We start from the raw sequence: 461,373 nt of genomic DNA on the forward strand, positions 1-461,373 counted from the left end.
CAATATAGGTGAAGAATCTGCATTATTACTTATCTCTAGCCATGCGGAAAATCGAAAACGTGTTTACTAAACGATAAAAAAGAAGCCTGTTTAGTAACAGGCTTCTTTTTTATTCCCTTATAATTCCATAACTCGTCCCAACTAGTACGGTCTTTTCATGTTGATTGCGATAAACTGACTCAATTGAAACTTTTTTATATCCTTCCATTTGCTCAATATTTGTTAAAGTTAATTCACAAGTAACCGTATCCCCTGTAAAAACTGGTCTAATAAACTCACTTACTAATTCCCTCGCTATGTAATGTAACTCTTCGCCTACTTTCGTCCCAATGCTAGCAGTCAATAAACCATGGACCATTAATCGTCCATTCTCATCATATTCCATATGATGTCTACCTTTATCGCCTGTAATATTTGCAAATTCAAAAACTTCTTCCTCGGTAAATCTTCTTTCGTATTTAAATATATCCCCAACTTTTACATTCATTTTTATCCCCCGTTTAATAAACTGAATTTTCTTTTATTTTATCACAAAATGAGTCTCAGTTCAGTTTATATTATTAAAATAGCAATCCTTTTTCTTTATTACCTTATAAGTTATCGATGCCCTTCCTTTTTTGCCACTTGATACCCATAGTACGCACATGTTCCATTTCTTGATAACTCTCTTACTTCAAAATCACAACTTCTATAAAAATCAAAATTGTTAGCGGACGTATGCGCAAACCAATCGCCATGCGGAAGCTTTTGTAAACAAAGAGCTACAAGTTTCTTACCTAACCCTTTCCCCCTATACTCACACTTCACAACTAAATTTACTATGTTAGCAACCATGATTTGATCAGAAATTACTCTAACCATCGCGACCATTTCTTCTTCATCCCAAATTGTGAAAGCCCATGTTGAATTTTCAAATGCAATCGTAAACTTTTCAATTTGCCAAGAAGGGATATTATCATTACTCCAGCCAGCATCTTCAAATAATGTCTTAATCGCATATGCTGGCACTCCATTCGTTCCTTCACGAATAATTAGTCCATTATGATAAATATACATGTAATCCCTCCCTTTATTTTTTATATACCATTCTCCAAAAAATGCAATTCACCTTTTTTCATCCAACCCGCTTAATGGAATAAACGAGAACATCCATCTCATGAAATGAAGTTGTTTTCTCATAACTAAGCCCTGTTTTTCTAGTAACAAATATTGAAGCTGGGTGGTTCGGATTAATAAGTGAAATTAATTTATTCATTTGTAATGCTTGAAAACCATAGTCTCGAAATGCCGCCGCAGCCTCTTTCGCATACCCTTTCCCCCAATACTTAGGAAGTAGCCAATAGCCAATCTCAATTTCCTCTTTTCCATCTACCTTCTGCTTGACAAGTCCTGCATGACCAATTCTTATCCCTGTTTCCTTTTCAATCATTACAAATAAACCGAGACCGTTTTTATAATTTGGAAGTACCCTCTCCTCCAAACTTTTTTTACATTGCATAAATGTTTTTAACGTTCCATTTCCAATATAGCGCATTACCTTCTCATCCCCCCATAAAGAAGCATAAAATGGTAAATCATCCATTGTATATTTGCGAAATTGTAAGCGATCTGTATGGAACACTCTTTTATTCACTCCCATCATTTTGAACCTCATTACATAACAACATATTTCAAACTACGTAAGTGTTGAATAATTCATATCAAGAAATTTATCAAAAAGAAAGAAAATTCAATCTTATAAAAGTGTATTATATCAAAAAAAAGCAGTAGACAAAAGAGTGTCTACTGCATCCATATCATAACTAGTATAAAGAAAACTACAATTGAGGGGGTGTAGGATTTTCAAATATACTAGATACTTATCCCGTTCTAACGGGCGGTAAACCTTCCAATCCTTTGAGTGGAAAGTTTACCGCACATAAGAACTTTGCGGTCATTAAGAAAGCACTGTTAAGTACTCAAATACACGCTGAGCTTTTTCTCCACCCATTCGTGCATGTTGAAGAAGAGAGATGCCATGTGGGCCAGATGCACGTAATGCTTCTGGTTGTGCTACTAAAATGGCTTGTACGACTTCAAGTTCACCCAGCATAGCTGCTGCAAAAATATCCATCCGAGCTCCCTTTTCCAGTAAATAAAGAGCAATATCTTTACGGCCTACATGGGCCGCTGCTCCTAAGGCACTTTCCCAATCTGAGCCACCCCAATTATAAGAAGCATGAAGTAAGCTTGGTGATTCGGCCAAAAGCTCCTGTACTCTTTCTAGATCTCCGTGAGCTGCCATAACAAATTCCCTTACTAACTCAGTGGTAATACGCTCTTCTGTTTGCATCTCTCTTCTCCCTTTTCACAAATTCGTTTCGGTGTAAAAAATGGCTTGTCACTCCCTTGGAATATATCAACTTCAATTCCAAATACACGCTGAAACATTTGATGACATAGTACTTCTTCTGGTACACCATCATACTGAATCTTCCCTTGTTTTAATACGAGTAAACGATCGCTATATTGAGCCGCTTGATTAATATCATGTAAAACCATTACAATCGTCATACCAAATTCTTCGTTTAATCGTTTAACAAGTTCCATTACTTCTAACTGATGAACGATATCTAAAAAGGTTGTTGGTTCATCTAATAGTAAGACATTTGTGCGTTGTGCAAGCGTCATTGCAATCCAAGCACGTTGCCTTTCTCCTCCTGATAAGGATTGTAAAAGACGATATTCATACCCTTCAAGCTTTGTAGCAGACAATGCCCAATCAACAATTTCTTCATCTTCTTTATTTAAGCGACTACTCCATGATTTATGAGGACCTCTTCCGAACTCTATTAGTTCTTTCACTGTTAAATCTAATTGATGATCGTGCATTTGTGGTAACATCGCTAATTGCTTCGCTACATCTGCACTCTTCATCGTATAAATATTTTCCCCATCTAAAATGATGTCTCCTTCGCTTTGTTTAAGTAGCCGTGCTATTAAACGAAGCAAAGTAGATTTCCCCGATCCATTCGGACCGATTAAACTAACGATTTCTCCAGCTTTAATATGTACATTCATATTTTGCATTTGAAATCTTTCAGAATGTGCGTAAAACACTTTGTTAACGGAAATCACGTTGTTTTCCTCCTCTATGGATTAAATATAAGAAGAACGGACCACCTAAGAAGGACAATAAAATACCAACAGGCAATTCGATTGGATCGAACCAACTTCGAGCTATCGCATCCGCAAAAACAAGTAATATCCCACCGCCAAGACATGATAATGGCAGTAAATATTTATAGTCATTTCCAACTAATAAACGTAACATATGCGGTACAACAAGACCGACAAATCCAATAAGACCAGAAACACTAACTGCTATTCCAGCTAACATTGTACTTACTACTATTAAATAAAACCGACTTCTTTCCACGTTATATCCTAATAGTTTTGCCATTTCATCCCCAAGCATTAATACTCGAATATGTTTAATACCGAAGAAAGCTAATATAATAGCGAATATCGCATAGTAAATAATCATATTTAAATGTGCCCAACTAACACCACCAATACCACCAGCTAACCACGGTAAAACTGATTGTACTTTGTCGCTATGTAATAACATTAGCGCTGAAGTCGCTGCACCAATTAAGGCGTTTATTGAAACACCTACTAATACAATTCGTGAAGGTGGCGCCCCCTTTTGCCATGATAGTGCGTAAATGACCATTGCTGTAATAAAAGCTCCTAAAAACGCTCCTAGTGGCAAGAATGCCATATGTTGAGGAAATAAAATCATGATTATAATTGCTACAAGACCTGCTCCTGATGAAACTCCGATAATTCCAGGATCTGCAAGAGGATTTCTCATAACCCCTTGCAATAATGCTCCTGATGCAGCTAAACACGTTCCTACTATAAAACCAACGAGCACTCTCGGTATACGAAGATCCCATACAATTCGATGAACTGTTGAACCTTCATCTTGTATACCTTCTATAATGTCTCGTAAAGAAAATGATAAGCTCCCTGCAAAAAGGCCATAAAAAAGACCTAGAACAGTTAATACGACTAAAGTAACTGTTATTATCCACCTTTTTCTCGCAAAAGGATGTTCCTTTTCTCTTACTATTTCACTACTCTCCATACTTATCATTTCCTTACATCGTGTATACTTTTATACATAAAGTCCATCGCTTCTGTAACTTTTGTCCCAGGATTTGATCCAAATAAATCTGGTGGTAAAATAACTACACGATTTTGTTTTACTGCATCTAAATTTTTCCATGCTTCATTTTTCATCATTTCGCCTTCAAATGCTTTTTTCACACTATTGGGATCTCCATGTGTAATTAAATAAATCACATCTGGATTTGCTTCAATAATACGTTCTACACTTAGCTGTGCATATTGCGGATACTCTTTCATTTCTGGAAAACTAGCTGCGATATTTTTCCCGCCTGTTTTTTCTAAAATATCCCCTGATAGAGATGTTGGTAATGCTGCTAAATAAGTGCCTGGTGCTCCATAAACTAGCAACGCTTTAACGTCACTCTTTTTCTCATATTTCTTCATTTGATCATTAATTTTTTGGTTAAGCTCTTTTGCTTTATCTTCTTTCTTCATTACTGTTCCATACATTTCAATACCCTTTTGAATATCTTTTACAGAGTTGGCTGAAGAAATGATTACTTTTGTTCCTTGTCCTTCGACCGTTGGAATGTTCTTTTGGAATCCATTGTTAGCAACAAGTACATCCGGTTTTAAACTAGCAATTTGCTCAAAATTCGGTTGATGTGCATTCCCGATTACTTGTGCTTTCTTTAATTCCTCTGGGAGATTTAATTTTGTATCAGGACGACCTACTATTTTTCCACCTAAAGCATGAATAATATCCATGTCTCCCATACTCAACGTAGCAAAACTTTCAGGAACTTTATTGAATGTTATCTTTCTGTCTGAGAGATCGGTAATTTCGATTTTGTCTGTTTTTGTTGCGGATGCTTTTTCGTTTTCTTTTGCACTGCAACCTATTAATAAGAAAAAAATAGATAAGATCGCTGTGAACAGCGTAATAGATTTGTTCATTCTTTCACCTCTAATTGATAATAATAATCATTAACTACTATTCTACTTTAATTGATAAGGATTATCATTGTCAATATGAAACGCATACATTTTCTACAAAAATGAAAAAACGCTACAAAAAGATTTCTTCTTTTCGTAGCGCCCTATTTAACAATTTTCTTCATATTCGCTCTCCTCTAATTGATCACGCATCGTTCTAACACGCTTAAAGAAGAAAAAAGCAAGAACTAAAAATACAATAATACTCCCCATCATAACAAAAGACTGTACCATACTTTTTATTCCACTTGGAATTAATAAACCGATCATTAAAAACGTACTTATAGCTAAAAGTACTTGTGCAAACCGGGTATAATCTGCTATTTTTTCTTGTAATTCTTTCATCTGCTTATCACTCCCATCCTCACTTTATCACATTCTATCAAGCTTAAAGACAAGTAAATAGAACCAATCTGGGAGATGTTTTCCAAAGTAAAAAAGAGCCGCTTACTCGCAGCTCTTTTTTATCTATTATACGCCTTTATATGCTTCCATATAGATTTCTTTCAGCTCTGAAATGAGCGGTAATTTTGGATTAGCTGTTGTACATTGATCTTCAAAAGCTCTTTCTGCTAATAATCCAACAACCCCTTCAAATTGGTCTTTAGCAACTCCTTGTCCTGCAATACTCATATTTATATTTAAGCTTTTTCCAAGCTCAATAATTGCTTGGACGAGTGATTCCACACCTTCCGCTGTTGAGCTTGCTGGAAGCCCGAGCATTCTCGCAATATGCGCATAGCGTACATCAGCCACAAAGTGCTCATATTTTGGGAACAATGCGTGTTTTCTTGGCTTAATAGCATTATAGCGAACTACGTGCGGCATAAGAATTGCATTCGCACGTCCATGTGGAATATGGAATTCCGGTCCAATTTTATGTGCTAAACTATGATTAATACCTAGGAAAGCATTTGCAAATGCCATCCCTGCGATTGCGGAAGCATTATGCATTTTTTCTCGTGCTTCTTCATCATTTCCATTTTTATATGCTCTCGGTAAATATTTAAATACGAGATCAATTGCTTTTAATGCTAAACCATCAGTATAGTCATTTGCCAGAACAGACACATACGCTTCAATTGCATGTGTTAATACGTCCATACCAGTATCTGCCGTCACATGAGGTGGTACTGTCATTACAAATTGCGGATCAACAATCGCTACATCTGGTGTTAATTCATAATCCGCAAGCGGGTATTTAATATTATTTTTCTTATCTGTAATAACCGCAAATGGCGTCACTTCTGATCCCGTCCCTGATGTTGTTGGAATGGCAACAAATTGTGCTTTATTTCCCAAGTTCGGATACTTACATGTACGTTTTCTTATATCTAAAAACTTCTGTTTTATTCCATAGAATGTCGTTTCTGGGTGCTCATAGAATAGCCACATCCCTTTTGCTGCATCCATAGCTGAACCGCCACCAAGCGCGATAATTACATCTGGTTTAAAGCTTTTCATCATGTCCGCACCTTTAAATACAGTTTCATCTGATGGATCTGGCTCAACTTCAAAGAAAACTTCAACTTTCACATCATTTGCATGCTTACGTAAATAGTGCGTAACTGTATCTACATAACCGTGCTCAACCATCCCTGGATCCGTTACAATAAATGCGCGGGAAATGTTAGGCATGTTTGCTAAATATGCTGTCGCATGTTTTTCAAAATAAATTTTGGGTGGTAATTTGAACCACTGCATATTCTTTTTTCTATTTGCCAACCTTTTTATATTTAATAAATGAGTCGCCGTTACGTTTTGGGAAACTGAGTTTTTCCCGTAGGAGCCACAACCAAGCGTAAGTGATGGAATAAATCCATTATATATATCACCAATTCCACCTTGTGATGAAGGTGCATTTACAATGAGACGGCAGGCTTTCATACGTAACCCAAATTGTTTTTGTACTTCTTTATTTGTAGAATGGATAACCGCTGAATGCCCTAGGCCACCAAGCTCTAACATTTCTTCGCAATATGTAAATCCTTCTTCTAATGAATTTGCTTTTACACAAGCTAACACTGGGCTCAGTTTCTCACGAGAAAGTGGATACGCTGCTCCGATGCCTTTAATTTCAGCTACAAGCATTTTTGTATGTTCAGGTACAGTAATTCCTACTAATTCAGCAATATACTGTGCTGATTTCCCAACAATATCACTATTTACTGCACATGTATTTTCATTAATAACAAGCTTTTCTAATTTCTTTCTCTCTTCCTCTGTTACAAAATAACAATTATTTGCAATCATTTCTGCTTTAACATCATTATAGATTTCCTTATCTATAATGATGGCTTGTTCTGACGCACAAATCATACCGTTATCAAATGTTTTCGATAAAATCAAATCATTAACAGCACGTTTTACATGTGCCGATTTCTCTATATAACATGGTACATTACCTGGCCCTACACCTAGCGCGGGTTTACCAGTAGAATAAGCCGATTTCACCATACCAGCCCCTCCAGTTGCTAGAACGAGTGCGACACCATCATGGTTCATTAATTGTTTCGTTGCTTCCACAGAAGGTCTTTCAATCCATTGAATACAATGCTTTGGTGCACCAGCTTTCACTGCTGCATCATATACTGTTTTTGCCGCTGCAACGGAACAGTTTTGTGCAGAAGGATGAAATGCGAAAATAATTGGATTTCTCGTTTTTATCGCGATTAATGCTTTAAACATTGTTGTCGATGTTGGGTTCGTTACTGGCGTTACCCCAGCTACTACACCGACAGGTTCTGCGATTTCTATTATTTCTTCATGAGGATCTTCATGAATAATTCCTACCGTTTTATCTTTCTTTATACTATGCCAAATATATTCAGTGGCAAAAATATTTTTAATGCATTTATCTTCATATACGCCACGGCCCGTTTCTTCAACAGCCAACTTCGCAAGCGGCATATGTTGATCGACACCCGCAAGCGCCATTTCATGAACAATGTTGTCAATTTGCTCTTGTGTAAAACTTTCTAATGCTTGTAAAGCTTTTTGACCGTTATCTACTAACGTATCAATCATCTCTTTTACCTCTTGCATTTCATTTACAACTTTCTCTTTGACTACCATGTAAATTTCCTCCTATTCTGCTACCCTGGACTTTACAAGTCCCTATAGGTCATAAAAAGTCCCGATTAGCGTAAAAAAATAGAGTTACCTTCCTACATGAATCCTATCACTTGTGAAACATTTCACAAATTTGTTCGTGAATAACATTTCATGAATTCAATATACATGAAATCATTTCATTTGTGTATGTCTAATTTGTGAAACATTTCACAAATTAATATAATAAAAATGCACTGCTCTATATTAGCAGTGCATTTTTATTATGCTAGTGCTTGTGCCAAATCTTCAATTAAATCTTCTCCATCTTCAATACCAACAGAGATTCGAATTAATGTATCTGTAATTCCTAATTCTTTACGGCGATCTGCTGGGATTGATGCATGTGTCATTTGTGATGGAATGGAAATTAAACTTTCTACTGCTCCTAAGCTTTCAGCAAGTGTAAAGTACTGTAACTTCTCAAGTACTCTATTTAATGTTTCTTCACTATCTACATCGAATGAGATGATTGCACCAAATCCGTTCGCCTGTTCTTTTGCTAATTCATGATTTTGATGTGATGCAAGACCTGGATAATATACTTTATTTACTTTCGGATGGTTATTTAAAAACTCAGCAATTGCGCGTGAATTTATTTCATGCTCCTCCATACGAATTCCTAATGTTTTTAAACCACGAAGTAGTAAGAAGCTGTCTTGTGGTCCAAGAATACCTCCTGTTGAGTTTTGTACGAAATGAAGGTCTTCTGCTAGTTGCGGGCTATTTACAGCTACTAGGCCTGCAACTACATCACTATGCCCACCTAAATATTTCGTTGCACTATGAAGTACAATGTCTGCTCCTAAAGAAATTGGCGACTGCCAATATGGCGTCATGAATGTGTTATCAATAATTGTTAATAAATCGTTTTCTTTAGCAAGAGCGGATATTTTCTTAATATCAGTAATTTTCAGTAATGGATTCGTTGGTGTTTCCACATAAATCGCTTTCGTATTTGGGCGAATTGCTTCTACAACTTCCTCTAGGTTTGTTGTATCTACAAATGTATGCTCAATGCCGAAACGGTTTAGTACTTTTGTAATAACGCGATACGTACCGCCATAAACATCATCTGTTAAAATGACGTGATCTCCTTTTGAGAATAGCATAATAGTTGCTGTAATAGCTGCCATCCCTGAACCAAATGCAAATCCAGCATGACCATTTTCTAACACTGCAATCATTTCTTCTAAAGCTGAACGAGTTGGATTACCTGTTCGTGAATATTCATATCCTTGATGCTTACCAACTGCTTCTTGTTTGTACGTACTCGTTTGATATATCGGCACGTTTACAGATCCAGTTGAAGGTTCTCCTATGCGAATACCATGAATTAACTTTGTCTTTGCTCTCATTTTTTATTCCCATCCTTTGTATATGTCTTTACTTAAATAGCGCTCACTACTATCAGGAAAAATCGTTACAATATTTGTACCTGGTGCTGCGTTTTCTGCCTCAAGTAAGCTTGCATGAAATGCCGCTCCTGAAGAGCTTCCAACGAGAAGGCCTTCCTTTTGCGCCAATTCTTTTACACGTAAAAATGCATTTCGATCAGAAATCGTATGAATTTCATCAAAATAAGATGTTTTTAAAAATGGTGGAATGAATTCAAGACCAATACCTTCTGTTTCATGTGAACCAGCTTTACCGCCATTTAAAATAGATCCTTCTGGTTCTACAATAACCGTTTTAATATCAATATTTCTTTCTTTTAAATAAGACGCAGTTCCCATAAACGTACCACCAGTTCCTGCCCCTGCAACAAATATATTAATCTCTCCATTCAGCGCATCCCAAAGTTCAGGACCTAGTGTTTTGAAATAAGCACGAGGGTTTGCTTCATTAGCAAACTGACTTGGAGAGTATGAATTTGGTATTTCCTTTACTAATTCTTTTGCCTTTGCAATTGCGCCGGTCATTCCTTGCTCAGTCGGTGTATGCACGACCGTTGCACCTAGCGCTTTCATTAATTCTTGTTTTTCAATACTAAATTTCTCTGGTACACAAACAATGACGCGTAAATCATGTTCTAACGCTGCAAGTGCCAGTCCAATGCCAGTATTCCCAGCCGTCGGTTCAATAATTGTTCCGCCCTCTGCAACAAGCCCTTTTTCTAGTGCATCTTCGATTAATTCTCTTCCTAAACGATCCTTAACGCTTCCGCCTGGGTTGTAAAATTCAAGCTTTGCAAATAAACGGACTCCTTTCGGAAGTGAAAAACGAGTAATTTCCACGATTGGTGTATGACCAATCAACTCATGAACTCCACGATATACATTCATCGTGTTCTCCCCCTTATTTGCCAATAAAGAAAAGGCAACTGTATGTATTTTCTTTATATGAGACAGTTGCCTTTTTGTTACATTACTTTAACTCTTCTAGTACTTTTACGATAAAGTTTGTAGAATGAAGAGCTGCTTGATCTAAAAATTGATCAAATGAAACATTTGATTCTTTACCAGCAATATCAGAAAGTGCACGAATAATAACAAACGGAACTTCATATTGGTGGCATACTTGCGCAACAGCTGCTGCTTCCATTTCTACTGCATAAAGATCTTCAAATTTATCACGAATTGCTGCAACACGGTTCGGATCACTCATAAATGAATCACCTGTTGCAATCATACCTTTTACGACTTGAATATTTTCTTCTGCCTGCATACATTTCTCAGCTAATGCAACTAATGCCTCATCAGCTTTAAATCCAGGTGGCATTCCTGGCACTTGACCATATTCGTAGTTAAATGCTGTTACATCTACGTCATGGTGACGAACTTCTGTTGAAATAACTACATCACCAACATTTAGAGAGTGATGGAATCCACCAGCTGAGCCAGTATTAATTACTTTTTCAGGCTTATATTTTTCTAATAAAATTGTCGTTGACATCGCTGCATTTACTTTACCAATACCAGACTTTAGCAAGATTACTTCATGTCCTGCCAATAGCCCTTTCGTAAATTCACAACCTGCAACAGTTTCTGTTTCTGCTTGTTCTAGTTTGTCACGTAAAATACGTACTTCTTCTTCCATTGCTCCAATTACAGCAATTCTCAATCTAATCCCTCTTTCTATTGCTTAGTTGCCTCCATTACCCAAACGAAATGATTTAATCTCGTAAACGTTACGTGGAAGCCATTGTTTTCAAAAATAGATTGCATGATCGGAATACGTGTATAGTATTCTGTTTGCAAATCGTTTGCTAACTGATGAAAACCTCTTTGTTTTGCTACTTCGACAGTTTTATCATATGCATCTTGATCTGCAAATATCGTATCAGCAAACACTATTTTACCACCTTTGTTTAGCAATTGACTATACTTCGCAATTGCTACGTCTTTTTCTTCATCTATTAAATGATGAAATGCGTAAGTGCTCACAATAGTATCGATTGAATTTGGGACTTCAAATGAAAGAAAATCACCCTCTGTAATTGAAAACTCTTTTGGTAATTTCTCTTTTGCAATAGTACGCATTTCGCGTGACGGTTCTATACCGTAAACTGTGCGACCAGCAAGTAATAATTTATTTGTTAAATTGCCAGTACCAACACCGAATTCTAATACGTTGCCAAATGACTTGTTAACTACATCCTCTAAAATGTCCTCATAATGGGCAAAAACTTCTTTATATTGTATATCTTCGCCTTGTACAAATGAGTCGTACGTATGAGCCCATTCATCAAATAAACCATTAAATTCTGTTCCCATAAAAATTCCCCTTTTTCTTATCGGTTTTATCAGTATGATATTCTCTCTTTCTAAAAATGTCAATTGAAATGTACGTAGTATTTCCTTCTTTTCTTTGTTACACTATAGGTGATTATCATAGGAGAGGGGGCATCTTCGTGTCATTTACCTTTGAAATGTTAGAAGATAAAGTAGAATTTTTCGAGGCTGCAAACTTAGTTTCTCTAGAAAAAAAAATTAACGAACAAATTGATAATAATAAAGCACTTATGCTCGAAGTTCATCATATTTCTCACCAAATGATTATGGATCCTGAAAGCAAAAGACCTTATTATAGTGCGGTTGTTCATTTTAAATTAAAGAAATTACGCTAACTAAAAAAAGAGAGGCTCTTAAGAGCCTCTCTTTTTTTAGTTTAGAGTTTGAACGAGTACTGGTTTCCAGCCCTCATTGTCTACCCAATCAATATTTACATAATATTTTTTACCTGATTGTTTATCTTGTACGTTACCGTAAGCTTTATTCTTACCGTTATTTCCAATTCTATGGATAACTAATTGATTTACAGGAACGTCAATTGCAGCTGAAATCGCTTGATTCATCTCATTCCAATCTGCTGTACCTTTTTTAAACGTCATCGCAGGTGTTGCACCTTGCTCTGTACCTACTGGCTTCCAAGAAGATTTCGTATAAGCATCTGTTGCCTGTGACTGTGTTTTTTCAGCTGGTGCTTTCTCGTTAGCTTTCGCTTCTTCTTCAGCTTTTTTCTTTTCTTCCTCAGCCTTTTGCTTCTCTTCTTCTTCCTTCTTCTTAGCCTCTGTCTTATCTTGCTCATTCTTCTTCGGCTCTTCTTTACCTTTAGCTTTCTCAGCTTTATTCTCTTTTGTTGTTTGCTGAGTTACTTTTTTATCACTAGAAGACGCTTGCTCTTTTGTGTCAGGAACAAACAATTGATACGCTACAATAGCTACTGCTACTAATACAATAGCGATTGCAATATTTAAAACACCGTTTTGACGACGTTTTTGTTGTTTCTGTTGGAATCTAGATCCTCCTGCCATTCTTCAAACCTCCATGCAGTTTTTCATACTTGCTATTGTAACATTAAATCTAGAAAGGTTGAACATTTACAATAATATTTTCACGAAATGAAAACATTTCATAAATAATTGCAAGATTACTTTTCAATTTCTAATTGATGGATTGCCTCTACCATTTCTGCAAAAACTGGTGTGACTACATTTTCATTACTATCTGTTTCTATATCAACTACAACTAAAGCATATCTTGGGTTTTCATATGGAAAATAACCTGCAAACCAGCGATTCACCCTCTCTCCTTTTCCTGTTTGTGCCGTCCCAGATTTTCCAGCGACAGTTAGTGGCAACGAACGGAATGCGGTTCCCGTTCCTTTCTCCATCGTTACAACGCCTCTTAACAACTGTTGTAATTTTTTCATCGTTTCATAAGAAAGCTGTTTCCCATTTAATTTATGATTTTCAAATGTAAAAAAGTCGGTTCCATTTTTATACACTATTTTTTTAACGACTTTCACTTCCATCTTCTCTCCACCTCTAGCAATTGTCGCCATCATATTCGCTATAGCTAGAGGTGACACACGTACATCTTTTTGTCCGACCATCGTTTGAGCAATCGCTTTTCTACTATCTTTATTTTCTTCGCTTTCCCAAATAATAGCACTCTTTTCTTCTGGCAATTGCTCAAATTCTGGTGTATGAAATACCGAACCTTTCCACCCTACCTTCTCACGTGCTCCTAAGGCCTCTAAATACGTTTCTAATACTTCCCTATCCTTTTGCATTAGTTCACCACCTAATACGGCAAACGTTCGATTACAGCTTCTAGCAAAGCTTTCCTTAAAGTTTAATGACCCCATCATAACTTGTGGAAGATTTTCACCGTATAAATCCGTATTACAGTTAAATGTACGATTAAACCGCACCAAATTCTCATCAATTCCTGCTGCTGCAACTACTGTTTTAAAAACAGACCCCGGAAAATGAGGAGTTAACATTTGATTTTCAAGTGTAGCTTTATATATCCTCCTATCATTCATCTGTAAAGAAGGCCTACTTACCATTGCTACAACTTCACTATTCTTTATGTCTAGTAATACTAACCCACCTTTTTTTATTCCGTTTTCATCTATAATCTTCTCTGCTCGTCGTTGCAACGTTTTATGTATTGTTGTTTGAATAGTAACTGGATAAAATGGATTTCCTGGTGAAGTGTATTTCGCCTGCTTCCCAAAAATCGGTTCTCCTTGTCGATCCACTTGATATAGTACTTTCGCTTCTCCATCAGTCAGTAAAAATTCATCAAATGATTGTTGCAATCCAGAAATACCAATTGGCGTTTGTTTCGAAGTTTTTTTCATTTCTCCATAACGCTTTTGAAATTCCTGTTCATTCTCTCCCACATCACCAATTAAATGATCTGCCTCTCCCATTTGCTTCAGTCGAACTTCTGCTGCTACAATACCTAAAATATCTAATTGATTTACCTTCTTCATCTGCTCGAGCGTTAATTGAAATGGGGTATTCTCCCTTCGTAATATAAATGCTTGATTCTTATTTTTCATTTGCAGTCTTATCTCTTGTCTCGACACACCAATGATATGCGCAATTTTCTCTAACATGTCATTTTTTATTTGTAAAAATGGAAAAACAATTAAGACTGGATATTTCTCTTCACCAATTTCCTTACCATTTCGATCTGTAAAATGCCCTCTTCCATTATCTACTGTAAGTGATTGTGTTCGTTGCGTAACACTTTTTTCAATCAGATTGATATTTCGGTCAGTAAATGATTCCGTATCTATAATCTGTATTTGGATTAAACGACAAAGTAATAAAAAAATCACACCCATAAAACAAATTAAAACAATTATAATTCTCCGTTTCATTTTCATAAAAAACACCTCGTCTATTGTAGTTTAGACGAGGTGTTTCACCTTTTATACAAATAAAAAATCACTCGTTTTTACACAAGTGATTTTTTACGTTATTTTACAGAGATAATCTCTACTTGCATTTCTCCACCTGGTGTTTGGATTGCTACCTTCTCACCAATTTGCTTACCTAATAAGCTTTTTGCGATTGGAGAATCGTTAGAAATTCTTCCTTCAAATGGATCGGCTTCTGCGCTACCTACGATTATGTATGCTTCTTCGTCTCCACCTGGTAACTCTTTAAATGTTACTGTTTTACCTAATGTTACAACTGTAGACTCTTCACCATTGTCTTCAATGATAACCGCATTACGAATCATGTTTTCAAGTTGTGTAATACGTCCTTCTACGAATGCTTGCTCATCTTTCGCCGCATCATACTCAGAGTTCTCTGAAAGATCTCCGAAGCTACGTGCGATCTTAATACGCTCTACAACTTCTTTACGTCTTACTGTTTTTAATTGTTCAACTTCGTTCTCTAGTTTTTGCTTACCCTCTTGCGTCATAGGGTATGTTTTTTCTGTTGCCATGTTTTCCACTCCTTTTATATACCAATCCCCCGAAAAAAAGAGGAGTTCCATATGAAAACTCCTCCGCTTATATAGCGGAGGTTTCTAGCACACGTAGCACTAGTGGAGTTGTCACATACAACCCCTTATTCTCCAATTCTTCCTTATATAAAGAAGGTATGTATGGAAAGTTGATATAAATATGCCCTCACCTATTGGTAGGTGAGGTTTCATGTTTCATTGTATTCGATAAGAAGGGAAAAAATCCCTTCCTATCGTATATCTTTTACTATGCTATTACAAATTTACTTTTTGTTCAAGAATTGTTGCAATTTTTGTAACCATAATATCAATTGCAACATGATTTTGTCCACCTTCAGGGATAATAATATCCGCGAATTTCTTAGAAGGCTCAATAAATTGATTATGCATTGGACGTACAACGTTTACGTATTGGTCGATAACTGAATCCATTGTACGACCGCGCTCTTCAATATCGCGCTGCATGCGGCGTAAAATACGAAGGTCTGCATCTGTATCAACGAACACCTTAATATCCATTAACTCACAAAGACGTGGGTCTTCTAAAATAAGAATTCCTTCTAAAATAATTACATCTTTCGGCTCAACTGGAATAATTTTTTCTGAACGCGTATGCAATGTATAGTCATATATAGGCTTTTCCACTTGCTCATATGCAAGCAACTGCTGCAAATGGTCAATTAACAAATCATTATCAAACGCTAAAGGATGATCGTAATTTGTTTTTAAACGTTCTTCCATTGGTAAATGGCTTTGATCTTTGTAATAATAATCTTGCTCCAAGATTAAAATGGAATGACCTTTAAAATGGTCAAAAATCGCTTTCGTTACACTTGTTTTTCCTGATCCTGAACCACCAGCGATTCCAATTACAACAGGCTTATTCGTCCCCATTCGACTACCACTCTTTCTTATTGAAGTATGTTTTTGCGCATCATATTATTCACATACACTGGTTGATCCACTTTGAATTTCACGATTTGCAACGGATGTCTCGCTGCATCTAATTCGTTTCCATCCTCATCCCAAATTTTCTCCACCGTTTGCGTAAAGTTTTCTATTTCTGGCCCAAAGAACTCCACTTCATGTCCTGGTTTGAAGTGATTACGTTGCTCAAGCGTTACGATGCCCGTTTCTTCATTATAATCTAACACTAAACCAGCAAAATCATACGTTGTTTTCTTACTATGATTTCCAAACATTTGCTCTTGATGTCCTGGAACCCCTTCAAAGAATGCAGGAGCTGTATCACGATTTGCACATTTATCAAGTTCATCTAACCATTCTTGTTTAAACTCAAAGTTATCCGGATTCGCACAATACGCATCAATTACTTTACGATATACAGTTGCTACAGTCGCTACGTAATGGATAGATTTCATACGTCCTTCAACTTTTAAGCTATCAATTCCAATTTCAATCATTTTCGGAATTGATAAGATTAAATTTAAATCTTTTGGGCTCATCGCAAAGTGAGCATCTTCTTCTTGGAATAGAGGAAGCTCTTTTGCATCTTTATGTTGTGATACCGTTTGAACTAAATCATAATCCCAGCGGCAAGATTGACAACAACCACCACGGTTAGAGTCACGCGCTGTCATATGGTTACTTAATGTACATCTCCCTGAATACGCGATACACATTGCACCATGGACGAATGCTTCAATTTCAACATCAACTTTTTCTTTAATTTCTTTCATTTCTTCATAGCTTGCTTCACGAGCCAATACAAGACGATGTAAACCTTCTTCTTTCCAATACTGTGCTGCTTTCCAGTTGGATAGTGATTGTTGTGTACTTAAATGCACCTCAACAGAAGGCGCCACACGTTTACATGTCTCAATAATAAGCGGATCAGCAACGATAATTCCCGTTACGCCAGCTTTTTCAATCCCTTTTAAATATTCCTCTAGCCCATCCATATTTTCATTATGTGCAAAAATATTTGTTGTTACGTATATTTTTGCTCCATATTTCTTTGCAAATTCAACGCCTTCTGCCATGTCTTCCAGCGTAAAGTTACCTGCATTAGAACGAAGACCAAATTCTTGTCCACCTAAATATACAGCATCTGCCCCATAATGGATAGCTACTTTTAATTTTTCTAAGTTACCCGCAGGGATTAACAGTTCAGGTTTTTTCACAATAACGCGTTTGCCATCGATCACTCGTGAAATTTCTTGTACAGTCATTTCCTACACCCTCCTCGTTTAGTAAACCGTTTCTTTAAAGAAGAATCCTGTATCTAACGGACGATTTACCGGTTGTATTTCTTCTATCTCTTTAAATAAATCATCTTTCACGTCATAATACGCATCACGATCTTCTACACATAAATCAATCGCCTTACGATATTTCTTCGTTACCTCAATAATGTACTCAGAACTTTTTAGGACACCATCAATTTTTAAGCTATCGACTTCAGCATCGATTAGTTCCTCTAACTCATCGATGAAACAAATATCATTCGGACTCATAATGTGAGTACCATTTTCATCTTCATAAATTGGATATTTGTTATTACGTTCCGGGTCGTATAAGAACATATTCTCTTCATACTTTTTCTTTTCAATGTCGAGATTACGCCCTTGATACTCAAAGTAGTTTCCTACTAGTGAACGCTTCGATTGGAACATGCAAGTCATACCGTGAATTTGTACTTCAAGTTCCACTTCAGCATTTTCTTTTAATTCAGCAATTTCATCTAAGCTAAGCTCACGAGCTAATACAGCGCGTTTCGCTCCTCTTTGCCCCCAATAGTTACAAGTAAACCAGTTTGTTGCTGTCGTTTCTGTATTCCAGTGAAGTTGCATATTTGGTGCAACTTCACGAACAGCCATTAATACCGCTGGATCTCCGAAAACAATCGCATCTACATTTACCTCATTTAAAAAGGCAACATAGTCCGTTAATTCTTCTACTTTATCATTGTGGAACATCGCATTCATTGCAACGTATACTTTCACACCATTTTCATGTGCAATGTTTACAGCTTGTTTCACATCTTCACGTGAAAACTCTCCTGCCAAACGTAAACCAAACTTTTGTTCACCAACCATTACTGCATCTGCCCCTGCTTTCGCAAGAGGTTCAATATCCGCCACCGCTCTAGGCGTTACTAACAATTCAGGTTTCTTCATACTTTTGTCACCCTCTCTTTTTACTTACAGCCACTCCATCGCCAATTGGGAAAATCGTTGTATCATATCCTTCATGATTCATAAGCCATTCATTGTACGTCTTAATACGACGAATCAAACCACGGGTACGTCTATTTTCAATTTTCTCTTTTGTCGTCACAAGACCATGGTACATAACGTTATCTGAAATAATAACGCCACCAGGATTTAATAACGGTTCGTATAAGTCAAAAAAGCGACGATACTGCCCTTTCGCTGCATCAATAAAAATAACATCAAATGTTCCATGTTCTTTCACTTGTTCGCCCGTTTCTAAAGCATCACCGTAAATAACAGAAATACGGTCTGTTACCGAGGAACATTCTATATATTCAAGTGCCTTTTCATATCGTTCACGATTGCGCTCTACTGTCACAATGCGAGAGTTCGGAATAGCTTGCATCATACGAATACTAGAATAACCGATTGCTGTTCCAAGTTCTAAAATACTTTCCGGTCCAATTAAACGTAAAAATTGCAGCATAAATTCCATTCCAAGTCGATCCATAATCGGCACATGGTTTTCAGTTGCATACTCTTCCATTTCAAGAATTAATTTATCTTTTGGATCAATAAATGATAATAGGTACTCGTTAACTGCATCCTCCATAATTGGTCCTCCTTATTTACATGGAGAAGTGCCTCTATGACGCGTCAACCTTTGTCTTTTCACACATAGAATGCAATAAAAATACAAGCCAGTTTCACCCTTAGCTTGTACGTCCCGTTTTGATATTAAAAACGATTCTTCTGCCAGTTTTTAACCCGATATATTTTACCACAAAAAAGAGGGATATGCGACCCTTTTCGCTATCCCTCCCCATTTCACTGTTTTTTCGTAATGTATTTTTGCTTTAATGCATTATGTTCTTCTAATGTTTTCGCATAATACACTTCACCACTTGGTGCAGCTAAGAAATAATAATAATCTGTTTGCGCAGGATCTAAAGCTGCTTCCACTGAATGTTTACCAGAGTTTGCAATCGGTCCAACCGGCAACCCTTTCACAACATACGTATTGTACGGTGAGTTTACTTTCAAGTCTTCGTATAATACACGTTGTTTATGCTTTCCAAGCGCGTATAATACCGTCGGATCCGTTTGAAGCGGCATGCCTTTCGCTAAACGATTATAGAAAACACTAGAGATTTTTTGGCGATCAGTAAAGCCAGTAGCCTCTTCTTCAATAAGTGAAGACAACGTGAGAAGTTGATGAACATCCCAGTTCTTCCCTTTCATTTTCGCCTCATTTTGAACAATAATTGCATTTGTTTTCTCAAGCATCGGGATTACAATTTCTTCTAATTTTGTATCCTTTTTATAGAAAGAATACGTTGCTGGATATAAGTATCCTTCTAATGGATATTTAATGTTGCTATCAAAAATTTTATCTGTTAATAGCTTCGGATACTTTTGCTGCATTTTTTGAATAAATGCTTTATCGTTTAATTGACGCACAACATCATCTTTATTCCACTTTAATTCTGCCGCAATCACTTCAGCAATTTCAGTTACTTGCGCCCCTTCTTTAATTGTCACTTTATAAAGAGCCGGACGATGTACGTTGCCAGATGACATTTGTTCAATGACATCGTTGGCACTCATCGAAGGATTTAATAAATATGTACCTGCTTGTAAGCTTTTCGACTTAAATTTCGTATAAAAACTAAAAACTGTACTGCTTTTCACAGCACCTTTTTCTTCTAAAATCTCACCGATTTTACTTGTAGATGACCCCTTTGGAATCTCTACCTCAATCTCTTTTTTATTTCCACTATCAACTGGCCCTAATGCAGATGAAATATACGCATAGACTGATCCACAAACTAAAAGCAGTGCGATAATCGAAATTAAAAAAATGCGTCTACGCTTCTTCTTCACTTGATTCTCTACCAAAATTCTTCCTCCTTATTCAATTGTAGACCGTATACACTTCCTCTATACAATGCCCTACAAACATAAAGCAAAACCAATCATTTCTAAATAATCGGTGACAGCTACTTATTTAAAGCCTTTTTTCATACAACCCGTCTTATTATACTATAAAAAATTAAGTAGTTTCGACAAAAAATCTGTCATTTTGCATATGAATACAAAAAAGGCGAACTGTGTACACAGTTCGCCTTTTTATCCATTACTATTCTTCTTCTTGCTCATCAGCAAGAGTGTTAAACATTTCTTGTACCATTTCCCACTCTTCTTCAGATTCAATTGAAAGTAATGTTCCGCCCTCTTCTTCACTTTGCTCATATGCCATTGCATCGAAGATTTGGTCTCCATCTTCGTCTACTTCACCGATTGGAGAGAAGACTACGTAAGATTTTTTGCCGAATTTTTCAGCATCAAAAGTGAAAATAATTTCACATAAATGTTCGTTTCCTTTTTCGTCTACAATTGTAATTTGATTTTCTTCCATTTTGGTCACCTCTTATTTACTATCTAAAAATCCTTGTAAGATCACGACTGCAGCCATCTTATCGATTACCTGTTTTCGCTTCTTACGGCTCACATCAGCTGAAATGAGCAGACGTTCCGCTGCCATCGTCGACAAACGCTCGTCCCACATTACAACTTCTAATTGTAACAGATTTCGCAGGTTTTCTGCAAATTGCTGGCACGCTTCACCACGAGGGCCGATTGTACCATTCATATTTTTAGGTAAACCTACTACTATTTTGTCCACATTGTACTGTTTTACCAACTCAGAAATACGGTCAAAACCAAAGTGGCCTCGTTCTTCGTTAATCCTGATTGTTTCCAGCCCTTGTGCTGTCCAGCCCATTTCATCGCTCATTGCAACACCGACTGTTTTAGTACCAACATCTAAACCTAATATCCGCATAAACTACTCCTCACGATGATGTTTCAAGTAAGACTTCACAAGCTCTTCAATTATCTCATCACGTTCAAGCTTGCGAACGATGCTTCGTGCATCTTTATGGCGAGGTATGTATGCTGGATCTCCACTTAATAAATAACCGACGATTTGGTTAATCGGATTATAACCTTTTTCTTGAAGTGCATCATACACAGTTAAAAGTACATCATTTACATGGACACTCTGTTTTTCATCTTGAATGCTAAACTTCATTGTCTTATCAAAACCGTCCATTTCAAGCACCTCACTTGTAAGTAGTAAGTATAGGGAGAAGAACTTCTCCTCTCCCTACCATTGTACACTACTATCTCTTTATTTTGAAACAGATTTAACGTACTCTTGTACAAACGCTAAAGCTTCCTCTACTTGCGCTGGGTTTTTACCGCCTGCTTGTGCCATATCAGGACGGCCACCACCGCCGCCTCCACAACGAGAAGCTACTTCTTTCACAAGTTTACCCGCATGGTAACCTTGACTAATTAAATCTTTCGTTACGCCAGCTAAAATGTTTACCTTATCGTCATTTACAGACGCTAATACAACAACTGCAGACTCTAATTTATTTTTAAGGTCATCCATCATTGTACGTAAGTTGTTCATATCTGCAACATTTACTTTCGCCGCTAATACGTTCACGCCATCAACTGTCATTACTGAATCAGTTAAGTTTCCAGCTTCGATATTGCTTAATTTCGCAGCAAGAGATTCGTTTTCTTTTTGAAGTTGTTTTACTTCAGTAAATAAACCATCAACTCTTGATAAAATATCTTTTGGATTTGTTTTCATTTTTCCTGCTGCTTCTTTTAATAAACCTACTTGATCGTTCATTAATTCGTATGCAGACTTACCAGTTACCGCCTCAATACGACGAGTTCCTGCACCGATACCAGACTCAGCAACGATTTTGAAAATACCGATAGACGCTGTGTTATCAACGTGACAACCACCGCAAAGCTCTAAGCTGTAATCGCCTACTTGCACAACGCGTACAACATCACCGTATTTCTCACCGAATAATGCCATTGCGCCCATTTCTTTCGCTTCTTCAATTGCTTTTTGAGAAATCGCAACATCAATACTTTCCCAAATTTTTTCGTTTACGATACGCTCAATTTTTTCTAATTCATCAGCTTGTACTTGACCGAAGTGAGAGAAGTCAAAACGTAAACGTTCAGATGTTACAAGAGAACCAGCTTGGTTAACATGCGTTCCAAGTATATCTTTTAATGCTTGGTGTAGTAAGTGAGTTGCTGTATGGTTTTTCACAACGCTACTACGGTTTTTCGTATCGATAAGAGCTTTTACAGCCGCTTCTTTCGTTAATGTACCCTCTTCAACAACAACTTTGTGTAAGTTTTGACCATTTGGTGCTTTTTGTACGTCTTTTACAACAACTTTCACGCCGTCAGCAAGAAGATAACCACGGTCTGCAATTTGCCCACCGCTCTCAGCGTAGAATGGCGTTACATCAAGCATTAATTGTCCTTCTTCACCTGCTTGTAAACTATCTGTATACTCACCATTTTTCACAAGTGCAACAACGTTACTTTCTGTTGCAACTGTACCGTAACCAACGAATTCGCTCGCTACTTTAACTTCACCAAGTACACCGCCTTGAACTTGCATAGAATCAACGTCTTGACGAGCAGCACGTGCACGCTCACGTTGTTTCTCCATTTCATTTTCAAAGCCCGCTTGATCAACTGTCATACCAGCTTCTTCTGCATATTCTTCTGTTAATTCAATTGGGAAACCGTACGTGTCGTATAGGCGGAACGCATCTACGCCGGAAATAACAATTGTTTTTTCTTCTTTCGCTTTTGCAATTACTTCAGCTAAAATTGATTCACCATCATGAAGTGTTTCATGGAAACGCTCTTCTTCATTCTTCACAACTTTTGCGATGAAATCTTTCTTTTCAAGTACTTCTGGATAGAAGTCTTTCATTACTTCTCCAACAACCGGTACTAATTCAAACATGAACGGACGGTTGATGTTTAATTTCTTAGAATAACGAACAGCACGGCGTAATAAACGACGTAATACATAACCACGGCCTTCGTTAGATGGAAGAGCACCGTCACCAACAGCGAATGTTACTGTACGGATATGGTCAGCAATTACTTTAAACGCCATATCTTTTTCTAAATCGCCATTACGATATTTCTCACCAGAAATTGATTCTGTTGCACCAATCATCGGCATGAATAGGTCTGTATCAAAGTTCGTAGGTACATCTTGAACGATAGATGTCATACGCTCTAGACCCATTCCTGTATCGATGTTTTTCTTAGGAAGTGGCGTATATGAACCGTCTGGATTATGGTTAAATTGAGAGAATACAAGGTTCCATACTTCTAAGTAACGCTCGTTTTCTCCGCCCGGATATAATTCTGGGTCACTAAAGTCATTACCGTAAGATTCACCGCGGTCATAGAAAATTTCTGTATTCGGTCCACTTGGTCCTTCACCGATATCCCAGAAGTTTTCTTCTAAACGGATGATGCGTTCTTTTGGAACACCCATTTTCTCATTCCAAATTGTGAATGCTTCTTCATCTTCCGGATGAATTGTAACAGATAGTAATTCTTTATCGAATCCGATCCATTTGTCGCTCGTTAGAAATTCCCAAGCCCAAGTAATTGCTTCTTCTTTGAAGTAATCACCGATTGAGAAGTTCCCTAACATTTCAAAGAATGTATGGTGACGAGCCGTTTTCCCAACGTTTTCAATATCGTTTGTACGAATTGATTTTTGTGCATTTGTAATACGTGGATTTTGTGGGATTACACGACCATCAAAATATTTCTTTAATGTCGCTACACCACTATTAATCCATAACAGAGATGGATCTTCATGAGGAACTAGTGATGCACTTGGTTCTACTGCATGTCCTTTTTCTTGGAAAAAGTCTAAAAACATTTGACGAATTTGTGCGCCTGTTAGTTGTTTCATTGTATTTTCCTCCTTAAATATAAAAAACTCCCGCCCCTAATAAAAGGGACGAGAGTTAACTCGCGATACCACCCTAATTATGAATTGATTATTATAACAATCAATTCATCACCTCATGGTGCCGTAACGTGGCAAGACGGCAGTGATTAGCTGCTCTCAGGATTAGCTTTCTGTTACCCTTCATTTAAAGCTCCTTTCAGCCAGTGGAAGCTTCTCTCTACAAATGGACTGTAACGTACTTGTTCCGTCATTAATTTAATGTATTATATGACTAAATATAATAGAATTCTCTTAAGTTTGTCAATGTAGATAATCATTTATATTGTATCAATTGCTTATTAATCATAGTTATTCTACTATTCATTCTTAACAGCCTTTAAATATATTATGCATTTATTACTAAATAGGAATCTCCTCTCAAAAAATACTTTATACAAATTTCTAAATATTACGTTATTTGTTATAATTAAATTATTAACAATAAAGGAGCGATTACAATGACAACCTTATTGAATCAAGCTAAAGAAATGTTAACAACTGATGAAAAAATCCTTTTTTATGCAGCATGCTCATTAAATATATTTATATATCGTTCCGTCGCAAGACCAGGACTGTTAATTTTAACGAACAAACGGCTCTTCTTTTATGGACCAGATGTAAGTAAGAACCCAATATTTGAAGAGTACTCTTTTGCAAACATTTCTAATCTAAAAGAGCAAAAGCGTCTTTTCAGCAATCAAATTATATTTATGTACGATAATGAATGAAAAAAAATAAAACATATTCAAACAAATGATGTAAGCTCTCTCGTTCAACAAATACACGAGCAACTCTCTAAATAATGATAGCCCTCTACTTTTATAAGTAGAGGGCTATCATATTACACATCTTCTTTTTTCCAAAGAGGCCTCACATGAACGACCACTGTCCGAATGACCGCTAAAATAGGAACCGATATTAGTAATCCTACAATCCCGGCTATCTCTCCTCCAACTAGTAATGCAAGCATAATAATAACGGGATGCATACGAAGCGACTTACCAACGATGTAAGGAGATAAAATGTTACTTTCCAAAAATTGCAAAATAGCAATTGTAATCCCCGCCTTAATGAGTAAACTCGTTGATACCGTTGCCGCAATCATCAACGTGGGAATCGCCCCTAAAATAGGACCAAAGTACGGGATTATATCCGTTACCCCAATAATAATGCCGAGCAGCAATGGATATTTCATACCGATAAACCAAAAAGAAAGAACAGATACCCCCCCTAATACTAAGCAAACAAATAACTGCCCTCGAATATAACTTCCGAGTGATTTATCAATTTCTTTCGCAAGCATTTGACCCGTACTACGCCACTTACTCGGGACTAATTTCCAAAATATATGATAAAACTCACCGTAATCTTTTAATATGTAAAATACAATGAATGGAATTAAGAAAATAATGAGTAACGAATCCAGTACACCACGAGCTGTGCTCATGACTTTATTTAAAAGCGCTTGAATCTTCGTTTCTACACCACCAAAAATTTGTTTCACCTTTTCATGAATAAATGATGGGAAATTCGCTGTTTGTTCTGTAACTCCATCCATCCAAGAATCGTACATTTTTGTAAACTGTGGAAATTGTTCATTAATTTCTTGTAACTGTTTAATAACAACTGGCGTTCCTTTATAAATTCCATAGCCAATTCCGCCAAAGAAAAGAATATAAATGAGCAAAATAGCAAGTGTGCGCGGCATTCCTTCCTTATGGATTTTTTCAATTAAAGGGTGTAATAAATAAGCAATAAAACAAGCAATAAAGAACGGTGTGATCGCCACTTTAAATACAAAAATAATCGGTGCCCATAGTGGCTTAATTTTTAAAAAGACGAGCAAACAAAGAAAAACGAGTAACAATAATCCTAAACGATATATCCAAATGATTTTAAGATTCTTCACACGAAAAACCTCCTCCACCTTTATTTTGAAAATAAATAGGTTAGGTTATGTGCAAAAGTTTTAAAATCTTTTTATACAGACCATACTGTTTTTTAAAGACATACATATATTTAACATAATAAGGACAACCACCCCTGAAAATACAAAATGTCAAAATATAATCAGGAGGGCTCATAATGATCTTATTTATGCTTGCATTATCCGCACTTTTTATGCTTCTTGAATGGATTTGTATCGGGTTTGGTATTTGGAAAGGCTTCTTTATTCATTCCTCACGAAAGGAAAGAGCTAAGCACTTATGGCATTATGGAATGCTTGGCGTTGGATGCTACGGTTTATCTTATCTCTTCTCTGAAATCGGACTTTTATATTTGCATACAAGCGCATAAAAAAACTCCCTTATCATAAAGGGAGTTTTTTACGCCTTATAAATAAGACTTAATCATCTTACGTGCTTTTTTCACATTGCGTTTTGAGAATACATCTTGTTTGCGAGCATATTGATACGCTGCAGCTCCAACACCTAATGCGATTAATGAATTGCGTAGATTCAAAGTAAATCCCCCTTTTCGTTATCCGATCGTTCTTTCATTATCATCAAATAAATCATCAAGAGAGCTTAATGAACCATCTTCCTCTACTTGATGTGTATGGATTTTCCCCTTTGAAACCGATAATTCGATATAACAATTCCAGCAATAAAATTGGTTGACACCTATTTTTCCGATGTCTTTCCCTTTGCAATTTGGACAACTGAACATATGGCTTTCATCTCCTTACAGTCTCCCAGATTCTATTCGCCATTATGTCCAAACTGCATTCATTTATACATTGCTAGAACCTTTCAACGTTATACGTTTGAAAGGTTCACTATATAATTTCACCTTGTTACATGAAATCATACGGTGAAATGTTTTCCACGTCCATTTCTTCACCATTAACCGTCACCATCTGCACTTCTCCTTGTGATTCTTGCAATCGGCCAGCTAAAGTCGTTTGACGCATTGCATCATCAAGGCGATTTACACCGGATTGAAACGCTGCTTCCTCCCCGCAAATAATAAGGAATTTCTTACTCCTTGTAATACCCGTGTAAATTAAATTACGACGTAACATACGGTAGTAGCTCTTTACAATTGGCATAATAACTATTGGGAATTCACTACCTTGTGATTTATGAATCGAGCAGCAATAGGCATGCGTAATTTGATTTAAATCCGGCTTTGTATATGTTACTTCAATTCCATCAAATGAAACGATAATCATATCTTGTTGCTCGACATTTTCTTTCGCATAAAATACTGAAACAATTTCTCCAATATCACCATTAAACACTTGGCTTTCCGGCTGATTGACTAATTGAAGTACTTTATCACCTCTGCGGTATACAACGTCACCGTAGGCAATTTCTTTACTCTTTTCTTTTTTCGGATTAAACACTTCTTGAAGAGCTTCATTTAACACATTAATACCTGCTGGTCCGCGGTACATTGGTGCCAACACTTGTACATCTCTTGCACTAAAGCCTTTTGTCTTAGCATTTTCACAAACCTTTTTAACAACCTCAACAATTTGAGCACCTGCACAGCTGATAAATGAACGATCTTTTTTATTTTGTGCTAAATCTGGCGGAAGTGTTCCGTCCTTTATCGCATGGGCAAGTTGAATAACAGATGACCCTTCCGCTTGACGATAAATTTCTGTAAGCTTGACCGTTGGAACCGCACCTGCATTCAATAAATCTTTTAACACTTGTCCAGGTCCTACAGATGGCAACTGATCTTCATCACCTACAACGATAACTTGAATATTTGTCGGAAGTGACTTGAATAGCTGATTTGCAAGCCAAATATCTACCATCGAAAACTCATCAATAATAAGGAGCTTCCCTTGTACAGGGTCTGTTTCATTGCGCTGAAAAGATCCTTCTGGCGTCCATCCAAGCAGACGATGAATTGTGCAAGCTGGAAGTCCTGTCGATTCACTCATGCGCTTCGCCGCTCTTCCAGTTGGGGCCGTTAATAATATTGGAAATGGATTATCATCACTATATTCATTCGGATTTAATGATACTCCGTGAAGTGACGCATACATTTCAACAATTCCTTTAATAACTGTTGTTTTCCCCGTCCCTGGTCCACCTGTTAACAACATCATCGGCTTATGAAGTGCAGTTTGAACTGCTTCTTGCTGAAGCGGTGCATACTGTACCTTTAGCTGTTCTTCAATTTCTCCTAATGTTTTTAACACTTCTGCTTCAGGGAATGCAGGGGTTTCTTCTTGATTCATAAGACGACGAATTGACTTTACAACGCCTTTCTCAGAATAGAATAAAGAAGCTAAATACACTCGCTCTTCTTCTATAATGACTTTCCCTTCGCTTTGCATCATTTCAACGCAGCCTACAATATCTTCCTCAGTCACTCTGCCTTCTTGATTATTTAAAAGTGACATCGTTTCTCTTACAAGCTGACCTTTTTCCATATACACGTGACCGAGTTGTAATGAAATATTCTCTAACGTATAAAAACACCCTGCACGTACACGGTCGTCGTGATTGCCCGTTATTCCGATTGCACGCCCTATATCATCTGCTCTTCCAAATCCAATTCCGTCCACTTCTTCAATAAGTTTATACGGATTATTACGAATCACTTCTAATGTCATCTCTTTATATTGCTGATAAATTTTAATAGAAAGTTTTGTTCCAAAACCGTAACCATTTAAAAAACTCATCACTTTTTCGAGCCCTTGATGCTCAATAATCGTCTCATATATTTCCTGCGCTTTTTGCTTGTTTACAACACCACTTAACGCATCCGGATCATCCATAATTTTAGAAATCGCATGCTCACCAAGATGGTCCACGATTTTTTCGGCTGTACGCTTTCCAATCCCTTTAAATAAATCGCTCGCTAAATATTGCACCATACCTGCTTTTGTTTGTGGCAGTTCTTTTTTAAACGTTTCAACTAAATATTGTTTTCCATACTTTGGGTGGTCTTTAAAATGACCTGTTAATGTAAACACTTCATCTTCATGCATACGGGGAAAATGACCGTTTATCATTACTTTTTTTTCGTCGTATGTTTCATTCGTTTCAATGACTTTCATACTGACAACGGAATAGAGGTTTTCTTCGTTGTGGAAAATGGTATGAAGAACTTGCGCTTTTATAAATTTTTTTTCTTCCTCAAACAAATCCATTGCATGTTGATTTCCCATATTTCCTCTCCTTTCCGAGTTCTTTTCACTTTAATGAGCAGTACATCCCCCACCTCTTTCACAATCTTTAGATGAGGGGTAACTGCGCATTAAACTATAATTTCACTTTATTCAGCTTCTTGCTCTAATAAACGAATACCATTACCAGCTAAAAAGTGGTCTGCTTGAATTTCAGTCGCTTTCTTAAATAAAGTAAGAGCTTTCTCGTTATTCTCCTCGAATACGTACGCAACACCTAAATTATAATACGCATCTGCATGCTCTTCATCCATTTCTAACACCTTTTCAAAATAAGGCTTTGCCTCTTGAATATGTTCTAGTCGTGCGAAGCAAATTCCGCATTGGAAAACAGCTTCTACATCGCCTTCATCTAATTCCGTCGCTCTTTGTAAAAATGGAAGTGCAAGACGATCATTTCCAAGTTGCACATGTGTGATACCTAACATAAATGTTACGTCAGCTGATTGTAATCCCACTTGCATCGCTTGTTCAAATACAGCCTTCGCCTCTGCAAATTGCTCTTGACCGTAATATACGTTTCCTAAGCCATAATAAGCAGCCGCAGATTTACCATCTAATTCTAATGCACGTTTATAAAATAAAATTGCTCGCTCACTATCACCTAATACATCTAATAAATTCGCAAAGTTAATGTATCCAAGCGCATCTTTCGGATTTTCTTCGATTGCTTCTGTGAAATTTTCAGCTGCTTCTTCCCAGTTTCCTTCTTGCATATATTTAATACCTGTTTCAAGTTTGTTTGACATATCCTTCACCTCTACAACAAATTATAACAAAGAATGTATTTTCCAAGCGAACAAAAATTCGCTTTATGTAAAAGAAACCTCTAACCGCTAATCGGCAGAGGCTTCTCGTGTTATCCTAAATAATCTAATTTCTTACCACTATGATATACTTCATCAATTGTAGCGCCGCCTAAGCACTCATCTCCATCATAGAAAACAACTGCTTGGCCTGGCGTAATCGCACGAATTGGCTCATCACAAAGAATACGAACTGTATTTTCATCAACGATTTGAACCGTTACTTTATTGTCGGCTTGACGATAACGGAATTTCGCTGTACACGTAAATTCTTTTTCCTTCGCTTTATTACTTACCCAGCCTACATTCGTAGCAATAACTTCATCACCATATAGAAGTTCGTTATGGAATCCTTGATCAACATATAAAATGTTTTCTTTCAAGTTTTTTCCCACAGCAAACCACGGATCACCATTACCACCAATACCAAGGCCATGACGTTGTCCAATTGTATAATACATTAAACCATCATGTTTCCCTTTCACTTCACCAGATAATGTTTGCATCACACCTGGTTGCGCCGGTAAATAGTTACTTAAGAAATCTTTAAAGTTACGCTCACCGATGAAGCAAATACCAGTACTATCTTTCTTCGCCGCTGTCGCTAAACCAGCTTCTGTCGCCATTTCGCGAATTTGTGGTTTCTTTAATTCACCTAATGGGAACATTGTTTTTGATAGTTGCTCTTGGCTTAATTGATTTAAGAAATATGTTTGATCTTTATTGTCATCAACGCCGCGAAGCATTTTATATTCGCCGTCCATATAAGCAACGCGTGCATAATGACCTGTTGCTACATAATCAGCACCAAGTGCAATTGCATGCTCTAAAAATGCTTTAAATTTAATTTCTTTGTTACACATTACATCTGGGTTTGGTGTACGACCAGCTCGGTACTCATCTAAAAAGTACGTGAATACTTTATCCCAGTATTGTTTTTCAAAGTTTACTGCATAATACGGAATGCCGATTTGGTTACACACTTCAATTACATCATTGTAATCTTCTGTTGCTGTGCAGACACCATTTGCATCTGTATCATCCCAGTTTTTCATAAAAATTCCGATTACATCATAACCCTGCTCTTTTAATAAAAGAGCTGCTACAGATGAATCGACGCCACCGGACATCCCGATGACAACGCGTGTTTCTTGAGGTAGTTTGTTCATCATGTCACCTCCCATGCTAATTTTGTGTTAATCGCTTCACGATTTTCACTGTTTCGTACGCCGCTTTTTCAATTTGCTCTTTCGTATTTCCAAGTCCGAAACTAAAGCGTACGGATGAACGTATTTGATCGGAGTCTTTTCCGAACATCGCCACTAATACATGTGATGGATCAATCGAACCAGCTGTACAAGCAGAACCACTTGATACTGCAATACCAGCTAAGTCTAGGTTTACAAGAAACGGTTCAATATTCATTCCTGTAAAACTTATATTAAACACATGTGGTAAGCGATATTCCAAGTCTCCGTTTACCTCGAAATGAATGTCCTCATTTTTGAAGACAGATACCATTATATCTTTAAACTCTTCATATTGGGCATTTTTTTGCTCACGAGTTTTTTCAGCTAGCGAAACTGCATGTTGAAGTCCAACAATACTAGGTACATTTTCAGTACCAGCACGACGTTTTCTTTCTTGCTCTCCGCCTATTAATAACGGTTCAAATTTCACATTTGCACCAGCATATAGGAACCCTACACCTTTTGGGCCGTTAATTTTGTGAGCGGAAATCGATAATAAATCAATACCAAACTCTTTCACATCTATTTCTATTAAACCGTAAGCTTGTACAGCATCTGTGTGGAAATAAGCTTGATGCTCTTTTAACAGCTTACCTATTTCCACAATTGGTTGTATTGTCCCTACTTCATTATTCCCGAACATAATAGATACAAGAATCGTCTCTTCCATTAGTGCCTTTTGTATGTCAGAAACTTGAACACGCCCTGTTTCATCAACAGGTAAATACGTCACTTCAAATCCTTCACGCTCTAACAATTCACACGTATGCAAAATCGCATGATGTTCAATTTGCGTTGTAATAATGTGGTTACCTTTATGACGATTCGCACGCGCTACACCTATAAGTGCTAAATTATCAGCTTCTGTACCACCGCTCGTGAATATAATTTCATTTGGACTCGCGTGAATGCTACGTGCACACACACGTCTCGCCTCATCTACCGCATGGCGCGTTTGACGCCCATAAAAGTGAATACTAGACGGGTTTCCAAATGTTTCTGTCATATATGGAATCATCTTTTCGACCACTTCTGGGTGAGTCGGAGATGTCGCAGCATGATCTAAGTAAATGCGTTCCATTAAATCTCCTTCTTTCCAAATCGTTTCACAAGGAATTAAATGTAAAACATATAGCCCCCGTGATTTTCTTCCTCATAACGTACTAAATCTTCTAAAGTTGTACTATCTAATACTTCTTGCACTGCATCACGAACACGCATCCATAATTGGCGTTGTGCTGGTTCTTCTTCTTCTATCATTTCTACAACACTAATTGGACCCTCTAGTACACGGATTACATCTCCAGCTGTAATGTTGACTGGCTGATCAGATAATACATATCCACCATATGCACCACGCGTACTCTTTACAAGACGAGCGTTACGAAGTGGTGAAATTAATTGCTCTAAGTAATGCTCAGATAGATCATGTGCCTGTGCAATTGATTTTAATGAAATTGGGCCTTCACCAAACTTTTTTGCAAGGTCGATCATAATTGTTAAGCCGTAGCGGCCTTTCGTTGAAATCTTCATCTATTTGCACCTCATTTCAAATTTTCACTTCTATTGGTTATATCTTATTTATCCCGCTATTTGCAGGCAGTAAAACTCCCACCTCAAAATTCGGCTGGAGCAAAGAAGTTAGGTGGGGGATGAACAAAACCCCCACTGATTAAAGTTTCACTTTATAAAAGAACACAATTTAAAATCCTATGAAATTATAGCATAATATAGTATTATAAGAAATTTCAACTTGTGTATCAAAATGATAACATAAAATCACATTGAAAAACTCGGAAATTATTACAATTGAAAGAAAAATAGGAATATTCATATTCATCTTCCCCACAAAACAGCATCCTATTTCAAATTTCATCAAAAAAAATGATACGATAGAATGAGATTATACATTAAGGGAGAGGGTCAAATGAAACAACCACTCGCACATCGAATGCGCCCTACAAATATTCAAGAAATTATCGGACAACAGCATTTAGTTGGTGAAGGTAAGATTTTATGGCGAATGGTCCAAGCAAATCATTTTCAATCAATGATTTTATACGGTCCTCCAGGCACAGGAAAAACATCAATCGCCAGCGCAATTGCAGGAAGTACTGGAACCCTGTTTCGCCTCTTAAACGCTGTTACTCATAATAAAAAAGATATGGAAGTTGTCGTACAAGAAGCGAAAATGCATCGGCACCTCGTTTTAATTTTGGATGAAGTTCATAGGCTAGATAAAGCGAAGCAAGACTTTCTATTACCCCATTTAGAAAGCGGACTTCTTACTTTAATTGGTGCAACGACAAGCAATCCGTTCCATGCTATTAATTCTGCTATTCGAAGTCGTTGTCAAATCTTCGAATTACACGCATTAACAGAAGATGATATTTTAATTGGCTTAAAACGAGCGCTTGAAGATAAAGAAAAAGGGCTTGGGGAATATGATGTAACTGTTACGGATGAGGCATTACATCACTTTGCAAATGCGTCAGGCGGAGATATGCGCTCAGCTTATAATGCACTTGAACTAGCTGTTTTATCTAGCTTTACAACTGACGACAAAGCCGCGGAAATCACACTTGAAATCGCAGAAGAATGCTTACAGAAAAAGAGTTTCGTTCACGACAAAGGTGGCGATGCTCACTATGACGTTTTATCTGCTTTTCAAAAATCAGTACGCGGAAGTGATGTGAACGCCGCACTTCATTATTTAGCACGTCTTATTGAAGCTGGTGACTTACAAAGCATCGGTAGACGTCTGCTTATTATGGCATATGAAGATATCGGACTTGCTAGCCCACAAGCTGGACAACGTACACTTGCAGCGATTGAATCAGCTGAACGGGTCGGCTTCCCAGAGGCACGCATACCACTTGCAAATGCTGTTATTGAACTTTGTCTATCACCGAAATCAAACTCGGCCTATAAAGCACTCGATGCCGCACTACACGATTTACGTAATGGCCAAACAGGCGATATTCCAAGTCATTTAAAAGATAGTCATTATAAAGGAGCCGAATCGTTAGGAAGAGGCATCGGATACTTATATCCACACGATCACCCAAACGGTTGGGTACAACAACAATACTTACCTGATAAAATTAAAAACAAGCAATATTATAAACCGAAAACGACAGGAAAATTTGAACAAGCACTTTCTACTGTTTATGAAAGATTACAAAGTTCGCATAAAACGAAGAATAAAGGGTAATATAAGCGAAAACGTCACCATTACGGAGGGTTCGCTTATGAAAACACGTCAAGATGCATGGACAAAAGAAGACGATCTCCTTTTAGCAGAAACTGTTTTACGACATATCCGCAGCGGAAGTACACAAATAAAAGCATTCGATGAAGTTGGTGATACATTAAACCGAACTTCAGCAGCTTGTGGCTTTAGATGGAATGCTGAAGTAAGACCATATTATGAAGATGCGGTGCAAATCGCAAAAAAACAACGTAAAGAATTAAAGCGTTCGGAAGCTAAAATAGAAAAAGAGCAGTTCACACAAACTCGGCAGCTCGTAATCGATGCCGAGTTTTCAGAAGATATTGCCCCAAATAAACAAGATCTTACAATGCAAAATGTCATCTCATTTTTGCAAAACTTGGAGCACAATAACCCTTCACTCGCAAAGTTACAAACTGAAAATGACGTATTACAAGATCAGCTCACTTCCCTGAAAAAAACGAATAATGAACTTGAAGCAAAATTAGCTGTTCTCACAAAAAAACAACAAGCAATCGAAGAAGATTATGCAATGCTTGTTAGAATTATGGATCGTGCTCGAAAACTTGTTTCAATCGAAGAACAAGAAGAGCAAATTGCTCCGATTTTCAAAACCGATCAAAATGGAAATTTAGATATTATATATTCTGCAGAAAACTAAAAACAGGGATGCCACTTTTTCAACTAAGTGACATCCCTGTTTATTTTCCCTTAGTGAAAAAGCACCACAGTAAATGAAATTATATTAACGATTCGACATCGACATTTCTTTAAAACATACAAAAAGCATATATCCTAAACGATATATGCTTCCTTTTTATTCTTGCCCTACACGCTTGACTTCTACGTTTTTAATACGCTCACGTACAACGTGACTTGCCATAATTAAACCAGCCACAGATGGTACGAACGCATTTGAAGAAGGTGGTAATTTCGCTTTACGAATTTTTGCATTTTCGTCTGGTACGATTTCTTTACGTACTTCTTCACGAATTACGATTGGGTTTTCGTCAGAGAAGACAACTTTTACACCTTTTTTAATACCATCTTTACGAAGCTTCGTACGAATTACTTTCGCAATTGGATCTGTATGTGTTTTAGAAATGTCCGCAATACGGAAACGAGTTGGGTCCATTTTATTTGCCGCACCCATACATGAGATAATTTTGATTTTACGACGTAAACATTGTTTAATTAAATGAATTTTGAACGTAATCGTATCAGATGCATCTACTACGAAATCTAAACCGTGTTTAAAGAACTCTTCATATGTTTCATCTGTATAAAACATCTCTAGTCCAATTACTTCACACTCTGGATTAATATCTGCAATACGCTCTTTCATTAATTCTACTTTTGAACGTCCTACAGTAGATACTAACGCGTGAATTTGACGGTTTACGTTTGTAATATCTACAACATCTTTGTCAACTAATACGAGACGTCCTACGCCAGAACGTGCTAACGCTTCTGCCGAAAATGATCCTACGCCGCCAATACCTAAAATACCGACTGTACTATTTTTTAATATTTCAAGGCCTTCTTTTCCAAAGGCTAATTCATTACGTGAAAATTGATGTAACATTCAGCTCTACACTCCTATTACAAAAATGGTCTACCATGTATTCTAGCGTTTTTCCGACTATTTGTATAGAAAAAGTTATAGAATCCTTAAAAATACATATTTTAAAAATGAAAACATAGTGTAAACCGGGCTTTTACTTCTTCCTAAATGCAAGTTTAAAAAGGAGGATTCAGATGGCCGAGCAGATCGAGGCACTCATGCTAGGAGGAGCACAGTGTAGCCTTACTACTCGAGCACCGGACTAGCATAAGCAACGATGAGATGCGACGGTTATCTGAACCGGACTTTTTAAACAACCTTTATAAAAAAAGCCTAGATGGGGTTAGTATAACCATCTAGACTCTATTCTTACTTCTCTTCTTTCAAGCTCAATTTTAAGCTTAGCTCTTCAAGCTGAGCTTCTGCAACTGGGCTTGGCGCTTCTGTTAATAAGCAGCTTGCGCTTGCTGTTTTCGGGAATGCAATTGTATCACGAAGGTTCGTACGACCTGCAAGTAACATAACAAGACGGTCTAAACCTAATGCGATTCCGCCGTGTGGTGGTGTACCGTATTCGAATGCTTCTAATAAGAATCCGAATTGTTCTTGTGCTTCTTCTTGTGAGAATCCAAGTGCTTTGAACATTTTTTCTTGTACGTCACGCTCGTAAATACGAAGTGATCCACCACCAAGCTCATAACCGTTTAATACAAGGTCATATGCTTGTGCACGTGCTTTTTCTGGTGCTGTTTCTAATAACTCAACGTCTTCACGGAATGGCATTGTGAATGGGTGGTGAGCTGCGAAGTAACGATCTGCATCTTCATCGTACTCAAGAAGTGGCCAATCAGTTACCCATAGGAAGTTAAATTTACTTTCGTCAATTAACTCAAGTTCTTTACCTAGACGTAAACGAAGTGCACCTATGCTATCTGCAACAACACTTTTCTTATCTGCTACGAATAGTAATAAGTCACCAACATCCGCTTCTAATGTACTCATTAACACGTTTGCCTCTTCTTCACCGAAGAATTTCGCAATCGGTCCTTTTAAGCCGTCTTCTTCAACTTTAAGCCAAGCTAGACCTTTTGCACCATATACTTTAGCGAATTCAGTTAATGCATCGATGTCTTTACGAGAGTATTTGCTCGCTGCACCTTTTGCGTTAATCGCTTTTACTTGTCCGCCGTTTTCTACAGCACTTGTAAATACTTTAAATCCACAACCTACTGCAAATTCAGATAGGTCTTTTAGTTCCATTTCAAAGCGTGTATCCGGCTTATCAGAACCAAAGCGAGCCATTGCATCAGCATATTTCATACGAGGGAATGGTGCACTAACTTCTACACCTTTTGCATCCTTCATGACTTTCGTCATCATACGCTCCATCATTTCTAAAATTTCATCTTGTGTTAAGAATGATGCCTCGATATCAATTTGCGTGAATTCCGGTTGACGGTCCGCACGTAAATCTTCGTCACGGAAACAACGTGCTACTTGATAGTAACGCTCAAATCCACCGACCATAAGAAGCTGTTTAAATAGCTGCGGAGATTGAGGTAATGCATAAAATTCACCATCATGCACACGGCTTGGTACTAAATAGTCGCGAGCTCCTTCTGGCGTGCTCTTCGTTAAAATTGGTGTTTCAACTTCTAAGAACTCTTCTGTATCTAAGAAGTTACGAATTGTTTTCGTTACGTCATGACGCATTTTGAATGTGTTGAACATTGCAGGACGACGTAAGTCTAAGTAACGATATTTTAAACGCACATCTTCTGATGCATCTGTATCATCAGCAATAATGATTGGCGTTGTTTTCGCTGCGTTTAATACATTTACTTTCGATGCTTGTACTTCAATACGACCAGTTGCCATATTATCATTAATTGCGCCTTCACCACGTTCAACAACAGTACCTTCTACGTGCAATACGTATTCGCTACGAATCGTTTCTGCTACTTCTAACGCTTCTTTTGATGTTTCTGGATTAAATACAACTTGTACGATACCTGTACGGTCACGTAAGTCGATAAAGATTAATCCGCCTAAATCACGGCGTTTTTGTACCCAGCCTTTTAATTGAACTGTTTGTCCAACCGCTTCTACTGTTACTTTTCCGCATGCATGTGTTCTTTCAGCCACTTTAAGTTCCCCCTATATTAATTTCTCTGCTACATATGAAGCAAATACATCTAACGCTACTTCTTCTTGTCCGCCTGTTGCCATATCTTTTAAGTTAATGATGCCTTTATCTAGCTCATCTTCCCCTAATACAGCTACGTATTTCGCATTTAAACGATCTGCAGATTTAAATTGTGCTTTCATTTTGCGATCTAAATAATCTTTTTCAACTGATAATCCAGCTTTACGAAGATCGAACGCAACTTTTGCAGCACGGTCTTTCGCTTTTTCACCAAGTGCTACAACGTAACAATCAATACTATGTTCAATTGGTAACTCAATATTTTCAGCCTTCAGCGCCATAATTAAACGCTCAATACTCATCGCAAAACCGATACCTGGCATTTCCGGTCCACCGATTTCTTGTACAAGTCCGTTATAACGGCCACCGCCACTTAATGTTGTGATAGCACCGAAACCTTCTGCCTCACTCATAATTTCAAAAACAGTGTGTTGGTAGTAGTCTAAACCACGTACTAAATTCGGATCTTTCTCAAATGGAACATCCATCATCGTTAGTAGTTCTTGTACTTTGTCGTAGTATACTGCTGAATCTTCGTTTAAGTATTCTGTAATAGATGGTGCCGTGCTCATTAATTCATGATTACGGTCCTTCTTACAGTCTAAAATACGAAGAGGGTTTTTTTCTAAGCGAGATTGGCAATCAGAACAGAATTCTCCGATGCGCGGCTCAAAGTGAGCAATTAACGCATCACGGTGCGCTTGACGACTCGCTGCATCACCTAAGCTATTTAATACAACTTTAATATTTTTCAATCCCATACCACGGTAAAACTCTACAGCAAGTGCAATTACTTCTGCATCAATTGCTGGATCGTTACTACCAATTGCTTCAATACCGAATTGTACGAATTGACGATAGCGACCTGCTTGTGGTCTTTCATAACGGAACATTTGGCCGATATAGTATAATTTTGTTGGTTGTGTTGCATCACCGAACATTTTGTTTTCAACGTAAGAACGTACAACAGGTGCAGTACCTTCTGGACGTAATGTTAAACTACGCTCTCCACGGTCTTGGAATGAATACATTTCTTTTTGTACGATATCTGTCGTATCACCAACACCACGTAAAAATAGCTCTGTATGCTCAAAAATTGGTGTACGAATTTCTTTATAATTGTAACGACGGCAAATGTCGCGCGCTTGCCCTTCGATATACTGCCATAACTCAACACTACCTGGAAGAATATCTTGCGTTCCGCGTGGGATTTGAATAGACATATTCAGTTCCTCCTCAAATTGTTTTAATCTTAATAAAAATAAAAAAACTCCCGCCTCTACTGTTTGAACAGTAGGGACGAGAGTATTATACCCGTGGTGCCACCCTAATTGAAGCACGTATGCTTCCACTTTTTTAATAACGCTTAAATTTGCGTTCATCTCTACTAAGCGTATAAGCCTTTCAAGTTGAAACCTACAGAGTGTCATTCAATCAGTCATCATGTAGAAATGTTTTCAGCCTAGGACATTTCTTCTCTTTCCATGTGTATCTCATTTACTCTCCTCTATCAACGGCTATATTCATATGTAAATATAAAATTACTATACGTTTGTTGAGTAGGATTGTCAAGTGCTCTAAGAGCGCTCAATTTGCTTCTTTAGGCGCTTTACATCTTGTAGTGAAATTCCAAACTCAGAAGCAAGCTCCATTGAAGTATTGTTTTGTTCTTTTGAAATAAAATCATGTAAATTTACGTTAAACAGTTGATTTGCACCATTTGTAACAGAATGCCCTTTTTCATTCATACGCATACGTATATCCCTCACATTCAATATGGTTGTTTTACTTTTTATTGTTCCATATTGATGAGATAGTTATACATAGCCGAAACAGTTATTGATTCCAAATAAACATAAGAATGCGATTAACAATAATAACGGTAGCCAATCCACTCGCAAGTAAAGGGTGCTTCAAATGATACAACGCTGCAACACCTACTCCAAACACGATAATTTCTAACAATACATGCAATATACCACGCACTTCCCACTCTGCGTATGGAGCTCCAAATAACCCCCATATAACAGCAACAACAATCGGAAGACTAATAGCCAGTGTAATTTTTACAACAGGTACTTCTCCTATTCGAAACCCCCAGTATCCAACAATCCCAAGAATGCATAACTCCAGCATAAAACGTAAAGCTATATTGAATTCTTGAAGCATGCTACACCTTCTTTTCCTTTTATTCCTCTTCAAATTAAATCCTATTGTAACTAAACAAAACATACCACAATGTATGAAAAAAGAGAGGACCTATAATCCTCTCTTCTTGGGCAACACTATTTACTTTCTACAATTAAGGTCACCGGACCATCATTGATTAAAGAAACATCCATCATTGCTCCGAACTGTCCTGTCTCCACATGCAGTCCTTGTTTACGAACTTCTTCATTAAAGAAATCATATAAATGTTCTGCATAATCAGGTTTCGCAGCATCCATAAAGTTTGGACGTCTTCCTTTACGGCAATCTCCGTATAATGTAAATTGCGAAATAGATAGAACTTGTCCCTTCATATCAAGTACAGAGTGGTTCATCTTTCCGCTCTCATCTTCAAAAATACGTAGGTTTGCAATTTTTTCTGCGATATAAGTTGCATCTTTTTCTGTATCTTCATGCGTAATGCCAACTAGTAATGTTAAACCGAATGGAATTTGTCCTACAATCTCGCCATCTACTGTGACAGACGCTTCCTTTGATCGTTGTAAAACAACTCTCATCTTTTCTACACTCCCTATTAATGCATCATGCGTCGTACGGCATAAATTTCTGGAACACGTTTAATGCGCTCTACTACTTTTTTCAAGTGTTGTAAGTTTCGAATAGAAATCGACATGTTAATCGTTGCCATCTTGTTACGATCACTTCTACCAGAAACAGCTGAGATATACGTCTTCGTTTCTGTAACAGCTTGTAATACTTCATTCAATAAACCACGACGATCATAGCCTGAAATTTCAATATCAACATTGTACTCAATTTCTTTTTCAGGACTACCTTCCCAATCTACTTCTAGTAAACGCTCCACCGCTTCTTCTGTATGCACATTGACGCAATCGCAACGGTGAATTGATACGCCTCGACCTTTCGTAATATACCCAACGATATCATCGCCTGGAACTGGGTTACAGCATTTTGATAAACGAATTAACAAATTATCTGCACCACTTACCTTTACACCAGAATCCCATTTTCGAATTTTCATCGGTTTACGAACTTCTTTAACTTCAACGATGTCTTCTTCTTCACGTTGTTTACGGAACTTGTCCGTTAGTCGCGTAACAATTTGCGCTGCTGTAATTCCGTTATATCCAACTGCTGCAAACATATCTTCTTCATTTGCAAAGTTAAACTTCTCAGCGACACGTTTTAAATTATCAAGCGCTAATACTTCTTTCATCTCATACTCTAAGCCACGCACTTCTTTTTCAACAAGTTCACGGCCTTTTTCAATATTTTCATCTCTACGTTGTTTCTTAAAGAATTGACGTATTTTATTTTTCGCATGAGATGTTTGAGCAAGCTTTACCCAATCTTGACTTGGACCATACGAATGTTTCGATGTTAAAATTTCAATGATGTCACCAGTTTTCAACTTATAATCAAGCGTCACCATTTTCCCATTTACTTTTGCACCAATTGTCTTGTTTCCAATTTCCGAATGGACACGATACGAAAAATCAATTGGAACAGAGCCAAGAGGTAATTCCATTACATCGCCTTTCGGTGTAAAGACAAATACCATATCAGAGAACAAATCAATTTTTAATGATTCCATAAACTCTTCTGCATTAGAAGCTTCATTTTGCCATTCTAATATTTGACGGAACCAAGTTAGTTTCTTCTCTAATGTACCCGTTGTTTCTGCTGCTTTACCTTCTTTATACGCCCAATGTGCCGCGATTCCGAATTCTGCAATCTCATGCATTTCTTTCGTACGAATTTGCACTTCTAGCGGATCACCTTTTGGTCCAATTACAGTCGTATGAAGAGATTGATATAAATTTGCTTTCGGCATTGCAATATAATCTTTAAAACGACCTGGCATTGGTTTCCAGCACGTATGAATAATTCCAAGCACCGCATAGCAATCTTTAATACTATTCACAACGACTCGTACAGCTAGTAAATCGTAAATTTCATTGAATTGTTTATTTTGCAATGCCATTTTACGATAAATACTGTAAATATGTTTTGGTCTTCCAGAAATCTCAGGTTGAATTGAAACCTCTTTTAATTTCTCGCGAATGCCAGTCATTACTTCATCTAAATATTCTTCACGCTCTGCACGTTTACGCTTCATTAAATTCACAATACGATAATATTGCTGCGGGTTTAAATAGCGAAGTGACGTATCCTCTAACTCCCATTTAATAGTACTAATTCCGAGTCTATGTGCTAAAGGTGCAAAGATTTCTAACGTTTCATTTGCAATGCGACGCTGCTTCTCTTGAGGCAAATGTTTCAATGTACGCATGTTATGAAGACGATCAGCTAGTTTAATTAAAATAACTCGAATATCTTGAGCCATTGCAATAAACATTTTGCGATGGTTTTCTGCTTGTTGCTGCTCATGGGATTTATATTTAATCTTTCCAAGCTTTGTAACACCATCGACAAGCATAGCGATTTCTTTATTAAATTCCCGTTCAATGTCTTCTAATGTAATTTCTGTATCTTCCACTACATCATGTAAGAAACCTGCCGATACTGTAGCCGGATCCATGTGTAAATCAACTAAAATACCTGCAACTTGAATTGGGTGAATAATATATGGTTCACCCGATTTTCTATATTGTTCGCTATGTGCATCACGCGCATATTCATAGGCACGTGCCACTAGCTCAATATCTCCATCCGCTAAATATTGACTTGCTTTCTCGAGTACCTGTTCAGCTGTTAGTACTTGCTCATTTGCCATCGAATCACCTTTTATTGAAAATTGACTTTATCTTTATTGAATAGAATAAATTATATTCTATCATTATAACCCAATGATTGTGAATTGTGAAAAGGAAAAGATTTTACTGACATTTCACCATGTTTTTTTGTGCAATTATACAAAAGTACCCGCTCCTCTCCAAGAGATTCACGGGTACTTTTTTATCACCGTAGTTTCACCTATATAATGATTAGTATTTTTCTAATACTAATACATCGTAACCATCTAACATTTTACGACCATCTAAGTAAGTAAGCTCTACTAAAAATGCAATTCCTGCTACAACTCCACCAAGTTCTTCAACTAGTTTAATTGTCGCTTCGATTGTTCCACCTGTAGCTAATAAGTCATCTGTAATTAATACACGTTGGCCTGGCTTAATTGCATCTTTATGGATTGTTAAAACATCCGTTCCATATTCTTTACCGTAGTCAACTGTAATTACTTCACGTGGTAATTTCCCTAATTTACGAACTGGTGCGAAACCTACTTCTAATGCATAAGAAACTGGGCAACCAATAATAAAACCACGCGCTTCTGGTCCTACTACAACATCAATGTCTCTTTTATTTGCATACTCAACGATTGCATCTGTTGCTGCTTTATATGCTTTTCCGTCGTTCATTAAAGGTGTAATGTCTTTAAACACAATACCTTCTTTCGGATAATCTGGTACAATTGCGATATGTTGCTTGAAATCCATATTTCTGAATCCTCCTCAGATATAAAAGGTTTGTAAATACAAATCCTTTACCCTAACTGTTCTACTTATTTATGATCACGAATCGTTTCAAACCATGTATATAGTTGCTGATATGTGCTATAAACCAATTCTTTCTCTAATTGTAAGTGGTTCATTTTCTCACGATATGTGTTCGATTCAATTAAATCACGCTTTTGTTTTTTGTCTGCCATAAAAATGACACCGTCTTTTATTGTAACAAATTCTAACTCAAAAAACACCTGTGTCATGAAATTTACTGTATCTTTTGACCAACCTTTATGACGACACAGTTGTTCCCCATATTGCCTTAAAGAAAATGGTGTTTTTTGGCTTAAGAAAGAATAGTACCATTTAAAATGTTCCCTCGTTGGGACCGTACTAAATAAATGATTATTCTCTTGATAAAATAGCGTGTAAATTCGAGCTGGGAATCCAGCCTTAAATACATCACCTAATTCATCTGTTCCTTTCGGCAAATCAAGTAGCACAATGTATTGATCATCAAAATGAGCTACCTCTGATGCATGCACGAGCTGTTCTTTATAGCCTTCTAAAGAAAATTTATTCAATACCTCTTCAGAAAAATACACCATTGTTATTTTTTCTTTCGGAAGTTCTGCTAAATTTGCTTCTACATTACGCATACTACGCCAGTCAAATAATTGCCATGCCTCTACAGCAATATCTTGCACCATTAATTGCGGCTTTTTAAAGTTATTCCATTCATTAATGGACACTTCTCCTACTACAGAAACCTTCGCAACTGGAGAGATTTCTTTCGCATAAGTACCAAATCCAAATCCAATCGTGTCCAGTGTTGCTTGTCCATCACGAAGAGCCATTTTTAAATGCGAACCATCAGATCCAATTGCACGGATACTTTCTAAGTCGGCATCTTTCACCGCAATACGCGGTTTCGGATTTCCTACGCCAAATGGCGCTAACTTTTGCATATCCTCAATCGCGGCAAGCGTTACATCCTCTACTTTACAAAATGCATCCACTGCTGTAATCGGAATAAAATCTTCTGCTGTTAAAATTACATCTGCTTGCTCATTTAACCTGCGTCTTAATTCATCCACATCATTCATATTAAGCGTCATTCCCGCTGCCATCGGATGACCTCCGAAATGCGGTAACAATTCACGGCAATCTGAAAGGTTTGCAAACAAATCAAATCCTGCAATACTACGAGCCGATCCCTTTGCTGTTTCTTTATGAGGATCAATGCTTAATACAATCGTTGGACGATAAAAACGTTCAACTAACTTAGAAGCGACAATTCCAATTACCCCTGGATTCCAACCTTCTTTTGCAAGGACTAATACTTTATTTTCTTCTGGCGGGAAATTATTTTCGACTTCAGCGATAGCTTCTTCAGTAATTTGCTTTACAATATCTTTTCGAAGTTTGTTCAGCTCATCAATTTCTTCAGCTAGCTCTTTCGCTTCCTCTGGATCTTCTGATAATAAAAGGTGTACAGCAGGTGTTGCATCTTCCAAACGACCAACTGCATTAATACGAGGTGCGAGTGCGAACCCGATGCTTTCTTCTGTAATTTCGCTTTGCGAAACGTTAGCAACTTTAAATAACGCCTTTAAACCGATATTCCGAGTCATTCGCATATGCTTCAGTCCACGCTGTACTAACAATCTATTTTCACCATGAAGCGATACTAAATCGGCTACCGTACCGATTACTGCAATTTCCAACAAATGCTCTGGCACACGGCCCAAAAGTGCATGTGCAACTTTAAATGCAACACCAACACCCGCTAAATAATGAAACGGATAAACACCGCCTTCTAATTTCGGGTGAATAATCGCAAGTGCCTCTGGTAATTCTGGTGGTGGCTCATGATGATCTGTAATAATAAGATCTATTCCAAGTTCCTTCGCTACCTTCGCTTCATGTACCGCTGCGATACCAGTATCGACAGTAATAATTAGTGAGAACCCTGCACTGTGCGCCCAACGAAACGCTCCTTCATTTGGCCCATAGCCTTCAGTAAAACGATTTGGAATATAAAACTCTACTTCTGCACCTAATTCTTTGAGAGCAAGATATAACACAGTCGTACTACTTACTCCGTCCGCATCGTAATCACCAAATATTAATATTTGTTCTCCATTTTCAATAGCTTTTTTCACACGTTCTACAGTCCGATCCATTCCTTCAAGTAAAAATGGATCATGAAATTCTTGATCTGCTGTATTTAAAAAGTCTACAATCTTATCTTCTGTATTTAAGCCTCTGCCAAGAAATAATGAAGTCACAAGAGGTGATAGTTGCAATTTATTTGCTAATTCACTCACTAGTTCCTCATTATATTCTTTTTCTTTCCAACGCGTCTTCGGTTGTAACACGAAATCACCCCTTAACCTATCCATTATACAAGACAGATTAAGGGGTGACAATATAATGCAAACTACGATTCGATATCTATATAATTAAATATCCGTTATGTTTAATTTGGAGAATACGGATTAATATGTACAAAAACGTTTTGTACGTTATCTTGTTTCATAAGCTTTTCTTTTACATGTTTTCCGATGCGGTGACCTTCTTCTACAGTGATATATGGGTCTACAGATACTTTAATATCGACAATAACATAGTGGCCATGTTCTCTTGCATATAAAGAGCCAATTTTTTTCACACCTTCCACTTGAAAAACTGCCTCCCTAAGCGGAACAACATCTTCTTCATGCAGAACATGATCGAGCGTTGCATGAATAGCTTCTGCTCCAATACTCCACGCCATCTTAGCAACGAGAATTGAGACAAATAATCCTGCAATTGGATCGGCATATACAAGCCAATCTATACCTAACTTACCACCGATAATAGCTGCACAAATGCCGATTAAAGCTGCAATTGAAGAAAACACATCCGAACGGTGCTCATATGCATTTGCAATAATTGCATCACTATTTATCCTCTTCCCTAATCGATATTTATACTGAAACATCCCTTCTTTCACTACAATCGAAAGAATAACTGCAAAAATCGTAATTCCTTTTGGTGGTTCCAAATCTTGTGAAAAAGCTTTTATAGACGAAATCGCTATCTCTATTCCAACAATAAATAATAATACCGCAACAATAATCGCTGAAATCGATTCCGCTTTACCATGACCATACGGATGATCTTCATCAGGCGGTTGCTTTGCCGCTCGTAATCCAAAAAGTACAGCTAACGAGCCAATTACATCTGATCCAGAATGCACCGCATCCGCTAAAAGTGCCTTACTGTTTCCAATATAACCAATTACCGCTTTTACAATCGCTAATATAATATTACCAACGATTCCGACAATAGCACCAAACTCGGCCTGTTTAAAACGTTCATCTTTTTCCATAATTGAAATCCCTTCTTTTCTTAACCTATCTTTTTATCCCGCTATTTGTGGGCAGTAAGCCCCCCACCTCAAAATCCGGCAAATACAAGGAAGTTAGGTGGGAGATCAACTGCCCGTAAAAGCCCGATTGGTGAGGGCTAATAATAAGTGGGGATGAACAAAACCCCCACTTATTAAAGTTTCACTTTATTTTAACAAAATCAGCGATAACATCACCACTTTATTCCATTTCATTCTTTCAAAAGTTGCTATCTTATTGTATCCACAAACGAAAAAAGAGATGCCTCATAATGAGACATCATCTTTTTTATACTTGCGGTTCAGGTTCTTCTTTCTCAACCTTCTTCTTGTTTTTTCCCCTTTTCAAACGACGGTTTTCAAGCATTAACCAAATTTGAGAAGCCACGAAAATAGAAGAGTACGTACCTACAACTAATCCAATTAATAATGCAAGTGAGAAGTTACGCAGTGATTCACTACCAAAAATAAGTAGTGCGATTACTGGGAATAACACTGTTAACACTGTATTAATTGAACGACCAATTGTTTGACGAATACTTGAGTTTACGATTTCTTCTAGGTCTTTTATGTCGCGAACTCGTTTTTTCTGTTTGTATAACTCACGGTTTCTATCAAACGTAACGATTGAGTCATTGATAGAGTAACCAATAATCGTTAATATCGCAGCGATAAACGTTAAGTCTACCTCTATCTGGAAAAGACTAAACATAACAATCATAACGAATGCATCATGTAATAATGCGATTACCGCAGATAATGCATATGTGAAGCGGAAACGAATACTTACGTATAAGATGATAACCAATGAAGCTATCAGAACCGCGATGAATGCATTTCGTGCAATCTCTTTACCGATTGTCGGCGAAACTGTACTTACGTTTGGCTCTGTACCGTATTTATCGTTAAAGAATGTTTTTGTTTTCGCAATTTCATCTTTCGATAAAACGCCTAACGTACGAACAGCGAAACCTTTATTGTCATCTCCGGTCGGTACAATATCTTCTTCCTTCACATCGATGTTCAATTCTTTCAAATCTTTATGAATATTAGAAACAGTAGTTGCTTGTTTTGATTGCAAGTCAATACGTGTACCACTTGCAAAGTCAATACCAAGATTCATTTTGAAAATCGGTAATATAATTGCCCCAGCAATTACAACTACAATTGAGAATAAGAAAAATTTATGACCGATATTTACGAAATTAATACGATCAAATCTCGTCGGTGGATGTACTGCACCTTTTGTTAATGGAATAATATCCTTTTCCTTAACACCAAAGTAAGATAGTTTCTTATCAAAGTAACGGCTCTTTACAAGTAAACCTAGTAAGAAACGAGTACCGAATACGTTCGTAATGAAACCAACTAAAATACTTACGATTAAACTTGTTGCGAATCCTTTTACAGAGCTATTACCGTAAGCGAATAATACACCAGCTGCTGCAATTGTTGTAATGTTCGCATCTAAAATTGTCGATAATGAACGATGGTTACCAGCACGGAATGCTGACATCATCGACTTACCAATTTTAAGCTCTTCCTTCAATCTCTCGTACGTAATGATATTCGCATCAACTGCGATACCAACCCCGAGCACTAATGCCGCAATACCCGGTAACGTAAGAACTGCATGCATCCAGTTAAAGACAAGTAATGTAACGAAAATGTATAAACCTAACATAATAACCGCTACAAGTCCTGGTAAACGGTAGAATACAAGCATGAATAAGAAGATAATAGCAATACCAATCGCACTAGCGAAAATCGTTTGCTCTAATGCTTGTTGACCAAATTTCGCTCCAACAGATGTTGAATACATTTCTTTTAAATCAACAGGAAGTGCACCTGCATTTAATAAAGATGAAAGTTCTTTCGCACTTTCAACTGTAAAGTTTCCACCTACGATAGATACTTCAGCTTGGTTAAATACTTGGCTTACTGTTGCTGCTGATAAAAACTTCGGATTCGGTTTTGCTGATTCTGCTTTATATGAATCTTTTCCTTCTTCAAAATCAAGCCAAATTACCATTAAATTCGTTGGTGGTGGCATTTTTGAAATCTTTTCAGTTACTTCACGGAATTTTTCAGCGCTTTTTAGTGTAAGACCTACGCTCGCACGGCCTTGCTCATCAAATGTTTGCTTCGCTCCGCCGCCTTTTAAATCCGCTCCGTCCATAAGCAGGTTATCATCCACATCACGGAATGTTAGTTTCGCTTGTGTTGATAACATTTCACGTGCTTTTTGCTGATCTTGTACACCAGCAAGCTGTACACGAATTCGATCTTCCCCTTCGATTTGAATGTTCGGCTCACTTACACCAAGAACATTGACACGATTTTCAAGAGCACCTACTGTACTTACAAGTGCATCACGATCGATTTTATCACCTTTTTTGGCTGGTTTTACTTCATACAGAATTTCAAAACCACCGCGAAGGTCTAGTCCTAGACTAATTCCTTTTGCTATGTCTTTTCCTGCCGCACCAATTACTCCACCAATTAATAAAACGATGAGGAAAAAGGCGGCAATTCTTGTACCACGCTTTGCCATATGTACCCTCTTTCTGCTACTAACACTTTCAATAAATCTCTTACGATTCATTTTCGCACGTGTGCATACGCCTAGTTAGTAGACTTACTTTCTATAAAATACATGTATTTCCGCTAGTTCATCACTAGCTGTGTCGGTAAGCTTTTCACAATACCTACACTATTCATTATTTATTTTTTCTCTTCACTACCTCCTTTATATATAATCTTAGACATAATTAATTCCTCTTTATCAATACCTATCATTATACTGCAAAAGGAAGAACAAACCAATTACAGTCGGTTATTTATTTTCATATTCATCAAACGACCAAAGTGGCGCCTGATATGCTTCAACAGTTAAATAATTCATATATTCATTAGTACTTACTCTTAATACATCATTTACTAATGCATACAACCTAACATCACTGTCTATCTTTTTCCACTTTTTCACCTTGAGAAACTTCCAAATATCATTATCTGTCACTCGGTCATAGCCAAACATGTGAAACTCTTCTACTTTACTTTCTAAAACGACTTGTAACTGTCCGCGGTATGATTCTACCAAAGCCTCATTATCCAACATATATAACATCTCCTTCTTATTTCAGCACAAAAAGTCGCTTTTAATCCCGCTCTAATGGACAGTAATAACTTCTTTCAAGAGTACCATTCATACTTCACTCTCTTAAATGCTTGTCATTCTTGTCTCATACGTGCATATAAATTATTGTAAATCATTCCATTGATTTTGAGAAGGTAGGAGAAGAGTATGACGAGACAAAGCTTTTTAAAAGGCGCATTTATTTTAATGATAGCCGGTTTTATTACAAAAATCCTTGGATTTATTAACCGCATTGTAATGGCACGTATTTTAGGCGAAGAAGGCGTTGGCCTTTATATGATGGCTGTCCCCACCTTCATTTTAGCAATTACATTAACACAAATTGGCCTTCCTGTTGCAATCGCAAAATTTGTAGCAGAAGCGGAAGCAGTGAACGATAAGCAAAGGGTTAAAAAAATATTAACTGTCTCGCTAGCCGTTACATCCATTATTAGCATCATTTTAACAATTGGGATTATGCTACTCACACCTATTTTAGCAAAAACATTATTAACAGATGAAAGAACTTACTATCCATTAATGGCTATTTTACCTGTCGTCCCTGTTATTGCAGTTTCTTCCGTTTTACGTGGTTATTTCCAAGGGAAACAAAACATGAAGCCGAGCGCTTACGCTCAAGTCATAGAACAAGTTGTCCGCATTACAATTATTGCTGTATGCATTCGGTTATTTTTACCTTACGGCGTAGAATATGCTGCAGCCGGTGCCATGCTATCAGCTGTTCTTGGCGAAGTTGCATCTTTATTATTTTTACTTACTTTATTCCAACGCGAAAAACATTTATCTATACGCTCTGGATTTTTCACTACTGTAAAGGAGAGCAAAAATACGTTTTATTCCCTTATGGACATTGCTTTACCAACTACAGGAAGCCGTTTAATTGGTTCCGTTTCTTATTTCTTTGAACCTATCGTCGTTATGCAAAGCTTAGCGATCGCCGGCGTTGCTGCTTCTGTCGCAACTCAGCAATACGGTATATTAAACGGATATGCGTTCCCGCTTCTATCACTGCCAGCCTTTATTACATACGCTCTTTCTACAGCACTCGTCCCATCAATTAGCGAGGCAATGGCAAAGAGACAACACAAATTAGTAGAACACCGATTACAACAAGCACTTCGAATTTCCTTAATAACCGGCGGATGGTCAGTCGTTATATTATATGTATTTGCTTCTCCAGTTTTAACTCTCATGTACGGATCAGACAACGCGGCCGCATTCATCCAGCTTCTTGCACCTTGCTTTTTATTTCATTATTTTCAAAGCCCCCTTACGTCTGTCTTGCAAGCTTTAAACTTAGCACGCGCTGCTATGATGAACACATTCATTGGCGCTATCGTAAAATTAATCGTTATCTTTGTACTCGCTTCACGTCCAGAGTTCCAAATGATGGGGGTTGCCCTCGCCATCGCAGCAAATATAGTAACCGTAACATTCCTTCACTACGCCACTGTTTTAAAGAAAATTGCATTTACCATTTATGCAAAAGACTATATTTTCGGCGGAATTGCTATCGGGATTGCTGGTACCTTCGGTTTTTATCTTCATAAGTATATCGTTTTTTCTCATTCACTTGGCATACAAACATTATGGGAAATCACTTTAACAACAATCGTTTATATCGTTCTCCTCTTCGTTTTCAAACTCATTCGAAAAGAAGAATTAAGTCGTCTCCCTATCATTCGGAAACTTTCATTTTTGAAGTAAGCGGGCTTGCCATTCAAAATGGTAAGCCTCTAATTTTCTTTCAAATCAACAAAAAATTGTCCATTTTGAAAACTACAATATACAATCTGTTTCACATCTTTATAACCTAAGTTATTCAATTTCTCAACGAGCCACTCATTTGTATGTTCGATCATTTGCAAATGATTGTATTGAATTTCTCCATCAATAATTAGTGGGAGTGTAAAAATTGGTGTATCATTTTTGCTCTTTTTACTTTTTTGTTTTTGAAAGACAGATAACTTTCCAGATGGTTCTAAAATAGCGTATTCTACATCACGCACATCTCCGATTCCTTGCTCACGTAGTTGCATCAATAAATCATCTATGTTATATCGCTGCTTCCGCATCTTTTTTTCATCAATTTTACCTGCATTCACAAGAATCGCAGGCTCCCCTTCTATTAAATGCCGAAAACGCTGGAACTTTAAAGAAATGACCGACAAAATGATTTGTATACACATAAGAAAAGTCATTGGAACTAATTGATGCCAAAGTGATTTATCTGTATTTTCGATTGCCACTACAGCCATTTCACCGAGCATAATGAATACAACCAAATCTAATACACTTAATTCTCCAATTTCACGTTTACCCATCAGACGAAAAATAATTAAAATGATTATATACAAAAGCATTGTTCGTCCGATTATTGATACCCATTCCATTTCTACATCCCCTTTTTTTACTTATAGGCTCCCCTACAAAAAAGAAACTAGTCTAACTTAAACAAAATGAAAATATGCTTGTATTAAAAAGGGGGAATGCATAATGGATGGAACGAAAAAATTATCGAGCGCAATCGGCTTCGGTATTATTACCCTATTAATCCTCGCATCTATTACAAGTATGATCATGGCTCTTTTATTAAAATTTACGAATATTAACGAAGGGACATTAGTAATTATTATTTTTATAATAGCCCTTCTATCTATGCTTATGTCTGGATTTATTGCTGGTAAAAAGGCACAAGGAAAAGGATGGCTAGTAGGTTTCACAACAGGCCTTACATTCGCTCTTCTCGTCTTTCTCGTTAACTATTTAGGCTTCTCTCAAACTTTATCGAACTCACAGTTACTCTACCAATTAGCATTAATGGGTGCGAGTACACTCGGAGGTATTTTCGGTGTAAATATGTCAAAACAAAATAGTTAAAAAAAGGCCCTGCACATTTCATGCAGGGCCTTCATCATTAGTTTTTCACAACTTCACGAATCGCATTGCGATCGAAAGTTAAGTGTGAACCACCAGATTTAACAACAATTTTCGTTTCATCCACTGATTCGATTGTAGCGTGTAAACCACCGATTGTTACGATAGCATCACCTTTTTTGATTTCATTTTGCATTTGAGCAACTGCTTTTTGACGCTTTTGTTGCGGGCGAATTAATAAGAAATAGAAAATCGCAAACATCGCAACAATCATAACGATATTCATCATACCTGCATTCATCTTGTGTTCCTCCTTTTAAATTATGTATTAGAAGTTTTTAGCATTCGGTTTATTAAAGCCATACTGTTCAAAGAACTCTTCGCGGAAATCGCCAAGACGGTCTTCACGAATAGCTTGTCTCACCTGCTCCATTAAGTTTAACAGAAAATGAAGGTTGTGATAAGACGTTAAACGAATTCCGAACGTTTCATCACATTTCATTAAGTGACGAATGTACGCACGAGAATAGTTTTTACATGTGTAGCAATCACAGTTCGGATCAAGCGGCCCGAAGTCTCTAGCGAATTTCGCGTTTTTCACAACTAAGCGGCCTTCACTTGTCATACATGTACCATTTCGAGCGATACGAGTCGGAAGTACACAGTCAAACATATCAACACCGCGAATCGCACCATCAATTAACGAGTCAGGAGAACCTACACCCATTAAGTAACGTGGTTTATCATCAGGAAGAAGTGGTGTTGTAAACTCAAGAACACGATTCATAATATCCTTCGGTTCACCAACAGATAGACCGCCTATAGCATAGCCAGGGAAGTCCATTGAAACAAGATCTTTCGCACTTTGACGACGAAGTTCTTCAAACTCCCCGCCCTGCACAATACCGAATAAACCTTGATCTTGTGGACGTTCATGCGCCTTTAGGCAACGCTCTGCCCAGCGGCTTGTACGCTCTACAGACTTTTTCATGTATTCAAAAGTAGCTGGGAACGGTGGACACTCATCAAATGCCATCATGATATCTGAACCTAATGCATTTTGGATTTCCATCGCTTTTTCTGGAGATAAGAATAATTTATCGCCATTTAAGTGATTGCGGAAATGAACGCCTTCCTCTTCAATACGTCGGAAATCACTTAAGCTAAATACTTGGAATCCACCTGAATCCGTTAAGATTGCACGATCCCAGTTCATAAACTTATGCAAGCCACCTGCTTCACGAATAATTTCGTGGCCTGGACGTAGCCATAAATGATACGTATTGCTTAAAATAATGCCAGAATCCATTGCTTTTAATTCTTCTGGTGACATTGTTTTAACTGTTGCAAGTGTACCAACTGGCATAAATGTCGGTGTATCAAATGAGCCGTGTGGCGTGTGCACTCGACCTAAACGCGCACCCGTTTGTTTACAAGTTTTAATAAATTCATAACGAATTGCTGTCATAATTTACTCCTTTTATTTGTTTCTCATTTTAGCGTGAGATGCAACGAACATCGCATCACCGAAACTAAAGAAACGATATTTTTCTTTTACTGCTTCATTATAAGCATGAAGTACATTATCTCTATTTGAAAATGCACTTACAAGCATAATTAATGTTGATTTCGGCAAATGGAAGTTTGTAATTAAACCATCAATTGCTTTAAATTCATATCCTGGGTACATAAAAATATCTGTCCAGCCAGAAGCTGCGCAAAGCTTACCATTATGATCTGTCGCAATCGTTTCTAACGTACGAGTTGATGTCGTACCTACAGTAATAATACGGCCGCCATCCTCTTTCACGCGGTTTAATAACGCCGCAGTCTCTTCAGACATATGGTAATACTCTGCGTGCATATGATGCTCTTCAATAGTATCTGCAGAAACTGGTCTAAATGTTCCAAGTCCTACATGGAGTGTAATGAATGCTAACCCGACGCCTTTTTGCTTCAATTTCTCAAGTAACTCTTCTGTAAAGTGAAGGCCAGCCGTCGGTGCTGCTGCTGAACCGATTTCCTTCGCATATACCGTTTGATAACGATCGCGATCTTCTAGCGTCTCTTTAATATACGGAGGAAGAGGCATTTCTCCAAGCTCGTCTAAAATTTCATAAAAGATGCCGTCATATGAAAACTCAAGTTGACGCCCACCTTGATCTGCTGTTCCAATGCAAGTTGCTTTTAACTTTCCTTCACCAAAAGAGATGACAGTTCCTTCTTTTACACGCTTCGCTGGCTTTATAAGCGTTTCCCACTTATCGCCTTCTTCTTGTTTCAAAAGAAGCACTTCAATGTGTGCACCTGTATCTTCTTTCACACCGTGCAAGCGAGCTGGCATCACTTTCGTTTCATTTAAAACTAAGCAATCCCCCTCTTGTAAGTAAGAAAGAATGTCCGTAAAATGTTTATGCTCAATATCTCCTGTTTCACGGTCTAACACCATCAATCTTGATGTTTCACGCTCTTCAAGCGGAATTTGTGCAATGAGTTCTTCTGGTAAATGAAAATCAAACAGATTAATATCCATAACTGTATCCACCTATTTCTTATTTGAATCGATTTATTATATACATAATGAAAGATAATGCAATACTTAACACAATACATGTAATGATAGGAAAATAAAAGGTAACGTTACCTTTTTTCACAAAAATATCGCCTGGAAGCCTTCCTATGAACTTCCAAGCTAATCCAACAACAATGAGCAAAATACCAGCTGTAATAAGCAGCTTTGGCATCTCCGTCATACTTTTGGCATCTCCATTCCAAAATGCTCATATGCGAGCGGTGTTACAATCCGGCCTCTTGGCGTTCTTTGTAAAAAGCCAATTTGTAATAAATACGGTTCATACACATCTTCAATCGTATGCGATTCTTCCCCAATCGTTGCTGAAACAGTTTCTAATCCAACTGGACCACCGCGGAACTTTTCAATAATACCAAGCAGTAATTTATGGTCGATATGATCAAGTCCTAATTTATCTACTTGTAATAGTTCTAACGCCATTTGTGTAATTTCCATCGCAATCGTTCCGTCACTGCGAACTTGTGCGAAGTCACGTACACGTCGTAATAGACGATTCGCAATACGAGGTGTACCACGGGCACGTCTTGCAATTTCTAATGCTGCTAACGAATCTATTTCAACTTCAAACACTTCTGCTGTACGTTCTACAATCGCAGAAAGCTGATCTACTGTATAATACTCTAATCGTGAGAGTACACCAAAACGGTCACGAAGTGGTGCTGATAATGCACCTGCACGCGTCGTTGCCCCAACTAGCGTAAATGGAGGTAAATCTAGACGTACAGAGCGAGCTGACGGTCCTTTCCCAATAACGATATCAAGGCAAAAGTCTTCCATCGCTGGGTATAACACTTCTTCAATAGATCTATGCAAACGATGAATTTCATCAATAAATAATACATCCCCAGGCTGAAGTGCTGTTAATACAGCCGCTAAATCTCCTGGTCTTTCAATTGCAGGACCTGACGTCGTTCGAATGTTAACACCCATTTCATTGGCAATAATATTCGCAAGCGTCGTTTTACCAAGTCCAGGTGGGCCATATAAAAGTACGTGATCTAACGTTTCTTCACGCATTTTCGCCGCTTCAATAAACACTTCTAAATTATGTTTCGCTTTATCTTGGCCAATATACTGACGGAGCGTCTGTGGCCGTAATGAATACTCTAAATCCGCATCTTCGTATCCAGATTCCCCTGAAAGGAGACGTTCGTCCATTATACTCACCTCTTACCATTTAGTAAAAGACTAAGTGCCTTTTTAATATATTGATCCGTCGTTAGTGATTCTTTTAATAACTCTGGTACAACGCGAGAGACTTCTCGTTCTGCATAGCCAAGTGCACGCAGTGCTTCCAGTGCTTCATCAAGTTCAACTGATGAACCTTTCTTCGTATCAAAACTTTCAGTATCTGAGAACAAATCAACAAACGCATCTGGTACAACATCTGCTAGTTTTCCTTTTAAATCTAAAATCATTTGGCGCGCTGTTTTCTTTCCGACGCCTGGGAACTTCACTAAGAACTTCTCATCTTCATGTTCAATCGCTTGAACGACCTGTCCGGTTTGACCAGAAGCTAAAATTGCAAGAGCACCTTTTGGTCCAATCCCCGATACACCTAACAATTTTGTAAATAATAAACGCTCTTCACGTGTTTTAAACCCGTAAAGTGCCATAATATCTTCTCTCACATAATGATATGTATAGACACGGATTTCTTGCTTACTTCTTTGAAATACATACGGATTTGGTGTGAAAATTTGATAACCAATTCCATTATGGTCAATTACGACATATTCCGGTCCTACATACTCCACGTAACCTGTAACATATTCAAACAAAATACGATCTCTCCCTCTCAAATCATGTATTCCATTTTAACATATTTAACAATAGAAAAGCGAGACTGCCCCAACAAATGTTCCCCGTTTACAATTTCCGTTTTTTTCTATTGACATAAATACAAAAAGAACATTAATATACAGAAGTCGATAATGATTATCAATATTAATTAAAGGGGTTACATCAGGATGAAACAAAAGCTATTTATTTTATTTACTATCATGCTAGTTGTTCTTTCTATCGTTGGCTGTTCTTCTCAAAAAGAAGAAGCAAAAGCAAAAGAACAACCGAAAACAAAAGTTGTAAAACATGCTAAAGGGGAAGCAACAATTCCAGCTAATCCAAAGAGAATTGTTGATTTATCTGGATCAACAGAGGAATTATTAATCCTTGGACATAAACCTGTTGGCACAGCAAACACATATAAAGATAAAATCCAAAATCATTTAACTGAAAAGTTAGACGGAGTAAAAGCAGTTGGCTGGTATTGGGCACCTAAAGTTGATTTAGAGGCTGTTACTGCTTTAAAACCAGACTTAATTATTTTAAACAATCGTCAATTGAAAATTTATGATCAACTAGAAAAAGTGGCACCGACAGTTGTTCTGGAAACAAATCTAGAAGACTGGCGCGGTAAGTTTAAAGAAGTAGGTAAACTATTTGACGAAGAAAAGAAAGCAGACAAATGGATTGCAGATTACGATAAAAAAGCAGACTCTTTATCTAAAAAAATTAAAGAGAAAACAAAAGATGAGAACTTTATGTTCGTTGCAGTTACACCACAAAACTTCCGTGTATACGGTAGCTTCGGATACGGTGACATCATCTTTAACGACTTAAAGCTTCCAGCAACAAAAGGTACAGATTTAAAACAAACGATGGCACAAGTATCACTAGAAGGTCTTGTTGCATTCCAGCCTGATCAAATGTTTATTGTAAACTTCGGCGGAGAAGCTGATAAAGTGTACGAAGACTATAAAAACAGTGCGGTTTGGAAAGATAATAAAGCAGTAAAAAACAATCACGTATATGAAGTATCGAATGAAGTCTTCAATACGAAAGCATTCAATCCAATCGGAAAAGATATGCTAATTGATGAAATCGCAAAAGAGATTTTAGCTAAGAATAAATAAAAAAAGCAGCTCACCCTGAGCTGCTTTTTTTATTATTTTGCACTGCGTATTGCTTCATTTTTTCGATTGTCTTCACGAATCCTTCTTTTGACTTAATACGAATACCACGCTTTAGTTTTGCTCGCTCATAACTCTCAAGCTTTTTCATATCAATTTGAAAGAAGGAATGGATCGCGTTATCACTTTTCGGTACCCCTTTAAAAATTTGCAATATCCCTTCCTCTGAAACACCAAAATAACCGCTCGTTTTCAGTAAAGGAGAAATATCATCAACTTTCCTTTGTAATACGATTTGCACATCATCACGATCAACAAGTTGCCATTCTTTATATTGCTGCAAAAACTTTTCTAAATCCGCTACTTTTTCTGTCAGTATTTCCTCGCTTACTTCTCCATCAACATACATACGCTCTAATAAAATTGTAACTTCAGGTACTTTTTCTGTTATTTCTGCCCTCACATCGGATCCATAAGCTAAGCAAAACATCACAACGAAAGCTTGCACTGCAATTAGCATCCATTTCATTTCTGTTCACCTCTTCTAGGCAAAATCATACTTTCATTTGTAGCTTTTCCGGAAATGGGGGTTTTATCCATATAAACAATAGCATTAAATTTCTAAGGAAAATAAAAAATGCAGATAAGGGTTAATCCTCATCTGCATGTATCATTTACTTTTATATAAAATGAAAGACGCCTGCAAAGCAGGCGTCTGATGCGTTTACGGCGAAAGACCAGGCGACCACATTCGCGTGTTTAGCACTTAAGCATATCTCTCGACTTACGTAAATTAGCTCATCGCTTTGCTAATATAACATTAACAAGGTAGAAGCGCAATATATTTCTAAATATATTTTTCTTCCTCTTTCAACCAATTGAAATTTATGTAAATTATAAATTAATTAATGTAATATATATGTTACAATTAATGCTATAAATATAAACAGGGGATGAATGCCTTGAAAAAAATTAAAGATGAACGCCTCATACTTCAAACGTTAAAAAACATACGTATTGCCTTTCTTTTTCAATCAATTGGTATAATCGGAATTTTAGGTTATATCGGATTCACAGAAGGAATGGATCAAATTACGAAATCTCCATTGTGGTTATTATTTATTCTTACAAGTATTGTACTTAGTTATTTACAGTTAAGCGTTTCTATCGATGTAGAAGAAAGCGAAAAGGAAATAAAGTTAACTCCTTATTACAAAATTATTTTACGCTCTCTTATTGTAGGAATTATCATGGCTATTATTTATATCATTTTCAGTCCAGAAAGACCTCTATTTGAAGCTATTTTAACAGGTGGTATTCTCTTCATATGCTTTTTAGCGTCTTACTCCGTTAGTTATTTTATAACAAAACGCCGTTTACAAGACGACGATGAATAAAGAGGAAGGGCTAGCCCTTCCTCTTTAATTTGTTATCGCATAGTACCAGTCAGACCGTAACGAATGTCTCGGAACATATTTGTTATGTCACGATTAAAATCGTTTGTAGCTGTGCCGTTACGTAAACGCGTACTCATTGCATCGACACGAGTAAACATATCATTTCTTACAGAAACATATACGTTTCTATTTCCAACTTCATTCACAACAGCTTGACGAATTTCGTTCGCCATCGCTGTTTCATTCGTCGCTGTATTACGTGGTTTTACCGCAATCGCTACATCGTTTCCATATACAACTGTAGAAACTCGATCTACGTTATTCATACGTTTTACACGATTCGTAATTTTCTCCGCAGTTTTACCATCATTGTTAATGTATGAATTGTTCATTGTAATATTACGAGTTGGGTGTGGATTAGCAATTTGCCCATTGTAATTTACATCACGATAATAGTTGGATCCTGCGTCATTACGACCGTTTCTATATGTTACATAATCTGTATAACGATCGTTACGCGTTACATTATCATTATATCGGTGTGTATCATTATAAGATGTACGCTCGTAATTATAGTTACGTCCATCCATCGCATTATTATCTTTTGGTGTACCACATGCAGCTAATGCACTGGTAACTAACAAAGAAGCAGCAATAACTTTTACTTTCGTATTCAATACAAAAACCCCCTCTGTTAGAATGAACTTCTCTTTCGAAAAGCTCCCCCTTATGATGAGTAACAGAGAGGTTTTTTACACTGTTAATATTTCACTAGGAATTTTCTAGCACTTAATGTAAATTCACCATATTCCTGACTATCACGAATACAAAAAAGGTGGGAATAACCCCACCTTTTTTTAAACTTCCTCTTCGTCCTCTTCTTCTGAAACTGGTTCTCCAAATACGTTTGGTGGGTCCGGCTGATAATACATCGTTCCTGGCTGTGGTGCATATGCTGGCTGAGTTGGTTGATAATATAAAGGATTAGCATATTGTGGTCCACCCGGTTGTGGACTATATAACCTACTTTCTCCTCCGCATCCACAATCTTCTTCACCTTGCACGAGTGGCGGCATATTATTATCCATTGGCATCATATTTGGATTTGGCATAGAAGTATATTGCGGCGCCATTTGTTGATACGGCATTTGATTGTATGGATTTTGTTGCTGATACTGCGGATATGGCGGCATCATTGGCTGTTGATATGGCATCATGTTTGGCATTTGATTGTTATCCATTATCGGCATCATGTTCGGCATTTGATTGTTATCCATTATCGGCATCATATTTGGCATTTGGTTGTTATCCATTATCGGCATCATGTTTGGCATTTGGTTGTTATCCATTATCGGCATCATGTTTGGCATTTGGTTGTTATCCATTATCGGCATCATGTTTGGCATTTGGTTGTTATCCATTATCGGCATTATATTTGGCATTTGGTTGTTATCCATTATCGGCATCATGTTTGGCATTTGGTTGTTATCCATTATCGGCATCATGTTTGGCATTTGGTTGTTATCCATTATCGGCATCATATTTGGCATTTGGTTGTTATCCATTATCGGCATCATATTTGGCATTTGGTTGTTATCCATTATTGGCATCATGTTTGGCATTTGGTTGTTATCCATTATCGGCATTATATTTGGTGGTTGATTGTTATCCATTATTGGCATTATATTTGGTGGTTGATTGTTATCCATTATTGGCATTATATTTGGTGGTTGATTGTTATCCATTATTGGCATTATATTTGGTGGTTGATTGTTATCCATTATTGGCATTATATTTGGTGGTTGATTGTTATCCATTATTGGCATTATATTCGGCACTTGAATATTAGGCGGTATTACTTGCGGGATAATAACACTTTCTTTTGATACGTTTGGTGAGACTATGCTTCCTACATTTTCTTTTTTCACTTGCGGCGACACTATATTCCCTACATTTTCTTTCTTCACTTGCGGCGACACTATATTCCCTACATTCTCTTTCTTCACTTGCGGCGACACTATATTCCCTACATTTTCTTTTTTCACTTGCGGCGACACTATATTTCCTACATTTTCTTTCTTCACTTGCGGCGACACTATATTCCCTACATTCTCTTTCTTCACTTGCGGCGACACTATATTCCCTATATTTTCTTTCTTCACTTGCGGTGACACTATATTCCCTATATTTTCTTTTTTCACTTGCGGTGACACTATATTCCCTATATTTTCTTTTTTCACTTGCGGTGACACTATGTTTCCTATATTGTCTTTTTTCGTTTGCGGAGAAATGACATTGTTAGGTTTCATTTTATTAATTTGAGGAGCAATTAACTCGCTTCCCTTTTTTATTACGTCTGAAATTTTATATTCTTTTTTCGCTTTAATTGGTGGTTGCGGCGGCTGCGGTAATACATTGATAGAAAATTTAGTGTTTTCTTTCGTAGTAGGTTTTAGTTTTTCTACTTTCTCTACAACAGGTGGTTTTTGAATGACAGGCGGCTTTTCAACTGGCTTCTCTTTTTGAATCGGAATTTCTTTTTGCACTTCTTTTTGTGGCTTCACTTGCACTTCTTTTTGTGGCTTCACTTGCACTTCTTTTTGTGGCTTCACTTGCACTTCCTTTTGCGGCTTCACCTGTATTTCTTTTTGCGGTTTTATCTGCATTTCTTTTTGCGTTTGTTGCATAGCTGGTTGTTGTGTAATAGGTGTTGATTGATACGTGATCTCATCTTCATCTTCTATTGCAAGTGGCGTTGGTGTTGATGCAAACTCTTTTTGCTGCACCTCTTTTACATATTGTTTCGGGGGCGCTGAACCCGATCCAGTTTGTTGTTTCACATGAACGCTATGCGATGGCACTTTAATTTTCATCCCTGGCATAATTAGGTCTGGATTGCTAAGCTGTGTATTTGTTTTTTTTAGCGTTTCAAAATCCACTCCGTACTTTTTTGCAATTTTCCAAAGGGTCTCCCCTTTTTGCACGATATGAATTTTCAAATTTTCCCCCTCCTGTATAACTTATCTATAAGTAAAAACACTTTGAAGTAACACTTTCTAAACAACATTAACTTCTTTTACTTTTATCACTTCTTCTATTTTCAATATGATTCGAAGTGGAATAAGCATAGAAAAACCGCAATGATTTCCTCAACACAATGTATGCCTATTTCATCCTTGTTATGATTATATGTACGAAAAAAAGCAACGGAAATCCCGCTGCTTTAAACGCGCTCTAACATACGATTTAATGCAAGAACTGCCTCTTCTGTTACTTGTTTCTCTACACGAATAACGTTAATTTGTTCTCCTCTTTCTATGTTCTCAAGTGCCCATAACAGGTGAGGTAAGTCAATTCGATTCATCGTTAAGCAAGGACACATAAACGGATTTAGCGAAATAATTTCTTTATCTGGATGTTGCTGAATAATTCGGTTCACTAAATTCATCTCTGTACCAATCGCCCACTTACTTCCCGCCGGAGCTGCTTCAATCATATCAATAATATATTTCGTTGATCCTGCATAATCAGAAGCAGCAACCACTTCATAACAACATTCAGGGTGAACAATAATATTCATATCCGGATGATTTTTCCGCACATTTTCAATATTTTTCACAGTGAAGTTTTGATGAACAGAACAATGGCCTTTCCATAAAATCACTTGAATTTCTTCTATATCTCCATCGTACTCTAATGAATCTGTATGCGGGTTCCACACTGCCATTTTTTCTAACGGAATACCTAAATCATACGCTGTATTTCTTCCTAAATGTTGGTCTGGTAAAAAGACGAGACGCTCTTTTTGTGTAAACGCCCAAGACACCATTTGTTTTGCATTAGAAGAGGTTACTGTTGCCCCTCCATTACGACCACAAAACGCTTTGATCGCAGCTGTTGAATTTACATACGTTAATGGAATCATCGTATCCCCAAATAATTTCGCGAGCTCTTTCCACGCTCTTTCTGTTTGTTCAATATCTGCCATATCTGCCATAGAACAGCCGGCACGCATATCTGGTAAGATGACAATTTGATCATCTGTCGTTAACATATCTGCCGTTTCTGCCATAAAGTGCACACCACAAAACACAATATATTTTGCCTCTTTATTATTCGCTGCAACTTGCGCGAGTTGAAGTGAGTCCCCTGCTGCATCTGAAAATTGCACCACTTCATCTTTTTGATAATGATGTCCTGGAATAAATAGTAATGCCCCCATTTTTTCTTTAATTTCACGGACACGCTCTTCCATCTCTAATGTAGACATCGTTTTATAACGCTCTGGTAACATTACTTCGATTGGCTGAACTTTCTCTAAAATACCCATTTATGATTCTCCCCCTCTAAACCACTCTCATTAGGCCTCAATATTAAAACTAATATCAAGTGCTTTCACTGAATGTGTTAACGCTCCAAGTGAAATATAATCTACCCCTGTTTTTCCGTATTTTGATAAATCTTCAATTGTAATACCACCTGAAGCCTCCGTAACAATGGCACTTGGTACAATTTTTGAAAACTCACGCATCTCTTCTGGCGTACGATTATCGAACATAATAACATCTGCGCCGGCCTCTATCGCTTCTCTCACTTGCGCCTCTGTCTCTGTTTCGACTTCTACTTTCACCATATGTCCCAATCTTTCTTTCACCGATGTAACAGCTTTTGTAATCGAGCCAGCAAAAGCAATATGATTGTCTTTAATCATGACACCATCATATAAACCGAATCTGTGGTTAAATCCGCCCCCGCATACTACAGCATATTTATCAAACATACGTAGTCCTGGCATCGTTTTTCTCGTATCACAAATGCGTGTATGACTGCTATCTAAAGCAAAAACCGCCTTACGTGTCATCGTCGCTATCCCGCTCATACGCTGAATAACGTTTAATATAACGCGCTCTGCCGTTAATAATGATGCGATTGGGCCTTGCACGGTTGCAATTATTTCGCCTTTTTCTACAAGATCCCCATCTTTTTTATGAAGTTCAACTTCAATTCTCTGATCAATTAATTTAAATCCTTCTTCAATTACTAAGCACCCTGCAAATACCCCTGTATCTTTTACAAGAAACGTTCCTTTCGCAAGTGCATTATCGGGAAAGATAAGCTGAGATGTTACATCTCTTTCTCCTATATCTTCTAGAAAAAATCGATTTAATGCTTCCTTAACTTTTAACGTATTCATAAAACCCCTCTTCCCCTTATTAAACAAGTTGTAGTTTTCTTCTCACTCGGATAATCTCTTTTTTCACGCTATTTCTTTCTGGATAATCAATGCGATAATGACCACCAATACTGTCTTCTCTTTGCAAAGCTGATACTGTTATAAGCTCACAAACTGTTAACATATTAATAAGCGTTATCTCTTCATTTGTAAGTGCATCATATTGTAAGATCATATTTCGCACACCGTACCTACTAAACCATCTCTGAGCATATGATAAATTTTTCTCAGTTCGCACAATCCCAACATATTTCATCATGCATTCTTGTATTTCTTCTTTCAACGGTAAATCATTAAGAGCTATAAAACTTTTCCCTCTCTCTTCCAGCACATTTTTTCTTTCCTCTGCTGGCTTAGCTAAAATGTATTTTCCTATTCGTCTTCCAAACACAAGACCTTCTAATAATGAATTACTCGCCAATCTATTCGCACCATGAACTCCATTACAAGCCACTTCACCGACCGCATATAAGTTTGAAATGGACGTCTCTCCGTCACAATTCGTCTTCACGCCGCCCATATGAAAATGAGCGCCCGGTACGACCGGAATAGAATTTTCTTTTAAATCAATACCATTCTTTTTACATAATGATGAGACGGTCGGAAAACGTTGTTCAAAGTTTTGAATTGTTTCGATGTTTAAGTACACTTTTTCACCTGCAAGAAGTTGTTCATGAATAGCCCTTGCCACTACATCACGCGGTGCGAGATCTTTCCCGGGATGTATATCCATCATAAAACGCTGTCCTTTTCCATTTATAAGGAAAGCTCCTTCACCACGGACTGCTTCAGAAACGAGACCACAACATCGCCCGTCCACGTATAACATCGTCGGATGAAATTGTACAAATTCTAAATCAACAAGTTCCCCCCCAGCTCGATATATCATCGCAAGTCCATCGCCTGTAATTGTCTCATCATTCGATGTAAAGGCGTACAAACCACCTATTCCTCCTGATGCTAACACCGTATTATCAGCATAGTAACGCTTCAGCTTCCCTTCACTATTTCGCGTTAAAGCTCCTATGCATTTATTATTTTCTATAATAAAATCGAGCACCATTTCATGCTCAACGACAGTAACGTTCGGAACTACTTCTTGTATTAAATGCTCTAATAGATTTTTACCAGTTGCATCTCCTCCGGCATGTAAAATGCGCCGTTTTCGATGCGCCCCTTCTTTACCAAGGTGGATCCCTTTTTCATCCCCATCAAATTTCATTCCATTCGTAATAAGCTTACTTATTTCTTTCGGTCCCTCTTCAACTAAATAACGAACTGCTTCTTCGTTGTTATAATGGCAACCTGCCACTAATGTATCTTCAAAATGCCCACTCGGATCGTCATATGTAGCAACTGCTGCTGCAATTCCTCCTTGAGCTAAATGTGTATTATTATTACGTCCTGTTTTTTTTGTGATAATTATCACATTCTTTTCGTGACAAAGCTCTTTCGCAACACGAAGCGCCGCAACGCCACTTCCAATAATCAAGACATCTGCACTTGGCATAATTGTTGCCTCCCACTTTACACTTTCCAACTGTCTTGACACCTATATTTACATAGTTTTAAAATAATGACAAGAGTTTTTTTACAATTCTTATTTTCACTACCATTCTAAAAACGAAAACAAATGTCACTCTTACTGAAGAGAGGAAATTACATGATGATATATCTAGATTATGCAGCGACAACACCTATGAGCGAAGAAGCTTTAGAAACATATGTAGAAGCAGCAAAGAAATATTTCGGAAATGAACAAAGTTTACACGATATCGGCGGAAGTGCATCATCTTTATTGCAAGTTTGTAGAGAAACATTTGCAGAAATGATTGGGGGTAAGGAACAAGGTGTATTCTTTACAAGCGGCGGTTCAGAATCTAACTACCTTGCGATTCAATCCCTTCTAAATGCTAGAAATGGAAAGCACATTATTACGACACCTATGGAACACGCATCGATTCGAAGTTATTTTCAATCCTTACAATCGCAAGGTTATACTATTACTGAGATTCCTGTTGATAAAAGTGGGATAATTCATTTAGTAGATTTAGAAGCAGCTATTACAGAAGATACTGCTCTAGCAAGTATACAGCACGGAAACTCTGAAATCGGGACCGTTCAAAACATTGCAGAGATCGGAGCAATTTTAAAAAAATATAATGTTTTATTTCATTCGGATTGTGTTCAAACGTTTGGTAAACTTCCAATAGACGTTAAAGCGATGGAGATTGATAGCCTCTCTGTTTCAGCCCATAAAATATACGGACCAAAAGGAGTTGGAGCTTGCTATATAAATCCGCAAGTTCGCTGGGAACAAGTATTTCCAGGAACTTCTCATGAAAAGGGCTTTCGCCCTGGTACAGTGAACGTTCCTGGAATCGCTGCTTTTTTAACAGCCGCAGAGCATATATTAAAGAATCAAAAGGAAGAGAGCTTTCGTTTTAAACAATTACGATCTTATTTTTTAGAGCAATTACAAACACTTCCTCTAGAAATTGAAGTGAAAGGACATTCTACTTCTTGTTTACCACATATTATTGGGGTTACAATAAAAGGAATAGAAGGTCAGTATACAATGTTAGAATGTAACCGTCATGGTATAGCCATTTCAACTGGAAGTGCTTGCCAAGTCGGTAAACAAGACCCTTCAAAAACAATGCTTGCAATTGGAAAAACGTATGAAGAGGCAAAACAATATGTCCGCTTTTCTTTCGGACATCACACAACGAAAGAACAAATTGATACAACTATTCATGCACTACACACAATTGGAAATCAATTTTATAGAGGTGTTAAATCATAATGAAACAAAATGATCAAAAAAAGATTTTAGGCGAAGAAAGACGACAACTCATCCTCGAGTGGCTTCTTGCTGCAAATGAACCGTTATCGGGGAATGAGCTATCTAAAAAGACAAACGTAAGTAGGCAAGTTATCGTTCAAGACATTTCCTTACTAAAAGCACGAAATGAACCAATTATCGCGACTGCACAAGGGTATTTATATTTAAAGCCACAAACAAGACAACAAGCTTTTGAACGCGTAATCGTATGCCAACATAAACCGGCAGAAGTACGTCAAGAACTTACTATGTTAGTTGACCACGGCGTTACAATTAAAGACGTAAAAGTTGAGCATCCTGTATACGGCGACTTAACAGCATCGATTATGGTAAGTAATCGCTTCGATGTAGAGCAATATTTACAAAAAATCGAAAACACAAACGCTTCCTATCTTTCGCAACTAACAGATGGTATTCACTTACATACAATTGAAGCAGATTCTAAAGAGAAATTAGATGCCGCTTGTGAGGCACTAGACCGCGCTGGATTTCTCGTTTATTAATGTAAAGCACAGAGTTTTTTATCATTCTCTGTGCTTTTTTAGTGATATAATATTGAAATCAATTGTAAAGGAGATCAACTATGGGGATTGAACTCGTTCACTTTAGCACTGGTAAACCGAAACAAATGAAATATGGCGAAGATAAAGAAATGATAACAGGTATATGTAAAGATCCTACAGAAGAGGCCTTCCTCTCAAAAGACGGATTCCGTGGTGATGATGTAGCGGATTTAAAACACCACGGGGGACCTGATCGCGCAGTTTGTGTGTACCCACACGAGCATTACGCACTATGGGAAGAGGAATTTCAAACTACACTTCCAGCTTCCACATTTGGCGAAAACATTACCGTAACAAATATGTTAGAGCGTGATGTTTGCATCGGAGATACATATCAACTAGGCGAAGCAATCATTCAAGTAACACAAGCTCGCGTACCTTGTAGCACAATTTCAAAACGTGTCGGTATTCCTGGCATTTTACCGCGCATTGTAGCAACCGGATATACTGGCTACTTATGCCGCGTTCTTCAAGAAGGTACTGTGCGTAAAGATTCTAAAATCACATTACTAGAGCGTCCATCAAACAATGTATCTGTTTTGTTCTCTAACGAAATTTATTTTCATAATAGGAAAGATAAAGATGGCATTGCGAAGGTTCTTGCTGTACAAGAACTAGCCGAGATTTGGCGTGGTCAGTTAGAGGATCGTCTTTCGAAGTTAAAATAATAAATCCCACCTTTTATAGGTGGGACTCTATTTATCTATCATACGGTATACTAGCGACCGAAATTATATCGACTTAACTACAAAATACGACAAACACTCCCCTTATAACCAATAAGAAGAATAACTCCCCAAAACAGTAACAGAAAAGCCAAGTGCTTCAAGTTCCATCATTACGCCTGGCAATAATACGTCATCATATGCTTTATCGACGTCGATTAAGAAAAAGTAATTTCCAAGGCCTGTTTTCATCGGGCGCGATTCAATTTTGGATAAGTTTAATTTTCTCCATGCGAAAGCTGATAACACTTGATATAGTGCCCCTGCGTAATCAGCAGGTAACGTTATCATAAGCGTCGTTTTCTCTCCTCGGTTTTCTCCGTTATTTGGGAGTACTGCTTTCTTTTTCTTATGGAGAACAAGGAAACGTGTATGATTGTTTTTATGCGTATGAATATCACGCCTTACAATTGTTAATCCGTATTTTTCTGCCGCTGCTTCATTTGCAATAGCTGCAATTTTTTCTTCAGAATGTTCTTTCACATATTGTGCAGCAGCGCTTGTTGATGTCATATCGCGAACGGTTACCCCTTTTAATTCCTCATTTAAAAATTTATGGCACTGTGCAATGGCATGCGGATGAGAATGTACAGCGTATACTTCTTTCCACACTCCTTCGTACTGCGGGTGTACGAGTAAATGTTGCTGAATTGGCACTGTAATTTCTCCTACAATGGAAAGTGGCTGCTCATGTACGAGATAATCAACCGTTATATTAACTGAACCTTCTATGGCGTTCTCTAACGGTACAACTGCGAAATCTACGTTTTCATTTGCGGCTGCATCAATACAATCTGGAATCGTTCGATACGGTACATGCTCTGCTTCCGGAAAAAAACGACTCACCGCCATATTTGTAAATGTTGCCTCTGGTCCTAAATATCCTACTCGAATCATCGTCTTTTCCCTCTCTTTTTCGTTTTCTTACTGTTATACCATACTTTTTTATATTCTTCTATGTAAATTTCGAATATTTAAAAAAAACTAGCATTCGCTAGTCTAAATGTTTCTTGTATTCTCTTTGAGCGAAGAAGAAATAAATGATACATGCAGCGATATAAAACAGAATAAACAAACCTACTTTTCTTAATGAACCGTCCATAAAGAGAGTATTATGAAACGTATATAACGCAACTGCACTATGCATACTTCCTACTATAATAGGTGCAAAAAATAGCATACATAATTGCCAACGAGAAATCTTCCACACCTCTTCCTTTGTCATCCCAAGTTTAGAGAGTGCACCATACTGTTTACGATCCGATGCAATATTATGAAACCATTTAAAATATACGATGCTACATGAAGTAAGGAAGAATAATATACTAATGAATGAGCCTACAAATAGAGTAAGATTACCGAACTCTTTCATATTCACATATAACTCCATATTACTTCGAAATGCATCATTATTATCTTGTTTCATATGTTTCCGTAAATCTTCGTTTAATTCTTTCGTATTTTCGATATTTGGTAATGTGTAACCTCTATATATCATTTTTTCAGAATCCGGAATTGTATTTGCTATACTGTTAAAATCTTCATCATTCATGACAAAAAACAGACCATTAATGTATGAAGGGTGATAGTTAAATTGTACCCCTTCTTTCTGACCGTTAAATGCGAATGGATACGCTTGATTCATTACTTGCAATTGAATCTCTTTTTGATTATATACATTTGGATAATTGCGTTTATTATAATAGACAAGTGTAACTGTTCCTTTTTTAGGATAATACATTTTCTGTTTTTGTTTTCTTGCCTCTTGATTGTATTCACTTTCCTTTATAAGCGGTGCTACCTCTGTTTCTCCCTTATTGGACTGAAAGGATGCATACACTCCAACAAAACTCATATATTGAAAATTATCATATCCATATTGATGTAATAAGTTTTCAACCTTGTCTTTCTCGAAAACTTCATGAGCAGAAGTACCTTTTTCTATGTATGAAAATGAGTGTACTCCTCCGCCACGCCACATATCTTGCATGCTAGAAAAATATAAGAACACCGTACCTGTCGCTGTAACGACAAACGTTGTTGCCATAGACAACAGAAAGAAAAAGCGACTATTTTCCTTCATTCGATGTGACAATTGATTCACTATAAATAAATACGGATATGTATACATAATCTTTTTATTTCGTTTTATCACTTCTAACAATTGGCTAACACCATGTGTAAAAGAAAAATACGTTCCAAAAAAGATAAGTATAGACACAGGGAAAAAGTATAATGCTATCGTTGGCATCGTCACTTGTAGCGCTAGCGCATATCCCGTTCCTAAACAAGCAAAGCCGAATAAACAAAGCCACTTTGATGTTTTCCTCTCTCGTTTATCTGTTCGAAATTCTTTTAATAACCGTATTATTTTTATATTCCATATACGTAAAGCACTTATAAAAGATAACAGAACAAAGACGAGCATATATATAACAAACGTTACACCAATCGCTCTCATGTCAAATATGACAGGGAGTTCTTTCGGAAGATGAAGTAACATACTAAATACCATAAAAAAGAGTTTCAAAAAAATCATGCCAAGCCCAATACCGAAAATATTAGCGAAAATTCCGATCAATATTTGCTCGGTCATAATCACTCCTATTACGTTAGACTTCGTCGCTCCCATTAACATATATAAACCTAATTCTTTCTTACGTGCTTCTATGAAAATAGAAGTAGAGTATAAAATAAATATGACGAAAAAAGAAATAATTATAACGTTACATATGATAAGTCCCCAGCGTACATTTTGATACCACATCGTCTCTTGCATATACGGATGTACAATGACAGACATGTATGCATAAGAAGCAAATATGGCAAAACAACTACTTAAGAAAAACACTTTATAATTACGCCAATTTCCCTTTATATTTTGTAGCGCCAGTTGCCGAATGTTCATCTATCGTCCTCCTGTACCTTACTACATAGGCAAAAAGCTAGAGGTTTCCCTAGCTTTTCACGTGTTTTAAATATCCTCTTTGCGCGATCATAAAGTAAATGGCAGAAGCTAAAATATAAGCCCCTATTACAATCGCACCTGATTTCCATAAATCGATATAAAGCATTTTCCCTAACGTATGAAGAGCAAATCCACTATGAATTGTACCGATTAAAATTGGGATAAAGAAGATAACTCCCATTTGACGAATTGCAATTTTACGAATTTCTTTATCTGTCATACCAATTCTTTTTAATGACTTAAATTGAATACGATCTTGTTCTTTATCGTTAAACCATTTAAAGTATGTCATACTACAAGCGAAGAAGAAGAACAGTACTGCTACGAAGAATCCGATGAACATTGTAATCGCTCCACCTTCTCTTATATCTTTATAAGCGAACACTGCGTTTCTCAATTCCCCTTGCTTTTCTGGTGCAATTTCCTTTTTCAAATCTAGCACAAGGTCTTCCGTACTTTTCCAGTCTTCAATATAATAACCATAATATTTCGTCTTCTCTTCATCTGGTACGAGCTTTTCATATTTCTCAAAATCTTGATTATTCACAATGAGATATTCACTATCATTAAAAACAGAATATGACGTTGGCTCATTTAATTGAGCAGACTGCATTTGTCCGTTGATTGTAAATTCATACGGTTTCGTACGATCTATCTTCATAAGTTCATTTGCTGCATCAACCATAACCATCGTCGCACTACCTGGTGCATTATGAACCTCTGTAATTTGCTCTTTCTTTTGTTCACGTACTTCCGCGTTATATTCTTTTTCTGAAATAATCGTCATTGGTACTTCACGTTCACTGTTAAACAACATTATTTTCTGTGTTGCAGGTAGTTTTACGTAAGTTACTTTTCGTGCATCTTCAAACCCATGTTTTTTTACAATCTCTTGTTCTTTTTCTTCATTAATCAGGCTATGCGTATTTAGTCCCTTTTCCTCATATGAAATAGCATGCGGTGTAAGCTCTATCGTTTTCGCACTCATATTTTCAAAATATACATAAAGCGTACCAACCGCTGAAGAAACAACCGCCGTAATAATAGAAATAACAAATAGAAAACGAGCATTATCTTTCATTTTATAAATAAGATTGCTAAGTACAAACATATTGGGATACGTATAAAAAGATTGTTTTCGTTTTTGCAATGCTTTTAATACGACTGTACTTCCTTGTGTAAATAGTAAATACGTTCCGCCAATTGTCAGTCCGACAATTGGTAAGAAATACATAATGAAATTCATAATTGTTACTTGGAAACAGAGTATATACGCAGCAATAATACAGCCTATACCAACTACCCCTAACCATGTAAATGCAAAAGGTTCTACTTTTTGTTTTCTTGCCTCTCTTAATAAATCAATAATTTGCAAGCGGCCTACTGTCCAAACACTAAACAATGATAGTATTAAAAAGAGGACAAAGTATATGCCAACTGTAATAAGAACTGCTTTTCCATTCCACACAAGCGGCAGTGTTTTATCAATTTTTAGTAAGACACTGAGTGCTTGGAAGAAAAGTTTTGAACAAAGCATTCCAATCCCAATACCTACTACAATGGCAATACTCCCTAACATCAGTTGCTCTAATATAATCATTCGGCCAAGTTGAGACTTCGTTCCACCTATTAACGTTAATAAGCCAAATTCTTTTTTTCTTGCTCGTAAAAACGTTGAATTCGCATATAAAATAAAGAGTGCTGAGAAGATGACTACAATATAATTCATCGATTCTAACCCTTTTGTAATCATCGTCTTCATACTAATATTACCGCTTACGACATCTGGATGATAAATGAAGGAAGCATACATGAAAAATACGACAATCGATAAACAACTACTAATAAGAAACGCTTTATAATTACGCCAATTTCCTTTTACGTTATTAAGCGCGAGCTGGCGAAAGTTCATGATATTCTCCTCCTAGCATCGCAAGTACGTCTAAAATTTCTTGGAAAAAGGCTTGCTTCGTTCTTCCTTTATGTATTTCTGAAAAAATCTCTCCATCACGTATGAAAAGGATACGTTCGCAATAACTAGCGGCTACTGGATCATGTGTTACCATTGCAATCGTTACTTTCTTTTGCTCATGCAAATCTTGAAGTGCTCCCATTAATGATTTCGCTGACTTAGAATCTAAGTTTCCTGTTGGCTCATCCGCTAAAATTAATGTTGGTTCATGAATAATCGCCCTTGCAGCTGCTGCACGTTGTTGTTGTCCACCTGATACTTCGTATACTTTTTTATTTAAAATTTCTTCAATGTTTAAAAACCTCGCAATTTCAAGTACTTTCGCATCAATTTCTTTTACAGATTTCTTCGCCATTACAAGCGGTAAAATAATATTTTCTTTAATCGATAATGTATCAAGTAAGTTGAAATCTTGGAAAATGAATCCTAGATGTGTACGGCGAAATTCCGCCAATTTTGCAGCACGCATTTGATTAATTTCTTCACCATTTACAAGCACATGACCTGAAGTTTGCTTATCAATTGTTGCTAATAAATTTAAAAGCGTTGTTTTTCCGCTTCCTGAAGGCCCCATAATCCCTACAAACTCGCCTTCTTCAATTTTAAAATTTATATCATTTAAAGCAGTCGTCGCTACTGAACCTTTTGATTGGTACACCTTTGTTAACCCTTTTACTTCAAGAATACTCATTTCTAATCCCCCTACGTGTTTTCTTCTTACATTTACTATAAGAAAAATAAGAAAAAGAAACGAGTGATTTCCCTTACAAAACGTTTTGTTATCTTACAGTTTTGTCATTTTTCTCATTAATGTATGATATTCTTCATCTTTTGCAAATTGGAACGTAACTGTTGTTCCTTCCCCTTCAGTTGATTGTACATACACTCCATGATGTAAATTACCGCAGATTTCCTTCGTAATATATAAACCCATACCTGTCGCTTCCCTTGTTTTACGGCCGTTTATTCCCGTAAAGAACGGATCAAATATACGCTTTACATCTTGCTCAGGAATACCAATTCCATTGTCCTTAATATGTAATAACACCTTTTGATCTTTCTCTTCAATTTGAAATTGAATTTCTTTTTTCTCTGCTTCTGAAATTTTTGTATACTTAATTGCATTCACAACAATTTGGCTCATCGCGATACTAAGCCACTTTCTATCAGACGCAATCATACAAGTCTCTTCTTCAAACATCATTTTCGGAAATACAGAAGATTGAATGAACGACTTCCGATTTTCATTAATAATATCTCGAATGACCTCTATAACATTTACTACTTCTACTTTATAGTCTTTCGAAAATTGATCTAACCTTGCCATATGTAACGCTAAATCTAACCCATTTAAAATACGGTTATTTTCTTCACGAATACTTTCAATCGTTCCCCTTGCTTCACGGTGTTCCTTACCATATTTCTGTAACAATAATTCAATAACGGATACTGGTGTTTTCATTTGATGGATCCACTGGTTCATAAAAATCATTTGCTGTTGCTCTTTTGCATGCTGCTTATGAACTTCATTCATATATTGCTGCCTTAATAGCGTAAACGCTTCAACGACCATTTCTTGCTCTGACGTATAAGAAGTATCGATAAGTAAAGAGTCATGTAATGTATGTCCACCGGCAATATACTGTTCTATTCTCTTTAAAAACACACTTCGTTTTCGGTAATCGTAAATAAGGTATACACTAAACACAACTGTCCCTAATAAAAGTCCGTATAACCATGTACTCCAGTCCAGCGCACGCTTTTCTAAAAGGCTTTGCAACTGCAATACGAGTCCAAATAAACAAAGGCTTATAATGTAAGAAAGGATTAAGGAAAAACGTTCTATGAGGTAATTTTTAACCTTCATGCCCTTCGCCCCATTCAGTAAGAAGAGCATAACCGTACCCACGCTTTGTGACAATTGCATTTTTAATGCCTAACTCCTCAAGTTTCTTCCTTACACGCTTTACATTCACGGTTAATGTATTATCATCAACAAAAGCTACTTCATCCCATAAAGCCTCTAACAGCTCTTCACGTGTCACGTATTGATTTGCTTGTTTCATTAAACATTCTAATAAATAAAACTCATTTTTTGTAAGTTCAGTTTGTTGACCTTTCCACTCTACTGTGTGCTGTGATGGAAATAATAACAATCCATTAACACCTAAGCAGTCACTTTCCGCGGCCAAAGCATACTCACCATACCCGCGGCGGAGTGCACTTTTCACCTTTGCCATTACGATATCTAAATGGAATGGCTTTGTAATGTAATCATCTCCGCCATTTTCAATCGCCATTACTTGATCCATTTCCCCTGTTCTTGCAGAAACAAAAATAATCGGCGCATTCGATACAGTGCGGATTTGGCGGCACCAGTAGAAGCCATCAAAGTATGGTAAATTAATATCAAGTAACACAAGATGAGGACTTACTTTTACAAACTCATCTTTTATATGCCGTAAATCGCTCACTCTGAAAGATTGATATCCATACCTTTCTAAATGCTCCTCTAATATCTCTGCAATTTTTTCATCATCTTCTACAATTAATATTTTATACATATTCCTTTTCTCCCCATAAAATATTCTTCTAAAATCACTCCTTTTTCTATTATAAATTGAAACTTTAATCAATGGGGATTTTTTCCTATATCGACTTATGGTTCGCCTATATGAATTGGGTTTTTACTGGACTCAAATAACGAAAAAAAAAGACCGCCATATTTCGGCAGTCTTAATCGATAAATTCAAATTGATATTCAAGAATTTTCACAATATCTCCGTCTGTTGCACCACGTGCACGAAGGGCTTCATCAATACCCATTCCACGCATTTGACGAGCAAATCGGCGTACAGATTCATCACGTGAGAAGTCTGTCATCTTGAATGTTTTCTCAATGTCATAACCAGAAATAACAAATGTGCCATCACTTTCGCGTGTAATTTCAAAATTAGATTCAGATTCAAATTTGTACATTACACTTGCTTCAGATTCTTCTACATCATCGTACATTGGGAATTCTGGTGTTGTTTCTAATAAGTTCGCTACTTCAAATAGTAAGTCACGAACACCTTGTTTCGTTACAGCTGAGATTGGGAAAATTTTCACTTCGTCTCCCAATTTCTCTTTAAATGCTTGTAAATTTTCTTCTGCATCTGGCATATCCATTTTGTTTGCAACAACAACTTGTGGACGCTCAGTTAAACGCATATTGTATTCTTTTAGTTCATTATTGATTGTGACATAATCTTCATATGGCTCACGTCCTTCTAAACCAGACATATCAATAACGTGCACAATTACACGTGTACGTTCGATATGACGTAAGAATTGGTGTCCAAGTCCAACGCCGGAGTGTGCGCCTTCAATTAGTCCAGGAAGGTCAGCCATAACGAAGCTGCGGTTATCACCAGTTTCAACAACACCAAGATTCGGAACGATTGTTGTAAAGTGATATTCTGCAATTTTCGGACGCGCTGATGATACAACAGATAATAATGTAGATTTACCTACACTTGGGAATCCAACAAGTCCAACATCTGCTAGCACTTTAAGTTCTAGCGTGACATCACGTTCTTGACCTGGTTCCCCGTTCTCAGCGATTTCTGGCGCTGGGTTCGTCGCTGTTGCGAAACGTGAATTACCACGGCCACCACGGCCACCTCTTGCGATTACAGCTGTTTGTTCATGCGTTACTAAATCGGCAAGAATTTCACCTGTTTTTTCATCTTTCACTATTGTTCCTGGTGGAACCTTAACGATTAAATCTTCAGATTTACGACCGTGCTGACCTTTACTCATTCCGTGCTGACCGCGATCAGCTTTGAAATGACGTTGGTAGCGGAAGTCCATTAATGTACGTAAGCCTTCCTCAACAACAAAAACAACATCTGCACCTTTACCACCGTCGCCACCTGCTGGGCCACCTTTAGGTACATACTTCTCACGACGATACGCAACCATTCCGTTACCACCGTCGCCGCCTTTTACATATATCTTGACCTGATCTACAAACATTATTTCACCACACTTTTTTCGATTAGTTGTAATATAACTGAGACTTCTTCGTCTCGTACTGTATAAGAAATGGAATACCATTTATTGTTTTCGTTCGCAAGCCACGTTTGTAGTTCTTCTACATTCGTTAGCTTTCCACGAAAATCAAAAAAGAAACGAGCATTCTCCGCGTCACATTCAATTGTGATACAAACATAATTTTCAACATATACGTCTAAACTATGCTGAAGCATTAAGAAAAACTGATTCGTCCATGTACATACAGTCTCATCTAGATGAGATAAGTTATGTAATTTCCCTAATACTTCGTACTCCAATAAGCACGGTTGCTGTTTCCAATTATATGTTAAAATCCACTCTGAAAATAAAGGCATTGATAGCCCCATCAGATTGGATTCTTGTCTCGCTTCTTGGACAAAACGATCGATGAGCCTATGAATCTCTTCCACTTTTCCAAGGGAAAGATTTCCTTTAACCATCTGCAAACGATTGAGCCAATCATGTCTCGAGTGGCTCAACGCATCTATAATTGTCCATTTTTCATTCATTTAGATACCCCTTAATATAGAAAAACTCTAACCTGCACTCAGGTTAGAGTTTTCCGTGAGTTCTTATGCTTCTTGAGCAACAGGATATACGCTCACTTGTTTGCGGTCACGACCAAGACGCTCAAAGCGTACTACGCCGTCAACTTTCGCGTATAAAGTGTCATCGCCACCACGACCAACGTTAACACCTGGATAAATTTTTGTACCGCGTTGACGGTAAAGAATTGAACCACCTGAAACCGTTTGACCATCTGCGCGTTTAGCACCAAGACGTTTTGACTGAGAGTCACGACCGTTCTTTGTACTACCTACACCTTTCTTAGATGCGAAAAACTGAAGATCTAATCTTAACATACGTTACACCTCCTGCACTTTTTCTATTAAACGGATATACTTTCCGTAATCAAGTTCAATCGTCTTAAGTGAAACAACCAATCCTTCTAAAAGGATTTGTGCTTTTTCTGCTGTATGAACGTCTAAATCATTAGGCAATTCATACGTCAAGAATCCGCCATCACTTCCGAGTTCAATAGTTGCCTGCACATTACAAAGTTCTTCCACTGCATTTATAGAACCAAACACAACCGCTGTAGTTCCAGCACAGACAAGATCTTGTCCATGTGGCGCATAATTGGCATGTCCAGTCATTTTAAATGATCGGATACTTCCTAGTTTCGTGCGACTTATCGTAATCTTAATCATCTTAACCAGAATTAAGCGTTGATAGCTTCAACTACTAGCTTAGTGTAAGGTTGACGATGACCTTGTTTCTTACGATTGTTCTTTTTCGCTTTGTATTTGAAAACGATGATTTTCTTAGCGCGACCTTGTTTTTCAACTTTCGCAGTAACTGTTGCACCTTCTACAACTGGGCTACCAACTTTCACGTTTTCGCCACCAACGAAAAGAACTTTGTCAAAAGTAACAGTTTCACCAGCTTCAACATCTAATTTTTCAATGTAGATTGCTTGACCAGCTTCAACTTTAATTTGTTTTCCACCTGTTTCGATAATTGCGTACATACTTGCACCTCCTCTTAATTACTAAGACTCGCCAAAAACGAGGTAGACATAAAATGTCTTTAGGGAACCTGTCTTGTGCGGTTGTAGCATATAGCAGTTTAGGTGCTATAAACTATAACATAAAAATATTACCATGACTCATTGACTATTGTCAATGAATGTTCTGCTAACTATTTTTTCCGTTCTACAATTTCTTTCTTACTTCCAAAACGGATAATAGCGTACTTTTCGATAATATCATCTTTGAAATAAATTTCAAATGGAATATTTTTTTGTAATTCTTTTTGTGAAAAATGTTTTTGTACTTTTTTTGAAGCACCAATCAATACAGCTTCATCCTCTATATTACCATAAGTAATAAGCTCTCTCTCTAGCTCATACGCAATTGTTTCATTAGATATAACGTAACCTGTCGCTTTACAAGGCGCACACTCTTCTAATAATACGTCACGTAAAGAATGTTTCTTGCGCTTACGCGTCATCTCTAAAATACCTAACTCTGTAAACCCAAGCACTCTTGTATATGTGCGATCATCTTGTAAAGCTATCATTAAACGCTCTCTTACCTTCTCTTTATCTTCCCGTCTTTTCATATTAATAAAATCAATTAATATCATCCCGCCAATATCACGAAGTCTTAATTGACGAGCAATCTCTTCAGCAGCCATTTCATTTGTGCGAAATACGGTATCTTGTAAATTTTGTTTTCCAGTAAATTTACCTGTATTCACATCAATTACAGTCATCGTCTCCATTTGTTCTACAATTAGATAGGCACCATTTGGTAGCCACACAATTTTTTGAAGTGCTTTCTCGATTTCACGCTCTATTCCAAAATGGTTAAACATCGAAGATTTTTCATTATAAAAGGTTACTCTTTCTTTCCCTACTTTTTCTTCTAATTCTTTTACTATACTTCTCGTATCTACAACTATTTTTTCAATTGTTTCAATTGGGTTCTCCTGAAATACACGATCTAAAAACGTCGCTGGTTGATGAAGTAGTAAGGGCGCCTTCCCTTGATCTTCTTTTCTTTTTAACTCTTCATATAACTGCTGCAACCCTTGCATTTCAGCTTGTATTTCATCGATCGTTCCTTTTTCAGAAGCAGAACGGAAAATGTATCCACCTGTTCCTTCTACTTCAATTCCCAGTAACTGTTGTCTTCTTTTATTATTTTTTATTTTCCGAGAAACAGCGCGCATGTCATCATAGGGCATGTAAACGACATATTTTCCGGTAACTTCTATCTTCGCCGTTAATTTTGGCCCCTTCGTATCAATTGCCTCTTTCACAACTTGTACAAGTATCGCCTGTCCTTCATGTATGCGATATGAAGATGGTACATCATCAAATGAAAGATATGCATGTTTTTCTAATCCGATATTTACAAAGGCTGCGTTCATTCCAGCAATTGTTCTTACGATACGCCCAACATAAATATGTCCGACAATCTCCTGCTCTTCATTCCGTTTCCATAAAAGCTCTACAATTTTTTGTTTCTCTTCTATCGCAACACGCTTTTCCGAACCAGTGTAGTTAATATATAACGTCTTCAAAATTCTTTCCTCACTTTTCATTTCTTTTCCTTACAATATAAAAGGTTAGTGTCGTCGTCAACACTAACCAATTAATTCTTCAACAGATGAGGTTGTTCGTTTTTCAGCAAAATACGCATACAACAATTCATTTTCGTCCAATGTGTAATGCTCTTTATATTTTCCATGGACGATAATAGAGTGTTTATATCCTCTGCGAAATTTTGTGAAAATCGTATATAAATGATCTTCCGTTTTCACCTCAATAGGTGCTATTTTTTCAATATCTCTTTTATTCCCATAATAACGCTCTAATAAAAAACGCATAAATGCGTACCGTCTTTGTTTCCATTCTTGATATAAAGAAATCGCTAGAAAAACGAGTAATACCCACATCATAATGTTATTACTATTCCAAAGTAACTGCCATCCTAATATTACACTAAAAAAAACACATGACAATTTCATCATCTTTTCATGTGCTTGTAAATAGGGAAAACGATATGATAATACATTAAATAATACTTTTCCACCATCAAGTGGCCAAATAGGCAATAAATTAAACCCTAAAATAATGACATTATTCCATACAAAGAAATGGTACAAATCGTCAGTTACCCAGCCCGCTTTATACAAAATGTAAGCGACCGCAATCATCCATATATGCTGAATTGGCCCCGCCATAACGACAATTAATTCTTCTTTTAACGATTTATTCCCATGTTCTTCCATCTCAACTACACCACCAAACGGTAAAAGCTGAATTTGTTTAATACGCCAATTATAATACGCTGCGGCAAAAGCATGCCCAAGTTCATGAACTAAAACGATACAAAATAGTAATAGTAACTCTTTAAAACGTGCTGTAAAAATACCAATGACAATAATAACCCAAAACAACGGATGCACAGAAATTTTCGTGAAAACATCCCTATATTTAATCAAATGAAATCACCTGAATTGGATCAATAAATTTTTCATTCTTTTTTATTGCAAAATAAAATTTGCCATTTTTATTATTTTCATCATTACTCACTATTCCAATTTTTTGTTTCTTTGAAACGTAATCATATAATTTTACTGACATATCATTTAAATTTGCATACCATGACTCCGTACCATCAGCGTGCTGAATTTGAACTGTATTTCCAAGTTCCTCTTTCTTGCCCGCAAAAACAACTATACCTTCATTTACTGACTCCACCGTTACATTTGTAGCCGTTTGAACAAATACACCCTGGCCGTTTTTTTGAAATCCTTGCATCACCTTTCCAGAGGCAGGAATCGCATAATCCTTTTGCTGAATAGCCTCTTCTTTTTTCTCATTTGGAGAAAAGAACACGAGAGGTTTTCCAAACTGATTTTCATACCATTTCGATATAGTAGCAAATTGAAATTCTTCTTGCATAACTTTTTCTGTAACAGCTCTAGTACCATCAAAAGAAGAAGGTGCGTTCTTAAATAAAATAGCAACCGAAAGAACTAATATTGCTGATAGCAAAACTTTGAAGAGAAAAACTTCTTTTCGAAATAGAGGATGAATTTCCTTCTCCCCCTCTTCAATAAAGACCGTTTCGCTATCAAAATCTCCTCCCGCAAAATACCGCTCTTCTTCTAGCAATTCTTGCTCTGCTTTCCTTTTCGCAATCCGCTTTTTAATTTCTTCCACACGTCTATTCTTCATACTGTCTCCTTTCTTTCGTTAGCCTTATTCAAATAGAAACAGTTATATACAGTTTGTACATATGTATGAGTTATAGAAGGAAGATATTCATGCGAAGAAAAAAGAAAGCACTCCGCATTTATGCGAAGTGCTTTTAACGGATTCCAAAGAAATTTTTCATCTTTGTAAATACCGATACTTTTTCTTGTTCAAATGCTTGTAATGGTACATTCTCACCTAACAAGCGTCTTGCAATATTACGATAAGCTATTGCTGCTTTTCCACTAGGTTGCAGTGCTACAGGTTCACCTGTATTCGTAGCACGAATAACTTCATCATCATCCTCGACAACTCCAAGAAGCTCGATTGACAGTGTACGTACAATTTCATCAACGTCTAACATATCCTGTTCATGAAGCATATGACTACGCACACGGTTAATGACAAGTTTCGGTGGTTCAATATCCTCTTTCTCTAAAAGCCCGATAATACGATCCGCATCACGCATTGAGGATACTTCTGGTGTTGTTACAACGATTGCTTTATCCGCACCTGCTACTGCATTTTTAAACCCCTGCTCAATCCCCGCAGGACAATCAATTAATATGTAATCATAATCTTGACGTAATACTTGTATTAATTCATCCATTTGTTCAGGTGTTACCGCCGATTTATCGCTCGTTTGTGCTGCAGGTAATAAATAAAGATCATCAAAACGCTTATCTTTAATAAGAGCCTGAGGTAAACGACAACGCCCTTCAACGACATCAACAAGATCAAATACAATACGATTTTCTAGCCCCATTACTACGTCTAAATTGCGTAAACCGATATCTGTATCAATTAAACACACTTTTTTTCCAGATAACGCAAGGGCTGTACCAATGTTCGCAGACGTTGTAGTTTTACCTACTCCGCCTTTTCCAGATGTAATTACTATTGCCTCTCCCACAGCTATACAATTCCCCTTTCTAACTTTGTTAAATTAGGTCTAAGATGAGTGAGAAGTTGCAGGCGATCGACAACAATGTGATTGTTCTCATTAATGTACGCACATTCTGCCGCCTCTGCTCCGTCTTCTTTCTCTTCCGGAGCCCGCATTGTCACATCACTAATTCGGAGTTGCATAGGGTTCATAATAGATGCAGCAATAACAGCTTCTGAATCTCCATCATACCCCGCATGTGCAATTCCTCTTAATGATCCCAAGACAAAAATATTCCCCCCAGCGATAACCGTTCCGCCTGGATTAACATCTCCAATTAATAATAAATTGCCTTTTACATGTAACACTTGTCCAGAGCGAACAATTTTGGAAATAGGGACAATTTCTGTTTCTTCTTTCCAAGCTATTGCTTCTGCTTTTGTTATAACATCACTTTCGATTGATTCTACAACAAGGTTCTTCTTATTGCGAATTAACGTACGAATCTCTTCTTGTTGTACTTCTGTTAAATAGCGATTTCCTACTTTAACACGCACTTCAATTAAAGAACGTCCGTCACTCTCATAGTAATGTGTAGAAAGCTTTTCATCCAATTCTTTTAGTAGCTCAGAGAATGAACAGCAATCATCTAAATGAAGTGTTATTCCATCTTTTGTCCCTTTTATCGTTACATTTTGTTGCTTTTTTTCTTCCACTAAAGTTCACCCCACCGATTCAATTCGACATAAAATTAGAAAATCCTTTTTTCTTTTTCTTCTATCGCTTTTGAAAGACGCACTAAATATCGTCTCAGTGGGAAACAAACTATTAATAAGAAAATTCCATTTAGCAATAAAGTAGCAAGGAGACGATCTGTGAAAAAGACAGATGCTGACATGTGAGTACGTCCTAACAAAGTTAAAAACCCATACACATAATACTCTAATGCTGCAATGCCAGCCAGTACGATAGAACCGACAATAAATAAATTCAATTGTAATACTTTCATCACACTATAAACTAAATAAGCTAAAAGCGGATAAGCAAATATATATATACCGACAAGTTCCGTGTATACGGTATCAAATAAGAAACCAAATAATAGTCCGTAGTAAATCCCTTGAACCGGACTATAGTACACTGTAATAAAACATAACACAATTATAAAGAAATGCGGTGCTGCTATACTGCCTTTCCAAAAGACGTCTGTTGGAACAACAGTAGAGAACATATTTTCAAATAAAAAAACAAAAAGGAGCAAAAGAGGAAGAGCTGCTCTTTTTAAAATCGTCATCATCTCTTCTCTCCCTCCTATTCTAACGGCGCTGTAGGCATATCACGTTTTGCAACTATAATATGCTCTACATCATTCAAATCAGCGGATGGTTTTACATAAGCCGTTTTTGTTAAACCGTATGGATCTGGCTGAACATCAACAATTTTCCCAATCGCAAGACCTTTAGGGAAGATATCACCAAGTCCAGATGTTACAACTAGTTGATCTTTTTGTACCTCTGCATCAGAGCTAATCTTTGTGAAAAGAAGTAGTTGTTTTTCTTTATCGTAACCTTCAATTAATCCAAAGATATTTTCTTGTCCTTGTACAATAGCAGAAACACGGTTTGTTCGGCTCATCGAACTTAACAACTCTACTGACGATGTAAACTGAGATACACTTTTTACGCGTCCAACTAAACCTTTCGGAGTTACAACAGCCATATCTTTTTTGATCCCTTGCTGTGCTCCTTTATCAATTCCAACTAAATCGTACCATTTATCGGGATTACGAGAAACCACACTAGCTTGTACTTCCGTATAATCACCACGGGACTTTTCTTTACCAGTTAATTCTCGTAGTTTTTTATTCTCATCGTCTAAATTTTTCACTACTGCAGATAAATCTGCGGTAGAATCTAATTTTGCTTTCAGCTTTTTATTCTCTTCATACGTGCGCTTTACATCTTCTACATTCTCGAAGAATCCGGCAACATAATTCGCTGGCTTTTGGAATACACGTTCTACAACACCGACAGTATCTTTTATAAACTGCTCTGGCCATGATAAACTGTTCCGTTCTTTCAATGAGATTCCAATCAATGCCACGAGAAGAATAATACTAACTAACAAAACAATTAATCTTTTGTTTAAGAAAAACTGTGGCACGTTCACACCCTCTTAATTTCATTGATTTTTATTTTGCAATATTATCGAGCAGCAGTTTTGAAAAGGTCGATATTGTCTAATGCTTTACCCGTTCCAATTGCTACGCAATCTAATGGATCCTCTGCAACAAGAACTGGCATATTTGTTTCTTCACTAATAACTTTATCTAAGTTACGCAGTAATGCCCCACCACCTGTTAATACGATACCGCGGTCCATAATATCCGCTGCTAATTCAGGTGGAGTTTTTTCTAACGTATTTTTAACTGATTCTACAATTGCATCTACTGTATCTTTTAATGCATCTGCAATTTCTTCTGGTTGAATTAGTACTGTTTTCGGTAAACCACTTACTAAATCACGACCGCGAATTTCCATAGGCTCAATACCTTCTGGCTCGCCTGCAGAACCGATTTCTAATTTTAGTGCTTCTGCTGTTCTTTCACCAATCATTAAGTTGTAGCTTTTCTTAATGTACTGAATGATTGAATCGTCCATATCATCACCAGCAACACGAACTGATTGACTTGTTACAATACCACCTAAAGAAATAATTGCAACTTCTGTTGTACCACCACCGATATCAACAACCATACTACCAGTCGGCTCCCAAACAGGTAAGTTTGCACCAATTGCTGCTGCAAATGGCTCTTCGATTGGATAAGCATCACGAGCACCAGCTTGACGAGTCGCATCGATTACTGCACGTCTTTCTACTGCTGTAATACCAGATGGTACACATACCATTACATATGGTTTACGTGAGAAGAATCCATTTGATTTTTGAGCTTGTTGAATGTAGTATTTCATCATAATTGCTGTTGTTTCGTAATCAGCAATTACACCATCTTTCATAGGACGAAGTGCCACTACGTTTCCTGGTGTACGACCAATCATTTGTTTTGCATCGCTACCTACCGCAACGATTTGTTTCGTATCAGTTTGTAATGCTACTACTGAAGGTTCACGTAAAACTACACCTTTCCCTTTCACATATACAAGCGTATTCGCTGTTCCTAAGTCTATTCCAAGATCGCGAGTAAATCCACCAAATCCAAACATATCATTTATCTTCCCTTCTTATTTTCACGGACTCATTTTTCTTACTTTATATTTATAAAAACAGTACGTTTTTTTATATCTGCATCCTTTTTGTAGATAATTTTCTACAAAAAACTCATAAATCACATTATAAAACAAAATAAGTAAAAAGAATAGTCTTAAATATGACCTTTTTCCTTTAAACTCACGAATTTATGGTCACCTATTATGATATGATCAAGTACTTCAATTCCGATAATTCGACCACATTCTACTAATCGTTTTGTAACTTCAATATCTTCACGGCTCGGCGCCGGATCTCCTGAGGGATGGTTATGAAGACATATAATAGAGGCTGCTGCCCGACGGAACGCTTCTTTAAAAACTTCCCTTGGGTGCACAATCGACGTATTTAAACTTCCAATAAAAATAGTTTGCCTATGTATAACTTGATTTTTCGTATTCAAATATAAACAAACAAAATGCTCCTGTTGCAAAAAACGCATCTCTTCCATCATATAACTCGCACAATCTTCTGGACTTCGAATACTATATCTATTTTGATATTCTAAACGTACCATTCTTCTACCTAATTCAAAAGCAGCCATAAGCTGCGACGCCTTTGCAATCCCAACACCATGAATGCTCATCATCTCTTCTAACGTTGCATCCTTTAACATTCGTAAGCCGTCAAAATGATGTAGAATATTATCTGATAACGTTAACACCGTTTCTTCTTTAGAACCCGTTCTGAGTAAAACTGCAAGAAGTTCTCGATTCGATAAACTTCCTGCTCCTTCTAACAATAAACGCTCCCGTGGCTGCTCTTCTCTCACAACATCACGAATACCGTTCATCTCTCCACCCCTTTTTTTACGATTTCTCCTAAAGAAAACCCCATGCAATTTTACACATGGGTTACATCGCTATCAAACTGTTTTAATTCACGGACAAGACGCGCAATTGGCAAGCCAACTACACTGTAGTAGTCCCCTTGAATATGTTGAACAAAAATAGACCCTTTACCTTGAATTCCATAGCTTCCTGCCTTATCAAGTGGTTCCTTCGATGCAACGTATACGTCTATTTCTTCTTCTGTTAATCCCCAAAATGTTACTTCTGTACGTTCATAAAAAGTTACCGTTTTTTCTTTCGATATAATTGCAACACCTGTGTATACTTCGTGTGTTTTCCCTGATAATAATTGTAGCATTTCTTTCGCCTCAGCCTCATTAGACGGCTTTCCAAGAATACGTGAATCATATGTAACAATTGTATCTGCACCTAATACAACGTGATCACTATGATTTTCTGCCACAGCAGATGCTTTTTGCAAAGCAAGCGACATAACAATATCAGAAGGTGATGAATATGCACCAATCGTCTCTTCTACTTCACTAACAACGATTTCAAATGGCACATCAGCTAATTCAAGCAGTTCCTTCCTCCTAGGTGATCCTGAAGCTAAAATAATTTTCCTCATATTTTCTCCTTCCCTTCTCGCATGAAGCAGAATAATTCAAATCAATCGTATCAAAGGAATAGTTTCCCCACAAATTCTAGAAATATCATTTTCTCTAAACAAAATAATAGTTCTTTTTAAATACGATTATATTCTGCCCATACAGAAAGCACTTTGCTCTAAATTCAAAAGAAAAGAAAGAAGTATATGTACTTCTTTCCCCTTCATCATTATCTTATTATTTTACTTTTTGTGAAACCATTTTTTCGTACGAAAGTATACCATCAATAATAACTTGATTTAATTTAGCTACAGATTCCTTATCGCTCTTCCCTTCCTTAATCGTTTGCACCGCTATTGACGTATACGTATAAAGCTTCTTTGCATCTGCACGCTTCATACTCTTCCCTTCCTTTTCCATAGCTTTCCACTCTTTTTGAATCGCTTCTATATCTTTTGGATTACTTTTTCCACTAGTTTGTACGCTGGACACATATTTTGCTAAATGAGTATATAATGGCTGCACTTTCGCTAAAAACATTCCTACTTCTTTATCATTTTTGAGCAATGCTTTATCTGTAATATCCCAATTTTTTTTCAAAACTGAAACACCATCTTGCTTATACTGATCTATTAATTGATTAACAGCCTGTTCATCGCTCGTAATAGCAACAACTAACGCATACTTATCACCACTCGGTTTCAAAGTAGCCACGCCCCCATTACTTTTCCACTCTTCAATAGCAGCCTGTCCTTTTTCTTCAGAGGAATAAAGCCCTCCTTGAACGAAAAATAGTTTCATTGGTTCTAATGACGTTCCTACCTGTGCTTTTGGTTTTTCCTCTTTCGGTGTTGGTGTTTGTTCTGCCGTTCCACCCACCTTTTGTTCCTCATTACCTGTCTGCTTCGAAGCCGTTACCTTACCTTCTCCTGTCGTCCCTTGTCCAGTTAATAAATGAATCATACCCATCCCAAATGCAGTACCGATAATTATTGCAGTTGCAACGATTGCGATTATTGTATTGCTCCACTTCTTTCGATATTTTTCCATAGATACTGATTTCGCTTTTTGAAACGGAACGACATTTTTCGGTCTCTCACTTTCTGCTATCATCCAGTCAAACTCATCCTTCTTTTTTTCCTCATACTTCGCTTCTGTTCCATTTACTTTCACCGAGATCGTTCGTGATTGCTTGTCCATACACTCACACCTCACCTCTTGTCATTGTCCGCATCATATCATATTCATTCCACAAAAAAACGAGATATTTGTCAGAGGAATTCGTCAAATAACCCTATATTATTATCTTATATGTATGCATTTGACTTCATTTGTAGAACAAAAAACTAGATAGCAAAGACTATCTAGTTTTTCCCGCGAATATATTTTCTAACTTCGGAAATGAAATACAAAGAACCTGTTATGATAAAAACATCATGTTCTCCTATCATGTCAACCTTTGTATCAATTGCCTCTTTCCAATCTTCAAAAACTAATTTTGACTCTTGTTGCGAATACGATGCAAGCTTGTCAGCAGAAATGGCACGATCAAAGGCAAACGTCGTAAATATTATTTCATCAGCAACTTTTTCTAATTGCCCTACCATGTTATGTAACTGTTTGTCACCAAGAGCAGTAAATAAAACTATTACATTCTTCTTTTTATAATGTGCCTCTACTGTTTTTACAAGACTTTCAATACCTTCTGGATTATGAGCACCATCTATTATAATATCTGGATTACTTTGTAACTTTTCAAATCGACCAATCCAGTAGGCTTCTTGTAAGCCAGCTTTCATCTCCTCTTCATTAATTAAAAATGATAAATATGTTTTTAAATACATTACTGCCATAAGCGCTAGCGCTGCATTGCCTACTTGATGAATACCTTTCATTGAAATTCGAACATTTTCAAACGAGACAAATGGACAATCAAAATCAAAATGTTCCCCATCTTCATTAGAATGTTTATGTAATGTTGTAAACTGTTTTCCAAGTTCATATAAGCTTGCATGGTTTTCCTTAGCAACCTTTTGAATTACTTGCAATGCTTCTTCATTTTTCACACCAGTAATAACTGGAACACCAGACTTAATAATCCCTGCCTTTTCATATGCAATTTCTCCTAGTGTATTGCCTAAAATATGCATATGATCGTGGCCGATATTCGTAATAATCGTGAGAACCGGATGAATAACATTTGTAGAATCAAATCTTCCCCCAAGCCCCGTTTCAAATAAAACAACATCACAGAAATTAACTTTACCGAAATAACAAATTGCCATTACTGTAATGATTTCAAACTCAGTCGCTTCTCCTAAGTCCGTCTCATCTGATTTTTCAACGACTGGCTTTACCATATTTACAAGTTCCGCAATCTCTTCATCTGCAATCGGTATTCCATTTACACTAATACGTTCATTGAATGTTTCTATGTAAGGCGATGTAAACGATCCTACTTTATATTTCGCGCCTTCTAACATGTAGCGCATATATGTTAAAGTTGAACCTTTTCCATTTGTGCCGGCAAGATGAACACATTTTATATGACGCTCTGGATTTCCGAGTTCTTCTAACATCCATTGCATTCTTTCTAGTCCTGGTTTTATCCCAAATTTCAATCGGCTATGAATCCAGCCTATCGCTTCTTCGTATGTATGTATCACGTTTGCTATTCCCCTTTCAAAAGACAAACTTCGTAATTCTATTATACGCAAAGAAAAGAGACTCACCAATATAGTGAGTCTCTGAAAAACATTTTTATTTTTCAAGATCAGCTAGACGTTGACGAACCGCTTCGCGTTTCTCTAGATAATCTTGTTCTTTCGCACGCTCTCCGTCAATAACTTCTGCAGGAGCTTTCGCTACGAATCCTTGGTTTGAAAGTTTCTTCTGTACACGTTCTACTTCTTTATCGAACTTCTCAAGTTCTTTTTCAAGACGCGCTTTCTCTTCATCAAGATTGATAAGATCAGCTAACGGTAAGAATAACTCTGCACCTGATACGATTGCAGTCATCGCTTTTTCTGGCGCTTGTAAATCAATCTTAATTGTTAGTTCACTTGGGTTACAGAAACGCTCAATGTAAGAACTGTTTTTCGTAAGCTGAGCTAGTACTACCTCATCTTTTGCTTTAATTTGCATTTGAACTTTTTTGCTCATTGGTGTATTTACTTCCGCACGGATGTTACGAACAGAGCGAATGATATCAACTAGAAGGTGCATTTCTGCTGCCGCTTCTTTATCTTGTAAATCTTCGCGAACTGTTGGCCATGCTGCTACTGTAATAGACTCGCCTTCATGCGGTAAATGTTGCCAAATTTTCTCTGTTACGAACGGCATGAATGGGTGTAATAGACGCATCGTTTGGTCTAATACGTAAGCTAAAATAGAACGAGTTGTTTTCTTAGCTGCTTCATCTTCACCGTATAGTGGTAGTTTCGCCATCTCAATGTACCAGTCACAGAAATCATCCCAAATGAAGTTGTATAATGAACGACCAGCTTCACCGAACTCATATTTATCCATGTTACGTGTTACACTTTCGATTGTTTCGTTTAAGCGAGTTAAAATCCACTTATCTGCAACTGATTTTTCACCAGTTAAATCGATTTCTTCATACTTCATGTCATCCATGTTCATTAATACGAAACGTGATGCGTTCCAAATTTTATTAATGAAGTTCCAAGTAGATTCTACTTTTTCCATGCTGAAACGTAAATCTTGACCTGGTGCACTTCCTGTTGATAAGAAGTAACGCATCGCATCTGCACCGTACTTCTCGATAACATCCATCGGATCAATACCGTTACCAAGAGATTTACTCATTTTACGTCCTTGCTCATCACGAACTAAACCGTGAATTAATACATCTTTAAATGGACGCTCTCCTGTAAACTCTAAACCTTGGAAAATCATACGAGATACCCAGAAGAAGATGATATCATAACCAGTTACTAAAGCATCTGTTGAATAGAACTTTTTAAAGTCTGCTGCATCTTCATTCGGCCAGCCAAGTGTTGAGAATGGCCATAATGCTGAACTGAACCATGTATCAAGCACGTCATTATCTTGATTCCAGTTTTCAAGATCTGCTGGTGCTTCTGTACCTACGTATACTTCACCAGTTTCTTTATGATACCAAGCTGGAATGCGGTGTCCCCACCATAATTGACGAGAAATACACCAGTCATGAATGTTTTCCATCCAGCGTAAGTATGTGTTTTCAAAACGCTCTGGTACGAACGTTACTTTTTCTTCTTCTTTTTGTTGAAGTTCTACCGCTTTTTCTGCAAGTGGAGCCATTTTTACGAACCATTGTGTTGATAAATAAGGCTCAACAACTGCACCGCTACGCTCACTATGACCTACTGAGTGCATATGAGGCTCGATTTCTACTAATACGCCAGCTTCTTGTAAGTCTTTCACTAACTCTTTACGGCATTCGAAACGATCCATACCGTTATACTTACCAGCTTTTTCGTTCATCGTTCCATCTTCGTTCATTACTAAAATACGTGGTAAGTCATGACGGTTACCTACTTCAAAGTCATTCGGATCATGAGCTGGTGTAATTTTTACAACGCCTGTTCCGAAGTCTTTTTCTACGTATTCATCAGCAATAATCGGAATCTCTCGGCCTACGATTGGAAGTGTAACTGTTTTTCCGATTAAATGTTTGTAGCGATCATCTTCTGGATGAACTGCTACCGCTGTATCACCAAGCATTGTTTCTGGACGAGTAGTTGCAAGGCGAATGTGACCAGAACCGTCTGTTAACGGATAGTTCATATGGTAGAATGCACCTTGAACTTCTTTATGAATTACTTCAATATCAGAAAGAGCTGTGCGTGTTGCTGGATCCCAGTTGATGATATACTCACCGCGGTAAATTAAGTCTTTTTCATATAATTGAACGAATACTTTATTAACAGCGTTAGATAAACCTTCGTCTAATGTGAAGCGTTCACGAGAATAGTCTAGTCCTAAACCAACTTTCCCCCATTGTTGACGAATGTGAGAAGCGTATTCTTCTTTCCATTCCCAAGCTTTTTCAAGGAATTTCTCACGACCAAGATCGTAACGTGAAATACCTTCTTCACGAAGTTTTCCTTCTACTTTCGCTTGCGTTGCGATACCAGCATGGTCCATTCCTGGAAGCCATAATACATCGTAACCTTGCATACGCTTTGTACGAGTTAAAATATCTTGAAGCGTCGTATCCCAAGCATGACCTAAGTGTAACTTACCAGTTACGTTCGGAGGTGGAATTACAATTGTATATGGTTGTTTCTTCTCATCTCCTGTTGCTTCGAAATATTTGCCTTCAAGCCACCACTTGTAAAGGCCTTCTTCAACGGACATATGATCATATTTAGTTGGTAAATTATTTTCCGTATTTGACATTATTTTCCCTCCTTAAAATAAAAAATGCCCCTCATCCAAAAAAGGACGAGGGACATCGCGGTACCACCTTTATTTACAAACAAATTCAGAATTTGCTTATACTCTTAATTTGATAACGGACAAATCCGTCTTTTCCTAATAAGAATCATTCCGTTCAGAAAAGATGCTCCAGGGCTACCTTCTAACATAACTATCTAGAGAACCTCCCAGCCAATGGTTCCCCTCTCTGAAGACGTTTCATGTTATACTCTTCCCCTTCAATGCATTTATGTGATTGTTAATTATTATATACAATAGTGTAAAAAACGAAACCTTATTCGTCAAGATAAATTTGAAACTACAGCTTTTATCTCTTTATGAAACTAATAAAAAAAGATAAGCAGGGTTCTCCCTACTTATCTTCTTTATCCGTTCCCTTGCTGGGCAGCTTGTAATTGCGAAAGGAGATATTCTGTATTACTAATGAGCCAATGCGATTGCTGCAGAATTTTTACCCCTCGAAGCTCATTTTCTTCATTACGACTCTTTCTTCTTTTCGTATACGACTGAATTTGCCGAATAAAATGCGACGGGTACGTCATATACGCAAACATAAGAAGCTGCTCCTCTTTCGTAAATGGAAAATTTTTTTGATACATTTGATACCATTCAAAGCGGTCGCTCCGCGCAATTGGATATGTGTTCAAAGACCTTGAATAAAAGCTGACGATATCCTGTACCGGTGTAGCAAACTGAGACTTTTCTAAACTAATAAAATAACCGTTTCGTTCATAATCAAATAAAAAGTGATTAAGCGATACATTTCCATGAACGAAAGTAGTACGTGTTTTTTCCTTTTCTTTCATTGCATCATGCCATTCACTTAATTGTTTCGTTGCGAACTCACGTGCTCTCATAACGTGGTGATAATACGTACAATATTGTAATTCAAATGGAGACATATACCACTTCGCTTCTGATTCTACAAGAAACTCTTCTAATATCTCACCATCATTTTCCCAACGATCGGATATATTTGTATAATGTTTTTCTAAATCTTCTTCTGTATAAGTCTCCTCTTTCACCGTTTTTTGATGCAACGTCCCGAGCGTTTGAAACATCTTATGGTATTGATCATTATCTTCGCCATTTCCTTCCGCACGTTCTAACCAAGGCATTAAATAATAGCTATACGCCCCATCACTTAAAACATAATTCCCGTCCGTCGTGTGATAGATAGGTACATAATTCGAAAAACCTTTCTCCTTCAAATATTGAATATGGTGTAAAAAATTATTCCGCTCTAATTTTCTATCTTGTATTTTCTTTAACGCATACGGACCTTGATTCGTATAAATTTTCATTACACTTCCGTGCTCTTCCATATGCTGAGTGTCCAATCTATATTGCCTCACAATGGGTTCATAGCGATTTCGTAATTCAATATCCATACGAATAACCCTTTCTTATTCAAAACATAGCTTCTAGGAAAAGAAAAGAGGTGAGTGAAAAAACTCACTCACTTATTTCACTGTTGCTTTTGAAACAGGAATATATATAATTTGCCCTGTAGTTAAATATATATCTTCTGATTGATTTACACGATATAAGCTTTGTACAGTCGTTTCATAACGTTCTGCAACCGATTCAATTGTATCTCCTTCTTGTACGAAGTACATTCTTAACTTCGTAAATTCTTCTTCTGGTTCTTTCGTAAATAATTTCGTTAAATAAAGTGCATTTTCATCTCGCTGTGAATATGCTTCTTCCTCTGGCTCTTCCTGCTTTTTCGCTTTTTCTTTCTTGAAATTTTTCCGCCCGAACAATTCAAATTGTGGCGTCTTTTCTTGCTCCTCTTCACGCTCCACAAGTTCATGTTCTTCTAATTCCTCTTCTTCTATTTCTTGCTCTTTTCTTTCTTCTAACTGAAACGGCTCAAATGCATAATCTTCCCATCCATCTGATTCTTTATAGGCTGGTACCTCTTCGTGCGGCGCAGGTCTACTTTCATCTTCTTCAGCTGAATCAGCTTCCAACTCGGCATACACCGTCTCTTCCTCTTCATCCTCGGTTCTTTCTTCGTCACATAAACCTGTAATAGATATATCCGCTAATAGTTGTAAGCAACCATTTTCCTTTAATTCATAATCAAATTCCTCGATTGATACATATAATTCTTCAATTACTTTCACTCGATTTCTTGGAATTGATATTTCGAGCGGAAAGGAATGGACAAGCTCATTAACCCCGTCTGCCCTTGTTTCTACATAATCAATTGCCTTTGCTGGTGATAGCTCTCTTAATGAATAAGCTGAATCATCTTGCCTTGCAACGTACTCTCCCGTTAAATCTAATTGCCCCCTCACGATAACTTCATGATCGAGCTCCTCTATCTCAACGTCTGGATCTAACGAAATTGACAAAAGTTCTTCGACTTCCTGTCCCTTCTGGAACCAAACAGATTCTTTTAATGAAAATCGTAATGAATGATCTGTTGCCACTTCTTTTCCCCCTCCCAAACTATATGTCATTACAGATTTATGTTCCCTAAGGCTACTTTATGAATAAAAAAAATCGCTCCCCTAATGGAAAGCGATTTTCTCTAAGAAATTATGCTTTTAATTTTGACATTGCAATTTTGGCCGCCGCAATTGTCGCCTCAATATCTTCATCACTATGTGCTGTCGATAAGAATAAACCTTCAAATTGAGAAGGTGGTAAAAATACACCTTGTTCTACCATTTCACGATAGTAAGCTGCAAAGAATTCTAAGTTTGAAGATTTTGCTGCATCATAATTAATAACTTGCTCATCTGTAAAGAAAATACCAATCATAGAACCTGCACGATTAATGTGATGCGGGATATTATGCTTTTCAGCTGCCTTACGTAGTCCAGCCTCTAACATTTCTGCTTTACGCTCAAATTCCACATATGATTCTGGCGTTAACTGCACTAACGTTTCATAACCTGCTGTCATTGCAAGTGGATTACCCGATAATGTTCCAGCTTGGTAAATCGGTCCGCTTGGTGCAACTTGACGCATAATCTCTGCCTTCCCACCGTATGCTCCTACCGGCAAGCCACCACCGATTACTTTACCTAAACAAGTTAAGTCAGGAGTTACACCGTAGTAACCTTGTCCACAATTATAAGCAACACGGAAACCTGTCATTACTTCATCAAAAATAAGTAGTGCACCGTTTTGCTCTGTCACTTCACGAAGTCCTTCTAAAAACCCTGGTTGCGGGGGAACAACCCCCATATTCCCTGCCACTGGTTCTACAATTATACAAGCGATGTCATCACCGAATTGTTCGAAAGCATATTTTACACTTTCTAAATCGTTATACGCTACGGTAATCGTATTTTTCGCTACACCTTCTGGTACACCAGGGCTATCTGGTAAACCTAGCGTTGCTACACCCGAACCTGCTTTAATCAATAAAGAATCACCATGACCGTGATAACAACCAATGAATTTCAAAATTTTGTTACGTCCAGTGTAACCACGAGCTAAACGTAGTGCACTCATTGTCGCCTCTGTTCCAGAGTTAACCATACGCACAATCTCAATTGATGGTACACGCTCGATAACAAGCTGCGCTAATTTATTTTCAATTTCTGTTGGTGCACCAAAGCTTGTTCCTTTTTCAGCAACAGCTTTTAAAGCCTCAACAACACGATCATTCGCATGACCATGAATTAAAGGTCCCCACGATAATACGTAATCGATGTATTCATTCCCATCGATATCATATACTTTAGAGCCTTTTCCGCGCTCCATAAACAGCGGATTCATACCAACAGACTTAAAAGCACGAACAGGGCTGTTTACGCCTCCAGGCATTAAATTTTGAGCCTCTTCAAACGCCGCAATCGACTTATCAAATTTTTTCATTATTTAGCGCCTCCTTCTTGTAACCATCTTGCTGCATCTTTTGCATGATACGTAATAATCAAGTCTGCTCCTGCGCGTTTCATGCTAATTAATTTCTCAAGTACAACTTCTTTTTCATTAATCCAACCATTTTGTGCTGCTGCTTTAATCATCGAATATTCACCACTTACGTTATAAGCAACGACTGGTAAGTTACAGTTATTTTTCACATCACGAACGATATCTAGATAAGAAAGAGCTGGCTTTACAATTAAGAAGTCGGCCCCTTCCATTACATCTGATTCTGCTTCACGGAATGCTTCCATACGGTTCGCTGGGTCCATTTGATATGTTTTACGGTCACCAAACTGCGGTGCACCATGTGCTGCATCACGGAACGGTCCGTAAAATGCTGATGAATATTTCACAGCGTACGACATAACTGGTACGTGCGCGAAACCATTTTCATCTAATGCATGGCGAATTGCTGTTACAAATCCGTCCATCATGTTAGATGGTGCAATAATGTCTGCCCCTGCTTTCGCTTGACTTACAGCTGTTTTTGCAAGAGCTGCAAGAGACTCATCATTTAAAATAACGCCATCTTCAATAACACCGCAATGACCATGGCTTGTGAATTGACATAAACATGTATCTGCAACTACTACTAGCTCTGGGAACTCATCTTTAATTTGCTTAATTGCACGCTGTACAATTCCATGCTCACAATATGCCGATGATCCAACTTCGTCCTTTTCAGCAGGTAAACCAAATACAATAACAGAACGAATACCTAAATCAACGACCTCTTGCATTTCAGCTTGCAATAAATCTAAAGACATTTGATATACGCCTGGCATAGAAGGAACTTCATTACGAGTATTTTCTCCTTCTAATACAAAAATAGGGTAAATAAAATCTTCTGTATGTAAAAATGTTTCACGTACAAGCGCACGCATGCCCCCGCTTTGTCTTAAACGACGATGACGATTAAATTGTAAAGAATTCATAGATTTCTATCCCCATTCTTTTATTTTATAGATTCACAAATGCATTGCAGTAATGCTTCTACAGTGTACTCTTTTGGCACAATAACATGTGGAAAATAGAGGTTCGCCTCTTTTTCCGTAATAGGCCCTATACAAGCAATTGTACATTTTTTCGTCCATTCTCTCCAGTTTGTACCCTCAAGTAAACGAACAAAACTATCAACAGTTGAAGGGCTCGTAAATGTAATAATGTCTACTTTCCCTACTTCTAACGCTACTATAAGCTCTTGCTTTTTCATTACATTTTCTTTCGTACCGTATACGATTAGCTCCTCTAGAGAAACACCCATTTCCCGGAGTTTAACTGGAATAACATCTCTTGCTAAATTCCCTTTCGGAAATAAAATACATTCGTTTCCACTTAGTTTTTTTACAAACTCTTCTGCAAATACTTCTGCAACAAATGCAGTGGGAACAAAATCTACTTGATAGCCTCGCTTTTCTAACTCTAACTTTGTTTTCACGCCTACTGCAGCAATTTTAATCGGTCCGGGGAGCTTCTTTCTCAAACTATCTAGAAAAAAAGCTACACCATTTTTACTCGTGAAAATAACCCAGTCATACGAATGTAGCTGCCCTGCTATATGTTGAATTTGCCTATGAGACGTACCTTCCATACGCAAAAGCGGAATTTCCAATGGAATTCCGCTCCTTTCTTTCACTGCTACACTCATTTGTTTCGCTTGGTGCTGGGCACGTGTAATCAATACTGTTTTGCCAGCCAGAGCGTTCATATTTATTGTTGCTCCTTATTTGCAGCAAGGATGAGCTCTTTTGCTCCTTGTTTAATTAAACGGTCCGCAGCCTCTAATCCAACTTGCTTCGGATCATTACCTACTACTATCTCTTTCAATAAAACAGAACCGTCCATAGAACCGACAAGCGCTGTTAATTCGATTGCATCATTTTCTTTAAGAGTTGCATATCCAGCGATTGGAACTTGGCATCCACCTTCAAGTTTATGAAGAAATACTCGTTCAGCAGCCACTGTTCTTTCTGTTACTGCATCATTAATATGTGCTAACAACTGAAGTAAATCCGTATCATCCTCACGACATTCAATCGCTAATGCACCTTGTCCTACGGCTGGTACACATAACGTTTCATCTAAATGTTCTGTAATAACTTCTCCGTCCCAGCCCATTCTCTGTAATCCAGCTGTCGCTAAAATAATTGCATCGTAATCTTCATCTTTTAACTTACGTAAGCGTGTATCGATATTCCCGCGAATCCATTTCACTTGTAAATCTGGTCTCGCAGCTAGTAGTTGTGCACTACGTCTCAAACTACTCGTTCCTAAGATCGCGCCTTCTGCTAAGTCTTTAAACGATTCTCCGTTTTTAGAAATAAAAGCATCACGAGGGTCAACGCGCTTTGGCGTACAACCAATCGTTAATCCATCTGGAAGTACAGCTGGCATATCTTTCATACTATGTACAGCCATATCAATTTCTTTCGTAAGTAACGCATGTTCAATTTCCTTTACAAATAAACCTTTTCCGCCTACTTTTGAAAGAGTAACATCTAAAATAACATCACCTTTTGTGACGATTTCTTTCACTTCAAATTCATATGGTAAACCAAGCGCTTTTAATTGATCAATAAACCAATTAGTTTGTGTTAATGCTAGTTTACTCTTTCGTGAACCTACAATAATTTTGCGCATAATTCTCTCTCCTCATTATAAATACCAAAAGTGGAAATTAGATAAACTGCTTAATAGAAAAATGTTAACTAGCATTACGAGAAATGCCCCGATATTCCACTGCACAATTTTCTTACCTTGCAACACATCTGCTGCTCGTAAATACAAGCCCACGCAATATACAAATAGAACGACAAAAGACCCAATTACTTTCGTATCATACCAATGGAAATTATCCAATTTTGTATATCCCCATATGCATCCTAATATAATTGCTAATAAGAAAAACGGAACAGAAAATAAATTTAATCCGTAAGACATAGATTCAAGCTTCGGCAAATTTCCTAATCTTCTTAATCTCGCATTCCACTTTTTCTTTTTTAATAGTCGGTATTGCAATAAATACATAATAGAAAAAATAAACGATACAGTAAACGTTGCATAAGAAATAATCGCCATACCGACATGCACGTATACAAGTTCTGAAACTAATTGCTCTGCAAGTACTGGCGACATCTTTCCGAGCGGTGTAAAAATAGAAAAAGCGCTTACGCCAAATGCTACAACATTTGTAAAAAAGACTAAAAAGTCAATACGCATAAATCGATTAATGACTAATGACATCGTAATCAATAACCAAACATAAAAATAAATCCCTGATAATAAAGTTAAAATAGGATTCGTTTCTGAATCTGTAGCCCTAAGCAACATAAAGATAGACTGCAGAACCCATACAATCGAAAGTAACCAAAAAGCAAAGCGGTTCGCCTTTCGGTTACTTTGGAAATAATCTATAAAATATAAACTAATGCTACAAGCATATAAAATAATTGCAATATGATAAATAATACTGTTATTTAAAAAACTCATCCGATCATCCTTCCAAGTTATAAAGATGGAACGGATGGTGTCCACGCTCTTTTATGTTCTACTTCTTCCGTATTTCCCGCTTCTTCCACTTCTAAATCAAAAATCTTCGCAAATAAAGCTAATTTTTCGCCAGCTCCCTCTTCAACAGCTAATTCTTTAGCTACTAAAATTGGGTCTTTTAACAATTGGTTAATAATACTTTTCGTATGTTTACTAATTACTTTTTTCTCACGATCACTAAGGTTTGGTATTTTTCGCTCAAGACTTTCCATCGTATCACTTTGAATTGCTAGCGCTTTATCACGAAGAGCTGATATTAACGGTACAACACCTAGCGTACTTAACCACGTTTTAAATAAAACCATTTCTTCTTCAATCATAAATTGAATTTTCTCTGCTTCTTTTAAACGTTCAGCACGGTTTGCTTCAACTACACCTTGCAGATCGTCGATATCATATAAGAAAGAGCCTTCTAATTCATCAATCGCCGGATCAATATCACGTGGTACTGCAATATCAACCATAAATAACGGACGACCAGAGCGCATTCTCTCTACTTTTGTCATCATTTCTTTCGTAATGACATATTCTGATGCACCTGTTGAACTAATTAAAATATCCGCTTCTAATAATGCACATTGCAATTCACTTAAAGGCTTTGCATGTCCCATATATTTCTCAGCCATCACTTCCGCTTTCATAAGCGTCCTATTCATAACCGTTACTTTACGAGCTCCACTTCCGTATAAGTTTTGCAGTGCAAGTTCACCCATCTTACCCGCACCAAGAATAAGTACATGACAATCTGTTAAATCGCCAAATATTTTCTTTCCGAGCTCAACAGCAGCATAACTAACAGACATCGCACTTTCACCAATCGTTGTTTCTGAGTGCGCACGTTTTGCTAACGTAACCACTTGCTTAAACAACTCATTAAAAATTGTACCTGTCGCTTTTACTTGTTGTGCTTCTAAAAAGCTATCTTTTATTTGACCTAAAATTTGCGTCTCTCCAACAACCATAGAATCCAAACCGCACGTTACGCGGAATAAATGATCTATTGCGCCATCTTGTTCAAAAATAGACAAGTATGGTGCGACTTCTTCTATTTCAAGCTGAAACCAATCAGCTAAAAACTTCTTAATGTAATACCGTCCCGTGTGTAATTGATCGACAACAGCGTAAATCTCAGTGCGATTACAAGTTGATACAATGACATTTTCTAGCACGCTCTTTTGGTTTTGTAATATAGTCATTGCTTGCTCTAGCTCTGCTGCCTGAAATGTGAGTTTCTCACGAAATTCTACAGGGGCTGTTCGATAATTTACACTAACAACAAGAATATGCACGCAGCATGTCCCCCTTCACCCGTTTTATCACTTTATCTACTATCATAATACAACTTTCCTCTTATGAATCTGACAATCGTGTGAACAACTGATTATTTTTTATTTATTCTCCATATGTAATAAAGGAGCTTCAGTAAGATTAATAAAGAACTTTCTACTTTATAATAATTATAAAATAATAACTCTATTTGTACGTTACCAAAAAAAGTCCTCATAATCAAGTGATGGAAACTATTCCATATTAATTATAACATCATCTTTTCTATCTTCTTTCATCATGAAGGAAAATATGTATGATTGTTCCAAAATATAGTACTCACTTTCTCGATGCAATGCATTTGACATTGTATTTCTTTTTCGATATATTGGTTTTACAAAATTAAATTGTGCGCAATTTAAAAATATAAGGAGTTGCCTATGAAAGAAAATCCTTTGCATCTAGATAACCAACTTTGTTTTTCTATTTACGCTTGTTCTAGAGAGGTTACCCGTTTTTACCGCCCCTATTTAGAAGAAATGGGCATTACGTATCCCCAGTACATTACTTTACTTGTACTCTGGGAACAAGACGGACTAACAGTAAAAGAAATTGGAGAACGTCTATTTTTAGATTCTGGTACTTTAACACCTATGTTAAAACGTATGGAATCATTAAAACTTGTACAACGTGTTCGTTCAAAAGAAGACGAGCGAAAAGTTTGTATTGAATTAACAAAACAAGGTAAAGATTTAAAAGAAATAGCTTGTTCATTACCAACAACGATGGCTACAAATTTAGGAATTACAGAGCAAGAATATCATTCTTTATTAATCCAATTAAACACATTAATTGAAACAATGAAAAAAATTAATGACAGAAAAGGGGAATAAACATGGATAAATTATATACTGCTTCAGTAACAGCAACAGGTGGAAGAAACGGTAAGGTAGTTTCAGATGATGGCATATTAAATCTTGATGTAAAAATGCCAAAAGCACTAGGTGGCGCAGGCGGAGAAGCAACAAATCCAGAACAATTATTTGCAGCTGGTTATGCAGCTTGCTTTGATAGTGCATTACAACTTGTAATTCGTACAAAACGTATGAAGGTGGAAAGTACAGAAGTGACTGCACACGTTTCTATCGGTAAAGATACAGATGGTGGTTTCGGACTATCTGCTGTACTTGACGTACATGTTGCTGGTGTTTCTCATGCCGAAGCACAAGAACTTGTAGAAGCCGCTCACGGTGTATGTCCTTACTCTAAAGCAACAAGAGGAAATATTGAAGTTACATTAAACGTACGCTAAAAGTTTAGTAAATAAAAAAAAACGCGCGACATTCGTCACGCGTTTTTTGTTTTTGTCATTTTATGAATTGCTTTCCATGCTTCTTCTTTTCCAAGTCCTGTTTCAGAAGAGAATAGAACGATTTCATCGCCAATTTCAACAGCAAGCGTTTCTTTTACAACTTTTAAATGCTTTTGCCATTTCCCTTTCGGAATTTTATCGGCTTTCGTTGCAATAATAATTGTTGGGATTTCATAATGCTTTAAGAAATCATACATCATAATGTCATCTTTTGTTGGTTGGTGACGTAAATCAACTACTAATACAGCTGCGTCTAATTGCGTACGTGTTGTAAAGTAAGTTTCAATCATTCTGCCCCATGCCGCGCGCTCTGTTTTAGATACTTTCGCATATCCATAACCTGGAACGTCAACAAAATGCATCATTTCATTGATTAAGAAAAAGTTCAGCGTTTGCGTTTTTCCTGGTTTAGAAGAAATACGTACTAACTTTTTACGATTTAAAATTTTATTAATAAAGGAAGACTTCCCGACATTAGAACGACCTGCTAAGGCAATTTCTGGTAAATCACTGTCTGGATATTGTTCCGGTTTAACGGCACTAATTACAATATCTGCTTTTGTTACTTTCATTGTTTCACTCCTACTAATGCGTGCTCCAATACTTCGTCTAAATGAGATGCAAGCACAAACGTAAGGCTTTCTTTTACGCTCTCTGGAATATCATCTAAATCTTTCTCATTTTCCGCCGGTAAAATAATTTTTGTTAATCCCGCGCGGTGAGCACTTAATGTTTTTTCTTTCAAACCACCAATCGGTAATACACGACCACGAAGTGTAATTTCACCTGTCATACCAACTTCTTTACTTACAGGAATACCCGTTAGTGCAGAAATAAGTGCCGTTGCCATCGTAATACCTGCTGATGGTCCATCTTTTGGAACTGCTCCTTCTGGAACATGAATATGAATATCGTTTTTCTCATGGAAATCCGGATCAATATGAAGTTCTTCTGCACGAGAACGAATATAGCTAAACGCGGCTTGTGCGGATTCTTTCATAACATCCCCAAGTTTCCCTGTTAAAATTAATTTCCCTTTTCCTGGCGCTACAGACACTTCAATTGCGAGTGTATCGCCGCCCGCTGCTGTGTAAGCTAAGCCTGTTGCCATACCAACTTGGTCTGTTTTTTCAGCTTGACCATAACGGAATATATGCTTACCAAGTAAATCAACAATATTTTTCTCTGTTACAACAATGCGCTTGCGTTCTGCTGTAACGATAATTTTTGCTGCTTTACGGCAAACTTTTGCAATTTGACGCTCTAACGTACGAACACCAGCCTCGCGTGTATAATAACGAATAATTTCAAGAAGCGCTTCATCACGTACTTGCAAATTACCTTTTCGCAAACCGTGCTCTTTTAATTGTTTCGGCAATAAATGCTCACGAGCAATGTGCACCTTTTCAAGTTCTGTATAACCAGCAATCGAAATGATTTCCATACGGTCAAGCAATGGGCCCGGAACACTTGCAAGTGTATTAGCAGTTGCAACGAACATAACTTTCGATAAATCATATGGCTCTTCAATGTAATGATCACTGAAGTTATGGTTTTGTTCTGGATCTAACACTTCAAGTAACGCCGCTGATGGGTCTCCCCTGAAATCGTTAGACATTTTATCAATCTCATCTAATAAGAAGACTGGATTAACTGTTTTCGCCTTTTTCATACCTTGAATAATACGTCCTGGCATCGCTCCTACATATGTACGACGGTGACCACGAATTTCAGATTCATCACGCACACCACCAAGAGAAACACGTACAAAATTACGGTTTAACGATGTTGCGATAGAACGAGCTAACGAAGTTTTCCCAACCCCAGGAGGTCCTACTAGACAAAGAATTGGCCCTTTTAATGAATTCGTTAACTTCTGTACAGCTAAATATTCAAGTACTCGCTCTTTCACTTTTTCAAGACCGTAATGATCTTTATTTAAAATTTCTTCCGAATGAGTGAGGTCAATCATATCCTCTGTTGCTGTTGTCCATGGGAGAGCTAATAACCAATCAATATAATTATGAATGACACCACTCTCAGCAGAACTTACAGGTAATTTTTCATAACGATCTAATTCTTTCAGTGCAGCCTTCATTGTTTCTTCAGGCATTCCCGACTGTTCAATTTTCTCACGAAGTTCTTCAACTTCCCCGCCCTTGCCTTCTTTATCACCAAGTTCAGTTTGAATTGCCTTCATTTGCTCACGTAAGAAATATTCTTTTTGCGTGCGCTCCATTGAACGTTTCACTTTTTGTCCAATTTTCTTTTCTAGGCTAAGTAACTCTTGTTCATCTTGAATAATTGAAATAAGTGTATGTAGTCGTTCTTTCACAGATACAATCTCTAAAATCTCTTGTTTCTGCTTCGTTTTAATCGGTAAGTGAGAAGCAATTAAATCAGCTAGTCTTCCCGGTTCTTCTACATCAGCTACCGTTGCAAATGTTTCATTTGAAACTTTTTTCGAAACTTTAATATATTGTTCGAAATGCTCCAGTAACGTACGCATAAGAGCCTTCTCTTCTAAATCATCTTCTACTTCTTCCGTTACCGTTTTAATAGAAACTTGCACTATATTTTCTTCTTCGATAAACTCAACTACTTCTGCTCTATGTAAACCTTCTACAAGGACACGAAGCGTACCGTTCGGCAATTTTAACATTTGCTTCACTTTCGCCACTGTACCTACACTATATATGTCATCTTCTTTCGGATCGTCGATATTCATTTCTTTTTGCATTGCTAAAAAGATGATATTTTCATCCATTGCCGCCTGCTCTAGTGCTTGTATCGATTTATCACGTCCTACATCAAGATGCAGAACCATCGTTGGATATACGAGAATGCCTCTTAATGGTAGGAGGGGCACAATTCTTTCATTCGTATTCATACTAGACATAGCACCTCCATAATAAATTAAACTCCTGTTCAACTATTTTATATTACAATACATCTAGATGCAATTGCAGAGATTCTTCGCAATTGTTAATCCCCTGTTTTTTTGTGCCTCACGAAAAGAAAAAAGACTCCGCTTAAGCATACAAACTTAAACGAAGTCTGGCAAATTTTTATTATTGTATATTCTCACATTGATTGTGCATCTGTTTCGCCCAAATCATTATGTGCATCAAGCTCACGATGCACATTTTCCTGCATAAATGTTAATTCAAATACTTCTTTTAATTTGCGAACAGGAATGATCTCAATTCCCTTTATTGTATACAAAAATGGTTGCATGTTTTCAGCCGGAATGATGACTTTCTTAGCTCCCGCTTTTTTCGCAGCTTTTATTTTTGCGTACACACCACCAATAGGCTTCACTTCTCCGTGGATACTTATCTCACCTGTCATCGCTACTTCATTATTCACATACGTACGATGCACTGCTGAATAGACACCTGTTGCCATAGCAATACCTGCTGAAGGACCATCAATCGGGATACCACCAGGAAAATTAATATGTATATCATACCCTTCTGGCAACACATCTAGAGAACGAAGTACTGTTAACACATTATCAACAGAACCTTTCGCCATACTTTTACGGCGGATTGATTTCGTTTGATTTCCAATACTTTCCTCTTCTACAATTCCAGTGACATTTACTGATCCTTTATCTTTCGCAGGAATAGCTGTTACCTCAATTTCTAATAACGCACCTGTATTCGGCCCATATACAGCAAGCCCGTTCACAAGACCGATTCTCGGAATTGGATAAATACGTTTTTCGTACTTTGGTGTAAGCTGACTAGAATGAACAACCCACTCAATATCTTCATCTTTAATGAAAGGTCGTTCTTCATTTATCGCCATACCAGCAGAAATTTGCACGAGATTAATTGCTTCTCGCCCATTTCTTGCATACATTCCAATCATTTCGATACCGTTCTCACCTACTTGCATCTCCACTTTGTCAGCTGCATTTTTCGCTACTTTTTGAATTTCTTCTGTATCTAACTCACGGAAGAACACTTCTAAACAACGCGACCTAATTGCTGGAGGAATTTCCTCTGGTGAACGTGTTGTTGCACCAACTAAGCGAAAATCTGCAGGTAAACCTTTTTGAAAAATATCATGTATATACGTTGGAATCATCGAATTTTCTTCACTATAATACGCACTTTCCAAAAACACTTTCCGATCTTCTAACACTTTTAGCATTTTATTCATTTGAATTGGATGTAATTCACCAATCTCATCAATGAACAAAATACCACCATGCGCATCTGTTACAGCCCCTTTTTTCGGTTGCGGGATACCCGCTTGTCCCATTGCACCTGCTCCTTGATAAATAGGATCATGCACTGAACCAATTAATGGATCCGCAATACCACGCTCATCAAACCTAGCTGTCGTCGCATCAAGTTCGATAAATGTTGCATTTGTACGAAATGGAGATTTCGGATTTCGTTTCGCTTCTTCTAATACAAGGCGTGCTGCCGCTGTCTTTCCGACACCTGGCGGACCGTATATGATCACATGTTGCGGATTAGGACCACAAAGAGCCGCTTTTAACGACTTAATCCCGTCTTCTTGCCCTACAATGTCTATAAAGGATGTAGGACGTACCTTTTCCGCAAGCGGCTCTGTTAAAGAAACCTCACGCATTTTACGAAGCTGCTCTAATTCTTTTTTCGATTCTCGATCAATTGAAACTTTTTGTGTTCGCTGATTTCGAAGTAAATGCCAAAAATACAATCCGACAATTACGCCAAAAACAAGTTGAACAAGTAAAAATATATTTGTCCAGCTCATAATTCATTTCCTCCCGCTATGTTTTACCTTTTAGTATTTCCTGGGAGGAATAGTGCTAAACATAAAGAAAAACAGCAATTATAAAAATTGCTGTTTCTTCTTCGCATTATGCAGATGTTTTTGTATCAAGTACAGTACCGTCTTGTAACACCAATTTCGGCGGTTCATTATCAGCTACTGTTTCTTTCGTAAGAATACACTTCTCGATATCTTTGCGAGATGGAAGTTCGAACATTACATCAAGCATCAAGCCTTCAATAATAGAACGAAGTCCACGAGCACCTGTTTTACGTTCAATTGCTTTTTTCGCAATCTCAACTAGTGCACCTTCTTCAAACTCTAACTCAACATCGTCAAGCTCCAATAATTTTTGGAATTGCTTAACAAGTGCATTTTTCGGTTTAGTTAAAATATCTACAAGAGCATCTTCATCAAGCGGCTCTAGGTTCGCAATAACTGGAAGACGACCGATAAACTCCGGAATTAAACCGAATCTTAAAAGATCCTCTGGTAAAACGTGAGATAAAACATGCTTCTCATTTACATCAGCATTTTTCTTCTCAGCACCAAATCCAATTACTTTCTCACCAAGGCGACGTTTAATAATAGGCTCGATGCCATCAAACGCTCCACCACAAATGAATAGGATGTTCGTTGTATCAATTTGAATAAACTCTTGATGCGGGTGCTTACGACCACCTTGAGGTGGAACGCTCGCTACAGTACCTTCTAAAATTTTCAGAAGTGCCTGCTGTACACCTTCACCAGATACATCACGTGTAATTGATGGATTTTCGGACTTACGTGCCACTTTATCAATCTCATCAATATAAATAATTCCTTTTTCCGCTTTTTCTACATCGTAATCAGCCGCTTGAATTAGTTTTAGTAAGATGTTTTCTACATCTTCCCCAACGTATCCAGCTTCTGTTAAAGATGTTGCGTCCGCGATTGCAAATGGAACATTTAAAATACGCGCTAATGTTTGTGCCAATAATGTTTTACCACTACCAGTTGGCCCAATAAGTGAAATATTACTCTTCGCTAATTCTACATCATCAATTTTGCTGTTAGAATTAATGCGTTTGTAATGGTTATATACCGCTACCGCTAGTGCTTTTTTCGCGTTATCTTGTCCGATGACATACTCATCTAAGATTTCACGAATTTCTACCGGTTTCGGTACATCTTTGAATTCTACTTCTTCGTCCTTCGCAAGCTCCTCTTGTACAATTTCAGTACAAAGCTCGATACACTCGTCACAAATGTAAACACCTGGACCTGCAACTAACTTTCGAACTTGCGTTTGTGTTTTACCACAGAAAGAACATTTTAATTGACCTTTTTCATCATTAAATTTAAACATATTTTCACACCCCTTACAAAGTGCTAACCTCTTGCCTTCGTATGTACACGATAAATGTATCGTATGTAAATACATATTATGTCACTACGTAGCGAGAAATACAAATAATATGACTAGTTATGTACAAATAAAAAAATTTTAAAACTTTTGAAATATGTATATTCGACTTACAAAGGCACTTTTCCTTCTTCATCGAAAAGTTTTATAAATATATTTCTATATTTATAAAACAAGGCACGATTAAAATCGCGCCTTGTTATTTTATTATGCAGCGTTGTCTACTAAGAAGTCTACAGCTTTACGCACTTTAAGATCTTCAGATAAAGCGTCTACACTTCCAAGAGCTTGCTTGATAGCGTCTACTGGCATACCGTACATTTCAGCCATTTTTTCAACTTCTGCAGTTACTTCTTCTTCAGTAACTTCGATGTTTTCAGCTTCAATGATAGCTTCAAGAACAAGATTGATTCTTACACGTTTTTGTGCATCCTCTTTCATTTGCTCTTTTAATTTGTCAGCGTCAGTACCTGTGAATTGGTAGTAAAGCTCAAGGTTCATACCTTGTTGGCTTAAACGTTGCTCGAATTCACGAACCATACGATCTAACTCAGTGTCGATCATAGCTTCTGGAATGTCGATTTCAGCGTTAGCAGCAGCTAATTCTACTACTTCGTCACGTACTTTGTGCTCAGCTTCGTGCTTTTTGCCTTCTTCTAAGTTTGTACGAAGTTTTGTTTTTAATTCATCAAGAGTTGCAACTTCTTCGTCAGCATCTTTAGCGAACTCGTCGTTTAACTCAGGAAGTTCTTTTGTTTTGATTTCGTGAATTGTTACTTTGAATGTTGCTGGTTTACCAGCTAATTCAGCAGCATGGTACTCTTCTGGGAATGATACTTCAACTTCTTTAGAATCACCAGATTTAAGACCAATTACTTGCTCTTCGAAACCTGGGATGAAAGTACCAGAACCGATTGCAAGAGAATAGTTTTCGCCTTTGCCGCCTTCAAATGCTTCGCCATCAACGAAACCTTCGAAGTCGATTACAGCTGTATCACCATCTGCAGCAGTTCCGTCTTCTTTAACAACTAGTTCAGCTTGACGCTCTTGTAAAGCTTTTACTTCGTTCTCTACATCCTCGTCAGTTACAGTTGTTTCAACTTTTTCTACTGCTAAACCTTTGTAATCACCTAATTTAACTTCAGGTTTTACAGTAACTTTTGCAGTGAAAATTAAGTTTTGGCCTTTTTCGAATTTCTCGATGTCAATCTCAGGATGAGCAACTGGGAAGATACCAGCTTCATCGATTGCTTCACCGTATGCTTTTGGTAAGATGATATCTAAAGCATCTTGGTATAAAGATTCAATACCAAAGCGTTGTTCGAATAATGGACGAGGCATTTTTCCTTTACGGAAACCTGGTACATTAATTGTTTTTACTACTTTTTTGAATGCAGCGTCGATAGAGTTATTTACTTCTTTAGCATCAACTTCGATTGTTAAAACGCCAACGTTACCTTCTAATTTTTCCCATTTTGTAGACATTTATTCTTTCCCTCCAACTATAATAATGTATGCACATACCTCTATAGATCAAAATTTTTATTATCTCTTTCTTGAAATAACAAATGTACAAATAACCCTCTAGCAAAAAGCTTTCAGATACAATGTTCCAATCTACTAATTGTCTAGAAGACAACTACGGTATACTTTGTTCGAGACTAATATGAAACATATTAAGTAAGAGAATTATACTCCTCTTCTCTTACAAACAGGCAGATTTCTGCCTTTTGCAACCCTTACATTATAACATAGAATGTGCTCGTTTCAATAACTGAACGATTCTTTTTCATAATTATACGGGCAAATACCCTTCTCTTTCAATGCGCAGTAACCATTGATAGGCAATATGAAATTCCTCAAACTCAATATTGTATGCTGTCATAAGTTCTTCTTCATCAATAGCCAATCCGAAACGCTTTCTTCCAATTCTCTCTAAGACAGCAGCCCAAATTTCTACTTTATCCATTAATAGAGGGAACGGAAAAATGCTAATTTGTAATTCTTTCCAGTATGTAACCATCGTACTAAATATATCTGGATAACTTTGCTCTAATCGGTTTGAGAATTTATGTATAATTTTATCGGATTGCTCCTCATTATGACCTGTAAATGCTGGAATCACCTTTATCGTATTTCCAAACTTCTCTACTTCTATTTCTTCTTCTATTTGATTTTCTACCATTTTATACAAAATAGAAGTTTTTAAATAAGGGTGCTGATCTTCGTCTATTAAAAATTTCTTTAAAGTAGGAAGTGCGAGATCCAGGTCTTTTAACGAAAGTTTCTGGATCACTCTTAGCTTTTGACCAAAGTTTTCTCCAAAAAGCCCATCGGTAAATTCTTCTAATTCAAAATTCGAATCCACTAGCGGTGTATCTTCTTCATTCAGCATCCCTTGCGCAAACAAAGCAAGCTGCGCCAATTTTTCCTTTTGCTCAGGAATTATATCTTTCGTTTGCAAAACTTCCTCAACAGTTTCAATGACACCTTCATAATCATTTGTTTGAACTAAAATAGTTACATACGTTTCAAGAATATCACCAAATAATACAGCTCCTGTTTCAAGCAACTGCTCACATTTTTCTTTCGCTTCTTCCATACGTTTTAATTCTAGCAAACAAATAACGGAAGCTAATTCTGTTTGTTCCGTTTCTGCATTATACTGACGTAATATTTCAAAGCAGCGCAATGCATCTTCGAATTCCCGCTCTTTCAACGCTAAAAAACCTTTATCAATATAGCGTTCTGATAGTTGCGGAAACAATACGACCGTATTTTCTTTTTTATCCATACGTCCGCCTCTTTTTCTAGATTTTAATGATCTTCAAAGTAAATATATCAAATGCGTAATGAGAACACAACATTCCAAAATTATTTATTTGAAATATAGGAATATTCTATTTTCATAACGAAAAAGCAACAAACTTCTAAATGAAATTCATTTTTCACAAACAAAAACCCTCAGCAACAGACGGCAGAGGGTTCATCATTAATGGAAAGCTTTTATAATTGTGGGGTATATAACAAGGGTAATAATTTGGAGAACAATAATTGCCATAACAATCATGCTAAAATAGAAGATTGGTTTACTTCGCTTCATTAAAAACATAATAATAAGCATCGTACAAGCAAACAAACTTAAAAAGAACAAACTCGTTGTCGAACTAAGTATACCACTCGGGACAAAGAACAATAAAACTACACTACAAGTACCTATAATTCCAAATAACCATTCCATTCATTCACTCATTCCCTTTCCCTCTCATGGCAGTTTTTTCTACGCTACTAAATGTTTTACAACATCAATTACATATGTTAACTTTTCATACGCCACAAACCCAAAAGCTACTGTTAAACCCGTTACGATTAATCCTTTCATCATCTCTTCCTCCTCATTTATCGTTGTTATCTTCATTATATAAGATTATTAATTTGTTACCATCGAACTTCCTTACACTTACCTTACAGAGTTGTAAGATTTCAAAAATAAGTTTAAAATCATGTTAATATATTTTTGTACAATTAAGAATTTAATTTACAAGGGGGATTATATATGTTCAAAAAAATGGCAGCTGACGTTTTAGGATTAAGCGATGTAGGTTCCGTTATCACACCAAAAGATTACGATAAGGTCGATGCTGATGATTACGTAATGCATGAAGATGGGGAGAAAATTTACTTTCTTATTAAATCAAAATCGGATGAATATTGCTTTACAAACAAAGGATTAATTCACTTAGATGGTACAAGTGCCACAAGCAAAAAACGTACATTACGCCGCTTTAGCTATAGTAAATATCAAATTAAAAACGTAGCACTTGAAACTGCAGGAACGATTGATTTAGATGTAGAAATTAAATTTCAAATGGGAGATGAGCATTACTCAATTGATGTTCATAAAAAACATATTGAAGAATTAAAAGATTTATATAAGGCTCTTCTTAAAATCGAAGAAATTTCATACGACAACGACATTACATTGCAGTATGCACATAAAAGTTTAGATATGGCATCTAACGCTTTCAGCCGTATTTCAAATGCACAAGTAAATTTAGCAGAACAGTTTAAAGAGATGAACGAGATCGCCTTTAACTGGCTCGTTGATACGAAAAAGCAATATAACGTGAAAGATTACGGTTTTGTCTTTGAAAAATTTATTAATAACTAATTTAAAACAAACAAAAAACCTTGTTATCAAAAGATAACAAGGTTTTTTTAGCGTCCCAGGAGAGATTCGAACTCCCGACCGTACGCTTAGAAGGCGTATGCTCTATCCGGCTGAGCTACTGGGACATGGAGCGGGTGAAGAGAATCGAACTCTCGACCAGAGCTTGGAAGGCTCTTGTTTTACCACTAAACTACACCCGCATATGTTATTTTATTTTTCTTCGTTAGCGCCGTTGCCCTATCGACAATATTTATTATATTCATAACTACTTATAAAGTCAACACTTTTTTAAAAGAGGATAATTTTTCTTATCCTCTTTTAAAAATTGCTTGTTCCACCAGCTGTCCATCTAATGTTTCAAAACGAACTTCTATATGATTTTCATCCATTTCTAATAAAGCGAATGTTTTTTCCACACGAGAGCGTGGGAGCAAAATACTTCCTGGATTAATAAATAAAATCCCATCAATTAATTCTGCCCCTAATATATGAGAATGTCCAAAGCATGCTACTTGCGCTCCTACTTCTGCTGCATGATACGCTAACGTTTGTAACGTCATTTTCACATTATGACGATGACCGTGTACAACTAAGAAACGAATTCCATCTACATCAGTTACAATTTCATCTTGAAAGTTAGCATAATCACAATTCCCTTTTACAACTTGGAAACCTTGTAGCTCTTGGTGAGCAGGCGTTAGCTCTGAATCACCACAATGAATCATGACATCTACTTTCCCTTCGTAATTCTCTTTTAACTGCTGTAATTCCTTCACAGAGCTATGACTATCGCTTACGATTAAAGCTTTCATCAATCTCTCTCCCTTATTCTTCTAAAAACCATTCTGGGATTTTTTCTTCTAATTTACGAAGAGCGCGTCCGCGGTGACTAATCGCATTTTTCTCATCCGAATTTAGCTCAGCCATCGCTTTTTTATATTCTTCTACATAAAAAATCGGATCGTATCCGAAACCATTTTCCCCGCGGCGCTGTTCTAGAATTTTCCCTTCGCACGTTCCGTTTACAATAACCGGCTCTTTATCCACTTCAGGGAAAGCAACTGCTAGCGCACAGTAAAAACGAGCTGTACGTTTTTCTAAATCGACGTCAGTTAACCCTTGTAACACCTTATCTATATTCGCCTGATCATCTTTCGGCTCTCCAGCAAAACGAGCTGAATACACACCTGGTTTCCCGTTTAAGGCATCTACAATAAGACCAGAGTCATCCGCAATTACGATGGAATTCAACTGTCTACTAAGACTGTCCGCCTTTAAAATTGCATTTTCTTCAAATGTTTCACCAGTTTCTTCGACTTCTTCAATATGAGGAAAATCGTGTAAAGATTTCACTTCTAAGTCAAATCTCTCAAATAACTCAGCAAACTCACGTACTTTCCCAAGATTTTTCGTCGCTACAACAACTTGCTTCATATTTTCCACCTCTACTCTATATGAGATACGATGTCACCTAACGCTTCTTTTTGCTTTTCAACAAGTTGGAAAATCCCTTGTTCAGCAGCATCAAGTAATTCATTTAATTCAGCTCTGCTAAACGTCGCTTCTTCTCCAGTTCCTTGCACTTCAACAAACTGACCTTTTCCAGTCATAATAACGTTCATATCAACGTCTGCTTTAGAATCTTCAGCATAATTTAAATCTAAAACAACACCTTGTTCTTCAACAACACCTACTGACGTTGCCGCTAAATAATCTTTCACCGGAATTTTAGATACTTTTTCTGCTTGCAATAATTTTTCAAAAGCTAATACCATCGCTACATAAGCACCTGTAATAGAAGCTGTTCTCGTTCCGCCATCCGCTTGAATTACATCACAGTCAATCCAAACCGTTCTTTCGCCAAGCGCTTCTAAATCAACAACCGCACGTAATGCTCGTCCAATTAAACGCTGGATTTCCATTGTGCGCCCTGTTACTTTCCCTTTACTTGACTCTCTGATTGTACGTTGCTCTGTCGCACGTGGAATCATTGAGTATTCTGCTGTTACCCAGCCTTTTCCTTCTCCGCGCATAAACGGCGGTACACGCTCTTCAATTGTCGCTGAACAAATTACCTTTGTATCTCCAACTTCAATTAGTACTGATCCCTCTGGATGTTTTAAATAATTTGTATGAATATGTATATGGCGTAGCTCTGCTTTTCCTCTACCATCTACTCGCATAAAAATAACCCCCTCATAAATACTCTCATTAGTATAGCCAAATTTAAATGTACGCTATGTATAACAATAAAAGAAGGGGAACTCAAAAAGCAATTCCCCTTTCTTACATAAGTATATCAAATTATTCGCGATTAAAAACTACCTGTATTCACGTTTTGTGGACGATCAACAGGTTTTATTAACTTTTCACCTTTCTCATCCATAAGATTTGCTTTCCCATTCACTTCAATAGAAACATTTTTCACACCTTGTTTTTCCGTTAAAGATAAGACTAACGATTTCAACACATAATTTGAAATCATGTTTTTGTCTGGGTTCACAAATATATTTTCATTAAAGTTTAATGTAATATTTCCGTTCTCCACTTTTGGATTCGTAATAAGCTTAGCTCCTGGATTAAAATCATTTAGTAGCGATCCTTGAATCGGACCTTTTACAAGCTCATCCACAATTGCCGAGTAATCATTTTCTTGTCCTTCTGCAACGCGCCTTGTTACTGGTACGTAATATTGCTGCTTATTATTATTTTGCGCCATAAAGTAAAGTGTAACCGGTTTTGTATGCGTCACATCTGCTACTTGTTCATCATCAAAGTTAATTCCATTCGCACGACTTACACCTTCACCAAGCGGTGTACCCGCAACAGGCATCTTCGCTAACTTTTCACCATTTATTTGGAACTGCACTTGTTTTATTTCTGTAAATTGAGTCAAAGTCCACGCTACTGATTCAACAATTTGACGTTCTTCTTCTTTTGAATAATTTTTCATTTCTTTAGAGAAATCAATTACTGCTGTCCCGCCTTTTTTCAAATTCAAGGTCATCGTCGTATTCGCTGGAAGGACTGCTCGAAATCCATTTGGCAATAAATTTGTAACTGGTCCATCTTTCACAAGATACTCTAACGTTTGCTGGACAACTTCATTCGCTTTCGGAGTAGGCATTGCAATAGTTTGCGGTACGACATATCCATTTTTATCAACGAGGTATAACTCTCTATTTACTGTTTGCCCTTGTTTATCTTTTTTAGCAGTTTCTTTCTTTTCACCTTCTGTATACGTAACTTTTTTTGGCGGATCAATTTGTTCTGTCGCTTTCTCTTGATTTAACAAGCCACACCCTGATAATAAAATCGCACTCACAGTAGCACCAACAACCCATTTAAAAGTGGATTTAGGCATGCCATTCCCCCCTAAAATCTAAGTTTGTACTATTATGTATACGAGCTGTTTCATGTTTTAGAACAAGCTATGGCTACTTATACAGAAAAAACCCCTGATTTCTCAGGAGTTCTCTTATATGAATCTACTATTATTCTGTTTCTAAATTGATATGCTTCACATTTTCAATCGGCTGACCGAACCACTTTGATGCAATTTCTTTAAACAGGCCTATTTTACCAGTCGTTAAGAAGAGGTGATCACTTTGTTCTTCTCCCTCATTTAGCATCTTACTATGGTATAAAATCGTGCTTACCTCACGCGCTGTTTCATCACCCGAACTAATTAATTGTACTTGATCCCCCATTACCTTTTTAATAACAGGACCTAAAATCGGATAATGTGTACATCCTAGAATAAGCGTATCAATGTCAGTACTTTTCAACGGTTGCAATGTTTCTCTTACAACTTCATACGCCATTTCACTTTCGAAATTCCCACTCTCTACAAGCTCAACGAAAGGTGGGCACGCTAAACTTTCTACCATAACACGGTTATTAATAGACTTTAGCGCCTCTTCATAGGCGCCACTTTTTACTGTTCCAATCGTTCCAATAATCCCAACATGATACGTATTTGTCACTTTTAAAGCTGTACGTGATCCTGGATGAATAACTCCAACTACTGGAATTGGTAATTGTTTCTGCATTTCTTCTAATACAACCGCAGTTGCTGTATTACACGCAATAACTAACATTTTGATATTTAAATCTAATAAATGCTCCGTCATTTCCCACGTAAATTGACGCACTTCTTCACGAGAACGCGGACCATAAGGGCAACGTGCTGTATCCCCTAAATATATAATACGCTCTTTCGGCAACTGACGAATTAATTCCTTCGCTACTGTTAAACCGCCCACTCCTGAATCAATAACACCGATCGCTCTATTCAACTTAATCACCCGTTTTCTCATTCATCATCTTTTATGTTTATCAGTATATTTTACACACTTTAAGTTCGCTAACTTAAAGTGCCCCTGTATAAAAATTTTCATTTGTACCTATATAGATCAGGACCTTTTTTATTTTGCTCCTTTTTTTCATAATTTGCAAGACAGAAAAATAACCGATCTTCTATATGAAAGTCGGTTTCTTCTATATAAAATACGCATTTACCCCGCTCTTTGCCGGACAGTAAGACCCCCACCTCAAAATTCAGCGAAAGCAAAGAAGTTATATGGGGGCTCGGGCTGCCCGTAAAAGCCCGATTGGTGGGGGCTAATAATTAGTGGGGGATGCCCCCCACTAATTAAAGTTTCACTTTATTGCTCCATCTTTTTTTGGAAAGAAGACATTCCTATTAATAAGAAGAAATGAGCAGAAATTAAAATGATGATTAAAATAAAATTCAAACGATAACTATTTGTAGATTCCATAACCTTGCTCGCTACAGCTGGCCCAAATGCCATACCGAAAAAGTTAATTAAATTATATAAACCAAGGCCGACTCCAACTTTAGCTGGATGTAATGTTTTCGGTATAAATGTGTTTAATGATACTTGAATAGCTGAATAACTCATAAATGTTAAAATAACCGCCACTAAAATAATGATTAAGTTCCCGTTTGGAATAAGCCCTAAAATTAAAAAGCCAACGATCATAATGACAGACGCTACATAAATCATATTCACATTTCCAAACGAAGGGACAATCTTTCCCGTAATAAAACTAGATACAATACCAAAGAGTGATGCAACAAACAATGCAATTCCGATAACGAATGGCGACAATCCGTGCCCTCTTCCTAACAGTAATGGTAATAATAACAAACTAGCACATAGCGCAACATTAATTATAAACCCGACCGCTATTAAACGAAGAAATGGTTTGTTCGAAAATAACTCAATATCAATAAATGGATGCTCCGCGTTCTTCATACGAACCGTGAATAAAAATAAGAAAGCTACCGATAACACAAATAGCCAACTATTAATATTGACACCTAATAAAACAGTCGTAATGAATGCAAATAATAACGCCGCTCCAATGTAATCAAAATGAAACGCTTCATCCGTATGCTGCGCTTCTTCTGGCATAAATTTTATAAGCAAGAAAATCCCCACTACTGAAATAACCATAAATAAAAATAAATATGGCCACCCTAATGTATTTGTAATAGCCCCGCCAACTAAAGGACCAATGCCTATCGCTAATGCAATAGAAGAACTAATCATCGCTAATGCACCAGGCTTCTTAGCAGGAGCAACTAATTTTGCCACTGCAATCATACTAAGCGCAATAAACGCCGCGCCCCCACTCGCCTGCACTAATCTTGCAAGAATGGTAATCGCATAAGATTGATTCATAAATCCAATAATAGAACCCGCTACAAATATGATAATTGAAATAACCAATAGTTTTTTTACGCTATAACGATCAGCCAACTTCCCATATATCATCGAACCAATACCGACAACTAAGGAATAACCTACTACAACCCAACTTACTTTCGATTGACTAATAGATAAATCATTAGCAATATCCTCTAACGCTACATTAAATAAAACCGCATTCATCGGTCCTAATAAAACGATAAAACATAATGTGAAAACAAACCATTTTGAATGGTTACTTATATCTTTCCCCATGCGTAACACCTCTTCTGATTGTAGTAACTGTAAATGAAAAATAAAGTTGTTTAGCTCCTCTATCACTACTAAACAACTTCATCAAATGTATAAATTTATGGCGCGACAAATTGAATTCGAAACGTAACATTATGTTGTTCGATATTCATGGAACTATCATAGTTTCAGCATTACAGTTTGTCAATGAAAAATATACAAAGTAAACTAATTTAGTGTTTTTAGTTTACTTTGTCCAAAAATTGTTATACACTAATTTCGAATCCGGTATAAGGGGGACTGACATGGTTATTCAAATTTGCAATTTCTAACTTAATACAATCAAGTAAATAAAGAACTTTTATATAGAAGAAACATTACAGGAGGATTATGATGAAGAAAAAAATGTTAGTTGTATTAACGAGCGTAGAAAAATACCCGAATTTAAATAGAGCTACCGGGCTTTGGCTTGGTGAAGCTGTCCATTTCGTTAAAAAAGTAGAAGAAGCTGGTTACGAAGTAGATTATGTCAGTCCACAAGGCGGCTATACACCGATTGATCCGCATAGTTTAGCGATGGCGGAGAGCATTGATTGGGAATGGTATCAAAAGAAAGAATTTATGAATTGTCTCGGTTCTACAATGAAACCGAGTGAAGTGAATCAAGAAGACTACGCTGTTATTTATTACGCGGGTGGTCACGGAGTTATTTGGGACTTCCCAGAAAACAAAGAACTTCAAAATATTAGCCGCAACATTTATGAAAATGGCGGAATTGTTTCCTCTGTTTGTCACGGAGCTGCTGGTTTATTCCATATCACATTAAGTAACGGGGATCGTTTAATTAACGATAAAAAAGTAACAGGATTCTCAAATGAAGAAGAGAAACTAGCTGAATTAGATCAATTCGTTCCATTTTTAACAGAAAATGAACTCGTTAAATATGGAGGACTTTACGAAAAAGCTGCGCAACCTTGGGAAGCTTACGCTGTAGAAGATAATCGTGTAATTACTGGTCAAAACCCTGCTTCAGGTGGTCCAGTAGCTGAATTAGTATTAAAACAGTTGCAAAAATAATATGTACTAAAAAAGCAGATTTCCCTCTAGTAAGGGAAATCTGCTTTTTTTACGAAATCATTTGTAGATTAGCTATAATTTCTTTTTCAATTTCAGAATCATCAACTACATCTAAAAATTCCGGTTTAAACAGTTGGTATTTCTTCAAATTGTAGAAATCAAGTATCGCTTGCTTTAACGTAATATCGTACTGAATGCAAAAAGTATGATCTATAATGCGTCTTAACATCACATCATCTTGCACCATAAATAGTTGCGCATTCATTTTATTAAAGTAACCTTGTTCCATACCCGATTCAAAAAACATTTGCAAATTACGATTGCGATTTTGTTGTGCAGCGACTAATTGATCCGACAAATGCGGATACGCTTCTTTCAAATCTTGTAAAAAGACATCCGAAATATACGTCACACATTTTAAAGAATGGATAAACGTCTTTTGGAAACGTTCTGTAAACGACATACTTTCATCTTGATTATCCGCATCTCCTTCAAGAAGATAGTTTATAAAATCCTCTACTACTGCCTCAATAATCTCATCTTTCGAAGAAAAACGTTTATATAAAGTAGCTTTACTAATATCCATATATTTCGCAATTTCATCTATTTTTAATTGGCTAAAACTCGTCTTTCGAATAACGGGCTTTATTTTATTAATATAAGTATTTGCACACGCTACTTTTCTCATTTAAAAGAGCCTCCCCTTTTGTTCATACAAAATAGTATAGCAAATTCATGAATGTTTATAAATGAAGTTATTATACTCATTACGTCTTTTTAGTTTATTACAATTTCAATCTACGCTATACATAAAAAGTACCCGCTACCTTTGTTAGTAGCGGGCACCTTTTCTATAATTTATTTACAGCTCTTTTTATAGCCTTACCTATTCCCACACTAGACTGCGGATTCTGCCCTGTAATCAAACGCCCATCTACTACAACATGCGGCGTGAAATTAGGTGCTACATAAAATAAAGCCCCTTCTTCTTTCAACTTACTTTCTAGCAAAAACGGAACTCGATTTTCTAAATGTACAGCTTTTTCTTCATCGTTTGTATAACCTGTTATACGCTTACCGGCAACAAAAAACGAGCCATCTTTATTTTTCACACCAACTAAAGAACTTACCCCGTGACAAACAGCCGCTACGATCCGGTTATTATTGTACATATTCTCAATTAAATTTGCTACATATGGATTACCTGGAAAATCTACAATCGCCCCGTGCCCACCACCAAATAATACCGCATCATACTCTGAAGAATGAACAGTTGAAATCGCCCTCGTATTTTGCAATAAAGAAGCGACCTGCTTAAATTCACGAGGTATGCCATTCGGAATAGACACTCTATCAATTGGTACTCTCCTGCCTTTTATCGACACAATATCAACATCGAACTTAGCTTTTTTAAATAAATGATAAGGAGCTGCGAGCTCTTCCAGCCACAAACCAGTCGGGTGTCCATTTAAATCATGAGCGCTTGTTGAAACTAATAATACCCTTTTCAACATATCCCCTCCTTACTACCTATTTATGTATGAAACATTCTTATCATTCATATGGAGCATGAAACAAACAAAAAAATAGCCGACCTTTTGTATAAAAGTCGGCTGCTTTCTTATAGTTCGAGCTCTCCCATACGAAGAAGCTCAACAACTGCTTGTGAACGTCCTTTAACCCCTAGCTTTTGCATTGCATTTGAGATGTGATTACGTACTGTTTTTTCACTTATAAACAGTTCACCTGCAATTTCCTTCGTCGTTTTATCTTGAACCAGTAATTCAAATACTTCTCTTTCTCTCTTTGTGAGTAACGGTTTAGATTGATACGCTTTTTCCTTCAACTGGTATAACCCTCCTTGCTTAAGCCAGAGCTGTATATGTGTAAGTTGGGTGTTTATTTAGTCAAGATATTGTATGAACGAAATGTGCAGGTGGTGAATGAAAATGGGCTTTATTTCTTATGTTATTTTAGACTTTTATACAGTGCGTACACTCTTTTTATCCACTTACTTTTCAGTACGCCATATTTGTTCTAGTAATATGCTGACAACTGTACCTACGAACAAACCATTTCCGAATATATATTGCATCACAGACGGCAAGGATTGGAGTGCTCCAGACGGTAAAAACATAACACCACTTCCAAATAATATAGCAACTCCTAAAATCGTTACATTCCTTTCGCTCATTGGCACTTGTTTTATATTATTAAATCCAATTCCAATTAACTGTACGAACGAAGCCATTAAAACGGCCGATGCGACAGCGGATGGTAAAGACGCTAAGTAACGAATGATACTTGGAAAAAGAGACATTACGACTAGTAACGCACATGCCATTAAGAACGATCGTATATATTTTTGTTTTGTTAAGCGTATAAACCCTGCCGTTGCTGGTAACGGAACGACACCTACAGTTGAAAATACAGAGGAAATGATATGTGAAATCCCTCCAACCCACGTTCCATCCTTCAACTGTTTTTGTTCAATAGTCGCTTTATGAATGGTAGCTTGATTAATTGCTATAATAGCTGCCACTGTATTTGAAACTAAAATACATACCATAACGAAACTTGATACAGCCATACCTGTATTCCATTTTGGAATTCCCCACGCGAATATATGTGGAAGTTGCACAAAATGAGTTACTTGAGATGGGATCGTCACTTTTCCTGCAATGAGAAAAATAATCCAGCCACTAATTAACCCTATTAAAACCGCATAACTTTTAACAAACCCTTTTCCGAAGTTGGAGAGTATGACTACGAATAAAAATATGCCAAAAGCAATTAATGCTGTAAATCCATCAATTTGAGAAACAGTAGCTGTAATTCCTAGCATTCCTTTTAAAAATACACCACTTAATTGTAAACATAATAAAAGTAAGAACGTCCCTGTCACGAGCGGCGTAAATAAAAATAAAATACGCCCGATCACTCCCGTTACTCCTATCCCTATTAAAACAACTCCCGCAACCATCATTCCTAATTCTAAAATTTGCAATGTACTATGTAATTGATCCTGCCCTACAGTTGCATAAGCAAGCACGGTAAATACACCAACCCAAGATCCAGCTGGTCCATCCGCAATCGGAAGCTTATGTCCAAGCCATCCTTGTAAAAAAGAAGATATACCAACTACGAAAAACGTACGCTGCATTAAATAAAATACTTCTTCCGTCGTAAGATGAAATAATCCGCCAACGACAATTGGTAGCGCGATTGAGTTTGCTAATAAAAAAATAAACCATTGCAAAGTTCCCATAATATGATTTTGATTATGTTGATTGTCCAAACTTTTCATCCCTTCTTGCTTCCTTATAAGGAAGTATAGTACTTCCCTGTTTCTACTAAATGAAAAAGAAGGGTTCTATTTTCACAATTAGAACCCTTCTCAAAACATCTAAACGATTCCTCTATACAAGATTATCAGATTTCACTTGATCTAAATCCCCTATAACAACATTCCCTTTATACATAACTACACGCTTCTCTGTTTGACGAGCCACTGCTTCCGCGGAGCATGTTGCATTCGTTAAAACAAAACTTGCCTCATCCCCTACATTCGGCCACACTCGTTTCCCTTCATTATTTAACGTTTCTTTCCCTCCAGTAATAAAACGAAGAGCTTTCCCTAAAGACCTTTCATCACTCCAACCAAATCGTTCTGCCAATCGATTTGCCTTTTGAAGCATATCACCTGTGCCGAACGGAGACCAATGATCTGTAATACTATCATTTCCTAATGAAACTTTAACTCCTTTTCGATCTAATAATGGAATTGGGATTACTTGTTTACCGATTGGAACAGTTGAAGTGATATCAATCTTTAATGCTGCTAGTCTTTCTGCCACTTCTTCAGCTTCTTTATCAGTAACACCACCAAGTCCAAGCGCATGACTAATTGTTACACGACCTTGCCATCTTGCTTCTTCCGTTAGACTTGCCAATCTCTTCATTGTAAACGTTCCAAGGTTATTCGCATCGTGCAAATGAATATCAACATCCGCATTAAACTCTACCGCAATATCCATAATCGTATGTAATGATTTTTCAATATCATTATCTACTGTAGCTGGGTCCACTCCGCCAACTAATTGTGCGCCCATACGCATCGCATCTTTCACAAGTTGCATAGAATTACTTCGCAATAATCCATGTTGCGGAAATGCAACTATTCTACCAGACAACCGATCTTTATATGTTCCTAAAGCCGCTAACGTTGCCTCTAAATTACGAAGTCCAATAACCGGATCCACATTACAATGCGTTCTAATATTTGTTGCGCCATTTCGAAGCAATAACTCTAGCATATTTTCCGCCCTGTCTTGAGCAGTTGCTAATTGCTTTGGTAAAATCGTTTTTTCTTCATTAAAACGTGTAAAAATATTTTCTGCTGGCATACAAGCTTTCCAAGGCCCACTATAATATGTTTTATCAATATGAATATGCATCTCTTCAAAAGCTGGTAAAACTAATAAACGATTAGCATCAAAAGTTAACGTTCTTTCCTCTTGGGCGATTCCCGCTATAATTCTTTTAATTCGCCCATCTTCAATAAGAAGACTGCATATCTCAGTTTCCGTTTGTGAAATTTTCGCTTCTTCATATGTATAACCTGTTTCAAGCTTTACATTAGTCAACCAATATAATGTCATTACCATTTCCCCACCTTATATTAGAAAATACGTCACACCCTCATTTTCATTTTAATACCAACTGAAAATTAAGACAATTAATCCACTGTATTGTCCTTTCACAAAAAAATGTAATATAACCTAATGGTCTTCTCATAAATTTCCATATAGAATAAAAGTACACTGTATCACTCATACATAACAGCGGTGATATAAAAAGGAGAGGATCATAATATGTCGAAGAGGTTATATAAATCCGAAACTGATAAAATGTTATTTGGTATATGCGGTGGTTTAGGAGAATATTTTGATATTAGCTCTACTCTCATTCGCATACTTTGGGTCATTGCTATTTTATGTTTTGGGACGGGGTTTTTAGTTTATTTTATTTGTTTATTACTTATGCCACGCTCTTACTAATAACATTCTTTCATATATTTGAGCATAGCGTATAAAAAATCCCCTATAGATTTTTCTATAGGGGATTTTTTCATGAAGAATATTTCATCGTTAAATGTAATACCGCTACTTCATCCTCTTCATTTTTATAACTATGTTTCTTATTAGCTTCAAACTGAATGGAGTCAAACTCATTTAGCACATATACGTCGTTCTCAACTTGAATAGAAACTTTCCCTTTCATTACTGTTACCAGCTCAATTGCTCCTTCATGATGAGCTTCCGGTTCATATATACTATTCGCTCTTAAACAAGCACGGTGCATTTCCATCCCTGTTTCTTTCGTGTAACGGAACATCGTTTCTAAATGCCATGCTTGTCCTACATCTACTGCAAATCCTTCTCCGCAGCGCGCAACAGCTACAGGTTCTCCAACAACCATTAATCTCGATAAAGGAATCGATAACCCTTTCGTTATTTTCCAAATGACAGCTAACGTTGGATTCGTTTCGCCTCTCTCAATTTTCCCTAATGTTAATTTACTAACCCCTGTTTTTTGGGCTAATTCTTCTAAACTTAATTTTTGTTCATTTCGAATTTGTCTTAATAGCTGACCTACTTGCTGAATTACTTCTTTCGTTTGCATATCTTCATTTTCTTTCATATATAAAAACCACCTTAAAATATAAAATAGTTTACTTTTATTATCTTTAAGTATATTATACTATACATAAATACTCAATTCCGAAAGGAGTGCCATACTTCATGCGCGCAATATTACTAGGTCTTTTATCATCGGCCTTTTTTTCTGCAACCTTTATTATTAACAGAGCAATGAATGTATCTGGAACAAGCTGGGCTTGGACTGCTTCCTTCCGTTTTCTATTTGCTCTCCCTATTTTATTCCTTATCGTTTTATTTCGCAAAAACTTAGGAGCTTTATGGGAAGAATTAAAAAAACATCCATTTGTATGGATCGGGTGGGGCTCTGTCGCTGGCATCGGCTTCTATTCTTTATTAAGTTTCGCAGCTGTTTTTTCTCCAGCTTGGCTCGTTGCTGGAACTTGGCAAGTTACGATATTAGCAGGTTTACTTTTATCGCCATTATTCTTCATTAAAATAGAAACAAAATCAGGTACAAAACTTGTACGTGGAAAAATTCCACTACGCAGTTTATACGTCGCTTTATTTATTTTACTTGGTGTACTTTGTATGCAAGCTACTGAAGCGGGTCATATTACAATGACTCAATTCATTTCTGGTTTTTTGCCTGTCGTTTTAGCAGCTTTCTTATATCCCTTCGGTAACCGAAAAATGATGCAACTTGTTGGCGGGCGTCTTGATACATTCCAACGTGTATTAGGAATGGCAATCGGAAGTCTCCCTATTACAATCCTACTTGGTATATACGGATTTTCCACTACCGGTATTCCATCATCAAGTCAAATGATGCAAGGATTTTTGTTAGCATTATGTTCCGGAGTTATTGCGACGATGACATTTTTCTTTGCTACTGACTTAGCAAAAGACAATCTTGCTTTACTTGGAGCTGTTGAAGCAACACAAGCTGGAACGATGGTCTTCACTGTGCTTGGTGAGATTATTTTCTTAAATGGTTCATTCCCTAGCGGGCTGTCACTGATTGGGATGATTATTATCATGCTAGGAATGATCGTAAATAGTGTTTTAAACCGTTCTGTTCCAGTCATTAAACAAAAAAAATCAGCATAAAAATAGATATGGTTCTTCTTCATAGAACCATATCTATTTTTATTATCTCCCTATTTCGCCTTATCAGAATAGTATTTCATTAGCCGTTTATACTAAAACCTATGTTATAATACGTTTCATGTGCATTAATAGGAGGTAAATTATGTTAAAAAAAGCAATTGCTGAATTTATTGGTACATTTGTACTTGTATTATTCGGAACTGGAGTAGCTGTCATTGGTGGCGGAATTGAAGGAATTGGAACATTAGGTATCGCTATGGCTTTCGGATTATCTATCGTGGCTATGGCATATAGCATTGGAACAATTTCTGGATGTCATATTAACCCAGCAGTATCAATCGCTATGTTCATCAACAAAAGAATGAACGCTATGGAACTTAGCTATTATTTATTAGCTCAAATTTTAGGTGGTTTATTAGGAACTGCAACGTTAGTAACAATTTTACGATCTGCTAAATTACCTTTAGATAATTTAGGACAAAATAGTTTTGGAACTCTTGGTTTATCTGGAGCATTTTTAGTTGAATTCATTTTAACTTTCGTATTTGTTTTAGTTATCGTTGCTGTAACAGGTAAAAAGGGAAGTTCTTCTTTAGCTGGACTAGTAATTGGTTTCACATTAGTATTAATTCACTTATTAGGTATTCCGTTAACTGGAACATCTGTTAACCCAGCTCGTAGTATCGCACCAGCTCTATTCGCTGGCGGAGAAGCAATTTCTCAACTATGGGTGTTCATCGTTGCTCCAATTTTTGGTGGTATCGTAGCAGCTGTTGTAGGAAAGTTTGTTTTAAATACTGAAAAATAGAATTTTCAATATTTCCGAATAAAAAAAAGCGAGCCCTCATCATGAGGAAGCTCGCTTTTTTATTCTTTAATTTTCGACTTTAAATTTGTAACTAATTGCTGCACCGTTACATTTGCAAGTACGTTTTCCATCGCTTCTTGCGATTGTATTAAAACAATCTCTAATACCGATTGAATATTAGCTCCTACTGGACATTCAATGTTGGGATTTTCATGGAAAGAAAATAGATGTCCTTCTTCTACAACTTCCACAGCTTTATATACATCAAGTAATGTAATTTCATCTAAATCACGAGCAAGTGTCGTACCACCTTTACCAGCTTGTACATCAACAAGTCCTGCTCTCTTCAACATTCCTGTAATGCGACGAATCACAACTGGATTTGTATTCACACTACCAGCAATCCATTCAGAGGTACAGCGAGAGTTTCGATCTATTGCAAGTAACGTTAACATATGAACACCTACTGTAAAACGACTACTAATTCCCATCTGCACACCCTCCTTTTTATTCATTCTATTAAAAGACAACTCTTATTATTATATACTATTTTTAATTTATACATAAAGAAAAAGCATGATTCCATTAGAAAATCATGCTTTCCCTCTATTATTGACGCTTTATAAATTTCGCCAAATCTTTAAACTTCACTTTATCAGAGTAATTCATTACACCGTTTACATAGATACGGCTTGTAATCGCATTTAATATACCAATCGTCGCCAATAAAACTACTAATGTTATCGTAATCTCTAACATACCTGCTTCACCAGCTACAATCCGCGAGAAGGTAACCATTGGTGTGAAAAACGGAACATACGAACTTACAACAACAATAGTACTATTTGGATCACTTAATGATTTAATACTAATGAAGAATGCAGCCATGATCAAAATCATTATCGGGAAAGATACAGCTTGTAAATCCTCTGTCTTAGACACAACAGCTCCAGCCGCAGCGTACATCATCGCATAAAGTAAATACCCCGTAATGAAATAAACAAGAAACATACTTATAACCTTTGCATCTAATTTTGTAAAGTCAATTGGAACACCAAGTAATGAAGCACTTTCTAAATCGACCCAACCTAACAAATAAGGAATAAGATAACCACACGCCAATATTACAAGTTGTAATAACGCCGTTGAAACAACCGCCAAAATTTTCGCATACATCATCGTAAGAGGCTTTACTTTCGGAAGCATTACTTCCATTACACGTGACGCCTTTTCAGATGCAATATTCATTGCGATTGTATTTCCGAAAGCTACAATAAACATATACAAAGCAAATGTAAAGAAATATGCAATTCCGAAAGAAGATGTACGATCTTTTATCGCTTCTTGCTTCACTTGAATTTCTGCTTGTAATTGCTGCGCAATTTCTGGTGAAACATTATTTTTTGCAATCGTCACCTTCGTATATTGTTGTTTTAAATAACCCGCCATAATCGCAGAAGTCGCTTGGCTTGGAAATCCATTATACATATATGTAACTGCTGGAGTCCCATCCTTTTCCGTCACATGGAATAGACCATCTAAATCGCCTTCTTCTACTTGCTTATGCAGTTTATCAAAATCATCCTTTGAACCAACCGTTATTTTTGCTGATGGCAATAGCTTATTTAGCTCTTCTTTTTGTACTTTGTATGTGGAACTCTCTACTACAACTGCAATTTTATCTTTATCCTTATTTTTATCATCACCTGAAGTAAAATGATTAAATGCAAAAATACCAAACACAACTAAAAATAAAATCGCACTCGTAATTAATGATTTTTTAGATAAAAACGCTTCCTTAAAATAAAATGAAAATACATGAGAAAATTTACGCATCTTTATTTCGCCCTCTCTACAAAGATTTCGTTTAACGTCGGCTCTAACATTTTAAATTGTCGTAAACCAACACCTTGTTCTTGCAATTGTTGCAAAATCTTTAGAGCTTCTGCATCATCTTGTACTTTCACATAAAGAAGGCCTTGTTGTTTTTCATACGGGACATGTATAGCTTCTAATCCCTTTTCATTCTCTTTTGTATCTTCGATTGTTAAATTACGAAAACCGTATTCTTTCTTAATATCACTTAATTGTCCTTCTACGACTGCTTCACCTTTTTTCAAAATACATACATGTTGGCAAAAAGCCTCTACTTGCTCCATACGGTGACTAGATAAAATAATTGTCTTTCCGCTCTGTACTTGTTCTCCAATAATACTAGCCAACATTCCAGCATTAACTGGATCAAGTCCGCTAAATGGTTCATCCAAAATAAGAAGTTCTGGATCATGAAGAAGAGCAGCTATCAATTGAATTTTTTGCTGATTCCCTTTTGAAAGTTCTCCAGCTGTTTTAAATTTATATTCTGGAATTGCTAAGCGCTCTAACCAGTGATCAATTGCAAGATCTACTTCTTTTTTCGTCATTCCTTCTAATCTACCAAAATATCGCAACTGGTCTATTACTCTACTTTTTGTATATAAGCCTCTTTCCTCTGGTAAATATCCAATTGTTACCCCGCTATCACCAAATGATTTTCCATCCCACGTAATAGAACCTTCATTTGGCGTTAATAAACCTAGTAACATTTTAATTGTCGTTGTTTTCCCTGCACCATTTCGGCCAAGTAACCCTAACACTTCACCTTTCGGTAACGAGATTTGCAAACCATTAACTGCTTTAGATTCTCCGAATATTTTTGTTAAGTTTTGAATTTGTAAACTCAATGTATAAAGCCTCCCCTTTAGTATCATTCGTACTCTCTATTAAAGACTATGATTGTTCGAAATAAAATATAGTACTATATTTCAATCTTTTATACGTACCATGATCCCCCATCCACCATTTGTTTTATTTAGTTAAAATTGTAAATAATAAAGATATATTTGTCAATTATAATTGTCATTTCGACAATAAAACACGTCAAATCACTTTTTGTTATTTTTCCCATCTTTCTAATATAGGACATACTACTATATATATAAAAGACAATATGCAAATGTTCATAAAAAAATTTTTATATTTTAATATATAATATAAGATGATTTTCTAACATCAAGGAGGATACATATGAAGATGAAAAGGGGCATTACCACTTTATTATCTGTGGCCGTTCTTTCCACATCGCTTGTAGCATGTTCAGGAACAGCTGAGAAAACAGTGGCAAAAGAAGAGAAAGTACAATTAACAGACCAGCAATTGATGGCCGATTTATGGTATCAAACAGCTGGCGAAACGAAAGCACTTTACTACCAAGGCTACAATATTGGTCAATTAAAGCTTGATGCAGCTCTTGCAAAAGGGACAGAAAAAAAACCTGCTATCGTACTTGATCTAGATGAAACTGTTTTAGATAACAGTCCCCATCAAGCAATGAGCGTAAAAACAGGAAAAGGCTATCCTTATAAATGGGACGATTGGATTAATAAGGCTGAAGCTGAAGCTCTTCCAGGTGCTATTGATTTCTTAAAATATACAGAGTCTAAAGGTGTAGATATTTACTACATCTCAAATCGTAAAACAAATCAACTAGATGCAACAATTAAAAACCTTGAGCGCGTAGGTGCTCCTCAAGCGACGAAAGAACATATATTACTACAAGACCCGAAAGAAAAAGGGAAAGAAAAGCGTCGTGAACTTGTTTCTCAAACACATGACATCGTCCTATTCTTCGGTGACAACTTATCTGATTTCACTGGTTTTGATGGAAAATCTGTGAAAGATCGCAATGAAACAGTAGCAGAATCAAAAGCACAATTTGGTGAGAAATTCATCATTTTCCCTAATCCAATGTACGGTGATTGGGAAGGTGCTCTATATGACTATAATTTCAAAAAATCAGATGCAGAAAAAGACAAAATCCGTCGTGACAATTTAAAATCATTTGATGCAAAATAACAAAGAGGATGGCCTTCGCCATCCTCTTTTATTGCATATTTCTTGTTAAAGGCAAGATAAACACTTCAACACGTCTATTTTTCGCTTTTCCTTCTGGCGTATCATTTGGTGCAATTGAACGGTATTCTCCATAACCAACTGCACTAAATTTTTCTGGTTGCAATTCTTTATTTTGAAGTAACACCTGCATAAAATTAACTGCACGCTGCGTACTTAATTCCCAATTTGATGCAAACTGTGCGTTTGAAATAGGAACATTGTCTGTATGGCCCGATACGGTAATTTCACGAGGTGATGCTGAAACAAGTAGGTTAGACATCTCTTTTGCAATCCCTAAAGATTCCAACTTCACATCTGCTTTCCCTGAATCAAATAGTACATTTTCTAATATCGTTAACATTAATCCTTTTTCAGTTAACTTAGTTTGAAAAGAAGAGGATAGTTGTTTCTCATTAATATATTGATCAATCTTTTTTTGTAATGCTTTCAACTCATCCATTTCTTTTTTTTCTTTAGCTCTATCTTCCGCTTGTTTTTTTGCTTGTTCTGCCTCAAGGCTATTTGCTGATAATTCTTTTTCCTCATTTGGTTTTTGATCGCTTAAAAATTCTTTATTTCCTGTTCCACCGGCTAACTCACTTCGAAAAGCAACTGCCATCTGTTTAAACTTCGCAGCATCTATACTACTCATTGCGAATAATACGATGAACAATGCAAATAACAACGTTAACATATCAGAATATGGAATTAACCAAGTTTCATCGATATGCTCTTCATGTTTTTTCTTTTTGCCTCTTCTATTTTTCTTACTCCGCATTTTTTTCCGCTCCTTTTTCTAGCTTCCTACGCTCAGTTGCAGAAAGCGCACCTAAAATACGGTTTTTCATAATAAACGGATATGTACCTTCTTGTAACATTAATAAACAATCAATAATTAAACGTTTCTTCTCTAATTCAGCAGCAGACTTTTGCTTCAATTTGTTTGCAAATGGATGCCATAATACGTAACCTGAAAAAATACCGAAAATCGTTGCAATAAACGCACCTGAAATAGCATGCCCTAGCTTTTCAATATCAGTTAAATTTCCAAGTGCAGCTACAAGACCAATAACAGCACCTAAAACCCCTAGTGTAGGTGCATATGTACCAGCTTGCGAAAAAATAGCAGCCCCTTTTGCATGTCTCTCTTCAATCGCTTCTAATTCGGCTTCTAAAATTTGTTCTAAATCCTCTGCAGATACACCATCAATAACAAATTTCATACCCCGCAAAAGAAATTCATCTTCAATTTCATCTAATTGTTGCTCTAAAGACAAAATACCGTATTTTCTACTCTCAGATGTCCAATGAACAAATAATTCTAGCAATTGTTCATAACTTAGATCTTTTTTATTTGAACCAAAAAGAACTTTAAATAATTTTGGAACTTTTTTTAGTTGATTCATCGGAAATGCAATACACACTGCAGCAAATGTACCGACGAAAATAATTAGTGCTGCGGCAGGATTTAGTAAGGCTGTTATGTCAGCGCCCTTGACGACCATCCCTACGACTACCGCTAATACTCCTAAAATGATTCCAATAATTGTTGCAAAATCCATTCCCATTCACTCCTAGTCTATACCAGAGGTCTTTTATTCTCGATAATCGCTACATCTTCTTATATAAATATATTACATAAAAAATGAACTTCATGAAAGATAAGAAATGAATTATATGAAAAAATACTACATTTTCACACATTTTCTGACATTTTCTTTGCATTTCTATTACGTTACGACTCTTATATTTCTTTTTCAACAAACTAGACTTATAATAAAAACGATACATATTTTATTAAGAAAGGACTGTGATTACAGGGCATCATGAAAAAAATAATAATTATTTCTGCCGCTACTATTGTAATCGGTATCACATCTTTCGTTTACTTTGGTTCTAAATCACCACTACAAAACGAAGCGAAAGCTGTCGAAAATCAAAAACATAATAACCACCAAAAAGAAGAGATTCCTGCTTTTCAAAAAGCTGATCATAATGCAAAGAAACTAGATGATAATTTTTCCGTTGTAACAAATCCAGATTCTGCTCTTGTATTAGTCAATAAACATCGTAAATTACCAGATGGGTACATTCCAGAAGATTTGACGAAACCGAACGTACCATTTACTAGTCCAAAAGATAAAGAGAAAACATTACTTCGCAAAGATGCTGCAGACGCTCTTGAAAAAATGTTCCAAGCAGCGAAAGAAGAAGGTTTAGAACTTACAGCAGTTTCAGGTTACCGTTCTTACAAACGCCAACAGTCATTACATAATACATATATTAAACGCCAAGGAAAAGCTGAGGCTGATTCGGTAAGTGCAATTCCTGGAACAAGTGAGCATCAAACCGGTCTAGCAATGGATATTAGCTCAAAATCTGCTAAATTCCAATTAGAACCAATCTTCGGAGAGACAGCAGAAGGAAAATGGGTTGCAGAACATGCCCATGAGTTCGGATTTGTCATTCGTTATTTAGAGGATAAAACAAAAACAACAGAGTATGCATATGAACCGTGGCACTTACGCTACGTCGGTAATCCATACGCCACATACATATATAAGCACCACCTAACATTAGAAGAGGCGATGGAGGACAAAAAATAAGAGAGCGAATCGCTCTCTTATTTTTCTTTTATTCTATTATTGTAATAATTCCTTCCATTCCTTAGGCCACGGTTCGCCTCTTCCAGTTTTTTTCGATGCTTGGACCATCATACCGCGTCCAACTAAACAAACTTCTCTTTCTGCATTTTTGACCATATAGTGTAAATCTAAAGAGGAATTCCCAACCGCTCCCGCCTTTACATATACTTTCAACTGCTCATCAAAATAAATTTGTTTAATAAAATTGCATTGTAGATCTGCGACGACTATCATCGTTTCTGATGATTCATGTGTCCATTCTTGCATAAATCCCAGTTCTTTAAACAATGCGATACGCGCTTCTTCAAAATATGTAAAAGCAACGACATTATTTACATGTCCAAACATATCTACTTCACCAAAACGAACTTTGACAGGATTATAAAATGAAAAACCACTTTCCCATTGCTCAAAGTCTTCAATATAAGAAATTCTCTTCATCGTTCCCTCTCCTTTTCGCCCTCAAAATAAACAGAATAAACAGAAATATAAAGTTATAAATATTGCCTCTTCAACATGAAGAGGCAATATTTATTAATAGTTATTGTCGCTACCAAAGAAATCTTTGAACGATTGAATTGTTGTATCACGGTTTAATGCTGCAATTGAAGTTGTTAATGGAATACCTTTCGGACATGATTGCACACAGTTTTGAGAGTTACCACAGTTTGCAAGTCCTCCATCACCCATAATTGCACGTAAGCGATCTGCTTTATGCATTTCACCAGTTGGATGCGAGTTAAATAAACGCGCTTGTGAAAGCGGTGCTGGTCCAATAAAGTCAGACTTACTGTTTACGTTCGGACATGACTCTAAGCAAACACCACATGTCATACATTTCGAAAGTTCATATGCCCATTGACGCTTTTTCTCTGGCATTCTTGGACCTGGTCCTAGGTCATACGTACCGTCGATTGGAATCCAAGCTTTAACACGTTTTAACGCGTTAAACATACGGCTACGGTCAACTTGTAAATCACGTACAATCGGGAATGTCTTCATCGGCTTTAAGCGAATTGGTTGCTCTAACTGGTCAATAAGAGCTGTACATGATTGACGTGGTTTTCCGTTAATCACCATCGAACAAGCTCCACATACTTCCTCTAAACAGTTCATATCCCATGCAATCGGAGTTGTTTGGTTCCCTTTTGAATCAACAGGATTACGACGAATTTCCATAAGCGCCGAAATAATATTCATATTAGGACGATATGGAATTTCAAACTCTTGATCAAACTCTTGTGCATCTGGGCCATCTTGTCTCGTAATGATGAGGCGGATTGTTTTCTCAGACATGTTGTTTATCCCCCTTCTCTTCACCCTTAGCAGCTACATCATGTTTTGAGGAATAGTCACGTTTACGTGGTTTAATTAATGAAACATCCACTTCTTCGTAATGGAATGCTGGTGCCTTTCCTTCTCCCTCAAATTTCGCCATCGTAGTTTTTAAGAAGTTTGCATCATCACGATTTGGGAATTCTGGTTTGTAATGCGCTCCGCGGCTTTCATTACGGTTATATGCGCCAATTGTAATAACACGTGCTAACTCGAACATATTTGCAAGTTGGCGTGTAAATGAAGCACCCTGGTTACTCCATCTTGCTGTATCGTTAATGTTAATGCGTTTGTAACGCGCCATTAACTCTTCAATTTTCGCATCAGTTTCTAGTAACTTTTTATTTTCACGAACTACTGTAACGTTATCTGTCATCCATTCTCCAAGCTCTTTATGAAGAACATATGCATTTTCGTTACCATCAAGCATTAAAATATTGTTAAATTTCTCTGTTTCAATTAATTCATTTTGCTCATATACAGTAGATGAAACAGCATCAGATGATTTAGAAAGACCTTTCATATACTCAATTGCGTTCGGTCCTGCTACCATACCACCGTAAATTGCTGATAATAATGAGTTCGCACCAAGGCGGTTACCACCGTGCATAGAATAATCACACTCACCTGCTGCAAATAAACCTGGAATACTTGTCATTTGCTTATAATCAACCCATAATCCGCCCATTGAATAGTGAACTGCTGGGAAGATTTTCATTGGTAGTTTACGAGGATCATCACCTGTAAATTTCTCATAGATTTCAATAATTCCACCAAGTTTAATATCTAGTTCTTTCGGATCTTTATGAGAAAGATCTAAGTACACCATGTTTTCACCGTTAATACCTAGTTTTTGCTCTACGCAAACATCAAAGATTTCACGCGTTGCAATATCACGAGGTACAAGGTTTCCGTAAGCTGGATATTTTTCTTCTAAGAAGTACCATGGCTTACCATCTTTATACGTCCAAACACGTCCACCTTCACCACGTGCAGATTCACTCATAAGACGTAACTTATCGTCTCCAGGAATTGCCGTTGGATGAATTTGAATGAACTCACCGTTCGCATAATATGCACCTTGTTGATATACAGCAGACGCTGCTGTACCTGTATTAATAATAGAGTTTGTTGATTTTCCAAAGATGATACCAGGGCCCCCTGTTGCCATAATCACGGCATCAGCTTGGAAACTTTTTATCTCCATAGTTTGTAAGTCTTGCGCGACGATTCCTCGGCACACACCTTCATCATCTACAACAGCTCGTAAGAAATCCCAACCTTCATATTTCGTTACAAGTCCTGCTACTTCATGACGACGTACTTGCTCATCTAATGCATATAGTAATTGTTGACCAGTTGTTGCGCCAGCAAATGCTGTACGGTGATGTTGTGTTCCACCGAAACGACGGAAATCCAGAAGTCCTTCTTCCGTACGGTTGAACATAACACCCATGCGATCCATTAAATGAATAATACCAGGTGCTGCATCACACATCGCTTTAACTGGTGGTTGGTTCGCTAAGAAGTCCCCACCATAAATTGTATCGTCAAAGTGGATCCATGGAGAATCCCCTTCACCTTTTGTATTTACGGCACCGTTAATTCCACCTTGGGCACATACAGAATGTGAACGTTTTACTGGTACTAAAGAAAATAGTTCAACATTTACTCCTGCTTCTGCCGCTTTAATCGTTGCCATTAAGCCGGCCAAGCCACCGCCGACTACTATAAGTTTCCCTTTCATGCTCTCCCACTCCTTACTGGTTTGCTAGCTGTGGATCGATGAACGCTAATAATGCACTCACACCTACATAAGATAGACCTAAGAAAATAGCTAATGTTACATAAGTAGAGATTCTTTGTGAACGTGGAGATACTGTAATTCCCCAGCTTATACAGAATGTCCATAGTCCATTTGCAAAGTGGAAAATTGTTGAAACAACACCAACTAAATAGAAACCAAACATAAATGGGTTGTTTAAAATATCTGCCATCATATCATAGTTTACCTCTTTACCTAACAATGCTTGAATACGAGTTTCCCAGACGTGCCAAGAAATGAAGATCAGCGTAACGATACCTGAAATTCGTTGGAAGACGAACATCCAGTTACGGAAATAGCCGTAAGATACCGCATTGTTCTTAGCTGTAAATGCAATATATAAGCCATATATAGCATGGTACAGTATAGGTAAAAAGATGATGAAAATTTCTAGCGCATACCGGAATGGAAGGAGCTCCATAAAGCCTGCAGCTTTGTTAAAAGCCTCTGCTCCTCTTGTTGCAAAGTTGTTTACAATTAAATGTTGCGTCAAAAAGACACCAACCGGAATGACCCCCATTAATGAGTGCCACTTACGAAACGTATACTCGCGGCCTTTCATGTCCCCATTACCCCCTTGAATGTTTGACTGCTGTTTTCAGATTAATTTACAACAATAATGTTTTTTCACTATTGGCATAAGAAAAACTGAAAAAATTATTCAAAATATTTCAGCATAATTTAATACCAAGTTCATTTTACCCCTATTTTTGTCGAAGCGTCAAGAAAACGTATACATAATTTGCATATAATTTGCCAATTCTTTTTTTTTCTTATATATTCAGATTTCCCCAAAGAAAAATCTATTTTTATAAATGAAAAATGTTATATAATAATCCCTATAGAAAGAGGGGAATATTGTGAGCAAAAATACAATCGATATAACATCTTTAGAAGATGTTTCATTGAACGCCTTCGCTTATGAATTGCTACGTGAAGAATTACTACCTGATTTAATTGGTAAAGATTTAGATGGTATTTTATACTGGGCCGGTAGAAACCTTGCGAGAAAATATCCGCTAGAAACAATTGAAGAAGTCATTCAGTTTTTTGAAAAAGCTGGTTGGGGCACTTTAAGCATCATTGAACATAAACGTCGTGAAATGCAGTTTCAACTTAAAGGTACACTTATTACTGAGCGTCAAAAACAAAAAAGACATTCATCTTATCAATTAGAAGCTGGATTTATCGCCGAGCAAATTCAAAGACAAAGAAACGTCGTTGCAGAGTCCTATGAGGAACAGAAAAAGCGTTCAGACTCTATTACATTTCTTGTTAAATGGGATATAAAAGATCTCATTGAAGTGTAGCATCTACTTACAGTCAACTAGACATATAAGTTTAGTTTAGTTGACTTTTTTGTATATTCATTCAGGTGTGTTTATTTTAAATCTTCAGAAATTATACCAAAAAACAGAAGACGTTGTAAACTACAACGTCTTCTTATCTGTTAAATAAGTATAAATTGTCTCCGCTACATTTTTCGGCATACCTGCTTCGACAAATTCAGCTATGGAAGCTTCTTTCATCTTTTTTAACGAGCCAAAATGTTTTAACAATACCTTTTTTCGTTTATCGCCGATTCCTGGAATATCATCCAATGCTGATTGAATGACCGATTTCCCGTGCAACTGGCGATGGAATGTAATTGCAAATCTATGCACTTCATCTTGAATGCGTTGCAATAAATAAAATTCTTGGCTATTCCTCTCAAGCATCACAGGTTCAGGCGGATCTCCAATGATTAAATGTGATGTTTTATGTTTGTCATCTTTTACAAGCCCTGCCATTGGAATATATAATCCGAGTTCATTCTCCAGAACATCACTTGTAGCGGCCAGATGGCCTTTTCCACCATCAATAATGATTAAATCTGGTAAAGGTAAATTCTCTTTAAGCGCCCTCGTATAACGGCGTCTTACAACTTCCCTCATAGACTCGTAATCATCTGGCCCTTGGACCGTTTTAATTTTATATTTCCGATATTCTTTCTTCGCTGGTTTCCCATCGATAAAAGCAATCATTGCTGAAACAGGATTTATCCCTTGAATATTTGAATTATCAAACGCTTCAATACGATATGGTGTTTCAATCCCTAGTTGCTTCCCTAGATTATCAACAGCTTTAATCGTCCGTTCTTCATCACGTTCAATTAAGTGAAATTTCTCTTCTAGTGCAATTTTTGCATTTTTATTTGCTAATTCCACAAGATCTTTTTTCTTCCCACGCTTCGGCTGTGTCGCTTCAACTTCTAAAAAGCGCTCTACTAATTCTGAATCTATACTTCCTGGAACAACAATTTCCTTCGGCTTGAAATGACTACTGTTTTCATAAAATTGACCGATAAAAGTTAAAAATCCCTCTTCTGGTTCATCATAAATCGGAAACATAGAAACATCACGTTCAATTAGCTTTCCTTTTCGAACGAAGAAAACTTGAACACACATCCACCCTTTATCAACTGCATATCCAAACACATCACGATCCACTAAATCACTCATAATCATCTTTTGCTTTTCCATAATTGCATCAATATGAGCAATTTGATCTCGCAACTCTTTCGCCCGTTCAAATTCTAGCTTTTCTGAAGCCTCATACATCTTCGTTTCTAATTCTGAACGAATTTCTTTATGCCCACCGTTTAAGAATTTAATAATTTCATCAACAATTTCTTTGTTTTGCTCATCCGTTACTTCTTTCACACAAGGTGCTAAACATTGACCCATATGATAATACAAGCAAACTTTATCTGGCATATTTGAACATTTACGAAGTGGATACATACGATCTAATAATTTCTTTGTTTCATGTGCCGATTGCGCATTTGGATAAGGCCCAAAGTACTTTCCTTTATCCTTTTTTACATTTCTCGTAATGAGTAAGCGCGGCTGTTTTTCAGCTGTAATTTTAATGAAAGGATATGTTTTATCATCTTTTAATTGAATATTATATTTTGGATCATATTTTTTTATTAAATTTAACTCTAAAATAAGAGCCTCCAAATTTGAGGAAGTCACAATATATTCAAAATCAACAATTTCTCCAACAAGCCGAAGTGTTTTCCCATCATGCGAACCAGTAAAGTACGAGCGCACACGATTTTTGAGTACCTTTGCTTTTCCGACATATATAACCGTTCCCTGCTTATCCTTCATTAAATAACAACCAGGTTGATCGGGCAAAATTGCTAACTTCTCTTTTAAATGCTCGTGCACTCGTCTCCCTCCATTTCTACATGCTTATGCTTATCATTTTTATTTTCACATAAAAACATACTATGCCAAAACACCCAACATATGTTCTTTTATTGTAACGGAAAGGTTGTAAAAAAGAAAATAAAAAAAGCTACCAAATGGTAGCTTCTTTATTTTAGAAGTGTTTAGAAACTAATTCTACTAACGCTTCTTTCGGTTTATATCCTAACGCTTGATCAACCACTTTACCGTCTTTTAATACGAAAAGAGCTGGAATGCTCATTACTTCGAATTGACGAGCAGTTTCTTGGTTTTCATCAACGTCAACTTTTACTACTTTTACTTTCTCGCCTAACTCTGAATCGATTTCCTCTAATACAGGAGCGATCATTTTACAAGGTCCGCACCAAGGCGCCCAGAAATCTAATAGTACAACACCTTCGCTAGTTTCAGCTGCGAAGCTTTGGTCATTTGCATTTATAATTGCCATTTTATTTCCTCCTTCAAGTATATTCTACCAAGAGTATATCATTAACTTTTATACGTGGCGAATATTATGTATCGTTATGTATTGTAACAAAAAAATGTTCCTTTATACTATATAAAAATATGGATGAAATACTAAAAAGATGAGAGACAGGGGATCTCTCACCTTTTTCTATATATAGGGGTACTTCACTTGGAACTCAAGGGTACTCAAATCATGAATGTACTTTTAACTTTTTAAACTCTTCTGTTAAAAGAGGTAATACTTCAAACAGATCACCGACAATACCATAGTCAGCTACTTTGAAGATACTAGCTTCTGGATCTTTATTAATCGCAACAATTATTTTTGAATTAGACATACCAGCTAAATGCTGAATCGCACCAGAAATCCCGCATGCAATGTATAGGTCTGGTGTAACAACTTTACCTGTTTGACCAATTTGTAATGAATAATCACAGTACTCAGCATCACAAGCACCACGAGATGCTCCAACAGCGCCGCCTAGTACGTCAGCTAATTCTTTTAACGGTTTAAATCCTTCTTCACTCTTCACACCACGTCCACCAGCTATAATAACTTTCGCTTCAGAAAGATCCACACCTTCTGCAGTTTTACGGACAACATCTTGAATGATTGTACGTAAATCTTTCACATCAACTGTAATAGAAGACACGTCACCACTGCGAGACTCGTCTTTTTCAAGAGTTGCAATGTTATTTGGACGCACTGTCGCAAATAATATACCATCTGTTACAATCTTCTTCTCAAATGCTTTACCAGAGTAAATAGGACGAGTGAAGATAACATTTCCACCTTCAACTTCTAAAGCCGTTACGTCAGAAATTAAACCAGCTTCTAATTTCGCTGCTAATTTTGGTGATAAATCTTTACCAAGTGCCGTATGTCCAAATACAATGCCTTCTGGCTTTTCTTCAGCATATACAGCTAAAAACGCTTGTGCATATCCATCAGATGTATATGATTTTAATTTATCATTTTCAACTGTCACAACGCGATCTGCACCGTAATGAATCAATTCATTTGCAAAAGAGGCAACACTGTCTCCAACTAGAAGACCTACCACTTCACCGCCTTCTGCAATTGTTTTTGCTGCTGCTACCGCTTCAAACGAAACGTTACGTAGCGATCCATCACGAACTTCACCCATTACTAATACTTTACGAGCCATAGATTTTCCCTCCTGCATATATAATTTCGTATTTTATTAGATTACTTTCGCTTCTGTATGGAGCAACGATACAAGTTCTTTTACTTGATCTTGCAGCTCGCCTTGTAACACTTTTCCTGCATCTTTCTTAGGAGGCAAATAGATTTCAATTGTTTTTGTTTTTGCTTCCACATCATCTTCTTCTAAATCTAAATCATCTAATTCTACTTCTTCTAGTGGCTTCTTCTTCGCTTTCATAATACCTGGAAGTGATGGATAACGCGGTTCATTTAAACCTTGTTGCGCTGTTACTAGAAGAGGTAATGATGATTCAATTACTTCTGTATCCCCTTCAACATCACGCTCAATCTTCACATTTGTACCATCAATTTCAAGCTTCGTAATCGTCGTTACGTATGGGATATTTAACGCTTCAGCTACTCGTGGACCAACTTGTCCAGATGCACCGTCAATCGCAACGTTCCCGCCTAAAATTAAATCGATTTCTTTATCTTTTAAATATTCAGTGAGCACTTTTGCTGTTGTAAATTGGTCACCATTCTCAACATCATCTTCAATGTTAATTAGTACCGCTTTATCGCAGCCCATCGCTAATGCTGTGCGAAGTTCTTTTTCACTATCCTCGCCACCAACTGTTATAACAGTAACTTCTCCACCTTGTGCATCTCTTACTTGAATCGCTTCTTCAATCGCATATTCATCGTAAGGGTTGATGATGAATTCCGCTTCGCCATCGTAAATTGCACCGTTTTTAATTACGATTTTTTCTTCTGTGTCAAATGTTCGTTTCATGAGTACGTAGATGTTCATTCCATTTACCCCCTTATTTTTCAGAAAGATTCTATCAATTTTAAAATTCTGTTAATTTTTATTAAAAAAATAATTGGACTACCTACCACTAAATGAAGGCTTACGTTTTTCTAAAAACGCTGCTACGCCTTCTCTTCCATCTTCACTCGTAAATACTTCACCAAAAATCTGTGATTCACGCTGTACACCTTCATAATAATGAGACGATTTTGTCGTTTGTAATAACTCTAGCACAGCACGAGTTGTTGCTGGGCTTTTTCCAGCAATCTGTTTTGCAATTTTAAGCGTATCTTCTAAAATGGATTCTTCAGAAAACACTCCGTTAACAAGTCCCCATTGTAATGCTTCTGCACCAGTAATTGGTGTACTTGTTAACATCATTTCACAAGCTTTCGCTTTACCAACATAACGTGGTAAGCGCTGTGTACCTGCAAAACCAGGAATTAATCCAAGTGTTAATTCAGGTAAACCAAGCTTTGTACTTTCAGTTACAAAGCGCATGTGGCAAGACATAGCAAACTCAAGGCCGCCGCCAAGTGCCGCTCCATGAATTGCCGCGATAACTGGTTTTGAGCATTTTTCAACACGCTCAAACGTAACTTGTCCAAGCTGTGCTAAATCTGTTGCTTGCTTCGCTTCAGTAACAGATGTAAATTCTTTAATATCTGCCCCTGCTGAGAAGAAGCGTCCTTCACCATGTAAAACAACAACACGAATGTTATCATCCTTTTCCACTTGATCGATTAATTCAGTAACGTCATGCATAACTTGTGAAGACATCGCATTAGCTGGCGCATGATTTAACGTCGCCACCGCGATATGATCTTCAACTTTTACAGATAGGAATTTCAACATGATCCCTCCCATTATTGACGATAACCACAAGCTGCAATAAGTAGCCCATGTACCGTTTTTGAAAGTGCGACCAGATCATACTTATGATCGCTCATTACCCAATTGGTCACAACTTCATCTACTGTTCCAAAGATCATTTGTCTTGCCACGCGAACGTTTAAATCCGCCTGAAATTCACCTTGCTTTATACCTGTCTCTAAAATCTCATCCATAACTTGTAAGTAGCCTTTTAATACTTCATTTATTTTAAGGCGCAAGTCTTGATTGGACTGCCTTAGCTCTAATTGCGTAACGATAGCAAGAGGATCATTTTGTGACAACAGCAAGAAGTGCGTTTCTACCAACATGAATAACTTCGCTACAGCGCTTTCAATTCCTGCTATTTTTTGACGAATTGTTTCAACAAATTCTCCCATCTTCTCTTGGAATAAGGATATTAATATATCTTCTTTATTTTTAAAATATAAATAAATCGTGCCATCAGCTACCCCAGCTTGCTTTGCAATTTTAGAAACTTGCGCTTGATGGTATCCATTCTCCGCAATCACAATGACTGCAGCATCAATAATCTGATTGTATTTCGGTCTATTTTTCTTCACTTTACTGTCCCCTTCAAGAAGATGACTGAATGAATAGTCATTCATATTCTTATAATACTGACTATTTAGAAAAGTGTCAATCCTATTTTTTCAAAAAGAAAGGGCCTTAGCCCGTTTGCTCATCCTCATTCTTTCTCTTCTCTTCATCTATTAGGACACGACGTAAAATTTTTCCGACTGTCGTCTTCGGCAACTCACTTCTAAACTCATATACCTTCGGAACTTTGTAAGCTGCTAAATATTTACGTGCAAACTGATCTAATTCTTTTTCAGAACACTCAGCGCCTTCTTTCAAAACAACAAACGCTTTTACAGTTTCCCCTCGATACGGATCAGGAACACCGATTGTTACCACTTCTTGCACCTTTTCGTGTTCATATAACACTTCTTCTACTTCACGAGGATATACGTTAAAGCCACTAGCAACGATCATATCTTTCTTACGATCTTTCACATAGAAAAAGCCATCCTCATCCATGTATCCTACATCACCTGTATGGAGCCAGCCATCTTGCAGTACAGCTGCCGTTTCTTCTGGCTTATTCCAATACCCTTTCATAATTTGTGGGCCCTTTACAACAATTTCACCAATTTCACCTGGAGGTAATGACTCTCCTGTTTCAAGTGACATGATCATTGCCTCTGTATCCGGCCACGGTACCCCAATACTTCCCGGCACACGCTTTTCCCACAAAAAATTCCCATGTGTAACTGGTGATGACTCCGTTAATCCATAACCCTCTACTAATTTACCACCTGTAACTCTCTCAAACTCCTCCTGCACTTCTACAGGAAGCGGTGCAGAACCACTAATACAAGCCTGAATTGAAGAAATATCATATTCTTTTAAAAGAGGACTATTTAATAGAGCAATATAAATGGTTGGTGCTCCTGGAAATAGTGTAACTTTATGTTTCTTAATGGCTTCAAAAACCATTTTCATATCAAACTTCGGAATAAGCACCATTTTATATCCTTGCATAATACTTAAATTCATTACAGCTGTCATCCCGTACACATGAAAAAACGGAAGAACACCAAGAATTACCTCTTCTCCTTCTTTACAATTATATAACCAATGCGCTCCCATTAAAGTGTTCGAAACGAGGTTTTTATGCGTTAACATAACCCCTTTTGGAAACCCTGTCGTTCCCCCTGTATACTGCAAAAGGGCTAGATCATTTTCAGGATCACATGGAACTTCAACATCAGCATTACTTTCTCTTTCTACCGATTTCCAAAGATGAATCGTTTCGCTTTCCGACACATTCACAACAAGATTTGCCTGCTTTTTTTGTACAAATGGATAAAGTAAATTTTTAGGGAATGGTAAAAAATCTGCAATACGGGTTACGATAATATGCTCAAGCTTTGTTGCAGTTTGAACATTAGTAACTCTCGGAAACACTAAATCCAGGCAAAGAATAGCTTTTGCCCCTGAGTCATGAAGTTGGTACTCAAGCTCTCTTTCTGTATAAAGAGGATTCGTTTGTACAACAATCCCCCCCGCAAGCAAAGTACCATAATAACCAATTACAGATTGCGGACAATTCGGTAACATAATCGCAACTCTATCGCCTTTTTCAATACCAAGCCTTTGAAGGTAATTCGCAAATTTCTTTACCTTGTCATGGAAATCTGAAAATGTAACATCTTTACCTAAAAAGTGAAGCGCTTTCTTTTCTGGATAACGAGCAGCCATTTTCTCTAAATATCCATGAAGTGGCTGAATATCATATGAAATCGTACCTGGGATTTCCTCTGGATAACTCTGCAACCAAGGTTTTTCCACTCTCATTCCCCCTTCCAATACTTGTGAAAATAAATGAATGTTCATTCATGATGGTTGTTTTCATTATATTATAGTCGTAACATCGTTACAATCATAATATTCTGACTTTTTTACAACTATGCTTTACCTCCTTAACTTCTTATTATATGTAGAAACTCTCCTAATTTTAAAAGAATAAGAGAGTTCACGTTACTTAGCTTAATCTTATAATCGTTAAAACTGCACCAGGTGTAGTCGTTGATAACGTGGCAACAGCTAACAATCCAAACAACTGCAAACTAATTGCACTCCCCACTGCAAGAGTCGTAATAATTGTTGCACTAAATGATGTCGTTGCTAATGCAGGGGAATTGATAGTTCCAGCAAGCGGTGCACCATTAATTGTAATTCGCGAACTAACTAATAATGAAGCCGTTATATTAATTGTATATGAAATATAATAATTCCCGGCATTTGCGGCCGTAAATACTGTGTTCCCCCCAGACACAGTATTTCCCGGACCGATATTTTGATTATTTGGAAGTGGGACATTTGTTCCACCAAGCAGTACCGATATCGCTGTACCCGAAGTATTATTTGCAAATGCATATGTTGCCGTGATACTTGTACCTGTTACTCCCGTCGCTCCTGTTTCACCTGTTGCTCCCGTTACTCCCGTTGCTCCTGTTGCTCCTGTTACTCCTGTTACTCCTGTTACTCCTGTTACTCCCGTTGCTCCTGTTACTCCCGTCGCTCCTGTTTCACCTGTTGCTCCCGTTACTCCCGTTGCTCCTGTTGCTCCTGTTACTCCTGTTACTCCTGTTACTCCTGTTACTCCTGTTACTCCTGTTACTCCCGTTGCTCCTGTTACTCCCGTTGAACCTGTCGCTCCCGTTGGGCCTGTTGCTCCTGTTACTCCCGTTACTCCCGTTGAACCTGTCGCTCCCGTTGGACCTGTTGCTCCCGTTGCTCCCGTTACCCCCGTTGCTCCTGTTGCTCCTGTTGCTCCCGTTGCTCCCGTTGCTCCTGTTGCTCCTGTTGCTCCCGTTTCACCTGTTGCTCCTGTTGGACCTGTTGGACCTGTTACTCCTGTTGGGCCTGTTGGGCCTGTTACTCCTGTTGGGCCTGTTGGGCCTGTTGGACCTGTTGGACCTGTTGCTCCTGTTGGACCTGTTGCTCCCGTTGCTCCCGTTTCACCTGTTGCCCCCGTTGCTCCTGTTGGACCTGTTACTCCTGTTGCTCCCGTTACTCCCGTTGAACCTGTCGCTCCCGTTACTCCCGTTGAACCTGTCGCTCCCGTTTCACCTGTTGCCCCCGTTGCTCCTGTTGGACCTGTTACTCCTGTTGCTCCCGTTACTCCCGTTGAACCTGTCGCTCCCGTTACTCCCGTTGAACCTGTCGCTCCCGTTACTCCCGTTGAACCTGTCGCTCCCGTTGGACCCGTTGCTCCTGTCGCTCCTGTCGCTCCCGTTGGGCCTGTTGGACCAAGCTTAGGAACTGTCCCATCGCAACTAAAACAGCACGAATCAACATGTAAACCATTTTGATTATTACATCCACAATATCCATTTGCATTATTACTCCATAAAGACATGTTGACCCTCCTTCGTGTTCAATCTTTTAAGTACAGCCAACGAATTAAAAATATCTTTCTAATAAAAAATTAGTTTTTATTTTCCTTATCAACTATCCGCTTTGGAAAAAACCTTTTATAAATAAAGGTTTTTTCCCTTACATTCTAATAATTATTACATGCAATACGCTCTCCTTTCGCTTGTACTTTCGCCTTCCTCATTAAACGAATTTCCTCTTCTTCAACCTTGATACACGCATGCATTTCAATACAATATATTAAAATCCGTATAAATCGTTATTATTTCGTCAAAATTCCCAAAAAATATTAACACTTAAAATACCCTCATATTTTGTTAAATTAACATTTTTTCCTTCTACATATATTTTTTGCTGAAACTCTTGTAATTGATAGACCTTATTACTTTTTCGTTTATAATCAATGGCTTTAAATTTCGCAACAGATATAAGTCAATTTCTAAACTTTCCACGATTTTTATCATAACTATTAATGTTGTACCAAACGATGAATAAAATATCGTCAACACATTCATCCACTAGCACCTTACTATGTGCCGTATCTAAAACACTATGAACCACCTTATAAATTAAATCTCCATATTGATCAATGACTGTATGTAACGCTAACATTTCTTGTTTTCGAAGACCTTCTACTATTTCTATATCCTTCACCCTTATCACTACTCTTTACTCTATTCTTTATTCATTACATATACGAATAAAAAGATATGTTTTCTGACACTTTTACAAATATTTTCTAATTATTTTTATATTGTAGCAATGCTTAATTAAGTATCGCTTATGAAACAGGGATTATATTATCTCTCACGAATTTAATATACGAGCGAAAAACAGGAGGGATAACTATGTACCAAACTATTGAAGATTTTTTAACATCATGGACATACGAGGCTGAGTCTACTCAGAAGATGCTTTATGCATTAACCGATGAATCTTTATCACAAGAAATTGCACCTGGGCACTGGACTTTAGGGAGAGTCGCTTGGCATATCGTTACAGCACTTCCTGTTATGCTATCAGGGACAGGACTTAAGTTTGAAGGAGAAACGAAAGATTATCCTGTACCAACTTCAGCAAAAACAATTGCAGATGGGTATCGCAAAGTGAATACGGCTTTTATTGAAGCACTTCAAAGTGAGTGGACTGATAAAGACTTAGCTACTATTAATAACTTCTTTGGTCGTCCTATGCCGAATTCTATATTTTTAATGACACTCATCAATCATCAAAATCACCACCGCGGACAGATGACTGTTTTAATGCGTCAAGCTGGCTTAACAATCCCTGGCGTATATGGTCCTGCAAAAGAAGAATGGGCTGCCACTGGAATGGAAGCTCCCCAAATGTAACGACAGAAAAAGACAAGGTGTTTATGCACCTTGTCTTTTTCTGTAACTTGTTTCATGTGAAACTATTTTCTACTAAATGGTATTTTATGAGAAAATACGTTAAGATAAATTCATATTAATTGGAGGGAACTAAATTGAATACAAAAAACAAAAAAATAACAATAAGAACTCTCTTACTAACTTCTATCATTGGAGTTATAACTGTATCTCTTTATTTCACAAGTTATGGTACCCCTTGGGGAAAACAAACAGCAGTTACGGAATCAAAAGAATATATTACAAAATACTTTGATCTAGATGCAGAAGTCAAAAATACTTCTTACGATGCTAAAATGAATAGCTATGCAATCTCCTTTGAAACAAGTAAAGACGGAGAGTTTACTATCGAATATAAAGGTTCTAATAACTTTAACATTTCTCCAGGAGTGCAAGAGTATTTAAGCAAACACTATAAATTTACAGAGTAGTAACGAAGCATACATATACAAAAAAGAGTTGGTATAACGCCAACTCTTTTTTACGTATTCTTGTCATACTGTTATATCTTCCTTCTCTATATTTTTAATTCCGTAATATGCAATCGCAACTCCAATCGCTGCAAATGTGAATTGAAGAGGAAGAAACGTCGCTATAGGAAATATGGGAGGGTTATTAATTGCGATTAATACAACGATAATAGAAGAAACGATTGTAGCTGGCACAGAACGTTTACGCATCCCGAAATATAGAGGAATTAAGCTTATTCCTGCCGTGGCAATGGCTAAAGGAATAAGATTTATCCCTTCTTGAATCAATTGATCTACTGTGAATGAATTAGGAAGAATTGAAAAATAACTATCTATCCCAAAGAAAATTCCTACCACTAAAATGTTCGATAAAATAACTGTTATAAATGTTAATGTCGCTGTAATAGCCAACTTACTAGCCAGCATTTTCTTTCGGTTAATTGGATAAGAAAACATGAGTAGTATTGTTTTACTTTTATATTCATCAATTATTAACTTGGCTATTAGTACGCCACCAAAAATAATAAATGTTGCTCTTACTAACGCACTAGCCATCGACAAAATTATCTGCGGATCCCTTATTTTTGGATCCCCTTCTATTTGAGCAACGATACTAACGAAGATTAGTAGTGCCAGTATAACGATATTCGCAATAACCGCTCTCTTCACATACCATCCAAGCTTAAACTTCCTCAATTCTAGCTTCATAAGACGTAGCATGATAGTCCTCCTTTTATTTAAATTTTAATCGATATAAATTACCCCTGTTTCACTTAAAATCTTCACATCATTTTTTGCATCACCGATGGTTCCTTCTTTTATCTTTTCTGTATTTTTATCTTTCTTAAGTCCGTTTAAATTCACCATTATGTCAGCCGAATTACTTTTAGCCGTAAGTTTCAATAAAGCCGGAACACCTTTATACCTTACGCCAATATCTCCTGATTTTGTTTCTACAAATAATGATTTTCCTTCTTTCATATCTTTCAGTAATACTTCCCCAGATGTTGAAGTGATGTTCATATTTGAGTTACTTACATTTGTTATATAGTTATCACCAGTCGTAGACTTTATATTTAACTCTTGTACTGAACTATCTTTTACAACTAACTCTCCACTTTGCGATATGAATTCACCTTTCTCTGCGGATAGTCCTACAATCATTTCATCTCCAGACTTGCTTTTTGTGACGATATGTTTCACTGCTATATCGCTTATTTTCACATCACCCGATTTATTATTTAATACAATTTTATCTATTTCTTTCTTCGGAACAGCTATAGATATGCTATTTTTCTTCCGAAACGTAAAACCATTAAAAAATCTGGTCGCCTTTTGTTTTTGCTTAATCACAACTTTATTACCGTCATTTTCTATTTTGACGGGATCTATCTCTTTATCTACTTGTTGACCTTGGGCGGAAACTACTATTTTATTAGAGTCTGTACTTTTAAATTCAATATCCCAGTTTTCATTGTCTACTTCTATTTCTTTTATATTATTTATCTCAAAAGACTTTTCTTTCTTAAAATCTTTCCCCTGAAACACCTTAAAACCAAAAACTACACTAGCAATTGTAATTGTAATAAGTAAAATTGCAATTACTATTATTTTTTTCACTATTCATACCCCAGTTCGTTGTTGTTTTAAGCTTGCTTCACGCCACATCAATCTTGTCGATTTTACGATATGAAAGATAACTAATAAAAATCCCTAATAAACAGAGCACTATTGGGATAGCGATAAAATTAAACATACTTACTTGACCGTTTCCAGAACCAAAGTTACTACTAATTAGCATCCCAATTATTACTGCAGAAGTAATTGTTGTCGGTGTCGATTTCTTTCTCATCCCAAAAAATAAAGGAATTAAACTTATACCAGATATCATAAATGCATTTATAAAAGTAGCTGGAACGATAGCTATTATTTCACCTATCGTAGCTGGCGTTTCAATCAGCCCCATCATTGGACTCACAAAATATACGAGTAAACTAATACTGAAAGTAGCGATAATCGTGCTCACAAAACAAAAACAAAAAACAATTGTTAATTTCGCCCTCATTAGCATTTTTCTTTGCAGTGGGTACATAAACAATAGTTGTATTGTTTTGTTCTTATACTCATCAATTACTAAACGTGATAAAATGACCGAACTAAAAATAATGAATGTTATCCTAATAACAGTGTTTATTAAAACCATTTGTTGCGTGAAGTCAGAGAATAGCCCATCTACCTCGTCTTTCGCTCCCAACGCCATGAGGTTTACTACGGTGAAAATTGCTATAATACAAATTGCTACACTTTTAAAATAACTAGATAATTGATGTTTCTTCCATTCAAGCTTCATTAATTTAAACATGTAAACCATGCCTCCATTCCTTATATAACTGCCTCTACGCTACTAACATTCTAATTCCAGCAGTAACTACGCTTAACATTCCTATCACTAATAAAATTAAAATCCATTTCCGCTCAGGTTTTCTATAATATAAAATCCCACTTATGAACATTACGATCAATCCACTTACTATATTCACTAACAATCCATTAAGCATGAATGCCCTCTCCATCCATTACATTTAAGAAATACTCCTCTAAAGAACTATGTTTCTTATTAATACTTTCAATTTCTACATCGTTCATAATGAGTGCTTTTGAAATGGCTTGCTGCGTCGCCTTCAATTCATACACACGAATCATGTTTCCACTCATTATTTTGTAATTTTTTATAGCGAGTTTATCTTCTAAAATATAAGCTGCACGCTTCACATCAGGAACAGTGATTTCAATGTACTCTGTTTGTTTTCCGTTAATACTCTTCATCGAAACTTCTTTTATTAGTTTTCCATTTTGAATCACACCGATTGTATCTGCCATTTGTTCCATCTCACCTAAAATATGACTAGAGACTAATAACGTAATGCCATATTCTTTGCAGAGCATTTTAAATAAGTCTCGTAACTCTTTAATACCAATTGGATCTAAACCATTAATCGGTTCATCTAAAATGAGTAGTTCTGGCTTTGTCATGATCGCCCTTGCAATACCAAGTCGTTGCTTCATCCCTAATGAAAAATCTTTTACTTTTTTATCATCTATACCGTGCAGTTTTACTAAATTTAAAGCATGATCAATTGCGTTTTTATCGTAATACCCCATATATTCACAATGTAATTCTAAGTTTTCCTTCGCCGTTAATTTATCATAAAAGATTGGATATTCGATAATTGTCCCCATTCTTTTTAATACTTCATAAGATGTATCTGTTAACTTCTCACCGAAAATTTCAATATCACCGCTCGTCGGTTTTATTAAATTTGTAATCATTTTCATAATCGTTGTTTTACCCGCGCCGTTCGGTCCTAAAAAGCCGTAAATCTCTCCTTTTTTCACATGCATATTAACACTAGAAATAACTTCTTTCCCTTTAAACACTTTCGTTAACTGGTTCGTTTTTAATATATATGTCATGTCACTTTCCCCTTTCGCACTGCTCTATATTTCTATAATAGACAACGAAAATCTCTTTTTTCTTACCCGTTCCTTACAAATTCCTTACGTTCAAAAAAGCTTGTAGAATCTACTTCTCTACAAGCTAAAACTGCATCTTTGTTAATAAAACTGTAAAAACCGTTTTTTCATACGGCTTACTAGAAAGATAAATTTCTCCATCCATCGCTTCCACAAGCCTTTTCGTAATCGTTAACCCTAGACCACTTCCTTGGTACAATCTATTTCTTGAATCTTCAAGTGTGTACATACGCTCAAACACTTTATCAATATGAGATTCATCAATTCCTTTTCCTTTATCCCATACGTCTATATACACACTCGTTTCATCATCTCTTAAAGTCATACCAAGTGTCTTTCCATCGTCCCCATATGTAATCGCATTTGATATTAAATTATTCAATACTCTGCCTAATACTTCTACATTTCCAAGTGCATATATATTTCTTTCTGCTATATCAATATGGACATGAAAACCTTTCGTCGTCACTAAATCATAAAAAGATAAAATCTTCTCGCGGCAAACTTCATTCATATTTACTTTTGTCATCTCGATTGCTTTGTCACCGGATTCTAATTTTGCTAAATCAAAAAACTTATGAATCAATTCCATCACTTCTAGTGTTTTTACATGCACCTTTTCGAGTAATATTTGCTGCTCTTCCTCACTTATCGTTTTATCCTTATTTAACATTTCGGTATATCCAAGAATAACTGTTAGTGGTGTTTTCAAATCATGTGAAATATTTGAAAGCATTTTTCTCATCGAAATTTCTACTTTCGCATGATCTGCATTCGTTTTCTGTTTTGCATCTAATAAATGATTAATCGCCACTAATAACTTTTGCAATTCTAGATCATCTGTCATAATTAATAGCTTCTCACCAGTTTGTTCTTTTACAATTCGATTTAACTTCTCATACGTGTAGCGTAAATTCCTACTACTATTTTTCCTAATTTTATATTGCACGTAAATAACGATAAGCAATATAATAATCACCACTGTTAAAAATACAACCATACTACATCACTTCCAACTTATAGCCGATGCCCCATAATGTTTTAATATATTCTGGATTAGATGGATCACTTTCAATTTTCTCACGTAATCTTCTCATATGAACATTAATAACATTATCATCACCATAATATTCTTCATTCCAAACAAGCGTATATATTTGTGCTTTCGTAAAAACACGATTTTGATTCTTCACGAATAGCTTTAAAATCTCAAATTCTTTTAAAGTAAGTTTAAGCTGTCTTCCCTTTTTCTCCACAGTAAAATTAATTGGGTCAATTATTAAATCACCAATCTGAATCGCCTCATCTTTTGATTCCACAGCCGAATACTTTGTAGACCTCCGAATACCCGCTTTTACACGTGCAGCTAGTTCAATCATAGAAAACGGCTTACAAATGTAATCATCTGCTCCAAGTCCTAATCCAACAGCTTTATCAACATCTGTATCTTTCGCTGACATCATTAAAATCGGAACGGCACTTTTTTCTCGAATGATTCGCACAACCTCTAAGCCATCTAACTTTGGCATCATAATATCGAGGATAATCAAATCAAATGAACCTTTTAAAAATGCGTTAACTCCTTCTTCTCCATCAGATGCGATTGTAACTTGAAAACCTTCTTTTACTAAATATGTTTCAACCATCTCTTGAATTGAGATGTCATCTTCAACTAATAAAATATGATGTGACATATTTCTATCCCCTTTTTTAACAAACATTAACAATTTAATTGTATCGTAACGAATGAATGCTGGAAAGAATTATATGAATTTTCAAACCAACTTCCCTTCCTTCCTTAACAATGATATGATGAAATTCACTACGATTGTTCATAATTAACTTTATATAAAGGAGACTTATCATGTCAGAAAACAAAAAAGTAAGCTTAGCTGATTTAATGCGCGAAAAACTTGCGAAGAAAAAGCAAGGAAATGGAAACGGCTCAAATAATGGAAGTCAAAGTCAAGAAACGAAAAAATTACAAAACCAACAAACGAAGAAAACAAACAACCAACGTAGACGTACAGGTGTATAAATGAACGGGCAAAAACGATCTAACATTTCATCAGGTCTTGAAGTCGATATTGTATTAAAACAAGATCAACGTACAGGTAAGCTAACAAGAGGAATTGTAAAAGATATTTTAACGAACTCACCCTCTCATCCGCACGGCATTAAAGTACGATTGCAGGATGGGCAAGTTGGCAGAGTCCAAAATATCATTCAATAAGAAAAGGAGCTCATTTAAACTTGAGCTCCTTTTCTTATTTTCATTAACCTTTAATTTTTTCGATGAAAACTACTTTTAAATAGTCTCCCTCTTTAAATTGATCAATTGTACGGAAATCTTCTGGTAAAGAATGTTCTTCTAATATTTTATATTTACCGTTCATTTCTTTAAATGCTGTATCGATAAAGCCATTAAACTTTTTCATATCGAATGCGCTACAATTTGTAGAAGCAACGATAATACCGTTATTTTCTGTAATGGCAATTGTTTCTTTTAATAAGTTTTTATAATCTTTCGCTGCACTGAACGTATATTTTTTCGAGCGTGCAAAGCTTGGGGGATCAAGTACAACCATATCAAATTTCATCTTTTTCTTAGCTGCATATTTGAAATATAGAAATACATCTTCTACAATAATATCTTGTGCTTCATAATCAATTTCATTTACACTAAACTGCTCAATCGTTTTACTTAAACTACGATTTGCAAGGTCCACACTCGTTGTTTTACTCGCTCCGCCAAGCGCTGCAAATACAGAGAAAGCCCCGGTATAAGAGAACATATTTAAAACCGTTCTTCCTTTTGCATATTTATCACGAATTTGTTTTCGAACGTTACGCTGATCTAAAAACACACCAACCATCGCCCCGTCATTTAAATATACAGCAAAGTTTACACCGTTCTCTTTTACGATAAGTGGGAACTCACCGCGCTCTCCTGCGACAAAATCATCACCTTCAATGTATTTCCCTTTCGTATCAAAACGCTTTTTCTCATAAATCCCTTTGAAATTTGCTACTTTTTGAAGTGCTGCTATAATCTCATCGCGGAAAGTATAAACCCCTTCACTATACCAACTTATTACGTAATAGCCGTCATAATAATCGATGATTAAACCACCAAGGCCATCGCCCTCACCATTCAGGGCACGAAATGCTGTTGTATCATTTGATTTATAAAAATCTTTTCGTTTATGTAAAGCAGATTTGATTTTACTTTCAAAGAAAGGTTGATTAATTTGCTCTTTCTCTTTTCTCGTTAAAATCCATCCATATCCTTTATTTTGTTTTCCATAATAGCCTTTTCCGATGAATTGGTTCTTCTCATCTACTACGTTGATGATTGTTCCTTCTTCACGTACATCATTTAAATTTTGAATAGCATCTTTTAAAATAAGTGGATATCCACTTTTAATTTCTTTTATAAACTTCGGTTTTATTTTTATAGTTACTTCAGATCGCATGTAATGTCTTCCTTTCCATTTGAATGCTTTCTAATTAGTAGGAAGCAATGTAAAAAACGAGGCTGAAAAAAGCCTCGTTTCACTATACCATATTATTGCTTTGCTAGTACAACTAGCTCATCTCCTGGTATAACCGCTATATATTTATACAATGTTGAAAAAGTAAGACTACCATCATCGTGACGAATAAATAATATTACATCCTCTGAATCGCTCTCTTTTTTATTAATTTTTTGTTCTTCCTCAACTTGTATCGTTTTAAATGTATAACCCTCTTCAATTTTTCTATCTAACTCTTCATAAATTTCATTTTGACCAAACAGTAAATGAGCTTTTTTCGAAAGAGAGATGCGTTCTTGCTCAATCTTTTCCACATCATGAATCGGAAGTAAAAATGTATTATGATGTCCAAACTGCGGTACATATGTGTTTGCGACTAATACATTGTAAGAATCCGTATCTGTAACTGAAATTAAGTATTCATACTGATTCATATCTACTTCAAATTGCAACTGCTCTGAGAGTACTTGGCCGTTATATGTATTAAGCCCTTTCACCTTTGCGCATTGCAAATGTTCTTCCGATACATCTACGATTAAGCTCGGAATCCCCATCTCTTTACAATGCATAGCGAATGCAGTTGAGAATGTACTAGCTCCTGAAATTAAAATACCTGGTGGCTGTGTATTCGCTAATCCTAATTTTTTTGCTAAAAATCCAATTGAAAATCCATGAGCACAAACGGTCGTAATTACGAGTGCAAATGTAAGTGCTGTTAATATAGAAGCATCTTTATACCCTTCTTGTAATAACTCCGTCGCAAAGTAACTTGAAACCGTTAATGCAACAATACCTCGCGGCGCAATCCAACCAACTAGCGCCCTTTCTGATCTTGTTAACTCTGTTCCGATTGTCGATACCCAAATTGATAAAGGACGAACAACAAATATCATCATAAGTACGAAGCTAATAATAGGCCAGCTAAAAATCTCCATAATCGTCGTTCTTGGAAGTGATGCTGTTAAGATGATGAAAACAGTCGATGTTAATAGTACGGAAATATTTTCGTTAAAATGACGAATATCACCGATAGAAGAAATATATTTCTTCATCCGTGCAAGTGTAATCCCCATTACTGTTACGGCTAGCATACCTGTTTCATGCATGACTTCATCTGCAATGCCGAAGCATAGTAATACCGTAACGAGCAAAATCGGTGCCTTTAAATATTCTGGTACTTTCCCTTTTAAAATCATATAACTCATAAAAATACTAAACGCATACCCAAGTACCATTGCAAATAACGAACCTGCAAAGAAATATAGTAACGTATGTAAGTGTACATTTTCTTTCGTTAAGAAATTTACAATTTGAAAGGCGAATACAGCAAGTAATGCTCCAAACGGATCAACGATAATCCCTTCCCACTTTAAAATTGCAGCTGTCCTTGGCTTTAATCGTGCTTGGCGTAACAACGGAATAATTACAGTTGGACCTGTCACAATAAAAAGTCCTCCAATAATAAATGCAGCCGCCCAATCTAATCCAGCGACGTAATGAGCTGCAAGTGAGCCAGCAATCCAAGCAATAAACGCACCAAACGTAACAATACGAAATACTGGTTTTGATAGTCCCCTCAGTTCACGTACATCTAAACTTAAACTACCCTCAAACAATATAATGGCAACAGAAAGTGATACGAGTGGACTAAAAACATCTCCAAGCACCTCTTTTGGATTAATAATACCGAAAACTGGACCAATTAATAATCCGGCAACTGCCATAACAACAATAGCAGGGAGCTGGAAGCGCCATGCAGTCCATTGTGAGGCGATGCCTAGTGTAATAATAATAACGATACTAAGTAACAGTGATTCGACCATAATACCCTCCTTGTTCATAGTATTGCGAAAGCAAGGTATAAACCATACTTTGCTTGTGTATATTTCTTATTTTGTTTTATTTTAATAATATATAACTTCATTAACTATATGGTCAAATTATTTATATAATAGTAAATTCATCCTTAATTCTACATTTATATGAAAATTACCATTGACAATGATAATGATTTTCATTATCATTTAATATATATGAGTTCTTGAAAATAAAGGCTACATTTATAGGAGGAATAAACATGATTATTGTTACAAATACAACTAAAATTACAAAGGGAAATGGCCATAAATTAATTGAGCGTTTTAATAAAGTAGGTAAAGTCGAAACAATGTCAGGATTTTTAGGATTAGAAGTTCTTTTAACGCACAATACAGTTGATTATGATGAAGTAACAATTAGCACTCGCTGGAATGCAAAAGAAGATTTCCAAGGTTGGACAAAGAGCTCAGCATTTAAAGATGCTCACTCACATCAAGGCGGGATGCCAGACTATATTCTTGATAATAAAATTGCTTACTATGATGTAAAAGTTGTACGTATGCCAATGGCTGCAGCACAGTAAGCATATTTCTTTTTTAAAGTATAGAATATGAAGAGTGTTACCACTTCTCATATTCTATACTTTTTTTATTTAATGTCTTTTTACTAGTTTCGCATGTACTACTAATCTTCCCGCTTCTGGATCAAGTGCATAGTCACACGTCGAAAGTGTTACGATTTGATCACTTTCTGTCACTTTTGTATCCGTTTTGTACAGCGATTTTTCTTGAATTTTCTCCAAAAATGATGTGTATTCCGTATCACTACTAAAATCCGTTTCAATGTAATAAAAATCAGTTGTTGTTGTATACACCGAAAACACTTCAAGATCATATCCTTCAAATAATGTATCGTAATATAATTTACGATGCGACATGAAGAAATCTTCATCCAACATTTTCTTTAAACTTCCAAACATAGAACCATCTTTCATACGGTGACCATATAAAATAGTATTTCGATTTTGAGATTTCACATCATTACGATAGTCCATAAAAATGCTTCCTGCTCTCATATCTTCACCTTTATAATTTCGAAATAAATAGTAATCATTGTCTTTTGCTTGAACGATTGGATAATTAATTTGTGTATCATCCATCGTAATCCATCCAACTATTTCTTGGTTAATTTGCTGCAGAACTTTGAACTGTTTACGTACTTCCCCGTCTTGTGATTGCTCTTCCATCGGACTTTTTTCATAAATGTTTTGTGCTTCGGCCATTACTTTACGATTTTCATAGTAATCCATGAAAATATCACCTAATTCATATACTGAATAGAAAAAGGTACCTAAAAAAACAACTGTAAGTATTCGTTGAAAAAAAGAATTCTTCTTCCTTTCTTTTTTGCTACTCAAATTATCACCTCAAAACGGATTGTTCGCATGTTTAAATACCCATTGGGACCATATACAATCCTGTATCTTCATCTTGCTTTACAACGACATCTACACCGTATATCGTCTTTATCATACTTTCTGTCACAACATCATTCGGCTTGCCTTTTGTAACAATTTCGCCGTCTTTCATAACAATGATATGATCACTATAGCGAATCGCCTGATTAATATCGTGTAATACCATAACGATTGTCAATCCTTGTGCTTCATTTAATTCTTTTACTAACTCTAATATTTCAAGTTGATAATAAATATCTAAATATGTTGTCGGTTCATCTAAAAAGAGCATTGGCGTCTTCTGAGCTAACGTCATGGCAATCCAAACACGCTGTCTTTCTCCACCAGATAAAGCATGAATTTCCTTATCACGTTTACTTAGCAAATTCGTACATGCTAAAGCCCTTTCTATTGCTTCTCTATCTTCATCAGTTTGCGAAGAAAATATATTTTTATGAGGCATACGGCCAAAGCTTGTTAATTTCTCTACCGTCATATCTGCCGGTGCTTCATTTTGTTGATGGACAACGGCTAACTTTCTAGCAAACTCTTTCGGTTTATATTGGCTAATCGCCTTCCCATCAAGTATTACCTCTCCACTACGAGGATCGTGATTTCTTGACATCACACCAAGTAATGTTGATTTCCCGCAACCGTTTGGTCCAATAATTGTTGTAATTTTACCAATCTCTATTTCACTACTAACCGACTTTAATCGATCCGTTACATTATCGTACGAAAAGGTTACATTTTTAATTTCCATGAACTTTATCACTCTTTCTAAGCAAGAATATTAAGAATGGGCCACCAATAACTGCCATAATCGTCGCTGCTGGAATTTCGTTAGGTGGCACAATTAACCTTCCAATCGTATCCGCCGTCAAAATTAATAACGCCCCTGCAAGAGCAGAAAATGGAATTAATGCTTTATGGTCTGAACCAACTAGTTGTCTTGAAATGTGCGGAACGAGTAATCCTACGAAAGCGATAACACCTGCAATTGCTGTTGATACTGCCGCTAAGAGTACTGCAATGGCAGAAATAATAAGACGAACTCTCGTCACGTGCAAGCCTAAGTTTTTTGCAGTCTTATCTTGTAGAGATAATAAGTTACACCAAGCTCCGACAAACAGTGCAAGAATAAGACCAATTGTTCCATAAGTAACCATTATTTCTACATCGCCCCACGTCTTCATCGTTATATTAGAAGTCGTCGTTTGCTTAATACTCTTAATGAAGTATCCACAAATCGTAATGAACGATTCATTTAATCCAGTGAACATCGCATTAATGGCAATACCAATTAAAATAATGCGAAGCGGACTTAATCCTGATTTCCATGAAAACGAATAAACGAGATAACACGCAAACGCACCACCTAGAAAGGCGAATACCGGCGTCCAGAAAAAGAATTGCGGGAATAGCGTAATAATAACAAGTGTCATAAAACTTGCTCCTGAAGATATCCCGATTACCCCAGCATCAGCAAGTGGATTTTTCATGACAGCTTGGAAGAGCACGCCCGAAACAGCAAGAGCTGCTCCAGTAAATAGTGCAATAATAATACGTGGGAAACGTAAATCTTTAATCACTTCAACATCTTCATTTGCCCCTGTAAATATTCCTTGTACAAGGTCAATAATACCTACTTCTAAACTACCTTTCGTCGCTGACAACAATGTCATAATGATGAGTAATACAGTAACAATAAAGAAACTCCAAAATTTTTTATTCATGCTAATCTTCCTTTATATTAAAATGCATCACGGATACATCATTTTTTTCAATTCATCTAGCGCTTCAGTCGCTGCTAAATTTCCTGTCGTTCCAAATAAACGCTCTTCTAAATCGTAAACACGATTATTTTTAACTGCAGCGAAGTGTTTCCAAATATCATTTGTTTTAAATTCTTTATCAAACATTTTTACAACTTCATCAGGCATACCATGTGCCGCTCGTAAAATAATGTCTGGATCAGCTTTTTTTAAATACTCTGTATTAGAAGCTAAATACTCTACTTGTTCACCTTGTACAATGTTTTTACCACCTAATTGTTTCACTAAATCTCCAATATAAGAATGCTCTGTTGCTACTAAATAACTCCCCGGTACACCTAATAAAATAAGCACTGTCGGTTCTTTCTTTCCCTTTACTGCTTTTTGAATCTCTGCAACCTTGTTATCTAACTTAGTTACAACTGCTTCAGCCTGCTTTTCACGTCCATATTGCTTACCTAAATTACTAATGGAATTTTGCATATTTTTTAAACTTGTTAGATCCAAAAAGTTTGCTTTCATACCTACACCATCAAAAACTGGCTTTAATTCATATTCAAGTGTTGTCACGGATAATACTTCTGACGGCTTTAATGATTTTACCTTTTCCATATCAGGACTCATCGGATTCCCAACTTCAGGTAAACCTTTATATCTCTTTGGTAAATCTTTAGTACTTGTTGGTACACCAATTAAATCTACTTCTAACGCATCCATAATTTCAGTAACAGCAACTGTCGTTGCGACAATCCTCTCTTTACCCTCACTCTTTACCTGCTTCGCTGTTTCTTTTTTTGGTGATGAGCACCCAGCTATACTTACTAATAAAATAATAGCCATTAGTACACTCGCAATTTTCTTCACTCGCAATCACCACTCCTTTCAATACAATATGAAACAAGTCTTGATGCATGCGGACATGCATCAAGACTCTAAAAATTACAATCTACCTGCTCTATATTTTCGAACTAGTAAAGCAAGTGAACCGAGCAGTAGCACCATGTATAAACCAAGTTGTGCTGTATCTGCTGTTTTTGAGTTTTTCTCTTTTTTCGAATCATTCTTTGTATCTTCTTTTTTCTTCTTATCATCTGCATTTCGGTTAAAATCAGGATTATCTACTTTTTTTACATTATCTACTTTCGGTGTAATCACTGGATTGTTCGGATCATTTTTTGGATCCTCTTTAATCGTCCCTAACGCACCAATATTATTTGTATCAAATTGAATTTGGACATCGTAGAAGTGGTGGTAGTTCATCTCATCAATGTCTACTTTCACTTTTGCATTTAATTTTTTAAATAAATCTTCTACTTCAAATTGTACTACTCGCGTATTTGCATTTTTATCTTCACTTACTACTTTTGCATCAGCAAAAAGACTATTGTTTTCTGTTTGGAATTTCGTAATCCACGCACTATTTTTCAGCGTCATCTCAATGTACTTTTTACCATCTTTAACGATTAATTTTGCTGGATTTACAGTATAGTCATGCATCTTTGAAAGTTCTTCTGTTTTGTCTTTTAACACTTTAAATGTAATATCATATTGACCATCTACTAAATTTTTCGGATCAACTATTACTTTCGGTGTATTATTTCCACCTTGATTGTCGTTTCCACCTTGGTTATCGTTTCCGCCTTGGTTGTCGTTTCCGCCTTGGTTATCGTTTCCACCTTGGTTATCGTTTCCACCTTGGTTCCCTAAAGCTTTGATACTATCTTGATCAAATACAAATTGAACATCGTAGAAATGGTGATAATTCATTGAATCAATATCTACTTTTACTTTTGCATTTAATTTTTTAGACAAATCATTTACTTCTACTTCTACTACTCTTGTATTTTGCTCTTTATTTTCACTTAATACTTTTGCATTAACGAACGAGCCATTCTTCTCAAAATCAAACTTTGTAATCCATGTACTATTTGTTAATGTAAACGATACATATTTCTTACCATCTTTTACTTTCAATACACCTGGGCTTTTTGTGTATGTATTCATCATTGATATTTCTTCTGTTTGATCTTTTAATACTTTAAAGCCAATGCTGTATTCACCGTCTTTAAGAGCGTTTGGATCAATTGTTGTATTATTGCCTTGGTTATCTAACGGTTTAATGCTATCTTTATCAAATGCAAATTGAATATCATAGAAATGATGATAATTCATTGAATCGATGTCGACTTTTACTTTTGCGTTTAATTTTTTCGATAAATCTGCTACTTCCACTTCCACTACACGCGTATCAGCTTTCGTATCTTCACTCAATACACTCGCATCAACAAACGAACCATTTTTATCAAATTCAAACTTTGTAATCCAAGCGCTATTCGTTAATGTGAATGATACATATTTTTTACCATCTTTCACTTTTAAAACGCCTGGACTCTTTGTATACGTGTTCATCATTGAAATTTCTTCTGTTTGATCTTTTAAAGCTTTGAAATTGATACTGTATTCACCATCTTTAATTGTTTCAGCATCTGGATTTTTGTTTCCATCTGGTTTTTCTACTTCTGGTTTCTCTTCATTTTTAATTTGTTCAAGCTTATCTTGTTCAAATAAAAGTTGCCCATCATGTGTTTGCTTATAGTTTCTTGATGCCATTTCGATAAATACTTTTGTATTTAGTTTTTTAGATAAATCGTTTACTTCAAACTCTACTACTCTTGTATCTTTTTCTTTATCTTCACTCACTACTTTTGCATCAGCAAATGCGTCATCTTTTTCCGTTTGGAAATTTTTAATTAATGAGCTATTTTTTAACGTTACAATTGCTTTTTTCTTACCGTTTTCTACTTTTAATACCCCTGGATTTACCATGTAAGTATTCATCTTAGATTCTTCATCTGTTTGATCTTTTAACACTTTAAATGGAATGCTGTACTCTCCATCTTTAATTGTTTCAGTATCTGGTTTTTCTACTTCCGGTTGTTTCTCTTCATTTTTAATTTGTTCAAGTTTATCTTGTTCAAATAAAAGTTGTACATTATGTGTTTGCTTGTAACCTTGTGATGCCACTTCAATAAATACTTTTGTATTTAGTTTTTTAGATAAATCGTCTACTTCAAACTCTACTACTCTTGTATCTTTTTCTTTATCTTCACTCACTACTTTTGCATCAGCAAATGCGTCATCTTTTTCCGTTTGGAAATTTTTAATTAATGAGCTATTTTTTAACGTTACAATTGCTTTTTTCTTACCGTTTTCTACTTTTAATACCCCTGGATTTACCATGTAAGTATTCATCTTAGATTCTTCATCTGTTTGATCTTTTAACACTTTAAATGGAATGCTGTACTCTCCATCTTTAATTGTGTTAGAATTTGGTTGTTGATCTGGGTCAGGCTTTTGGTCGGGCTTCTGACTCGGATCCGGATTTTCATTTGGATCTGGCTTATTAGCTGGGTCCTCTTTTTCATTTGGTTGTTCTACATGAATCGGTGTAATACTATTTTGATCAAATGCAATACGCACATCATAGTCATGATGATAATTAAAAAAATCAATGTCTACTTTTACTTTCGCATTTAATACCTTCTCTACATCGTCCACATCAAATTCTACGACTCTTGTATCTTTTTCTTGATCTTCACTAATTACATTTGTCGCAACAAACTGACCACTTTTTTCCGTTTCAAACTTTGTAATCCATGAACTATGTTCTAACGTAAAGGATACTTTCTTTTTCCCATTCTTCACTTTTAAAGTTCCTGGACTTACAGAGTATTGATTCATCATAGATTCTTCATCTGATGTGTCTTTAAGAACTTTGAAACCGATTGAATATTCACCGTCAGCTAGTTGACTAGCAGCTTGAACTGCAAGGGGTTGTAATGTTGATGCGAATGTAAATACCATTAAAAACATCGCAACAACAATTTTAAGATATTTATTCAATAGAATACCGCTCCTTTATTTAGTTTTGACGTACTTTACGAATTAAGAAAACACCTGAAATAAGAAGTAATGCTGCAAATAATCCGATACGTGCTTCATCACTTGTTTTTGGGTTATCTGTTTTTTCAGCTTTCCCACTTTCATTTGTTCCTTTATTTACATCTTTGTTTGTTTCTTTGCTCTCTTCTTTCTTCACTTCTTCTTTTACTTGTGTATTTTTTTGAGTTTGATCTTCATTTTTTGTTGCAGCAGTTGCCTTATTCTCTCCACCTACTGCTTTTACATTTGCATCAAACGCAAAGCGAATTGTGTAGTTATGGTCATAATTTACGTTCGGTACAACAACATGAATTTTTACAGCTGCTGGTTTAGATAAGTCGTCTATTTTAAACTCTACAGTTCTTTTATCTGCAGATTCATCTTTACTAACAACTTTTGCATCAACAAAGTTCCCGTTCTCTGGTGCTTTAAATTCTGTAATCCAAGCACTATGATTCATAGGAATTTGTACTCTCATCTCACCATTTTTTACAATTAACTTAGCTGGTTTTTCAAAATAATCATTTGCCATTGAAGCTGAATCATTTTCTGCTTTTTGTATGACATAGTTAATATCGTAAGTACCGTCAGCTACATTTGCCGAAACTTGTCCGAATGGCACTACGAGAAAAGCTAGCATACATACGAATGTCATAATAAAAGCGGGTAATACCGAAAACTTTCTCATTTACCTTACTGCCTCCTTGTTTTTCTTTTTTGAAAATGATAATTATTCTCAATATATAAGAAAAAAAATAATCTTTCTATCTCTATTTTATAACGAGTAACACTATGTAGTTAGAAATATATTGATTATCATTCTCATTGATAGACAAAAAAATAATCCCACCAATTTTTCCTATAAGAATAAACATAAAACTCTTTCATCATTTTATTGATTATCATTCTCAACTAATTTCAAAAAAAAATAAACCGCCTAATTCTATCGTTCTATCACCTCTTCTTACAAAAATGATATAGTCATAGAAAACCTCTTCCCTTCCAATATTTCCACAACTAAGTCAATCTTAGCCTACTGGTAATTTTTTTGTCAACTATATTACGTATAAAATTTTTAATATCTGAATTCTTCTATATATAATTTTTCTACAAAAAAAGAGGCTTTCTTTTAAAGAAAGCCTCTTTCCCTTATTTTTCTACAGCAATTTCTTGCTTTTGAAATAAAGAAACTACATATCCAATTGCAATTCCAATGATACCCGGAACTAGCCAACCAATCCCTACACTATATAATGGAATTTTATCTAAAATAGGAGCAAGGGCCGCTACTTGAAGATTTGCATTATGCAATCCATCAAAGAAGCTAATTGCAAATGCGCCTACAATACCGCCTACATACATAGCTAATGGAAGACGAATATAGTTTTCAACAAGCGATAATACGATCAGTACAATACCAATTGGGTAAATTGCAATTAAAATCGGCAATGCTAATGCGTTTAACTGAGTTAAACCAAGATTTGCTACCATAAATGCTAATACAGAGAAAATGAAAATGACTTTTTGATAAGAAAGCTTTGGTAATAACGAAGAAAAATATTCTCCACAAGCTGCTACAATACCGACAGAAGTTGTTAAGCATGCTGCTGTAATTGCGATACCTAGTAATAATGTTCCGTAGCTACCAAATAAATGATTCACGACGTTTGTTAAAATAATTCCACCGTTTGCTCCCATTCCAAGTGAAACACTTGAAGCTCCAAGGTAAGCAAGTGCTAAATAAACAAGAAGTAAGCCAAGTGCTGCAATAAATCCTGCAAAGATTGTTACTTTCGCAATACTGTTCTTATTTGTAATGCCTTTTGCTTTTAAAGCATTGATCACAACATTTCCGAAAACAAGTGCTGCTAATCCATCTAAAGTTAAATATCCATCAATAAAACCTTTAAAGAGCGGGGCACTATACGCTTCTGTAGGGGCACCAAACTCTCCCATTGGAGTCATAATTGCTTTCGCTACAATAATTGCAATAACAGCTAATAAAATTGGAGTTAACACTTTACCAATGCGCCCCACTAATTTCGATGGGTTTAATGCTAAATAGAAAGTTACTGCAAAGAAAATAAATGTAAAGATAACAAGTGGATAGGATTGACCAGCTATCTCACTTGATAAAAAAGGTGCAACACTCATTTCATAAGCAACAGTCCCTGTACGTGGCACACTAACAAATACGCCTAAACATAAATAAATTGCAGTAATGAAAATTAGCGCGAATACAGGATGTACACGTCCTGCTAATTCATTAATATCTCCCTTTAGAGCTATAACAATAACTCCTAATAAAGGCAGTCCTACACCTGTTACGATAAAGCCAAATAACGCGATCCATACATCTGTTCCAGCACCTTGCCCTAACGCTGGTGGAAAAATCATATTACCGGCACCGAAAAACAGTGCAAATAACATTAAGCTTATTGCAAACATCTCAGAAAACTTTAAAGATGATTTCATTTCTACTACCTCCTAATTATTTTATTGACAAAATATTCTGAATTAAAATCCGTCACATATCCTCTTTCAAGCATACTTCCCCGTAAAAGAACGCAAAAAACACCCGTCCCTAACAAAGGGACGAGTGTTGAAATCGTGGTTCCACCCTTATTCTAATAAAATGAATTTATAACGAAATAAGCTCATTTTATAGCTCGTGTAAATTGATAACGGTTTTATCCGCCAAGAATTACAATGCATCTGCAGTTCACTCTTGAAGTTTAGAGGTGGTAAGTTTGTCTTTCCGTATTAGGAAGCTCACAGCCTAAGGCTTCCCTCTCTGAGAATCGTCAAAAACAACTCATGTCCTCATCATTACTTTTATAAAATATCTTGTCGAAACTTGTTGTTTTTTATTATATGGGCTATTTTTTAAAAAATCAATAGTTTTATTTTTTCTGACAAAAAAATATAGGGAGAAAACTTTCCTCCCTATAACTGCCCTATTAATATTTCTAATTCCTTAGCTGTAATGTCTCGCCATTTTCCAGCTTCAAGCTCATTTAGCTCTATATTCATAATGCGCACTCGCTTTAGCTTTGTTACAGTAAATCCGAAAGCACGACTCATTCTACGAATTTGCCTGTTCATTCCTTGCGTTAAAACGATGCGAAATGTAGATTGATCGACTCTCGTTACTTTACACGGCTTCGTCATTCCATCTTTAATTTTCACTCCACCAGACATCTCATCAATAAACCAATCTGTAAACGGCTTATCAACAGTGACAACATATTCTTTCTCATGCTCATGATCACCGTGCAAAATTTGATTCGCAATCGCACCGTCATTCGTTAATAAGATGAGTCCTTCCGATGCTTTATCTAATCGTCCAACAGGAAAGATTCGTTCTGGATAATCGATATAATCAATAATGTTTCCTTCAATATGTTCGGCTGCTGTACAAGTAATTCCGACTGGTTTATGGAAGGCAATATACACCTTTTCTTTCTCTTCTTTTGCAATAACTTGCCCATCAATCGTTACAATATCACCTTCATTAACGAGTGCACCGTGCGTACATACTTCACCGTTAATACAGGCGCGTCCTGCTTTAATGAGACGGTCTGTTTCACGTCTTGAGCAGGATTTTGCTTCGCTTATGTATTGGTTGATTTTCATGTTTTGTTCCTTTTCTTATAGATTAAAAGCGTCAATCCATGGCAATATCATTATGCCAAGATTGACGCTCCTTCACTTCGCAAAAACAACTAAATAAATAACCCCAATTACCAAAAATATTCCGCAACAAGCTAACAATACTTTTGCAAGTTTGTCCATAAACATATAATGGTTTCCCCTTTTGTTTGGTTGTTTGCTATTTTAATTCGACAACTGTTACGCCTAGGCCTCCCTCGCCCATGTCACCGTAGCGGTAGGTTTTCACACCGCGATGTTTCTTCAAGTAATCTTGTACACCTTGGCGAAGCGCTCCTGTTCCTTTACCGTGAATAATTGATACACGAGGATAGCTTGCAAGCTGTGCATCATCTAAATATTTTTCAACGCGCATCATTGCATCTTCATAACGTTCGCCGCGAAGGTCTAGCTCTAACGACACGTGATAATCTCTACCCTTCACACTTGCGACTGCTTTTTTCTCAGTTTGCTTCGGTGTATTAATGTATTCCATATTGGATTCTTTCACTTTCATCTTCAGAATACCAATTTGTACGCTCCACTCTGTATCACTTACTTTTTCAAGCAATTGACCTTTTTGACCGAACGTTAACACTTTTACTTCATCACCTGCGCGTAATTGTTGTTTTGGCGCTGTGTTTTTCACGTTTACTTTTTGTTTCTTCACAAGCTCTGGCGCCGCACCTTCTAGACGGCTCTTCGCTTCAATAAGCTCATGGTCTTTCACGTTTATAAGCTGTGCTTTACGCAATTGACGAAGTTCTTGAATAATGCCTTCTGCTTCTTGCTTTGCAGCTTCGACTTTTTCTTCCCCTTCTTTTTGCGCTTTTAATAATTTTTCATCGCGCTCATCGTTAAATTCAATAATTTGACGTTGTAATTCACGATGAAGTTTTTCAGATTGCTTACGATGCTCTTCCGCTTCTTTTCGTTCGCGCTCTGCATTTTTTTGGCTTTCTTCTAGCTTTGCAATCATATTTTCGATTTTGTTCGTATCTGTACTAATATGGTTACGAGCGCGATCAATAACTCGATCAGACAAACCAAGACGCTTCGAAATTTCAAAGGCGTTACTACGTCCTGGTACACCGATTAATAATTTGTACGTTGGGCTTAATGTATTCACATCGAACTCAACGCTCGCATTAATAACTTGCTCACGATTGTATCCATATGCTTTTAATTCTGGGTAATGCGTCGTTGCAACAACGCGAGCACCACGGTTACATACTTCATCTAAAATAGAAATCGCTAGTGCAGCCCCTTCTTGCGGATCTGTCCCAGCACCTAATTCATCAAATAGGACTAAACTTTCAAAATCAGCTTTTTCTAAAATATCTACAATGTTTACCATATGAGAAGAGAATGTACTTAAATTTTGTTCAATCGATTGCTCATCACCGATATCAGCAAAGATGTTTTTAAATACACATATCTCTGATTCATCCATTACTGGAATATGAAGACCAGATTGCGCCATTAAGACACAAATACCGACTGTTTTCAGTGTAACTGTTTTACCACCTGTATTCGGTCCTGTAATAACGATTGTTGTAAAGTCTTTACCAAGCATAATGTTATTTGGCACGATAATTTCCGGATCAATAAGCGGATGGCGTGCTTGTTTTAAATCCATGTAGCGTTCATTATTTACGATTGGCTTCGTCGCTTTAATTCGCTTCGCATAAAGAGCTTTCGCAAAAATAAAATCAAGATTTGCAACTACTTCTACGTTTGATAAAACAATATCAGCTTCCACTGCTACTTCTTCCGTTAACATCATTAAAATGCGTTCTACTTCTTGTTTTTCTTTCACACGTGCTTCTTGAAGTGCGTTATTTAATTCCACGATTACTTGCGGTTCGATAAATAATGTTTGTCCAGAAGCAGATTGATCGTGAACAATACCACCATATACGCCGCGGTATTCTTGTTTTACCGGGATTACGTAGCGTTCGTTACGAATCGTTACAATTGCATCTGATAACATTTTTTGCGCGTTTGAAGAACGCGTCATGTTTTCTAATTTCTCACGAATACGGCTTTCCGCAGTACGAATTTGATTACGAATACCACGCAATTTGTCACTTGCGCTATCGACTACTTCACCGCCGTCACCAATACAATTTGTAATCTTCTTTTCTAAATCATATAAAGACACAATTTGCGCGACATGTGTTTCTAAAATTGGAAGCTCAACACCGTTGTCAATCATATCGTCAATGAAACGTTTCATTTGGCGACTACCGTACATCGTACTTGCGATTTCAATTAATTCATAAGGACTTAACATACTTCCAATTTTCGCACGCTTAATATTTGAACGAATATCAGAAATCCCTCCAAGTGGTACATGTCCTTTTAAACGGATGACTTTCGCTGCCTCATCCGTTGTTTCTTGCAATTCCACAATTTCTTCAAAATCTGTGCTTGGCACTAAATTCTTCACTTTATCACGACCAAGTGAAGATGCTGTATGTTCAAGTAATTGTTCTTTTACTTTATTGTATTCTAATACACGCAACGTTCGTTCTAACATGTTGCAGGTCCCCCCTGTATTACTTATTACGTTTAATATAGTCTAATAAACGTTCAATATCCCATGTGTTAATCACGTTATCTTTTTGAATCCAACCTTTACGCGCTGCTGCTACACCTGTTTCCATATCTTCTAACATTTCAAGTGTATGGGCATCCGTATTAATCGCTACTTTTACACCAGCATCTTGTACTTGTTTTAATAATTTCGCGCTTAAATCTAGACGGTTTGGATTTGCATTTAATTCTAAAACTGTATTTGTTTCTTTTGCGAGCTGGATTAATAAATCTGTATCTACATCGTAACCCTCACGGCGCCCAAGAAGACGTCCTGTCGGATGGGCAATCATTGTGACATGCTTATTCTCAAGTGCAGTGCGAAGACGCTTCATAATCGTTTCACGGTCTTGTGAGAAGCTAGAGTGAATGGCTCCAATGACATAATCTAGTTCTGCTAATACTTCATCGTCAAAATCAAGTGTCGCATCTGGTAAAATGTCCATTTCAATCCCGCGCAAAATTGTAATGTCTGGATACTTTTCATTCATACGTTCAATTTCTTTCGCCTGTTCACGAAGACGCTCTTTCGTTAAACCGTTCGCTACTTTCAAGTATTGCGAGTGATCAGTAATTGCCATAAATTTATATCCACGAGCGCGGCACGCTTGTACCATTTCTTCAATTGAAAAAGCACCGTCACTCCACGTTGTATGCATATGTAAATCACCCTGTATATCAGAGAACTGAATTAAGTTCGGATACTCTTTAATTAATTCAATTTCTTTTCCATCTTCACGCACTTCTGGTGGGATGAATGGAAGGCCAAAGTGGGCGAAGAATGCTTCTTCTGTTTCGAATGTTTTCACTTCACCTGTCTCTAAGATTTCCACACCGTATTCACTAATTTTCTCGCCTCTATCTTTCGCAATTTGGCGCATTTTTACGTTATGGTCTTTTGATCCGGTGAAATGGTGAAGAGTTGTAATAAATTCTTCTGGTTTTACTAAGCGGAAGTCAATTGAAATATCATATTCATATTGAAGACGAACAGATACTTTCGTATCTCCACTTGCAATCACTTCAATCATATTATCAAATTGTAGTAAATGTTCACGCACTACTGCTGGCTCTGTCGTTGCAATGATGAAATCTAAGTCCTTCACTGTCTCACGAACACGGCGTAAACTACCAGCGCGTGAGAAACGAATTATTTCAGCAACATTCGACAATTTCTCCTCTATTTCCCCGGCAATAGGCAATACCATCGCAATTGGTAAACGCTCTGGACGAGAGCCTACTTGATCAATTGCTTCTAATATTTTCTCTTCTGTTTTCTTACCGAATCCAGCTAAAGCTTGTACTTTATTTTCTTCACAAACAGCTTTTAACGTTTCCATATCAACAACACCAAGTTCTTTGTATAACTTGGCCACCTTCTTACCACCAAGGCCTGGTAGTTTTAATAGTGGTAATAAACTGCTTGGTACTTCTTTTTCAAGTTCTTGTAGTACTTCAGATGTTCCCGATTCTATATATTCTTGAATAACTGCTGCCGTTCCTTTTCCGATACCTGGAATCTTTGTGAAATCTTCAATTTCAGAAAGACTACTGTCATCACTTTCTAGTGCTGCCGCCGCTTTACGGAATGCAGATATTTTAAATGGATTCGCGCCCTTTAGTTCCATAAATAGGCCGATTGTCTCTAGTAATTTGATAACTTGTTTTTTATTCACTTTCATCATTGCCCCGCCTTTCTTTCATAGAAAAAAACTTCTCTTTCCGAAAAAAGAGAAGTTACACTCTGCTACCTGTCTGCCATAGTTCCTTCACCTTTTCAGAAAGAATCGGTGTATCGTCTACAATTATTTTGCTAATTGATGATTTTTGTAATGGTGTTTGTATTTGTTCAATTGGAAGAATTGTTCCAACAATAATTAAGACAAACAGAATGATATACACTTCTAAAAAGCCAAGAAGTGCCCCAGCAACCGCATTGACTTGCTTTAAAACTGGGATTTCTGCAAACATATTCAGTAAATTACCAAGTAGTGAAAGTGCGATTTTTGTAATAATAAATAATACAATAAACGCAATTGCTTGATAGAAGACACCCTCAATATTATTCGCATCTATCCATTCTGGAACAGACACATTCTTATCAAATGGATACGGAATAATTTTTGCAAGTGCTGGCGCTAAATCTTTACAGTACCAGTATGCAACGAGGTATGCGATAATAAAGCTTGTTAACTTTACAAGTTGCAAAATAAATCCTCTGCGTAAACCGAGGAAAAATCCCATAACAAGCAATAAAATGATAATAATATCAATCATGTTATTCAATTCCTTTTTGTGTCATACTTTCTTTCAATTTCTCATGTTCTTCTTTTAATTTTATGTAATCGTGTATGACGTTTACCGCCGTCAATACCGCTAGTCTACTCGTATCAAGCGAAGGATTCTTGGCATTGAGTTCGCGCATTTTATCATCCACAATCGCTGCTACCATGCGGATATGACTTGTACTTTCATCGCCAACAACTGAATATTGTTGACCATATATTTCTACATTAATTCGACTTTTATTTCCCTTTTGTTGTGACAACTCACCGGCCTCCAATCACGTACAGAATCCTAAAGTTTATCATACCATGAACCATCATAATATGGAAACAGAAAGAACAATCCGATATGATAAAAATAACAATATTAAAAAAGGAGCGACCATTTTGTCAAATTCTATCGTAATACAGACAAGTTCTAGTGCAATTGAAGACATGAAACAACAATACAAACAAGCGCTTAGCCCGAAAATTCCGCAAGGCGGTGTCTTCATGGCAAAGGTACCATCTTGCACGATTACAGCATATAAATCAGGCAAAGTAATGTTCCAAGGGGGCCGTGCCGAAGCAGAGGCCGCTCGTTGGCAAACTGTCTCTCAAACACCAAAATCCGCTGTAAAAAAATCGGCCAATTCGCATCAATATGCACCACCTTCTTCTATTGGTACAATGTCGATTTTAGGGTCCGATGAAGTAGGTACTGGAGATTTCTTTGGACCGATGACAGTTGTTGCTGTATATGTGGATGCGAAGCAAATTCCACTTTTAAAAGAACTCGGTGTAAAAGACTCCAAAAACTTAAATGATGCTCAAATTGCTGAGATTGCAAAACAACTCCTTCACGTTGTTCCTTACAGCTCCCTCGTTCTTCATAATGAAAAATATAACGAGCTATTTGATAAAGGAAACAACCAAGGTAAACTAAAAGCTTTACTGCATAACAAAGCCATCACAAACTTATTGGCAAAAATCGCGCCTACAAAACCAGAAGGCATCTTAATCGACCAATTTACACAGCCTGATACATACTATAAATATTTAGCGAAACAAAAACAGGTACAGCGTGAAAATGTTTACTTCGCTACAAAAGGTGAAAGTGTCCATTTAGCAGTAGCCGCCGCTTCCATTTTAGCTCGTTACTCATTCGTAAAACAATTTGACGAACTAAGCAAAAAAGCTGGTATGCAACTTCCGAAAGGTGCTGGTAAACAAGTTGATATTGCCGCTGCTAAATTAATTCAAAAAGTCGGTAAAGAAAGACTACCTGAGTTTGTGAAAGTGCATTTTGCTAATACAGAGAAGGCGTTTCGCTTATTGAAAAAATAACTACTTTTTAGTATCGACAGGATATGGATGAACTAAACAAGGCGAAAAGAATTGAATTCTTTTCGCCTTTTATGAATGAAAAATGGATAAATAGAATCTCACACGTTCCTATTTTTGTCGCACTTCTTCGTTATATCGATATATATTTAAATTTAGGACGATATATATTCACTATTCACCTAAAAAAAGAGAGTCTCCATGACTCCCTTTTTATGTTTAACTTCGTTTCTGCTTCTTATTTGATGAAGGTACTTTATAAGAACCCGTTTCATGCGTAGTCGTTCCTTGTCCTTCCACTTCCGGAGAACCTAAGCTTGATCTAGAATGGTCTGTTTTCACTTTCTTACTCATTACAATCACCCCCAAGATTACTTTTCACTTAAGAGTAAAAAACTATTCAGCATAACCATCTGAACATATACTGGCTACTCTTTTATCCTCCTGTCTGTTTTTCACTAATGTCCCATAGACGTTTTGCGGCATCCTTATCCAAGGCAGCTTCAGACATTTTTCCTATTTGCTTATCGGCATAGTAATAACCACTATGATCAGTAAATTCAGTTGATTCTGCTAGCCATATTAGAGTTTCAGCACCTTCCTCGGGTGTACGAGAGAAAGGTTTCATTGCTGCCATAGTTAAGCGAGCAACCAGACCATTGTCCTGGTTAAAATTCGTATCCACTAGCCCTGGATCAAAGCTATAGGCACTAACACTCGTTCCCTCCAACCGCTGTGCCAATTCAGAGGTGAATAAAATGTTAGCCAGTTTTGTTTGCGCATAACGCATTGTGGGACCGCCCATGAACTTCTTAACACCGCGATAAAGTTGTTCTGCATCTAGATCACCGAAGTCAATTCCCTTTTTAGCCATTTTGTGACCGTGAGATGCAGTGGTAATGACACGAGCAGGAGCACTTTCTTTTAAACGCTCCAACAACAAATTAGTGAGTAAGAATGGACCTAAATGGTTTACCGCCCAGGTCATCTCCAAACCGTCCTTCGTAAGCTGCCTTGTTTGAAATAAAGCACCAGCATTATTCACTAATATATCTATTCTCGGACACCTTTCTAAAATATCAGTAGCTACCCGGCGTATAGATTGTTGGGAAGCCATATCAGCTAAAAATATATCTACCACTGCATTCCCATTCGTTACATTTTTAATTTGAGTCATAACATCATTCGCTTTTGCTTCGTTACGTGCAATGATTCCTAGTTTGGCACCGCGTTCTGCAAATACCTTAGCTGCCGCTAATCCAATACCACTTGTTGCACCAGTGATCACTATATACTTGTCACGCAATGTCCACTCTGTATGACTTGGAATTTCTCCCATTGTACAAAAACCCCTTCCCTATAAATGTCGCATTCGTTTTACTTATATATGAAGTGGGAAGGGAACTATGAACAACATCTTTTCCAATCGTGAAATACTTTATAAAATTCGGCTTGTAGTTACACCCTTTCCAATAAAAAAAGCGAGAGGAAATCCTCTCGCTTTTTTATATCTTAAAACTCTGAAGAACCTGGAGTTCTTGGGAATGGAATTACGTCACGGATGTTAGCCATGCCAGTGATGTACATTAGGAAGCGTTCGAAACCTAGACCGAATCCAGCGTGTTTTGTACCGCCGTATTTTCTAAGTTCTAAGTACCACCAGTAGTCCTCTTCGTTCATACCTAATTCTTTAATTCTGTCTACTAAAACGTCCATTCTTTCTTCACGTTGGCTTCCGCCGATTAATTCACCGATGCCAGGAACTAGAAGGTCAGTAGCAGCTACTGTTTTACCATCTTCGTTCATACGCATGTAGAATGCTTTAATGTCTTTCGGATAGTCAGTTACGAATACAGGGCGTTTGAAGATTTCTTCTGATAAGTATCTTTCGTGCTCTGTTTGTAAGTCAATACCCCATTCTACTGGGTATTTAAATTCAGCACCTGATTCTTGAAGTACTTTAATTGCTTCTGTATAAGTGATGCGACCGAAGTCAGAGTTGATTACGTTGTTCATGCGCTCTAGAACTGTTTTATCAACGAAGCTGTTGAAGAAGTCCATTTCTTCTGGTGCATGCTCTAGTACGTATTTCATTGCATACTTCAGCATATCTTCTGTAAGATCCATTACATCGCCTAACTCAGCGAATGCAATCTCAGGCTCAACCATCCAGAACTCAGCTGCGTGGCGAGTTGTGTTTGAGTTTTCTGCACGGAATGTAGGACCGAATGTGTACACATCACGGAATGCTAACGCATAAGCTTCAGCATTAAGCTGTCCACTTACTGTTAAGTTTGTTTCTTTACCGAAGAAGTCTTTTGATTCGTCAACTTGTCCGTCTTCACCTTTAGGTACGTTGTTTAAATCTTGCGTTGTTACGCGGAACATTTCGCCTGCACCTTCTGTATCACTACCAGTGATGATTGGTGTGTGAACATGTACGAATCCACGTTCTTGGAAGAACTGGTGAATCGCAAATGCTGCGATAGAACGCACACGGAACGTTGCAGAGAATGCATTTGTTCTTGGACGTAAGTGAGCGATTGTACGTAAATATTCAAACGTATGACGCTTCTTTTGAAGTGGGTAATCAGAATCTGATAAGCCCTCGATATCAATTTTTTCTGCTTTAATTTCAAATGGTTGCTTCGCTCCAGGCGTTGCAATTACTTTACCTTCTACTTTAACTGAAGAGCTAAGTGGAAGCTTTGCAATTTCTTTGAAGTTCTCTAATTCTGTATCGAAAACGATTTGAACACCTTTGAAGAAGCTACCGTCGTTTAATTCGATGAAACCAAATGCTTTTGAATCACGTAAGTTACGAATCCAACCTGATACTTGTACTGTTTGATCTGCGTATTTATCTGTATCTCTATACAGACTTTTTACTAATGTGTTTTCCATAGTAAAATTCTCCTTTACTCATATATTTAAATACAAAAAAACCTTTCATCCATAAAGGGACGAAAGGTTAAACTTCGCGGTACCACCCAATTTGTCATAAAGACCAACTTTAACTCGTATGTAATACATACTTCCCGGTTTGTAACAGGCCGGATTCCCGTCTAAGTCTACTCTTGAATACAAGTTTCAATTTCGGTTAGCAACTCCAAGGTGTTCTTCACATATACCGCCTCATCAGGCTCTCACCGTCCCTGACTCGCTTTGGATTATAGTATATACTACTTTTCCTTATCATCGTCTTTCGTTTTGTTAAACTAAAATTAATGTACTACATTCGAGAGAAAGATGCAAGATGTCAGAAAATATATCGACGATTTTTATAATATATCGACTTACCGACATGTTCCGACAATCGTGCCATAAAAAAAATTGCCGGACTTAATCCGGCAATTTTTTATTACTTACGTAACTCCGCACCAAATTTCTCTTCTACCGCTGTTAATACACGGTTATGCGCTTCTGTTACTTCTTCGTCTGTTAATGTACGTTCTGCATCGAAGTAGTTCATAGAGAATGCAAGTGATTTCTTGCCTTCTTCCATTTTTTCACCTTCGTATAAGTCGAATAGTGCTACGTCTTTCAGAAGTTCTCCGCCAGCTTCAGCAATGACTTGCTTCATTTCACCAGCTTTTGTTTCTGTTGTTACTACAACAGCCATATCACGTGTCATAGATGGGAAACGTGGAATTGCTGAGTAGTAAGTTTCCTCAGCGTCTGCACCGAATACTTTTGCAAGAGATAATTCGAATACGAATGTATTTTTCACATCTAATTGTTTTTCTGTTTCCGGGTGCAATTGACCGATGAATCCGATTGCTTCACCATCTAATACGATGTCAGCTGTACGGCCTGGGTGCATACCTTCACGTTTTGCTGGTGCATAAGTGATTTGATTTGCCACGCCAAGTACGTCGAATAATCCTTCTAATACACCTTTAACAACGAAGAAGTCTACAACTTTCTTCTCACCTTGCCATGCATGGTGAAGAGCAAGACCTGTCATAACACCTGCAAGATGTTGTTCTTCTTTCGGAAGTTCTCCTGCTTCTGTTGGTAAGAAGATAGAACCTACTTCATATAATGCAACGCTGTCGTTTTTACGTGCAACATTGTATGAAACTGCTTCTAACAATTGTGGCACTAAGCTTAAACGAAGTTGGCTACGCTCTTCGCTCATTGGAAGCGCAAGATTTACAGGAGCTTTTTCGTTCGGCTCAACCATATATTGTTTCGCTTTGTCAGCGCTTGTTAATGAATATGTGATTGCTTCATATAAACCAGCACCTTCTAGGAAGCGGCGTACTTTACGACGTTTCGTTTGTGCTGATGTTAATTTACCACGTGTCATTGTTCCAGATGGTAATGTAACTGGAATGTGATCATAACCATACAGACGACCTACTTCTTCTACTAAGTCTTCTGAAATTGTAATGTCAGGACGACGTGCTGGTACATTTACATGGAATGTTCCTTCTACTTCTGTGAATGGGAATTTTAAGTTTGTGAACATTGTACCCATTTCACTCGCAGAAATATTTGTACCTAATACACGGTTTACTTTTTCAGCAGTAACAGATACTGTATGCTCTTGTACTTGTAAGTTGTCAGCTTCTACTACACCTTCAAGTGCTTCTCCACCAGCGTATTTTGCCATTAAAGCAGCTGCATGTTGAATTGCTTCAAATGTACGTGTTGGATCGATTCCTTTTTCAAAACGTGCACTTGATTCGCTACGAAGACCTAAGTCTTTTGATGTACGACGCACTGTTTGACCTGCAAAGTATGCAGACTCAATTAGAACGTTTACTGTCTCGCTATCAACTTCAGAATCCGCTCCGCCCATTACACCAGCAACAGCTAACGCTTTTGTGCCGTTTGTAATTACAAGATGGTGGCTTTGTAACGTACGTTCTTGAGCATCTAATGTTTGAATCTTTTCGCCTTCTTTTGCAAGACGAACAACGATTTCTTTTGAACCTAATTTATCGTAATCGAATGCATGTAACGGTTGACCGTATTCCATTAAAATGTAGTTTGTAATATCAACTACATTACTAATTGGACGAATGCCAGCTGCCATAAGACGAGTTTGCATCCACATTGGTGATGGACCAATCTTTACGTTCTTCACCATTTTTGCAATATATAATGGGTTTTCTTCTTTCGCTTCTACACTTACAGAAATGTAATCAGAAGTTTTTTCTGCTGTTTCTTGTAAGTCGATAGCTGGAAGTTTTACTTCACGGCCGTAAATAGCAGCTACTTCATATGCAACACCTAACATGTTTAAGCAATCTGCACGGTTTGGTGTTAAACCAAGCTCAAGTACTTCATCATTTAAATTTAAAATTTCAAGTGCATCTGCACCAACTTCAGCATCACTTGGGAAGATGAAGATACCGTCTGCATATTCTTTCGCAACGAATTTCCCATCAATACCAAGCTCTTGAAGAGCACAAACCATACCGTGAGAAGCTTCCCCGCGTAGTTTTGCTTTTTTAATTTTGAAGTTACCAGGAAGTACAGCGCCAACTTTTGCAACTGGTACTTTTAAACCTTTTGCAATGTTAGCAGCTCCACAAATAATTTGAACCGGTTCTTCTTCACCGATATCGATTAAGCATTTGCTTAATTTATCAGCTTCTGGGTGTTTTTCACATTCTAATACGTGACCAACTACAACACCTTTTACACCTTTATTTAATACTTCAACACCTTCTACTTCAATACCACTTTTCGTGATTTTGTCTGCTAGTTCTTGTGCTGTTACATCTTTAATATCTACATACTCTTGTAACCAACGATATGATACGAACATATTTATCCTCTCCTTCCCTTACGCTCGTTTGAACTGCTGTAAGAAACGTACATCATTTGTATAGAAATGACGAATGTCATCTACGCCGTATTTCAACATTGCGATACGCTCTGCGCCCATACCGAATGCGAAACCTTGATATTCTTTTGAATCATAACCAGCCATTTCAAGTACGTTCGGGTGAACCATACCTGCTCCTAAAATTTCGATCCAGCCAGTCCCTTTACAAGTGCCACAACCTTTACCGTGACACATCATACAAGAAATATCCATCTCTACAGACGGCTCTGTGAATGGGAAGAAACTTGGACGAAGACGGATTTCACGATCTTCACCGAACATCTTTTTCACGAATACTTGCAGTGTACCTTTTAAGTCACTCATGCGAATATTTTTATCAATTACAAGACCTTCAATTTGCATGAATTGGTGTGAATGCGTTGCATCATCGTCATCGCGGCGATACACTTTACCAGGACAAATAATTTTAATCGGTCCTTTTTCTTTATTCTTTTCCATCGTACGTGCTTGCACAGAAGATGTATGTGTACGTAGTAACGTTTCTTCTGTAATGTAGAATGTATCTTGCATATCACGCGCTGGGTGATCTTTCGGTAAGTTTAATGCTTCGAAGTTGTAGTAGTCTTTTTCTACTTCTGTTCCTTCAGCTACTTCATAACCCATACCGATGAATACATCTTCAATTTGTTCAACAACTGCTGTTAACGGATGGTGACAACCTGTTTCAACAGGACGACCTGGCAGTGTAACATCAATTGTTTCAGTAGCTAATTTCGCCTCAATTACTGCTTTTTCTAAGTTACCAATTTTGTCTTCTAGACGCGTTTGAATCGCTTCACGTACTTCATTTACTAATGCTCCCATACGTGGACGCTCTTCTGCTGATAATTTTCCCATGCCGCGTAATACTTCTGTAATTGGACCTTTTTTCCCTAAATACGCTACGCGTACGTCGTTTAAGCCCTTTAGCTCTTTCGCTTCTTCAATAAGCTCTAACGCTTTTTGCTTTAGCTCTTTTAAACGTGCTTCCATTTGGAACCCTCCTAATTTTAAAAATAAAAAAACCCCGCTCCCAAAAAGGGACGAGGTAAATTCGCGGTACCACCCTAAATTGACAGAACAAGTCTGCCCACTCATTAGTTATAACGATCAATTCTGACCGGAACGCCTTTACATATAAATGGTCCTGGCGCCAACTCCAGAGGTGAATTCACTTCCATCTACCATAAGAATGCTTTCAGTCTACGGCACTCTCTCCCTATATGGCGATTTTGTAAGCTACTCTTCTCTATCAACGTTTTTCATTAATATACTTTTATTATATGTTCAAAAAAGTTCGATACTCATTTCACCACTTTTTTATGAACATGCACTTCAACTTATTATAAGAAGTTTTTTATCGATTCGCAACTGGGCTTTGTAAATAATACGTTAAAATCCCTGCTGCAACCGCAACATTTAATGATTCTGCCCCGCCGTAAATCGGAATATACAAGTTTTGATCACTTTTCGCAAGAATTTCTTGGCGTACGCCGCTTCCTTCATTCCCTACAATTAATGCAAAACTTCCAGCCGGGGTTACTTCACCAAATGGAACTCCATTTTCAAGAGCTGTTCCATATACAGGGACGTTATTTTCTTTTAACTTGTCTATCCATTCTTCTAAGTTCCCTTTCACAACCGGTAAGTGGAAAATAGAACCTTGTGTAGATCGTAGTACTTTACTATTATAAACATCAACGCACCCTTCTCCAAGCACAACGGCATGAATACCAGCTGCATCCGCTGTACGAATAATCGTTCCCAAATTACCTGGGTCTTGAAGGCCGTCTAATAAAAGAAATTTCCCATCAGTAAGAGCTACTTCTTTCTCATGTTTCTCACAAACAGCAAATACACCTTGCGTTGTTTCTGTTTCGCGAAGTACTTTTACAATTGCTTCAGGCACAATATACATTTCAACATCATTAACTGTCCAATCTTTCGGAAGATTTGTCTGATCTGAAACGATAAGTTCTGTTACAACTCCTGCCTTTAACGCTTCCTCTACTAAATGGAATCCTTCTACAAAAAATAAAGCTTTGTTATCGCGCTCTTTTTTCGTCTGCAGCTTTTTCCACTGCTTCACACGCGGGTTTTGTACTGAATCAATGTTTTTCATAATATGTATTTCCCTCTCTTCTTGTCTTATCATTATAGCCTATTTTTCATACATATTTACATAAAAAAGAACAAAAACTAACGTCAGTTTCAATTCTGAAGAAGAGGTGAAGATAATGAGTTTTAATTTACGCGGCGCGGTATTAGCGAATGTATCTGGAAATTCACAAGACCAATTACAAGAAACGATTGTCGATGCAATTCAAAGCGGTGAAGAAAAAATGCTTCCAGGTCTTGGCGTTTTATTCGAAGTCATTTGGAAAAATGCTGATGAAAATGAAAAACACGAAATGTTAGGAACACTGGAGCAAGGATTAAAAAAATAAACAATAAAAGGTCACCTTAGAAAAAAAACTAAGGTGACCTTTTATGTCTATAAAATTTTTCTTCTCCTAAACATTTCTACTTTACTAACGCTACCCCGATGGAGTACAATGTTCAAAATACATTTAAACCGATCGATTTTTCTTCATGTACATCATTAGATAAAAGGAGTGAATGTTTTATGCAACGTATTACGCTTGAACAAGTTTTTAAACATCACATTACACAAAAATATGTAAACCGTTCTGGAATGGTCCACGCGATTGCTGTCGCTTATCATGCGTTTCACTTAGCCAAAAAGCATCACGCCTCAGTCGATGCTGCGACAAAGGCTGGCTTCCTTCATGATATCGGACATCATACGTGGTACACAGGCGGCGAATGGGACTATGACTTGTATAAAAAGAATGATATACATGCGATTAAAGGAGCAGAAAGATCTCATAAATTGCTTATTAGATTAGGAGAACATCCTAAACTAGCAAAAGAAATTTCTGTTGCAATTCTTCTGCACACTGATTCTTTCCTACTAGAACAAACACTTGAAAGAACACCTCTACAAAATGTTATTAAGTGGGCGGATGAAGCCGATGAAGAACCAGGTGGCGCACACCATTATAGAACTATTTCTTATGAAAAAGCATTGAAAGCAATTCAGCAATTAGACCGATTGGTAGAGCTTGAATTACAAATAGAGCAAAAGAAATTGAATGACAAGGCAGAACATAGTTATCAATGAGAAAGAGGCATCACTATAGGGTGATACCTCTTTTATTATTTTCACGAAAAATACACCTTTATATGTAATATTTAAATATTACACCCGAAAACAAAATACTTTATAATTAAATATACAAATATAAAGAGGTGATTTTACAAATGCAACCCGTTACACAACTTTCTAATGAGCAGAAATACTCTATGTCATGGGGACAATTTATTAGCTCCGTTTTATTCGCTTTTTTCGGAACCGGACTTATTACTGTGTTCCTCGCAATGCCCTTAACAATTTATACAGCCGGTCTTACAGATAAAAAACAAATTGCCCTGTATGAATCTATTGCAAATACTGCAAGTATCGTATTACAACTAGCCGTGTTGTTATTCTTCATTTTCAAATTTGAACCCGCAAAAAAATTACTACTAAAATCTTTTAACTTTAAAGCACTTAAAGAATGGCGTACATACGTATACTTACTTCTTTTCTTCGCTATAAACATTATACTCAATTACATCTTGTTAAATTATGTGTTCCAAGACGCAACGAAGCAGCAATCTTCCGCACTAAACTTAGACGTTTTTAAGCAGTATCAAATATTATTACTTCTCGGCTTCGCTATACTCACACCAATTTTTGAAGAGCTTATTTTCCGTGGCTTTATACTTCGCTTCTTCTCAGAGCGCTTTCCATTTTGGATTGCAGCCATCATAACAAGCTTCTTCTTCGGTATCGCTCATACATACTCACTTGGAGTAATGGTAATTACTTTCTTCATGGGATTATTAATGGCTATTTTATGTAAAAAAACAAAATCCATTATTCCAGCTATGTTATTTCATATTATGAATAATATGTTAGCATTCTTGAGTTAGAAAGAGGTGTCATCGCGATACCTCTTTTATTAATTCGTATCATCACTTCTCATTTCTATCAATTTATACATATTTATTAATAATATCCAAAATAAACCTCATGTAGTAAAATATAACTCATCACCATAGAAGGAGATTATTTATGTCGAGCTTACTTTGGATTTTTTATATGCCACTTCTTGTTTTATGCGGATTTTTCGGTGGTATTTTTTTTATTATTACTAGCATTAAACATCTTAAATTATTTGTGGGTTTAATGGGGCTACTTAGCCTATCTTTTGTCATACTACCTTTTGTTTTTTGGGGCATGGGGGTGAATAGCGATACGATCCTCCCTATTTCAACTACTTTATATTGGATACTGTTTTCTTTAACTGGATTATTGGCAGGATTAAATGGATTACAGGCAAAGATTAAAAGTATACGTAATATGGGATTCATTATTTTTATCGCTGGCATATTAGGGGTTATTTTCTGGGTACTTATGTCTGTAGGGGATTCATTCTATATATAATATTTTATCGGAGGTAATACAGAAGTGTTTGGAATATTAACTTGGATGGTTTTGGCTCTTACTTTGATGTTATGCCAATTCATCGTTGGCATTTTTTTAATTATTGCTGGCATTAAATATCGTAAATCACTTACTATTATAGCTGGTTTGATTAGCATATCGCTTATCTTTGTTCCTATCATTTGTATAGGTTTTGGAATAGATTTAGAGGGGATGGTTCCAATTTCAGGAACTTTATATTGGTGTTTCTTCTCTTTAGCTGGACTATTAGCTATTATAAGTGGAAGACAAATATCCAGCATTCGTGCTATGGGAACAATTTTGTTTATAACAGGGCTGTGCTCCGTAGCTGGTTATCATTTTTTATATCTAACTCTTTAAAAGACAAAAAAGCAGGGAATTTAATTCCCTGCTTTTCTATTTGATTTATTGCCTGATGGTAAGAAGAACGATAACACCCAAGCAATACCAGCTAATATAGTTGCAATTAAGAAGGCATCGTTAATACCGTTAATTGCAGATAGCTTTGAAATTTGTCCGAATAATAGTTGTGTACTCATCGCATCTCCTGCTTGAGCTGATCCGGCTAATGCCGCTAAGCTTTGGCCCATACCGTGTACTTTATCAACTAAAATCGGGTTTGACGTTGTTAACATATTGCCGTAATCCGCTACGTGAGCAGTAGTTTGTTGCGTCATAAGCGTGATTAATATCGCTGTTCCAATTGAACCAGCTACTTGTCTTGACGTATTTTGCGTTGCTGTACCGTGAGAAATTAATTTCATCGGCAGTGCATTCATACCAGCTGTCATAATTGGCATCATAATGAATGACATACCAATTGAGCGTATAATATAATCCGTCATAATAACGCTATACGGTGTATCCATCGATAACGTTGTAAATTTATATGTCGCAAATGTTGTAATGGCTAATCCGACAATTGCTAACGGACGAATACCATACTTATCAAATAGTTTACCTGCAACTGGTCCCATGATCCCCATAATTAATGATCCTGGAAGTAATAATAAACCAGATTCCATCGGTGTAAAACCGCGAATGTTTTGCAAGTATACTGGAAGTAATAACATACCTCCGAATAAGGCCATCGTTACAATCGCGTTAATTACTAATGTGAAAGTGAACGTCGGATATTTAAACACTTGTAAATCAAGCATTTTATTGTCTGTTGTTAACTCTCTCCAAATAAATACAGCTAAACCAATGACACCGATGATAAGTGTTATAACAACTTCTGCACTAGTCCAGCCATTATTTCCAGCTTCACTAAATCCGTACAGTAAGCTACCTAGTCCAATACTTGAACTAAAAACACCGAATACATCTAACTTTGTTTTAGACACTGGCTGAGCTAGTGTAAAGAATTTAAAAGATAAGAACGTAATAATTAAACCGATAACAAACATCCCATAGAACATTAAGTTCCAGCTATAGTTTTCAATTACCCAACCTGTTACAGTTGGTCCGATAGCTGGTGCTAAAATCATAGCTACCCCAAGTAACCCCATAGCTGCTCCGCGTTTATTAGGCGGGAATAATGTCATGAAGATATTCATACCAACTGGCATTAAAATACCTGCACCAACCGCTTGAATAACACGGCCTGTCATCATCATTGTAAAGTTTCCTGATGTAGCACAAATGATAGATCCTACAGTAAAGAATAACATTGCTGCTATGAATAATTTACGATACGTAAACCGTGAAACTAAAAATGCACTGATTGGTACTAAAATTCCGTTTACAAGCATGAAGCCTGTAATTAACCATTGTGCTGTTGAAGTTGATACGTTAAATTCATTCATTAATGGAGGCAATGCAACATTAATGATCGTTTGGTTTAAAATAGAAACGAACATACCGAGAATTAGTACAGCTACAACTGCCTTTACATTCACATTCTCTACCGGCAATTGTCTCTTCAGCATTTCTTTTTCCTGTTTTACTTGCTCTTGCTTCCCTGTTTCTAATTCCACTACGTTAGAAGCTTCTGTTTCTTGTTTTTGTTCAAGTTCTTTCTCTACTGTTTCTGCTTGACTTACTTCTATCTTACTTACGGCTGGGACTTGTTCTTCTCCCACATTCGTTTTTTTCTTTCGTAAAAGACGATTTATAAGGAAGAAGACGATTATACAAAATAGTGCATATCCTACAATTGCAATTGAGGACATCTCATCTCCCCCTTACTTATGAATACGAACTGACACATTCATTCCAGGAACAATATTTACTGATTTACTATGATCTAAAGAAACTTTAACTGGGACAACTTGCTTTACTTTCGTATAGTTCGCTGTTGCGTTACTTGATGGTAACATCGAGAATGTATTCGCTGTTGTTAATCCAACTTGTTCTACTTTTCCCGTTAACGTTGTATCTGGGTATGCGTCTACATACACATCTACTGTTTGGCCTTTTTGAACATCATCAATATTTGTTTCTTCAATATTTGCTGTTACCCATAAATTGCTCATATCAAATGCATAAGCAATTGGGCTACCTGCCCCAACGAACGCATTAGTTGTTGCATTTGATTGTACAACTGTTGCATTTTGCGGAATTGTTACATCTACTGTTTGCTCACCATTTGCTCCTGCTACAGTAACCGCACCTAATTTATCGTTCTCATTGTAATTTTTTCCGACTTCAACTTTCCAGTCTGTTAATTTACCTGCTACTGGTGATGCAATTGGGATTACTTTCCCGTCAATCTTTGCATTTTCTGTTTTTAAATAGTTTTCCGCTTGATTGTAATAGTAATAACCGCCAATACCGCCGCCAACTAATACAATTAATGTGATAATGTTGATAATTACCATTCTTCGAAACTGATTCATTGCATTCCTCTCCTTATATCGCATATAATTTTTTTCTAAACTATTTACATCCTTAGTGTTTATATTGTTTAATTGTTAATTATATTAACCTTTAAACAAAAAAAGCACACCTTTTACGACGCAAACTATGTTTTGTCTGCATCCTAGCGGTGCTGATTTCTAAAGGACTATCGTTTATAATTATAAATAATTATCCTGAATCTACAACCAACAATTTAAACCTATATGTTGTTTAAACAACATTACACTATACATGTGTTGTTTAAGGTTAAAAAATTAAACGAGGTGAAGTAAAAATGTCTATTAAAAATACAAATGATCCACGTGTAAAACGAACGAGACAACTCATACAGGATGCTTTTGTCGCTTTAGTAGGCGAAAAGGGCTTCGAAAATGTAACTGTGCAACATATCGCGGAACGCGCTCCTGTAAATCGTGCTACATTTTATAGCCATTACCATGATAAATATGATTTATTAGAAAAAAGCATAGAAGAAATGTTAGAAAAACTAGCTGCAGTAATTAAACCACAAAATCGAAATAAAGAAGATTTTCAGCTCACTTTTGATTCACCGCATCCAACTTTTTTAGCTTTGTTTGAGCATATCGCAGACAATACTAATTTCTATAACGTTATGCTCGGCGATAAGGCAGCTGGAAACTATTCTTATAAAATGATGAAAACAATTCAAACACATTTAACATTAAGCCTATCTATTTCCCAGCCAGATGATGAAGACCTTATGGTCCCTCGTGATATTCTTATTAGTTATGTTACAGGCGCTCATATCGGAATGATTATGTCATGGTTAAAAAGAGGCATGATTTATACCCCACATTTCATGGCAATGCAATTAACTCGCTTAATTATTTTAGGAGCTCATACTGCAGCAGGATTAGAAAGACCGTTTTAAAAATGGAAAAAGCGAAGGAGGTTATCCTTCGCTTTTTTCTATTAATTAAATGTAATGTTATGTACAGCCTCTTTATCAAGACGTTTAATAACTTCTACAATTAACTTCACTGCGTTTTCATAATCATCACGATGTAACATTGCTGCATGAGAATGAATGTAGCGTGTCGCAATCGTAATTGCCATAGATGGGATACCATTTACAGAAATGTGAATTGCTCCTGCGTCCGTTCCCCCGCCCGCTACAGAATCATACTGATATGGAATTTGTAATTCATCCGCAACATCAACAACGAAATCACGTAAACCTGTATGACCAATAACAGAAGCATCATATAGAATGATCTGCGGACCATCACCCATTTTACTTTGTGCTTCTTTTGCCGTTACACCTGGTGTATCACCAGCAATACCTACATCTACTGCGAATGCGATATCTGGCTTAATATAGTTTGCAGATGTTTTCGCACCACGAAGACCAACTTCTTCTTGTACAGTCCCAACGCCGTATACAACATTTGGATGCTTTTCATCTTTTAATTGTTTTAATACGTCAATTGCAATTGCACAACCAATTCGGTTATCCCATGCTTTTGCAAGTAACATCTTTTCATTCTTCATCACTTGGAATTCGAAGTACGGTACAACTTGATCTCCTGGTCGTATGCCCCACTCCATCGCTTCTTCTTGGCTAGAAGCACCAATATCGATGAACATGTCTTTAATTTCAACTGGCTTTTTACGAGCTTCTGGAGGTAAAATGTGCGGTGGTTTTGAACCAATTACACCTGTTACATCTCCTTTACGCGTTACAATCGTTACGCGCTGTGCAAGCATAACTTGCGACCACCAGCCACCCACCGTTTGGAAACGAAGGAAGCCTTTGTCATCAATTTGCGTAATCATAAAGCCGACTTCATCTAAATGACCTGCAACCATAATTTTCGGGCCGTTTTCTTCCCCAACTTTTTTCGCAACTAAACTTCCTAAATTGTCAGTAGAAAGTTCATCTGCAAACGGCTCAATATATTTCTTCATTACTTCACGTGGTTCGCGCTCGTTACCCGCAATACCGCGTGCGTCTGTTAATTCTTTTAGCATTGTCAATGTCTCGTCTAATTTTATCATTGCCAACACCCTCCTTTTTCTTCAGTCACTTTATTATACAAAAGGAAATTGAAATATTCAAAAATTAAATTAGTATCCTTGTGTTTGACGCTGATGATTTACTTCATTTTTATCTAAATATGCTTTTTCAATTTCATCTTGTTCAAATTCAAGCGCTTGTCCAAGGCGAAGATAGCTTGTAAATAGTTCAATATAGTTCGTAATAGAAGGTTGATCTGTAAAACGAATTACTTTCGCATATGTGTCTAAGAAAATTTCCACTTGTGTTTTATTCGTTTGCGCACATTTATAGAATAAGAAGTTTTTATCAATTCCTAAATCGATTCCGATTGATAAAATAAAATGTAAACCATCTACGTATTCTTCTAATATTACTTCACGTTCTGAAGCTGGTTTATTGCTCCAATATTTAAAACAACGTGTTTCATTTGCAAGTTCTCCAATTTCTACAAGAAGAGCTAACATTTTTTCTTTTAACAATTTCTTCGGTTGTAAGTCATGTTCTTTCACAATACGGTCATCTAATTCTTTTTGTAATTTAAATAGTTGTAGTAAGTCCATTCTATTGTCCTCCTCCAACATCGCATTTTCCGCAACAATGTTGTTTCATCTCAAAGTTCATTATTATTTTTCGTTTCTTATTAACAAGTCAGCTACCTACATCTTTATAAAGATAGCTTGTCCTTAATTTGCAAATACGTTTCAATCATCACTCATAGATTGTTCATTTGATGAAAGTTCCATATCATCTTTCCATTATAGCAGTGTCGTTTCTGCTAGGAAAGATGCACTTCTTCACGAATGAGTTCAAATAAAAAAAGTCAGGAGGATTCTCCTGACTTTATATATATATTCTTTTATATCGCTATAGCTTTTATATTGATTTTGTCATATCGATAACGACACATCCGTTAATCTTTCCTACTTTCATGTAAAAGCCTCCTCGTTATCGTTACAAAAATTCTTACAAGCACATCTTAATATACTTGAGCAAGAAATAACGATAATAAGTGGAGGATTTTACAATAAATGCAAATAAAAAACCTTAGAAGAAAATCTTCTAAGGTTTTAAACAATTAGTTAATGTTGTTTTTTGCAACTGTTGCTAATTCAGCGAAAGCTTTTTCGTCATGAACAGCTAAGTCAGCAAGCATCTTGCGGTTAACTTCGATGCCAGCATTTTTTAAACCGTGCATTAAGCGGCTGTAAGAAAGACCATTCATACGAGCTGCTGCGTTGATACGTGTAATCCATAATTTACGGAAGTCACGTTTCTTTTGACGACGGTCACGGAATGCATACATTAGAGATTTCATAACCTGTTGGTTAGCAACCTTAAATAATGTACTCTTAGAACCGTAGTAACCTTTTGCTAATTTTATAACTTTTTTACGACGTTGACGAGTAACTGTACCACCTTTTACTCTTGGCATAATATTACCTCCTAGTTTGTTCTATATATCAGCCGAACTTATTTTAAGTTGTCAAGCATTTGACGAATGCGTTTGAAGTCACCAGCGCTAACTACACCAGCTTTACGTAGTTTACGTTTAGCTTTTGTAGATTTGTTAGCGAATAAATGGCTTGTGTAAGCGTGAGAACGCTTCAGTTTACCAGATCCAGTCTTTTTGAAACGCTTTGCAGCGCCGCGATGAGTTTTTTGTTTAGGCATAGGTATTTCCTCCTCTATCTATTACTTATCGTTTTTCGGTGCTAAAACTAAGAACATACTACGTCCTTCCATTTTAGGCTTAGATTCAATTGTACTAACTTCAGCACAAGCTTCTGAGAAGCGATCTAAAACACGTTGACCGATTTCTTTATGAGTAATGGCACGTCCTTTAAAGCGAATTGACGCTTTAACCTTGTCGCCTTTCTCTAAAAACTTGACAGCATTACGAAGTTTTGTGTTAAAGTCATGTTCATCAATTGTTGGACTTAAACGAACTTCTTTCATGCTAATTACTTTTTGATTTTTGCGCTGTTCTTTTTCTTTCTTCTGTTGCTCAAAGCGGAATTTACCGTAGTCCATAATGCGGCATACTGGTGGTTTCGCATTTGGAGCAACCAATACTAAATCAAGATTAAGACCTGCAGCTAAGTCTAAAGCGTCATTACGAGACTTGATTCCAAGTTGATCGCCGTTTGCGCCAACTAAGCGTACTTCACGTGCACGAATTTGCTCGTTAATCATCATATCCTTGCTAATAGTAAGCCACCTCCAAGGTTTTCTTAGAATACGTTTTGCAATTGTAGAACCCGAACAAAAAAAGTGCGGGCACACGGCACCCACACTTGTAATATCTTTAGTAAGAAATACATTTACCTGCTAACTGCGAATGCGTCCATCAGGTGAGAAGCGGGTGCTTCTACTTGTCAAAACCATATTCTATTATCCTTGATGAGTTTATCATAGGACATGACGTCTGTCAAGAAGACGCGATGTGTTTTACTAACAACAAGAAATATTGTAACAAACAACCAGCATACTTGCAATACTTTTTTATGATAAGTATTGTTTGGTTATTTTTTCTAGATTTTCTTTTTTATAATACATAAAAAAGCCGCGGTATACCGCGGCTCTTTCTTATCGTTTTCCTTCTACCTTAATCATGTCAACAAACGCATCTAATGCGATTGTTTCTGATTTTTGTTCACCATATTTACGTACGTTAACGCCATTTTCAGTAACCTCATTGTCACCTACTACAAGCATGTACGGAATCTTTTGCATTTGTGCTTCACGGATTTTGTAACCAATTTTCTCTTCACGAGTGTCTAATTCAACACGGATACCAGCACGTCGTAATTCATCTTGTACTTTCTTCGCATAGTCTAAATGTACTTGCGGAGAAACTGGAATTACTTGCGCCTGAACTGGAGCTAACCAAGTTGGGAATGCGCCTTTGTATTCTTCAATTAAGAAGGCTACGAAACGTTCCATAGTTGATACAACACCACGGTGAATTACAACTGGACGATGTTGTTTACCGTCTTCACCAACGTAAGTTAATTCAAAGCGTTCTGGAAGTAAGAAGTCTAATTGTACAGTTGAAAGTGTTTCGTCTTTTCCAAGAGCAGTACGAACTTGAACGTCAAGTTTCGGACCATAGAATGCCGCTTCACCTTCAGCTTCATAGTAATCAAGACCCATTTCATCCATAGCTTCTTTTAACATACCTTGTGCTTTTTCCCACATCTCATCATCAGCATAATACTTTTTAGTATCTGCTGGGTCACGATAAGATAGACGGAATGAATAGTTTTCTAAACCGAAATCTTTGTACACTTCTAACGTTAAGTTTACAACACGTTTTAATTCTTCTTTAATTTGATCTGGACGAACGAAAATGTGCGCATCATTTAAAGTCATTCCGCGTACACGTTGTAATCCAGATAATGCTCCAGACATTTCATAGCGGTGCATTGTTCCAAGTTCCGCAATACGGATTGGTAATTCACGGTAGCTGTGAATATCATTTTTATAAACCATCATATGGTGAGGGCAGTTCATTGGACGAAGAACTAACTCTTCATTATCCATTTCCATTGATGGGAACATGCCATCACGGTAATGGTTCCAGTGACCAGAAGTTTCATAAAGCTCTCTACTTCCTAATACTGGAGTGTATACGTGATCATAGCCTAAGCTTGCTTCTTTATCAACGATGTAACGCTCGATAATACGGCGAATTGTTGCACCTTTTGGTAACCAAAGTGGTAAACCTTGTCCTACTTTTTGGCTATTAGTAAATAGTTTTAACTCTTTACCTAATTTACGGTGATCGCGCTCTTTCGCTTCTTCAAGCATACGTAAGTGCTCATCTAATTCTGCTTTCTTAACGAATGCAGTACCGTAAATACGTTGTAACATTTTATTATTGCTGTCGCCGCGCCAGTAAGCACCTGCAACACTTAATAATTTAAATACTTTAATTTTCCCTGTAGATGGAAGATGAACACCACGGCATAGGTCGAAGAATTCGCCTTGCTCATAGATTGAAATAACTGCATCTTCTGGAAGATCGTTAATTAAATCTAATTTTAACTCATCGCCGATTTCTTCAAAGCGACGAAGTGCTTCTGCACGTGGTACTTCATGACGAACGATTTCTAAGTTTTCGTTCACGATTTTTTGCATTTCTTTTTCGATTTTCTTGAAGTCTTCAACTGTAATTGCTTCTTCCATATCAATATCGTAGTAGAAGCCATTTTCGATTACTGGACCAATGCCAAGCTCAAGCTTAACATCTTTATATAAACGTTTTAACGCTTGTGCTAAAAGGTGAGCTGTTGAGTGGCGTAAAATATATAAGCCATCTTCAGAATCTAATGTAATAATAGAAACTGCACCATCTTCTTCGATTGGTGTAACAAGATCGATCATCTCATCGTTTAATTTTCCAGCCACAGCTTTTTTCTTTAAGCCTGGGCTAATAGAAGCTGCGATTTCTTCAGTTGTTACTCCTTTTGGAAACTCCTTCACAGCTCCATCAGGGAAAGTAATTTTAACTACATCTGCCATCACTGGTCACTCCTCTTTTTTTTCAAAATAAAAAACACTCATCCCATAAAAAGGGACGAGTGTTGAATTCGTGGTTCCACCCTTGTTCCAATTAACATTATTGTTAATTGCTCAAGTTCAACATAACGGTGTTGTCCGTTAGCAATTACTAGAAAAACGTTCACTGCTAAAGTTTAGAGGTGGTAAGTAATTATCCCGTACTAGGAAGCTCACACCCTAAGGCTTCCCTCTCTGAAAATCGTAGAAAACTACCCATGTCCTCATCATAACATTTCAATATATTTCATTTATGTAGGTAATTATATGCTCAAAAACTTAGAAAATCAAGGGCGTTACCTTTATTTTTTAAATTTTTCACATTGCGCTCAAATTCATGTAATCCATGTAGTTGCACTCGTTCCTGAAATACATTTCGCAAAGTAATAATCATATTATGATCTTGTTCTTTCGTATATAAATAAATCTTTTTCGGCGAAATAGAAAGAAGTGGTGCAATTACTTTCGTATCGATATATACATCCTGTTTCTTTAATAATTCTTCATCTATATATTGAACCAATTTCTCCTGTTTTAAACGCCTACCTTTATCATCATAGAAAATAAAACTTTCATCAAAAATAAGATGTACACAGGACAAACGTGATTTCCGGCTACTTACTTGTTGGCGAAGTGTCTCAATGAATATTTGGTATTCCTGCTCCATCTTATACTCATCAATTGCAACTTCAGCAAGCTTAGTTACCATTTCCCTATATGTACGAAGACGAAAACGAACGTATGATGAAAACGAGAATGAGAGCGGATCACAAAGCCAATCATTCAAAGACGACGCAATATAAGATTCAAATTTTTGACGTGTTAAATCACTAGCTACTCCTTTTCTTCTTTCCTTTAAAATCTCATGTGCCATATGCAATATTTGATGACACTCTTCTTGTTCTTCATAAAAAAACTTTTCCTTTAAAATGGTATGAATCCATTCATTTTGTTTCACATTCATAATGAAATATAGTAATACTGGCAATAAAATCTTTTCAATATAATTTGATTCACATAATGGTATATGAATAACAACCTTTTGTTCGTTTAAATATACACTTGTTTCCTTATATAAGGATTCTGTTCTTTTCGTTAGTTGTCTGTATACGTACACAGCATCATTTTTTTCTTCGAAGCAAATTTCAATCACTTTTGTCCCCCCTTTTATCCCCGCTCTAAAGGATTGCATCTATACGTTACAAATCCTATAAGAGTCCGATCTATGGAAGTTCACTCTTAGTAGAACCTATCTCCCATTGTTAGAACATCCACTCGATATGGCTTGCTAATTTTATATATATTAAGGGAGGGAGAAAAAAATGATACAAGCTACTCTGAAAAAATGATTAAAATGAAAAAGAGCAAGCTTCTCAGCTCGCTCTTTACTTATTACGACGGTTCTTCCCGCCAATTGGGATTGGTTTCGCTAAATATTTAATTCGTTCCATAATACGGGCCGCTTTCATCTCTTCTGCTTCACCGCGCTGTGTATACGTTAAATGATGTTCCAACTGTTTGAAATCAAAGTTAGATGTAAAGAACGTCGGTAAGTTTTCCAACATACGGAATTGCAAGATTGCACCGAGTACATCGTCACGTACAAAACTTGACATTGCTTCTGCCCCGATATCATCTAACATTAATACTTGTACACGTTTGACAGCATCAATCTTTCCGCTAATCGAATTATCTTGAATCGAACTTTTGATTTCACGTAAAAATTCAGGGAAGTATACGAGCATCGAACTAATTTTCTTTCGCGCAAGCTCATTTGCAATTGCCCCTAAAAGATACGTTTTCCCTACACCAAATTTACCGTACAAATATAAACCTTGTGCTTTTTTACCTGGTTCGTATGTGTTTAAAAATTCATTCGTTGCACCTATTGCATCAATACGTGCGTCTAAATCTGAAGGGTCTAAATTTTCCATAGTTGCCTGCAAAATGTCAACTGGCATATATACACTTTGAACGAGTTTTTCATATTTTTTCCTCTCATCATATGCTACTTTTCTAATACAACGATCGTATTGAATATCAATCATCTTACCTTGAATGACGAGCTTCGGCTCATATCCTTGTAGCATATTTTTACATGACCCTAAATCTGGACAATCCGCACACCCTACACTTTGTCCAATATATTCATATAACTTCACAAGACTTCGTTCAATCATAGAAGTCGTTACTTCACCTTTATGTTCGTCTATAAATTCTTTCACACGAGGGTGCGCCATCACTTCTGCCTTTAAGACTTCATATCTATTTTTAAAGTTTTTATTTTCCATTAATTTCGTAAATGAATTTTGAATATGCTCCATTTTCTCACCTCAAAGAGCGTTCATTTTCTTTTATTAATCACGCTTATATTTTTTCAATACTTCTTCTAATCGTTTCCGTTCATCTTCTAACGTACTTGCATCTTTTTTCGCACTTACGTCATTTTTTACAGGTTCTTTCTCTTCTTCTTTCGACTCTTCTTTAAGCCAATCTGGTACCATTTCTTTTCGCACTGTTTTCTTCGCTGTACGACCTTTTTTCTTCGTCTCAGCCCACTCTTGATATTGACGATTCTCTTCTTTCGCTAGCGCCATCGCCTCGCCTACTGTACCGACCTTTTTTCGCGCCCAATGTCCAGCAATCTTCTCGACATACGTTTTAGCAAGCTTCATATCTGAGCGTAGCATAACGTAATAAATAAGTACATTCACAACCCCTGGCGTTAACTTTTGATTTATCATTACATCCTCAACGATTTGCAAGTCCGCTTTCGTCGCCTCTGCACCGCCTGAAATCTCTTTCAATAGTTGTTTTGGCGAGATTTCCTCTAACTGTTTCATTAGCATCTCTTCTTGCGTAGATGGCTCTTTCTCTTTCATTGTACGAGCAGCATGAGGTTGCACTCTTTCACTTAATACAGGTAACGCTTGACCATTTTCGAATTGATACCAATCGCGTGCTCCCTTCCGAAGCCTTTCGATATCAATTGTTTGCACTTCTGTCACTGCGCCAAGAACGATATTTTGCATCGATAACACATCCACACCGTACACATAAGCGAGTGTAATAACACATTCTCTCACTTGATCTGTAATCGCCTTTTTAGGAACAAGGGCTGATAATCCGTCTACAAATAAAGAGAGATCAAAGAAATCGTTCCAAACTTTCGGAGCATCCCCATTCTCGTTACTTGGCATAATTGTCGTTTTCGGGATACGCAGTTCTTCTTGCGCATATTCAAACTGACCTGGGTTAAACGAATCAAATATATCGTTGAAGGAGCGCGTAACATTTTCATAAGAAGCAAAATCGAATTCTTCTTCTAAGAAATATTGCTTTACTTGGTTGTATTTTGTCCGACTCAAGCGATTATATAAAAAGATACTTAAAACAATATCATCAAAAAACTGCTTCGGAGATAAAGGTGGTTGCAATTCATATATAAACATCCGAATATCTTTTTCTTTCTTAATATATACATTTAAAAGACCAATCGCTTCTAACTTTACTCGTTCCCCATATATTTCAGGAAGTTGCATTTGCATAGTCACCATAAGGGAGTGATGTGTATTCTCTTTTCCAAACACACGATCTTGCTCTAACTCTCCCCATAGTGTCATGTATAAGCTAAAAGCTCTACTACCTATTAACGGCTGATACAACATCGTTAATACTTTCCGGTCGTAATTATGTAACAACCCTTTCGCACTTACTTTATAACGATCAATCGGCAATAGCTCCATCCATGACTGTTTTTCCATTCTTGCTTTTCCTTTCTCTCATCCAATCTAGCCTACATTTCACTCGTTCTATCTTTATTATATAATTTATTAGCGAAAAAGAGCTATTAGCTTCCGCTTCTAGCTCTCTTATCTCGTTTACTTACAGTATATAAAGAGATTCCTTCTATTCTCTCTCTTTTTGCAGTATATCTTTTAATTCTTCAATAAATACATTTAAATCTTTAAATTGACGATACACAGAAGCAAAACGTACGTAAGCAACATCATCAATATCACGAAGTTCTTCCATAACAATTTCACCAATCATATCACTTTTCACTTCTGATATACCTAAGTTACGAAGTTCACGCTCCACACTTTGTGTTACTTCCTCTAACTGCCTTAAAGATACAGGTCTTTTTTCACACGCTTTAATTAAACCGCGTAAAATTTTCTCTTTATTAAACTCTTCTCGTGTTCCTTCTTTTTTAACAACGATAAGAGGTGATTCTTCTACTCTTTCAAATGTCGTAAAGCGACTTAAACAACTTTCACACTCTCTTCTTCTTCGAATAGAGCGCCCCTCGTCTACCGGACGCGAATCTAACACTCTTGTTCCATTATGAAAACAGGATGGACAACGCAATTCATTCACTCCTTTACACTATAATCTTTATTCTTTCGCTACTCACCTACATGTGAAAATATATATACAATATTATATAACTCATTCTTCTATAATGACCACTCTAAGTTATTACATATCGTGATCCTATTTTATATAAACTAAAAAAGAGGTGCATTATACACCTCTTTACATTTTAAATCAATTATGTTCTTTTTTAAAGAGCTTTTGTTTCTCTGTGCTTAATTTCGAAGCTACCAGTGCCTCGAGGAAGCTCGATGCTCTCACGCGTTTTCGCGTTTAAACCTTCTGCAATATATTCTGCAGCAACATTTGGATCAATACGATCCCCACAAGTATAAACATCAATACTTGCGTAACCGTGCTCCGGAAAGCTATGAATTGTTAAATGTGATTCCGAGATAATTACTACTCCACTTACACCTTGTGGTGCAAATTTATGAAAAGCAACCTCACGTACTTCAGCACCAGCTCTTAGTGCTGCATCCACAAATAATTGTTCAATATACGGCATGTCATTAAGCTTGTCGAAATCGCAATCCCAAAGTTCAGCAATCACGTGACGACCCATCGTATCCATAGTATCCATTCTACAGTTCCCCCTTGTAAATTTATTCTAACTGTTCGAATTGAAAACTAATTTGCAATTTGGCTTGCTCCACTACCACGGGGGAAAGTTAGTCCAGAGAGGTCCTAACCCTTTAAGTAGTGACTACGTACCTCAGCTCTTAAGTTTACGAGTGTTAGTATACTTTGTTTATTTTCATTTTGCAACAACAGTTTTTTCGATTTTCTGTCATATTTTCCTCTTTACTTTTCCCTAAAAAAAATTAATGATTCACGAATACAGTAATCCCAACGTTTCGTGGTATGTCCACTATTTAAAAATATACTTATATAATTTTTTTCCTTTTCAGAAAAAAATAAAAAAGAGGGCAAATTTTCACTTGCCCTCTCTCGTTCACTTAAATATGTTGCACATTTTTTTGTTTCGCTAATTCATCAACAACTAACGTTACAAGATCTACAACACGACGAGAGTAGCCCCACTCGTTATCATACCAAGCAAGTACTTTCACTTTACGATCACCCATTACCATTGTAGACAAACCATCAATAATAGCTGAGTGTGTATTTGTATTAAAATCGATAGACACTAAAGGCTCTTCGCTGAATTCTACAATTCCTTTTAATGCACCGTTTGCAACAGTTTTGAACGCTTCATTAATATCTTCAACTGTTACATCACGTTTTACGTCTACTACTAAATCAACAAGAGACACGTTTGGTGTTGGTACACGAAGGGCCATACCATGAAGTTTTCCGTTTAAGTGTGGAAGAACTTTTGCTAGCGCTTTTGCAGCACCCGTCGTTGTTGGAATGATAGACTGTCCGCAAGCACGCGCTCTTCTTAAATCTTTATGTGGGTTATCAATATTTTTTTGGTCATTTGTATAAGCGTGAACAGTTGTCATTAAACCGTTTTCAATTCCGAACTGCTCATCTAACACCTTTACAACAGGCGCTAAACAGTTTGTTGTACAAGATGCATTTGAAATAACAGTATGCTTTGTGATATCTAATTGGTCTTCGTTCACACCAACTACGATTGTTACATCTTCATTTTTACCAGGTGCTGTTAAAATAACTTTTTTCGCTCCAGCTTCAACATGAAGAATTGCTTTTTCTTTAGAGTTAAATTTACCAGTTGCTTCAATTACAACTTCAACACCTAGATCTTTCCAAGGCAACTCCTTTGGATCGCGGTTGTTTAAAAGGCGAATCATTTTCCCATCAACTAGTAAGTGATCTTCAAATGCTTCCACTGTTCCGTCAAACTTTCCATGAACTGTATCATATTTAATTAAATGCGCTAACGTTTCTGATGGATAGCTTGCATTTATTGCTACAATTTTGAATGCGCTTTCTTTTATTGCTTGACGAAATACCATTCTCCCGATACGTCCAAATCCATTAATTGCCACACGAGTCATAATATGTTATCCCCCTTGAATGCGTTATACTATTTATCTCCAATCCCAATAATAGTATAACACAAAAAGGAGATATGTCACTAAGCATTTTCATTAATTTCACAATTTTTTAATCAATAATGTTCCATTCTTTCAAAATAGAGGCTAATTGTGTTTTCGTTCCAGTAATTGTGCCATCATTATAAATTACTTCATCTGCCTTCTTTACTTTTTCTTCTAATGGCATTTGAGATTGAATACGAGCCGTTGCTTCTTCTTCTGAAAAGTTATTTCGTTTCATTAAACGTTCCAATTGCGTATTCGGTGTGACTGCTACAACTAAAACACGATCAACGAGATTTGTTAATTTACTTTCAAACAAAAGAGGGATATCTAACACAACCGCTTGCATACTTTCTTTTATGTACATCTCCTTTTGTGCATTCATTTCTTCACGCACCGCAGGATGAACAATTTCGTTTAACTGCAATCGTTTTTCTTCATTATAAAAAACGACACTCCCAAGCTTTGGTCGATCAAGCTCTCCATCTTTTTGTAACACTTCCGTTCCGAACACCTCTACAATTTTGTTATATGCCGGTTTTCCTCGTTCTACAACTTCTCGCGCAATAATATCTGCATCAATAACCGGTATACTCATTTCACGAAACATTTCTGATACCGTACTTTTTCCGCTTGCAATGCCTCCTGTTAATCCAATTACTACTGTCATAATAATCCTCCTCACAATATTAAAGGCGCGAAACTAATGTTCCACGCCCATACTTACATTTTCCAAATTCCAATAATAATGAGTAATACCCCAGGCAGGAATGTAAATTTTTGTAACCATTTCATATTTGATAAAATCGTACCGAGCTTCATTCCAATAAATAAAAATAAAGAACTCATAACCGCGACTAATACCGCCATCATCGCGGGTGCATAACCTAATAAAGATGCACCAATTCCAGCACCAAACGAATCTATAGAAAGAGCGATACCGAGAAGTAGCGCTTCTCCTGCAGAGATAGTTCCTGATTTATCAAAATCTGCAACAGTCGGCTTCCGCAAAATTTGAATCACTAACCCTAGCGAAGCAATTTCTAGTTTCCAAACCTTCTCCTCTTGCTTCGGTTCTTCTTTTTTATCACTTCGAAAAAATTGATATAATACCCAAATACCTATTCCAATAAGAACAAATCCGCCGATACGCGTTGCGATAACAGGTGAAAATATTTTCGCGATCATATGTCCAATTCCCATGGAAACGAGCATTACAGCTGCTGAACAGATCCCGATAATTATAATTGATCTTAGTGGAATTCTTACGCTCCTTAACCCGTATGTTAGCCCTACACTACAGCTATCTAAGCTTAATGTAAAAGCTAATAAAATAAGAGATAAATAAAGGTACATCGGTAAGCTCCTCCCTTATACATAGCTCTGCTCTATGTATATGACAAATGCCTATCCGATGTTATCCCTTTTCTATATTCTAGGTTGGCAAATTGGGCAGTAATGTGTTCCCCTTCCGCCAACAACTGTTTTTTCTAATAGCGTACCGCAAGTCACACACGGTTCTCCTTTTTTCCCATATACATTTAGAAGTTCCTGGAACGAACCAATTTGTCCTTGTGAATTAATATACGTTCTAATTGTACTTCCGCCTCGCTTAACAGCTTCGCCCAGCGTTGTAACAATCGCCTCGTAAATTCTTTCTATTTCTTCTTCTGTTAAAGATGCAGCTTCTCGTTCTGGGTGAATTTGAGAACGGAATAACACTTCATCTACATATATATTTCCAAGCCCTACTAAAAGACGCTGATCTAATAATACGACTTTTATTTTACGATTTGTTTTTTGCAATCTTTCTTGTAAATACTGCGGTGTCAATTCAGCATCAAATGGCTCCGGGCCTAAGTCAGCAAGAGGCATTTGATTCAACTCTTCACCTTTCTTAAAGAGATGCATCGTACCAAACTTTCTCACATCTTTATAATGTAATTCAGTTCCATCTGTAAATAAGAAACGGACGTGCGTATGTTTATCAATTGGCTCATCCTCTTGATGAAGTAAAAACTTACCTTCCATGCGCAAATGTGAAACAATTACATAGTTCGTTACATACAAAAGCAAAAACTTACCTCTTCGCTTTATATTTTCAATTGTCTCGCCTCTTAGCATTTCTTTAAAAATTTCTGCATCATCCGGTCGTTTTACTATTTTGGGATAAGTAATAACGACATCTTCAATCGTTTTTCCTGTTACAAGATTTTCAAGCGTCCGTCTAACGTTTTCAACCTCTGGTAATTCCGGCATTTCATCACGTCCTTATTTCGCATCGTACCAAGTTGGACCGTAAGAATAATCAACTTTCAATGGAACGGCTAGTTCAATTGCATGCTCCATTACTTCAGGTACAAGCTTCTCTAATTTTTCAATTTCTTCTTTTGGTGCTTCAAATATCAATTCATCGTGTACTTGCAGAAGAAGACGCGCTTGTAATCCTTCTTCTTCTAGACGATCTGCCATAATAATCATCGCTTTTTTAATAATATCAGCCGCACTACCTTGAATTGGTGTATTCATAGCTGTACGCTCAGCAAAGCTACGTAAATTGAAATTACGACTCGTAATTTCCGGAATATAACGGCGACGATTTAATAATGTAACCACATATCCTTTTTGTTTCGCATCTTTTACGATTTCATCCATGTATTCTTGTACACCAGGGAAACTTTCTAAATACTTTTCAATAAATTCCGCTGCTGCTTTTCTTGTAATTCCTAAGTTTTGCGAAAGACCATAATCACTAATACCATACACAATTCCGAAGTTAACAGCTTTTGCTTGTCGTCTCATGTTAGATGTTACTTCATCTTTCCCAACACCAAATACATCCATAGCTGTTTTCGTATGAATATCCATGTCATGTTGGAACGCTTCAACTAACCCTGGATCATTTGCAATGTGAGCAAGCACACGAAGTTCGATTTGTGAATAATCAGCCGCGTACATGATCCATCCTTCTTCTGATGGAACGAATGCCTGACGAATCTTTCTTCCTTCTTCTAAGCGAATCGGGATATTTTGTAAGTTCGGATCTGTTGAACTTAATCGACCTGTTTGCGTTAACACTTGATTAAAACGAGTATGGATTTTAGATGAATCTTCATGTACAACTTTCAATAAACCTTCAATGTAAGTTGAATTTAGCTTTCCTAATTGACGGTAATGTAAAATATTTGGAATAATTTCATGACGATCCATAAGTTTATCTAACACATCCGCCGACGTAGAATAACCTGTCTTCGTCTTTTTAATAACTGGTAAGTTTAAATTCTCAAACAGAATAACCCCAAGTTGCTTCGGTGAATTAATATTAAATTCTGTTCCCGCAAGCTTATAAATTTCCTGTTCCATTTCCTTTAATCTACCTGCAAGTTCTTCTCCCATATTACGAAGACGCTCCGTATCAACTTTTACACCTTTCACTTCCATATCAGCTAATACACGTGCAAGTGGTAATTCTAATTCCGTAAATAATTCATATTGCTCGTTCTTTTTTAATTCTTCTAAGAACGTTTGCTTTACATCATATAATACATGCACTTTACGAGCTACATGCTCCGCTACTACCTCTAGCTCCGGAACAGCACGCTTCGCACCTTTCCCGTAAACTTCTTCGTCAGATTTTACGGCATGCGTTTCTTTCATTTTCGCTACAGTACGGAAATCTTTATCTGTATCGGCTGGATCAAGTAAATAAGCGGCAATTAATAAATCAAAGTCAATCCCTTGAATATCTACACCTTTCCACTTGAGAGCAACGATAGCACGCTTCGCATCAAATGTATGTTTTCTCATTTCTCCATTTGCAAGCCACTCTTTAAAAGCAGCCGATTTAAGAGCAACATCGGCTGGAATGAAGTAACAACCATTTTCATTTTGAATACCAAAACCTTGAATATCGGCTTTATGATAATTATCTTCTTGCACTTCAACAATAAGCGCACTATCTTGCTGAAGCATTTCTTCTGTAACTTCTTCTACAATATCAAATGTAATATCATCTAATTCAGCTGGAGCCGTTTCCTCCGGCGTAACACCTAACTTATTTAAAAGGGATGTAAATCCTAAATTCTCGAACATTGGAATCAAATCGCTTGGTTCATACCCTTTATATTCCATATCATCTACATGCACTGTAATCGGTGCGTCTGTAATAATAGTCGCAAGTTCTTTACTCATAAGAGCTTGTTCTTTATTCGCTTCTAACTTTTCTTTTAATTTCTTTCCACTCACTTGATCTAAGTTTTCATATACTGCTTCTACTGTTTCAAATTGCGTTAATAATTTAATGGCTGTCTTCTCACCAACACCCGGTACACCTGGAATGTTATCCGATTGGTCTCCCATTAAACCTTTCATATCGATAATTTGCTTTGGTGATAAGCTATATTTCTCAAATAAAGCTTCTTTCGTATATTCATCTACTTCCGTAATCCCTTTGCGAGGAATACATACGAGTGTATTATCTGAAACAAGTTGCAGTAAATCTTTATCTCCTGAAATAACTTTAACATGAAACCCTTGCTCACTCGCTTCTTTCGCTAACGTTCCCATAATGTCATCCGCTTCATAATTTTCCAGCTCATAACGCGGTACATTGAATGCATCAAGCACCTCACGAATAAACGGGAATTGCTCTGATAACTCAGGTGGAGTCTTTTGACGCCCTCCCTTGTAATCACTATACGTTTTATGACGGAATGTTGTTTTCCCCGCATCAAACGCCACAAGCATATGCGTCGGTTTTTCTTCCTCTAGTATCCTCATTAACATCATTGTAAAACCATAAATTGCGTTCGTATGTATACCTTTGTCGTTATTTAAAAGCGGTAGTGCAAAGAAAGCACGATACGCGATATTATTACCATCTACTAATACGACTTTTTTTTCCAAACTACAAACCTCCCCATACATATTTGAAACGATTTTTTCCACAGAAAAAAACCGTTCCTGTCCTCTCTCTATATTAACATGACTAATAGAGAGAAGAAAAATAACGGTTTTTTTCTATCATATATAAACAGACTTACATTGGCATAAAGGGAAGTGACGAGAATAGCATAACTACTCTCGTCCAAAATTACTCCTTGGATGAAGGGGTTTTCATATATTATATTAACAGAGCTTTATTAATATTTAATTAAGCCATTGTTAATATATTGTAAATATCCTTCATCCTATTTTTCAGTAGCTGATTTTGGTAAAACAACTGTAAATGTTGTTCCTTCCCCAACCTCACTATCCACCGTAATCGTACCTTGATGCGCTTCAACTAAATGTTTTACAATTGATAAACCAAGACCCGTTCCACCCGTATTTCTACTTCTTGCTTTATCCACTCGGTAAAAGCGTTCAAAAATACGTGGGATTTCCTCTTTACTAATACCAATTCCAGTATCAGATACTTTTATATAAGCATTATATTTATCTTCTGCCAATTCAACAGAAACAACGCCTCCAGCCGGTGTATATACAATCGCATTATTAATTAAATTAATAAAGATTTGTTTCAAGCGGCCTGGATCTCCAATAACGGAAACTCGTTTCAATGCATTCACTTGTAAAGAGATTTCTTTTTCTCCCGCTTTATTATCAAGCACCATGTGAATGTCTTCAAGAAGTTCCTTCATATCAACGGTCCCCATATTTAGTTTAAACCCTTGTTGCTCGATCTTTGACAAGTCTAATAAATCTTCAATTAATCCTTGCATGCGTTCACTTTCTTTTAAAATAATATGTAAGAAATGTTCGCAGAATTTTTTATTATCCATAGCCCCATCCAAGAGCGTTTCTGAAAAACCTTTAATAGAAGTAATTGGCGTCTTTAGTTCATGAGAAACATTCGCTAAAAAGTCTTTTCTCATTTGTTCTAATTTCTTTAACTCTGTTATGTCATGGAACACAAGAACAATACCTTTCCATTCATGGTTCGTCCCAATAATTGGCGCTCCATATACTTCGAAATGCTTTCGCTCAATTCCAAGCGGCAATAACATTTGTTTACGCACTTTCACTTCTGTCATAAAGATTTCTTCCACAAGCTCAATAATTTCTGTATGATGAAACGATTCATAATATAAGCGATCTAAATATTCTTCATCTGTTACGTGGAAAGTTTCCTTATAAGAACGGTTTACAAGGTTTATATAACCGCGGCTATCAATTAAAATCATTCCACTTCCCATATTTTCAATTAACGTATGCAGACGATCCTGTTGCATTTCCTGCTCAAGAGTCATCTCTTGTAAATTACGAGCTAAAATATTAATCGCTTTACTCAGCATCCCTGTTTCATCCGAATGACTTTCATAAGCGCGTGCTTTATAATTTCCCTTCGCTAATTCAATGGCAACTTTCGTAACCGATTCAATCGGCCTAATATATTGCCCCGTAATTTTCATACCTAAAAATACGACTACGAGACAAGCGATAACAAATCCTATAATTAATAATCCCCACGTTTTTTGATGTACGTCTTTCAATGGCTCAATTGTACTTTTCACCAAAATATATCCTTGTTTTCCTGCTAGATCTTGAACGAACACCGCATGATAAAATTCATTCTTTTGATCTGTTTCTTGCGTAATCACTTTACTTCGTTGTTTTGCTGCTTCAGAAGAAAGTTCTTTAATCATCTCTTGATTAAATGCAGATGGTTGCCCTCCGCTATATTGAACTTTCTTTTTTTCATCAACAAATATAATAGAAGCTGGTATTTTTTCTTCTAACTTTTCAAATACATAAGGCTTTTTTAAAACAGCATCAAACCCTTGCTCTTCTGCTAATACCGCAACATACTGTGTCTCTTTTATCATTCTCTCTTTAGCATGATCTATATAGTAGTTTTCAAATACAGTTTCTAATAATACACCTAGCCCAACTAAAATAAAAACGATAAGAGAAACAAATGTAAAAAGAAGCCTGGAACGAAACTTATTCATCCACTTTTGGCTCCTCTAATTTATAACCTAAACCACGTATCGTTTTAATGTACGTCGGTTTTTTCGTATTTTGTTCAATTTTATCGCGCAAATGGCTAATATGGACATCAACAATTCTTGTATCACCGGCAAAATCATAATTCCATACAGCACTTAATAATTGGTCACGAGTTAATACACGACTTTTATTTTTCGCAAGATAAACAAGTAACTCAAATTCTTTCGGTGTTAATTCCAGTTTCCTTCCTTGGAAGTACGCTTCATAAAACTCCGGTAAAATTTTAAGCTCTGCAATTTTGATGCTCTCTTCATCTGGCGATTCTGAAACTTGTTCTTCCTGCTGTAATTTCGTACGGCGCAAAATCGCCTTCACACGAGCAACAACTTCCCTTGGACTAAATGGCTTCGTCATATAATCATCAGCCCCAAGCTCAAGACCTAGCACCTTATCAAATTCATCATCTTTTGCTGTTAACATTAAAATCGGCGTCATAATACGCTGCAATCGTAATTCTTTACAAACTTCCATACCATCCATTTTTGGAAGCATTAAATCTAATATAATTAAATCTGGGCGTTCTGTAGTCGCTTTTTGAAGCGCCATTTCTCCATCCATTGCTGTAATAACTTCAAACCCAGCTTGTTGTAAATTAAATTCAATTAAAGTTAAGATAAATTCCTCATCATCAACTACTAAAATACGATTGTTCATTCTTTTCCTCCAAGTTATAGACTTGAAACCTTCTTCATCCTAGTATTTTCCCCGTTATTCTCATCATACTAGAAAACAAGGTCTCCCTCAATATAATTGTCTATTCATGGAGCTCGTTTGTACTAGAGTTTCGGAAAATAAAAGCAATCGTAACTTCATTCCCTCTATCCGGTCGCTATCCAAACTTTATAGATGAATCTATCTTTTTTAAACTCTTCTTCCGTATGAACTATAAACTCTCGATTTTGCGCTAGGAAAAACGAAAGAGCATACGCTATTTTATAATCTGGTGTTTCATATCCATCAAATACTTTCCCGTACATTTCATTTGCGATTGAATCGGCCCATACTTCAGCTTCTCTTATCGTTTCAAAGCTAACGTCTTCTCTTTTCCACTTCATCAAAAAAAACCTCCCCCCTTAATTGACTTCAATTACCAATAATCATATTATTAATTTAAATATATAAATAAATTCGATAAAAGGGGGCTATTATGCGAATATTACTACCTATTTTAACTTTAGTAGTAACATGTTTCCTTACTTTTAACGTACCTAGCTGGGATACGATTAAAACAGGTTGTTCAGAATTTGCTGAAGGGTTCAAAGAAGGATTTTTCAACTAAAATAGCGCTAGCCCCTTATAAAAGGTATGCTAGCGCTATTCATATTTTCATATTTTAAAAATTATCTAATGCTTTTTCCATAATGGAAACAGATTTAAAAGGTGGTGTTACTGTTAATGAACCTTTTACAACAGTTTCTCCTTTTTCATCATGAGCAAATACAAGCATATCAATTGTATGTTCCTCCTCTGAAACAGCCACAACTTCAAAGTGGATTTGTAACGTTTCATAATGGTGAACATGTTTCACGAACGTAAGGTCCTTCCTAGTAATATGACTACCTGGACCTGGTAAATATTTCGTAACCGCCGTTGTAATCAGTCCCGTTAGCATAATGCTTGGGACAATCGGCTTTTCATACGGAGTTTGGGATGCGTAATCATGCTGAATATATAATGGATTGGCATCATTCGTTAACCCTAAGTACAATAACAAATCTTTATCCTCAATTTTTTCAGTGATAGATAATTTCTCTCCTACTGTAATTTCATCCATTCTACGACCAATTTGAACTTTTTTCTTTAACATGTTACAACCCCCTCCGATTTTTTCACCTTATTATCCTACTAAAAGCGATACCTTATCCGAAATTTACTGTGATGAGGGCAGTGTATAGTATAAGTCTATAGTTTCATTATAGGATACACCGAATGATAGCGTTTTCATATTATTTCAAAAAAACATTTCAATATATAGTAGAAAAAGATTCGGGGCCCCGAATCTTTTTCCACTTATATTTAATTATTAAACAAGAACTTTCATAACTTTACGTACAGATTCTACAGAGCGATCTAACGCTTCTTTCTCATCTGCAAGAAGTTCTAATTCAATAATTTTTTCAATTCCGTTACCACCTAGAATTACTGGTACCCCTAAGTAAAGGTCACTATAACCATATTCACCTTCAAGGTACGCAATAGCTGGTAATACACGGCGTTGATCTTTCAAGATCGCTTCTGTCATTTCAACTAAAGAAGCTGCTGGCGCATAATATGCACTACCGTTTCCTAATAAGCCTACAATCTCACCGCCACCTTTACGTGTACGTTCTACGATTGCTTCTAAACGCTCTTTTGGAATTAATGTTTCTAACGGAATGCCACCTGCATAGGAATAGCGTACAAGAGGTACCATATCGTCACCATGTCCACCAAGAACAAATCCTGTAATGTCTTTCACAGAAAGGTTTAACTCTTGTGAAATAAATGTACGGAAACGAGCTGTATCTAATACGCCCGATTGACCGATAACACGCTCTTTCGGGAATCCTGCTTCTTTAAATACAGAATATGTCATTGCATCAACTGGATTTGTTAATACAAGAATAATCGCATTTGGTGAATGTTTTGCAATGTCGCGCGTAATACTTTTCATAATTTTAGAGTTTGTTGCTACTAAGTCATCACGGCTCATACCAGGCTTACGCGCAATACCTGCTGTAATAACGACAACGTCAGAATCAGCAGTATCTGCGTAATCAGATGTACCAATAATGTTAGCATCAAAACCTTGTACTGGGCTCGCTTCTAACATATCTAACGCTTTCCCTTTTGTTGGATTTTCCAGCTGTGGAATGTCCACTAATACAACATCTGCAAGTTCTTTTTGTGCTAATAAGAATGCTGTTGTTGCTCCTGTAAATCCTGCACCGATGACTGAAACTTTCTTGCGTTTGATTGTCATAATTTACCCCCCCGCTTTAATTATGCGTTTTTGATTATCGCTACATCCATGTTTTTAATAAGTTCATTAGCGAACTCAGAACATTTCACTTCTGTTGCACCTTCCATTAAGCGTGCGAAATCATAAGTTACTACTTTTGATTCAATTGTTTTCTCAACTGAATCAGTTACTAAATTCGCAGCTTCGTTCCATCCTAAGTGCTCTAATAATAATACACCAGAAAGAAGAACAGAAGATGGATTTACTTTATCTAAACCTGCATATTTTGGAGCTGTACCGTGTGTAGCTTCAAAGATAGCATGTCCAGTCACATAGTTAATGTTTGCACCAGGTGCAATACCAATTCCACCTACTTGTGCAGCAAGTGCATCCGAGATGTAGTCTCCATTTAAGTTCATTGTTGCAACAACATCGAACTCACGTGGACGAGTTAAAATTTGTTGTAAGAAGATGTCTGCAATAGAATCTTTTACGATGATTTTTCCAGCCACTTCAGCGTCTGCCATCGCTTTATTCGCTGCATCTTTGCCATCTTTTTCAACAATGCGATCATATTCAGCCCAAGTAAATACTTTGTCGCCAAATTCTTGTTCAGCTACTTCGTAACCCCAGTTTTTGAAAGCACCTTCTGTAAATTTCATAATGTTTCCTTTATGAACTAATGTAACAGAAGAACGTTTTTCGTTAATTGCATATTGAATTGCAGCGCGAACAAGACGCTTTGTCCCTTCCTCTGAAATTGGTTTAATACCAATCCCTGATGTTTCTGGGAAGCGGATTTTATTAACACCCATTGCTTCTTTTAAGAAAGCAAGAACTTTTTCTGCTTCTGGAGAACCTTGTGCATATTCAATTCCAGCGTAAATGTCTTCTGTATTTTCACGGAAAATAACCATATCAGTATCTTCCGGACGTTTTACAGGTGAAGGAACACCTTCAAAATAACGAACTGGACGTAGACATACATATAAATCTAATTCTTGACGAAGCGCTACGTTTAGAGAACGAATACCACCGCCAACTGGAGTTGTAAGTGGACCTTTAATTGCGATTAAATATTCACGAATTAAATTTAAAGTCTCTTCTGGTAACCACTCGCCTGTTTGGTTGAATGCTTTTTCCCCTGCAAGCACTTCTTTCCAAACGATTTTCTTCTCACCATCATAAGCTTTTTCAACTGCTGCTTCTATTACGCGAGATGCTGCAGCCCAAATATCAGGACCAATTCCATCTCCTTCGATAAATGGAATAATCGGATTGTTTGGTACATTCATAACACCATTAGTTACAGTAATTTTTTCACCTGTCGTCAATGTGATAACCCCCATGTTTGAAATTTCATATGTATGAAACTGAGGGAATAACCCCTCAGTTTAAACCGTTAGTCAAATTAAAATATTCTAATCATTACATCTTCCCAAAAAAATCAGACTTTTGAAAGCGTATTTTCACTATCAAAATAGTGTTTTTCGCTTATCGTTGCGCTAGCGGAACGTACACTTGATGTGTCGGTCCATCATAATCAGCACGCGGACGGATTAAACGGTTGTTTTCATATTGTTCTAGAATATGAGCTAACCAGCCTGACATACGGCTAATTGCAAAGATAGGTGTAAATAAGTCATGGTCAATTCCTAAACAATGGTATACAGAAGCTGAATAGAAATCAACATTTGGTGGAAGACCTTTTTCTTTTGTTACAATGTCTTCAATTTTGATAGACATATTATACCATTTGTCTTCTCCTAAAAGCACGCATAATCTCTTAGACATTTCGCGTAAGTGTTTCGCGCGTGGATCACCATGCTCATATACGCGATGACCAAATCCCATAATTTTCACTTTATTTTGAAGAGCATTATGAATATATGATTCTACATTTTCTTCTTCGCCAATTTCAGTTAACATCTTCATTACATTTTCATTTGCCCCGCCGTGAAGAGGACCTTTTAATGCACCGATTGCTGCTGTAATACCAGAATACACATCTGAAAGTGTAGCTACGCAAACACGTGCAGTAAATGTAGAAGCATTTAACTCATGATCGGCATGAAGTACAAGTGCCTTATCAAAAGCCTCAATTTCAACTTCATTTGGCTCACGATCATTTAACATGTACAAGAAGTTTGCAGCTAATGATAGATCTTTTCTTGGCTCAACAACATCTAAACCTTTGCGAATTCTTGCATAAGCCGCAATTAAAGTTCCGACTTGAGCCTGTAATTTAACCGCTTTCAAATAATTAGACTTTCCATCCATTATTTCAGCGCTCTCATCATATAATGATAGCATGGAAATCGCAGTTCGTAAAACCGACATCGGGTGCGCGATTTTTAAATCTACTTGTTTCAAATATGTTAAAATCTCACCTGGTACTTTATAGTATTCAGATACTGTTCCACTAAATTCCGCTAGTTCTTTTTCGTTAGGAAGCTTGCGGTGCCATAATAAGTACACTACTTCTTCGAACGTAGCATTCTCAGCTAAATCATCAATATTATACCCAACATAAGTTAATGTATCATCAATAATAGAGCTCACAGATGATGTTGTTGCTACTACCCCTTCTAAACCTCGAATAACAGTCATGACATTCTCTCCTTTTCCTGAAAATTCTCCCAATCTTGCTCCTTATATCTATTTGCTCCCCTTATAAATTATGAACGCTCGTTCACTCTTTAGGCAAGCAAAATGCACGTTCATGCAAATTTATTGCGATGTTCCCCTCTTATTGTCCATTGCTTACATGGAAAGCATGAGCGTGAATGTCTCCCCGAATCCTCACGCTCAGAACAACAAGTTAGTGAGGAAATTGAATTCCGAAGAGTTTATGATAAAAACAACATAAAACAATATCATTATAAAATTGTTTTATGTTGTTTTTATTTTATCTGGTGTAAAGTCTCTGCTGTTATGTAACTTTTCAAAGTTTCTAATCCTATTATAAACAATTATCTGACTTTTGTGAACAGAAAGAATTCAAAAATTTTATATTACTATAAAATTTCTTATTTAAACATCTGTATAATACTCATAACTGCATAGGCAATTCCAGCCCCAATTAATGGGCCTACAGCGACTCCATTAAATAAAGCTACAGCTATAATTGTCCCAAAAACAAGTGCGGTTGTAATATGTGGGTCCGTCGTCAATAATTGTACGCCGCCTTTCGCTAACAAAGCGACCGCCACACCTGAGGCTAAAGCAATCCATGCATAATACGATTTCGCTGCTTCTCCGAGTTGTTTAAAGCCTATTTCCCCTGTCGCAATCGGTACGAGCACTGCTATTGTAATGACTGTTACACCAAGGTTAATCCCTTTCGTTTGTAGATAAGGAAAGACTTTATCTCCTAAAAACGTAAACTTCAATAAGAATAACACTCCAATAGCTACAGTAAGCGATTGGTTTTTAGCAATAAGTCCTATAATAAGTAGTATGAATAAAAATAACGTTGACTGACTAATCATGTTTGCACTTCCTTTCTGAAAATAATGAACTCGCTTCCAAACAAAAATACCTTTAAACCTATCGTTATACATGCTATATCGATGCGTATTTGCCAATTATAATAAAGAAACAAATTGATTTTCATGCGCATTTCAAAATTACAAACAAGACTTTAACCAGAAAAAAATAAAGCATGCATATACATTTAAAAGCGGATGTCTCTCCTTTCTTTTATAATAAGAAACAGGTAAAATAAAAAGGAGAGAAAATGAAGTTTTTACCATATAGTAGAAGCATCACCAACAAGCTTCTGTAGTCATTAATCCGCTGCAGAAGCAGGCTAAATCCATCATTCCACTATAACATAAAGTGAAACTTTGATCAGTGAATCTCACTAGTTATAAGTTGAACGAATTAGGATAATCCAAATTGGAATGGGAGGTATACATCTTTGAACCGAAACTTACTATATATGATATTACGACTCATGTTTGTCATTGTAGCAACGGTAGTTGGGTTCTATGCATTGCTGTACATGTCAGGCCTTATCTACCCTTTTATTATCGCTTTTGCATTCGCTTATTTGATTAATCCTGTCGTCAATTTCCTTAATCAAAAACTACAATTCCCTCGCGCATTAGCGGTACTCGTTAGCTTAATTCTCGTATTCGGAGCTATCGTTGGACTTGTTACATACCTTGTAACTGAAGCAATATCTGCCACAACGTACTTACTACAAATTGTTACAGTTAAGTTTCCTGATATCGTTGCATTCGCCCAACAATTTGCACTTAATCATATTATGCCTCTCTATGATGATTTAATCTCTAAATTTAATCATCTCGGAGAACCACAGCGATACACTATTACACAAAACATTCAAAACTTAGGCACCGAAGCAACGACACAAATGAAAGAACTTTTAACCGCCATTATAAGTGGGTTAACAAATTTCATTAGTGCATTACCAACAACTTTAACTGTCCTTGTCTTCGTCTTATTAGCCACCTTCTTCATTAGTTACGATTGGCACCGTCTTGCTCATAAAGTAAGAAAACTTCTACCTAATCGTTTGCATGGATACGGAAAAACTATTTTTGTCGATTTAAGAAAAGCTTTGTTTGGTTTTGTTAAAGCGCAACTTACACTCGTATCTATGACAACTATCATTGTACTAATCGGCCTTTTAATATTACGCGTGCCATACGCAATTACTATCGCGATTATTACAGGGGTTGTAGATTTACTCCCGTATTTAGGAACTGGAGCCGTCTTCGTTCCTTGGGTTATATACGTATTTTTCACAGGCGATACTGCATTCGCCATCGGTCTTCTCATCCTATACATCGTCGTGATTGTCCAAAGACAAATCATGGAGCCAAAAGTACTTTCATCTAATATTGGACTAGATCCATTAGCGACACTCATCGCTCTATTTGTCGGCTTTAAGCTCTTTGGTTTTTTAGGATTAATCATCGGTCCAGTCATATTAGTACTACTTAATACATTACACAAAGCTCATGTATTCCACGACTTATGGAAATTCATTAAGGGTTCACCATCAAAATAATATTTCCTAATTCATACACAATAAAAAATCAACTGTAATCAGTGGGAAATTCCCACTGATTATTCACTGTACTTTTTTGTACTACCTACATCTATAAGAGAATTTCCTAAAAAAGGATAATCCTCTTATTTTTTTGCATAAAAACGCATATTTTAAGACAAAAATACATTTTTATTCTATATAATTTATAATTATTACTTACATTTATTACTTATTGTGTAAATGAATAAATATACAAAACAAGGCAGATGAACCCTTTAATCAGTAATTTTTCTTCTCCTGTCTAACTTCTGCTCACTAGTCGAATCTTACTACAAGCAAAAAACATCATCCTAATGTAACACTTTTCATTCACAAGAACCCTCTGCATCCTGTCGTTTAATAACTAACAAAAATCCAACCCGAGCAGGAAGCTAAAAATTGACTATAAGTGGCAAATAAAAAAATAACGCGTAGATCGCTATAATCCACGCGTTATTTCTGAACAATAATAGTAGTTCTCTTTCTAAATTTCCAATCAATCCACTTCATAACAGCCGGCTTCAATAAAGCCCTCGTTATAGGAACAACAAAGATAAAACCTATTATATCCGTCACATATCCAGGCAGCACTAAAAGAATACCTCCTACGAATATAAAAATACCATCTAGAACCGTATCACCCGGCATTTCTCCTCTATTTAACCTAAATTGAATCTCTCTAAGTACTTTAAACCCTTGTCGTTTCGCCAAATATACACCCACAATACCCGTAAATACAATCATAGCGAACGTAGACCATAAACCTATTACATGACTCGATCCTATTAACACCGTAATCTCAATCGCCGGCACTAAAATAAGTAAGAACAGTAACCACTTCATAGCTCGCACTCCTTCATATTTCATTTAAAAGGTTTGAAAGTATCACCCTTACAAACCCCCTTATAAGCCCCTTAAAACGCTCATACAAGCTTCACGAAGGACAAATAACCCTCTCCCACTAAACATTATAATAAACGTTTTTCAAAGCGATTTCAGGCATTTAAAGCTATCTCTATCTTTTTTGTGTAAAAAAAAGAGAAGGACTCCGATCCTTCTCTCCGTATTACTTCTTATAGCACTTCCGCATGTCCATTATAAACAATTCCGCGTGCTGCATCAACTGTTACTTCTTGGCCATTTTTTAAAGTTGTTGTTACGCCGTTTACACCAACGATAACAGGAATACCGATTGATACACCTACAACAGCTGCATGGCTTGTTAGACCGCCTTCTTCTACAACTAGAGCAGCAGCTTTTTCAATTGCAGGAATCATATCTTTATCTGTGCTTGTTGTAACAAGGATATCACCTTTGTTTACGTTCGCTACAGCTTCAGCAGCTGTTTTCGCTACAACTACTTTACCTTTTGCAGATTTACGACCGATTCCTTGCCCTTTAGCAACTTTTTCACCAACAACGTGGATTTTCATTAAGTTTGTTGTACCAGTTTCAGCAACTGGAACACCAGCAGTGATTACTACAGTATCTCCAAGTCCGATTAGACCCGCATCCATACCTGTTTGAATTGCTGTATCTAACATTTCGTCAGTAGAAGCTGCACGTTTCTCAGACATAAATGCTTGAACACCCCAAACAAGTGCAAGACGACGTCCTACTTGCTCGTCAGATGTTACAGCTACGATTGGAGATTTCGGACGGTATTTAGAGATCATTTTCGCAGTATGTCCACTTTCTGTTGGAGCTACGATTGCAGCTACATCAAGAGCAAGTGCTGTGTGCGCAACAGATTGGCTAATTGCATCTGTAATTGTTGGTGTGAACTCTTTAATACGTTTTTTGAACATATCTTCATATTGTAATGATTTTTCAACACGTACCGCAATGTTAGCCATCATTGTTACAGCTTCTACAGGGTATTGACCCGCAGCAGTTTCACCTGAAAGCATGATTGCATCTGTTCCATCGAAGATTGCGTTTGCTACGTCACTTGCTTCCGCACGAGTTGGACGTGGGTTACGTTGCATAGAATCTAACATTTGTGTTGCAGTAATAACTGGTTTGCCTAATACGTTACATTTTTTGATTAGACGTTTTTGTACTAATGGTACTTCTTCTGGTGGAATTTCTACACCCATATCACCACGAGCAACCATTAAACCGTCAGAAACTTCTAAGATTGAATCGATGTTGTCGATACCCTCTTGGTTTTCGATTTTTGGTACGATTTGGATGTATTGAGCGTTATGCCCTTCTAATAATTCACGAATTTCTAATACATCAGATGCTTTACGTACGAAAGATGCTGCGATGAAATCAACTTTTTGCTCGATACCGAAAACGATATCTTGCACGTCTTTTTCAGTGATACCTGGAAGCTTAATGCTTACGTTTGGTACGTTAACACCTTTTTTATTTTTTACAGTTCCGCTGTTTAATACTTTTGTACGGATGTTTCCGTCAGCTTTCTCGATTACTTCTAGTTCGATAAGACCGTCATCGATTAGAATACGAGAGCCTGGATCAACATCATCATAAAGGCCAGCATAAGATACAGAGAACTTCTCTGCAGTTCCTAATACTTGTTCAGTAGAAAGAATTACTTCTGCACCTGTTACAAGCTCAGCTTGTCCGTCTACGAAGTCATGTGTACGGATTTCTGGACCTTTTGTATCAAGTAAGATACCAACTGTTTTACCAGTTTTCTTTGAAGCTTCACGAATATTTTTAATACGAGCTCCATGCTCTTCATGGCTACCATGAGAGAAGTTTAAACGAGCAACGTTCATACCCGCTTCCATTAATTGCTCTAATTTCTCAATACTTTCACTAGCAGGACCTATAGTACATACAATTTTAGTTTTACGCATATTGCACCTCCGAAAATTATGAAACCGTTCCCAAATACAAGGCATTAAGCCGATTAGATAGATAATTCTTTAGATAATTGATACATATCTTTATCGATTGTATGCTTTTGAGCTAACGCTTCGATAATGTCATGATCAACAAGTTTATTATTTTGAATACCAACACAACGTCCGCCATTACCAGCAATTAATAATTCAACTGCTCTTGCGCCAAGACGACTAGCTAATACACGGTCTTGTGCACTTGGTGATCCACCACGTTGTACGTGACCTAATACAGTTACACGAGTATCAAAGCTTGTTGCTTCTTCAATGTGCTTACCGATGTCAATTGCACTTCCAACACCTTCAGCTACAACGATAATACTGTGCTTTTTACCACGTTCACTACCGCGTTTCAGACGAGCGATAACATCTTCCATGTCATACTTTTCTTCTGGAATTAAGATAGTTTCTGCACCATCAGCTAAACCAGCCCATAATGCGATATCTCCAGCGTGACGTCCCATTACTTCGATAACATATGTACGTTCATGAGATGTAGCTGTATCACGGATTTTATCAATTGCATCAATAACAGTGTTTAAAGCTGTATCAAAACCAATTGTGAAGTCTGTTCCAGGGATATCATTGTCGATTGTACCTGGTACACCTACACATGGGAATCCTTGCTCAGTTAATTTTTTTGCGCCTTGGTACGAACCATCTCCACCAATAACGACAAGTCCTTCAATACCATGTTTCTTTAATTGCTCGATTCCTTTTAGTCGTACTTCTGGGTCTTTAAACTCAGGACATCTTGCTGTATATAATTTTGTACCACCACGGTGGATAATATCGCCAACAGAACCAAGTTCTAATTTTTCAATATGACCAGAAATTAAACCAGCGTATCCATGGTAAATACCATATACTTCAATATCATGGAAAATCGCTTTACGAACAACTGCACGAATGGCAGCATTCATACCAGGTGAATCTCCACCACTTGTTAATACACCAATACGTTTCATTTGTACTCACCTCATAAAGATTATTTGCCTTATAATAAAATAACACGAAAAAATACAAAAACACAATGGAGAAGATGTGTCTTTTCATAATAAAAACGTGCATTCGCGAAGAGGAACGCACGCTTTTCTTATTTTATCCCAATGGAAGCGTTTGAAAACGAAACTTGCCCAATTTTCATATATTTTTCATAACGTTTTTCGATTAATTCATCTTTCGAAATTCCGCTTAATTGTTCAAAAGTTTTCTTAAGCATTAAATCTATATTTTCTGATTGTTTCAAAACATTACGATGTGCTCCGCCTTTTGCCTCTGGAATAATTTCGTCAATTACACCTAATTCTTTCAAATCTAATGCTGTAATTTTCATCGCTTCTGCAGCTTCTTTTGCTTTACCAGCATCTTTCCAAAGAATCGCCGCCGCACCCTCTGGTGTAATAACAGAATAAGTGGAATTTTCCAGCATATGAATGTAATCTCCTACTCCAAGACCTAACGCACCACCGCTACCACCTTCACCGATAACGATACAAATAACAGGTACAGTTAAACCCGCCATTTCAAATAAATTACGGGCAATTGCCTCACTTTGTCCACGTTCTTCAGCTGCTTTACCAGGATAAGCTCCCTTCGTATCGATGAAACAAATAATGGGACGATTAAACTTTTCCGCTTGTTTCATTAGACGCAGTGCTTTTCGATATCCTTCTGGATGAGGCATCCCAAAATTACGACGAATATTTTCTTTCGTATCTTTTCCGCGTTGGTGCCCAATTACAGTTACGGGCATCCCCTTATATTTCGCAATGCCGCCGACAATCGCTGCATCGTCGCCAAATAGGCGATCTCCATGACATTCAAAAAAATTAGTAAATAAGTGCTCAATATAATCGAGCGTTGTCGGTCGTTCTGCATGACGAGCAATTTGAACACGGTCCCATACTTTCATATTGCCGTATATATCTTCCTCTAGTTTTTCTAGCTTGTCTTCCAAAATACGAATCTCCTCACTGAAGTCCATCTGGCTGTTTTTCGTATAGTCTTTCAGTTCACGAATCTTATTTCTTAGCTCAACAACTGGTTTTTCAAATTCTAGCTCTGCCATACAGCCATTTCCCCCCCTTGATGAACTTCTAAAATCTTACGGAGTGATTCTCTCATATCATCACGATGCACCACTGCATCTAATTGACCGTGCTCTAGTAAAAATTCTGCCGTTTGGAAATCTTCCGGTAGTTTCTCACGCACTGTTTGTTCAATTACGCGTCTACCAGCAAATCCGATAAGTGCACCTGGCTCTGCAAGATTGTAATCACCAAGTGAAGCGAAACTCGCTGAAACCCCGCCCGTCGTTGGGTGAGTCATAACAGAAATAAATAACCCTCCTGCATTACTATGCTTTTTCAAAGCTACGCTTGTTTTTGCCATTTGCATTAAACTTAATATCCCTTCTTGCATACGAGCACCACCCGAAGCAGTAAAGATAATAAATGGAACTTGTAAGTCGTATGCCTTTTCAACCGCACGGGCAATTTTCTCTCCTACAACAGAGCCCATGCTGCCCATTCGAAAACGAGAATCCATTACTGCAACAACAACAAGCATGTCATCAATTGTTCCTTCACCAGTTACAACCGCTTCATTCAATTTAGTCTTCTTACGATCGTTTTCTAGTTTCTCTTCATATCCCGGAAACTCAAGTGGATTTAGTGAAACCATCTCTTTGTCATACTCACGAAATGAACCTTCGTCCAATATACTATCAAGGCGTTCCCATGCATTCATCGGATGATGATATCCACAATTCACGCATACTTTTAAATTTTTAAGAAGCTCTTTCGTATACATGATTTTTTTGCATTTCGGACATTTTGTCATAACGCCATCTGGTACATCTTTTCGTACTTGTTCTGAAGGTATTGCAGCGTACTTTTTCTTTTTCACGAATAAATCTCTTAGCACAATTTGACCCCCTTCATTGAGAGCTAAGGTTAGCGTAAGAAGAAAATGGGGCTAACACCAATGTTTGATGTTAGCCTTATCTTCTCAATCTGTCTAATAACCTCTCTCTTTACGTTTAACTTTAACCGCTATGCGGTAGAATGTTTGTCATAACGTGTCATGGTCATTTCGACAAATTTTATACATTACGAGTGAAACTGTATATTCTCTACTAATTCATCGTAAATTTTTAATGCATCATTTTCTTGTTTCACTTCCAAAGTAGCATAAAGCTTTCTATACATTTCGATAGAATCTCCTGAAACTTCACAAGAAAGAGTTGCAACGTAATCATTTACGATCATCCAAATGCGATAGAGTAAATAATTATCGAATTGTTCAATAAGTGTTTTAAAGAACGTTTGATGAAGCACCGGAATTGAGCTTTCATTTTCTTCAAGCACTTGGTGTAATTTACTTAGTACTTCAGAAAACGTTTCTTTCGGTAAATTACATACAAGTCGAATCATATCTTTCTCAAGCAATCGTTTTGTTTGTAATAAATCACGAATTGTTTTCTCATCTTGCAGCAAGAACGGAGCAATTAATTGTACAAGACCGTTATCGTAAAAGTTTCGAATAAACGTTCCCTCACCACGTCTCGTTTCAATTAATCCTACCAGCTCTAACGCACGTAATGCTTCTCTTACAGAGGAACGTCCAACATTTAAGCGTGAACTTAACTCACGCTCAGATGGCAAACGATCCCCTGCTACTAAACAATCCTCTTCCATAATGGAACGGATTTTTTTTACAATTTCGAGATATACTTTTGTATTTGATGATGTCAATGGAAATTCCTCGCTTATTCTTTACCAATCAGCGCTAATTGTTTTGTTTTCTCAGCGACTTCATTTGGATCTACTTGACGGCGAGCTACTCCTGTCTCCATTGCTGCTTTCGCAACGTAAGCCGCTACTTGAGGCGCTACACGCGCGTCAAATGGTGCTGGAATGATATGATCTGCATTCAACTCATCCTCTGATACAAGCTCTGCAATGGCCTGTACAGCTGCCATCTTCATTTCTTCATTAATTTGTGTCGCATGTACATCAAGTGCACCGCGGAAAATCCCTGGGAACGCTAGTACATTATTTACTTGGTTCGGGAAGTCAGAACGACCTGTTCCAACAACAGCTGCGCCCGCTGCTTTTGCCAATTCTGGCATAATTTCTGGAACCGGATTCGCCATTGCAAAAATAATTGCATCGTCATTCATTGTACGAACCATCTCTTCAGTTAATGCACCTGCTGCAGATACACCAATGAATACGTCCGCACCTTGTAAAACGTCAGCTAAAGAACCTTCTATACGACTCTTATTTGTATATTTTGCAACTTCATCTTTCACCGGATTCATACCGACAGGACGACCTTCATAGATTGCACCTTTACGGTCACACATAATAACGTCACGTACACCATAGCGATATAAAAGTTTAATGATTGCAATACCTGCTGCACCTGCACCATTTGCGACAACTTTAATGTCAGACATTTTCTTTCCAACTAACTTCAGCGCGTTCACAAGGCCTGCTACTGTTACGATAGCTGTTCCGTGTTGATCATCATGGAATATTGGAATGTTTGTTTCTTTTTTCAAACGTTCTTCAATAACGAAGCAGTTTGGCGCTGCGATATCTTCTAAGTTTACACCGCCAAAAGTTGGCTCCATTAATTTTACAGTTTCAACAATTTTATCTACATCGTTTGTATTTAAGGCAATTGGGAATGCATCTACACCAGCAAAGCTCTTGAATAATACAGCTTTACCTTCCATTACTGGAAGAGATGCTTCAGGTCCAATGTTACCAAGACCAAGTACAGCCGTTCCATCTGTCACAACTGCTACCATATTTCCCTTCATTGTATATTCATATACCTTACTTTTATCGTCATAAATTTCTTTACAAGGCTCTGCAACCCCTGGAGAATATGCAAGACTTAAATCTTTTGCATTTTCTACTTTTACTTTTGATACAGTTTCTAATTTTCCTTGATGCACTTTATGCATGTGAAGTGCTTCTTCACGAAGTGTTGACAAACTATCCACTCTCCTCAAATTATGCTTGCTGATATCAATTTCTCCAAGTGGTCTGACCACGAACACTACTACTATAATAATCGAAGTGTAGGGAAATTGTCCATTATATTTTCACAACGACATTTTCGTCACCGACAATTTCACGAAGTGCTCCTAGACATTCTTCACTTGGATGAATCGATAAACTTCGAGATAATTGTACCATTTTATGTTCCTTTTCATAATAAATTAGTACTTTCGTAAAACCTGAATAATCAAACAATATTTTTGTAACTTGATTTACAAGCTTTTTTTCATATTGAGACGGCAATTTCACGTAAACAGATGCTTCTTTCATTCCTTCATAAACATCCATTTCTTCTAGCGGATATAGTCCATTCACGATCCATTGCAACTTATGATTTCTTTGCTCGATCGTACCATCAACTAAAACGATTGCACCTTCTTGTAACCTGTCCGAAAAATGTATATACGTTTCTGGAAAAATAACGGCTTCCATTTCATCATTTTGATCACAGAATGTAATAAACGCCATCTTTTGCAACTTTTTCGTACGAATAACTTTCACACTTGTTATATATACGATCGCTCTTTGTACTTTTTTCTTATGTCGCATCGCCTGAGCAAGAGATGGAATTTCTAATTCTTTTCCTAGCTCCGCATACTGCGCTGTCGGATAGCTAGATAAATAAAAACCGAGTGCTTCCTTCTCTTTATTTAACTGTTCAATAAAGGATAGCTCTTCTCCTTGTACGTATTTTGATTTCGGAACAGCATCCCCTAAATCAAAATCACGTGCAAGATTTGCATACTCCAACGCTCCTTTAAGACTTCTCCATAACGTCGTCCTCGAAACACCAAAACCGTCAAAACAACCAGACCAGACAAACGCTTCTAAATTTCGCTCTGTTACAAATTTTGATGGCATACGAAGACAAAACTCAAATAAATCTTCGAACATTTTTTCCTCTCGTTCTTCGAGTAATGCCGTCACGGTAGCCATTCCGATATTCCGAATCGAAAGTAAACTATATCGAATCGCATTCCCTTCTATTTGGAAGTTGTAACCACTTCTCTGAAGAGACGGCGGTAAAACGTGAAAACCTTTCCGCTTCGTTTCTCGTACATACTGCACAATCTTATCTTCATTTCCAATTGCACTTGATAATAACGCAGTCATAAATTCCAGCGTATAATTTGCTTTTAAATATGCAAGCTGATATCCGATCATACTGTAAGCTACAGCGTGACTTCGGTTAAAACCGTAATCCGCAAATCTTACAATTAAATCATAAATTTGTTCTGAAGACGTCTCATCGTATCCGTTTTCCAAACAACCTTGAACAAAATGCTTACGTTCTTGATCTAAAATATCACGATTTTTTTTACTCACTGCACGGCGCAGCAAATCCGCTTCTCCAAGCGAAAATCCAGCTAACTTCGATGCGATTTGCATAATTTGTTCTTGGTATACAATTACGCCGTATGTTCTTTCTAAAATCGGCTTTAAATCCGGATGTAAATATTCAATTCGTCTTTTCCCATGCTTCGATTCAATAAAGGTTGGAATTTGTTCCATCGGTCCTGGTCTGTATAACGAGTTAACAGCGACTATGTCTTCAAATTCATTCGGTTTTAACCCACGAAGTACATTTCGCATACCACCTGATTCAAGCTGGAATACACCTGTTGTATCCCCTCTTCCTAACAATTGAAACGTCTTTTCATCTTGCAGAGGTAAATTTCTTATATCAATTTGTTTCCCAGTTTTTTCAACAATAAATTTTATAATATTTTCAAGTAACGTTAAATTACGTAAGCCTAAAAAGTCCATCTTGAGCAATCCAAGTTCTTCTAATGCATCAGCTGGATATTGCGTAACATAGACATCGTTATGCCCTTCTTGAATCGCTACACTTCCCGTTAACGGTTCTTGGCTCATAATAACGCCAGCTGCATGAATAGACGTATGACGCGGTAATCCCTCTACACGTTTTGCAATTTCAAACACACGCTCATGTAACAGATTCCCTTGTATAAACTCACGGAGCGATTGCGATTCCTCATATGCATCTCTTAACGTTATACCAAGCTTTGATGGGATAAGTTTTGAAAATATGTCAATATCTCTTGGCAGGAGCCCCATTACACGAGCAATGTCTCTAATTGCGGCTTTCGCTGCAAGAGTTCCGAACGTTACAATTTGAGCAACACGAAGCTGACCATATTTATCTTTCACATATCGAATCATCTCATCACGTCTTATATCTGGAAAATCAATATCAATATCTGGAAGTGTCACACGTTCAGGGTTTAAAAACCTTTCAAATAATAATTCATATTCAATCGGATCAATATCTGTAATTTCCAATACGTAAGAAACGAGTGAACCAGCTGCCGATCCACGGCCTGGCCCAGTTAAAATATGATTTTCATGTGCATATTTCATAAAGTCCCATACGATGAGGAAATAATCGCTAAATCCCATACGAGAAATAACATTTAATTCATGATTCAAACGTCCTATATGCGCTTCTTTCGGCGTACCATAGCGTTTCTGCAAGCCTTCTTCACAAACACGGCGCAAATACGTATCATTCGTCTCGTTAAATGGAACAGGAAATTTCGGTAATTGATTTACATGGAAAGGAATTTCTACTTGGCAACGTTCCGCTATTGTTATTGTATTTTGAACCGCTTCCTCAGCATGAGAAAATAGTGCTCCCATTTCATCCGATGACTTTAAATAATACTGATCCGTTTTCATTCTCGGTCTATCTGGATCAGTCATTTTCGTTCCGCCTTCGACAGATAATAAACATTCATGAACAAGTGCGTCACTTTGATTAATATAGCGAACATCATTTGTTGCAACGACTGGAACGTTTACCTTATTAATAAATTCAGGCAGTTTTTCTTGTAAAAGCAGTTCATCTTGAATTGCATGATGCTGCAAACTTATATAAAAATTGCTGAACATATTTTGATACGTATGAGCTACTTCTTCAGCCTGACTCTCTTTGTCTTCTAATAATAGCTGTTCAATCTCTCCGTCTTTCCCTGGTGAAATTGCAATTAACCCTTTCGCATAATGAGCAAGCCACTTCTTCGGGATACCTTCTTTTGACTTCGTCATAATGCTGCTAGAGATCTTTAATAAATTTTGATAGCCTATTTCATTCTCAGCAAGTAAGACAAGTGGATAAGACCTTTCTTCTTCTTCACTAAAAATAGAAGCTGTTAAGCCGATAATAGGCTGTATACCATTTTTCTTGCATGCTTTATAAAACGGAATAACTCCATACATAACATTTTCATCTGTAATGGCCAGCGATGAAAATCCAAGCTCTTTCGCCCGAATGACAAGCTCATCAATTTTACAAGCACTTTTTAATAAACTAAAAACGGTTTGACATTGTAAATGCACAAACTTCACTGTTGTACCCTCTCTTTACCTATGTGACTACTTTTATTATAGGTGATGAGGAAAGCGGAAATCAAAACATACTTCTCATACTTTGTCCATATATATGAAGAAGAAAGGGGAATGACGATGGATGTAAGAGAACATACTTTTTTCTCTCTGCTTATTATTAGTTATTTTATTGCCTTTGGAGTTATACTTGGTGGTTCATTAATTGGCGGATTTGGTGCATTTCTCATCGGAAAACCAACTCTAACTTATATTAATCAATTCGCCCAAAATTTAAGAATTTGGGCACTCGTTGCAGCAATTGGCGGAACGTTCGATACCTTTTATAGCTTTGAAAGAAGCTTCTTTGGCGGAGATATAAAAGATATCGTAAAACAAATTCTCCTTATTTTTTTTGCAACTGGCGGTATGCAAACTGGTCTTATTATTATTAAATGGCTTACACAGGAACATGTATGAGAGTACCCAGTGCCAATACAGCCAAAAGGTGGTATTTAGTTTTAGCTGGCGCTGCTGTTGGAGGAGTGTTGAGCTGGTTTGTTTTTTTGTACATATACGGTGTTTTTCAAGAAGAACAAACTAGTAAAATAGCAGAACAAAAAGAAATTATCGAAAAACAAGAAGCAAAACTCCACGTCCTTCTCGAAGACCAAGAGAAATTGAACACAGAAAATAAACGGCTCTTAACAATTCAAGAAATCAAAATAAAAATTATAAATCGAAAAAAATATGATTTAGACAATCTTACACTTGAAAACATGACCACTTCTATCCATAATGACCTCCAGCATCTTTTAACGAAAAACATTCAAAGCATCGCAAAAAATAAAGACCTGCTCAAAAAAGTCATCGAAAATAAAACGTACAAACATTACGATCGTATATACCGCTTTAAAGTAGACACAGTCTCTTTTGATACCGTACTTGAAATTAGTATTGATATAGAGAAAGAAAAATAAAAAAAGGAGGGCTTCAGTGCCTCTCCTTCTCTTTCGTTCAACATACAATTTTTATCTACACAGCTCACGTAAATCAGCAAACAGGCGATCTGCTTCTTCCCAAGAAGATGCTTTTGCACCAGAAGCCATCGGATGTCCTCCGCCATTATATTGCATTGCTAACTTATTAATAACTGGTCCTTTTGAACGAAGACGAACACGAATAACATCATCTTCCTCTAAAAATAGAACCCATGCCTTTAATCCACCAATATTACCAAGTGCTCCGACAACACCAGATGCTTCAGTAGAAAGTACATCAAACTCTTCTAGTACCTCTTTCGTTAATTTAATGTACGCTGCGCCTTCTTCTACCATCGTGAAGTTTTGTAAAATATAACCGTTTAAACGAGCGATTTTTTCTTTTGTCTTATACATTTCATTGTATAAATCCGTAAATTTAACATCCATTTCAACAAGCTCACTTACGTAACGAAGTGTTTTCGCTGTTGTATTCGGGAATAAGAAACGACCTGTATCTCCAACAATACCCGCTAAAATAAGGCGAGCTGCTTCCTTTGAAATCGTTAATCCTTTATCTTTTCCATAACTGTAAAATTCATAAATCATTTCACTTGTAGAACTTGCTGTCGTATCCACCCATGTAATATCTCCGTACGGGTCTTCATTCGGATGATGATCAATTTTAATTAACATCTTTCCTTTTGCATAACGCTGATCACAAACACGCTCTTGGTTCGCTGTATCACAAACGATAACAAGTGCATCTTCATATACACTATCTTCAATATCATCCATTACTCGTAAAAACGATAAAGAAGGCTCGTTGTACCCAACCATATAAATATTTTTCTCTGGAAACGATTCTTGCAGAATTGTACCAAGTCCGCACTGAGAACCTAACGCATCCGGATCCGGACGTACATGACGATGAATAATAATTGTATCAAACTCTTTAATTGCTCCTAAAATTTGCTCATGCATATGTATAATCTCCTTTTTATTCAACTTCTTCATTTTATCCCGCATTAACGTGTAGTAAGACTCCCACCTCAAAAGTATTAAAAACAATGGGGCAAAATTAATTTGGAGCCTGAATGCACGTAAAAGCCCGATTGGTGAGGGCTAATAATTAGTACGTGGGATCTCCCCACACTAATTAAAGTTTTACTTTATCCCCCATTATAACGGAAAACATTTCATACATGCGAACAATTGCTTTATAATAAAAATTAGAAAGTTTAGATTTTTCTTTTTCTAAATTATTATTTTTATACCAATCGATGGGAGCGTGTATTATGCCAGTATTCGTCTTTTGTATTATCATCTCATTTGTGTTGTACCTCTTCTATAAAACAAAATTCTTTCGTACAAACCGTCCAATGGAGAAAGGTTGGCTCTCTGGAAAATCCGCAATGGCACTCGGCTTATTCGTCCTCTTCTTTGGGATAAACCAATTCTTTTTAGAACTTTCAACTGCACGCATTATCGTTGGTGTTTTGTTTATTTTATTTGGCAGCGCGAGTACATTTAATGGATTCCGCCAATATAAACACTTTCTACCATTAGCAGTCAAAGAAGCCGAATCTTATAAAACAACGTAAAAAAAGCATCAACATTGTGATGCTTTTTTACGTCCCTTCACTTTCAAAATCATATACGCAACAAACGCAGATGGTATATTAAAGGGATTACCTTGCACGTGAAAATGTAATTGTTCTTCTCCAAAAGACATCTGTTTGTATAGCTCTTGCTGAGATAATCCTGTTCGTTTCTTTTTTTCATTTAATCCTTGTAAGTATAAGTATTGAATTGGTATCATCACAAGGAAATAAAAGAGTGCGATACCACCAAAAAAGAGTAATTCTGATGACATATTGCATCCCCCTTCCGACATCCATTATCTTACAATCTAATTATATCATAGTATACAATCTAAACGGATTAATATTCTGTTTTTTCTAATTATACATTCATCTCTCCTTATATATATATTTCCCGCTAAAACTCTTCCGCATCTTTAGCAACAGCTTCCAAACCCAATAAAACAAAAAAGATGGAACAAACCAAAGCGATTTGTTCCATCTTTTTATTTATCGATCAATTGCACCATAAGTAATGCTTTCCCGACAACATTACCTTCATGATGCACTTCTACATCAATCTTACCAAATTTACGCCCAATTTCTAATACTTTCGGATGAACTGATACAACATTATCAATTTGAACTGGCTTAACGAAATAAATGGTTAAGTTTTCAACAATTAAATCGCTCTTCTTCTGCGCACGAATGACACGGTTTGTTGCTTCTGTCACAATTGTTGTGAATACACCGTAAGATAACGTCCCGATTGAATTCGTCATTTGTGGCGTCACTGAAAATTGATACAAATGCTCATTTTTCGCTTCTTTCGGCGTCATAAATTGGTTCGTTACAATATCATCAATTGTTTCCCCAACTTGCGGTTGACGTTGAATCATTTGCAACGCCTGAAGTACATCTTGGCGACTAATGATCCCTTGCAATTTATTCCCTTCTTCCACAACAGGAAGTAACTCAATACCTTCCCACACCATCATACGTGCTGCAGCTGCGACAGACATTTTTCCGTTTACCGTAATTGGATGCTTTGTCATCACTTTATCAATTGGTGTTTCTTTCACGACACCAATCATATCTTTTGAAGTTACAATACCTAACACCTTTTTATTTTCATCAACAATTGGATAACGTCCATGCATCGTTTCTTCATTATACGCATGCCATTGCTGTACTGTATCATTTGGCTTTAAATATAACGTTTCTTCAATTGGCGTTAAAATATCTTCAACGAGTACAATTTCTTTCTTGATAAGTTGATCATAAATTGCACGGTTAATTAACGTTGCGACCGTAAATGTATCATAACTACTTGAAATAATTGGAAGCTTTAATTCGTCTGCTAATTTCTTCACATGATCTTCCGTATCAAATCCGCCCGTAATTAACACTGCTGCCCCTGCTTCTAGTGCTAATTGATGTGCGTTCGTACGGTTACCGATGATAAGTAAATTCCCTGCTTCTGTATAGCGCATCATCGCTTCTAATTTCATAGCCCCGATTACGAATTTATTTAATGTTTTATGTAGTCCTTCTCTGCCTCCAAGTACTTGACCATCGACAATGTTAACGACTTCTGCATATGTCAGTTTTTCGATATTCTCTTTCTTCTTTTGTTCAATTCGAATCGTTCCGACACGTTCAATTGTACTAACATAACCTTTATTTTCTGCGTCTTTAATTGCACGGTAAGCTGTCCCTTCACTTACACTCAAATCTTTCGCAATTTGCCTCACAGAAATTTTATGCCCTACCGGCAGGCTATTAATATGTTCTAAAATTTGATTATGTTTGGTAGCCAAATGGTTTCACCATACTTTCTTTTCCCTAAATTCTTCATGTGTTGTATTTTCAGTATACTATATTTTCAAAACTGTTACACTCTCTCTTTATATGCCTGTACCATTTTTTTTATAACAAAATACCCCTTACATTCCACCAGTCATTCTATTACAACAATGTAATGCTGTTGTCATCTCGTTCGATAGTTTGTCCACCCGATTCCATATACAATTAAGATAAGAAATGAAACAAAGGAGCGAATACATGATGAAAAAATTTTTAGAGGTTGTAGGTGCTGTATTTTTAGCTTTCGTAGATGGGAAAAAAGTTGCAATGGAGTTGAATGAAACACCCGAACAGCCACGTACAAAACGAGAAGAATCAGCTAAACAAATACAGACTTTAAAAACTGTACTACACACATAAAAAACCCTTCACTTGTCATTTCAAATGAAGGTTTTTTTTTATAGTGTAATACTTTCTCCAGCTTCTAATACTTTCCCTGTACAATTTTGTAGCTTTCCTACAAATTGATATGGATCTTGTTCAATAACTGGGAACGTATTGTAATGCATCGGTACAACTGTTTTCGCCTCTATCCATTTTGCTGCTAACACAGCGTCTTCTGGCCCCATTGTGAAATTATCGCCAATTGGTAAAAATGCTACATCAATATTATTCAGTTCTCCAATTAACTTCATATCAGAGAATAAAGCAGTATCTCCTGCATGATATACCGTTTTCTCTTCTGCTGTAAACAAAATACCAGCTGGCATACCTGTATATGTAATCGTCTTATTTTCTTCATCAATATAACTAGAGCCGTGGAATGCTTGAGTAAATTTCACTTTTCCAAAGTCAAATTCATGTGAACCACCAATATGCATTGGATGTGTATTTACACCTTGCCATCCTAAAAATGTCGCTAATTCAAACGGTGCCACAACGACCGCATTATTGTTCTTTGCTAACGCTACTGTATCTCCAACATGATCACCGTGTCCGTGCGATAAAATAATCGCATCAACTTTTACATCTTCAGCCTTTAAATCGGTTTTCGGATTTCCCGTTAAAAATGGGTCAATTAAAATAACTTTTCCATTCGTTTCAATCTTTACAACTGAATGCCCGTGATACGATACTTTCATCATTACATTCCTCCCCTATTCACATTCTCACTTTTTATTCTACATGATTTCTCAATTCCCTGTCTTTTCTAACATCGATTTACTTGTCATAACGCTTTCCTCCGATGTAAAGTTATATTTGTAATTAAATATCTCGGGGGTGCCAATCAATGAATGCTAGATTAGAAAATTTAATGCAATGGCTAAAAGAAAAAAACGTAGAAGCTGCGTTCTTAACTTCTACACCGAACGTCTTCTACATGACAAACTTCCACTGTGAACCACATGAAAGACTACTTGGTATGTTTGTATTCCAAGAAAAAGAGCCTATTTTAATTTGTCCTAAAATGGAAGAAGGCCAAGCACGTAACGCTGGCTGGGCACATGAGATTATCGGATTTACTGATACGGACAGACCATGGGATATGATTGCAAAAGCAATTAAAGATCGTGGTATTGATGCAAATGCAGTTGCAATTGAAAAAGAACATTTAAACGTAGAGCGCTACGAAGAATTAACAAAATTATTCCCAAATGCAGCTTTCAAATCGGCTGAAGAAAAAGTTCGCGAGCTTCGCTTAATTAAAGACGAAAAAGAACTTTCTATTTTGCGTGAAGCGGCTAAAATGGCAGATTATGCTGTTGAAGTTGGTGTAAATGCAATTAAAGAAAATCGTAGTGAGCTAGAAGTATTAGCAATTATTGAGCATGAATTAAAAACAAAAGGCATCCATAAAATGTCATTCGATACGATGGTATTAGCAGGCTCAAACTCTGCTCTTCCACACGGTATTCCAGGTGCAAACAAAATGAAACGCGGCGATTTCGTACTATTTGATTTAGGTGTAATCATTGAAGGTTATTGCTCTGATATTACGCGTACAGTAGCATTTGGTGATATTTCTGAAGAACAAACTCGCATTTACAACACTGTACTTGCTGGACAACTACAAGCAGTTGAAGCATGTAAACCAGGCGTTACATTTGGTGCAATTGACAACGCTGCTCGCTCTGTTATCACAGATGCAGGTTATGGAGACTTCTTCCCTCACCGCCTTGGCCACGGACTTGGAATTAGCGTACACGAATATCCAGATGTAAAAGAAGGCAATGAGTCTCTATTAAAAGAAGGTATGGTCTTCACAATTGAGCCAGGTATTTACGTACCAAACGTAGGCGGCGTTCGTATTGAAGATGATATTTACATCACAAAAGACGGATCAGAAATCTTAACGAAATTCCCGAAAGAATTACAATTTGTGAAATAATAAAAAGGTAGCGTGATCGCTACCTTTTTATTAAAGAAGGCCCTTTAAAAAGTGCCTTCTTCTATCTCACTAATATTTATTTGAAATTTCACGATCCAAACTGAGAAAAGGTGGACAAGAAGCGCAAACGCCATACATGCTCCGCTTAAAAAAGTTAGTATAGGATGCGAATACACGTGCCCTAATCCATAGGATATCGCCACGAAAAACATTGTTATGTAAATATAAATTGCTCCATGTATTTGCCTCATATAAACCTCCTTTTCCCATATTATAACATAAATTTTCTGATTATTCACATTAATTAATTGTAATCAATATTTCTCAACTGTTACGCCTCTTACAGCCGCCTTAATATATGGTGCTCCTTGTAAACCTTGTAAATCCTCTGTTTTCCCTGTTACAACTATACCGTATATTGGTAGGTCTTTTGGTTTCGTGTTTTTTATTTCTTTATAATATTGTTCAAAATAATCACTTGGTATACCTTCACTATTTTTTTGCTAAAGACTTCATTTGGTACAGAAACTCTTTTGAGTTTATTGTTAAATCATTTTTCACACCTTCTGTTACTTTTGCATAACTCCCTTCAAATCCAAAAAAATTTTCATAATAAAAAGCACATCTATTTTAATGTGCTTCTCACATATATTTTAATTTTTTAACATACAAATCAATTTTTTCGAAATAAAAACTTCCACTCATTTAAAAGATATATTCTCATAATATCTTTATGATTTAGTTGTCATAATAATTGAACGTGGATAAAATCCCAGCTTTTGATAAAACGATACAGCTTCATTTCCGTACACTACTATTAATTCAATGTCATCTACTTGCTTTTCTTTAAACCATTCCACTGCACTATTCATTAATTTCAAACCGAATCCGTTTCTTCGATATTTTTCATCAACAAATAAAACTTCAATCTTCCCACTTACGCTTTTACTATACGCTATACAAAATCCTAATATATTATCTGTTTCTAACTCAATCAATAGTTCAATTCTATATTCTCCGTACTTTGAATTTTTTTTATAATCTTCAATACGTTCCTCAAATGTCATTCTTGGATAATCACCAGAAAAATATTTTGATTTACTGTTATGATATTCATGCAATTTATCTAATGAGTCTCTGATTATCTCTATTTCATCGAGAGTGATATATTTATGACTAATTCGCATCTTACAGCATCTCCAATAATATATATTTCACAAAAAAAGAGGATGGTTTATCTTTACAAAATACTACTCTATTATTTCATCGCTTCTTTCACAACATCTTGAATCATAACGACTTCCGTCTTCAGATCGACAGCCGGTGCTTCTTCATCAATACATTCATACCAAAACTCTAAATGTTTTTTATCAATTTCATGATGAGAATTTCCGACAAGAGCCCCGCCTTCTCCTTGCACAGAATACCAATATAAGTACTCTTCTCCATCTCTTATTTCCCGGAAAATTGTCTCTACATACATCTTTTCGTCGTTTAATGTCAAAAGCACTTCTTTCATATTATCATTAAGAAGCTGCATCCATTCATCTACGCGATGACTTTTACCTGGCTTGACTTTGAATCTTGTTAATTCTACATTCATCTTTTATTCCCCCATTTTCTTGCGGACAAACAAAACATATTCTACTGGATTATGGAAGCTTAATTTACTAGCTAATTTTTGCGAGGGAATATTATCTACATTACAATCCCAGCATGGTGTAATATGATTTTGTATACACTGTTCAATGAAACGTGTTGCGACAGCTTGAGCTAACCCTTTCCCTTGATGTGCTTCATGTGTTGCAATATCAATTTCAGCAAAACCATTCCCTCTAAATATTGAGACGCATTCGGCTACAATCATCCCATCTTGTTCTATACAAAAGCCAAAGCCGTTATTTAAAAACACTTCTTTTGATCCCCAATATTCTTTGTAATAATCCTCTGTAAATTCATTACTTCGTTCTATATCACTTTTATCAATACGTTTAATTTCATATGTATTTTTGTTTAATTCTATTCTTCTATCTTCAAAAACTTCTCTTTGAAATTGAAATGTCATTCGTAGGATGTTCCGAAATGCATTACTAAAACGCTCTTCTAACATCATTTCCCACTCGTCACTCGAAGTGAACAATGTAAATCTCTTCTCTGTTTTTTCAATAGCCATTTTTAAATACGCAAATAAATATTCGTTATAATTTTGATCATCCGTATCACCAAATAAATAATAGATACCATTAGCTGTACGAATTAGTCCTGCTGTTAATTTCTCGTTTGCAAAAACTTCACCATCTATCATTTGATCACATACCGCATGAGCAAAGGTTGTTGTCCTTGTATGACCTTCTAAAATCGGAAGGATTTTTCTATACTGGGCTACAGATAATTTTTTCATAATTGCTCCACTTTAATCGTATCCGCCTCTATATTTTCAAAACAAAGATTTACCGTTCTCTTGAATGCTCTCGTTCTATGGATCGTGCATGCTGGAATTAAGATAGAATCATTTGGCTTTAAAACCGCCGTCTCTCCATCTTCAAAATCGATAAGTAGTTCTCCCTCTAGCACAATAAATAATTCATCCGAATTAGAATGATAGTGCCAATCATATTCACCAGTAAATACGGCGATTCGTAAGCAATGATTATTTACATTTGAAACGACGAAGTTTTTATGTTGTTCTTGAATGTCCTTTGTTAATTCTAATAAATTCACAGTTTCCATCTTTCGTCCCACCCTTTCATTAGTCGTTCTTCTGAAAAACTAATTTAGTCTCCACCACCTCCGCAATCTCCTCCACCATCACTTGAACTGCTACAATCGTTGCTACTGTAATCACCAAATCCGCTTGATGAGCTTGAATCGGATGAAGATTTTTTTCTTCTTTTTCTATCTTTTTTACTTTCATGACTAGGCCACACTTTATCAAATAATATAAAGAATAAGAATCCTTCTACCATAACAAGTGTAACGCCAAAAATACCTTCAATAACATTAGGGGTTATCCCAAAATTTTTAACCATCCCACATAAAAACACGCAAAAAATCACATACAAGAACATACAAATATACCGAAATGTTTTTTCTATCATAATGACTACTTTTTTTGAAAGAGGTATGTTCTGTTCCTGTTTTTTCTTTATATACTTTTGTCTTTTAGCTTGCTTTTTCTTACTCTTTTTGCTCCCCATTGAATCTCCTCTATCGACTTTCATTTTTCATTTAATTCCAAATTATCACAAAAAACAACATCATAACAAGCAATATTTCTCGTAAAGTTTCATTTACTTTTTGTAAAGTTTCATTTACTTTTTACCTAAAAATGGATATTATAAATGTAACAAATTTACAAAAAGGAGACTTTGTATATTTGATTAAAAATAAAGTAAAACAATTCCGCGTCGTTAGAGACATCACCCAAGAGCAATTAGCTTCCTCTGTTCAAATCACTAGACAATCCCTCATCGCTATCGAGAAGAATAAATACAACCCGAGTTTAGAATTAGCATTGAAATTATGTGAGTTTTTCGGCTGTAAAGTGAAGGATTTATTTCAATTAGATAAAACCGGGGAGGAAAAAGAATGAAAAATACTTTTAATCAAGAGTTCATTTCGCATCTTACCATTTTATTGTTAGGTTCAACTTTTCTTTATTTCAATAGTAATGATGAAGAAAAGATTAGTTCTGTCCTTCTATTCACTTGCGTATACATACTCTTAGCCTTAATACTATTCATAGTGAAACGAATATTCTTTAAGAAAAAGAAGCACGATTCCGAGAAATATCCATTACCTGAGATGGATGAAAGAATCGAGAAGATGAGTTTAAAACTTATGGCGCAAATTTTCGGCCTCTCTCATTTAATCGGTTCTGCGATACTATTTATTTTATATATCACTGACAAAAATTCGATGATACGAGTTGAGTATGCCTTGTATTATTTGTTTGGTATTCTTTTCTTTACAATGATGTTCGGATTAAGAATTGTAAAGAAACTAGACAATTAGCCTAAATAAAAAGCCCCTCCTTACAAAAGGAGGGGCTTACATGTATTTCTATTATGATAAAGCAGGAGCTTTTTCAAGAAGCTCTTTCGCATCAGCGTATTGTAAGCTGTGCGCTTCTGCAACTGCTTCGAATGTTACGTAGCCATCTAATGTGTTAATACCTTTTAATAATGCAGTGTTGCCTAGGCAAGCTTCTTTGTAGCCTTTGTTAGCAATTTGTACTGCATATGGTACTGTTACGTTTGTTAATGCAAGAGTTGATGTACGTGGAACCGCACCTGGCATGTTTGCAACTGCATAGTGAACAACGCCGTGTTTTTCATAAGTTGGGTTGTCGTGAGTTGTAATACGGTCAGTTGTTTCGAAAATACCACCTTGGTCAATCGCGATATCTACAACGACAGAACCTGGTTCCATTGATTGAATCATTTCTTCTGTTACAAGTTTTGGCGCTTTTGCACCTGGGATTAATACTGCACCGATTACAAGGTCAGATTCTCTTACAGCTTCTGCAATGTTATACGGGTTAGACATTAACGTTTTCACTTGGTTTCCGAAAATGTCATCTAATTGACGAAGACGTTCTGCACTTAAGTCGATGATTGTTACATCTGCACCTAAACCTACTGCAATTTTCGCTGCGTTTGTACCAGCTTGACCACCGCCGATAATTGTTACTTTACCGCGTTTCACCCCTGGAACACCTGCAAGTAAAATACCTTTACCACCTTTGTTTTTCTCAAGGAACTGTGCACCGATTTGCGCAGACATACGACCAGCTACTTCACTCATAGGTGCAAGTAATGGTAGAGAACGATTGTCTAATTGTACTGTTTCGTATGCAATTGATACCACTTTGTTATCAATTAATGCTTTCGTTAATTCTGGCTCTGGAGCTAAGTGTAAGTATGTGAATAAAATTAAACCTTCGCGGAAATAACCGTATTCACTTTCAACTGGCTCTTTTACCTTCATAACCATATCTTGATTCCATGCTTCTTCAGCAGTTTCAACAAGTTTCGCACCAGCTTGTACGTATTCTTCATCTGTAAAGCCTGATCCTACACCTGATCCTTTTTGAACAAAAACTTCATGACCATTTTGTACTAAATGTACAGCTCCCGCTGGCGTCATTGCCACGCGGTTTTCATTGTTTTTAATTTCTGTTGGAATACCGATACGCATTATTAGTTCCCCCTTGAGTTATGAAATGACCCCTGAATCATTTTTTAAAGCGCTTTCTATACTCTTATATTCTAACATAATATCTCAATATTTGACAAAAAAATAATACAAGTTTTCCGATAGATTTAATCTTACATGAAAGGACAGTATTATCCGTACCTCTCAGTATAAAGGATAAACTGTCCAATTATTCGAAACTTCACTTTATTTAATTCTATCGATGTCTATGAATAACATCAACAGCGCCTGTTACTTCAATAATCGTGCCAGTAATCATATCAGAATCGTCCTCACATAAAAACGAAATGGTTCTTGCGATATCTTCCCCTGTTCCAGATCTACCAATTGGTGTGTTACTACCTTTCAGATTTCGTGCTTCTTCAATCGTTGCCTCTTTCATTTCACCAATTATATCACCAGGACATACCATATTCGCAGTAATACCGTATTCAGCTTCTTCGTATGCGACTGTTTTCGTTAAAGAAACAAGTCCGACTTTCGCAGCTGCAAAGGCTGAACGATAAATCCATCCAGGCGCGCTATCTGCCCCTTGAAATCCATAGTTAATAATACGGCCAAATTGCTGGTTTCTCATAATCGGTACGACAAGTTTTAATAAATGAAACACCGCTGTTAAATTACCCTGGATCATTTCATTCCATTCGTCTTCTTCGTAATCGACTAATTTTTTCCTTTCAAATACGTAAGGACCAGCATTATTAATTAAGAAGTCAATTTTGCCAAAACGGCTCATCGCTTCTTCTACTATTTTATGTAAATCTTCCTTTTTCGTGACATCAGCTTGCACGAACTGTAGACGTTCTTCCATATTTTTATATGTTTCTTTCATTGTTTCCATAGCACTTGTATCGCTATGATATGTTACTGTTACTGAATATCCTTTATCCAATAACTTTTCTGTTACTTGCTTTCCTAAACCTTTCGTACCGGCTGTAATGAGCGCGTGTCTCACAAACATGCCTCCTTTTAAATTGCTATACTCCATATGTAACAAGTTCTCGCTTCAATTACAACTAAAATGAATCAAGGCAAAGTTTTCAAAATTCTGTAACGTTTCCAACAAGCACATTACCAAAATTTGTTTTATAATAAAGTTGTAAACGGTAATAAAAATGATTGGGAGGAATTTACTATGAATAATACATATACAAATATTTTAATTGCGGTGGACGGTTCTAAAGAAGCAGAAAAAGCCTTTAAAAAAGCAATTCAAGTTGCAAAACGAAACAATGCAACATTAACAATTGCTCATATCGTTGATGTAAAAGCATACTCAGCAGTAGAGGCTTATAGCCGCGCAATTGCTGAACGTGCAAATCTATTTGCAGAAGACTTATTAGAAGACTACAAAAAAACTGCGCTTGAAGCTGGTCTTGAAAAAGTGGAAACTGTATTAGAATTTGGTAATCCTAAATCTAAAATTTCAAAAGAAATCGCTCCAAACCATAAAGTGGATTTAATTATGTGTGGTGCAACTGGTTTAAATGCTGTAGAACGTTTCCTAATTGGTAGCGTCTCTGAACATATTATTCGCTATGCGAAATGCGATGTCCTTGTTGTTCGTGGTGATGAGGAGCAAGGTGATCTTTAATTTATAATTAAAACACCAAGTCCACATAGGCTTGGTGTTTTTCATTTCACAAACTTCACTATAAATACAAGACAAGCTACAACAACAACGGTACCTGCCAACACATACGGCGGAAGAAATTTCAAAAACCATAGCGCCATCATTATCGTGGCAACAGTTAAGTACGTTTGCTTTGCATCTTCTGTCATTTTTTTACGAAGTAAGAAAACATACACATAACCGATTGGCGGCGTAATGAAGCAAAGAGCATATATAATTTTTGATTTTAAATACCACTTTTGTTCGCCAAGTTTCTTTATGTCTTCTTCTATTCTCTTACTCTCTTGTTCTCTCACTTCTTCTTCAATCGGATCTTCCTCTTCTCCTCGCCTTTCTTTCATATAAGGAAGAAAGTGCATGAAAAAATAACATGCAAATACGATTGCCCAAAATTCAATATCCAATCTTTCTAGTGGAATATGCTCGCTAAAAAATGCAGCAGCAATCACTAAAGAAAAACAATACGTTGTCATCCAAAATGAACGTTTTCTCTTTTTCCGTTCTATTTCTTTTTTATCTTTTACTTCTTGTACTTTCTTTTTTCTAGAAAGCCATACAGAAATACAGCAATCTACTACAAATAAAGTAAAGATAAAGATTGCTATATGCATTGTTGTTACATTCTCAAATGAAAATACTTCTGGGAATGCAACGTGTAATACAATTAGCGTGTACAAAATTAACCCTACAAAATAAATACGTCTCATCTTCCATTCCTTTCTCATTTCCTAACATTAGGTTAACATACATTTTTTAGAAATAGACGGACAAAATATATGTGTTTAGAAAAGGAGGATGCTACATGGATGATTATGAACGTATTATTTTAGATGTGAACGGTACAGAACTCGAAATGTTAAATACGATTCGCGAGCATTTTAAAGAAAAACATGGTGTTGAACTAAGTCACGGTGCATTGCTTCGAGATTTAATGGATATTGAATACATTCGGATTACGGAAGATCGACACAAGTATGATTAATCAATGAAGCTTTAAGCCTAGAACATATTGTTCTAGGCTTAATTAAATCCATACAAAAAGGTAAGGTACTTTCTAAAAAAGCACCTTACCTTCTATATCATATATCATTTAACTTCCAACAAATTCTATTGCTAACCCCTTCGCTTTCTCCAAAGCTTTTTCAATTTGCTCAAATCCTGTCCCACCAGCACTGTTACGACGCTTTACAGCTGCATAAGGTGAAAGAACTTCATATAAATCTTCTTCAAATAACGGACTCATTTCTTTATACGTTTCAAGTGGTACATCTAATAAATAGATTCCTTTTTGCGTACAATGAAGAACTAGTTTCCCGACAATTTCATGAGCTTGACGGAACGGCATTCCCTTGCTTGCTAAATAGTCGGCAATTTCTGTTGCGTTAGAGAAGTCTTGCGTCACAGCTTGCCCCATTTTTTCTTTGTTTACAGTTATCGTTTCAAGCATGCCTGCCATAATATGAAGGCATCCTTCAACTGTTTTCACTGTATCAAACATTCCTTCTTTATCTTCTTGTAAGTCTTTATTGTAAGCGAGCGGCAATCCTTTCATAACTGTAAGTAAACTGAATAAATTACCGTATACTCTGCCCGTTTTACCACGAATAAGTTCCGCCATATCCGGATTTTTCTTCTGCGGCATAATACTGCTTCCAGTTGCGTATTGATCGCTCATTTCAATAAATTGAAATTCTTGACTACTCCATAAAATAAGTTCTTCGCAAAAGCGTGATAAGTGCATCATAAGCATAGATGAGTTACTTAAAAACTCCAGTATGAAATCACGATCACTTACCGCATCTAAACTATTTTCATAGATTCCATTAAATCCAAGAAGCTCCGCACTATATTCTCGGTCAATCGGGAATGTTGTACCAGCTAGTGCTCCTGCTCCTAATGGTGAAATGTTAATACGCTTTAACGAATCTTCATAACGATTCACATCGCGCTCTAACATCCAAAAGTAAGCAAGAATATGATGCGCAAATGAAATCGGCTGTGCACGTTGCAAGTGCGTATAGCCGGGCATAATTGTTTCAATGTTATTTTCCGCTTGATGAACAAGAACAGTTTGCAATTGTTTTGTAGCTTTTATAATATCTTCTACTTTTTCTTTTAAATACAAATGCATATCTGTCGCTACTTGATCGTTACGGCTTCGGCCTGTATGAAGTTTCCCTCCTACTTCACCGATTCTTTCAATTAACATTTTTTCAATATTTAAATGAATGTCCTCAGCCTCGACTGAGAAATTCAATTTATTTTGTTTCGCTTCCTCTAGTAAATATTGAAGCCCTATCTTTATTTTCTCAGCTTCTTCTTTCGTAACGATGCCTTGCTTTGCTAGCATCGTTACGTGTGCGATACTCCCTTTTATATCTTGGCTAACCAATTGCTTATCAAAGGAAATAGAAGCTCCGAATTCTTCTACCCACGCTTCCGCTTCTTCTGTAAAACGTCCGCCCCAAAGTTTGCTCACGCTTCCACCTTCTTTTGATTCACTTGACTGTATACTTTCGTAGGTAAACCGAATAATGAAATGAATCCAACTGCTGCATCATGATTAAATTCATCCTGGGCAGTATACGTTGCTAATTTTTCATCGTATAAAGAATACTCAGATTTACGCCCTTCTACAATCGCATGACCTTTAAATAATTTCACACGCACTGTACCTGTTACATTTTTTTGCGTTTCTTGTAAGAAAGCATTGAGCGCTTGTTTTAAAGGTGAGAACCATAAACCGTTATAAATTAATTCTGTTAGTTTTTGCTCAATCATCGGTTTGAAATGAGCAACCTCTTTCACAAGTGTTAAATCTTCAAGTTCTTTATGCGCTGTTATTAATGTCATTGCTGCTGGGCATTCATATACTTCACGAGATTTAATACCGACAAGGCGATTTTCTACATGGTCGATACGTCCAACGCCATGTTTGCCAGCAAGTGCATTTAACGTTTTAATTAGTTCTGAAAGTGAATATGCAGTGCCGTTTAAAGTCGTCGGTACTCCTGCTTCAAATCCGATTTCTACAAACTCTGGTTTATTCGGTGTATCTTCTAATGCTAATGTCATCTCGTATGCTTCTTCTGGCGGCGCTGCCCATGGATCTTCTAAAATTCCACATTCGTTGCTGCGTCCCCATAAGTTTTGATCGATTGAAAACGGGCTATCTAAATTAATTGGAATCGGTATATCATTTTCTTTTGCATATGCAATTTCTTCTTCACGTGACCATTTCCATTCACGTACAGGCGCAATAACTTCTAAATATGGATTCAACGCTTGAATAGAAACTTCAAAACGAACTTGGTCATTCCCTTTCCCTGTACATCCATGTGCAACTGCACTTGCGCCTTCCTGCTCTGCAATTTCTACTAATTTTTTTGCAATAAGCGGACGAGATAATGCAGAGACAAGAGGATATTTCCCTTCGTATAACGTGTGAGCTTGCATCGCTATCAATGCATATTCATTCGCATATTCTTCTTGAACATCAATCATATATGATTTAATTGCACCTACTGAAAGTGCTTTTTCTTTTACAAACGCTAAGTCTTTACCTTCCCCTAAATCTAAGCAAAGCGCGATAATATCATAATTCTTCTCTTGTAACCATTTAATTGCAACGGAAGTATCAAGACCTCCGGAATATGCTAATACAACTTTTTTCTTCTCCATTTTGCATCCCCCTAAAGAATAAATATTCATCTTTTCTTATAATAATCCAAACTTTATCACCTTTCATAAAATGAATCAAGGGGAATTTATAAAATTTTTTCAAACAATTTCGTCGAACTTCTTTCTTTTTTTATGTAAAATAGAGGAAGGAAAATGGAGGGGTGTCTATGAAAAAGTATTTTATATACAATGAACATCTAGGAATTGAAGTACCGAACATACAAAAAAAATGGGAAGACATCTCTGAACAAGCGCAGCATTCTATTTTATTAAAATGGGAGCAAGTTCGCGGAAAAATACCTGATCGCATAAAGGAACTTGAGCACCATATTAACGCTAAACAACACCACTTAAATAACGAAGAAGACTTCGAAATTTCTTGCAGGCTAAATTCAGAAATTGCCGATCTTGCTTCAATTATTAACGATCTTTGGCTTTGGTATCGTCTAACCCAAAACGTATCTGAGGGAAAAGCACACCAATGAAAAAAGCATGCCCCTCAATTAATTCGGGTCATGCTTTTTTGTCGTAACACGATTTACAATATATTTCTTGTGCTGTTTTCGCCAAACACACATCAAACGGACCAACTAATATACTTCTTTCTTTTGGCAACTTTACAAAAGCAACTAGCTCTTCTTCATATTGAATCTTTTTCTGACATGAAACACATTTTAATTCTTTTCTTTTAAACATGTCTTTTAGCATATCTCCATTCTCCCCCTCATCTATCTATATTAATATACTCTCATAATAGTTAGAGCTTGTAAAAAAATGACACATTCCGAAACAAATTATTCATATACTATGTACAAAAGGAGGTCTCAAACTTATGCGAGCTTTCATTATTATCGCTTTAACTTTTTTAAGTATCATTAGCTGGGATGCATTTTTTAAAGATAAAAGTGATGAGAACAATACAATTGAATAAAAACCCTTCTTTTCTTACTTATTGGACAAACTTCTAAAAGTTGTCCAGTTCTACGAAATAACTTAGGCTTTTCTACAAAAATATTTAAACATAACATTTTTTGTAGATTCTCTCCGGTTATTGTCGGTTTCCATCCGCATGTATTTTTTGAAAGTATGATATAATAATATAAATCTTGAAGGAAGGGATTTTGATATCATGATCGCTCGAAGGAGCATGTGGCATCGTATTGACGAATCATACACGTAGCGTATTTTTCAGCTCAGATACTTTAGTCTAGCGAAAAAAATACGAGAGTGGGGAAATTATGATTGCCCGAAGGATAATTTGGCAAAAAAAAGACTCTTCTTACACATAGCGTTTTGTTTGGGACTTAATTGTTACTAGCTAAACAAAACAAAGAAGAGCAGGATTGCTAAATGAAGAATCCTACTCCCCGTTTTGTTTAGTCGCTTTAAGACTTAAACTAAAACGAAGGTAGGGAGAATTGATGGACGAGAGGATTATTCGTTATTTCTTCAGCGACATATAGCGTAGTTAGTTTTTTTCGTAAACTAACTGAAAGCTACATGTGAGCTCGTAGTTAGTTTACAACACCAAAAGGACTACTAACTACGGAAAGAAGGAATAACGATGAGGAACATCCAAAGTCGACAAATTATTAAAGAAGTTTTTATGGTTTTAATCGGTTCATTTATATTAGCAGCAGCGCTATATCACATTCACTTCCAAAACCACTTAACAGAAGGTGGCTTTGTAGGTATTGCACTATTTATCCAAAATTTTTATGATATTTCACCATCTATTTCAACTGTAGTAATGGATATCCCTATTATTTTACTATGTGCTTCATTTTTAGGTAGAAAAATGGTTGGCTATTCATTCTTAGGTTCACTTTCATTCGGAGTATTTTATTCCCTTATGGAAAATTATTCTCCTTTTACGGTAGATTTATCAAATAATTTATTTGTAGCTGCAGTAGTTGGCGGTGCGTTAGCTGGTATTGGACTCGGTTTTATATTGCGATTTGGCGGTGCAACCGGTGGAGACGATATTTTAACAATTATATTAAGTAAACGAACTCGGTTTACAATTGGGCAAATTTTCTTCGTCTTTGACGCGATTGTTCTTGCGCTTTCATTATATTATTTAAATTGGACTGAAATTGCTTTTACCATTCTTTCGATTGCCGTACAGGCAAAAACATTGGATTTAATTTACTATCCAAAAACAGAAAAGAAAGCAGCAAAGCAACCCGTTTCTATTCCAATATCCAAAAAACATGCGACAAACTAAAAAGCGAAAGGCTTCGGCCTCTCGCTTTTTTCATGCTCTCTTTTCTTTTTCTAATATGTAGCGTACTTGATAAAACTTATTTGCAAATTCAGTAACATTCCTCGTTAAGCGATAGTTCACTGTAGAGCCAATCGCCATTCCGAGTACAGGAATGCCTTGGAATACTTTACGACGAAGAGCATAAATCGAAAACGTCTTCAAAATTTGTTTTAACACAACCTCAGTAGAAGCTGGCTTTAACACTGCTTCGTCTCCTTCATAGAAGAATGAATCCTCTTGTTCGAGTTCTCTCAGTAAATTGTACCATGCATATTGCTGAAGTCTCGCCGGCAATAATGCTGCATGGAATACCTTTAACGCAAGCATCATTTCATACGGCTTGTTCACATCATGCCCAAATGATGTCGCAACAAGTTGGACAGCCTTCACATTTAACGCAATCATAACCGGAAAATCAGCCGTTAATAATAATAAACCACCAGCACCAGTTGCTCCGCCTTGTACGAATGAATATAGACGATGACGTGCTGTTTGCTGCTCTGCTATGTATGTTAATTGATCAATAGATAACGCCTTCAAATCTTCAAGTTGCTCAATTGATTCATCAAATAATCTCGATGTTCCTAAAATACGATTACGTGCATCTAGCTGTGATTGTGAACTTTGAATAAGCGCATGCAAATGAAAGAGCCATCCATCTGCTTTCGTAAAAAAGTCTTTTCGTTTTTTCTCAGGCAGTTTCGCAATTGTCGTATGCAACCACTTATCAAACATCTTTTGAAAATCGGTCGCTTCTTGCTCTACTAATTGCCCTTCCCACTCTTTTATATTGTCTAAAATGGCTTGTTCTCGCTTCGATCGCATCGTAACAACCACCTCGTTCGATTTTTTTCTATTGTAACATATTTCTGCTTCTTCTTTGCAAATATGCTTGTCTATCTTTATTCACATACCATTTTTTAGTGACATAAAATATTAGCAAAAAGGATGAGATGAATCACATGAATCTATCCAATATAAAAAAAGAATATAATGCAGTATTCAGTTTAGGACAAAACTGCTGGCCTGCTTGGGCTTTATATCAATTCGAATTATCACCATTTTTTGGTGTTATCGATTTTATGCTAAGCCCTTCATTAGAAAAAGTGAATTTATTATTACAAAATCGATTTGACCGTTTTTTACAGTTCGAAAACTTATCCTTCATCTCATTTTGGGATGATGATGCGAAATTAAGACTCCGTGACAACCTATATGAAATCGACTCCTGTCACGACTTTAAAACAGATGTAAACACACCAACATCCTGGCCTTCTTATACAGAAATTAAGTTAAACTATGAGCATCGAATTAATCGTTTTCTAACTACAATCGAAACGGCAGAATCCACATTGTTTATTCGAACGGGAGGAACATACGAAGAAGCACGTTCCTTGGAACAAATTTTATCTCAAATAGTTAAACATACATTCTCTGTCCTATTACTCATTCCTGAAGATGTACCAACTATCGCCCAAGAAGATTGGGGATTACAAAATATTTGTGTTATAAAATGCCCAGTGATGGATATATACCAGTACAATGAAGCATTTTGGAATGACTTATTTAATGGCATCACAATTCGGCCAAACGCTTAAATACACGTCACCTTTTATCAAACCCTGCCTTATAATCATCCTTATACAAAATAAATAAGGAGTGATTATATATGTATCCACGTGCAAAAGCTTTTGGCATTGCTATACATCACGGTCGCCTTCTCGTACAAGAATATCATACAGGCGATGAAACATATTACCGACCTCTTGGCGGATCAATTGAACTTGGTGAAAAATCAGCACATACTGTTATTCGCGAATTTCAAGAAGAGCTTCACACAGAAGTGGAAATCACCAATTATTTAGGCTGCTTAGAAAACATCTTTCATCTTGATGGAGAAATTGGTCATGAAATCATTCAGCTATATTCTTTACGCTTATTAGACATGTCACTATATGAAATGGAAATACTGAATATCCCAGATGAACAAACACTGTCATATGCAAAATGGATTTCCCTCACTGCATTCATTCAAAAAGAAAAATTACTATATCCGGATGGGATTTTGAAATATATCCAAAAGAAAAAAGACGAAATCCTATAGGATCTCGTCTTTCTTTTCATATAGTATATTAACCAATATCTCCAAGACGTAGTACGTCACGAGCGATCATAACTTCTTCGTCAGTTGGAATTACGATAATTTTTACTGGAGAGTGCGGGAAGCTGATGAATGCTTCTTCACCGAATACATTATTACGTTTTACGTCGAAGTATACGCCCATGTACTCAAGGCCCTCTAATACGCGCTCACGAATAATTGCACTGTTTTCACCTACACCAGCTGTGAAGATGATTGCGTCTACACCTTTCATACGAGCAGTGTAAGAACCGATGTATTTGTGGATACGGCTTACGAATACATCAAGTGCTACTTTCGCACGGTGGTCGCCTTCTTCTTCTTTCGCAATGATGTCACGTAGGTCACTAGAGTAACCAGTAAGACCTAACATACCACTCTTCTTGTTTAATACGCTAACTACTTCTTCTACAGTTTGGCCTGTTTTTTCCATGATGTATGGAATTAACGCAGGGTCAATGTTACCAGAACGTGTACCCATTGTTACACCAGCAAGTGGAGTGAAGCCCATAGAAGTATCGATAGACTTACCGCCTTCTACTGCTGCGATACTTGCACCGTTACCTAAGTGACAAGAAAGTAGGCTTAAGCTTTCAATTGGACGACCTAATAATTCAGCCGCACGCTCAGTTACATATTTATGAGAAGTTCCGTGGAAACCGTATTTACGGATGCCAAATTTCTCATAGTACTCATATGGTAAGCTGTATAGGAATGCAGATTCCGGCATTGTTTGGTGGAATGCTGTATCGAATACTGCTACTGCTGGTACGTTTGGTAGTACTTCTTGGAATGCTTTAATACCAACAAGGTTTGCTGGGTTGTGAAGTGGTGCTAAATCGCTTAATTCTTCGATATCAGCTAATACTTCAGCATCAATTAAAACAGAATCAGCAAATTTTTCGCCGCCGTGTACAACACGGTGACCGATACCGCCAATCTCATCAAGAGATTTTACGATTCCGTTTTCAGTTAATCTCTTAAGAAGCATGTTAACTGCTACTGCATGATCTGGGATGTTTGTAATTTCTTTTTGTTTTTCGCCATTTACAGTAATTGTGAAGATACTATCTTCTAAACCGATACGTTCTACTAAACCTTTTGTTAATACTGTTTCACTTGGCATTTCAAATAATTGGAACTTTAACGAAGAGCTTCCTGCGTTAATCGCGATGATTTTTGACATCTAGTCTTTCGCCCCTTTTTCTCTTGGTAGTTGTGTGGATCATTCCACAAACCGCTCGATTTTATCTAATTAAATTCACTAATGATGAAAACGTTTCATCATTAGTAAATTTTATACTCACGATTTTAATTTAAACATCGTCCGACATATATTTCAAGTGAAAAAATTGTAACACCAAGAAAAAAAATATATTACAGATTTCAAAAAAATTCAGTTAAATCTTGTATATATTAAAAAACATTACATATCCTATAAAACTGTACTACATTAATTACTAACCCTGTTACATATATATCGTATTATTTATGTGTTGCAAACCAAGTATTCAATTGATCCATAATGTTCTCCATAGCCTTCATGTTAGAGAATTTAGGTAATTCCACTAGTAGTGCCTGTTTCGGCATTGTTACACCTTGGCCTTTCTTTTGGAGAACAAATATACTTTTTGCATTTTTCTCGTTTTTAAACATGGAAACAGGAAGCTGTAATAATCCTTGAATAAAACATGTCTCTTTAATGAATGCATGTAGCTTTGGCGCTTGATCACTTTCAAAAATGAAGTTTGGTACTAAGAAGAATAAATACCCGCCTTCTTTCGTATGTTTCACACTTTGTTCAATAAATAAGTGATGTGCATATGACATTCCTTCATTTGCTTTTAATGTATATTCACTTGCAACAATTTCATTTGGATAATAACCAATTGGTAAATCTGAAACGACTGCATCAACTGGATCAATATAAAGTGGTGCTAGTCCATCTTGGTGGAAGAATTCGATTGCATGCTTTTGTAAATTTGCATTTACTAAAGCAAGTTTAATTAACACCTCATCCACTTCTACACCAAATCCACTCATTGTTAGTTCTTCTTTGGCGCTATTAAACAATGTAGTCATTAAGTTACCAGTTCCAATTGCAGGGTCTAAAACAGTAATTTCTTTTTGACCTTGCATAAACTTATGGAATAAGTAGCTCATGAACATTCCAACTGCATCTGGCGTCATTTCGTGATTCGCTTGTACGCCCTCTTTCATTCCTTTTAAAATGGCTAGCTGAAATGCTTTACGAATTTCTTCCCCTTTATATGTTTCTTCATTAAACGTACTATATTCACGATTCAACCGTTCAATTGTTGATTCGGATAATTCCTCTTGTAAAATCGCTCCTTCAAACAAGTTATCACCTGTTTCTACAAGCGCCTCTAAATATGTTACATCTAATTCTTTACGTAAAACTACCGTAGAAGAATCAAAAATAGAAAATAATGTTTCTACTGCCTGACTCACGTACATTCCTCCTTCTCTCTTTTACACATAACTTATATCATACCATAATCTAAATTTTTCCCAAAAGAAAAAGCGACCTCTTGCAAAGAGCTCCCCTTCAAGTTGTTTATGATGTAACGTCTTTTCTCATATATTGGTTCAGTTAACAATACATGAGAAAAGACGACCTCTTCTAAAGTAAAACTTTAATGAGAGGTCGTCTTCATTTACATTACTTCGCAGATTTAGCTGCTTCTAATGCTGCTTCATAGTTTGGATGGCTTGTACCTTCGCCTACGTATTCTGCGTAAACTACTTTGTCATTGCTATCTACTACGAATACTGCACGAGCAAGTAAACGAAGTTCTTTCATTACTAAGCCGTAAGCTTCACCGAATGAAAGGTCACGGTGATCAGAAAGTGTTACAACATTTTCTAAACCGTTTGCTGCACACCAGCGTTTTTGAGCGAATGGTAAATCAGCGCTAATTGTTAATACTTTCGCGTTTTCAATACCTGCTGCATCTTGGTTAAAACGACGTGTTTGTGCATCACACACACCTGTGTCAATTGAAGGTACAACACTAATTAATTTTACTTCGCCTTTGTATGTTTCTAAACTTACTGGAGATAAGTCATTTGCTAATACTTGGAATTTTGGCGCTTGATCGCCAACTTTAACTTCTGTTCCAACTAAAGTCATTGGGTTACCTTTAAAAGTTACGTTTGCCACTTAAAAATCCTCCCTTATTTTAAACAAAATATGTACAATGTAAATGATAGTTTGTCCCTATCAATAATGCAAATAAAATCGCTTTATTTACAAAAAAATAAAGAAGCTAATCCATTGATCAGCTTCTTTATTCGTTAAATTTGAAATTCAGGATCATCTTCTTTTCGTTTATCCATCATTTCTTTCACTTTATCAACAGCTTGTGGCGCTAATTCAATTATTTTATCGATGACGTGTGTTTGCTTATCTAAGTGTAATACTTTCACACCTTCTCCATTTATAACAAGAAAGGCAACAGGATTAATAGAAACTCCTCCACCACTTCCCCCGCCAAATGGATGACGGCCTGAATGTTCTACTTTACCAAATTCACTTCCACCAGCAGCAAATCCAAAACTGACTTTCGAAACTGTAAGAATTACACTTCCATCTGCCGCTTTAATTGGGTCACCAACAATTGTATTTACATCAGTCATTTGTTTTAAATGCTGCATTGCAGTTGTCATTAAACCTTGAATTGGATGGTCCACTTTATATCCCCCCTATGATTGAACTGATTTTTCGTTCGTACCAAATCTTTGTCTTCTCATAAACGTGAGTAATTTGATACCCGTTTTTATAGCACGAAATATACGAAAAGATGCTGTTAACTCACACCTTGATGCAAATCCTTTCCCTTGAAAAACAGGGGTAATTTCAAATTCTGGTACGTCGACAATATGCATATATTGTCCTACAACTCCAGCAGCCATTCCTTTTGTCCCCCATGCATACCCAGTGACAATTCCAGTACTAGCCGCATCGCCTGCTCCAATTTGTGAATGCCACTTCCAACTATTGATTTTCACTCGTTTGAGAAAATCTTTAACAATAGTATGAACTTCTTGAAGCTTTTTTATCAGTTCTCCAATGCTATCAAGTTGTGCCATAATTTTATTATCTATTCCGCCATCTTTCTCAGCTTTTTCGATTTTCTGCCCCGTTTTTTTCTGTTGTTTTTCAATTCTTTCCAATACATCAAACGTATATCGAATCATCCATATTTTCACTTGAAATAAACATTGTTTTTCCATTTCTGAATATAAAAACGTCACCTTAAGCGATATTTTCGATAATAGTATAAGCAAAATAAAAAGTAGAAGAATTATCATTCCAATTACAAGCCATTTCATTCTTACCATCCTTTCACTCCATACCCATTATCGACAAGTTTATTCATCATTAAACAACCTTTGATAAAATTGAATATAAAAATTTTTCTAAAAATAAAAAGGGGTTTTGACATTTTATATCGAAATATACTATTTGAGCATATTATTCAGAATACATTTTGATGATATGCAGCACTAAGACTAGAAAATTTAACTGCAGTGGAGGGATACATAATGGCAAATCGTCGCAATTTATTTTTCTTTTATGGTGATGACAAAGTAACGCTCGTTGAAAAAATGAAACCAGTATATCGTATTTTAGAGGAGAATGGATTTACCATATTAGATCATCCAAAAAATGCAAACGCTATCGTCAGCGTTGGAGATGATGGAACTTTCTTACAAGCCGTTCGTAAAACTGGCTTTAGAGAAGATTGCTTATACGCAGGTATTTCTACGAAAGATGAAATTTCTTTCTACTGTGATTTCCACATCGATCACGTTGATACAGCCCTTCAAGAAATTACAAAAAACGAAATTGAAGTGCGAAAATATCCAACAATTAAAGTAGATGTAGATCATGGTACATCTTTCCATTGTTTAAATGAATTTTCATTACGCTCTAGCATCATTAAAACATTTGTCGTAGATGTACACGTCGATAATTTACATTTTGAAACATTTAGAGGTGATGGATTAGTTATCTCCACACCAACAGGCAGTACCGCTTACAATAAATCATTACATGGTGCAGTTGTCGATCCACTTATCCCATGTTTCCAAGTAAGCGAACTAGCATCTTTAAATAACAACACATACCGTACACTCGGGTCACCGTTCCTTTTAAATCACGAGCGTACGTTAACTTTAACACTTAAACCAGATGGAAATGATTATCCTGTTATCGGAATGGATAACGAAGCACTTAGCATTAAACAAGTGGAAAAAGCCGTTGTTCGTTTAAGCGATAAACAAATTAAAACTGTTAAATTAAAAAACAATTCCTTCTGGGAAAAAGTACAGAGAACGTTTTTATAGTAATCAAAAAACCCTCGAATTATGGGATTTCCATAATTCAAGGGTTTTTTATTTATCAAATGCAACTTGACGCTGTTTCACAAAACATTTTGGAACAGGACAACAGTATATGAAATTATATCAACGATTTTATCCAAAATATCAATTTACCGACATCATCAACCTATCTAAAAAGAGGAAGCAGCACCAAAATGTATTTTCGGAGCCGCTCCCTCAAATTTTTAGACGTCTTTTCTATAAACAATCTTCCCATCAATGACGGTCATTTCTGCCTGTACTTCTTTTATTTCTTCCGCCTCAACTTCAAAAATATTGCGGTCTAATATCGTAAAGTCTGCTTCATATCCTTTTTTAATTTGTCCTCGCTTTCCTTCTTTTCCAATTGCATACGCACTTCCTGTTGTAAATAAAGAAACAGCCTCATACACCGTTAATCTTTCCTCTGGCATATAGCATACACCATCAATAAAACTTCTACGTGTAACAGCACTATATATACCTAAAAACGGATTCACTTGTTCAATTGGAGCATCAGAGCCTCCATTACAGTGTAATCCTGCGTCCAGTAACGTCTTCCAAGCATACGCATAACGAAGACGTTGGTCTCCTAGTTTTTCAATCACTGATGGAAAATCCGATGAAACAAAGACTGGTTGAATATCAATAATAGCTGGCAATTGTTTCATTCTTTCAATCAACTCTTCACGAGCTAGCTGACAATGAATAATACGGTCACGTAATCCTTCTGCTGGTGGATGTAATTCAAGCGCATCAATGACATATTCAAGCGATAAATCACCAATTGTATGAATCGCAACTGGCATATGTAAATCTCGTGCTTTTTTCACTAAACCTGCAAGCTCTTCACGTGAGAAAATGGCAACTCCATTTGTTTCCTTCGCATCTTCATACGGTTCACTTAATAAAGCTGTTCTTCCGCCAAAAGAGCCGTCAGAAAAAATTTTCATCGCACCAAATTCAATATAGTGCTCATTTTCATATTCTTTTCGTTCATTTGCTACTTCATGGTGAACGAGTAAATGCGCTTTAAACCGCATTTCTTTTATAACGTGTGAAAACGCATTGTACGTTTTTTGAAAGCCGCCATAATAATTTAAGTCTTCCGTATGTCCGCCAACGAGTCCGTATTGCCAGCAGTCTGAAATCGCTGTTTGCAGAGCACTTTGCAAATACACTCCATCTATTTCAGGCTGAGCATGTTTAATTAACTCTTGTCCTTGCTCATATAAAAGTCCTGTTAAATTATTTGACGCATCACGGCCAATTTTCCCGCCCTTTGGATCTTGCGTCGCTTCTGTTATGTTCGCTTCTTGCAATATGTATGAATTCACCCATGTCACGTGACGACAAACGCGCTTTAATAAAATCGGATGTTCTTTAGAGATTTCATCTAAATCACGTACATGAACTTGTTTTGTATCTGTAAAATTATTTTCATTCCATCCTTCTCCGATAATCCAAGATCCTTTTGGCGCTTCTTCTACGCGCTTCTGAACAAGAGTAAGTACTTCGCTATAAGATTTGCAATTTGATAGATCTAGACGAAGTAACCTCTCCCCATGGCCAATAAGGTGCATATGGCTATCAACAAGCCCTGGAATCATCGTTTTCCCTTTTAAGTCACATAACTTCACTTCTGAATATCGGCTTTCTAACTCTTCTTTATTCCCTATATGAACAATGACGCCATTTTCAACGTAAATAGCTTCTACTTTTTCATTCTCTTCTCGCATAGTGTAAATGGTGCCGCCATACCAAATTTCTCCCATATGCTCATCCCCTTTTTCCTTTAGTCTACGAAATTAGAGCGTATAAAAAAAGCACCATTTCGATTAAAAATGGTGCTTTCCCAAAAATTAATTTTGTTCAGTAGGGTTCGTTGTAACTTGCCATTCAATGTTAAATTTATCTTTTACTTGTCCGTATGCTGGGCTCCAGAAAGTTTCTTGAAGTGGCATAATAACTTCTCCACCTTCTTGTAACTTATCAAATACTTCTTTCGCTTTTTCTGCATTATTAATTTGAATTGCGATTGTTACTTGAGATCCGATTGCATGCCCTTGACCTGGGAATGTATCAGAAATCATAAGGTCCGTATTACCAACTTTTAAAGTAGCATGTAAAACGCGCTCTTTCGCTTCAGCTGGAATTGGGTATTCTGGATTTTCAGGCATGTCACCAAAAGTTTGCATTACTTCTACTTTTGCGTCTAACGCCTCTTTGTAAAACTGTACAGCTTCTTGCCCACTACCATCTAAAACTAAGTACGGATTAATACCTAAAATCATACGGACACCTCTTTTTTAAATTTATAAAATCGAACTTGTGTTCGTTTTTATAATATCATCGTTTTACATTTCATTCAACTATTTACTTCCCTATTTTCAAAATTATTTTGAAGGAAGCTCCATTTCTTGTTTTCTAAGTTCAATACGGCGAATTTTTCCGGAAATCGTTTTTGGTAGTTCATCTACAAATTCAATTTTTCGAGGGTATTTATATGGTGCAGTCAATTCTTTGACGTGTTGTTGGAGCACTGGAATTAATGTTTCTTCGTTCTTGTCTATATTCTCTCTTAATACGATAAATGCCTTCACGACACTTCCGCGAATTTCATCAGGGCTTGCGACAACCGCACATTCTCTTACATATGGATGTTTTACAAGTGCATCTTCGACTTCAAACGGTCCGATTGTATAACCAGAGCTAATAATAATATCATCACCGCGACCTTCAAACCAAAAATAGCCTTCTTCATCTTTTTTCGCTTTATCACCGGTAATATAATAATCACCGCGGAATTGCATCGCTGTGCGCTCATCGTCTTTATAATATTGTTTAAAGAGTGCTGGTGTTTCAATGTGAACTGCAATATCACCAACTTCTCCTACCTGTACAGGAGTTCCTTCTTCATTTACGATATCAACATGGTTCCCTGGCGTCGGTTTTCCCATTGATCCTGGTCTAATGTCCATCCCTTTCATTATCCCAACGAGTAATGTGTTTTCCGTTTGCCCATAACCGTCTCTTACCGTAATATCAAAATGCCTTTGGAACGTTTCAATAACTTCCCTGTTTAACGGTTCACCAGCTGATACAGCGCTATGTAACGCTTCTAAATTGTACTCACTTAAATTTTCTACCTTTGCCATTAATCTATACTCAGTCGGCGTACAACAAAGCACATTCACCTTATTATCGCCTAATAAATTTAAATACGTTTTTGGTTCAAACTTACCATTGTATACAAATCCTGTTGCACCTGAACCGAGAGTCGCTACAAACGGGCTCCAAATCCACTTTTGCCAACCTGGACTAGCCGTTGCCCATACAACATCATTTCCTTCAATTCCGAGCCAGTTCGGAGCGCTTGTACGTAAATGAGCGTATGCCCATGCATGCGTATGAACAACTCCTTTTGGATTTCCTGTCGTCCCTGACGTATAAGATAAAAAGACCATATCTTCTTTATCTGTCTTCGCCATTTCTAACATGTCACTTTCTGTTTCTAATGCTGTTTTTAAATTTTTCCAACCATCTACTGAACGCTCGCTCAAAACGAATTTTTGAAGAGATTCCACCGCTTCTACGCCGTCGAATTGTCCAATATACGGTTCGTAACTTACAATTGCTTTCACTTCTCCGTGCCCAATACGGTACTCAATATCTTTTTTACGCAACATTTCTGAGCTTGGAATAACGACAAATCCTGCTTTAATCGCAGCAATATACGTCATGTAAGCTTCAATTAAGCGCGGCATCATAATAAGGAGCTTGTCCCCTTTTTGTAAGCCACTTTTTATAAAAGCGTTTCCAATTCTATTCGCACCTTGCATTAATTCAAAATATGTAATCTCTCGTCTATTCCCTTTATCATCTTGCCAAATTAAAGCAAGCTTCTCTTTATCACTCGTATATTTCTCTATTTCCGAAACTAAATTATAAGACGGCGGCGCTAACAATTCCTCTCTCTTCATATAACATCCTCCTTTATTTCTATGCCTCCCTTATATAATAAAGAATTTTCAGTAAATTTTGAACCCTCTTCTTTTGACAATTTTTTTATATTTATGTCGAATTGATGTATGAATGTATAGCGACGATGTTTTTAACATAACGATTCATCGGCAAATAACGACGAAAACGACAAAAAGAAAGAGCGGGAGAACCCGCTCTTTCTAAGCCATCGTATATGGGATTATTTTTGGTAACCGCCTAATTGTTGCTCAGCTAGTGAAACTAGACGTTTAGTGATTTCACCACCAACAGAACCGTTAGCGCGAGCTGTTGCATCAGCTCCAAGTTGAACACCAAACTCTTGAGCGATTTCGTATTTCATTTGGTCTAATGCTGATTCAGCACCAGGAACCGCTAATTTATTTGTGCTACGTGACATGTTATATCACCTCCTTGTGAGTATAGAGTGTGATAAATAACATGACTTCATACACGTTTTAGATATGGTAATTTATGGTTTTAGAAAAGTTCTTCGAATTTTTCTTCTTCAGCCACTACTTCTACTGTTTGTAATACCATTGTTTCTTTGTTCGCTACAGCCTCTTCAATTAACGGCGTAAAATCGTACTTCGCTTCAAAACGATTTGCTTTCTCACGCTTCGGTTTCGTCGATGGACTTGCTGGTGTAAATACTGTACAGCAGTCTTCATATGGACGAATTGAAATATCATACGTTCCAATTTCTTTTGCAATTTTAATAATTTCTAATTTATCCATCGTAATAAGCGGACGAATAACAGGATAGTTTGTCACTTCGTTAATCGTATGCATACTATCTAACGTTTGGCTCGCTACTTGTCCAAGACTTTCACCAGTCGTAATTGCAAGTGCATTACGCTCCTCTGCAATACGCTCTGTAATACGCATCATCATACGACGCATAACTGTCATAGAATAGCTAGATGGAATTTCTTTATTAATCGTTTTTTGCACTTCAGTAAATGGAACAAGGTGAAGTGTTACACGTTTACAGTATTTCGTTAACTCTTGTGCTAAATCGATTACTTTTTGTTTCGCGCGCTCGCTTGTGAAAGGTGGACTATGGAAGTGAACTGCTTCCACAGATACGCCGCGTTTCATCGTTAAGTAAGTTGCTACCGGGCTATCGATACCACCAGAAAGAAGTACCATTACTTTTCCGCCAACGCCAACTGGTAAACCGCCAGCTCCCATGTGCTCACCACACATAATATAGCTGTAACCACTGCGAATTTCTATACGTACATTCACATCTGGATTATGAACATCTACTGTGATATCCTCTGTATTTTCTAAAATGTGCCCACCGATTTCTGGAAGTAACTCCATCGTCTTCATTGGGAAGCGCTTATCAGAGCGGTGCACTGTAATTTTAAATGTTTTCACATCACCTTTTACTTGTAAGAAAGCTGCTAATGCACCTTTTTTAATATCTTCTAATTCTGATGGTACTTTCATTGCTAAGTTAAACTTATGAATACCAAATACATCTTTCAATCTTTCAGAAATTGCTTCATGATCTTCACCATTTAACTGAATGTACATACGATCATGTGTTGCATCAATTTTAATGTTTGGGAATTTTTTTAATTTGAATTTCACATTATCTTTTAACGTACTTACAAACTTAGAACGGTTCTTTCCTTTTGTCGTCATCTCTCCATAACGAACTAAAATATATTCATATGTCATCATATTTCTTTACCTCATCACTTCATATAATTTTGGCATCGTCTCTTTAACAATACCTTCAAATTGTTTTACTTCTTCCATCGTGTTGTCTGGTGCTAGACTAATGCGAATCGCACTTGTAGCTGCGGCGTGCGGTACTCCCATTGCCACTAGTACTCTGCTCACTTCATTTGCTTTTGAAGAACAAGCAGACTTCGTCGATACATATACACCATGCTCTTCTAAAGCATGAACGACTACTTCTGGTTTTAAACCGACAAATGATACATTTAAAATGTGCGGTGCCGTATATTTAAGTGATGTATTAATCGTTACAGTTTCCATCTCTTTAAAGAAACGGACCAGCTCTGTTTGTAAATTTTGCAAATGAACTATCTTTTCTTTCACTTGTTCCATCGTCATACGAAGTGCTTTCACCATCGCTACAATACCAGGTAAATTTTCTGTACCTGAACGATACTTGAGCTCTTGTTGACCACCTGATAAGATTGGATCTAATCTTACACCATCACGTACGTAAAGAAGACCTGTCCCCTTTACGCTATGAAATTTATGTCCAGATATTGAACAAAGGTCAATATGAGAAGCGTATAAATCAAGTGGTACTTTTCCTATCCCTTGTACATGGTCCACGTGGAATCTTATTTTCGGATAGTTCGTTAATAATGTTCCAATTTCAGCAACGGGCTGAATCGCTCCAGTCTCGTTGTTCACGTGAATAATTGACACAAGAATCGTATCTTCACGAAGTGCTCGTTTTAGATCTTCTACCGATACAACACCATGCTCGTTAACCGGTAAATACGTTACATCAAAACCGAGATCTTCTAATTGTTTATATGCTTCAAACACAGACGCGTGTTCAATATTTGTTGTAATGATATGTTTGCCGCGCGAACGATTCCTCATCGCTATCCCTTTAATCGCAAGGTTATTCCCTTCCGTTCCACCTGATGTGAAAATAATTTCAGAAGGTTTAACGTGAAGGAGCTGTGCCGCAATCGTTCTCGATTGTGTTAATAGACGCTCTGCCTCTCCTCCAAGCGAGTGAATAGAAGAAGGATTACCAAAATATTTCCCTGCAACCGTTACGTACGATTGAAGCGCTTCTGGATATGGCTTCGTCGTCGCACTATTATCAAAATAGATCATCGTTCTTCCCCTTTCAGCGCTATCACATCATATAATCATATCACAAATACGTGTAATTACGCTAAGACTACTCAAAGGTTCCGTTTTTATATAAAAGTGTACATTTCCCCCGGCCATTTGCAGGCATACTGAGTGGTGAAGATTAATAATCAGTGGTGGATGAAACCCCATCACTTATGGTTTCACTTTATCCCGCTATTTGTGGGCAGTAAGACTCCCACCTCAAAATTCAGCTGGAGCAAAGAAGTTAAGTGGGAAATCCACTGCCCGTAAATGCCCGATTGGTGAAGGCTAATAATCAGTGGGGGAATGGCCCCCTCCCAATGATTAAAGTTTCACTTTATTTTGAAACGAACAACCTTACTGTATTCCGCTATTCATTATAGCAACATCGACTTCAAAATTACACAAAAAAACAAACCCTTTATTAAAGGGTTTGCTCATTGTCTACATATTCAGCTATTTTTTGAACAACACCAGGTTCAAGTTGCTCTAATATAGAAGCCGCTTGTTCTAAAGCTGCATCGTATTGATATTCACGGAATAATTTCTCCGCATAATTTAAGCTTTCTGCAAGATTCTCATCATGACTGCGGTATCGGTTACCGTATTGAATTAGTTTTTCAACTAAATAAGCTTGTCCAATTAATTCTTCTGTCATTTCAGATACACCATTCACAACTGTGTATGCTTCTTCTAAACTGCTATTTACAGTATTCATATTTAACGGCTTTACTTCTAATTGCTCATATACAGCTTGCATCGCCATTTGCCCTTTTTGTAAATCTTCCATAATACTCTCTGGAAGACCTGGTAAATTCGACTTTTGCATAAAACGTTTCGTCTCAAAAATTGTATTTCGCATTTCTTGTAACTTCTCACGTGCTTCAAATTCTTCTTTGCGCATCGTTTGCAGCATTTCTTTATATTCTGCATGAAGTACTTTTAAAGTTTCACATTGCTCATAAACCTCTTCTAGTTCCTCACGAATGATAGAGAATGCAATATCTTGTTCAGCAACGCGTATTTGTAACACTTCAAAACGTTTCATTAAAATATGCATTTGCTTTTCAATTACTTTTTGTGACTCAATATCTTTGTCTTGTAATTGATAACTTTGTTTCACAAGTTGTGTTTCTATTTTCGTTTCAATTGTTTCTGTACGAATTTCTTCTAAATCTTCATAAACAGACAGTGTTTTTTGCTCCACATAATGTTTCGCATGCACTTCTTGTTCAAGTTGATCATAAAAACTGTCTAAACGAGTTTTTAAGTTCTCTACTTTTTCTGCTGCTTCTGTTATATGAAGTTCCTGTATATCCATTAAACATGTGTGTAGTTGTGTCGTCATATCGCGGACTTCTTTAGGGATTTCCAAATACTCTAATACATAGCCTTGTCTTATCATATCATCATGGCCTTGTAATAAATCTTCCAGCTGAACTGGTAATGTCGCTTGACACTCTACCAATAAATCCGGAATTTGATGAATAACGATTTCTAAACTTGCTAAACCTTCTTCTAAACTAATAACAATTTCTCTCGCTTTTAAATAATCACCATTATCTGTTGCCTCTTCAAAAGTTTTGAACTTCTCGGATTCAACATCTAACATCTCTTCAATTTTTTGCTCAGCTGCTCCATACATGTGTCGATGAGCAAGAACGCTCTTTTTCATACTACGATATGTATCACGTAACCCTTCAATTTCCGCGCTATTTTTCTCATGGCTTTCTAACAGTTGCTGTAATTCATTTAAAATGTCTGTAATACGATTATCAGCGTCATCTAAACCACCTATGGATTCTTTCATCGCATGCTTTGCTTTGCGGAAGGAGAATTGCGAGGCGAATTTTCGCGCTTGCCCTAAATCTTTTTCAGCTTTCGGAAGAGTTGTTGATACAATTTCATCCCACTCTTCACGCCATTTACCAAACAGCTCTTCTGTTTGACCTGTCATATTTAAATCTTTTACCCGCTTTAGTTCATCTGCCACAGGTTTATCTTTTATCTCTTGTTTCCACTGCTCCAGTACTTCAATATCTTTATATGAACGATTTCTTATCACAAGCTCTATCATGAGCAGCACTAGAATAGAGCTTACTACAATGATAACGATCGTCAGGATAGAATCCATGCAAAAAAGCCTCCTAGTTATATCTCTTTTTTTGTCCGTTCCGTTTATGAAATGGAAGGCATTATGTATAAAAAGGGAATTCCCCTATATTTAACAACTAACAATGTTCTAATCATACCATGTAATGACGTGTTTTTGACCTAGTTTTTTTTAAAATTTCATGTTTCTTTACATGTGATTGTAATATTTCTTAATATTCCACTTATTCCATTATCCGTCCTCAAATGAATGCAATAAAGGTAAGACTTTTACGGGCAGTTAATGCAGGATAACGAGCTCTCTTTCATATGAGAGACGAAATAAATCTTTCGCATTAGTGATGGTTCTACAGAAATCGCACGTACGTTACCTTGCATTACGGCTTACTGTAAAGCGGTTTCCGGAAGCAATGTTATACCAAGTCCAGCTCCTACCATCGCAATCATCGGTTCTGCATAAGATGTTTCAACCGCAATTATTGGTTTCGCGCCCATACATTGAAACACATTCATAATCATTTTCCTTACATCACATATTTCTAGGTATACAATTAGCTGTTCATTTTGCAACTCTTCCATTCGGATTACCTTTTTCACTCTATACGGTTGATCATTTGAAACAGCACAAACGATTTTTTCTTCCCGCATTTCTTTTATATATGTAGCACCTTCTACTACTGAATCGATGAACATCGCTTCAATTTTTCACTCTTTAAATAACTCTATTAATACTTTCGTATGCTCAATTTTCCATTCTATTTCATATGTATCCTCTAATAAGTCTTTACACTTTGATATGTAATGAGCCGCTAAACTCGGTAATATACCTACACAATTATAATTTCTGTACCGTCACTACATACAGTTATGAGCGTTCGTTTTGAACTCTTTTATATGTCGATTGTTGCGGGATGTATCACTGTATTTTGCTGGAACACGGTAAATCGATATATTTCATCTATTAACGGCATATTATTTATGAATTTAGTTCCTGTACTTGCACTTATCGGTTCTATGTTTCAAAGTTATACTGTCGATAACATAGAAATTGCCGGCGCCTCATTAACAATTATTGCGCTAGTATGCAACAATTTATGGCAAAGAAAACAACATATAAAAATCCCCACCTCAGTTCGTTAGGTGGGGATTTTTCACATATGAACAGCTCTTGGTAGTTCATAATACATACTCGCTTTATATAATGTTCGTTCCATCCATTGCTCAATTTCCTTCGTATACATTTCTAAGAAAAACGTCTCAGACGGAAATGAGTGTAGCACCTCTGATATATATTGTGGATATAAAAACGGCATATTTATCATGCCTTTTAATTGCGTCATAAACATTGTAAAAGATATCTTTTTAAATTCTTGCTTCATTTGTCCTTGTTTAATGATTTGCTCTATATAATATCTTTCTCTAGAAAAATAAACGGTCATCACTTCACGAATTAATGTCGTATCAAGCGAAAGCTCTCTATAAAAAAAACGTGTCAGTTCTCTATTATCAAATTGATATCGTAAAATCCCGCGCACCATTTGCACCATCACATCTTTAGCCGATAAATATTCTCTCTGTTCAAATGACGTTTCAATTACGTGAATATATCCTTCTAAAAAATCAGTAATAAGCTGTTCTAATAACCCTTGCTTTCCAGCAAAATAATATGAAATATTCGCTACATTCACATCCGCTCGCTTTGCAATGTCTCGCACTGATGTCCCGTCATAACCTTTCGTATTAAACAACGATATTGCCGCATCAATTACCTTTTGTTTCGTCTGCTTCATGCGCTCACTTCCTCTCAATGAACAGCTATAGTTTAAATTTCTTGACTTTTAAGACAAATTCCTTTAATTTTCTATCGACAAAGTCATGTGAAATACATCGTATTTTGCTATCGTTTTACATATCTCGCTAAAAAGGGAGTTGTTTCCATGTTTACAAAAGAAAGTTATGCAGGATCTCGTGAAGAGCAATATGAGACAGTAATTAAACAACTGGATGCATTATTAACTGGCGAACCGAACGTAGTCGCAAACTTATCAAATGCGTCCGCACTATTAAATCAATTTTTAGATCGCGTTAATTGGGTTGGCTTTTATGTAACAGAAGGAAATCAACTTGTTCTTGGACCATTCCAAGGGATGCCAGCTTGCGTGCGTATTCCGTTCGGACGTGGTGTTTGCGGCGTTGCAGCTGAAACAAAAACAACGCAACTTGTAGCAGATGTTCACCAATTCCCAGGACATATCGCTTGCGATAGTGCCTCTAATTCTGAAATCGTTGTACCGATTATGAAAGAAGGAAATATCATTGGTGTGCTTGATATTGATAGTCCTGAAAAAAATCGTTTCGATGAAGTAGATCAGCACTATTTAGAAAAGTTTGTGGAAACACTCCTAAAACATATTTAATAAAGAAAAGAGTGAGCTATCGATTACGTACGTAACGTACGAAACCGATAGCTCACTCTTTTTATTGATTACTCACAGTAGATATCTTCTTTAGTGCCTGTTCTAAATCAGAAACGATATCTTCCCATGATTCTAAGCCGACAGATAGGCGTATTAAATTATCGAAAATACCCATTTCTTTTCTTAGTTCAGCTGGAATAGCTGCATGCGTCATCGTCGCTGGATGCTGAATTAACGTTTCTGTATCACCTAAACTTACGGCAATTGTAATAAAATGGAGGTCATTGATAAACGACTGTGTTTCCTCTTTTCCGCCTTTAATTGAAAAAGAAATAACGCCCCCGCCTCGTTTCATTTGGCGGGATGCTAATTCTCCCTCCGGATACCAAACACCTTCTACTGCTTCATGATTTTTCAAAAACGATACAATTTTTTCCGCATTATCACAATGACGATCCATTCTTACTGCTAATGTTTTTAATCCGCGTAACAATAACCACGCGTCAAACGGCGCCATAATACCGCCGATATCTTTTCGCATCGGACGAATTTTATCAGCTAACGTTTTCGTTCTACAAATTGTTACACCCGCTACAACATCCCCGTGACCACCAATATATTTTGTCGCACTGTGAACGACGGCGTCACAACCAAGTTCAAGAGGTCTTTGTAAATAAGGTGAACAAAACGTATTATCAACAATAACAAGCAAATCATTGCGCTTCGCTACCCCGATCACCTTTTCTAAATCAATTAATTTCATCGTTGGATTTATCGGTGTTTCAACGAAAATGAGCTTTGTATTTGGACGAATTTTATTTTCAATATCAGTCTCTGTCTCCATATCACAAAACGAATGAGTAATCATAAATTTCTCTTCTAATACTTCTAAAAAACCGTACGTACATCCATATAATCCATTTGAACAAATAATATGATCTCCAGCCTTTAGAAAACCGATTAAAGTTGCTGAAATGGCTGCCATACCTGAACCGAACGCCAGCGCCTCCTCTCCATCTTCTAAAACAGCCATACGTTCTTCAAATAATTTCACAGTTGGATTCCCAAGCCTTGAATAAATATAAGATGGATCTTCTCCCGCAAAACTCGCTTCTCCTTGCTGTGCTGTCTCAAACGTAAATGTAGAAGTTTGAAATAAAGGTGGTGTTAAACTCCCTTTATTTTCATTTGATTCATATCCGTGATGAATTAATGCTGTCTCTATATGTTTCTTTTTCATAAAAACATCCCCCTTATGTCTTTATTTCCACATATCCACCAGGAAAAATCTGATGAACGTCTTCACTACATTTTATGTAAGCGTTTCACTTCTGTTTCTATCTCTTCTTTTATATTGTTTTAAATTCCTTCTTGTTAATTCCCAAAATTTATCTGCATAAAACAAAAAGGGAGTCTCTTGACGAAACTGTAAGTAAAAGATATAATAGCGTTTGTGTAAAATAAAAAGGCAGCCTTGTAATGTGAGTTTATCGTTTGTATTTTGTTCCTCTGCGGAGGTGTATCTCGTAACTCCCTGCTGCTGGAGCGAAGGTACATGAAAACAAAATACCCGTAAATATCGATTACGTCTGTTTTTATTTTACGAAAATAAAAACATTTTTAAAGGAGGAGTCAACTATGGCTCGTTATACAGGTCCAGCATGGAAACTGTCTCGTCGTCTTGGAATCTCTCTAAGCGGCACAGGAAAAGAATTAGAAAAACGCCCTTACGCACCAGGTCCTCACGGTCCTAACCAACGTAAGAAACTTTCAGAATACGGTTTACAATTACAAGAGAAACAAAAACTTCGTCACATGTACGGCATGACTGAGCGTCAATTCCGTCGCACATTTGACCAAGCAGGTAAAATGCCTGGTAAGCACGGCGAAAACTTCATGATCCTTCTTGAAGCTCGTCTTGACAACCTAGTTTACCGCATGGGCTTAGCTCGCACTCGTCGTGCAGCTCGCCAATTAGTAAACCACGGTCACATCACGGTTGATGGCGCTCGCGTAGATATCCCATCTTACCGCGTTAAACCTAACCAAACTATCAGCGTTCGCGAAAAATCTAACAGCCTTGTTGTTGTTAAAGAAGCGATCGAAGTTAACAACTTCGTACCAGAATACTTAACTTTCGATGCTGATAAGTTAGAAGCTACTTACACTCGTCACGCTGAGCGTTCTGAGTTAGCAGCTGAAATCAACGAAGCATTAATCGTAGAGTTCTACTCTCGTTAATCTCGGTACTCTGCAAAGAGTATTATTAAAAGCCTTAGGAACCTTGTTTACCAAGGGTCCTGGGCTTTTTTTATTTATATAAATGTCGTATGTATAGTAAGGTACTTCAAGGAAGTTTTTTCATGAGTTATGGATAATCGTCCTTACTTCTCTTTTATTCATTCCAACGATTGGATTCTCTTTAATACTAGCTCCGTTTATTGTGCAAAATTTTATAATCCATCTTCATTACATGCTGTTATACTTATTCCCTTAAACATATAATCATTTCATTTTCAGACTACTCCTTTTTTCATTACTTCCAAATTATATCTCAATAGAAAAAGCTACCAAAGAAACTAAAACGTTCTCTCTGGTAGCTTTTATTTATATATTAAAATTATTTATTTTTCTCTTTTTGAACATATACATAAGCATCTTTCTGCTCTTTATGTACATCAACCTTCGAATGCTCTGCAAGCTGACCAGCATTTAGCAAAGAAAAAATAATGAGCGCTTCTAGTGACATTTTGTTTTACCACTCCTTTCTATTTGTTATACGTTTATCATATCGCTTACATGTGATTTCCGTATGAACTCGAAAAGGAGATTACAACAAAAAGGTAACAGGAATACGAATGCACGCTATAATAACCATTAAATAGGAGGTTGTTTCATTTTGACAATAAATCAAATGGTTCAATTGGGTAGTGCCTGTATGCTTTTTATTGCTTCAGCACTTATGAGTTGGTATCAAGGGAGTAATTTAATAGATTATCCTGATGAATGGAAATATAGCGCTAAGTTCACGAATTATTTTAAAGGGTACGTTTCACATTATGACGATATTTATCAAATCGATTTCTTTATATATGCGGCAAAATTTTATCCCGAGGCATTTGTCGTTATGCTAATTAGCTTACTTTACATGCTCATATTAATTCTTCATATTCTATTTAAAAGAAATCATGAGGCAATTTAAATGCATACATAAAAACCCCGAACGATAGACTTTTCAGCCTCCCATTCGGGGTACTATTTGTTTTAAATTCTTTTCTGATTAGTAACGAATTAAGAAATATTTCTTCTTACCGCGGCGAATGATTGTAAATTTACCTTCGATGCGGTCGTTTTCTGTTACAACGTAGTCTAACGCTTGTGTACGCTCACCGTTTACGTAGATTGCACCGTTCGTTACATCTTCACGTGCTTGACGTTTAGATGGTGAAATTTTGCTTTCTACAAGTAAGTCGATTAATACTGTATCTTCTGCAGTACGTTCTACAGATGGTACGTCTTTGAATCCTTGCTCGATTTCGCTTGCAGTAAGTTCTGCTACAGAGCCACTGAATAATGCAGCTGAAATTTTAATTGCTTGCTCTAACGCTTCTTCGCCGTGAACAAGTTTTGTCATTTCAGATCCTAATGATTTTTGTGCTGCACGTTTTTCTGGTGCTTCAGTTACTTGCTTCTCAAGCTCAAGAATTTCTTCATGAGATAAGAATGTGAAGTATTTTAAGTATTTAACTACATCGCGGTCATCTGTATTGATCCAGAATTGGTAGAACTCGTAAGGAGTTGTTTTCTCTGGGTCTAACCAAATTGCGCCGCCCTCTGTTTTACCAAACTTCGTACCATCAGATTTGGTAACTAGCGGAATTGTTAAACCGAATGCTTTCGCATCTTCTTCTGATTTACGGATTAATTCAAGACCAGCTGTAATGTTCCCCCATTGGTCACTACCACCGATTTGAAGACGGCAATTGTGTTGTTGGTATAAGTTTAAGAAGTCGTATGATTGTAAAATCATGTAACTAAACTCAGTAAATGAAATACCAGTTTCTAAACGAGATGCTACTGTATCTTTTGCTAACATATAGTTTAAACCGAAGTTTTTACCGATATCGCGTAAGAATGAAATTACATCTAAGTTACCAAGCCAATCATAGTTGTTAGCCATCGTTGCTGGGTTGTCCACGTTTTCAAACTCTAAGAAGTTTGAAAGTTGGTTTTTAATGCTTTCTGTGTAGTAAGCAACTGTATCTTTCGTATTTAATGTACGTTCTGCTTTTTTACCACTTGGGTCACCGATCATGCCAGTACCACCGCCAACAAGTGCGATTGGTTGGTGACCAGCTAATTGGAAACGACGTAACATTAATACTGGTAACATATGACCGATGTGTAAGCTATCCGCTGTCGGATCGAAACCACAGTATAATTTAACGCTTTCTTTTTCTAATAATTGCTCAAGGCCCTCAGCATCTGTTTGCTGGTTAATTAGACCGCGAAATTCAAGATCTTGTAAAATACCCATATCCTACATACTCTCCTTTAAGTTCATTACTGGCGTGAAGGTTGAAAACATAAAAAAATCGCCCCTTTAAATAAGGGACGATTTTGATCATCGCGTTACCACCCTAGTTGCAGACAAAAAAAGCCTACCACCTTATTTACATAACGGCTTAGCACCGTCTTTTCCCTTTTGAATACAATTCAATCGAAAAAAGATGCTCTAGGGGCGTAATTCGCGATCATCTATGTGCTGATTTCCACCGACCATCAGCTCTCTAAAACAGGGAAATGATCACTACTTCTCCCTTTCCACGCTCAATTATTCATATACTTTTCTTTATACCATCATTTATATAGGCGTGTCAAATAGAGGTAGGGTTTCTCTCCTTGCCAATCCTTTACAACGTCGCAAAGAGTATCGTAATAAGAGAAAGAATTGGAACTCCAACTAATAACGATACATGAAACACAACCGATAAATCATTTCCAATCGTTGCCTCCACAGGATCTTTCGCTGGAGAACCAAGAAATCCGATTAATCGATCGAAGCGACTTACCGTTTTTGGAAAATCCGGTATTTCTACATGGTCACTATCTAAATGCTGTTTTAATTTATATTCACTCTTAAAGGGATTTTCGCTCAATTTCATCCACCTCCAGCAATTGTTTCAGTTTCTTTATCCCGTTATGGAGTCTCGACTTCACTGTTCCAATGGGAATGTTTAATATCTCTGCAATTTCTTTTTGCTGAATATCATGATGATAAGAAAGAATAAGGACAGCCCGCTGTTCTTCAGGAACTTTCAAAATTGCGGCTCTTACCGTGAGCCGGTCTTCGATAGAAAATTCTTTTTCCTGAATCGGCACTAAAAACGGCAAAAGCGTACGCCACTTTTTTCTTCTATTTAATTTATTAATCATAAGACGATAACCAATTTGAAATAAATACGTTTTTATTTTGCCTTTTTCAGGTTCATACATATGTTTCTTACGTTCTAACGTCAAAAACGTATCTTGCACGAGATCGATACTTAATTGTTCATCTCGGTTAAATCGATACAAAAATGTGTATAGCGTTGGTTTGATCAAAACATATAGTTTTTCTCCCGCCTGTTTATCTCCACTTTGATACGCAAGCATGAGCTCCTCCTCAATCCCAATCTGCGCCATGATTTTTGATCTCCTTTATTCCTTTTAACGTTAACGAAATGCGGGAAATTAAATATGCAATTGCAATAAAAACCCACAATTGTGATTGATTTGTAAAAAATTGAACATATGGGTTTTGAATCGTAAATCCCATTGCAACTAAAATATTTAACGCTTGCACACATATGCATGCATACAACGCAAGACAGACAGAAATAGTGTCAAATACATTCCAACGAAAATATATTTTTGTTTTTGTAAAATCAATTTCATTTCCATTTTTCCGTACAATATACTTCTTATCAAACGGAATAAGGATTGAAAAAATAACAATCATTATAACTCCAGCTGTAAGCATTGATACTCTATATCCAATTGGTATCGGTAAGAAAAGACCACAAGAAAATACGACTATAATTCCAATTAAAGCAAAAGTAAGAAGTAATTTATTAGACATAAAAAAGCCTCCCTCATCTATTCTTTCATAAATGTATACAGACGAGGAAGGCGCTTCGTTCAAATATTATTTTATTTTTTTAATAATCTTTGCAGGATTTCCGCCAACTACTACATGATCCGGCACATCTTTCGTTACAACAGCGCCAGATGCGATAACCGCATTATCTCCAATTGTTACACCTGGATTAATAATCGCTCTTCCGCCAATCCATACGTTATCGCCAATTGTAACTGGTTTTCCGTATTCTGATCCGCTTATGCGCTCTACTGGATCAAGCGGGTGCGTTGCTGTATAAATGTGAACACCTGGAGCTAACATGCAGTTCACTCCGATTGTAACTGGGCATACGTCTAAAATCGTACAGTCAAAGTTTGCGTAAAAGTTTTCACCAACGTGAATGTTATAACCGTAATCACATCTAAAAGAAGATTCAAGATGAATGTTATCTCCAGTCGTTCCGAATAGTTCTTTTACGATTGCACTACGTTCTTCTAGTTTTACTTCTGGTGTTTCATTTAATTTTCTCGTTAATATACGAGCTTGCTCCCTGTCCTTTACTAAAACGGGATCAGCCGGTATGTACATTTCCCCTTGTATCATCTTTTCTTTTTCTGTTTTCATCATACTATCCCCTTTAACTCGTATATATAAGTTGAACAACTACATCATAACATAAAAAAAGAAAGGTCTGAACATATTACTTGTTCAGACCCTTCCTTCTTAATCTTCCATCGTTGATAAGTCACCTGTTGGTAAGTTTAGCTCCCAAGCTTTTAATACACGGCGCATAATTTTACCACTTCTCGTTTTCGGTAATTTATCTCTAAATTCAATTTGTCTTGGAGCTGCATGAGCTGCTAGGCCTTTTTTCACAAATTGACGAATCTCTTCTTTTAATTCTTCAGATGGTTCGTATCCCACGCGAAGCGCGATAAATGCTTTAATGATTTCCCCGCGTACTGGATCAGGAATACCAATTACACCAGCTTCTGCTACAGCAGCATGCTCGATTAATTTACTTTCTACTTCAAACGGACCAACACGCTCACCTGACGTCATAATTACATCGTCAATACGTCCTTGGAACCAGAAGTATCCATCTTCGTCCATATAAGCAGAGTCACCTGATACGTACCAATCTCCCGGCATGAAGTAAGAATCATATTTTTGTGGGTTATTCCAGATTCCACGCATCATAGATGGCCAACCTTTACCAATTGCTAAGTTCCCCATTGTGTATGGAGGCACTTCATTTCCTTCATTATCAACAATCGCTGCTTTCACACCCGGAATTGGTTTCCCCATTGAACCTGGACGGATTTCCATACAAGGATAGTTACAAATAACTTGTCCACCTGTTTCTGTCATCCACCACGTATCATGAATACGAAGTCCAAATGCGCTCATACCCCAGCGAATTACTTCTGGATTTAATGGCTCACCAACACTTAATACGTGACGCACTTGTGATAAATCATATTTTTTAATTGCGTCTTGTCCAGCTCCCATTAACATACGGAACGCTGTCGGTGCACTATACCAAACTGTTACACCGTAATCTTGTAACGCTTCATACCATGCCTCTGGACTAAATCTCCCGCCTAAAATAACATTTGATGCTCCCACTAACCACGGTGCAAAAATACCGTAAGCTGTTCCAGTTACCCAGCCTGGGTCAGCTGTACACCAATATACATCATCTTCTTTTAAATCTAATACCCATTTCGCTGTTTGATAGTGCTGAACCATTGCGTTTTGAGCATGAAGGACGCCTTTTGGCTTACCAGTAGAACCAGATGTGTAATGTAGAATTAAACCGTCTTCACGGCCTAACCACTCGATATGTAATTCTTTTGAAGCTTGTTCAAATAAAGGATTGAACGCTACAGTTTTACCGCCTTCTTCTGCATTGTCTCCAACAAGGAAGACTGTTTTTAAAGCAGGTAAATCATTTAATGGTATGCGCTCTAACAATTCAGGAGTTGTAATTAACACCTTCGCTTCGCTATCTTCTAAACGATCGCGAACTGCGCCTTCCATAAATGCTTCAAATAATGGTCCAACAATTGCCCCTAATTTCACTGCACCTAAAAGTGCGAAATATAATTCTGGGGAACGCGGCATAAAAATAAAAACGCGATCGCCTTTCTCAACATCGCCATAGTTTTTCAGGACATTTCCTGCTTTATTAGAAAAATCCTTCATTTCCTTAAACGTATATTTCTCTTTTCGCGATCCATCTTGATAATAAAGTGCTACTTTATTCTTTCGATCTGATTTCGCATGCTTATCAATTGCCTCATACGCCATATTTACTCGTCCTGTTTCATTCCAAGTAAAATTTTTATTAACCTCTTCCCAGTTAAAATTCGCGTATGCCTCTTCATAATTCGGCAAATTATTTTCTCCTTTAATGACAGGAAGCGTTTCCACTTTCATACTTTACATCCCCCTCCTATGTATTCTATTATCTATTATAATGACATTATTTAAAATTTTCAGTATTTTTGTTGATTTTTAGACAAATTTTTAATGACAAAATTCGATTCACATCGCATATATTATAAAGTACGATATTAATAGATTCACAAACCCTCAAGGTGGTGAGCAATAAATTGATTCATAAAAAAATATATAATGCCAGAAACTTAAAAACAGCGAAAGGCACTTTAATTATTGAAGGTCCTGTCTCTACACATAATCTTGAAATGTATGAATTTCATCCAGACTTAATTGCGTTTCGTCCTGCCGAGCAGCAATATAAAGCAATTGTCGAAATTTCTAAATTACCAGAAGCTCGTCTCATTATTGCTAGGCATGACCAAACGATCGTTGGATATGTTACATACTTATATCCTGATCCGCTCGAGCGATGGTCAGAAGGAAAGATTGAAAACTTAATTGAACTCGGGGCGATTGAAGTTGTCCCAGCCTTTCGTGGTTGCTCTGTCGGAAAAAATTTATTAGAAGTTTCAATGATGGACGATCATATGGAAGATTACATTATATTAACGACTGAATATTATTGGCACTGGGATTTAAAACAAACAGGCTTAAATGTTTGGGAATACCGAAAAGTAATGGAAAAAATGATGAATGCTGGTGGTTTACAATGGATGGCTACAGACGATCCTGAAATTTGTTCACACCCGGCTAACTGTTTAATGGTCCGCATCGGTAAACGTGTTGATACGGATTCCATTCAAGCATTCGATCGTCTACGTTTTCACAATCGTTTTATGTATTAATAAAGGGGGCAACTGGAATGATTGTAGAAGAAATTATGAATCAAAATGTAGTAACACTACATCCAAACGATACAATCGAAACAGCAATCCGAACGATACGTACGAAAGGCATTCGGCACATTCCAATTGTCGATCAAAATAATCATGTCGTAGGCATTATTTCTGATCGGGATGTAAGAGATGCAAGTCCGTCTATTTTAGATGAACAAGTTTCACTCGATATGCTGAAGCAACCTCTTGAACTCATAATGAAACACCCTGTTATGACTTGTCACCCTCTCGATTTCGTTGAGGAAATTGCGACTTTATTTTTTGAAAATAAAATAGGCTGTCTTCCTGTTACGAAAGCTGGAAAACTCGTAGGTATCATTTCTGAATCTACAGTGCTGCACACGTTAGTAAAATTAACAGGAGCTCATCAACCGAGTTCACAAATTGAAATTCAAGTGAAAAATGAACCTGGTATTCTTGGAAAAGTCGTTGCTATTTTTAGTGATTTACAAATAAATATTGTGAGCGTTCTCGTCTATCCAGCAAAAGATGAGAATGATAAAGTACTCGTTTTCCGCATTCAAACGATGAATCCTCTAAAAGTGATTGATGCACTCGAAGCAGAGGGCTACCGCGTATTATGGCCAAACATAATGGGGATGCAAGCATGAGCAGCGCCTTCATTTATTCGGATGACTTTCGGGGCTATTCTTTTAGCCCTGATCATCCTTTTAACCAACTACGCGTCACACTTACGTATGACTTATTACAAAAGAGTGGTTTTATCTCCCCTTCTCAAGTCATCTCGCCAAGAATGGCTACAGATGAGGAAATTGCATTCATTCATACAGAGGAGTACATAAATGCGGTAAAACTTGCTGGAGAAGGAAAGTTAGAAAAATCAATTGCGATGACATATGGACTTGGAACAGAAGATACACCAATGTTTCCAAATATGCATGACGCAAGTGCATTACTCGTTGGCGGAACATTAACAGCTGTCGATGCTGTTATTTCTGGGAAAGTAAAGCACGCCCTCAATTTAGGTGGCGGCTTACATCATGGCTTTCGTGGTAAAGCATCTGGCTTTTGTATTTATAACGATAGCTCTATCGCAATGAAATATATTCAGAAGAAATACGGTTTACGCGTTTTATATATTGATACAGATGCTCATCACGGTGACGGGGTACAATGGTCTTTTTACGACGATCCTAACGTATGCACCATTTCATTACACGAAACTGGGCGTTATTTATTTCCTGGAACTGGCGCAGTAAATGAACGTGGACAAGGAAATGGATATAATTATTCTTTTAACGTTCCACTTGACGCTTTTACAGAAGACGAATCGTTTTTAGATTCATATCGAACAGTTGTAAAAGAAGTGGCAGCATACTTTAAACCGGATATTATTTTAACGCAAAATGGTGCTGATGCACATTATTACGATCCACTTACACACCTTTGCGCAACGATGAATATTTACCGTGAAATACCGAAGCTCGCTCGTGAAATCGCTAATGAATATTGCGACGGTCGCTGGATTGCTGTCGGCGGTGGTGGCTATGATCACTGGCGCGTCGTACCAAGAGCTTGGGCACTCATTTGGCTCGAAATGAACAACATCCAAAACATCTCAGGTTATCTCCCTCCAGAATGGATTGACGCTTGGAAAGGACAAGCAGAAACCGACCTTCCCCTTACATGGGAAGATCCAGACAACATGTATCAACCTATCCCTAGAAAACCAGAAATCGAAGAAAAAAATGCATTAACTGTAGCGAAATCTCTTGAAATTATTCGGAATAATATGACAAAATCTTTATATTAAACAGAGAGGAGGCTCGCTTTTGAACAGCCTCCTTTTATTTATAGCTAGCTATTATTGTCGTTTTCTGTCGGTAAGTCGATATATTTTGAGATTCGCTGATATATTTTATTTAAGAATTAGCCGGTCCAACTTTTATGAGAAAAGGTCGTGATATTATGTGGACACAACAAATAATCAACACGAAACGTGGCACATTTGAAATCTTTACAAAAGGAAATGGCGAACCGCTTTGCATTACACATCACTATTCACAATTTAATGAAACTGGCGATTACTTTGCGGATGTTTTCACTGCTACGCATCGTGTATTGCTCATTAATTTACGAAACGCTGGTAACTCAGCAAAAGCCAATTCAAAAAAAGAATTAAGTATGATTGAAACCGTTCACGACTTAGAAGCAATACGAGAAGCTTTACAACTCCCAACATGGCATTTCGCTGGCCACTCAACAGGCGGTATGCTTGGACTTTTATATGCGATTACATATCCAAATTCCTTACAATCATTAGTCATCGTTGGAGCCGCAGCAAGTAACTATACCGAAACACTATTTTGCATTTATCACCCAGCACATCCTCAGTTTCATTATATGCAACAACTCATCGAAAACTTGAAAAGCCCTCATCTTACAAATGCAGAACGAAAAAAATTATCTACTAAGAGAACCGAATTATCATTGTATAAACCTGAAAACTACAACTCTTATTTTTGTAAACCAATCCAAAAAACAATGTCCGCTAGCCGGATGAATGCTTTCTCTTGTGAATATCCGTTATTTGATTTAAGAAAGTACTTACCTTCTATCCACACAAAGACGCTTATTATTTGCGGAAGACATGATGTGCAGTGCCCGATTCAATATTCTATTGAAATGCATGAGGGAATACGCAATTCTATTTTTGTGCCATTTGAGGACAGTAACCATTATCCTTTTTTGGAAGAAGCCAGTCGGTTTACTTCTATTACTCAAGAATTTTTTTGGATTAAAAAGAAAATTAAGGACTCACAAAGGCAATAAGTCTAGGAAGAGAGAACAAGTTTATTAGTGCTGTTTTGCTAAAGGAGGAAAATAGGGTGAAAGAAAAATTATTAAGAGTTGGAACGACTTATATTCCAGTTACCAACGTAGAACTTTCTTCAAATTGGTATGTGAACAAATTGGGAGCAGAGTTGAACTTTAAAGACGAAGACAAAGCTATTATTAACTTTGCAAATCAAAGCTTTTTTCTAGTTAAATCCCAAGATAATCAAACCTTAAATTTTTTTGATTTTCACGGTAAAGAACGCTTTTCTATAACATTTGAAGTTAACGGATTACATACACTAGAATCAATTCATAGTGAATTTATTGAAAAGGAAATTCTAGTTGGAGAGATTGAAAACAGAGGGCATGCTGGGAAGAATTTTGTTTTTTATGATTTAGATGGTAATAAATTTGATGTTTGGAGTGAATTAAGTCCTATTTTCAAAGAAAAATACCTAATATAGAGTGATTTTTTACAATCAGACGCAAGTATTAAATAACACAGAAAGATACGAGGCTTATTCCATTAAAGCCTCGTTAATGAATATATTAACCCTCAAGAAAAATATTTCACACTAGAAACAACTAAAAGAAGAACAACAAAAACTACTAAACCTAAATCAATAAATACTGACTTTTTATCTCCTTCTTTTAAAGTTATCACAAAATTAGAAATTATTTTAATTCCAAAAAAGACCATCATAAATAACCCACCGAAATGATCATTCGTAGAATCTTCATCATAAAACATTTGTATTGCACCGATAATTAATAAGATAAGTATGATATTGGTTCCAATCTTTAAAGCCTTGTTTGATTTATTATCTTTTAATGTATCTCCCAAAATGTAGCACGCCCTCTCATGCTCTCCTATGTTTTATCTCTCTTTATATTTTAACATAAATTACCTATTATTCCCTTTTTGTTCGAATAACATAAAAAACCTACCAATTACTTGGCAGGTACATTACACGTTAAAGCGATAACCAGCTCCCCACACTGTTTCAATATATTGCGGATGAGCAGGATCTCTTTCAATTTTTTCACGTAACTTTCTAATATGAACAACAACCGTTGCTAAATCGCCAGCTGAGTCTAATCCCCAAATGCGTTCAAATAACTGTTCTTTATTTAATACTTGGTTTGGATGCGTTACAAAGAATGTTAATAAATCAAATTCTTTCGTTGTAAACGCTATTTCTTCATTGTTTATAAAAACTTTTCTCGCTCGCTGATTGATAGAAATTCCATGAATATATAACGTATCGCGTTGCTTACTCACATTTCCTGATAATCTTTCATAACGAGAAATATGTGCTTTTACCCTTGCGACTAATTCACTTGGACTAAACGGCTTCGTTATATAATCATCCGCGCCTAAACCGAGTCCGCGAATTTTATCTATATCCTCCTTCTTTGCTGAAACAAGTAAAATCGGAATGTCTTTTATAGCACGTATTTGTTTACAAATTTCAAAACCATTCATTTTCGGAAGCATAATATCTAAAATAATTAGATCATAATCTTCCTGAAGAGCCATTTGTAGACCTACTTCTCCTGAATGTTCTACATCGACTTGAAAATCACTAATTTCTAAATAATCTCGCTGTAATTCTGCAATACTTATTTCATCTTCTACTAGTAAAATTCTCTTCATTCTACTCACCACATTCCTGTACTTTTTTCAATGAGAAGAAAATACTTGTACCTTCCCCAAGCTTACTTTCCGCCCAAATTTCCCCGCCATGTTCTTCAACAATTTGCTTCGCTATCGCTAAGCCAAGTCCACTTCCACCTGTGCTAGAATTTCGCGATTGCTCTGCACGATAAAACCGCTCAAATATATACGGCAGCGTATCAGCTTCTATACCTGACCCATTGTCCATCACTTTCACAATAACTTTATTGTTATCACTCAATACTGTTACAGTAATTTTCTTCTCTTCTTTATCCATGTATTTCACACTATTATGAATCAAATTTGATATAACTCTATTTATCTTTTCGCAATCAGCCGTTACATATAGTGGTGATGATTGTAATTGTAAGTAAACTTCTATACCTTCCTCACTTAAATCCATCTGCATCTCTTCTAATAATTCCTGCATAAACACGTTTAACTCCATCGTTTCAAACTGAAAGGGAACTCGATTCAAATCAAGCTTTGAAAACAAAAAGAGCTCATCAATGAGTGTATCCATATGTTTTGCCTTCGTATGAATGGTCGTTAAATACTTATCCATTTTTTCTGGCGTATTTGCGACTCCATCTTTTATGCCTTCTACATATCCAATAATAGATGTAATCGGTGTTTTTAAATCATGAGATATGTTTGAAATGAGTTCTTTTCGATTTTCTTCATACTGTGTTTGCATCTCTATCGACTCTTTTAATCTCTTCCTCATTTCCTCAAACCCTTGATTTAATCGCCCAATCTCATCATAGGATGTAACTGGAATTTGAAAATCTAAATCCCCTTCTTTAATTCTCCCAGTCGCATCTTTCAATACAAAAATTGGTTTTATCACACTTCTTGAGACGAAATAACTTAATAACCCTATGAGTAAAATGGCTAACAGTAAAAGCGCTCCGAACAAAATTGGAAATAATTTTTGTGTAAGATCGACAAATGAACTCTGCCTTTTTAGTACAAATATACTCCCTTCTTCATCTCCGGGAAAATAAAAATCAAATTTTACATATCGATAAAATGTATCGCCTAGTTCCGTTGTACCACGACTATTAATATTTGCTGATTCAAATTTCGGAATGGCTTCTTTTAAAGATACACCTTCAAATATTTTTGTAGCATAAGAAATGGTTTCTCCCTTTCTTACAATTATTTTCACACCTTCTTTTTCAAGTGAGGAAACGAACGATTCATCTAATAGTTGTGATTGATTTTTCTTTGCCGCTAATTTCAATTCAATATACGTATTCTCTTCTTCTGGTGTAAGCGGCTTTTGAATATAGGAACTTTTATAGAAATTTTTCACTGATTCCAAGTCTCCTGTTATGGAAAAAACAATTAAAAATCCCGCGACTAATATGAGCGTGATGGAAACGAGAATAACAGCGATATAAGAAAATAAAAATCTTGTTTTAATAGACATATCTTACATCCTCACTTTAACAAACCTTGTTATTCATAAGCATAAAAATATATGTTCAAATACTCAAGCGATTTTATAGTAATTTTAGCGTCAGTTTATAAAAATTTAATGTTCTTATTTTACAGTTGCAATGAGGAGGTTGAAATTCCATGTTCAAAAAAACATTAAGCATGATCTGTTGCGTAATTTTTTTGCAAGGATGCTCGCAAGAACAAGAAGTAAAAAAGGAGATGAAAAACATGGAGACAGCGCTACTAACAGCTACTGAGAAACAAGAAACGAATACTGTTATATCATTACTCAAAAAAGGGGCTGACATAAATATAACGGACAATAAAGGACGTACTTCTCTTATGATTGCTACATACAAAAATGATGTAAAAACCGCCAAAGCTCTTATCGACGCTGGTGCTGACGTAAATATCCAAGATGATATGAAAAACAATCCATTTCTATACGCCGGTGCAGAAGGTTACTTGGACATTTTAAAACTAACGATTGATGCTGGTGCGGATCCAACGCTTACGAATCGTTACGGCGGAACAGCTCTTATTCCCGCGTCAGAACATGGCTATATTGATGTTATTAAAGAACTCCTTACGCGAACAACTATTGATGTTAACCATGTAAATAATCTCGGGTGGACCGCTTTAATGGAAGCCATCGTACTAAGTAACGGAAACGAAACACAGCAACAAGTCATTCAGCTTCTTATTGAGCACGGTGCAGATGTAAATATTCCAGACAACGATGGTGTTACCCCGCTAGAGCATGCTCGCGCTCATAACTTTGAAGAGATAGAGAAGATTTTGTTAGAAGGGCGTAAGTAAAAAGCTATTTTTTGCCTTCCTCCCCCACCCTATGCTACATTTAACCCGGTACATCAATATTAATAGGGTGGGAATAAACATGAACAAACCTAAAATTGGGATGATTGGACTTGGAAGTATTGCGCAAAAAGCCTATCTTCCAACACTTACAAAAGAAACAGATTGGAATTTTGTAGGGGCGTTTACACCTAACGCAGAGAAAAGGAAACAAGTTTGCCAACAATACCGCATTCAAGACTTCCATTCTATTGAAACGTTAGCTTCGGAATGTGATGCAATCTTCGTTCACAGTTCAACTGCTACACATTATGAAATCGTTTCTGAACTTCTGAAAAAAGGAATCGACGTTTATGTTGATAAACCGCTAGCAGCTACAGTGGAACAAGCTGAGCAACTAGTCGAGTTGAGCGAAAAGCATAACCGAAAGTTAATGGTCGGATTTAATCGCCGATTCGTTCCTATGTATGTTGCTGCAAAAGAGCAAGCTCATGATATTTCATGGGTTCGAATTGAAAAACACCGCACAAATAAAGTCGGGCCATATACGTACGACTTTACTATGTTAGATGATTACTTACATATTGTAGATACTGCTCGCTGGTTAGCTAATGATGATCTTAACGTCGTTCATAATATGATGCAAATTAATGAAAAGAATGAACTTCTTTACGGACATCATACATATACAACTGCAAATGGACTGTTACTTTCAACAGCGATGCATCGCCATGCCGGTACAAACTTAGAACAAATTGAACTTGTAACAACAGGGAAAATCATTCGCGTAAAAAATATGAACACATTTGAAGTTGAGCAGGAAAATTCAGTTTCTCAGATTGGTTCACCATCATGGGATACGACGTTAAAACAGCGCGGTTTTGAAGATGCTGTTCATCATTTTATTGAATGTGTACACGGCGATACAAAGCCTGTTGTAGATGGATTAGAAGGATTAAAAACGCAGCAACTGTTACAATCTCTACTGGAGAATGTAAACAAAAATTAAAACGGATACATTTTTCAGAATTTACTTTCATTCCCATTTCCTCTTTATTTCTCTCACAAATTTCTATAGAATATGTTGATAGGAATTATAAATTTCATAATGAATCGTGGAAAGGATGGGATTAACACATGTGGAACGAGTTTAAAAAATTCGCATTCAAAGGGAATGTAATCGATTTAGCTGTCGGGGTTGTAATCGGTGCTGCATTCGGTAAAATCGTTAGTTCTTTAGTAAAAGATATCATCACACCATTACTTGGTATGGTACTGGGCGGCGTTAACTTTACAGATTTAAAACTTACATTCGGTAAATCATCTATTATGTATGGTAACTTCATCCAAACTATTTTTGATTTCTTAATTATTGCAGCTGCTATCTTTATGTTTGTTAAAGTTTTCAACAAACTAACATCTAAAAGAGAAGAAGAAGAAAAGAAAGAAGAACTTCCAGAACCAACAAAAGAAGAAGAAATTCTTGGCGAAATTCGCGACTTACTAAAACAACAAAACTCTTCTAAAGATAGAGCATAATTGAACGGATAAAAAGGCATGCCCCCTCGGGACATGCCTTTTCTATATGCTATAACGTTTCTGAATTCATATGAATAAATAAAATAATACCAGCAACCATAAGTACCATAATACTACCTGCAAATAGTGTAATACCCATGAACATTAAACTTGTGCTCATGTCCACTGATACACTTTCAATAAAAATAGAAATTACATACGTGATAAGGGCGATTCCTGCAAGAATACTTCCTGGAACAAATCGCTTTAAGCCATTTTGTTTTAACGTCATATATGCAAAAATAGCGGTCATGCAAAGCGTAATTATCCAAAGAACGATCATCTCTTCTCCCCCCTCACAAGCCTTTTCTTTCTATTATACATGACATTGCCCTATAATAGTTAAATTTGCACTTGTGTGACATATAACAAGGAATCTCCCCCACTGTAGCGAAAGCATTACAACATACACTTACACAATAAGGAGGCTTTCATTTGGAATACACTACCACATGCAATTTGGAGCTATCCGAAAGATTCGATTATGTTACGATTGACTTAGAAAAACAGTTTTTTTGCATCGACGTTGTAAATTTGCAAAGCAATACAGCTGTACTAAAAATATCAATTAACTTGGAAATAGATGAAACAATGGTAGAGGGAAATATAATTCAGTACGATACTTTGTACATAGACACATTATTACAAGGATTAAAATGTATTGCTCAAACATGTATTGATCGCAATTTAAGAAACCAAGAGGAACTGTTCGCATTTTTAGAAGAAAATGCGCCCTAATAATAAATGGTTATTTTTTCTTTTTATTGATATAATTGTTATATAGAAATATTCTTTGTAAGGGAGTGTTCATAATAATTTGGATTTCACTAATCGTATTAGCCTATTTCATCATTCTCGTCCCAATACAGTACAACTATATTAAGATGCTCAAGGAAAAACAGAAAAAAATGAACGTGTCTCAAAATGAACTTTACGACAAAATGTCTTATGAAGAATCCCAAATACATTATCATTATCAAAGTAACGTATTTACAATACCCGCTTCACTTATCGCGAGTATTGTTTATAAAGTAAAACATTCAGCATAAGGAGACTGATCTCATGTGTATGCTGTAAAGTTATTATTTGAATCTGTCCATTCAGGTGAGCCTAATCCTAGTAAAATTGATGAACATTATGAAGAGAATCACGATACACTTTTTGAAGAAAGTATCATTCTCGTTAAGGCGAACAGTTTAGAGGAAGCTCATGAGCTAGGTGAAAAGATAGCTCTACAGTCTGAAGATACGTACGATAATATGTACGGTGAGCAAGTAACATGGACGTTTAGAAAAGTGTTGCATGTTTTCGAATTAGATGACACACCATTTGAGACAGGAAAAGAATTATATGCACGCTTTTTACATGTTAAGAAAACTGAAAGTGTAGATACAGTAGTTAAACACCATTATCCTGAATATGAATAAAAGCTCACAGCTATCGCTGTGAGCTCTCTTATTCTTACTTCGTTGAATCTCTAAATTGGATACGGTGAGGTAAGATAACTGAGTGATCTTCTACTTTTTCTTTGTTCATATATTTCGTTAGTAGACGCATTGCTACTGCACCGATATCATACATTGGTTGTACAACTGTCGAAAGTTGCGGACGAACCATTAATGCAAGACGTGTGTTGTCAAAACCAAGCACTTCGATATCCGTTGGTACGTTTAATCCCGCGTCTTGTGCTGCGTGGATTACACCTAGTGCCATTTCATCAGAAGATACGAAGATTGCTGTTGGTTTTTCATCCATGCCCCAAAGTCTTTCAAACGCTTCTATACCTGAATCATATGTGTAATCTCCATCAATTATAAGATTTTCATCATATGAAATACCTGCTTCTTCTAAAGCTTTTTTATAACCTTGTAACTTCTTCGCGCTTCCTGCTTTATTAATGAAAGGACCAGAGACGAAACCGATACGTTTATGTCCTTGCTCAATAAAATGCTTCATTGCATCGTAAGCTGCTTGTGTATAATCAATATTTACTGATGACGTTTCATTTTGTTCATCAAATGACGCTGCTAATACAATTGGTACTGGAGATTTTTTGAACTCTTCAACGTGAATATCTGTAATATCTTCACCCATGAAAACAATCCCGTCCACTTGTTTCCCAAGCATCGTATTTAATAAGTGGAACTCTTTCTCTTTGTTCTGGTCAGAGTTACTTAAAATGATGTTATATTTGTACATTGTTGCGATATCTTCAATTCCACGAGCAAGTTCTGCATAAAACGTATTTGAGATATCAGGAATAATAACACCCACTGTAGTTGTCTTCTTACTTGCTAGTCCACGTGCTACCGCATTCGGGCGGTATCCTAAACGATCAATTGCTTCTAATACTTTCTTTCTTGTTGTAGGCTTTACATTTGGGTTACCATTCACAACGCGTGATACGGTAGCCATTGAAACATTTGCTTCACGCGCTACATCATAGATTGTTACGTTCATCTCTTCGCACACTCCTTCTATTTATGTTATCTATTTTTATGTATCGGTTCACTTGAATGAAAAAAAGACATCAACTCTATTTGCAGATGCCAACAATCGTCCCGAGTTCTTCCTTTTACTAATGATACGCTAAAAACACAGGGTCATACAATATTTTCCCGCAAAAGTTTCGAAAAAATTCGCTTCTTTTCTCGTATTTTCGTATTTTTTATGCAAAAAAGGTCAATTTTTGTAAAAAAGCTATGTAACAAGGCTACATAGACTAAGAAATCTTTTTATAATTTACTTCCGAATGCTTTTAATTCTTTCATAAACTCATTGAATTCTGGAATGTCCATTTGCTGCGCTGCATCTGATAATGCAACTGCTGGGTCTGGATGTACTTCAGCCATAATAGCAAAAGCACCAATTGCCATAGCCACTTTTGCAAACGGTAATAGAAGGCCACATCGCCCTGTAGAATGCGTTACATCGACAACAACAGGTAAATGTGTTTCTTTCTTTTAAATTGGCACAGCGGAAATATCAAGCGTATTACGCGTTGCTGTTTCATATGTGCGAATACCACGCTCACATAAAATGATATTACCATTCCCCTCTGCCATACTATATTCTGCTGCATTAATAAATTCTTCAATTGTTACTGATAAACCACGCTTTAATAATATTGGTTTATTTACAGCACCAGCTGCCTTTAACAGTTCAAAGTTTTGCATATTGCGAGCGCCAATTTGAATAACATCAACATAATCTGACACTTTAAAGAAGGCACTGAAAGAGTCTATTTCATAAGAAAAAAGAGGTCATTCCCTACTATGTACAGGTAATGACCTCCTTTCTTCTTTCAACATCTTTAGGAAATTCGAAATGTTTTTCTCGAAGTATTCACTTTTTCAGTAGCCTCAGCTTAAAAACTGTCTTTTTTTATTATAGGAAAGAAACAAACGGTTTATCGCTGTTCTTCTCTTTTATAATAACAGCCTCGATTTTATTCTCGGACTTTATTTGTAATTGAACTTTAGCATCTTTAGGAAATTGTTCTAACATACTTTGAGCAGCCGTTTGAGAGAGTGCCATTAATTCTGACTTACCGTTATATTTAACGACAATATCCATCTTTAATTTATCCATCTTATTTTGCTTATAAGAAATCTTAGCATTAACAGGGATATAATCTCCTGGAGAAAATGCCTTCATTGCTTTAGAAAAATTCTTTAGCTTATCATTATCTTCTCCATGTGCCCCCTCAAATTCTTGAGAAGGATACGAATACGACTTTTCATCAATAGTATCCCAATTTCCAAGATTAGTCTCGTTCTTTTGAACAGTAGCGCTTGAAATATAAGTACCATTCTTTAAAGAACTTGTACTTTCTTGCTTGAATATAGCAAATGTAATTGGAGATTTGTTATATTTATCATTTTTATTAATAGCTTCTATAAGCCCCTTAGCGACTTCAGTACCTTTAGAAATAGCTTCCTCATTAGATACACTTGAAGACATAGATAAACCAATAACAACACCAGATAAGCTTAGTTCATTTGAATTTTGTTTGCCGAAGTAGTCCTGTTCTATAATATTAGTCAAAACTGGTACTTCTTGTTTCGTAACTAATTCATCAATTGTTTTCTCTGGAATATATTGATTTAATTGTAATACGTAATTTTCTGTATCGAATTGTTTTGAAGCAATATCCATTAAACCATTTTCATATTCTGCTAAATCTAGTTTAGAATTAGTTTTAACATTAACTGTATTAATTACCTTTTGTTCTTTTAAAGGAATAACAGTTCTATAGTAATCCTTAGAAACAGCAGTTCTTGGAATCATACTTTTTTCTTTCGTATCTTTCTGTACAACTTCATCCTTCTTCTCAATAGTATTATTGCTGCAAGCCCCCAGTAATAAACTTAAGCTTGCGATGCATAATGCCATTTTCTTCATTGCTTAAAACCCACTTTCAAAAGTCAATTTACTTAGTTTTAAAGTATCTCTAGTGTACCACTAAATATATTGCAACAAAATAAAAAAGAAGCAAGCCCTTCGCTTGCCTCTCCCTATTTTACATTCTCTTCTAAAGCTTCTTTTTTAATATTCCAGTGCGATGTATGCCATACTACCATTCCATCTTTTATGTATAACACTTGCGGAGATTCATGCTTAATGCTGTACTGCTCTGCAACATGGTTCGAAACATCTCTCGCCTCTTGTACGTATAAGTAATATGCTGGCACTTCTCTTTCTTCACCGCAATACGCTTGAAACTCTGTATATGCCCCGTGACTAATTGGACATGTCGTACTATGTTTAAAAAGAACGTAAGGCTCGTTCTTTTCTACTAACGCTTCAAGTTCTTCAATCGTTTCAATCTTCATCATACTCATCATTACTCACCTCTCATGCGAAGTCTAGAGCGCTTCTCTCTCTTTTCAGCCTTCTGCTCAGCTTTCTCAAGTTTACGCTCTTCTTTTTCAATCTTTTTCTCTTGTCTCGTAGTACGGTAATGATTATATACTTCAATTGCTGCGCTGCTCCACTGTACAACTTGCGCTACTTTATCTGCATTATTTTCAATTTCGTCCGTAACAGACTCTGAAACGTTGCGAAGCTTCGTATTTAAAGAGTGAATCGTCGTTCCGATTCCATCCACACCTTCTACTACTTTATTTAGCGACTGTGACTTCTGTTGAATATCATCAGCTAACGCATTTGTCTTATGTAATAATTGCTCCGTCTCTACGCTTATTCCTTGCATTTGCTTTTCTAAACCTTCTAACGTGCTCGCAACGTTTTCTAACGTCTTCTGAACCGATAACAACGTTCTGCATACATACACTACTAATACTGCGAAAGCAACCGCGATAATAGCCGCACTTACATATAGAAGAACTTGCATTTCATCACTTCCTTTATCTTTTTCATACTTTCCCCTATTATACAATCATTTTCCGTTTCATTCTAATCCCTATCTTTTCATTAGAATTTTCATACTTATTCGTTAACTTTAACATAAATGATTCAACAAATTCCACTAAGTAGGTTACAATAGGAGAGGATACATAATTAGTAGGGAGGCTTTACATATGAAAGATCCACGCATTGAAAAGTTAGCATACAATTTAATTAACTACTCTATTCGTTTACAAAAAGGCGAAAAAGTATTAATTGAAAACTTTGGCTTACAAAAAGAACTTGTAACTGCACTTGTAAAAGAAGCATATGCAGCTGGTGGTTTCCCATTCGTTTCTTTAAAAGATCATCAAGTAGATCGCTCTTTATTAATGGGTGCTACTGAAGAACATTTCGAACAAATCGCTGCATATGAAGCTAGTGTAATGAAAGATATGGATGCTTACATTGGCCTTCGCTCTGGCGATAACATTAACGAACAAGCTGACGTTCCAAGTGAACGTATGAAAGTTCACGGCCAAACAGTTGGCAAAAAAGTTCATAGAGACATCCGTGTCCCGAAAACACGCTGGGTTGTTCTTCGCTACCCAAATGCTTCTATGGCGCAGCTTGCTAAAATGAGCACAGAAGCTTTCGAAGACTTCTACTTCGAAGTTTGTAACTTAGACTACGGTAAAATGGATAAGGCGATGGATAGCCTTGTTACATTAATGAATAAAACAGATAAGGTTCGCTTAACTGGCCCTGGAACTGACTTAACATTCTCTATTAAAGACATTCCAGCTATTAAATGCTCGGGTCATTTAAACATTCCAGACGGTGAAGTATACTCTGCACCAGTTCGCGATTCTGTTAATGGTACAGTTTCTTATAACACACCATCTCCTTACAACGGTTATACATTTGAAAATGTACAACTTAAATTTGAGAACGGTCAAATCGTTGAAGCAACTGCAAACGATACAGAGCGCATTAACAAAATCTTCGATACAGACGAAGGCGCACGCTTCGTTGGTGAGTTCGCAATTGGCGTAAACCCATACATCTTACATCCAATGGGAGACATCCTATTCGATGAAAAAATCGATGGCAGCTTCCACTTTACACCTGGACAAGCTTACGAAGATGCATGGAACGGCAACAACTCGAACATTCACTGGGATTTAGTATGCATTCAGCGCCCTGAATACGGCGGCGGTGAAATTTACTTCGACGACGTATTAATCCGTAAAGACGGACGATTCGTTGTAACTGAACTAGAAGCTTTAAACCCAGAGAACTTAAAATAATAATAAAAACGCTCGGAATTGTATCCGAGCGTTTTGTTATTATTTCCACTCTATATCGAGCTACTTTTCTCGCTTTTTGTTTGCTGAAAATGAAAATAATATAAAAGCGCCACTGCAATAGTACCTATTAATATTGGTACATATAGAGGCAGATCCCATTTCATATATACTCTAGTGCAACCAACAAGCACAAACAAAATTTCTAAACAGAATAAAGGTTTTACATATTTCATTTCTTACCTACCATTGCTATTTTCACATTTGGGTTCTCTTTCTCGATAAGCGCGAAAAATTCATTCATATCTTGCGGCATCGCAACCATATGTACTTTGTATGCATTCGTCGTAATTTCAAGAGATTTTCCCACTTGACGAATGATTCTTATCTCTTTCAATACGATATCGTCATTTAAAATGCCGTACTTTAATACACCATTTTCTACTTTATGCTTTTTAATAAATACTTCCCAAATGAGTGGTACATTTACAAGGAAACATAAACCCATTCCAATTAACGCTGACATCCACTGCTCTTTATTTGTGGGAATCATGACAAGTGGATATACAAACATAAAAGCTAACGTGAGACAAACGAAAATTACTACCGATTTACTTCTTTGAATCGGAATGTTCATACACGCACCCCCTACCCCAAATTATACCACTTTTTCCATTTTATTTCATAAAAAAAGGCCATTTCTACATGACCTTCTTAAACAATATATCTATAGAATTTCTTATCCACCTGTAACACTGGAAAACTTTTTGGCAACTCGTCTATACTCACACTTTGGAAATTATTCTTTTCATAAAAGCGATGCGCTGCTAAAAATTTCACTGTTGTTCCTAAATAAATGTCTTTCAAGTTCTTTTCTTTCGCCCAAGAAATTGCCGTTTGAAGTAGCGTATATGATGCGCCCCATTCTTTTCCGCGGAACTCTTTCTTCACGAACATTTTTCTTAGCGCTACTTGATGCTTCCCAATATCTAATAAAGCTACCGTTCCAACTACTTTCCCATCATAAGTTGCTACCCAAAAATTTCCGTTGTCCCTTTGATAGAACGTTTCTATTTCAAGTAAGTCCGGCTGCTCTTCTTTCGTAATAGGGACCTTGTACTCTTTTCGCTGAATATGAACGATAAGATCTACTACTTCATCTTGAAACGTACTTTCATACGGAATAATACAAATCTTCTCGTTCATCGAATCTTCTTCCATTCTGAAGCTAGTAAACTATACACAGCGATATCTTGGAAATGATCATATATCCATTCTTCATCTCTTAAAATACCATCTAATTTAAAACCTAAACGTTCTGGAATCGCACGGCTTTTCGCATTTTCAACACCGCAACGAATTTCAATTTTATTCAGCTTTAAATTATCAAATGCATAATGAAGCACAGTCTTCACACTTCGCGTCATAATACCTTTCGCGCCAGCATCTTCTGCAAGATAATATCCAAGACTCGTAGCTTTCTTACCCCAGCTCACCGGATGAATACCTACCATCCCAACGAGCTTTCCTTTATAGCGTATACCAGCCTCAAACCCATCTCCCTCTGCAAATTTCTTTAACCACATCGGAAAAATTTCATTATACGCATCAGCTGATTTCGTCCCATCTACCCAAGGAAGCCATCTTCGTAAATGATTACGGTTTTGGTCTATTAATTCATATAGTTCCTCTTTATGATGTTTTTCTAATAGTTGTAATTCGATTTCGTCATCTACTCGGAGTGTGAACATGTTTTTTTAGCCCCTTTTAATTTTCCTATTATTCTAACACTTATAGGTGAAAAAAAGTTAAACATTCGCACTTTTTCGGTTTTATATAAGAACAATCACTATATATGATTGATATCTAGATATGAATCATATATAGTTAAAGTATGGAAAAAAATGATAATTTTATAATTCAATTACGTAAAGGTGTTTTTGATCTCGCTATTTTGTCTTTAATAAGCAAACAACCTATGTATGGATACGAAATTACAAGTGCCTTACAAGATATCCCTGTGTTTCATATCCCGAACGGTTCGATTTACCCTATATTAAATCGAATCACGAAAAACAATTGGGCTGTTTCCTATTGGGAAGAGTCCGGTGATGGGCCAAAAAGAAAATACTATCGCATTACAGACGAAGGGAGAGAAATTTTAAATAGTCGCTTACATGATTATGATGCAGTATATCAAGCTCTAATGTTACTAGCTAAAGGAGAGGATAAAAAATGAACAAGGAACAATTCTTTTCAAATGAACTCATTGTTTCTTTCTTACACGATCTTCATAAAGGTTTAATGAACTTACCTACGTCAGCAAGAGAACAACATGTGCTAGAAATCAAATCCGATTTATATGAAAATGCATTAAGTAAAGAAAGTGAAGGGGTACCACCGGCAACCATCCCTTCACAAGTGATTGAAGAATTTCTTCCTCCAAAAGAATTAGCAAAGGAAATTGCAGTAGAATATACAGATGTTATTCAAAATGCACAGCAATCTACAAATACATTTATTAAATATTATTCCGGCCTATCTATCGGTCCACTCGGCGCTTTATCAGTGCCTATTGTACTCGGTTTTATAAATTTTTCTGCTAATTTACCATTTTTACTAACCTTTATTGCAAGCAACATTTGGTTTATCTTTAGAGAAAACCATTGGAATATAGATTTATTAAAATACTTTAAAACAATTATTTTCATCAGTTCAAGACTGCTAATTGCTCTCCCATTCAGCTTTTTCGCTATTCGAATTATGATAACAAAACAATTCGATATGTTTTCATTCTATTATTTAATTGGATATGTACTTTTTAGTTCACTATATATATTCTTATTAAAACAACTATACAAAAAAAATGAACAATACCAACATATCAACGCTTTTTAAAAGATATCGAACACAACAAAAAAGACGCACAGCCAAGCTATGCGTCTTTTCTATTACTTCTCTGCAACTTGAACTTCTTTTACGTAAGCTGCTTCGAATTTTTGGATGTCACCTGCGCCCATGAAAATAAGAACGCCGTTTTTATGTTTCTTTAACACATCCGTTGTTGTATCTGTAATTAGTTCTGCGCCATCGATACGTTTTTGCAGATCTTCAATTGTTAATTCACCTTTGTTTTCACGTGCTGATCCGAAAATATCACATAAGTATACTTGGTCAGCTTTACTTAGGCTTTCCGCGAACTCATCTAAAAATTTCTCTGTACGTGAGAATGTATGTGGTTGGAATACAGCGACAACTTCACGCTCTGGATGTTTTTGACGTGCTGCTTCAATCGTTGCATTAATTTCTGTCGGATGGTGTGCATAGTCATCAATGATAACTTGTTCTCCCATTGGCTTTTCATTAAAGCGACGTTTTACGCCTTCAAAAGTTGTTAGCTGATGCTTAACTGCTTCTACATCAACGTTTTCATAATGGCAAAGCGCGATTACTGCTAATGCATTTAATACGCTGTGATCGCCGTATCCTGTAATTTTGAACGTGTCATAATACGTATTACGAACGAATACATCGAATATAGTACCATCAGTTCTCTTTTGAATGTTACGTGCTTGGAAATCATTATCTTCTCCAAATCCATAGAAAATAACAGGTACTTTCGCTTGAACTTTTTGAAGTTCTTCATCATCACCACATGCAATAATACCTTTTTTCACTTGCAATGCCATCTCTTGGAATGCATTAAATACATCATTGATGTCTGCAAAGTAATCTGGGTGATCGAAATCGATATTTGTCATGATTGCATAGTCTGGATAGTAAGACAAGAAATGACGACGATACTCACAAGCTTCAAATACAAAATACTTACTATTTTCTACCCCATGCCCCGTTCCATCTCCAATAAGGTATGATGTTGGGTGTGCACCTTGCATTACATGGGCTAACAAACCAGTTGTTGATGTTTTTCCATGTGCACCAGTTACAGCAACACTTGTGTACTGATTCATAAGATCACCTAAGAAGTGATGGTAACGATGTACTGGGATATTTAATTCTTTTGCTGCTACGATTTCTTCATGCGTATCAGGAAATGCATTTCCTGCGATAATCACTTGTCCTTCTTTAATATTATTCTTATCAAAAGGAAGGATGGAAATACCACGCTTTTCCAATGCTGTTTGTGTAAAGAAACGCTTTTCATAATCAGACCCTTGAACAGTATGCTTCATGTCATGAAGAATTTGTGCTAATGAACTCATTCCTGTTCCTTTAATTCCTACAAAATGGTAAACTGTCATCTTAAAGAACCTCCAACATTTCGAACTAATACAACGGCCTATCTATAAGACAGTATATGAATCTTTTCTTATTTTGGTAATCATCATACATTTCTGATGCAGTGAATTTCTTTTTATATTCACTTATCAGTGATAAACTCGTACGTACTTCTTTTATGTCCATAACACATTTATTATAGCAAAAAACAAGCCGCTATACTATGATAACAGAAAAACTGATAGGGTCAATCACCTATCAGTTTTTCTCGCTTTTACATATCTTCTTTTGTTTCTAATTGAACACGCTCTAGACGTGAATTTGGACGGTATTTACGACCAGCTTTTGCTTCTGGTTTTCCATTTAATTCTACGTTATCACCAGTAAAACCAATATTCATTTTTAATAAGCTACTTCCTACTCCGTATATATCGACAGGAACATTTTGAGCTTCAAATTCACGAATACGCTTCTCATCAAACCCACCAGTTACAACGATATCTACATGTTGGAACCCTTCCTCATCAAGAGCCTTACGAAGTGCAAATACAAGTGATGGATTTACACCACGTGGATCGAATGTTCCAAGTACTTCTGGGTGACGAATGAAGTATTGATCAATCATTGTGCGAGACGTATCGACACGTACACCTTTTAATGTTGATCCAAATTCACGCGCTACGCGAAGTGCATCTGTAATGACATCATTGTTATAATCAATTAGTACGACTAATTCATCTTCTGGGAATTTTTTATGATATGCCTTTGCAGCTTCAACAACATCACCATTAAACATTTGAATTAAAGCATGAGGCATCGTCCCCATACCACTTCTGCCCCACCATTCATTCATTGCATGCGTCGCTTGCGCGCTCATACCTCCGATGTATGCCGCATAGCCGTCACCAGCTTGTTGCGTATAATGATCGTCACGATCTCCCATGAAAATAACCGGTTTTTCTTTATCTACACTACGTGCAGCTTGGACAACGTTATATACGTTTGTCGCAACTGATGTACGACGAGCTAAAATCCCATCAATTACACCTTCTAAAAAGCCGAAGTATTCATAAGGACCATGAATTGTTAAAACTGTTTCAAACGGACTAATATTATCGCCATCCTTTAAAGAATGAATTTCTAATTCCTCAGGATTTTTGGCAAATGTTTGTAGCAATGCGATTACCTCATCTGCTCCGCAAAGAACTGCATGTTCTTTTTGAAAAAACTGCATTGTTACAACACTTTTCGGGCGAAATTCTTCAATGATTTCTCTAGTTTTTAAAAAGTAAACGGCAGAGAACCAGCCTTCTCCAACACGTTCATCAAATTTAAATGTTTTATTTGTTAGTCGATTTATTTCACCTTTTAATTTTAATTCAATTTCTTTCATGTCGCTTTACTCCCTACTTTACTATCCAACATTTTCTATTAGTATACAGCAAAACCGTTTCCTATACATTTGTTTCCTGCATAGCAGCGAATTCATCCTCAGAAATAAGGACATCTCTCGGTTTCGTTCCTCTTCCTTCAGAAATAATCCCTTGCGACTCCATCTCTTCAATTAGACGTGCCGCGCGATTATAACCTATGCGGAATTTTCTCTGTACAGAAGATGTGGACGCTCCCCCTTGCTCTACAACAAATTGACATGCATCAAAAAATAGTTCATCTTCAGACTCACTCTGCTCTGATTTTGCTAATAAATCCTCTTGCTTAAATAAGTAGTTTGGCTTCATTTGCTTTTTCACATGATCAACTGTTCTTTCAATCTCATCATCTGATACGTATACACCTTGTACACGAACTGGTTTAGATGTGCCGTTTCCTAAAAATAGCATATCACCACGACCAAGTAACTTCTCCGCGCCCCCAATATCGATAATCGTACGCGAATCAACTTGAGATGATACTGTAAACGCAATACGCGTTGGAATGTTTGATTTAATTAAACCTGTAATAACGTCTACAGATGGACGCTGCGTCGCAACTAATAAGTGAATACCACAAGCACGAGCTTTTTGTGCAATACGACAAATCGCTTCCTCAACATCACCAGGAGCAACCATCATTAAGTCCGCTAACTCGTCAATGACAATTACAATATACGGTAATGTCTCACCTGGGATTTCTCTACCACTTACAATCGTATTGTAACGAGTTAAATCACGAGCACCAGCATGAGCAAACAATTCATAACGACGTTCCATCTCTTCAACCGCCCACTTTAACGCAGCTGTAGCTGCTTTTACGTCAGTAATAACAGGTGCTACAAGATGTGGAACAGAATTGTATGGTGCAAGCTCAACCATCTTCGGATCAATTAGTATCAACTTCACTTCATGCGGCTTCGCTTTATATAAAATACTCGTTAAAATCGCGTTAATGCACACACTTTTCCCTGAACCAGTTGCACCCGCAATAAGTCCATGTGGCATTTTTCGAATATCCGTTACAATTGGATCACCTGAAATATCAAGCCCCAGCGCAACTGTAAGCGGTGATTCACTCTTTGTAAATACAGGACTTCTTAAAATTTCACGCAGGAATACTGGCTTACTTTCCTTGTTTGGAACTTCAATTCCAATTGCACTCTTCCCTGGAATTGGCGCTTCAATTCGAATATCTTTCGCAGCTAAACTTAACTTAATATCATCACTTAAATTTGTAATTTTATTTACTTTCACACCTGGGTCTGGTTGTACTTCAAAACGAGTTACCGCCGGCCCTTGTGACACATTAATAACATGTGCTCCAACATGGAAATTATTAAATGTCGTATTTAATAATTCTTCCTGTTCTTCTAGCCACTCCGTATTATCTAATGCTGCCTGCTGTGGAATTGACAACAACGTTAATGGCGGAAGTTCATACTTCGGTGGCGCTTGTAGTACGTTGCGCATATCATTCTCTTTTTGATTTACAACATATGCTTTCTCTTGTACTTCCGTACTTGAAATTGACTCTTGTACTTGTCCAGCCACCACTACTTGTTGCATCGGTTTTTCTTCCACTTGCGGTTCCACTACCACTTGCGGCATCGGTTTTTCTTCCACTTGCGGTTCCACTACCACTTGCTGCACTGGACTTTCTTCCACTTGCGGGTCTACTACCACTTGCTGCACTGGTTTTTCTTCCACTTGCGGGTCTACTACCATTTGCTGCATTGGCTTTTCTTCTGCTTGTGGTTCTACTACCACTTGCTGCATTGGCTTTTCTTCCACTCGTTCACTGACAGTTGATTGCATTACGTTCGTTCTTGCCGCATGTCTTTCCATTAATTTCTTTCTATCCTGCTTTAACATGACAACATTAAATGGGACATGACGTTTTTTCTCACGTTTCGGTTCTTCTATTTGTAAAGCAGGCTGTTCTTCAGCAACTTGCTTCTTTTCTTCCGCTTCTTCAACTAAAACGTTCGCAAAGTTTTGAACATCTTTCTTTGTTTGCTCATCCGTTTCTGAAACTGGTACGAATACTTCACTTTCTTCCTTGAACGTAATTGTTTCTTGTTGAGAAATCACTGGTTGCTCTGCAACTGGTGTATTTTCCACTAAATCTGTATTCATCGTTTCTTCAATTACTGTTTCTTGAGAAGTTGGTTCTTCTTCCTTAGTACCCTCTAACTCCGCAACTTCTTCTGTCGCTTCCTCAGCTTCCTCTAATTCCACAACTTCTTCTGTCGCTTCCTCAGCTTCCTCTAATTCCACAACTTCTTCTGTCGCTTCCTCAGATTTCTCTAACTCTACAACTTCTTCTGCTGCTTCCTCAGCTTCCTCTAATTCTGCAACTTCTTCTGTCGCTTCCTTAGTTTCTTCTAATTCCACAACTTCTTCTGTCACTTCCTCAGATTTCTCTAATTCCACAACTTCTTCTGTCGCTTCCTTAGTTTCTTCTAATTCCACAACTTCTTCTGTCACTTCCTCAGCTTCCTCTAATTCCACAACTTCTTCTGTCGCTTCCTCAGATTTCTCTAATTCTACAACTTCTTCTGCTTCCTCAGCTTCCTCTAATTCTGCAACTTCTTCTGTCGCTTCCTTAGTTTCTTCTAATTCCACAACTTCTTCTGTCGCTTCCTCAGTTTCTTCTAATTCCACAACTTCTTCTGTCGCTTCCTTAGATTTCTCTAATTCTGCAACTTCTTCTGTCGCTTCCTTAGTTTCTTCTAATTCCACAACTTCTTCTGTCGCTTCCTCAGATTTCTCTAATTCCACAACTTCTTCTGTCGCTTCCTCAGATTTCTCTAATTCCACAACTTCTTCTGCTTCCTTAGCTTCTTCTTCAAAAGCATCTGGTATTTCTATAGTAATTGTTTCTTCAAGCTTTTCATCTGCTTTTACAATCACTACATCGTCTAATGTTTCTTCTTCGACTTGATTTGCTGCAACTTCAGCAACAGTTTCTTCTATTTCTGTATTACATTCATTTTCTTCTGTTAATATCGAATACACATGCTCTACTTTAGAATCTATTGACTCTTCTTGTAAAGTTTCTTCGTTATCTTCTGTAGATGATAACGCCACTACATCTTGCTCCTGCTTCAAGGCTTGTACAATTGGAGCCTCTTTTTCCACATGCTGTCCTACTGTTTTATGAAGCAAATCATCACTTAGGCTTTCTTCTAATGAAGGGACTTGACGTTCAACTTCGTAACCGTTTTTCTCTAACCATGTATCCACAACCGATTTTTCTTCTACTTTATTACTTCGTTCGTTCACTCCGTTCTTAACAGATGAACTTCCTTGTAGAACTCCCGAAAAGTCAGATAATGTATATCCCTTTTTCTCTAACCATGCGTCAACAACAGCTTTTCCTTCAACAGATATTTCAAGATCTTCTCTTACCTTTTCTTCCTCCTGCACAACCTTCGTTTCTACTGAAGGACGGTTATATCCATAAATCGGAGAAATCATTTCTGTTGGACGAAATGGTCTACGGTTACTTTCTTGCGACGGTACGAATGCTTTTTTTACGACAGGCTCTGGTTCCGGTTCATATTGCAATTCCGGTTCCTCATATGTAGGTGCTTCTGTTTCCACATACGGTCGTCTGCTTCTTTCCACTTTTATTCCTCTTTGAGTAGGCTGTTCTTCATATGCTCCTCTTTGAATAGGTTGTTCTTCAAAGTTAGGCAGTTCTCTTACATCCTCCTCATCGAAGCCATTATCTGGTATTAATGGAAAACGACATTTCCCTGCATTCCGACTTGCCATTTGTGCTTCTCTTGCTTCAGTGTAGTGGTTTACACGAGGAATTTTCGGCTGACTTTCAATTTGTGCCGGTACTTCTTTATTCATCACTGTTTTTTCTTCCTCTTTGTTAAACAGCTTTTTCATCCAATCTAACATGTTTACCACTCTTTCTACTAAATAGTAACATCCTTTATTGTATCAGCATTCGGCAAAAAGTGCAGGTAAAATTAAGCATATTAGTTTTATCCATAATATTCTAATTCACGATTGTTTTTCATATAGAAAAACGAGGTCTTACATGTAAGACCTCGTTTAATCTTTACCCTTCCGATATTCATCCACACTATCCGTTACACTTTGCAATAAAGAATTTACATACTGTGGGTCAGATAATTTTTTGTCTTCTTCAGGGTTTGACATAAATCCAAGTTCTAATAGTACTCCTGGAACTTTTGACCAATTAAATCCAGAAAGATCATCCCGAAATTTAATTCCATTTACTTTCACTTGATGATTCTCTCTCATTTTATTTACTATCGTTTGAGAGATTTGAAGACTTTCAGCATAAATCTCTTTCGTATACGGACTTCCTTCTGCCGGTGTCAATACAGCAAATCCACTTTGATTTGGATTTTCAGACCCATCTGCGTGAAGGCGCAAAAATAAATTCGCTTTATGATCATTCGCGAATGTTGCTCGTTCCTTATTACTTATATCAACCTCATGTGACGTTCTCGTCATCAATACTTGTATACCTTTTACTTCCAGTTTTTCTTTCAATATAAAAGCCATCTCTAATACAAGAACTGATTCCCTCTTTTTCATTACAACTCCCGCTGTTCCGTCTGTTACTTTATATTTTTGCGTAGTTGCTCCTGGACCAATTGCCTCTAAATTTAAATTCGCTTTTTGTTGATGCCCTGGATCAATAACGACGAGAAACTTTTCTTGTTTTTCATTACTCTCTACTTTTTGTTCATTATTTTGCAGCGGTTGCTCAGTTGGCTGCAGCGGCGTAGTTTCCTCTTTCTTTTCCTCGGCCCGCACTTCCTCCTGCTTATGTTCCACTTGCTCATTCGTTTGAATTGCTTGCGGCTGTTCTTTCTTTTCTTGTTCTTCTTGCTGCTTTTCTACCGGTGCGTCTTCCTTATTATCTTTGTTTTTTTCTTGTATAGAAGAGGTTGTTTCTTTTTTCGGCTCTTCTTGCGAACAACCTCCCATATATATTCCAATGACTGCAATAGCGCTCATTATTTTTATATACTTCATTTTTCTCTCCTATCACTTTGCACCGGTCTCAAAGTTTTTCTTATAATTGTTTTATAATTTCATCCATATTTCCAATATGAACGGGTTGCCACGTTTCTGTACCACGCTCTGCGGTATAGACTAGATACGCATCATCAGCTACATTTACGAAAACAGGATCCCCCATATCCGTTTCATATCCGATAACAATCCATTCCTCTTTCCATTTTCCACTTTCTTCACTTATTAATGAATTTTTATGTTTATCATATCGATAACCGATTTGTCCTTTTTCTAATTCATTTTCGCTAAACACATATATTTCATAGGAACCTAGTTCGATATCTTGCTGTTTTGAAGTTTCAATTCGTTTCAGAAGTTCTGCAATTTTTGGTTGTTGTTTCATACGTCTACCCCCTTCTTTTTTCTAAATTTTACCTAATCCATTTTTGAAATACAATATAGATTTTGAGAGGAAACGTTACAATGCTAGGAATTTCGCACAAAAAAATAGCCTCACATATGCGAGACTACTTTTTCTAACATCAATTAAAATTTAAATTCTTGTCCAACTTCAAAGCTATCTTCTAATACAAGAATACCTTTTTCTTCTGGAGCATCTGGAAGCTCTAACTCACGTGCAGAGCAAATCATTCCAGAAGAAGGAACACCGCGAAGTTCAGCTGGTTTAATTAACATACCACTTGGCATTACAGCACCGATTTTTGCAACAACAACTTTTTGTCCTGCATCAACGTTTGGTGCACCACATACGATTTGTAATGTTTCTGTACCGATTTCTACTGTACAAATGTTTAATTTATCAGCATTTGGATGCTTCTCTTTTTCAGCTACATAGCCTACAACAAATTTCGGCGTGAAATCAGCTTCTACTTTTTCTTCAAAGCCATTCTTCGCTAAAATTCCGTTAATTTTTTCAACAAACTCTTTCGTTAATGTAACGTTTCCGTTGTCTGTTACTTCTACATAAGAAGACGCATTAAAGATGTTGAATCCTGCTGTTACGTTGCTTTCACGATCGTATACGCGAGCAACATCTCCTTTACGGTCAAATGTACGGTTTTCTAAAGTAATATCTTGTAAGGTAACAATTAAAGTGTCACCAATTCCTTCAAGGTTGTAAAAAACGTTCACTTCGTTCATCCTTTCTCTTTTCCATCTGTCTTCTTCCGATTCTTCGCTAAAATAAAGATTGGTTCGAAGTCCCCATCTTCATATACGAATGAAAGTGATGTAATCGGAACATGCCCTTCGGCAAAAAATTTCATTGTCATTTGTGCAATAATATCATAACCGATTTCGTTGACGATATCAGCAATAATTAATACATCTTGGTGAGGAACTGCAACAACCATATCACCAGAGATCTTTTCACGCATCGAGTGTAGTAACGATTCGTTTAAAATACGACTCGCATCGTATCCATCATTTGTGTTTAAAAAGTAGAATGTATTACCTGCTACTGTCTCCTGCTTAAATTCATAGCCTAATGAGCGAGCATTAAATAATGCCATTTCACGTACTTGTTCCTCTGTAAGCTCTAATTTTTGCAATAAGCGCTCATCAATTAATCGATACGTTTTATTAGAATCTAGCGCATAGTAAATACGTGTTTCCGCCGTATGGTCCGTCATAATAAACGGATTTCCTTCTTCTGATTGTTTCGGGAAAGAAGTAGAGCGAATAACAGGTAAAATTTTCGCCGTGCTATTTTCTTCTTTATGCATTGCAATTAGCGCTTCTTGTACGTAATAAGCGACCTCTTCAATTGCTTTTTCTTTGTTCACTTCCCATTTTGCAACTACTCCTGGAAGTGATACGTTAATACCTTTTTTCGAGTCTGTTTGTTCAATACGAAGAACTTCTTTCTCGCTATCATAATGACAGTCCCATTCTGGTCGAGATAATTTCTTCATTAACTCGTCTTTCATCTTTTTACTTGTCATTTTCATCTCTTTTTCCTCCCTTCCAAAAAAATAACCTCCCCCGCGAAGGTAGAGGTTGTTTTTACAATTCAATTGGCTAATTGTCTTATTTTAAACCTTCAATAAACTCTTCGATTTGCTCTTGTGTTTTACGATCTTTATTTACATAGCGTCCAGTTTCTTCACCTTTATTGTACGCTACAAAGCTTGGAATGCCAAATACGTCTACTTTCACGCATAAATCAATAAATTCATCACGATCTACATAGTAAAATGAGAAATCACTATACTTCTCTTCTACTTCTGGCATAAATGGATCAACGAAACGGCAATCTGGGCACCATTCTGCTGAGAACATGAAGACTACATTCTCTTCATTTTTTAATTCTTGGAATTGTTCCATGCTTTCTAATGATTTCATCTATATTTCCTCCTCTAACGAGTGCACTTTTTTACACTATAATCTTTTCTTTATACTACCATACATCGCGCATGGTGCAAGGTTTATGCTTGCTTTTCATCATACTTATATTGCCCAACAAGTAACTTAACAACGTGTACAAATAATTCCGTTCGGTCGACATAATCATCTGTAAAAATACCGATAGCACCTTCGTGACTACGAATATCTTTTCGCTCTACAAACTCTTCCATCACTTCACTTAGCTCTTTTCCTTCTTCAAGCGGTGCTAAAAAATCGTCTGGTAACTTAATACGTGCCCCGCCCGCAACAAATGTTTTACCTTCAATCGTCGCTAAAGCACCCCAGTTACACATAAATAACCCATGCTCCGTTTTCATAACGCCGCCTTCTAGCCCAATGCCGATATGAGCTGCACCTTCCTGCAATGCTCTCTTCGCTCTATTTACTGCTCCTTGCATCGTCTCTTCATCTGAAAAAGGCTGATTTGCTACTCCTGATGGAACAGAAAGAGATGTAATTTCAGCATCTTCCCAAACCTTCTCCACAGCCCCAACCTTCGTCTTATTCTTCGATCCAACTACTACCTTCATTTCATTCACCTCTATATAAATTCATCATTCTATCCTAATACTAGCCTCGAACACCAAATCAGTCTTCATGACTGAGATTTATACCGTAGTGCGCCTGACCGCACACACGCATCTCTGTGTCATCTCTCCCACCTAAAAAAGAAAAGTTTTTCCAAAAACAGCCTTCCTCTCTCTTCCTATCCAAGGTCTTAATACATCATTCGAGCACCCATTAAGCACTAACCGCTACCACTCATCACTGGGCCCTCTCTCCCACCTAAAAAAAGAAAAGGTTTTCCAAAAACAGCCTTCCTCTCTCTTCCTACCCGCGGTCTTAATACATCGCTCGAACACCAACTAGGCACTGACCGCTCCCATTCATCGCTGGGTCATCTATTCAACCTAAAAAAAGAAGGGTTTTTCCCCCTTCCTCTTTACGCGTTATTCTTAATTGTCTCTAACGTCGTTTTGTCCGTCGCTCTCACAAGCTTCGTAATTAATTCCTTCGCTGCCGCATAATCATCAACATGTAAAATAGAAGCATGTGTATGAATGTAGCGTGCACAAACACCAATTACTGCTGATGGGATACCAGAGTTACTTGTATGCACACGTCCCGCATCTGTACCACCTTGTGAAATAAAGTATTGGTACGGAATGTTATGTGTTTCTGCTGTATCTAAAATGAATTCGCGCATTCCTCTATGTGTTACCATTGTACGGTCATAAATACGAAGAAGAGCGCCTTTTCCTAATTGACCGAACTGCGTCTTATCACCAGATGCATCATTTGCTGGACTTGCATCAAGCGCATAGAAAATATCTGGTTGAATCATATTTGCAGCAGTTTGTGCTCCGCGAAGACCTACTTCTTCTTGTACAGTCGCACCAGAGTATAATGTGTTTGGTAATGTTTCATCTTTTAATTCCTTTAGCAATTCGATAGCAAGGCCACATCCATAGCGGTTGTCCCAAGCTTTCGCCATAATTTTCTTTTCATTTGCCATTGGTGTGAATGGGCAGATTGGAACGATTTGTTGCCCTGGCTTTATGCCAATTTCAATCGCATCTTCATAACTATCTGCACCTATATCAATTAACATATTTTTTATATCCATCGGTTTTGCACGTTGCGCATCACTTAATAAATGAGGAGGAATGGAACCAATAACCCCAATAACAGGACCATTCTTCGTCATAACTTGTACACGCTGAGCTAATAGTACTTGGCTCCACCAGCCACCTAACGTTTGAAAACGAAGCATCCCATTTTTCGTAATTTGCGTAACCATGAAACCTACTTCATCCATATGACCTGCTACAAGAACGCGCGGGCCAGTTTCGTCCCCTTTTTTCAGACCAAATACGCTACCTAAACCGTCTTGCACAATCTCATCAGCATATTTGCTTAATTCTTGCTTCATAAAACTGCGCACATCATGTTCAAAACCTGATGCACCTTGTAATTCTGTTAACGTACGAAATAATTGTAATGTCTCTTTATTCACGAAGTCCCCTTCTTTCAAACCTTAGTAGAATACCTCTTTTATTGTAACGAAATTTTCGAAATGTTTCTAGTTTCTTCTTTTTTAGTTGCATTTGCATTATAATTATTATTGGTACACTATTTTTATTTTACAGAATTGAGGTGAATATATGAGCTGGAAAGGTTTAGTCACAGGTCTTGGCGTTGGGTTCGCAGCTGGTTATTTCGTTGCAAACAAAGTACAAGAACAATCCCATATTTCTTCAGAAAAAGCATTGAAAATGGTGAAACAAGCATTAAGTCATAAAGGTGAAATTACTGGCTCTTGGGTACATATGGTTCCGGAGGCATTTGAAAAATATGATGTCGCGTACGAAGTTTATCGCGGCGGTCTTACAACGATGTTAGATGAAATACAAGAACGATTTGAATTTTTAGTTGATGCTAAAACAGGTACTGTTTTAGAGGTTATAGCAGCATAAAAAGAGGTTTCCCATTAGGTGAACCTCTTTTTTTTTAGAATTACCAACAAAAGCTGATAATAACAGCAATACATAATAAGTGGAGATTGTTCCAATAAATATTTTTGGACACCTTCCTCTTATTAATATTAAGCTTCTATATTTGTTTTTCTCTCTATCTTCTCCACTATATGCCCTTCCTCATTCCACTTTACTGCACGGTAATATGCATCATGATAAAAAGTAAACCACGCCTCTTTTTCAGCACCATACTTCATCCACTTTTGTTTATGTTCAATCGATGTCATTGGATAGTCATCGTATGCCATTATCCATAATACATTTTGATGTGCATGCGTCGGTAAAATGTCCGCTAAATGAAGCATCGTTTCACCCTGACTTTCAAGGACGACAACAGCATGTCCATCGCTATGACCACCCGTATGCACCATCTTTATTTCATCCGTAATTTCTATTTCTTGCCTGAACGTAACAATCTTATCAACGATTGGCTCCCAATTTTCCTTCCAATATGTATTACGCGATCTAACATTCGGATTTTTCATTTCATTCCATTCAGTCTCACTTACATAAATCGTTGCGTTCGGAAACGCCGGAACAAGGCGATTTCCCTCCCATTTTGTTAAACCAGATGCATGGTCAAAATGAAGATGCGTCATTAAGACGTAATGAATATCTTCATTATGCAGTCCCAATTTTTCTAAAAATTCCTTAACTGATGATTCTTCTGTTACACCTTGATTCCGCTTCATTTTCTCATTCAATTTACCATTCCCTATCCCTGAATCAATAAGCATGTTTCCTTCTTTCGTTTGTAAGAGTAACGGATCTGTTCGTAAATAAATATGATTTGTATCATTATGTTTATATTTTCGTGACCAAAGTACTTTTGGCACAACTCCAAACATCGCGCCTCCATCTAAATGTGTATTCCCACCTTTTAGCCACGTCACTTTTATATTTCCAATTTGTAACTGTTCCATATCCCATCCCCCTTTTCTATTTAATTTTAACATAATATTCCGATTCTTTTTCATATAAAAAACCTATGCATTACTGCATAGGCTCCGTACGATATTTTGCTTCAACTCGATAAATACGATGACCTTTACTAGAAAATTTCTCTTCGTATTCTGTCATAATGTTTCCTTCATAATCACTATTATGAAGATCTAGGCTAAGGTAAGTTAATAACATACCATACTCAGCCATACTCATAATAGAATATTCAAATAAACCTTGGTTATCAGTTTTGAAATGAATTTCTCCGCCATCTACTAACACTTCTTCATAATTGCGTAAAAATGTTTTATACGTTAAACGACGCTTCGTATGACGATTCTTCGGCCATGGATCTGAGAAGTTTAAATAAACGCGGTCAATTTCACCTTTCGCAAAGAAAACTGTTAAATCTTCAGCATCTTTATTAATTAACTTTAAGTTCGGTACTTCTTCTTCAATTAATTTATCAAGTGCATCTACAACAACACTTGTGAATTTTTCAATTCCAATATAGTTAATATGCGGATTTGCTTTTGCCATATCATACATGAAGCGGCCACGTCCTGTACCTACTTCAATATGAATCGGCTGTTCATTTCCAAATATTTCTTTCCAGTTACCAGCGCTCTCCTCTGGGTTTCCAATTACGATATGTGAATACTCATTAATTCGATCCATTGCATAAGGCTTATGTCTTAAACGCATAGATGTCTCCCTCTCTTTACAAAACTATTTTAAAGGAAAAATTCCTTCTTTCTGTTTTAATCAATCTATCAAACAAAAAACCAAGTACGTACGAGCACTCGGTCCGTTTCTTTCAAGTATAAGATGTACCATTTTGATAAAAACTACATAAAGCATTAAACATTCCATGACGAAACAGCTTTTTCTCTTATATTTCTAGGGAGAGAAAAACACTCGAAAGGATGATCCGTTCATGCCAATTAATCAACAGCATCAATTAGAAGTGTTAAAAGATATTTTAATCAACCATCAAAGTGATTGCTGCGGGACAGTTTCTGAATGCGAGCAATTAGAGCGACTCATTCAATCGTTACTCGCAAACGATAGTATAAGTAGTGACACTAAAGTAATGCTAAACGATGTATATTCTTATAGTCAATCGGGTAAATCTTCCTCTAATTTGGACAACCATATTTCCAATAATCAAGAACAACTTACTCAGTGGATTGCTGGAATGGACAATTTTTCTTAAGTATTATTCTGAAGCAAGTAGTTGCTGTAAATATTGATGCCAATATTTAGCTTCTGCTTGCTGCTTTTTTGTTGTGTGCCATTGCATAGATAAAATCGTTTGTGCTATCACATACCATCTCATACGCCTAAGCAATGATTCATCTAGTTCAATCTCATAATATCCGAGCCACTCACTCCATTCATGGCGCGGAACATACCAATATAATAACATACCAAGATCTAAAGCTGGGTCAGCAATAACAGCCCCATCCCAATCAATTAAAAACAATTCATCTTCGTCCGACAATATCCAATTGTTATGGTTTACATCACAATGGCATACAACGAATTCATTGTACTCAATATCTTTTAATGACTCCGTTAAATATTGAAGACCTTGCTGAATTGTTTCATCAACTCTTATATCTCCTCTTAAAACGAGCTGTAATTGTTGTAATAACTCTTGCGCATGAAGCGGCTGCTTTCCTAGCCTTTGAATCATCTGCACAAGCGCTTTAGAGGAGTGTATTTTCTTCAAAAGTTTCGCAACACGTTCTAGTTTCATATCCTCTGGCTCTAACTTCTGTCCCGGAAGCCATTTTTGAGCAGAAATTACATCACCGTTCGTTACCCTTCTTGTCCAAAGTAATTTTGGAACAATTCCTTCTGCTGACAATACCGCTAAAAAGGGCGATGTATTCCGCTTTAAAAATAACTTTTGTTGTCCGTTTTGCGCAATATATGCATCGCCCGTTACTCCACCAGCCGGTATAAGACTCCACTCTTTTCCTAATAATTGTTCCAACCATTCCATATTCATTACCCGTTAACAAATCCTTATCTTTTATAGTTATGAAAAGAAAAACCGCAACATTTCTACACATGTTGTGGATTCATATATTTTACTGTATTTGAATGAAAAAACTTAGCATAAGCCGAAAACAGGATAAATCACCTGTTCTTCTAGTTTATTTTACAAAATCAATCATAGAATGACAACTTATGAAAATCGTCACCTTTGTCAATTCTACATTTATTACATTCTCATCGTCAAGTAGCGATTTGTCACATTATCGTCAATATATACGTGCTAATTGGAGCCAATTGAAGTTCCTTTCCTCTAAATGAAGAAATTGGCTCTATTTTCGCTTGCTTTTCGTTTACTAACACATGCCACGTTTCTTCTTTTGGAAGCTGCACCGTTTTAGCTTCCAAACCGCTATTAAATAAAACTACAATCTCTTTCCACGGTCCAAATAATTCTACATGCTCTAAGTAGTATGCCAGTACTTCTGTAGATGTTTGCAAAAAAGTCATATGCTTTTTTATAAGGTCTACATTTTGTAATCGGAATGCCCCGTGCCCTTTGCGAATCGCAATTAACCCTTTTATATAGTTAACGGTCTCCATCTCTTTCTCTTTTTGATCCCAATCTAATTGATTAATTTCATCATTTGCATTATAGCTATTTTCGTTCCCTTGCTTCGTACGATAAAACTCTTGCCCCGCATGTAAGAAAGGAATCCCTTGTGAAAGAATAACCATTGCAGTTGCTAAACGATGACGCCTTTTCAAAATTTCTTCTGATTCTGGATTACTTTGCACTAGTTTATCCCACATCGTCATATTGTCATGACATTCTACATAGTTGATACTTTGTACTGGCTCTAGGAACAATCCTGTTTCTTTCATACTTAAAAGGCTACCAGCTACTATATACTGCAAATGATTACAGTCTACATGCCCACCAAATGCAAAGCCACGTTTATTTATATTAAAAGTACTTCCTTTTATTCCATCACGAAATTGATCATTAAACTGTGCAATACATGGCATTTTATTCGCATTATTTAACGTCGCTTTCTCTTCAAGAGGAAGCGGTGTTTGCAAATCCCATCCTTCACCTAATAACAGCGCATCCTGCTTTATTTTTCGTACTTCTTTTTCTAATTCATTCATCGTTTCAACATCTAAAATTCCCATTAAATCAAATCGGAATCCATCAACATTGTATTCAGTAAGCCAATATAAAACAGATTCTATAATAAATTTCCTCATCATTTTCCGTTCAGATGCTATATCATTTCCAACTCCCGTCCCATTAGAAGGCATACCGTCTTCCCCATGACGAAAATAATATCCCGGGACAAGCTTCTCAAATGATGATAATTCTCTTTCATAAACATGATTATATACAACATCTATGATCACTCGAATGCCGTGATCATGAAATGTTTCAATTAGTTGTTTACACTCTACTATCCTGTTATATGGATCAGAAGGGTTTGTAACATAAAATCCTGTTGGCACATTGTAATATAACGGATTATAGCCCCAATTATATGCGGAAGCAGGATTCACTTCATCTATACCACCAAAACAATGTAAAGGTAATAGTTCAACATGTGTAACGCCTAAATCTTTTATATGAGACAATCCTGTTAATGTCCCATTTCGCCCTACTGTCTCCTCTTCCATTAGCCCTTTATATGTTCCTTTCTTATTCACCCCACTGTTTGGGTGAATAGTAGCGTCACGAATATGCAGTTCATACAATATGGCATCTGTCATTGACTGTAATGGTGATAATTCTAATCGTTTTGTCACATTCGTTTTTTCCAAATCGATAACGACGCCGTATTTTCCATTTATCGTCGCAGACTTTGCATAAGGGTCAACCGCTTCGTTCCATATTAAATTAATACAAACAAGGAATGTATATCGTGCTCCATCATGATCACCTTGTAATGTATGAATCCACACTCCGTTTTCTTCTCTGTACATTTCATAATCAATATATTCTTTATCACTTTTATAAATCCGTACTTTCGCAAGCCTTGCAGTCGGAGCCCATACTTTAAATATTGTTTCTTCTTTTTTATACACAGCACCTAAGTCGGTACCTTCGTAATAATATTTTTCATCGAAAACTACTGTTCGAATCACAGCGCCTATTTGTAAATCTGTTTCTTCATTCCGTTCATCCCGTACTGTATAATACTTCCCCACATCTATCGGCTCTTCTATAAAGCATTCATACTTCGTTGCATCTGGAAGAGCAATAGTATGAACAATCGGTAACTCTTTCACATTGCTTCCTTCTTGTAAACGAAATGTCCGGCTTGTTCCATACGCATGCGGGAGCAAAATTGTAATTTTATTCATTTCATCTAAATAGGCATCAAATGGACGTTTTACTTTCAACATAAAAAATCACCATCATTCTTAAAGTTAAAATGAAACGAGCTGCAAGTGATAAGGGTTTTCTTATCAGCGAAGCTCTATACAGTAACACATTATTCCCTATAGTATATTCACCTGTATAAAAAACGTTTTCATACATTCTATTTTTGTAGTTTTATTTCAGTAATCGATTTATACTTCGGCGTTTCCTTAACGTGAGATTCATACAAAGTAATCGTATCCGCTTGAAATGATGTTACAGGTAACTCTTTTATATTTGTCAGATCAAATACTTTTTCTCCTACCCATTTACGCGCAACAGTAATATGTGGATGATAAGGACGTGTCTCTAGAGAGAAGCCATTTTCTTCACAAATTGTATGCACTTGCTTTTGTAAAGTAAACAAATCTTGATTATCACTTATCCCCGCCCAAAATATACGCGGCTGGTCCACCTGTCCGAATGTAGAAAGTCCTTGTAACGTGAATGATAATTCCGTTTTTTCTGTAAGTGTTTGTAATCCATTCTTTATTCCTTCTAACTGTTCCTCTGTCGCACTTCCTAAAAATGAAAGGGTAATATGATAGTCTTCTTCATGTACCCACGAGCGAAATGGTAATTCATCCTTCATTTCCTCTTTATAATTAGAAAGAATTTCTTTTATATGACGTGGTAAAGTTACTGCGACAAAATAATGCGGCACCATCTACATCGTCTCCTTTATGTTATTGTTGCTTTTCTTCCATATCTCATTCAGCTAAAAAGAATCCGCCCTCTAAAATAGAGAGCGGTCATTATTTAAATATCTTTTATTTCGCTAATTCATGAATTGCCTGAGCATAAATCGCTGTCGCTTTTAATAAATCTTCAATTTCAATGTACTCATCTTTTTGATGCGCAAGTTCTTCTTTTCCTGGGAATAACGGGCCAAATGCAACGCCAGCTTTCAATGAACGAGCATAAGTACCACCGCCAATTGCTAACAATTCAGCTTTTTCACCAGTTTGTTCTTCATATACACGTTGCAAAGTACGAATTAACGTATGATCTTTGTCAACGTGATGCGGGCGAGAGTTAGAATAATCCGCTACTTCAAATCCATGAGTACCAACATATTCTTTTAACTTTGCAATCGTTTCTTCAAAGTTAGTTGTAACTGGATAGCGTACATTTAATCCTAAATTACCACCGTTTTCTTGCGAGTAAGACAGGCGACCAACATTCACTGTTAACGGCCCGCTAATATCATCTTTATAAGAAATACCAGCTTTTTCTCCAATAATATCACCTGTAAATGTTTCTGTTACAAACGAGGCAAATGAAGCCCCTTTTCCATCAAGAGAAACTTTCGTTAAGAAGTTTACCAATAATAAACCTGCATTTTCTCCCTTTTCCGGAGTAGATCCGTGAGCTGAAATCCCTTTGATTTGCAACGTCACCGTCTTTCCTTCTACAATTGCTTTACCTATTTTTTTAGCAGTTTGTAAATACTCTTCATATGCTACTGTAAGTGTATTTACATCTTCTCCTGTAATAACTGCTTCTGCAAAATCAGGAACCATATTTAAACGACGACCTGACTCAAATGAAATAAGCTTAAATGTGCCTTCTTTCTCTTCGCCACCACTTTGCACAACTTGTATGTCAGAAATTCCTTTTTCCGCATTAATAATCGGAAAATCTGCATCCGGCGCAAAACCGATTGTTGGCATTTCTTCATTTTTAAAATAATGATCTACACACTTCCAATTACTTTCCTCATCTGTTCCTAAAATCATACGAACACGTTTTGAAAGAGGTAAGCCCAATTCTTTAACGATTTTCATCGCATAATAAGCTGCCATCGTCGGCCCTTTATCATCAATTGCACCGCGTGCAAAAATCTTCCCGTCGCGAATATCCGCACTATACGCAGGAGTTGTCCAGCCATCTCCTTCTGGTACAACATCAACGTGACAAAGAATACCTACTAATTCTTCTCCTTGTCCCATTTCAAGATGACCTGCATATCCTTCTAAATTTTTAGAACAGAAACCTTCTGCTTCTCCTTTATGTAACATGAAAGATAAGGCTTTTTCTACACCTTCACCAAATGGTGCGCCCTCTTTCGCAGATTCTTCTTCCCATACACTTTTAATTTGTAAAAATTTTTGTGTATCACGAATTAAATCATCTTTTCGTTTTGTAACTTCTTCTGTCCAATTAATCGTCGACATCACGCATCCATCCTTCACTATATTGTCTCTTTCATCATAGCAAACGAAAATCTCTTATGCCATACATGAAAACTTAATAACGGACAATTGTAATATTTCAGATATTTCTTATTAGTTTTTCTTTTATTTTTTAAAAAAAATTTGCAGGAATTTGGCGTTTTACGTAGAAATTTATGAGTTAGTTGACTGACCAGACATACAATGTCAACTACCAATATTTTTCTATATGAATATTTGTTAAACTTTTGTAAAATTTAAGTAAGTTAAAGCATGAATTTTATCATGTAGAGTACAATGGTAGTAACGACCTTCTTTCCTGAATGGGGTCAAAAAAACTAGTAGAGGAGCGGTTTTCTCTTGAAACCTACAACTACTCGTATGCTAACACGCATTAAATCGATTTATATGTACATCAATGAAAACGGTACGGTAACAACGAAAGACCTTGTAGATGAGTTCGGGATCACACCGCGAACAATACAACGTGATCTAAATGTGTTGCAGTTTAATGAACTCGTGTATAGCCCTTGCCGCGGCAAGTGGACAACGACAGGAAAGAAAGTGAGAATGACCTCATAATAAAAAATAATTGTATGTAAATAAATACATACCCCTTTCTAACTCATTAGAAAGGGGTCTTTTCTATGCTCTGAAATTGGCGTTACTTTTCGTTATCTACTTGATACGTCTTTAACATCTCTACTTCTTCATCTGTTAATTCACGATATTGCCCAAGTTCTAACTCTTCATCTAACATTAAAGGTCCCATCTCTGTTCTCTTTAAATAAACTACTTTTTTCCCTACCGCTTCAAACATACGCTTCACTTGATGGAATTTTCCTTCTGTAATGACGAGTTCAATCTCAGAAATATCATCACTTTTTAAAATTGTAAGTTCGCCTGGCTTCGTTTCATAGCCATCTTCTAAAATAACACCTTTAGCGAATTCTATTACATCCTCTTCCGTTACAACACCTGAAATGTGTGCATAATATTTTTTCGGCACATGCTTTTTCGGAGATAATAGTTGATGCGTTAACTTCCCATCATTTGTGATTAATAAGAAACCTTCTGTATCAATATCGAGCCTTCCAACAGGGAATGGATCGAAAATCGCATCTTCTAATTCTAATAAATCTATTACTGTTTCGTGGTTATCATCTTCTGTCGCTGAAATAACACCTTGTGGTTTATGCATCATTAAATAAACAAACTCTTTATATTCCACAACTTCACCGTGAATCATAACCTCTTGCTCTTCTACATTCACATGAAACTTCGCATCTTTCACTGGCGTTCCATCAATCTTCACAACGCCGTCTTTCAGTAATTTCTTTACTTCTTTTCTACTTCCGTGTCCCATATTCGCTAATAATTTATCTAATCTCATGTTCTTCACCTTCTTTATTTATCATAGAAAAGGGGACGTATTTACGCCCCTTTTGATTTCAACTTTATTTTGAATCTACTACCAAGTTTACGCTGGATTTTCTCTAAAGCTTCTCCGCCAAATACTCTTTCTAGTACTCCTGTGCGAATCGCCACCAATCCGTAAACAAGACCACCAATACCTGCACAAATCGCAACTGTAATAAGAGCACCAATACGGCCATCAGGCGAAATCATGAAGGATAGAAGCCATTGTGATAGTTTTACAGCAATAACCATTACAAGTGTTAAGACTGCAATTTGGAATGTTCTCTTATATACAACACCAAATGAATAGTGTGCGTGTTTTTTAATTTGTCTATTCGTATACCATACGGAAGCTAAGAAGCCGACTGCAGTAGCCAAAATCGCCCCAACTGTACCGAAATAACGAATAAAGATTACGTTACATGCAAATTTCAAAATAACACCCATCACAAGCGCAACAATCGCATGTTTCTGCTGGTTAATCCCTTGCAGAATTGCTGCTGTTACTGTGAATAAAGCGAATAACAATGCAACTGGCGCATACCACATTAATACTTGTCCACCTAGTGGGTCTGAATCGTAGAAAGCAGTGTAAATCGGATATGCAAGTGTAGAAATACCGACAACTGCTGGCAATGTTAAAAACATATTCGCCTGGAATGTTTGTGTAATTTGTAATTTCAAATAACGGTATTGCTTTTCAGTAAACGACTTTGTAATCGCTGGCACGAGCGTTAAACTAAACGCTGTTGCAAGTGATACTGGAATCATAATTAATTTATGCGTCCACATCGTGAAAATACCGAGTGCTCGCTCTGCGATATCTCCTTGACCAATCGCCTGCATAATAGAGTTAAATGTCAATGTATCAATTTGTTGATATAAAGGAATTGTTAATCCAATTACAACGTAAGGGATTGCATATGCAAACAACTCTTTAAACAATTGAGCGGTACTTACCGTCGATTCTGGTACAGTTTGCTCAATTAAATATTGATCCAAATATTTTTTACGTTTTAACCAGTACCAAATTAATACGCCAAGTGCTCCAACTGCTGAAACGAACGCAGCGAATGTCGCAACCCCAACTGCCGTTGCTACTGTACCGCCAAGTACTTTAATAACGATGAAACTACCCGCTAATAAAAAGACGATACGAATAATTTGCTCAATAATTTGTGAAACCGTAGTCGGTCCCATCGATTGGTGGCCTTGGAAATAACCACGAATCAAACTTGCTGCCGGCACAACAATAAGCGCAAAACTTACGAGGCGAATAATCGTCGTAACTTCTTCTATCTTATTTTGTAAACTTTGTTTACCAAGCATTGCTTCTGCAAATAATGGTGCGGTCATGTACAGTACTAAGAAGGAAAGAACTCCTGTTACTATCATCATAACCATTCCCGAGCGGAACATTCTCCGGCTCGTTTTATAATCTCCAAGGGCATTATATTTGGAAACAAACTTAGAAACAGCAAGCGGCACTCCTGCCGTTGCGATACTTAAAAATATCGTATATGGAATGTATCCATATGTATAGAGCGTTCCGCCTTCTGTGCCTACTAATGCATGAAACGGAAAAACGTAAATCATGCCTAAGAACTTTACTAAAAATGTCCCTAACGTCACAATAAGCGTTCCGCGCAGAAATTTTGAATCGGACATACGAAAATCCTCCTACATCTACATAAAGTGAAACTATAATTAGTGGGGGTTTTTTTCATCCCCCACTGATTATTAGCCCGCACCAATCGGACTTTTACGGGCAGTTTATCTCCCACCTAACTTCTTTGCTCTAGCCGAATTTTGAGGTGGGAGTTTTACTGCCCGTTAATGCGGGATAAAGTGAAACTATAATTAGTGGGAGACTCCCCTCCTACTAATCATTCGAGCATTTACGGACCTTTTTAACTCCCTCTTTACTTCTCATAAATCTTAAGATAGTAGTCTTATTGCCCATAAATAGCAGGATAATGCTGAACTCTAACTTTTGTATTGTACCACAATTCTCCTCTTAAGCAGTACTTCACTCTATTTTTCTTTTAAGGGAAAACATGCTATTCTTTTAGGCAGGAAATGTAGAAAATGAGGTCGATATATTATGCATTATGATGTTATTGTCATCGGCGGCGGTCCTTCAGGGCTAATGGCTGCAATCGGTGCTGCTGAAGAAGGCGCAAGCGTCTTACTTCTTGATAAAGGAAATAAACTAGGACGTAAACTTGCGATTTCTGGTGGTGGTCGTTGTAACGTAACAAACCGTCTACCACTTGATGAAATCGTTAAACATATACCTGGAAATGGTCGCTTCTTATACAGTGCTTTTTCTATTTTCAGTAATGAAGATATTATTACATTCTTCGAAAATCTCGGTGTACAACTGAAAGAAGAGGATCATGGCCGCATGTTCCCAGTATCAAATAAAGCGCAATCTGTTGTAGATGCACTGTTAACACGATTAAAAGACTTAGGTGTGAAAATACGTACGAATACGCCTGTCGAAACGATTGAGTATGAAAACAGTCAAACGAAGGCTGTTATTCTGCAAACAGGTGAAGTGTTAGAAACGAATCACGTCGTTATCGCTGTTGGCGGAAAATCTGTTCCTCAAACTGGTTCTACTGGAGACGGATACGCTTGGGCTGAAAAAGCTGGGCATACAATTACAGAACTTTTCCCAACAGAAGTACCAATTCTTTCAAACGAACCGTTTATTCGTGACCGCACATTACAAGGTCTTGCTTTACGAGATGTAAACTTAAGTGTATTAAACCCGAAAGGAAAAGTTATCATTTCTCATAAAATGGACATGCTTTTCACTCACTTCGGCCTATCTGGTCCTGCTGCTCTTCGCTGTAGCCAATTCGTTGTGAAAGCGATGAAAAAGTTTAAAACGAACACAGTGCACATGAGTATCGATGCATTGCCAGAAGAAAATAGTGAGCAACTGTTCCAGCGCATGCTGAAACAAATGAAAGAAGATCCGAAAAAAGGAATTAAAAACGTTTTAAAAGGCTATGTTCCTGAACGTTACTTCCTATTCTTATTAGAAAAAAATGAAATTGACGGTAGCGAACAAGCTGGACAAGTTTCTCATGAGAAGATTCGCGCACTTGTGAAAGACTTTAAAGAATTTACCGTCCATGTAAATGGTACGCAGTCAATTGAAAAAGCATTCGTTACTGGCGGAGGGGTATCCGTTAAAGAAATTAACCCGAAAGAAATGGCTTCGAAATTCACGAATGGTTTATACTTCTGCGGAGAAGTTCTTGATATTCACGGTTATACTGGCGGCTATAACATTACATCTGCCCTTGTTACTGGCCGAATTGCCGGAACAACAGCAGGACAAAATGCGAAAATGCAGTACTAAAAAAAGAAACAGGGACTCCTGTTTCTTTTTTTAGTATGTTGAAATAGCAAAGCAGTACACGAAATTATATTGGCGATACTTTAAATATATCGACCGTTTTTTCAAAAATATCCCTTCCTCCTAACTTCCCATTTCTTTTTTGTTGCTTTATATACCTTAGTACCTTTATATTTTATATTGTTGAATATTCGAAAAAGGGTAAGGGGAAAACAAATGAGAAAAAAAGTCATGATGTCTTTAATGCTAATGACGTTTCTTTCTGCGGTAGAAGGAACGATTGTTAGTACAGCAATCCCTCGTATAACGAGTGATTTGTCAGGTGTCGAACTTGTTAGTTGGGTATATGCAATCTATATGCTTGCAACAGCTGTTTCGACTCCAATATACGGAAAGCTAGCTGATTTATTCGGCCGTAAAAAAGTTCTGCTCATCGGAGCAACAATCTTCTTAATCGGTTCTGCACTTTGCGGAGTCGTTACATCAATGGAACAATTAATCTTCTTCCGTGCTCTTCAAGGTATAGGGGCTGGTGCTGTTATGCCGATCACAATGACGATTATTGGAGACCTATATAGCGAAGCGAAAGACCGCGCGAAAGCACAAGGCTGGATGAGTGCAGTTTGGGGTGTATCTGGTGTTATTGGGCCGTTAGTAGGTGGATTTTTAGTTGATTCTCTTTCTTGGCGCTATATTTTCTTCTTAAACGTTCCTTTTGGAATTATCGCTTGCTTAATGTTTGCCACTTCTTATAAGGAATCTGTTAAGTCCGCCGCTAAGCAACATATCGACTATCTTGGTGCGACAGTTTTCTCATTAAGTACAATTGCTTTACTATACGCATTATTAACAGGTAGCAGTAAGCAAAACTGGGGAGACATTTCAATTATCGGCCTATTAATCTTTGCCGCTGTTTCATTCATTATTTTCTTATACATCGAGAAAAAGTCTCCGGAGCCATTAATTCCGCTAGCACTTTTCTCTAACCGTACATTATCTACAATAAACATACTAACACTTATTGCTGGCGCAATGATTATTAGTATTACAGTGTATCTTCCAATTTGGAGCCAAGGTGTTTTAGGAAAAAATGCGACAGAGGCTGGACTCATTTTAATGCCGATTCCTGTTATGTGGACATTCGGTGCTATGTTCTCCGGTAACTTAGTTGGCAAGTTACAAACGAAACAAATTATTTTACTTGGAGCTAGCATTTTATCAGTTGCTACTTTCTTATTATTTACATTATCCACAGATTCACCATCATTCCTTATTTATGTTGCAGTCGGATTATTCGGCTTAGGAATGGGGCTTGTTACACCAATTTACATGGTAACAATTCAAGCAGCTGTACCGGCGAATACGCGCGGAACGGCAGTTGGTTTAAATACATTTATTAATACATTTAGTCAAACACTAGGAGCTGCAATCTTCGGAACGATCTTCAATACGATGATTCATGCACGTGGCATTAAAAACCTTGATCTTGTTTCTTCTGGCGGACATGGAGGGGCTACAGCAAACGTAGCAACTGAGTCACAATCCGCATTAGCATCAAGTGTACACGTCATTTATATGAGCACTTTCGTATTAGCGGTATTCACATTAATTATCGCTTGGATCCTATTAAAGCCCGCTAAACAAACAAGTGAACAATAAAAAAAGGATGACCATTTCGGTCATCCTTTTTGCATAAAATCTACTCTTCATTCTCCACAATATGTTTAAGCACGGACAATTTATTATCCCAAAATCGTTCATAGTACGAGAGCCACTGCTGTAATTCCTCTAATGGTTCTGGGTGCAAACGATATATCTTCTCTCTTCCGCTCTTTCTTCCACTCACTAAATTCGCTTCTGAAAGAATATGAAGGTGCTTTACAACTGCAGTACGGCTCATCGGAAAATGATCCGTTATTTTTGAAATTGGTAACTCTTTATCACTTAATAACCGTAACACTTCTCGGCGGGTTGGATCAGCAATTGCTTGAAATACATCATATTTCGCTGCTGACGAGGACACTTAACCTTCGACAACCTTTTTCAGTTTTTCATTTACAATCGCTACCCAGCCACCATTCATTCTATCGCGAATAATAGAGCTCTTCGCATTCGCTTTCGAAAGGATTTCATCAGGATGTTTCCAGCCGCCGTGAATTAACGTAAATTCTGTTTTATTATCTCCTAGGTCTTTCAAATTAAATGAAACAACCCAGCCATCTGTGTCCCATGAGAAAGATAAATAATTCGGCTCATCAATCTCTAACACTTTACATGGTGATGGTCCGAAAGGTGATTGCACATGAAACTCATGTCCTACCGCCAATTCGAAATCATTTGGCATAAACCATGACGCAATTCCTTCTGCAGTCGATACTACATTCCATACTTTTTGAATAGGCGCGTTAAAAACGATTGTTTGTTTAATATCATTTAATGTATTTTGTTGTTCCATTTTATATCTCCTTTATTCGGCATTAAAATATAACACCTTTTAGTTTCACATTAACAATATAACACCTTTTGGTTTTATGTCAAGAAAGACTCTTTTTCACTGTTGAGAAATTCTCAACATTTTTTCAACAGGACAAACACCCTCTCACCATTCCTTCATAATATACTCACAAAGGCAATGAAAAATAGAAAATTCCCTCAATACGAAACTCTATCACTCCTATTGAGAGAAGCGCCTAACTTATCTCATCTGTACTTCGTCTCTCCTCCTTCCCTCGGGGACAATACACGAGATATGTAAAAATCAGAAGGAGTATGCCCGCCATTTGGGTAGGTAGTTATTTCTCTTCTCCTCAACATTTCCTTAGGAGCGAAATGACTACCTACCCACTTTTTTAAACAAAATAAAAAGGAGATGAAAGCTATGTTCTATTGCATTAACTGTTCTGAAATTCACCATGAAAAACACCCGAATGATAAAGTTTTTAAAAACGGTTTTTATATTGATCCATTTTTAGGTGATCGTTATCACCTTGGTATGTGTACAGATGCTCAGGAGCACGAAGCAGGAAAAGTTCTTTTAACGGAAAAGAAAATCGGCGCAACACAATCTATTATGAATATTTTACCGACACATGTTGTCCCAACGTAAAGCATAAAAAAGAGCTGGCTCCCCAGCTCTTTTTTATGCTTTATAAACAATCATCGCTGAAAAACAATAAATTTGATTTTCATCATCGTTAATTGAAACACCAACTTGATACTTTATATCTACAAAATTTCCATCATCAATTTTTTTCAAAAATACATTTACAGCGTCTTCTAAGTCTTTTTCATGACTTTCATCAAACACTTTCACACGAATCATGTTAACACCATCCTAGATCGCAGCCCTCCGCCGCTTGTTTATTGCCACGGTGCGTATCTATGATGCGATAAAACTTTCCATCTTCATATATATATCCGTCTTCTAACACATATTGTTTATCTTCAGTATAGACATAAAACTTACCTATCATAAACTTACTCGTATATAATTCCAAATAATCTTGCCTAAATTTGGCTACAACTTTATTTGTAATATCAATTCTAATTGTGCGCCCCACCTTCTCTCCCTCCCTTGCAAAGAACGGATTTAGGTATATTGTATTAGCGATTTTATATTTTATGCTTAAAAATAAGTGGATATGCCCTCTTTCTGCGCCTGTACTATTTTTCTAAAAAAATTCCCCCTATTTATTCAACTTATAAGAGCAAAAAAACAAACAAAAAACGACTTTTATATATTGACTACAGCATATCAGATGTGATATTATATAAAATTTGACATTTTTACCCTAGTATGTTATCATTAAAAGTAGTTACCACATACGGAGGTGGATGATTTGTTTCAAATTGGTGATAAAATCGTTTATCCAATGCACGGTGCAGGAATCATCGAAGCAATTGAAGAGAAAGAAATATTAGGCACTACGCGTCAATATTGTGTTATACGCATCATTAGTAAAGATATGCAAGTAATGCTTCCGATAAATCAATTACAAAAATCAGGTATACGTTATATCGTCGATAAAGGTACGTTAGATGGTATACTTCTTGAATTTCATCATGGGGAATCAGACCCCTCACTCTCTTGGAAACAAAGATATACAATGAATATGGAAAAAATGAAGAACGGCAATCTTCAAGATAGTGCAGAAGTTGTTCGTGATTTACTTCGTCGCAATAAAGAAAGAGCATTAAATGCGAGCGAAAAACAAATGCTAGATAATGCGCGTAAAATGGTTATTAGTGAAGTTGCGCTCGTACAGAATGTTTCAGAACATCAAGCAACAGAATTTCTTCAAGATACAATCAATCATTAATTTTAAAAATAGCCGACCGCTATTTTTTTTTGCGTAAAAAAGGCCAAAGAGTTAAATCTCTTTGGCCTTTCATATTACCCACGCCCCGCTTGAAACGATGGGTATAGAGTCATTCCACCATCTGCAAATAACGTAATTCCAGTTACGTAACTTGCCTCTGCTGAAGCAAGCCACGTTGCTACTGCTGCGATTTCTTCAGGTTTTCCAATGTAACCCATTGGAATCATACTTTCTACGTCGTCACGTTTTTTCGGGTCAGCAAATTTTTCAGCATTAATTGGCGTATTAATTGCACCAGGCCCAATATTATTTACCCGAATACCTTTTGGTGCATATTCTAACGCTAACGTTTCTGTCATAAGCTTAATCCCCCCCTTACTAGCCGCATAATGTACAAATAATGGCCACGGGATTTTCTCATGAACACTAGATATATTAATAACCGAACCTTTAATATCGTGTTCCACAAAATATTTAATCGCTTCACGACTTCCTAAAAAAGCACCTGTTAAATTTGTATGAATTACTTTATTCCAATCCTCTAACGGCATTTCGTGCGACGGTACCGCGTTTTCTATCCCTGCATTATTAATCATAACGTCGAGCGTACCAAACTCTTTCACAGCAGATTGAATGAGATTCACAACATCTGCCTCGACCGTCACATCACCTTTTATAGCAATCGCTTCTCCGCCTACCTTTTTTATTTCTTCTAATACATCGTTCGCTTCTGACTCTCTTGAGCGATAGTTAATAACAACTTTCGCCTTCTCTTTAGCAAATCTTACTCCCATGGCTCTTCCAAGACCAGTTGCTGATCCTGTAATAACGACGACTTTCCCTTCTAAATCGCTATACATTTTAATACCTCCTTAATTTTTCGCAATTCCCAGCATAATTCCAGCTGCAATGATAAAAACGATACCAATAACAATCCCAATTAATTGACGCTTCGTTTTCCTTTCACCTAATATAAAAATCCCGCCAAGCGTCGAAATAATAATTCCCATTTGTGAAAGGGAAAAGCTTGTTGCGACCCCAACTCTTGGCTGCGAAATGAATAAAAACATATTTCCAGCTGCCCAAATCAATCCTGGAAGAATATTTCGAATCGCATATTTATTGAATGGATGATGTTTAAATGTGAGTAAAATCCCGCCTAATACCATACCGACCGCTTGTGGTAATAAAGCCGACCAACCGTTCACGTTAAATAACCGGATAACTACTACGTAAACTAAATAACCGACTGTTGAAATTAATAAAATAATAATTCCTTTTTTAAAATTTCCGGCTTGCTCTGCATTCTTCTCTTCTTTACTTTGAAGCGATGTTAAAATAACCCCGATAATAATACAAACGAGCGCCAAAACTCCAAGAACGACCGATATCGTCGTTGACCATTCATGAAACACGATAACCCCAAATAATGTTGTTGCGACTAATTGAAGCCCTGTTGAAATCGGCATCGTTCTAGAAACACCCATTAAATCAATACTTTTTAATTGATTCGCTTGACCAAGTGCCCAAAATAAGCCAGATACAATTCCAACTCCAATAACGGTCGGAGTTAATACCGGCTTCATAAAAATATAAACGACAATTGAGAAGATAAGTGCACCGAACGTTGTACCGAGCGTTTGACTATACGGTCCCCCACCCAGTTTCACGTTAAATAGCACAATACTCCCCCAAAATATAGCTGGTAAAATCGCTAAAAGTATATCCATCGCTCATTACCTTTCTCTACAAAATGTCATAGGTTATCGCTCTAAATCATTAGAGTGAGCTTTTATTTTTTCGTTTTTTCGTGCACAAATCTTTTCTACAATAGCACCAGAAACATTCTTTTCTCGCTCTACTTTCTTTATCTTTATGTGATCTAAATTGTCTTCCAAAGTAAGTGTAACTTTATCATTCGGCGGATTATGTGCCCCTTGAAATGTAAGAAATTGTATTGTAACTTCAAACCTAGGAACAAACTCATCTTTCTTGCCTAGACGCTTTATATTTGTAACTGAGTCACATTCATATTGATCTTCTGTCACTTGCCTTATAACCGAGTAATATCGATTCAGTAACGCACTTTCTAAAAGCTGTTCCGTCGATTCTTTTGCCAAAGAATTGCTTGGAGAGAAGAAAAAAACAGAACATATCATTGCAATCATTACACATATCTTTTTCATAACTTCCTCCTTTTCCTATAAGATAGTGTTCTCCAAAATGCCATAAAAAAACGACTTTCCCTATTTAGGAAAGTCGTTTTTTATAGCATAAATCCAATATTAACCACCACTCACTGGTGGTATTAGTGCAACTACATCACCAGTGTGTATCGTGTCATCTTCATTTGCGTACTCTTCATTAATCGCAACCATAATTGGCGCTGACACTGGTACATTATATTCTTTCGCAACAATATCTTTTAACTCTGCAACAGTAATATTTTCTTTCTCTATTTGTAATTCACTCGTTCCTGCTTCTTCTTGCAAGTTCGCAAATAACAATACTCGAATCATATTTATAACTCCTTCCCAGGCTCTCCTGCTGGATATGGTGTTTTTTCTAATTGGTCACCAATCCATGAGTCACCATCTTCCCAAAACTCCTTTTTCCAAATTGGAACAATTTGCTTAATACGCTCCATAATATATTCATTCGCTTCATAAGCCTCTTTGCGATGAGGCGTTGATACAGCAACAACAACCGCTATATCAGAAATTTGCAGCGTGCCGATGCGATGCGTAATCGCAACATGTGTACCGGGCCACTTCTCCTTCACTTCTGACCCAATTTTCTGTAGCATCTTTTCTGCCATCGTCTTATAAGCTACATACTCTAAGTATAGTGTACGACGCCCTTTCGTAAACTCCCTAACTGTCCCGATAAATGTTGTAACAGCACCACATTCACGGCGAACTACTTTCTTTGTCACCTCTTCAATCGAGATTTCTGTATCAATTACTTCATAATACGTATTTATCATTTTGCACCCCTAGCCGTTTGTAAAAACCAGTCTATATACAATTTTTCTTCTGTTATATGAAATACTTTATATTCTTCTCGTACATTTGACGAAGCATCATACCACGTAATAACTGCCGCTATATTTTCTACTTTATGTAAAAGTTCAGCGTCTTCCGCAGAACGAAGTAACACTACTTTCGGATAGTTCTCAGCTTTATAGCCCTCTATTAAAATCGTATCTACTTCAAAAAATTCGTACAAGCGGATAATTTCTTGCAAGGACCATTCATCTCGCAAAGAGGACAAAGATAGTAATCCGGCACCTTCTACACTACTTACTACAGCACCAGCTTTTCTGTGTCTTTCACTATCTTTTTGCGCTACTTCAGGAAAGCCCCCGTGACCATGATGTTTAATTGTAGCAACCTTCATTTCTCTTTCAGTTAATGCATGCACCATCTTCTCTACAAGTGTTGTTTTCCCGCTATTTTGATACCCTACTATTTGTAAGATTGAAGAGGCTTTGTCCACGGCCAATCACTTCCCTCAGAGCATTCTAACAATAATACAGACACTTTCATTCCTGCTTCAAATCCTCTCGTTCCTCCAGGCAGCACGATAAAAGCATTTGCATCCGCAAGTGAAGAGACTGCACTCGATTTATCTAAACCGACTGGCATCGCTTGTAGTGCCCCATTAACAATACTCGCTTTTGCTCTTACAAAACGAGTAAACGGATTTGGTTTCGGAAAATCTTTTTGTAAAATAGCATCAGTTCTATATACGTGAGGCTCCTTCACATGCAAATACGTTTTCATAATTGGATGCACAAATAATTCGAAACCTACATAACAAGCTGACGGATTACCTGATAAACCAAAGAGTAGCTTTCCATCAACTTCAGCTACTGTCGTTACACTCCCTGGTCTCATCGCTATTTTATTAAAGAGTACATTCGCCTGTAACCTTTCATAAATAGCTGGCAAATAGTCGTAATCCCCTACTGAAACACCGCCCGTTGTAAGTAAAATATCGACCTCATCCATCGCTGATTTAACAGCTGTAAAACATGCATCTAACTCATCGGCAAGTTGTCCATAGTAACGCACTTTCCCGCCAGCTTTCATAATTTGAGCGGCAATCATGTAAGAGTTACTATTTCTAATTTTCCCTGGCTCTAACGCCTCATGCACTTCTAGTAATTCACTTCCTGTCGTTACAATACCGACAACAGGTTGTTTTACAACTTTCACAGTGCTATATCCAAACGTCGCTAATAATGCGGCAACACCTGGATTGATTACAACACCTTTCTTAACGAGGACTTGATTTTGTTTTATATCTTCTCCTTTAAATGACACATTGTCACCGTTTTGGAAAGGACGTTTTAACTTCATATATGTACTTTCGTTCCTCTCGAATCCCTCCGTCAGTTCTAGCATTACGACTGCATTGCAATCTTCTGGAATAGCTGCTCCTGTCATAATACGAACCGCCTGAAAAGCCCCTACTTCTTCTGTAAAAACAGATCCTGCTCCGATCTCTCCTATTACTTCAAATTCAATCGGCTGCTCTTGACTCGCTTCCTTAGTGTCTTCTGCTCGAATTGCGAAACCATCGTAAGGAGAACGATCAAAGTGAGGAACGTCGTGATCTGAGACAACATCCTCTCCAAGAATCCTCCCATAACTTTCTGTAATAGAAGCTTCTTCTACTTCACCATGCTTAGCATATTTCATAACCCGCTCTACAGCCTCAGCAACTTGAATCGGGATTCGTTTTTCTACCATTGTTTCTCACCTCATATTTGCAAAATATCTAATCTCGATTACACTTTATATATTAAATCGCAATTACTTCAAGGAGGAATTCCATGTCTTCATTCACACATTTCAACGACCAAGGGCGCGCTAAAATGGTTGATATAAGTGACAAAAAAATAACCGTTCGAACAGCAATAGCATGCTCTAGCATTCTCGTTACAAAAGAAATTTTTGATAAAATCTCTCACAATGAAATTGGTAAAGGTGACGTATTAGCCGTCGCACAAATCGCAGGTATTATGGCTGCAAAACGTACTTCTGATATTATCCCAATGTGCCATCCTTTATTATTAAAAGGTGTTGACGTCTCTTTCGATTGGAAACAGTCAGAAGAACAATATCGGCTACTTATTGAAGTAAAAGTTAAAACAGAAGGTAGTACCGGCGTTGAGATGGAAGCTTTAACAGCTGCTTCCGCTACCGCTCTTACTGTATATGACATGTGTAAAGCCGTTGATAAGGGTATGATTATTGGCGAAACGTACTTACTTGAAAAAACGGGCGGAAAAAATGGAGATTATATTAGAAATTCTTAATCCTACCTTTTCCATTTGAACCTAAAGGATTCCCCTTTAGGTTCAACCTATATATCTTGCATATAGTCGTTTCGCAACATTCATATCATTCGTACCATGAATAAACGCCCTGCCATCTGTAAATAAAACAAAACGATATTCTTCCACTGGAAATGATAATAAATACGGCGTTGCTTTTACATCCACACTTTTTTGTAAGCGCTTTTCAATTTCTTCTAAATTAAAACCCTGACGCACACCTGGACGGATTTGAACTGTATTTCGCCCACATAATACTTCTGTTTTCGTTTGTGCTTCAAATGTTAAACTCGGATATGTACGTAACTTTCCACAGGATAAACATGTATCCTTTTTCTGCCTATTCACTTTAAATGCCATCTGTTGATTATTCCAAAGATCAAATGATAGCATCGTTTCACGAAGTGCCTCAAAATCTTCTACTAATATTTTCAAGGCTTCCGTTATTTGATGTGCAACTACTAATTGCACTGCGGGCTGTATAATACCGGCCGTATCACATGTCGCTCCGCTCGCCGGATGTTCCATTAAACATCGAAAACACGGCGTTTTTCCTGGCAAGATTGTATAAGTTACTCCGTAGCTTCCAACGCATCCTCCGTATATCCACGGAACGTTATACATCTGCGATATATCATTAATAAGAAGGCGCGTTTCAAAATTATCTGTCGCATCTAATATTAAATCTACACCTTTAATTAACTCTTCCATTTCTTGCACCGTTACATCAGTCACAACCGGTACAATTTCTACTTCGGAATTAATTGCCTTTAAATGTTCTGCTGCCGCTATCGCTTTCGGTTTATAATGCTTCGCATCTTCTTCTGTATATAATTGTTGCCTTTGTAAATTACTCCATTCTACATAATCACGATCCGCAATTGTTATTTTTCCAACACCTGCTCTAACAATTGCTTCTGCATTCGCTGCTCCGAGTGCACCAGCACCGATAACGAGCACATGCTTCCCTCTTATTTTCCGTTGCCCTTCTTCCCCAACACCAGAAAATAACATTTGTCTTGAATATCGCTCTTGCATACGACATCCCCCTTTCTTATCCTCCTATATAAGACATTTCAATTTTCGGACGATTTTTCGCACTTTCTTCTGTCCGTTCATCTGAATATCGATCTTTTCTATTCTCCCATAAATATTGTATAGCTTTTAATAACTCATTATCCGAAAGGTTTTCCCTGAGAAGTTTCCTTAAATCCATTCCTTCTGTCGCAAACAAGCAAGTATAAAACTTTCCATCTGCCGAAATTCTTGCTCTCGTACAAGAAGAACAAAATGACTCAGAAACGGAGGTAATAAAACCAACCTCTACATTCGTTCCAACGTATCGATACCGCTTCGCAACCTCACCAAAATAATGAGCTTCAGCTGGCTCAATTGGATACACCCCATGAATCATATCAATTAATTCTCGTTTCGTAATAACTTGATCAAAATTCCATCCATTCGTACTGCCAACATCCATAAACTCAATAAATCTAAGCGTGATTCCTTGTTCTTTAAAATACGTAGCAACCGGAAGTACTTGATGATCATTCATTCCTTTTTTCACAACCATATTTACTTTCACTTCAAGGCCTGCTTCTTTCGCTGCCATAATTCCTTTTAACACTGGCTTCGTATTCATATTCCGGCCATTAATTGCGCGGAACACATTATCATCTATCGCATCCAAACTAACATTTACTCGGTGTAACCCAGCTTCTTTTAACGCCTTCGCTTGCTTCGTTAAATGAATCGCATTTGTCGTTAATCCTATATCTACTAAACCGTCAATTTTCACGAGACGTTCGATAAGTTTTGTTAAGTCCTTACGGAGCAAGGGTTCGCCACCAGTAAGTCTAATTTTCCGTACACCGATGCTAACAAATACTTTTGCTAATCGCTCTATTTCATCAAATGTCAGTAAAAACTCATCTTTCAAAAAAGCATAATCAGGACCAAACACTTCGGCTGGCATACAATACGTACACCGTAAATTACAACGATCAATGACAGAGATGCGTAAATCTTGAAGTGGGCGTCCGAAAAAATCTTTAACCTTCTCCTGCATCGCCACTCTCCCTTTCTGCCAAATTTATACCTCTCTTCATTCTATTATAATATATTTTTGAACCGCGATGTTTTTGCTCAAGTGAATAAAGTGAAACTTTAATCAGTGGGGGTTTTGTCCATCCCCACTGATTATTAGCCCACAAATAGAGGGATAAAAAACCTTGAAACATAAAAGTTCCAAGGTTTTTTTGCTTATTAACTTAATCTAATAATAGTTAGAGTAGCTCCTGGCGTTGTCGTAGATAATGTAGCCACTGCAACTAATCCAAATAACTGCAGACTAATAGCAGAGCCCGCAGCTAAATTACTAATAATCGTCGCATTAAATGAACCAGTAGCCACTGCCGGTGAATTTATTGTTCCTGCTAGCGGACTTCCATTTACAGTTATACGCGAACTTACAAGTAAAGCTGCCGTTATATTAATTGTATAGGCTATATAATAATTCCCTGCATTCGCAACTGTAAATACAGTATTTCCACCACTAACAGTTATTCCTGGTCCAATATTTTGATTGTTCGGTAATGGGATATTCGTACCGCCTAATAAAACGGAAATAGCGGTTCCTGATGTATTATTCGCAAATGCATACGTTGCAGTTGTACTAACTCCAGTCACCCCGGTCGCTCCAGTGGCTCCTGTTGCTCCAGCTCCTGTTGCTCCCGTTGGACCTTGGATTCCTTGTGAACCTGTTGGACCCGTGCCTCCGGTTGGACCTTGTGAACCTGTTTCCCCCGTTGGACCTTGAATTCCTTGTGGGCCTTGCGCTCCTGTTGGACCCGTGTCCCCGGTTGGGCCTTGTGGGCCTTGTGGACCTTGTAAACCTTGCACACCTTGCGGACCAGTTGGACCTATTTCTCCTTGCACACCTTGTATTCCGGTTGGGCCTTGTGGACCAGTCGGACCTTGCACTCCTTGTATCCCTTGAATTCCCTGTGGGCCTTGTGCTCCGGTTGCACCTGTTGCCCCTTGTATCCCTTGTGGGCCTTGACCTCCTTGGATTCCTTGAGGACCTGTTGGACCTTGGATTCCTTGCGGGCCTTGAATTCCTTGCGGCCCTTGATCTCCCGTTGCTCCAGTTATACCTTGGATCCCTTGTGGACCTTGAACACCTTGCGGACCGGTTGGGCCTATGTCTCCTTGTACTCCTTGTATTCCTTGTGGACCCTGCAGCCCCGTTGTTCCGGTTGCACCAGTTGCTCCGGTCACACCCGTCGCCCCCATCGCCCCTGTTGCTCCCGTATCTCCTACTCCTCCCGTTACACCTGTCGCTCCTGTCGGGCCAGGTGGTCCACCTGATGGACCTGTCACTCCCGTCGGGCCTGATGGACCTGTTGGGCCAGTCGGTCCGGCTGGGCCTCCTGATGGACCAGTTACACCTGTTGGACCAGTTACACCTGTTGGACCAGTTACTCCAGTTGCTCCTTTAGTCCCTTCCCCTGTCACCCCTGTTGTACCCGTATCTCCAGTTACTCCTGTCGGACCTTGGATTCCTTGAATTCCTTGTGGGCCTTGCACTCCTTGCGCACCCGTCGGTCCTTGAATTCCTTGGATACCTTGAACTCCCTGTGGACCCATTGGACCTGTTGGACCTATATCCCCTTGAGTACCTTGCACTCCTTGCGGGCCCTCTGGACCTGTTGCTCCTATATTCCCTTGAACACCTTGAACTCCAGTTGCTCCTTGTGCTCCGGTTGCTCCTGTTATACCTTGAATCCCTTGTATTCCCTGAATTCCTTGTGGACCTTCTGGACCTGTTACTCCTATTGGTCCTTGAATTCCTTGGATTCCTTGTGTGCCCTCTGGACCTGTTGCTCCAGCTGGTCCTGGCACTCCTTGTATCCCTTGCGGACCCTGAAGTCCTTCTGGGCCTTCTGGGCCTGTTGGTCCTATATCACCCATTGGCCCTTGAATTCCTTGGACTCCTTGTGAGCCTGTGTCCCCGGTTGGACCAGGTACCCCTTGTATTCCTTGTGGGCCTTGATCTCCTGTTGCTCCTGTTATACCTTGAGGTCCTATGGCCCCTTGTATACCTTGCGGACCTTGATCTCCAGTTGCCCCCGTTATCCCTTGAATTCCCTGAACCCCTTGGATTCCTTGTTCACCAGTTACTCCTGTCGGACCTGGAATACCTTGAATACCTTGCGGACCTTCTGGACCCGTTGGTCCAATTGGCCCTTGAACCCCTTGTATTCCTTGCAGGCCCTGTGCTCCTGTTTCTCCTGTACTTCCAGTCGGACCTGTATTTCCAGTCACTCCCGCACTTCCAGTTACTCCAGTATTTCCAGTCGCTCCCGTCGCACCTGTACTTCCACTCGGTCCACCTCCTGGCCCTGTCGCACCAGTTGCTCCAGTCGGACCTGGAGGTCCTCCAGATGGGCCAGTTATCCCTGTTGGACCTGTTATTCCAGTCGGACCACTAATCCCCTGACCAGTCGCTCCTGTTGCTCCCGTATTTCCACTCGGTCCTTGTGGGCCTTGTATCCCTTGAGCTCCTTGTATTCCTTGTGAACCTGTTGCACCCGGTACCCCTTGCACTCCTTGAATTCCTTGAGGTCCCTCTGGCCCGGTAGCTCCAATCGGCCCCTGTAATCCCTGTATCCCCTGTATACCTTGTGCCCCAGTCGCTCCGGTCGGACCAATTGGACCTTGTAACCCTTGCACTCCTTGAGGTCCTGTCGCTCCAGTTTCTCCCTGTGGTCCCCTTAATCCTTGTGGTCCCTGCTGTCCTTCTGGTCCTGTTGCACCCATTTGTCCAGCTGGTCCTTGAATCCCTTGCACTCCTTGAGGTCCTGTCGGGCCCATCTCCCCCATCGGACCTTGAAATCCCCTTGGTCCTTGTGGGCCAGTCGGGCCTTGTGGACCGGTTGGACCAGTAATCCCAATGCCAGTAAATCCCGTTGGAACGGGAGGAAAAGTAGGTCCAATAAGATTCGGTGAAATTCTGAAATTAGAGTTTAATGAATTTTGTCTATCGCGCTCTTTCACACTTTCACCACCTACACACCATCTTTTTTACTTTAAACAAACCTCTTCTTAATATGTATTTACAAAAACAATCTCAAAGACTATTTTTATTCTAAATAATAAAAACTCCCTTAATTCCTTAAGGGAGTCCAGCAAATGAATCCATATTATCTGTATTAGGGACAGCTTGCGATATACTCGACACATTTGCACCTTGCCCCATATTTGTTCCCGTTACAGTACCAGCAGGGGTACCTCGTGTATAGGTTGTCGTCACCGAATCTCCCGGTTGTAAACAAAGCTTCGTCTCCGTCCCTATTACTGTAACAACGTCAATCCAAGTGCACCCCATTGAACCACTATACGATTTCGAAGCAGTAAATGAAGTATCACTCAAATTATCCCCTGTAAATATATTCCCAGTATTATTAACGATAATAAATTCTTTAATACGTGCAGGCATACTTACACTCTACCTTTCCTTTATGCACCTAATGTACGTGTACTCGTCGCTAATGGCGGAAGAAACACTGATGTTCTAATCACAGCTTCTGGCTGTCGTTTCCCATTTAAAAAAACAGCCGCACTCGATCCTCCAGCACCAGCATATATTTTTGCCACAGCTAAAGGTGAGATATCATAACAGTCGCCAACATTAACAGCTCCTGTATTATTTATAATTTTTACTTTACGCATGTTAATTCCCATTTCGCCTCCCCCTTTTGTATACTGTATGCAAAAGAAAAAAACTTGAAACAGACTCGTTTCAAGTTTTTAACAATTAACTATTTCGTTTCACCTTCATATTGGAGCATACCGCCAACCATATTCACCGTTTTAAATCCTTGCTCATTTAAATAATGGCATACATTTTCACTACGCATTCCCGAACGGCAAATAAAGATATATTCATTCTCTTTCTCAAAGAAATCTACTTTATTTGGAATATCGCCCATTTTAATATGTACAGCTTCCGGAATTTTCCCTGCCGCAACTTCTTCATCTTCCCTTACATCTACTAAAAATAATGTTTCTCCATTTTCTAAACGCTCTTGCACTTCTTCTGTAGTAATTGTTTTTACTTCTGTCATATGTAGTTCCTCCTTATATACAATAAAACCTTCAGTTTCTTCTTTAAACAATCATTTCTCATCAATTTTAGCATGCGAAGGAAGGAACGCAAAGAATGGAACATTTATTTCTCAATTTCCCCGCAAAACTTATTCTTTACAAACATAACTGGCGCATTGTATCCTCAATATACTTGTTTGATGAAAGGAGCCAGTTAAAATGACACTTTTTCTTTTCATTATGGGCATCATTTTCTTAGTTTTTGCAGTTATTGCTCTTAGTATGAAAAATAATAAAAAGATAAAATCCCCTCAAGAAATGTCATTCTTATTTCTATTACTTAGTATAGCTTTCTTCGGTTTATCAGTCGCTTCATATATTTTCCGTCTGCAAATCATGTAAAAAAAGGTGCCTACTATAAATCATGCACCTTTCCACATTAATTATTTCCTACACAAAACTAGATACTTTCCGATTTAAAAACTCGTAAACTTTCTTTTCAAACAAATGAACATCTAATGCCCCAGCCATATGCCCATTTATACTCTCTATCTCATACACTTCTGCATATTTCCCCTGTTTTTGCAAAATGTCTACCATTTTATAATTATAACGAGGTGGCTGAAGTAAATCTTGTTTGCACGGAATCATGAGTACATTCGCTTCTATATTAGAAAGAGCCTCTTCTAAAGAAGAAAATCCATGCGCAATATCATGTAATAAGACTGCTTTCGCAGTGTACATCCACGAATTTGCATCTACTAAATCTATACTTTTGCATGTCACTTTATTAATTTCTTTCTCAAATGATGTTAATGCAGAAAATTCCTGATAAGGTGCCATTTCTATACTGTTCCGCGGGAATGCCATTTCATAAAAATGTTCATCAAACGCATTCATAAACATCATTCGATTTGCTAAATGAAGACCCTTCGTTGGTTGTTCCTCTCCGTACTTTCCACCTTTCCAGTTTGGATCAAGCTGAATTGCTTCAATCGCATTTTGCGCTACATTTCCCGACGTTATAATTGGATTTTGTGGATTAGTAATAACTCCAATCACTCGCTCTACCATATGAGGATAGTGAACAGCCCATTGCTGCGCAATCATCCCACCTGCCGACGGTCCCATTACAGCATGTAACCTAGAAATCCCCATATCTGTTATTAACTCATATTGCATGCGTGCTACATCTAAAAATGTGAAGACTGGAAAATCCATCGCATACTCAAAGCCAGTCACCGGATTTATCGATTTTGGTCCCGTTGTAATTACGTAGGGGTTCTTCACCTGTACATTACAAAGGTTATCAGTACATATAACGAAATATTTATTTGTATCAATTGCTTTCCCAGGTCCAATTAATCCATCCCACCAACCAGCTTCCTCATCATGCTCTGTATATTTTCCTGCCGCATGACTTGTTGCACTAAAATAGTGACAAACCAAAATCGCATTTGATCTTTCTCTATTTAAAGCACCATACGTCTCATACCCCATTTGAACAGGAATTTCCCTACCATTTTCAAACACAAACTCTTTTAAAACAAATTTCTCCTTTTTTACAATTTGCATAGACTCACCTTCTTCCCATCATATTATGAACTGCTTACTAAAGGATTTTTTCTATACAAACCAATCTCCTCCTTCTTTTCATAAATAAATGAATAATATACAAAATTAGCCACAAAATAGCACTATATTACACAATCAAAGAGGGCATACATATGATTTGGAATTGGTTACGTAAGAAAAAAAACTCAAATACAAAAGAGACAGATGATTCGAAACAACAGCCAGATGATCAAAAGGAACATAACAAAGATAAGAATGGCGAGCCAAAAAGTACGGAACAAACTGAGGATTCTTCTCAAAACAAGCAGCAAAATTCTAAGCAAGATGATAATTCTCAAAACAAGCAGCAAAACTCTAAGCAAGATGATAATTCTCAAAACAAGCAGCAAAACTCTAAGCAAGATGATAATTCTCAAAACAAGCTGCAAAACTCTAAGCAAGATGATAATTCTCAAAACAAGCTGCAAAACTCTAAGCAAGATGATAATTCTCAAAACAAGCAGCAAAACTCTAAGCAAGATGATAATTCTCAAAACAAGCAGCAAAACTCTAAGCAAGATGATAATTCTCAAAACAAGCTGCAAAACTCTAAGCAAGATGATAATTCTCAAAACAAGCAGCAAAACTCTAAGCAAGATGATAATTCTCAAAACAAGCAGCAAAACTCTAAGCAAGATGATAATTCTCAAAACAAGCAGCAAAGTTCTAAGCAAGATGATAATTCTCAAAACAAGCAGCAAAATTCTAAGCAAGATGATAATTCTCAAGACAAACAACAAAGTTCTAAACAAGATGATAATTCTCAAAACAAGCAGCAAAATTCTAAACAAGACGATAATTCTCAAGACAAACAGCAAAATTCTAAACAAGATGATTCTTCTCAAAACAAGCAGCAAAACTCTAAGCAAGATGATAATTCTCAAAACAAGCAGCAAAACTCTAAGCAAGATGATAATTCTCAAAACAAGCAGCAAAGTTCTAAGCAAGATGATAATTCTCAAAACAAGCAGCAAAATTCTAAACAAGATGATTCTTCTCAAAACAAACAGCAAAATTCTAAGCAAGAGGATAATTCTCAAAACAAACAGCAAACCTCAGGAAGTAACAGCATTTATGACTTTAGCAAACCAGAAAAAGACCATATTCATTCTCTACAAGATTTAATAGAGAAGCTAAAACAGTCTAGTGATTTTGTTAATTACCATACATCTGACGATGAAACGATGCCTTATTGGATTTCTTACTATCGTCCTTCACTTGATGGTGAGAAATTGCAAAAGTATTTAATGCCTACTCTTTTGGAACGTCCTTGCGCTCCATTAGAAGAATTAAAAGAACATATTCCAATGAGCGGTATTACAATTACAAATGATTTACAAAAAATTGAGGACATGGTTTTAAAAGGACATGCAATTATTCAATTAAATCAGCAAGATCAAAAGTGTATGCTTGCAAATATTGCAATTGATAATTATCGTGCACCGACTCCTCCATTAAACGAATCAACCGTTATCGGGCCACAAGAAGGATTCGTAGAAGATATTGATACAAATATTAATTTAGTACGAAAACGCCTTCCTGTTTTAGATTTACACACAAAAGAGATGATTATCGGAGAGTTTTCAAAAACAAAGGTTGTCATGATGTATTTAGACAACCTAGCTGAAAAAGATAATGTAGATTTTCTAGAGGAATCATTACGCGCTCTTGAATATGACCAAATTAACGATAGTGCTTATATACAAGAATTAATGGGTGAAAAATCCATTTTCCCGCTCTATATAAATACAGAGCGTACTGACAGAGTTACAAAGGCACTCATTGATGGCAAAATTGCTATTTTTGTTGATGGTTCTCCAAGTGTCCTCTTAACTCCTGTATCATATTTTGATTTTTTCATTTCGCCCGAAGACTATAACGTTTCTTGGTTATACGCTACATTCTCAAGGATTTTAAGATTGATCGCTGTTCTATTCTCAATTTGTGCCACTCCATTATACGTTGCAGTTTTGAATTATCACTATGAATTAGTTCCGAGTGACTTACTTGAAACATTGATCTTATCAAGGGCTCAAGTACCATTTCCCCCTTTAATAGAAGCACTTTTCTTGGAACTTGCAATTGATTTATTAAGAGAAGCTGGCGCGCGATTACCAATGAAAGTTGGACAAACACTAGGTATTGTAGGCGGTATTGTAATTGGGCAAGCATCTGTACAAGCTGGTTTAACGAGTAATATTTTATTAATTATCGTTGCCTTATCAGCGTTAGCTTCCTTTATTACGCCCATTTATAAAATGGGAAACGCCGTTCGTTTACTACGTTTCCCATTTCTCGCCTTTGCAGAAATAGGTGGGCTCTTCGGTATATCTCTTGGATTTATCTTTTTATTTACCCATTTGTTTAGACTTACTTCTTTACGTAAGCCGTACGCTCTCTTTTATCCAACGAGACAACAATCCTTTAAAGATTCTTGGATTCGTTTTCCGTTAACAATGATTGATACTCGAGATGTTCAAGCAAGACCGCAACACGTAAAGAAAGCAACTAATGGAATTTCTACGAAACATACGTCAGATTTTGATGATTAAGAAATGAGGTGCATCGATGAGTAAAATTAAAGCAGAACACCAAATATCACCCGTCTTCGTTTTCTTTTTAATTCACGGTGCACAATTTGGTGCTGGCGTTCTCGGGTTTGCTCGAATTATAGCAAAAGTCGCTGGATACGACAGCTGGATGGGAGTTCTAATCACAGGAATCTGTATCCATATTCTTATATGGATGATGTATTTCTTATTAAAAGAAACAAACGGGAATTTAATTGATTTACATCGACAAACATTTGGAAAATGGTTAGGAAACGGCATGAATCTCATCTTTATGACTTATTTTTTAGCTGTCAGCATTTCTGTCGTTCGAACATACGTTGAAATTATTCAAGTATGGATGTTTCCTACCGCTTCAACTTGGATGTTAACACTCTTTTTATGCCTAGTCAGCTATTACATTGTTTCTTCTGGGTTTCGTGTAATTACCGGTATTTGTGTTATCTCAATTGGTGGTACATTAGGATATTTGTTTCTTAGCCTATTCGTTTTGAAATATTCACATTGGTCAAATTTACTACCTATGTTCACACATTCTTTTTCAGACATTTTAAAATCTGCCCATATGTCAATCTACAGTATGACAGGGTTTGAGGTTTACCTCATGTTTTATCCATTTGTAAAACAGCCTATGCAATCTCATAAATTCGCTCAATACGGAGCACTGTTTTCCAACCTATTATATTTATTCAGTACTATTTTAGCCTTCACTTTTTTTAGCGAAAAACAATTATTTAAGACAATCTGGTCTCAACTCTCTATGACCCAAGTTATTCAGCTTCCATTCATAGAAAGGCTAGAATATATTGCAATCTCAGCTTATGCACTCGTTATTATTACGAGTTCAATTCTTCCTTTATGGGCAGCAACAAGAGGAACTCACGAAATATTTCGCGTAAAACAAAGAGGGATTTTAATCGCTTTTATCCTTATCACCCTCATTGTTTCACAGCTTTTAACAAACAGACATGATATTAATAATTTTATTAGTAATGCATCAAGAGTTAGTTTTTGGCTTATTTACATATACATCCCAATCCTATTTATCATTGTGTGGGTGAAAAGAAAATGGAAAAAATCAAAAGCAAATTAATACTTATTTCTTGTATAACACTCTTCAGTTTAACTGGATGTTTACAAAAAAATATTATCGATGATGTACAACTTATTCAAGGAACTGTTTTTGATGTAGCAAAGGATAATAAAGTAAAAGTAACATTCGTTTGTCCCATTCAGCAAAAAGGAAATAAAGTTCGAGTTTTTGAAGGAACAGCAAATGCGGTAAAACAAGTAAAAGCAGATACATCTTTAGAATCTTCTCAACCATTTGCTAGCGGACAAATGCGAGTTGCTCTATTTACTACTAGAATTGCTAAAAAAGGGATGGTTGCTTCCTTCGATACATTAATTCGCGATGTAAACATCGGAAACGCTTTATATGTTGCTTTACTTGAAGGCAACGGCTCTGAACTTTTAAAAGGAAAATACACTACTTCATCCAACGTTGCCATTTATATAAAAAAAATGCTAGAACATAATATGGAAACTGGTCCTCTACCAAAAGATAACCTGCATTTAGGAGCATTCCGTTATTATCAAGAAGGACAAGACTACTATATTCCAATTTTAAAAAAGCATGCGGATAAAATAAAAGTCATCGGAATTGGCCTTTTTAAAAAGGATAAATATGTCGGTAAAATTGCGGAAAAAGATATGTTTATATTCAAAGGGCTTTTAGAGAAACATAAGTTGGATTCACATGAATTTAAAGCAACTCCTGGGTACGTAATGATTAATAATATTCGTTCTGTCCCGACTTATAATATAAAAATAAAGAATGGGAAACCTTCTTTTTTCATTCATGTTAAGCTTGATGCTCGTATTCAAGAAGTATCGAAACAAATTAACTTAGAAAATGCAAAGAACACAAAAAAGATTGAGAAGGCCGTCCAAAAACAATTGGATATAGAAGGTAACAAATTAATTAAGCAATTCAAATCTTTAGGCGTCGATCCTCTCGGGCTGGGAGCTAAATATAAGCAACATTATCGCCCATTCAAATTAGAAGAGTGGAAACGAATGTACAAAGATGTTCCTGTTAATATAAAATACACCGTAAATATTACAAATTCTGGTGTGATTGAATAAGTTAATGATTGAACTCCCCTCTCTGGCATGGTACAACGGAGAGGGGAGTTTTTATTTTTAAATAGAGAAAAGGGATATTTACGGGGGAGCTTATGTCTAAAAAATTAGTAAAACCTATTTTAAATGGTATTTTATTTCTCGGCGTCTTTTTATTTGCTCATACATACTTAAAAAATGTTTCTTTCACACGTTATTTACTTGTAGTTATACCAATGCTACTCATCGGAATATTTGGCATCGATCTTATTTTATCCGTTTTAATTAAGAAAGAAGAATAACGAGCGAACATCTTATTTCTCATAAGATGTTCTTTTTATTTAATAACTACCTTATGTTACAATAAAATTCGGCATAACGTAAGAAAGGATGAAACAACATGACAAACGAAAAAGGTTTAGATAAAGGATTCGAACTTGTTGCAAAAATGCATGAAGAATTCGGACATCCTGTGACAAGTACTCCAACAAAACTAACAGAAGAGCGTGCAAAAATTCGTGCTAGCTTTATGCAAGAAGAGCTAGAAGAATTTCTAGAAGCAACAACTGTTGAAGATCAATATGATGCACTTATTGACCTTATTTACTTTGCATTCGGAACGTTTGCAGAAATGGGCGTACGTCCAGATAAAGGATTCGAAATTGTAAACAATGCTAACATGGCAAAACTATTCCCTGATGGAAAGCCTCGATTCCGCGAGGGCGATGGCAAAATTATGAAACCAGAAGGATGGCAAGCACCAGAACCACAACTTCGTGCGGAAATCGAACGCCAACGTCAAGAGGCAGAAAAAAACTGCTAGGATCTCCTAGCAGTTTTTTATTATGTCTTTTTTCCTTTGGTCTATTAATGACCCACGTGTCCCGCGTGTCCTGCTGCTCCTGCAGTACCAGCTGCTGCTCCTGCTGCCGTTCCTGCTCCAATTCCACCTGCCCAAGGCTGTTGTTGCTGCTGATACTGTTGGTATTGTTGTTGACCTTGATGATGTTGTTGACCTTGATGATGCTGTTGACCTTGATGATGCTGTTGACCTTGATGATGGTGTTGGCCTTGGTGATGATGTTGGCCTTGGTGATGATGTTGGCCTTGGTGATGATGTTGGCCTTGGTGATGGTGTTGGCCTTGGTGTGTTTGGAAAAGAACAGCTTGCGGATGAATTTGGTGGTGGCCTTGGTGATGTACTTGTTGCTGATGGTGGCCGTGATGATCTTGATGACCTTGGTGCTGATGGTGACCGTGGTGCTGATGATGGCCTTGGTGCTGATGATGGCCTTGGTGTGTTTGATAAAGGACAGCCTGCGGATGAATTTGATGATGACCATGATGATGTACTTGTTGTTGATGATGACCGTGGTGCTGATGATGGCCGTGTTGTTGATGATGGCCATGATGCTGATGATGACCGTGGTGCTGATGATGACCGTGGTGTTGATGATGGCCGTGATGCTCATGATGACCGTGAACACCTTGAGGGAATCCACCGATTCCACCAGCTACAACACCAACGCCAGGTACAGGAAATCCTGTTTGTACACCGCCAACGAAAGATGGAAATGTAGTTGGCATACCTACAGGAACTCCTCCTTGTGCACCTCCTACTAGTGCCGGAAATCCTGTTTGCGCTCCAGCTACTGACGTCGGAAATCCTGTTTGTACACCCGCGACTGACGTCGGAAATCCTCCAGCCGCTCCTCCCATCCAGCTTGGAATTCCGCCATATCCGTGTTGACCATCTCCTCCCATGAACATCATTTGTCCATAACTATCCGATCCACCTCCGAAGAAGCCATGTGGTGCATTATTGTCCATCCCTTTCATTCCTTTCACCTCTTCTTCTCAATTTAACCTACCTTTTTTATCATATTTCCTACTGAAGAATAGGTGTTTGTCTGTATTGGAATTCCGCTCCTTTTTCTTCGTTCATGATAAAATTAATTAACTGAATATTTTTTCTAGGGGGATTTCTATTGAAAAATGTAACAAAGGCTTATATTGATGATTTAGATTCAATCGTACATATAGATATTGATGTGATCGGAGACGATAGTAGGCGAGATTATATTAAACACACTATTAATGAAGGAACCTGCATCATTGCAAAAGAGGACAATTCCATTTCTGGTTTTCTAACATACGATACAAATTTCTTTGGTTATACTTTCCTCTCATTAATCATTGTTTCGCCAACGAAAAGAAGACAAGGTCATGCAAGCTCATTAATCTCATATATGTTAAGACATTCTCCTACTCAAAAAATATTTTCTTCAACGAACAAATCGAATACAAATATGCAAAAAGTTTTTAAAGCAAATGGATTTATGCGTAGTGGAATGATCGAAAACTTAGATGAAGGTGATCCTGAGCTTATTTTTCACGCAAAAAAGCTCAGAGCATAAACGCTCTGAGCTTTTATTAATAATTAATTAGTTTGCAACAACGTTAACAAGTTTTCCAGGAACAACAATTACTTTACGAACTGTTTTTCCTTCAATTTGTTCTTTGATTGCCTCAAGTGCAAGTTGTTCCATTTCTTCTTTTGATGCGTCTTTACTCATTGTTAGTTTTGTGCGAACTTTGCCCATAATTTGAACAACGATTTCAACTTCATCTTCTACAAGTTTAGACTCATCAAATGTTGGCCAGCTTGCATATGTGATTGTTTCACTGTATCCAAGTTTGCTCCATAGTTCTTCCCCGATGTGAGGTGCAACTGGTGCAATCATTTTTACGAAACCTTCTACATATTCTTTCGGAAGTGTTTCAGCTTTGTATGCATCGTTGATGAATACCATCATTTGAGAAATCGCTGTGTTGAAGCGAAGCTCTGCATAGTCTTCTGTTACTTTCTTCACTGTTTGGTGGTAAGCTTTTTCAAGATCTTTGTTTGGTGCATCAGTAATTTTCTCACTTAATTCACCATTCTCTTGAATGAATAGGCGCCATACGCGGTCTAGGAAGCGACGAGCTCCGTCAAGACCATTTTCAGACCAAGCGATTGAAGCATCTAATGGTCCCATGAACATTTCGTATAGACGAAGTGTATCTGCACCGTGGCTTGCTACGATATCATCAGGATTTACAACGTTACCTTTTGATTTACTCATTTTCTCGTTGTTTTCACCTAAGATCATACCTTGGTTGAATAATTGTTGGAACGGTTCTTTCGTTGGAACTACACCGATATCATATAATACTTTATGCCAGAAACGAGCATATAGTAAGTGAAGTACAGCGTGCTCTGCTCCACCGATATAAATATCAACTGGAAGCCATTGTTTTACTTTTTCAGGGTCTACAAGTGCTTCGCTGTTGTTTGGATCGATGTAGCGTAGGTAGTACCAGCAGCTACCAGCCCATTGTGGCATTGTATTTGTTTCACGACGACCTTTTTTACCAGTTTCAGGATCAACAACATTTACCCACTCTTCAATGTTTGCAAGTGGTGATTCACCTGTACCTGAAGGACGAATATTCTCTGTTTTCGGAAGAACTAATGGTAATTCTTCTTCTTTCACAGCTGTCATTGTACCATCTTCCCAATGGATTACTGGAATTGGCTCACCCCAGTAACGTTGGCGACTAAATAACCAGTCACGTAGACGGTACGTTACTTTTTGATTTCCTGCGCTTGTTACTTCAAGCCACTCAATCATTTTTACAATTGCTTCTTCTTTATTTAAACCATCAAGGAATGCTGAGTTTACGTGCGCACCATCACCTGTATATGCTTCTTTCGAAATGTCTCCGCCTTTTACAACTTCCTTCATTGGAAGATTGAACGTTGATGCAAATTCATAGTCACGCTCATCGTGAGCTGGAACTGCCATTACAGCACCTGTTCCGTAAGTTGCAAGAACATAATCAGCGATCCAGATTGGTAATTTCTCACCGTTTACTGGGTTAACTGCGTAAGCACCAGTAAATACACCAGTTTTTTCTTTCGCAAGTTCTGTACGCTCTAAATCGCTCTTCATTTTAACAGAGTTAATGTAAGCTTCTACAGCTTCTTTTTGTTCTGGTGTTGTAATGTTAGCAACAAGTGCATGCTCTGGAGCCAGTACACAGTAGCTTGCTCCAAATAGTGTATCAGGACGCGTTGTGAAAACTGTGAACTTCTCATCTGTACCGTCGATGTTGAAGTGTACTTCTGCACCTTCAGAACGACCGATCCAGTTACGTTGCATGTCTTTTAAGCTTTCTGGCCAATTAAGCTCATCTAGATCTTCTAATAGACGATCTCCGTAAGCTGTAATTTTTAACATCCACTGTCTCATCGGACGACGCTCAACTGGATGTCCACCGCGCTCACTCTTACCGTCAATGATTTCTTCGTTTGCAAGTACTGTACCAAGTGCTGGGCACCAGTTTACAGGTACTTCATCAACGTAAGCTAAACCTTTTTCAAATAGTTTTAGGAAGATCCATTGTGTCCACTTGTAGTAGGTTGGATCTGTTGTATTTACTTCACGATCCCAATCGTAAGAGAAGCCTAATGCTTTAATTTGATTACGGAACGTATTAATATTAAGCTCTGTAAATTCAGCCGGGCTGTTCCCAGTATCAAGTGCATATTGCTCTGCTGGAAGACCGAATGCATCCCATCCCATTGGATGAAGAACGTTATATCCTTGCATACGCTTCATACGAGATAAAATATCTGTCGCTGTATAACCTTCTGGATGACCTACGTGTAAGCCTGCACCTGATGGATATGGGAACATATCTAGTGCATAAAATTTTGGTTTTTCTGTTTCATCTGGCGTACGGAATGTTTTATTCTCTTCCCAATGCCCTTGCCACTTCTTCTCAATTTCTTGATGATTAAAGCTCATGAGATACCCTCCTTGAAATTCTATTTATTTTCACCGCCCAAAATACAAAAAACCTCTCATCCCTAGAAAGGGACGAGAGGTTATAGATTCCCGCGGTACCACCCTAAATTAATGTAATAAATACATTCGCTTAGATCCGTAACGTGGATTAACGGCAATTGCTACTAATGATTTCACAACTGCAACTCAAAGGCGAGTTCATAACGAAACGTGGATTGACTTGCACCGACCGTCAACTCTCTAAACCAGCTTCTATTACTACTACTCCTTCTCACTGTTATTACAAATATGAGTTAATGTGAACTACCCACCACTTAGTATCTCTTAAGAGCCTACTTGAAGCGAGGGCTTCTCGGTTAATCGTTACTCTTGCTAACTAACGAATTCGTCTTAGGACAGCCGAGCTAACTCCCTTGTTCCAAAGGATATTTTATTACTATTTATTTAAATATATTCTAAAACATGTTGCATGTTCCGTCAAACTAAACTGCAATTTTTTCTTCAACTGTTTCTTCTACTTTTACTCGTCTATCATAAATACTCGTTGCTATAAGCGCTACTACAAGCATTACCATGATCGCAATAAACAATACTTCCATATTGTATAAGTCAACAATCGCTCCGCCAACGACCGGTCCGAACATTTTCCCTACAGTCGCTGCGCTATTTACAACACCTTGATAAAATCCTAGCTTATCTTTCGGTGCAAGTATATTTGCGATGGTCGGAACTGCCGGCCATACGAATAATTCACCAATTGTTAATGTCACCATCGCAACGAGAAACATCGTAAATTGCTGCGCTTGGCTTAAAACAATAAACGACGCCGCAAAAATGACGATTCCAATCATAATTTGTTGTTTTAAAGAACGCTTCATCCAGCGAATTAACATACTAACAAGTGGCTGCGCACAAACAATCATCGCTCCGTTTATCGTCCATAATAAACTATAATGGCGGAGGCTAATATCTAATTCTCGCATATGAGTCGCAATTGCCCCTTGCCACTGTACGTATGTAACCCAGCATAAAGCATATGCTACACATACGATTAGAAGCGCTTTGAAGCCAGGTGTAAGTGACCAACCTTTTTTCGTTTCGGCTTCTTTTTGTACCTCTTGCTCTTTTTTTGCTTCCATACCACGAAATCCAATAAACGCAATTAAGAAGAAAATAAAATATAAAATAAAGTTCGCTAAGAAAATATAATCAAAACGATAAGACGCAACTAATCCACCGCACGCTGTTCCAATCGCAATCCCAACGTTTTGTCCAACATACATTGCATTGAACGCTCGTCTCCCGCCTTCTGGCCAAACCGTACCGACCATCGCATACATTGATGGAAACACCATTCCAGAACCGAATCCGATTAATGCTAGCCACACAACATATAATGGCCAACCATGGAAAAATACAAGACCTAAAATCGATACAAGTGTAATGACAATCCCTACTAAAATTGATTTATAACCGCCCCATTTATCAAATAAAACACCGCCGAGCAAGTTTCCGATTACACCAGTAAGCGAGTTGATCATTAATACCATTCCGGCTACTGATAAAGATTTCCCTAAACTATCATGTAAGTAAATTGTATTAAAAGGCCATAAAAAAGAAGCACCCGTGACATTAATAATCATCCCAGCTACTAATAGCCATACTTTCCTTGGCATAGTCTCCCCTCCTATTCTCTTTTTTTCGTTCATATATATAACAGTAAAATTGTAGTCGTTTTTAAATAGGAAGGCAACTGATTAATAGTTGATGAAATTCAGATAATAGCACAAAGACGATTAGAATGTATTCTAATCGTCTTTGTAAAATATTAATCTATAAATAATGGAATCGTTCCCTCGCGGAAGGTTATCCAACTTCCTTTTTACGTTTTGCACTTTCTTTAGCACTCCATTTAAATATTTTGTCTAGTAGAGAGTATATTCTCCCAGACTCCTTCGTTAATAATGGCCCTAACGACGCCAATATTAAAACATATAAAGCTGAGAATGGTTTAATCGTTGCCATTAAGCCACCCGCTATTCCGAGATTCGCGACAATAATGGAGAATTCCCCACGTGATATAAGTGTTAAACCGATATTCGTAGAAGCCTTATGCGATAACCCGGCTTTACGCCCTGCAATCATTCCAGCTGTAAAATTACCGATGAGAGTAATGAAAACTGCTCCTAATGCCAACCATACTGCTCCTCCAAGCGAAAACGGATCTATACTTAAACCGAAACTGAAAAAGAATATGGCTCCAAAGAAGTCACGAAATGGAACGACGAGATGCTCAATCCGATCACTATGCTCTGTTTCAGAAAAGACGAGTCCTAACAATAATGCTCCAATTGCCTCAGCAACATGAATCGTTTCTGAAAATCCTGCTACAAAGAATAAAATAGCGAATATTACGATAATAAAAATTTCGTTTGACGAAATATCTAATACTTTATTTAGAAACGGCGTAGCTTTTCTAGCGATTACAAAGAATAGTAACATATATCCTACTGCGATTAGTACGGATGTAAGAGCACCTACAAATGATGTTGCACCTCCGAGTACTAATCCTGAAACAACTGATAAATATACAGCTAAAAAGATATCATCAAACATAATGATTCCTAAAATTAGTTCTGTCTCTTTATTACCAGATCTTCTTAAATCAACAATTACTTTCGCTACAATTGCACTCGATGAGATTGTAATAATTCCAGCAATAATTAATGTTTCTAGTAAGGGGAAGCCCATTATATATCCATAAAGTAAACCTAATATGAAATTAAGCGATATATGAACACTACCCCCAAAAGCAATCGACTTTCCTGATTTAATTAATTTTTTAATTGAGAATTCTAAACCTAAATAGAATAGGAGGAATATGACGCCAACACGGCCGAGGAAGGAAATAACTTCTCCGCTTTCAATAAACCTTAAATCGATAAGTCCTAAATCTGGGGCATGAGGCCCCACTAGCATACCGAGTATAATGAGAAACGGAATAATCGAAAACTTTAACTTTGCAGCGAGGATAGCTGCAAAAGCTACTAATACTAACGCAGTTCCAACTTCCAAAATTAAAGTATCCATCGATTAGGAATCACCTCCTGCTGAAAGCAATTCATTAATAATTCTTTTCACTTCATGTCTTTCACCCGACAATACGAGCATATCGCCAGCTTCAATAATAGAGTCTGGACCTGGATTAAAGAATTTCTTCATATTCTTTTTCAAAATAGCAATAATCGTTACGTTATACGTTTTTCTGACATGTAAGCTACCAATTGTTTGTTGTACTACTGGTGCATTATTCTCCACCTTAAACCATTCAATTGATAATCCTTCAAAAGCCATCTCAATTGTGTCTAGCGCTTGCGGCCTATATACCATTCCGCCTAATATAGCCGCAATTTGTCTCGCTTCAGAATCACGAAGAGAAATGCTTGAAATACTCTCATCGTGATCCGCATCAAAATGATACATTTCTCTTCGGCCATCATCATGAATAACGATAACCATTTTTTCATTACCTTTTGTTATCACTTCGAATTTACATCCAATGCCCGGTAGTTCACTCTCTCTAATATTCATATTCCCGCCTCCTAATTTTTTAGTTACGGCTCTTTCCTTTTACAAATCTACATCAATCTCTGTTTTAAACTTCTCATCTTTTGAGATTCCTAAATACTTGAGCGTTTCTGATGGAGTTGCGTGATGAAAATGCTTTTGCAATAGCGCAATCGCTATTCCTCTTTTGTACGCATGAAATCCAAATGTTTTTCGCATTGAATTCGTTCCAATCTTTCCAACAATCCCAACCGCTTCAGCTGCGCTATGGATAACACGATATGCTTGTTGGCGTGAGATTGAATTTGTCGTTTTATTAGATTGAAATACGTAGTTTTCTCTTTGAGCATCAATAGATTGTACGTAATCTAAAAGGGCTTCTTTTACTTTTGTATTTAAATAAATATCTTGTTTAAATTTTTCATCTTTCACAGGAAGAGAATAAAACTCTTTAACAGTCTTATCTTCATTTAATACCTCTTCAAATTTCATACTAAGTAGCTCAGTGATCTTTAATCCAGTGTTAATTCCAATAACAAATAAAAGATAATCTCGCTGCGAGTGCTCTTTTAAATACTTTTTCATAGCCTCAATTTGGCTTATATCTTTTAATGCCTCTACAACTTCCATACATGTATCTCCTCATCTTATGAACGGTAATTTTCTCATTATCCTGTCCATTTTACCTTATCATGCTATGAGATTTCCATGTATTATCCATTATTTTCACAATATACTCTTACGACAATTTTTCATTTGGAAATTTATGATTGTACAAATACGGTGTGGGTAGAAAAAATAGGGGGAGTACAAGTTCAGCTTCTTTCTACAGATCGGATTCCTCCTTTCATTTTTCGGTTGCTGATACTTTCATATTATGTTACTTATTTACATTATATTATATATTTCAGTAACATTAAAGTGTTTTTTCTGAAAATACAAAAAGCCGAGCACTTTCACTCGGCTTTTTACCTATTAATCTTCTTTTGGAAGAACAATTCCTTTATACAATTGAACTGTAATGAAGTAATAAATCGCATAAATAACTACGAAAATTACGATTGGTACCCAAATACGGAAGTAAGGATCCATTAAAATAAATCCGAAAATATTCATACCAACTAATACGTGAGCAATACCCACAATTGCCGGGAATAAGAATACTAAGAATAACTCTTTATAAATTGATTTCGTTAATAATTCACGACGCACACCGATTTTACGAAGCATTTGATAACGCGTAATATCTTTTGATGCACCAGAAAGAATTTTAAACATTAAACAACTTGCCATCATTGCTAAGAACGCAATTCCAAGGAAGAATCCCATAAATACTGTTCCACTCGCAATGCCGTAGAATCCATTGTAAGATTGATATTTACTATCTAATCTTTCAGCTTTTACATTTTTATATTTAACTAGCTGCAACTCGTCAAGTTTTTTCCATTCTTTTGTGTATGCTACAAAATCGTCTGTTTTTCCAGTAACTACGATTCCTTCTTTACCATTTACAGTATCGTACATTTTCTGATCTGCAATTTTAATTGCATGATTCTCATATACGTAAAATGGTTGGATTGTTCTGAAAGCCTCATCCCATTCTTCTGGAAGTTCTTTAGTGTTCGCATCTTTTTCATTCATTTCTCTAGAAACTGCACCTACTGGTAGTTCCTCTGAAACTTTCTTTGTTTTTCCTAAATCCTTCATACTTTCCATCTGTTTTGTATCTTGTACGAAAGGAGGTTTTTTCTCTAAATCTTCTTTTACATAATAAACGTATTTATTATCAACTTTGTAACGATATTCATTTTTCTCTTTAAATGGAATACCATCTAAAATTTTCTTTTCTTCAGCTGTTGGGTTATGAATAACTGAATCATATATTACTAAACCATCAACCATTTTTATAACGTTATTTTTAAACGCCATACCACCTGAAATTGCACCCGCTCCAAGAGCAACTAACATCGCTACCGTTGCAAGTACTTTCGTTAAGCTATTAATACGGAAATTTAATTGTGCAAACGTAAAAGCATTAAGTCCTTTTTCACTACGCTTTTTATTACTCTTTAACTTTCTAATGATAACTGGGAGAAGTGATCCAAATAGCATGTAAGTACCAGTTGTTGTTGTAATTAATGCAATAAGGATTCCCATTTCTCTTAGTTTTTCCATGTAAATCATTGATGCATAGCCAATTCCTAATAAAATAACAGCAAGGATTGCAACGACACCTGTCATTTTTCCTTTTACCGCAACACGCTCTGTTTGTGCATCCGCATGTACAAGTTGCAGTACTGAAATACGTGATAACTTAATACTGTTCATAATTGCTGATAATACAAATAATGCAAAGAAGAAAATGCAAGTAACAGTCATAGATGGTAGATAAAATGCCTTATAGCCTTCACCAGCAAATTCTAATTGTTTCATTAATAACTGTCCGATACCTTCTGCAAGTCCTACACCAACTGTAAGTCCAATCGCAAGAGACGCAGCACCTAATACAATCGTTTCAATAAACATAAGTAATGTAACTTTATGCTTTTTTGCACCTAACATCATGTACATACCAAACTCTTTTTGACGAAGAGATAATAAGAAAGAGTTTGCATATAAAATGTAGAAGAACGTTATAATTGCTAATAAAAATGAACCTGCTTGGAATACGAAACCAATAGACTTAATAACAGAATTGGATTCGATAAACGCTTTATTCAGCGCTAACGTTTGGAACATATAAAAAATTGAAATCGACATGACAAGACCAACAAGTAAGACAATATAATCTTTCAGCTTACTCTTTAGCCCTGACATGGAAAGTTTAAATAACATGCCCTAGACCTCCCTTCTTACGCTTTTTGTGTGCCTAAGTCCGCAAGTACATCTAAAATTTCTTTATAAAATTCTTCACGCGTACCACCGCGGTGAATTTCTTTATATAGCTCACCATCTTGAATGAATAAAATACGCTGACAGTAACTTGCACTATATGGATCATGCGTAACCATCATAATAGATACGCCTTGTTCTTCATTTAAGTTTGTCATCGCATCAAGTAAACTTGCTGCATTTTTCGAATCAAGAGCTCCTGTTGGCTCGTCCCCTAAAATAATTGCTGGCTCATGCACAAGCGCGCGCGCTGCTGCTGAACGCTGCTTTTGTCCACCAGATACTTCAGATGGATACTTTTGAAGAATTTCTGTAATCCCTAGCATATCCGCTACTTTTTCTACTTTCGGTCCAATATTACGTGATGAAACACCTTGAAGGGAAAGTGGAAGTGCGATGTTTTCATAAATAGATAAGTTCTCTAATAAGTTAAAGTCTTGGAAGATAAATCCTAATTTTTGTGAACGGAAATCAGAAAGCTCACCTTGCTTCATTTTCGTAATATCCGTACCCGCAATTTCAACAACGCCGCCCGTTGCTTTATCAAGCGTTGAAATTACATTTAATAATGTCGTTTTACCAGAACCAGATGGTCCCATAATACCAACAAATTCACCCTCTTGAATTGAGAATGAAACACCTTTTAACGCTTGTGATTGGTTCTCACCTTTTTTACCGTACACTTTTTGAACATTTTTCACGTCTACAACTGGTTTCGTCATATATATCCTCCTACGCTTGTTTTTCCATTACCTATTTTGCGCCTTTTGGAGGTGAACTGCTATTTATTAACATTACAATTACCTTACACTTTTGTAATATAAAAAAGGTGAGCGTGTAAGCTTAGCTTTTATCCTTTTAAAAACAAATTCATTTTCTTCATTAGTAGATAAAATTTCATTAGCGATTTACCGCAAAAAACTGACAAAAAAATAGACTATTCCACAAGCGGAACAGCCCATTTCTGTCTTTATTTCTTTAAAGGCGTTACCGTCCAATACGTAATAATACGCCAAATCCATTCTAATGGACCCATTTTAAAGATTTTCATCCAAATCACACTGAAAATAATTTGAATTGCATAAATTGCGATACACACATATAGCGTCTGCATGTACGTTAAGTTTCCTGCAAAGTTAAATACACTGCCTGCAATTAAAATCATTGCAGTTTGTCCAATATAATTTGTTAAAGCCATACGACCATAGTATTTCAGTGGAGCTAACAATGCTTGAACTGGTTTTAACTGAAGTAATAAAATTAATGCTCCTACATAGAAAGCTGAAATAATTGGTCCAACTGTAACACCAATTTTTAAGAATTGACCTGCAGCGTCCATTGTTCCATCTTCATTCATAATTATCATATTTACGAACGGTTCAGCAGGAACGTGCCCATATTGATACCATATAGCTACTACACTTAAAACAAACATAATGCCTGTAAAAATAGCGACTTGTTTGATTTTCGCTGAAAGGTTTTCAAACACTTTATACTGCCCTGCAGCAAGACCTAATAAAATTAAACCTAATGGTAATAATTCCTTAGCTGCCATAATACTAAAAGCTACCGTAAGAATAAGACCGAGTACTACATTCACTTCTTTTTTCGCTTTATAAAACGGTAAAACGACTAATCCACAAATTGCGTATAAGGCTAGTGCTTCTCCAGGCTGAAACATTTGATGAATTAAACCAAAAATAAATAGTGCAACTACGCGGCGTAGAAATAGAACGTATCCATTCTTCCCTTTCGCAATCGCTCTTGTAATGAAGATGTAGAATCCTACTCCAAATAAGAATGAGAAAATCGAGAAGAAACGACCTTCCACAAATAAGTATAGAAACCTTTGATAACTAGCATCTACTGTATTAGGATCTGGCACTTTAATATTCAGTAGCGCTAGAATATTTACTAAAATAATCCCCAGTAATGCGAAGCCACGAATGTAATCTAACTCATCAATTCGTTTGTTTGTAATGTTGTTCCCCATAAAGCAACTCCTTGTCCAAAATTTAATCCTCCCTTACTCTACTGGAAAAGTAAGCTTACAACTATCGGCAAACCTTACAGAAATCTTACATTATTGTCATATAGCAAAATAAAACCAGGTCATATTGCGACCTGGTTTACTCTGATTGCTTTGATCTTTGAGGTTGTCCCTTTTTACTATTACGCTGTTTCACTTGAACAACTGGATCAAGTTCATTTGAAAACTCAGCGTTATGTCCATTTTGCGTTTTTTGCTCTGGATTATTTTGATCTGAACGTTTCGCCATTACATTCACTCCTTATTAGTGCGGTGTAATAATCATTTGATGTTGCAATTGGCGAATTGCCATACGTGCTCTATTTAATTGCTCACGTTGCTCATCATTCGCATGTTGTTGCATCGTTTGTAAATCATTATATGCTTGTTCTAATTGCAACTGAGCATCCGAATACTCCATCGTATTGTAATGCTCCTGCCTCATGCCTTGGTCTAATTGTTCTTTCGCATATTCCACCGCTTGTTCTGCCTGTGTAATATACTCTTCAAGTGATTGACGCTCTGCCATAATTGTCCCTCCTTGCTTCAATTCCCCTTTAGTGTGTCCCTTCCATATGAACCTTATGAGTATGTTATAATGGATTTTGTTTCATTTTGACTCGTCTTAGGAGGGAAAATAATGAAGGTTCAAAACCCTTTTCCATATACAAATGACAATAAACGTTATCATACATGGAATTACCACTTACGAAATGAATTTGGTGAAAAAATCTTTAAAGTTTCATTAGATGCTGGCTTCGATTGCCCGAACCGTGACGGTACAGTCGCTTACGGCGGCTGCACGTTTTGTAGTGCTGCTGGATCTGGTGACTTCGCTGGCGATCGCCGCGATGATGTTATAACGCAATATCATGAAATGAAAGAAAAAATGCACTCAAAGTGGAAAGACGGAAAATGTATCGCTTATTTTCAGGCTTACACAAATACACATGCACCACTTGAAGTGTTAAAAGAAAAATTCGAACCGCTTCTAGCAGAAAAAGACGTTGTCGGTCTTTCTATCGCAACTCGTCCAGATTGTTTACCAGACGATGTCGTTGAATATTTAGCGGACTTAAATAAACGTACGTACCTTTGGGTTGAACTCGGACTACAAACTGTTCATGAACGTACTGCAAATCTTATTAACCGTGCTCACGATTATCCATCTTATGTGGAAGGCGTAAATAAATTACGCAAACACGGCATTAGAGTTTGCTCTCATATTATTAACGGTCTTCCCCTTGAAGATTACGACATGATGATGGAAACAACTCGTGAAGTAGCAAAACTTGACGTACAAGGAATTAAAATTCATTTACTTCATTTATTAAAAGGTACGCCAATGGTGAAGCAATATGAAAAAGGTCAATTAGAATTCCTTTCTCTTGAAGATTACGTAAGTCTCGTTGTTGACCAACTTGAAATTATTCCTGAAGACGTAATTGTGCACCGCATCACAGGTGACGGTCCGCCTGATTTAATGATTGGCCCGATGTGGAGCTTAAATAAATGGGAAGTATTAAATTCCATCGATGCAGAATTTGTACGCCGCGGAAGCTGGCAAGGAAAATATGCAAATGAGGAGAAACAAAAATGAAATTAGAACGTGTATTACCGTTTGCTCGCACACTGCTGCAAACGGCAGTAAAAGAAGGCGATTACGCTGTAGATGCAACGCTCGGCAATGGACATGATACTTGCTTCCTAGCTGAAATCGTTGGAGATAGTGGAAAAGTATTTGGATTTGATATTCAAAAAGAGGCAATTGAAAGCTCTACTATCCACCTAAAAGAAAAGAAACTTTTCGAACGTACTGTTTTAGTTCACGACAGTCACGACACACTCTTATCCGTACTACCAGAAGACGCAAAAGGAAAAGTAACAGGCGCTATCTTCAACTTAGGTTACCTGCCTGGTGGTGACAAGCATATCGTTACAAAACCGAACTCAACAATCTCGGCGATCGAGCAATTATTAGAAGTAATGGCACCTGAAGGTATCATCGTCCTTGTTATTTATCACGGTCATCCAGAAGGACAAGTAGAACGCGACGCTGTTCTCAAATTTGCAGAAGAACTCGACCAAAAACAAGCTCACGTTTTGCGATACGGCTTCATTAACCAGCAAAATAACCCACCATTTATTGTGGCGATTGAGAAACGATAAGATATCAACGATTCGACAAAACATAACAAAAAAAGATGTGCACTCATTGCACGTCTTTTTCTTATTCTCCTATATAATGGATGTATACAATATTTGAAGAAAGAAGGATAGAACTTTGCTAGTAGAACTAAAGGGAATTCAAAAGAAATATGGCAAATCACTTATACTAGACAACATCGATTTATCCATTCCAGAAGGAGAAGCACTCGCTATTATTGGTGGGAACGGGACTGGAAAAAGTACTTTACTCAAAATAATTGCAGGCTTTATTCCACCTACGGCAGGGACACTTCAAAGAAAAGAACATATACAAATCGGTTATGTCCCTGAACATTTTCCTGAAGGAATTCGTTTTACATTAGAGGATTATTTATATCATCTCGGCCATATTCACGGTTTATCAACAAAATATTTAAGAAATAAAATTCCGATGCTCCTTGAATCTTTTCATCTACATCATGCAAAGCATTACGTTGTACGAAACTTTTCAAAAGGTATGAAACAAAAAACAGGCATTATGCAAGCATTACTTACTGACGTCGATTTATTAATTCTAGATGAACCTCTTTCTGGGCTCGACCCTAACTCTCAGCAAGAATTAGAGCATATTTTACTCTCATTAAAACAACAAGGGATATCTATACTCTTCACATGTCACGAAAAACAACTACTAGAAAACTTCGCCGATAGAATTGTGACATTAGCAAATCATACAATTGCGGAAGATACCTCTGTGCAAAAATCAACAGAACAGGTCTATATTGAGGCAATTGTTCACGAAACATTTTCAGCTATAGAACTACAAAAGCAATCAGGATTTATACAAGTTACACACAATTCAAATCAAAACCTCATTCAATTACAAATCGAAAAGGAATATACAAACGAAATGCTTCAGTTTTTATTACATAAAAAAGCATCTATCACACTGCTACAGCCTAATTTTTAAATCGAAAGAAGGTTTATTATGTTTGCGCTTATTCGTTACCATTTTCTCGACTACACAAAATCGTATAAGTACATTCCTCCTATTGCGATGTACTGCATAAGCTTACTTTTTGTATATACATATAAACCAACTCCCATTGTACCGACATACTTAGAAACAGCACTCGCACTTTATTTATTATCTGCCTGGATTACAGTCACAATTTTTCATACTGAAGATCCTGTACAAGAACAAATCACTATTTCACATACAAATAATATTTCGGCATTATACGTTGGTAAATATATTACGGCTCTTCTTATTTGTACTGTTTTATCTTTTATATCCGTAATCTATCCAATTATTTTGCAAATGTTTAATGAAAAAATGACAGCTTCTTTATTTCTAGTCGGATTTCTCGCTCACATGTCTTTATCTATACTAGGAATTTCAATCGCAACATTATTTACTAGAAATATTATTCAGAAAGCAAGCACCGCTTGGCTTAGTCTTACATTTATATTACTTATGACGATTGCCTCAATCCGGTTAAAAAAAGAGTTACTATGGTTTTTACCACCTGTCGAAAGCTTTATAATGCTTGGACAATACAAATATAATATACTTACTCATACTCTATGGCTTACAGCTTGGGCTATCGTATATTCATTTTTATTACTTACTTTATTTCTTTTTCTCGTTCGCAGAAAACGTTTTTGATTACATATTAAAGGGGACTAAACAATGATTGGAATACTAGCAGGAATGGGTCCAAAATCAACCGGACCATTCGTCGATACAGTTGTAGCAGAGTGCCAAACAATATATGGAGCAACGCATGATATGGACTTTCCTCATATGATGATTTATTCGTGCCCAACACCGTTTTATATGGATCGCCCTATTGATCATGCGGCGATGAAAAAAGCGATTATTGAAGGAGCGCAAAAACTTGAAAGTACTGGTGTAGATTTCATCGCAATGCCATGTAATACAGCGCATCTTTATTTCGAGGAATTACAGCGTTCTATTACCATTCCTATTTTGAATATAGTCGATGAGACGTTAAAAGCAATTCCTGAAAATACAAAAAGAGTCGCTCTTCTTGCAACAGAAGCGACTGTTCAAGCAAGTATTTACCAAGATGGAATTACAAAACGTGATATAGAGTACATTCATAATGAACAATGGCAAGAAATGATTAATCAAATTATTACTCGTATTAAAGGCGGAGAAATTGAGGAAGCTCGCAAATTATGGAGTCTGCTCGTTTTACAGTTAAAAGACGAAGTAGATACCGCTATTATCGCATGTACCGATTTGAATGTGGTGGTGAGTGAGGACTTCGTTGATTCCGCTCAATGTCTTGCGAAAGCAGTTGTTAGGATCTATGCATCAAATATAAAAAGGTCTTCATAAACATAGAACACATCCCTTTTGAAATGTGCTTTGTATTTGATAAAAATCCCCAAAACTTTTAACTTTTTTCACAATTCTTTCAAAGTAATCACACTTAATCTCGCTATATTAAATAAGTAGTTTATTCATATAGGGAAGGTTAGGGGAACTGTCGTATGAAACAAAATCGTTCGCTTCATTATATTTTTTGGCGTTGGCATTTTTATGCCGGGCTTTTTATTACGCCGCTTCTTATTACTTTGTCACTGAGCGGAATTGGGTATTTATTTCGTGAAGAGGTTGAAGATTTCATCTATAAAGATTTATATTTTGGGAAGAGCGCCCAAACAGAGTCTATTTCGATGGCTGATTCGCTTTTCTTAACAGAGAAAAAATATCCGCATTATAGCGTGACGAAAATTAGTGAGTTTAATGGGGATTATAATACGAGACTTACCATTGCTAATGAATATACTGGGCAACAAAAATATGTGTATTTAGATAGCAATAATCAAATTGTTGGAGATCAAAATGCAAGTGAAACGTTTGCCAATATAATGAGGGAATTACATAGTTCTCTTTTAGTTGGTGGTACTGTCGTTAACTACATTGTAGAGCTTGCGGCATGCTGGACAATCTTTTTAATTTTTACTGGGTTGTATATGAGTATACGCCAGTTCAAAAACACACCAGCATCCAATAAGCGAGAAAAAGCAAAACGACGTCATTCTATTATCGGTATTATATTTACAATTCCACTCGTTTTGTTAGTCGCATCTGGATTGCCGTGGTCAGGATTTATGGGTAACCAAATTTATAAAATCGCATCGTCGAATGAATCGATTGGATATCCAAAGTTGTATATGGCACCGCCTGAATCAAAGGTAAAAGAATTACCCTGGGCAACAAGAAAAGAAGCTCCTCCTGAATCGAATTCAAATGAACCAAAAGCAATTTCTGTCGATGAATTACAAAAAGGAATTGAAATAAAGAAGCCATATGTTATCTCACTACCGGCTGATCCGAAAGGTGTATTCACCGTTTCGAAATCAAGCGGTTCCGGTATTACGGGTATGCATGTCGCACCAAATGAAGAAATAACAGCTTATTTTGATCAATATAGCGGAGAACTTATTTCGAAAACGGACTATCGTGATTATGGATTATTTGCACAATGGTTTACTTACGGTATCCCACTTCACGAAGGACATTTATTCGGATGGCCAAATAAAATATTATGCTTACTAACCACGTTATCTTTATTACTTCTTATTTATTACGGAGTAAAAATGTGGTTAGCGAGAAAACCGAAAGGAAAATTAGCAGCACCTCCTAAGCAAAGAGATAAGAAGAGTACATTCGTTTTCTTTATCATGATGGTTATACTAGGCGCTGTCATGCCTTTATTCGGACTATCTGTTTTAGTTATTCTCGCGATTGAACTTCTCATATATGTATTTTTAAAAATACGATCATAGTAAAAAGGGACAGTCCAAAAAATCTAATTTTGGACTGTCCCTTTTTCATTATGGAGCAAAATTGCAACAGCACATGAAATTATATCGACTTAACTACAAAATACGACAATAGGAAAAGACCATCCCAAAATACCTTTTGAGATGGTCTCTTCATCACTGCGCCATTTTCTTTCGGTACATCTTCCCGTTCCAGTAGAAGAATCGTGAAGTGAGCCCTCCGTATTTTACAATGCGCCGTGCCATTTTGTGCATATTCTTTTGCGCTGATACTTTTTGATCTGATAAATAAATACCAAGTAATCCTCGGCTTATGAGACGATGAAACTTTGCATGAGGCAAATCACCAATGCTCTTCTCTGCTTCTTCTACAAAATGTTTCATACGATCTAATATAGCTTGCTCGTTTTCATAATAACTACAGAAATTCAAATCTCCGCCGATACGGTCTTCTTCTTGATCGATGAAATAATCAAGTAAAATGTGAAGTCCTTGTACGTATGGAAAATACCCTTGTCTAATTTTCACAATATCTTCATCATGTAATTCATCATGAAATGCATATGCGACAAGACAGAAAATTCCAAGCGTCGAACCCGCACATGCTGAAAATTCAAACCAACTCATCGGTGGTAAATTTTCTTTATGCGCTTCAAACCATGTTTTTAAGCGTGGTTCTCTTTCTTCTAACTTCACGTGTTTATGAATTTGCAAATCACAATAATAACAAGCAAGTTCATGAAGAATTGGAGCAATTTTATCATAATGCTTCGTTTTCTTTAAAACATCCTGACATGTTTCAACAAGCTCATCTAAATAACCACCATCATCTTGATCATCACGATAACGATAATAGTTACCGCCCCCTTCAACTTCAGGGCTTAATGCCATTACCATCGACTCATGAAGAGCCGCAAAGTCTTTCGGGTCAAGTGATGTACTACGATCACATAAATTATCTAAATAGTCGCTAATCGTTTGATAAGCTACGATAAAACGAATACATTCCTCTCGGTGTTCATTTGCTAGTAGCGCTAAAATGCCACCGCCCTCGCAATGAAACGTTTTATTCTCAATACTTGCGATTGCCTGACTATGAAGCTCGTCATTCGGAATATGGTAGGCACGCTCTTTCCACATCGCTAGCTCATGGTGTACTACCGGAAACACATCACGGTATACTTTCGCCATGAGCGTTATGGGATTACTCGGTACGTTCACTTCTTCCTTCATCTCCTCTATTCAATGTACAAATAATTTACTTATTTGTTTCTATTATGTTATTGATGCGTATTTCAGTAAATGACTGAATATAATTCAAAATTTCATCACGCTCATACTCATTTAATAACTCATGATAACAATTCGGCCATTCTTTAAAAGCCTTATCACTTATTTTAACATTATCAAACCAAGTACGGACACGTATTTTATCTACAAGTTTATCCTCACAAGCCTGCATTAGCAAGAGTGGAACGTCTGGAAAATCGCCTATTTTTTTATGCGCAATTTCGATAGACTTAATCAATTCACTATACCAACGTACTGATACTTTGCGCAAGAACAATGAATCATTCTCCATCGCATCTCTCACTTCATGATTACGAGTTGACATTTCCACTGTAAGATTCGTTGCAAATTGCAATTTTGGAGCAACAACATTTAATATTTTTGAGGCAGCTCGAAGCGGAGCAGAAGGTCCAGTTAATACACCTAAACATGGTGAACTTAAAATAATACCATCTACATCTTCTCTCTTCGTTTCTTGCATCATACGAATGACAATAAGACCACCCATACTATGACCAAATATAAAAATAGGTAATCGATACTTCCTTGCCTCTTTCACCCATAATTTAACTTCCTCTATATATTCATCAAATGAATCAATATGTCCTCTATTTCTCGAAGTCGTTCCATGTGATGGAAGGTCTCCCATCACAACGTGGTAGCCGATATGATTCCACATTTCTGCTATAGCTTCGTAACGTCCGTGATATTCCATTGCGCCGTGCACGATAACGACTACAGCTTTCGCTTCCTCTGCTTCATAATTCCACATACGGACCTCCTCCATTTCACTCTTTCTCATAATTTGATACACTAAAACTAGTCTCTAGGAAAGGAAGGCTTTACATGATATATCCTTACAAAGAAAAAAATCCGAAAATTTCGAGTAGTGCTTTTATCGCTGACTATGTTACCATTACAGGCGATGTGACAATTGGCGAAGAATCTAGCATTTGGTTTAATACAGTCATCCGCGGTGATGTATCACCAACGATAATTGGAAATAGAGTAAATGTACAAGATCAATGTACACTTCACCAAAGCCCCCAGTATCCTCTTATTTTAGAAGATGACGTTACCGTTGGGCATCAAGTTATTTTACATAGCTGCAAAATTGAAAAAGATGCTTTAATCGGAATGGGATCTATCATATTAGATGGCGCTGAAATTGGTGAAGGAGCTTTCATCGGTGCTGGTAGTCTCGTTTCACAAGGAAAGAAAATCCCTCCTAATACGTTAGCTTTCGGTCGCCCTGCGAAGGTCATTCGCGAATTAACAGAAGAAGACCGTAAAGATATGGAACGTATCCGCACACAATACGTTGAAAAAGGACAATATTATAAATCGTTACAAAAGTGATTTTATCGCTGCCATAAGACTGGCAGCTTTTTTTATGAAAAAATCTAACTTTTTCTTTACAAAACCTTATTATCCCCTCAATAAAATCTTATTAAAATAGAAGTTAATAACTCCATATATATGTAAATGAGGGAGGAAAAATCTCATGAAGGTCAGTGGACTATATAAAATAGAATGTTACATCTTCAAAGGAATTAATCGCTACTTTGATCAAAAAACATTAAACATCTTTTTCAGCAATATTACCCATATCGGTGGTGCAAGTTTTTCCATTGCACTTACCCTATTCTTTTTAATTTTCGCAACAGGGAATTTGCATCAAGCTGCAATTGCAACTGCTATTTCTTTAACAATTAGTCATATTCCTGTGCAAATATTAAAAAGATGGTATCCACGAAAACGCCCTTATTTAACAATTCAGGATGCGAAATATCCAGTTCATCCATTAAAAGATCATTCTTTTCCATCCGGACATACAACGGCTGTTTTCTCTGTCCTCATTCCATTTATTTGCTATAATCCAAACTTGCTTGCTTTTCTATTACCGTTAGCATTATGCGTCGGTATTTCCCGTATTTATTTAGGGCTTCATTATCCGTCAGATGTATTTGTAGGCATGTGCCTCGGCACTTGCTCTGGCATCATCTCTTTTTATCAATTCATCCCACTTTTCACATAAAGGAGTGATATGATGAGAGTCGCCATTTTTACCGATACTTTTACGCCACAAGTCAACGGGGTTGCGAAAACACTAGAACGATTAACACGTTACTTTCAGAAAGAAAAGATCGCCTATTCTGTTTTCGCCCCTCAGCATACAGCTGAAGATAATTTCGTAGCGAATGTGAACAAGATGAGAAGTATCCCGTTAACAATATTATATCCAGAATGCCGCTTTTCTTTTCCTACTCCGCGCATTAAGCGGGAACTTCTTGCCTTTAAACCTGATATCATTCACATCGCTACGCCTTTCAATATGGGACTTTGTGGGTTATATTATGCCAAAAAGTTAAATATCCCAGTTGTCGGTTCTTATCATACTGATTTTGACGCCTATTTACGTTATTACAAAATCGAATTTCTCTCCAATATGCTATGGAACTATTTAAGGTGGTTTCATAGTCATATGCAAAAAAACTTTGTTCCTTCTCCTGAAACATTACATCAATTAAAGAAAAAAGGATTTCAACAGCTCTATATTTGGGGACGTGGTGTAGATTGTACTCTCTTTCATCCAACTTACAATAAAGACCTATTCCGAAAAAAATATAATATTACAGCGAAATATATTCTTTCCTACGTCGGGCGCCTTGCTCCTGAAAAAGATATCGATACTCTTCAAACACTTATTCAAACGACAAACAAAGAACGTGACGATATTCATTGGCTCATCGCTGGAGATGGACCTCTAGCAACAAATTTGCGTGAAGCTGTTCCGAAAACAAATGTCACCTTTACTGGATATTTACAAGGCACGGATTTAGCTGAAGCATATGCTTGTTCTCATATGATGGTATTTCCATCAGCTACTGAAACGTTCGGAAATGTCGTACTTGAATCATTTGCATGCGGTACACCTGTCATCGGAGCAAATAGTGGCGGGGTTAAAAATATTATTACAGATGGAAAAACGGGAATTCTTTGTCCACCAAAAGATACAGATTCCTTTCTATCCTCAATCAATTCTTTATTGCAAAATGAAGATCAACTTATGCAAATGGGCATAGCAACTTCGTCTTATGCTAAATCAAAAAGCTGGGATGAGATCTTTCGTGGCTTACTTGACCAATATGAAGAAGTCCTTCAGCACACTGCATCAGGGTTACTCGCTTAAACAAAAAAACTCCCTTCCAAAAAACGAAGGGAGTTTATTACACAGTTATAAATTTTAGTTTAACAAATGGTACATAAGGTGAAATATCATTTTATTCCTATATTCATTATAACAAAAAGATACATAACTAAACAGACTTGTAATAAAAACCCATAAAAATTAATATATGGTTATACAGTGTTTTTTACTGTATGGTGATTTTAAGAAATCCCCTTAAAATCAACTTACTCACATACCTTTATACAGCAATTGTTCCCCAATTTCTGTATATCAAAAAACCTTTCATTCATTTGAAAGGTCTTTTTGAGCCTGCACATATTCTTCTTTCGTATTCACATTTATAAACCAATCTACATTCGCTTGTACATCTTCACCAGCAATATATTTCACATTACATTGTGATAAAAGCTGGCCCATACTTCTTTTTTCTTCTTGAAGCAAAGCATAAATCTTTTCTTTCACGCGTTTATTATACGCTGCAAGTAACGGTTGTTTTCTTCCATTAATAATAGGGACAACAGCATCATATTCATCGCTCGTTTGCTCTAATAAAATGGTAATCCATTCATTTGAAACGTTCGGTGCATCACAAGGCATGATAATATACCAATCTGAATCTATGTATTCCATTCCTGACACTATTCCAGCAAGTGGCCCATTTCCTTTATAGTGCGACATATCTTCTATAACTGGAACTTGTACTAATCGCTCTACTCTCTCTTTTATATCAGTATGACTAATAACAACAACATCTTTCAAAATACTTTCCATTACTTGCACAATATGCTCAACAAAAGTAGTTCCCTTCCAAATCGCCAATGCTTTCGGTTCTCCGAAACGACTAGACTGTCCGCCAGCTAATACAATTCCTGCAATTTTCATTGACGATGCAACTCAAATGTAATATGACCTAATTCCGGTAAAATTAACTTGTTCATCGCAAGGCGAACTGCTCCGCTAGACCCTGGCATTGAAAAGACAACTTTGCGCCCAATTGTACCGCCGATTGCTCTACTTAACATCGCGCTGCTTCCGATATCTTCTAAATAGCTAATCATGCGGAACAACTCACCAAACCCGACAATTTCTTTATCTAATAACGCTGACACTGCTTCAATCGTTACATCACGTTTCGTAATACCAGTTCCGCCATTCGTTAACACGACATCAACATCTTCCCTATGATAACCAGCTAACACAGCCTGCTGAATACTCTCTTTATCATCTTTCACAATTTCATAAGAGGTCACTTTATGTCCTGCTTCTTTTAATAATTCATGTAATAGTTGTCCGCTCTTATCCGTCTCTTCCGTACGTGTATCGGAAATCGTCACGATTTTGCAGCGCACTTCTTTTGGAGCTTGTTTTTTATGTTCAGTTACGCTCATTTTTCATCTTTCCTTTCCTAAAGACTTTTCTTCATTTTATCATACCTATCTTTACACAATTATGTATGAAGCCAATGATGCACCGTGATACAATATAAGTATATACGACCACAAAAAGGAAAATGTACTTTCTTATACGCCTGGACTACACACCATTAGCTACTCTTTAAATCCCCTTATATTTTCTACATAGTAGATTTCATTTTAAATTACAAAATAATTTGGAGGTTCACTCACTATGGAACTATACAAAAAATTAACAACAACATTCCTCCTCTTATTTGTTGCTTCCATCACTGTCGGTTTTTCTCTAAAAGGAGCAATTCCATACGCCACATTAGTGAGTATTATATTCGCAACGCTATTTTTACTGAGCAGTGCTTTTTGCGCAGGAAAAGCACGCCAACTGAAAAGGTGACCGTCTATGTTCCGTAAGAAACCAATCCTTTGTAAATCATGTGAAAAGGAAATACAAACGTATGAAAAAGCGTGGATTCATATGCCATTTCCGGCAAGTGGTATGACAAATATGAAGAAGTATATTGAGCTAGACGGGGAAGTTTATTGTAGTTCTTGCATTCAAGTAGTAAATAAAGTGAAACTTTAATCAGTGGGGATTTTGTTCTTCCCCACTGATTATTAGTTGAACCAACCGGGCTTTTACGGGCAGTTAATGCGGGATAAAACCAAATAAAAAAAGCTTTGCGACACGCGCAAAGCTTTTTTTTCATATATTATAGACCAGCTTGCTCTTTTAAAGTAGCTGCTTTGTCTGTACGTTCCCATGTAAGATCTACATCAGTACGTCCGAAGTGGCCGTAAGCTGCTGTTTGTTTGTAAATTGGGCGACGTAAGTCTAGCATTTTAATAATACCAGCTGGGCGAAGATCGAAGTTGTTACGAACTAGTTCTACTAATACGTCTTCAGATACTTTACCAGTGCCTAATGTATCAACTGAAATTGATACTGGTTGTGCTACGCCAATTGCGTATGCAAGTTGTACTTCTGCTTTGTCAGCAAGACCAGCTGCTACGATGTTTTTCGCAACATAACGAGCTGCATATGCTGCAGAACGGTCAACTTTCGTTGCATCTTTACCAGAGAATGCACCACCGCCATGGCGAGCGTATCCACCGTAAGTATCAACGATGATTTTACGTCCTGTTAAACCAGCATCACCTTGTGGTCCACCAATTACGAAGCGGCCAGTTGGGTTAATGAAGAATTTCGTTTCTCCATCCATTAATTCTGCTGGAACTACAGCTTTAATTACGTGCTCTTTTAAATCGCGATCGATTTCTTCCCACGTAACATCTGGATGATGTTGTGTAGAAATTACAATTGTATCCACACGTACAGGTTTACCATTTTCATCATACTCAACTGTAACTTGCGTTTTTCCATCCGGACGTAAGTATGATAATGTGTCATCTTTACGTACTTCAGTTAAACGACGAGCTAATTTGTGAGCAAGCGAGATTGGAAGTGGCATTAATTCTTGTGTTTCATTACATGCGAAGCCAAACATTAAACCTTGGTCTCCCGCACCAATTGCCTCAATCTCAGCGTCAGTCATTTGACCTTCGCGTGCTTCTAGTGCTTGGTCAACACCCATAGCGATGTCAGCAGATTGCTCATCGATAGATGTTAAAACTGCACAAGTTTCTGCATCGAATCCGTATTTTGCGCGTGTGTAACCAATGCCTTGAATTGTTTCACGAACGATTTTTGGAATATCTACGTAAGTAGAAGTCGTAATTTCCCCCGCTACCAATACTAAACCAGTTGTTACAGTTGTTTCACAAGCTACACGTGCATTTGCGTCCTTTGCTAAGATCGCATCTAAAATTGAATCAGAAATTTGGTCACAAATTTTATCTGGATGTCCTTCAGTTACAGACTCAGATGTGAACAGATGACGTTTTTTTGTCATGTGGTAAACCTCCCTACAGTAATTGTATATATTGTACGGAACTCATCCTTAATTTGCCACAAACTGCGACATACATTTATTCTCCCACACAAGCATACAGAAAAACCTTTCCTACTTAACATAGAGGAAAGGTTTAATTTGCTACTTGCATACTGCTTTTTGCCCTTTGCTCTTATCGTTCGAGACCGTTAGCCTCGCACAGGTTTTAGCACCTATTCACCTGTATTTACCACTACAAGTGAGGTTGCTGGGCTTCATCGGGCCTGTCCCTCCGCCAGCTCGGGATAAGAGAGTATCCGTCCCAACCTATACTAAAGAAATGATATTCATTTGTCAATTAATATTCACATTTTCCTGAAAGTTTTTCTCAATACCCATAGAATGAAATATTAATAGGGAAATGATACATTCACACAAACAAAAATAAATAAATAGTATACATTATTTATATAATTGTGTTATACTATTGATGGGGATTACGAGAAATATTTCATTAAATGAAAAGGATGGTATATAAATATGAGTACTGTGAATGTCCAAATTGGTTTACATGAATTATTGAACGGAAGCAATGCACAGATTCAATTAAGTGTTCCGCAATTAGTGGAAAAAGTATTAATGCGAAACGAAGGGAAATTAACTTCTACTGGTGCCGTTTCTGCTTCAACAGGAAAATACACAGGACGTTCTCCTAAAGATAAATTTATTGTGAAGGAAGCATCGGTTGCTGACAAAATTGCTTGGGGAGCCGTGAACCAACCGATCTCTGAAGAACATTTTAATAAATTATATATAAAAGTTTTAGAATACTTAAAAGAAAAAGAAGAGTTATTCATCTTCAAAGGATTTGCTGGCGCTGATCGCAACTATCGCCTACCAATTCAAGTTGTTAACGAATATGCATGGCATAATTTGTTCGTACATCAATTATTTATTCGTCCAAATGAAGAAGAATTAGCAACTCACGAATCAGAGTTCACAATTGTTTCTGCACCAAACTTCAAAGCAGATCCAGCAATTGACGGTACAAATTCTGAAGCATTCATTATGGTTTCATTCGAAAAACGTATCGTACTAATCGGTGGTACAGAATACGCTGGAGAAATGAAAAAATCAATCTTCTCTATTATGAACTTCTTACTACCTGAACAAGACATTCTTTCTATGCACTGCTCTTCAAACGTAGGAGAAGAAGGCGACGTAGCACTATTCTTCGGTTTATCTGGAACAGGCAAAACAACATTATCTGCTGATCCAAACCGTAAATTAATCGGTGACGATGAGCACGGTTGGTCTGATAACGGCGTATTCAATATTGAAGGCGGTTGCTATGCAAAATGTGTAAACCTTTCTCATGAGAAAGAACCACAAATCTTCGATGCAATCAAATTTGGTTCAGTTTTAGAAAACGTTGTCATTGATGGTCAAACACGCATCGCTGACTATAACGATACTACTTTAACAGAAAATACACGTGCTGCATACCCTATGCATGCGATTGACAATATCGTACTGCCAAGTGTTGCAGGACATCCAAATACAATTATTTTCTTAACTGCTGATGCATCTGGCGTATTGCCTCCAATCAGTAAGTTATCAAAAGAGCAAGCTATGTACCATTTCTTAAGCGGTTACACTAGTAAGCTAGCAGGAACAGAGCGCGGTGTTACATCTCCGCAAGCTACATTCTCTACTTGCTTCGGTTCACCGTTCTTACCGCTTGATGCATCTCGTTATGCTGAAATGCTTGGTGAAAAAATCGAGAAACATGATGCGAAAGTATTCTTAGTAAACACTGGCTGGACTGGTGGCGAATACGGCGTTGGTAAACGTATGAACTTAGGTTACACTCGTGCAATGATTCAAGCAGCACTAAGCGGTGAACTTGCTAAAGCTGAAACTGCAAAACACGACATCTTTGGCCTTGAAGTACCTCGTCATGTTCCAGGTGTACCTGATGAAGTATTAATGCCTGAACAAACTTGGGCTGATAAAGATGCTTACAAAGCGAAAGCAATTGAGCTTGCAAACGAATTTAAAGAAAACTTCAAAAAATTCGATAGCGTTTCTGAAGCTATTATTAACTTAGGCGGTCCAATCGCTTAATTACAAATTTTCTGTTAGAATAACCCTTTTACTCATATGAATAAGTGTCGTGTAACCGTAAAGTTCCGCGTACTCACCGACAAAACCCAATGCGGCTTAACGGTTACACACACTTACATAAAAAAGAAGCTTACGTTTTCCGCGTAAGCTTCTTTCTATATATTCTTTAATTTACCAACATACAAATCACAGCTTCGAACACACAAACTATTCCCCACTCACTACATCCTTCTAGTTTCACACCGCATGGGACTAAAAAAGGCCCTAACCGCTTCTATCCACCGCTGGATCCTCTATTCCATCTAAAAAGAGGCTTTTCATCTTTTTATCTTTTTCAGCCCTTCGTTAATTCTTCTTCATCCTTCATACTATAATACCCTAAATTAATAACGATTAAGAAATAACCACCCAGAATACCTACTGCAAATGCCCACATTACCATATGATGCTCAATTTCGTACATAATAATAGCACCCAAAATTGCAGCTGCAAAGCGATTAAACATACCGAGCGTCGGCGCTTTCGTCTTCTTTACTATACTATCTCCAAGCTTTTCGATACGCCTTCCTAAAATCCAAACACAATACATGCTTACAATAAGTCCAATTCCTGCACCTAGAAAATGTGCTGAAAACGGTGTTAACATCCAGCCTAATAACAGAATACCTAGTAGATAATATGATTGAACTTTAAACGATTTTAATGACAAACTAATCATGCTGTACTCCCCTTCAATGTTTTTTCTATTTATCCAACAAAAGCTGTATAACTCATTTCTTTCGAGTCCATACTACTTAAAATCTATTTCATTCAAATTAAAAACAACATAAACGGTATGTTTATGTTGTTAAAATGCTTTTAGGAAATAATATTATACAAGATTTCTAATATAGAATCCCTCATAAATGTGACGTTTTTCAAAACATTTTCGTCCAATTATGAAAAAATTGATATCAATCTATGAACATACGGATATGATGTAATAAGCACATAAATAAAGGGGGCGTCTAATGATTTATTTTTTAATGGCTCTCATTCATCTCATTGTTCCTGCACTTATTGGACTTTCCTTGTATTGGTACACGAAAAAACATAGTATTTTCTATGCTGTCCTCGGTGTTCTTCTTCCAGGAATTATTCTAATTACACTCTTCCGCATTCCTTTTCTTAATTTAATCCCACTTATTACTGCCATTTTATTCCTCGTATTTTTACCAAAAATAAAAAAATAGGAAAGCAGATCATAGGTGATCTGTTTTCCTATTTTGATATAGGTTCTTGCACGATAGAATTAGCTTCTACTTTCTCTGATTTCACAAACCATAGACCGAAGAAAATGATGATTCCACCAATTATTTGTTGAAACGATACATATTCATTTGCCCATACAGCTGCAAATAAAACAGCTACAAGCGGCGTAATATACATATATACCATCGTATGTGACGCACCAATTTTTTGAACACCAACATACCACATGACTAAACCGAATACTGTTACAAAGAAAATAGAATATAGTAAAGCAAACAATGTCATTCCGTGTGTAATGTGAAATGGCATGACAAATACATGTGGACCACTTAACAATAAGAGCGGAATCGCTCCAACTAATGTCGACCATGCAGTAACACGTAATGCTGAGTATTTTTTAATAAGCGGCCCTGCTAAAACGGGATAAAGTCCCCAACATATTGATGTAATAAGTCCAATCCCATTTCCGTAGAAAGAACTAGCGAGTGAATGCCCCGCTACCAAAACTAATGTAGCACCAATAAAGGCAATCATGGAACCAACTAACTTTCGAGAAGAAAATTTTTCTTGTTTCAAGAAAATCGCAAATAAAGTTGTAAAAATAGGTGAAATAGATATGAGTAAAGAAGCATTTGTAGCGGATGTGTATTTTACAGTTTCCATAAATAACGTTTGATACAGTACAATACCTACAACGCTAACGATGATTAATCTTGGTATATCTTTTCGCTCCATATAAAGTGACTTTTCGATAAAGAACGTAAGTAATAACAGTAGTGGTGCTGCTGTCATCATTCGAACTGCAGTAAACTCAATTGCTGTAAATTCTAAAAGTCCATATTTCGCAATCGTATAGTTAATCCCCCAAATAATAACGACACTTAAAATTAATAACTCAATTCCCCATCTTTTCATGCGCAACCCCCTCCGCAAAGAGAATTATACAGAAAATTCAACTATATGTACATTTCATTATGTGAAAAAATCCATAAGAAAAAGGAGCATATTATATACTCCTTCTCTCTTCATTATAATCGAACATGTAACTTCATATTCGGATTATAAAACTGGCTTGGGCTCTTCAGCTGGAAAGTCCCTCCAACTTCATGCCAATCAACTGTTAATTTATCATCCATAAATACAAGCTTTGTGCGATCTGCAATAAAGTTTAGTACGCTTGATTCGACATCTACATCGCGCTCATCTTTCTCTGAAACGGCTACTAAATCAATAATCCCGCTCATAACACAACCGCAACCTTCATTATCATAAAATAACTTTATATATTTCGTTTCACTTGGAATCGTATTCATAATCTTTTTATATGCTGCCTCTGTTACAGTAACGTACATGTGTTAACCTACATCCTCTCTTCTCGTATCATTTATATATTGTACCACCATTTTTCTTGAATCTTATATGCAGAAAATTAAGACTACTATAAAATATATGTGATAAAGTGAAACTTTAATCAGGGGGGTATCCATCCCCCTCTGATTATTAGCCCTCGCCAATCAGGCTTTTACGGGCAGTTAATGCGTGATAAAGGAGGTTGTATCACTGATGTTCAAACTACAACGATATTTCATTTTCTTAGGTCTATTAGGTAGCTTTTTTATTTCTAGCGGAATGGTATTACAACATATACTTCCCTATTCTCCTTCTATTGGCTGGGTTCTAGGTTTTATTTGTTTCCTATCCGCTACTTATTTTTCCATAAAAAAACAAAAACAACTAACAAAGTAAGAACTATCTTAAGGAGGATTACCAAACATGCCAGCCTTAAAAGAAATAGAACAATAGCTTAATCATTTATTACAGGAGAAATCCATTGCCATATCGACAATGATTATGGTAGGTATAAATACTCACTCATTATGGATTATGCGAAAGAAACAAATATGTCACTCATCGGTGTGTCACACTCTGCTTCTGAATATTTAGTGAAAGAGACATTGATGTATGATTGGTTTAAAGAGAATTTTGATGTAGATGTTACTTTGATTCCGCAGGAGACCTGGTGGTTATAAAACTAATAACACCTCCCCTATTTTTAAAATCTGTATACACAATACGATCGACCACACAAAAATATAGAATCTACAATATATATATAATAGTTCTACTTTTAAAACTAGATTTTCAAAAATATAGAAAGGAGATAATATATGTACCAACGCAATTGCTTTAGTTGTGACGGTAGACGCAACAGCGGTTCTATCGGCGCTACTGGACCTACTGGCGCTACTGGACCTACTGGACCTACTGGCAATGCCGGGGCCGGTTTGCAAAGTACTACCGCTTTTAGTCTAGCAGCCGCTCCTAACTATAAAAAGGGACAAGTTATCACTTACACGAGTAGCGGCTATGTTGTAAAAAAAGATGCACCTCAAGGATTTCCGAATGTGTCTCAAGATTATATCGTATTGGTAGAAGGTGGTCCTACCGGAGCTACTGGAGTCACTGGTTCTACCGGAACTACTGGTGCCACTGGTTCTACCGGAACTACTGGAGTCACTGGTTCTACCGGAACTACTGGAGTCACTGGTTCTACTGGTTCTACTGGTTCTACTGGTTCTACTGGTGCCACTGGTTCTACCGGAGCAACCGGAACTACTGGAACTGCTGGTAGTTCATCAGCGAAAAGTATTGTTTTTCAAGGGACGAATGCTGGGTTTCAACGTATAGCAGGCTCTCCGGGAATTGATTCTAACGTTATTCCATACGTAACTGCTGGAGCTGGAAATATAGTTGGATTTGCGGCATCTATAAATGTTAATAACTTACCCGCTGCTGTTTATACGATTGATATTTGCAAGGATGTCCCAACAAACCTCTCTGCTCCTACCTCTAGTTACATCCTATCTACTATTACTTTAACTACTACAGATAAAATTACGGGAACTATGACATTTTCAATTAAACCTACGGATATTGGCTCTAGACAACCTCAAGTGTATAACCCTACTCCAGCACCTGGACCTGCCACTGTAACTTGGACTAGTATTACAACCGGAAACCCTGTTTCGAGGGGGGATGCGATATCTCTTTATATTAACCCCGGGATTACGGCAAGTGCTGTATATTCTATTTTTCTAATCACTGATATATAGCCCACACTTACAAATCGTTCATTTCACAAAAACCTCGCTACCGAGGCAAAAAAATTACAAATAAATGAAAACAAATAGCAGACAAATTCATTATATACTCTCGCTTTAAAACACCCATATTTTGGATTGTGAATTTGTACAATTTGTCAATGTTGTAAACATCCCCTCTACAATGAAAAAGGGAATCACTCTCAAGAAAGTGATTTCCCCTTTTTAAAATATCCCACTATAATTAAATCGGCAACATAATCTCAACAGTCGTTCCAACTCCAACTTCACTTTCAAAGTTCAATTTACCGTGGTGATCTTTAATAATTTTTTCCGTAACTACTAATCCTAAGCCTGTTCCAGTTTCTTTCGTTGTGTAAAAAGCTTCATTTAGCTTCGGAATTTTATCTTTCGGAATGCCGCATCCCTCATCTATAATTTGAACAATGATCACATCTTCCACTATAACTTTTACAGTAATAGTTCCGCCAACTGACATTGCTTCAATCGCATTTTTTATTAAATTAAAAAATACTTGTTTCAATCGTTTTTCCTCACATGTAATTGATGGTATATCTTTACTATAAATAGCATGCATTTTTATCCCTTGTTCTAAAGCTGGCTTTTCCATAACCCTGATAACATAAGAGATGATTTCTTTAATATTATGCATTTCGGATTCTACCGATTTAGATTTCTCAAACCCATTTAGTTCTGTAGCAATTGTATGAATTCGCTCTACTTCCTGTCTCATAATTTCACTATAAATTTTATCTTCTGGATATTTTTTCGCTTGCTTATTCACAAGTTTTTTCAATTTTTCTAACGGTCTTCTAATCTTATCGCCAATTACTGTCGCCATTTTTCCAACCATTGCTAATTTCTCTACATTTCGTATTTCTTTATCCATCATTTCAAGTGTACGAACGTAAGATTGGAATCTTAAAAATATAATCCAACATATAATAACAAACACGCTATATAATGCTATTGGGATAAGAACAATAAAGGATTGAACAACGAATCCCATAAGTGCATATTTTCCAACAATAGTTCCGGCAACTAACCAAAAGTACCTCTTATTCACAAATATCGGTGCAAATAAAATAAAGAATCCTTCTACTATATTCCCGCCATCAAATTCCGCATCACTTCCGTAATAAATAATGAAATTATTAATAAAATCCAATATATTATAGCCAATTAAAATAATATACTTCACAATATACGGCTTTTTCCATTTCATAAAATAAAGTCCTATAAAGAATAATCCAACCATCAAACTATATAGCCATAAACCTAATCCTTCTCCAAAAGCATCTGCTAGTTTTTGATTTTTATCTGATAAAAGGACAATAGCTTTTTCAGCAAAATCATACGCAAAAAATATAACGAAGAATAAGCTTAAAAATATTATTAATGCCTTTATCTCTTCTTTTTCAAATATATTGCCTTTTTCCATATGATAACTCCTTTAACAACACCTCTTAATCTTGTGTTACATTGCGCTCACATTTTTTCGGGAGCAGTATTTCTACTCTCGTTCCTTTCTTTACTTCACTAGAAATGTGTAATTCTCCAAGATGATCTGTCACAATTCGCTCTGCTACCGTAAGACCTAATCCAATTCTATCTTGCTTCGTTGTATAAAAAGCATCCTTAACTCGTCCTAAATTATCCTTTTTTATCCCAAAACCACTATCTACTATACTTACTATTACATAATCTCTTTTTTTATTTTTAACTTGTATTTTTAATGTTCCGCCATGTTCCATTGCCTCTAAAGCATTTTTAATAACATACAAAAATACTCCTTTTAATTTGCGTTTATCACATTCAATTTCACTTCTATTTTGCTCTTCATTAAAGGTGCAATTTATATTTAACTCGTTCATTTTTCCGCGCATGTTTTCTACCGCTTGTACTAAAACATCACTTACAATGTGTTTTTCATAAACAGAAGGTTTACATGTAGCAACCTCCATTAATTCGCTAATCATATTATTCATATTTTCGATTTCAAGAATCATTTGTTCATATGTTGCATCTTTTTCGTGTTTCTCTTTTTGTAATTGCGTAAACCCTTTTAATGAAGCAAGTGGGTTTTTAATTTCATGTCCGACTGTCGCTGCCATTTTTCCGATAACCGCCAATTTTTGTGACTGACTTGCCTCTGCAATACGTCCCTTTACTGCTGAAAGATATTGTAAAAATCGATTTAAAATAATAAATGACACGAAAAGTAACACCATATTTATAACAAGAGACATAAACAGGTTAAGTTCTCCAAATACAAATAGGTATATCATATATTTCCCTATAAGGAATGGCGCTAAGACAAATAAATATCTTTTACTCAAAAAGATCGGTACGAAGAAAATGAAAATATATTCAATTACATTCCCTTCATCAAATGCTATTCTATTATGAAAAGCATACCATCCAATATTAAAAGTCTCTGCGATCATGTATGCAAATAAATATGTATATTTAACTAAATATGCTTTTTCTCTCTCAAATAAGTAAACACTAATACCTAATATAGCCATAATATATGCAAGCTTCCATATCCCTTTATGCCAATTTCCTAAAGGCATTGTATCTTCTAATATAATCGCGTATGCAACCTCGTATACAATTAAAATAACATGTATTACCCATAAGAAAATCTTAGCGTTTTTCTTTTCTTCTTTAGCTGATAGAAAACTCTCTTCCACTTCAACACCCCTTCAAAAGAATACCATTTATTATAATAAATGATTTTCATAGACAAACAAAGATAAATTGAACAAATGAGGAAAATCAATCCATAGATAATATACTTCCCACACCATATGTAAGCATAAAAACTATGAACAATAATACGTATAATATGGGAGGTGCTTTATATGGACGGTCGTGAAAATAAGAAGATAGAACAGTTACAATCCTTTACGAAAAACAATGAAGGAAAAGAGATGACAACGAATACGGGTGTCAAAATTTCAAATGATGAAAACTCTTTAACCGCCGGCGATCGTGGTCCTACACTTTTAGAAGATTTCCTGATGCGAGAAAAACTCGCTCATTTTGACCGTGAACGAATTCCTGAAAGAGTCGTTCATGCCCGCGGTTACGGAGCACATGGTGTTTTTGAGCTATATGATTCTTTAGAAGACTTAACAATGGCTCATTTTTTACAAGACCCATCTAAAAAGACACCTATTTTTATTCGTTTTTCTGAAGTTGCTGGATCAAAAGGTGCAAATGAAACGAACCGAGATGTACGAGGATTCGCTGTTAAGTTTTATACAGAGGAAGGAAATTTCGATTTAGTGGGTAATAACATTCCGATTTTCTTCATTCAAGATGGTATTAAATTTCCGGATCTTATTCATGCTCTTAAACCAGAGCCACATAATGAGATTCCCCAAGGACAAACAGCACACGATACTTTTTGGGACTTTATCGCCAATAATCAAGAATCAGCTGCGATGATGATGTGGATTATGTCGGATCGCGCAATTCCGAGAAGTTTTCGAATGATGCAAGGGTTCGGCGTTCATACATTTCGTTTAGTTAATAAACATGGGAAGTCACGATTCGTAAAATTCCACTGGAAGCCAAAGCTTGGCGTTCACTCGTTAATTTGGGATGAAGCTCAAAAATTAGGCGGCGCTGATCCAGATTATCATCGCCGTGATTTATGGGAAAATATTAATGCCGGAAACTACCCTGAGTACGAACTTGGCGTTCAAATTTTAGAAGAAGAGGATGAATTTAAATACGATTTCGATATATTAGATGCAACAAAAATTTGGCCGGAAGAAGACTTCCCTGTTAAGATCATCGGAAAAATGACGTTAAACCGAAACGTTGATAACGTATTTGCGGAAACAGAACAAGTCGCACTGCACCCTGGAAGCATCGTCCGCGGTATCGATTTTACAAATGATCCTCTCTTACAAGGTAGACTCTTTTCTTATACAGATACACAATTAGCCCGCGTCGGTACAAACTATCAAGAGTTACCGATTAATCGTCCGGTATGTCCTTTTCATAACAATCAAAGAGATGGTGCGTCTAAATATATAATTGATAAAGGAAAAGTCGCTTACCATAATAACTCTTTAGCTAATAACTCTCCCTTTACTGTACCTGGTACGAAAGGCGGTTTCGTTACATATCCTTCTACTGTTTCTGGACATAAAACAAGAGAGACAGCCGCTAGTTTTAAAGACCATTTCTCACAAGCCCGTTTATTTTGGAATAGTATGAGCCACGTCGAAAAAATCCATATTATGCAGGCCTTTTCCTTTGAATTAGGAAAAGTAAAAAGTAAATCAGTTCGCCAACAAGTCGTAGGTATGATTGGTCATATAAGTACGGAATTAGCTACTTTAGTAGCTGAAGCAGTCGGGGCAACAGTACCAAATGTTCAAGAATCAAATGTTACAAAATCCTCACCAGCACTAAGTATGGAACATACAACATTCAGCCCAAATACATTACGAGTAGGCGTCATTGTCGCAAACGGATATGACGGTCAAAACGCACAATATATTATAAATCAATTCAAACAAGCCGGTCTTCAGCCCTTTATTATTTCCGAACGATTAGGTTTTGTGCAAGGCTCTCAAAATGGACAGTGGGAAGTGAATGATACTTTCTTAACAGGATCACCACTTCTTTATGATGGGCTACTTCTTATTGGCGGAAATATTAATGATCATTTTCTTAACAAGGCAAGTTCATTCGTCGTAGAATCGTATAATCACTTTAAGCCAATTGGCGCTTTCCAAAATGGAACTACTATTGTTCAATCTTTAAACATCGAAGGAAAACCTGGCGTTATAACAGAACAAAATCCTACCTTACTTGCGAATGAATTTATTCAGGCAATGACAAAACAGCGATTTTGGGAGAGAGCCTATTAAAATGCATGAGGAGGATACATCATGTTCGTTACAGTGGAAAAAGATGTACACATTTTTGTTGAGGATATTAACCCAGGCCCTGGAAGTAAACCTGTCTTCTTCGTTCATGGCTGGCCTTTAAATCATCAAATGTACCAATATCAATTTAATATCTTACCACAACATGGTTTCCGCTGCATCGCCATGGATATACGAGGAAACGGGCAGTCTGATAAACCATGAACTGGTTACACTTATGATCGTTTAGCTGATGATATCGCAATTGTATTAGATGCACTTCAAATAGAAAATGCTACGTTAGTCGGCTTCTCAGTCGGTGGCGCTCTCTCTATTCGGTATATGTCACGATATAATGGACGTCGTATTTCCAAACTTGCATTAGTGGATGCTGTCTCTCCTTCTTTCGTGAAAAACCAAGAATCCCCTTACGGCGTACCGAAAGAACAAGCAGATGCTCTGATTGCTCAAATGTATGTAAATTTACCTAAGTTTCTAAGTGATGTATCTTTATCATTTTTTAATAGAAACTTAGGAGCTGCCACGTTAGAATGGTTTTCTTATCTCGGTATGCAGTCCGCTTCTTATGCTCTCATCAAAATTTTGCAAGCTGCTGCAAACGAAGACGTAACGAAGGACTTAAGTAAAATTAACGTCCCAACAAAAATATTCCACGGTGTTCACGACCAACTCATCCCTTATAAAAGTGCTGAGCTAACAAAAGAGCGAATTAAAAACTCTGAACTATATCCTCTTACAAATAGTGGCCACGGCTCTCCAATCGATCAAGCGGATGAATTAAATAAGGGACTAATAAAATTTTTAAATTCATAGTTCCTTTACAGTAAAAAAAGAAGAGTTGGAACAATTGTCATACAAAGAATAGATAAAAAATAAACACGCTCATCGTTAAACGCATAAATACTAACAACTCGAAATCCTGTTTGTTTATAAATCCACACAACAAATAATTGTAAACTAAAAATTAATAATAAATCTGGAACTGATTCTATTAAAATTAAACAAATTGTCCAATTATATACTAGATGAAAAATTCACACACTTCTCACAAATCAATTATTAAAACGACTCTATTTTAATTTATACTAAATGTACAAGTAATACTCCCTAAACCTAGCCTGTCTGGTTATCCCGTTAAATACTATGAAAAAAGAACTTGTATCGTATACAAGTTCTTTTTTGTCGCCTATTTAAATAATATATCCTTACTATATTGCTTTCCGATGAGTAAGTCATATTGAATAAACTCATATTGCTTTAACATTTCTTTTTGTTTTTCTGTTAAACTTTTTATTGCTTCTCCGTCTTTTCCTATCTTCAATTCATCACGAAGTACGGGAATTTCTCCATATAACTTCGATAAAAATTGATAGAACGGTACCTTATTTAATCCAGCATAATCAAAGACAAGATTTGAAAAATAGATTGGACTTACTAAACCTAAATTGTCATTTGGCATATCAAAATTTGCATACATTAACAACGGCGTTTGCGTCATCGCTAATCGTTCACTTGGCGTTTTTTCATTTGTTATATAACCAGTCTCTTTATAAAGAGATTTATTTGTTCCTAGTGATGGGAGATGATCCCCAAAGAATACTAATAATGTAGGTCTATCTAAATTATCTAGCTCCTCTATTAAATATTGAAGAGCTTCATCTGAACGTCTTAACCCTTCTGTATAAGTCTCTAATTCAGCCTTCGACTCTTCATTTTCTAATCCACTAATCTCTATTTGATTTTCACCAAATCTTCCTTCTGTAAATGGAAAATGATTTTGCATCGTAACTGCATGAACAAACGTAGGTTTCTTTTGCTTCTCTAATTCAGCTATTATCTCTTTACTCATAGATAGATCGCTAATATAATCTCCATCAACTTCTACATTTTCCATCGTATCTTGTGCATTAAACTTATCAAATCCTAACACTTTATATACATCATCCCGTTTAAAGAATGAGCGACCGAACGAATGAATTGCACTTGTATAATACCCTTCTTTTTTCAAAGCTCGAGGAATTGATGGAATTTCTTTCTTATTTGTAACAACTTGCTGATATGGTATAGAGCCTGGTTTTAACAAACTCATTGAATAACTCGTTAATGCCTCAAATTCAACGTTTGCAGTATTTCCTCCAAATGCAGGAGAAATAGTTTGTCCACCAGGAAAACTTTCTATATAATGATGCAAATTAGGTAAAGGATCTTCACTAAAGGACAGGTTCGTTAATTTCGTTGGATCCCAAAACGACTCACTCATTACAAAAATAATATTTGGTTTCTCTTTTTGTTTCTGCACCCCTATATTGCTACTATATTGTTTCTTTATATCGTTTGCTATTTGAAGCATATTTTCTTTTGAATAATCTTTCGGCTTTTCAATAACTGTCGTATCTAAATTACTTATAAATCCTAGCACAAAACCATTTGAAGCATAATTTTCATTTTGATCCCACAAAACGAACTCTATACCTGACTTTTGAAACCATTTATTCATAAACGTATTCGTAAAATTACCATACACATATAAAATAAAAACGGATCCTATTATAAATAGTACTCGTACGCCTGCATGAACTTTTACATTTCGAATATACTTCCTCACATACATACCTGCCAAAATACAGACAACAACACTTACAATAACGAGAAGAATATAACCCCAACTAAAATAATCCATCACCATTGGTATAACAGATTGCATATGTCCAATCTGTGTAAAATCAGAAGGATATAGTGGGTCTCCCCTAAAAACAATTTTAAAGTGATTTACAATAGCCAAAATGATTAGCAAAATGCTTGTCAAAATAGTACTCAAAAAAACTTTCCCAAGCACGTTATACACCAAAACATATATCGCATAAATTACAATTAAACTAAATATAAACTGTGCGTTATAATTGTAAATCCAATTCAGTGTATTTACGAGATTCATATTATTTTGCGTGAAAATAAAAAGCAAAGTAACCACATGCGCTACTAAAAACATTCTAATATAAATCCTAATAATCCGTTTGAATTTATTAACAATATCTTTATTCAAATGCGCAACATACAATAGTACAATCCACATCAAAATTGTCATTATACTTAAGACAATTTTTTGATTTAACATATCTTTCATCGTATCTAAACTAAAATATTTTAAAATCAAGAAAAGTGTGGGTATTACATATAGGGTTACTAGGCCACTTAACATCGCTGAAATTAATATACTTCTTCTTGGCTGATGAAATGAAAAATCACACCTCAATTCATTCCCTCTTTTCTGTTTATTAATTTCACCCCGCACCGTAAAAACAGTTTCTATTAAGATAACATACTTCATGCATTTCGTCTTCACACTGGATTCTACTATAACTGTAGTTTCTTAATTCTCCCTTAATCAACAGTTAATTTTTGGAATACCAACTATTCATTCTTAAAAAACTAAATTCCTTCATTCCACTTTATGATATAATAACTATGTTTTGGAAAACCTTAATACCAATAGGGTTTTATCATGAAAATACGAAAGAAACAATAAAAAAGGAGATGCTCATTTTTGCTAAATAAGTTTAAAAATCTACCTAAAGCGGTATATGCAATTTTGGCGCTTTCTTTCCTACTGCACGTTTTTTGTCTAGTAAAACAGCCAGGATTAGATGGAGAGTTAGTCAAAGTAACATATGGTGCAAATGATGCCTTTAACTATTCGTTAACAGCTGAACAATTATTAAAACATGGTGTATTTGGCTATGTTTATTTAGAACCTAGTGAAGTGCCTGGAAAAAATGCATACATCACACCAGGTCAGCCGCTATTATTAGCTGGTGCTATGATTATTTCTGATGTTACATCACTTCCTTACTATTACGTAGCAACTGTTATTAATATGATACTAAACCTTTGCACAGTGTTATTAGTATTCTTAATAGGGAAAGAGTTATTTGAAAAGAATATTTATGGAATTGTTGCGAGTATTTTATATGCTATTTATCCCAGTAACTATACATACTTCCGTACATTACTAACAGAAGTTCCTTCAATATTCTTATTATCGTTAAGCGTGTATGTATTTGTTCTCGCATGGAAATACAATAAAGCAAAATTCCATATATGGTTTGGAATTGTCGTTTCCATTTTACTTATGTTCCGCCCAAATCCAGCTCCAATGATGCTCATTCCTGTTCTTGTCGTCTTGTTCACATATGGATTTAAAGACTCAATTCGAATTGGATTATTATGGTTCATTGGCCCGTTCTTTATTATCGGTGCCTGGGTTGTTCGTAACTATTTAGCGTTCAATCAATTTATCTTATTCTCAACCCAAGGTGCGGACCCATTAATTGCCGGTGCAGATCCATTTAACAAAATTGGCTATGAAAATGTAGTTAACCAAATGAAAGCCCAGGGTTTAGATGATAAAAATGCATACGCAAAAGATTTAATCAAAAATGGATTTAAAACGGACTTCACATATTGGTTCTCTTGGTTCACTGTCGGTAAAACAATTGAATTATTCAAAACAGCTCCTGCTGTAGACCAATACCGTATTCATAACTTTATACAAATGTGTCATAGAGTCTTTATCATCGGTACATTCTTGAGCAGTTTCTGCTTCATGCTAAATTCATTTAAGCATAAGCGCGTTATGATGCTAGTAGCAAGTTCTGTTATTTACATCATCTTCTCAAACTTATTCTTAGCAATTAATCGCTACGGATTTTTCATTAACCCTCTTATGTGCTTAATTCTTGCATACGGGTTAGTTTACGCTGTGCAGAAGCTTCCATTTTTCCGCACTAGCCAAGCATAATAAAAAAAGAGGTTGTCCAAAAATGGACGACCTCTTTTTTTATTTATCCAACACTTTGAACACGGCCAATTTGTCCATCTTGTAATCGAACCTTAATTCCGTACGTATGTGTTTCCGTGTTTGTTAAAATATCTTTCACAACACCGCTCACTGTTTTACTATAATCTTTATCTAATTGAATAACTACATGTGAACCAACCGAGATTTGTGATCTTGTCGGTTTACCATCCGTTGCTTCTGTTGTTTTTTCTTGTTTTTGTGTTCTCTCTTGTCGTGCAGACTGTTGTTGCTGAATCTTCTGTTGCTCTTCTTGCTTACGTTTCTCTTCCTCTACTCTTCTTTGCTGCTCTTCTTGCTTACGTTTTTCTTCCTCTACTCTTTGTTGCTCTTCTTGCTTACGTTTTTCTTGCTCTACTCTTCGTTGCTCTTCTTGCTTACGTTTTTCTTCCTCTACTCTTTGCTGCTCTTCCTGCTTACGTTTTTCTTCCTCTACTCTTTGCTGCTCTTCTTGCTTACGTTTTTCTTCCTCTTCCTTTTGCTGCTCTTCTTGTTTGCTTTCCTCTTCTACCTTCTTATCTTCTTCAACTTTCTTCTCATCTATTTTCTGTTCTTCCGCTACCTTCAGCTTTTCCTCTTCATCTTTACAAGCTGTTAAAACAACTACACATAAGCCCGTAAGTAAAAATAATAATAATTTTTTTAACATTAAAAAATCCTCCTATATATACATTACAAATAATGACCTTTAATAGAATAACAAATATGTATGAATCCCTTTGTCGTAATTTGTCGTATATATTGGATTTCCCATGTAACACTACATGCTCCAAATAGAGAAGAACCTGTCGTGTGACAGGTTCTTCTCGTTATTTATTAGGATACGATGATTAGCATGTTTACTATACAAGAGGAAGCATCCATATTTTCCATATGATACTTACGATTACTATAAGTACAAAATCAAACAAATCTAATCTCGGACCCTTTTTCATAGTCATGTCTAGCCACATATGAATCCATTTCATTTCCTTATATTTATGAATATTTTTCTTTGCGAATCGGTAAGTGAGCACTTGCATGATGTAAATTCCAATTACACAAATAAGCAATAAGATGAGAAATTCAAACACAAAATTCCTCCCTATTTTTGAAGCGTTCTTTCTACTATATGGTTCTTCAAAACCCATTCCTCAAACTGAGCACTTCCAAACTCCCAGCTCAAATCACGAGCATTTACAGAAAAAACGTAATAACCGGCATATTCGTCCATAAACCGACCTGTCTCTATCTCCTCTTTCTGAAGACCGTATACTCCAAAATTAAAATACACATCCCACACGTCTTCATGCTTCCTCTTATAAGCAATCGATTCCATATCACATTCAGTTCCGAAATAATCAAGATGTAAATGTACGCTATCATCGTATTCGTAATCCATTTTATCACCCCTTATATTTGTACTTCTTTATTACCCGAAAAATTCCTGCTATCTATACTCACATATGGGCACTTACCTACATATTATGCTTGTAGATTGACTTCTAGGAGGTGTCATATAGTGAAAAAATTAATAACCGTTTTTTGCATCATGTTACTAGCTGTTTTCACATTCGCTGCTTGTAGTAGTACAAAGGAAAGTACGAAAGAACAAGCTCAAAAAATTCGCGTTGGCGAAGTTACACACTCTCTTTTCTACGCACCATTATATGTTGGAATTGAAAAAGGATTTTTTAAAGATGAAGGCTTAAATATTGACTTACAAACAACAGCTGGCGGAGATAAAACGATGACCACCCTTTTATCTGGCGGAATTGATATTGCTCTCGTTGGTTCAGAAACGTCTATTTATGTTCATCAACAAGGAGCAAAAGATCCTGTCATTAATTTTGCGCAGCTTACACAAACAGATGGTACATTTTTAGTTTCCCGTAAAAAATTAGACTCTTTTAATTGGAACGATGTAAAAGGCGTTACGTTTTTAGGACAGCGTAAAGGCGGCATGCCGCAAATGGTTGGTGAATACGTTTTAAAGAAAAATGGCATTGACCCTCGCAAAGATACGAACTTAATTCAAAATATCGAGTTTGCTAATATTGCAAATGCCTTTGCATCTGGTACGGGAGAATTTGTACAGCTCTTTGAACCGACTGCAAGTATACTTGAAAAAGAAGGAAAAGGTTATATCGTCGCGTCTTTCGGAGCTGAATCTGGTACTGTCCCTTATACAACGTTTATGGCAAAAGAAAGTTTCTTAAAGAAAGATAAAGCTGCTGCAGAAAAATTCACGCGCGCACTATATAAAGCGCAGCAATGGGTTGATACACATAGTCCAGAAGAGATTGCCGATGCCGTTTCACCACTATTTAAAGACACTTCAAAAGACATTTCAGTAAAAGTAATTGAGCGCTACAAAAAACAACATTCTTATGCGACAAATCCATTATTAGATGATGCAGAATGGAAACAACTCCAAACGATTATGAAAGAATCTGGTGAATTACAAAAAGAAGTTCCACATGAAGCGCTCGTCAATACAAAAATTGCCGAAAACGTTATTAAGAAATAGAGGCGAAGTGTATGAGCTTTTTACAAATACGTAACGTTTCTCACTGTTTTTTTGCAAAAGAAAATGCCAAACTTATTCTTGAAGATATGAGTTTGCAAGTAGACGAAGGCGAATTTATTTCAATCCTTGGTCCAAGTGGTTGCGGAAAAACAACGCTCCTCTCCATCATCGCAGGGCTACTTGATCCAATTGAAGGTATCGTATTTTTAGATGGTGAACCGATTACAACTAAGACCCCCTCTATGGGCTATATGCTCCAGCAAGATTACTTGTTTCCGTGGAAAACAATTGAAGAAAATATTATGCTCGGACTTCATATTCGGAAGGTTTATGATGAAAATACGAAAGAACATACATTAAAGCTTTTAAAACAAGTCGGCCTATATGATATAGAACAGCAATACCCTCGTGAACTATCCGGTGGTATGCGCCAACGTGCTGCACTCGTTCGAACATTAGCGACCGACCCAAAAATTTTATTGCTAGATGAACCATTTTCCGCTCTTGATTATCAAACAAAATTAAAACTAGAAGATCTCGTCTTCACATTACTACGTAACTATAAGAAAACATCCCTACTTGTGACACATGATATTGAAGAAGCAATTGCGATGAGTGATCGTATTTATTTGCTGCAGGCGAACCCTGGAAAAATTGCAAAAACGTTCATCGTCCCAGAAAGTATTCGTTCCTTATCGCCATTAGAAGCACGCCACCACCATGACTTCCCATCCCTCTTCCAAGAAATATGGAAGGAGTTGGAACGACTTGGATAATATAAAACAACTACATGAACAGTTTCGAAAAAAAGAAAGACAACATGCATGGTTAGCTCGCTCTTTACAACTTGTACTTCTTGTTCTTTTCTTTGCACTATGGGAAATAGCTAGTAACAAAGAATGGATTGATCCTTTACTCTTTAGCTCTCCTTCAAGTATTTGGTATCTCTTTTTAACGAAATGGATTGACGGTTCACTTTGGGTCCACATATGGACGACATTACTTGAAACAGGAGTAGGCTTCATTCTCGGAACTGTACTTGGGGCTATTATTGCTACTCTCCTTTGGTGGATGCCACTTTTGGCCCGCGTACTTGATCCTTATCTCGTCGTCCTAAATGCAATGCCAAAAGTTGCACTCGGTCCAATCATCATTGTTATTTTCGGTCCAAATATTTCATCCTCTATCGCAATGGGGGTAATCATCTCTATCATCATTACCATTCTCGTTATTTACAGCGCATTTCAAGAAGTCGATTCCAACTATATTAAGGTCATGGACACATTTGGCGCAAATAAATGGCAATGCTATAAGCACGTTATTCTCCCTTCATCTTTCCCTGCAATTATTTCAACGTTAAAAGTGAATGTTGGCTTATCATGGGTCGGTGTTATTTTCGGGGAACTCCTCGTTTCTAAACAAGGACTTGGCTATTTAATTAGCTATGGATTCCAAGTCTTTAACTTCACACTCGTCTTGCTCAGTGTATTGCTCACTTGCGTCCTCGCAACTCTTATGTATGTATTTGTCGAGGCATTTGAAAAACTCCTTATTGGAAAACGAAAAAAAAGCTGACTTAGAGCGATATGCTAGAGTCAGCTTCTTTCTCTTACCTTTTATCACACATTTTTGAATCATCTGCAATATTTCCATTAGCAACCGTAACTGTATGGAAACAATCTTTCACACGCACCGTAACGACATTATCTTTTCGATCAATAATATGATAATCATTAAACTCTTTATTTAATGCACTACGAATTTGCTCCCCTTCAAAAATCGGAAAACCGTGAGACATTACCCAAATGAGACCAGCAACAGCAAGAATCGTTTTCATACGTTTCATTACCTCCTCGAGAGTAAACTTATAGCCCCTATACTATGCGCATTATAATTGTGTCTAATTTGTGACGTTTTTATACTAATTCTATTTAAATGATTCAGTTCCTTCTTCTTTTTGAAAAAAGACAGAATTTTCAATTTTATCAACATAAAGAAACGCAAAGAACTATAATTCTTCACGTTTTCCCTTGGCTAAAATATATCGAACACATAATTCGCATTAGTGTCCACTTGGTTGTTCTATCGTTTTCGAAACATCATATAATCCCGCTAACACTTCCGCTCTCATTTTTACAAGCTCGGGGAATTGATAGAAGAAAGCAATTTTTTTATATTTTAATTCTGTTCCTTCTTTCACCTTTTTTGAATCTTGTAAAATAAACGCTGTAAATGTATCCGCAATATCCTCTGCTACATTTGTCGTCCCATACAGTGAAACAAACTCACCATGCTTTTCCTTAAAAAATTCAATTTGAGCTTCTTCGCTTTCTTCCACTTTCTTTTCTGTCCACTCCTGGTCAATTGGTTTCCAGAAAGAATTATAAAATTGATTTATATAAGAGCTCTCCTTCGCACATCCTTCTTGTAAGAAAAGAGATTTACATTTATTTTGGTATGATGAAATATCTTTATCTTCTTCAAAAGCCTTTAAGTACTTTTCATTTACTGGTATTTGTTTATGTCCCAGCGTCAATACGTGAGCCGTCTCATGTATTAATGTTTTCATCACTTGATCGATATTTACTGCAGAATCAAGCGTATCTAAACTAATGGTCCACTCTTTCGGATACTCCATACTCGGCATAACATGAGCCACAATTCCATCGTATCCATCTGTTACCATATCAAACTCTTTTATGTCAGTGCGATACTTAGCAGGAATAAGCGTGCTATACATCTCCCATAACGATTCATGATAATCCCTATCTTGACGTTGCTTTAATACTTCTTCTTTCGCGTCCTTATCCTCCGCAAAAGCCCTATTCAATCGTTTGCGATCTAGTTTATCGAAATAAGGATCTACAATTTCATCACCATCAATATAATAAGAAGCTAAAAAGAAATAATTTTCATCATCCTTTTTTTTCATTTCTGCTTCTTTCATATCGTTACTTGAATGTCCTTCTAAATCATAATCCTCTAGTACTTCAAGTTCTGCAAGCCCATCTATCTTTTTATATACTTTTTGAAGTGTTTTATCACCTATTTGTGTGCATTCTTCTGTCGTTTCGCACACATCTTTTTTCTCTCTTTTCGAAGTTTGCTCCGACATATCACATCCAGCTACTAAGCCCATTGAAATCATAAAACACATTAACTTGCCATACAGTTTCTTCATACGCCCCTCCATTATTCCATTCTACAAAAATATCATAATCATTTTTTAACGAATATGCGATAATTAATTATAAAAACTGTATGGAGATTTCCCATGATTCGAGCAGTCTTATTTGACTTAGATGGAACACTATTAGATCGTTGTCAATCTTTAGAGCAATTTATTCGTGATCAATATAATCGCTTCGCCTTTCATTTGATAAACATAGAAAAATTCGAGTATTGCTCTCGTTTTCTCGAACTCGACAATAATGGTTACACGTGGAAAGATAAAGTATATTCCACTCTCCTTTGCGAATACAACATTACCACTTTAACGCAAGAGCAACTGCTACACGACTACATTACAAACTTCCAACATCATTGTATTCCTTTCCAAAACATGCATGAACTACTTCAACAATTAAAACAGCGAAACATTAAAATTGGTATTATTACAAACGGCTTTACTAAATTTCAGATGAGCAACCTTCGAGCACTAAACATACATACGTATACAAGCACGATTCTTGTTTCAGAAGCGGAAGGAATTAAAAAGCCTCACCCTGAGATTTTCGAACGAGCTTTGCAAAAGCTAAATGTTAAAGCAGAAGAATGTATTTACGTTGGAGATCATCCAGAAAATGATGTGCTTGGTTCTGAACAAGTAGGGATTCTTGGCGTTTGGAAGAGAGATTCATTTTGGGGTGACTTTGAACATTCACGTGTCGTGGATGATTTATTAGAGGTGCTTTCGTTTTTAGAGGTGGAAATAAAAAAAACATAAAGCAGTCCAAAGAACCACTCTACGGAAGAGAGGTTCTTTGGACTGCTTTACTCATAAACTGTAAACTGCGGTTTACTCGGATGATCTATCACTAGCGCATCATCTGGAAATTTTGAAACTTTTTGATATAAAGCAATGTCACCAATGCAGCCTGCTGTTAGTAGAATCCCTAGAAATGAGAGTGGCTCCAGATTCATAGCTAATCCCAATACAATTGGTAAAATTCCAGTTGGTAAAAATGGCAACATTAATACTTTCTTCATTTGCTTTACTGTAATTTCTTTTTTAGAATGAGCATATGCCACACCCAATTTCCAATTGACGCCCCATTTTAATTCACTCCACGGAACACCTCCGATATAGCGAAATCCTATTAAATGTAATGCCTCATGAATACAAACGAGAACAAGCATTGCGATAATAAAAAGAAACATGATCGGTAACGTAATTTCAATTTGAAACCCGCCTGAAAGAATTGTATGCAGATAACTAATTCCAATCGCCAGAGCGAATATTATAAAAAATGAATAGAAATTTAATTTAACCATTGAAACAGAAACTGTTGTTTCTTTTCTGTTATCCATCTTTTCCCCTCCTAACAAGTAAAGATATCCTCACAAAATTGTATAATATACCCAAATGTATATAAAGATATATTTACATTTATTCTTGAACGCAAAAAAAGAAACCGGCCACTTTACTTCGTAAAACAGCCGATTTCTTCTATATGTTTCATCGTACGCGCTAATACATCATCGCGCATAATAAAGCTAAATTTTCTATCAGTTTTAATATTATCAGGAATGTCTTTTAATAAAACAGACCCTTTCGTTTCTTCGTAATGCGTATGTTGCTCTACCGCACTAATTGTTGCAAAATAAATGTTTTTAATGATTATTTTGTCTTTTCCGGATACTTTGTATTGCCCTAAGTAAGTTAAATCAGAAACTATGCCGCCGGTTTCCTCATGAACTTCTCGAACTGCCGCTTCTTCCGGTGTTTCCCCGAGTTCTACTTTACCACCTGGAAATTCAAGACCACGGCGTAAATGATGCGTTAATAACCATTGATCCCCGTACCGGCATACAACCCAAACATGCTTTGGCTCAGGAGAAAATGGGTAACGTTCAAACGATAATTGTACAGTGTTGTGGTAATAATCTTTAAATTTGTACATGCCATTACTCCCCTATTGATGATTACAAGTTTTTCCTACCACAAATTGTAGCATATTCTCGCTTTTCTGCATAATATTATCCAATTACAATCCATTGATTATTCCCATTTGTGCGACTAATTCTTTCGTTTCATGATTCCCTAGATCATAAATCATTTTATATGCTTTTTGTAGTTGTTCATCATATCGATCATTATTCGAATCGTGATGATACTCAACGAATGGAACGTGGGAGCGTACATACGAACCTAAGTCCTCTTCATACGCTTGATCAAAATACTCTCTTAACTCCGTAATCTCTTCGTCATTTGCATAAATTTCAAAATTATACGTATCCGCCGTCTTCACTTGCGAAATTTGACCATTTCCAACTGATATATAATATGTTTTTTTATTCTCCATGTAACACCCTTCTTTCATCCTTTTAATTTCTATTGTTTTCATCAATTACAAAATTATGTAAAATAAAGAAAAGGAGGGATTTCATGCTCAAAATATTAATTATCGGCATTATAATCGTACTGATCATATTAGTACTCTCCGTTATGACGATTAATAAAGGCTATTCTTACAAACATTCGATTGATAAACTAGAAGATAACCCTTACTCGAAAAATAATAAGGAGGAATCATAGTATGCTTCGTATACTTCGCATCGCAATCGCACTCACTGTGATAATTATGTCGGCAATTGGGCTCTATACAGGTCAAAATAACTTTCTACCACTTTCACAATTTCTATTAGGAGCTTTAATGTTTCTCATCGCAATTGAGCAAATAAAAAAGAAGGATTCAGGAACCGGATTTATTTGCATTGTTGCTGGAGCATTCTCTTGGATTGTTCTCATCATTACATACATAAAATAGAAGGAGGGTTCTTTATGCTAAAAGGAGTTCGAATTACTTTTTCACTTATCGCTTTATCTATAGCAATCTATGGTTTTATTGCTGGAAATAGAGGAATTATGCCTTATATGTTTATCTTTTTAGGCGGTATGGCTTTCATTGTAAGTATAGAGGAAATGATGGAACATAAAAAAGTAAGTAGTACGCTCGCTTTTTTAGTCGGTGCAGCAGTTTTATATCTAGGTATCTCAGAAATACTTCGTTAATTTGTCTATTTAAAGGAGGATTATATGTTAAAAAACATTCGAATTATAATAGCTACTATTGCCCTCATTCTCGCTCTACTTAACCTCTTTGCAAACCTCCCTATGCTTTTACCATTCGTATTTATCTTTTTAAGTATTATGTTTATCCTTTTTGGAATTGATGAAATAAAAGAGCAGCAAAAAGCAAAAGCATTTGTTTATTTTCTCGGTTCTGTCTTTATTTTATATGTTGGAGTGTCTAGTATACTTTCATAAAAGAAGAGCAAGTTTTCTCTTAACAAAATAAAAAAACTGCCCTTTCACAGGCAGTTTCACTTTATCCAAACACTTTCTCAAGTTCATCTTTATCTTGGCTTAGCCAGAAGTTCATTAAGCGTTGTGCTCCTTCTAAGTCGTGAAGCTTCGCTTGGCCACATTGTGTTTCATTTGCAGCTGGAATTTCTGTAATTTGAACCGCATCTTTTAATGTTAGTTCTAATAAATCAATGATTTCTCGAACCGTCGGTGTTCCGCTTACTACAAGATAATATCCTGTTTGGCAACCCATTGGTGAAATATCGATAATATCAAAATGCGGATAACGATCAATATATTTACGTAAATTAAATGCTAATAAATGTTCTAACGTATGAATAACATCTGGTTTCATTGCTTGTTTATTCGGTTGGCAGAAACGAATATCAAATTTATTTACAATACCGTCACTACCTACATTGTGGACTCCGCAATGTCTTACATAAGGCGCCTTTACAATCGTATGGTCTAATTCAAAGCTTTCTACTGATGGCATACAACATCTCTCCCGCTTTTAATTTAATTCCGTTATATCCAATATGATATAACGGAAATCGACATTAGTAAAGAATTATGTACTGTCGTGCTATAATACTTTAAGACTATGCTGAAAAGGAGACTATTATGAAACAGATTTTTATCGGTATTATACGCTTTTATCAAAAGTTCATTTCTCCGATGACACCGCCAACGTGCCGCTTTCATCCGACTTGCTCTCATTATGGATTAGAAGCGTTTCAAAAACACGGTGCCTTCAAAGGATTTTGGCTTACATGTAAGCGTATATTAAAATGTCACCCTTTCCATCCAGGAGGATTTGATCCTGTCCCAGATAAAAAGGATGACAAAGTAAATTCTTAATTTTCGTAACCATTTACAACTAAATCTAATTTTCCTGTGTCAGGATCTATAACAAGACCGTGAACAGGTACTTCTTCCGGAAGTAACGGATGGTTGCGAAGTATTGACACACTATGTTCTACACTTTCTTCTACACTAGAGAACCCTTGTAAGAATCTTTCTAAATCGATTCCAGAATAACGAAGTGTATCTAATTTCTCTTCTGTTACGCCGCGCTCTTTCATTTTTTCAATTGTACTGCTTGCTTGAATTTTTGCCATACCACAATCATGGTGACCGACAACACATACTTCGTCAGCTCCAAGCTCATATACAGCGACTAAAATACTACGCATAATACTTCCAAACGGATGTGAAATAACAGCACCTGCTACTTTAATAATTTTCACATCACCGTTACGCATATTCATTGCTTTCGGTAATAATTCAACAAGACGAGTATCCATACAAGAGATAATTACCATCTTTTTGTTTGGAAATTTCCCTGTTTCATACTCTTCGTATTTTTTCTCTTCAACAAATTTTTCATTGTATTGTAAAATCTCTTCTAATGACTTCATAGTAAAGAACCCTCTTTTCTCTCATTTACATTACATATGTAGTGTACCAAAATTTGAAAAACTCAAAAAGGATATTGCTTTATAGTAAAAAAAGGATATTTTCAGATAATCGACATAATTCTTTCAAAATATACACACACCTTTGTAACAAGTCTCACATACTTTAAACGTTTTTTCACTATAAACTGATTGTAGATAATGTAAAAAAGGAGTGAATATTTATTATGTCCGACGTTCTGTTACTAAGTCGTTTTCAATTTGCAATTACTATTTTTTATCACTTTTTATTTGTACCTTTGACAATCGGACTTGTTATTTTAGTAGCATGTATGGAGACTCAATACGCCCGCACATTGAATCCAACATACCGCAAAATGGCAAATTTCTGGGGTAAATTATTTACAATTAACTTCGTAATGGGGATTATAACCGGAATTACGATGGAATTCCAATTTGGAACAAACTGGTCTGAGTACTCCAAATATATGGGAGATATTTTCGGATCACCTCTCGCAATCGAAGCACTCGTTGCCTTCTTCTTAGAATCTACTTTCATGGGAATATGGTTATTCGGTAAAGACAAAATCTCACCAAAGTTCCGTGCTTTCTGTATGTGGATGGTTGCACTTGGAACAAATATTTCTGCCCTTTGGATTATTACAGCAAACGGCTTTATGCAAAACCCAGTTGGCTACGTCGTACGTAACGGCCGCGCTGAATTAAATGATTTCTGGGCACTTGTTACAAATCCATATGCGTGGAACATGTTCTTCCATACGGTAATTGGTTGTTATATCGTTGGTGCTTTCTTCGTTATGGCGATTAGTGCCTATCATTTATTACGTAAAAACGAAGTTGAATTCTTCAAAAAATCATTTAAATTTGGTTTAATGTTAGGTTTATTCGCTGCAACTGTTACACCGTTTATGGGTCATCAGTCTGGTGTATCAGCAGCTAAATACCAGCCAGCTAAAGGTGCTGCGATGGAAGCTGTTTGGGAAACTGGAAAAGGACAAGGATTCTCGATTGTTCAAATTCCTGATGTAAAAAACGAAAAAAACTTTGAATTCCTTACTATTCCGAAACTAGGAAGCTTCTTCTATACAAACTCATTTGATGGCGAAATTGTTGGTTTAAAAGATATCCCGAAAGATGAACGTCCAAATGTTAACCTCGTGTACTATAGCTTCCGCTTAATGGTTGCACTTGGCATGTTCTTTATGGCATTAACTTGGTACGGTTTCTATTTAAACCGAAAAGGAAAACTAGAAAACTCAAAACGTTATTTAAAAATTACAATGTGGTCTGTTTTACTTCCATATATCGCAATTAATGCTGGCTGGATTGTCGCTGAAGTAGGTCGTCAACCGTGGACAGTTTATAAACTAATGCGTACAGCAGAATCCGTGTCACCTATATCAGTTCCACAAATTTGGTTCTCATTAATTAGTTTAATATTGTTCTACACTTTACTCTTAATTGCAGACGTATACTTAATGCTGAAGTTCGCGAAAAAAGGACCCGCTGCATTAGAAGAACCTGCTACTGAAGGAGGTACAGCTCATGTCTCATGATATGCTTGCAATTATCTGGTTCGGTTTATGGGGTGTAATTTGGACAGTGTACTTCATTCTTGATGGCTACGCACTCGGTAACGGAATGATTTTCCCATTCGTTGCGAAAGACCGACAAGAACGAAATCAATTACAAGAAGCTATCGGCCCGTTCTGGGGTGGTAATGAAGTATGGTTAATTACAGCTGGTGGTGCAACATTTGCTGCCTTTCCAGTCACATATGCAAATATGTTTAGCTACCTATATACACCACTATTTTTAGTATTACTTGCACTATTTGCTCGTGCCGCTGGACTTGAATTTATGCATAAAGACGATTCACCAATTTGGCAAAAAACTTGTAAATGGGCATTTACAATTGGTAGTTTCCTAATCGCCTTCTTATTCGGTGTTACATTCGCTAACCTGTATTACGGGCTGCAAATCGGAAAAGATGGTTATGAAGGAACTTTACTTAGCTTACTAAACCATTATGGTATTTTAGGTGGTCTTTTCTTCACTGCTATATTCGTCGTATCTGGTGCCCTTTGGATTATGATTAAAACAACTGGCGAAGTATCTGATCGTGCTTATAAAATCGCAAGACCATTTTCAATGGCAGCTGCTATCATTTTAGCTATCTTCTATGTCGCAACTGCAAATCGTACAAATTTATTCCAAAACTTCACGGAATATCCTGTACTATTCATTCTTCCAGTACTTGCAATGTTAATGAGTGTACTCACACTTATTATGGTGTACAAACATAAAATCGGCCTTGCATTCACATTCGTTTGCTTAACAATCGCAATGTTTATGACAACTGGTTTTGCAGGTATGTTCCCAAGAATGTTACCATCTCGTATTAACGACGCTTATAGTACAACGTTATACAACGCAGCTGGTAGTCAATTAAACTTAAAAATTATGTTCTTCGTTGCAATCGTCATGGTACCAATCGTTATTGGATATCAGCTTTGGAGCTACAGCATATTTAAAAATAAAATTCATAAAGACTCTGCTAAAGGATATCACTAAAATAAAAAAGACACTTCGAGCGAAGTGTCTTTTTTATTTTACGTATGATTTTCGATAAGATGTTACATTTCTAATCTAACAACTATGATAAAGAAGAATCACTAACAGCTCACAACTAAATTGTATCACAGGGCAAGCACATCATTTTATGCAATTTTACATATAAAAATTATAACGTAGATTGAATTACTTGGTCATACACATCGTTATCCGTTACATCTGCCGTACTAATACCACTGAATGTCCTCACATTTAATCCGGTATTTGAAGATCCCGATCCATTATAAGCTTTCGTTTTTTCAATTGGATGTACGTTATATTTATCACCTAAGTTAATTGTCCCATTACAGTTCTCAATAATAACCCCTTCCACAATAGCTGGCATTTTATCACCTACTTTCATTTCGTTACTCCCATTCTATGAGAATCGCCTAAAAAAATAGCATGTGTGAATAAGAAAAAAGCACTCAGGCTGAGTGCTTTTTTCTTATTTACCGCTCTTCTTTCTCTCACAAGCAATTCCATCGCCATCACGATCTAAATGCTTACCGTAATACGGACTATCTCTTGTAATATCGTAAACTCCAGCATCATTTGCTTCTTTACAGTTAGCAAAGCGTTTTGGTTCTGGCTTTTGTTCCGGCTTCACCTCTGGTTGTGGTTGTTCTTGTCTTGCTCCTGGTCTTTCTTCAAGTGGTAATGTCGCGTTATATAAGAACTGAACATATTGCTCACGACTTACATGCATTCTAGGTGCGAATTTACCATCACCAGTTCCAGCTGTAATATAATTTGATTTAACTGCAGTAATCGCAGGATTCGCCCATCCATTTCTATCTACATCCGGGAAATTATGATCCCCTCTAATTTGCAATTGAAACCCTTTTGTTAAAATTTGTGCCATTTCATCGCGAGTTAACGAATCTTTTGGCCTAAAGTTCCCTGTGTCATCTCCAGCGAATACACCGATCTCTGTTAAAGCAAGAATCTCTTTTTTAAACTGAGTCGAACGATCAGTAACATCTTTATACGGATTATTATACTGTTCTTTTACTGCTGGCTTTAATTGACGGAACATAAGGGCTGCAACTTGCTCACGAGTTACATCATCACCAAATCCAAAAATCCCATTTCCATATCCAGCAACAATATTTTTATTTGCTAAGTCCATAATTGCCTTATAAGCCCAATGATTGTTTGGAACATCTTTAAACTCTATACTTGCCTGCGCTGTCCCGATTGAAGTAAATGCTGTAGTTGCAACAATTGCACCTGTTAAAAGTAATTTTTTAAATCCCATACTTAAGTCTCCTTCTTTTTCCATAATAACCATTTAACAATATAACAAATTATATAAATATAATTTGTCATATTCTGTCGAACACAAAAAAGAATCCAGCTGGATTCTTTTTTGCTAAGCATGAATAGCAATTTTGGAGACAGTTGACTTTTTCAAAAATTTATTAGGGGTAATATTTTGAAAAAGAAAGCCTTTCATATGTAGGTTAACACCACTGGAATATATAGTAAATTGATAATGTTTATACGGAAGATTGCTAATGTTTAGTATAGATAGTTTGCACTACGTTAATAGTGGAAATTATCTATACTAAGAAACAAAAAGACGCCTTTCAAGAAGACGTCCTTTCCCCTGTTTATATATACCCCATCCCGCTTTTTGTAAACACACACTAGAAAACAGAATCATGAATTGTTACAAGATTGTTAGGTACAAAAAGAGTAGAAGTAAATATTAATATAAAATTCTGCTTTATAGCGTGTATCCACAACTTATATTTTAATCCTCTTCCCTTGAAAATAAACATAATATGCATAATTACATACCAAAAAGAAAAAGACACTCCACAGAGTGCCTCTTCAACCATTTTACTTTTAATATATCACTTTGAATATATTTTACCATATTTAACTATATCGGTTATTGAGAAAATTCGAAATCGTTATTTTTTTATCAACATCTTCAAAATCATGTAATATTAAGGATGCAATAAAACATTATACAAATTGAGGTGTACTATATTTATGTTTTTCGGAATCATTCCTCTTATATTGTTTATTATTTTTCTTATCTCTTACTTAAAAGATCCACGAAAAATAATAAATGGCTTTTTATTTAATGCCTTTTTCTGTTCATTTCTATTATTTTGTGCAATCGCCTCGTTTGCATCTGGTAGTAACACTTTACATTTCATCGTTATTCTACCCATGTTAGCTCTACTTTTCATGATACCTTTTGGCATCGTTGCTCTAATGTTTGGACTATTTCTTAATGCGAGAATCTTGATGAGGCGTGAAGGAAGACGCTTTACAAACTCTTTAACTTTAATTGCTGCTTTAGGGATTTTATTCTGTGTACTAATCCCTATCATAAATCCAGCAAGTTTATTCTCAGAGCATTTTCAATTTATTTTTGCTGCTATTTCTCTTGTAACTATGTATTTCTTTATACATTTATCTAACTTCTTAAGCGCTTATTTTCTATACCAATTCAACAGACCGAGACGTAATCAAGATTTCATCATCGTTCTTGGTAGCGGCTTAATTAATGACAAAGTGCCACCCTTACTTGCAAGTCGCATTAATAAAGCAATCGACTTTTATTGGAAGCAAGCCGCTGTGAATACACCACCAACAATCATTTTCTCTGGTGGGCAAGGGCCTGATGAAGGTCTTCCGGAAGCAGAAGCGATGCAAAATTATGCTGTTGAAAAAGGAATTCCGCTTGAACATACGGTACAAGAAAATCGTTCTGTAAACACATATCAAAACATGTCGTTCTCTAAAGAAATTATGGATTCTTTAAAATCAGAAGGTAAGTATAAAAGTATTTTTACAACGAATAATTTCCATCTTTTCCGTGCTGGCATATATGCAAGACAAGCTGGCCTTAATAGCCAAGGAATCGGATCAAAAACAGCCTTTTATTACTGGCCTAATGCAATGATTCGCGAATATGTCGCAATTGTCGTTATGGGGCGTAAGCGCCATATGAAAATATGTGGAACTATTTTAGGTTTCGCTTTATTCCTAACAGTCGTTAGTTTTATACTTTCTTAACAACATCCCATCCTTTAAAAGGATGGGATTTCTTATACGAATTTCAAAAATATTTTAATGGTAATATGGTGATAATATCCCCTGCATACATCCATTAAAGGAGAATTTTTTCAAATTAAATGTTAAAATGGAATTTAGGTGTGAATTACGTAACAAATAAGAAACTAGTTTGAAACGAGGAAATTACATGAAGAAAATTGTCAAGAGTAAGCCCAATAAGCTGAAAATTGCTTCAAAAGCTTTGATGATTATTATTGGGGCATTTATCACAGCGTACGGATTAGAAGCTGTCTTAATTCCAAATAACGTATCCGACGGTGGTGTGACTGGTTTAAGTATCGTTAGTTCAAGATTATTTGGATTGCCATTAGGAGCTCTAATCGCAGTTATTAACATTCCTTTCGTTTGGTTAGGATATAAACAAATCGGTAAAAGCTTTGCAATTTATTCCATCATCGGGATTGCTTCATTAGCAATAGGTACCGTTGTCATGCACGGAATACCAGCTATTATTGAAGGCGATACACTACTCGTTACAGTTGTTGGTGGTATTATTATCGGTTTCGGTATGGGACTAGCCTTACGTAACGGCGGCGCATTAGATGGAATCGATATGCTAGCTGTATTACTTTCTCGTAAGTTACCTTTTGGAACAAGTGACCTTATTTTATTCTTAAATATGTTTGTCTTTATTTTTGTTTCAACAGTATTTGGTCTTCAAGGGGCTATCCTTTCGGCAATTGCTTACTTTATCGCTTCGAAAGTGATTCATATCGTTGAAGTTGGTTTAAGTGGTTCGAAAACATTTAAAATCATCACGAAAGAGCCTGAATTAATGGTAGAAACAATTCGCGATCGTTTAGGCCGAAGCGCAACGTATAACGAAGTATACGGTGGTTATTCAAGAGAGAAATTCAAAGAAATTTCTTGTGTAATTAACCGTTTAGAAGAAAGTAAAATGAAGGACCTGATTAATGAAATCGATCCTAATGCCTTTATTACAGTTTATGACGTAGCTGAAGTAAAAGGCGGTAACTTTAAGAAACGTGATATTCATTAATCATTATGAAAAAAGAGGGTGTGCCAAAATATTAGCACACCCTCTTTTTATTATGAAGTTGGTAAATCGATATTCCTTTTCGAATCGTTGATATATTTTGAGCTACGATAGATATAATCGAAAAACCGTTGATATATTTTACTCCCCCCATCTTCCCCCGCTTTTAATCCAATCGACGTACTTTTGAAAGGCGGGCACTTCATGCTGAAAGCGAAGCGGAACATATAGAAAGAGAGTACATGTACACAGTATCCATAGAATACCTACTATAAAGTGAAATTTCATCGTTGTGCTAATAAACAAACTGAGGAATAAGACGAGGAACATAATCAAACTAAACCTTTTATATATACTCATAATAATCTCCTCCTTATAACTTAATTGTACTAGCTATAAGGAATTAATTCCCATAATAAAAAGACCGAAAAGCAAATTCCACTTTTCAGTCTCTATACTATCTTCTCTTCATAATTTTCCCTGAACCGCCAACCCTTGTTTTCGGGGGCGACGTATTCTTTGGTGGGGTTTTAATGGATGATTTCGGCTTCACATCAGATCCACTCGAGCCACCCGGGTTTTTCGTAATTTTCCCTTTGCTTCCGGTAGAAGGCGGTGGCGTCTTGTTACTTCCTTTTTCCGTAATACTTCCTTTATCACCTACAGATGATTTCGGATCTACATTATCGCCTCGCTTAATAATAGATCCTTTCCCTTCCTTCGTAATTGGAGGCGGGGTTTTCTTTTCCTCTTTCGTAGGTGGTCTTTCCGGGATCACCGGTTTATGATTTTGTCTGTCATTATATCCGCGATAATCACCGTATGATGATTTGCGTGAACCGAATATATCGTTTAATATACTGCCCATGATATATCCTTGTAAGAAGGATGGTTGGTAATTTTGACGGACAAATTCTTCATTGCTTATTTCAATTAACGTATCAGATGGTTTCTCTTTATCCTTTTGTAAATTATACATTTTATCAGAATAAACGAGGAACATTTGATTTTCGTCTTCTTTAGATGCTTGCTTCGGTTTCCTTTCGGCTATAAGTTCCTTTGCAACTTCAGGAACTGACCGATTGGCGGCCCTATACACGTAAGATTCTTGTTTACCATCCTTTGCGACAGACTCTAGTGGGTAACGGTCCTGAATTGACTTCGCCTGACCACTTTGACAGCCCGATAAAGCATAACCGGCAATAACAAGTAATGTAACGATAGCAAGTATAGGGATCACGAACGATTTAATCATGGTAAACAATCGGTTTGACATGATTACGCCCCCCTTATGTTGCTCTTATGATTTGTACATCAGCAGGAATAATTACTTCTCCCTCATACATCATTGTGCGACCATTTTGCCATTCAACACGTAATAATTTGCGGTTATCAGATTGGAATTCCCATACGTACTGTTCTTCTGAAGCAGCGAATGGTGTTTTCCCCATAACAACAACACGTCCATTATATTGTTCTTCCATATGATACTCTATATCATCCATTTCAATCGTCGTCGGAATTTCATCGATTGAATCTAAACGACCATCAATCGGTGTATACAATTTGTAATACGTATTTTCACGGTCTTCGATTTTCAAATAACGAATATCTTTCCCATCCTGCAAAGTTAAAATAATCTCCTTGCGAGAATGCATGCTCGTTTTCCCAGTTAATTCGTACATGACTAACGAGACTTCAATCATATCGCCAGGAGCCAACGTTAAAAGACTCTTTTCTGGCTTCGGCGGCTCCGGACTCTTCATTATATTTTTAATACGTTTAAATAAACTCACAATCTACCCCTCCTTTTCTCTTTATAAACAAGCACCTAAAATAAGTGCACCAACGATATGTAATGAACCAGCTAACAACGCATGTGCTAAGCTGCCTTCTTTCGTTCCTTCTTCTAAATCTAAACCAGACATTTTCTTTAACACAAACTCAATGAACATTTCTACAATTAATAAAATAACGAATGAAACTGCTGAGGCAAGAAGCGCTTGCCATAAGTCATTCGCTTTCGTTATAGATTGAGATAAAATGTATCCTTGCGCAAATAATTTCATAACGAAACGCGTTGCCACTGCTGTATTTCCATTTTTCATTTCTTTTAAATCATTGTATTTTGTAAAAATCGAATCAACCCACATAATTGCAAATAAAAGTACCGCACTCGCTCCAGTCCATACAAGCATAGCTAAAACATTCATCCACGTCATTACAAAACCTCCTCTAAAAAAGTAATAGAAAACCGACATGAATTCTCTTCAGACATGTCGGTTTCTTTGTCTATTCTATATTATTTCTCGTACTGCTTCATAATACGAGCTAATTCATCGTCAACAACAGAATTTTTGTTTAAGCTTGCGAATTCATCATCTAACGACTTTTCTTTCTTGTAAATTTCACCGCTTGCTTCTGCTTCAGCCTCTAATTGAAGTGCTTTCTCTTCCATACGGCTTAAACCAGCTTTTGCTGAATTTGAATCAAATCCAGACATCGCCTGATTAATATTCTTTTGTGCTTTCGCTGCATTTACACGTGCAACAAGTGTTTCACGTTTATTTTTCAGCTCTGTTAATTGCTTACGCATTTCTTCTAGCTTAAGACGAAGGTTATCAGCAGCTGCTTTGTTTTGCTCATAGCTCGCTTTATACTCATTCATCTTTTGCTCTGCATTTTGTTTTTCTTCTAAAGCACGGCGCGCAAGATCTAAGTTGCTAGCTTGAACAGCCATATGAGCTTGCTCTTCACGTTTTTTCACAAGTGCTTCTTGCTCTTCAAATAATATTTTGAATTTCTTCTCAAGTGCGATTTGAGCTGCTACACTTTTCTCAGCTTCTTGTACATCCGCTTGCATATCGCGTAAATATTGATCCGTCATCTTAACTGGATCTTCAGCTTTTTCAATTAATGAATACACATTCGACATTGTTAAATCTCTTAATCGTTTAAATACAGACATCCAAATTCCTCCTATGATATACCTCATATTTCAAATTCACTACTTGGAAAATTAAAAATCTCCCTTTTCAGTAAGAATATTCATTTTTACAACCTATGTGTTTATTATAACAAAACTAAGATGTCCTTACATGTTATTTCCAAAATACAACTAATATAATATGACATTCCAGATATAATATTGTATTCCTACTATATCCTTATTATTTCTGCCTCCAAAATTAACTTATTTTTGCGCGATTTCACTAAATTACATAATTGTAATGTTACTGTAAGCTAACTCGATAGTTACGTTTCAATATTTCTTATACACTAATACCAGAAGCAACGGAATAGCAAAAAAGCTTCTCATACTGTAAGGACTAATACAAAAACTGTATTTACTATAAAACATATAAAAAGGAGAAATCATCATGAAAAAATTAGTAGGAATCGGGTTAGCAGCAGCAATTTCATTCGGAGCATTATCAGGTTGTTCTTTATTAGGAGAAAAAGCGAACGGCTTAGTATTATACGGAACGGAAGATCAAGTTCAGCAAATCGCAGATAAAAACAAAAAAGATGTAAAAGAAAAAGATGTATATAAAATGAAAGTTGCAACACTTGAAGGTAAAAAAGTGCTTGTAATGGATAAGAAAACTGGTGAAGAACTCGTTAAGAAAGAACTACTTAAAAAAGTCGATAAAAATGATGATACAAAAGCAATTGATAAGTTACCAGCTGTAACAGCAGAGCAAGGTATATTATTTGCAAAAGAGAAAGTTGAAAATGCTACACTTGATGGAGCGAAATTAAAATATGAAGGTAACACAATTATCGGTGACGGCCGTTCTTATGGAGATATGTTTGCCATCGTTGATGACGCAGCATATGGAAATGTAAAAGGTGAAGAAAAATCTGTAGGTATTCTAAAATTTGATAAAGACCCTAGCAAAGAATTACCTGGAGCAAATGGAGTAGAAGCATCACAACTTGTAAAAATTAAAAAGTAAACAAAAAAGCTTTGCGAAATTCGCAAAGCTTTTTTCTATTTCTGAGCAATTTGCTCCATATCTGGACTACAAGTTTGCGACTGACATGACTTACTTAAAGAGCATGCTGCGCATTTTCCCTTTTTACTTCTCTTTACAAAATTAACTAACGTATATGCTGCATAACCAAAAATGATAGCTCCAATTATAATATTGACCATCACCGCGATACATCTCCTTCTAGAATCCGAGTAAGGACCCAACTTGGTATATAATGAGCGTTAATACATAAGCAACAACGAGCGGATAAACGACAGAGAAAACTGTCCATTTCATCGACCCTGTTTCACGTTTAATAACAGCTACTGTCGCTAAGCACGGAACATATAATAAAATAAAGAACATAAATGCATATGCTGATAGCGCAGTATAATGTGCTCCCATTACATTTCCTAGCACATCTTCTTTAACCGCATAAATAATTGCCATCGTAGAAACGACAACTTCTTTCGCTAAAAATCCTGTTAAAAGGGATGCCGCAGCTTGCCACGTTCCAAAACCGAGCGGTGCAAAAAGTGGTGCAATAAATCCACCAATCATCGCTAAGAAACTGTCTCCCATATCAACACCAAATCCTGATGGACCTGCATAGTTTAATAACCAAATGACAACAGAACCACCGAAGATGAATGTACCCGCTTTACGAACAAATCCTTTACCTTTCTCCCACGTGCTGAGCCATAACGTTTTCGCTTGCGGCACACGGTAAGGTGGTAGTTCAATTACAAAAATAGATTTTTCTGTTTTTAAAATAGTAAGAGACATAATCTTTGTAACGAGTAATGCAAGAACAATCCCTGCGATATATAAAGAGAACACAACAGTCGCCTGACTATGAGGGAAGAAAACTCCCGCAAATAGTGCATATACAGGTAAACGTGCCGAACAAGACATAAACGGTGTTACAAGAACTGTAAGTAACCTTTCTTTTTCTTGTTCAATCGTTCTCGCTGCCATAATACCTGGAACGTTACATCCAAAGCCGATAATCATCGGAATAAATGCTTTTCCGTTTAAACCGAAAAACTCCATAATTCTATCCATAACAACTGCAATTCGTGCCATATATCCTGAGTCTTCTAATAATGAAATGAAGAAGAATAGTGCAAAGATTTGTGGAACGAATACTAATACCGCACCAACACCAGCAATAATACCTTCTGTAACGAGTGCTTGAATAAAGTCAGAAGCCCCAACACTTGTGAGCCCAGCTGTAACCCAATCAGTAAGTTGTCCGCCAAAAAATCCATCAAGCATATCAGATAAAGGTGTACCAATCCACGTAAACGTAACCTGAAAAATAAAAAACATAACTGCTAAAAAGATTGGAAGTCCTAAAATTTTATGCGTAATTAACCTATCAATTTTTTCTGAAAAAGGAATTTTTCCTTCTTTCTCATGTTGCATAACATTTGTTTTTAACTTTTCAATATACGCTTCACGAGTCTTGTAAATGTGCTCTTCCAACGTACAATCAAGTTTTCCATCTAAACGAGATCGAATGGCTATAAGTTCCTTATAAATTGGTAATGCTTTCATTTCTTTTTCTACTACTTCGTTATTGCTTAAAAATTGAAGGGCTAACCATCTCGGATGCTCATAATTCACTGTCTCTAAAAGAGCGATTACCTCTCCAATTCCTTCATCCATTTGTACACCATATGAAATAATGAATGGCTTTTTCTCTTTTTGTTTCTCTTCATGAAGAGTAGTAAGTAATTCTTCACAGCCTTTTCCGGTTCTTGCGATGACAGGAACGACTGTTACACCTAATATTTCTGATAGCCGTTTTACATTAATCACAATTCCTCTTTGCTTTGCCACATCAATCATATTTAAACCAATTGAAACGGGCTTACCAAATTCAAGTAATTGCAATGTTAAATGCATATTTCGCTCAAATTGAGAAGAATCCACTATATTTAACATATGATGAAATTCATCTGTTAGTAGAAAATTCGTAACGACACCTTCATCACGTGAAACTGGATTCAAATCATAAACGCCTGGTAAATCAATTAATGTTCCTTGCTTATCTTTTAATTTACCAACCTTCTTTTCTACTGTTACACCGCTCCAGTTTCCTACATATTCATAAGAACCAGTAAGTGCATTAAATAATGATGTTTTCCCTGTATTCGGATTCCCTAGCAAAGCAACCTTATTCACGCTAATTCCACCTTTATCATTTTCGCGTCACAATGACGAATACTAATTAACTGCCCACGACACTCCAATGTACAAGGACCTTTAAACATTGCTTTCTGTTTTATGCGAAGCTCGCTTCCTTCCGCCAGACCAAAAGCAGCTAATCTACGCTTTAATAACTGATCTAACGACTGAATACTTTTTACTAACACTTTCTCACCAATTTTAATATCTACTAAGCTCATAACCTTCCCCCTCAGAAGAGAATGATAATTATTTTCAAAGAAATTATATCATACTCTATTTCACTTGGACTATATCTTTTTGCTTCATATTTATTAACATTTCAATACAATTATATTTCAATAATTGTCATACAAAGTATATTTGCCATTCTCATCCATTTCACTTACAATAAACAATAACAAATAAAGAATCTCGTTATCACAGGGGGAGCCTTACCGCTGAGAGGGAACCATTCGTTCCGACCCTTTGAACCTGTTAGTTAATGCTAACGCAGGAATTGTGCAAACGTCCGAAATACATACCTCTTTTTCATTTACGTATTTCGTATCCTCCTATGATATCTATTCTTTTTTTGCAACTTGGATTTAGGGGGAGACAACATGCGTAACACCAATTTACAAGCGATGATCGAATCTGCTATTCTTGCAGCCTTCGCCTTGGTCATCGATATTTTACCACTTTCAATCAAAATATCAGCAACAGGCGGTTCCATCTCATTCGCTATGATTCCTATTTTTATTATCGCATACCGCTGGGGCTTCAAAATGGCTTTCTTAGGAGGCTTAATTTGGGGATTATTACAAATTGTCGTAGGCGATGCCATTATCGTCACACCAATTCAAGTAATCATTGAATACTTCGTTGCTTTCGCATTCATTGGATTTGCTGGTTTATTCTATCGTCCAATTCAAAAAGCACTTCTAGCATCTAATAAGAATGGAAACGAACAATCAAACTTAAGTAGCCGTAAAGATAAGCCTTCATCAAAACAAAACCAAGGAAAGAAAGTAATTGGATACATTATCATTGCTACTTTTATCGGTAGTCTAGCTCGTTACTTCTGTCACTTTATTGCCGGTATTATTTTCTGGGGACAATATGCACCGAAAGGTCAATCAGCTATTCTATATTCTTTAATATTTAACGGTAGCACAATGATTGGTTCCTATATTCTATGTACCGTTTTACTTATATTTTTATTTATCACTTCACCAAGATTATTCAAAAGCATGAGTGCTTATCAAATGAATACACAAAAAAAGGGCGCTTAACTTAGCGCTCTTTTTTCACATCGTAATATCAATTAAAAATACAATAAATGCACAAAAGAAAATAAATACCATTATACTTAGCCAATTGCTATGCACGGTTCATCGACTCCTTACATAACCTCATTTTCTATTCAAAGTATACTGTTTAGAAATAAAGATTAGGTAAAGATTATATGAAAATAAATTAAAAAAGCGTAGATTGTATTGTCTACGCTTTTTTCGGTAAATAGAAGTAAAATAACACACCATCTTCGGTATTCTTCACCCCATATTCAGCATCGTGCAATTCTAAAATATTTTTTGAAATTGCAAGACCAAGCCCTGTTCCACCTTGTGAACGTTTCCTTGCCGCATCCACGCGATAAAAACGGTCCCAAATTTTATCTAATTGTTCTTCTTCAATGTGAGCACCTTTATTTTCAATACATACTTTTATATGATCCTTCCCATCTATTGTGGAAATAATAATATCTTCTTTTTCTGGTGTATAACGTATTGCATTCGTAATAAAATTCACAATTACTTGTTCAATTCTATTTTGATTCCCAATCACTTCTGCTGGACATATATGTTTGTGCACACTCAGTTCTTTTTTCTCTATCTCCGCTGAAAGCTGTTCACATATTTCTTCAATCACTCCATCGATATAGAAAGAATCCATCTTCATGTTATATGTGCCAGACTCAAATTTAGCTAATTCAAGCATATCCAAAATTAGTATATCCATCTTGTCTACTTCTTTTTCCATCGCCTGAAAATAGTAGTCTTTCTTATGTTCAGCTACCCCATCTTTTAAAATGGAAATACAGCTTTTCATAATACTCAGCGGCGTTTTTAGTTCATGCGATACACCCGCAATAAATTCTTTCCTTGTGTTTTCTAACTTTCTTTCTTTTTCAATATCTTGTTCTAACTGTCCAATATGTGAATGTAGTTTATTAGATAATGTATTAATATTTTGCGATAAATCACCAATTTCATCTTTTGAAGTAATCGGTATTTGTTCTGTGAAATCTAAGTGTGCTATTTTCTTCGTCGTATCATTTATTTTTAATAACGGCTTTGCAATTTGTTTAGAGTAATAGAACGAAGCTAGAAAAATAAGAACGAGTACAAAGGCAATGATGTAAATGTAGTAATCTTGCACCATTTGTACAGCTTCATCTACAGGTTGTAAAGAAGCCATTGCATATATATATGTGACTGATCCGTCTTTTTCTGTTATTGGCTTCATTAATAATTTATATTTTATATCATTCTTTTCATAGTCCATTATTCGTGTTGTATCTTGTATGTTCTTACCTTCTTTTAATAATAAATCAGCTTGAAATTCTTTTATATTATCCAAAAATAAATTATTTTTATAAATTGGATTTACAGGTCCTTTTACATCAGGGAATTGTACTTTCGTAATTTTCCCTGTTAGATTGAAATCTGAATTTTGAGCCGCCCTCTTCTGTTCCTCAGCACTCATAATTCCAGCAACTTTTTTTCTTTCCATAGCGCTAGAATCTTGAGCAACTTTTGGCTGCCCATCACTTATCTGAATTTCTTTTGCAGCTATTTTTTTACCTAACGATTTATTCAGCCAGCTCAAATTTATATCTTCTATATGTACATAACATGTGATGAAACTATCGTCGCTTTTTAGTCCATAAAAATAGACTGACCGTCCATCTAACTTCGGTAGTGTCCCACCTTCAATTTCATCTATGGTCATGAGATAGTACAAAGGCATCTTGATTACCTTTTTTCCAAACTCCTTCTCTGCCCTACGGTCTAAAGTAACCTCTACATAAAAATCATCCGCATGTTTTAAATTCCCATTCTGATCTAACGTTGTAATCCACGTATTATTTTCTCTTAAAAAGTCTTGCTCCAGTTTCTGAATTCCTTCTGCATTTCCTGCATAATTTAAATAATTCTTTTTAAAGGAATCTAAGTTCACTTTAATATCTTCTACTTTTCGGTTCGCATAATATTGTTTAAAAAATATCGTTTGACCAATAAATATCGTCGCTAAAATCAACATACATAGAGCTGTTGTAAGTGTAAATAATTTAAGTACAATCCCATTTCTCATATGTTCCCCTCGAATTTATAACCGGTTCGCACTACAGTTGTAATGTGCTTTGATTTCTCTCCTAATTTATTTCGCAAATTACGAATATGGCTATTAACCGTTCGATCATCACCAGCAAACTCATATCCCCAAATTCTTGAAATTAATTGCTCTCTTGTTAGTACAATTCCTTGGTTTTTCATGAAATACACTAATATTTCAAATTCTGTATGTGTTAAACTAATGTCTGCCTCATCAACAGTAACAGTACGTGACGGGAAATGGACTTGAATGCCATGAATTGATAACGTATCATCTTCATTTTCTAAAGGTTTCTTTGATGCTTGTCTACTTTCTAATAATCGTTTCGCTCTCGCTAATAAAATAGGCGGACTATATGGTTTCGCAACATAATCATCTGCCCCAAGCTCAAATCCAAGTAACGTATCATCTTCATCTACACGTGCCGTCAGCATAATAATTGGAACCCCGGATGTCTTACGAATTCTTCGGCAAACAGACCATCCATCTAGTTCTGGTAACATAATATCAAGTATAACTAAATCGACCTCTTCTTCTTCAAATAAAACTAAAGCCTCTTTCCCATCTCTCGCTTCAAGCACTTTATATTGTTCACTCAAAAAGTAATCCTTTAATATTTCGCGTAAAATATCTTCATCTTCAACAATTAAAATGTTTTTTGACATAATCTATGTCTCCCCCTCTCATTTTAAGTAGCTAGCATTTTGTACTTGATAATTTTATTTTGAATTGCTCGTAATTAACTTTGCCTCGATAATATATCGATCCGGTGCATCCCCTATATAATCAAATGGATAGCAAGTCGTCAGTGTTAATGTCGGTTCTTCTTTTTTTACAATAACAGTGCGATCATCCGCATGTGTAATCCATGTCTTTTGAATTTCGTATGTGTAAATTTTATTATCATACTCCAAAATAAGGTTATCCTTTTCTTTTAACTCTCCTAAATCTGTAAATACAGTATCTCGATGCCCACTCAGTACAGTATGTCCCCCTCCAGATGGTGTTGTCGTTAAATCACTAACAAACATACCGACTCCTTTTTTCAATGTTGCATCATTTGCTCCCCAATATATAGAAAACTTCTTCTTTATTTTCGGTATATTTAACATTGCTACCTTTTCTCCTTCTTTATGCTCAGTTTGAGAAGAAGGTACTTTGGAAGTTACAGGTGTTTCATGTGAAAGTTGATTATCTTGTATATTTTTAAGGCTCTTTATTTCTTCTTTCGTTAATTCTTGAGCAGAGCTTTTTCCTTTATACCATTCCACAGCGTAATACGATCCCATGAATAGCCCTATGGCCATCAATATGATACCGATATAATTGAGTAACTTCATGTTCCATCCCTCCATGCAAAAAATGGTAGGAATAACCTACCATTTTTAATATATGAAATTATCCCATTCTTTATAGAAAAATATTTTATTTACGCCTTAACTTTATTACGACGCTTCAAACCAAATAATGTCCCTATCCCTACAAGACATGCGCTTAGTGCCATCATTGCTACATTATTTGATGCTGTGTTTGGTAATTTTTCACCTTGTACAGCTGGCTTTGCTACTTCCTTTTTCGCTGCATCATTCTTTTGCCCCGCCTTAATTGCTTCTTCTTTTTTTGCAAGAGCTTCCTTTTCTTGAACTTGTGGTGTTACTTCTTTTTTCGCTGTATCATTCTTTTGCCCTGCTTTTATTGCTTCCTCTTTTTTAGCCATATCACTTTTTTCTTGTACTTGTGCTGCTTCTTTTTTCTCTACTTCGCTCTTTTGCTGTTCCTTAATTGCTTCTTCTTTTTTAGCTTTATCTTGCTGCATTTGCGCTGATTCTTCTTTTGTTAATGTTCCAGTAGAAGCGCTCGCTACTGAAGAATATCCTACTGTTAAAAGTGCCATTGCACAAATTGGTAATAGTTTTTTTTTCATTTTATTTCTCTCCTTTTATACTTTATTCTAGTAACACATCACGTCGCACCGGATGTATTACTAGAGTAAACAACGGATGTAAATATAAGATGCAGATGAAATATATTTCATTTAAAGATTTCATTTTAGAAAAATAAAAAAACACCGTAATATATACGATGTTTTTTCGGGTGTGTGTCTCGATATTTATTTGTTACTTTCGCGTGATTGAGAAGTAGAAAGGGCCGGAGTGATAACTAATTGTCTCGGCTCAGTTTTCTTGAAGTGATTTTTGACGTTACACTTACGACATTGAACGACCCATGCTTTAATAGGATTTGTTAAAATAATTTTTTGCCTTTCGTTAGGGGCCTCTTCTTCCAATTTACAACTATCGCTCCACTTACTCCATTTCATTGTAAATTTAGAAGAAGAATGATCGTCTTCTCGATCAAACGTATGCAAAAAATCCATTTCTCCAGCTAGCATTACGGTGTTACTAGTTGCTAAAAAAGAAAAGGTCGTCCAATGTTTCTCCATGCCCTCCTACTCCTTTTTCACATATAGAGTGCCTAAAACTTAATTTACCTAAAATATGCTTGCCTTTTACCTTACACTTATAGTTTATCCAAAACACTACTATGCAACTATCGATTTGTCTTACAAATCACCTTACATTTTTGTAAGAAAAGAAAAACCTTCACTCTATATACGTGAAGGTTTCTCATTTCTTATCTATAGAATCTTTCATATCATCAAGTCTAGCCTCTTGCAGCTGCGACATCATACCGTGGGAAATTGCGCCTAATACTAAAGTCATTCCAATTAGTGAAATGCGAATTGCAGGTACATCAATTATGTAAGCCAACATACCAAGAACAATTGTTAAAAGCAATGCTTTTATAAATGTTACACTTGTATACTGTTTCTTTTTCATCATAATCACCCTTTTTGGAAGCGTTTTCTTAATGCTATCAGTATATCATATCATCTGACTATTTTGTGGGGATTTCTGTAAAAACCTTATATCTTCTTTGACTTTTTTCTTTCTATCCTTTACAGTCGAAATGTTCACAAGTTTTACACTGTAGGAGGATTCAAATGAAAATTGAAATAAAAGACACTTTAATTTCTGAAGAACAATTACAAGAAAAAGTAAAAGAACTAGCGCTTCAAATCGAACGTGATTTTGAAGGAGAAGAAATCGTTGTAATCGCTGTATTAAAAGGATCTTTCGTATTCGCTGCTGATTTAATTCGTCATATTAAAAACGAATTAACTATCGACTTTATCTCTGCATCTAGCTACGGAAATCAAACAGAAACAACTGGAAAAGTAAAACTATTAAAAGATATCGATGTAAACATTACTGGAAAAAACGTAATTGTCGTAGAAGACATTATCGATTCTGGTTTAACACTTCACTTCTTAAAAGATCACTTCTTCATGCATAAACCAAAAGCATTGAAATTCTGTACGTTACTTGATAAACCTGAACGCCGTAAAGTGGACTTAAAAGCTGAGTATGTTGGCTTCCAAATTCCAGACGAATTTATCGTTGGCTACGGTATCGACTGCGCAGAAAAATATCGTAACTTACCATTTATCGCTTCAGTTGTAACGGAATAATATAATAAAGTGAAACCTTAATCAGTGGGATTTTTGTCCATTCCCAATGATTATTGGCCCGCAAATAGCGGGATCAAATAAGCTTCCATGCATTATTGGTGGAAGTTTTATTTCTACCGTAATTTATAAAAACAAAGGGAGAGATGAAGAATGACAAAAACAAAATTTGAAAAAGTACTCCTCATCGTAAATCCGAAAGCAGGACAAGGCGATTTACATACGAACTTAACAAAAATCGTACCACCACTTGCCACAGCTTTTCCTGACCTACATATCCTTCATACGAAAAAACAAGGTGATGCAACAAAATATTGCCAAGAGTTTGCTAGTAAAGTAGATTTAATTATCGTCTTTGGTGGTGATGGAACTGTATTTGAATGCACAAACGGCTTAGCCCCTCTTGAAACTAGACCTACACTTGCAATCATTCCAGGTGGAACTTGCAACGACTTCTCTCGCACACTTGGTGTTCCGCAAAATATTGCAGAAGCAGCGAAACTCATTACAAAAGGACATGTAAAACCAATTGATGTCGCAAAAGCAAACGGACAACACTTCTTAAACTTCTGGGGCATTGGACTCGTATCTGAAGTATCAAACAATATTGATGCAGAAGAGAAAGCAAAGCTTGGTAAAATTGGTTACTATTTAAGCACCATTCGAACTGTAAAAAATGCTGAACCATTCCCAGTAAAAATTACTTACGACGGACAAGTGTATGAAGATGAAGCTGTCCTTGTTATGGTTGGAAACGGTGAATATCTCGGGGGTATCCCATCCTTTATTCCGAACGTAAAATGTGATGACGGAACACTTGATATTTTCGTAGTCAAATCAACAGGCATTCAAGCGTTTAAAGATTATATCGGAAAGAAACTATTTGAAGACTCAAATGAAAATGACATCTTCCACGTCAAAGCTAAATCCATTCATATTGAAACAGAAGAAGAAAAAGAAGTAGATACAGATGGTGAAAGCTCTCTACATACACCGTGTCATATTGAGTTGTTACAAGCGCACTTTACGATGATTTATAATCCTAATGTTGTGTAATGAAAAAAACGAGTGATATCACTCGTTTTTTTCTTCTAATCTAATTATGTCGTTGTATAATTTCTTGTATTTTTTTAACTCTCTCTAAAGTAATTCCATTTCTTTGTTCTATCGCTAAAGGGTGATCGGTTGGCTCTAATTCAACATAAGGTGCCATTCCAACTTCTCTTATATGTACATTTGTCTTTAAATTTAGTGTTTCTGGATAAACCGGTATTTCTACAGATAACCAGCCAAAATGAGGATCACTATTCTCTCGTCCTCTCTCATCCCACTCTTCTAGTACTTTATCATAACTTTCTTTACTAAGTGATACCCACACAGTAAATCAAAATAACTTTTTCATAGTCTGTTCTTAACTTTGGCATATATCGCCCGTATAAAGAAGTAATACAGCTCGTTTCTTAAAAAAAGATAGCTCCTCATCATAGTTGCTTGAGGATGTTAATTTTAATGTCTCTAAACTACTTATATGCTCTTTTCTTTTTAGAAAACTTAATCGGATATCTCTTATAATTGGCATTTACTCTCTCCTTCTTTTTATTCTAACCTTTTACACTACTCTCAATAAACATAAGCCTTTATTCTAGCTATTTACTCATAACTGTACTCCTTTTTCGCCTATACAAATACACGCCATACTTTATCGCCACTGCTACAATGCTTTCAATGTGTGTTCTTATACATGAAATATTTTGTGTTCCTATTTTTACAAATATCTACCCTTTATAAATTTATTTATTTATTTGATATAATGGATATTAAATAGTTTAAAACTTTAATTAGCCCTTACCAATCATTTTTTGCTGGGTAAACTTTTAACTAATAGTACATTAGTGAATTTAATTTTTAAAAGAAGAAACACCATGGCTACGTCTAATGTGAATTAATACATAAATCATTTTCAGTTCCTATTCGTTTTTTATCTACAAACAGAAATATACGTAATCCTTTTTGTTCAACTAAATAAGAATGGCTAAATGTGCTTGAACAATTAGATACTAGGAAATTTACATCTTGCAGAGGAAAAGATAGATCTAGGTATTAATATGTGGTGTTTTACGACCTACTTAAAAGGAGAAGATAGAAAATAATGAATAACCCCATCGACCTACAATACTTATGTGATCTTGTGCATAGAACTTTTCATGTACCTGTTCAGTTCTTATCTACTAGCAGAAAAATCTTATATGAATCTACTTCTAATACTATTTGTAGTCCTTTTTATTCTTCTAAAGAAGAACATCTTAGTGAGATTTATCAGGAAAACGCTCCCTGTAACTTTCCAATTCTTAAAGGGAATAAGTATCTTGAGAACTTCGTTATCATTCATATAACAAATCATGAACATGTAAAAGGAACTATGATAATCGGGCCCACTACCTATCCAAAAGTATCAGATGAAATGGCTATCAAGCTTATGGAGTATTCCAACATTAATAATAAAATGCAACAAGGAATAGACTACTATCAGTTTCTACCTGAGATTAAAAAAAGTACTCTCATTGATATAAGCATTTGGTTACATTACGCAATTTTCAATGAAAAATTAGATATAGATATTGTGTGGGAAAAAAACAAAGTTCTAGAGGACGTTTCTTATAAAATTGTAAATCCCGATTTATATATTTCAAGACGCCGGCGGAATGACCCTAAAAATTACAACATGTCATTAGAACGTAAGTTTTTTTCAGCAATTAAAGAAGGAAATAAAGAAAAAGTAATCCAATATGCATATTCATTCCCGCAAGAAGACGCGGCAATTTCATCAAAAGGAGATCAACTCAGAAACCAAAAAAATAATGGCATTATCGCAATTACTCTAGCTATTCGATATGCGATAGCTGGTAATCTTCCATCAGATATTGCTTTTTCACTTGGTACTTTATATATCCAAACCATTGAAAAACTAGATAACATGTACTCCGTAAATAGATTAATTGAAGATGCCTTATGTACTTTCGCAGAACGTGTTAAAGAATATAGTAATCAAGCATATTCTAATTCAATAACTACATGCCTAAATCATATTCACAAACATATTTACGACGATATATCTCTTAATGATCTTGCTAACCTTTTAAATATTTCTCCTACCTATTTATCTAAATTGTTTAAAAAAGAAGTAGGGATTCCTTTAAGCGAATATGTTCAAAGGGAACGAGTAGAAGAAGCAAAAAAGTTATTAACATTAACAACATATCCATTATCTGATATTTGTACCTGGCTTAATTTTAATGACCAAAGTTATTTCACAAGAGTATTCAAAAAAATTACTAGTATGACTCCTAGACAATATCGTGAAAATCATACCGTAATATAGCAGCATTTTCTTAACACTAGGTGAGATACATGTAATACCATCTCACCTATCTACAAAATTCACCACTTCAATTTATCCCGCTATTTGTGAGCGCTAATACCCCCATTAATCAATTTGTTTCGTCTTTTTTATATTCTTTCTATCATCTTTACACGCCTTTATTCTCCTTAATCCTAATAAAGTTCTAGCCCATTCAAAAAAGTACAATAATGACAAATAAATTACTATAAATAAGTTAATAAATTTGTTAATTTTTTAATGCTAAGCTAATTCGCCATAATTTCTTCATTAGATAAATTTAAAAGCTAGAATACTTCCCAAAATAGGCTGCTTATACAATGTATTCCGTTCAAGAAAATAAGAAACTTAGCGCTTAAATTAATAGTGATCAAATAGTAATTGTTCTTCCTAAGTTAGAAAGATACAGAAAATATATTGTTAGGAGAATATAAGGCATGAGTAGCGCAAATATATCAAAAGATAGTGACACTTCGAAATTGAATCAAATGACTATTATACCTGAACAAGCCGCTGACACACGCAAGGTAAGGGTATCACCACAAAATGATAGAGAGAGGATTGAAGACCTTCTATTACAGTCATTCATTTCCGAAAAAGAAATATTAATCACTTATTATGAAGATGGTTATTTTCCCACAATATGTATGGCTGTAATTGAAATAAACCCTTTGAAGCGTTATGTAATATGCATAGATACCTTTGACTATAAACATACCTTTAGTTTTATAGACATAATTGATGCGCATTAATTATGTCTATAAAATTCATGCTATTCCCATCAAGTAATATGTAACACTCCATTTACATCATTTTATTAATATAATAAGAATGACAGCCTTACAGTACACAAATTCGGTATACCTACTCCCTCCTCAAATGTTATTTGTTTTATCTCTCACTAGCACTTATCAAAACAAAAAATAGTGATTCACCTGACTAAAAAATCAGGTGAATCACTATTTTATAGTTCTTATTTCCTTACAGCTACCGTCTATTACTTCGCGCTCACAATCTTATAATAAGATCGAACTGTTAAGAAGTAATATCCGATATAAATGACGCCATATACTCCGATACTAATTAGAAGCGGAATCATAATTTCGAATGGTAATAAGTTTGCTAAACCTTTTAGTGCAAATAAGCTATGCAGAATTCCGATTACTAACGGAATCGCAAAGATAAAGCTTACTTGTTTTGCGATAGCTTTTTTCATTTCTTGTTTCGTTACACCAACTTTACGAAGTACAACGTAACGCTCACGATCTGCATTTGCTTCAGTTAATTGCTTAAAGTAAATAATAGAGCCTGTTGCCAGTAAGAATACAAGTCCTAAGAACATTCCGATGAACATCATGAGTCCCGTTCCTTCAAGCCCCATTTGGAAACCAGTATAGAAATCTCTAAATGATGGTACCATTTCTGATTCACCAGCTGGCATCACTTTTGCTAACTTTTCTGTTAATACTTTACTGTTTCTTTCATCTTTTACATCAATATTTTTTACAGTACGTGTTCCAAATGCTTGCTTCGCCTGTTCATACATTTCATCTGAAACGACAATCACTAATTCACCTAAGTTCGTAATTGCTGTATTATTTGCACCTTGAATCGTTAATGTCTTCGTTTCATTGCCAATTTGGAATACTGCTTCACTTCCTTTATATTGAGGGCTAAACTCATACCCTTCAATATAAGAGCTATCATATATAAATGCTTCACCAGTAGCTACATTCACTGTTTCTGCATCGATTTTTTTAGCAAGTTTATTAAATTCAGACTGAGACATAAACTGATATTTCTCTGAGATGCTGTAATTCAGATTAAGAATGAAATCAACTTTATCCCCTTCGAACTTCCCTTTTACTGGAACCGTCTCAACTTCAAATTGATCTTTTACAGGGTGATTCTCTTTCTCTTCAGCAAAAATCGCATTTACTTTCTTATCAAGCTCCGCATCTTTTTTCTCATAAGAATAACTGTATGGCGCAGCTACTTTTGATTGCGTAAATGTGTTGTAATACATCGTAACTGATGTACCAACCGCTGTTAATGTTACCGCACTTAAAATAGAAATTGTCGCAAGTGACTTTGCATTTCCTTTAATACGATATAGTAACTGTGACGTCGTTACCATATTCATACCGTTATAAAACGATGATTTATTATTTCTTGCACGTTTCAATACGAATACTGTAAAAAACATAAATAGTAAGTACGTACCTACTACTGTCGCAAGTAAAATGTAAAGTGCGACTAACATAAAGTCTGCATACTTAAGTGCCTTCACATACATTAATGCTAAGAAATAACCTGAACCGATTAAGAAAACTGAAATTAATGCCATAATAACTGATCCTTTTGGCATTGCTTCGCCTTCACGTTCCGCGCGGAAAAGTTCAATTAGCTTAAATCGATAAATTAAACGATACCCTTGAAGTGATGTATACAATATAATCACAAAGAAAATAATTGCTGTATCCACAATTGCAGCCATCGGTACTTCAAAATGAACATTTAAGTTTAACCCCATCATACTTACTAGTAGTTCAAGGAATAATTTTGAAAGGACGCTACCAATCGCAATCCCTATAATTAAAGACATTAATCCCATTAACATATTTTCATAAAAGAGCATTTTACCGATTTGTTTTTTACGAATACCGAGTAACGAATATAGCCCAACTTCTTTTTTACGTTTTCGTGTAAAGAAACCGTTCGAATATATAATGAACACCGCTACGAAGATGATTAGCATGACACTTGAAACTTGAAATGCACCGCTAATTTTTTTAGAACCTTCCGCAGCTTTTTCCATTTGTGAATTATACTGCAACGCCTTAAATGTAAAATAGATGACGATGCTAAATATCATAGATGCAAAATATACAAAGTAGTCTTTAAAGTTCCGCTGTATGTTGCGGAGGGCAATGCTAGATAAGGTCATCAGCCATACCTCCAGAAATAGAAGACATTACGTCAACGACTTTTTGGAAGAATTGTTTACGTGTTGATTCACCACGGTGTAATTCTTTATATAACTCACCATCTTTAATGAAAATAACTCGTTTACAATAACTCGCCGCAAATGCATCGTGCGTTACCATTAAAATTGTAGAGTTATCATATTCATTTAACGACTTCATACTTTCTAATAAATCTGTCGCTGATTTAGAATCAAGTGCTCCAGTCGGCTCGTCCCCAAATATCATACTAGGACTTGTAACGATCGCGCGCGATGCTGCGCAGCGCTGCTTCTGTCCACCGGATACTTGATATGGGAACTGACTTAAAATATGATCAATACCGAATTTCTTTGAGATTTCAAGAACGCGGCGATCAATCTCACTCGCTTTCACCTTCGATAACGCAAGAGGTAACGCAATATTCTCTTTCACCGTTAACGTATCTAATAAGTTATAATCTTGGAAAATGAACCCTAAATGATCACGGCGGAATAACGCTAGCTTATCATCGTTCATCTTCACGATGTCTTTTCCATCAATTAAAATCTCACCGTTCGTCGCATTATCAATTGTAGAAAGAACATTTAAAAGAGTCGTCTTACCCGAACCAGAAGGTCCCATAATTCCAACGAACTCACCTTCTTTTACTTGTAAGTTAATACCTTTTAAAGCTGCAAATTTATTCCCACCTGTGTCATATACTTTTTCAATATTTTTTGCTTCTAACACTGTTTTCATCTCGACATCCCTCATTTCTTCTATTCTCTATTTTCAACTATATACACTCTCTACTCTTGCCACTATCGATGTTTCTTACACAAACATGACAGTTATGTAAGGCACATAAGTAAAGACATCAGAATTTAAGCTAATGTACTAAAGTACTTTGTTACTATAACATTGGGATATCATGCCATCCATTCATTCTCCTTACAGGAACATTACAATTTTGTAAGGTTAAAAATGCCCCCACAAAGTTGTGCATGAAATGTCGGATGGAGCTATTTCGTTCCTGATATTCTATATACAAAGGAGGTCATATAATGGATTCACTTAAAAATATGAATGCGGCAATGCAGTATATTGAAGACAACCTTACACACGAAATTGATTTTAAAGAAGTCGCAAAAATAGCTTTCTGCTCCGAATATCATTTCAAAAGAATGTTTTCTTTTCTAGCTGGCATATCACTATCAGAATATATTCGCTGTAGACGTCTTACCCTTGCTGCCTTTGAACTAAAAGATAGCAATGCAAAAGTCATTGATGTCGCTATAAAATATGGATACAACTCACCAGATTCATTTACACGTGCATTTCAAAATTTGCACGGAATAACGCCTTCAGAAGCTCGAAGTACAATGCGTTCTTTGAAGGCTTATTCACCAATGACCTTCCAACTATCCATTCAAGGAGGAAATGAAATGAACTATCGAATTGAAGAAAAAGAGCCATTTCAAATCATTGGTATACAAAAACGAGTACCGATTGTTTTTAACGGTGTAAACGAAGAAATTGCTTCTATGTGGAAAAGTTTAACCCCACAGTCCATTCAAACATTAAAGATGCTTTCAAATGTGAACCCAAATGGAATCATTAGTGCCTCTACTAACTTTTCTGAAGGAAGAATGGAAGAAAAAGGCGAACTCGATCACTATATTGGAGTAGCCACAACGAAAGATTGCCCAGAGCAATTTGCGCAACTTGAAGTCGCCGCTTCAACATGGGCTATATTTGAAGCTGTCGGTCCATTTCCTGATGCATTACAAAATGTGTGGGGACGTATTTATTCCGAATGGTTCCCTTCTTCGAACTATGAACTAGCAGAAGGACCGGAAATATTGTGGAATGAACAGAAAGATGTAACTTCTCCAAACTTCAAAAGTGAAATTTGGATACCGGTTTTGAAGAAATAATGTCTAGATCCAAATTTCCCTAAAATAAAAAAGCTACTGCTCCTTTCAAAGGAGCAGTAGCTTTTTTATTTTAACTTCTTCTTTACAAACAAAATACGAATATGACATTAACTTTATTTTATACTTCTTCTCGACTCGTTCTTATACAAGAAAATAGTAACAATCGTAAGTACTATAACAACTCCAAAAGTAAACACTCTGTAGTTCGAGATCGTAGCAGTACCGATTAACAAGGCAGGTATAACAGCCATAATTAAGCCACCGAACATACCGACAAACGATCCTATACTTTGTTTTACTACTTGAGTTTCTGATACCCAATCATAATAACCAAATCGATTATTAATAAAAATCCCCCATACTGCCGAAAATAATGAATATGTTATCGGTGTTATTACGATGAAAAGAGAACTCCAAACATCTAGTTTTAACCCTATTATCAGTAATACAGCACTAATAAGTGATGCAGGTATACTTAATGAAAGATTCATAAGAATTTTACTGTCATAAATCATCTTTGGCGCTATAGGCAACGACTTAATAATCCATACATTTTTTCCTTCTAAAGACAATGACACACATGTTGTACACGTCATCGAAATCGCTGCTGAAATAGCAAATGGAGCAATCTTTTGCAACAGAGGCTCAATTCCAGGATACGCTATTAATTGACTTGGCCCTACTACAACTATAGCTAGTGCGAAAGCTAGCGCCATCACAACTCCCATTCCGCTATTTACCACATACACTGTAGAGGAAAAGAAACGCTTCAGTTCTTTTTTATACAATGCGGCCAATACACTTTCTTTTCTCATGCTATGAATCTCATAATTTGAAAGCATATGATAAGTGGTAATCTCTGTATTTATTTGCTTATATTTTAACGAAAGGATTTTTACAAAAAGATAATACCAAATAACCGATATCCCAACAAACAGGATGAAAGCTACAATATCAGCATGAACAATTGCTTTTTGAAACATGTTAGCTAATGGATACACTTTAGTTAGTTGCTCTGAAATAATTGCACCTATTCCGTTCATATCATTAAGACTATATTGAGCATTTCCGCTTTTTAGCATAAAGAAACCGAATGTAATAATTACTATAAAACTTAAAGTCGTAGTTATTTTATTCGTATTTTTAAATTTAGAAGCGATTGCCGTAATAGCAGCTCCAAAAATCGCTGCTATTGTTGTTGGAATTAAAGATGCTATAAACATACTGATGAACCACATAAAGTAAAAAGAAACTGATGGCCTCTCATGTATGCCATAAACAACTCCCATTGGGAGCATGATTATGATTGAAAAGATCGTATTCAGCAAATATAAATACAAAAACCTACTTGTAATAACTGTACTTACACGAATCGGTAATGACATTAAAAAATCGTAATCCTTAAAAGCAAAAATCTCTCCATTTGCCTTAAATATAGTGAAAAACAACGTCAATACACTGCTAATAACTAGTGCATAAACTGGGATAATTTCACTTATTCCTAGCTTCACCAACCCATATGCCGAGGCCCCACAATATAGCATTAACATGACACCAACTAAGGCAATAGATGCTGACAGTAAAATCTTATTCTGCTTCTTCTTTTTATCTTTTTCGTATTTAAAAGTATTTAAACCAAGCTGCGTTATCAAGCGGATTTTTAAAAGACCTAGACTACTAATATTCATTAGCAAGCTCCTTCATAAAGAGCTCTTCCAATGATCCTTCCTTTATTAAAGAATTCACTTCCCCTGAAAGTGCTAATTTCCCTCTATTAATCATCGCTATTTTATTACATAACTTCTCCGCTACATCTAAAACGTGCGTAGAAAAGAAAATCGCACTTCCTTTTTCACAAAGCTCTTTCATAATACCTTTCAATACTACGGCTGCCTTTGGATCAAGACCAACGAAAGGTTCATCTAAAACTAATAATTTCGGTTTATGTAAAACCGCCGATATAATCGCTACTTTTTGTTTCATCCCATGCGAATAAGAAGATATTAAGTCTCCCAAGTAAGGTGTAATCTCAAAGGCATCCCCATACTTCTGGATCTGTTCTTCCCGATCCTTCACCGGCACTTTAAATACATCCGCAACAAAGTTTAAATATTGAATTCCTGTTAATTGCTCATATAAATCTGGATTATCGGGAATATACGCCATTACTCTCTTACATGCAATCGGATCCTTTTTTACTGAATGTCCATCAACAAAAATTTCACCCTCTTCAAAATCTATAACTCCTACTAACGACTTAATTGTTGTACTTTTCCCCGCACCGTTATGCCCAATAAATCCAAAGATATCTCCTGCTTGAACAGTAATGTTTAAAAGATCTACTGCTTTCTTACCACCTTTGTATGTCTTGCTAAAATTTATAATTTCTAACATGTGATTTCCCCCAAACTATCTTTTTAACTGAATTTTCAGACCTGAAAGCAAAAAATTTACTCAGCGAGCTTTTTCGTTATCCCCACCGAGTATTAAAATTTCTTAACACATAGAAACTATAAATATAAAATTTGACTAGTACAGTTCAATCCCTTATTGCTCACAATTGCATTTCTTTTTTATACAAAACATAAGAATATAAATTCGTTATGATGACAGCAACTACTATAATTCCAAGCATTATATAAGATCTCCAATCAGCTGGCGCGAAAACACTTATAATCATAATAAGTCCTAAAGCTACAAATACTTTTCCGCTAAATCGATGTGTTTTCCGCCATACTTCTTCATTACTTAACGTCCAAGGATTACGCATCCCAACGAAAAAGTTAGGCTTACACTGCGGTAAATAATTACCCATCACTAAAAATAAAACACCAACTAATAATTCTGGAACTCGATTAATGAATAAATTATATCCTAGTCCACTTGTAATAATATCTATATTTCCTACAAATAGTAGCAATAGTATCCCGTTATTCATCATCATAAAAGCTTTAGAAAATTTCTCGTAATTTGCTTTCCTTGGATCAATCTTTGGTATCACATTTAGAAATACATATAACGCAATCATAATTCCAACCATAGAAATCATTCCGGAAAGTTTAGACGAATAACCATCTACCTTACCGCCGTTCCAATGCGTCGCAATTGTATCCGGTAAATGTGGCCAAGCAAATGCCCATGCCAAACAAGTTATAACAATTAATAGAATTGCAAAAAGATGTTTTTTCATTTCCCCTCTTCCCCCTTATTCGTAAACGTAAACACCCAAGTCAATAAATCTTGAAATACAGTTGTGTTTAAAGAGTACATAACGAATTGTCCTCTTTTTTCATCTTGGATAAGTTCAGCATTTTTAAGCGCATTTAGGTGATGAGAAATACTTGGCTTTGTCATATTGAACTGTTCAGCAATTTCGCCAGCTGTTAAATCGCCTTCTTTTAATAAGTCTAAAATTTTTCGCCTTGTCGGGTCTGCTAATGCTTTAAATGCTTGATTCAATGTCTTTCTTCCTTTCGATAATTAGACATTTAGATATTTATCTAAATGTTAAAATATTTTCAGTTAATTGTCAATTGTATCCCTAGCCCTTTTTACTTTTTCCACTTTTGACCTATATTGTTTACTAGCTTATATTTCAACATAATGAAAAGACGAGAAACACATGATACACTATAGCTACAATTGTTTTTTTAGGAGGAATATACATATGTATAAAATTTTAATCGTTGAAGACGATCCAAATATTTCATCATTACTACAATCTCACATTCAAAAATATGGCTATGATGCTGTTGTTGCGGAGAACTTCGATGATATTATGGAATCGTTTAACGCTGTGAAACCACATCTTGTTTTACTTGATGTAAACTTACCGAAATTCGATGGATTCTACTGGTGCCGTCAAATTCGCCATGAATCTACTTGTCCAATTATTTTCATTTCGGCACGCGCAGGTGAAATGGAGCAAATTATGGCGATTGAAAGCGGTGCGGATGATTACATTACAAAACCGTTCCACTACGACGTTGTAATGGCAAAAATTAAAGGGCAATTACGCCGTATTTACGGTGATTATGCACCAAATATTTCTGAGCGTATCGTTGAAGTTGAAGGACTAAAACTATTCCCTGAGCGTCCAGAAATTCATTTCGGCGCTGAGCAAGTTCTTTTAACGAAGAAAGAAGCAATTTTAGCAGAAATGTTGTTATCTAAATTTCCTCGTACAGCGAGTCGTGAAGATTTACTAGCCGCTCTTTGGGACGACGAAAGCTTCGTTGAGGAAAATACATTAAACGTAAATATCACGCGTCTTCGTAAAAAGTTCAATGAGCTTGGTATTGAAAATGCTATTGAAACAGTACGTGGACTTGGGTATCGTTTTAACGCAACTTGGAGTGAATAAGCATGAAACTATTTTTACGTGATCATTTTGCATTTTTCCTACTATATGTATTAAACTTCGGAATCATTTTCGTTCTTTATGATGCAGTAGACGGATTTCAAAATAATAAGTTTTACTTCATCGTTTTAAGTTTATACTTATTCATCTGTTTCCTCGCTTATCGTTACGTTCGTAACCGTAGAATGTATCACAGATTAAGTGAACCACCAGAGAAACTGGAAGATGCGTTTATTGAAAGAGCGACTGCTCCTATGCCACACGGTGTAAACGAGCTCGTTCGTACGCAATATCGTCTATTCCAAAAAGACCTACAAACATTCGAAGTAAAACAGCAAGAACACCAATTATTTATTAACCATTGGGTGCATCAAATGAAAACGCCTGTTTCTGTTATGCAGCTTATGGTGCTTGAAATGGAAGATGAACATTTAATCCCGAAATTCAAAAAAGAATTAGAACGATTAAATCAAGGACTCGATATGGCTTTATATATGGCAAGGCTAAATAACTTCCATGAAGACTTCCATGTTGAGACGATTTCATTAAAAGATGCTGTGACAAAAAATATTAACGGATTGAAAGAATTATTCATTCGAAACGGAGTCTTCCCCGTTTTAGAAGTTCATTCAGATTTAAAGGTTGCTTCTGATGCGAAATGGCTAAAGTTCATCATTTATCAGTTAATGACAAATGCAGTTCGCTACTCTGGTGAGCGCGGAAAGAAAGTTTTCTTATCAGCTTATCGCAATGGTAAAGATATTATTTTGGAAGTTCGTGACGAAGGCGTTGGTATTCCGCAAGAAGATATTCGAAGAGTATTTGAACCTTTTTACACTGGAAAAAACGGTCGTGCATTCGGAGAATCTACTGGTATGGGGCTTTATATTGTAAGTAAAATTTGTGATTATTTAGGTCACTCTGTGAAACTAGACTCTGAAGTTGGTAAAGGAACGACGATTAAAATCATCTTCCACAACGCTGCAAACAATCAAGCAGAAAACACGGAGAAGGTGACCGAAGCATGACCATAACATATGCTAGCAAAATGTATGAGAATTTACTCTCATACATTTTTTGCAATAAGACTACATATATGCCTGCTAACGGGAGGCATATATTATGACATTTTGGCAGTTTGCATTTAAAAATGTAACGCGCAACTCAAGAGCTTATTTTGCCTATTTTTTAAGTAGTTCCTTTTCCATTGCTGTGTTCTTTTCGTTTGCTGTTTATTTATTTCATCCGAAATTACAAAACTTCAATATGATCTCTGAAATTTCAGGGTTAATGATATTTTCAGAAGTAGTAATTGTTTTCTTCTCTTTCTTCTTTTTACTATATTCGATTGGATCATTTTTAAAAGTTCGTAAAAAACAATTTGGGATTTTAACCATTTTAGGTATATCGAAAAAGCAATTACATCGTCTCGTTTTTACGGAAAATATGTTAATTGGTATTTTATCTATCTTTTTCGGCATACAGTTTGGGTTTGTTTTTTCGCAATTTTTCTTATTAGTGACAGCGAAAATTACGCACGTACCAGGTATATATTTATACGGGCCTACTAACGCAATCATTTTAACGACCATCGTTTTTCTTAGTCTTTTTATCATTGTATCTGCATTCACACCAATGCTTATTCGTACAAAAAAAGCGGTACACCTTTTAAAAACAAATGGTGGAAAACAAAAAGAAAGAAAACCATCCATATTTATTTCTTTATTTGGTGCTATCTGTTTATTAGGCGGCTATGCTTTAGCTGGAAATCCTAAATATTTTGTCTCAGTAAGCCCGCAAATAGGTGTTATATACATGGTTTCAAGTATCTTCGTAATCCCAACGTTTGTTACAATGGGAACGTATTTTTTCTTTTCGCAAATTAGTTTTTCACTTATTTATATTTTGAAAAAAAGAAGAAAATTTTATATGAAACGGATAAATATGCTTTGGATATCTGATTTAGCAAACCGTATTCGAGCAAATATTAATATGCTTTTTATTGTGGCCATGCTATCTACCGTCGCTTTTACAATGATTACGTTTTTATATGGATTCGGGAAATTTATTAAACTAGATGTTACTAAAACTTCACCTTTTCCAATTTCTTATTTTTCTTATGATGCGAATCCTTTTGTTACAGAACACTTGAATTGGCTTGAGCAGCAATTACAAAGGGAAAATTTCTCTTATGAGAAAATAAACGCTGATTTATATGAAGCACCATTAAAAGAAGATCAAGGTATAGCCATTTATAATGACGTATATGCAATTAAGCAAAGTGACTATAACAAACTTGCGGATTCTTTACAATTAAAACAACTATTCATGGATGATAACGAAGCATATGTTTTAACAGGGACATCTTATATCACCATATTTAATGAGTTTGAGCAAAGCTACAACAGAGACTACATTACACTCTCTAGCACAAATACGAAATTACGAGTAAAAGGCTATGAATATGTGAATGCAATTCCATCTACCTTTTCATATCAAACGTTAGTTTTACCTGATGCTGTTGTAGAAAATTTCCCCAATACAACTAAACATGTATCAGCGTACAATTATAAAGTACAAAACTGGGAAAAAACGTATAAAATTGCAGATGATTTTATAGAAAAGGTGCAAAAAGATCGAGATAAATCCCAGTACAAAGGACCTCTTATTCGCTCCTTTGAATCGGCAGGGTCACTATATAGAATAACATCAGGAAGTGCCGCATACTTCCTAATCGGGACATTCTTAGGTGTCATTTTCTTTATTGGAGCAGGTAGCGTTCTTTACTTCAGAATGTATACAGATTTAACGAACGAACAAGAAAAATATGTAGCAATTTCAAAAATTGGTGTAACAGATGCAGAGATGAAAAAATCTGCAACCATTCAACTTAGCATTTTATTTTTCGTTCCGTACGTTATGGCGTCCATTCATACAATGTTCGCAACAAAAATGCTTCAAGATGTAATTGGTTTATCTTTGTTCAAAGAAATTTCAGCTGTTCTTATTATTTTTGGAGTCGTTGAAATCCTATTTTTCTTATTCATTCGTTCGCTTTATATGCAAAAACTATCCCAGTATACTAGTGGGCAAAATATTTAAAACAAACTTTATGAAAAGAGTATCTCTCATACTCTTTCATCTTCAACCTATTAGGAGGTTTAGGCGCATGACATTTTGGCAGTTTGCATTTAAAAACGTGACGCGGAACGCCAGAGCTTATTTCGCCTATTTTGTAAGTAGTGCGTTTTCCATTGCAATTTTCTTCTCGTTTGCAGTTTATTTATTTCATCCTAAATTGCATATGACAGGCGTGAATGCTGCTCTGAACATATTAATGACAATCTCAGAAGTTGTCATTGTATTCTTTTCATTTTTCTTTTTACTATATTCAATCGGTACTTTCTTAAAAGTACGAAAAAAACAGTTCGGGATTTTAACAGTACTTGGCATATCTCCAAAGCAATTAAAGAGGCTCGTATTTCTAGAAAACATGCTAATTGGTGGCCTATCCATATTTTTCGGCATTCAATTTGGCCTTGTCTTTTCACAGTTCTTTTTATTAGTTACCGCCAAAATTACGCATGTGCCTGGTTTATATTTATATTGGTGGCCTACAGCTGCTATCGTTTTAACTATAATTATCTTTCTTGGACTCTTCATTCTCGTATCATCTTTTACACCGATGCTAATCCGTACGAGAAAAGCTGTACGTCTTTTAAAAGAAGGAACAAAACAAAAAGAAAGAAAAGCATCTGTACTCATCTCTCTCTTTGGTGCGATATGTTTAATATCTGGATATGTTTTAGCAGCAAACCCACTATATTTTATGTCACTAGGAGATATCGCTGGGCTTTTGTACGCTGCCTCCTGTATATTTGTCATCCCATCACTTGCTGCAGCTGGGACATATTTTTTCTTCTCACAAATTAGCTTCTTACTCATTCGCATATTAAAGACGAGAAGAAAATTTTATATGAAACGTATTAATATGCTTTGGGTTTCTGATTTAGCAACTCGGATTCGGACAAATATTAACATGCTCTTTATCGTGACGATGTTATCGACACTCGCTTTCACAATGATTACATTCTTATATGGGTTTGGGAAATTCACAAAGTTTGATGAAATAAGGCAAAATCCTTTCCCGTTTACTTATTTATCACATACTGAAAATACGCTTGCCGATGAACATTTAAATTGGTTAGAACAAAAATTTAACGAAGAGCACTTTACTTATACAAAATTTAAAACCGACATATATGAAGTATCTTCAGCTGAGGATAACTCACAGCTCTATTATGCCATTAAACAAAGTGACTATAATGTACTTGCTAAAGCATTAAGCTGGGAAACTCTCACGGTGAATAAGAATGAATCTTATATTCTTATGAAAGACTTAGACGATCAAGTTATTGGAACAATTCATACTAAAGAAGAGAAAAATATTCTTCCACTTACTCAAAACAATTTACAACTACAAGTGAAAGAATATAAAAGTTATAACCCCTTCCCAAACAGCTTAATATACCAATTACTCGTATTATCTGATGAAAATGTAGAAGCCTTATCAACCGCTTCAAAACAGATGAGTCTATATAGCTTCAAAGTTCCAGATTGGGAAAAGGCACATAATATCGGTTCAGCATTTATAACAAAAATTGATACTGACAATGCAGCTATTCAGGCAGAACATCCACCGTTTCATGCAAGTGAAGCAAGCGATTCTCTATACAAAACAAAATTAAATGTTGCTTCGTTTTTCTTAATTGGTACTTTCCTAGGTGTTATTTTCTTTATCGGAGCTGGCAGTGTTCTTTACTTCCGTATGTATACAGATTTAACAAATGAGCAAGAAAAGTATATAACGATTACAAAAATCGGTTTAACAGAAGTCGAAATGAAGCAATCCGCTACAATTCAACTTGCGATTCTTTTCTTTGTTCCTTACATTATGGCATCGATCCATACGATGTTTGCGACAAAGATGTTACAAGAGATATTACATCTATCATTATTCGCTGAGATTACAGTTGTACTTGTAATCTTTGGAACGGTTGAAATTATCTTTTTCCTTTTAATTCGTTCCTTTTATATGCAAAAATTATCACAACATATTAAGTTTTAAAAATAGAAAGGTGATTATTATGGAAGAAGTATTACACATAAAAAACGTCTCAAAAGTGTATGAAGGAAAGGTCCCTCATACTGCTTTAAAAAATATAAATTTACATGTAGATAAAGGAGAATTTGTTGCTATCATGGGACCATCTGGTAGCGGTAAATCTACATTTTTAAACGTTATCTCTACAATTGACTCCCCTACTTCTGGTGATGTCGTGATTAATGGAAAAAAACCGCACACATTTCGTAGAGAGAAACTAGCTATTTTCCGCCGCCAAGAGTTAGGGTTTGTTTTCCAAAACTTTAACCTATTAGATACACTAACAATCGGTGAAAATATCGTACTGCCTTTAACTTTAGATAATGTTCCTTTAAAAGAGATGGACGAAAAACTCGATAACATTTCAAAGAAACTTGGAATTGATCATATTTTGGACAAGCGTATTTTTGAAGTTTCTGGAGGACAAGCACAGCGTACCGCGGTAGCACGCGCTGTTATTCATCATCCGTCACTTCTACTTGCGGATGAACCGACAGGAAACTTAGATTCGAAAGCAGCAATTGATGTAATGGAGCTATTTACGAAATTAAATAAAGAAGAGGATGCCACAATTTTAATGGTTACTCATGATCCGTTTGCAGCAAGTTATTGTAACCGCGTTATTTTCATTAAAGATGGTGGGCTTTACAATGAATTACACCGCGGACTATATCGCGAGAAATTTTATCAAGAAATATTAGATGTTTTAGCATTATTAGGAGGAAGGCGTGGATGACGTTTTGGCAATTTGCATTTAAAAATGTCTCGCGTAATTCTAAAGCATATTTTGCTTATTTTGTAAGTAGTGCTTTTTCTATCATGGTTTTCTTTTCATTTACTGTATACGCGTATCATCCGCGCTTACAAAATGTACAAAGCTTTCAAGAACGGGATCCTCTAATGAACTTAGCTAGTACAGCACAGCTTGTGATTGTTATGTTCTCGTTCTTCTTTCTCTTATATTCAATTGGAACATTTTTAAATGTACGGAAGCAGCAATTCGGGATACTCACGATTCTCGGTATCTCACAGAAACAATTAAAAAGACTGTTATTTACTGAAAACATGATAATCGGGACATTGTCCATCTTTATCGGTATACAAGGTGGCCTAGTGTTCTCTAATTTTTTCTTATTAGTCACTTCAAAATTAACAAGTGCGAAAGGTCTCTATTTATATTGGCCAACAGAAGCGATTATCGTGACAACCGTAACGTTTATCATTTTATTTTTAATCGTTTCTACATTTACACCTATGTTTATTCGGACTCGTAAAACAGTCCATCTTATTAAAGGGAACAAGAAAGTGACAGCCGAAAAAAGGCCGTCTATAATCATTTCGATATTTGCTTTAACTTGTTTAGGGTTATGTTATTATATTGCTGGTTATCCACAAGGCTACGTAACCGAAAAAAATGTGCAAAACGGATCTGTCTTCTTTATTATATTATCTATTTTGCCACTCGTAGTAGTCGGAACATATTTTTTCTTTTCACAAACATTTCTTCTTTTTATCTATATTTTAAAGAAGCGTAGAAAGTTTTATTTGAAACAAATAAACATGTTATGGATTTCAGACTTAGTTGCTCGTACCCGTAGTAATATTAATGTACTCTTTATCGTTTCTATGCTATCTGCGCTTGCATTTACGATTATTATCGGACTATTTGCTGCGAATAATAATACAAAAGCGTCGATACTAGAGCGATATCCTATTCCCTTCACATACAAATTAGAAGGGGATCATTCCCTTGAACGAAAGCACGTTAATACTATTGAATCCGAACTTTCCAATGCTCATTTTCAATATAAAAAATATAAATTTACGCTTTTAAAAGATAATGCTTCAAAAGAAGAGATTGCAATTATGAAAATGAGTGATTATAACGAAATTGCTAAGCAGTTAAAGAGACCTACAATCACCCTTGATTCAAAAGAAGTTTACATTATTTCTGGCTATTCACCAGAGCTATTAAACCTTGTATCAAATCCATTTGTAAAACAAAATACAATTACGCTTGAATCCAATAAAAAGGAGTTTTATATAAAGGGATTTATTAACAAAGGAATAGCACCACCATTTGCATTAGCAAATTTAGTTATTATGCAAGATTATGCAATCGATACTATGATTCCTCATATTGAAACCATTACAGTTTATAACTACTTCGTGGATAATTGGGAAAATGCAATTATTCCAACGAAAAATATATTAAAAAGTATTAGTAATGACACCGAAAAATATTATGAGGCACATAAAGACGATAAGCATGCATCTCCCGTCCCTTTTAATATTTATACAGCTACTGATGAGTTACTCCATAATAAAGAAAATGCAGTTGCTCAATTCTTTATTTGGGCATTTCTTAGCTTTATCTTCTTTATCGGTGCGGCTAGCGTTTTATACTTCCGTATGTATAACGACTTAACGAATGAAAAACAAAAGTACATTACGATTACAAAACTGGGCTTAACTGAATCAGAAATGTTTCGCTCCGCAACGATTCAATTAGGAATTTTATTTTTCGTTCCTTACATCGTTGCTGGTGTTCACACGTTATTTGCGGTTAAGTTTTTACAAAGCATGTTTTCTTTCTCGTTACTAAAAGAGTTACTGATTGTACTCACCTTTTTCGGGATTATCGAGATTGTTTTCTTTTTCTTAATCCGCTCTCTGTACATTAATAAATTATCACAGCATATAAAAATATGAATAAAATAGCCTTGTGCATATTGCACAAGGCTATTTTCAATAGTTTTTAAATAATTAGCAGCAATATCCACCATAGCCGCCGCCATAGCCACCATAACCGCCGTAACCACCATAACCGCCGCCGCCTCCGCCGAAGCAGCTAGCACCGATAATGATTAATAAAATAAACAATACGATTAGAAGCGCAAAACCGCCGCCGCACCCACGTCTACGGTCGCAATCATCATGTCTGCGGTTACAATCATCATGTCTGTGTTCACACTTTTCGCTCATTACTCTATTCCTCCTTTAGTATCATTCATAACAAGATCGTCTTGCTCTAAATGAGGGGATTCCATTTATATTATGTTTTCAGGGCAAATAGGAAGCTTGGCACTCCTAAAAACGGGCTTGTTTCATGAAAAGAGCCCCAACACAAAAAGAGGATACCTTTAAATAGGCACCCCCTTCTTCTAAACAAACATATTAAGTAAAAGCGCAAAGCCGAATGCAATAAATGATAACAATGTCTCCAGCACCGTCCACGTTTTAAACGTTTCTTTTACTGTCAAACCTAAATACTCTTTTACAAGCCAGAATCCTGCATCATTTACGTGAGAAAACATTAATGAACCTGCACCGGTTGCAATAACGAGTAATTCTAAATTTACACCAGACATGTGCTGAATAACCGGTGAAACAATTCCCGCTGCTGTCGTTAATGCTACAGTAGCTGAACCTGTTGCAATTCGGATTAATCCCGCTACCATGAACGCTAAGACGATTGGTGATAATGAAATGTGTTCTGCCATTTGAGCGATGGCTGTTCCAACGCCGCTTTCAATTAATATTTGTTTAAATCCACCGCCTGCACCAATTATTAAAATAATGGAACCGACAGGTAGTAAACTTTCATCTGTTAATTTTTTAATCATCTTTTTATTAATTCCTTGTTTTATACCAAGCAAATAAAACGCTGCGAAACATGAAATAAGTAAAGCGATTACCGGACTTCCTACAAATACTAAAAATTCAGTTATTTTTTTCGGTAATGAAATATATGGTGCGACTACTGATAAAATCATTAAAACTACTGGCAGTAAAATAATAAAAAATGAAACTTTACGACTCGGTAAATCAGTTGATACTGTCGTAACTCGAACAAGCTCCGGTTCATTTTCAGGTATAACCCTCTTATGTACCCACTTTGCAAATACCGGTCCTGCGATAATTGCTGTTGGTAACGCGATAATTAATGAATACAATAGTACCTTTCCTAAATTCGCATTATAAATACCGATTGCTGTCATCGCACCTGGATGCGGCGGCACTAGCCCATGTACAATCGATAATCCAGCAATAACAGGTAACGCAATTAACAATATATTTTGTTTCGTTGTTTTTCGAATTGAAATAACAAGTGGTAATAAAATGACGATTCCCACTTCAAAAAACACTGGAATACCTATAACAAATCCGGCGAATAACATTGCCCAAGGTAATTTTTTCACCCCGAAGAATCGAATGAAGAAATCTGCTACTTGCATGCCAGCCCCTGAATCGGACATCATTTTCCCTAAAATTGTTCCGAGAGCCAAAATACCAACTAAATGCCCTAGTACACTACCAACACCAGTTTCATAGGCAGTAACAATTTTGGTCAAGTTCAACCCAGACATAATAGCTAAAAATAGACTAGCAACTGTTAAACTAATAAATGCATGCCACTTCCACCACGATACCCCTAAAATAACAATTGCGATCGCAATTAACGTGACGATTAATAAGTATATATCCATATCCCATTCCCCTTCGATATGAAAATTTTTTACAAAAAAAGAGGGAATTGGTCCCTCTTCACTTTTTACACATCATAATTTACAACGTAATGCTGCATTTCCGTATTGTAGTAGCCTTCACTATATTCAATTACTTCGCCAACTTCATCGTAAGAATAGCGCATACGTTTTAATAACGCTGTTCCCTCTTTTTCTCCTAACGCTTCTGCAACGAAATTAGGCGCAAATCCAACAGCAAATTCATCTCTGAAGTTTTCTAAATGTATACCACGGTCCTCGACTAGATCATAAAGCGATTGTAAGTCAAAGTCCGCTAAGTCTGTACTTGCCATTTGTGCTGAGAAATAGTGCGTATAATGAATGTACGGAGTATCATTTAAAGCATATAGACGCTCAATACGAAAACTCTCTTTACCAAACAAACGAAATGGTACTGTTTCTTCTTCATTATGAACCACTTCTGCCTTTAGCAATTTCTTTTGTACTTTATAGCCTTCTTCCACTAACACTTCTGTAAATTTCTTTCCCTTTGAAAGCTTTGTCGCAGAAGTATTTCGAATGACTTTCGTTCCTTTACCACTTTTCTTTTCTAAATATCCTTCTTGAACGAGTTCTTTAATTGCGTTTCGCACTGTAATTTTACTCACTTTGAACTCTTCTTCTAATTGTGGTTCAGAAGGAATATTTGTATGAATGGCATAAACACCATGTAATATTCGATCACGAATAATATTTTTAATTTGTAAATATAATGGACCTCTTTTTCTCGTTACGTTCACCGTTACACCCACTACCTTTCTACATCACCTACTGATGCCGTCATTACCCGAAGTATATCTTTCTCTGATGACATTGGCGTATCACCGACGATTGTATGTGCAAGCATTCCAGCTGCTGACGCAAATGAAACAGCTTTCTCTGGTGCAAAATCTTCTATCTCGCCATGAATAATTCCGCTCGTATAAGCATCTCCAGCACCTATTCTATCATATACAGAAAACGTAAGTGTTTTGGCAAAAGTGAACGTCCCATCTTTACATATGAATCCGCGAAGTGAGTGTGTATTATCGCTATTAATAGAACGATGTGTCCCAGCAATTGTAGCGATATTATATATTTCAGCGACTTTTGGAATAAGATCAACAAGCTGTGATTCTCGCTCCGTCTCTTCCGTTTTCATTCCGAGAACAAACATCGCATCTTTTTCATTCATCATTACAATATCGGCAAGGCCTAGCATTTCTTCATAATGAGGTTTCGCCTGTTCATACCCATCTTCTCCCCAAAGCGATGGACGATAATTACAATCAAAGACAACAGTGCCTCCATTTTCTTTAACTGCCTTCGCCAAAGATTTCATATGATGGCGCACAGTATCATTCATCGCAAGTGTAATTCCGCAAAAATGAACGATATCAATTTCTTTTGCGATTTCTTCAAATTGGTACATCTCTTCAGATGCTGTATTGAAACTACTTTCTAATCGGTTCGAATATGTAACGCGGCTTGCGCGTGCTCCAAATCCATTTTCTAAAAAGTACATACCAACATATTTACCGCCTCTTGAAATAAACGATGCTTGAATCCCTAGTTTTTGAATGTGCGATACCGCCGCATCTCCAACCGAATTTTCCGGTAAAGTTGAAATAAGAAGCCCTTCATTCCCTAGATGAGAAAGTGCTGCTGCGACGTTCACACCTGTACCAGAAAATGAGTAATTTAGCGTGTTTGCTTGCGATAGCAATTCATATCCTGGCACTTGCAGGCGCATCATTACTTCACCGAATGCTGCAATCTTCTTACGCATATTGATCAACTAACTTCTTCACGACCGCTAGTAATTCACGAACATCTTCTGTTTTCGTATTGCCAGTTTCTTTATCAATAATAGAAGAGTACACGTGCGGGATAACTTGCTCTACGTTTGCTTCTAATGCAATACGTACAATTGTTTCAAAGTTTTCTTTATCAATTCCGCCCGTTGGCTCTAATGCAAATCCTTCTTCCGCACATGCTTTCGCAACAGCGCGATATTCTTCTTCATGAGCTAAGCCTTTCATTGGGAAGTATTTCAATGAATTCCCACCCATATCACGTACAAGTGCGATTGCTGTTTTAATTGGAACGATTGCTTTTTCTTCCCCAGCCGCACTAATTGGGCCAGTAGAAATATTTACGTAACCTACTTTTCCTGTAGGTGATACTAAACTATTAATCCAGCTATCTTTGTCGCCAAGATTTGCGCGCGTCGCTCCTACTGAAGGGAACACTTGGTTAATATGACTACCAGGATAATGCTTCGCAATTTCAGCTACAACTGCCGCTTGGCGATTATCTCCTGCTCCTAGTCCGATTGATACAGCGTCATCAATTTCTTTTCCGTATGCTTTCATCGCTGTAACTGCTTCTTCTACTGTTGGATAATCTTTTGATAACACACCGACTACTACATAACCTTCTGCTGCTTCAAAAATGTCTTTCGCATTTCGGGTATTGTTCGCTAATACATTTAATGCTACGCGGCCTTTATAAAAACGTTTTTGAATTTTTGTCATCTTAGTTTCCCCCTACAATTTCTCTCATTTTTTCTTCAATCACATGTATGTCATCGCCTTGAAGTGGACGTGGATCGATATCAAAGAACCCTTGTCTTACTCCGTAATCACGTGTGTAAATTGCGATTTCCCCTTCGCGTAACGCGGTCACAACATCTTTTGCAGTTTTATTTAATTCGTTCTCGTTAATATGAATACGCGCTCTAAAAATTGCTCTTCCAGCTTCATCTTGAACGATCGTTACATTTACACCGTTTAACTCTTTCAGCGGCATAAGTACTTGTAACAACTCTTTTTCTTGTTCACTCTTATCTTCTTTTACTCCGTACTCATCAAGCGCTTGAAGTAAACCGAAAGTCGTCTCTTTCCCAACTTTCATACTTCTTCCGATGCAATGTAATTGTACTTTTAGCCATTCAATATATTTTCGTTTCCCGCCGACAATACCAGAAGTAGGTCCTTCAATTGCCTTTGAACCGCTATAAATTGCAAGGTCTGAATACTTCACATACTTTTGAATATCTTCTTCAGCTGCCGCATCGACGATAAGTGGTACGTTATTTCGCTGCGCAACTTCCCATGCTTCTTCAACAGAAATCATATTTTTTTGTACTGCATGATGGGATTTTACATACAGAATCGCAGCTGTATTTTCGCCGATTGCATCTTCAATATGTTCCGCTTTTCCTTCATTTGCGTAACCGACTTCAACTAACTTACCTCCGCCTAAATAAATCATCGTTTCAACAGGAGCACCGTATTGGACGTTATGACCTTTTAACATAATCACTTCGTTTTTCAGGATTACTTCTTGATGAAGTCTTTCACTTTTACGGCGATTTCCTTCTGTAACGATACCAGCGATAGAAAGCGCAATTCCACTCGATGCTGAGTTCACAACGACCGCTGCCTCTGAATCTAAAATTCTCGCAATATGGTCTCCCGCTTTATCTACTAAATCGGCAATTTCCACATAATTTTGTCCACCATGCTTCATCGCATCCATCACTGTATCTGTCGGAGCGGATACACCTAAAATACTCATTCTACCACTCGCATTAATAACTCTTTTTAATCCGTACTTAGCATTCAATGAATGACCCATTGATTACAACCCCTTTCGTATCAATTCTTCTTTCAGCAATGCGCTGATCCCCTTCTGAATCAATTAACGTAATCGGTTCATCTTTCACCGTAAATAAAGTTAAGTTTGCAATATCCCCTTCTTGAATACGGCCAAGCTCTGGTTTCTTCAGCCACTCTGCCGCATTTTTCGTCACCGCATCAATTACTTCTTCTAGCGGATAACCTAAGTAAAGGAATTTCGAAAGAACGTGAGCCATACTATACACTGGACCGTGTATACGGTTCTTCCGGTAAATATCTGTACTAATTGTATTAAAGGCAATACCGTGACGCTTCGCCGCTTCTGCTACTTTAAAAGAAAAACTAGCATTACCGTGACCAACATCTAAATGAACACCGCGTTTCACTGCATCTAATAACACAGATATCGGTTTTCCTTCTTCATCAAATAAATTATTTTCTTTCCCGTTTAAGTAATGTGTAATGACATCATCTTTTTCTAAAAGAGGTACAACTTCCTCTATACGTGGAGGCGCTGAACCGATATGTACCATAATCGGCAATGATGTTTCACGAGATAAAGAGCGCGCTACGTGCAGCGGTTCAATTCCGCTATCACAAATGACACTTTTACTCATTCTCGCTTTTAATCCAACGATTACATCTTTATACTTTTCTACTGCATCTATTACTTTCTCTTTATCTATCCATTCCATATTGGATAATTCATCAATTCGTTTCAAACCGATGCGAGAAATATTTAAAAAGGCAAATAAATTCGTTTTTGCCTGTTCTCTACTTAATACTAAATCCGCAATGCGATCAGCCCCGCAGCTTCCCGCATCAACAATTGTCGTTACCCCTTGCTTAACGCCAATTTCATCTACCTCATCGCCATACGGATCAAACTCTGGAAAAGCATGAACGTGCAAATCAATCCATCCACTCGATACGTAAGTACCTGAGTAATCAAGAACCTTTCCACCCTCGCCAGCACCAGCTTTCGTCACCTGTGCGATTTTATTATTTTCAACTACAATGTCAATCTCTTCCCCGTTCACACGCTTCACATTACGTAGCACGAATCGTTCTGTCATTGTATTTCCACCCTTTTCTATAAGAAGCCATAAGAATACGCTTACATTAAAGTTTCATTTTATATCTTTTTCACATATTTAGAGTATCACAAAAAAAGGAGGGAGTAAATATAACGTTATAATGTTTAATTACACATCTATTCCTCCGCTAGATAAAGATTTAGTGGAAAAATGCTTAAAAAATTACATATTTCTGTTAAAAAACATGGTTTTAGTCATGGACAAATGAATCATTTGGAAATCGCAAGGAGCTGAAACCACATATCGTTATTACTCTATGAAATGAATTAAAAACAAAATTAACCGTACAAGAACTGTGTAAAATATTAGATATTACCACGTTCCACATTTTATCGTTGGTTACAGACAACAGAATGCCCTAAAGACGATATAGAAGAGAAAGTAAAGACGTTCTGTCTTAGGCATAAATTACGATATGGGTATCGAAGAGTGAACACCGCTCTTCGAAAAATGGGGCTGTGTGTCAATCATAAAAAAGTATTACGAATCATGAACCAATATCATATACTCTCGAAAGTACCTCGTAAGAAAAAGAAATATATCAATGGTGCGGAACCAGCTGTAACTCCTCATCGATTAGAACGTCAATTTGAATCGTCAGCCCCAAGTGAAAAGTGGTTTACGGATGTAACCTACCTATTATTTGAAGAGCGTACATTGTATTTATCAACGATTATGGATGCCTTTAATCGCGAAATTATTAGTTATGTCATCAGTGAATCACAAACTCTAACATTAGCGATGAAGACATTAAAACAAGCAATGAGAGGGCGAAAAGTAAAAGATGTCATCCTTCACTCAGATCAGGGGAGTATTTATACTGTGAAGGAATTTCAAGCGTATGCCAAAGAAAAAGGCATTATCACCAGCCTGTCCCGGAGAGGAAATTACCATGATAATGCCTTCATGGTAAGCTTCTTTGGTCATTTAAAAAGCGAAGCTTTCTATTCACAAAAGATAATAAAATTATCCAACACAACTGTGCGAAAGATTGTGCTAGAATACATTCATTACTACCATTGTATGCGAATTCAAGAAAAGTTAAACCACCTATCCCCTAAAGAATATAGGGAATAGATGGTTTAGGTGTTTTGATATGTGTTCCGTTTTCAGGGTTCGCTTCAATAATTAGGTTTTTTATATTAGTTGAATATAGTTTTAAATTTTATGAACTTGGACATAAGATTTTACTAACTTTGTTCTACTTGAATTAGAATAAATTTTAATATCATATTTTACATAGACATTATAAGCATCTTTGTCTACATATTTTTTTACTGTCCACCAATAATTTGTACCTACTTTTAAATCTGAAGAAGCTTTTCCAACTAGATTACCCACAACACCTGACCATACTGGTTTAAGAATTATTTTTGCAGCCCATCCTGAAATTCCACCACTAACAGCTGCTATTAACCAGCTTGTACCTGTATTGGAAAATACATTACTTTCATAATATGTATTTAAATATCTCCAATTATAACTACCATCAGCAATTACAGCTCTTTGTGGAGAATCTTTGTCAGGTTTTATTTGAGGAATACTAGGTTTAAATAAGGGCGCATCTTCTTCCGAACCGGAATAAATTAGTGTGGATAAATTATTTTCTTCTGTAATATTTATTTGATCAGTTTCATCAGCCTTTGCAAATTGATTGATAGAAACAAGAGAGCTTGTCGTTAGTAAAGTGAATACAGTTAAAACCTTAGGGATTTTTCTAAACATTTCTACACATTCCTTTTTAGAATTTTCTGTATATAATATATATTATAGTAAATATTATATAAATCAAGATGAAAATTACCTTTTTTTCAAAAAAATGTAAAATGCGGTGGCGAAATGTTTAGAAGTGCTGTTAGTAATACAGATAGAAACATTAGTATTGTTATCATTGCAATATCAGTTTCTTTATATGTTTTATTTAAAGAACAAAGTATATTTTATATAATGGCTAGTTTATTATTTATAAAGACTTTAATTTTCAAACCAATAACTATTAAAGATTTTGTTATTGATGTTTTTGGACTTTTATTATTATATGGTTGTATATATATTACTATTAAAATATTCTAATGAATAACAAGATTAATAGACCTTTTAGAGAATATTTTATACTTTCCCTTTGTATGGATACTGACAAGCAGATAAAATCGAAGAGGACATACAATATACTATACCTATACAAGAACATCATCACCAATAGTCAAGAGTATATATGCCTAAAGAATATTGATGAGGCCCCGATCTTTTTTACTTTGAATTAAAGCCTTTGAGAACGTATTAATTACAATCTCCTCATATGAACATTGCTTTTTCTATTATTATGTACAGAGATAATAAATTTGTTTAACAAACGCCAGTCATGTTATTCAACAATCAAGCACGAGTGTTGAATAACACAGATAGAAGATGACTAAACCTTTTATAAAAACCAAACTTAAATCTGCTATAGAAGAAACCATTTGAATCAAAAATTTTTCAAAATGGTTTCTTTTTTTATAGTAAAGCATGAGTATTTGAAGTGTTTTTAATCAAACTTTATTTCAAACCTACAGGATACCGTTATAGAAGATTATGTTACAGTAATTATGATTTCTTTATAGATTAATTTATAAAATTAAAAAAGAAAATAAAGACTTAAAGTTGACATTAGATCATTTTATATACTATTTAGTAACTACTTAGTGTTCTCGAGATAAAGTGAAACTTTATCTCAAAGGAATCTCTATTCTTGAACCGTCACAATAACCCCGTCCATATTGTTCCCCGAAATTTCATATTGCTTATTTACTGGAACATTCACGTTCATACGATCTGAAACTTTATAATAAGAAACCGTATATTTCTTACCTTCAACCTCAGTTGAAACTTCTTTTTCCTCTTTTAAAAAGTCCAAATATTCCTCTAACGTAATCTTCTTTTTTTGCATAATTGCGCTATGTGGTAAGCCGACATAACGTATGTGCCACGGCTCATATTGAATGCCCGTAATATCACTTTTATTTTTCGGATAACGTAAAACAAATCCGTGCTTCCATACGTTCTCTTCAATCCATTTTCCTTCAGGAGCTTTCTCCATTTTCTTTTGAGTAGACCCAACGTCGAGTGATAATCCTAAATTATGTTCACTATATCCTGCTGGAAGTGCATAATCAGATCCCATTTCTTTATATAATTTACTTTGTTCTTGCAAATCTCGGTAACCGCTACTCATTAAGAAATGCTGTACTCCATCTTTCCCAGCTGCATCGACAACGTTCAAAAACTTTTTTACAACACCCTTTGATAAGCGAAGATTTCTATCAAATATTACATAGCCTCTTACTAATTCACTATTGTGATTTACATTTATAATATCGGACCTAACACTATCTTTTTTAACCGGGTAATCTTTATTAACTAATAGTAGATCCCCTTTATAAATTTGTTCCTTTGTGACCTCTATCTTTTCAGTGTTCGCGGCTTTTACTTTGTAATCTTTTTCTGCAATTTTAACATCGATCTCCTTTTGAAATACTGGTGATATATAAAAGCCTACACATGCTGTACATACTATAAAAAGAGAAATAAATACCCACTTTTTCATTTCTAGTTCCTCCTTAACGTAACTTACGTATAGAATAGAAAAAACTATTAAAATAAAAAGTGGGGTAAAGTTTAAATTTTTATTAAATTGCTTTGCTCTCTTCTTTTGGTAATCTCACTTCAAATATCGTTCTAATTACGTTACTTTCAGCAGAGATTGTCCCATCATGCTGTTCGATAATATTTTTTGCGATAAATAGCCCAAGGCCTGTTCCGCCCTGTTGCTCTGACCTCGCCTTATCACCTGTATAAAACATATCAAATAAATATGGTAAATCTTCTTCTGGAATGCTATCGCCGTAATTAATAATTTGTACAACTACCTCTTCATGATCAATATATCCGTTCACATCAACAAACTTTCCATCGTATCCATAGCGAATCGCATTCGTTAAAAGATTTTCAAATACTCGAGCTAACAATTTCCCGTCACCGTTAATAGGTAAATGCGAATCCATATTCAATCTTGCTTCTAAACCTTTTTTTTCTAATAACGGATATAATTCTTCATCTAACTGTATAAGTAATTCACTTATATCAATTGGTCTTTTTTCAATTTGCAACATGCCATAATTCATTCTCGTTATTTCAAATAATTCATCAATTAAGATTTCAAGCCTTTCGGATTTCGTAAAAGCAATTGTGGAAAAATGTTTAATTTGTTCCTTCGTCAAATTCTCATCTTTAAGAATTAAATCTAAATACCCTAAAACAGATGTTAGCGGCGTTCTTAAATCATGAGCTAAGTTGACAATGAGCTGATCTTTACTACTTTCCGCAAAGTCTCCTCGTTCAACCGCTTCTTTTAATTTTTCACTTGCTACATTAATTTCGCGTGCGATATATCCAAACTCATCATTTGATGAAACACGAACTTGATTTGAAAAATCTCCGTTCGCAAGATGATGAATCCCGTTCGAAATCTCATCAAAATATTTTAAATACGGTCTAGTAAGGAAGAAGAAAAACATAATGGACAGAGGAATAAATACAATTAAAAAGAAATTAATGTCCCCAATTTGTCTTACCATTGAACGAAATTGGGCTAAAGGATCCTCATAACGAACTGCTAATTTATAATAGAGACGTAGCCCCTCATAAATTAAATACGTTACGCCACCAGCTAATATCATACTTAACGCAAATAGCATAATCATCTTCGAGCGAAAGCTTCTCATCGTTTTAGCCATTGAAAGTATAACCTACCCCCCACACTGTTTTTATTAACTTATCCTTTCTTTTATCTTCCCCAAGCTTTTTTCGCAAAGTACGGATATGTACCATAACTGTATTTCCACTTTCGTAATACCCTTCAGCCCATACTTGCTGAAAAATATTTTCCACACTGTACACTTTCTTCGGATGACTTGCTAATACATATAAAATATCAAATTCTTTTGGTGTTAATTCAATCGGCTCTCCGTACACATTTACTGTTCTTCGCTCAGGATCAATAGCGACTCCGCCTATTTCTAAAGCAGATTTATTCTCCGCTACTTTCGGCTGATTTAACGTAAGAAATCTACGCAGTTGTGCATTTACACGTGCGACTAATTCAATCGGTGTGAAAGGCTTTGTCATATAATCATCTGCACCTAATACAAGACCTGTCACTTTATCAAAATCAGATGTTTTCGCACTTAAGAAAATGATTGGCATGTGGTGCTTGCCGCGAATCTGCCTCGTCACTTCATACCCATCCATTTTCGGCATCATAATATCTAAAACCACTAAGTCAATTGGCTGCGTTTGAATAATATGCATGGCTTCTTCTCCATCAGCTGCTTTAACGACGTGGTAACCCTCTTTTTCTAAATGTATCTCAATTAAATCAGCAATTTCCGCTTCATCATCAGCTATTAAAATTGAAATGTGCTTCATTTTAGTCCCCCTACTTTATTCTGTTTTCATACGCTCGATTTTAAACTAGTCTATCCAATTTGTACAATAAGAAAAGGCTACTCATAAGAGTAACCTTGATAAATGAAATTATATCGGCAATTTTCAAAATATATCAACTGTAATTTAAATTATATCAGCGATTTTTTAAATATATCGACTTACCGACAATTAACGACAAAATCATCCCGCTATTTGCAGGTAGTCAGTACTAATAAAAGCTCCCATTCATCGCTCAAAAATAATCCGCTGCTTTGTTATTTCTTCCAACCTGCCTCGATCTACTTCATACTCACGTTCAATACTTTGCGGTACCCTTACTTTTCCGCCTTCAAGCATCACTTCCGGTGAAATAATATCCTTCTCCCAATGTCTACTAGAAGCAGATATATCTCCAGGAATCGTAAAGTTTGGCAATGAAGCGAGTGCAACATTTTGAGCTCGTGAAATCCCCATTTCTACCATGCCACCGCACCAAACTGGTATGTTATGCTCCATACAATAATTATGGATTTGAACGGACTCTGTTAATCCGCCCACTCGCCCTGGTTTAATATTAACGACGCGGCAACTGCCAAGCGTAATCGCAACACGTGCGTCTTCTAAACTATGAATGCTTTCATCTAAACAAATCGGTGTTTCAATTTTCTTTTGCAGTTGTGCATGATCCAGAAAATCGTAATCCGCTAACGGCTGCTCAATCATCATAAGCTGGAATTCATCTAGTCGTTTCAACTTCTCCGTATCCGCTAATGTATAAGCTGAATTTGCATCAGCCATTAACGGGATATTCGGAAACTCTTTACGAATTTCTTTCAGCAATTCGTAATCATGTTCTGGCTTTATTTTCACTTTAAAGCGCTCGTATCCTTCTTTCGCGTACTTCTCGATTTGTTTTAACATAGTGGGAATTGTATTGATCCCAATCACAACGCCGACTTCAATTTCAGACCTATTTCCGCCAAGCAATATCGCTAACGACTGCTTTTGACGCTTCGCATATAAATCCCAAACAGCACCTTCAATTCCGGCCTTTGCCATTCGGTTTCTCTTTATATGTTTGAACAAAGACGGTACTTCATTCGGATGAGAGATTTCAGCTTTCAATAAATCTGGTAATAAAAAATCCTGAAGTACATGCAGCGCTGTCTTCACCGTTTCTTCCGTATACCACGGTTCAGAAAATGCAACGACTTCACCAAAACCAATGTATCCATCTGTATCCTCTAATTCAATGACGATACTTTCACGCTTTTCATAAGTCCCGTAACTTGCCGCAAACGGGATAATGAGCGGCATTTCCGTTATATAAAGTGTCGCTTTTTTTATTTCCACCTACATCTCCTCCACTAATTGTCTTAACTCTCGTCTTAACAATTTCTTCGAAGCATTTCGTGGTAATTCCTCTAAGAAACATGCTTTCTTCGGCACTTTATATTTCGCTAATTTCTCTTCGCAAAAACGAATAATTTCTTCTTCTGTTACGTCTCCACTTTTTACAACAAAAGCAGCTGGTACTTGTCCCCAACTTTCGTCAGCCATACCGACAACACCCGCTTCTACTACCGCCGGATGAGAGAGCAATACTTCTTCAATTTGAGCTGGATATATATTTTCTCCGCCAGAAATAATTAAATCACTGCGGCGATCTAATACGTATAAAAATCCTTCCTCATCTAAATAACCGAGGTCACCAGTATGAAGCCATCCATTTCTGATCGCCTCATGCGTCGCATCTTCACGGTTAAAGTAGCCACCTGTTACGTTCGGTCCTTTTACTACAATTTCTCCTTCAGCACGGGGCGGCACAACTACGCCGTCTTTTTCAATACGAAGCTGACACTGAAATAGTGGTTTTCCTGCTGATCCTACTTTCGTTAACATGTAATCTGCTGTTAACGTACAAATTTGCGATGATGTTTCTGTCATACCGTACGTTTGATACACAGGAATTCCTTTTTCCACACATGTTTCTAATAACGGCTTCGGTGCTGGTCCCCCCCCAAGTAACATGCATCGTAAAGAGGATGGATATATACCTTCGCCAAGCCGTTCTAATAAATCTGTTAGCATTTTAGAAACGACAGAAATAATCGTAACGCCTCTCGTTTGAAGTGCTTTATGAATAAAATTAGCATCATATTTTGGAACGAGTAAAATGCGCATACCGTACATAATATTTTTCATTAAAAGAGATAACCCGCCAACGTGGAACATTGGCATACAAGCTAACCAACAATCATCATCACGAAGCCCTAAATTAAGCGAAGAACCGACTGCACTTGCCCAGTGGTTACCGTACGTTAAAACAACGCCTTTCGGTTTCCCTGTCGTCCCTGACGTATAAATAATTGTCATCGCTTCTTCTAAAGAGAATTCTTCTTGTATAAATGCTTCCGCCTTCGGTCCTTGCATCACTTCAGCAAATGAACATACTGGAACATTTTCCGTCTCAAACTCTTGATCCGTCACTAAACAAACAACTTCCGCATCATCCATTTGCCAAAGTAGCTCTTCTCTTGAAAGACGCGTATTTAAAAGCACAGCTACTGCACCTATGTAAGATAGGGCGTGAATAACTGTAATCATCTCCATACCATTTTTCATCAGAACAGCCACCTTTTGCGCCCGCTTCACTCCTACATGCGTGAGGTGTTCACAAACAGATACTACTTTTTCATGCAGCTGCATGAAAGTAACCTTCTCCTCTTCAATTTCAATTGCAGTGCGATCAGGTGTTAAAAATGCACGTTGCATTAACCAATTCGGCATCGTCTCCATCACTCATTCTCCTTTCATGAAAGAAAGAGACCTGATATGACATCAAGTCTCTTAGTTGTTTTGTTTCCGGTGTGATCTTTTGGGAGCGTCTCACATTGTGTGCGAGCCGCTTCCGTCTAAGAACCTTCCGCACGAGAAAGTAAAAAACACTTTCTATACGAAAGAACCTTAGCCTACGGGGCTAAACAGTCGGCTCCGCTTTTAAAACATCCAGCTACAGCAGCTAGAATGTTCGGTGGCTTCACTTCTTCCTACGATGCAAAAAGCGCCTCTCTGTCAGAAGCTCCATCCCCCTCACATTCTGAACGAGCTGCTTCCGCTTTTGGTTTGATCACGGGAAACGAGGGAATTGACCGAAGTCCGGAGTGCGTTTTTCTTTGAACGCGTCGCGGCCTTCTTTTGCTTCGTCAGTTGTGTAGTACAATAACGTTGCGTCTCCAGCTAGTTGTTGAATACCAGCTAAACCGTCTGTGTCTGCGTTGAATGCAGCTTTTAGGAAACGAAGTGCCATTGGGCTGTTTGCTAAAATTTCTTGTGACCATTGTACTGTTTCTGCTTCAAGTTCTTCTAATGGTACTACTGTGTTTACTAAGCCCATATCAAGTGCTTCTTGTGCACTATATTGACGGCATAGGTACCAAATTTCACGAGCTTTCTTATGGCCTACCATACGAGCTAAATAACCAGCTCCGTATCCACCGTCAAAGCTTCCTACTTTAGGACCTGTTTGTCCGAATACAGCGTTGTCTGCAGCGATTGTTAAGTCACATACGATATGAAGTACGTGTCCACCACCGATTGCATAACCTGCTACCATTGCGATAACCGGTTTAGGGATTGCGCGAATTAGACGTTGTAAGTCTAATACGTTTAAACGTGGGATTTGGTCGTCACCTACATAGCCACCATGACCGCGAACTTTTTGATCGCCGCCAGAACAGAATGCACGTCCACCTTCACCTGTTAAAATGATAACGCCAACATTTGCATCATCACGAGCGTGTGCAAAAGCATTGATTAACTCCATTACCGTTTTAGGACGGAATGCATTATGTACTTCAGGGCGGTTAATCGAAATCTTTGCGATGCCATTGTATGTTGAATAAATAATATCTTCGTAATTGCCTTCTTTTACCCATTCAATAGTCATTACTATTACCTCCTTTTATATTTCTGATCTCCGCTATAAGTGCAACTTCCTTCTTGCTAAAAAAAGTATCACTGCATAGTTTTTAGAAATCCCTTTACTATTGTATCAAACTTTTCCGGTTGTTCCACATGAATTGCATGGCCAGCCCCATCAATTTTGACAAATTTCGCATGAGGGATGCATTTTTCGATGTTTTTTAATAGGCGAAAGAACTTTTCATCGCTTTCTCCATTCAGTAAAAGGACAGGTATTTTTAGGTTTTGCAATTCGTTCCACCATGAAGGCTGAGCCCCTGTTCCCATGCCGCGAAGACTATTTGCAAGTCCTTTTGGATTATTAGCAAGTCGTTCTTTTCGCACCGCTTCTTTTACGTTTTGCGCTAAACGTTTTTGCGTTTCAAATAGCGGAATATTTTCCCACATCGATACAAAACTTCGGATGCCTTCTTTCTCAATTTTATCAGCAAGTCGTTCATCTTTTTCCTTGCGTTCTTTTCGCTCCTTTGCACTCTCAAGTCCAGCTGTACAGTTTTCTAAAAGAAGCGAACGCACATATTCTGGATATAAGCATGCCATCGTAATCGCAAGTCTACCACCCATTGAATAGCCAAGTATGTGCGCATTTTCAATATGAAGATGATCCAGTAGTTCTTTCATTTGCAGTGCCACATTTTGAATATCATAATGCGTCACATCTTCAGGACTTTCCGTTTTCCCGTGTCCAATAATGTCTACTAGAATGACTTGAAACTGCTCGCTCCAAGAAGGAATAAAGGAACCCCACGTTTCCATGCTTCCCGTAAAACCATGAAGAAGTAGAAGTGGTTCCCCGCTTCCAGCTACTTCATATTCATACGATACACCTTGCAATGTTACTTTCATTTTGATTCACCTTGCAAAGATGTAGTAATAACGTCCATTGTTTTTGCCCATAGTTCACGATGTAATTTCAAGTTTTCTTCGCGATTCGTACAAATTTCCACAACGTGTAATCCATTCGTTTTCGTTCCAGTTTGTACTTCTTCTCGGAAGTTTTCCCAACCATTTACACGGCTAAATGAACCACCATACATTTTGACAACATGTTCATAATCAAGCCCAATTGGTGTTCCAAATAATGATTCGAAATGTTCCTTTTTCTCGTATTGTGGTAAGAATGAGAAAATACCTCCACCATCATTATTTACAACAACAATCGTTATATTTAACTCATGTAGTTTCGCGGCTAATAGTCCGTTTAAATCGTGATAAAATGATAAATCACCGATTACTAATACGAGCGGATCACAAATAATACTCGCTCCTAAAGCTGTTGAAATGATTCCATCAATACCATTTACACCGCGGTTCGCCATTACTTGAATGTTTTTATCCGATGTGAAGAAAAATGAATCGGTATCGCGAATTGGCATACTATTACTCGCAAATAACGTTGCCCCTTCTGGTAATACACGTACAATATCCGTAATTACTTTTCCTTCAAACGCCGTTTCATATGTTTCCATCTCACGAAGCGTTTCTCTCGTTTTCTCGTTTATATGTTTCCACATTCCGAACCAATCATTCTTTTTCATAACTGGCACTTTCTCTAGTAATGCTCTGCAAAATTCACTGTCACTAGCTTGTACAACTTCTGTCGCAACTAGAGCTGGATCTCTCCATTGTCCAGATTCATCGACAACGATATGAACAGCTTTCGTTTGTTTTTTGATGAACTGCGTTAATGCTTTAGAGACAGGCATTCCTCCGAAACGAATTAAAACATTCGGCTTCCACGTTTCTTTTAACAATTCATTTCGTAAAAATGTATCGTAACAATCTATAACCATCGTTTTATCATGATTACCACTACGGAGGTTAGAAAGTGGATCTGCTAAAATTGGATACCCTGTTTTCTCAGCTACTTTCATAACAACTTCTGTTATTTCTGGATGACTGCCGTCTCCACAAATAATAAGCCCCTTTTCCATATGTGAAAGGCGCCCTACAAGAGAATCTACATATTCACTCGGCATCGTCACGTTCCCTTGCTGAACTACTCCTGTATATTCACCACGCCCTTTATCCCATAAACTTTCTAATGAGAAATCCGGTATAAGCGGCTCGCGAACTGGAAAATTAAGATGAACAGGTCCTTGCGGCGCTAGAAGTGCGCTTGCTATCGTACGCTGCGTTGTCATTCGAGCGTAATGATACATTGCTTCACTCGCTTCAGGAAGTGCCATCTCTGTAAATTGCTTCACAAAAGTACCGTATAAATTAAATTGATTCATCGCCTGTGGTGCACCCACATCTCTTAATTCATGCGGTCTATCCGCTGTTAATACGATAAGCGGCACTCGTGAATGAAACGCTTCACATACAGCTGGATAATAGTTCGCTGCTGCCGTCCCTGACGTACATAATAGCGCAACAGGACGTTTTTTTGCTTTCGCAATACCGAGCGCAAAAAATCCTGCTGATCTTTCGTCTACATGTAAATATGTTTTCATTCCTTCATGTTGTTCCATTAGTAAGGCAATCGGCGTTGACCGTGAGCCAGGACTAATGACAACATCACATACATTTAGACGCGTCAGTTCGTCCACGAACGCGCCTAAATAATATGATAATGCTTCTATATGATTGTTCATTTCATTAATTCCTCCAAAGCACCAAGCATCGGTCTAAACTTCAAACTTGTTTCTTCATATTCAAGCTGCGCTACTGAATCAATTACGATACCACAGCCGGCAAACAAGGATGCCTTCTCGCCATTTAATAATCCGCAGCGAAGTGCAACCGCAAATTCACCATTTCCTTCATCATCTATAAAGCCAATTGGTGCACCATATAATCCTCTATCTAAAAGCTCTACATCACGAATTAATTTCAACGCCTCATGACGAGGTGTACCACCAAGAGCTGGTGTTGGATGTAATTCTTCTACCATCGTTAAAAGACTTGCATCACCTTTTGCTTCTACTGGCGTATATAAATGGATTAAATTTTTCGTCGTTAATAAGCCTGGGCTCTCCGGAATATTAACAGATTCGCAATGCTCACTTAGCACACCTCGAATCATGTTAACTACATAACCGTGTTCAGCCAAATTCTTTTCATCATGAAGAAGCGTCTCACCATTTTGTTTACTTTCTTCTATAGAATTACCATGACCAATTGAACCAGCAAGGCACATCGATGTGAACTTCTCGCCTTCTTTTCGAATCAATCGCTCAGGTGTCGCCCCTAAGAAGCATGCTCCTTTATAATCAAAAGAAAATACGTAACAATCCGGTTGCCCAATGCGAAGCGCTTCTAAAACAAGAACGGAATCAATATGCTGATCCATCGTTAATTTTAGCTCCCTTGCTAATACAACCTTCTGCACGTTCCCTTGCTTCATTTCATCTTGCACTTTTCCAATCGCGTTCATCCAGCCACTCGGATCAACTTCTACTTTAGAAGTAACTGTTAATTTTGATCCTACTAGTGCACATTTACTCTCTTGTAAAATTCTCTCTTCTACAGAAATAATTTCATTATAAAGAGTTTCTGCACAATCTTCAGCTGAAACGAACTGATTAATCGTTAACCACGCCTTTTCATTTTTTACAGTTAATAAAAATGCTGGTAGTGAAAATGTGGTATCATCAAATTCTTTCCAAAGATTCGTTTTTTCTTTTTCTTGGTCAAATGAAAATCCACCAAATAAAAGAGGACCTGTTCCAAATTCGTATCCTTCTCTTTGTACGAATGCTTTCTCTTTTACTTTATCCCACTCGTCACGAGCAGTTTGAAAGCGTTTGTGAGAAGAATTTGCTATAGTGAAAACAGAGCCAATTCCAGCAAATATTACATGCTGAGCTGGGTCTGCAAAATAACATCTATTTTCGAATGCGATCCTTTTTCCTGCTGCATAAAACAGAAGTGGATCCACCCAATCTATTTGTTTTACAAAACTAACTAATGTTTTTTCATCAGTCGCACGCTTAATAGCTGTAACAAGAACTTCTTGTAAGCCTTTTCGTTTCGTTTGAATCACAATTGTCTCCCCCCTATGGGCGAAAAATAGTCATAATTACGCTTGATTTTAAGATACACCTCAAAGGAAAGGCCTGTCAACGTTTAGCATTTCTGAGAAATTCACCTTCTCTTCCTAGAAAATAAACGTTGACACTAAATGATGCTTTTTCTACACTTAATTGTGTACAATATGTGACCAAGGAGGATTCAACATGGAAATGAATGTCGAAACGAATTCCTCTCCTACGGCGCCAAAGCCAAGTAAACAAACAGGCTGGCGAATTTGGTGGAGTTTATTACGTCCCCATACATTAACAGCAGCTTTCGTTCCTGTTTTCATCGGAACAGCTTTTGCAATGCAGGTCGGAGGTATAAATCAAATACATCTTCCTCTTTTCTTTATGATGCTTCTTGCTTGCCTTCTCATTCAAGCAGCAACGAACATGTTTAATGAATACTTTGATTATAAAAGAGGACTCGATCATGAAGGTTCAGTTGGAATAGGCGGTGCTATCGTCCGCGATGGCATTAAACCAAAAACCGTTCTTAACTTAGCATTCGGATTTTTAGGCATCGCAACGCTATTAGGTGTTTATATTTGTATGAACTCTAGCTGGTGGCTTGCTGCAATCGGTCTTGTTTGTATGGCCGTTGCTTACCTTTACACTGGTGGCCCTATTCCAATTGCGTACACACCATTTGGAGAGCTAACAGCAGGATTATTTATGGGTGTCATTATTATTGGTATTTCATTCTTTATCCAAACAGGCGCAGTAACATCAGAAGTGATTTTATTATCTATTCCAAGCTCCATTTTAATTGGTGCAATTTTACTATCTAACAATATTCGTGATTTAGATGGTGATAAAGAAAATGGTCGTAAAACGTTAGCAATTCTCGTTGGACGCGAAAGAGCCGTTGGTGTACTTGCTTCTATGTTTATCGTTGCCTACATTTGGACAATCGCTTTAATCATCGTTAACATCGTATCACCATGGATGCTTATCGTATTCTTAAGTGTACCGAAAGCATTTAAAGCGACGAAAGGCTTTATCGGCAAAAGCATTCCAATGGAAATGGTACCTGCGATGATTTCAACAGCAAAAACAAATACAATTTTCGGTCTCCTAATGGGAATCGGATTATTGCTTGGATACTTCCTATAGAAAGGAGCTGCTTATGCGGCTCCTTTTTTCATATACCGACTTCCCGGCTGAAATTCATCTCATAATTCCTACGCTCAACGCTCATACTATGTAAAGAAACTGAATTGTAGGAAGGTGGACGACTATGTTAACTCCACAACAAATAAATCAATTTAAATCTATTCTAGAAAAACAACAGCAAGAAGTTGAACAAACGATACAAACTCATGAAGATGAAAACCGTGCATCTGAACGTGATTCAGTAGGAGAATTGTCTAGCTATGACAACCATCCAGGTGATATGGCTACAGAATTGTACGAACGTGAGAAAGATTTCGGACTCATCGAATTTTGGCATAAACAGTTAGAAGATACGAAACATGCTCTGCAAAAAATTGAAGCTGGTACGTACGGAATTTGCGAAGTGTCTGGTGAGGAAATTCCATTTGAAAGATTAGAAGCAATGCCAACTGCTACAACGTGTATTCAGCACACTACAAATAAATTAGATATGAAGGTGCGCCCAGTTGAAGAAGAGGTGCTAAATCCTTCGTTTCACAAGCACGACGAAGATCATTCTGTAGAGTACGATGCTGAAGATGCTTGGCAAGACGTCGCAAATTACGGAACATCAGAAACACCATCCGATTTAGAAAGACAGGATTCAAAAAACTATAATGGCATGTACGTAAATAGTGAAGAAAATGTTGGGTATGTAGAGGATTTCGAAAACTTTATTGGAACAGATATGTATGGAAAAAACCCACAAGTTTTCGCAACAGAAGAACATGAAGAATATGAACAATTGCTTGATGACTTTGAAGAACGCACCTTTAAAGGTGAATTATCTTCAGATGAGTCTGGTTCTAAAGCATAAAAAAAGCATTCCGAAATTCGGAATGCTTTTTTTCGCTAGCTAATTAGTTTTTTGTAACGTTAGCTGCTTGTGGTCCGCGGTTTCCATCAACGATTTCGAAAGAAACTTCTTGACCTTCTTCTAAAGTTTTGAAGCCGTCGCCTTGAATAGCTGAGAAATGTACGAATACGTCTTCTCCGCCTTCAACTTCGATGAAGCCAAAACCTTTTTCGCCGTTAAACCATTTAACTTTACCTGTTTGCATGTCATGTACCTCCTAAATAAAAATGAAACTATGAATCCACATGAAAAGGTGGATATAAAGGACATGAATGTATAACAAGCTTACAGCCTTTAATACAACGTGCTTTATTTCCGTACCACATTATGTAGCTCAATAGTGTTTTCACTATATCATGCTATATCAAAAACGTCAAATGAGAACACTTTCGTCCCATTGTTTTTTATAAGCCTAGTATAATCATAAATTTTCATTCTATTTTTATTCAAAAATTAATAAAACTACAGTATTCTAATTTCTTTAATTTTTGTACAATATAATTACTACATATGATGAGGTGAAAAAATGCAAGCACATGAAATCGAGTATAAGTTATATGGCGATGATATGCAGTTTGTTGAAATTGAATTGGATCCAGAAGAAAGCGTTGTCGCAGAGGCTGGCGCAATGATGATGATGGAAGATCATATCGAAATGGAAACGATTTTCGGTGATGGTTCTGGACCATCTAGTGGTCTATTCGGTAAATTAATGGGCGCAGGTAAACGTCTCGTTACAGGTGAAAGTATGTTTATGACTGTATTTACAAATACAGGTCATGGCAAACGACACGTATCATTCGCCGCTCCTTATCCTGGAAAAATTATTCCTGTTGATTTAACAGAATATCAAGGAAAAGTAGTCTGCCAAAAAGATGCATTTCTTTGTGCCGCAAAAGGTGTTTCTATCGGAATTGAGTTTACTAAAAAAATAGGAACTGGTTTCTTCGGGGGTGAAGGTTTCATCATGCAGAAACTTGAAGGTGATGGTCTAGCTTTCATGCATGCAGGAGGAACGGTATATAAGCGTGAATTAAAACCTGGTGAGAAACTTCGCATTGATACAGGTTGTCTCGTTGCAATGACAAAAGATGTTAACTACGATATTCAATTCGTTGGAAAAGTAAAAACAGCTCTATTTGGCGGTGAAGGTTTATTCTTCGCAACGCTAGAAGGTCCTGGAACGGTTTGGATTCAGTCCTTAACACTTAGCCGCTTAGCAGCACGCCTTACAAGCCCAGCAGCTCAAAACAGCGGTGAAGGTAGCGTTTTAGGCGGACTTGGTCGTTTATTAGATGGAAAAGAGTAATAAGTGCCCTTATAGGGCATTTTTTATTTAGGTGGACTATACAAACCATTTTGGATCATAAAGTATTTCATCGCTTCATTAAGCCACGCCTCTTCTTCTTCCGTATAAGGAGAAGGCATCATATTATTATATTGTTCTTCTACATTCTCTAATTTACCTAGAGAATACATTGTCTCTTCACCGACATACTTAAGAGTCGCTTTCATATGTTCATCAACCAATTTTTGCACTTCTGAATCCTCAATTTGTCTTCCAAATAACCTTTTCACTTCTTTTGCTAAACGCATAAATTCTTTATCAAGTGCTATGTCCTCTTCTTCCGGCTTATTATATAATCCATCAGCCACTTCTTTTGATACATATTCTTCAAGCCATAAACGTTGTTCGTTTTCTTTTTGGATACTATTAATTAAGCTCATTAATATGTTACTATCTACCTCTTCATCTTCCTCAAGGTATACCATTGTTCGTTCAATCGCCTTTATCGAAACTTCAAGTTGTTTTTTCT

At 36.6% G+C, this 461,373-nt stretch carries 473 protein-coding genes, 2 tRNA genes, 12 pseudogenes, 2 riboswitches and 11 other annotated features (2 of these 500 only partly in view); of the genes and pseudogenes, 133 read left to right on the top strand and 354 right to left on the bottom strand.

The window, feature by feature from the left end; genetic code table 11:
- Nucleotides 1–70: the final stretch of a helix-turn-helix domain-containing protein gene (locus NSS97_RS22195; protein ID WP_002015249.1), read on the top strand. Its footprint begins 476 nt before the window's first position; 70 of the gene's 546 nt are visible here — the last part of the coding sequence; its start codon lies beyond the left edge, outside the window; the stop codon is at nt 68–70.
- Nucleotides 71–109: 39 nt separating this feature from the next.
- On the opposite strand, the gene NSS97_RS22200 is transcribed toward NSS97_RS22195, so the two are convergent.
- The 13 genes from NSS97_RS22200 to NSS97_RS22260 all read right to left on the bottom strand — a co-directional run bounded on the left by NSS97_RS22200 (nt 110) and on the right by NSS97_RS22260 (nt 11,939).
- The gene (locus NSS97_RS22200) at nt 110–487 is read right to left on the bottom strand and encodes a MaoC/PaaZ C-terminal domain-containing protein (protein ID WP_002015250.1); all 378 of its coding nucleotides are present in this window, start codon (nt 485–487) and stop codon (nt 110–112) included.
- 110 nt (nt 488–597) lie between these two features.
- Complete coding sequence (locus tag NSS97_RS22205) at nt 598–1,056, bottom strand: GNAT family N-acetyltransferase (protein WP_002015252.1); 459 nt, start codon at nt 1,054–1,056, stop codon at nt 598–600.
- 58 nt (nt 1,057–1,114) lie between these two features.
- Entirely contained in the window at nt 1,115–1,642 is a 528-nt protein-coding gene (locus NSS97_RS22210; RefSeq protein WP_341114044.1) for a GNAT family N-acetyltransferase, read from the bottom strand.
- Between the two features lie 294 nt (nt 1,643–1,936).
- Nucleotides 1,937–2,332 (bottom strand): ankyrin repeat domain-containing protein, encoded by a 396-nt coding sequence (locus NSS97_RS22215; RefSeq protein ID WP_002165053.1) that lies wholly within the window; start codon nt 2,330–2,332, stop codon nt 1,937–1,939.
- Nucleotides 2,299–3,117 carry an ABC transporter ATP-binding protein gene (locus tag NSS97_RS22220; RefSeq protein ID WP_341114046.1) on the bottom strand — a complete coding sequence of 273 codons (819 nt, stop codon included), beginning with the start codon at nt 3,115–3,117 and terminating at the stop codon, nt 2,299–2,301. The genes NSS97_RS22215 and NSS97_RS22220 overlap by 34 nt, the downstream gene beginning before the upstream one ends.
- Nucleotides 3,104–4,132, bottom strand: a complete 1,029-nt coding sequence (locus NSS97_RS22225) for a FecCD family ABC transporter permease (protein ID WP_002015259.1) — start codon at nt 4,130–4,132, stop codon at nt 3,104–3,106. Before NSS97_RS22225 ends, NSS97_RS22220 begins: the two co-directional genes overlap by 14 nt.
- Before the next feature lie 5 nt (nt 4,133–4,137).
- Complete coding sequence (locus tag NSS97_RS22230; protein WP_107887423.1) at nt 4,138–5,073, bottom strand: ABC transporter substrate-binding protein; 936 nt, start codon at nt 5,071–5,073, stop codon at nt 4,138–4,140.
- Between the two features lie 147 nt (nt 5,074–5,220).
- The gene (locus NSS97_RS22235) at nt 5,221–5,457 is read right to left on the bottom strand and encodes a YrhC family protein (RefSeq protein WP_002034123.1); all 237 of its coding nucleotides are present in this window, start codon (nt 5,455–5,457) and stop codon (nt 5,221–5,223) included.
- Between the two features lie 126 nt (nt 5,458–5,583).
- On the bottom strand, nt 5,584–8,187 hold the full coding sequence (gene adhE, locus NSS97_RS22240) for a bifunctional acetaldehyde-CoA/alcohol dehydrogenase (RefSeq protein WP_012261736.1): 2,604 nt from the start codon (nt 8,185–8,187) through the stop codon (nt 5,584–5,586).
- Nucleotides 8,188–8,447: 260 nt separating this feature from the next.
- A complete protein-coding gene (locus NSS97_RS22245; protein WP_107887422.1) occupies nt 8,448–9,581 on the bottom strand; it encodes a bifunctional cystathionine gamma-lyase/homocysteine desulfhydrase in 1,134 nt (377 codons plus the stop codon).
- 3 nt (nt 9,582–9,584) lie between these two features.
- Complete coding sequence (locus NSS97_RS22250; RefSeq protein WP_002143205.1) at nt 9,585–10,508, bottom strand: O-acetylserine dependent cystathionine beta-synthase; 924 nt, start codon at nt 10,506–10,508, stop codon at nt 9,585–9,587.
- 82 nt (nt 10,509–10,590) lie between these two features.
- Nucleotides 10,591–11,286 carry a 5'-methylthioadenosine/S-adenosylhomocysteine nucleosidase gene (gene mtnN / locus NSS97_RS22255; protein ID WP_002015266.1) on the bottom strand — a complete coding sequence of 232 codons (696 nt, stop codon included), beginning with the start codon at nt 11,284–11,286 and terminating at the stop codon, nt 10,591–10,593.
- Between the two features lie 14 nt (nt 11,287–11,300).
- Nucleotides 11,301–11,939: a class I SAM-dependent DNA methyltransferase gene (locus tag NSS97_RS22260; RefSeq protein ID WP_002015267.1), complete on the bottom strand. Its 639-nt coding sequence runs from the start codon at nt 11,937–11,939 to the stop codon at nt 11,301–11,303.
- A gap of 137 nt (nt 11,940–12,076) precedes the next feature.
- Between NSS97_RS22260 and NSS97_RS22265 the strand changes: the two genes are divergently transcribed.
- Complete coding sequence (locus tag NSS97_RS22265; RefSeq protein WP_002015268.1) at nt 12,077–12,292, top strand: YrzA family protein; 216 nt, start codon at nt 12,077–12,079, stop codon at nt 12,290–12,292.
- Between the two features lie 36 nt (nt 12,293–12,328).
- Here the strand turns inward: NSS97_RS22265 and NSS97_RS22270 are convergent, their stop codons facing one another.
- The 12 genes from NSS97_RS22270 to alaS all read right to left on the bottom strand — a co-directional run bounded on the left by NSS97_RS22270 (nt 12,329) and on the right by alaS (nt 24,452).
- Nucleotides 12,329–12,979 carry a DUF1510 family protein gene (locus tag NSS97_RS22270; protein WP_107887421.1) on the bottom strand — a complete coding sequence of 217 codons (651 nt, stop codon included), beginning with the start codon at nt 12,977–12,979 and terminating at the stop codon, nt 12,329–12,331.
- A 116-nt stretch (nt 12,980–13,095) separates the two neighbouring features.
- Complete coding sequence (locus NSS97_RS22275; RefSeq protein WP_107887420.1) at nt 13,096–14,850, bottom strand: penicillin-binding transpeptidase domain-containing protein; 1,755 nt, start codon at nt 14,848–14,850, stop codon at nt 13,096–13,098.
- A 92-nt stretch (nt 14,851–14,942) separates the two neighbouring features.
- Entirely contained in the window at nt 14,943–15,419 is a 477-nt protein-coding gene (gene greA, locus NSS97_RS22280) for a transcription elongation factor GreA (RefSeq protein WP_105584419.1), read from the bottom strand.
- Between the two features lie 276 nt (nt 15,420–15,695).
- A complete protein-coding gene (gene udk / locus NSS97_RS22285; protein WP_002015274.1) occupies nt 15,696–16,334 on the bottom strand; it encodes a uridine kinase in 639 nt (212 codons plus the stop codon).
- 17 nt (nt 16,335–16,351) lie between these two features.
- Entirely contained in the window at nt 16,352–17,632 is a 1,281-nt protein-coding gene (locus NSS97_RS22290) for a peptidase U32 family protein (RefSeq protein ID WP_107887419.1), read from the bottom strand.
- A gap of 18 nt (nt 17,633–17,650) precedes the next feature.
- Nucleotides 17,651–18,580 (bottom strand): peptidase U32 family protein, encoded by a 930-nt coding sequence (locus NSS97_RS22295; protein ID WP_002015276.1) that lies wholly within the window; start codon nt 18,578–18,580, stop codon nt 17,651–17,653.
- Nucleotides 18,581–18,587: 7 nt separating this feature from the next.
- Nucleotides 18,588–19,229, bottom strand: a complete 642-nt coding sequence (locus NSS97_RS22300; protein WP_002034114.1) for an O-methyltransferase — start codon at nt 19,227–19,229, stop codon at nt 18,588–18,590.
- A 215-nt stretch (nt 19,230–19,444) separates the two neighbouring features.
- A complete protein-coding gene (mltG, locus tag NSS97_RS22305) occupies nt 19,445–20,515 on the bottom strand; it encodes an endolytic transglycosylase MltG (protein ID WP_044442460.1) in 1,071 nt (356 codons plus the stop codon).
- A 241-nt stretch (nt 20,516–20,756) separates the two neighbouring features.
- Nucleotides 20,757–21,035: a DUF1292 domain-containing protein gene (locus NSS97_RS22310; protein ID WP_002034112.1), complete on the bottom strand. Its 279-nt coding sequence runs from the start codon at nt 21,033–21,035 to the stop codon at nt 20,757–20,759.
- A 12-nt stretch (nt 21,036–21,047) separates the two neighbouring features.
- Nucleotides 21,048–21,461 (bottom strand): Holliday junction resolvase RuvX, encoded by a 414-nt coding sequence (ruvX, locus tag NSS97_RS22315; protein ID WP_001221204.1) that lies wholly within the window; start codon nt 21,459–21,461, stop codon nt 21,048–21,050.
- A 3-nt stretch (nt 21,462–21,464) separates the two neighbouring features.
- Nucleotides 21,465–21,731 carry an IreB family regulatory phosphoprotein gene (locus NSS97_RS22320; protein WP_000348591.1) on the bottom strand — a complete coding sequence of 89 codons (267 nt, stop codon included), beginning with the start codon at nt 21,729–21,731 and terminating at the stop codon, nt 21,465–21,467.
- Nucleotides 21,732–21,809: 78 nt separating this feature from the next.
- Nucleotides 21,810–24,452: an alanine--tRNA ligase gene (alaS, locus tag NSS97_RS22325; protein ID WP_044442458.1), complete on the bottom strand. Its 2,643-nt coding sequence runs from the start codon at nt 24,450–24,452 to the stop codon at nt 21,810–21,812.
- Between the two features lie 41 nt (nt 24,453–24,493).
- Nucleotides 24,494–24,712 (bottom strand) — a binding site (T-box leader).
- A 237-nt stretch (nt 24,713–24,949) separates the two neighbouring features.
- On the opposite strand from alaS, the pseudogene NSS97_RS22330 reads away from it, so the two are divergent.
- Nucleotides 24,950–25,294, top strand: a pseudogene (locus tag NSS97_RS22330) (PH domain-containing protein).
- 38 nt (nt 25,295–25,332) lie between these two features.
- Here the strand turns inward: NSS97_RS22330 and NSS97_RS22335 are convergent.
- Nucleotides 25,333–26,400, bottom strand: a complete 1,068-nt coding sequence (locus tag NSS97_RS22335; RefSeq protein ID WP_044442455.1) for an AI-2E family transporter — start codon at nt 26,398–26,400, stop codon at nt 25,333–25,335.
- 176 nt (nt 26,401–26,576) lie between these two features.
- Between NSS97_RS22335 and NSS97_RS22340 the strand changes: the two genes are divergently transcribed.
- Nucleotides 26,577–26,789, top strand: coding sequence for a hypothetical protein (locus NSS97_RS22340; protein ID WP_044442453.1), 213 nt, complete (start codon nt 26,577–26,579; stop codon nt 26,787–26,789).
- Nucleotides 26,790–26,825: 36 nt separating this feature from the next.
- On the opposite strand, the gene NSS97_RS22345 is transcribed toward NSS97_RS22340, so the two are convergent.
- The 7 genes from NSS97_RS22345 to cymR all read right to left on the bottom strand — a co-directional run bounded on the left by NSS97_RS22345 (nt 26,826) and on the right by cymR (nt 33,232).
- A complete protein-coding gene (locus NSS97_RS22345; RefSeq protein WP_002015286.1) occupies nt 26,826–26,954 on the bottom strand; it encodes a YrzQ family protein in 129 nt (42 codons plus the stop codon).
- An 18-nt stretch (nt 26,955–26,972) separates the two neighbouring features.
- Nucleotides 26,973–27,161, bottom strand: a complete 189-nt coding sequence (locus NSS97_RS22350; protein WP_002015288.1) for a hypothetical protein — start codon at nt 27,159–27,161, stop codon at nt 26,973–26,975.
- Between the two features lie 127 nt (nt 27,162–27,288).
- Entirely contained in the window at nt 27,289–29,625 is a 2,337-nt protein-coding gene (recD2, locus tag NSS97_RS22355) for an SF1B family DNA helicase RecD2 (RefSeq protein WP_002034106.1), read from the bottom strand.
- Between the two features lie 107 nt (nt 29,626–29,732).
- Nucleotides 29,733–30,392 carry a tetratricopeptide repeat protein gene (locus tag NSS97_RS22360; protein WP_341114052.1) on the bottom strand — a complete coding sequence of 220 codons (660 nt, stop codon included), beginning with the start codon at nt 30,390–30,392 and terminating at the stop codon, nt 29,733–29,735.
- 110 nt (nt 30,393–30,502) lie between these two features.
- Complete coding sequence (gene mnmA / locus NSS97_RS22365) at nt 30,503–31,618, bottom strand: tRNA 2-thiouridine(34) synthase MnmA (RefSeq protein ID WP_002088752.1); 1,116 nt, start codon at nt 31,616–31,618, stop codon at nt 30,503–30,505.
- A gap of 16 nt (nt 31,619–31,634) precedes the next feature.
- The gene (locus NSS97_RS22370) at nt 31,635–32,780 is read right to left on the bottom strand and encodes an IscS subfamily cysteine desulfurase (RefSeq protein WP_107887417.1); all 1,146 of its coding nucleotides are present in this window, start codon (nt 32,778–32,780) and stop codon (nt 31,635–31,637) included.
- A 35-nt stretch (nt 32,781–32,815) separates the two neighbouring features.
- Nucleotides 32,816–33,232, bottom strand: a complete 417-nt coding sequence (gene cymR / locus NSS97_RS22375; protein ID WP_000704117.1) for a cysteine metabolism transcriptional regulator CymR — start codon at nt 33,230–33,232, stop codon at nt 32,816–32,818.
- Nucleotides 33,233–33,626: 394 nt separating this feature from the next.
- Between cymR and NSS97_RS22380 the strand changes: the two genes are divergently transcribed.
- Together NSS97_RS22380 and NSS97_RS22385 are read left to right on the top strand one after the other, a co-directional pair.
- Nucleotides 33,627–34,913, top strand: coding sequence for a replication-associated recombination protein A (locus tag NSS97_RS22380; RefSeq protein WP_002067244.1), 1,287 nt, complete (start codon nt 33,627–33,629; stop codon nt 34,911–34,913).
- Between the two features lie 37 nt (nt 34,914–34,950).
- Nucleotides 34,951–35,592: an RsfA family transcriptional regulator gene (locus NSS97_RS22385; protein ID WP_107887416.1), complete on the top strand. Its 642-nt coding sequence runs from the start codon at nt 34,951–34,953 to the stop codon at nt 35,590–35,592.
- A 156-nt stretch (nt 35,593–35,748) separates the two neighbouring features.
- Here NSS97_RS22385 and NSS97_RS22390 read toward each other — a convergent pair whose 3' ends face one another.
- From NSS97_RS22390 to NSS97_RS22445, 12 genes are all read right to left on the bottom strand, one after another.
- Nucleotides 35,749–36,516, bottom strand: coding sequence for a tRNA threonylcarbamoyladenosine dehydratase (locus NSS97_RS22390; protein WP_000903181.1), 768 nt, complete (start codon nt 36,514–36,516; stop codon nt 35,749–35,751).
- Nucleotides 36,517–36,864: 348 nt separating this feature from the next.
- Nucleotides 36,865–38,640: an aspartate--tRNA ligase gene (gene aspS, locus NSS97_RS22395; RefSeq protein ID WP_107887415.1), complete on the bottom strand. Its 1,776-nt coding sequence runs from the start codon at nt 38,638–38,640 to the stop codon at nt 36,865–36,867.
- Between the two features lie 12 nt (nt 38,641–38,652).
- Nucleotides 38,653–39,924 (bottom strand): histidine--tRNA ligase, encoded by a 1,272-nt coding sequence (gene hisS / locus NSS97_RS22400; protein WP_012261743.1) that lies wholly within the window; start codon nt 39,922–39,924, stop codon nt 38,653–38,655.
- A gap of 69 nt (nt 39,925–39,993) precedes the next feature.
- Nucleotides 39,994–40,224, bottom strand: a binding site (T-box leader).
- A 54-nt stretch (nt 40,225–40,278) separates the two neighbouring features.
- The gene (locus NSS97_RS22405) at nt 40,279–40,455 is read right to left on the bottom strand and encodes a hypothetical protein (protein ID WP_002015300.1); all 177 of its coding nucleotides are present in this window, start codon (nt 40,453–40,455) and stop codon (nt 40,279–40,281) included.
- Nucleotides 40,456–40,537: 82 nt separating this feature from the next.
- Complete coding sequence (locus tag NSS97_RS22410; RefSeq protein WP_002143224.1) at nt 40,538–40,870, bottom strand: YrdB family protein; 333 nt, start codon at nt 40,868–40,870, stop codon at nt 40,538–40,540.
- A gap of 116 nt (nt 40,871–40,986) precedes the next feature.
- Nucleotides 40,987–41,427 carry a D-tyrosyl-tRNA(Tyr) deacylase gene (locus tag NSS97_RS22415; protein ID WP_002015302.1) on the bottom strand — a complete coding sequence of 147 codons (441 nt, stop codon included), beginning with the start codon at nt 41,425–41,427 and terminating at the stop codon, nt 40,987–40,989.
- A 17-nt stretch (nt 41,428–41,444) separates the two neighbouring features.
- Complete coding sequence (gene relA / locus NSS97_RS22420) at nt 41,445–43,628, bottom strand: GTP diphosphokinase (protein ID WP_002015304.1); 2,184 nt, start codon at nt 43,626–43,628, stop codon at nt 41,445–41,447.
- Between the two features lie 211 nt (nt 43,629–43,839).
- Nucleotides 43,840–44,352: an adenine phosphoribosyltransferase gene (locus tag NSS97_RS22425; protein WP_002015305.1), complete on the bottom strand. Its 513-nt coding sequence runs from the start codon at nt 44,350–44,352 to the stop codon at nt 43,840–43,842.
- Between the two features lie 65 nt (nt 44,353–44,417).
- The gene (recJ, locus tag NSS97_RS22430; protein WP_107887414.1) at nt 44,418–46,739 is read right to left on the bottom strand and encodes a single-stranded-DNA-specific exonuclease RecJ; all 2,322 of its coding nucleotides are present in this window, start codon (nt 46,737–46,739) and stop codon (nt 44,418–44,420) included.
- A gap of 101 nt (nt 46,740–46,840) precedes the next feature.
- Entirely contained in the window at nt 46,841–47,734 is an 894-nt protein-coding gene (locus NSS97_RS22435) for a cation diffusion facilitator family transporter (RefSeq protein ID WP_002015308.1), read from the bottom strand.
- 307 nt (nt 47,735–48,041) lie between these two features.
- Nucleotides 48,042–50,306 carry a protein translocase subunit SecDF gene (secDF, locus tag NSS97_RS22440; protein WP_088040184.1) on the bottom strand — a complete coding sequence of 755 codons (2,265 nt, stop codon included), beginning with the start codon at nt 50,304–50,306 and terminating at the stop codon, nt 48,042–48,044.
- A gap of 282 nt (nt 50,307–50,588) precedes the next feature.
- A complete protein-coding gene (locus NSS97_RS22445) occupies nt 50,589–50,873 on the bottom strand; it encodes a post-transcriptional regulator (RefSeq protein WP_002143227.1) in 285 nt (94 codons plus the stop codon).
- A gap of 186 nt (nt 50,874–51,059) precedes the next feature.
- On the opposite strand from NSS97_RS22445, the gene spoVB reads away from it, so the two are divergent.
- Nucleotides 51,060–52,619, top strand: coding sequence for a stage V sporulation protein B (gene spoVB / locus NSS97_RS22450; protein WP_002015313.1), 1,560 nt, complete (start codon nt 51,060–51,062; stop codon nt 52,617–52,619).
- Nucleotides 52,620–52,648: 29 nt separating this feature from the next.
- Here the strand turns inward: spoVB and NSS97_RS22455 are convergent, their stop codons facing one another.
- Nucleotides 52,649–53,305 carry a DUF421 domain-containing protein gene (locus tag NSS97_RS22455; RefSeq protein ID WP_199659380.1) on the bottom strand — a complete coding sequence of 219 codons (657 nt, stop codon included), beginning with the start codon at nt 53,303–53,305 and terminating at the stop codon, nt 52,649–52,651.
- Between the two features lie 103 nt (nt 53,306–53,408).
- On the opposite strand from NSS97_RS22455, the gene NSS97_RS22460 reads away from it, so the two are divergent.
- Entirely contained in the window at nt 53,409–53,792 is a 384-nt protein-coding gene (locus tag NSS97_RS22460) for a TIGR04086 family membrane protein (protein WP_002165041.1), read from the top strand.
- Nucleotides 53,793–53,829: 37 nt separating this feature from the next.
- Here NSS97_RS22460 and yajC read toward each other — a convergent pair whose 3' ends face one another.
- The 6 genes from yajC to ruvA are packed head-to-tail and all read right to left on the bottom strand — an operon-like array spanning nt 53,830 to nt 58,163.
- Nucleotides 53,830–54,090 carry a preprotein translocase subunit YajC gene (gene yajC / locus NSS97_RS22465; RefSeq protein ID WP_002034132.1) on the bottom strand — a complete coding sequence of 87 codons (261 nt, stop codon included), beginning with the start codon at nt 54,088–54,090 and terminating at the stop codon, nt 53,830–53,832.
- 27 nt (nt 54,091–54,117) lie between these two features.
- Nucleotides 54,118–55,257: a tRNA guanosine(34) transglycosylase Tgt gene (tgt, locus tag NSS97_RS22470; RefSeq protein WP_002015319.1), complete on the bottom strand. Its 1,140-nt coding sequence runs from the start codon at nt 55,255–55,257 to the stop codon at nt 54,118–54,120.
- Between the two features lie 12 nt (nt 55,258–55,269).
- Complete coding sequence (gene queA / locus NSS97_RS22475) at nt 55,270–56,322, bottom strand: tRNA preQ1(34) S-adenosylmethionine ribosyltransferase-isomerase QueA (protein WP_016120840.1); 1,053 nt, start codon at nt 56,320–56,322, stop codon at nt 55,270–55,272.
- Nucleotides 56,323–56,341: 19 nt separating this feature from the next.
- Nucleotides 56,342–56,542, bottom strand: coding sequence for a DUF2905 domain-containing protein (locus NSS97_RS22480; RefSeq protein WP_000138161.1), 201 nt, complete (start codon nt 56,540–56,542; stop codon nt 56,342–56,344).
- Nucleotides 56,539–57,540 carry a Holliday junction branch migration DNA helicase RuvB gene (gene ruvB, locus NSS97_RS22485; RefSeq protein WP_000344470.1) on the bottom strand — a complete coding sequence of 334 codons (1,002 nt, stop codon included), beginning with the start codon at nt 57,538–57,540 and terminating at the stop codon, nt 56,539–56,541. Before ruvB ends, NSS97_RS22480 begins: the two co-directional genes overlap by 4 nt.
- Nucleotides 57,541–57,545: 5 nt before the next feature.
- On the bottom strand, nt 57,546–58,163 hold the full coding sequence (gene ruvA / locus NSS97_RS22490) for a Holliday junction DNA helicase RuvA (RefSeq protein ID WP_002088786.1): 618 nt from the start codon (nt 58,161–58,163) through the stop codon (nt 57,546–57,548).
- A gap of 189 nt (nt 58,164–58,352) precedes the next feature.
- On the opposite strand from ruvA, the gene NSS97_RS22495 reads away from it, so the two are divergent.
- Nucleotides 58,353–59,297 (top strand): iron-hydroxamate ABC transporter substrate-binding protein, encoded by a 945-nt coding sequence (locus tag NSS97_RS22495; protein ID WP_107887411.1) that lies wholly within the window; start codon nt 58,353–58,355, stop codon nt 59,295–59,297.
- Between the two features lie 10 nt (nt 59,298–59,307).
- On the opposite strand, the gene NSS97_RS22500 is transcribed toward NSS97_RS22495, so the two are convergent.
- Nucleotides 59,308–59,823 carry a BofC C-terminal domain-containing protein gene (locus tag NSS97_RS22500; protein ID WP_002167631.1) on the bottom strand — a complete coding sequence of 172 codons (516 nt, stop codon included), beginning with the start codon at nt 59,821–59,823 and terminating at the stop codon, nt 59,308–59,310.
- 433 nt (nt 59,824–60,256) lie between these two features.
- On the opposite strand from NSS97_RS22500, the gene NSS97_RS22505 reads away from it, so the two are divergent.
- On the top strand, nt 60,257–60,691 hold the full coding sequence (locus NSS97_RS22505) for a branched-chain amino acid ABC transporter substrate-binding protein (RefSeq protein WP_113734171.1): 435 nt from the start codon (nt 60,257–60,259) through the stop codon (nt 60,689–60,691).
- 32 nt (nt 60,692–60,723) lie between these two features.
- On the opposite strand, the gene NSS97_RS22510 is transcribed toward NSS97_RS22505, so the two are convergent.
- The 5 genes and pseudogenes from NSS97_RS22510 to nadB form a co-directional block, all read right to left on the bottom strand.
- Nucleotides 60,724–61,368 carry a YhcN/YlaJ family sporulation lipoprotein gene (locus NSS97_RS22510; protein ID WP_016100589.1) on the bottom strand — a complete coding sequence of 215 codons (645 nt, stop codon included), beginning with the start codon at nt 61,366–61,368 and terminating at the stop codon, nt 60,724–60,726.
- Nucleotides 61,369–63,533: 2,165 nt separating this feature from the next.
- Nucleotides 63,534–63,690, bottom strand: a pseudogene (gene safA, locus NSS97_RS30530) (SafA/ExsA family spore coat assembly protein); the annotation flags it as partial.
- Between the two features lie 224 nt (nt 63,691–63,914).
- On the bottom strand, nt 63,915–65,021 hold the full coding sequence (gene nadA / locus NSS97_RS22520; protein ID WP_107887408.1) for a quinolinate synthase NadA: 1,107 nt from the start codon (nt 65,019–65,021) through the stop codon (nt 63,915–63,917).
- A gap of 30 nt (nt 65,022–65,051) precedes the next feature.
- Complete coding sequence (gene nadC, locus NSS97_RS22525) at nt 65,052–65,885, bottom strand: carboxylating nicotinate-nucleotide diphosphorylase (protein WP_107887407.1); 834 nt, start codon at nt 65,883–65,885, stop codon at nt 65,052–65,054.
- Between the two features lie 19 nt (nt 65,886–65,904).
- The gene (gene nadB / locus NSS97_RS22530) at nt 65,905–67,434 is read right to left on the bottom strand and encodes an L-aspartate oxidase (RefSeq protein WP_107887406.1); all 1,530 of its coding nucleotides are present in this window, start codon (nt 67,432–67,434) and stop codon (nt 65,905–65,907) included.
- 153 nt (nt 67,435–67,587) lie between these two features.
- On the opposite strand from nadB, the gene NSS97_RS22535 reads away from it, so the two are divergent.
- The 3 genes from NSS97_RS22535 to NSS97_RS22545 all read left to right on the top strand — a co-directional run bounded on the left by NSS97_RS22535 (nt 67,588) and on the right by NSS97_RS22545 (nt 70,000).
- Complete coding sequence (locus NSS97_RS22535) at nt 67,588–68,730, top strand: IscS subfamily cysteine desulfurase (protein WP_107887405.1); 1,143 nt, start codon at nt 67,588–67,590, stop codon at nt 68,728–68,730.
- Nucleotides 68,730–69,272 carry a transcription repressor NadR gene (locus NSS97_RS22540; RefSeq protein ID WP_002034157.1) on the top strand — a complete coding sequence of 181 codons (543 nt, stop codon included), beginning with the start codon at nt 68,730–68,732 and terminating at the stop codon, nt 69,270–69,272. The genes NSS97_RS22535 and NSS97_RS22540 overlap by 1 nt, the downstream gene beginning before the upstream one ends.
- Before the next feature lie 80 nt (nt 69,273–69,352).
- Nucleotides 69,353–70,000, top strand: coding sequence for an MOSC domain-containing protein (locus NSS97_RS22545; RefSeq protein WP_107887404.1), 648 nt, complete (start codon nt 69,353–69,355; stop codon nt 69,998–70,000).
- Nucleotides 70,001–70,102: 102 nt separating this feature from the next.
- Here the strand turns inward: NSS97_RS22545 and pheA are convergent, their stop codons facing one another.
- From pheA to hemA, 32 genes are all read right to left on the bottom strand, one after another.
- Complete coding sequence (gene pheA / locus NSS97_RS22550) at nt 70,103–70,954, bottom strand: prephenate dehydratase (protein ID WP_107887403.1); 852 nt, start codon at nt 70,952–70,954, stop codon at nt 70,103–70,105.
- 97 nt (nt 70,955–71,051) lie between these two features.
- Complete coding sequence (locus NSS97_RS22555) at nt 71,052–72,965, bottom strand: FtsX-like permease family protein (RefSeq protein WP_107887402.1); 1,914 nt, start codon at nt 72,963–72,965, stop codon at nt 71,052–71,054.
- Nucleotides 72,966–73,014: 49 nt separating this feature from the next.
- On the bottom strand, nt 73,015–74,937 hold the full coding sequence (locus NSS97_RS22560; RefSeq protein ID WP_097808352.1) for an ABC transporter permease: 1,923 nt from the start codon (nt 74,935–74,937) through the stop codon (nt 73,015–73,017).
- Nucleotides 74,912–75,688, bottom strand: coding sequence for an ATP-binding cassette domain-containing protein (locus NSS97_RS22565; RefSeq protein WP_107887401.1), 777 nt, complete (start codon nt 75,686–75,688; stop codon nt 74,912–74,914). The genes NSS97_RS22560 and NSS97_RS22565 overlap by 26 nt, the downstream gene beginning before the upstream one ends.
- A gap of 93 nt (nt 75,689–75,781) precedes the next feature.
- Nucleotides 75,782–76,864, bottom strand: a complete 1,083-nt coding sequence (locus tag NSS97_RS22570; protein ID WP_033707976.1) for a HAMP domain-containing histidine kinase — start codon at nt 76,862–76,864, stop codon at nt 75,782–75,784.
- On the bottom strand, nt 76,854–77,561 hold the full coding sequence (locus NSS97_RS22575) for a response regulator transcription factor (RefSeq protein WP_002034150.1): 708 nt from the start codon (nt 77,559–77,561) through the stop codon (nt 76,854–76,856). The genes NSS97_RS22570 and NSS97_RS22575 overlap by 11 nt, the downstream gene beginning before the upstream one ends.
- Before the next feature lie 172 nt (nt 77,562–77,733).
- Entirely contained in the window at nt 77,734–79,017 is a 1,284-nt protein-coding gene (gene obgE / locus NSS97_RS22580) for a GTPase ObgE (protein ID WP_002015378.1), read from the bottom strand.
- Nucleotides 79,017–79,565 (bottom strand): sporulation initiation phosphotransferase B, encoded by a 549-nt coding sequence (locus tag NSS97_RS22585; protein WP_044442397.1) that lies wholly within the window; start codon nt 79,563–79,565, stop codon nt 79,017–79,019. Before NSS97_RS22585 ends, obgE begins: the two co-directional genes overlap by 1 nt.
- Before the next feature lie 63 nt (nt 79,566–79,628).
- A complete protein-coding gene (rpmA, locus tag NSS97_RS22590) occupies nt 79,629–79,919 on the bottom strand; it encodes a 50S ribosomal protein L27 (protein WP_000944957.1) in 291 nt (96 codons plus the stop codon).
- A 3-nt stretch (nt 79,920–79,922) separates the two neighbouring features.
- Nucleotides 79,923–80,267 carry a ribosomal-processing cysteine protease Prp gene (locus NSS97_RS22595; protein WP_002138477.1) on the bottom strand — a complete coding sequence of 115 codons (345 nt, stop codon included), beginning with the start codon at nt 80,265–80,267 and terminating at the stop codon, nt 79,923–79,925.
- 11 nt (nt 80,268–80,278) lie between these two features.
- A complete protein-coding gene (gene rplU / locus NSS97_RS22600) occupies nt 80,279–80,587 on the bottom strand; it encodes a 50S ribosomal protein L21 (RefSeq protein WP_000270907.1) in 309 nt (102 codons plus the stop codon).
- 14 nt (nt 80,588–80,601) lie between these two features.
- Nucleotides 80,602–80,680: a sequence feature (ribosomal protein L21 leader region), on the bottom strand.
- A gap of 77 nt (nt 80,681–80,757) precedes the next feature.
- Nucleotides 80,758–82,167, bottom strand: a complete 1,410-nt coding sequence (locus tag NSS97_RS22605) for an Rne/Rng family ribonuclease (protein WP_044442396.1) — start codon at nt 82,165–82,167, stop codon at nt 80,758–80,760.
- A 42-nt stretch (nt 82,168–82,209) separates the two neighbouring features.
- Complete coding sequence (locus NSS97_RS22610; protein WP_002088816.1) at nt 82,210–83,070, bottom strand: M50 family metallopeptidase; 861 nt, start codon at nt 83,068–83,070, stop codon at nt 82,210–82,212.
- Nucleotides 83,063–83,809 (bottom strand): peptidoglycan DD-metalloendopeptidase family protein, encoded by a 747-nt coding sequence (locus NSS97_RS22615; protein ID WP_107887399.1) that lies wholly within the window; start codon nt 83,807–83,809, stop codon nt 83,063–83,065. The genes NSS97_RS22610 and NSS97_RS22615 overlap by 8 nt, the downstream gene beginning before the upstream one ends.
- Before the next feature lie 133 nt (nt 83,810–83,942).
- The gene (gene minD, locus NSS97_RS22620; protein WP_000503308.1) at nt 83,943–84,740 is read right to left on the bottom strand and encodes a septum site-determining protein MinD; all 798 of its coding nucleotides are present in this window, start codon (nt 84,738–84,740) and stop codon (nt 83,943–83,945) included.
- 2 nt (nt 84,741–84,742) lie between these two features.
- A complete protein-coding gene (gene minC / locus NSS97_RS22625; protein WP_002015372.1) occupies nt 84,743–85,429 on the bottom strand; it encodes a septum site-determining protein MinC in 687 nt (228 codons plus the stop codon).
- Nucleotides 85,430–85,464: 35 nt separating this feature from the next.
- Nucleotides 85,465–86,010 carry a rod shape-determining protein MreD gene (gene mreD, locus NSS97_RS22630; RefSeq protein ID WP_044442395.1) on the bottom strand — a complete coding sequence of 182 codons (546 nt, stop codon included), beginning with the start codon at nt 86,008–86,010 and terminating at the stop codon, nt 85,465–85,467.
- A gap of 14 nt (nt 86,011–86,024) precedes the next feature.
- The gene (gene mreC, locus NSS97_RS22635) at nt 86,025–86,876 is read right to left on the bottom strand and encodes a rod shape-determining protein MreC (RefSeq protein ID WP_002129256.1); all 852 of its coding nucleotides are present in this window, start codon (nt 86,874–86,876) and stop codon (nt 86,025–86,027) included.
- 41 nt (nt 86,877–86,917) lie between these two features.
- Nucleotides 86,918–87,937: a cell shape-determining protein MreB gene (gene mreB / locus NSS97_RS22640; protein WP_002015369.1), complete on the bottom strand. Its 1,020-nt coding sequence runs from the start codon at nt 87,935–87,937 to the stop codon at nt 86,918–86,920.
- Between the two features lie 158 nt (nt 87,938–88,095).
- Nucleotides 88,096–88,773, bottom strand: a complete 678-nt coding sequence (gene radC / locus NSS97_RS22645; protein ID WP_002015368.1) for a DNA repair protein RadC — start codon at nt 88,771–88,773, stop codon at nt 88,096–88,098.
- Between the two features lie 50 nt (nt 88,774–88,823).
- Complete coding sequence (locus tag NSS97_RS22650; RefSeq protein WP_044442394.1) at nt 88,824–89,399, bottom strand: Maf family protein; 576 nt, start codon at nt 89,397–89,399, stop codon at nt 88,824–88,826.
- Nucleotides 89,400–89,616: 217 nt separating this feature from the next.
- Nucleotides 89,617–90,579: a hypothetical protein gene (locus NSS97_RS22655; RefSeq protein ID WP_044442393.1), complete on the bottom strand. Its 963-nt coding sequence runs from the start codon at nt 90,577–90,579 to the stop codon at nt 89,617–89,619.
- Nucleotides 90,580–90,743: 164 nt separating this feature from the next.
- A complete protein-coding gene (locus NSS97_RS22660; RefSeq protein ID WP_341114080.1) occupies nt 90,744–92,045 on the bottom strand; it encodes a bifunctional folylpolyglutamate synthase/dihydrofolate synthase in 1,302 nt (433 codons plus the stop codon).
- Nucleotides 92,046–92,139: 94 nt separating this feature from the next.
- Complete coding sequence (locus tag NSS97_RS22665) at nt 92,140–94,785, bottom strand: valine--tRNA ligase (protein ID WP_002129263.1); 2,646 nt, start codon at nt 94,783–94,785, stop codon at nt 92,140–92,142.
- Between the two features lie 38 nt (nt 94,786–94,823).
- Nucleotides 94,824–95,055: a binding site (T-box leader), on the bottom strand.
- Between the two features lie 134 nt (nt 95,056–95,189).
- Nucleotides 95,190–96,215, bottom strand: a complete 1,026-nt coding sequence (gene ysxE / locus NSS97_RS22670; RefSeq protein WP_107887397.1) for a spore coat protein YsxE — start codon at nt 96,213–96,215, stop codon at nt 95,190–95,192.
- Between the two features lie 72 nt (nt 96,216–96,287).
- Nucleotides 96,288–97,295 (bottom strand): stage VI sporulation protein D, encoded by a 1,008-nt coding sequence (spoVID, locus tag NSS97_RS22675; protein ID WP_002015360.1) that lies wholly within the window; start codon nt 97,293–97,295, stop codon nt 96,288–96,290.
- A 79-nt stretch (nt 97,296–97,374) separates the two neighbouring features.
- The gene (hemL, locus tag NSS97_RS22680; RefSeq protein WP_107887396.1) at nt 97,375–98,664 is read right to left on the bottom strand and encodes a glutamate-1-semialdehyde 2,1-aminomutase; all 1,290 of its coding nucleotides are present in this window, start codon (nt 98,662–98,664) and stop codon (nt 97,375–97,377) included.
- Nucleotides 98,664–99,653: a porphobilinogen synthase gene (hemB, locus tag NSS97_RS22685; RefSeq protein WP_341114082.1), complete on the bottom strand. Its 990-nt coding sequence runs from the start codon at nt 99,651–99,653 to the stop codon at nt 98,664–98,666. Before hemB ends, hemL begins: the two co-directional genes overlap by 1 nt.
- Before the next feature lie 20 nt (nt 99,654–99,673).
- Nucleotides 99,674–100,426, bottom strand: coding sequence for a uroporphyrinogen-III synthase (gene hemD / locus NSS97_RS22690; protein WP_002088828.1), 753 nt, complete (start codon nt 100,424–100,426; stop codon nt 99,674–99,676).
- Between the two features lie 2 nt (nt 100,427–100,428).
- The gene (gene hemC / locus NSS97_RS22695; RefSeq protein WP_002034194.1) at nt 100,429–101,358 is read right to left on the bottom strand and encodes a hydroxymethylbilane synthase; all 930 of its coding nucleotides are present in this window, start codon (nt 101,356–101,358) and stop codon (nt 100,429–100,431) included.
- Between the two features lie 15 nt (nt 101,359–101,373).
- A complete protein-coding gene (locus NSS97_RS22700; RefSeq protein WP_002015354.1) occupies nt 101,374–102,207 on the bottom strand; it encodes a cytochrome c biogenesis protein in 834 nt (277 codons plus the stop codon).
- A 17-nt stretch (nt 102,208–102,224) separates the two neighbouring features.
- A complete protein-coding gene (gene hemA, locus NSS97_RS22705; protein WP_341114085.1) occupies nt 102,225–103,556 on the bottom strand; it encodes a glutamyl-tRNA reductase in 1,332 nt (443 codons plus the stop codon).
- A gap of 417 nt (nt 103,557–103,973) precedes the next feature.
- Between hemA and NSS97_RS22710 the strand changes: the two genes are divergently transcribed.
- Complete coding sequence (locus tag NSS97_RS22710; RefSeq protein ID WP_002034199.1) at nt 103,974–104,426, top strand: MarR family winged helix-turn-helix transcriptional regulator; 453 nt, start codon at nt 103,974–103,976, stop codon at nt 104,424–104,426.
- Nucleotides 104,427–104,428: 2 nt separating this feature from the next.
- Nucleotides 104,429–104,845, top strand: a complete 417-nt coding sequence (locus tag NSS97_RS22715; protein ID WP_002015349.1) for an organic hydroperoxide resistance protein — start codon at nt 104,429–104,431, stop codon at nt 104,843–104,845.
- Nucleotides 104,846–104,880: 35 nt separating this feature from the next.
- Here NSS97_RS22715 and yihA read toward each other — a convergent pair whose 3' ends face one another.
- The 7 genes from yihA to NSS97_RS22750 all read right to left on the bottom strand — a co-directional run bounded on the left by yihA (nt 104,881) and on the right by NSS97_RS22750 (nt 114,324).
- Nucleotides 104,881–105,477: a ribosome biogenesis GTP-binding protein YihA/YsxC gene (yihA, locus tag NSS97_RS22720; protein ID WP_002088829.1), complete on the bottom strand. Its 597-nt coding sequence runs from the start codon at nt 105,475–105,477 to the stop codon at nt 104,881–104,883.
- A complete protein-coding gene (lon, locus tag NSS97_RS22725) occupies nt 105,474–107,804 on the bottom strand; it encodes an endopeptidase La (RefSeq protein WP_341114086.1) in 2,331 nt (776 codons plus the stop codon). The genes yihA and lon overlap by 4 nt, the downstream gene beginning before the upstream one ends.
- Nucleotides 107,805–107,989: 185 nt before the next feature.
- A complete protein-coding gene (gene lonB, locus NSS97_RS22730) occupies nt 107,990–109,660 on the bottom strand; it encodes an ATP-dependent protease LonB (RefSeq protein WP_002015346.1) in 1,671 nt (556 codons plus the stop codon).
- A 106-nt stretch (nt 109,661–109,766) separates the two neighbouring features.
- A complete protein-coding gene (gene clpX / locus NSS97_RS22735) occupies nt 109,767–111,026 on the bottom strand; it encodes an ATP-dependent protease ATP-binding subunit ClpX (protein ID WP_000472285.1) in 1,260 nt (419 codons plus the stop codon).
- Between the two features lie 264 nt (nt 111,027–111,290).
- On the bottom strand, nt 111,291–112,568 hold the full coding sequence (tig, locus tag NSS97_RS22740) for a trigger factor (RefSeq protein ID WP_002015345.1): 1,278 nt from the start codon (nt 112,566–112,568) through the stop codon (nt 111,291–111,293).
- A 310-nt stretch (nt 112,569–112,878) separates the two neighbouring features.
- The gene (locus NSS97_RS22745; protein WP_044442379.1) at nt 112,879–113,877 is read right to left on the bottom strand and encodes a hypothetical protein; all 999 of its coding nucleotides are present in this window, start codon (nt 113,875–113,877) and stop codon (nt 112,879–112,881) included.
- A 198-nt stretch (nt 113,878–114,075) separates the two neighbouring features.
- Nucleotides 114,076–114,324: a hypothetical protein gene (locus tag NSS97_RS22750; protein WP_001983650.1), complete on the bottom strand. Its 249-nt coding sequence runs from the start codon at nt 114,322–114,324 to the stop codon at nt 114,076–114,078.
- Nucleotides 114,325–114,639: 315 nt separating this feature from the next.
- Here NSS97_RS22750 and NSS97_RS22755 point away from each other — a divergent pair, with 315 nt between their 5' ends.
- Nucleotides 114,640–115,254 carry a PH domain-containing protein gene (locus NSS97_RS22755; RefSeq protein WP_000473869.1) on the top strand — a complete coding sequence of 205 codons (615 nt, stop codon included), beginning with the start codon at nt 114,640–114,642 and terminating at the stop codon, nt 115,252–115,254.
- A 51-nt stretch (nt 115,255–115,305) separates the two neighbouring features.
- On the opposite strand, the gene NSS97_RS22760 is transcribed toward NSS97_RS22755, so the two are convergent.
- The 8 genes from NSS97_RS22760 to NSS97_RS22795 form a co-directional block, all read right to left on the bottom strand.
- A tRNA-Arg gene (locus NSS97_RS22760) sits at nt 115,306–115,379 on the bottom strand.
- Between the two features lies 1 nt (nt 115,380).
- A tRNA-Gly gene (locus NSS97_RS22765) sits at nt 115,381–115,454 on the bottom strand.
- Between the two features lie 108 nt (nt 115,455–115,562).
- Nucleotides 115,563–116,066, bottom strand: a complete 504-nt coding sequence (locus NSS97_RS22770; protein ID WP_085312445.1) for a metallophosphoesterase — start codon at nt 116,064–116,066, stop codon at nt 115,563–115,565.
- Between the two features lie 13 nt (nt 116,067–116,079).
- The gene (locus tag NSS97_RS22775) at nt 116,080–116,688 is read right to left on the bottom strand and encodes an XTP/dITP diphosphatase (protein WP_002088834.1); all 609 of its coding nucleotides are present in this window, start codon (nt 116,686–116,688) and stop codon (nt 116,080–116,082) included.
- A gap of 11 nt (nt 116,689–116,699) precedes the next feature.
- A complete protein-coding gene (gene rph, locus NSS97_RS22780) occupies nt 116,700–117,437 on the bottom strand; it encodes a ribonuclease PH (protein WP_002015340.1) in 738 nt (245 codons plus the stop codon).
- Between the two features lie 131 nt (nt 117,438–117,568).
- The gene (locus NSS97_RS22785; protein WP_341114089.1) at nt 117,569–118,618 is read right to left on the bottom strand and encodes a GerMN domain-containing protein; all 1,050 of its coding nucleotides are present in this window, start codon (nt 118,616–118,618) and stop codon (nt 117,569–117,571) included.
- A gap of 130 nt (nt 118,619–118,748) precedes the next feature.
- Entirely contained in the window at nt 118,749–119,561 is an 813-nt protein-coding gene (gene racE, locus NSS97_RS22790) for a glutamate racemase (RefSeq protein WP_002015338.1), read from the bottom strand.
- 360 nt (nt 119,562–119,921) lie between these two features.
- Entirely contained in the window at nt 119,922–121,247 is a 1,326-nt protein-coding gene (locus NSS97_RS22795; RefSeq protein ID WP_044442354.1) for an MFS transporter, read from the bottom strand.
- A 369-nt stretch (nt 121,248–121,616) separates the two neighbouring features.
- Between NSS97_RS22795 and NSS97_RS22800 the strand changes: the two genes are divergently transcribed.
- Nucleotides 121,617–122,300 (top strand): type 1 glutamine amidotransferase domain-containing protein, encoded by a 684-nt coding sequence (locus tag NSS97_RS22800; protein ID WP_044442352.1) that lies wholly within the window; start codon nt 121,617–121,619, stop codon nt 122,298–122,300.
- A 49-nt stretch (nt 122,301–122,349) separates the two neighbouring features.
- Here the strand turns inward: NSS97_RS22800 and NSS97_RS22805 are convergent, their stop codons facing one another.
- The 5 genes from NSS97_RS22805 to NSS97_RS22825 form a co-directional block, all read right to left on the bottom strand.
- Nucleotides 122,350–122,988, bottom strand: a complete 639-nt coding sequence (locus tag NSS97_RS22805; RefSeq protein WP_001233017.1) for a TetR/AcrR family transcriptional regulator — start codon at nt 122,986–122,988, stop codon at nt 122,350–122,352.
- Nucleotides 122,989–123,151: 163 nt separating this feature from the next.
- Nucleotides 123,152–123,814, bottom strand: a complete 663-nt coding sequence (locus NSS97_RS22810) for a type 1 glutamine amidotransferase domain-containing protein (RefSeq protein ID WP_341114095.1) — start codon at nt 123,812–123,814, stop codon at nt 123,152–123,154.
- Between the two features lie 107 nt (nt 123,815–123,921).
- The gene (gerE, locus tag NSS97_RS22815; protein ID WP_000659484.1) at nt 123,922–124,146 is read right to left on the bottom strand and encodes a spore germination transcription factor GerE; all 225 of its coding nucleotides are present in this window, start codon (nt 124,144–124,146) and stop codon (nt 123,922–123,924) included.
- A gap of 165 nt (nt 124,147–124,311) precedes the next feature.
- Nucleotides 124,312–125,607, bottom strand: coding sequence for a purine/pyrimidine permease (locus NSS97_RS22820; RefSeq protein ID WP_044442347.1), 1,296 nt, complete (start codon nt 125,605–125,607; stop codon nt 124,312–124,314).
- A gap of 112 nt (nt 125,608–125,719) precedes the next feature.
- Complete coding sequence (locus NSS97_RS22825; RefSeq protein WP_341114097.1) at nt 125,720–126,961, bottom strand: amidohydrolase family protein; 1,242 nt, start codon at nt 126,959–126,961, stop codon at nt 125,720–125,722.
- Between the two features lie 213 nt (nt 126,962–127,174).
- Here NSS97_RS22825 and NSS97_RS22830 point away from each other — a divergent pair, with 213 nt between their 5' ends.
- Complete coding sequence (locus NSS97_RS22830; protein WP_002129290.1) at nt 127,175–127,360, top strand: PspC domain-containing protein; 186 nt, start codon at nt 127,175–127,177, stop codon at nt 127,358–127,360.
- A 70-nt stretch (nt 127,361–127,430) separates the two neighbouring features.
- On the opposite strand, the gene NSS97_RS22835 is transcribed toward NSS97_RS22830, so the two are convergent.
- On the bottom strand, nt 127,431–128,003 hold the full coding sequence (locus NSS97_RS22835; RefSeq protein WP_002034214.1) for a helix-turn-helix domain-containing protein: 573 nt from the start codon (nt 128,001–128,003) through the stop codon (nt 127,431–127,433).
- A 101-nt stretch (nt 128,004–128,104) separates the two neighbouring features.
- Here NSS97_RS22835 and NSS97_RS22840 point away from each other — a divergent pair, with 101 nt between their 5' ends.
- Nucleotides 128,105–129,070 (top strand): DMT family transporter, encoded by a 966-nt coding sequence (locus NSS97_RS22840; protein ID WP_044442343.1) that lies wholly within the window; start codon nt 128,105–128,107, stop codon nt 129,068–129,070.
- Nucleotides 129,071–129,212: 142 nt separating this feature from the next.
- A complete protein-coding gene (locus NSS97_RS22845) occupies nt 129,213–129,878 on the top strand; it encodes an aquaporin (protein WP_044442340.1) in 666 nt (221 codons plus the stop codon).
- A 59-nt stretch (nt 129,879–129,937) separates the two neighbouring features.
- On the opposite strand, the gene NSS97_RS22850 is transcribed toward NSS97_RS22845, so the two are convergent.
- From NSS97_RS22850 to NSS97_RS22860, 3 genes are all read right to left on the bottom strand, one after another.
- Nucleotides 129,938–130,369 carry an Rrf2 family transcriptional regulator gene (locus tag NSS97_RS22850; RefSeq protein ID WP_002112095.1) on the bottom strand — a complete coding sequence of 144 codons (432 nt, stop codon included), beginning with the start codon at nt 130,367–130,369 and terminating at the stop codon, nt 129,938–129,940.
- Nucleotides 130,370–130,487: 118 nt separating this feature from the next.
- Nucleotides 130,488–131,714: an ABC transporter permease gene (locus NSS97_RS22855; protein WP_002015418.1), complete on the bottom strand. Its 1,227-nt coding sequence runs from the start codon at nt 131,712–131,714 to the stop codon at nt 130,488–130,490.
- A 2-nt stretch (nt 131,715–131,716) separates the two neighbouring features.
- The gene (locus NSS97_RS22860) at nt 131,717–132,601 is read right to left on the bottom strand and encodes an ABC transporter ATP-binding protein (protein ID WP_000058101.1); all 885 of its coding nucleotides are present in this window, start codon (nt 132,599–132,601) and stop codon (nt 131,717–131,719) included.
- Nucleotides 132,602–132,944: 343 nt separating this feature from the next.
- On the opposite strand from NSS97_RS22860, the gene NSS97_RS22865 reads away from it, so the two are divergent.
- The gene (locus tag NSS97_RS22865) at nt 132,945–133,772 is read left to right on the top strand and encodes a 5'-nucleotidase, lipoprotein e(P4) family (RefSeq protein ID WP_002190803.1); all 828 of its coding nucleotides are present in this window, start codon (nt 132,945–132,947) and stop codon (nt 133,770–133,772) included.
- A gap of 28 nt (nt 133,773–133,800) precedes the next feature.
- On the opposite strand, the gene motB is transcribed toward NSS97_RS22865, so the two are convergent.
- Nucleotides 133,801–134,589, bottom strand: coding sequence for a flagellar motor protein MotB (motB, locus tag NSS97_RS22870; protein WP_044442333.1), 789 nt, complete (start codon nt 134,587–134,589; stop codon nt 133,801–133,803).
- Nucleotides 134,579–135,373, bottom strand: coding sequence for a flagellar motor stator protein MotA (gene motA, locus NSS97_RS22875; RefSeq protein WP_044442331.1), 795 nt, complete (start codon nt 135,371–135,373; stop codon nt 134,579–134,581). Before motA ends, motB begins: the two co-directional genes overlap by 11 nt.
- 264 nt (nt 135,374–135,637) lie before the next feature.
- Between motA and NSS97_RS22880 the strand changes: the two genes are divergently transcribed.
- Nucleotides 135,638–136,417, top strand: a complete 780-nt coding sequence (locus tag NSS97_RS22880; protein WP_002088858.1) for a M15 family metallopeptidase — start codon at nt 135,638–135,640, stop codon at nt 136,415–136,417.
- A gap of 36 nt (nt 136,418–136,453) precedes the next feature.
- Here the strand turns inward: NSS97_RS22880 and NSS97_RS22885 are convergent, their stop codons facing one another.
- The 4 genes from NSS97_RS22885 to sdhC all read right to left on the bottom strand — a co-directional run bounded on the left by NSS97_RS22885 (nt 136,454) and on the right by sdhC (nt 140,178).
- Nucleotides 136,454–136,897 (bottom strand): acyl-CoA thioesterase, encoded by a 444-nt coding sequence (locus NSS97_RS22885; protein WP_044442329.1) that lies wholly within the window; start codon nt 136,895–136,897, stop codon nt 136,454–136,456.
- 93 nt (nt 136,898–136,990) lie between these two features.
- On the bottom strand, nt 136,991–137,752 hold the full coding sequence (gene sdhB, locus NSS97_RS22890; protein ID WP_002088861.1) for a succinate dehydrogenase iron-sulfur subunit: 762 nt from the start codon (nt 137,750–137,752) through the stop codon (nt 136,991–136,993).
- A complete protein-coding gene (gene sdhA / locus NSS97_RS22895; protein ID WP_002034228.1) occupies nt 137,745–139,538 on the bottom strand; it encodes a succinate dehydrogenase flavoprotein subunit in 1,794 nt (597 codons plus the stop codon). Before sdhA ends, sdhB begins: the two co-directional genes overlap by 8 nt.
- A gap of 13 nt (nt 139,539–139,551) precedes the next feature.
- Nucleotides 139,552–140,178, bottom strand: coding sequence for a succinate dehydrogenase cytochrome B558 (gene sdhC / locus NSS97_RS22900; RefSeq protein WP_002015407.1), 627 nt, complete (start codon nt 140,176–140,178; stop codon nt 139,552–139,554).
- 298 nt (nt 140,179–140,476) lie between these two features.
- On the opposite strand from sdhC, the gene NSS97_RS22905 reads away from it, so the two are divergent.
- Nucleotides 140,477–140,926, top strand: a complete 450-nt coding sequence (locus NSS97_RS22905; protein ID WP_044442326.1) for a YslB family protein — start codon at nt 140,477–140,479, stop codon at nt 140,924–140,926.
- Nucleotides 140,927–141,046: 120 nt separating this feature from the next.
- On the opposite strand, the gene uvrC is transcribed toward NSS97_RS22905, so the two are convergent.
- The 9 genes and pseudogenes from uvrC to NSS97_RS22950 all read right to left on the bottom strand — a co-directional run.
- Entirely contained in the window at nt 141,047–142,831 is a 1,785-nt protein-coding gene (gene uvrC / locus NSS97_RS22910; protein WP_044442324.1) for an excinuclease ABC subunit C, read from the bottom strand.
- A 154-nt stretch (nt 142,832–142,985) separates the two neighbouring features.
- Entirely contained in the window at nt 142,986–143,300 is a 315-nt protein-coding gene (gene trxA / locus NSS97_RS22915; protein ID WP_000974757.1) for a thioredoxin, read from the bottom strand.
- 211 nt (nt 143,301–143,511) lie between these two features.
- Nucleotides 143,512–144,489 carry an electron transfer flavoprotein subunit alpha gene (gene etfA, locus NSS97_RS22920; protein ID WP_044442319.1) on the bottom strand — a complete coding sequence of 326 codons (978 nt, stop codon included), beginning with the start codon at nt 144,487–144,489 and terminating at the stop codon, nt 143,512–143,514.
- 36 nt (nt 144,490–144,525) lie between these two features.
- Entirely contained in the window at nt 144,526–145,299 is a 774-nt protein-coding gene (gene etfB, locus NSS97_RS22925) for an electron transfer flavoprotein subunit beta (protein WP_044442317.1), read from the bottom strand.
- A 78-nt stretch (nt 145,300–145,377) separates the two neighbouring features.
- Nucleotides 145,378–146,154 (bottom strand): enoyl-CoA hydratase, encoded by a 777-nt coding sequence (locus tag NSS97_RS22930; protein ID WP_044442315.1) that lies wholly within the window; start codon nt 146,152–146,154, stop codon nt 145,378–145,380.
- 11 nt (nt 146,155–146,165) lie between these two features.
- Entirely contained in the window at nt 146,166–146,753 is a 588-nt protein-coding gene (locus NSS97_RS22935; RefSeq protein WP_012261773.1) for a TetR/AcrR family transcriptional regulator, read from the bottom strand.
- 106 nt (nt 146,754–146,859) lie between these two features.
- A complete protein-coding gene (locus NSS97_RS22940; protein WP_044442310.1) occupies nt 146,860–148,545 on the bottom strand; it encodes a long-chain-fatty-acid--CoA ligase in 1,686 nt (561 codons plus the stop codon).
- Between the two features lie 193 nt (nt 148,546–148,738).
- Entirely contained in the window at nt 148,739–150,118 is a 1,380-nt protein-coding gene (locus NSS97_RS22945) for a BclA C-terminal domain-containing protein (RefSeq protein WP_341114103.1), read from the bottom strand.
- 323 nt (nt 150,119–150,441) lie between these two features.
- Nucleotides 150,442–150,798 (bottom strand): annotated as a pseudogene (locus NSS97_RS22950) (sigma factor); the annotation flags it as partial.
- Between the two features lie 185 nt (nt 150,799–150,983).
- On the opposite strand from NSS97_RS22950, the gene NSS97_RS22955 reads away from it, so the two are divergent.
- A complete protein-coding gene (locus NSS97_RS22955) occupies nt 150,984–151,487 on the top strand; it encodes a DinB family protein (protein WP_341114105.1) in 504 nt (167 codons plus the stop codon).
- A gap of 134 nt (nt 151,488–151,621) precedes the next feature.
- Nucleotides 151,622–151,954: a YfjL-like protein gene (locus NSS97_RS22960; protein WP_044442304.1), complete on the top strand. Its 333-nt coding sequence runs from the start codon at nt 151,622–151,624 to the stop codon at nt 151,952–151,954.
- Between the two features lie 63 nt (nt 151,955–152,017).
- Here NSS97_RS22960 and NSS97_RS22965 read toward each other — a convergent pair whose 3' ends face one another.
- The 7 genes from NSS97_RS22965 to NSS97_RS22995 all read right to left on the bottom strand — a co-directional run bounded on the left by NSS97_RS22965 (nt 152,018) and on the right by NSS97_RS22995 (nt 157,221).
- Nucleotides 152,018–152,713: an ABC transporter permease gene (locus tag NSS97_RS22965; protein WP_044442302.1), complete on the bottom strand. Its 696-nt coding sequence runs from the start codon at nt 152,711–152,713 to the stop codon at nt 152,018–152,020.
- A 24-nt stretch (nt 152,714–152,737) separates the two neighbouring features.
- Complete coding sequence (locus tag NSS97_RS22970) at nt 152,738–153,613, bottom strand: DUF4097 family beta strand repeat-containing protein (RefSeq protein ID WP_044442300.1); 876 nt, start codon at nt 153,611–153,613, stop codon at nt 152,738–152,740.
- A 37-nt stretch (nt 153,614–153,650) separates the two neighbouring features.
- Complete coding sequence (locus NSS97_RS22975; RefSeq protein ID WP_107887387.1) at nt 153,651–154,355, bottom strand: ABC transporter permease; 705 nt, start codon at nt 154,353–154,355, stop codon at nt 153,651–153,653.
- A 34-nt stretch (nt 154,356–154,389) separates the two neighbouring features.
- The gene (locus NSS97_RS22980; RefSeq protein WP_002143307.1) at nt 154,390–154,551 is read right to left on the bottom strand and encodes a hypothetical protein; all 162 of its coding nucleotides are present in this window, start codon (nt 154,549–154,551) and stop codon (nt 154,390–154,392) included.
- Nucleotides 154,544–155,467, bottom strand: coding sequence for an ABC transporter ATP-binding protein (locus NSS97_RS22985; protein WP_016120864.1), 924 nt, complete (start codon nt 155,465–155,467; stop codon nt 154,544–154,546). The genes NSS97_RS22980 and NSS97_RS22985 overlap by 8 nt, the downstream gene beginning before the upstream one ends.
- A gap of 124 nt (nt 155,468–155,591) precedes the next feature.
- Complete coding sequence (locus NSS97_RS22990) at nt 155,592–156,527, bottom strand: HAMP domain-containing histidine kinase (RefSeq protein WP_044442295.1); 936 nt, start codon at nt 156,525–156,527, stop codon at nt 155,592–155,594.
- A gap of 1 nt (nt 156,528) precedes the next feature.
- Entirely contained in the window at nt 156,529–157,221 is a 693-nt protein-coding gene (locus tag NSS97_RS22995) for a response regulator transcription factor (RefSeq protein WP_002088884.1), read from the bottom strand.
- Nucleotides 157,222–157,391: 170 nt separating this feature from the next.
- On the opposite strand from NSS97_RS22995, the gene NSS97_RS23000 reads away from it, so the two are divergent.
- Entirely contained in the window at nt 157,392–157,565 is a 174-nt protein-coding gene (locus NSS97_RS23000; RefSeq protein ID WP_341114113.1) for a hypothetical protein, read from the top strand.
- Nucleotides 157,566–157,760, top strand: coding sequence for a YwbE family protein (locus tag NSS97_RS23005; RefSeq protein WP_001014315.1), 195 nt, complete (start codon nt 157,566–157,568; stop codon nt 157,758–157,760).
- Nucleotides 157,761–157,803: 43 nt separating this feature from the next.
- On the opposite strand, the gene NSS97_RS23010 is transcribed toward NSS97_RS23005, so the two are convergent.
- Both NSS97_RS23010 and NSS97_RS23015 read right to left on the bottom strand, forming a co-directional pair.
- Nucleotides 157,804–159,003: a class I SAM-dependent rRNA methyltransferase gene (locus NSS97_RS23010; protein ID WP_002067464.1), complete on the bottom strand. Its 1,200-nt coding sequence runs from the start codon at nt 159,001–159,003 to the stop codon at nt 157,804–157,806.
- A gap of 92 nt (nt 159,004–159,095) precedes the next feature.
- Nucleotides 159,096–160,886: a cation:proton antiporter gene (locus NSS97_RS23015; protein ID WP_341114115.1), complete on the bottom strand. Its 1,791-nt coding sequence runs from the start codon at nt 160,884–160,886 to the stop codon at nt 159,096–159,098.
- A 254-nt stretch (nt 160,887–161,140) separates the two neighbouring features.
- Here NSS97_RS23015 and isdG point away from each other — a divergent pair, with 254 nt between their 5' ends.
- Nucleotides 161,141–161,464 carry a heme oxygenase gene (gene isdG / locus NSS97_RS23020; protein ID WP_002143312.1) on the top strand — a complete coding sequence of 108 codons (324 nt, stop codon included), beginning with the start codon at nt 161,141–161,143 and terminating at the stop codon, nt 161,462–161,464.
- Nucleotides 161,465–161,533: 69 nt separating this feature from the next.
- Here the strand turns inward: isdG and srtB are convergent, their stop codons facing one another.
- The 12 genes from srtB to zapA form a co-directional block, all read right to left on the bottom strand.
- Nucleotides 161,534–162,298 carry a class B sortase gene (srtB, locus tag NSS97_RS23025; protein WP_002129321.1) on the bottom strand — a complete coding sequence of 255 codons (765 nt, stop codon included), beginning with the start codon at nt 162,296–162,298 and terminating at the stop codon, nt 161,534–161,536.
- A 31-nt stretch (nt 162,299–162,329) separates the two neighbouring features.
- Nucleotides 162,330–163,100 (bottom strand): ABC transporter ATP-binding protein, encoded by a 771-nt coding sequence (locus NSS97_RS23030; protein WP_002088890.1) that lies wholly within the window; start codon nt 163,098–163,100, stop codon nt 162,330–162,332.
- Nucleotides 163,090–164,073, bottom strand: coding sequence for a FecCD family ABC transporter permease (locus tag NSS97_RS23035; protein ID WP_002034255.1), 984 nt, complete (start codon nt 164,071–164,073; stop codon nt 163,090–163,092). The genes NSS97_RS23030 and NSS97_RS23035 overlap by 11 nt, the downstream gene beginning before the upstream one ends.
- A 27-nt stretch (nt 164,074–164,100) precedes the next feature.
- Nucleotides 164,101–164,982, bottom strand: coding sequence for a heme ABC transporter substrate-binding protein IsdE (gene isdE / locus NSS97_RS23040; protein WP_044442290.1), 882 nt, complete (start codon nt 164,980–164,982; stop codon nt 164,101–164,103).
- 69 nt (nt 164,983–165,051) lie between these two features.
- Nucleotides 165,052–168,015, bottom strand: coding sequence for an NEAT domain-containing protein (locus NSS97_RS23045; protein WP_341114117.1), 2,964 nt, complete (start codon nt 168,013–168,015; stop codon nt 165,052–165,054).
- A gap of 19 nt (nt 168,016–168,034) precedes the next feature.
- Entirely contained in the window at nt 168,035–168,742 is a 708-nt protein-coding gene (gene isdC / locus NSS97_RS23050) for a heme uptake protein IsdC (RefSeq protein ID WP_044442286.1), read from the bottom strand.
- A gap of 461 nt (nt 168,743–169,203) precedes the next feature.
- Nucleotides 169,204–170,529 carry a branched-chain amino acid transport system II carrier protein BrnQ6 gene (gene brnQ6, locus NSS97_RS23055; RefSeq protein ID WP_044442284.1) on the bottom strand — a complete coding sequence of 442 codons (1,326 nt, stop codon included), beginning with the start codon at nt 170,527–170,529 and terminating at the stop codon, nt 169,204–169,206.
- Nucleotides 170,530–170,642: 113 nt separating this feature from the next.
- Nucleotides 170,643–170,893, bottom strand: a binding site (T-box leader).
- 107 nt (nt 170,894–171,000) lie between these two features.
- Nucleotides 171,001–171,690: a 23S rRNA pseudouridine(2604) synthase RluF gene (locus tag NSS97_RS23060; RefSeq protein WP_044442282.1), complete on the bottom strand. Its 690-nt coding sequence runs from the start codon at nt 171,688–171,690 to the stop codon at nt 171,001–171,003.
- Between the two features lie 196 nt (nt 171,691–171,886).
- Nucleotides 171,887–174,247, bottom strand: a complete 2,361-nt coding sequence (locus tag NSS97_RS23065; RefSeq protein WP_002184859.1) for an endonuclease MutS2 — start codon at nt 174,245–174,247, stop codon at nt 171,887–171,889.
- Between the two features lie 19 nt (nt 174,248–174,266).
- Entirely contained in the window at nt 174,267–175,985 is a 1,719-nt protein-coding gene (gene polX, locus NSS97_RS23070) for a DNA polymerase/3'-5' exonuclease PolX (protein ID WP_341114121.1), read from the bottom strand.
- A 55-nt stretch (nt 175,986–176,040) separates the two neighbouring features.
- Entirely contained in the window at nt 176,041–176,580 is a 540-nt protein-coding gene (locus NSS97_RS23075) for a CvpA family protein (RefSeq protein WP_002129333.1), read from the bottom strand.
- Between the two features lies 1 nt (nt 176,581).
- Nucleotides 176,582–176,851: a cell division protein ZapA gene (gene zapA / locus NSS97_RS23080; protein WP_002112165.1), complete on the bottom strand. Its 270-nt coding sequence runs from the start codon at nt 176,849–176,851 to the stop codon at nt 176,582–176,584.
- Between the two features lie 124 nt (nt 176,852–176,975).
- Between zapA and rnhC the strand changes: the two genes are divergently transcribed.
- Nucleotides 176,976–177,914, top strand: a complete 939-nt coding sequence (rnhC, locus tag NSS97_RS23085; protein ID WP_044442280.1) for a ribonuclease HIII — start codon at nt 176,976–176,978, stop codon at nt 177,912–177,914.
- 216 nt (nt 177,915–178,130) lie between these two features.
- Here rnhC and NSS97_RS23090 read toward each other — a convergent pair whose 3' ends face one another.
- The 6 genes from NSS97_RS23090 to NSS97_RS23115 all read right to left on the bottom strand — a co-directional run bounded on the left by NSS97_RS23090 (nt 178,131) and on the right by NSS97_RS23115 (nt 185,908).
- Nucleotides 178,131–178,265, bottom strand: coding sequence for a YuzL family protein (locus tag NSS97_RS23090; RefSeq protein ID WP_002112167.1), 135 nt, complete (start codon nt 178,263–178,265; stop codon nt 178,131–178,133).
- A gap of 82 nt (nt 178,266–178,347) precedes the next feature.
- On the bottom strand, nt 178,348–179,250 hold the full coding sequence (locus tag NSS97_RS23095; protein ID WP_044442278.1) for an SDR family oxidoreductase: 903 nt from the start codon (nt 179,248–179,250) through the stop codon (nt 178,348–178,350).
- Nucleotides 179,251–179,423: 173 nt separating this feature from the next.
- The gene (gene asnS, locus NSS97_RS23100) at nt 179,424–180,815 is read right to left on the bottom strand and encodes an asparagine--tRNA ligase (RefSeq protein ID WP_002034242.1); all 1,392 of its coding nucleotides are present in this window, start codon (nt 180,813–180,815) and stop codon (nt 179,424–179,426) included.
- Between the two features lie 52 nt (nt 180,816–180,867).
- Nucleotides 180,868–181,119, bottom strand: a binding site (T-box leader).
- Between the two features lie 153 nt (nt 181,120–181,272).
- Nucleotides 181,273–183,693: a phenylalanine--tRNA ligase subunit beta gene (pheT, locus tag NSS97_RS23105; protein ID WP_044442274.1), complete on the bottom strand. Its 2,421-nt coding sequence runs from the start codon at nt 183,691–183,693 to the stop codon at nt 181,273–181,275.
- A gap of 18 nt (nt 183,694–183,711) precedes the next feature.
- A complete protein-coding gene (pheS, locus tag NSS97_RS23110; RefSeq protein ID WP_002015457.1) occupies nt 183,712–184,746 on the bottom strand; it encodes a phenylalanine--tRNA ligase subunit alpha in 1,035 nt (344 codons plus the stop codon).
- Between the two features lie 43 nt (nt 184,747–184,789).
- Nucleotides 184,790–185,018 (bottom strand) — a binding site (T-box leader).
- Nucleotides 185,019–185,110: 92 nt separating this feature from the next.
- Entirely contained in the window at nt 185,111–185,908 is a 798-nt protein-coding gene (locus NSS97_RS23115; protein ID WP_131929188.1) for a TrmH family RNA methyltransferase, read from the bottom strand.
- A gap of 82 nt (nt 185,909–185,990) precedes the next feature.
- Here NSS97_RS23115 and sspI point away from each other — a divergent pair, with 82 nt between their 5' ends.
- The 5 genes from sspI (at nt 185,991) to NSS97_RS23140 (ending at nt 188,686) form a co-directional block, all read left to right on the top strand.
- The gene (sspI, locus tag NSS97_RS23120) at nt 185,991–186,200 is read left to right on the top strand and encodes a small acid-soluble spore protein SspI (RefSeq protein WP_000009511.1); all 210 of its coding nucleotides are present in this window, start codon (nt 185,991–185,993) and stop codon (nt 186,198–186,200) included.
- A gap of 179 nt (nt 186,201–186,379) precedes the next feature.
- Nucleotides 186,380–186,937 (top strand): HD domain-containing protein, encoded by a 558-nt coding sequence (locus NSS97_RS23125; protein WP_107887382.1) that lies wholly within the window; start codon nt 186,380–186,382, stop codon nt 186,935–186,937.
- Nucleotides 186,938–187,077: 140 nt separating this feature from the next.
- Nucleotides 187,078–187,791 carry a CPBP family intramembrane glutamic endopeptidase gene (locus NSS97_RS23130; RefSeq protein ID WP_044442269.1) on the top strand — a complete coding sequence of 238 codons (714 nt, stop codon included), beginning with the start codon at nt 187,078–187,080 and terminating at the stop codon, nt 187,789–187,791.
- Nucleotides 187,792–187,933: 142 nt separating this feature from the next.
- On the top strand, nt 187,934–188,305 hold the full coding sequence (locus NSS97_RS23135; RefSeq protein WP_107887381.1) for a DNA-binding protein: 372 nt from the start codon (nt 187,934–187,936) through the stop codon (nt 188,303–188,305).
- Between the two features lie 24 nt (nt 188,306–188,329).
- Nucleotides 188,330–188,686, top strand: coding sequence for a hypothetical protein (locus tag NSS97_RS23140; protein ID WP_016092408.1), 357 nt, complete (start codon nt 188,330–188,332; stop codon nt 188,684–188,686).
- Nucleotides 188,687–188,706: 20 nt separating this feature from the next.
- Here the strand turns inward: NSS97_RS23140 and NSS97_RS23145 are convergent, their stop codons facing one another.
- Nucleotides 188,707–190,500 (bottom strand): DHA2 family efflux MFS transporter permease subunit, encoded by a 1,794-nt coding sequence (locus NSS97_RS23145; RefSeq protein ID WP_107887380.1) that lies wholly within the window; start codon nt 190,498–190,500, stop codon nt 188,707–188,709.
- 12 nt (nt 190,501–190,512) lie between these two features.
- Entirely contained in the window at nt 190,513–191,166 is a 654-nt protein-coding gene (locus NSS97_RS23150) for an HlyD family secretion protein (RefSeq protein WP_060751310.1), read from the bottom strand.
- 296 nt (nt 191,167–191,462) lie between these two features.
- On the opposite strand from NSS97_RS23150, the gene NSS97_RS23155 reads away from it, so the two are divergent.
- Nucleotides 191,463–192,080 carry a TetR/AcrR family transcriptional regulator gene (locus tag NSS97_RS23155; protein WP_002015467.1) on the top strand — a complete coding sequence of 206 codons (618 nt, stop codon included), beginning with the start codon at nt 191,463–191,465 and terminating at the stop codon, nt 192,078–192,080.
- A gap of 41 nt (nt 192,081–192,121) precedes the next feature.
- Here NSS97_RS23155 and NSS97_RS23160 read toward each other — a convergent pair whose 3' ends face one another.
- From NSS97_RS23160 to NSS97_RS23250, 19 genes are all read right to left on the bottom strand, one after another.
- A complete protein-coding gene (locus NSS97_RS23160; RefSeq protein ID WP_002088917.1) occupies nt 192,122–193,207 on the bottom strand; it encodes a M42 family metallopeptidase in 1,086 nt (361 codons plus the stop codon).
- A gap of 69 nt (nt 193,208–193,276) precedes the next feature.
- On the bottom strand, nt 193,277–193,768 hold the full coding sequence (locus NSS97_RS23165; protein ID WP_002015469.1) for a dUTP diphosphatase: 492 nt from the start codon (nt 193,766–193,768) through the stop codon (nt 193,277–193,279).
- A 515-nt stretch (nt 193,769–194,283) separates the two neighbouring features.
- On the bottom strand, nt 194,284–194,640 hold the full coding sequence (rplT, locus tag NSS97_RS23170; protein WP_001138364.1) for a 50S ribosomal protein L20: 357 nt from the start codon (nt 194,638–194,640) through the stop codon (nt 194,284–194,286).
- Between the two features lie 38 nt (nt 194,641–194,678).
- Nucleotides 194,679–194,879: a 50S ribosomal protein L35 gene (rpmI, locus tag NSS97_RS23175; protein ID WP_001125945.1), complete on the bottom strand. Its 201-nt coding sequence runs from the start codon at nt 194,877–194,879 to the stop codon at nt 194,679–194,681.
- Nucleotides 194,880–194,900: 21 nt separating this feature from the next.
- A complete protein-coding gene (infC, locus tag NSS97_RS23180) occupies nt 194,901–195,404 on the bottom strand; it encodes a translation initiation factor IF-3 (protein WP_002015470.1) in 504 nt (167 codons plus the stop codon).
- 63 nt (nt 195,405–195,467) lie between these two features.
- Nucleotides 195,468–195,588: a sequence feature (ribosomal protein L20 leader region), on the bottom strand.
- A 206-nt stretch (nt 195,589–195,794) separates the two neighbouring features.
- Complete coding sequence (gene thrS / locus NSS97_RS23185) at nt 195,795–197,732, bottom strand: threonine--tRNA ligase (RefSeq protein WP_002190845.1); 1,938 nt, start codon at nt 197,730–197,732, stop codon at nt 195,795–195,797.
- A 48-nt stretch (nt 197,733–197,780) separates the two neighbouring features.
- Nucleotides 197,781–198,008, bottom strand: a binding site (T-box leader).
- Nucleotides 198,009–198,039: 31 nt separating this feature from the next.
- Entirely contained in the window at nt 198,040–198,921 is an 882-nt protein-coding gene (gene ytxC / locus NSS97_RS23190) for a putative sporulation protein YtxC (protein WP_002088921.1), read from the bottom strand.
- A 232-nt stretch (nt 198,922–199,153) separates the two neighbouring features.
- Nucleotides 199,154–200,092, bottom strand: a complete 939-nt coding sequence (gene dnaI / locus NSS97_RS23195) for a primosomal protein DnaI (RefSeq protein WP_002015473.1) — start codon at nt 200,090–200,092, stop codon at nt 199,154–199,156.
- Between the two features lie 33 nt (nt 200,093–200,125).
- Complete coding sequence (locus NSS97_RS23200; protein WP_044442255.1) at nt 200,126–201,532, bottom strand: replication initiation and membrane attachment family protein; 1,407 nt, start codon at nt 201,530–201,532, stop codon at nt 200,126–200,128.
- A gap of 145 nt (nt 201,533–201,677) precedes the next feature.
- The gene (gene nrdR, locus NSS97_RS23205; RefSeq protein WP_001203686.1) at nt 201,678–202,139 is read right to left on the bottom strand and encodes a transcriptional regulator NrdR; all 462 of its coding nucleotides are present in this window, start codon (nt 202,137–202,139) and stop codon (nt 201,678–201,680) included.
- A 196-nt stretch (nt 202,140–202,335) separates the two neighbouring features.
- Complete coding sequence (gene speD / locus NSS97_RS23210; protein WP_181295502.1) at nt 202,336–202,719, bottom strand: adenosylmethionine decarboxylase; 384 nt, start codon at nt 202,717–202,719, stop codon at nt 202,336–202,338.
- A 385-nt stretch (nt 202,720–203,104) separates the two neighbouring features.
- Nucleotides 203,105–204,133 (bottom strand): glyceraldehyde-3-phosphate dehydrogenase, encoded by a 1,029-nt coding sequence (locus NSS97_RS23215; protein ID WP_002129350.1) that lies wholly within the window; start codon nt 204,131–204,133, stop codon nt 203,105–203,107.
- 109 nt (nt 204,134–204,242) lie between these two features.
- Nucleotides 204,243–204,845, bottom strand: coding sequence for a dephospho-CoA kinase (gene coaE / locus NSS97_RS23220; protein ID WP_002129351.1), 603 nt, complete (start codon nt 204,843–204,845; stop codon nt 204,243–204,245).
- A 53-nt stretch (nt 204,846–204,898) separates the two neighbouring features.
- On the bottom strand, nt 204,899–205,531 hold the full coding sequence (gene ytaF, locus NSS97_RS23225; RefSeq protein ID WP_002129352.1) for a sporulation membrane protein YtaF: 633 nt from the start codon (nt 205,529–205,531) through the stop codon (nt 204,899–204,901).
- A gap of 72 nt (nt 205,532–205,603) precedes the next feature.
- Complete coding sequence (gene mutM, locus NSS97_RS23230; RefSeq protein WP_002015480.1) at nt 205,604–206,434, bottom strand: DNA-formamidopyrimidine glycosylase; 831 nt, start codon at nt 206,432–206,434, stop codon at nt 205,604–205,606.
- 12 nt (nt 206,435–206,446) lie between these two features.
- Nucleotides 206,447–209,080 (bottom strand): DNA polymerase I, encoded by a 2,634-nt coding sequence (gene polA, locus NSS97_RS23235; protein WP_341114129.1) that lies wholly within the window; start codon nt 209,078–209,080, stop codon nt 206,447–206,449.
- A 284-nt stretch (nt 209,081–209,364) separates the two neighbouring features.
- Nucleotides 209,365–211,128, bottom strand: coding sequence for a sensory box histidine kinase PhoR (phoR, locus tag NSS97_RS23240; protein ID WP_002167588.1), 1,764 nt, complete (start codon nt 211,126–211,128; stop codon nt 209,365–209,367).
- Nucleotides 211,121–211,840, bottom strand: a complete 720-nt coding sequence (gene phoP, locus NSS97_RS23245) for a two-component system response regulator PhoP (RefSeq protein ID WP_002015484.1) — start codon at nt 211,838–211,840, stop codon at nt 211,121–211,123. The genes phoR and phoP overlap by 8 nt, the downstream gene beginning before the upstream one ends.
- Nucleotides 211,841–212,004: 164 nt before the next feature.
- Nucleotides 212,005–212,241, bottom strand: coding sequence for a hypothetical protein (locus NSS97_RS23250; RefSeq protein WP_044442247.1), 237 nt, complete (start codon nt 212,239–212,241; stop codon nt 212,005–212,007).
- 92 nt (nt 212,242–212,333) lie between these two features.
- Between NSS97_RS23250 and NSS97_RS23255 the strand changes: the two genes are divergently transcribed.
- A complete protein-coding gene (locus NSS97_RS23255; protein ID WP_002015487.1) occupies nt 212,334–212,465 on the top strand; it encodes a hypothetical protein in 132 nt (43 codons plus the stop codon).
- A gap of 54 nt (nt 212,466–212,519) precedes the next feature.
- Here NSS97_RS23255 and NSS97_RS23260 read toward each other — a convergent pair whose 3' ends face one another.
- From NSS97_RS23260 to NSS97_RS23280, 5 genes are all read right to left on the bottom strand, one after another.
- Nucleotides 212,520–212,993, bottom strand: coding sequence for a MaoC/PaaZ C-terminal domain-containing protein (locus tag NSS97_RS23260; RefSeq protein ID WP_002015489.1), 474 nt, complete (start codon nt 212,991–212,993; stop codon nt 212,520–212,522).
- 216 nt (nt 212,994–213,209) lie between these two features.
- Entirely contained in the window at nt 213,210–214,148 is a 939-nt protein-coding gene (gene mdh / locus NSS97_RS23265; protein WP_107887379.1) for a malate dehydrogenase, read from the bottom strand.
- Nucleotides 214,149–214,168: 20 nt separating this feature from the next.
- Nucleotides 214,169–215,461, bottom strand: coding sequence for an NADP-dependent isocitrate dehydrogenase (gene icd / locus NSS97_RS23270; RefSeq protein WP_002088934.1), 1,293 nt, complete (start codon nt 215,459–215,461; stop codon nt 214,169–214,171).
- A gap of 160 nt (nt 215,462–215,621) precedes the next feature.
- On the bottom strand, nt 215,622–216,770 hold the full coding sequence (gene citZ, locus NSS97_RS23275; RefSeq protein ID WP_002015492.1) for a citrate synthase: 1,149 nt from the start codon (nt 216,768–216,770) through the stop codon (nt 215,622–215,624).
- Nucleotides 216,771–217,156: 386 nt separating this feature from the next.
- The gene (locus tag NSS97_RS23280; RefSeq protein WP_000625507.1) at nt 217,157–217,618 is read right to left on the bottom strand and encodes a DUF441 domain-containing protein; all 462 of its coding nucleotides are present in this window, start codon (nt 217,616–217,618) and stop codon (nt 217,157–217,159) included.
- A 431-nt stretch (nt 217,619–218,049) separates the two neighbouring features.
- On the opposite strand from NSS97_RS23280, the gene ytvI reads away from it, so the two are divergent.
- Entirely contained in the window at nt 218,050–219,168 is a 1,119-nt protein-coding gene (gene ytvI, locus NSS97_RS23285; protein ID WP_002143350.1) for a sporulation integral membrane protein YtvI, read from the top strand.
- A gap of 474 nt (nt 219,169–219,642) precedes the next feature.
- On the opposite strand, the gene NSS97_RS23290 is transcribed toward ytvI, so the two are convergent.
- The 8 genes from NSS97_RS23290 to dnaE form a co-directional block, all read right to left on the bottom strand.
- Nucleotides 219,643–220,032, bottom strand: coding sequence for an FxsA family protein (locus NSS97_RS23290; RefSeq protein WP_088040225.1), 390 nt, complete (start codon nt 220,030–220,032; stop codon nt 219,643–219,645).
- 230 nt (nt 220,033–220,262) lie between these two features.
- Complete coding sequence (gene pyk, locus NSS97_RS23295; RefSeq protein WP_002015497.1) at nt 220,263–222,020, bottom strand: pyruvate kinase; 1,758 nt, start codon at nt 222,018–222,020, stop codon at nt 220,263–220,265.
- Between the two features lie 53 nt (nt 222,021–222,073).
- Nucleotides 222,074–223,033, bottom strand: coding sequence for a 6-phosphofructokinase (pfkA, locus tag NSS97_RS23300; RefSeq protein WP_002034288.1), 960 nt, complete (start codon nt 223,031–223,033; stop codon nt 222,074–222,076).
- Nucleotides 223,034–223,161: 128 nt separating this feature from the next.
- Nucleotides 223,162–224,136, bottom strand: a complete 975-nt coding sequence (gene accA / locus NSS97_RS23305; RefSeq protein WP_000818787.1) for an acetyl-CoA carboxylase carboxyl transferase subunit alpha — start codon at nt 224,134–224,136, stop codon at nt 223,162–223,164.
- Nucleotides 224,124–224,993: an acetyl-CoA carboxylase, carboxyltransferase subunit beta gene (gene accD / locus NSS97_RS23310; RefSeq protein ID WP_002015500.1), complete on the bottom strand. Its 870-nt coding sequence runs from the start codon at nt 224,991–224,993 to the stop codon at nt 224,124–224,126. The genes accA and accD overlap by 13 nt, the downstream gene beginning before the upstream one ends.
- A gap of 185 nt (nt 224,994–225,178) precedes the next feature.
- Nucleotides 225,179–225,823: a FadR/GntR family transcriptional regulator gene (locus NSS97_RS23315; protein ID WP_002015502.1), complete on the bottom strand. Its 645-nt coding sequence runs from the start codon at nt 225,821–225,823 to the stop codon at nt 225,179–225,181.
- A gap of 14 nt (nt 225,824–225,837) precedes the next feature.
- Nucleotides 225,838–227,046, bottom strand: a complete 1,209-nt coding sequence (locus NSS97_RS23320; RefSeq protein WP_161793975.1) for an NAD(P)-dependent malic enzyme — start codon at nt 227,044–227,046, stop codon at nt 225,838–225,840.
- Nucleotides 227,047–227,179: 133 nt separating this feature from the next.
- Nucleotides 227,180–230,512: a DNA polymerase III subunit alpha gene (gene dnaE / locus NSS97_RS23325; RefSeq protein ID WP_044442239.1), complete on the bottom strand. Its 3,333-nt coding sequence runs from the start codon at nt 230,510–230,512 to the stop codon at nt 227,180–227,182.
- A 42-nt stretch (nt 230,513–230,554) separates the two neighbouring features.
- On the opposite strand from dnaE, the gene NSS97_RS23330 reads away from it, so the two are divergent.
- Nucleotides 230,555–230,968, top strand: coding sequence for a YtrH family sporulation protein (locus NSS97_RS23330; RefSeq protein ID WP_080784575.1), 414 nt, complete (start codon nt 230,555–230,557; stop codon nt 230,966–230,968).
- A complete protein-coding gene (gene ytrI / locus NSS97_RS23335) occupies nt 230,965–231,468 on the top strand; it encodes a sporulation membrane protein YtrI (RefSeq protein ID WP_002088948.1) in 504 nt (167 codons plus the stop codon). The genes NSS97_RS23330 and ytrI overlap by 4 nt, the downstream gene beginning before the upstream one ends.
- 51 nt (nt 231,469–231,519) lie before the next feature.
- Here the strand turns inward: ytrI and NSS97_RS23340 are convergent, their stop codons facing one another.
- Nucleotides 231,520–232,452, bottom strand: coding sequence for a DHH family phosphoesterase (locus NSS97_RS23340; RefSeq protein WP_207913264.1), 933 nt, complete (start codon nt 232,450–232,452; stop codon nt 231,520–231,522).
- A gap of 314 nt (nt 232,453–232,766) precedes the next feature.
- Here NSS97_RS23340 and NSS97_RS23345 point away from each other — a divergent pair, with 314 nt between their 5' ends.
- Nucleotides 232,767–233,072 (top strand): YtpI family protein, encoded by a 306-nt coding sequence (locus tag NSS97_RS23345; protein WP_044442232.1) that lies wholly within the window; start codon nt 232,767–232,769, stop codon nt 233,070–233,072.
- Between the two features lie 8 nt (nt 233,073–233,080).
- Here NSS97_RS23345 and NSS97_RS23350 read toward each other — a convergent pair whose 3' ends face one another.
- Both NSS97_RS23350 and NSS97_RS23355 read right to left on the bottom strand, forming a co-directional pair.
- Complete coding sequence (locus NSS97_RS23350) at nt 233,081–233,344, bottom strand: DUF3949 domain-containing protein (protein WP_002034294.1); 264 nt, start codon at nt 233,342–233,344, stop codon at nt 233,081–233,083.
- A 213-nt stretch (nt 233,345–233,557) separates the two neighbouring features.
- Nucleotides 233,558–234,871, bottom strand: coding sequence for a CBS domain-containing protein (locus NSS97_RS23355; protein ID WP_002088951.1), 1,314 nt, complete (start codon nt 234,869–234,871; stop codon nt 233,558–233,560).
- A gap of 244 nt (nt 234,872–235,115) precedes the next feature.
- On the opposite strand from NSS97_RS23355, the gene NSS97_RS23360 reads away from it, so the two are divergent.
- Nucleotides 235,116–235,277 (top strand): hypothetical protein, encoded by a 162-nt coding sequence (locus NSS97_RS23360; RefSeq protein ID WP_088034667.1) that lies wholly within the window; start codon nt 235,116–235,118, stop codon nt 235,275–235,277.
- Nucleotides 235,278–235,315: 38 nt separating this feature from the next.
- Here NSS97_RS23360 and NSS97_RS23365 read toward each other — a convergent pair whose 3' ends face one another.
- On the bottom strand, nt 235,316–235,999 hold the full coding sequence (locus NSS97_RS23365) for a metal-dependent hydrolase (RefSeq protein WP_044442229.1): 684 nt from the start codon (nt 235,997–235,999) through the stop codon (nt 235,316–235,318).
- 149 nt (nt 236,000–236,148) lie between these two features.
- Here NSS97_RS23365 and pepQ point away from each other — a divergent pair, with 149 nt between their 5' ends.
- Entirely contained in the window at nt 236,149–237,246 is a 1,098-nt protein-coding gene (gene pepQ / locus NSS97_RS23370; RefSeq protein ID WP_107887376.1) for a Xaa-Pro dipeptidase, read from the top strand.
- Between the two features lie 44 nt (nt 237,247–237,290).
- On the opposite strand, the gene NSS97_RS23375 is transcribed toward pepQ, so the two are convergent.
- The 7 genes and pseudogenes from NSS97_RS23375 to NSS97_RS23405 all read right to left on the bottom strand — a co-directional run bounded on the left by NSS97_RS23375 (nt 237,291) and on the right by NSS97_RS23405 (nt 240,443).
- Nucleotides 237,291–237,497 (bottom strand): hypothetical protein, encoded by a 207-nt coding sequence (locus tag NSS97_RS23375; RefSeq protein ID WP_002088956.1) that lies wholly within the window; start codon nt 237,495–237,497, stop codon nt 237,291–237,293.
- A 63-nt stretch (nt 237,498–237,560) separates the two neighbouring features.
- A pseudogene (locus NSS97_RS23380) lies at nt 237,561–237,852 on the bottom strand (anti sigma factor C-terminal domain-containing protein); the annotation flags it as partial.
- Between the two features lie 125 nt (nt 237,853–237,977).
- Entirely contained in the window at nt 237,978–238,433 is a 456-nt protein-coding gene (locus NSS97_RS23385) for a GNAT family N-acetyltransferase (protein WP_002190862.1), read from the bottom strand.
- Nucleotides 238,434–238,504: 71 nt separating this feature from the next.
- Nucleotides 238,505–238,849 (bottom strand): DUF6176 family protein, encoded by a 345-nt coding sequence (locus NSS97_RS23390; RefSeq protein ID WP_044442222.1) that lies wholly within the window; start codon nt 238,847–238,849, stop codon nt 238,505–238,507.
- A gap of 3 nt (nt 238,850–238,852) precedes the next feature.
- On the bottom strand, nt 238,853–239,647 hold the full coding sequence (locus tag NSS97_RS23395; protein WP_044442219.1) for a GNAT family N-acetyltransferase: 795 nt from the start codon (nt 239,645–239,647) through the stop codon (nt 238,853–238,855).
- Nucleotides 239,644–239,976, bottom strand: a complete 333-nt coding sequence (locus tag NSS97_RS23400; RefSeq protein WP_002129379.1) for a cupin domain-containing protein — start codon at nt 239,974–239,976, stop codon at nt 239,644–239,646. The genes NSS97_RS23395 and NSS97_RS23400 overlap by 4 nt, the downstream gene beginning before the upstream one ends.
- Nucleotides 239,977–240,020: 44 nt before the next feature.
- Nucleotides 240,021–240,443, bottom strand: coding sequence for a hypothetical protein (locus NSS97_RS23405; protein WP_107887375.1), 423 nt, complete (start codon nt 240,441–240,443; stop codon nt 240,021–240,023).
- 131 nt (nt 240,444–240,574) lie between these two features.
- On the opposite strand from NSS97_RS23405, the gene NSS97_RS23410 reads away from it, so the two are divergent.
- On the top strand, nt 240,575–240,838 hold the full coding sequence (locus NSS97_RS23410; protein ID WP_107887374.1) for a helix-turn-helix domain-containing protein: 264 nt from the start codon (nt 240,575–240,577) through the stop codon (nt 240,836–240,838).
- The gene (locus tag NSS97_RS23415) at nt 240,835–241,260 is read left to right on the top strand and encodes a hypothetical protein (protein ID WP_044442212.1); all 426 of its coding nucleotides are present in this window, start codon (nt 240,835–240,837) and stop codon (nt 241,258–241,260) included. Before NSS97_RS23410 ends, NSS97_RS23415 begins: the two co-directional genes overlap by 4 nt.
- Before the next feature lie 51 nt (nt 241,261–241,311).
- Here NSS97_RS23415 and ald read toward each other — a convergent pair whose 3' ends face one another.
- Both ald and NSS97_RS23425 read right to left on the bottom strand, forming a co-directional pair.
- The gene (gene ald, locus NSS97_RS23420) at nt 241,312–242,445 is read right to left on the bottom strand and encodes an alanine dehydrogenase (RefSeq protein WP_002015529.1); all 1,134 of its coding nucleotides are present in this window, start codon (nt 242,443–242,445) and stop codon (nt 241,312–241,314) included.
- A gap of 214 nt (nt 242,446–242,659) precedes the next feature.
- The gene (locus NSS97_RS23425) at nt 242,660–243,451 is read right to left on the bottom strand and encodes an SDR family oxidoreductase (protein ID WP_002015530.1); all 792 of its coding nucleotides are present in this window, start codon (nt 243,449–243,451) and stop codon (nt 242,660–242,662) included.
- Between the two features lie 147 nt (nt 243,452–243,598).
- On the opposite strand from NSS97_RS23425, the gene NSS97_RS23430 reads away from it, so the two are divergent.
- Nucleotides 243,599–244,057, top strand: a complete 459-nt coding sequence (locus NSS97_RS23430; protein ID WP_001066676.1) for a universal stress protein — start codon at nt 243,599–243,601, stop codon at nt 244,055–244,057.
- Nucleotides 244,058–244,098: 41 nt separating this feature from the next.
- Here the strand turns inward: NSS97_RS23430 and NSS97_RS23435 are convergent, their stop codons facing one another.
- Entirely contained in the window at nt 244,099–244,803 is a 705-nt protein-coding gene (locus NSS97_RS23435) for a hypothetical protein (protein WP_044442209.1), read from the bottom strand.
- A gap of 95 nt (nt 244,804–244,898) precedes the next feature.
- On the opposite strand from NSS97_RS23435, the gene NSS97_RS23440 reads away from it, so the two are divergent.
- A complete protein-coding gene (locus NSS97_RS23440; protein ID WP_002034316.1) occupies nt 244,899–245,078 on the top strand; it encodes a hypothetical protein in 180 nt (59 codons plus the stop codon).
- A 108-nt stretch (nt 245,079–245,186) separates the two neighbouring features.
- Here the strand turns inward: NSS97_RS23440 and argH are convergent, their stop codons facing one another.
- Both argH and NSS97_RS23450 read right to left on the bottom strand, forming a co-directional pair.
- Nucleotides 245,187–246,575 carry an argininosuccinate lyase gene (argH, locus tag NSS97_RS23445; RefSeq protein WP_044442207.1) on the bottom strand — a complete coding sequence of 463 codons (1,389 nt, stop codon included), beginning with the start codon at nt 246,573–246,575 and terminating at the stop codon, nt 245,187–245,189.
- Nucleotides 246,572–247,777 carry an argininosuccinate synthase gene (locus NSS97_RS23450; RefSeq protein ID WP_002129394.1) on the bottom strand — a complete coding sequence of 402 codons (1,206 nt, stop codon included), beginning with the start codon at nt 247,775–247,777 and terminating at the stop codon, nt 246,572–246,574. Before NSS97_RS23450 ends, argH begins: the two co-directional genes overlap by 4 nt.
- Nucleotides 247,778–247,944: 167 nt before the next feature.
- Between NSS97_RS23450 and NSS97_RS23455 the strand changes: the two genes are divergently transcribed.
- Nucleotides 247,945–248,262 (top strand): hypothetical protein, encoded by a 318-nt coding sequence (locus NSS97_RS23455; RefSeq protein WP_002034320.1) that lies wholly within the window; start codon nt 247,945–247,947, stop codon nt 248,260–248,262.
- Nucleotides 248,263–248,290: 28 nt separating this feature from the next.
- Here NSS97_RS23455 and NSS97_RS23460 read toward each other — a convergent pair whose 3' ends face one another.
- Nucleotides 248,291–248,485, bottom strand: coding sequence for a hypothetical protein (locus NSS97_RS23460; RefSeq protein WP_002067549.1), 195 nt, complete (start codon nt 248,483–248,485; stop codon nt 248,291–248,293).
- An 856-nt stretch (nt 248,486–249,341) separates the two neighbouring features.
- On the opposite strand from NSS97_RS23460, the gene NSS97_RS23465 reads away from it, so the two are divergent.
- On the top strand, nt 249,342–250,004 hold the full coding sequence (locus NSS97_RS23465; RefSeq protein WP_002015542.1) for a YitT family protein: 663 nt from the start codon (nt 249,342–249,344) through the stop codon (nt 250,002–250,004).
- A gap of 30 nt (nt 250,005–250,034) precedes the next feature.
- Here the strand turns inward: NSS97_RS23465 and NSS97_RS23470 are convergent, their stop codons facing one another.
- Nucleotides 250,035–250,868, bottom strand: a complete 834-nt coding sequence (locus NSS97_RS23470) for an EcsC family protein (RefSeq protein WP_002129397.1) — start codon at nt 250,866–250,868, stop codon at nt 250,035–250,037.
- Between the two features lie 137 nt (nt 250,869–251,005).
- Between NSS97_RS23470 and NSS97_RS23475 the strand changes: the two genes are divergently transcribed.
- Both NSS97_RS23475 and NSS97_RS23480 read left to right on the top strand, forming a co-directional pair.
- Complete coding sequence (locus NSS97_RS23475; RefSeq protein ID WP_002129398.1) at nt 251,006–251,641, top strand: DUF1796 family putative cysteine peptidase; 636 nt, start codon at nt 251,006–251,008, stop codon at nt 251,639–251,641.
- 71 nt (nt 251,642–251,712) lie between these two features.
- Nucleotides 251,713–252,147, top strand: a complete 435-nt coding sequence (locus tag NSS97_RS23480) for an NUDIX hydrolase (RefSeq protein ID WP_002088982.1) — start codon at nt 251,713–251,715, stop codon at nt 252,145–252,147.
- Nucleotides 252,148–252,175: 28 nt separating this feature from the next.
- On the opposite strand, the gene ackA is transcribed toward NSS97_RS23480, so the two are convergent.
- The 5 genes from ackA to NSS97_RS23505 form a co-directional block, all read right to left on the bottom strand.
- A complete protein-coding gene (gene ackA / locus NSS97_RS23485) occupies nt 252,176–253,369 on the bottom strand; it encodes an acetate kinase (protein WP_341114137.1) in 1,194 nt (397 codons plus the stop codon).
- A gap of 299 nt (nt 253,370–253,668) precedes the next feature.
- Nucleotides 253,669–254,655, bottom strand: coding sequence for a class I SAM-dependent methyltransferase (locus tag NSS97_RS23490; RefSeq protein WP_002015548.1), 987 nt, complete (start codon nt 254,653–254,655; stop codon nt 253,669–253,671).
- A 211-nt stretch (nt 254,656–254,866) separates the two neighbouring features.
- The gene (tpx, locus tag NSS97_RS23495; protein WP_107887372.1) at nt 254,867–255,367 is read right to left on the bottom strand and encodes a thiol peroxidase; all 501 of its coding nucleotides are present in this window, start codon (nt 255,365–255,367) and stop codon (nt 254,867–254,869) included.
- Between the two features lie 134 nt (nt 255,368–255,501).
- Nucleotides 255,502–255,897, bottom strand: a complete 396-nt coding sequence (gene ytfJ / locus NSS97_RS23500) for a GerW family sporulation protein (protein ID WP_000350005.1) — start codon at nt 255,895–255,897, stop codon at nt 255,502–255,504.
- A gap of 12 nt (nt 255,898–255,909) precedes the next feature.
- Nucleotides 255,910–256,548 (bottom strand): DUF2953 domain-containing protein, encoded by a 639-nt coding sequence (locus NSS97_RS23505; protein WP_341114138.1) that lies wholly within the window; start codon nt 256,546–256,548, stop codon nt 255,910–255,912.
- A gap of 204 nt (nt 256,549–256,752) precedes the next feature.
- Between NSS97_RS23505 and NSS97_RS23510 the strand changes: the two genes are divergently transcribed.
- Nucleotides 256,753–257,556, top strand: coding sequence for an NAD kinase (locus NSS97_RS23510; protein ID WP_016120893.1), 804 nt, complete (start codon nt 256,753–256,755; stop codon nt 257,554–257,556).
- Between the two features lie 221 nt (nt 257,557–257,777).
- Here the strand turns inward: NSS97_RS23510 and NSS97_RS23515 are convergent, their stop codons facing one another.
- The 8 genes and pseudogenes from NSS97_RS23515 to NSS97_RS23550 form a co-directional block, all read right to left on the bottom strand.
- On the bottom strand, nt 257,778–259,346 hold the full coding sequence (locus tag NSS97_RS23515) for an amidohydrolase (protein WP_341114140.1): 1,569 nt from the start codon (nt 259,344–259,346) through the stop codon (nt 257,778–257,780).
- Nucleotides 259,347–259,433: 87 nt separating this feature from the next.
- Nucleotides 259,434–259,865, bottom strand: coding sequence for a VOC family protein (locus NSS97_RS23520; protein ID WP_016092432.1), 432 nt, complete (start codon nt 259,863–259,865; stop codon nt 259,434–259,436).
- A 102-nt stretch (nt 259,866–259,967) separates the two neighbouring features.
- Nucleotides 259,968–261,554, bottom strand: a complete 1,587-nt coding sequence (mbcS, locus tag NSS97_RS23525) for an acyl-CoA synthetase MbcS (protein ID WP_002034333.1) — start codon at nt 261,552–261,554, stop codon at nt 259,968–259,970.
- 221 nt (nt 261,555–261,775) lie between these two features.
- Nucleotides 261,776–261,973, bottom strand: coding sequence for an alpha/beta-type small acid-soluble spore protein (locus NSS97_RS23530; RefSeq protein ID WP_000091640.1), 198 nt, complete (start codon nt 261,971–261,973; stop codon nt 261,776–261,778).
- A gap of 80 nt (nt 261,974–262,053) precedes the next feature.
- Nucleotides 262,054–263,268 (bottom strand): tRNA uracil 4-sulfurtransferase ThiI, encoded by a 1,215-nt coding sequence (thiI, locus tag NSS97_RS23535; protein ID WP_044442175.1) that lies wholly within the window; start codon nt 263,266–263,268, stop codon nt 262,054–262,056.
- A gap of 6 nt (nt 263,269–263,274) precedes the next feature.
- Complete coding sequence (locus tag NSS97_RS23540; protein ID WP_044442174.1) at nt 263,275–264,417, bottom strand: cysteine desulfurase family protein; 1,143 nt, start codon at nt 264,415–264,417, stop codon at nt 263,275–263,277.
- Between the two features lie 427 nt (nt 264,418–264,844).
- A complete protein-coding gene (gene ezrA, locus NSS97_RS23545; RefSeq protein WP_341114145.1) occupies nt 264,845–266,554 on the bottom strand; it encodes a septation ring formation regulator EzrA in 1,710 nt (569 codons plus the stop codon).
- A gap of 248 nt (nt 266,555–266,802) precedes the next feature.
- A pseudogene (locus NSS97_RS23550) lies at nt 266,803–267,363 on the bottom strand (LysR family transcriptional regulator substrate-binding protein); the annotation flags it as partial.
- On the opposite strand from NSS97_RS23550, the pseudogene NSS97_RS23555 reads away from it, so the two are divergent.
- Nucleotides 267,358–267,672: pseudogene (locus NSS97_RS23555) on the top strand (EamA family transporter); the annotation flags it as partial. The pseudogenes NSS97_RS23550 and NSS97_RS23555 sit on opposite strands and share 6 nt — an antisense overlap.
- Nucleotides 267,673–267,683: 11 nt before the next feature.
- Here the strand turns inward: NSS97_RS23555 and refZ are convergent.
- Nucleotides 267,684–268,322, bottom strand: a complete 639-nt coding sequence (refZ, locus tag NSS97_RS23560; protein ID WP_044442170.1) for a forespore capture DNA-binding protein RefZ — start codon at nt 268,320–268,322, stop codon at nt 267,684–267,686.
- Between the two features lie 147 nt (nt 268,323–268,469).
- Between refZ and NSS97_RS23565 the strand changes: the two genes are divergently transcribed.
- On the top strand, nt 268,470–268,949 hold the full coding sequence (locus NSS97_RS23565) for a GAF domain-containing protein (RefSeq protein WP_002138633.1): 480 nt from the start codon (nt 268,470–268,472) through the stop codon (nt 268,947–268,949).
- A gap of 61 nt (nt 268,950–269,010) precedes the next feature.
- On the opposite strand, the gene megL is transcribed toward NSS97_RS23565, so the two are convergent.
- Nucleotides 269,011–270,189, bottom strand: a complete 1,179-nt coding sequence (gene megL / locus NSS97_RS23570; protein ID WP_044442168.1) for a methionine gamma-lyase — start codon at nt 270,187–270,189, stop codon at nt 269,011–269,013.
- A 398-nt stretch (nt 270,190–270,587) separates the two neighbouring features.
- Here megL and rpsD point away from each other — a divergent pair, with 398 nt between their 5' ends.
- Nucleotides 270,588–271,190, top strand: a complete 603-nt coding sequence (gene rpsD, locus NSS97_RS23575; RefSeq protein ID WP_002015568.1) for a 30S ribosomal protein S4 — start codon at nt 270,588–270,590, stop codon at nt 271,188–271,190.
- Between the two features lie 379 nt (nt 271,191–271,569).
- Here the strand turns inward: rpsD and NSS97_RS23580 are convergent, their stop codons facing one another.
- Nucleotides 271,570–271,698, bottom strand: a complete 129-nt coding sequence (locus NSS97_RS23580) for a hypothetical protein (RefSeq protein WP_044442165.1) — start codon at nt 271,696–271,698, stop codon at nt 271,570–271,572.
- A 150-nt stretch (nt 271,699–271,848) separates the two neighbouring features.
- Here NSS97_RS23580 and NSS97_RS23585 point away from each other — a divergent pair, with 150 nt between their 5' ends.
- Nucleotides 271,849–272,151, top strand: coding sequence for a YjdJ family protein (locus NSS97_RS23585; RefSeq protein WP_044442163.1), 303 nt, complete (start codon nt 271,849–271,851; stop codon nt 272,149–272,151).
- Between the two features lie 78 nt (nt 272,152–272,229).
- On the opposite strand, the gene tyrS is transcribed toward NSS97_RS23585, so the two are convergent.
- From tyrS to acsA, 6 genes are all read right to left on the bottom strand, one after another.
- On the bottom strand, nt 272,230–273,486 hold the full coding sequence (gene tyrS / locus NSS97_RS23590) for a tyrosine--tRNA ligase (RefSeq protein WP_044442161.1): 1,257 nt from the start codon (nt 273,484–273,486) through the stop codon (nt 272,230–272,232).
- A gap of 70 nt (nt 273,487–273,556) precedes the next feature.
- Nucleotides 273,557–273,785, bottom strand: a binding site (T-box leader).
- A 77-nt stretch (nt 273,786–273,862) separates the two neighbouring features.
- The gene (locus tag NSS97_RS23595; RefSeq protein WP_001293781.1) at nt 273,863–274,108 is read right to left on the bottom strand and encodes a hypothetical protein; all 246 of its coding nucleotides are present in this window, start codon (nt 274,106–274,108) and stop codon (nt 273,863–273,865) included.
- Nucleotides 274,089–274,634 carry an RNA polymerase sigma factor gene (locus NSS97_RS23600; RefSeq protein ID WP_044442151.1) on the bottom strand — a complete coding sequence of 182 codons (546 nt, stop codon included), beginning with the start codon at nt 274,632–274,634 and terminating at the stop codon, nt 274,089–274,091. The genes NSS97_RS23595 and NSS97_RS23600 overlap by 20 nt, the downstream gene beginning before the upstream one ends.
- On the bottom strand, nt 274,615–275,070 hold the full coding sequence (locus tag NSS97_RS23605) for a hypothetical protein (RefSeq protein WP_107887369.1): 456 nt from the start codon (nt 275,068–275,070) through the stop codon (nt 274,615–274,617). The genes NSS97_RS23600 and NSS97_RS23605 overlap by 20 nt, the downstream gene beginning before the upstream one ends.
- Before the next feature lie 66 nt (nt 275,071–275,136).
- Nucleotides 275,137–275,694: a maltose acetyltransferase domain-containing protein gene (locus NSS97_RS23610; protein WP_044442147.1), complete on the bottom strand. Its 558-nt coding sequence runs from the start codon at nt 275,692–275,694 to the stop codon at nt 275,137–275,139.
- A gap of 99 nt (nt 275,695–275,793) precedes the next feature.
- A complete protein-coding gene (gene acsA / locus NSS97_RS23615; RefSeq protein WP_016102955.1) occupies nt 275,794–277,512 on the bottom strand; it encodes an acetate--CoA ligase in 1,719 nt (572 codons plus the stop codon).
- 176 nt (nt 277,513–277,688) lie between these two features.
- On the opposite strand from acsA, the gene acuA reads away from it, so the two are divergent.
- The 5 genes from acuA (at nt 277,689) to NSS97_RS23640 (ending at nt 281,635) form a co-directional block, all read left to right on the top strand.
- Nucleotides 277,689–278,321, top strand: a complete 633-nt coding sequence (gene acuA / locus NSS97_RS23620) for an acetoin utilization protein acetyltransferase AcuA (protein ID WP_002112293.1) — start codon at nt 277,689–277,691, stop codon at nt 278,319–278,321.
- 17 nt (nt 278,322–278,338) lie between these two features.
- The gene (locus tag NSS97_RS23625) at nt 278,339–278,983 is read left to right on the top strand and encodes an acetoin utilization AcuB family protein (protein ID WP_002123078.1); all 645 of its coding nucleotides are present in this window, start codon (nt 278,339–278,341) and stop codon (nt 278,981–278,983) included.
- Nucleotides 278,980–280,146, top strand: coding sequence for an acetoin utilization protein AcuC (acuC, locus tag NSS97_RS23630; protein ID WP_080784570.1), 1,167 nt, complete (start codon nt 278,980–278,982; stop codon nt 280,144–280,146). Before NSS97_RS23625 ends, acuC begins: the two co-directional genes overlap by 4 nt.
- Nucleotides 280,147–280,301: 155 nt before the next feature.
- A complete protein-coding gene (locus NSS97_RS23635) occupies nt 280,302–281,165 on the top strand; it encodes an alpha/beta fold hydrolase (protein WP_107887368.1) in 864 nt (287 codons plus the stop codon).
- A gap of 56 nt (nt 281,166–281,221) precedes the next feature.
- Nucleotides 281,222–281,635 carry a VOC family protein gene (locus NSS97_RS23640; protein WP_061689091.1) on the top strand — a complete coding sequence of 138 codons (414 nt, stop codon included), beginning with the start codon at nt 281,222–281,224 and terminating at the stop codon, nt 281,633–281,635.
- A gap of 92 nt (nt 281,636–281,727) precedes the next feature.
- Here NSS97_RS23640 and NSS97_RS23645 read toward each other — a convergent pair whose 3' ends face one another.
- From NSS97_RS23645 to NSS97_RS23655, 3 genes are all read right to left on the bottom strand, one after another.
- Entirely contained in the window at nt 281,728–282,015 is a 288-nt protein-coding gene (locus NSS97_RS23645; RefSeq protein ID WP_107887367.1) for a hypothetical protein, read from the bottom strand.
- A 123-nt stretch (nt 282,016–282,138) separates the two neighbouring features.
- A complete protein-coding gene (locus NSS97_RS23650; RefSeq protein ID WP_107887366.1) occupies nt 282,139–282,828 on the bottom strand; it encodes a response regulator in 690 nt (229 codons plus the stop codon).
- 1 nt (nt 282,829) lies between these two features.
- Entirely contained in the window at nt 282,830–284,284 is a 1,455-nt protein-coding gene (locus tag NSS97_RS23655; protein WP_044442128.1) for a sensor histidine kinase, read from the bottom strand.
- A gap of 149 nt (nt 284,285–284,433) precedes the next feature.
- Here NSS97_RS23655 and NSS97_RS23660 point away from each other — a divergent pair, with 149 nt between their 5' ends.
- The 3 genes from NSS97_RS23660 (at nt 284,434) to mscL (ending at nt 286,650) form a co-directional block, all read left to right on the top strand.
- Nucleotides 284,434–285,114 (top strand): ankyrin repeat domain-containing protein, encoded by a 681-nt coding sequence (locus NSS97_RS23660; RefSeq protein WP_044442126.1) that lies wholly within the window; start codon nt 284,434–284,436, stop codon nt 285,112–285,114.
- Nucleotides 285,115–285,193: 79 nt separating this feature from the next.
- Nucleotides 285,194–286,120: a Gfo/Idh/MocA family protein gene (locus NSS97_RS23665; RefSeq protein WP_044442124.1), complete on the top strand. Its 927-nt coding sequence runs from the start codon at nt 285,194–285,196 to the stop codon at nt 286,118–286,120.
- 128 nt (nt 286,121–286,248) lie between these two features.
- Nucleotides 286,249–286,650, top strand: coding sequence for a large-conductance mechanosensitive channel protein MscL (mscL, locus tag NSS97_RS23670; RefSeq protein ID WP_002015591.1), 402 nt, complete (start codon nt 286,249–286,251; stop codon nt 286,648–286,650).
- A gap of 49 nt (nt 286,651–286,699) precedes the next feature.
- Here the strand turns inward: mscL and NSS97_RS23675 are convergent, their stop codons facing one another.
- A complete protein-coding gene (locus NSS97_RS23675; RefSeq protein ID WP_000636592.1) occupies nt 286,700–286,972 on the bottom strand; it encodes a DUF3917 domain-containing protein in 273 nt (90 codons plus the stop codon).
- 152 nt (nt 286,973–287,124) lie between these two features.
- On the opposite strand from NSS97_RS23675, the gene dhp61 reads away from it, so the two are divergent.
- The 3 genes from dhp61 to NSS97_RS23690 all read left to right on the top strand — a co-directional run bounded on the left by dhp61 (nt 287,125) and on the right by NSS97_RS23690 (nt 288,116).
- Nucleotides 287,125–287,427, top strand: a complete 303-nt coding sequence (gene dhp61, locus NSS97_RS23680; RefSeq protein ID WP_002129439.1) for a protein Dhp61 — start codon at nt 287,125–287,127, stop codon at nt 287,425–287,427.
- Between the two features lie 74 nt (nt 287,428–287,501).
- Nucleotides 287,502–287,738: a DUF3949 domain-containing protein gene (locus tag NSS97_RS23685; RefSeq protein WP_002138662.1), complete on the top strand. Its 237-nt coding sequence runs from the start codon at nt 287,502–287,504 to the stop codon at nt 287,736–287,738.
- Between the two features lie 15 nt (nt 287,739–287,753).
- Nucleotides 287,754–288,116: a DUF4288 domain-containing protein gene (locus NSS97_RS23690; RefSeq protein WP_002138663.1), complete on the top strand. Its 363-nt coding sequence runs from the start codon at nt 287,754–287,756 to the stop codon at nt 288,114–288,116.
- A 34-nt stretch (nt 288,117–288,150) separates the two neighbouring features.
- Here NSS97_RS23690 and ccpA read toward each other — a convergent pair whose 3' ends face one another.
- The 5 genes and pseudogenes from ccpA to NSS97_RS23715 all read right to left on the bottom strand — a co-directional run bounded on the left by ccpA (nt 288,151) and on the right by NSS97_RS23715 (nt 292,045).
- On the bottom strand, nt 288,151–289,149 hold the full coding sequence (gene ccpA / locus NSS97_RS23695; protein ID WP_002034370.1) for a catabolite control protein A: 999 nt from the start codon (nt 289,147–289,149) through the stop codon (nt 288,151–288,153).
- A gap of 275 nt (nt 289,150–289,424) precedes the next feature.
- A pseudogene (locus NSS97_RS23700) lies at nt 289,425–289,904 on the bottom strand (bifunctional 3-deoxy-7-phosphoheptulonate synthase/chorismate mutase); the annotation flags it as partial.
- A gap of 172 nt (nt 289,905–290,076) precedes the next feature.
- On the bottom strand, nt 290,077–291,093 hold the full coding sequence (locus tag NSS97_RS23705; protein ID WP_002138665.1) for a CamS family sex pheromone protein: 1,017 nt from the start codon (nt 291,091–291,093) through the stop codon (nt 290,077–290,079).
- A gap of 113 nt (nt 291,094–291,206) precedes the next feature.
- Nucleotides 291,207–291,533 (bottom strand): bacillithiol system redox-active protein YtxJ, encoded by a 327-nt coding sequence (gene ytxJ / locus NSS97_RS23710; protein WP_002067603.1) that lies wholly within the window; start codon nt 291,531–291,533, stop codon nt 291,207–291,209.
- A 2-nt stretch (nt 291,534–291,535) separates the two neighbouring features.
- Nucleotides 291,536–292,045, bottom strand: coding sequence for a DUF948 domain-containing protein (locus NSS97_RS23715; RefSeq protein ID WP_012261840.1), 510 nt, complete (start codon nt 292,043–292,045; stop codon nt 291,536–291,538).
- Between the two features lie 187 nt (nt 292,046–292,232).
- On the opposite strand from NSS97_RS23715, the gene NSS97_RS23720 reads away from it, so the two are divergent.
- Entirely contained in the window at nt 292,233–293,348 is a 1,116-nt protein-coding gene (locus NSS97_RS23720; RefSeq protein WP_107887365.1) for an aminopeptidase, read from the top strand.
- A 50-nt stretch (nt 293,349–293,398) separates the two neighbouring features.
- Here NSS97_RS23720 and NSS97_RS23725 read toward each other — a convergent pair whose 3' ends face one another.
- The 4 genes from NSS97_RS23725 to NSS97_RS23740 all read right to left on the bottom strand — a co-directional run bounded on the left by NSS97_RS23725 (nt 293,399) and on the right by NSS97_RS23740 (nt 295,096).
- Nucleotides 293,399–293,581 (bottom strand): hypothetical protein, encoded by a 183-nt coding sequence (locus NSS97_RS23725; RefSeq protein WP_000878351.1) that lies wholly within the window; start codon nt 293,579–293,581, stop codon nt 293,399–293,401.
- Nucleotides 293,578–293,982, bottom strand: a complete 405-nt coding sequence (locus tag NSS97_RS23730; RefSeq protein WP_107887364.1) for a PH domain-containing protein — start codon at nt 293,980–293,982, stop codon at nt 293,578–293,580. Before NSS97_RS23730 ends, NSS97_RS23725 begins: the two co-directional genes overlap by 4 nt.
- A gap of 77 nt (nt 293,983–294,059) precedes the next feature.
- The gene (locus tag NSS97_RS23735) at nt 294,060–294,551 is read right to left on the bottom strand and encodes a GNAT family N-acetyltransferase (RefSeq protein ID WP_107887363.1); all 492 of its coding nucleotides are present in this window, start codon (nt 294,549–294,551) and stop codon (nt 294,060–294,062) included.
- Entirely contained in the window at nt 294,548–295,096 is a 549-nt protein-coding gene (locus NSS97_RS23740) for a GNAT family N-acetyltransferase (RefSeq protein WP_002138671.1), read from the bottom strand. Before NSS97_RS23740 ends, NSS97_RS23735 begins: the two co-directional genes overlap by 4 nt.
- 143 nt (nt 295,097–295,239) lie before the next feature.
- Here NSS97_RS23740 and NSS97_RS23745 point away from each other — a divergent pair, with 143 nt between their 5' ends.
- A complete protein-coding gene (locus NSS97_RS23745) occupies nt 295,240–295,584 on the top strand; it encodes a PadR family transcriptional regulator (RefSeq protein ID WP_012261844.1) in 345 nt (114 codons plus the stop codon).
- Nucleotides 295,581–296,243 carry an HAAS signaling domain-containing protein gene (locus tag NSS97_RS23750; RefSeq protein WP_341114160.1) on the top strand — a complete coding sequence of 221 codons (663 nt, stop codon included), beginning with the start codon at nt 295,581–295,583 and terminating at the stop codon, nt 296,241–296,243. Before NSS97_RS23745 ends, NSS97_RS23750 begins: the two co-directional genes overlap by 4 nt.
- A gap of 53 nt (nt 296,244–296,296) precedes the next feature.
- Here NSS97_RS23750 and murC read toward each other — a convergent pair whose 3' ends face one another.
- The 10 genes from murC to NSS97_RS23800 form a co-directional block, all read right to left on the bottom strand.
- Nucleotides 296,297–297,607 (bottom strand): UDP-N-acetylmuramate--L-alanine ligase, encoded by a 1,311-nt coding sequence (murC, locus tag NSS97_RS23755; RefSeq protein ID WP_002015598.1) that lies wholly within the window; start codon nt 297,605–297,607, stop codon nt 296,297–296,299.
- A gap of 251 nt (nt 297,608–297,858) precedes the next feature.
- Nucleotides 297,859–298,977 (bottom strand): nicotinate phosphoribosyltransferase, encoded by a 1,119-nt coding sequence (locus tag NSS97_RS23760; RefSeq protein WP_002015597.1) that lies wholly within the window; start codon nt 298,975–298,977, stop codon nt 297,859–297,861.
- Nucleotides 298,978–299,038: 61 nt separating this feature from the next.
- On the bottom strand, nt 299,039–302,932 hold the full coding sequence (locus tag NSS97_RS23765; RefSeq protein WP_341114161.1) for a DNA translocase FtsK: 3,894 nt from the start codon (nt 302,930–302,932) through the stop codon (nt 299,039–299,041).
- A 156-nt stretch (nt 302,933–303,088) separates the two neighbouring features.
- Nucleotides 303,089–304,045, bottom strand: a complete 957-nt coding sequence (locus NSS97_RS23770; RefSeq protein ID WP_107887360.1) for an N-acetylmuramoyl-L-alanine amidase — start codon at nt 304,043–304,045, stop codon at nt 303,089–303,091.
- 40 nt (nt 304,046–304,085) lie between these two features.
- A complete protein-coding gene (locus NSS97_RS23775) occupies nt 304,086–304,430 on the bottom strand; it encodes a hypothetical protein (protein ID WP_002015616.1) in 345 nt (114 codons plus the stop codon).
- A gap of 143 nt (nt 304,431–304,573) precedes the next feature.
- Nucleotides 304,574–305,188 carry a YtpR family tRNA-binding protein gene (ytpR, locus tag NSS97_RS23780; RefSeq protein ID WP_002089041.1) on the bottom strand — a complete coding sequence of 205 codons (615 nt, stop codon included), beginning with the start codon at nt 305,186–305,188 and terminating at the stop codon, nt 304,574–304,576.
- Nucleotides 305,185–305,997, bottom strand: a complete 813-nt coding sequence (locus NSS97_RS23785) for a DUF1444 domain-containing protein (RefSeq protein ID WP_002089043.1) — start codon at nt 305,995–305,997, stop codon at nt 305,185–305,187. The genes ytpR and NSS97_RS23785 overlap by 4 nt, the downstream gene beginning before the upstream one ends.
- Nucleotides 305,998–306,076: 79 nt before the next feature.
- Nucleotides 306,077–306,391, bottom strand: coding sequence for a thioredoxin family protein (locus NSS97_RS23790; protein WP_002015619.1), 315 nt, complete (start codon nt 306,389–306,391; stop codon nt 306,077–306,079).
- Nucleotides 306,392–306,474: 83 nt separating this feature from the next.
- Nucleotides 306,475–306,984, bottom strand: coding sequence for a DUF84 family protein (locus tag NSS97_RS23795; RefSeq protein ID WP_002089045.1), 510 nt, complete (start codon nt 306,982–306,984; stop codon nt 306,475–306,477).
- A 413-nt stretch (nt 306,985–307,397) separates the two neighbouring features.
- The gene (locus NSS97_RS23800; RefSeq protein WP_107887359.1) at nt 307,398–308,471 is read right to left on the bottom strand and encodes a M42 family metallopeptidase; all 1,074 of its coding nucleotides are present in this window, start codon (nt 308,469–308,471) and stop codon (nt 307,398–307,400) included.
- Nucleotides 308,472–308,619: 148 nt separating this feature from the next.
- Between NSS97_RS23800 and NSS97_RS23805 the strand changes: the two genes are divergently transcribed.
- Entirely contained in the window at nt 308,620–308,931 is a 312-nt protein-coding gene (locus NSS97_RS23805) for a PepSY domain-containing protein (protein ID WP_002015622.1), read from the top strand.
- Nucleotides 308,932–309,059: 128 nt separating this feature from the next.
- Here NSS97_RS23805 and NSS97_RS23810 read toward each other — a convergent pair whose 3' ends face one another.
- Entirely contained in the window at nt 309,060–309,914 is an 855-nt protein-coding gene (locus NSS97_RS23810) for a YtnP family quorum-quenching lactonase (RefSeq protein ID WP_341114164.1), read from the bottom strand.
- 70 nt (nt 309,915–309,984) lie between these two features.
- Nucleotides 309,985–310,638, bottom strand: coding sequence for a tRNA (guanosine(46)-N7)-methyltransferase TrmB (gene trmB / locus NSS97_RS23815; protein ID WP_002015624.1), 654 nt, complete (start codon nt 310,636–310,638; stop codon nt 309,985–309,987).
- A 232-nt stretch (nt 310,639–310,870) separates the two neighbouring features.
- Here trmB and NSS97_RS23820 point away from each other — a divergent pair, with 232 nt between their 5' ends.
- A complete protein-coding gene (locus tag NSS97_RS23820; RefSeq protein WP_002015625.1) occupies nt 310,871–311,149 on the top strand; it encodes a YtzH-like family protein in 279 nt (92 codons plus the stop codon).
- Nucleotides 311,150–311,152: 3 nt separating this feature from the next.
- On the opposite strand, the gene NSS97_RS23825 is transcribed toward NSS97_RS23820, so the two are convergent.
- The 4 genes from NSS97_RS23825 to pepV form a co-directional block, all read right to left on the bottom strand.
- The gene (locus NSS97_RS23825; protein WP_002034382.1) at nt 311,153–311,950 is read right to left on the bottom strand and encodes a phosphotransferase family protein; all 798 of its coding nucleotides are present in this window, start codon (nt 311,948–311,950) and stop codon (nt 311,153–311,155) included.
- Nucleotides 311,951–312,195: 245 nt separating this feature from the next.
- Nucleotides 312,196–314,337 (bottom strand): type I pullulanase, encoded by a 2,142-nt coding sequence (gene pulA, locus NSS97_RS23830; RefSeq protein ID WP_341114166.1) that lies wholly within the window; start codon nt 314,335–314,337, stop codon nt 312,196–312,198.
- 137 nt (nt 314,338–314,474) lie between these two features.
- Nucleotides 314,475–315,020, bottom strand: a complete 546-nt coding sequence (thpR, locus tag NSS97_RS23835) for an RNA 2',3'-cyclic phosphodiesterase (RefSeq protein ID WP_107887356.1) — start codon at nt 315,018–315,020, stop codon at nt 314,475–314,477.
- A 103-nt stretch (nt 315,021–315,123) separates the two neighbouring features.
- Nucleotides 315,124–316,530, bottom strand: coding sequence for a dipeptidase PepV (gene pepV / locus NSS97_RS23840; RefSeq protein ID WP_002089051.1), 1,407 nt, complete (start codon nt 316,528–316,530; stop codon nt 315,124–315,126).
- Between the two features lie 357 nt (nt 316,531–316,887).
- On the opposite strand from pepV, the gene NSS97_RS23845 reads away from it, so the two are divergent.
- Nucleotides 316,888–317,109: a DeoR family transcriptional regulator gene (locus NSS97_RS23845; protein WP_000805512.1), complete on the top strand. Its 222-nt coding sequence runs from the start codon at nt 316,888–316,890 to the stop codon at nt 317,107–317,109.
- A gap of 82 nt (nt 317,110–317,191) precedes the next feature.
- Here the strand turns inward: NSS97_RS23845 and NSS97_RS23850 are convergent, their stop codons facing one another.
- Nucleotides 317,192–317,920, bottom strand: coding sequence for a pseudouridine synthase (locus NSS97_RS23850; protein WP_002034388.1), 729 nt, complete (start codon nt 317,918–317,920; stop codon nt 317,192–317,194).
- A 41-nt stretch (nt 317,921–317,961) separates the two neighbouring features.
- The gene (locus NSS97_RS23855; protein ID WP_044444004.1) at nt 317,962–319,614 is read right to left on the bottom strand and encodes a putative polysaccharide biosynthesis protein; all 1,653 of its coding nucleotides are present in this window, start codon (nt 319,612–319,614) and stop codon (nt 317,962–317,964) included.
- Between the two features lie 436 nt (nt 319,615–320,050).
- Here NSS97_RS23855 and NSS97_RS23860 point away from each other — a divergent pair, with 436 nt between their 5' ends.
- Both NSS97_RS23860 and NSS97_RS23865 read left to right on the top strand, forming a co-directional pair.
- On the top strand, nt 320,051–321,322 hold the full coding sequence (locus NSS97_RS23860; protein WP_044444003.1) for an NAD(P)/FAD-dependent oxidoreductase: 1,272 nt from the start codon (nt 320,051–320,053) through the stop codon (nt 321,320–321,322).
- A gap of 213 nt (nt 321,323–321,535) precedes the next feature.
- Entirely contained in the window at nt 321,536–322,978 is a 1,443-nt protein-coding gene (locus tag NSS97_RS23865) for an MDR family MFS transporter (RefSeq protein ID WP_044444001.1), read from the top strand.
- A 40-nt stretch (nt 322,979–323,018) separates the two neighbouring features.
- Here the strand turns inward: NSS97_RS23865 and NSS97_RS23870 are convergent, their stop codons facing one another.
- Together NSS97_RS23870 and NSS97_RS23875 are read right to left on the bottom strand one after the other, a co-directional pair.
- Complete coding sequence (locus NSS97_RS23870) at nt 323,019–323,342, bottom strand: ArsR/SmtB family transcription factor (RefSeq protein WP_002015665.1); 324 nt, start codon at nt 323,340–323,342, stop codon at nt 323,019–323,021.
- Nucleotides 323,343–323,774 carry an SRPBCC family protein gene (locus tag NSS97_RS23875; RefSeq protein ID WP_107887354.1) on the bottom strand — a complete coding sequence of 144 codons (432 nt, stop codon included), beginning with the start codon at nt 323,772–323,774 and terminating at the stop codon, nt 323,343–323,345.
- Between the two features lie 423 nt (nt 323,775–324,197).
- On the opposite strand from NSS97_RS23875, the gene NSS97_RS23880 reads away from it, so the two are divergent.
- Nucleotides 324,198–324,425 carry a DUF3973 domain-containing protein gene (locus NSS97_RS23880; protein ID WP_107887353.1) on the top strand — a complete coding sequence of 76 codons (228 nt, stop codon included), beginning with the start codon at nt 324,198–324,200 and terminating at the stop codon, nt 324,423–324,425.
- Nucleotides 324,426–324,458: 33 nt separating this feature from the next.
- On the opposite strand, the gene NSS97_RS23885 is transcribed toward NSS97_RS23880, so the two are convergent.
- The gene (locus tag NSS97_RS23885; RefSeq protein WP_000621746.1) at nt 324,459–324,641 is read right to left on the bottom strand and encodes a sporulation protein Cse60; all 183 of its coding nucleotides are present in this window, start codon (nt 324,639–324,641) and stop codon (nt 324,459–324,461) included.
- 1 nt (nt 324,642) lies between these two features.
- Complete coding sequence (locus tag NSS97_RS23890) at nt 324,643–324,879, bottom strand: DUF2553 family protein (protein WP_002089059.1); 237 nt, start codon at nt 324,877–324,879, stop codon at nt 324,643–324,645.
- Nucleotides 324,880–325,158: 279 nt separating this feature from the next.
- Between NSS97_RS23890 and NSS97_RS23895 the strand changes: the two genes are divergently transcribed.
- Nucleotides 325,159–325,638 (top strand): CarD family transcriptional regulator, encoded by a 480-nt coding sequence (locus NSS97_RS23895; RefSeq protein ID WP_002143447.1) that lies wholly within the window; start codon nt 325,159–325,161, stop codon nt 325,636–325,638.
- A gap of 74 nt (nt 325,639–325,712) precedes the next feature.
- On the opposite strand, the gene NSS97_RS23900 is transcribed toward NSS97_RS23895, so the two are convergent.
- The 7 genes from NSS97_RS23900 to NSS97_RS23930 all read right to left on the bottom strand — a co-directional run bounded on the left by NSS97_RS23900 (nt 325,713) and on the right by NSS97_RS23930 (nt 330,395).
- Nucleotides 325,713–326,498 carry a glucose 1-dehydrogenase gene (locus tag NSS97_RS23900; RefSeq protein ID WP_341114173.1) on the bottom strand — a complete coding sequence of 262 codons (786 nt, stop codon included), beginning with the start codon at nt 326,496–326,498 and terminating at the stop codon, nt 325,713–325,715.
- A gap of 12 nt (nt 326,499–326,510) precedes the next feature.
- Complete coding sequence (gene glcU, locus NSS97_RS23905; protein WP_107887351.1) at nt 326,511–327,368, bottom strand: glucose uptake protein GlcU; 858 nt, start codon at nt 327,366–327,368, stop codon at nt 326,511–326,513.
- Nucleotides 327,369–327,401: 33 nt separating this feature from the next.
- Complete coding sequence (locus tag NSS97_RS23910; protein ID WP_002089063.1) at nt 327,402–327,824, bottom strand: DUF3888 domain-containing protein; 423 nt, start codon at nt 327,822–327,824, stop codon at nt 327,402–327,404.
- 99 nt (nt 327,825–327,923) lie between these two features.
- Nucleotides 327,924–328,157: a molybdopterin converting factor subunit 1 gene (moaD, locus tag NSS97_RS23915; protein ID WP_002089064.1), complete on the bottom strand. Its 234-nt coding sequence runs from the start codon at nt 328,155–328,157 to the stop codon at nt 327,924–327,926.
- A 2-nt stretch (nt 328,158–328,159) separates the two neighbouring features.
- The gene (gene moaE / locus NSS97_RS23920; protein ID WP_002129479.1) at nt 328,160–328,624 is read right to left on the bottom strand and encodes a molybdopterin synthase catalytic subunit MoaE; all 465 of its coding nucleotides are present in this window, start codon (nt 328,622–328,624) and stop codon (nt 328,160–328,162) included.
- A complete protein-coding gene (mobB, locus tag NSS97_RS23925; protein WP_002164943.1) occupies nt 328,621–329,142 on the bottom strand; it encodes a molybdopterin-guanine dinucleotide biosynthesis protein B in 522 nt (173 codons plus the stop codon). Before mobB ends, moaE begins: the two co-directional genes overlap by 4 nt.
- Nucleotides 329,106–330,395: a molybdenum cofactor synthesis domain-containing protein gene (locus NSS97_RS23930; protein ID WP_107887350.1), complete on the bottom strand. Its 1,290-nt coding sequence runs from the start codon at nt 330,393–330,395 to the stop codon at nt 329,106–329,108. The genes mobB and NSS97_RS23930 overlap by 37 nt, the downstream gene beginning before the upstream one ends.
- A gap of 83 nt (nt 330,396–330,478) precedes the next feature.
- On the opposite strand from NSS97_RS23930, the gene moaC reads away from it, so the two are divergent.
- On the top strand, nt 330,479–330,964 hold the full coding sequence (gene moaC, locus NSS97_RS23935) for a cyclic pyranopterin monophosphate synthase MoaC (protein ID WP_002112363.1): 486 nt from the start codon (nt 330,479–330,481) through the stop codon (nt 330,962–330,964).
- Nucleotides 330,965–331,006: 42 nt separating this feature from the next.
- Here the strand turns inward: moaC and NSS97_RS23940 are convergent, their stop codons facing one another.
- The 6 genes from NSS97_RS23940 to NSS97_RS23965 all read right to left on the bottom strand — a co-directional run bounded on the left by NSS97_RS23940 (nt 331,007) and on the right by NSS97_RS23965 (nt 337,110).
- Entirely contained in the window at nt 331,007–332,020 is a 1,014-nt protein-coding gene (locus NSS97_RS23940; RefSeq protein WP_044443992.1) for a molybdopterin-synthase adenylyltransferase MoeB, read from the bottom strand.
- 16 nt (nt 332,021–332,036) lie between these two features.
- Entirely contained in the window at nt 332,037–333,050 is a 1,014-nt protein-coding gene (gene moaA, locus NSS97_RS23945; protein WP_107887349.1) for a GTP 3',8-cyclase MoaA, read from the bottom strand.
- Between the two features lie 197 nt (nt 333,051–333,247).
- Nucleotides 333,248–336,040: a BclA-related collagen-like exosporium protein gene (locus NSS97_RS23950; RefSeq protein WP_341114177.1), complete on the bottom strand. Its 2,793-nt coding sequence runs from the start codon at nt 336,038–336,040 to the stop codon at nt 333,248–333,250.
- A 118-nt stretch (nt 336,041–336,158) separates the two neighbouring features.
- Nucleotides 336,159–336,482: a hypothetical protein gene (locus NSS97_RS23955; protein ID WP_107887347.1), complete on the bottom strand. Its 324-nt coding sequence runs from the start codon at nt 336,480–336,482 to the stop codon at nt 336,159–336,161.
- A gap of 20 nt (nt 336,483–336,502) precedes the next feature.
- On the bottom strand, nt 336,503–336,727 hold the full coding sequence (locus NSS97_RS23960) for a spore germination protein (RefSeq protein ID WP_000512595.1): 225 nt from the start codon (nt 336,725–336,727) through the stop codon (nt 336,503–336,505).
- A gap of 77 nt (nt 336,728–336,804) precedes the next feature.
- Nucleotides 336,805–337,110, bottom strand: a complete 306-nt coding sequence (locus tag NSS97_RS23965; RefSeq protein WP_000141214.1) for a rhodanese-like domain-containing protein — start codon at nt 337,108–337,110, stop codon at nt 336,805–336,807.
- A gap of 199 nt (nt 337,111–337,309) precedes the next feature.
- On the opposite strand from NSS97_RS23965, the gene NSS97_RS23970 reads away from it, so the two are divergent.
- Nucleotides 337,310–337,492 carry a hypothetical protein gene (locus NSS97_RS23970; RefSeq protein ID WP_002015640.1) on the top strand — a complete coding sequence of 61 codons (183 nt, stop codon included), beginning with the start codon at nt 337,310–337,312 and terminating at the stop codon, nt 337,490–337,492.
- 48 nt (nt 337,493–337,540) lie between these two features.
- On the opposite strand, the gene NSS97_RS23975 is transcribed toward NSS97_RS23970, so the two are convergent.
- Complete coding sequence (locus NSS97_RS23975) at nt 337,541–338,665, bottom strand: alpha/beta fold hydrolase (RefSeq protein WP_107887346.1); 1,125 nt, start codon at nt 338,663–338,665, stop codon at nt 337,541–337,543.
- Nucleotides 338,666–338,817: 152 nt separating this feature from the next.
- On the opposite strand from NSS97_RS23975, the gene NSS97_RS23980 reads away from it, so the two are divergent.
- The 5 genes from NSS97_RS23980 to NSS97_RS24000 all read left to right on the top strand — a co-directional run bounded on the left by NSS97_RS23980 (nt 338,818) and on the right by NSS97_RS24000 (nt 344,221).
- Nucleotides 338,818–341,256, top strand: a complete 2,439-nt coding sequence (locus tag NSS97_RS23980; protein ID WP_341114180.1) for a spore germination protein — start codon at nt 338,818–338,820, stop codon at nt 341,254–341,256.
- Nucleotides 341,257–341,272: 16 nt separating this feature from the next.
- Nucleotides 341,273–342,367, top strand: a complete 1,095-nt coding sequence (locus NSS97_RS23985; protein WP_107887344.1) for a GerAB/ArcD/ProY family transporter — start codon at nt 341,273–341,275, stop codon at nt 342,365–342,367.
- Nucleotides 342,343–343,422, top strand: coding sequence for a Ger(x)C family spore germination protein (locus tag NSS97_RS23990; RefSeq protein ID WP_107887343.1), 1,080 nt, complete (start codon nt 342,343–342,345; stop codon nt 343,420–343,422). Before NSS97_RS23985 ends, NSS97_RS23990 begins: the two co-directional genes overlap by 25 nt.
- A gap of 92 nt (nt 343,423–343,514) precedes the next feature.
- Complete coding sequence (locus NSS97_RS23995) at nt 343,515–343,700, top strand: hypothetical protein (RefSeq protein WP_002089083.1); 186 nt, start codon at nt 343,515–343,517, stop codon at nt 343,698–343,700.
- Between the two features lie 98 nt (nt 343,701–343,798).
- Nucleotides 343,799–344,221 carry an HAD family hydrolase gene (locus tag NSS97_RS24000; RefSeq protein ID WP_107887342.1) on the top strand — a complete coding sequence of 141 codons (423 nt, stop codon included), beginning with the start codon at nt 343,799–343,801 and terminating at the stop codon, nt 344,219–344,221.
- Between the two features lie 44 nt (nt 344,222–344,265).
- Here NSS97_RS24000 and NSS97_RS24005 read toward each other — a convergent pair whose 3' ends face one another.
- Nucleotides 344,266–345,237, bottom strand: a complete 972-nt coding sequence (locus NSS97_RS24005) for a VrrB protein (RefSeq protein ID WP_341114186.1) — start codon at nt 345,235–345,237, stop codon at nt 344,266–344,268.
- A gap of 149 nt (nt 345,238–345,386) precedes the next feature.
- Here NSS97_RS24005 and NSS97_RS24010 point away from each other — a divergent pair, with 149 nt between their 5' ends.
- Nucleotides 345,387–345,815, top strand: coding sequence for a GNAT family N-acetyltransferase (locus tag NSS97_RS24010; RefSeq protein WP_107887340.1), 429 nt, complete (start codon nt 345,387–345,389; stop codon nt 345,813–345,815).
- Between the two features lie 27 nt (nt 345,816–345,842).
- Here NSS97_RS24010 and leuS read toward each other — a convergent pair whose 3' ends face one another.
- The 10 genes from leuS to NSS97_RS24060 form a co-directional block, all read right to left on the bottom strand.
- Nucleotides 345,843–348,251, bottom strand: coding sequence for a leucine--tRNA ligase (gene leuS / locus NSS97_RS24015; protein ID WP_002129511.1), 2,409 nt, complete (start codon nt 348,249–348,251; stop codon nt 345,843–345,845).
- A 65-nt stretch (nt 348,252–348,316) separates the two neighbouring features.
- Nucleotides 348,317–348,535: a binding site (T-box leader), on the bottom strand.
- A gap of 198 nt (nt 348,536–348,733) precedes the next feature.
- Nucleotides 348,734–349,927, bottom strand: coding sequence for an MDR family MFS transporter (locus NSS97_RS24020; protein ID WP_002089089.1), 1,194 nt, complete (start codon nt 349,925–349,927; stop codon nt 348,734–348,736).
- Between the two features lie 190 nt (nt 349,928–350,117).
- Nucleotides 350,118–351,341 carry a cation:proton antiporter gene (locus NSS97_RS24025; RefSeq protein WP_060750061.1) on the bottom strand — a complete coding sequence of 408 codons (1,224 nt, stop codon included), beginning with the start codon at nt 351,339–351,341 and terminating at the stop codon, nt 350,118–350,120.
- A gap of 3 nt (nt 351,342–351,344) precedes the next feature.
- Nucleotides 351,345–351,842: a cation:proton antiporter regulatory subunit gene (locus NSS97_RS24030; protein WP_001026048.1), complete on the bottom strand. Its 498-nt coding sequence runs from the start codon at nt 351,840–351,842 to the stop codon at nt 351,345–351,347.
- 39 nt (nt 351,843–351,881) lie between these two features.
- Nucleotides 351,882–352,448 carry a tyrosine-type recombinase/integrase gene (locus NSS97_RS24035; RefSeq protein ID WP_002143468.1) on the bottom strand — a complete coding sequence of 189 codons (567 nt, stop codon included), beginning with the start codon at nt 352,446–352,448 and terminating at the stop codon, nt 351,882–351,884.
- Nucleotides 352,449–352,793: 345 nt separating this feature from the next.
- Complete coding sequence (locus NSS97_RS24040) at nt 352,794–354,653, bottom strand: ABC transporter permease (protein WP_341114189.1); 1,860 nt, start codon at nt 354,651–354,653, stop codon at nt 352,794–352,796.
- Nucleotides 354,654–354,670: 17 nt separating this feature from the next.
- Nucleotides 354,671–355,432: an ATP-binding cassette domain-containing protein gene (locus tag NSS97_RS24045; protein ID WP_107887338.1), complete on the bottom strand. Its 762-nt coding sequence runs from the start codon at nt 355,430–355,432 to the stop codon at nt 354,671–354,673.
- Nucleotides 355,433–355,680: 248 nt separating this feature from the next.
- Nucleotides 355,681–356,703 carry a DUF418 domain-containing protein gene (locus NSS97_RS24050; protein WP_107887337.1) on the bottom strand — a complete coding sequence of 341 codons (1,023 nt, stop codon included), beginning with the start codon at nt 356,701–356,703 and terminating at the stop codon, nt 355,681–355,683.
- A 136-nt stretch (nt 356,704–356,839) separates the two neighbouring features.
- Nucleotides 356,840–356,989, bottom strand: coding sequence for a hypothetical protein (locus NSS97_RS24055; protein WP_001129345.1), 150 nt, complete (start codon nt 356,987–356,989; stop codon nt 356,840–356,842).
- A gap of 15 nt (nt 356,990–357,004) precedes the next feature.
- The gene (locus tag NSS97_RS24060; protein WP_002089099.1) at nt 357,005–357,268 is read right to left on the bottom strand and encodes a YtzC family protein; all 264 of its coding nucleotides are present in this window, start codon (nt 357,266–357,268) and stop codon (nt 357,005–357,007) included.
- Between the two features lie 111 nt (nt 357,269–357,379).
- On the opposite strand from NSS97_RS24060, the gene NSS97_RS24065 reads away from it, so the two are divergent.
- The 6 genes from NSS97_RS24065 to NSS97_RS24090 all read left to right on the top strand — a co-directional run bounded on the left by NSS97_RS24065 (nt 357,380) and on the right by NSS97_RS24090 (nt 362,712).
- Nucleotides 357,380–358,339 (top strand): TIGR01212 family radical SAM protein, encoded by a 960-nt coding sequence (locus NSS97_RS24065; protein ID WP_002167527.1) that lies wholly within the window; start codon nt 357,380–357,382, stop codon nt 358,337–358,339.
- Complete coding sequence (locus tag NSS97_RS24070) at nt 358,336–358,908, top strand: class I SAM-dependent methyltransferase (protein ID WP_107887336.1); 573 nt, start codon at nt 358,336–358,338, stop codon at nt 358,906–358,908. Before NSS97_RS24065 ends, NSS97_RS24070 begins: the two co-directional genes overlap by 4 nt.
- Nucleotides 358,909–359,023: 115 nt before the next feature.
- The gene (locus NSS97_RS24075) at nt 359,024–359,857 is read left to right on the top strand and encodes an ATP-binding cassette domain-containing protein (RefSeq protein WP_107887335.1); all 834 of its coding nucleotides are present in this window, start codon (nt 359,024–359,026) and stop codon (nt 359,855–359,857) included.
- Between the two features lie 18 nt (nt 359,858–359,875).
- Nucleotides 359,876–360,556 carry a hypothetical protein gene (locus NSS97_RS24080; RefSeq protein WP_002067629.1) on the top strand — a complete coding sequence of 227 codons (681 nt, stop codon included), beginning with the start codon at nt 359,876–359,878 and terminating at the stop codon, nt 360,554–360,556.
- Between the two features lie 24 nt (nt 360,557–360,580).
- Nucleotides 360,581–361,255 (top strand): aspartate/glutamate racemase family protein, encoded by a 675-nt coding sequence (locus tag NSS97_RS24085; protein ID WP_341114193.1) that lies wholly within the window; start codon nt 360,581–360,583, stop codon nt 361,253–361,255.
- A 155-nt stretch (nt 361,256–361,410) separates the two neighbouring features.
- Nucleotides 361,411–362,712, top strand: coding sequence for a PepSY domain-containing protein (locus NSS97_RS24090; protein ID WP_107887333.1), 1,302 nt, complete (start codon nt 361,411–361,413; stop codon nt 362,710–362,712).
- Between the two features lie 153 nt (nt 362,713–362,865).
- Here the strand turns inward: NSS97_RS24090 and NSS97_RS24095 are convergent, their stop codons facing one another.
- Nucleotides 362,866–363,930: a tetraprenyl-beta-curcumene synthase family protein gene (locus NSS97_RS24095; protein WP_113734057.1), complete on the bottom strand. Its 1,065-nt coding sequence runs from the start codon at nt 363,928–363,930 to the stop codon at nt 362,866–362,868.
- A gap of 37 nt (nt 363,931–363,967) precedes the next feature.
- The gene (locus tag NSS97_RS24100) at nt 363,968–364,771 is read right to left on the bottom strand and encodes an alpha/beta hydrolase (protein ID WP_002167521.1); all 804 of its coding nucleotides are present in this window, start codon (nt 364,769–364,771) and stop codon (nt 363,968–363,970) included.
- A 74-nt stretch (nt 364,772–364,845) separates the two neighbouring features.
- Here NSS97_RS24100 and NSS97_RS24105 point away from each other — a divergent pair, with 74 nt between their 5' ends.
- The 3 genes from NSS97_RS24105 to NSS97_RS24115 all read left to right on the top strand — a co-directional run bounded on the left by NSS97_RS24105 (nt 364,846) and on the right by NSS97_RS24115 (nt 367,192).
- Nucleotides 364,846–365,358, top strand: a complete 513-nt coding sequence (locus NSS97_RS24105) for a gamma carbonic anhydrase (RefSeq protein WP_107887332.1) — start codon at nt 364,846–364,848, stop codon at nt 365,356–365,358.
- A gap of 145 nt (nt 365,359–365,503) precedes the next feature.
- Nucleotides 365,504–366,037, top strand: coding sequence for a phosphatase PAP2 family protein (locus NSS97_RS24110; RefSeq protein ID WP_002067733.1), 534 nt, complete (start codon nt 365,504–365,506; stop codon nt 366,035–366,037).
- 12 nt (nt 366,038–366,049) lie between these two features.
- Entirely contained in the window at nt 366,050–367,192 is a 1,143-nt protein-coding gene (locus NSS97_RS24115; RefSeq protein ID WP_044443951.1) for a glycosyltransferase family 4 protein, read from the top strand.
- A 282-nt stretch (nt 367,193–367,474) separates the two neighbouring features.
- Here the strand turns inward: NSS97_RS24115 and NSS97_RS24120 are convergent, their stop codons facing one another.
- The gene (locus NSS97_RS24120; protein ID WP_341114197.1) at nt 367,475–368,074 is read right to left on the bottom strand and encodes a molybdenum cofactor guanylyltransferase; all 600 of its coding nucleotides are present in this window, start codon (nt 368,072–368,074) and stop codon (nt 367,475–367,477) included.
- The gene (locus NSS97_RS24125; RefSeq protein ID WP_016135509.1) at nt 368,071–368,580 is read right to left on the bottom strand and encodes a MogA/MoaB family molybdenum cofactor biosynthesis protein; all 510 of its coding nucleotides are present in this window, start codon (nt 368,578–368,580) and stop codon (nt 368,071–368,073) included. The genes NSS97_RS24120 and NSS97_RS24125 overlap by 4 nt, the downstream gene beginning before the upstream one ends.
- A gap of 238 nt (nt 368,581–368,818) precedes the next feature.
- Here NSS97_RS24125 and NSS97_RS24130 point away from each other — a divergent pair, with 238 nt between their 5' ends.
- Together NSS97_RS24130 and NSS97_RS24135 are read left to right on the top strand one after the other, a co-directional pair.
- Nucleotides 368,819–368,998: a hypothetical protein gene (locus NSS97_RS24130; RefSeq protein WP_107887331.1), complete on the top strand. Its 180-nt coding sequence runs from the start codon at nt 368,819–368,821 to the stop codon at nt 368,996–368,998.
- 6 nt (nt 368,999–369,004) lie between these two features.
- Entirely contained in the window at nt 369,005–369,187 is a 183-nt protein-coding gene (locus NSS97_RS24135; RefSeq protein ID WP_002067721.1) for a hypothetical protein, read from the top strand.
- A 127-nt stretch (nt 369,188–369,314) separates the two neighbouring features.
- Here NSS97_RS24135 and metK read toward each other — a convergent pair whose 3' ends face one another.
- Complete coding sequence (metK, locus tag NSS97_RS24140) at nt 369,315–370,514, bottom strand: methionine adenosyltransferase (protein WP_002015707.1); 1,200 nt, start codon at nt 370,512–370,514, stop codon at nt 369,315–369,317.
- 169 nt (nt 370,515–370,683) lie between these two features.
- A riboswitch (SAM riboswitch) is annotated at nt 370,684–370,805 on the bottom strand.
- 228 nt (nt 370,806–371,033) lie between these two features.
- On the opposite strand from metK, the gene pckA reads away from it, so the two are divergent.
- Complete coding sequence (pckA, locus tag NSS97_RS24145; protein ID WP_002089118.1) at nt 371,034–372,620, top strand: phosphoenolpyruvate carboxykinase (ATP); 1,587 nt, start codon at nt 371,034–371,036, stop codon at nt 372,618–372,620.
- Nucleotides 372,621–372,954: 334 nt separating this feature from the next.
- Here the strand turns inward: pckA and NSS97_RS24150 are convergent, their stop codons facing one another.
- Complete coding sequence (locus tag NSS97_RS24150) at nt 372,955–373,338, bottom strand: ATP synthase subunit I (RefSeq protein WP_002129542.1); 384 nt, start codon at nt 373,336–373,338, stop codon at nt 372,955–372,957.
- 292 nt (nt 373,339–373,630) lie between these two features.
- Here NSS97_RS24150 and NSS97_RS24155 point away from each other — a divergent pair, with 292 nt between their 5' ends.
- Complete coding sequence (locus NSS97_RS24155; RefSeq protein WP_002034446.1) at nt 373,631–373,852, top strand: hypothetical protein; 222 nt, start codon at nt 373,631–373,633, stop codon at nt 373,850–373,852.
- Between the two features lie 28 nt (nt 373,853–373,880).
- Here NSS97_RS24155 and NSS97_RS24160 read toward each other — a convergent pair whose 3' ends face one another.
- Nucleotides 373,881–374,786 (bottom strand): DMT family transporter, encoded by a 906-nt coding sequence (locus NSS97_RS24160; protein WP_002138747.1) that lies wholly within the window; start codon nt 374,784–374,786, stop codon nt 373,881–373,883.
- 113 nt (nt 374,787–374,899) lie between these two features.
- Nucleotides 374,900–375,223, bottom strand: a complete 324-nt coding sequence (locus NSS97_RS24165) for an iron-sulfur cluster biosynthesis family protein (RefSeq protein WP_107887329.1) — start codon at nt 375,221–375,223, stop codon at nt 374,900–374,902.
- Between the two features lie 211 nt (nt 375,224–375,434).
- On the opposite strand from NSS97_RS24165, the gene NSS97_RS24170 reads away from it, so the two are divergent.
- The 3 genes and pseudogenes from NSS97_RS24170 to NSS97_RS24180 all read left to right on the top strand — a co-directional run bounded on the left by NSS97_RS24170 (nt 375,435) and on the right by NSS97_RS24180 (nt 376,984).
- A complete protein-coding gene (locus NSS97_RS24170; protein ID WP_044443934.1) occupies nt 375,435–375,617 on the top strand; it encodes a hypothetical protein in 183 nt (60 codons plus the stop codon).
- Between the two features lie 62 nt (nt 375,618–375,679).
- Nucleotides 375,680–375,901, top strand: a pseudogene (locus NSS97_RS24175) (Nif3-like dinuclear metal center hexameric protein); the annotation flags it as partial.
- 138 nt (nt 375,902–376,039) lie between these two features.
- Nucleotides 376,040–376,984: a collagen-like protein gene (locus tag NSS97_RS24180; RefSeq protein ID WP_341114203.1), complete on the top strand. Its 945-nt coding sequence runs from the start codon at nt 376,040–376,042 to the stop codon at nt 376,982–376,984.
- A 232-nt stretch (nt 376,985–377,216) separates the two neighbouring features.
- On the opposite strand, the gene NSS97_RS24185 is transcribed toward NSS97_RS24180, so the two are convergent.
- Together NSS97_RS24185 and NSS97_RS24190 are read right to left on the bottom strand one after the other, a co-directional pair.
- Complete coding sequence (locus NSS97_RS24185; protein ID WP_107887326.1) at nt 377,217–378,434, bottom strand: ATP-binding protein; 1,218 nt, start codon at nt 378,432–378,434, stop codon at nt 377,217–377,219.
- A 25-nt stretch (nt 378,435–378,459) separates the two neighbouring features.
- Nucleotides 378,460–379,689 carry an ATP-binding protein gene (locus NSS97_RS24190; RefSeq protein ID WP_341114207.1) on the bottom strand — a complete coding sequence of 410 codons (1,230 nt, stop codon included), beginning with the start codon at nt 379,687–379,689 and terminating at the stop codon, nt 378,460–378,462.
- A gap of 171 nt (nt 379,690–379,860) precedes the next feature.
- On the opposite strand from NSS97_RS24190, the gene NSS97_RS24195 reads away from it, so the two are divergent.
- Nucleotides 379,861–381,888, top strand: coding sequence for a catalase (locus NSS97_RS24195; protein WP_044443927.1), 2,028 nt, complete (start codon nt 379,861–379,863; stop codon nt 381,886–381,888).
- Between the two features lie 21 nt (nt 381,889–381,909).
- Nucleotides 381,910–382,719, top strand: a pseudogene (locus NSS97_RS24200) (alpha/beta fold hydrolase).
- Nucleotides 382,720–383,092: 373 nt separating this feature from the next.
- Here the strand turns inward: NSS97_RS24200 and NSS97_RS24205 are convergent.
- Nucleotides 383,093–385,159, bottom strand: coding sequence for an LTA synthase family protein (locus NSS97_RS24205; RefSeq protein WP_341114211.1), 2,067 nt, complete (start codon nt 385,157–385,159; stop codon nt 383,093–383,095).
- A gap of 291 nt (nt 385,160–385,450) precedes the next feature.
- Here NSS97_RS24205 and NSS97_RS24210 point away from each other — a divergent pair, with 291 nt between their 5' ends.
- Nucleotides 385,451–386,704 (top strand): glycosyltransferase family 39 protein, encoded by a 1,254-nt coding sequence (locus NSS97_RS24210; RefSeq protein ID WP_060750080.1) that lies wholly within the window; start codon nt 385,451–385,453, stop codon nt 386,702–386,704.
- A gap of 43 nt (nt 386,705–386,747) precedes the next feature.
- On the opposite strand, the gene NSS97_RS24215 is transcribed toward NSS97_RS24210, so the two are convergent.
- The 3 genes from NSS97_RS24215 to NSS97_RS24225 all read right to left on the bottom strand — a co-directional run bounded on the left by NSS97_RS24215 (nt 386,748) and on the right by NSS97_RS24225 (nt 388,142).
- A complete protein-coding gene (locus tag NSS97_RS24215) occupies nt 386,748–387,410 on the bottom strand; it encodes a YwbE family protein (protein WP_107887324.1) in 663 nt (220 codons plus the stop codon).
- A 193-nt stretch (nt 387,411–387,603) separates the two neighbouring features.
- Nucleotides 387,604–387,834 carry a hypothetical protein gene (locus NSS97_RS24220; protein WP_002034470.1) on the bottom strand — a complete coding sequence of 77 codons (231 nt, stop codon included), beginning with the start codon at nt 387,832–387,834 and terminating at the stop codon, nt 387,604–387,606.
- Nucleotides 387,835–387,845: 11 nt separating this feature from the next.
- Entirely contained in the window at nt 387,846–388,142 is a 297-nt protein-coding gene (locus tag NSS97_RS24225) for a DUF3986 family protein (RefSeq protein WP_044443916.1), read from the bottom strand.
- Nucleotides 388,143–388,262: 120 nt separating this feature from the next.
- Here NSS97_RS24225 and NSS97_RS24230 point away from each other — a divergent pair, with 120 nt between their 5' ends.
- From NSS97_RS24230 to NSS97_RS24240, 3 genes are read left to right on the top strand one after another with little or no spacing between them, the layout of a single operon-like run.
- Nucleotides 388,263–389,270, top strand: a complete 1,008-nt coding sequence (locus NSS97_RS24230; protein ID WP_131929185.1) for an ABC transporter substrate-binding protein — start codon at nt 388,263–388,265, stop codon at nt 389,268–389,270.
- Nucleotides 389,271–389,281: 11 nt separating this feature from the next.
- Nucleotides 389,282–390,046 (top strand): ABC transporter ATP-binding protein, encoded by a 765-nt coding sequence (locus tag NSS97_RS24235; protein ID WP_016102906.1) that lies wholly within the window; start codon nt 389,282–389,284, stop codon nt 390,044–390,046.
- Nucleotides 390,039–390,845: an ABC transporter permease gene (locus NSS97_RS24240; protein WP_044443908.1), complete on the top strand. Its 807-nt coding sequence runs from the start codon at nt 390,039–390,041 to the stop codon at nt 390,843–390,845. Before NSS97_RS24235 ends, NSS97_RS24240 begins: the two co-directional genes overlap by 8 nt.
- Before the next feature lie 34 nt (nt 390,846–390,879).
- Here the strand turns inward: NSS97_RS24240 and NSS97_RS24245 are convergent, their stop codons facing one another.
- Nucleotides 390,880–391,107 (bottom strand): hypothetical protein, encoded by a 228-nt coding sequence (locus NSS97_RS24245; protein ID WP_002129567.1) that lies wholly within the window; start codon nt 391,105–391,107, stop codon nt 390,880–390,882.
- 225 nt (nt 391,108–391,332) lie between these two features.
- Entirely contained in the window at nt 391,333–392,451 is a 1,119-nt protein-coding gene (locus tag NSS97_RS24250) for a recombinase family protein (RefSeq protein ID WP_341114217.1), read from the bottom strand.
- 93 nt (nt 392,452–392,544) lie between these two features.
- Here NSS97_RS24250 and NSS97_RS24255 point away from each other — a divergent pair, with 93 nt between their 5' ends.
- A complete protein-coding gene (locus NSS97_RS24255; RefSeq protein ID WP_107887321.1) occupies nt 392,545–393,216 on the top strand; it encodes an HAD-IA family hydrolase in 672 nt (223 codons plus the stop codon).
- A gap of 47 nt (nt 393,217–393,263) precedes the next feature.
- On the opposite strand, the gene NSS97_RS24260 is transcribed toward NSS97_RS24255, so the two are convergent.
- The 3 genes from NSS97_RS24260 to NSS97_RS24270 form a co-directional block, all read right to left on the bottom strand.
- Nucleotides 393,264–393,800 carry a DUF3267 domain-containing protein gene (locus tag NSS97_RS24260; RefSeq protein ID WP_107887320.1) on the bottom strand — a complete coding sequence of 179 codons (537 nt, stop codon included), beginning with the start codon at nt 393,798–393,800 and terminating at the stop codon, nt 393,264–393,266.
- 113 nt (nt 393,801–393,913) lie between these two features.
- A complete protein-coding gene (gene mutTA, locus NSS97_RS24265; RefSeq protein WP_002015736.1) occupies nt 393,914–394,393 on the bottom strand; it encodes an antimutator 8-oxo-(dGTP/GTP)ase in 480 nt (159 codons plus the stop codon).
- A gap of 84 nt (nt 394,394–394,477) precedes the next feature.
- Complete coding sequence (locus NSS97_RS24270; RefSeq protein WP_002089150.1) at nt 394,478–394,795, bottom strand: hypothetical protein; 318 nt, start codon at nt 394,793–394,795, stop codon at nt 394,478–394,480.
- Between the two features lie 83 nt (nt 394,796–394,878).
- Between NSS97_RS24270 and ytzI the strand changes: the two genes are divergently transcribed.
- The 4 genes from ytzI to NSS97_RS24290 are packed head-to-tail and all read left to right on the top strand — an operon-like array spanning nt 394,879 to nt 395,760.
- Nucleotides 394,879–395,028, top strand: coding sequence for a YtzI protein (gene ytzI / locus NSS97_RS24275; RefSeq protein WP_131929184.1), 150 nt, complete (start codon nt 394,879–394,881; stop codon nt 395,026–395,028).
- Nucleotide 395,029: 1 nt separating this feature from the next.
- Nucleotides 395,030–395,260, top strand: a complete 231-nt coding sequence (locus tag NSS97_RS24280; protein ID WP_002067811.1) for a YczI family protein — start codon at nt 395,030–395,032, stop codon at nt 395,258–395,260.
- Between the two features lie 14 nt (nt 395,261–395,274).
- On the top strand, nt 395,275–395,505 hold the full coding sequence (locus tag NSS97_RS24285; protein WP_107887318.1) for a DUF3953 domain-containing protein: 231 nt from the start codon (nt 395,275–395,277) through the stop codon (nt 395,503–395,505).
- 24 nt (nt 395,506–395,529) lie between these two features.
- The gene (locus NSS97_RS24290; RefSeq protein WP_341114221.1) at nt 395,530–395,760 is read left to right on the top strand and encodes a YczI family protein; all 231 of its coding nucleotides are present in this window, start codon (nt 395,530–395,532) and stop codon (nt 395,758–395,760) included.
- A 61-nt stretch (nt 395,761–395,821) separates the two neighbouring features.
- Here NSS97_RS24290 and luxS read toward each other — a convergent pair whose 3' ends face one another.
- Nucleotides 395,822–396,295, bottom strand: a complete 474-nt coding sequence (gene luxS / locus NSS97_RS24295) for an S-ribosylhomocysteine lyase LuxS (protein WP_001141371.1) — start codon at nt 396,293–396,295, stop codon at nt 395,822–395,824.
- Between the two features lie 128 nt (nt 396,296–396,423).
- Between luxS and yidD the strand changes: the two genes are divergently transcribed.
- The gene (gene yidD, locus NSS97_RS24300) at nt 396,424–396,660 is read left to right on the top strand and encodes a membrane protein insertion efficiency factor YidD (protein WP_002112460.1); all 237 of its coding nucleotides are present in this window, start codon (nt 396,424–396,426) and stop codon (nt 396,658–396,660) included.
- On the opposite strand, the gene NSS97_RS24305 is transcribed toward yidD, so the two are convergent.
- On the bottom strand, nt 396,657–397,220 hold the full coding sequence (locus NSS97_RS24305; protein WP_002089163.1) for a beta-class carbonic anhydrase: 564 nt from the start codon (nt 397,218–397,220) through the stop codon (nt 396,657–396,659). The two genes, yidD and NSS97_RS24305, sit on opposite strands and share 4 nt — an antisense overlap.
- Before the next feature lie 224 nt (nt 397,221–397,444).
- On the opposite strand from NSS97_RS24305, the gene cydA reads away from it, so the two are divergent.
- Nucleotides 397,445–398,794 (top strand): cytochrome ubiquinol oxidase subunit I, encoded by a 1,350-nt coding sequence (gene cydA / locus NSS97_RS24310; RefSeq protein WP_107887316.1) that lies wholly within the window; start codon nt 397,445–397,447, stop codon nt 398,792–398,794.
- On the top strand, nt 398,784–399,812 hold the full coding sequence (cydB, locus tag NSS97_RS24315) for a cytochrome d ubiquinol oxidase subunit II (RefSeq protein ID WP_002129586.1): 1,029 nt from the start codon (nt 398,784–398,786) through the stop codon (nt 399,810–399,812). Before cydA ends, cydB begins: the two co-directional genes overlap by 11 nt.
- Before the next feature lie 169 nt (nt 399,813–399,981).
- On the opposite strand, the gene NSS97_RS24320 is transcribed toward cydB, so the two are convergent.
- Both NSS97_RS24320 and NSS97_RS24325 read right to left on the bottom strand, forming a co-directional pair.
- Complete coding sequence (locus tag NSS97_RS24320) at nt 399,982–400,215, bottom strand: spore germination protein (RefSeq protein ID WP_002015747.1); 234 nt, start codon at nt 400,213–400,215, stop codon at nt 399,982–399,984.
- 84 nt (nt 400,216–400,299) lie between these two features.
- Nucleotides 400,300–401,112: an S-layer homology domain-containing protein gene (locus NSS97_RS24325; RefSeq protein ID WP_016092497.1), complete on the bottom strand. Its 813-nt coding sequence runs from the start codon at nt 401,110–401,112 to the stop codon at nt 400,300–400,302.
- 743 nt (nt 401,113–401,855) lie between these two features.
- Here NSS97_RS24325 and NSS97_RS24330 point away from each other — a divergent pair.
- Nucleotides 401,856–402,890 (top strand): YdcF family protein, encoded by a 1,035-nt coding sequence (locus NSS97_RS24330; protein ID WP_107887315.1) that lies wholly within the window; start codon nt 401,856–401,858, stop codon nt 402,888–402,890.
- A gap of 187 nt (nt 402,891–403,077) precedes the next feature.
- A complete protein-coding gene (locus NSS97_RS24335) occupies nt 403,078–403,950 on the top strand; it encodes a YitT family protein (RefSeq protein WP_044443890.1) in 873 nt (290 codons plus the stop codon).
- Nucleotides 403,951–404,088: 138 nt separating this feature from the next.
- Here NSS97_RS24335 and NSS97_RS24340 read toward each other — a convergent pair whose 3' ends face one another.
- The 5 genes from NSS97_RS24340 to NSS97_RS24360 form a co-directional block, all read right to left on the bottom strand.
- The gene (locus NSS97_RS24340; RefSeq protein ID WP_002167505.1) at nt 404,089–404,307 is read right to left on the bottom strand and encodes a hypothetical protein; all 219 of its coding nucleotides are present in this window, start codon (nt 404,305–404,307) and stop codon (nt 404,089–404,091) included.
- A 97-nt stretch (nt 404,308–404,404) separates the two neighbouring features.
- Entirely contained in the window at nt 404,405–405,223 is an 819-nt protein-coding gene (locus NSS97_RS24345; protein WP_002089171.1) for a DUF4247 domain-containing protein, read from the bottom strand.
- A 13-nt stretch (nt 405,224–405,236) separates the two neighbouring features.
- On the bottom strand, nt 405,237–405,743 hold the full coding sequence (locus tag NSS97_RS24350; protein WP_002015752.1) for a DUF4178 domain-containing protein: 507 nt from the start codon (nt 405,741–405,743) through the stop codon (nt 405,237–405,239).
- Nucleotides 405,744–405,764: 21 nt separating this feature from the next.
- Entirely contained in the window at nt 405,765–406,169 is a 405-nt protein-coding gene (locus NSS97_RS24355) for a DUF350 domain-containing protein (RefSeq protein WP_107887314.1), read from the bottom strand.
- An 80-nt stretch (nt 406,170–406,249) separates the two neighbouring features.
- A complete protein-coding gene (locus tag NSS97_RS24360) occupies nt 406,250–406,915 on the bottom strand; it encodes a PspA/IM30 family protein (RefSeq protein WP_002015754.1) in 666 nt (221 codons plus the stop codon).
- A 412-nt stretch (nt 406,916–407,327) separates the two neighbouring features.
- Between NSS97_RS24360 and NSS97_RS24365 the strand changes: the two genes are divergently transcribed.
- A complete protein-coding gene (locus NSS97_RS24365; protein ID WP_341114230.1) occupies nt 407,328–407,906 on the top strand; it encodes a lipoprotein BA_5634 family protein in 579 nt (192 codons plus the stop codon).
- Nucleotides 407,907–407,941: 35 nt separating this feature from the next.
- Here the strand turns inward: NSS97_RS24365 and NSS97_RS24370 are convergent, their stop codons facing one another.
- The 3 genes from NSS97_RS24370 to NSS97_RS24380 are packed head-to-tail and all read right to left on the bottom strand — an operon-like array spanning nt 407,942 to nt 410,338.
- Complete coding sequence (locus tag NSS97_RS24370; protein ID WP_033708410.1) at nt 407,942–408,109, bottom strand: FeoB-associated Cys-rich membrane protein; 168 nt, start codon at nt 408,107–408,109, stop codon at nt 407,942–407,944.
- Nucleotides 408,110–408,125: 16 nt separating this feature from the next.
- Nucleotides 408,126–410,114, bottom strand: coding sequence for a ferrous iron transport protein B (gene feoB / locus NSS97_RS24375; RefSeq protein ID WP_044443880.1), 1,989 nt, complete (start codon nt 410,112–410,114; stop codon nt 408,126–408,128).
- The gene (locus NSS97_RS24380) at nt 410,111–410,338 is read right to left on the bottom strand and encodes a FeoA family protein (protein ID WP_000060510.1); all 228 of its coding nucleotides are present in this window, start codon (nt 410,336–410,338) and stop codon (nt 410,111–410,113) included. Before NSS97_RS24380 ends, feoB begins: the two co-directional genes overlap by 4 nt.
- Nucleotides 410,339–410,532: 194 nt before the next feature.
- Nucleotides 410,533–410,634: riboswitch (TPP riboswitch) on the top strand.
- Between the two features lie 85 nt (nt 410,635–410,719).
- Between NSS97_RS24380 and NSS97_RS24385 the strand changes: the two genes are divergently transcribed.
- Nucleotides 410,720–411,391, top strand: a complete 672-nt coding sequence (locus tag NSS97_RS24385; protein ID WP_107887313.1) for an energy-coupled thiamine transporter ThiT — start codon at nt 410,720–410,722, stop codon at nt 411,389–411,391.
- 208 nt (nt 411,392–411,599) lie between these two features.
- Here the strand turns inward: NSS97_RS24385 and NSS97_RS24390 are convergent, their stop codons facing one another.
- The 6 genes from NSS97_RS24390 to NSS97_RS24415 form a co-directional block, all read right to left on the bottom strand.
- Entirely contained in the window at nt 411,600–413,474 is a 1,875-nt protein-coding gene (locus NSS97_RS24390; protein WP_107887312.1) for an ATP-binding protein, read from the bottom strand.
- A complete protein-coding gene (locus NSS97_RS24395; RefSeq protein WP_341114235.1) occupies nt 413,471–414,160 on the bottom strand; it encodes a response regulator transcription factor in 690 nt (229 codons plus the stop codon). Before NSS97_RS24395 ends, NSS97_RS24390 begins: the two co-directional genes overlap by 4 nt.
- A gap of 54 nt (nt 414,161–414,214) precedes the next feature.
- The gene (locus tag NSS97_RS24400) at nt 414,215–414,835 is read right to left on the bottom strand and encodes a class D sortase (RefSeq protein WP_000771585.1); all 621 of its coding nucleotides are present in this window, start codon (nt 414,833–414,835) and stop codon (nt 414,215–414,217) included.
- 89 nt (nt 414,836–414,924) lie between these two features.
- On the bottom strand, nt 414,925–415,419 hold the full coding sequence (locus NSS97_RS24405) for an LPXTG cell wall anchor domain-containing protein (protein WP_071733392.1): 495 nt from the start codon (nt 415,417–415,419) through the stop codon (nt 414,925–414,927).
- 186 nt (nt 415,420–415,605) lie between these two features.
- Complete coding sequence (locus NSS97_RS24410) at nt 415,606–415,938, bottom strand: hypothetical protein (protein ID WP_000410949.1); 333 nt, start codon at nt 415,936–415,938, stop codon at nt 415,606–415,608.
- Between the two features lie 184 nt (nt 415,939–416,122).
- Nucleotides 416,123–416,338 (bottom strand): hypothetical protein, encoded by a 216-nt coding sequence (locus tag NSS97_RS24415; RefSeq protein ID WP_002034478.1) that lies wholly within the window; start codon nt 416,336–416,338, stop codon nt 416,123–416,125.
- A 161-nt stretch (nt 416,339–416,499) separates the two neighbouring features.
- Here NSS97_RS24415 and hpt point away from each other — a divergent pair, with 161 nt between their 5' ends.
- A complete protein-coding gene (gene hpt, locus NSS97_RS24420) occupies nt 416,500–417,027 on the top strand; it encodes a hypoxanthine phosphoribosyltransferase (protein ID WP_000687585.1) in 528 nt (175 codons plus the stop codon).
- A gap of 150 nt (nt 417,028–417,177) precedes the next feature.
- Nucleotides 417,178–418,080 (top strand): diacylglycerol/lipid kinase family protein, encoded by a 903-nt coding sequence (locus NSS97_RS24425; protein ID WP_000167914.1) that lies wholly within the window; start codon nt 417,178–417,180, stop codon nt 418,078–418,080.
- A 40-nt stretch (nt 418,081–418,120) separates the two neighbouring features.
- Here the strand turns inward: NSS97_RS24425 and NSS97_RS24430 are convergent.
- Both NSS97_RS24430 and NSS97_RS24435 read right to left on the bottom strand, forming a co-directional pair.
- Nucleotides 418,121–418,408: pseudogene (locus NSS97_RS24430) on the bottom strand (DUF2199 domain-containing protein); the annotation flags it as partial.
- A pseudogene (locus NSS97_RS24435) lies at nt 418,398–418,603 on the bottom strand (hypothetical protein); the annotation flags it as partial. The pseudogenes NSS97_RS24435 and NSS97_RS24430, both read right to left, overlap by 11 nt.
- Nucleotides 418,604–419,173: 570 nt before the next feature.
- On the opposite strand from NSS97_RS24435, the gene NSS97_RS24440 reads away from it, so the two are divergent.
- Nucleotides 419,174–420,403, top strand: a complete 1,230-nt coding sequence (locus tag NSS97_RS24440) for a helix-turn-helix domain-containing protein (protein ID WP_107887310.1) — start codon at nt 419,174–419,176, stop codon at nt 420,401–420,403.
- Nucleotides 420,404–420,858: 455 nt separating this feature from the next.
- Nucleotides 420,859–421,173, top strand: coding sequence for a YolD-like family protein (locus NSS97_RS24445; RefSeq protein ID WP_107887309.1), 315 nt, complete (start codon nt 420,859–420,861; stop codon nt 421,171–421,173).
- A 245-nt stretch (nt 421,174–421,418) separates the two neighbouring features.
- Here the strand turns inward: NSS97_RS24445 and NSS97_RS24450 are convergent, their stop codons facing one another.
- Nucleotides 421,419–423,368 (bottom strand): FtsX-like permease family protein, encoded by a 1,950-nt coding sequence (locus tag NSS97_RS24450; protein WP_107887308.1) that lies wholly within the window; start codon nt 423,366–423,368, stop codon nt 421,419–421,421.
- Nucleotides 423,355–424,125, bottom strand: a complete 771-nt coding sequence (locus tag NSS97_RS24455; RefSeq protein WP_000859659.1) for an ABC transporter ATP-binding protein — start codon at nt 424,123–424,125, stop codon at nt 423,355–423,357. The genes NSS97_RS24450 and NSS97_RS24455 overlap by 14 nt, the downstream gene beginning before the upstream one ends.
- A 305-nt stretch (nt 424,126–424,430) precedes the next feature.
- Between NSS97_RS24455 and NSS97_RS24460 the strand changes: the two genes are divergently transcribed.
- Nucleotides 424,431–425,303: a GyrI-like domain-containing protein gene (locus tag NSS97_RS24460; protein WP_107887307.1), complete on the top strand. Its 873-nt coding sequence runs from the start codon at nt 424,431–424,433 to the stop codon at nt 425,301–425,303.
- A gap of 113 nt (nt 425,304–425,416) precedes the next feature.
- On the opposite strand, the gene NSS97_RS24465 is transcribed toward NSS97_RS24460, so the two are convergent.
- From NSS97_RS24465 to NSS97_RS24480, 4 genes are all read right to left on the bottom strand, one after another.
- Nucleotides 425,417–426,991 carry a putative ABC transporter permease subunit gene (locus NSS97_RS24465; RefSeq protein WP_341114242.1) on the bottom strand — a complete coding sequence of 525 codons (1,575 nt, stop codon included), beginning with the start codon at nt 426,989–426,991 and terminating at the stop codon, nt 425,417–425,419.
- Nucleotides 426,981–427,697: an ABC transporter ATP-binding protein gene (locus tag NSS97_RS24470; RefSeq protein WP_107887305.1), complete on the bottom strand. Its 717-nt coding sequence runs from the start codon at nt 427,695–427,697 to the stop codon at nt 426,981–426,983. The genes NSS97_RS24465 and NSS97_RS24470 overlap by 11 nt, the downstream gene beginning before the upstream one ends.
- Nucleotides 427,698–427,857: 160 nt before the next feature.
- Nucleotides 427,858–428,493 carry an SdpI family protein gene (locus NSS97_RS24475; protein WP_044443843.1) on the bottom strand — a complete coding sequence of 212 codons (636 nt, stop codon included), beginning with the start codon at nt 428,491–428,493 and terminating at the stop codon, nt 427,858–427,860.
- The gene (locus tag NSS97_RS24480) at nt 428,490–428,762 is read right to left on the bottom strand and encodes an autorepressor SdpR family transcription factor (protein ID WP_002089211.1); all 273 of its coding nucleotides are present in this window, start codon (nt 428,760–428,762) and stop codon (nt 428,490–428,492) included. The genes NSS97_RS24475 and NSS97_RS24480 overlap by 4 nt, the downstream gene beginning before the upstream one ends.
- A gap of 208 nt (nt 428,763–428,970) precedes the next feature.
- Between NSS97_RS24480 and NSS97_RS24485 the strand changes: the two genes are divergently transcribed.
- The 6 genes from NSS97_RS24485 (at nt 428,971) to NSS97_RS24510 (ending at nt 437,539) form a co-directional block, all read left to right on the top strand.
- Entirely contained in the window at nt 428,971–429,666 is a 696-nt protein-coding gene (locus NSS97_RS24485; protein ID WP_000276730.1) for a response regulator transcription factor, read from the top strand.
- A gap of 2 nt (nt 429,667–429,668) precedes the next feature.
- A complete protein-coding gene (locus tag NSS97_RS24490) occupies nt 429,669–430,691 on the top strand; it encodes a sensor histidine kinase (RefSeq protein WP_002015836.1) in 1,023 nt (340 codons plus the stop codon).
- 94 nt (nt 430,692–430,785) lie between these two features.
- Complete coding sequence (locus NSS97_RS24495) at nt 430,786–432,765, top strand: ABC transporter permease (protein ID WP_341114244.1); 1,980 nt, start codon at nt 430,786–430,788, stop codon at nt 432,763–432,765.
- Between the two features lie 67 nt (nt 432,766–432,832).
- Nucleotides 432,833–434,791, top strand: coding sequence for an FtsX-like permease family protein (locus NSS97_RS24500; protein WP_107887303.1), 1,959 nt, complete (start codon nt 432,833–432,835; stop codon nt 434,789–434,791).
- A 19-nt stretch (nt 434,792–434,810) separates the two neighbouring features.
- Entirely contained in the window at nt 434,811–435,563 is a 753-nt protein-coding gene (locus NSS97_RS24505) for an ABC transporter ATP-binding protein (protein WP_000393251.1), read from the top strand.
- Nucleotides 435,560–437,539 carry an ABC transporter permease gene (locus tag NSS97_RS24510; RefSeq protein ID WP_341114247.1) on the top strand — a complete coding sequence of 660 codons (1,980 nt, stop codon included), beginning with the start codon at nt 435,560–435,562 and terminating at the stop codon, nt 437,537–437,539. The genes NSS97_RS24505 and NSS97_RS24510 overlap by 4 nt, the downstream gene beginning before the upstream one ends.
- A gap of 54 nt (nt 437,540–437,593) precedes the next feature.
- On the opposite strand, the gene NSS97_RS30535 is transcribed toward NSS97_RS24510, so the two are convergent.
- The 7 genes from NSS97_RS30535 to NSS97_RS24550 all read right to left on the bottom strand — a co-directional run bounded on the left by NSS97_RS30535 (nt 437,594) and on the right by NSS97_RS24550 (nt 444,055).
- On the bottom strand, nt 437,594–437,812 hold the full coding sequence (locus NSS97_RS30535) for a YjcZ family sporulation protein (RefSeq protein WP_044443832.1): 219 nt from the start codon (nt 437,810–437,812) through the stop codon (nt 437,594–437,596).
- 179 nt (nt 437,813–437,991) lie between these two features.
- Complete coding sequence (gene gntP, locus NSS97_RS24525; protein ID WP_002167483.1) at nt 437,992–439,317, bottom strand: gluconate permease GntP; 1,326 nt, start codon at nt 439,315–439,317, stop codon at nt 437,992–437,994.
- Nucleotides 439,318–439,382: 65 nt separating this feature from the next.
- A complete protein-coding gene (locus tag NSS97_RS24530; RefSeq protein ID WP_107887302.1) occupies nt 439,383–440,108 on the bottom strand; it encodes a UTRA domain-containing protein in 726 nt (241 codons plus the stop codon).
- Nucleotides 440,108–441,124, bottom strand: a complete 1,017-nt coding sequence (locus NSS97_RS24535; RefSeq protein ID WP_341114251.1) for a sugar kinase — start codon at nt 441,122–441,124, stop codon at nt 440,108–440,110. The genes NSS97_RS24530 and NSS97_RS24535 overlap by 1 nt, the downstream gene beginning before the upstream one ends.
- On the bottom strand, nt 441,117–441,872 hold the full coding sequence (gene dagF, locus NSS97_RS24540) for a 2-dehydro-3-deoxy-phosphogluconate aldolase (RefSeq protein ID WP_341114253.1): 756 nt from the start codon (nt 441,870–441,872) through the stop codon (nt 441,117–441,119). Before dagF ends, NSS97_RS24535 begins: the two co-directional genes overlap by 8 nt.
- A 1-nt stretch (nt 441,873) precedes the next feature.
- Nucleotides 441,874–442,977 (bottom strand): DgaE family pyridoxal phosphate-dependent ammonia lyase, encoded by a 1,104-nt coding sequence (locus NSS97_RS24545; protein WP_016120964.1) that lies wholly within the window; start codon nt 442,975–442,977, stop codon nt 441,874–441,876.
- Nucleotides 442,955–444,055 (bottom strand): amidohydrolase/deacetylase family metallohydrolase, encoded by a 1,101-nt coding sequence (locus NSS97_RS24550; RefSeq protein WP_107887299.1) that lies wholly within the window; start codon nt 444,053–444,055, stop codon nt 442,955–442,957. Before NSS97_RS24550 ends, NSS97_RS24545 begins: the two co-directional genes overlap by 23 nt.
- Before the next feature lie 236 nt (nt 444,056–444,291).
- Between NSS97_RS24550 and NSS97_RS24555 the strand changes: the two are divergent.
- Nucleotides 444,292–445,153, top strand: a pseudogene (locus NSS97_RS24555) (IS3 family transposase); the annotation flags it as partial.
- An 81-nt stretch (nt 445,154–445,234) separates the two neighbouring features.
- Here NSS97_RS24555 and NSS97_RS24560 read toward each other — a convergent pair.
- The 10 genes from NSS97_RS24560 to NSS97_RS24605 form a co-directional block, all read right to left on the bottom strand.
- The gene (locus NSS97_RS24560; protein ID WP_341114254.1) at nt 445,235–445,801 is read right to left on the bottom strand and encodes a hypothetical protein; all 567 of its coding nucleotides are present in this window, start codon (nt 445,799–445,801) and stop codon (nt 445,235–445,237) included.
- A gap of 1,000 nt (nt 445,802–446,801) precedes the next feature.
- Nucleotides 446,802–447,662, bottom strand: coding sequence for a D-alanyl-D-alanine carboxypeptidase family protein (locus NSS97_RS24565; RefSeq protein ID WP_107887296.1), 861 nt, complete (start codon nt 447,660–447,662; stop codon nt 446,802–446,804).
- 82 nt (nt 447,663–447,744) lie between these two features.
- Nucleotides 447,745–448,851, bottom strand: coding sequence for a HAMP domain-containing sensor histidine kinase (locus tag NSS97_RS24570; protein WP_002164874.1), 1,107 nt, complete (start codon nt 448,849–448,851; stop codon nt 447,745–447,747).
- Complete coding sequence (locus NSS97_RS24575) at nt 448,844–449,542, bottom strand: response regulator transcription factor (protein WP_044443814.1); 699 nt, start codon at nt 449,540–449,542, stop codon at nt 448,844–448,846. The genes NSS97_RS24570 and NSS97_RS24575 overlap by 8 nt, the downstream gene beginning before the upstream one ends.
- 246 nt (nt 449,543–449,788) lie before the next feature.
- Nucleotides 449,789–450,895, bottom strand: coding sequence for an o-succinylbenzoate synthase (menC, locus tag NSS97_RS24580; protein WP_107887295.1), 1,107 nt, complete (start codon nt 450,893–450,895; stop codon nt 449,789–449,791).
- Nucleotides 450,896–452,341 carry an o-succinylbenzoate--CoA ligase gene (locus tag NSS97_RS24585; protein ID WP_107887294.1) on the bottom strand — a complete coding sequence of 482 codons (1,446 nt, stop codon included), beginning with the start codon at nt 452,339–452,341 and terminating at the stop codon, nt 450,896–450,898.
- Between the two features lie 331 nt (nt 452,342–452,672).
- Nucleotides 452,673–453,491, bottom strand: a complete 819-nt coding sequence (menB, locus tag NSS97_RS24590) for a 1,4-dihydroxy-2-naphthoyl-CoA synthase (RefSeq protein WP_002089233.1) — start codon at nt 453,489–453,491, stop codon at nt 452,673–452,675.
- 68 nt (nt 453,492–453,559) lie between these two features.
- Nucleotides 453,560–454,372, bottom strand: coding sequence for a 2-succinyl-6-hydroxy-2,4-cyclohexadiene-1-carboxylate synthase (gene menH / locus NSS97_RS24595; protein WP_044443809.1), 813 nt, complete (start codon nt 454,370–454,372; stop codon nt 453,560–453,562).
- Nucleotides 454,369–456,123 carry a 2-succinyl-5-enolpyruvyl-6-hydroxy-3-cyclohexene-1-carboxylic-acid synthase gene (menD, locus tag NSS97_RS24600; protein ID WP_107887292.1) on the bottom strand — a complete coding sequence of 585 codons (1,755 nt, stop codon included), beginning with the start codon at nt 456,121–456,123 and terminating at the stop codon, nt 454,369–454,371. Before menD ends, menH begins: the two co-directional genes overlap by 4 nt.
- Nucleotides 456,120–457,514, bottom strand: a complete 1,395-nt coding sequence (locus NSS97_RS24605; RefSeq protein ID WP_002015812.1) for an isochorismate synthase — start codon at nt 457,512–457,514, stop codon at nt 456,120–456,122. The genes menD and NSS97_RS24605 overlap by 4 nt, the downstream gene beginning before the upstream one ends.
- Nucleotides 457,515–457,707: 193 nt before the next feature.
- Between NSS97_RS24605 and NSS97_RS24610 the strand changes: the two genes are divergently transcribed.
- Together NSS97_RS24610 and NSS97_RS24615 are read left to right on the top strand one after the other, a co-directional pair.
- Nucleotides 457,708–458,661 carry a 1,4-dihydroxy-2-naphthoate polyprenyltransferase gene (locus tag NSS97_RS24610; protein ID WP_002015811.1) on the top strand — a complete coding sequence of 318 codons (954 nt, stop codon included), beginning with the start codon at nt 457,708–457,710 and terminating at the stop codon, nt 458,659–458,661.
- Nucleotides 458,662–458,785: 124 nt separating this feature from the next.
- Nucleotides 458,786–459,517 (top strand): TraR/DksA C4-type zinc finger protein, encoded by a 732-nt coding sequence (locus tag NSS97_RS24615; protein WP_107887291.1) that lies wholly within the window; start codon nt 458,786–458,788, stop codon nt 459,515–459,517.
- A gap of 43 nt (nt 459,518–459,560) precedes the next feature.
- On the opposite strand, the gene cspD is transcribed toward NSS97_RS24615, so the two are convergent.
- Nucleotides 459,561–459,761 carry a cold-shock protein CspD gene (gene cspD / locus NSS97_RS24620; protein ID WP_001193051.1) on the bottom strand — a complete coding sequence of 67 codons (201 nt, stop codon included), beginning with the start codon at nt 459,759–459,761 and terminating at the stop codon, nt 459,561–459,563.
- 321 nt (nt 459,762–460,082) lie between these two features.
- Between cspD and NSS97_RS24625 the strand changes: the two genes are divergently transcribed.
- A complete protein-coding gene (locus NSS97_RS24625) occupies nt 460,083–460,865 on the top strand; it encodes a TIGR00266 family protein (RefSeq protein ID WP_044443801.1) in 783 nt (260 codons plus the stop codon).
- Between the two features lie 23 nt (nt 460,866–460,888).
- On the opposite strand, the gene NSS97_RS24630 is transcribed toward NSS97_RS24625, so the two are convergent.
- Nucleotides 460,889–461,373: the 3' portion of a MerR family transcriptional regulator gene (locus NSS97_RS24630; protein ID WP_044443799.1), read on the bottom strand. The gene runs 286 nt beyond the window's last position; only the last 485 of its 771 coding nucleotides appear in the window; its start codon lies off the right edge, out of view; it ends in the stop codon at nt 460,889–460,891.

The sequence above is a fragment of the Bacillus sp. FSL R12-0074 genome, assembly GCF_038005725.1.
Classification (GTDB): domain Bacteria; phylum Bacillota; class Bacilli; order Bacillales; family Bacillaceae_G; genus Bacillus_A; species Bacillus_A mycoides.

What these genes read in the sequence shown, in the direction of transcription:
- NSS97_RS24510 (WP_341114247.1), top strand. Translation starts at nt 435,560, where the DNA reads ATGACGTTTTGGCAATTTGCATTTAAAAATGTCTCGCGTAATTCTAAA.
- NSS97_RS22410 (WP_002143224.1), bottom strand. Translation starts at nt 40,870, where the DNA reads ATGCTTCAAGAATTCAATATAGCTTTACGTTTTATGCTGGAGTTATGC.
- alaS (WP_044442458.1), bottom strand. Translation starts at nt 24,452, where the DNA reads ATGAAACAACTAACAGGCGCACAAATTCGTCAAATGTTTTTAGACTTT.
- NSS97_RS23130 (WP_044442269.1), top strand. Translation starts at nt 187,078, where the DNA reads ATGCAACCCGTTACACAACTTTCTAATGAGCAGAAATACTCTATGTCA.
- NSS97_RS24380 (WP_000060510.1), bottom strand. Translation starts at nt 410,338, where the DNA reads ATGAGCTTAGTAGATATTAAAATTGGTGAGAAAGTGTTAGTAAAAAGT.
- NSS97_RS23725 (WP_000878351.1), bottom strand. Translation starts at nt 293,581, where the DNA reads ATGAAATATGTAAAACCTTTATTCTGTTTAGAAATTTTGTTTGTGCTT.
- NSS97_RS24565 (WP_107887296.1), bottom strand. Translation starts at nt 447,662, where the DNA reads ATGAAAAAGTGGGTATTTATTTCTCTTTTTATAGTATGTACAGCATGT.
- NSS97_RS24410 (WP_000410949.1), bottom strand. Translation starts at nt 415,938, where the DNA reads ATGGAGAAACATTGGACGACCTTTTCTTTTTTAGCAACTAGTAACACC.
- phoR (WP_002167588.1), bottom strand. Translation starts at nt 211,128, where the DNA reads ATGAATAAGTTTCGTTCCAGGCTTCTTTTTACATTTGTTTCTCTTATC.
- isdG (WP_002143312.1), top strand. Translation starts at nt 161,141, where the DNA reads ATGATTATTGTTACAAATACAACTAAAATTACAAAGGGAAATGGCCAT.
- NSS97_RS23215 (WP_002129350.1), bottom strand. Translation starts at nt 204,133, where the DNA reads ATGACTCGTGTGGCAATTAATGGATTTGGACGTATCGGGAGAATGGTA.
- NSS97_RS22810 (WP_341114095.1), bottom strand. Translation starts at nt 123,814, where the DNA reads ATGTTGAAAAGGGTATTATTAGTTTCAACAAGCGCTCATGATTTAAAT.
- trmB (WP_002015624.1), bottom strand. Translation starts at nt 310,638, where the DNA reads ATGCGTTTAAGACATAAGCCTTATGCAATGGATCGAATTAATGAGTAT.
- radC (WP_002015368.1), bottom strand. Translation starts at nt 88,773, where the DNA reads ATGAACGGTATTCGTGATGTTGTGAGAGAAGAGCAGCCACGGGAGCGT.
- etfB (WP_044442317.1), bottom strand. Translation starts at nt 145,299, where the DNA reads ATGAACATCTACGTACTCATGAAACGAACATTTGACACAGAAGAAAAA.
- NSS97_RS23810 (WP_341114164.1), bottom strand. Translation starts at nt 309,914, where the DNA reads ATGGAACAGTTACAAATTGGAAATATAAAAGTGACGTGGCTAAAAGGT.
- NSS97_RS22700 (WP_002015354.1), bottom strand. Translation starts at nt 102,207, where the DNA reads ATGAGTTTTTTAAATAACAGTATTATTTATCATATTGCAATTATTTTA.
- NSS97_RS24470 (WP_107887305.1), bottom strand. Translation starts at nt 427,697, where the DNA reads ATGTTAGAAATTATAAATTTTAGCAAGACATACAAAGGTGGTAAGAAA.
- NSS97_RS23940 (WP_044443992.1), bottom strand. Translation starts at nt 332,020, where the DNA reads ATGCAAGAGCGATATTCAAGACAAATGTTATTTTCTGGTGTTGGGGAA.
- NSS97_RS23475 (WP_002129398.1), top strand. Translation starts at nt 251,006, where the DNA reads ATGAATCTATCCAATATAAAAAAAGAATATAATGCAGTATTCAGTTTA.
- ruvB (WP_000344470.1), bottom strand. Translation starts at nt 57,540, where the DNA reads ATGGACGAACGTCTCCTTTCAGGGGAATCTGGATACGAAGATGCGGAT.
- spoVID (WP_002015360.1), bottom strand. Translation starts at nt 97,295, where the DNA reads ATGACATATAGTTTGGGAGGGGGAAAAGAAGTGGCAACAGATCATTCA.
- NSS97_RS22555 (WP_107887402.1), bottom strand. Translation starts at nt 72,965, where the DNA reads ATGAACATTCGGCAACTGGCGCTACAAAATATAAAGGGAAATTGGCGT.
- moaA (WP_107887349.1), bottom strand. Translation starts at nt 333,050, where the DNA reads ATGCAGGAGAAGGTTAAAGATTTTTTCGGACGCCCACTTCAAGATTTA.
- secDF (WP_088040184.1), bottom strand. Translation starts at nt 50,306, where the DNA reads ATGGCAAAGCGTGGTACAAGAATTGCCGCCTTTTTCCTCATCGTTTTA.
- pckA (WP_002089118.1), top strand. Translation starts at nt 371,034, where the DNA reads ATGAGTACTGTGAATGTCCAAATTGGTTTACATGAATTATTGAACGGA.
- mreB (WP_002015369.1), bottom strand. Translation starts at nt 87,937, where the DNA reads ATGTTTGGATTTGGTGGATTTACTCGCGATCTTGGAATAGACTTAGGA.
- NSS97_RS24060 (WP_002089099.1), bottom strand. Translation starts at nt 357,268, where the DNA reads ATGGCAGAGCGTCAATCACTTGAAGAGTATATTACACAGGCAGAACAA.
- NSS97_RS22380 (WP_002067244.1), top strand. Translation starts at nt 33,627, where the DNA reads ATGAAACAACCACTCGCACATCGAATGCGCCCTACAAATATTCAAGAA.
- NSS97_RS24020 (WP_002089089.1), bottom strand. Translation starts at nt 349,927, where the DNA reads ATGCCAAGGAAAGTATGGCTATTAGTAGCTGGGATGATTATTAATGTC.
- NSS97_RS23965 (WP_000141214.1), bottom strand. Translation starts at nt 337,110, where the DNA reads ATGACAGAAGTAAAAACAATTACTACAGAAGAAGTGCAAGAGCGTTTA.
- cymR (WP_000704117.1), bottom strand. Translation starts at nt 33,232, where the DNA reads ATGAAGATTTCAACGAAAGGCCGCTACGGCTTAACAATTATGATCGAC.
- accA (WP_000818787.1), bottom strand. Translation starts at nt 224,136, where the DNA reads ATGGCAGAGCTAGAATTTGAAAAACCAGTTGTTGAGCTAAGAAATAAG.
- NSS97_RS23625 (WP_002123078.1), top strand. Translation starts at nt 278,339, where the DNA reads ATGATTGTAGAAGAAATTATGAATCAAAATGTAGTAACACTACATCCA.
- luxS (WP_001141371.1), bottom strand. Translation starts at nt 396,295, where the DNA reads ATGCCATCAGTAGAAAGCTTTGAATTAGACCATACGATTGTAAAGGCG.
- NSS97_RS24155 (WP_002034446.1), top strand. Translation starts at nt 373,631, where the DNA reads ATGATTTATTTTTTAATGGCTCTCATTCATCTCATTGTTCCTGCACTT.
- NSS97_RS30535 (WP_044443832.1), bottom strand. Translation starts at nt 437,812, where the DNA reads ATGAGCGAAAAGTGTGAACACAGACATGATGATTGTAACCGCAGACAT.
- NSS97_RS22595 (WP_002138477.1), bottom strand. Translation starts at nt 80,267, where the DNA reads ATGATTAAGATTACGATAAGTCGCACGAAACTAGGAAGTATCCGATCA.
- NSS97_RS23000 (WP_341114113.1), top strand. Translation starts at nt 157,392, where the DNA reads ATGTCAGAAAACAAAAAAGTAAGCTTAGCTGATTTAATGCGCGAAAAA.
- NSS97_RS22215 (WP_002165053.1), bottom strand. Translation starts at nt 2,332, where the DNA reads ATGCAAACAGAAGAGCGTATTACCACTGAGTTAGTAAGGGAATTTGTT.
- NSS97_RS24085 (WP_341114193.1), top strand. Translation starts at nt 360,581, where the DNA reads ATGATTGGAATACTAGCAGGAATGGGTCCAAAATCAACCGGACCATTC.
- motB (WP_044442333.1), bottom strand. Translation starts at nt 134,589, where the DNA reads ATGCGGAGTAAGAAAAATAGAAGAGGCAAAAAGAAAAAACATGAAGAG.
- NSS97_RS23440 (WP_002034316.1), top strand. Translation starts at nt 244,899, where the DNA reads ATGGATGATTATGAACGTATTATTTTAGATGTGAACGGTACAGAACTC.
- NSS97_RS23900 (WP_341114173.1), bottom strand. Translation starts at nt 326,498, where the DNA reads ATGTATAGCGATTTAGAAGGGAAAGTCGTCGTTATTACAGGATCAGCA.
- NSS97_RS24170 (WP_044443934.1), top strand. Translation starts at nt 375,435, where the DNA reads ATGTTCAAACTACAACGATATTTCATTTTCTTAGGTCTATTAGGTAGC.
- NSS97_RS23635 (WP_107887368.1), top strand. Translation starts at nt 280,302, where the DNA reads ATGTGGACACAACAAATAATCAACACGAAACGTGGCACATTTGAAATC.
- NSS97_RS22930 (WP_044442315.1), bottom strand. Translation starts at nt 146,154, where the DNA reads ATGTTGAAATTCCTATCTGTAAAAGTTGAAGATCATATCGCGGTGGCG.
- mreD (WP_044442395.1), bottom strand. Translation starts at nt 86,010, where the DNA reads ATGATGACGATTTTAAAAAGAGCAGCTCTTCCTCTTTTGCTCCTTTTT.
- NSS97_RS23005 (WP_001014315.1), top strand. Translation starts at nt 157,566, where the DNA reads ATGAACGGGCAAAAACGATCTAACATTTCATCAGGTCTTGAAGTCGAT.
- glcU (WP_107887351.1), bottom strand. Translation starts at nt 327,368, where the DNA reads ATGGATATACTTTTAGCGATTTTACCAGCTATATTTTGGGGGAGTATT.
- NSS97_RS23410 (WP_107887374.1), top strand. Translation starts at nt 240,575, where the DNA reads ATGGATATTATAAATGTAACAAATTTACAAAAAGGAGACTTTGTATAT.
- infC (WP_002015470.1), bottom strand. Translation starts at nt 195,404, where the DNA reads ATGATGATTAACGAGCAAATTCGTGCACGTGAAGTACGCTTAGTTGGC.
- NSS97_RS22405 (WP_002015300.1), bottom strand. Translation starts at nt 40,455, where the DNA reads ATGCGTATGAATGAAAAAGGGCATTCTGTTACAAATGGTGCAAATCAA.
- NSS97_RS24035 (WP_002143468.1), bottom strand. Translation starts at nt 352,448, where the DNA reads ATGGAAGTTGTAGAGGCATTAAAAGATATAAGCCAAATTGAGGCTATG.
- NSS97_RS24055 (WP_001129345.1), bottom strand. Translation starts at nt 356,989, where the DNA reads ATGGCGAAACGTTCAGATCAAAATAATCCAGAGCAAAAAACGCAAAAT.
- NSS97_RS22560 (WP_097808352.1), bottom strand. Translation starts at nt 74,937, where the DNA reads ATGAACTTTCGCCAGCTCGCGCTTAATAACGTAAAAGGAAATTGGCGT.
- NSS97_RS24395 (WP_341114235.1), bottom strand. Translation starts at nt 414,160, where the DNA reads ATGTCAAAAAACATTTTAATTGTTGAAGATGAAGATATTTTACGCGAA.
- NSS97_RS22965 (WP_044442302.1), bottom strand. Translation starts at nt 152,713, where the DNA reads ATGCTACGTCTTATGAAGCTAGAATTGAGGAAGTTTAAGCTTGGATGG.
- NSS97_RS24245 (WP_002129567.1), bottom strand. Translation starts at nt 391,107, where the DNA reads ATGAAAACGATTCTTGCTGTTGCTGGTCTCATTTGGGTAATGTCTCAC.
- NSS97_RS22980 (WP_002143307.1), bottom strand. Translation starts at nt 154,551, where the DNA reads ATGCTTAATGGATTGTTAGTGAATATAGTAAGTGGATTGATCGTAATG.
- NSS97_RS23990 (WP_107887343.1), top strand. Translation starts at nt 342,343, where the DNA reads ATGGAAAAAATCAAAAGCAAATTAATACTTATTTCTTGTATAACACTC.
- NSS97_RS24250 (WP_341114217.1), bottom strand. Translation starts at nt 392,451, where the DNA reads ATGAAGAAACTGTATGGCAAGTTAATGTGTTTTATGATTTCAATGGGC.
- NSS97_RS22205 (WP_002015252.1), bottom strand. Translation starts at nt 1,056, where the DNA reads ATGTATATTTATCATAATGGACTAATTATTCGTGAAGGAACGAATGGA.
- NSS97_RS23260 (WP_002015489.1), bottom strand. Translation starts at nt 212,993, where the DNA reads ATGTTAAAGAAAAAAGTTCAAATTGGTCGTAGAATGGATGAAATTACA.
- pepV (WP_002089051.1), bottom strand. Translation starts at nt 316,530, where the DNA reads ATGTCGACGATTAATTGGACAGAAGAAGTTACAAAACGAAAAGATGAT.
- NSS97_RS24025 (WP_060750061.1), bottom strand. Translation starts at nt 351,341, where the DNA reads ATGGATACTTTAATTTTGGAAGTTGGAACTGCGTTAGTATTAGTAGCT.
- spoVB (WP_002015313.1), top strand. Translation starts at nt 51,060, where the DNA reads ATGACGAGACAAAGCTTTTTAAAAGGCGCATTTATTTTAATGATAGCC.
- NSS97_RS22710 (WP_002034199.1), top strand. Translation starts at nt 103,974, where the DNA reads ATGAAAGAAAATCCTTTGCATCTAGATAACCAACTTTGTTTTTCTATT.
- NSS97_RS23160 (WP_002088917.1), bottom strand. Translation starts at nt 193,207, where the DNA reads ATGATAAAATTAGACGAGACATTGACAATGCTAAAAGAATTAACAGAC.
- NSS97_RS23650 (WP_107887366.1), bottom strand. Translation starts at nt 282,828, where the DNA reads ATGAAGAGAATTTTACTAGTAGAAGATGAAATAAGTATTGCAGAATTA.
- ezrA (WP_341114145.1), bottom strand. Translation starts at nt 266,554, where the DNA reads ATGGATTCTATCCTGACGATCGTTATCATTGTAGTAAGCTCTATTCTA.
- NSS97_RS23875 (WP_107887354.1), bottom strand. Translation starts at nt 323,774, where the DNA reads ATGGAACAACAAAATACATTAAATGATATTAAACAAACAATCGTTTTT.
- NSS97_RS24455 (WP_000859659.1), bottom strand. Translation starts at nt 424,125, where the DNA reads ATGAAAACAGTGTTAGAAGCAAAAAATATTGAAAAAGTATATGACACA.
- NSS97_RS22820 (WP_044442347.1), bottom strand. Translation starts at nt 125,607, where the DNA reads ATGAAAAGTTTGGACAATCAACATAATCAAAATCATATTATGGGAACT.
- hemD (WP_002088828.1), bottom strand. Translation starts at nt 100,426, where the DNA reads ATGAACGCTCTGGCTGGCAAAACAGTATTGATTACACGTGCCCAGCAC.
- thiI (WP_044442175.1), bottom strand. Translation starts at nt 263,268, where the DNA reads ATGATGACATATGAATATATTTTAGTTCGTTATGGAGAGATGACGACA.
- NSS97_RS22585 (WP_044442397.1), bottom strand. Translation starts at nt 79,565, where the DNA reads ATGAATGAAAAATGGACAATTATAGATGCGTTGAGCCACTCGAGACAT.
- NSS97_RS22245 (WP_107887422.1), bottom strand. Translation starts at nt 9,581, where the DNA reads ATGAGAGCAAAGACAAAGTTAATTCATGGTATTCGCATAGGAGAACCT.
- NSS97_RS24570 (WP_002164874.1), bottom strand. Translation starts at nt 448,851, where the DNA reads ATGGCTAAAACGATGAGAAGCTTTCGCTCGAAGATGATTATGCTATTT.
- NSS97_RS22955 (WP_341114105.1), top strand. Translation starts at nt 150,984, where the DNA reads ATGTACCAAACTATTGAAGATTTTTTAACATCATGGACATACGAGGCT.
- yidD (WP_002112460.1), top strand. Translation starts at nt 396,424, where the DNA reads ATGAAACAGATTTTTATCGGTATTATACGCTTTTATCAAAAGTTCATT.
- tyrS (WP_044442161.1), bottom strand. Translation starts at nt 273,486, where the DNA reads ATGGGTATTTTACAAGATCTTGAATTTCGCGGTCTAATTAACCAGCAA.
- NSS97_RS23460 (WP_002067549.1), bottom strand. Translation starts at nt 248,485, where the DNA reads ATGCTAAAAGACATGTTTAAAAGAAAAGAATTAAAATGTGTTTCATGT.
- NSS97_RS24415 (WP_002034478.1), bottom strand. Translation starts at nt 416,338, where the DNA reads ATGATGAAAAAGAAACAGTATACAAGTGTAACATTTATAAAAGCATTG.
- pfkA (WP_002034288.1), bottom strand. Translation starts at nt 223,033, where the DNA reads ATGAAACGTATTGGTGTATTAACAAGTGGTGGAGATTCACCTGGTATG.
- nadA (WP_107887408.1), bottom strand. Translation starts at nt 65,021, where the DNA reads ATGGGTATTTTAGAGAAAGTTCAGCCAATCGAAGTAATGTTACCAGAG.
- NSS97_RS22370 (WP_107887417.1), bottom strand. Translation starts at nt 32,780, where the DNA reads ATGGAACGCATTTACTTAGATCATGCTGCGACATCTCCGACTCACCCA.
- NSS97_RS23115 (WP_131929188.1), bottom strand. Translation starts at nt 185,908, where the DNA reads ATGATAAGACAAGAAGAGAGGGAAATACATATTATGAAAAACATTGAT.
- NSS97_RS23015 (WP_341114115.1), bottom strand. Translation starts at nt 160,886, where the DNA reads ATGGTCGAATCACTGTTACTTAGTATCGTTATTATTATTACACTAGGC.
- NSS97_RS24625 (WP_044443801.1), top strand. Translation starts at nt 460,083, where the DNA reads ATGCAAGCACATGAAATCGAGTATAAGTTATATGGCGATGATATGCAG.
- sdhB (WP_002088861.1), bottom strand. Translation starts at nt 137,752, where the DNA reads ATGTCTGAGAAAACAATCCGCCTCATCATTACGAGACAAGATGGCCCA.
- NSS97_RS24390 (WP_107887312.1), bottom strand. Translation starts at nt 413,474, where the DNA reads ATGAGAAATGGGATTGTACTTAAATTATTTACACTTACAACAGCTCTA.
- yajC (WP_002034132.1), bottom strand. Translation starts at nt 54,090, where the DNA reads ATGAATGCAGGTATGATGAATATCGTTATGATTGTTGCGATGTTTGCG.
- NSS97_RS23365 (WP_044442229.1), bottom strand. Translation starts at nt 235,999, where the DNA reads ATGAAAGTATCGTATCACGGGCATTCAGTTGTAAAGATTGAAACGAAT.
- NSS97_RS23820 (WP_002015625.1), top strand. Translation starts at nt 310,871, where the DNA reads ATGCCAATTAATCAACAGCATCAATTAGAAGTGTTAAAAGATATTTTA.
- ytpR (WP_002089041.1), bottom strand. Translation starts at nt 305,188, where the DNA reads ATGAACGAAGTGAACGTTTTTTACAACCTTGAAGGAATTGGTGACACT.
- NSS97_RS24405 (WP_071733392.1), bottom strand. Translation starts at nt 415,419, where the DNA reads ATGAAAAAAAAACTATTACCAATTTGTGCAATGGCACTTTTAACAGTA.
- acuC (WP_080784570.1), top strand. Translation starts at nt 278,980, where the DNA reads ATGAGCAGCGCCTTCATTTATTCGGATGACTTTCGGGGCTATTCTTTT.
- cspD (WP_001193051.1), bottom strand. Translation starts at nt 459,761, where the DNA reads ATGCAAACAGGTAAAGTTAAATGGTTTAACGGCGAAAAAGGTTTTGGC.
- NSS97_RS23065 (WP_002184859.1), bottom strand. Translation starts at nt 174,247, where the DNA reads ATGTTAGAACGAACGTTGCGTGTATTAGAATACAATAAAGTAAAAGAA.
- NSS97_RS22615 (WP_107887399.1), bottom strand. Translation starts at nt 83,809, where the DNA reads ATGAAGAATAGACGTGTGGAAGAAATTAAAAAGCGGATTGCGAAAAGG.
- NSS97_RS23530 (WP_000091640.1), bottom strand. Translation starts at nt 261,973, where the DNA reads ATGTCACGTAGCACAAATAAATTAGCGGTTCCTGGTGCTGAATCAGCA.
- polX (WP_341114121.1), bottom strand. Translation starts at nt 175,985, where the DNA reads ATGAAAGTGAATAAAAAACAAGTTATCAAATTACTAGAGACAATCGGC.
- asnS (WP_002034242.1), bottom strand. Translation starts at nt 180,815, where the DNA reads ATGGAAAACACATTAGTAAAAAGTCTGTATAGAGATACAGATAAATAC.
- NSS97_RS23885 (WP_000621746.1), bottom strand. Translation starts at nt 324,641, where the DNA reads ATGATTCGTGTGAAAGTGTTTGATGAAAGTCATGAAAAAGACTTAGAA.
- NSS97_RS24305 (WP_002089163.1), bottom strand. Translation starts at nt 397,220, where the DNA reads ATGAAGTCATTAGAAGAGATTTTACAATACAATGAAAAATTTGTTGAA.
- NSS97_RS23035 (WP_002034255.1), bottom strand. Translation starts at nt 164,073, where the DNA reads ATGAATAAAAAATTTTGGAGTTTCTTTATTGTTACTGTATTACTCATC.
- NSS97_RS23770 (WP_107887360.1), bottom strand. Translation starts at nt 304,045, where the DNA reads ATGAAGTATATAAAAATAATGAGCGCTATTGCAGTCATTGGAATATAT.
- NSS97_RS23345 (WP_044442232.1), top strand. Translation starts at nt 232,767, where the DNA reads ATGCCAGTATTCGTCTTTTGTATTATCATCTCATTTGTGTTGTACCTC.
- NSS97_RS22825 (WP_341114097.1), bottom strand. Translation starts at nt 126,961, where the DNA reads ATGACATTATATTGGTTGACTAATGTAAAGCTTGAAACAGGTTATACA.
- NSS97_RS23855 (WP_044444004.1), bottom strand. Translation starts at nt 319,614, where the DNA reads ATGTCCGATTCAAAATTTCTGCGCGGAACGCTTATTGTGACGTTAGGG.
- NSS97_RS23850 (WP_002034388.1), bottom strand. Translation starts at nt 317,920, where the DNA reads ATGAGATTAGATAAATTATTAGCGAATATGGGACACGGAAGTAGAAAA.
- mscL (WP_002015591.1), top strand. Translation starts at nt 286,249, where the DNA reads ATGTGGAACGAGTTTAAAAAATTCGCATTCAAAGGGAATGTAATCGAT.
- NSS97_RS23970 (WP_002015640.1), top strand. Translation starts at nt 337,310, where the DNA reads ATGACACTTTTTCTTTTCATTATGGGCATCATTTTCTTAGTTTTTGCA.
- NSS97_RS24325 (WP_016092497.1), bottom strand. Translation starts at nt 401,112, where the DNA reads ATGGGATTTAAAAAATTACTTTTAACAGGTGCAATTGTTGCAACTACA.
- brnQ6 (WP_044442284.1), bottom strand. Translation starts at nt 170,529, where the DNA reads ATGAAATCATCTTTAAAGTTTTCTGAGATGTTTGCAATAAGCTTAATG.
- NSS97_RS24550 (WP_107887299.1), bottom strand. Translation starts at nt 444,055, where the DNA reads ATGACAGAACGATTCGTGCTACGTAATGTGAAGCGTGTGAACGGGGAA.
- NSS97_RS23505 (WP_341114138.1), bottom strand. Translation starts at nt 256,548, where the DNA reads ATGGTAAGAATGAAATGGCTTGTAATTGGAATGATAATTCTTCTACTT.
- NSS97_RS24610 (WP_002015811.1), top strand. Translation starts at nt 457,708, where the DNA reads ATGGAAATGAATGTCGAAACGAATTCCTCTCCTACGGCGCCAAAGCCA.
- NSS97_RS22230 (WP_107887423.1), bottom strand. Translation starts at nt 5,073, where the DNA reads ATGAACAAATCTATTACGCTGTTCACAGCGATCTTATCTATTTTTTTC.
- NSS97_RS24450 (WP_107887308.1), bottom strand. Translation starts at nt 423,368, where the DNA reads ATGACCTTATCTAGCATTGCCCTCCGCAACATACAGCGGAACTTTAAA.
- moaD (WP_002089064.1), bottom strand. Translation starts at nt 328,157, where the DNA reads ATGATTCGAGTATTGTTATTTGCGAACTTGCAAGAAGAAGCAGGAACG.
- sdhA (WP_002034228.1), bottom strand. Translation starts at nt 139,538, where the DNA reads ATGAAAGGGAAACTTATAGTAGTCGGCGGTGGCTTGGCCGGCTTAATG.
- trxA (WP_000974757.1), bottom strand. Translation starts at nt 143,300, where the DNA reads ATGGCAATTATAAATGCAAATGACCAAAGCTTCGCAGCTGAAACTAGC.
- ccpA (WP_002034370.1), bottom strand. Translation starts at nt 289,149, where the DNA reads ATGAACGTAACAATCTATGATGTAGCGCGTGAAGCAAATGTTTCAATG.
- NSS97_RS24130 (WP_107887331.1), top strand. Translation starts at nt 368,819, where the DNA reads ATGGAACTATACAAAAAATTAACAACAACATTCCTCCTCTTATTTGTT.
- NSS97_RS23805 (WP_002015622.1), top strand. Translation starts at nt 308,620, where the DNA reads ATGAGCTGGAAAGGTTTAGTCACAGGTCTTGGCGTTGGGTTCGCAGCT.
- NSS97_RS22800 (WP_044442352.1), top strand. Translation starts at nt 121,617, where the DNA reads ATGAAGAAAAAAATGTTAGTTGTATTAACGAGCGTAGAAAAATACCCG.
- NSS97_RS24235 (WP_016102906.1), top strand. Translation starts at nt 389,282, where the DNA reads ATGAGCTTTTTACAAATACGTAACGTTTCTCACTGTTTTTTTGCAAAA.
- NSS97_RS24475 (WP_044443843.1), bottom strand. Translation starts at nt 428,493, where the DNA reads ATGAAAAAACATCTTTTTGCAATTCTATTAATTGTTATAACTTGTTTG.
- NSS97_RS23060 (WP_044442282.1), bottom strand. Translation starts at nt 171,690, where the DNA reads ATGAAAATCAACCAATACATAAGCGAAGCAAAATCCTGCTCAAGACGT.
- NSS97_RS23860 (WP_044444003.1), top strand. Translation starts at nt 320,051, where the DNA reads ATGCATTATGATGTTATTGTCATCGGCGGCGGTCCTTCAGGGCTAATG.
- NSS97_RS22500 (WP_002167631.1), bottom strand. Translation starts at nt 59,823, where the DNA reads ATGAAATGGATGCTAATTGCAGTGCAAGCTTTCGTTGTGATGTTTTGC.
- gntP (WP_002167483.1), bottom strand. Translation starts at nt 439,317, where the DNA reads ATGGATATATACTTATTAATCGTCACGTTAATTGCGATCGCAATTGTT.
- rpsD (WP_002015568.1), top strand. Translation starts at nt 270,588, where the DNA reads ATGGCTCGTTATACAGGTCCAGCATGGAAACTGTCTCGTCGTCTTGGA.
- NSS97_RS23825 (WP_002034382.1), bottom strand. Translation starts at nt 311,950, where the DNA reads ATGAATATGGAATGGTTGGAACAATTATTAGGAAAAGAGTGGAGTCTT.
- NSS97_RS24105 (WP_107887332.1), top strand. Translation starts at nt 364,846, where the DNA reads ATGATATATCCTTACAAAGAAAAAAATCCGAAAATTTCGAGTAGTGCT.
- NSS97_RS24290 (WP_341114221.1), top strand. Translation starts at nt 395,530, where the DNA reads ATGTTAAAAAACATTCGAATTATAATAGCTACTATTGCCCTCATTCTC.
- NSS97_RS22795 (WP_044442354.1), bottom strand. Translation starts at nt 121,247, where the DNA reads ATGGGGAAAGATATAAGTAACCATTCAAAATGGTTTGTTTTCACATTA.
- NSS97_RS24460 (WP_107887307.1), top strand. Translation starts at nt 424,431, where the DNA reads ATGGATTCACTTAAAAATATGAATGCGGCAATGCAGTATATTGAAGAC.
- thpR (WP_107887356.1), bottom strand. Translation starts at nt 315,020, where the DNA reads ATGGTGCCGCATTATTTTGTCGCAGTAACTTTACCACGTCATATAAAA.
- NSS97_RS22715 (WP_002015349.1), top strand. Translation starts at nt 104,429, where the DNA reads ATGGATAAATTATATACTGCTTCAGTAACAGCAACAGGTGGAAGAAAC.
- dagF (WP_341114253.1), bottom strand. Translation starts at nt 441,872, where the DNA reads ATGACAAAAATTCAAAAACGTTTTTATAAAGGCCGCGTAGCATTAAAT.
- NSS97_RS23735 (WP_107887363.1), bottom strand. Translation starts at nt 294,551, where the DNA reads ATGAACGAGAAGATTTGTATTATTCCGTATGAAAGTACGTTTCAAGAT.
- NSS97_RS22755 (WP_000473869.1), top strand. Translation starts at nt 114,640, where the DNA reads ATGTTCAAAAAAATGGCAGCTGACGTTTTAGGATTAAGCGATGTAGGT.
- hpt (WP_000687585.1), top strand. Translation starts at nt 416,500, where the DNA reads ATGAAAATTGAAATAAAAGACACTTTAATTTCTGAAGAACAATTACAA.
- NSS97_RS24080 (WP_002067629.1), top strand. Translation starts at nt 359,876, where the DNA reads ATGTTTGCGCTTATTCGTTACCATTTTCTCGACTACACAAAATCGTAT.
- NSS97_RS24165 (WP_107887329.1), bottom strand. Translation starts at nt 375,223, where the DNA reads ATGTACGTTACTGTAACAGAGGCAGCATATAAAAAGATTATGAATACG.
- NSS97_RS23435 (WP_044442209.1), bottom strand. Translation starts at nt 244,803, where the DNA reads ATGAGACGTATTTATTTTGTAGGGTTAATTTTGTACACGCTAATTGTA.
- NSS97_RS24425 (WP_000167914.1), top strand. Translation starts at nt 417,178, where the DNA reads ATGACAAAAACAAAATTTGAAAAAGTACTCCTCATCGTAAATCCGAAA.
- ytxJ (WP_002067603.1), bottom strand. Translation starts at nt 291,533, where the DNA reads ATGAGTATGATGAAGATTGAAACGATTGAAGAACTTGAAGCGTTAGTA.
- phoP (WP_002015484.1), bottom strand. Translation starts at nt 211,840, where the DNA reads ATGAACAATCGTATTTTAGTAGTTGATGATGAGGAATTTATCTTAACT.
- NSS97_RS23075 (WP_002129333.1), bottom strand. Translation starts at nt 176,580, where the DNA reads ATGATTGATATTATTATCATTTTATTGCTTGTTATGGGATTTTTCCTC.
- NSS97_RS24440 (WP_107887310.1), top strand. Translation starts at nt 419,174, where the DNA reads ATGAATAACCCCATCGACCTACAATACTTATGTGATCTTGTGCATAGA.
- NSS97_RS22200 (WP_002015250.1), bottom strand. Translation starts at nt 487, where the DNA reads ATGAATGTAAAAGTTGGGGATATATTTAAATACGAAAGAAGATTTACC.
- NSS97_RS23320 (WP_161793975.1), bottom strand. Translation starts at nt 227,046, where the DNA reads ATGCATAAAGTGCATCAAGGAAAATTAGAAACTGTATCAAAAGTAAAA.
- NSS97_RS23865 (WP_044444001.1), top strand. Translation starts at nt 321,536, where the DNA reads ATGAGAAAAAAAGTCATGATGTCTTTAATGCTAATGACGTTTCTTTCT.
- ytrI (WP_002088948.1), top strand. Translation starts at nt 230,965, where the DNA reads ATGAGAGTACCCAGTGCCAATACAGCCAAAAGGTGGTATTTAGTTTTA.
- NSS97_RS23955 (WP_107887347.1), bottom strand. Translation starts at nt 336,482, where the DNA reads ATGCCTGCACGTATTAAAGAATTTATTATCGTTAATAATACTGGGAAT.
- NSS97_RS22605 (WP_044442396.1), bottom strand. Translation starts at nt 82,167, where the DNA reads ATGAAAAGTGAGGAAAGAATTTTGAAGACGTTATATATTAACTACACT.
- NSS97_RS24030 (WP_001026048.1), bottom strand. Translation starts at nt 351,842, where the DNA reads ATGAATATTAGAGAGAGTGAACTACCGGGCATTGGATGTAAATTCGAA.
- acsA (WP_016102955.1), bottom strand. Translation starts at nt 277,512, where the DNA reads ATGAAAGTGGAAACGCTTCCTGTCATTAAAGGAGAAAATAATTTGCCG.
- NSS97_RS24150 (WP_002129542.1), bottom strand. Translation starts at nt 373,338, where the DNA reads ATGATTAGTTTGTCATTAAAATCGTTTAAAGTTCAATCATATTATCTA.
- hemC (WP_002034194.1), bottom strand. Translation starts at nt 101,358, where the DNA reads ATGCGCAAAATTATTGTAGGTTCACGAAAGAGTAAACTAGCATTAACA.
- NSS97_RS23665 (WP_044442124.1), top strand. Translation starts at nt 285,194, where the DNA reads ATGAACAAACCTAAAATTGGGATGATTGGACTTGGAAGTATTGCGCAA.
- NSS97_RS23610 (WP_044442147.1), bottom strand. Translation starts at nt 275,694, where the DNA reads ATGAAAACAGAAAAAGAAAAGATGATACAAGGGGAAATGTACATACCG.
- NSS97_RS22850 (WP_002112095.1), bottom strand. Translation starts at nt 130,369, where the DNA reads ATGGGAATTAGTAGTCGTTTTACAGTAGGTGTTCATATGTTAACGTTA.
- NSS97_RS22865 (WP_002190803.1), top strand. Translation starts at nt 132,945, where the DNA reads ATGAAGATGAAAAGGGGCATTACCACTTTATTATCTGTGGCCGTTCTT.
- rplU (WP_000270907.1), bottom strand. Translation starts at nt 80,587, where the DNA reads ATGTACGCAATTATCGAAACAGGTGGAAAACAAATTAAAGTTGAAGCT.
- NSS97_RS23775 (WP_002015616.1), bottom strand. Translation starts at nt 304,430, where the DNA reads ATGAAACAACAACCAAAAATTGCAGAACTTCTGAAACGAATTGAAACT.
- NSS97_RS23095 (WP_044442278.1), bottom strand. Translation starts at nt 179,250, where the DNA reads ATGGGAGAAATTCCAAGTCATACAGAGTGGACATTGCGTGACAAGTAT.
- NSS97_RS22300 (WP_002034114.1), bottom strand. Translation starts at nt 19,229, where the DNA reads ATGGAGGATGCAGTTAACGAGTACCTATTATCATTTATTGATCCAAAA.
- recD2 (WP_002034106.1), bottom strand. Translation starts at nt 29,625, where the DNA reads ATGGGAAATCAACATGCAATGGATTTGTTTGAGGAAGAAAAAAAATTT.
- NSS97_RS22770 (WP_085312445.1), bottom strand. Translation starts at nt 116,066, where the DNA reads ATGAAAGCTTTAATCGTAAGCGATAGTCATAGCTCTGTGAAGGAATTA.
- NSS97_RS24575 (WP_044443814.1), bottom strand. Translation starts at nt 449,542, where the DNA reads ATGAAGCACATTTCAATTTTAATAGCTGATGATGAAGCGGAAATTGCT.
- NSS97_RS24340 (WP_002167505.1), bottom strand. Translation starts at nt 404,307, where the DNA reads ATGAGTATATATAAAAGGTTTAGTTTGATTATGTTCCTCGTCTTATTC.
- NSS97_RS22295 (WP_002015276.1), bottom strand. Translation starts at nt 18,580, where the DNA reads ATGAAGAAACCTGAATTGTTAGTAACGCCTAGAGCGGTGGCGGATATT.
- speD (WP_181295502.1), bottom strand. Translation starts at nt 202,719, where the DNA reads ATGGATACGATGGGTCGTCACGTGATTGCTGAACTTTGGGATTGCGAT.
- NSS97_RS22540 (WP_002034157.1), top strand. Translation starts at nt 68,730, where the DNA reads ATGAAACAAAATGATCAAAAAAAGATTTTAGGCGAAGAAAGACGACAA.
- NSS97_RS24365 (WP_341114230.1), top strand. Translation starts at nt 407,328, where the DNA reads ATGAAAAAATTAGTAGGAATCGGGTTAGCAGCAGCAATTTCATTCGGA.
- NSS97_RS24040 (WP_341114189.1), bottom strand. Translation starts at nt 354,653, where the DNA reads ATGTTATTTAAACTTTCCATGTCAGGGCTAAAGAGTAAGCTGAAAGAT.
- rpmI (WP_001125945.1), bottom strand. Translation starts at nt 194,879, where the DNA reads ATGCCTAAACAAAAAACTCATCGCGGCGCTGCAAAGCGTTTCAAAAAG.
- NSS97_RS24560 (WP_341114254.1), bottom strand. Translation starts at nt 445,801, where the DNA reads ATGTTTAGAAAAATCCCTAAGGTTTTAACTGTATTCACTTTACTAACG.
- NSS97_RS23155 (WP_002015467.1), top strand. Translation starts at nt 191,463, where the DNA reads ATGTCTATTAAAAATACAAATGATCCACGTGTAAAACGAACGAGACAA.
- NSS97_RS22225 (WP_002015259.1), bottom strand. Translation starts at nt 4,132, where the DNA reads ATGGAGAGTAGTGAAATAGTAAGAGAAAAGGAACATCCTTTTGCGAGA.
- NSS97_RS23480 (WP_002088982.1), top strand. Translation starts at nt 251,713, where the DNA reads ATGTATCCACGTGCAAAAGCTTTTGGCATTGCTATACATCACGGTCGC.
- NSS97_RS24180 (WP_341114203.1), top strand. Translation starts at nt 376,040, where the DNA reads ATGTACCAACGCAATTGCTTTAGTTGTGACGGTAGACGCAACAGCGGT.
- refZ (WP_044442170.1), bottom strand. Translation starts at nt 268,322, where the DNA reads ATGAAGCAGACGAAACAAAAGGTAATTGATGCGGCAATATCGTTGTTT.
- NSS97_RS23985 (WP_107887344.1), top strand. Translation starts at nt 341,273, where the DNA reads ATGAGTAAAATTAAAGCAGAACACCAAATATCACCCGTCTTCGTTTTC.
- NSS97_RS23510 (WP_016120893.1), top strand. Translation starts at nt 256,753, where the DNA reads ATGGCAAATCGTCGCAATTTATTTTTCTTTTATGGTGATGACAAAGTA.
- NSS97_RS22270 (WP_107887421.1), bottom strand. Translation starts at nt 12,979, where the DNA reads ATGGCAGGAGGATCTAGATTCCAACAGAAACAACAAAAACGTCGTCAA.
- NSS97_RS23455 (WP_002034320.1), top strand. Translation starts at nt 247,945, where the DNA reads ATGAAAAAGTATTTTATATACAATGAACATCTAGGAATTGAAGTACCG.
- NSS97_RS24465 (WP_341114242.1), bottom strand. Translation starts at nt 426,991, where the DNA reads ATGAATATTAGTAGTCTAGGTCTTTTAAAAATCCGCTTGATAACGCAG.
- pheA (WP_107887403.1), bottom strand. Translation starts at nt 70,954, where the DNA reads ATGATTCGAGTAGGATATTTAGGACCAGAGGCAACATTTACAAATATG.
- NSS97_RS23390 (WP_044442222.1), bottom strand. Translation starts at nt 238,849, where the DNA reads ATGAATGTAGAATTAACAAGATTCAAAGTCAAGCCAGGTAAAAGTCAT.
- NSS97_RS22975 (WP_107887387.1), bottom strand. Translation starts at nt 154,355, where the DNA reads ATGTTTAAATTAATGAAGCTTGAATGGAAGAAACATCAATTATCTAGT.
- mutTA (WP_002015736.1), bottom strand. Translation starts at nt 394,393, where the DNA reads ATGTACAAATTTAAAGATTATTACCACAACACTGTACAATTATCGTTT.
- udk (WP_002015274.1), bottom strand. Translation starts at nt 16,334, where the DNA reads ATGGGGACGAATAAGCCTGTTGTAATTGGAATCGCTGGTGGTTCAGGA.
- NSS97_RS23760 (WP_002015597.1), bottom strand. Translation starts at nt 298,977, where the DNA reads ATGAAAGAAATTGAATTAAAATTAAAAGGTGAAATAAATCGACTAACA.
- NSS97_RS23425 (WP_002015530.1), bottom strand. Translation starts at nt 243,451, where the DNA reads ATGGAGTATAGCAATTTAAAAGGAGGCATGTTTGTGAGACACGCGCTC.
- NSS97_RS23740 (WP_002138671.1), bottom strand. Translation starts at nt 295,096, where the DNA reads ATGTTCACACTCCGAGTAGATGACGAAATCGAATTACAACTATTAGAA.
- NSS97_RS22535 (WP_107887405.1), top strand. Translation starts at nt 67,588, where the DNA reads ATGATGATATATCTAGATTATGCAGCGACAACACCTATGAGCGAAGAA.
- NSS97_RS23385 (WP_002190862.1), bottom strand. Translation starts at nt 238,433, where the DNA reads ATGCGAATTAGTCATAAATATATCACTCTCGATGAAATAGAGATAATC.
- NSS97_RS24125 (WP_016135509.1), bottom strand. Translation starts at nt 368,580, where the DNA reads ATGAGCGTAACTGAACATAAAAAACAAGCTCCAAAAGAAGTGCGCTGC.
- tig (WP_002015345.1), bottom strand. Translation starts at nt 112,568, where the DNA reads ATGTCTACAAAATGGGAAAAATTAGAAGGTAACGTTGGCGTTTTAACA.
- NSS97_RS24320 (WP_002015747.1), bottom strand. Translation starts at nt 400,215, where the DNA reads ATGAAAGTAGGTGATAAAATGCCAGCTATTGTGGAAGGGGTTATTATT.
- pepQ (WP_107887376.1), top strand. Translation starts at nt 236,149, where the DNA reads ATGAATGCTAGATTAGAAAATTTAATGCAATGGCTAAAAGAAAAAAAC.
- NSS97_RS22575 (WP_002034150.1), bottom strand. Translation starts at nt 77,561, where the DNA reads ATGTATAAAATATTAATTGTAGAAGATGATGAAAAAATTGCAGAGATA.
- moaC (WP_002112363.1), top strand. Translation starts at nt 330,479, where the DNA reads ATGTCTTCATTCACACATTTCAACGACCAAGGGCGCGCTAAAATGGTT.
- thrS (WP_002190845.1), bottom strand. Translation starts at nt 197,732, where the DNA reads ATGGCAGATGTAGTTAAAATTACTTTCCCTGATGGAGCTGTGAAGGAG.
- NSS97_RS22460 (WP_002165041.1), top strand. Translation starts at nt 53,409, where the DNA reads ATGGATGGAACGAAAAAATTATCGAGCGCAATCGGCTTCGGTATTATT.
- NSS97_RS23430 (WP_001066676.1), top strand. Translation starts at nt 243,599, where the DNA reads ATGAATAATACATATACAAATATTTTAATTGCGGTGGACGGTTCTAAA.
- NSS97_RS22310 (WP_002034112.1), bottom strand. Translation starts at nt 21,035, where the DNA reads ATGGAAGAAAATCAAATTACAATTGTAGACGAAAAAGGAAACGAACAT.
- NSS97_RS24585 (WP_107887294.1), bottom strand. Translation starts at nt 452,341, where the DNA reads ATGGAGACGATGCCGAATTGGTTAATGCAACGTGCATTTTTAACACCT.
- sdhC (WP_002015407.1), bottom strand. Translation starts at nt 140,178, where the DNA reads ATGAAAGGCCGCGAGTATACGTTTCGTAAGTGGCACTCATTAATGGGG.
- hemB (WP_341114082.1), bottom strand. Translation starts at nt 99,653, where the DNA reads ATGAATTCTTTACAATTTAATCGTCATCGTCGTTTAAGACAAAGCGGG.
- NSS97_RS24355 (WP_107887314.1), bottom strand. Translation starts at nt 406,169, where the DNA reads ATGACGTGGATGAATGTTTTAGCTATGCTTGTATGGACTGGAGCGAGT.
- NSS97_RS23750 (WP_341114160.1), top strand. Translation starts at nt 295,581, where the DNA reads ATGAACAAGGAACAATTCTTTTCAAATGAACTCATTGTTTCTTTCTTA.
- metK (WP_002015707.1), bottom strand. Translation starts at nt 370,514, where the DNA reads ATGACAAAAAAACGTCATCTGTTCACATCTGAGTCTGTAACTGAAGGA.
- megL (WP_044442168.1), bottom strand. Translation starts at nt 270,189, where the DNA reads ATGAAAAAGAAACATATAGAGACAGCATTAATTCATCACGGATATGAA.
- NSS97_RS24045 (WP_107887338.1), bottom strand. Translation starts at nt 355,432, where the DNA reads ATGACGAAACCAGTTGTAGACGTGAAAAATGTTCAAAAAGTGTACGGT.
- NSS97_RS22235 (WP_002034123.1), bottom strand. Translation starts at nt 5,457, where the DNA reads ATGAAAGAATTACAAGAAAAAATAGCAGATTATACCCGGTTTGCACAA.
- NSS97_RS22835 (WP_002034214.1), bottom strand. Translation starts at nt 128,003, where the DNA reads ATGAAAGAAAATGAAGATATGCAAACGAAAGAAGTAATTCAGCAAGTA.
- NSS97_RS22880 (WP_002088858.1), top strand. Translation starts at nt 135,638, where the DNA reads ATGAAAAAAATAATAATTATTTCTGCCGCTACTATTGTAATCGGTATC.
- NSS97_RS24225 (WP_044443916.1), bottom strand. Translation starts at nt 388,142, where the DNA reads ATGGATTACGAATACGATGATAGCGTACATTTACATCTTGATTATTTC.
- NSS97_RS23200 (WP_044442255.1), bottom strand. Translation starts at nt 201,532, where the DNA reads ATGGAAAAACAGTCATGGATGGAGCTATTGCCGATTGATCGTTATAAA.
- NSS97_RS22360 (WP_341114052.1), bottom strand. Translation starts at nt 30,392, where the DNA reads ATGTCAAACAAACTTGAAACAGGTATTAAATATATGCAAGAAGGAAAC.
- NSS97_RS23565 (WP_002138633.1), top strand. Translation starts at nt 268,470, where the DNA reads ATGTTTACAAAAGAAAGTTATGCAGGATCTCGTGAAGAGCAATATGAG.
- NSS97_RS22840 (WP_044442343.1), top strand. Translation starts at nt 128,105, where the DNA reads ATGCGCGCAATATTACTAGGTCTTTTATCATCGGCCTTTTTTTCTGCA.
- adhE (WP_012261736.1), bottom strand. Translation starts at nt 8,187, where the DNA reads ATGGTAGTCAAAGAGAAAGTTGTAAATGAAATGCAAGAGGTAAAAGAG.
- NSS97_RS23135 (WP_107887381.1), top strand. Translation starts at nt 187,934, where the DNA reads ATGTCGAGCTTACTTTGGATTTTTTATATGCCACTTCTTGTTTTATGC.
- NSS97_RS23450 (WP_002129394.1), bottom strand. Translation starts at nt 247,777, where the DNA reads ATGGAGAAGAAAAAAGTTGTATTAGCATATTCCGGAGGTCTTGATACT.
- NSS97_RS23395 (WP_044442219.1), bottom strand. Translation starts at nt 239,647, where the DNA reads ATGAAAAAATTATCTGTAGCCCAGTATAGAAAAATCCTTCCGATTTTA.
- NSS97_RS24260 (WP_107887320.1), bottom strand. Translation starts at nt 393,800, where the DNA reads ATGGATAACAGAAAAGAAACAACAGTTTCTGTTTCAATGGTTAAATTA.
- obgE (WP_002015378.1), bottom strand. Translation starts at nt 79,017, where the DNA reads ATGTTTGTAGATCAGGTCAAGATATATGTAAAAGGCGGCGACGGTGGT.
- sspI (WP_000009511.1), top strand. Translation starts at nt 185,991, where the DNA reads ATGAGTTTTAATTTACGCGGCGCGGTATTAGCGAATGTATCTGGAAAT.
- NSS97_RS22390 (WP_000903181.1), bottom strand. Translation starts at nt 36,516, where the DNA reads ATGTTACATCAATTTTCACGTAATGAATTAGCCTTTGGAAAAGAAGGC.
- NSS97_RS23880 (WP_107887353.1), top strand. Translation starts at nt 324,198, where the DNA reads ATGTTCTATTGCATTAACTGTTCTGAAATTCACCATGAAAAACACCCG.
- NSS97_RS22945 (WP_341114103.1), bottom strand. Translation starts at nt 150,118, where the DNA reads ATGTCTTTATGGAGTAATAATGCAAATGGATATTGTGGATGTAATAAT.
- NSS97_RS22340 (WP_044442453.1), top strand. Translation starts at nt 26,577, where the DNA reads ATGATCTTATTTATGCTTGCATTATCCGCACTTTTTATGCTTCTTGAA.
- lonB (WP_002015346.1), bottom strand. Translation starts at nt 109,660, where the DNA reads ATGAGCTGGACAAATATATTTTTACTTGTTCAACTTGTTTTTGGCGTA.
- NSS97_RS23165 (WP_002015469.1), bottom strand. Translation starts at nt 193,768, where the DNA reads ATGGACTTACTACAACTATTTAAATTACAAAAAGAATTAGATGACCGT.
- queA (WP_016120840.1), bottom strand. Translation starts at nt 56,322, where the DNA reads ATGGATATTAATCTGTTTGATTTTCATTTACCAGAAGAACTCATTGCA.
- NSS97_RS22570 (WP_033707976.1), bottom strand. Translation starts at nt 76,864, where the DNA reads ATGAAGGTTAAAAATTACCTCATAGAACGTTTTTCCTTAATCCTTTCT.
- NSS97_RS23785 (WP_002089043.1), bottom strand. Translation starts at nt 305,997, where the DNA reads ATGAAAATGACAAGTAAAAAGATGAAAGACGAGTTAATGAAGAAATTA.
- NSS97_RS24335 (WP_044443890.1), top strand. Translation starts at nt 403,078, where the DNA reads ATGAAGAAAATTGTCAAGAGTAAGCCCAATAAGCTGAAAATTGCTTCA.
- NSS97_RS23605 (WP_107887369.1), bottom strand. Translation starts at nt 275,070, where the DNA reads ATGTCTAATAAATTACTTCTTACTTTTGCTTTAATTGGAATTATAGTC.
- NSS97_RS24445 (WP_107887309.1), top strand. Translation starts at nt 420,859, where the DNA reads ATGAGTAGCGCAAATATATCAAAAGATAGTGACACTTCGAAATTGAAT.
- NSS97_RS23580 (WP_044442165.1), bottom strand. Translation starts at nt 271,698, where the DNA reads ATGTCACTAGAAGCGCTCATTATTTTTTCTTTGCTAAATGCTGGTCAG.
- NSS97_RS23745 (WP_012261844.1), top strand. Translation starts at nt 295,240, where the DNA reads ATGGAAAAAAATGATAATTTTATAATTCAATTACGTAAAGGTGTTTTT.
- NSS97_RS24160 (WP_002138747.1), bottom strand. Translation starts at nt 374,786, where the DNA reads ATGAAAAGATGGGGAATTGAGTTATTAATTTTAAGTGTCGTTATTATT.
- NSS97_RS22665 (WP_002129263.1), bottom strand. Translation starts at nt 94,785, where the DNA reads ATGTCAAATACGGAAAATAATTTACCAACTAAATATGATCATATGTCC.
- NSS97_RS22830 (WP_002129290.1), top strand. Translation starts at nt 127,175, where the DNA reads ATGTCGAAGAGGTTATATAAATCCGAAACTGATAAAATGTTATTTGGT.
- nadB (WP_107887406.1), bottom strand. Translation starts at nt 67,434, where the DNA reads ATGCCAAGTGCAGATGTCTTGATTATTGGAAGTGGCGTTGCGGCGCTT.
- NSS97_RS23960 (WP_000512595.1), bottom strand. Translation starts at nt 336,727, where the DNA reads ATGGGAATTAACATGCGTAAAGTAAAAATTATAAATAATACAGGAGCT.
- NSS97_RS24360 (WP_002015754.1), bottom strand. Translation starts at nt 406,915, where the DNA reads ATGTCTGTATTTAAACGATTAAGAGATTTAACAATGTCGAATGTGTAT.
- NSS97_RS22545 (WP_107887404.1), top strand. Translation starts at nt 69,353, where the DNA reads ATGGGGATTGAACTCGTTCACTTTAGCACTGGTAAACCGAAACAAATG.
- rpmA (WP_000944957.1), bottom strand. Translation starts at nt 79,919, where the DNA reads ATGTTAAGATTAGATCTTCAGTTTTTCGCATCTAAGAAAGGTGTAGGT.
- NSS97_RS22990 (WP_044442295.1), bottom strand. Translation starts at nt 156,527, where the DNA reads ATGGTTGTATTTTTAACAGTGGTGATTATTATATTGCTTATCGTTATT.
- NSS97_RS23415 (WP_044442212.1), top strand. Translation starts at nt 240,835, where the DNA reads ATGAAAAATACTTTTAATCAAGAGTTCATTTCGCATCTTACCATTTTA.
- NSS97_RS23405 (WP_107887375.1), bottom strand. Translation starts at nt 240,443, where the DNA reads ATGGGGAGCAAAAAGAGTAAGAAAAAGCAAGCTAAAAGACAAAAGTAT.
- NSS97_RS24195 (WP_044443927.1), top strand. Translation starts at nt 379,861, where the DNA reads ATGGACGGTCGTGAAAATAAGAAGATAGAACAGTTACAATCCTTTACG.
- mdh (WP_107887379.1), bottom strand. Translation starts at nt 214,148, where the DNA reads ATGACAATCAAACGCAAGAAAGTTTCAGTCATCGGTGCAGGATTTACA.
- NSS97_RS22495 (WP_107887411.1), top strand. Translation starts at nt 58,353, where the DNA reads ATGAAACAAAAGCTATTTATTTTATTTACTATCATGCTAGTTGTTCTT.
- NSS97_RS24285 (WP_107887318.1), top strand. Translation starts at nt 395,275, where the DNA reads ATGCTAAAAGGAGTTCGAATTACTTTTTCACTTATCGCTTTATCTATA.
- mbcS (WP_002034333.1), bottom strand. Translation starts at nt 261,554, where the DNA reads ATGAAGAGAGAGGAATTGTTAGCGCCGCCGTCTTATAATTTAGTTTCG.
- clpX (WP_000472285.1), bottom strand. Translation starts at nt 111,026, where the DNA reads ATGTTTAAATTTAATGATGAAAAAGGTCAATTAAAATGTTCTTTCTGT.
- NSS97_RS24215 (WP_107887324.1), bottom strand. Translation starts at nt 387,410, where the DNA reads ATGTTAAAAAAATTATTATTATTTTTACTTACGGGCTTATGTGTAGTT.
- nadC (WP_107887407.1), bottom strand. Translation starts at nt 65,885, where the DNA reads ATGAATACGTTAAAAGTTAAGGAAGCATTAAATCGATTTTTTCTAGAA.
- pyk (WP_002015497.1), bottom strand. Translation starts at nt 222,020, where the DNA reads ATGCGTAAAACTAAAATTGTATGTACTATAGGTCCTGCTAGTGAAAGT.
- NSS97_RS22435 (WP_002015308.1), bottom strand. Translation starts at nt 47,734, where the DNA reads ATGGAAAAAGATGAACGTTTTAAACAGGCCGAGTTTGGTGCTATTGTC.
- tgt (WP_002015319.1), bottom strand. Translation starts at nt 55,257, where the DNA reads ATGACAGCAATTCGTTATGAATTTATTAAAACTTGTAAACAAACGGGT.
- NSS97_RS22655 (WP_044442393.1), bottom strand. Translation starts at nt 90,579, where the DNA reads ATGGACAAGCAATCACGAACGATCTCGGTGAAAGTAAATGGAACAGAA.
- NSS97_RS24500 (WP_107887303.1), top strand. Translation starts at nt 432,833, where the DNA reads ATGACATTTTGGCAGTTTGCATTTAAAAACGTGACGCGGAACGCCAGA.
- NSS97_RS23150 (WP_060751310.1), bottom strand. Translation starts at nt 191,166, where the DNA reads ATGAATCAGTTTCGAAGAATGGTAATTATCAACATTATCACATTAATT.
- greA (WP_105584419.1), bottom strand. Translation starts at nt 15,419, where the DNA reads ATGGCAACAGAAAAAACATACCCTATGACGCAAGAGGGTAAGCAAAAA.
- NSS97_RS24535 (WP_341114251.1), bottom strand. Translation starts at nt 441,124, where the DNA reads ATGCGTAAGAAGATTGCAGCATTCGGTGAAGTAATGATGCGCCTGCAA.
- murC (WP_002015598.1), bottom strand. Translation starts at nt 297,607, where the DNA reads ATGACAGTTTACCATTTTGTAGGAATTAAAGGAACAGGAATGAGTTCA.
- NSS97_RS24505 (WP_000393251.1), top strand. Translation starts at nt 434,811, where the DNA reads ATGGAAGAAGTATTACACATAAAAAACGTCTCAAAAGTGTATGAAGGA.
- NSS97_RS23400 (WP_002129379.1), bottom strand. Translation starts at nt 239,976, where the DNA reads ATGGAAACTGTGAATTTATTAGAATTAACAAAGGACATTCAAGAACAA.
- cydB (WP_002129586.1), top strand. Translation starts at nt 398,784, where the DNA reads ATGTCTCATGATATGCTTGCAATTATCTGGTTCGGTTTATGGGGTGTA.
- NSS97_RS23705 (WP_002138665.1), bottom strand. Translation starts at nt 291,093, where the DNA reads ATGAAGAAAATGGCATTATGCATCGCAAGCTTAAGTTTATTACTGGGG.
- NSS97_RS23980 (WP_341114180.1), top strand. Translation starts at nt 338,818, where the DNA reads ATGATTTGGAATTGGTTACGTAAGAAAAAAAACTCAAATACAAAAGAG.
- NSS97_RS24000 (WP_107887342.1), top strand. Translation starts at nt 343,799, where the DNA reads ATGACAAACGAAAAAGGTTTAGATAAAGGATTCGAACTTGTTGCAAAA.
- NSS97_RS23715 (WP_012261840.1), bottom strand. Translation starts at nt 292,045, where the DNA reads ATGCAAGTTCTTCTATATGTAAGTGCGGCTATTATCGCGGTTGCTTTC.
- NSS97_RS24065 (WP_002167527.1), top strand. Translation starts at nt 357,380, where the DNA reads ATGAAGGTTCAAAACCCTTTTCCATATACAAATGACAATAAACGTTAT.
- NSS97_RS24185 (WP_107887326.1), bottom strand. Translation starts at nt 378,434, where the DNA reads ATGGAAAAAGGCAATATATTTGAAAAAGAAGAGATAAAGGCATTAATA.
- mutM (WP_002015480.1), bottom strand. Translation starts at nt 206,434, where the DNA reads ATGCCGGAATTACCAGAGGTTGAAAACGTTAGACGGACGCTTGAAAAT.
- NSS97_RS23290 (WP_088040225.1), bottom strand. Translation starts at nt 220,032, where the DNA reads ATGAAGTGGTTACTGTTCTTACTTATTTTAGTGCCGGCGATTGAGATT.
- NSS97_RS22995 (WP_002088884.1), bottom strand. Translation starts at nt 157,221, where the DNA reads ATGTCACATCATATTTTATTAGTTGAAGATGACATCTCAATTCAAGAG.
- NSS97_RS22845 (WP_044442340.1), top strand. Translation starts at nt 129,213, where the DNA reads ATGTTAAAAAAAGCAATTGCTGAATTTATTGGTACATTTGTACTTGTA.
- NSS97_RS24490 (WP_002015836.1), top strand. Translation starts at nt 429,669, where the DNA reads ATGAAACTATTTTTACGTGATCATTTTGCATTTTTCCTACTATATGTA.
- NSS97_RS22320 (WP_000348591.1), bottom strand. Translation starts at nt 21,731, where the DNA reads ATGGACGGTTTTGATAAGACAATGAAGTTTAGCATTCAAGATGAAAAA.
- NSS97_RS23675 (WP_000636592.1), bottom strand. Translation starts at nt 286,972, where the DNA reads ATGATCGTTCTTTGGATAATTACGCTTTGCATGACCGCTATTTTTGCA.
- pheT (WP_044442274.1), bottom strand. Translation starts at nt 183,693, where the DNA reads ATGTTCGTATCATATCGTTGGTTACAAGAGTATGTAGATATTAAAGAT.
- NSS97_RS23795 (WP_002089045.1), bottom strand. Translation starts at nt 306,984, where the DNA reads ATGAAGGTAGTAGTTGGATCGAAGAATAAGACGAAGGTTGGGGCTGTG.
- NSS97_RS22650 (WP_044442394.1), bottom strand. Translation starts at nt 89,399, where the DNA reads ATGAGGAAAATTATTTTAGCTTCAGGATCACCTAGGAGGAAGGAACTG.
- NSS97_RS24330 (WP_107887315.1), top strand. Translation starts at nt 401,856, where the DNA reads ATGTTTTTCGGAATCATTCCTCTTATATTGTTTATTATTTTTCTTATC.
- coaE (WP_002129351.1), bottom strand. Translation starts at nt 204,845, where the DNA reads ATGACAGTAGTAATTGGATTAACAGGAGGCATTGCAAGCGGAAAAAGT.
- NSS97_RS22385 (WP_107887416.1), top strand. Translation starts at nt 34,951, where the DNA reads ATGAAAACACGTCAAGATGCATGGACAAAAGAAGACGATCTCCTTTTA.
- lon (WP_341114086.1), bottom strand. Translation starts at nt 107,804, where the DNA reads ATGTCTAGTATGAATACGAATGAAAGAATTGTGCCCCTCCTACCATTA.
- ysxE (WP_107887397.1), bottom strand. Translation starts at nt 96,215, where the DNA reads ATGGATATTGAATTACGAAATCGCTATGAACCCATTGTGAGGCAATAT.
- menH (WP_044443809.1), bottom strand. Translation starts at nt 454,372, where the DNA reads ATGAAAGTAACATTGCAAGGTGTATCGTATGAATATGAAGTAGCTGGA.
- NSS97_RS22750 (WP_001983650.1), bottom strand. Translation starts at nt 114,324, where the DNA reads ATGGAATGGTTATTTGGAATTATAGGTACTTGTAGTGTAGTTTTATTG.
- menB (WP_002089233.1), bottom strand. Translation starts at nt 453,491, where the DNA reads ATGACTATTGAATGGGTAAAAGAAGGCAATTACGAAGATATTATTTAT.
- NSS97_RS23010 (WP_002067464.1), bottom strand. Translation starts at nt 159,003, where the DNA reads ATGCGATCTGAAGTAACTATAAAAATAAAACCGAAGTTTATAAAAGAA.
- motA (WP_044442331.1), bottom strand. Translation starts at nt 135,373, where the DNA reads ATGGATTTTGCAACAATTATTGGAATCATTTTAGGAGTATTAGCGGTA.
- NSS97_RS23375 (WP_002088956.1), bottom strand. Translation starts at nt 237,497, where the DNA reads ATGAGGCAAATACATGGAGCAATTTATATTTACATAACAATGTTTTTC.
- NSS97_RS24070 (WP_107887336.1), top strand. Translation starts at nt 358,336, where the DNA reads ATGAAATTAGAACGTGTATTACCGTTTGCTCGCACACTGCTGCAAACG.
- NSS97_RS22805 (WP_001233017.1), bottom strand. Translation starts at nt 122,988, where the DNA reads ATGAGAAAAGTAGCGTGTGCAAATACTTATATTAATAAAATAAAGCCC.
- isdC (WP_044442286.1), bottom strand. Translation starts at nt 168,742, where the DNA reads ATGAGAAAGTTTTCGGTATTACCCGCTTTTATTATGACATTCGTATGT.
- NSS97_RS24485 (WP_000276730.1), top strand. Translation starts at nt 428,971, where the DNA reads ATGTATAAAATTTTAATCGTTGAAGACGATCCAAATATTTCATCATTA.
- cydA (WP_107887316.1), top strand. Translation starts at nt 397,445, where the DNA reads ATGTCCGACGTTCTGTTACTAAGTCGTTTTCAATTTGCAATTACTATT.
- NSS97_RS24545 (WP_016120964.1), bottom strand. Translation starts at nt 442,977, where the DNA reads ATGGGTCATTCATTGAATGCTAAGTACGGATTAAAAAGAGTTATTAAT.
- NSS97_RS24345 (WP_002089171.1), bottom strand. Translation starts at nt 405,223, where the DNA reads ATGTCAAACCGATTGTTTACCATGATTAAATCGTTCGTGATCCCTATA.
- pulA (WP_341114166.1), bottom strand. Translation starts at nt 314,337, where the DNA reads ATGTTGAAAGTAAAACGTCCATTTGATGCCTATTTAGATGAAATGAAT.
- NSS97_RS23655 (WP_044442128.1), bottom strand. Translation starts at nt 284,284, where the DNA reads ATGTCTATTAAAACAAGATTTTTATTTTCTTATATCGCTGTTATTCTC.
- NSS97_RS24270 (WP_002089150.1), bottom strand. Translation starts at nt 394,795, where the DNA reads ATGGAGAATAAAAAAACATATTATATATCAGTTGGAAATGGTCAAATT.
- NSS97_RS23930 (WP_107887350.1), bottom strand. Translation starts at nt 330,395, where the DNA reads ATGGTAGAAAAACGAATCCCGATTCAAGTTGCTGAGGCTGTAGAGCGG.
- NSS97_RS24255 (WP_107887321.1), top strand. Translation starts at nt 392,545, where the DNA reads ATGATTCGAGCAGTCTTATTTGACTTAGATGGAACACTATTAGATCGT.
- NSS97_RS23465 (WP_002015542.1), top strand. Translation starts at nt 249,342, where the DNA reads ATGAGGAACATCCAAAGTCGACAAATTATTAAAGAAGTTTTTATGGTT.
- moaE (WP_002129479.1), bottom strand. Translation starts at nt 328,624, where the DNA reads ATGATAAATACGTATTATGAAGTAATTGATACAGAAATCTCGATTGAA.
- NSS97_RS22425 (WP_002015305.1), bottom strand. Translation starts at nt 44,352, where the DNA reads ATGGATTTCAAGCAACATATCGCAATTGTACCAGATTATCCGAAAGAA.
- NSS97_RS24120 (WP_341114197.1), bottom strand. Translation starts at nt 368,074, where the DNA reads ATGAAAATTGCAGGAATTGTATTAGCTGGCGGACAGTCTAGTCGTTTC.
- NSS97_RS23145 (WP_107887380.1), bottom strand. Translation starts at nt 190,500, where the DNA reads ATGTCCTCAATTGCAATTGTAGGATATGCACTATTTTGTATAATCGTC.
- NSS97_RS23765 (WP_341114161.1), bottom strand. Translation starts at nt 302,932, where the DNA reads ATGTTAGATTGGATGAAAAAGCTGTTTAACAAAGAGGAAGAAAAAACA.
- NSS97_RS22455 (WP_199659380.1), bottom strand. Translation starts at nt 53,305, where the DNA reads ATGGAATGGGTATCAATAATCGGACGAACAATGCTTTTGTATATAATC.
- pheS (WP_002015457.1), bottom strand. Translation starts at nt 184,746, where the DNA reads ATGGAAGCACGTTTAAAAGAGCTAAAGCAAAAAGCGTTAGAGCTTATT.
- NSS97_RS24495 (WP_341114244.1), top strand. Translation starts at nt 430,786, where the DNA reads ATGACATTTTGGCAGTTTGCATTTAAAAATGTAACGCGCAACTCAAGA.
- NSS97_RS22775 (WP_002088834.1), bottom strand. Translation starts at nt 116,688, where the DNA reads ATGAAGCAAGTTGTTGTAGCGACGAAAAATCTTGGGAAAGTACGTGAG.
- etfA (WP_044442319.1), bottom strand. Translation starts at nt 144,489, where the DNA reads ATGGCTCGTAAAGTATTAGTAATGGGTGAAGTTCGTGATGGATCGCTA.
- NSS97_RS23340 (WP_207913264.1), bottom strand. Translation starts at nt 232,452, where the DNA reads ATGCATGAGCAAATTTTAGGAGCAATTAAAGAGTTTGATACAATTATT.
- NSS97_RS23995 (WP_002089083.1), top strand. Translation starts at nt 343,515, where the DNA reads ATGTCTAAAAAATTAGTAAAACCTATTTTAAATGGTATTTTATTTCTC.
- NSS97_RS24400 (WP_000771585.1), bottom strand. Translation starts at nt 414,835, where the DNA reads ATGAAGTTACTCAATTATATCGGTATCATATTGATGGCCATAGGGCTA.
- yihA (WP_002088829.1), bottom strand. Translation starts at nt 105,477, where the DNA reads ATGAAAGTAACAAAAGCAGATATTGTAATTAGTGCCGTTAAACCGGAA.
- NSS97_RS23360 (WP_088034667.1), top strand. Translation starts at nt 235,116, where the DNA reads ATGATGAAAAAATTTTTAGAGGTTGTAGGTGCTGTATTTTTAGCTTTC.
- NSS97_RS23720 (WP_107887365.1), top strand. Translation starts at nt 292,233, where the DNA reads ATGAAAGATCCACGCATTGAAAAGTTAGCATACAATTTAATTAACTAC.
- NSS97_RS22565 (WP_107887401.1), bottom strand. Translation starts at nt 75,688, where the DNA reads ATGAGTATTCTTGAAGTAAAAGGGTTAACAAAGGTGTACCAATCAAAA.
- NSS97_RS24110 (WP_002067733.1), top strand. Translation starts at nt 365,504, where the DNA reads ATGAAGGTCAGTGGACTATATAAAATAGAATGTTACATCTTCAAAGGA.
- NSS97_RS24100 (WP_002167521.1), bottom strand. Translation starts at nt 364,771, where the DNA reads ATGTGGAATTATGAAGCAGAGGAAGCGAAAGCTGTAGTCGTTATCGTG.
- NSS97_RS22785 (WP_341114089.1), bottom strand. Translation starts at nt 118,618, where the DNA reads ATGCCTAAATCCACTTTTAAATGGGTTGTTGGTGCTACTGTGAGTGCG.
- NSS97_RS22480 (WP_000138161.1), bottom strand. Translation starts at nt 56,542, where the DNA reads ATGACGGAGATGCCAAAGCTGCTTATTACAGCTGGTATTTTGCTCATT.
- hemL (WP_107887396.1), bottom strand. Translation starts at nt 98,664, where the DNA reads ATGAAAAAATTTGATAAGTCGATTGCGGCGTTTGAAGAGGCTCAAAAT.
- menD (WP_107887292.1), bottom strand. Translation starts at nt 456,123, where the DNA reads ATGAACAATCATATAGAAGCATTATCATATTATTTAGGCGCGTTCGTG.
- NSS97_RS23125 (WP_107887382.1), top strand. Translation starts at nt 186,380, where the DNA reads ATGCAACGTATTACGCTTGAACAAGTTTTTAAACATCACATTACACAA.
- ruvX (WP_001221204.1), bottom strand. Translation starts at nt 21,461, where the DNA reads ATGCGGATATTAGGTTTAGATGTTGGTACTAAAACAGTCGGTGTTGCA.
- NSS97_RS24280 (WP_002067811.1), top strand. Translation starts at nt 395,030, where the DNA reads ATGCTTCGTATACTTCGCATCGCAATCGCACTCACTGTGATAATTATG.
- relA (WP_002015304.1), bottom strand. Translation starts at nt 43,628, where the DNA reads ATGGCAAATGAGCAAGTACTAACAGCTGAACAGGTACTCGAGAAAGCA.
- NSS97_RS23255 (WP_002015487.1), top strand. Translation starts at nt 212,334, where the DNA reads ATGCGAATATTACTACCTATTTTAACTTTAGTAGTAACATGTTTCCTT.
- NSS97_RS22745 (WP_044442379.1), bottom strand. Translation starts at nt 113,877, where the DNA reads ATGGATAAAAAAGAAAATACGGTCGTATTGTTTCCGCAACTATCAGAA.
- NSS97_RS23790 (WP_002015619.1), bottom strand. Translation starts at nt 306,391, where the DNA reads ATGAAATCATTAGAAAGCATGGAACAATTCCAAGAATTAAAAAATGAA.
- NSS97_RS24135 (WP_002067721.1), top strand. Translation starts at nt 369,005, where the DNA reads ATGTTCCGTAAGAAACCAATCCTTTGTAAATCATGTGAAAAGGAAATA.
- NSS97_RS23090 (WP_002112167.1), bottom strand. Translation starts at nt 178,265, where the DNA reads ATGAGTAAGAAAGTGAAAACAGACCATTCTAGATCAAGCTTAGGTTCT.
- NSS97_RS23030 (WP_002088890.1), bottom strand. Translation starts at nt 163,100, where the DNA reads ATGGAAATTAAAAATGTAACCTTTTCGTACGATAATGTAACGGATCGA.
- NSS97_RS23730 (WP_107887364.1), bottom strand. Translation starts at nt 293,982, where the DNA reads ATGAACATTCCGATTCAAAGAAGTAAATCGGTAGTAATTTTCGTTTGT.
- ackA (WP_341114137.1), bottom strand. Translation starts at nt 253,369, where the DNA reads ATGTCAAAAATCATCGCGATTAACGCAGGAAGCTCTTCGTTAAAGTTC.
- ytzI (WP_131929184.1), top strand. Translation starts at nt 394,879, where the DNA reads ATGCTCAAAATATTAATTATCGGCATTATAATCGTACTGATCATATTA.
- NSS97_RS24005 (WP_341114186.1), bottom strand. Translation starts at nt 345,237, where the DNA reads ATGAAAGGGATGGACAATAATGCACCACATGGCTTCTTCGGAGGTGGA.
- NSS97_RS23350 (WP_002034294.1), bottom strand. Translation starts at nt 233,344, where the DNA reads ATGTCATCAGAATTACTCTTTTTTGGTGGTATCGCACTCTTTTATTTC.
- NSS97_RS22885 (WP_044442329.1), bottom strand. Translation starts at nt 136,897, where the DNA reads ATGAAGAGAATTTCTTATATTGAAGACTTTGAGCAATGGGAAAGTGGT.
- NSS97_RS23520 (WP_016092432.1), bottom strand. Translation starts at nt 259,865, where the DNA reads ATGATTTTAGGTATTAATCCGTACTTAGTTTTAGATGGTAGTGGGCAA.
- NSS97_RS22415 (WP_002015302.1), bottom strand. Translation starts at nt 41,427, where the DNA reads ATGAGAGTTGTTTTACAACGATCAAAGGAAGCGTCTGTCACAGTAGAT.
- rph (WP_002015340.1), bottom strand. Translation starts at nt 117,437, where the DNA reads ATGCGAGTAGATGGTAGAGGAAAAGCAGAGCTACGCCATATACATATT.
- NSS97_RS24115 (WP_044443951.1), top strand. Translation starts at nt 366,050, where the DNA reads ATGAGAGTCGCCATTTTTACCGATACTTTTACGCCACAAGTCAACGGG.
- NSS97_RS22350 (WP_002015288.1), bottom strand. Translation starts at nt 27,161, where the DNA reads ATGTTCAGTTGTCCAAATTGCAAAGGGAAAGACATCGGAAAAATAGGT.
- dnaI (WP_002015473.1), bottom strand. Translation starts at nt 200,092, where the DNA reads ATGGAGCATATTCAAAATTCATTTACGAAATTAATGGAAAATAAAAAC.
- leuS (WP_002129511.1), bottom strand. Translation starts at nt 348,251, where the DNA reads ATGAGCTTTAATCATCAAGAAATTGAGAAGAAGTGGCAAGGGCATTGG.
- NSS97_RS23600 (WP_044442151.1), bottom strand. Translation starts at nt 274,634, where the DNA reads ATGGCGCAGATTGGGATTGAGGAGGAGCTCATGCTTGCGTATCAAAGT.
- NSS97_RS22250 (WP_002143205.1), bottom strand. Translation starts at nt 10,508, where the DNA reads ATGAATGTATATCGTGGAGTTCATGAGTTGATTGGTCATACACCAATC.
- NSS97_RS23660 (WP_044442126.1), top strand. Translation starts at nt 284,434, where the DNA reads ATGTTCAAAAAAACATTAAGCATGATCTGTTGCGTAATTTTTTTGCAA.
- NSS97_RS24615 (WP_107887291.1), top strand. Translation starts at nt 458,786, where the DNA reads ATGTTAACTCCACAACAAATAAATCAATTTAAATCTATTCTAGAAAAA.
- NSS97_RS23470 (WP_002129397.1), bottom strand. Translation starts at nt 250,868, where the DNA reads ATGCGATCGAAGCGAGAACAAGCCATTTTAGACAATATAAAAGAGTGG.
- NSS97_RS22275 (WP_107887420.1), bottom strand. Translation starts at nt 14,850, where the DNA reads ATGAAAATGAAACGGAGAATTATAATTGTTTTAATTTGTTTTATGGGT.
- NSS97_RS24050 (WP_107887337.1), bottom strand. Translation starts at nt 356,703, where the DNA reads ATGGGGAACAACATTACAAACAAACGAATTGATGAGTTAGATTACATT.
- rplT (WP_001138364.1), bottom strand. Translation starts at nt 194,640, where the DNA reads ATGCCAAGAGTAAAAGGTGGTACAGTTACTCGTCAACGTCGTAAAAAA.
- NSS97_RS23540 (WP_044442174.1), bottom strand. Translation starts at nt 264,417, where the DNA reads ATGATCTATTTTGATAATAGTGCGACGACGAAGCCATATCCAGAAGCG.
- ytaF (WP_002129352.1), bottom strand. Translation starts at nt 205,531, where the DNA reads ATGTACCTTTATTTATCTCTTATTTTATTAGCTTTTACATTAAGCTTA.
- NSS97_RS22260 (WP_002015267.1), bottom strand. Translation starts at nt 11,939, where the DNA reads ATGGGAACAGAATTTAATGGTTTATTTGATGAATGGGCTCATACGTAC.
- NSS97_RS22290 (WP_107887419.1), bottom strand. Translation starts at nt 17,632, where the DNA reads ATGACTGTACAAGAAATTTCACGAGTGATCGATGGCAAACGCGTTATT.
- NSS97_RS23910 (WP_002089063.1), bottom strand. Translation starts at nt 327,824, where the DNA reads ATGAAAAAGATATGTGTAATGATTGCAATGATATGTTCTGTTTTTTTC.
- NSS97_RS23280 (WP_000625507.1), bottom strand. Translation starts at nt 217,618, where the DNA reads ATGATTAGTCAGTCAACGTTATTTTTATTCATACTACTTATTATAGGA.
- NSS97_RS24090 (WP_107887333.1), top strand. Translation starts at nt 361,411, where the DNA reads ATGAAACAAAATCGTTCGCTTCATTATATTTTTTGGCGTTGGCATTTT.
- NSS97_RS23515 (WP_341114140.1), bottom strand. Translation starts at nt 259,346, where the DNA reads ATGGGAGAAATTTGGTATGGCGGCACCATTTACACTATGCGAGAAGAG.
- NSS97_RS23975 (WP_107887346.1), bottom strand. Translation starts at nt 338,665, where the DNA reads ATGCAAATTGTAAAAAAGGAGAAATTTGTTTTAAAAGAGTTTGTGTTT.
- mnmA (WP_002088752.1), bottom strand. Translation starts at nt 31,618, where the DNA reads ATGAACAAACTACCTCAAGAAACACGCGTTGTCATCGGGATGTCCGGT.
- NSS97_RS22210 (WP_341114044.1), bottom strand. Translation starts at nt 1,642, where the DNA reads ATGATGGGAGTGAATAAAAGAGTGTTCCATACAGATCGCTTACAATTT.
- NSS97_RS24385 (WP_107887313.1), top strand. Translation starts at nt 410,720, where the DNA reads ATGCGTAACACCAATTTACAAGCGATGATCGAATCTGCTATTCTTGCA.
- hisS (WP_012261743.1), bottom strand. Translation starts at nt 39,924, where the DNA reads ATGTCTATTCAAATCCCACGCGGAACGCAAGATATTCTTCCAGGTAGT.
- ald (WP_002015529.1), bottom strand. Translation starts at nt 242,445, where the DNA reads ATGCGTATCGGTATTCCAACAGAAATTAAAAACAATGAAAACCGCGTG.
- NSS97_RS22985 (WP_016120864.1), bottom strand. Translation starts at nt 155,467, where the DNA reads ATGACATATATATTAAAAACGAACCAGTTAACGAAAGTGTTTAAAGGG.
- NSS97_RS23250 (WP_044442247.1), bottom strand. Translation starts at nt 212,241, where the DNA reads ATGAAGTGGAAAAGAGAAGACGTTAGCTTTGAAACGATAAGAGAAGCT.
- NSS97_RS22855 (WP_002015418.1), bottom strand. Translation starts at nt 131,714, where the DNA reads ATGCGTAAATTTTCTCATGTATTTTCATTTTATTTTAAGGAAGCGTTT.
- NSS97_RS22445 (WP_002143227.1), bottom strand. Translation starts at nt 50,873, where the DNA reads ATGTTGGATAATGAGGCTTTGGTAGAATCATACCGCGGACAGTTACAA.